Origin of the sequence: Gabonibacter massiliensis, from assembly GCA_001487125.1 — a bacterium.
Taxonomy (GTDB): domain Bacteria; phylum Bacteroidota; class Bacteroidia; order Bacteroidales; family Marinifilaceae; genus Gabonibacter; species Gabonibacter massiliensis.
Genome location: LN913013.1, coordinates 403,699 through 865,071, shown reverse-complemented (window position 1 = coordinate 865,071; position 461,373 = coordinate 403,699). Strand labels below are relative to the sequence as shown.

380 protein-coding genes, 7 tRNA genes, 5 pseudogenes and 2 CRISPR repeat arrays (2 of these 394 cut by a window edge) are annotated in these 461,373 nt (G+C 42.4%); of the genes and pseudogenes, 199 read left to right on the top strand and 193 right to left on the bottom strand.

All coding sequences use genetic code 11. From position 1 onward, the window contains the following. The 3 genes from BN3283_RS07935 to BN3283_RS14315 all read left to right on the top strand — a co-directional run. Nucleotides 1–679, top strand: the 3' portion of a protein-coding gene (locus tag BN3283_RS07935; protein WP_059027213.1) for a T3SS (YopN, CesT) and YbjN peptide-binding chaperone 1. Its footprint begins 659 nt before the window's first position; 679 of the gene's 1,338 nt are visible here — the last part of the coding sequence; its start codon lies beyond the left edge, outside the window; it ends in the stop codon at nucleotides 677–679. Nucleotides 680–688: 9 nt separating this feature from the next. Continuing rightward, nucleotides 689–1,768 carry a trypsin-like peptidase domain-containing protein gene (locus tag BN3283_RS07930; RefSeq protein WP_041504380.1) on the top strand — a complete coding sequence of 360 codons (1,080 nt, stop codon included), beginning with the start codon at nucleotides 689–691 and terminating at the stop codon, nucleotides 1,766–1,768. A gap of 76 nt (nucleotides 1,769–1,844) precedes the next feature. Further along, entirely contained in the window at nucleotides 1,845–2,117 is a 273-nt protein-coding gene (locus BN3283_RS14315) for a hypothetical protein (RefSeq protein WP_286137600.1), read from the top strand. On the opposite strand, the gene BN3283_RS07925 is transcribed toward BN3283_RS14315, so the two are convergent. The 4 genes from BN3283_RS07925 to BN3283_RS07910 form a co-directional block, all read right to left on the bottom strand. Next, a complete protein-coding gene (locus BN3283_RS07925) occupies nucleotides 2,068–2,964 on the bottom strand; it encodes a helix-turn-helix domain-containing protein (protein ID WP_059026304.1) in 897 nt (298 codons plus the stop codon). The genes BN3283_RS14315 and BN3283_RS07925 overlap by 50 nt on opposite strands. Before the next feature lie 183 nt (nucleotides 2,965–3,147). Beyond that, complete coding sequence (locus tag BN3283_RS07920) at nucleotides 3,148–4,047, bottom strand: helix-turn-helix domain-containing protein (RefSeq protein ID WP_070807496.1); 900 nt, start codon at nucleotides 4,045–4,047, stop codon at nucleotides 3,148–3,150. A gap of 508 nt (nucleotides 4,048–4,555) precedes the next feature. Continuing rightward, entirely contained in the window at nucleotides 4,556–5,470 is a 915-nt protein-coding gene (locus BN3283_RS07915; protein WP_025836257.1) for a dihydroorotate dehydrogenase, read from the bottom strand. After that, nucleotides 5,470–6,369 carry a radical SAM protein gene (locus tag BN3283_RS07910; RefSeq protein ID WP_059027212.1) on the bottom strand — a complete coding sequence of 300 codons (900 nt, stop codon included), beginning with the start codon at nucleotides 6,367–6,369 and terminating at the stop codon, nucleotides 5,470–5,472. The genes BN3283_RS07915 and BN3283_RS07910 overlap by 1 nt, the downstream gene beginning before the upstream one ends. A gap of 172 nt (nucleotides 6,370–6,541) precedes the next feature. Here BN3283_RS07910 and BN3283_RS07905 point away from each other — a divergent pair, with 172 nt between their 5' ends. After that, a complete protein-coding gene (locus tag BN3283_RS07905) occupies nucleotides 6,542–6,919 on the top strand; it encodes a winged helix-turn-helix transcriptional regulator (protein ID WP_059026302.1) in 378 nt (125 codons plus the stop codon). Here the strand turns inward: BN3283_RS07905 and BN3283_RS07900 are convergent. The 13 genes from BN3283_RS07900 to mobA all read right to left on the bottom strand — a co-directional run bounded on the left by BN3283_RS07900 (nucleotide 6,916) and on the right by mobA (nucleotide 23,125). After that, complete coding sequence (locus tag BN3283_RS07900) at nucleotides 6,916–7,437, bottom strand: dihydrofolate reductase family protein (RefSeq protein WP_059026301.1); 522 nt, start codon at nucleotides 7,435–7,437, stop codon at nucleotides 6,916–6,918. The two genes, BN3283_RS07905 and BN3283_RS07900, sit on opposite strands and share 4 nt — an antisense overlap. A 414-nt stretch (nucleotides 7,438–7,851) precedes the next feature. Then, on the bottom strand, nucleotides 7,852–9,906 hold the full coding sequence (locus tag BN3283_RS07895; protein WP_059026300.1) for a bifunctional DNA primase/helicase: 2,055 nt from the start codon (nucleotides 9,904–9,906) through the stop codon (nucleotides 7,852–7,854). Beyond that, a complete protein-coding gene (locus tag BN3283_RS07890) occupies nucleotides 9,869–10,228 on the bottom strand; it encodes a helix-turn-helix domain-containing protein (RefSeq protein ID WP_004294815.1) in 360 nt (119 codons plus the stop codon). Before BN3283_RS07890 ends, BN3283_RS07895 begins: the two co-directional genes overlap by 38 nt. Nucleotides 10,229–10,447: 219 nt before the next feature. Further along, nucleotides 10,448–11,293: an RteC domain-containing protein gene (locus BN3283_RS07885; protein WP_059026299.1), complete on the bottom strand. Its 846-nt coding sequence runs from the start codon at nucleotides 11,291–11,293 to the stop codon at nucleotides 10,448–10,450. Nucleotides 11,294–11,311: 18 nt separating this feature from the next. After that, entirely contained in the window at nucleotides 11,312–12,655 is a 1,344-nt protein-coding gene (asnS, locus tag BN3283_RS07880) for an asparagine--tRNA ligase (RefSeq protein WP_059026298.1), read from the bottom strand. A gap of 19 nt (nucleotides 12,656–12,674) precedes the next feature. Then, nucleotides 12,675–13,097: a YwiB family protein gene (locus BN3283_RS07875; RefSeq protein ID WP_059026297.1), complete on the bottom strand. Its 423-nt coding sequence runs from the start codon at nucleotides 13,095–13,097 to the stop codon at nucleotides 12,675–12,677. A 10-nt stretch (nucleotides 13,098–13,107) separates the two neighbouring features. Beyond that, a complete protein-coding gene (locus tag BN3283_RS07870) occupies nucleotides 13,108–13,992 on the bottom strand; it encodes a radical SAM protein (RefSeq protein ID WP_059026296.1) in 885 nt (294 codons plus the stop codon). Nucleotides 13,993–14,302: 310 nt separating this feature from the next. Then, nucleotides 14,303–16,390 carry a type IA DNA topoisomerase gene (locus BN3283_RS07865; protein WP_059026295.1) on the bottom strand — a complete coding sequence of 696 codons (2,088 nt, stop codon included), beginning with the start codon at nucleotides 16,388–16,390 and terminating at the stop codon, nucleotides 14,303–14,305. A 26-nt stretch (nucleotides 16,391–16,416) separates the two neighbouring features. Beyond that, nucleotides 16,417–17,721, bottom strand: a complete 1,305-nt coding sequence (locus BN3283_RS07860) for a DUF3945 domain-containing protein (protein ID WP_059026294.1) — start codon at nucleotides 17,719–17,721, stop codon at nucleotides 16,417–16,419. Between the two features lie 295 nt (nucleotides 17,722–18,016). Then, the gene (locus BN3283_RS07855) at nucleotides 18,017–19,363 is read right to left on the bottom strand and encodes an RNA-binding domain-containing protein (RefSeq protein WP_059026293.1); all 1,347 of its coding nucleotides are present in this window, start codon (nucleotides 19,361–19,363) and stop codon (nucleotides 18,017–18,019) included. Between the two features lie 58 nt (nucleotides 19,364–19,421). Continuing rightward, nucleotides 19,422–21,431 carry a conjugal transfer protein MobC gene (gene mobC, locus BN3283_RS07850; RefSeq protein ID WP_059026292.1) on the bottom strand — a complete coding sequence of 670 codons (2,010 nt, stop codon included), beginning with the start codon at nucleotides 21,429–21,431 and terminating at the stop codon, nucleotides 19,422–19,424. A gap of 18 nt (nucleotides 21,432–21,449) precedes the next feature. Continuing rightward, a complete protein-coding gene (mobB, locus tag BN3283_RS07845) occupies nucleotides 21,450–22,718 on the bottom strand; it encodes a conjugal transfer protein MobB (RefSeq protein ID WP_147625561.1) in 1,269 nt (422 codons plus the stop codon). After that, a complete protein-coding gene (gene mobA, locus BN3283_RS07840; protein ID WP_032535946.1) occupies nucleotides 22,703–23,125 on the bottom strand; it encodes a conjugal transfer protein MobA in 423 nt (140 codons plus the stop codon). The genes mobB and mobA overlap by 16 nt, the downstream gene beginning before the upstream one ends. Before the next feature lie 560 nt (nucleotides 23,126–23,685). On the opposite strand from mobA, the gene BN3283_RS07835 reads away from it, so the two are divergent. From BN3283_RS07835 to BN3283_RS07765, 15 genes are all read left to right on the top strand, one after another. After that, nucleotides 23,686–24,468 (top strand): ParA family protein, encoded by a 783-nt coding sequence (locus BN3283_RS07835; RefSeq protein ID WP_059026291.1) that lies wholly within the window; start codon nucleotides 23,686–23,688, stop codon nucleotides 24,466–24,468. Nucleotide 24,469: 1 nt separating this feature from the next. After that, nucleotides 24,470–24,898: a DUF3408 domain-containing protein gene (locus tag BN3283_RS07830; protein WP_059026290.1), complete on the top strand. Its 429-nt coding sequence runs from the start codon at nucleotides 24,470–24,472 to the stop codon at nucleotides 24,896–24,898. A 2-nt stretch (nucleotides 24,899–24,900) separates the two neighbouring features. Beyond that, on the top strand, nucleotides 24,901–25,563 hold the full coding sequence (locus tag BN3283_RS07825; RefSeq protein WP_059026289.1) for a hypothetical protein: 663 nt from the start codon (nucleotides 24,901–24,903) through the stop codon (nucleotides 25,561–25,563). 164 nt (nucleotides 25,564–25,727) lie between these two features. Beyond that, a complete protein-coding gene (locus tag BN3283_RS07820; protein WP_004309970.1) occupies nucleotides 25,728–26,024 on the top strand; it encodes a DUF4134 domain-containing protein in 297 nt (98 codons plus the stop codon). Nucleotides 26,025–26,034: 10 nt separating this feature from the next. After that, on the top strand, nucleotides 26,035–26,370 hold the full coding sequence (locus tag BN3283_RS07815; RefSeq protein ID WP_010803765.1) for a DUF4133 domain-containing protein: 336 nt from the start codon (nucleotides 26,035–26,037) through the stop codon (nucleotides 26,368–26,370). Then, on the top strand, nucleotides 26,367–28,880 hold the full coding sequence (locus BN3283_RS07810; protein WP_059026288.1) for a TraG family conjugative transposon ATPase: 2,514 nt from the start codon (nucleotides 26,367–26,369) through the stop codon (nucleotides 28,878–28,880). Before BN3283_RS07815 ends, BN3283_RS07810 begins: the two co-directional genes overlap by 4 nt. 11 nt (nucleotides 28,881–28,891) lie before the next feature. Continuing rightward, nucleotides 28,892–29,518, top strand: coding sequence for a DUF4141 domain-containing protein (locus BN3283_RS07805; RefSeq protein ID WP_059026287.1), 627 nt, complete (start codon nucleotides 28,892–28,894; stop codon nucleotides 29,516–29,518). A gap of 19 nt (nucleotides 29,519–29,537) precedes the next feature. Further along, nucleotides 29,538–30,533: a conjugative transposon protein TraJ gene (traJ, locus tag BN3283_RS07800; protein ID WP_147625559.1), complete on the top strand. Its 996-nt coding sequence runs from the start codon at nucleotides 29,538–29,540 to the stop codon at nucleotides 30,531–30,533. A 23-nt stretch (nucleotides 30,534–30,556) separates the two neighbouring features. Then, a complete protein-coding gene (gene traK / locus BN3283_RS07795; protein WP_004309966.1) occupies nucleotides 30,557–31,180 on the top strand; it encodes a conjugative transposon protein TraK in 624 nt (207 codons plus the stop codon). A gap of 4 nt (nucleotides 31,181–31,184) precedes the next feature. Next, nucleotides 31,185–31,481, top strand: a complete 297-nt coding sequence (locus BN3283_RS07790; protein WP_059026285.1) for a TraL conjugative transposon family protein — start codon at nucleotides 31,185–31,187, stop codon at nucleotides 31,479–31,481. Then, nucleotides 31,459–32,775: a conjugative transposon protein TraM gene (traM, locus tag BN3283_RS07785; RefSeq protein ID WP_059026284.1), complete on the top strand. Its 1,317-nt coding sequence runs from the start codon at nucleotides 31,459–31,461 to the stop codon at nucleotides 32,773–32,775. Before BN3283_RS07790 ends, traM begins: the two co-directional genes overlap by 23 nt. 33 nt (nucleotides 32,776–32,808) lie before the next feature. Beyond that, nucleotides 32,809–33,744: a conjugative transposon protein TraN gene (gene traN, locus BN3283_RS07780; protein ID WP_059026283.1), complete on the top strand. Its 936-nt coding sequence runs from the start codon at nucleotides 32,809–32,811 to the stop codon at nucleotides 33,742–33,744. A 2-nt stretch (nucleotides 33,745–33,746) separates the two neighbouring features. After that, complete coding sequence (locus BN3283_RS07775) at nucleotides 33,747–34,328, top strand: conjugal transfer protein TraO (protein WP_059026282.1); 582 nt, start codon at nucleotides 33,747–33,749, stop codon at nucleotides 34,326–34,328. A 13-nt stretch (nucleotides 34,329–34,341) separates the two neighbouring features. Beyond that, the gene (locus tag BN3283_RS07770) at nucleotides 34,342–34,809 is read left to right on the top strand and encodes a DUF3872 domain-containing protein (protein ID WP_059026281.1); all 468 of its coding nucleotides are present in this window, start codon (nucleotides 34,342–34,344) and stop codon (nucleotides 34,807–34,809) included. 6 nt (nucleotides 34,810–34,815) lie between these two features. Next, nucleotides 34,816–35,136 (top strand): hypothetical protein, encoded by a 321-nt coding sequence (locus BN3283_RS07765; RefSeq protein WP_010799827.1) that lies wholly within the window; start codon nucleotides 34,816–34,818, stop codon nucleotides 35,134–35,136. Nucleotides 35,137–35,355: 219 nt separating this feature from the next. Here the strand turns inward: BN3283_RS07765 and BN3283_RS07760 are convergent, their stop codons facing one another. The 9 genes from BN3283_RS07760 to mtaB all read right to left on the bottom strand — a co-directional run bounded on the left by BN3283_RS07760 (nucleotide 35,356) and on the right by mtaB (nucleotide 43,389). Further along, the gene (locus BN3283_RS07760) at nucleotides 35,356–35,838 is read right to left on the bottom strand and encodes a DUF7258 domain-containing protein (RefSeq protein ID WP_059026280.1); all 483 of its coding nucleotides are present in this window, start codon (nucleotides 35,836–35,838) and stop codon (nucleotides 35,356–35,358) included. An 11-nt stretch (nucleotides 35,839–35,849) separates the two neighbouring features. Next, complete coding sequence (locus tag BN3283_RS07755; protein WP_059026279.1) at nucleotides 35,850–36,071, bottom strand: DUF3873 domain-containing protein; 222 nt, start codon at nucleotides 36,069–36,071, stop codon at nucleotides 35,850–35,852. Between the two features lie 77 nt (nucleotides 36,072–36,148). Then, nucleotides 36,149–36,682 (bottom strand): antirestriction protein ArdA, encoded by a 534-nt coding sequence (locus BN3283_RS07750; RefSeq protein ID WP_059026278.1) that lies wholly within the window; start codon nucleotides 36,680–36,682, stop codon nucleotides 36,149–36,151. 640 nt (nucleotides 36,683–37,322) lie between these two features. Continuing rightward, entirely contained in the window at nucleotides 37,323–37,817 is a 495-nt protein-coding gene (locus BN3283_RS07745) for a site-specific integrase (protein ID WP_059026277.1), read from the bottom strand. A gap of 54 nt (nucleotides 37,818–37,871) precedes the next feature. Next, the gene (locus BN3283_RS07740; RefSeq protein ID WP_059026276.1) at nucleotides 37,872–39,101 is read right to left on the bottom strand and encodes a site-specific integrase; all 1,230 of its coding nucleotides are present in this window, start codon (nucleotides 39,099–39,101) and stop codon (nucleotides 37,872–37,874) included. Between the two features lie 272 nt (nucleotides 39,102–39,373). Further along, a tRNA-Ser gene (locus BN3283_RS07735) sits at nucleotides 39,374–39,458 on the bottom strand. Nucleotides 39,459–39,493: 35 nt separating this feature from the next. Beyond that, a complete protein-coding gene (gene nhaA, locus BN3283_RS07730; protein WP_059026275.1) occupies nucleotides 39,494–40,843 on the bottom strand; it encodes a Na+/H+ antiporter NhaA in 1,350 nt (449 codons plus the stop codon). A gap of 64 nt (nucleotides 40,844–40,907) precedes the next feature. Continuing rightward, the gene (locus BN3283_RS07725) at nucleotides 40,908–41,939 is read right to left on the bottom strand and encodes a GDP-mannose 4,6-dehydratase (RefSeq protein ID WP_059026274.1); all 1,032 of its coding nucleotides are present in this window, start codon (nucleotides 41,937–41,939) and stop codon (nucleotides 40,908–40,910) included. A 136-nt stretch (nucleotides 41,940–42,075) separates the two neighbouring features. After that, nucleotides 42,076–43,389, bottom strand: a complete 1,314-nt coding sequence (gene mtaB / locus BN3283_RS07720) for a tRNA (N(6)-L-threonylcarbamoyladenosine(37)-C(2))-methylthiotransferase MtaB (protein WP_041504384.1) — start codon at nucleotides 43,387–43,389, stop codon at nucleotides 42,076–42,078. Nucleotides 43,390–43,600: 211 nt separating this feature from the next. On the opposite strand from mtaB, the gene ispF reads away from it, so the two are divergent. Then, complete coding sequence (gene ispF, locus BN3283_RS07715) at nucleotides 43,601–44,080, top strand: 2-C-methyl-D-erythritol 2,4-cyclodiphosphate synthase (RefSeq protein WP_041504477.1); 480 nt, start codon at nucleotides 43,601–43,603, stop codon at nucleotides 44,078–44,080. Nucleotide 44,081: 1 nt separating this feature from the next. After that, nucleotides 44,082–45,224 carry a lipid-A-disaccharide synthase gene (lpxB, locus tag BN3283_RS07710; RefSeq protein ID WP_059026273.1) on the top strand — a complete coding sequence of 381 codons (1,143 nt, stop codon included), beginning with the start codon at nucleotides 44,082–44,084 and terminating at the stop codon, nucleotides 45,222–45,224. A gap of 248 nt (nucleotides 45,225–45,472) precedes the next feature. On the opposite strand, the gene hcp is transcribed toward lpxB, so the two are convergent. Further along, nucleotides 45,473–47,116: a hydroxylamine reductase gene (gene hcp, locus BN3283_RS07705; RefSeq protein WP_059027210.1), complete on the bottom strand. Its 1,644-nt coding sequence runs from the start codon at nucleotides 47,114–47,116 to the stop codon at nucleotides 45,473–45,475. Nucleotides 47,117–47,287: 171 nt separating this feature from the next. On the opposite strand from hcp, the gene BN3283_RS07700 reads away from it, so the two are divergent. Next, nucleotides 47,288–47,731, top strand: a complete 444-nt coding sequence (locus BN3283_RS07700; RefSeq protein ID WP_286137596.1) for a pyridoxamine 5'-phosphate oxidase family protein — start codon at nucleotides 47,288–47,290, stop codon at nucleotides 47,729–47,731. A 6-nt stretch (nucleotides 47,732–47,737) separates the two neighbouring features. Here the strand turns inward: BN3283_RS07700 and BN3283_RS07695 are convergent, their stop codons facing one another. From BN3283_RS07695 to BN3283_RS07660, 7 genes and pseudogenes are all read right to left on the bottom strand, one after another. Continuing rightward, a complete protein-coding gene (locus tag BN3283_RS07695; protein WP_059026272.1) occupies nucleotides 47,738–49,204 on the bottom strand; it encodes a tetratricopeptide repeat protein in 1,467 nt (488 codons plus the stop codon). A gap of 142 nt (nucleotides 49,205–49,346) precedes the next feature. After that, on the bottom strand, nucleotides 49,347–50,123 hold the full coding sequence (tatC, locus tag BN3283_RS07690) for a twin-arginine translocase subunit TatC (protein ID WP_059026271.1): 777 nt from the start codon (nucleotides 50,121–50,123) through the stop codon (nucleotides 49,347–49,349). A gap of 40 nt (nucleotides 50,124–50,163) precedes the next feature. Further along, nucleotides 50,164–50,346, bottom strand: a complete 183-nt coding sequence (locus BN3283_RS07685; RefSeq protein WP_041504388.1) for a hypothetical protein — start codon at nucleotides 50,344–50,346, stop codon at nucleotides 50,164–50,166. A gap of 11 nt (nucleotides 50,347–50,357) precedes the next feature. Then, nucleotides 50,358–52,247: a TonB-dependent receptor plug domain-containing protein gene (locus BN3283_RS07680; RefSeq protein ID WP_070807467.1), complete on the bottom strand. Its 1,890-nt coding sequence runs from the start codon at nucleotides 52,245–52,247 to the stop codon at nucleotides 50,358–50,360. Beyond that, nucleotides 52,244–52,660, bottom strand: a complete 417-nt coding sequence (locus tag BN3283_RS07675) for a DUF1893 domain-containing protein (RefSeq protein WP_350308230.1) — start codon at nucleotides 52,658–52,660, stop codon at nucleotides 52,244–52,246. The genes BN3283_RS07680 and BN3283_RS07675 overlap by 4 nt, the downstream gene beginning before the upstream one ends. 50 nt (nucleotides 52,661–52,710) lie before the next feature. Further along, a pseudogene (locus tag BN3283_RS07665) lies at nucleotides 52,711–53,530 on the bottom strand (4Fe-4S binding protein). A gap of 350 nt (nucleotides 53,531–53,880) precedes the next feature. After that, nucleotides 53,881–54,408, bottom strand: coding sequence for a flavodoxin (locus tag BN3283_RS07660; RefSeq protein ID WP_286137595.1), 528 nt, complete (start codon nucleotides 54,406–54,408; stop codon nucleotides 53,881–53,883). A 444-nt stretch (nucleotides 54,409–54,852) separates the two neighbouring features. Here BN3283_RS07660 and BN3283_RS07655 point away from each other — a divergent pair, with 444 nt between their 5' ends. After that, entirely contained in the window at nucleotides 54,853–55,092 is a 240-nt protein-coding gene (locus BN3283_RS07655; RefSeq protein WP_147625558.1) for a hypothetical protein, read from the top strand. Between the two features lie 28 nt (nucleotides 55,093–55,120). Then, nucleotides 55,121–56,125, top strand: a complete 1,005-nt coding sequence (locus tag BN3283_RS07650) for a DUF362 domain-containing protein (RefSeq protein ID WP_082667083.1) — start codon at nucleotides 55,121–55,123, stop codon at nucleotides 56,123–56,125. Between the two features lie 89 nt (nucleotides 56,126–56,214). Here BN3283_RS07650 and BN3283_RS07645 read toward each other — a convergent pair. The 4 genes from BN3283_RS07645 to tsaD form a co-directional block, all read right to left on the bottom strand. Continuing rightward, a tRNA-Gly gene (locus BN3283_RS07645) sits at nucleotides 56,215–56,290 on the bottom strand. Nucleotides 56,291–56,486: 196 nt separating this feature from the next. Beyond that, nucleotides 56,487–56,568, bottom strand: a tRNA-Tyr gene (locus tag BN3283_RS07640). Between the two features lie 208 nt (nucleotides 56,569–56,776). Next, nucleotides 56,777–57,706, bottom strand: a complete 930-nt coding sequence (locus tag BN3283_RS07635) for an NAD(P)-dependent oxidoreductase (RefSeq protein WP_059026267.1) — start codon at nucleotides 57,704–57,706, stop codon at nucleotides 56,777–56,779. 37 nt (nucleotides 57,707–57,743) lie between these two features. Then, the gene (tsaD, locus tag BN3283_RS07630; protein WP_059026266.1) at nucleotides 57,744–58,769 is read right to left on the bottom strand and encodes a tRNA (adenosine(37)-N6)-threonylcarbamoyltransferase complex transferase subunit TsaD; all 1,026 of its coding nucleotides are present in this window, start codon (nucleotides 58,767–58,769) and stop codon (nucleotides 57,744–57,746) included. Between the two features lie 282 nt (nucleotides 58,770–59,051). On the opposite strand from tsaD, the gene BN3283_RS07625 reads away from it, so the two are divergent. Next, complete coding sequence (locus tag BN3283_RS07625) at nucleotides 59,052–63,449, top strand: translocation/assembly module TamB domain-containing protein (protein ID WP_059026265.1); 4,398 nt, start codon at nucleotides 59,052–59,054, stop codon at nucleotides 63,447–63,449. Between the two features lie 111 nt (nucleotides 63,450–63,560). Then, nucleotides 63,561–64,772: an ornithine--oxo-acid transaminase gene (gene rocD, locus BN3283_RS07620; protein ID WP_041504396.1), complete on the top strand. Its 1,212-nt coding sequence runs from the start codon at nucleotides 63,561–63,563 to the stop codon at nucleotides 64,770–64,772. Between the two features lie 104 nt (nucleotides 64,773–64,876). On the opposite strand, the gene BN3283_RS07615 is transcribed toward rocD, so the two are convergent. Continuing rightward, nucleotides 64,877–65,278 (bottom strand): bactofilin family protein, encoded by a 402-nt coding sequence (locus BN3283_RS07615; RefSeq protein ID WP_059026264.1) that lies wholly within the window; start codon nucleotides 65,276–65,278, stop codon nucleotides 64,877–64,879. A 534-nt stretch (nucleotides 65,279–65,812) separates the two neighbouring features. Between BN3283_RS07615 and BN3283_RS07610 the strand changes: the two genes are divergently transcribed. Together BN3283_RS07610 and BN3283_RS07605 are read left to right on the top strand one after the other, a co-directional pair. Next, nucleotides 65,813–67,519, top strand: a complete 1,707-nt coding sequence (locus BN3283_RS07610) for a TldD/PmbA family protein (RefSeq protein ID WP_059026263.1) — start codon at nucleotides 65,813–65,815, stop codon at nucleotides 67,517–67,519. A 49-nt stretch (nucleotides 67,520–67,568) separates the two neighbouring features. Further along, a complete protein-coding gene (locus BN3283_RS07605; RefSeq protein WP_059026262.1) occupies nucleotides 67,569–69,215 on the top strand; it encodes a metallopeptidase TldD-related protein in 1,647 nt (548 codons plus the stop codon). 50 nt (nucleotides 69,216–69,265) lie between these two features. Here BN3283_RS07605 and BN3283_RS07600 read toward each other — a convergent pair whose 3' ends face one another. The 5 genes from BN3283_RS07600 to BN3283_RS07580 all read right to left on the bottom strand — a co-directional run bounded on the left by BN3283_RS07600 (nucleotide 69,266) and on the right by BN3283_RS07580 (nucleotide 77,857). After that, on the bottom strand, nucleotides 69,266–70,618 hold the full coding sequence (locus BN3283_RS07600; RefSeq protein WP_041504398.1) for an efflux transporter outer membrane subunit: 1,353 nt from the start codon (nucleotides 70,616–70,618) through the stop codon (nucleotides 69,266–69,268). Nucleotides 70,619–70,655: 37 nt separating this feature from the next. Further along, on the bottom strand, nucleotides 70,656–73,775 hold the full coding sequence (locus tag BN3283_RS07595) for an efflux RND transporter permease subunit (RefSeq protein WP_059026261.1): 3,120 nt from the start codon (nucleotides 73,773–73,775) through the stop codon (nucleotides 70,656–70,658). Then, nucleotides 73,772–74,908 carry an efflux RND transporter periplasmic adaptor subunit gene (locus BN3283_RS07590; protein ID WP_041505145.1) on the bottom strand — a complete coding sequence of 379 codons (1,137 nt, stop codon included), beginning with the start codon at nucleotides 74,906–74,908 and terminating at the stop codon, nucleotides 73,772–73,774. The genes BN3283_RS07595 and BN3283_RS07590 overlap by 4 nt, the downstream gene beginning before the upstream one ends. A 278-nt stretch (nucleotides 74,909–75,186) precedes the next feature. Further along, the gene (locus BN3283_RS07585; RefSeq protein ID WP_082667127.1) at nucleotides 75,187–77,259 is read right to left on the bottom strand and encodes a M3 family metallopeptidase; all 2,073 of its coding nucleotides are present in this window, start codon (nucleotides 77,257–77,259) and stop codon (nucleotides 75,187–75,189) included. A 91-nt stretch (nucleotides 77,260–77,350) separates the two neighbouring features. Next, entirely contained in the window at nucleotides 77,351–77,857 is a 507-nt protein-coding gene (locus tag BN3283_RS07580) for a calycin-like domain-containing protein (protein WP_059026259.1), read from the bottom strand. A gap of 76 nt (nucleotides 77,858–77,933) precedes the next feature. On the opposite strand from BN3283_RS07580, the gene BN3283_RS07575 reads away from it, so the two are divergent. The 15 genes from BN3283_RS07575 (at nucleotide 77,934) to BN3283_RS07505 (ending at nucleotide 97,456) form a co-directional block, all read left to right on the top strand. Then, nucleotides 77,934–78,398 (top strand): hypothetical protein, encoded by a 465-nt coding sequence (locus tag BN3283_RS07575; protein ID WP_059026258.1) that lies wholly within the window; start codon nucleotides 77,934–77,936, stop codon nucleotides 78,396–78,398. A gap of 66 nt (nucleotides 78,399–78,464) precedes the next feature. After that, nucleotides 78,465–79,022 (top strand): RNA polymerase sigma factor, encoded by a 558-nt coding sequence (locus BN3283_RS07570; RefSeq protein ID WP_286137594.1) that lies wholly within the window; start codon nucleotides 78,465–78,467, stop codon nucleotides 79,020–79,022. A gap of 112 nt (nucleotides 79,023–79,134) precedes the next feature. Then, complete coding sequence (locus BN3283_RS07565) at nucleotides 79,135–80,316, top strand: FecR family protein (RefSeq protein ID WP_147625557.1); 1,182 nt, start codon at nucleotides 79,135–79,137, stop codon at nucleotides 80,314–80,316. 186 nt (nucleotides 80,317–80,502) lie between these two features. Continuing rightward, nucleotides 80,503–84,003 (top strand): SusC/RagA family TonB-linked outer membrane protein, encoded by a 3,501-nt coding sequence (locus BN3283_RS07560; protein WP_059026255.1) that lies wholly within the window; start codon nucleotides 80,503–80,505, stop codon nucleotides 84,001–84,003. 5 nt (nucleotides 84,004–84,008) lie between these two features. Beyond that, nucleotides 84,009–85,565, top strand: coding sequence for a RagB/SusD family nutrient uptake outer membrane protein (locus BN3283_RS07555; RefSeq protein WP_286137592.1), 1,557 nt, complete (start codon nucleotides 84,009–84,011; stop codon nucleotides 85,563–85,565). A 24-nt stretch (nucleotides 85,566–85,589) separates the two neighbouring features. Next, nucleotides 85,590–86,240 (top strand): fasciclin domain-containing protein, encoded by a 651-nt coding sequence (locus BN3283_RS07550; protein WP_059026253.1) that lies wholly within the window; start codon nucleotides 85,590–85,592, stop codon nucleotides 86,238–86,240. Between the two features lie 12 nt (nucleotides 86,241–86,252). After that, nucleotides 86,253–86,651, top strand: a complete 399-nt coding sequence (locus BN3283_RS07545; protein ID WP_059026252.1) for a hypothetical protein — start codon at nucleotides 86,253–86,255, stop codon at nucleotides 86,649–86,651. A 103-nt stretch (nucleotides 86,652–86,754) separates the two neighbouring features. Then, nucleotides 86,755–87,324 (top strand): RNA polymerase sigma factor, encoded by a 570-nt coding sequence (locus BN3283_RS07540; protein WP_286137591.1) that lies wholly within the window; start codon nucleotides 86,755–86,757, stop codon nucleotides 87,322–87,324. A 100-nt stretch (nucleotides 87,325–87,424) separates the two neighbouring features. Then, nucleotides 87,425–89,035, top strand: coding sequence for a M64 family metallopeptidase (locus BN3283_RS07535; protein WP_286137590.1), 1,611 nt, complete (start codon nucleotides 87,425–87,427; stop codon nucleotides 89,033–89,035). An 11-nt stretch (nucleotides 89,036–89,046) separates the two neighbouring features. Then, nucleotides 89,047–90,198, top strand: coding sequence for a FecR family protein (locus BN3283_RS07530; protein ID WP_059026249.1), 1,152 nt, complete (start codon nucleotides 89,047–89,049; stop codon nucleotides 90,196–90,198). A gap of 67 nt (nucleotides 90,199–90,265) precedes the next feature. Next, nucleotides 90,266–93,817: a TonB-dependent receptor gene (locus BN3283_RS07525; protein WP_059026248.1), complete on the top strand. Its 3,552-nt coding sequence runs from the start codon at nucleotides 90,266–90,268 to the stop codon at nucleotides 93,815–93,817. A gap of 3 nt (nucleotides 93,818–93,820) precedes the next feature. Then, on the top strand, nucleotides 93,821–95,371 hold the full coding sequence (locus tag BN3283_RS07520; protein ID WP_059026247.1) for a RagB/SusD family nutrient uptake outer membrane protein: 1,551 nt from the start codon (nucleotides 93,821–93,823) through the stop codon (nucleotides 95,369–95,371). A gap of 10 nt (nucleotides 95,372–95,381) precedes the next feature. Beyond that, nucleotides 95,382–95,981 (top strand): fasciclin domain-containing protein, encoded by a 600-nt coding sequence (locus BN3283_RS07515; protein ID WP_059026246.1) that lies wholly within the window; start codon nucleotides 95,382–95,384, stop codon nucleotides 95,979–95,981. 13 nt (nucleotides 95,982–95,994) lie between these two features. Then, nucleotides 95,995–96,537, top strand: a complete 543-nt coding sequence (locus BN3283_RS07510) for a hypothetical protein (RefSeq protein ID WP_059026245.1) — start codon at nucleotides 95,995–95,997, stop codon at nucleotides 96,535–96,537. Nucleotides 96,538–96,904: 367 nt separating this feature from the next. Further along, nucleotides 96,905–97,456, top strand: coding sequence for an RNA polymerase sigma-70 factor (locus tag BN3283_RS07505; protein ID WP_059026244.1), 552 nt, complete (start codon nucleotides 96,905–96,907; stop codon nucleotides 97,454–97,456). Nucleotides 97,457–97,627: 171 nt separating this feature from the next. Here the strand turns inward: BN3283_RS07505 and BN3283_RS07500 are convergent, their stop codons facing one another. The 8 genes from BN3283_RS07500 to BN3283_RS07465 form a co-directional block, all read right to left on the bottom strand. Continuing rightward, the gene (locus BN3283_RS07500; protein ID WP_059026243.1) at nucleotides 97,628–99,922 is read right to left on the bottom strand and encodes a Gldg family protein; all 2,295 of its coding nucleotides are present in this window, start codon (nucleotides 99,920–99,922) and stop codon (nucleotides 97,628–97,630) included. A 20-nt stretch (nucleotides 99,923–99,942) separates the two neighbouring features. Next, nucleotides 99,943–100,863, bottom strand: coding sequence for an ABC transporter ATP-binding protein (locus BN3283_RS07495; protein WP_041504407.1), 921 nt, complete (start codon nucleotides 100,861–100,863; stop codon nucleotides 99,943–99,945). A 128-nt stretch (nucleotides 100,864–100,991) separates the two neighbouring features. Further along, the gene (locus BN3283_RS07490) at nucleotides 100,992–102,620 is read right to left on the bottom strand and encodes a PKD-like family lipoprotein (RefSeq protein ID WP_286137589.1); all 1,629 of its coding nucleotides are present in this window, start codon (nucleotides 102,618–102,620) and stop codon (nucleotides 100,992–100,994) included. An 18-nt stretch (nucleotides 102,621–102,638) separates the two neighbouring features. Beyond that, on the bottom strand, nucleotides 102,639–103,343 hold the full coding sequence (locus BN3283_RS07485; protein ID WP_041504409.1) for a DUF4843 domain-containing protein: 705 nt from the start codon (nucleotides 103,341–103,343) through the stop codon (nucleotides 102,639–102,641). Between the two features lie 18 nt (nucleotides 103,344–103,361). After that, entirely contained in the window at nucleotides 103,362–104,885 is a 1,524-nt protein-coding gene (locus BN3283_RS07480) for a RagB/SusD family nutrient uptake outer membrane protein (RefSeq protein ID WP_059026241.1), read from the bottom strand. Nucleotides 104,886–104,903: 18 nt separating this feature from the next. After that, nucleotides 104,904–108,248, bottom strand: a complete 3,345-nt coding sequence (locus BN3283_RS07475; protein WP_059026240.1) for a SusC/RagA family TonB-linked outer membrane protein — start codon at nucleotides 108,246–108,248, stop codon at nucleotides 104,904–104,906. A gap of 174 nt (nucleotides 108,249–108,422) precedes the next feature. Next, nucleotides 108,423–109,595: a FecR family protein gene (locus BN3283_RS07470; protein ID WP_059026239.1), complete on the bottom strand. Its 1,173-nt coding sequence runs from the start codon at nucleotides 109,593–109,595 to the stop codon at nucleotides 108,423–108,425. A 199-nt stretch (nucleotides 109,596–109,794) separates the two neighbouring features. Beyond that, nucleotides 109,795–110,133 carry an outer membrane beta-barrel protein gene (locus BN3283_RS07465; RefSeq protein WP_286137690.1) on the bottom strand — a complete coding sequence of 113 codons (339 nt, stop codon included), beginning with the start codon at nucleotides 110,131–110,133 and terminating at the stop codon, nucleotides 109,795–109,797. A 515-nt stretch (nucleotides 110,134–110,648) separates the two neighbouring features. On the opposite strand from BN3283_RS07465, the gene BN3283_RS07460 reads away from it, so the two are divergent. Further along, on the top strand, nucleotides 110,649–111,260 hold the full coding sequence (locus BN3283_RS07460; RefSeq protein ID WP_286137588.1) for an RNA polymerase sigma factor: 612 nt from the start codon (nucleotides 110,649–110,651) through the stop codon (nucleotides 111,258–111,260). Nucleotides 111,261–111,342: 82 nt separating this feature from the next. After that, nucleotides 111,343–111,729 carry a hypothetical protein gene (locus BN3283_RS07455; protein ID WP_059026237.1) on the top strand — a complete coding sequence of 129 codons (387 nt, stop codon included), beginning with the start codon at nucleotides 111,343–111,345 and terminating at the stop codon, nucleotides 111,727–111,729. A 142-nt stretch (nucleotides 111,730–111,871) separates the two neighbouring features. Here the strand turns inward: BN3283_RS07455 and BN3283_RS07450 are convergent, their stop codons facing one another. Further along, the gene (locus tag BN3283_RS07450; RefSeq protein WP_059026236.1) at nucleotides 111,872–112,198 is read right to left on the bottom strand and encodes a cupin domain-containing protein; all 327 of its coding nucleotides are present in this window, start codon (nucleotides 112,196–112,198) and stop codon (nucleotides 111,872–111,874) included. A 310-nt stretch (nucleotides 112,199–112,508) separates the two neighbouring features. Between BN3283_RS07450 and BN3283_RS07445 the strand changes: the two genes are divergently transcribed. The 32 genes and pseudogenes from BN3283_RS07445 to BN3283_RS07290 all read left to right on the top strand — a co-directional run bounded on the left by BN3283_RS07445 (nucleotide 112,509) and on the right by BN3283_RS07290 (nucleotide 161,008). Then, nucleotides 112,509–113,684 (top strand): FecR family protein, encoded by a 1,176-nt coding sequence (locus BN3283_RS07445; RefSeq protein WP_059026235.1) that lies wholly within the window; start codon nucleotides 112,509–112,511, stop codon nucleotides 113,682–113,684. 85 nt (nucleotides 113,685–113,769) lie between these two features. Beyond that, the gene (locus BN3283_RS07440) at nucleotides 113,770–117,135 is read left to right on the top strand and encodes a SusC/RagA family TonB-linked outer membrane protein (protein ID WP_070807465.1); all 3,366 of its coding nucleotides are present in this window, start codon (nucleotides 113,770–113,772) and stop codon (nucleotides 117,133–117,135) included. A 17-nt stretch (nucleotides 117,136–117,152) separates the two neighbouring features. Further along, nucleotides 117,153–118,739, top strand: a complete 1,587-nt coding sequence (locus BN3283_RS07435; protein WP_059026233.1) for a RagB/SusD family nutrient uptake outer membrane protein — start codon at nucleotides 117,153–117,155, stop codon at nucleotides 118,737–118,739. A 24-nt stretch (nucleotides 118,740–118,763) separates the two neighbouring features. Further along, nucleotides 118,764–119,522, top strand: coding sequence for a DUF4843 domain-containing protein (locus BN3283_RS07430; RefSeq protein ID WP_059026232.1), 759 nt, complete (start codon nucleotides 118,764–118,766; stop codon nucleotides 119,520–119,522). A gap of 20 nt (nucleotides 119,523–119,542) precedes the next feature. Next, nucleotides 119,543–121,120 carry a PKD-like family lipoprotein gene (locus tag BN3283_RS07425; protein ID WP_160289622.1) on the top strand — a complete coding sequence of 526 codons (1,578 nt, stop codon included), beginning with the start codon at nucleotides 119,543–119,545 and terminating at the stop codon, nucleotides 121,118–121,120. Between the two features lie 26 nt (nucleotides 121,121–121,146). Further along, nucleotides 121,147–122,067 carry an ABC transporter ATP-binding protein gene (locus BN3283_RS07420; RefSeq protein WP_059026231.1) on the top strand — a complete coding sequence of 307 codons (921 nt, stop codon included), beginning with the start codon at nucleotides 121,147–121,149 and terminating at the stop codon, nucleotides 122,065–122,067. Between the two features lie 18 nt (nucleotides 122,068–122,085). Then, nucleotides 122,086–122,880: pseudogene (locus BN3283_RS07415) on the top strand (ABC transporter permease); the annotation flags it as partial. A gap of 910 nt (nucleotides 122,881–123,790) precedes the next feature. Further along, nucleotides 123,791–124,267, top strand: a complete 477-nt coding sequence (locus BN3283_RS07410) for a carboxypeptidase-like regulatory domain-containing protein (RefSeq protein WP_041501975.1) — start codon at nucleotides 123,791–123,793, stop codon at nucleotides 124,265–124,267. A 75-nt stretch (nucleotides 124,268–124,342) separates the two neighbouring features. Continuing rightward, on the top strand, nucleotides 124,343–125,500 hold the full coding sequence (locus BN3283_RS07405; RefSeq protein ID WP_147625556.1) for a hypothetical protein: 1,158 nt from the start codon (nucleotides 124,343–124,345) through the stop codon (nucleotides 125,498–125,500). Then, a complete protein-coding gene (locus BN3283_RS07400; RefSeq protein WP_059026228.1) occupies nucleotides 125,497–126,930 on the top strand; it encodes a peptidase associated/transthyretin-like domain-containing protein in 1,434 nt (477 codons plus the stop codon). The genes BN3283_RS07405 and BN3283_RS07400 overlap by 4 nt, the downstream gene beginning before the upstream one ends. Before the next feature lie 8 nt (nucleotides 126,931–126,938). Then, complete coding sequence (locus tag BN3283_RS07395; protein WP_147625555.1) at nucleotides 126,939–127,484, top strand: hypothetical protein; 546 nt, start codon at nucleotides 126,939–126,941, stop codon at nucleotides 127,482–127,484. A gap of 1 nt (nucleotide 127,485) precedes the next feature. Further along, nucleotides 127,486–130,782 (top strand): golvesin C-terminal-like domain-containing protein, encoded by a 3,297-nt coding sequence (locus BN3283_RS07390; RefSeq protein WP_059026226.1) that lies wholly within the window; start codon nucleotides 127,486–127,488, stop codon nucleotides 130,780–130,782. A gap of 292 nt (nucleotides 130,783–131,074) precedes the next feature. After that, the gene (locus tag BN3283_RS07385; RefSeq protein WP_059026225.1) at nucleotides 131,075–131,686 is read left to right on the top strand and encodes an RNA polymerase sigma-70 factor; all 612 of its coding nucleotides are present in this window, start codon (nucleotides 131,075–131,077) and stop codon (nucleotides 131,684–131,686) included. Nucleotides 131,687–131,711: 25 nt separating this feature from the next. Further along, nucleotides 131,712–132,899 carry a FecR family protein gene (locus BN3283_RS07380; RefSeq protein ID WP_059026224.1) on the top strand — a complete coding sequence of 396 codons (1,188 nt, stop codon included), beginning with the start codon at nucleotides 131,712–131,714 and terminating at the stop codon, nucleotides 132,897–132,899. A gap of 88 nt (nucleotides 132,900–132,987) precedes the next feature. Continuing rightward, entirely contained in the window at nucleotides 132,988–136,374 is a 3,387-nt protein-coding gene (locus tag BN3283_RS07375) for a SusC/RagA family TonB-linked outer membrane protein (RefSeq protein ID WP_059026223.1), read from the top strand. A gap of 16 nt (nucleotides 136,375–136,390) precedes the next feature. Continuing rightward, entirely contained in the window at nucleotides 136,391–137,968 is a 1,578-nt protein-coding gene (locus tag BN3283_RS07370; RefSeq protein WP_059026222.1) for a RagB/SusD family nutrient uptake outer membrane protein, read from the top strand. Between the two features lie 18 nt (nucleotides 137,969–137,986). Continuing rightward, nucleotides 137,987–138,742: a DUF4843 domain-containing protein gene (locus tag BN3283_RS07365; RefSeq protein ID WP_059026221.1), complete on the top strand. Its 756-nt coding sequence runs from the start codon at nucleotides 137,987–137,989 to the stop codon at nucleotides 138,740–138,742. 11 nt (nucleotides 138,743–138,753) lie between these two features. Next, complete coding sequence (locus BN3283_RS07360) at nucleotides 138,754–140,370, top strand: PKD-like family lipoprotein (protein WP_059026220.1); 1,617 nt, start codon at nucleotides 138,754–138,756, stop codon at nucleotides 140,368–140,370. A 33-nt stretch (nucleotides 140,371–140,403) separates the two neighbouring features. Beyond that, nucleotides 140,404–141,324: an ABC transporter ATP-binding protein gene (locus BN3283_RS07355; protein WP_059026219.1), complete on the top strand. Its 921-nt coding sequence runs from the start codon at nucleotides 140,404–140,406 to the stop codon at nucleotides 141,322–141,324. 18 nt (nucleotides 141,325–141,342) lie between these two features. Then, nucleotides 141,343–143,637: a Gldg family protein gene (locus BN3283_RS07350; RefSeq protein ID WP_059026218.1), complete on the top strand. Its 2,295-nt coding sequence runs from the start codon at nucleotides 141,343–141,345 to the stop codon at nucleotides 143,635–143,637. 197 nt (nucleotides 143,638–143,834) lie between these two features. Continuing rightward, on the top strand, nucleotides 143,835–145,037 hold the full coding sequence (locus BN3283_RS07345; RefSeq protein ID WP_059026217.1) for a site-specific integrase: 1,203 nt from the start codon (nucleotides 143,835–143,837) through the stop codon (nucleotides 145,035–145,037). 371 nt (nucleotides 145,038–145,408) lie between these two features. Next, nucleotides 145,409–145,999, top strand: a complete 591-nt coding sequence (locus BN3283_RS07340) for a DUF3575 domain-containing protein (protein WP_059027204.1) — start codon at nucleotides 145,409–145,411, stop codon at nucleotides 145,997–145,999. Between the two features lie 26 nt (nucleotides 146,000–146,025). Next, the gene (locus tag BN3283_RS07335; protein WP_082667126.1) at nucleotides 146,026–147,492 is read left to right on the top strand and encodes a DUF3868 domain-containing protein; all 1,467 of its coding nucleotides are present in this window, start codon (nucleotides 146,026–146,028) and stop codon (nucleotides 147,490–147,492) included. Continuing rightward, nucleotides 147,476–149,437 (top strand): Mfa1 family fimbria major subunit, encoded by a 1,962-nt coding sequence (locus BN3283_RS07330; RefSeq protein WP_286137583.1) that lies wholly within the window; start codon nucleotides 147,476–147,478, stop codon nucleotides 149,435–149,437. The genes BN3283_RS07335 and BN3283_RS07330 overlap by 17 nt, the downstream gene beginning before the upstream one ends. A 2-nt stretch (nucleotides 149,438–149,439) precedes the next feature. Then, complete coding sequence (locus tag BN3283_RS07325) at nucleotides 149,440–150,447, top strand: FimB/Mfa2 family fimbrial subunit (RefSeq protein WP_041503575.1); 1,008 nt, start codon at nucleotides 149,440–149,442, stop codon at nucleotides 150,445–150,447. Continuing rightward, the gene (locus tag BN3283_RS07320; RefSeq protein ID WP_059026215.1) at nucleotides 150,444–151,490 is read left to right on the top strand and encodes a hypothetical protein; all 1,047 of its coding nucleotides are present in this window, start codon (nucleotides 150,444–150,446) and stop codon (nucleotides 151,488–151,490) included. The genes BN3283_RS07325 and BN3283_RS07320 overlap by 4 nt, the downstream gene beginning before the upstream one ends. A 20-nt stretch (nucleotides 151,491–151,510) precedes the next feature. Next, the gene (locus tag BN3283_RS07315; protein ID WP_059026214.1) at nucleotides 151,511–154,447 is read left to right on the top strand and encodes a DUF4906 domain-containing protein; all 2,937 of its coding nucleotides are present in this window, start codon (nucleotides 151,511–151,513) and stop codon (nucleotides 154,445–154,447) included. Between the two features lie 39 nt (nucleotides 154,448–154,486). Beyond that, on the top strand, nucleotides 154,487–155,440 hold the full coding sequence (locus BN3283_RS07310) for a DUF5106 domain-containing protein (RefSeq protein ID WP_059026213.1): 954 nt from the start codon (nucleotides 154,487–154,489) through the stop codon (nucleotides 155,438–155,440). Between the two features lie 218 nt (nucleotides 155,441–155,658). Then, nucleotides 155,659–159,063, top strand: a complete 3,405-nt coding sequence (locus BN3283_RS07305; RefSeq protein ID WP_059026212.1) for an ABC transporter permease — start codon at nucleotides 155,659–155,661, stop codon at nucleotides 159,061–159,063. A 19-nt stretch (nucleotides 159,064–159,082) separates the two neighbouring features. Beyond that, nucleotides 159,083–159,637 (top strand): DUF8453 domain-containing protein, encoded by a 555-nt coding sequence (locus BN3283_RS07300; protein WP_059026211.1) that lies wholly within the window; start codon nucleotides 159,083–159,085, stop codon nucleotides 159,635–159,637. Between the two features lie 170 nt (nucleotides 159,638–159,807). Beyond that, nucleotides 159,808–160,395, top strand: a complete 588-nt coding sequence (gene pnuC / locus BN3283_RS07295) for a nicotinamide riboside transporter PnuC (RefSeq protein ID WP_059026210.1) — start codon at nucleotides 159,808–159,810, stop codon at nucleotides 160,393–160,395. Beyond that, a complete protein-coding gene (locus BN3283_RS07290; RefSeq protein ID WP_041503577.1) occupies nucleotides 160,379–161,008 on the top strand; it encodes a thiamine diphosphokinase in 630 nt (209 codons plus the stop codon). The genes pnuC and BN3283_RS07290 overlap by 17 nt, the downstream gene beginning before the upstream one ends. A gap of 45 nt (nucleotides 161,009–161,053) precedes the next feature. Here BN3283_RS07290 and BN3283_RS07285 read toward each other — a convergent pair whose 3' ends face one another. The 3 genes from BN3283_RS07285 to BN3283_RS07275 all read right to left on the bottom strand — a co-directional run bounded on the left by BN3283_RS07285 (nucleotide 161,054) and on the right by BN3283_RS07275 (nucleotide 164,935). Beyond that, on the bottom strand, nucleotides 161,054–162,619 hold the full coding sequence (locus BN3283_RS07285) for an OstA-like protein (RefSeq protein ID WP_041503578.1): 1,566 nt from the start codon (nucleotides 162,617–162,619) through the stop codon (nucleotides 161,054–161,056). A 48-nt stretch (nucleotides 162,620–162,667) separates the two neighbouring features. Then, the gene (locus BN3283_RS07280; protein ID WP_041503579.1) at nucleotides 162,668–164,002 is read right to left on the bottom strand and encodes a peptidylprolyl isomerase; all 1,335 of its coding nucleotides are present in this window, start codon (nucleotides 164,000–164,002) and stop codon (nucleotides 162,668–162,670) included. Between the two features lie 90 nt (nucleotides 164,003–164,092). After that, nucleotides 164,093–164,935, bottom strand: a complete 843-nt coding sequence (locus tag BN3283_RS07275; protein ID WP_041503580.1) for a peptidylprolyl isomerase — start codon at nucleotides 164,933–164,935, stop codon at nucleotides 164,093–164,095. A gap of 137 nt (nucleotides 164,936–165,072) precedes the next feature. Here BN3283_RS07275 and BN3283_RS07270 point away from each other — a divergent pair, with 137 nt between their 5' ends. Continuing rightward, complete coding sequence (locus tag BN3283_RS07270) at nucleotides 165,073–166,974, top strand: RecQ family ATP-dependent DNA helicase (RefSeq protein ID WP_059026209.1); 1,902 nt, start codon at nucleotides 165,073–165,075, stop codon at nucleotides 166,972–166,974. 4 nt (nucleotides 166,975–166,978) lie between these two features. After that, nucleotides 166,979–167,497 (top strand): GNAT family N-acetyltransferase, encoded by a 519-nt coding sequence (locus BN3283_RS07265; RefSeq protein WP_059026208.1) that lies wholly within the window; start codon nucleotides 166,979–166,981, stop codon nucleotides 167,495–167,497. A 23-nt stretch (nucleotides 167,498–167,520) separates the two neighbouring features. Here BN3283_RS07265 and BN3283_RS07260 read toward each other — a convergent pair whose 3' ends face one another. From BN3283_RS07260 to queC, 3 genes and pseudogenes are all read right to left on the bottom strand, one after another. After that, on the bottom strand, nucleotides 167,521–168,336 hold the full coding sequence (locus tag BN3283_RS07260) for a 7-carboxy-7-deazaguanine synthase QueE (RefSeq protein WP_059026207.1): 816 nt from the start codon (nucleotides 168,334–168,336) through the stop codon (nucleotides 167,521–167,523). A 19-nt stretch (nucleotides 168,337–168,355) separates the two neighbouring features. After that, the gene (locus BN3283_RS07255) at nucleotides 168,356–168,892 is read right to left on the bottom strand and encodes a 6-pyruvoyl trahydropterin synthase family protein (RefSeq protein WP_059026206.1); all 537 of its coding nucleotides are present in this window, start codon (nucleotides 168,890–168,892) and stop codon (nucleotides 168,356–168,358) included. A gap of 15 nt (nucleotides 168,893–168,907) precedes the next feature. Beyond that, nucleotides 168,908–169,582 (bottom strand): annotated as a pseudogene (gene queC / locus BN3283_RS07250) (7-cyano-7-deazaguanine synthase QueC); the annotation flags it as partial. A 348-nt stretch (nucleotides 169,583–169,930) separates the two neighbouring features. On the opposite strand from queC, the gene BN3283_RS07240 reads away from it, so the two are divergent. Next, complete coding sequence (locus BN3283_RS07240) at nucleotides 169,931–170,800, top strand: YwqG family protein (protein WP_059026203.1); 870 nt, start codon at nucleotides 169,931–169,933, stop codon at nucleotides 170,798–170,800. 52 nt (nucleotides 170,801–170,852) lie between these two features. Here BN3283_RS07240 and BN3283_RS07235 read toward each other — a convergent pair whose 3' ends face one another. Continuing rightward, nucleotides 170,853–173,816 carry a PEP/pyruvate-binding domain-containing protein gene (locus BN3283_RS07235; protein WP_059026202.1) on the bottom strand — a complete coding sequence of 988 codons (2,964 nt, stop codon included), beginning with the start codon at nucleotides 173,814–173,816 and terminating at the stop codon, nucleotides 170,853–170,855. Nucleotides 173,817–173,972: 156 nt separating this feature from the next. On the opposite strand from BN3283_RS07235, the gene BN3283_RS14500 reads away from it, so the two are divergent. The 9 genes from BN3283_RS14500 (at nucleotide 173,973) to BN3283_RS07190 (ending at nucleotide 182,982) form a co-directional block, all read left to right on the top strand. After that, nucleotides 173,973–174,302, top strand: a complete 330-nt coding sequence (locus BN3283_RS14500; protein WP_041503588.1) for a hypothetical protein — start codon at nucleotides 173,973–173,975, stop codon at nucleotides 174,300–174,302. Between the two features lie 3 nt (nucleotides 174,303–174,305). Further along, nucleotides 174,306–175,268, top strand: a complete 963-nt coding sequence (gene bioB / locus BN3283_RS14670; RefSeq protein WP_059026201.1) for a biotin synthase BioB — start codon at nucleotides 174,306–174,308, stop codon at nucleotides 175,266–175,268. Between the two features lie 54 nt (nucleotides 175,269–175,322). Beyond that, complete coding sequence (bioA, locus tag BN3283_RS14665; RefSeq protein ID WP_200889855.1) at nucleotides 175,323–176,591, top strand: adenosylmethionine--8-amino-7-oxononanoate transaminase; 1,269 nt, start codon at nucleotides 175,323–175,325, stop codon at nucleotides 176,589–176,591. Between the two features lies 1 nt (nucleotide 176,592). Continuing rightward, entirely contained in the window at nucleotides 176,593–177,750 is a 1,158-nt protein-coding gene (locus tag BN3283_RS07215; RefSeq protein WP_059026200.1) for an aminotransferase class I/II-fold pyridoxal phosphate-dependent enzyme, read from the top strand. Between the two features lies 1 nt (nucleotide 177,751). Next, complete coding sequence (locus BN3283_RS07210) at nucleotides 177,752–178,399, top strand: DUF452 family protein (RefSeq protein ID WP_059026199.1); 648 nt, start codon at nucleotides 177,752–177,754, stop codon at nucleotides 178,397–178,399. A 2-nt stretch (nucleotides 178,400–178,401) separates the two neighbouring features. Beyond that, nucleotides 178,402–179,196, top strand: a complete 795-nt coding sequence (bioC, locus tag BN3283_RS07205) for a malonyl-ACP O-methyltransferase BioC (protein WP_059026198.1) — start codon at nucleotides 178,402–178,404, stop codon at nucleotides 179,194–179,196. A gap of 21 nt (nucleotides 179,197–179,217) precedes the next feature. Continuing rightward, the gene (bioD, locus tag BN3283_RS07200) at nucleotides 179,218–179,895 is read left to right on the top strand and encodes a dethiobiotin synthase (RefSeq protein WP_059026197.1); all 678 of its coding nucleotides are present in this window, start codon (nucleotides 179,218–179,220) and stop codon (nucleotides 179,893–179,895) included. Continuing rightward, entirely contained in the window at nucleotides 179,892–181,703 is a 1,812-nt protein-coding gene (locus BN3283_RS07195) for a peptidase U32 family protein (RefSeq protein ID WP_059026196.1), read from the top strand. Before bioD ends, BN3283_RS07195 begins: the two co-directional genes overlap by 4 nt. Before the next feature lie 169 nt (nucleotides 181,704–181,872). Next, complete coding sequence (locus BN3283_RS07190; protein ID WP_286137578.1) at nucleotides 181,873–182,982, top strand: clostripain-related cysteine peptidase; 1,110 nt, start codon at nucleotides 181,873–181,875, stop codon at nucleotides 182,980–182,982. Nucleotide 182,983: 1 nt separating this feature from the next. Here the strand turns inward: BN3283_RS07190 and BN3283_RS07185 are convergent, their stop codons facing one another. Continuing rightward, nucleotides 182,984–184,129 (bottom strand): amidohydrolase, encoded by a 1,146-nt coding sequence (locus tag BN3283_RS07185; protein WP_059026194.1) that lies wholly within the window; start codon nucleotides 184,127–184,129, stop codon nucleotides 182,984–182,986. A 384-nt stretch (nucleotides 184,130–184,513) separates the two neighbouring features. Here BN3283_RS07185 and BN3283_RS07180 point away from each other — a divergent pair, with 384 nt between their 5' ends. From BN3283_RS07180 to BN3283_RS07170, 4 genes are read left to right on the top strand one after another with little or no spacing between them, the layout of a single operon-like run. Beyond that, on the top strand, nucleotides 184,514–184,909 hold the full coding sequence (locus BN3283_RS07180) for a hypothetical protein (protein ID WP_059026193.1): 396 nt from the start codon (nucleotides 184,514–184,516) through the stop codon (nucleotides 184,907–184,909). A 41-nt stretch (nucleotides 184,910–184,950) separates the two neighbouring features. Next, on the top strand, nucleotides 184,951–185,172 hold the full coding sequence (locus BN3283_RS14750; protein ID WP_350308229.1) for a hypothetical protein: 222 nt from the start codon (nucleotides 184,951–184,953) through the stop codon (nucleotides 185,170–185,172). Between the two features lie 6 nt (nucleotides 185,173–185,178). Beyond that, nucleotides 185,179–185,415 carry a YqaA family protein gene (locus BN3283_RS14745; protein WP_350308228.1) on the top strand — a complete coding sequence of 79 codons (237 nt, stop codon included), beginning with the start codon at nucleotides 185,179–185,181 and terminating at the stop codon, nucleotides 185,413–185,415. A 47-nt stretch (nucleotides 185,416–185,462) separates the two neighbouring features. Next, nucleotides 185,463–185,933, top strand: coding sequence for a YqaA family protein (locus BN3283_RS07170; RefSeq protein ID WP_041503595.1), 471 nt, complete (start codon nucleotides 185,463–185,465; stop codon nucleotides 185,931–185,933). 93 nt (nucleotides 185,934–186,026) lie between these two features. Here BN3283_RS07170 and BN3283_RS07165 read toward each other — a convergent pair whose 3' ends face one another. From BN3283_RS07165 to BN3283_RS07135, 7 genes are all read right to left on the bottom strand, one after another. Beyond that, nucleotides 186,027–186,611 (bottom strand): DUF4251 domain-containing protein, encoded by a 585-nt coding sequence (locus BN3283_RS07165; RefSeq protein WP_041504888.1) that lies wholly within the window; start codon nucleotides 186,609–186,611, stop codon nucleotides 186,027–186,029. Nucleotides 186,612–186,641: 30 nt separating this feature from the next. Beyond that, nucleotides 186,642–187,445, bottom strand: a complete 804-nt coding sequence (locus BN3283_RS07160; protein WP_286137576.1) for a TPM domain-containing protein — start codon at nucleotides 187,443–187,445, stop codon at nucleotides 186,642–186,644. Next, on the bottom strand, nucleotides 187,414–187,860 hold the full coding sequence (locus tag BN3283_RS07155) for a TPM domain-containing protein (protein ID WP_059026192.1): 447 nt from the start codon (nucleotides 187,858–187,860) through the stop codon (nucleotides 187,414–187,416). Before BN3283_RS07155 ends, BN3283_RS07160 begins: the two co-directional genes overlap by 32 nt. A 23-nt stretch (nucleotides 187,861–187,883) precedes the next feature. Beyond that, entirely contained in the window at nucleotides 187,884–188,474 is a 591-nt protein-coding gene (locus BN3283_RS07150) for a LemA family protein (protein ID WP_059026191.1), read from the bottom strand. 117 nt (nucleotides 188,475–188,591) lie between these two features. Beyond that, nucleotides 188,592–189,791 carry an acetate/propionate family kinase gene (locus BN3283_RS07145; RefSeq protein ID WP_059026190.1) on the bottom strand — a complete coding sequence of 400 codons (1,200 nt, stop codon included), beginning with the start codon at nucleotides 189,789–189,791 and terminating at the stop codon, nucleotides 188,592–188,594. Between the two features lie 25 nt (nucleotides 189,792–189,816). Beyond that, a complete protein-coding gene (gene pta / locus BN3283_RS07140; RefSeq protein ID WP_041503600.1) occupies nucleotides 189,817–190,818 on the bottom strand; it encodes a phosphate acetyltransferase in 1,002 nt (333 codons plus the stop codon). Nucleotides 190,819–190,957: 139 nt separating this feature from the next. Beyond that, entirely contained in the window at nucleotides 190,958–191,425 is a 468-nt protein-coding gene (locus tag BN3283_RS07135) for an alanyl-tRNA editing protein (RefSeq protein ID WP_041504028.1), read from the bottom strand. A 248-nt stretch (nucleotides 191,426–191,673) separates the two neighbouring features. Between BN3283_RS07135 and fabG the strand changes: the two genes are divergently transcribed. The 4 genes from fabG to BN3283_RS07115 all read left to right on the top strand — a co-directional run bounded on the left by fabG (nucleotide 191,674) and on the right by BN3283_RS07115 (nucleotide 198,031). Further along, entirely contained in the window at nucleotides 191,674–192,420 is a 747-nt protein-coding gene (fabG, locus tag BN3283_RS07130; protein ID WP_041503601.1) for a 3-oxoacyl-[acyl-carrier-protein] reductase, read from the top strand. Nucleotides 192,421–192,603: 183 nt separating this feature from the next. Beyond that, nucleotides 192,604–193,581, top strand: a complete 978-nt coding sequence (locus BN3283_RS07125) for a DUF6340 family protein (protein WP_059026189.1) — start codon at nucleotides 192,604–192,606, stop codon at nucleotides 193,579–193,581. Between the two features lie 11 nt (nucleotides 193,582–193,592). Then, nucleotides 193,593–194,750: an iron-containing alcohol dehydrogenase gene (locus BN3283_RS07120; RefSeq protein WP_041503603.1), complete on the top strand. Its 1,158-nt coding sequence runs from the start codon at nucleotides 193,593–193,595 to the stop codon at nucleotides 194,748–194,750. 53 nt (nucleotides 194,751–194,803) lie between these two features. After that, nucleotides 194,804–198,031 (top strand): UvrD-helicase domain-containing protein, encoded by a 3,228-nt coding sequence (locus BN3283_RS07115; RefSeq protein WP_059026188.1) that lies wholly within the window; start codon nucleotides 194,804–194,806, stop codon nucleotides 198,029–198,031. Here BN3283_RS07115 and BN3283_RS07110 read toward each other — a convergent pair. The 3 genes from BN3283_RS07110 to BN3283_RS07100 form a co-directional block, all read right to left on the bottom strand. Further along, nucleotides 198,028–198,579, bottom strand: a complete 552-nt coding sequence (locus BN3283_RS07110; protein WP_041503605.1) for a nitroreductase family protein — start codon at nucleotides 198,577–198,579, stop codon at nucleotides 198,028–198,030. The genes BN3283_RS07115 and BN3283_RS07110 overlap by 4 nt on opposite strands. A gap of 44 nt (nucleotides 198,580–198,623) precedes the next feature. Next, nucleotides 198,624–200,573 (bottom strand): LruC domain-containing protein, encoded by a 1,950-nt coding sequence (locus BN3283_RS07105; protein ID WP_059026187.1) that lies wholly within the window; start codon nucleotides 200,571–200,573, stop codon nucleotides 198,624–198,626. A gap of 162 nt (nucleotides 200,574–200,735) precedes the next feature. Continuing rightward, nucleotides 200,736–200,808: transfer RNA gene (locus BN3283_RS07100), tRNA-Met, on the bottom strand. Between the two features lie 292 nt (nucleotides 200,809–201,100). On the opposite strand from BN3283_RS07100, the gene BN3283_RS07095 reads away from it, so the two are divergent. Continuing rightward, nucleotides 201,101–201,643 (top strand): GNAT family N-acetyltransferase, encoded by a 543-nt coding sequence (locus BN3283_RS07095; protein ID WP_041503607.1) that lies wholly within the window; start codon nucleotides 201,101–201,103, stop codon nucleotides 201,641–201,643. A gap of 93 nt (nucleotides 201,644–201,736) precedes the next feature. Here the strand turns inward: BN3283_RS07095 and BN3283_RS07090 are convergent. The 4 genes from BN3283_RS07090 to BN3283_RS07075 form a co-directional block, all read right to left on the bottom strand. Next, nucleotides 201,737–201,809, bottom strand: a tRNA-Met gene (locus BN3283_RS07090). Between the two features lie 153 nt (nucleotides 201,810–201,962). Next, the gene (locus tag BN3283_RS07085) at nucleotides 201,963–203,987 is read right to left on the bottom strand and encodes a transketolase family protein (RefSeq protein WP_059026186.1); all 2,025 of its coding nucleotides are present in this window, start codon (nucleotides 203,985–203,987) and stop codon (nucleotides 201,963–201,965) included. Nucleotides 203,988–204,116: 129 nt separating this feature from the next. Continuing rightward, on the bottom strand, nucleotides 204,117–204,584 hold the full coding sequence (locus BN3283_RS07080) for a CYTH domain-containing protein (RefSeq protein WP_059026185.1): 468 nt from the start codon (nucleotides 204,582–204,584) through the stop codon (nucleotides 204,117–204,119). Nucleotides 204,585–204,586: 2 nt separating this feature from the next. Further along, on the bottom strand, nucleotides 204,587–207,139 hold the full coding sequence (locus BN3283_RS07075) for a S9 family peptidase (protein ID WP_059026184.1): 2,553 nt from the start codon (nucleotides 207,137–207,139) through the stop codon (nucleotides 204,587–204,589). 171 nt (nucleotides 207,140–207,310) lie between these two features. Here BN3283_RS07075 and BN3283_RS07070 point away from each other — a divergent pair, with 171 nt between their 5' ends. Continuing rightward, on the top strand, nucleotides 207,311–207,757 hold the full coding sequence (locus BN3283_RS07070; RefSeq protein ID WP_059026183.1) for an SPOR domain-containing protein: 447 nt from the start codon (nucleotides 207,311–207,313) through the stop codon (nucleotides 207,755–207,757). Nucleotides 207,758–208,123: 366 nt separating this feature from the next. Here the strand turns inward: BN3283_RS07070 and BN3283_RS07065 are convergent. From BN3283_RS07065 to BN3283_RS07055, 3 genes and pseudogenes are all read right to left on the bottom strand, one after another. Continuing rightward, nucleotides 208,124–208,828: pseudogene (locus BN3283_RS07065) on the bottom strand (cell division ATP-binding protein FtsE); the annotation flags it as partial. 43 nt (nucleotides 208,829–208,871) lie between these two features. Further along, nucleotides 208,872–209,522: a ribulose-phosphate 3-epimerase gene (gene rpe / locus BN3283_RS07060; RefSeq protein WP_286137575.1), complete on the bottom strand. Its 651-nt coding sequence runs from the start codon at nucleotides 209,520–209,522 to the stop codon at nucleotides 208,872–208,874. Between the two features lie 26 nt (nucleotides 209,523–209,548). Next, nucleotides 209,549–210,061, bottom strand: coding sequence for a gamma carbonic anhydrase family protein (locus BN3283_RS07055; protein WP_059026181.1), 513 nt, complete (start codon nucleotides 210,059–210,061; stop codon nucleotides 209,549–209,551). Between the two features lie 166 nt (nucleotides 210,062–210,227). On the opposite strand from BN3283_RS07055, the gene BN3283_RS07050 reads away from it, so the two are divergent. The 3 genes from BN3283_RS07050 to BN3283_RS07040 all read left to right on the top strand — a co-directional run bounded on the left by BN3283_RS07050 (nucleotide 210,228) and on the right by BN3283_RS07040 (nucleotide 214,505). Beyond that, complete coding sequence (locus BN3283_RS07050; protein WP_041503611.1) at nucleotides 210,228–210,662, top strand: Hsp20/alpha crystallin family protein; 435 nt, start codon at nucleotides 210,228–210,230, stop codon at nucleotides 210,660–210,662. Between the two features lie 122 nt (nucleotides 210,663–210,784). Further along, nucleotides 210,785–210,857 (top strand) — tRNA-Gly (locus BN3283_RS07045). A 255-nt stretch (nucleotides 210,858–211,112) separates the two neighbouring features. Beyond that, a complete protein-coding gene (locus BN3283_RS07040; protein WP_059026180.1) occupies nucleotides 211,113–214,505 on the top strand; it encodes a golvesin C-terminal-like domain-containing protein in 3,393 nt (1,130 codons plus the stop codon). Between the two features lie 9 nt (nucleotides 214,506–214,514). Here the strand turns inward: BN3283_RS07040 and BN3283_RS07035 are convergent, their stop codons facing one another. Together BN3283_RS07035 and BN3283_RS07030 are read right to left on the bottom strand one after the other, a co-directional pair. Then, nucleotides 214,515–215,204 (bottom strand): murein L,D-transpeptidase catalytic domain family protein, encoded by a 690-nt coding sequence (locus tag BN3283_RS07035; RefSeq protein WP_082667080.1) that lies wholly within the window; start codon nucleotides 215,202–215,204, stop codon nucleotides 214,515–214,517. 12 nt (nucleotides 215,205–215,216) lie between these two features. Next, nucleotides 215,217–216,128 (bottom strand): L,D-transpeptidase, encoded by a 912-nt coding sequence (locus BN3283_RS07030; protein ID WP_147625552.1) that lies wholly within the window; start codon nucleotides 216,126–216,128, stop codon nucleotides 215,217–215,219. Nucleotides 216,129–216,557: 429 nt separating this feature from the next. Here BN3283_RS07030 and BN3283_RS07025 point away from each other — a divergent pair, with 429 nt between their 5' ends. From BN3283_RS07025 to BN3283_RS06995, 7 genes are all read left to right on the top strand, one after another. Beyond that, the gene (locus BN3283_RS07025; RefSeq protein WP_059026179.1) at nucleotides 216,558–216,776 is read left to right on the top strand and encodes a hypothetical protein; all 219 of its coding nucleotides are present in this window, start codon (nucleotides 216,558–216,560) and stop codon (nucleotides 216,774–216,776) included. Between the two features lie 140 nt (nucleotides 216,777–216,916). Further along, nucleotides 216,917–216,989 (top strand) — tRNA-Gly (locus BN3283_RS07020). Between the two features lie 236 nt (nucleotides 216,990–217,225). Further along, nucleotides 217,226–220,675, top strand: coding sequence for an AAA family ATPase (locus BN3283_RS07015; protein WP_059026178.1), 3,450 nt, complete (start codon nucleotides 217,226–217,228; stop codon nucleotides 220,673–220,675). A gap of 175 nt (nucleotides 220,676–220,850) precedes the next feature. Beyond that, nucleotides 220,851–224,537, top strand: a complete 3,687-nt coding sequence (purL, locus tag BN3283_RS07010; protein ID WP_059026177.1) for a phosphoribosylformylglycinamidine synthase — start codon at nucleotides 220,851–220,853, stop codon at nucleotides 224,535–224,537. A 131-nt stretch (nucleotides 224,538–224,668) separates the two neighbouring features. Continuing rightward, a complete protein-coding gene (gene xpt, locus BN3283_RS07005; protein ID WP_059026176.1) occupies nucleotides 224,669–225,238 on the top strand; it encodes a xanthine phosphoribosyltransferase in 570 nt (189 codons plus the stop codon). A gap of 20 nt (nucleotides 225,239–225,258) precedes the next feature. Next, nucleotides 225,259–226,587 (top strand): nucleobase:cation symporter-2 family protein, encoded by a 1,329-nt coding sequence (locus BN3283_RS07000; protein ID WP_059026175.1) that lies wholly within the window; start codon nucleotides 225,259–225,261, stop codon nucleotides 226,585–226,587. A 4-nt stretch (nucleotides 226,588–226,591) separates the two neighbouring features. Next, nucleotides 226,592–227,746 (top strand): M20 metallopeptidase family protein, encoded by a 1,155-nt coding sequence (locus BN3283_RS06995; RefSeq protein ID WP_059026174.1) that lies wholly within the window; start codon nucleotides 226,592–226,594, stop codon nucleotides 227,744–227,746. 10 nt (nucleotides 227,747–227,756) lie between these two features. Here the strand turns inward: BN3283_RS06995 and BN3283_RS06990 are convergent, their stop codons facing one another. Further along, nucleotides 227,757–228,680: a hydrogen peroxide-inducible genes activator gene (locus tag BN3283_RS06990; RefSeq protein WP_041503618.1), complete on the bottom strand. Its 924-nt coding sequence runs from the start codon at nucleotides 228,678–228,680 to the stop codon at nucleotides 227,757–227,759. 125 nt (nucleotides 228,681–228,805) lie between these two features. Here BN3283_RS06990 and ahpC point away from each other — a divergent pair, with 125 nt between their 5' ends. The 3 genes from ahpC (at nucleotide 228,806) to BN3283_RS06975 (ending at nucleotide 231,977) form a co-directional block, all read left to right on the top strand. After that, entirely contained in the window at nucleotides 228,806–229,369 is a 564-nt protein-coding gene (gene ahpC, locus BN3283_RS06985; protein ID WP_059026173.1) for an alkyl hydroperoxide reductase subunit C, read from the top strand. A gap of 86 nt (nucleotides 229,370–229,455) precedes the next feature. Then, entirely contained in the window at nucleotides 229,456–231,006 is a 1,551-nt protein-coding gene (gene ahpF / locus BN3283_RS06980; RefSeq protein WP_059026172.1) for an alkyl hydroperoxide reductase subunit F, read from the top strand. A 158-nt stretch (nucleotides 231,007–231,164) separates the two neighbouring features. Next, the gene (locus BN3283_RS06975; protein WP_059027200.1) at nucleotides 231,165–231,977 is read left to right on the top strand and encodes a M48 family metallopeptidase; all 813 of its coding nucleotides are present in this window, start codon (nucleotides 231,165–231,167) and stop codon (nucleotides 231,975–231,977) included. 96 nt (nucleotides 231,978–232,073) lie between these two features. Here the strand turns inward: BN3283_RS06975 and buk are convergent, their stop codons facing one another. The 4 genes from buk to BN3283_RS06955 form a co-directional block, all read right to left on the bottom strand. Beyond that, on the bottom strand, nucleotides 232,074–233,147 hold the full coding sequence (gene buk / locus BN3283_RS06970) for a butyrate kinase (RefSeq protein WP_041503622.1): 1,074 nt from the start codon (nucleotides 233,145–233,147) through the stop codon (nucleotides 232,074–232,076). Nucleotides 233,148–233,261: 114 nt separating this feature from the next. Beyond that, on the bottom strand, nucleotides 233,262–234,383 hold the full coding sequence (locus BN3283_RS06965) for a glycerate kinase (RefSeq protein WP_082667079.1): 1,122 nt from the start codon (nucleotides 234,381–234,383) through the stop codon (nucleotides 233,262–233,264). Beyond that, entirely contained in the window at nucleotides 234,316–235,722 is a 1,407-nt protein-coding gene (locus BN3283_RS06960; RefSeq protein WP_070807462.1) for a serine hydrolase domain-containing protein, read from the bottom strand. The genes BN3283_RS06965 and BN3283_RS06960 overlap by 68 nt, the downstream gene beginning before the upstream one ends. Before the next feature lie 118 nt (nucleotides 235,723–235,840). Continuing rightward, complete coding sequence (locus BN3283_RS06955) at nucleotides 235,841–236,629, bottom strand: aminotransferase class IV (RefSeq protein ID WP_059027199.1); 789 nt, start codon at nucleotides 236,627–236,629, stop codon at nucleotides 235,841–235,843. Nucleotides 236,630–236,760: 131 nt separating this feature from the next. Here BN3283_RS06955 and BN3283_RS06950 point away from each other — a divergent pair, with 131 nt between their 5' ends. The 6 genes from BN3283_RS06950 to BN3283_RS06925 are packed head-to-tail and all read left to right on the top strand — an operon-like array spanning nucleotide 236,761 to nucleotide 242,405. Further along, nucleotides 236,761–237,246, top strand: a complete 486-nt coding sequence (locus tag BN3283_RS06950) for a hypothetical protein (protein ID WP_041503624.1) — start codon at nucleotides 236,761–236,763, stop codon at nucleotides 237,244–237,246. Further along, nucleotides 237,243–238,073 (top strand): Rossmann-like and DUF2520 domain-containing protein, encoded by an 831-nt coding sequence (locus BN3283_RS06945; protein ID WP_059026170.1) that lies wholly within the window; start codon nucleotides 237,243–237,245, stop codon nucleotides 238,071–238,073. Before BN3283_RS06950 ends, BN3283_RS06945 begins: the two co-directional genes overlap by 4 nt. Before the next feature lie 12 nt (nucleotides 238,074–238,085). Further along, complete coding sequence (locus tag BN3283_RS06940) at nucleotides 238,086–238,613, top strand: KdsC family phosphatase (protein WP_059027198.1); 528 nt, start codon at nucleotides 238,086–238,088, stop codon at nucleotides 238,611–238,613. A 54-nt stretch (nucleotides 238,614–238,667) separates the two neighbouring features. Next, nucleotides 238,668–239,612, top strand: a complete 945-nt coding sequence (locus tag BN3283_RS06935) for a geranylgeranylglycerol-phosphate geranylgeranyltransferase (protein WP_059026169.1) — start codon at nucleotides 238,668–238,670, stop codon at nucleotides 239,610–239,612. Between the two features lie 2 nt (nucleotides 239,613–239,614). Further along, nucleotides 239,615–240,196 (top strand): Maf family nucleotide pyrophosphatase, encoded by a 582-nt coding sequence (locus BN3283_RS06930; RefSeq protein WP_059026168.1) that lies wholly within the window; start codon nucleotides 239,615–239,617, stop codon nucleotides 240,194–240,196. A gap of 31 nt (nucleotides 240,197–240,227) precedes the next feature. Continuing rightward, nucleotides 240,228–242,405: a S46 family peptidase gene (locus BN3283_RS06925; RefSeq protein WP_059026167.1), complete on the top strand. Its 2,178-nt coding sequence runs from the start codon at nucleotides 240,228–240,230 to the stop codon at nucleotides 242,403–242,405. Nucleotides 242,406–242,434: 29 nt separating this feature from the next. On the opposite strand, the gene BN3283_RS06920 is transcribed toward BN3283_RS06925, so the two are convergent. The 3 genes from BN3283_RS06920 to BN3283_RS06910 form a co-directional block, all read right to left on the bottom strand. Then, on the bottom strand, nucleotides 242,435–243,091 hold the full coding sequence (locus BN3283_RS06920) for a superoxide dismutase (RefSeq protein WP_082667078.1): 657 nt from the start codon (nucleotides 243,089–243,091) through the stop codon (nucleotides 242,435–242,437). Between the two features lie 138 nt (nucleotides 243,092–243,229). Beyond that, nucleotides 243,230–243,922: a hypothetical protein gene (locus BN3283_RS06915; RefSeq protein WP_041503630.1), complete on the bottom strand. Its 693-nt coding sequence runs from the start codon at nucleotides 243,920–243,922 to the stop codon at nucleotides 243,230–243,232. A gap of 14 nt (nucleotides 243,923–243,936) precedes the next feature. Further along, nucleotides 243,937–246,072 (bottom strand): TonB-dependent receptor, encoded by a 2,136-nt coding sequence (locus tag BN3283_RS06910; protein WP_059026166.1) that lies wholly within the window; start codon nucleotides 246,070–246,072, stop codon nucleotides 243,937–243,939. A gap of 572 nt (nucleotides 246,073–246,644) precedes the next feature. On the opposite strand from BN3283_RS06910, the gene BN3283_RS06900 reads away from it, so the two are divergent. The 3 genes from BN3283_RS06900 (at nucleotide 246,645) to BN3283_RS06890 (ending at nucleotide 248,356) form a co-directional block, all read left to right on the top strand. Continuing rightward, complete coding sequence (locus BN3283_RS06900; protein WP_059026165.1) at nucleotides 246,645–247,070, top strand: Fur family transcriptional regulator; 426 nt, start codon at nucleotides 246,645–246,647, stop codon at nucleotides 247,068–247,070. Between the two features lie 21 nt (nucleotides 247,071–247,091). Then, nucleotides 247,092–247,643, top strand: a complete 552-nt coding sequence (locus BN3283_RS06895) for an NADH peroxidase (protein ID WP_041503634.1) — start codon at nucleotides 247,092–247,094, stop codon at nucleotides 247,641–247,643. Between the two features lie 131 nt (nucleotides 247,644–247,774). Next, nucleotides 247,775–248,356 carry a dienelactone hydrolase family protein gene (locus tag BN3283_RS06890; RefSeq protein WP_041503635.1) on the top strand — a complete coding sequence of 194 codons (582 nt, stop codon included), beginning with the start codon at nucleotides 247,775–247,777 and terminating at the stop codon, nucleotides 248,354–248,356. Between the two features lie 44 nt (nucleotides 248,357–248,400). Here BN3283_RS06890 and BN3283_RS06885 read toward each other — a convergent pair whose 3' ends face one another. After that, nucleotides 248,401–249,132, bottom strand: coding sequence for an SAM-dependent methyltransferase (locus tag BN3283_RS06885; protein ID WP_059026164.1), 732 nt, complete (start codon nucleotides 249,130–249,132; stop codon nucleotides 248,401–248,403). A 119-nt stretch (nucleotides 249,133–249,251) separates the two neighbouring features. Here BN3283_RS06885 and BN3283_RS06880 point away from each other — a divergent pair, with 119 nt between their 5' ends. The 13 genes from BN3283_RS06880 (at nucleotide 249,252) to BN3283_RS06820 (ending at nucleotide 264,533) form a co-directional block, all read left to right on the top strand. Next, nucleotides 249,252–250,013 carry an MBL fold metallo-hydrolase gene (locus BN3283_RS06880; RefSeq protein ID WP_041503637.1) on the top strand — a complete coding sequence of 254 codons (762 nt, stop codon included), beginning with the start codon at nucleotides 249,252–249,254 and terminating at the stop codon, nucleotides 250,011–250,013. Nucleotides 250,014–250,165: 152 nt separating this feature from the next. After that, nucleotides 250,166–252,667: a DNA gyrase subunit A gene (gyrA, locus tag BN3283_RS06875; protein ID WP_059026163.1), complete on the top strand. Its 2,502-nt coding sequence runs from the start codon at nucleotides 250,166–250,168 to the stop codon at nucleotides 252,665–252,667. A gap of 58 nt (nucleotides 252,668–252,725) precedes the next feature. Next, nucleotides 252,726–253,970 (top strand): tetratricopeptide repeat protein, encoded by a 1,245-nt coding sequence (locus BN3283_RS06870; protein WP_059026162.1) that lies wholly within the window; start codon nucleotides 252,726–252,728, stop codon nucleotides 253,968–253,970. Between the two features lie 231 nt (nucleotides 253,971–254,201). Then, nucleotides 254,202–255,011 carry an SDR family oxidoreductase gene (locus BN3283_RS06865; protein ID WP_041503640.1) on the top strand — a complete coding sequence of 270 codons (810 nt, stop codon included), beginning with the start codon at nucleotides 254,202–254,204 and terminating at the stop codon, nucleotides 255,009–255,011. A gap of 10 nt (nucleotides 255,012–255,021) precedes the next feature. Continuing rightward, nucleotides 255,022–256,617: a DUF3078 domain-containing protein gene (locus BN3283_RS06860; RefSeq protein ID WP_286137573.1), complete on the top strand. Its 1,596-nt coding sequence runs from the start codon at nucleotides 255,022–255,024 to the stop codon at nucleotides 256,615–256,617. A 4-nt stretch (nucleotides 256,618–256,621) separates the two neighbouring features. After that, nucleotides 256,622–257,668 carry a nucleoid-associated protein gene (locus tag BN3283_RS06855; protein WP_041503641.1) on the top strand — a complete coding sequence of 349 codons (1,047 nt, stop codon included), beginning with the start codon at nucleotides 256,622–256,624 and terminating at the stop codon, nucleotides 257,666–257,668. A gap of 6 nt (nucleotides 257,669–257,674) precedes the next feature. Then, the gene (gene mltG / locus BN3283_RS06850; RefSeq protein ID WP_059026161.1) at nucleotides 257,675–258,703 is read left to right on the top strand and encodes an endolytic transglycosylase MltG; all 1,029 of its coding nucleotides are present in this window, start codon (nucleotides 257,675–257,677) and stop codon (nucleotides 258,701–258,703) included. Between the two features lie 153 nt (nucleotides 258,704–258,856). Then, nucleotides 258,857–259,204 carry a 30S ribosomal protein S6 gene (gene rpsF, locus BN3283_RS06845; RefSeq protein WP_200889858.1) on the top strand — a complete coding sequence of 116 codons (348 nt, stop codon included), beginning with the start codon at nucleotides 258,857–258,859 and terminating at the stop codon, nucleotides 259,202–259,204. A 3-nt stretch (nucleotides 259,205–259,207) separates the two neighbouring features. Further along, nucleotides 259,208–259,477 (top strand): 30S ribosomal protein S18, encoded by a 270-nt coding sequence (gene rpsR / locus BN3283_RS06840; protein ID WP_041503644.1) that lies wholly within the window; start codon nucleotides 259,208–259,210, stop codon nucleotides 259,475–259,477. Between the two features lie 21 nt (nucleotides 259,478–259,498). Further along, nucleotides 259,499–259,939, top strand: a complete 441-nt coding sequence (rplI, locus tag BN3283_RS06835) for a 50S ribosomal protein L9 (RefSeq protein WP_041503645.1) — start codon at nucleotides 259,499–259,501, stop codon at nucleotides 259,937–259,939. A 157-nt stretch (nucleotides 259,940–260,096) separates the two neighbouring features. Beyond that, nucleotides 260,097–262,859, top strand: coding sequence for an excinuclease ABC subunit UvrA (gene uvrA, locus BN3283_RS06830; RefSeq protein ID WP_059026160.1), 2,763 nt, complete (start codon nucleotides 260,097–260,099; stop codon nucleotides 262,857–262,859). 19 nt (nucleotides 262,860–262,878) lie between these two features. Then, entirely contained in the window at nucleotides 262,879–263,640 is a 762-nt protein-coding gene (locus BN3283_RS06825) for a dihydroorotate dehydrogenase electron transfer subunit (protein ID WP_059026159.1), read from the top strand. Further along, nucleotides 263,628–264,533, top strand: a complete 906-nt coding sequence (locus BN3283_RS06820; RefSeq protein ID WP_059026158.1) for a dihydroorotate dehydrogenase — start codon at nucleotides 263,628–263,630, stop codon at nucleotides 264,531–264,533. Before BN3283_RS06825 ends, BN3283_RS06820 begins: the two co-directional genes overlap by 13 nt. Nucleotides 264,534–264,571: 38 nt before the next feature. Here the strand turns inward: BN3283_RS06820 and BN3283_RS06815 are convergent, their stop codons facing one another. Beyond that, nucleotides 264,572–264,985, bottom strand: a complete 414-nt coding sequence (locus tag BN3283_RS06815) for a helix-turn-helix domain-containing protein (protein WP_059026157.1) — start codon at nucleotides 264,983–264,985, stop codon at nucleotides 264,572–264,574. A gap of 629 nt (nucleotides 264,986–265,614) precedes the next feature. On the opposite strand from BN3283_RS06815, the gene BN3283_RS06810 reads away from it, so the two are divergent. Continuing rightward, on the top strand, nucleotides 265,615–267,399 hold the full coding sequence (locus tag BN3283_RS06810) for an aminopeptidase P family protein (RefSeq protein WP_059026156.1): 1,785 nt from the start codon (nucleotides 265,615–265,617) through the stop codon (nucleotides 267,397–267,399). A gap of 108 nt (nucleotides 267,400–267,507) precedes the next feature. On the opposite strand, the gene BN3283_RS06805 is transcribed toward BN3283_RS06810, so the two are convergent. After that, a complete protein-coding gene (locus BN3283_RS06805) occupies nucleotides 267,508–268,200 on the bottom strand; it encodes a hypothetical protein (RefSeq protein WP_059026155.1) in 693 nt (230 codons plus the stop codon). Between the two features lie 191 nt (nucleotides 268,201–268,391). On the opposite strand from BN3283_RS06805, the gene BN3283_RS06800 reads away from it, so the two are divergent. Together BN3283_RS06800 and BN3283_RS06795 are read left to right on the top strand one after the other, a co-directional pair. Then, the gene (locus BN3283_RS06800) at nucleotides 268,392–268,925 is read left to right on the top strand and encodes an RNA polymerase sigma factor (protein ID WP_041503651.1); all 534 of its coding nucleotides are present in this window, start codon (nucleotides 268,392–268,394) and stop codon (nucleotides 268,923–268,925) included. Further along, nucleotides 268,915–270,177, top strand: coding sequence for an outer membrane beta-barrel protein (locus tag BN3283_RS06795; RefSeq protein ID WP_059026154.1), 1,263 nt, complete (start codon nucleotides 268,915–268,917; stop codon nucleotides 270,175–270,177). The genes BN3283_RS06800 and BN3283_RS06795 overlap by 11 nt, the downstream gene beginning before the upstream one ends. 6 nt (nucleotides 270,178–270,183) lie before the next feature. On the opposite strand, the gene BN3283_RS06790 is transcribed toward BN3283_RS06795, so the two are convergent. Next, on the bottom strand, nucleotides 270,184–270,705 hold the full coding sequence (locus tag BN3283_RS06790; protein WP_041503653.1) for a hypothetical protein: 522 nt from the start codon (nucleotides 270,703–270,705) through the stop codon (nucleotides 270,184–270,186). Between the two features lie 190 nt (nucleotides 270,706–270,895). Here BN3283_RS06790 and purH point away from each other — a divergent pair, with 190 nt between their 5' ends. The 8 genes from purH (at nucleotide 270,896) to ftcD (ending at nucleotide 281,308) form a co-directional block, all read left to right on the top strand. Next, a complete protein-coding gene (gene purH / locus BN3283_RS06785; protein ID WP_059026153.1) occupies nucleotides 270,896–272,434 on the top strand; it encodes a bifunctional phosphoribosylaminoimidazolecarboxamide formyltransferase/IMP cyclohydrolase in 1,539 nt (512 codons plus the stop codon). A gap of 5 nt (nucleotides 272,435–272,439) precedes the next feature. Beyond that, on the top strand, nucleotides 272,440–273,462 hold the full coding sequence (locus BN3283_RS06780) for a rod shape-determining protein (RefSeq protein WP_041504040.1): 1,023 nt from the start codon (nucleotides 272,440–272,442) through the stop codon (nucleotides 273,460–273,462). A gap of 3 nt (nucleotides 273,463–273,465) precedes the next feature. Continuing rightward, complete coding sequence (gene mreC, locus BN3283_RS06775; RefSeq protein ID WP_041503655.1) at nucleotides 273,466–274,293, top strand: rod shape-determining protein MreC; 828 nt, start codon at nucleotides 273,466–273,468, stop codon at nucleotides 274,291–274,293. Then, the gene (locus BN3283_RS06770; protein WP_041503656.1) at nucleotides 274,286–274,792 is read left to right on the top strand and encodes a hypothetical protein; all 507 of its coding nucleotides are present in this window, start codon (nucleotides 274,286–274,288) and stop codon (nucleotides 274,790–274,792) included. The genes mreC and BN3283_RS06770 overlap by 8 nt, the downstream gene beginning before the upstream one ends. A gap of 32 nt (nucleotides 274,793–274,824) precedes the next feature. Then, on the top strand, nucleotides 274,825–276,663 hold the full coding sequence (gene mrdA / locus BN3283_RS06765) for a penicillin-binding protein 2 (protein ID WP_041503657.1): 1,839 nt from the start codon (nucleotides 274,825–274,827) through the stop codon (nucleotides 276,661–276,663). Further along, complete coding sequence (rodA, locus tag BN3283_RS06760) at nucleotides 276,656–278,077, top strand: rod shape-determining protein RodA (RefSeq protein WP_041503658.1); 1,422 nt, start codon at nucleotides 276,656–276,658, stop codon at nucleotides 278,075–278,077. The genes mrdA and rodA overlap by 8 nt, the downstream gene beginning before the upstream one ends. A gap of 103 nt (nucleotides 278,078–278,180) precedes the next feature. Further along, a complete protein-coding gene (gene hutI, locus BN3283_RS06755) occupies nucleotides 278,181–279,434 on the top strand; it encodes an imidazolonepropionase (protein WP_041503659.1) in 1,254 nt (417 codons plus the stop codon). A gap of 173 nt (nucleotides 279,435–279,607) precedes the next feature. Next, nucleotides 279,608–281,308 (top strand): glutamate formimidoyltransferase, encoded by a 1,701-nt coding sequence (ftcD, locus tag BN3283_RS06750; RefSeq protein ID WP_041504903.1) that lies wholly within the window; start codon nucleotides 279,608–279,610, stop codon nucleotides 281,306–281,308. Nucleotides 281,309–281,375: 67 nt separating this feature from the next. Here the strand turns inward: ftcD and BN3283_RS06745 are convergent, their stop codons facing one another. Then, nucleotides 281,376–283,559, bottom strand: coding sequence for a sodium-translocating pyrophosphatase (locus BN3283_RS06745; protein WP_041503661.1), 2,184 nt, complete (start codon nucleotides 283,557–283,559; stop codon nucleotides 281,376–281,378). A 116-nt stretch (nucleotides 283,560–283,675) separates the two neighbouring features. Further along, a complete protein-coding gene (gene rimO, locus BN3283_RS06740; RefSeq protein ID WP_041503662.1) occupies nucleotides 283,676–284,971 on the bottom strand; it encodes a 30S ribosomal protein S12 methylthiotransferase RimO in 1,296 nt (431 codons plus the stop codon). An 80-nt stretch (nucleotides 284,972–285,051) separates the two neighbouring features. Here rimO and BN3283_RS06735 point away from each other — a divergent pair, with 80 nt between their 5' ends. Next, on the top strand, nucleotides 285,052–286,884 hold the full coding sequence (locus BN3283_RS06735; protein WP_286137571.1) for a YgiQ family radical SAM protein: 1,833 nt from the start codon (nucleotides 285,052–285,054) through the stop codon (nucleotides 286,882–286,884). 58 nt (nucleotides 286,885–286,942) lie between these two features. Next, a complete protein-coding gene (locus BN3283_RS06730; RefSeq protein ID WP_041503664.1) occupies nucleotides 286,943–287,659 on the top strand; it encodes a tetratricopeptide repeat protein in 717 nt (238 codons plus the stop codon). 251 nt (nucleotides 287,660–287,910) lie between these two features. Here the strand turns inward: BN3283_RS06730 and BN3283_RS06725 are convergent, their stop codons facing one another. From BN3283_RS06725 to guaA, 8 genes are all read right to left on the bottom strand, one after another. Next, complete coding sequence (locus tag BN3283_RS06725) at nucleotides 287,911–289,779, bottom strand: sensor histidine kinase (protein WP_059026151.1); 1,869 nt, start codon at nucleotides 289,777–289,779, stop codon at nucleotides 287,911–287,913. Between the two features lie 336 nt (nucleotides 289,780–290,115). Next, nucleotides 290,116–290,868, bottom strand: a complete 753-nt coding sequence (locus tag BN3283_RS06720; RefSeq protein ID WP_041503666.1) for a tetratricopeptide repeat protein — start codon at nucleotides 290,866–290,868, stop codon at nucleotides 290,116–290,118. A gap of 123 nt (nucleotides 290,869–290,991) precedes the next feature. Further along, entirely contained in the window at nucleotides 290,992–291,450 is a 459-nt protein-coding gene (locus BN3283_RS06715; RefSeq protein ID WP_041503667.1) for a GAF domain-containing protein, read from the bottom strand. A 114-nt stretch (nucleotides 291,451–291,564) separates the two neighbouring features. Beyond that, nucleotides 291,565–293,019 carry an aminoacyl-histidine dipeptidase gene (locus tag BN3283_RS06710; protein ID WP_059026150.1) on the bottom strand — a complete coding sequence of 485 codons (1,455 nt, stop codon included), beginning with the start codon at nucleotides 293,017–293,019 and terminating at the stop codon, nucleotides 291,565–291,567. Nucleotides 293,020–293,155: 136 nt separating this feature from the next. Further along, a complete protein-coding gene (locus BN3283_RS06705; protein ID WP_041503669.1) occupies nucleotides 293,156–293,581 on the bottom strand; it encodes a MarR family winged helix-turn-helix transcriptional regulator in 426 nt (141 codons plus the stop codon). 88 nt (nucleotides 293,582–293,669) lie between these two features. Further along, on the bottom strand, nucleotides 293,670–293,996 hold the full coding sequence (locus BN3283_RS06700; RefSeq protein WP_041503670.1) for a DUF1904 family protein: 327 nt from the start codon (nucleotides 293,994–293,996) through the stop codon (nucleotides 293,670–293,672). Between the two features lie 4 nt (nucleotides 293,997–294,000). Continuing rightward, a complete protein-coding gene (locus BN3283_RS06695) occupies nucleotides 294,001–295,026 on the bottom strand; it encodes a DHH family phosphoesterase (RefSeq protein ID WP_041504909.1) in 1,026 nt (341 codons plus the stop codon). 230 nt (nucleotides 295,027–295,256) lie between these two features. After that, a complete protein-coding gene (gene guaA, locus BN3283_RS06690) occupies nucleotides 295,257–296,786 on the bottom strand; it encodes a glutamine-hydrolyzing GMP synthase (protein ID WP_059026149.1) in 1,530 nt (509 codons plus the stop codon). A 261-nt stretch (nucleotides 296,787–297,047) separates the two neighbouring features. Between guaA and BN3283_RS06685 the strand changes: the two genes are divergently transcribed. Beyond that, nucleotides 297,048–298,397 (top strand): sodium-dependent transporter, encoded by a 1,350-nt coding sequence (locus BN3283_RS06685; protein ID WP_041503674.1) that lies wholly within the window; start codon nucleotides 297,048–297,050, stop codon nucleotides 298,395–298,397. Nucleotides 298,398–298,511: 114 nt separating this feature from the next. Here the strand turns inward: BN3283_RS06685 and BN3283_RS06680 are convergent, their stop codons facing one another. Then, nucleotides 298,512–299,699, bottom strand: coding sequence for a carboxypeptidase-like regulatory domain-containing protein (locus BN3283_RS06680; RefSeq protein WP_059026148.1), 1,188 nt, complete (start codon nucleotides 299,697–299,699; stop codon nucleotides 298,512–298,514). Nucleotides 299,700–300,026: 327 nt separating this feature from the next. Between BN3283_RS06680 and BN3283_RS06675 the strand changes: the two genes are divergently transcribed. Both BN3283_RS06675 and BN3283_RS06670 read left to right on the top strand, forming a co-directional pair. Beyond that, nucleotides 300,027–300,677 carry a hypothetical protein gene (locus tag BN3283_RS06675; protein WP_041503676.1) on the top strand — a complete coding sequence of 217 codons (651 nt, stop codon included), beginning with the start codon at nucleotides 300,027–300,029 and terminating at the stop codon, nucleotides 300,675–300,677. Nucleotides 300,678–300,681: 4 nt separating this feature from the next. Then, on the top strand, nucleotides 300,682–301,044 hold the full coding sequence (locus BN3283_RS06670) for a hypothetical protein (protein WP_059026147.1): 363 nt from the start codon (nucleotides 300,682–300,684) through the stop codon (nucleotides 301,042–301,044). On the opposite strand, the gene BN3283_RS06665 is transcribed toward BN3283_RS06670, so the two are convergent. After that, nucleotides 301,036–302,325: a DUF2851 family protein gene (locus BN3283_RS06665; RefSeq protein ID WP_059026146.1), complete on the bottom strand. Its 1,290-nt coding sequence runs from the start codon at nucleotides 302,323–302,325 to the stop codon at nucleotides 301,036–301,038. The genes BN3283_RS06670 and BN3283_RS06665 overlap by 9 nt on opposite strands. A gap of 168 nt (nucleotides 302,326–302,493) precedes the next feature. Here BN3283_RS06665 and BN3283_RS06660 point away from each other — a divergent pair, with 168 nt between their 5' ends. From BN3283_RS06660 to BN3283_RS06640, 5 genes are all read left to right on the top strand, one after another. Then, complete coding sequence (locus BN3283_RS06660; protein WP_041503679.1) at nucleotides 302,494–303,381, top strand: DUF8429 coiled-coil domain-containing protein; 888 nt, start codon at nucleotides 302,494–302,496, stop codon at nucleotides 303,379–303,381. Nucleotides 303,382–303,402: 21 nt separating this feature from the next. After that, nucleotides 303,403–305,073, top strand: a complete 1,671-nt coding sequence (locus BN3283_RS06655) for a formate--tetrahydrofolate ligase (RefSeq protein ID WP_059026145.1) — start codon at nucleotides 303,403–303,405, stop codon at nucleotides 305,071–305,073. Nucleotides 305,074–305,142: 69 nt separating this feature from the next. Further along, entirely contained in the window at nucleotides 305,143–305,802 is a 660-nt protein-coding gene (locus tag BN3283_RS06650) for a carbohydrate-binding family 9-like protein (RefSeq protein ID WP_082667077.1), read from the top strand. A 10-nt stretch (nucleotides 305,803–305,812) separates the two neighbouring features. After that, nucleotides 305,813–307,000 (top strand): metallophosphoesterase, encoded by a 1,188-nt coding sequence (locus tag BN3283_RS06645; RefSeq protein WP_059026143.1) that lies wholly within the window; start codon nucleotides 305,813–305,815, stop codon nucleotides 306,998–307,000. Then, nucleotides 306,997–308,904 carry a SpoIIE family protein phosphatase gene (locus tag BN3283_RS06640; protein ID WP_041503682.1) on the top strand — a complete coding sequence of 636 codons (1,908 nt, stop codon included), beginning with the start codon at nucleotides 306,997–306,999 and terminating at the stop codon, nucleotides 308,902–308,904. The genes BN3283_RS06645 and BN3283_RS06640 overlap by 4 nt, the downstream gene beginning before the upstream one ends. Here BN3283_RS06640 and BN3283_RS06635 read toward each other — a convergent pair. From BN3283_RS06635 to recN, 5 genes are all read right to left on the bottom strand, one after another. Further along, the gene (locus tag BN3283_RS06635; RefSeq protein WP_059026142.1) at nucleotides 308,891–310,699 is read right to left on the bottom strand and encodes an LTA synthase family protein; all 1,809 of its coding nucleotides are present in this window, start codon (nucleotides 310,697–310,699) and stop codon (nucleotides 308,891–308,893) included. The genes BN3283_RS06640 and BN3283_RS06635 overlap by 14 nt on opposite strands. 16 nt (nucleotides 310,700–310,715) lie before the next feature. Further along, nucleotides 310,716–312,254 carry a replicative DNA helicase gene (dnaB, locus tag BN3283_RS06630; protein ID WP_041504043.1) on the bottom strand — a complete coding sequence of 513 codons (1,539 nt, stop codon included), beginning with the start codon at nucleotides 312,252–312,254 and terminating at the stop codon, nucleotides 310,716–310,718. Nucleotides 312,255–312,499: 245 nt separating this feature from the next. Beyond that, on the bottom strand, nucleotides 312,500–313,072 hold the full coding sequence (locus BN3283_RS06625; RefSeq protein WP_041503684.1) for a 3'-5' exonuclease: 573 nt from the start codon (nucleotides 313,070–313,072) through the stop codon (nucleotides 312,500–312,502). Between the two features lie 44 nt (nucleotides 313,073–313,116). Further along, nucleotides 313,117–313,944 carry an enoyl-ACP reductase FabI gene (locus tag BN3283_RS06620; protein ID WP_041503685.1) on the bottom strand — a complete coding sequence of 276 codons (828 nt, stop codon included), beginning with the start codon at nucleotides 313,942–313,944 and terminating at the stop codon, nucleotides 313,117–313,119. Between the two features lie 134 nt (nucleotides 313,945–314,078). Next, on the bottom strand, nucleotides 314,079–315,737 hold the full coding sequence (gene recN / locus BN3283_RS06615) for a DNA repair protein RecN (protein ID WP_059026141.1): 1,659 nt from the start codon (nucleotides 315,735–315,737) through the stop codon (nucleotides 314,079–314,081). A 116-nt stretch (nucleotides 315,738–315,853) separates the two neighbouring features. On the opposite strand from recN, the gene BN3283_RS06610 reads away from it, so the two are divergent. Next, nucleotides 315,854–316,801, top strand: coding sequence for a transcription antitermination protein NusB (locus BN3283_RS06610; protein ID WP_059026140.1), 948 nt, complete (start codon nucleotides 315,854–315,856; stop codon nucleotides 316,799–316,801). Nucleotides 316,802–316,936: 135 nt separating this feature from the next. Here the strand turns inward: BN3283_RS06610 and BN3283_RS06605 are convergent, their stop codons facing one another. The 3 genes from BN3283_RS06605 to BN3283_RS06595 form a co-directional block, all read right to left on the bottom strand. Further along, nucleotides 316,937–317,500, bottom strand: coding sequence for an LOG family protein (locus BN3283_RS06605; RefSeq protein ID WP_041503688.1), 564 nt, complete (start codon nucleotides 317,498–317,500; stop codon nucleotides 316,937–316,939). A 96-nt stretch (nucleotides 317,501–317,596) separates the two neighbouring features. Beyond that, nucleotides 317,597–319,558, bottom strand: a complete 1,962-nt coding sequence (gene gyrB / locus BN3283_RS06600) for a DNA topoisomerase (ATP-hydrolyzing) subunit B (protein WP_041503689.1) — start codon at nucleotides 319,556–319,558, stop codon at nucleotides 317,597–317,599. Between the two features lie 161 nt (nucleotides 319,559–319,719). After that, a complete protein-coding gene (locus BN3283_RS06595) occupies nucleotides 319,720–320,922 on the bottom strand; it encodes an ATP-grasp domain-containing protein (protein WP_059026139.1) in 1,203 nt (400 codons plus the stop codon). A gap of 212 nt (nucleotides 320,923–321,134) precedes the next feature. Between BN3283_RS06595 and BN3283_RS06590 the strand changes: the two genes are divergently transcribed. From BN3283_RS06590 to BN3283_RS06580, 3 genes are all read left to right on the top strand, one after another. Then, nucleotides 321,135–322,445, top strand: coding sequence for an anaerobic C4-dicarboxylate transporter family protein (locus tag BN3283_RS06590; RefSeq protein ID WP_059026138.1), 1,311 nt, complete (start codon nucleotides 321,135–321,137; stop codon nucleotides 322,443–322,445). A gap of 38 nt (nucleotides 322,446–322,483) precedes the next feature. After that, nucleotides 322,484–323,545 (top strand): L-asparaginase 2, encoded by a 1,062-nt coding sequence (ansB, locus tag BN3283_RS06585; protein ID WP_041503691.1) that lies wholly within the window; start codon nucleotides 322,484–322,486, stop codon nucleotides 323,543–323,545. 88 nt (nucleotides 323,546–323,633) lie between these two features. Continuing rightward, entirely contained in the window at nucleotides 323,634–324,809 is a 1,176-nt protein-coding gene (locus BN3283_RS06580; protein WP_059026137.1) for a porin, read from the top strand. A gap of 109 nt (nucleotides 324,810–324,918) precedes the next feature. Here BN3283_RS06580 and BN3283_RS06575 read toward each other — a convergent pair whose 3' ends face one another. From BN3283_RS06575 to BN3283_RS06565, 3 genes are all read right to left on the bottom strand, one after another. Further along, the gene (locus BN3283_RS06575; RefSeq protein WP_059026136.1) at nucleotides 324,919–327,225 is read right to left on the bottom strand and encodes an ABC transporter permease; all 2,307 of its coding nucleotides are present in this window, start codon (nucleotides 327,223–327,225) and stop codon (nucleotides 324,919–324,921) included. A 230-nt stretch (nucleotides 327,226–327,455) separates the two neighbouring features. After that, on the bottom strand, nucleotides 327,456–330,677 hold the full coding sequence (locus tag BN3283_RS06570) for a golvesin C-terminal-like domain-containing protein (protein WP_059026135.1): 3,222 nt from the start codon (nucleotides 330,675–330,677) through the stop codon (nucleotides 327,456–327,458). A gap of 66 nt (nucleotides 330,678–330,743) precedes the next feature. Beyond that, complete coding sequence (locus tag BN3283_RS06565) at nucleotides 330,744–331,154, bottom strand: fibronectin type III domain-containing protein (protein ID WP_059026134.1); 411 nt, start codon at nucleotides 331,152–331,154, stop codon at nucleotides 330,744–330,746. Nucleotides 331,155–331,260: 106 nt separating this feature from the next. Here BN3283_RS06565 and BN3283_RS06560 point away from each other — a divergent pair, with 106 nt between their 5' ends. After that, a complete protein-coding gene (locus tag BN3283_RS06560) occupies nucleotides 331,261–332,373 on the top strand; it encodes a hypothetical protein (protein WP_236684950.1) in 1,113 nt (370 codons plus the stop codon). Nucleotides 332,374–332,680: 307 nt separating this feature from the next. Next, a complete protein-coding gene (locus tag BN3283_RS06555) occupies nucleotides 332,681–333,868 on the top strand; it encodes a porin (protein ID WP_041504913.1) in 1,188 nt (395 codons plus the stop codon). A gap of 183 nt (nucleotides 333,869–334,051) precedes the next feature. Here the strand turns inward: BN3283_RS06555 and BN3283_RS06550 are convergent, their stop codons facing one another. From BN3283_RS06550 to BN3283_RS06465, 18 genes are all read right to left on the bottom strand, one after another. Then, complete coding sequence (locus tag BN3283_RS06550) at nucleotides 334,052–334,849, bottom strand: nitrilase-related carbon-nitrogen hydrolase (RefSeq protein ID WP_052634668.1); 798 nt, start codon at nucleotides 334,847–334,849, stop codon at nucleotides 334,052–334,054. A 21-nt stretch (nucleotides 334,850–334,870) separates the two neighbouring features. Beyond that, nucleotides 334,871–336,619 carry an aconitase family protein gene (locus BN3283_RS06545; RefSeq protein ID WP_059026133.1) on the bottom strand — a complete coding sequence of 583 codons (1,749 nt, stop codon included), beginning with the start codon at nucleotides 336,617–336,619 and terminating at the stop codon, nucleotides 334,871–334,873. Between the two features lie 6 nt (nucleotides 336,620–336,625). Next, entirely contained in the window at nucleotides 336,626–337,375 is a 750-nt protein-coding gene (locus tag BN3283_RS06540; RefSeq protein ID WP_316929911.1) for a copper homeostasis protein CutC, read from the bottom strand. Nucleotides 337,376–337,574: 199 nt separating this feature from the next. Then, nucleotides 337,575–338,174: a GNAT family N-acetyltransferase gene (locus BN3283_RS06535; RefSeq protein ID WP_235375075.1), complete on the bottom strand. Its 600-nt coding sequence runs from the start codon at nucleotides 338,172–338,174 to the stop codon at nucleotides 337,575–337,577. A gap of 228 nt (nucleotides 338,175–338,402) precedes the next feature. Then, nucleotides 338,403–339,077, bottom strand: a complete 675-nt coding sequence (lipB, locus tag BN3283_RS06530) for a lipoyl(octanoyl) transferase LipB (protein ID WP_181416478.1) — start codon at nucleotides 339,075–339,077, stop codon at nucleotides 338,403–338,405. Between the two features lies 1 nt (nucleotide 339,078). Beyond that, complete coding sequence (gene lipA, locus BN3283_RS06525) at nucleotides 339,079–339,933, bottom strand: lipoyl synthase (RefSeq protein WP_059026132.1); 855 nt, start codon at nucleotides 339,931–339,933, stop codon at nucleotides 339,079–339,081. Between the two features lie 213 nt (nucleotides 339,934–340,146). Beyond that, entirely contained in the window at nucleotides 340,147–340,782 is a 636-nt protein-coding gene (gene nth, locus BN3283_RS06520; protein WP_041504051.1) for an endonuclease III, read from the bottom strand. A gap of 45 nt (nucleotides 340,783–340,827) precedes the next feature. Beyond that, a complete protein-coding gene (locus BN3283_RS06515; protein WP_041503707.1) occupies nucleotides 340,828–341,700 on the bottom strand; it encodes an SDR family oxidoreductase in 873 nt (290 codons plus the stop codon). Nucleotides 341,701–341,748: 48 nt separating this feature from the next. Further along, nucleotides 341,749–342,543, bottom strand: coding sequence for an SDR family NAD(P)-dependent oxidoreductase (locus BN3283_RS06510; protein WP_059026131.1), 795 nt, complete (start codon nucleotides 342,541–342,543; stop codon nucleotides 341,749–341,751). Nucleotides 342,544–342,585: 42 nt separating this feature from the next. Then, nucleotides 342,586–343,806, bottom strand: a complete 1,221-nt coding sequence (locus tag BN3283_RS06505) for an NADH:flavin oxidoreductase (RefSeq protein ID WP_059026130.1) — start codon at nucleotides 343,804–343,806, stop codon at nucleotides 342,586–342,588. Between the two features lie 24 nt (nucleotides 343,807–343,830). After that, entirely contained in the window at nucleotides 343,831–344,562 is a 732-nt protein-coding gene (locus BN3283_RS06500; protein WP_041504052.1) for a DUF1295 domain-containing protein, read from the bottom strand. A gap of 205 nt (nucleotides 344,563–344,767) precedes the next feature. Beyond that, complete coding sequence (locus BN3283_RS06495; RefSeq protein ID WP_059026129.1) at nucleotides 344,768–345,517, bottom strand: CDGSH iron-sulfur domain-containing protein; 750 nt, start codon at nucleotides 345,515–345,517, stop codon at nucleotides 344,768–344,770. Between the two features lie 59 nt (nucleotides 345,518–345,576). After that, nucleotides 345,577–346,347, bottom strand: coding sequence for a YaaA family protein (locus BN3283_RS06490; RefSeq protein ID WP_059026128.1), 771 nt, complete (start codon nucleotides 346,345–346,347; stop codon nucleotides 345,577–345,579). A gap of 1 nt (nucleotide 346,348) precedes the next feature. Further along, the gene (locus BN3283_RS06485) at nucleotides 346,349–346,564 is read right to left on the bottom strand and encodes a heavy-metal-associated domain-containing protein (RefSeq protein ID WP_041503712.1); all 216 of its coding nucleotides are present in this window, start codon (nucleotides 346,562–346,564) and stop codon (nucleotides 346,349–346,351) included. A 19-nt stretch (nucleotides 346,565–346,583) separates the two neighbouring features. Continuing rightward, a complete protein-coding gene (locus BN3283_RS06480) occupies nucleotides 346,584–348,812 on the bottom strand; it encodes a heavy metal translocating P-type ATPase (RefSeq protein WP_059026127.1) in 2,229 nt (742 codons plus the stop codon). Between the two features lie 59 nt (nucleotides 348,813–348,871). Then, complete coding sequence (locus BN3283_RS06475; protein ID WP_041504915.1) at nucleotides 348,872–349,201, bottom strand: cupin domain-containing protein; 330 nt, start codon at nucleotides 349,199–349,201, stop codon at nucleotides 348,872–348,874. Between the two features lie 143 nt (nucleotides 349,202–349,344). Further along, a complete protein-coding gene (locus BN3283_RS06470) occupies nucleotides 349,345–351,015 on the bottom strand; it encodes a putative transporter (RefSeq protein WP_041504916.1) in 1,671 nt (556 codons plus the stop codon). A gap of 376 nt (nucleotides 351,016–351,391) precedes the next feature. Beyond that, on the bottom strand, nucleotides 351,392–352,300 hold the full coding sequence (locus BN3283_RS06465) for a DUF5996 family protein (protein ID WP_059026126.1): 909 nt from the start codon (nucleotides 352,298–352,300) through the stop codon (nucleotides 351,392–351,394). A gap of 179 nt (nucleotides 352,301–352,479) precedes the next feature. On the opposite strand from BN3283_RS06465, the gene BN3283_RS06460 reads away from it, so the two are divergent. Genes BN3283_RS06460 through BN3283_RS06445 form a run of 4 tightly spaced genes read left to right on the top strand, consistent with a single transcriptional unit; the run spans nucleotide 352,480 to nucleotide 355,898 of the window. After that, complete coding sequence (locus BN3283_RS06460) at nucleotides 352,480–353,613, top strand: hypothetical protein (protein ID WP_235375077.1); 1,134 nt, start codon at nucleotides 352,480–352,482, stop codon at nucleotides 353,611–353,613. 13 nt (nucleotides 353,614–353,626) lie between these two features. Continuing rightward, entirely contained in the window at nucleotides 353,627–354,268 is a 642-nt protein-coding gene (locus BN3283_RS14495) for an ABC transporter permease (protein ID WP_059026125.1), read from the top strand. A gap of 6 nt (nucleotides 354,269–354,274) precedes the next feature. Then, nucleotides 354,275–355,177: a glycine betaine ABC transporter substrate-binding protein gene (locus BN3283_RS14490; RefSeq protein WP_059026124.1), complete on the top strand. Its 903-nt coding sequence runs from the start codon at nucleotides 354,275–354,277 to the stop codon at nucleotides 355,175–355,177. After that, nucleotides 355,167–355,898 carry an ATP-binding cassette domain-containing protein gene (locus tag BN3283_RS06445; RefSeq protein ID WP_041503719.1) on the top strand — a complete coding sequence of 244 codons (732 nt, stop codon included), beginning with the start codon at nucleotides 355,167–355,169 and terminating at the stop codon, nucleotides 355,896–355,898. The genes BN3283_RS14490 and BN3283_RS06445 overlap by 11 nt, the downstream gene beginning before the upstream one ends. On the opposite strand, the gene BN3283_RS06440 is transcribed toward BN3283_RS06445, so the two are convergent. The 3 genes from BN3283_RS06440 to BN3283_RS06430 all read right to left on the bottom strand — a co-directional run bounded on the left by BN3283_RS06440 (nucleotide 355,884) and on the right by BN3283_RS06430 (nucleotide 359,429). After that, nucleotides 355,884–356,948, bottom strand: a complete 1,065-nt coding sequence (locus tag BN3283_RS06440) for a hypothetical protein (protein ID WP_059026123.1) — start codon at nucleotides 356,946–356,948, stop codon at nucleotides 355,884–355,886. The two genes, BN3283_RS06445 and BN3283_RS06440, sit on opposite strands and share 15 nt — an antisense overlap. Nucleotide 356,949: 1 nt before the next feature. Next, nucleotides 356,950–358,236, bottom strand: a complete 1,287-nt coding sequence (locus BN3283_RS06435) for a DNA cytosine methyltransferase (RefSeq protein ID WP_059026122.1) — start codon at nucleotides 358,234–358,236, stop codon at nucleotides 356,950–356,952. Between the two features lie 416 nt (nucleotides 358,237–358,652). Further along, complete coding sequence (locus BN3283_RS06430; RefSeq protein WP_059026121.1) at nucleotides 358,653–359,429, bottom strand: glucose 1-dehydrogenase; 777 nt, start codon at nucleotides 359,427–359,429, stop codon at nucleotides 358,653–358,655. Between the two features lie 291 nt (nucleotides 359,430–359,720). Here BN3283_RS06430 and BN3283_RS06425 point away from each other — a divergent pair, with 291 nt between their 5' ends. Beyond that, nucleotides 359,721–360,980: a Y-family DNA polymerase gene (locus BN3283_RS06425; protein WP_059026120.1), complete on the top strand. Its 1,260-nt coding sequence runs from the start codon at nucleotides 359,721–359,723 to the stop codon at nucleotides 360,978–360,980. Nucleotides 360,981–360,983: 3 nt separating this feature from the next. Further along, entirely contained in the window at nucleotides 360,984–361,691 is a 708-nt protein-coding gene (locus BN3283_RS06420) for an SOS response-associated peptidase (RefSeq protein ID WP_041503725.1), read from the top strand. Between the two features lies 1 nt (nucleotide 361,692). Here the strand turns inward: BN3283_RS06420 and BN3283_RS06415 are convergent, their stop codons facing one another. Beyond that, complete coding sequence (locus tag BN3283_RS06415; protein ID WP_041503726.1) at nucleotides 361,693–362,136, bottom strand: LexA family protein; 444 nt, start codon at nucleotides 362,134–362,136, stop codon at nucleotides 361,693–361,695. A gap of 354 nt (nucleotides 362,137–362,490) precedes the next feature. Between BN3283_RS06415 and BN3283_RS06410 the strand changes: the two genes are divergently transcribed. Further along, nucleotides 362,491–362,853 carry a hypothetical protein gene (locus BN3283_RS06410; protein WP_059026119.1) on the top strand — a complete coding sequence of 121 codons (363 nt, stop codon included), beginning with the start codon at nucleotides 362,491–362,493 and terminating at the stop codon, nucleotides 362,851–362,853. Between the two features lie 185 nt (nucleotides 362,854–363,038). Here BN3283_RS06410 and BN3283_RS06405 read toward each other — a convergent pair whose 3' ends face one another. The 4 genes from BN3283_RS06405 to BN3283_RS06390 are packed head-to-tail and all read right to left on the bottom strand — an operon-like array spanning nucleotide 363,039 to nucleotide 368,945. Then, nucleotides 363,039–363,455: a hypothetical protein gene (locus tag BN3283_RS06405; protein ID WP_041503728.1), complete on the bottom strand. Its 417-nt coding sequence runs from the start codon at nucleotides 363,453–363,455 to the stop codon at nucleotides 363,039–363,041. A 12-nt stretch (nucleotides 363,456–363,467) separates the two neighbouring features. Continuing rightward, the gene (locus BN3283_RS06400; RefSeq protein WP_059026118.1) at nucleotides 363,468–364,091 is read right to left on the bottom strand and encodes a fasciclin domain-containing protein; all 624 of its coding nucleotides are present in this window, start codon (nucleotides 364,089–364,091) and stop codon (nucleotides 363,468–363,470) included. 11 nt (nucleotides 364,092–364,102) lie between these two features. Further along, a complete protein-coding gene (locus tag BN3283_RS06395; protein ID WP_059026117.1) occupies nucleotides 364,103–365,623 on the bottom strand; it encodes a RagB/SusD family nutrient uptake outer membrane protein in 1,521 nt (506 codons plus the stop codon). A 4-nt stretch (nucleotides 365,624–365,627) separates the two neighbouring features. Continuing rightward, complete coding sequence (locus tag BN3283_RS06390) at nucleotides 365,628–368,945, bottom strand: SusC/RagA family TonB-linked outer membrane protein (protein ID WP_059026116.1); 3,318 nt, start codon at nucleotides 368,943–368,945, stop codon at nucleotides 365,628–365,630. A 225-nt stretch (nucleotides 368,946–369,170) separates the two neighbouring features. Here BN3283_RS06390 and BN3283_RS06385 point away from each other — a divergent pair, with 225 nt between their 5' ends. Further along, complete coding sequence (locus BN3283_RS06385; RefSeq protein WP_059026115.1) at nucleotides 369,171–369,398, top strand: helix-turn-helix transcriptional regulator; 228 nt, start codon at nucleotides 369,171–369,173, stop codon at nucleotides 369,396–369,398. Nucleotides 369,399–369,804: 406 nt separating this feature from the next. On the opposite strand, the gene BN3283_RS06380 is transcribed toward BN3283_RS06385, so the two are convergent. The 11 genes and pseudogenes from BN3283_RS06380 to BN3283_RS06330 form a co-directional block, all read right to left on the bottom strand. After that, entirely contained in the window at nucleotides 369,805–370,341 is a 537-nt protein-coding gene (locus BN3283_RS06380) for a GIY-YIG nuclease family protein (RefSeq protein ID WP_286137568.1), read from the bottom strand. Nucleotides 370,342–370,449: 108 nt separating this feature from the next. After that, on the bottom strand, nucleotides 370,450–373,668 hold the full coding sequence (locus tag BN3283_RS06375) for a type I restriction endonuclease subunit R (protein WP_059027195.1): 3,219 nt from the start codon (nucleotides 373,666–373,668) through the stop codon (nucleotides 370,450–370,452). Beyond that, nucleotides 373,658–374,305: an abortive infection family protein gene (locus BN3283_RS06370; protein WP_059026114.1), complete on the bottom strand. Its 648-nt coding sequence runs from the start codon at nucleotides 374,303–374,305 to the stop codon at nucleotides 373,658–373,660. The genes BN3283_RS06375 and BN3283_RS06370 overlap by 11 nt, the downstream gene beginning before the upstream one ends. Then, complete coding sequence (locus BN3283_RS14195; RefSeq protein WP_070807461.1) at nucleotides 374,298–375,536, bottom strand: restriction endonuclease subunit S; 1,239 nt, start codon at nucleotides 375,534–375,536, stop codon at nucleotides 374,298–374,300. Before BN3283_RS14195 ends, BN3283_RS06370 begins: the two co-directional genes overlap by 8 nt. A 4-nt stretch (nucleotides 375,537–375,540) precedes the next feature. Further along, nucleotides 375,541–376,257 (bottom strand): hypothetical protein, encoded by a 717-nt coding sequence (locus BN3283_RS06360; RefSeq protein ID WP_041504930.1) that lies wholly within the window; start codon nucleotides 376,255–376,257, stop codon nucleotides 375,541–375,543. 2 nt (nucleotides 376,258–376,259) lie between these two features. Beyond that, a pseudogene (gene dinD, locus BN3283_RS06355) lies at nucleotides 376,260–377,122 on the bottom strand (DNA damage-inducible protein D). A gap of 5 nt (nucleotides 377,123–377,127) precedes the next feature. After that, nucleotides 377,128–378,660: a type I restriction-modification system subunit M gene (locus tag BN3283_RS06350; RefSeq protein WP_059026113.1), complete on the bottom strand. Its 1,533-nt coding sequence runs from the start codon at nucleotides 378,658–378,660 to the stop codon at nucleotides 377,128–377,130. A gap of 2 nt (nucleotides 378,661–378,662) precedes the next feature. Further along, the gene (locus BN3283_RS06345; protein ID WP_059026112.1) at nucleotides 378,663–378,860 is read right to left on the bottom strand and encodes a helix-turn-helix domain-containing protein; all 198 of its coding nucleotides are present in this window, start codon (nucleotides 378,858–378,860) and stop codon (nucleotides 378,663–378,665) included. 162 nt (nucleotides 378,861–379,022) lie between these two features. Continuing rightward, nucleotides 379,023–379,943, bottom strand: coding sequence for a DUF5655 domain-containing protein (locus BN3283_RS06340; protein WP_286137567.1), 921 nt, complete (start codon nucleotides 379,941–379,943; stop codon nucleotides 379,023–379,025). Nucleotides 379,944–380,201: 258 nt separating this feature from the next. Further along, complete coding sequence (locus tag BN3283_RS06335) at nucleotides 380,202–380,636, bottom strand: DUF4405 domain-containing protein (protein ID WP_041504933.1); 435 nt, start codon at nucleotides 380,634–380,636, stop codon at nucleotides 380,202–380,204. 78 nt (nucleotides 380,637–380,714) lie between these two features. Further along, nucleotides 380,715–381,296 carry a Crp/Fnr family transcriptional regulator gene (locus BN3283_RS06330; protein WP_082032906.1) on the bottom strand — a complete coding sequence of 194 codons (582 nt, stop codon included), beginning with the start codon at nucleotides 381,294–381,296 and terminating at the stop codon, nucleotides 380,715–380,717. 567 nt (nucleotides 381,297–381,863) lie between these two features. Between BN3283_RS06330 and BN3283_RS06325 the strand changes: the two genes are divergently transcribed. The 3 genes from BN3283_RS06325 to BN3283_RS14190 are packed head-to-tail and all read left to right on the top strand — an operon-like array spanning nucleotide 381,864 to nucleotide 383,694. Continuing rightward, a complete protein-coding gene (locus tag BN3283_RS06325) occupies nucleotides 381,864–382,709 on the top strand; it encodes an aldo/keto reductase (protein WP_041503740.1) in 846 nt (281 codons plus the stop codon). 4 nt (nucleotides 382,710–382,713) lie between these two features. Then, nucleotides 382,714–383,535: a carboxymuconolactone decarboxylase family protein gene (locus BN3283_RS06320; protein WP_082667076.1), complete on the top strand. Its 822-nt coding sequence runs from the start codon at nucleotides 382,714–382,716 to the stop codon at nucleotides 383,533–383,535. A 6-nt stretch (nucleotides 383,536–383,541) separates the two neighbouring features. After that, complete coding sequence (locus BN3283_RS14190) at nucleotides 383,542–383,694, top strand: twin-arginine translocase TatA/TatE family subunit (protein ID WP_491044381.1); 153 nt, start codon at nucleotides 383,542–383,544, stop codon at nucleotides 383,692–383,694. 265 nt (nucleotides 383,695–383,959) lie between these two features. On the opposite strand, the gene BN3283_RS06315 is transcribed toward BN3283_RS14190, so the two are convergent. The 20 genes from BN3283_RS06315 to BN3283_RS06215 form a co-directional block, all read right to left on the bottom strand. Beyond that, nucleotides 383,960–385,315, bottom strand: coding sequence for an MATE family efflux transporter (locus tag BN3283_RS06315; RefSeq protein ID WP_041503741.1), 1,356 nt, complete (start codon nucleotides 385,313–385,315; stop codon nucleotides 383,960–383,962). A 193-nt stretch (nucleotides 385,316–385,508) separates the two neighbouring features. Continuing rightward, nucleotides 385,509–386,593: direct repeats of the CRISPR family, unit length 31 nt; unit sequence TATTTCAATTCTACTTTAGTTCAATTAATAG. Nucleotides 386,594–386,812: 219 nt separating this feature from the next. After that, complete coding sequence (locus tag BN3283_RS06310; protein ID WP_181416477.1) at nucleotides 386,813–386,917, bottom strand: CRISPR-associated endonuclease Cas2; 105 nt, start codon at nucleotides 386,915–386,917, stop codon at nucleotides 386,813–386,815. Between the two features lie 56 nt (nucleotides 386,918–386,973). After that, nucleotides 386,974–387,915 carry a HipA domain-containing protein gene (locus tag BN3283_RS06305; RefSeq protein WP_059026111.1) on the bottom strand — a complete coding sequence of 314 codons (942 nt, stop codon included), beginning with the start codon at nucleotides 387,913–387,915 and terminating at the stop codon, nucleotides 386,974–386,976. Continuing rightward, complete coding sequence (locus tag BN3283_RS06300) at nucleotides 387,915–388,244, bottom strand: HipA N-terminal domain-containing protein (RefSeq protein WP_041503743.1); 330 nt, start codon at nucleotides 388,242–388,244, stop codon at nucleotides 387,915–387,917. The genes BN3283_RS06305 and BN3283_RS06300 overlap by 1 nt, the downstream gene beginning before the upstream one ends. Then, nucleotides 388,241–388,456, bottom strand: coding sequence for a helix-turn-helix transcriptional regulator (locus tag BN3283_RS06295; RefSeq protein WP_041503744.1), 216 nt, complete (start codon nucleotides 388,454–388,456; stop codon nucleotides 388,241–388,243). The genes BN3283_RS06300 and BN3283_RS06295 overlap by 4 nt, the downstream gene beginning before the upstream one ends. Nucleotides 388,457–388,566: 110 nt before the next feature. Then, nucleotides 388,567–390,775: a CRISPR direct-repeat array (repeat unit 30 nt; unit sequence ATTTAAATTCTACTTTAGTTCAATTAATAG). A gap of 219 nt (nucleotides 390,776–390,994) precedes the next feature. Beyond that, nucleotides 390,995–391,255, bottom strand: coding sequence for a CRISPR-associated endonuclease Cas2 (cas2, locus tag BN3283_RS06290; protein ID WP_041503745.1), 261 nt, complete (start codon nucleotides 391,253–391,255; stop codon nucleotides 390,995–390,997). Beyond that, a complete protein-coding gene (cas1b, locus tag BN3283_RS06285) occupies nucleotides 391,256–392,260 on the bottom strand; it encodes a type I-B CRISPR-associated endonuclease Cas1b (protein ID WP_059026110.1) in 1,005 nt (334 codons plus the stop codon). It lies immediately after the preceding gene. Between the two features lie 36 nt (nucleotides 392,261–392,296). Then, nucleotides 392,297–392,809, bottom strand: coding sequence for a CRISPR-associated protein Cas4 (cas4, locus tag BN3283_RS06280; RefSeq protein ID WP_059026109.1), 513 nt, complete (start codon nucleotides 392,807–392,809; stop codon nucleotides 392,297–392,299). 36 nt (nucleotides 392,810–392,845) lie between these two features. After that, nucleotides 392,846–395,119, bottom strand: a complete 2,274-nt coding sequence (locus tag BN3283_RS06275; RefSeq protein ID WP_059026108.1) for a CRISPR-associated helicase/endonuclease Cas3 — start codon at nucleotides 395,117–395,119, stop codon at nucleotides 392,846–392,848. Continuing rightward, nucleotides 395,116–395,787: a type I-B CRISPR-associated protein Cas5b gene (cas5b, locus tag BN3283_RS06270; protein WP_041503748.1), complete on the bottom strand. Its 672-nt coding sequence runs from the start codon at nucleotides 395,785–395,787 to the stop codon at nucleotides 395,116–395,118. Before cas5b ends, BN3283_RS06275 begins: the two co-directional genes overlap by 4 nt. Further along, nucleotides 395,784–396,842: a type I-B CRISPR-associated protein Cas7/Cst2/DevR gene (cas7i, locus tag BN3283_RS06265; RefSeq protein WP_059026107.1), complete on the bottom strand. Its 1,059-nt coding sequence runs from the start codon at nucleotides 396,840–396,842 to the stop codon at nucleotides 395,784–395,786. The genes cas5b and cas7i overlap by 4 nt, the downstream gene beginning before the upstream one ends. Nucleotides 396,843–396,852: 10 nt before the next feature. Beyond that, nucleotides 396,853–398,256, bottom strand: coding sequence for a type I-B CRISPR-associated protein Cas8b1/Cst1 (gene cas8a1, locus BN3283_RS06260; RefSeq protein ID WP_059026106.1), 1,404 nt, complete (start codon nucleotides 398,254–398,256; stop codon nucleotides 396,853–396,855). 510 nt (nucleotides 398,257–398,766) lie between these two features. Then, a complete protein-coding gene (locus BN3283_RS06255) occupies nucleotides 398,767–399,492 on the bottom strand; it encodes a DUF5036 family protein (protein WP_059026105.1) in 726 nt (241 codons plus the stop codon). A 219-nt stretch (nucleotides 399,493–399,711) separates the two neighbouring features. Then, nucleotides 399,712–400,077, bottom strand: coding sequence for a DUF488 domain-containing protein (locus BN3283_RS06250; protein WP_041503751.1), 366 nt, complete (start codon nucleotides 400,075–400,077; stop codon nucleotides 399,712–399,714). A 144-nt stretch (nucleotides 400,078–400,221) separates the two neighbouring features. Continuing rightward, nucleotides 400,222–401,811, bottom strand: coding sequence for a S41 family peptidase (locus tag BN3283_RS06240; RefSeq protein ID WP_059026103.1), 1,590 nt, complete (start codon nucleotides 401,809–401,811; stop codon nucleotides 400,222–400,224). 99 nt (nucleotides 401,812–401,910) lie between these two features. Next, on the bottom strand, nucleotides 401,911–402,402 hold the full coding sequence (locus tag BN3283_RS06235; RefSeq protein WP_041504060.1) for a metallophosphoesterase family protein: 492 nt from the start codon (nucleotides 402,400–402,402) through the stop codon (nucleotides 401,911–401,913). A 3-nt stretch (nucleotides 402,403–402,405) separates the two neighbouring features. After that, on the bottom strand, nucleotides 402,406–405,477 hold the full coding sequence (locus tag BN3283_RS06230; RefSeq protein WP_059026102.1) for an AAA family ATPase: 3,072 nt from the start codon (nucleotides 405,475–405,477) through the stop codon (nucleotides 402,406–402,408). Nucleotides 405,478–405,498: 21 nt separating this feature from the next. After that, nucleotides 405,499–406,722 carry a metallophosphoesterase family protein gene (locus BN3283_RS06225; RefSeq protein ID WP_041503755.1) on the bottom strand — a complete coding sequence of 408 codons (1,224 nt, stop codon included), beginning with the start codon at nucleotides 406,720–406,722 and terminating at the stop codon, nucleotides 405,499–405,501. Nucleotides 406,723–406,895: 173 nt separating this feature from the next. Next, the gene (gene nfo / locus BN3283_RS06220) at nucleotides 406,896–407,744 is read right to left on the bottom strand and encodes a deoxyribonuclease IV (protein ID WP_041503756.1); all 849 of its coding nucleotides are present in this window, start codon (nucleotides 407,742–407,744) and stop codon (nucleotides 406,896–406,898) included. A 339-nt stretch (nucleotides 407,745–408,083) separates the two neighbouring features. Beyond that, nucleotides 408,084–411,395: a golvesin C-terminal-like domain-containing protein gene (locus tag BN3283_RS06215; RefSeq protein ID WP_059026101.1), complete on the bottom strand. Its 3,312-nt coding sequence runs from the start codon at nucleotides 411,393–411,395 to the stop codon at nucleotides 408,084–408,086. 248 nt (nucleotides 411,396–411,643) lie between these two features. Between BN3283_RS06215 and BN3283_RS06210 the strand changes: the two genes are divergently transcribed. The 3 genes from BN3283_RS06210 (at nucleotide 411,644) to uvrB (ending at nucleotide 415,954) form a co-directional block, all read left to right on the top strand. Continuing rightward, a complete protein-coding gene (locus BN3283_RS06210; RefSeq protein WP_041503758.1) occupies nucleotides 411,644–413,221 on the top strand; it encodes a peptide chain release factor 3 in 1,578 nt (525 codons plus the stop codon). Nucleotides 413,222–413,551: 330 nt separating this feature from the next. Further along, complete coding sequence (locus BN3283_RS06200; protein ID WP_041504061.1) at nucleotides 413,552–413,929, top strand: thioesterase family protein; 378 nt, start codon at nucleotides 413,552–413,554, stop codon at nucleotides 413,927–413,929. A gap of 18 nt (nucleotides 413,930–413,947) precedes the next feature. Then, a complete protein-coding gene (gene uvrB, locus BN3283_RS06195; protein ID WP_059026099.1) occupies nucleotides 413,948–415,954 on the top strand; it encodes an excinuclease ABC subunit UvrB in 2,007 nt (668 codons plus the stop codon). A 126-nt stretch (nucleotides 415,955–416,080) separates the two neighbouring features. Here uvrB and BN3283_RS06190 read toward each other — a convergent pair whose 3' ends face one another. The 4 genes from BN3283_RS06190 to BN3283_RS06175 form a co-directional block, all read right to left on the bottom strand. Continuing rightward, nucleotides 416,081–416,539 carry a GNAT family N-acetyltransferase gene (locus BN3283_RS06190; protein WP_059026098.1) on the bottom strand — a complete coding sequence of 153 codons (459 nt, stop codon included), beginning with the start codon at nucleotides 416,537–416,539 and terminating at the stop codon, nucleotides 416,081–416,083. A gap of 14 nt (nucleotides 416,540–416,553) precedes the next feature. Further along, nucleotides 416,554–419,295 (bottom strand): DEAD/DEAH box helicase family protein, encoded by a 2,742-nt coding sequence (locus tag BN3283_RS06185; protein WP_059026097.1) that lies wholly within the window; start codon nucleotides 419,293–419,295, stop codon nucleotides 416,554–416,556. Between the two features lie 3 nt (nucleotides 419,296–419,298). Beyond that, on the bottom strand, nucleotides 419,299–421,074 hold the full coding sequence (locus BN3283_RS06180; protein WP_059026096.1) for a DNA methyltransferase: 1,776 nt from the start codon (nucleotides 421,072–421,074) through the stop codon (nucleotides 419,299–419,301). 260 nt (nucleotides 421,075–421,334) lie between these two features. After that, nucleotides 421,335–422,921, bottom strand: a complete 1,587-nt coding sequence (locus tag BN3283_RS06175) for an ABC-F family ATP-binding cassette domain-containing protein (protein WP_059026095.1) — start codon at nucleotides 422,919–422,921, stop codon at nucleotides 421,335–421,337. Nucleotides 422,922–423,373: 452 nt separating this feature from the next. Here BN3283_RS06175 and BN3283_RS06170 point away from each other — a divergent pair, with 452 nt between their 5' ends. Next, entirely contained in the window at nucleotides 423,374–426,055 is a 2,682-nt protein-coding gene (locus BN3283_RS06170) for a MutS-related protein (RefSeq protein WP_059026094.1), read from the top strand. A gap of 1 nt (nucleotide 426,056) precedes the next feature. On the opposite strand, the gene BN3283_RS06165 is transcribed toward BN3283_RS06170, so the two are convergent. Genes BN3283_RS06165 through BN3283_RS06145 form a run of 5 tightly spaced genes read right to left on the bottom strand, consistent with a single transcriptional unit; the run spans nucleotide 426,057 to nucleotide 428,767 of the window. Continuing rightward, the gene (locus BN3283_RS06165; RefSeq protein ID WP_041503763.1) at nucleotides 426,057–426,365 is read right to left on the bottom strand and encodes a nitrous oxide-stimulated promoter family protein; all 309 of its coding nucleotides are present in this window, start codon (nucleotides 426,363–426,365) and stop codon (nucleotides 426,057–426,059) included. Beyond that, on the bottom strand, nucleotides 426,365–426,964 hold the full coding sequence (locus BN3283_RS06160) for a hypothetical protein (RefSeq protein WP_059026093.1): 600 nt from the start codon (nucleotides 426,962–426,964) through the stop codon (nucleotides 426,365–426,367). The genes BN3283_RS06165 and BN3283_RS06160 overlap by 1 nt, the downstream gene beginning before the upstream one ends. A gap of 11 nt (nucleotides 426,965–426,975) precedes the next feature. Continuing rightward, entirely contained in the window at nucleotides 426,976–428,025 is a 1,050-nt protein-coding gene (locus tag BN3283_RS06155; protein ID WP_059027191.1) for a winged helix DNA-binding domain-containing protein, read from the bottom strand. Beyond that, entirely contained in the window at nucleotides 428,025–428,441 is a 417-nt protein-coding gene (locus BN3283_RS06150; RefSeq protein WP_059026092.1) for a PaaI family thioesterase, read from the bottom strand. The genes BN3283_RS06155 and BN3283_RS06150 overlap by 1 nt, the downstream gene beginning before the upstream one ends. A gap of 14 nt (nucleotides 428,442–428,455) precedes the next feature. After that, a complete protein-coding gene (locus BN3283_RS06145; protein ID WP_059026091.1) occupies nucleotides 428,456–428,767 on the bottom strand; it encodes a DUF4491 family protein in 312 nt (103 codons plus the stop codon). A gap of 261 nt (nucleotides 428,768–429,028) precedes the next feature. Between BN3283_RS06145 and bcp the strand changes: the two genes are divergently transcribed. The 4 genes from bcp (at nucleotide 429,029) to BN3283_RS06125 (ending at nucleotide 433,361) form a co-directional block, all read left to right on the top strand. Further along, entirely contained in the window at nucleotides 429,029–429,499 is a 471-nt protein-coding gene (gene bcp / locus BN3283_RS06140) for a thioredoxin-dependent thiol peroxidase (RefSeq protein ID WP_041503768.1), read from the top strand. A gap of 42 nt (nucleotides 429,500–429,541) precedes the next feature. Continuing rightward, nucleotides 429,542–430,561 (top strand): recombinase RecA, encoded by a 1,020-nt coding sequence (gene recA, locus BN3283_RS06135; protein ID WP_052634685.1) that lies wholly within the window; start codon nucleotides 429,542–429,544, stop codon nucleotides 430,559–430,561. Nucleotides 430,562–430,625: 64 nt separating this feature from the next. Beyond that, a complete protein-coding gene (gene dpp5, locus BN3283_RS06130; protein ID WP_059026090.1) occupies nucleotides 430,626–432,704 on the top strand; it encodes a dipeptidyl-peptidase Dpp5 in 2,079 nt (692 codons plus the stop codon). Nucleotides 432,705–432,812: 108 nt separating this feature from the next. Further along, the gene (locus BN3283_RS06125; protein ID WP_041503771.1) at nucleotides 432,813–433,361 is read left to right on the top strand and encodes an HdeD family acid-resistance protein; all 549 of its coding nucleotides are present in this window, start codon (nucleotides 432,813–432,815) and stop codon (nucleotides 433,359–433,361) included. Between the two features lie 82 nt (nucleotides 433,362–433,443). On the opposite strand, the gene ispE is transcribed toward BN3283_RS06125, so the two are convergent. Further along, entirely contained in the window at nucleotides 433,444–434,259 is an 816-nt protein-coding gene (gene ispE / locus BN3283_RS06120; RefSeq protein WP_059026089.1) for a 4-(cytidine 5'-diphospho)-2-C-methyl-D-erythritol kinase, read from the bottom strand. A 149-nt stretch (nucleotides 434,260–434,408) separates the two neighbouring features. On the opposite strand from ispE, the gene BN3283_RS06115 reads away from it, so the two are divergent. Both BN3283_RS06115 and BN3283_RS06110 read left to right on the top strand, forming a co-directional pair. Then, nucleotides 434,409–434,855 carry a thioredoxin family protein gene (locus BN3283_RS06115; RefSeq protein ID WP_059026088.1) on the top strand — a complete coding sequence of 149 codons (447 nt, stop codon included), beginning with the start codon at nucleotides 434,409–434,411 and terminating at the stop codon, nucleotides 434,853–434,855. 62 nt (nucleotides 434,856–434,917) lie between these two features. After that, nucleotides 434,918–435,613, top strand: coding sequence for a phosphatase PAP2 family protein (locus BN3283_RS06110; protein WP_059027190.1), 696 nt, complete (start codon nucleotides 434,918–434,920; stop codon nucleotides 435,611–435,613). Here the strand turns inward: BN3283_RS06110 and cas6 are convergent, their stop codons facing one another. Continuing rightward, complete coding sequence (gene cas6, locus BN3283_RS06105; RefSeq protein ID WP_059026087.1) at nucleotides 435,614–436,393, bottom strand: CRISPR-associated endoribonuclease Cas6; 780 nt, start codon at nucleotides 436,391–436,393, stop codon at nucleotides 435,614–435,616. It lies immediately after the preceding gene. Nucleotides 436,394–436,543: 150 nt separating this feature from the next. Between cas6 and BN3283_RS06100 the strand changes: the two genes are divergently transcribed. Beyond that, nucleotides 436,544–437,812: a uracil-xanthine permease family protein gene (locus tag BN3283_RS06100; protein WP_059026086.1), complete on the top strand. Its 1,269-nt coding sequence runs from the start codon at nucleotides 436,544–436,546 to the stop codon at nucleotides 437,810–437,812. 1 nt (nucleotide 437,813) lies between these two features. Here BN3283_RS06100 and BN3283_RS06095 read toward each other — a convergent pair whose 3' ends face one another. Both BN3283_RS06095 and BN3283_RS06090 read right to left on the bottom strand, forming a co-directional pair. After that, the gene (locus BN3283_RS06095; RefSeq protein WP_059026085.1) at nucleotides 437,814–438,386 is read right to left on the bottom strand and encodes a flavin reductase family protein; all 573 of its coding nucleotides are present in this window, start codon (nucleotides 438,384–438,386) and stop codon (nucleotides 437,814–437,816) included. A 171-nt stretch (nucleotides 438,387–438,557) separates the two neighbouring features. Next, nucleotides 438,558–439,625 carry an NAD(P)H-dependent flavin oxidoreductase gene (locus BN3283_RS06090; RefSeq protein WP_041503776.1) on the bottom strand — a complete coding sequence of 356 codons (1,068 nt, stop codon included), beginning with the start codon at nucleotides 439,623–439,625 and terminating at the stop codon, nucleotides 438,558–438,560. A gap of 363 nt (nucleotides 439,626–439,988) precedes the next feature. On the opposite strand from BN3283_RS06090, the gene BN3283_RS06085 reads away from it, so the two are divergent. Further along, nucleotides 439,989–440,987: a PCMD domain-containing protein gene (locus BN3283_RS06085; RefSeq protein WP_059026084.1), complete on the top strand. Its 999-nt coding sequence runs from the start codon at nucleotides 439,989–439,991 to the stop codon at nucleotides 440,985–440,987. On the opposite strand, the gene lgt is transcribed toward BN3283_RS06085, so the two are convergent. Further along, complete coding sequence (gene lgt, locus BN3283_RS06080) at nucleotides 440,984–441,817, bottom strand: prolipoprotein diacylglyceryl transferase (RefSeq protein ID WP_041504946.1); 834 nt, start codon at nucleotides 441,815–441,817, stop codon at nucleotides 440,984–440,986. The two genes, BN3283_RS06085 and lgt, sit on opposite strands and share 4 nt — an antisense overlap. A gap of 168 nt (nucleotides 441,818–441,985) precedes the next feature. On the opposite strand from lgt, the gene BN3283_RS06075 reads away from it, so the two are divergent. From BN3283_RS06075 to BN3283_RS06050, 6 genes are all read left to right on the top strand, one after another. Further along, nucleotides 441,986–443,482 carry an IMP dehydrogenase gene (locus BN3283_RS06075; protein ID WP_059026083.1) on the top strand — a complete coding sequence of 499 codons (1,497 nt, stop codon included), beginning with the start codon at nucleotides 441,986–441,988 and terminating at the stop codon, nucleotides 443,480–443,482. A 147-nt stretch (nucleotides 443,483–443,629) separates the two neighbouring features. Then, entirely contained in the window at nucleotides 443,630–444,118 is a 489-nt protein-coding gene (locus tag BN3283_RS06070; RefSeq protein ID WP_041503780.1) for a YbhB/YbcL family Raf kinase inhibitor-like protein, read from the top strand. 77 nt (nucleotides 444,119–444,195) lie between these two features. Next, a complete protein-coding gene (locus BN3283_RS06065) occupies nucleotides 444,196–444,567 on the top strand; it encodes a hypothetical protein (protein ID WP_059026082.1) in 372 nt (123 codons plus the stop codon). 85 nt (nucleotides 444,568–444,652) lie between these two features. Beyond that, the gene (locus tag BN3283_RS06060; RefSeq protein WP_059026081.1) at nucleotides 444,653–444,967 is read left to right on the top strand and encodes a hypothetical protein; all 315 of its coding nucleotides are present in this window, start codon (nucleotides 444,653–444,655) and stop codon (nucleotides 444,965–444,967) included. A gap of 189 nt (nucleotides 444,968–445,156) precedes the next feature. After that, nucleotides 445,157–445,864 (top strand): hemerythrin domain-containing protein, encoded by a 708-nt coding sequence (locus BN3283_RS06055; RefSeq protein WP_059026080.1) that lies wholly within the window; start codon nucleotides 445,157–445,159, stop codon nucleotides 445,862–445,864. Beyond that, on the top strand, nucleotides 445,845–446,447 hold the full coding sequence (locus BN3283_RS06050) for a response regulator transcription factor (RefSeq protein ID WP_041504947.1): 603 nt from the start codon (nucleotides 445,845–445,847) through the stop codon (nucleotides 446,445–446,447). Before BN3283_RS06055 ends, BN3283_RS06050 begins: the two co-directional genes overlap by 20 nt. 186 nt (nucleotides 446,448–446,633) lie before the next feature. Here the strand turns inward: BN3283_RS06050 and BN3283_RS06045 are convergent, their stop codons facing one another. After that, complete coding sequence (locus tag BN3283_RS06045; RefSeq protein ID WP_059026079.1) at nucleotides 446,634–447,989, bottom strand: MATE family efflux transporter; 1,356 nt, start codon at nucleotides 447,987–447,989, stop codon at nucleotides 446,634–446,636. 154 nt (nucleotides 447,990–448,143) lie between these two features. Here BN3283_RS06045 and BN3283_RS06040 point away from each other — a divergent pair, with 154 nt between their 5' ends. Beyond that, on the top strand, nucleotides 448,144–451,341 hold the full coding sequence (locus BN3283_RS06040) for an ATP-binding protein (RefSeq protein ID WP_059026078.1): 3,198 nt from the start codon (nucleotides 448,144–448,146) through the stop codon (nucleotides 451,339–451,341). A 13-nt stretch (nucleotides 451,342–451,354) separates the two neighbouring features. Here BN3283_RS06040 and BN3283_RS06035 read toward each other — a convergent pair whose 3' ends face one another. Genes BN3283_RS06035 through BN3283_RS06025 form a run of 3 tightly spaced genes read right to left on the bottom strand, consistent with a single transcriptional unit; the run spans nucleotide 451,355 to nucleotide 452,309 of the window. Then, nucleotides 451,355–451,669, bottom strand: coding sequence for a hypothetical protein (locus BN3283_RS06035; protein WP_147625549.1), 315 nt, complete (start codon nucleotides 451,667–451,669; stop codon nucleotides 451,355–451,357). Then, complete coding sequence (locus BN3283_RS06030; protein WP_059026076.1) at nucleotides 451,626–452,021, bottom strand: phage holin family protein; 396 nt, start codon at nucleotides 452,019–452,021, stop codon at nucleotides 451,626–451,628. Before BN3283_RS06030 ends, BN3283_RS06035 begins: the two co-directional genes overlap by 44 nt. Before the next feature lie 6 nt (nucleotides 452,022–452,027). Further along, nucleotides 452,028–452,309 carry a YtxH domain-containing protein gene (locus BN3283_RS06025; RefSeq protein WP_041503788.1) on the bottom strand — a complete coding sequence of 94 codons (282 nt, stop codon included), beginning with the start codon at nucleotides 452,307–452,309 and terminating at the stop codon, nucleotides 452,028–452,030. A 181-nt stretch (nucleotides 452,310–452,490) separates the two neighbouring features. On the opposite strand from BN3283_RS06025, the gene BN3283_RS06020 reads away from it, so the two are divergent. The 8 genes from BN3283_RS06020 (at nucleotide 452,491) to BN3283_RS05985 (ending at nucleotide 459,971) form a co-directional block, all read left to right on the top strand. Beyond that, nucleotides 452,491–453,177 (top strand): superoxide dismutase, encoded by a 687-nt coding sequence (locus tag BN3283_RS06020; RefSeq protein WP_082027483.1) that lies wholly within the window; start codon nucleotides 452,491–452,493, stop codon nucleotides 453,175–453,177. A 53-nt stretch (nucleotides 453,178–453,230) separates the two neighbouring features. Further along, on the top strand, nucleotides 453,231–453,773 hold the full coding sequence (locus BN3283_RS06015) for an HD domain-containing protein (protein WP_059026075.1): 543 nt from the start codon (nucleotides 453,231–453,233) through the stop codon (nucleotides 453,771–453,773). Nucleotides 453,774–453,864: 91 nt separating this feature from the next. Continuing rightward, nucleotides 453,865–455,265 carry an alanine/glycine:cation symporter family protein gene (locus BN3283_RS06010; protein WP_059027189.1) on the top strand — a complete coding sequence of 467 codons (1,401 nt, stop codon included), beginning with the start codon at nucleotides 453,865–453,867 and terminating at the stop codon, nucleotides 455,263–455,265. 148 nt (nucleotides 455,266–455,413) lie between these two features. Then, the gene (locus BN3283_RS06005) at nucleotides 455,414–456,685 is read left to right on the top strand and encodes a DEAD/DEAH box helicase (RefSeq protein ID WP_041503791.1); all 1,272 of its coding nucleotides are present in this window, start codon (nucleotides 455,414–455,416) and stop codon (nucleotides 456,683–456,685) included. Between the two features lie 12 nt (nucleotides 456,686–456,697). Next, nucleotides 456,698–458,200 (top strand): potassium/proton antiporter, encoded by a 1,503-nt coding sequence (locus tag BN3283_RS06000; protein ID WP_041503792.1) that lies wholly within the window; start codon nucleotides 456,698–456,700, stop codon nucleotides 458,198–458,200. Nucleotides 458,201–458,393: 193 nt separating this feature from the next. After that, complete coding sequence (gene rbr, locus BN3283_RS05995; protein ID WP_059026074.1) at nucleotides 458,394–458,966, top strand: rubrerythrin; 573 nt, start codon at nucleotides 458,394–458,396, stop codon at nucleotides 458,964–458,966. Between the two features lie 121 nt (nucleotides 458,967–459,087). Next, nucleotides 459,088–459,465 carry a RidA family protein gene (locus BN3283_RS05990; protein WP_041503794.1) on the top strand — a complete coding sequence of 126 codons (378 nt, stop codon included), beginning with the start codon at nucleotides 459,088–459,090 and terminating at the stop codon, nucleotides 459,463–459,465. A gap of 116 nt (nucleotides 459,466–459,581) precedes the next feature. Continuing rightward, on the top strand, nucleotides 459,582–459,971 hold the full coding sequence (locus BN3283_RS05985) for a DUF6146 family protein (protein WP_052649366.1): 390 nt from the start codon (nucleotides 459,582–459,584) through the stop codon (nucleotides 459,969–459,971). Here BN3283_RS05985 and BN3283_RS05980 read toward each other — a convergent pair. The 3 genes in view from BN3283_RS05980 to BN3283_RS05970 are tightly spaced (at most 36 nt apart) and all read right to left on the bottom strand, a layout consistent with a single transcriptional unit that may run on beyond the window. Beyond that, entirely contained in the window at nucleotides 459,945–460,676 is a 732-nt protein-coding gene (locus tag BN3283_RS05980; RefSeq protein WP_070807460.1) for a nucleotidyltransferase family protein, read from the bottom strand. The two genes, BN3283_RS05985 and BN3283_RS05980, sit on opposite strands and share 27 nt — an antisense overlap. Before the next feature lie 36 nt (nucleotides 460,677–460,712). Next, nucleotides 460,713–461,363, bottom strand: coding sequence for a response regulator transcription factor (locus BN3283_RS05975; protein WP_041504070.1), 651 nt, complete (start codon nucleotides 461,361–461,363; stop codon nucleotides 460,713–460,715). Between the two features lie 4 nt (nucleotides 461,364–461,367). Continuing rightward, nucleotides 461,368–461,373 carry the 3' portion of a sensor histidine kinase gene (locus tag BN3283_RS05970; RefSeq protein ID WP_041503796.1) on the bottom strand. It continues 942 nt past the right edge of the window, so the window shows 6 of its 948 coding nt (coding positions 943–948); its start codon lies beyond the right edge, outside the window; the stop codon is at nucleotides 461,368–461,370.

Sequence of the window (461,373 nt, the reverse complement as noted above, 5' to 3'; positions counted from 1 at the left end):
GTATTATGCTCATCCTCAAGGACAATTGCTTAATGATTTGAATAAGGCGGTTATCGATATGGACCGAGAGGATATTCCTTTGCCGGAGGTTGTCACTCACGGTAAAGAGATCGTGCTGCATGTTCAATCCATGACAAAGGAGCAATTGGCGGAAAATCTGTATTTTGTGGAGACCTTTATTCCCGGCAAACGTCGTTCCAATTTGAAAAATATACAGGAGAATTTTGAAAATACTTACGATCGGGCTTCCAATGCCTTAGAGGCAGAGGATTACATGACTTGTTGCCTGATGATTATTTATAAATTCTACGAAATGTATTTTTATAATAACGTACAGAATGATGTGAATGCTGTTGTCGTTAGAGCTTTACGAGAGACCTCTGCCAAATCATGGGAAGAGGCGGCACCTGTACTGCATGAAGCGATGGATGATATCATGGAAGGTAATTTGGAGCCGGAGGAAGAGATGGATATGTCCCAATACATGCAAAATGTTCAGCAAATGCAACAACAGGCCATGCAAGCTATGCAAGGTGTGAATATGGAAGAGATACAGAAGATGCAGCAACAAGCGATGCAGGCGATGCAAGGGATAAACATGGAAGAGTACATGAAGAATGTTCAGAATATGATGGCTTCTATGTTTGGAGGTAACAATAACGACAATAATGACAAATAAGGAGAGAACATGGAACAGAATATATTTAACGCGGTTTATAAAGTAAATCATGCCGGAGGTGCCGGTAGTTGTTTTTATCTGAAAGAGTATGATTTGTTTGTGACGAATTATCATGTTGTCGATGGGTTTCATCAAGTGGCGATACAAGACAATGATAAAAATCGTTTTTTAGCTAAAGTGGTTTTGGTGAATCCGGCTTTGGATATTGCCTTACTGAGCGTGGAAGGAGACTTTTCGCATTTGCCGGAGATCGTTTTTGCGGAGACGGATACGATACCTATCGGACAAAAGATCAATGTTGCCGGTTATCCTTTCGGGATGCCTTTTACCGTAACGGAAGGAACCGTGTCTTCTCCCCGTCAGCTGATTAATGAGAAGTACTATATCCAGACGGATGCTGCCGTTAATCCCGGTAATAGCGGAGGACCTATGTTGAACGACCAAAACGAGGTCGTTGCTATTACGGCCAGTAAAATAACCGAGGCCGACAACATGGGTTTCGGTATTCCGATAAGTTCTCTGAGGCAGGTGTTGGAACAGGTTGCCGATATGGATAGAACCGCGTTTAACGTACAATGCGGGAGTTGCGACGAGTTGATTTCGGAAGAGGACGAGTATTGTCCTTCCTGTGGTGAGAAATTGCCGGAAAATATCTTTAAGGAACAGGGACTGACAGATTTGGCTGTTTTTTGTGAGAAGGCGATCGAAAGCATGGGGATAAATCCGGTTTTGGCCCGGGTCGGATACGAGTGTTGGACGTTTCATAAAGGAAGCTCGGAGATTCGTATGTTCGTTTATCAACGTTCCTATCTTTTCTGTACGTCGCCTATTAATATTCTTCCCAAGAAAAACCTGGAACCCGTGTTGACCTATCTGCTGAATGCGGATGTGAAGCCTTATCAATTGGGATTGGACGGTAATCAGATCTATCTCTCTTATCGTATTCATATTTCGGATATTTTTTCCGAGTATGCGGACGAGATCCAAAAAAATATTACGAATTTGGCTTTTAAAGCTGACGATTTGGATAATTTTTTAGTGGATACATACGGATGCGAGTTATCGGAATACGCTAAAAAGGATGCTTAAAATATATACCCGGAAATCAATGGATTTCCGGGTATATAAAATAATAGCTATCTTTGCAGGACAAAAGATAACTATTATGAATATAGGAAAGTTTACCCGACGTGATTATATCAAGGCTAATCGCAAGGCAAGCCGAGAGGCCGAGATTGAAACTCACACCCGCCCGATCCGTTTCAATCGGGTGCACAAATCAAAAAAAGTCTATGACCGTAAAAGGATGAAGGCAGGCGATAAAAAGGGCTTGCCTTTTTTTATGTTTCCCGATAGAGTAGCATCCCCGAGAAACTTACCGACTGTTTTTAGCTTACCGTTCGATATTCATTCGGCGTGGACCCTACGATGTTTTTGAACATACGACTCAAATGGTGAGGATATTTAAACCCCAACGAATAAGCGATTTCACTAACAGATTTGTTACTTTCTATCAACAACTCTTTGACTTTGCCGATAACGGTCAATTGGATATGTTCTTGTGCCGATTTGCCTGTCTCTTTTTTTATCAAATCCCCGAAATAGTTAGGTGATAGGTGTAATTGAGCGGCACAATACTGTACCGAGGGCAACCCGATGGTTTGCGGTTTATCCGATTCGAAGTAGGCAGAGAGTAAATCCTCGAAATTTTCCAGTAGACCACGGTTTACCGTCTTTCGTATAATAAACTGACGATCGTAGAAACGTACGCAATGGTTCAGCAATACTTCGATGTTAGCGGCGATGATCTGTTTGCTGTGTTTATCGATAGAGTGTTCCAATTCTTCTTTGATTTCTCGAAAACAGTTAAGTATAATCTGGCGTTCCCGTTCTGACATGTGTAAAGCCTCGTTTGACTCGTAAGAGAAAAAAGTATACTCCTTTATTCGTCGAGCCAAAGAGGTTCCGTAAAGTAAATCGGGATGGAAAAATAGAGCCCAACCTTTGGGGTTACGGGTCTCTCCTCCGTCATCGACACCTGCAACTTGTCCCGGAGCCAGGAATACGAGTGTACCTTCCTGATAGTCGTATTTGTTACGACCGTACAAGAGAGTGCCGCAATCGAGTTCCTTAAGAAAGATGCAGTAAAAACCGAAGTTTTTGCGACTGTGTTCGAGTACCTCGAGTGTTGAAAAATCGACCACGCTCACCAAAGGATGCAGGGTCTCCACGCCCAGCCTGTTGTTGTAATCCTGAACGGTCTCTAATTTAATAATTTCACTCATATTTATTGCTTTTGGTTATAACAAAAATAAGGATTTTATATGAAAAAATATAGTTGCTTTTTGTAACCTGTAATTTGGGTTAGTAATTCCGTAATGTATGTTCATGTATTGTATATAAGCGTTTTAGTATCGGCTTGGGAAATAAGTATAAACTTGGTCTTGTTGCAAATATAAGATTACGATTTAATACTTCGATCTGTACTGGTTGGGGCCATAACCTGTTAACTTTTTGAATAATCGGCTAAAACATAAAGAAGAAGAGAAACCTAACTCTTCGGAGATTTGTAAGATTGTTTTATTGGTTTTTGACAATTGTTTTTTGGCCAACTCTATACGTTTGAGTTGAATATATTCGTGTATGGTTTTACCGGATTCATGCTTCAACAGATCGTCAAGATAGGCCGTGGATAGATGAAGTAAAACGGCACAATAGCAGGATGAGATCATACCTCTCGAACCTATTTGACCGCTCGTAAGATAATGATTTAATATTTGCTTTGTTTTTTTTATGAGGTTTTCGTTCGCTTTATGTCGAGTAATGAATTGTCGATCGTAAAAACGTACACAATGATGTAATAGTAGTTCTATTTTATTAGTTATCAATATATTGCTCTGGTTGTCTATCGGGTGATGAATTTCTTCGTTGATTCTTTCCAAGCAAGTGTGAATGATTCTTTTTTCACGAGATGAAAGGTGAAGGGCTTCGTCCTGCTGATAAAAAAAGAACGTGTAATCTTTCATATGTTCTTCGGGAAATGTCTCTTTTATCAGATCCGGATGAAAGGTCAACAAATATCCGTTTGAACAAGACATCCCGTGATTTTTTTCGGTATCGACGAGAACTCCGGGAGAGAGGAAAAGTAGTGTTCCGTCCGAATAGTCGCAAAACTTCCGTCCGTAGCCAAAGCTGTTGCATTTATATTCCTTCAACCAAACGGAATAAAAACTGAATTGTAATAAAACCTGTCGCTTTTCGTTCACTTTCGAAAAATCGATAACACTCGCTAAAGGATGTAGTGTTTTTTTCCCGAAAAAAGTATTGCATTGATGTATAGTATCTATCTTCACTATCTCTTTTTTCATCGTCGAGCATTTGTTCGAGACAAAATTAACTGCTTTCTCCTGTACTTGTTTCTCTATTTTTTTAAAACGGTAATTTTGGTACAAACATCCGTAATCTGTCTACGGTCGGGAGGTTACCATACTCCTGTTGCTGTCGTATTAGGATTTTGTAGGTTGGTTATTGTGCTTCGTTCGATTCCCTTGTAAATTAAAAAGAGAATCACCATGATAGCGATTCTCTTTATCATTTTTTATATAGCGGAGAGAGAGGGTTTTGAACCTATAGCTCTAACCGCTTATATTTCAGCTACTTTGCTTTCAAAATTTCAAATAGGTAACGAAACAGTAACGATTTTCAACCGTTAAGCCTGTCCGACTTTGACCGCTGTTTGTCTGCCTAACTTTCGGGTTCAAAGATATGGCTTTCTTTTGAAATATGCAAATCATTGAATATAAATATTCTGCGGTTAGTGCAAGGTGCAAGCTATATATATAAATATATACTTGCACCTTGCACTAAGATTTTGGCTTAAATCCCTCCTAATGCACCTGTCAAATCCTGTATATCAGAAAAACCATTTTCGTCAAGATATGAATTGATGCCGTTTATTACTTTTAGGCTTATAGTCGGGTCTATAAAATTATATGTCCCTATTTGAATAGCGGTAGCACCAGCAAGGAAAAATTCTATAGCATCTTGCCATGATGATATTCCACCTAAACCTATAATCGGAACTTTAACAGCCTTATATGTTTGCCAAACCATTCGTAATGCAACAGGTTTGATGCAAGAGCCGGACAACCCACCAGTTACAGTAGATAAGATAGGTTTACGAGAATTTATGTCTATAGCCATCCCCATAATTGTATTTATCATAGAAATAGCATCTGCCCCTGCATCTTCTACTGCTTTAGCTATATCTGCAATATTTGTTACATTTGGGGATAGCTTAACAATCAACGGCTTATTGTAAACCTGTCTGACTGCACTAACAACAGATGCTGCACCTTTAGTTGTTACTCCAAACTCCATACCTCCATGTTTTACATTCGGACAACTTATATTTAACTCTATTGCCGGAATTTTATCTAATGTGGCTACTGTTTCGGCACATTTTACATAAGATTCGATGGTCGTTCCTCCAACATTTACAATCATATTTGTATCTATGTCTTTTATTGTCGGATATATATTATTCACAAAATAATCTACACCTTTATTTTGAAGCCCAACTGCATTCAACATTCCTGATGGAGTTTCCGCCATTCGAGGGTACGGATTACCCTCTTGCGCATATAGCGTTGTTCCTTTTACAAATATTCCTCCTAATAAAGACACATCAAAGAAATCTGAAAACTCTGTTCCATATCCAAAAGTTCCCGATGCAACTGTTACAGGATTTTTAAAATCAATACCACTTATTTTTGTTTCTAATTTTGCCATTATAACGATTTTATGCGTTTACGATAATCTCTTAAATCCTCTTCCCTGAAATTATTTTTAATGGACTGTATTTCTTTTAATATCCGTTCTCTTTCTTTGGGTAGAACTCCAATAAAAGGTATGGGATTAGATACAGTGTTTGCTAAAAGATGAACACAATTAGACGGTTGGAATCGTTCAATAAACATTTCCATTTCTTCTATCCGTTCATATTCCGATGCTTCAACAAATGTCTCCGTTCCTATTTCCTCATAAAGAACTGTATCGGGAAATACGGTTAAAGAAAGTACATTGATAATATACGGATGCAACAAACTAAAGGTATCAGCCGTATTAATAGCATTGCGCTCCCCTTGCCCCTTTCCTGCAAGTCCAATCAAATACGTGAAATTATATTCAATACCAGCATTCTCCAATTTTCGACATTGTTCAACAATATCCATAACAGAATACCCTTTATTCATTTGTGACAGCGTAATATTATCTCCACTTTCTGTCCCGATAGAAATCCGGTCATATCCTAATTGACGTAATTCCATCAATTGCTCTATTGTCTTTTGTTTTATATCGCTAATTCGAGCGAAACAGCCGATATTTTGCACTTCCGGAAGATATATTTTTATTAAAGTGGCAAGTATTTTCAGTTTTTCAAAGCTAAGTACAAACGGATTTGCACCAGTTAAAAATACTCTTCGTGCTTTTGGTTGATATAGCTGGGCTATTTCTAAATTCCTCTCAACCTCCTTACGGGAAGCAACTCTAAACTGCGTGTCTTTATACAAACTACAGAATTTACACCTATGATGTGAACATCCTATAGTGGCTTGAAGCAATAGTGAATTTGCTTCGTAAGGCGGTCTCCAAACAGAACCAGTAAATTGCATTCTTTTTAATTCCATTGATTTATCCATTTTATAATCACACCAAATTTTGTATTTCCAATATATTTAGTTACTTTTGCGCAAACAAAGATATAAAGTTACTTAGTATAAAAAAAGAACTTACATAAAGGTAAGATGCTTACCACAAGGTAACTCTTGTTGATTGACAATTATTTAAAGATAAAAAAATATGGAAGAAAATCATTATAGAGAAGCGATATGTCCAGCGTGTGGCATTATAGACCGTTTTGGTGATAAATGGTCTTTAAGAATACTGGTCTTATTGCAAAAAAATGGGACAATGCGTTTTAATGAATTAATGCGCAATGTTCCTAACATATCTCAAAAGATGCTGACTACAGCATTGAAAAAATTAGAAGCGGATATGTTGGTAAATCGTAAATTATACCCCGAAATACCTCCTAAAGTAGAGTATAGCCTTACACCACTTGGTGAAAGTCTTATGCTGCCTTTAGATGGAATTATTCAATGGGCATTGGAACATTCCGATGAAATCTTGAAACATCGTAATAAAATGGAATCAATAAAGAAAAAGCAGGATAGTTAACCATCCTGCTTTTTCTTATAGTTGTAGGTCGCAAATATTACGCCCTTATTTGATTGACATTTTACTAACTGCCAATAAGAACCAAATGTTTCTCCGATAAAGCCTATTCCTTTTCCTACAAAAACCGGAATATGGCAAATAGTTATTTCATCCAATAATTCCAATTGAATTAATTCCGTTAATAATTTAGCACTTCCTATGACTAATATTTCATGGTGTTGCTTCAATCTTCTTATTGCATCCAATGGCTTTTCAGTAAGAAATGAAATATTGCTATTGGGGAGTATATTATAATCGGAATGTGAAACGACATAAATAGGCTTTGTTTTATAAACCTGCCCATCTAAATGCTCAAAAAGATAATTGTATGTATTAGCACCGAGTAATAAGCAAGAAGCATTTTCAAATAAACTTTTAGGTATCGCCCTTACGCTTTGTGGAATCCAATCCAATTCTCCATCGACAGACGCAATAAAACCGTCAAGAGATAGTGCTATAAATGATTTTATCTGCCCCATAAATATTGGTTTTAACAGTTAATAATCTTTGATAACTGCCCGCCAATGCCCCCAAAAAGAAGCGTGGCTCTTACACTGCTTCAATGCGAGGTACTGGCAATACCCAAACGAGGAACAGGCAAGACCACGCTATGATAAAACATAGCATATCCTGCGCTGAATATCCCCTCGTTTTGAAAAGTGCCAGTTTTCGCATTGGGACGTTCGGCGAACGTATATGTTATATATAAAGACGAAATCACAGCCGAAGCTGTTCAATCGCCGTTATTTTCTTATGTTACTTTTGCAAAAGTAGTAAAAATCACTGGAATAACCTTGCAAATAATAGAAATCCTGCCGTGTTATCACAACATGGCAGGACACAAACACATGAACCACACAAGTTTCGTCCATACGTTTATGGGTTGTTATGTTCTATTGAAGATTATATGAACCTATAACAAAGAAACTTTGGTTTGCCGTGTCTTTGGTGATGATGTCCCTTTCCCGCATGAAGCGGATATAACTCTTTGCAGTACGTTCCTTGATGTCCAAGACCTGCTGCAACTGCTCGCAAAGGTCTATATAGGTGATGCGTGTCTGCCGACCGAAGATGTCACGTGCGACATTCACCAGTTCCCTTTCCTTGCGCTTCTCCTTTTCCTCACGGGGTTTCTCCCCTTTGTACACGTGCATCCCCGCTTCCTTGTCCCATGCAAAGAGCATCAAAGGAACGTCCAACGGGCTTCCGTCCCTTACTTTCAGAGCTTTTACCACCGACTGGGCGGGTTCATCGTCTTTCTCTATCGAAAGGATTGTAGCCGCCTTGCGCTGCAACTCGCTGCCCAAATGTCCCCGTAACTTCAAGCCGTTCGGAACGAAATGCAGAACACAAAGAATACAGGTGTTGTAAATACCCGCCAGCCGATAAAGTTCATCTATCACCGCCACGCTTTCCGCTTCATCATTGGCACTCTTAACAAGGTCTGCGATGCCATCGATGACGACCAACTGGATGCCACCGTACTGGTAGTAGAATTTATCCATGCTCTGTACTATGGCGTGTAAACGTTCCTTACGTGACATACCAGTCAGACAAAATGCTTTCAGTTCATCGGGTTTGTCCGGCTGTTTGGCGCGTGTCAGCAGGTTGCTTACATTCTTGAACAATTGTACTTCCGACTGTTCGGTATCATAGAGCAAAACCGCCTTGTGCCTGCCGTTGGCGGTTATCTGTACGCCCAGCGTATCTACTTCCGCACCAGCCGGACAGATGCAGCCCGCTACAATTGCGGCTACATAATTGCTCTTGCCCGTTCCCTCGCCCCCGGTAATGCCGAACAGGTTGCCTTGTGTTCCTAACGGAACGTCACCCGCCGAAATAATCTCTTGCGCTTTGGCGGGCGGGTTGTTGAAATCTATCTCGCACGATTTTAGCATAATCAATGTGTCGCTATACAGGTTGTCTAAAAAATCGATAAAAAGTTTCAGGAAATCTTCACGGGTGTTCCCGGCTTTGAAGTAGTCGGAAATATCCTTTTCCTCTTTCGTTCCCGGAAGTGGGAGTAACAGGCGTTTCACGCCAAATTCTTCCAATAGCTTTTCCTGCTTGCGTGAACTTTCTTTGCCCGTTTTATCCATATCGAAAAGCAGGATGATGTGTTTGAAACGGAATGTTAGCCGATAAACCAGCGTAGGCGGGATAGTTACCGTTTCGCTGTTGAAACAGATAGCATGAAAACCGTGTGCCGCCAGCGAAAGCACGTCTTTCTCGCCGCCCGTGATGAATAGCGTGTCACCTTTGGCGGGCAGTTGCTCCAGCCCGAAACAGTAGTTTTCGCCAAAGTTGCCGCCGTAGAGGAAGCGGGGCGTGGAGAACGGGCGGTACAGCTTGATGTGCTGTTTGCCTTTATAGCCGTACATGGGTTCTGCCACCGATGAAGTGTAGGTGTACGGTTTCCCCTCTGCCGTTTCACTGTGGTACTCCCGGAGCGAACAGACCTTGTAACGCTCCAGCAGTTCGGGCGTGATGCCATACTGTTGCCAGTACACCAGTTCGGCAAGCGGAAACTTCTGTTCCCGAAACTGGTAGGGCTTGACAGGCTTTTCGGTTGTTTCTTCGGGTTTGTCCGGCACTGCCCGGCGGACGGTTACAGGAGAAACGGAAACCGGAGTGTCAGAAGCCAGCCCCAAGTCCAAATCCCGGTCTATAATCTCCAGTATCTTCACGAAGTCAGCCGCCCGGTTACAGTCCAGCCCCTTTAGCTGCCCCACGAAGAAGAAACAGTCGCCACTGTAACTGTCATTACCGAAGTCTTTCATTTTATACATACCGCTATGACGGTCGAAGTAGATGTTGCAGGAAGCCTTGCTGTCCTCGTACAGCGGGTTAAGAAAGTTGCGACCTATGCGCCAGTTGCCGGGCAGGTAGTGTTTGAATACCGCCAGCCCGTTACTTGTTCTTTCTAAGATTTCCTCTTTCCTTAGCATACAGTTGGTGGTTGGTTATCAGGTTGTCGATGTTCTCCTTGTTGCTCCTTATCAGGCGTTCTTCCAGCATCCTACGTATCTCGCTGACCTTGTAGAAATAACGTCCCCTGATGTTGGAATAGGCGATAGTACCCGACACTCGCAGGCGTTGCAGGGTCTTTTCGCTTATTTTCAGAAACGTGCAAACCTCGTAGCTGTCCACCCACATATCTTCTTCACTTTGCTTTGCCATTTCCGCATGGTTGAAGATGTAATCGGCAATAGCGGTAATCTTATTGTCCAGTTCTTTATAGGCTTTGGACTCGAATGTTATTATTTCCATAAATGATAACTAATTGATTTGCCGCAAAATTGCATCTTTCTTTAAGATAAAAAATACAAGATTATATCAACTTGGTTGAAATTTTCTCAATGTCTTTTGGAGTGAATTTTAGAGGGAAATTACATATTTTAGTCCTATTCATATTGCTAATCTGTATAAAAAGGAAAACTACCAAGTTGGTAATAACATGGTAGTTTTCTAATTGGCTAAATATCTTATCTACAGATTATCATCATCCATACGCTTTTGCAGTTGCTCTACTATGAATGTGAAAAAAGCAGTTCTGTCTTTCTTTCGATTTTTAAGGCTTAAATAGGTTCGGTAGTAATCTCCCAGTTCAATGCCAAATGCTGCTTCGATAAACGCCATAATTTCTTTTATCGTAGCATTTCCATAATTCAAGGATTTTGCAGCAAACAATCCATATCCCCATTCTATTGCTTCAGATTTCGAGCCAGTCCATTTTAAACTAAAATCTGAAAGCGAAGTTCGTATTTCCGCAATCTGCGTTTTTCTATCTAATAACTGTAACTGGCGATTTAAATATATGCGCAACATTTCATTAGATAATATTTTTGCCACTTTATAGTCAAACCCGGTTGAAAAAGCAGGGTCTTTATCCAAAAAATTGCAATCTAAACATAACCGAAAGTTACTTTTATATCGAACAAAGTAATAAGTATCTAAATGCGTTGCTCTTGAACGGTAATACTGGTAAAAATCAAGATTTTGGTCAAAAAAATATTTCAGACTATTTAATTGGCTATGAAGATATTCTCTCTGTACATCATCACTGCCAATAGGACGTTTCATTTCAATTCTAACAACTTTATGAAAGAATATGTACCTACCAAGAATATCTGGCTTTATTTCTTTGAAAAAGTGAATTTCTTCTTGTTCACTCTGAAATTCGTATGCGATAGTCATTTCTCGCAATTTTTCAAACAATGGACGTATAACGTCTATCATATATAATGCATCTTCTGTATTGACATTCTCATCAATACCACGCAATTCCATTTCTTCATTAATGCGAAGTAATATTTCATTGATGTATTTTTGCACCGTTCAAACTTAAAAGATTTAAAAATTGGCATTTTTCGGTGTACGTGGAAATGGTATCACATCACGAATATTTGACATTCCTGTAACAAATAACACTAATCTTTCAAATCCTAACCCAAATCCTGCATGAGGAACAGTTCCGAACTTTCGTGTTTCAAGATACCACCATAATTGTTTCATATTCATACCCAATTCTTCCATTCGCTGGCGTAATTTCAGGTAATCTGATTCACGCTCGGAACCTCCTATTATCTCTCCTATCTGTGGAAATAAAATATCCATTGCTCGTACAGTTTTACCGTCTTCATTCAACTTCATATAAAAAGCTTTTATTTCTTTAGGATAGTCCGTAACAATGATAGGGCAACAAAAATATTCTTCAACTAAAAAACGTTCATGTTCAGAGCTTAAATCCATGCCTTGCACTATTGGAATTTCAAATTCTCTGTTTGATTGTTTCAATATTTCTATTGCTTGTGAATATGGCAATCGAACAAATTTGTTATTTACTACTAAATGTAACCTTTCGATTAAACCACTATTTACTGTATTATTCAAAAAAATCAAATCACTTTCACACGCTTCAATAGCATGGCGAATTACATATTTCAAGAAGTCCTCCGCTAAATCCATGTTATCGTTGATGTCAATAAACGCCATCTCGGGTTCCACCATCCAAAATTCAGCTAAATGTCGATAAGTATTCGAGTTTTCAGCCCTAAAAGTTGGTCCGAATGTGTAAATAGCCCCTAATCCCAAAGCCCCCAGTTCACCCTCCAATTGCCCTGATACAGTTAGATTCGCCGGGACACCAAAAAAATCTTGATTATCACCCGTTGTTACTTCAAACAATTTTCCTGCTCCTTCTGCATCAGATGTAGTTATTATGGGAGTATTAAAATAGAAAAAACCTTTTTCATGAAAGTATTTATGTATAGCAAAAGCTAAATTATGACGAACTCTAAATATCGCTCCAAAAATATTTGTTCGCATCCGCAAATGAGCAATATTCCGCAAAAAATCTAACGAGTGTTCTTTCTTTTGTAAAGGATATTCCTGTGGGTCGGCAGTGCCATATAAAACTATATTTTGGGCTATTATTTCTCCATGCTGCTGATTTCCAGTAGATAGTACAAACATACCATCTACCCGAATGGCACTTCCGGTAGTTACCAATTTAAGAAAATCTTTTTTTATCTTTTCATGTTCAGCCACAATTTGCAGATTATGAACAGTTGAACCATCATTTATTGCAATGAAACTAATGTTTTTACTTTGTCTATGCGTTCGTACCCAACCGTTTACGCTTACATTAATATTATAGGTAGTTGTTTTCAACAAATCAATTATTCTTATTTTCATAAAGTCATAATATTATAGTTTACAATGCCATTTCATTAATAAATATGGTAAGGGAGTTATTCGAGAGGAACTGGTTATTTATGAATAAGTCATAATTCAACTCAATATGAATATTGTTATCACCAATTGTAGGATGGTAAGACAATGTTTTGATTTTTACATTGAGTTCTCCATCTGTATTAATATAATCAGATTCCGTACATTCTCCCTCTATGAAAGACATTTCAGAGAACAAACTCCCACTTCGGTATAAACAAACAGATTTATTACTGATTACCAATTTGTTTTCAATGATATGTCCACCTTTACATAGTTCTCGATATTCAACAATATGCAGACCATTAACAATAGAATATTTTCCAATAGCATTAGTCACTATCTCGTCAATATAATCAGCATATTGTTGAACACCTTTTACTATAACTCTAATATCCGCTTTCATTAGATAGATTTTATAAATGTGGCAGATTTTCACGATAGCTTCTCAAATAAGCTTCGTCTTGCTCTGCTATTTGTTGTTTTAGAAAAGCAATCATTTTTTGTTTATCTGTTTTCAAATTGCCTCTAACCTGAATTAAGTTGGACGCCCCATCCGTTACAAATCGAGCATCAATTTTAAGATTTTCAATCAAAGTCTTCATTTCCTCCAACTTCTCAATTTCAGTTTCTTCTTTCCAATTACCAGCCTGTATTTCCTTATACAGTTCCGAAGTCGGATAAATTGTTAGCATTGAAGATTCAATTATTTGCGGATGAAGCTGATTGAAAATTTCTGCTGTTACCTTTGCACCCATCTTGCCTTTTCCACTACCATAAATTCCTGTCAAATAAAAGAAGTTATAGGTAATATTTGCTTCTTCCAATTTCTTACATTGCTCAATGATGTCCTTTGATAGAAATCCCTTTCTCATGAAAATCAAAGATTCATCATATCCAGTTTCAACTCCGATTGTAATTCCATCATATCCAAGTTCTCGCAATTCTTTTAATTCTGTAACAGATTTAGGGGTAATGTCCGTAATTCGTGCAAAACACCCTATACTCTGACAAGCAGGGAAGTATTGATGTACCATTTTCGCAAGTGTTTTAAGCTTATTCACACTAAGCACAAATGGGTTTGCACCTGTGAAAAACACCCTTTGTGCGTGTCTATAATAATAACTTGCTTCCTTTAAATCCGATTTTACCTCTTCAATTGGTGATAGCCTAAATTTGAAAGGTAAATCCTCGTATAAAGTACAAAATTTGCAGGAATGGTGAGTACATCCAGCTGTTACTTGAATGAGCATTGAGTATGCTTCGTAAGGCGGTCGCCAAATAGTTCCAGTGTAGTGCATAATTCTTTTTTTATTAGTTAATAATGTATTGTTAAGACACCAAACAAATATACCAATGTGGTAAACATGATATATTAAGTATCTTTTTCGATTGCAAAGATATAAATATACTTAGTATAAAAAAAGAAGTTACAAGACAGTAAGATAGTTACAAAAAGGTAACTCTTTTTGTATATTAGGAAGTTATAACAGAAAAAAATTGAAAAGTTTTTTGAAAATGCGCCCGGTTCCCGCCGGGCGCAACCACTAAAATTTCAATTATTATAAGTTGTAAAACCTATCACAATGAAATTTCAGTGGCAAAGATAGGCTATTTCTTCGGTTTCGCTTTCTTTTCGGGGAATGAAAAACCGACATTGAACTGCTCGTCCAGCACAAGCGAGGCATCGAAAGCCTTGCCGTTCTTGCCCTTGAAGCCCTTGATTAGCCCGGTCTTGCGTTTCGTCACCAGTTCGACAATCTGCTTGTCGGAAAGCTGCTTGTCGCACTTGTTGCGGAATATGGTAAGCGTGCAGTCCACGTTGGAACACTTCGCCACTTTCGGGTAGAACAGGATGCGCCCGTTATTGCATTTGGGGCAGGGACAGGTTTCACCAGTAGCGACAGATAGCTGCACCGATAGCAGTTCTGCGGTGATTTGCGTTGCGTACACCTCGATGCCCTTTCGGAACGTGTCGGCATCCATGCTTCCCGCTTCTATCTTGGCAAGGGCGGTTTCCCACATGCCCGTCATTTCGACATCGGCAATCTTCTTGTCTTTAACTATCTTGTAAACGGCAAGCCCCTTGTCGGTGGGTACAAGGTTCTTCTTCTCACGCACGATGTACTGGCGGGCGAACAGTGTTTCGATAATCGCCGCACGGGTGGCGGGCGTGCCTATCCCGGCATCTTTCAGGCTGGCTTTCAGTTCGGCATCTTCCAGTTCCTTTCCGGCGTTCTCCATTGCGGCAAGCAGGCTGCTTTCCGTGTGCAGCGGTTTCGGCTTGGTCTGCTTCTCCAACAGTTCCACGTTGGAAATCGGCAGGCTTTCGCCCTCTTGGAGTGGCGGTAAGCTGGCGGCTTCTTCATCCCCGCCCGTTTCCTGCTCGCCGAACACGGCACGCCACCCGGTTACTTTCATCACAGACCCTTTTACCGTGAAATCGGTATCTCCCGCCGATAACACGGCGGTGGTAACGTCTTTCACGCACTTGCCCGAAAAGGCTTCCAGCATACGCCCGGCTACCAGCTCGTAAACCGCCCGCTCGTCTTTGGTTAGTTCGCCGGGCAGGTTCTCGGTAATGATTAAGGCATGGTGGTCGGTCACTTTGCCGTCATTCACGCTGCGGCGGTTCAGGGGTGTGCCGTCCAGCCCAGCGGCATACCCGGCAAAGCGGGGGTATTGCCCCAGCAGGGCGACACGCTCCGGCATTTCATCGAAAACGTCCTCCGATATATAGCGGCTTCCGGTTCTCGGGTAGGACATCACTTTCTTTTCATACAGGCTTTGTGCTACGGAAAGCGTCTTGTCAGCCGAAAAGTTCAGCTTCGTGTTCGCTTCCTTTTGCAGCGTGGTAAGGTCGTACAAAAGCGGCGGTTCTTGGCTGGCTTCTTTCCTCTCGACGGATTTCACGGAAAGCCGCCCGGCATCCTTTACCCGTTGCAGGGCGGCTATGGCTTCGGGCTGTTGCTCCCACTTGGCGGTAGATTGGACGGTGAAGCTTATTCCCCCGCTGGCGGTATGGATTTTGAGTTGCCAAAACTTGGCGGGTACGAAATTCTTGTTCTCCAAATAGCGGCTGCATATCATCACGAGCGTGGGTGTCTGTACCCTGCCCAGCGAGAACACACCCTGCCCGGCGGCTACGCTCAACGCTTGGGTGGCGTTTATCCCTACCAGCCAGTCCGCTTCGCTGCGGGACTTGGCAGAGAGGTAGAGGTTATCGTAACATTCTCCCGGCTGCAAGTTATCCAGCCCCTCACGGATTGCCTTGTCGGTAAGGCTGCTTATCCACAGGCGCACAAAGGGCTTGGTACAGCCCAAATAGTTATAGATGTAGCGGTGTATCAATTCGCCCTCACGTCCGGCATCGGTGGCGACAATAATCTTGTCGCATTGGTCGAACACTTCCTTTATCACTTTCAACTGTTTCAGCACGCCGGGGTCTGCCTTGTAGCCTTTCTCCGCTTTTACCTGACGGGGGATTAGCTGGAAATCGGACGGCAGTATGGGCAGGCTCTCCCTGCGGAAGTTCGCCACGCCGTAGGCTTCCGGCATGGCAAGCTGGATTAAGTGGCCGAACGCCCATGTCACCATATAACCGTTGCCGGAAAGATAACCGTCATTGCGCTGGGTCGCCCCGATGATGCGGGCGATGTCTTTTGCCACGCTGGGCTTTTCTGCTATCAATGCAATCATAATTCTTTACTTTTTAATGGTGGATATTACATTTTCATTCCTTTGGACTTCTTGGGTTTGTCCGCTTTCAGGCTCTTGTCCTGCTTCTCTTTCTGCTTGGCGGTGGGCTTGTCCTGACCCTGTTTCAACGGCTCTTTGCCCTGCTTGGTGGCTTCGTTGGTCTTGCCCTCCGAATTGACCGCTACCTGCGTCCGGCTCTCGGCAGCGGGGGTAACGTCTTTCGGCTGCACCTTGTCGGGGGATTTGCCCTGTGCGCCGGGCTGCACATGACCGTTGAACTCAACGCCCTTTCCGTCCTTTATCCCGGCTACCTGCTGCTCTGCGGGCTGTTGTCCCTGCTGCAAGAACTGGACGGCAGACCTCGGCAGGAACTCCAAGCCACGCTCCACTGCGCTGACCTGCAAATAGGCACTGCGCTTCGTACCGTCCTTGAATTGCAGGTTTTCCATTTTCACCGCTTGCCCGGCTTCAAAGGCGGCTTTCTGCTCCGGGCTGACTTGCACGCCGCAAATGGTGTCGGGGCATTTCCACTTGTCAGCCCGCATATACTCCAGTTCGTGCGTGTACCTGTCCCGACTGACGAACACGGGGATTTGCCCGCCGCTTTTAGGGTCTTTGATTTCAGCAATGCCTCCCAAGTTGCCAGTGCCTTGCAAGTTGCCCTGTTCCTGCTTGGTGAACCCGTATTCATGGAACGGGCGTTGCAACAGTTTCTCGTCCTGCTGCACGCCGTGCAGCTTGGGTACTACCGTGCCGTCCTTTGCCTGATAGAAAGACAGCTTGACATCGGTAGGTTTGAGGTAGAAGCCGCCCACCGTCCCCGAAACGGTGTAGGTGTTGCGGGACTTGTAGCCACGCATCACCCGGTCGAAGTCCTTAGTGTTTTTCAGGGTGTCGGCGGTGATGCCGACTTTTTTCAGGTTCTCCCAGTCGATTTTTGCCGGGTCGAAGCGGTAGCCCTGCTTGAACTCGTGGAAGTCGGGCTTCGGAACTCGAAGCATTTCAGCCCGCTTGCCGCCCTCCGGTGTCGGGTTGCGGTGGTTGTCCTCGATTGCCTTTGCGTCCTGCTCCGCTTCGGAAGCCTTGACGCTGAACAGTTCCAGCCCGGAAGTGTCCTGGAACTTGCGGAAGAAATTGGAAATGAAGTTGCTGAACACATCGCTGTTCTTGTCCACCTGCATGAACTCGCCGCCGTGTGTCGGCGGCACGGTCTGCAAATTGCCCTCCTTGTCGATACCCTTAACGGCACTCACCTTTCCCTGCTGTTTATCCAAGACCAGCAGCACGTCTTTTTCCTGCCCCTCTGCGGGCGGGGTCATTCTGTTTGCCATAAATAATTGAAATTTTAGCGGTTACGGGAATAGTCCCGCCCAAAGGTAGCGACTAAATATGCTATATTTGGATAGGCAGAAAGAGGTGTCCGAATTTGTCCTGCGTTGTCTGAAATTGTCCGGGTGGGGTAATTACTGCGAGCAATATTCGCAGAATTGAAAAGGGCGAAAAAAAAGAGAGCGAAGTTAATCACTCTCTTTGGATGAGCCATTTGTGAAGCGTTTATGAAACGTTTGCTATTTTATCAATAGGCTAATAATGAACTATATATCAAAATTAATACTGAAATACAGCTTATTTTTGGAGCGTTTGTGAAGCGTTTGGCAAGCCTTTGATTGTGTAATAAGTGCTTTTACCAGTAACGCCCTGCATTTCCAGCCACGCTTCCATTTGTTGTAACAAACGATATGCGGTAGTCCGGTTGGTGTTCAATATTTTTTGAACGTCCGAATTGGTAACGCTTCCATTTTGGGCGGCATACTCAATAATGGGTATATACCTTTCATCCACCCGCTGTGCCAATAGCTGCGAACGTATATCGGTATAATAGGTAATCATCAGACCGCTTAACATTTCAAGTTTGGGCGGCAACAACTTGTATGCGCTGACAGCTTCCAAGATACGCTTGTAGCCACGTCCCCAGCTTTCAATATCCCCGCTTCTGAAAAAGGCGTTGGCGATTAACGGATTATAAGGAGAGGACGGATGGCTTTCAAAAAGTTTTTCAGTCGTCCAGCTTTCCGGCAACTGCCCGGCGTTCCAAAAGGTGATATGGTCGGGGAACACGCTAATCTGAATGGGTACGGCACTGGCATAGTCTTTATGTGCCACACAATTCATCAGTGACTCCCTGACAGCTTCCACCGGGAACTGCGGTGTTTCACGCCGGGAAATGCCCTCGTATGAAATGTGATAAATCAGGTATTTGGTCTTTATCAAATCCATTGCCTTATCCACCTGCTCCATTAAAGAGCCGTGAACCTCGTCTTGAAACTCCAAGTTACCCTTATCATCCCGGAAGAAACCTATCTTGATATACGCCCCGGTTACAAACCGTTCCGGGTCGGAGTGGAACAACAGCAAGGCGGCACGGGTCGGGCGGTTGGTTTGGGTGTCAATCAGCCGCAAATCGTGCAACAGGTTTTCGGTAGTATCTTTCAACACATCTTCGTCCACACGCCCGCTTCTCGCCGCTTCCTTGCGGAAACGGTTCAATGCGTTGGGGGAAAGTTCCTCTATGCCTGCCCACTCTATGGGAAACTCGTCCCAATGCCTGCCAGTACGTTGCAGGATAAAACGGTTCAACGCCGCACCTTTCAACTCCTGTTTCGTGCTGCCGCTGCGATAGTGGTACTGACCTTTGTAATTGATAGGATTGGAATAAGGCGGCACGTCAATCTCGATATATTTCAGCCCGTTTTCTTCCAGCAGGTTCACGTCCACGATGATACCCAGCACGTCACGCACTTTGTTCGGTATGTCCTCCAGCAGTTTGTCGGCATCGGCAACGCCGACTACCTTACCGTTGTCATTCATACCTATATATATCTTGCCGCCTGTGGCGTTGGCAAAGCCGCATATCCATTTCAGATACTCGTCACGCCAGCTTTCTTTCCATTCCGTATTTTGGTTTTCGTTCATAATCATTTCTTTGTCTGCAAAATTAGTAAAAATACTGTCTGTCAGGAAAGAATATCGGTTATTCTTCCTCTTTTATAAGGTGGCATAACTCCGGGTCGTTCTTAATCCGGGTTATCTCGTCCTCGACAATCTGCCGGACTTCCTGACGGATGCGGTCATAGTTGGCTTGTATCTCCTCCTGCATCCGGTCGTTGCCGTCCTTGTCGGTGAAGTCGATAATCTGCGGTAACTTCACGTAACGAGCGGTTTCCCGCTTCACCTTTTCATTGTCCACCACGATTTCACAGTGGAAAATCTTCTGTTCTATCCGTTCATCGAAATTGTCCGCCACAGCACCCACGAACATACCTTGCGTGAGGTTGGATATTTTGCTGGCGGGTATCAAACTGTCCATTTGGGTGCTTATCGAGGTGGACTTCTCCCGCTGGTTGATTGTCATGCTCTGCCGTTTCTGCAACACCTTTCCGAAACGCTCGGATAGGATTTTTGCCGTTTCACCGACTACCTGACCGCTAAACACGTTACCCACCGTATTTTGGATTACTTTGCTTTCCTTGTCCCCGTAATCACGGGTAAGCTGGCTGTAATCCTGAAAGCCCAACAGAACCGCTACCTTGTTGCTTCGGGCGGTGGCAATCAAATTGTCAAGCCCACGAAAATAAATCGTGGGCAATTCATCTATTATCACCGAACTTTTAAGCTGACCTTTCTTGTTTATCAGCTTCACGATACGGGAATTATATAATCCCAGTGCCGCCGAATAGATATTTTGGCGGTCGGGATTGTTGCCGACAACCAAAATTTTAGGCTCTTTCGGGTTGTTGATGTCCAGCGAGAAATCATCGCCCGTCATTACCCAGTAAAGGGCGGGTGAAATCATTCTTGAAAGCGGGATTTTCGCACTTGCTATTTGACCCTGCAACTGCTCTTGTGCGTCTGATTCCCAAGCATCTACGAACGGGGAAAGGTAATTTTCCAGTTCGGGATAGCTGCGCAAAATGGTGAACACATCGGCGTATTTCTTGTTCAACAGTTCAATGGCATGGGGGAACGTGCAATACTTACCGCCTTGATAAATACGGAGATACCAAATTATAGCCGCCAAAAGAATAATCGGGCTTTCCACGAAGAAATCGCCCTGCTTGCTTATCCAAGAGCGATTGAGGTTAAGCATTATCGTGTAGCTCGCTTCATAAGCATCCGCAATGTCCGACATGAAGCTGGCGTTTATCGGGTTGCATCGGTGGCTCTTGCGTGGGTCGTCAAAATTGATAACGTAAAATTTCGGCTTGACCTTGTAGCCGTCCAAGTGGTTAAGTAAATGATTGTAAGCGATTTCCGAAAGGTCGGGAAACTTATAATCATAACAGTACATCGCAAAACCTTTCTCGATTTGCTGTTTTATATAATTATTTACTACTGCGTATGACTTCCCGCTGCCCGGCGTTCCTAACACGATACTCGCACGAAAAACGTTTACAACGTTAATATAGCCATTGTTCCACTTCTTCTTATAGTAGAACCGGGTAGGCAGATTTACCGAATACTCGTTCTCGATAAGCCTTGTTTCCTGCTGGAAACTTTCGTTTTCCGTGTTAAAGACATCATCCATGAGGTTGTTTTTCAACAACCGGGACATCCATGTACCCGCCATGAGCATACAGATATAGCCCGCCGACAGCGTGGCGATATAAAACACGGCATCCGCCGTGTGTGGCAGCGGAAGTTCCAGCAACCACCAGTTCAGGAAAAACAACACGACACCCGCCGCAAGGCTGCAATGTATCTTCGTCCATGTTATCTTTTCCTCTTTCACGCCCTTAGTGCCGATGCACGACAGGGCGAGGAACACCACCGCAAAAAGTTTCGTCCAAAGGACAGACGAGAACAGCCCGGTAGTGCGCTGGAAGTTCCACAGTATCTTGTCTATCACTTCAAAGGTCACGCCCCACTCTTTCAGGGTGGAGTAACAGAACCAGTACACGTTTATTCCCACGAATAGAATACTGACAGCCCGCATAAAGTCCATGACCCGTGCAAGCCCTCTCAAATCATCTTCCTGTTGCATGATTGTAATGTTTTTAAGTTAGTCAATGCGCCTTGTGCGCTTCTTTTTCTTCTTTCTCTTTTGGCGGGCGGTGTCTTGCGGCTCGTCACCGCCTGATGCACCGCCGCCCAGCAATCCGCCGAAAGCTCCCAGCACGGAAGCCACGCCCGGAATGATGTCGGCTTTCGGCGTGAAGCCCGGCTGTTCCTGATGCGTGGATTGGTCTTGCTGCGGTGCTGACACTTCGGGCTGGTGCATCTTTCCGGTTTCGCCCGAAAAGCGTTCGTCGAACACGTTCGCCGAATACTCCTTGCCCAAGCGTGAACCGTTCAGCACCACCCGGCTGTCGTGGTCGATGAACGTAACGCCATAGATGCGCCCGCTGTCATTCTGACGGAATACCACGTCAATGCCCCGCTTCCTTAACTGCTGTTCCAGTTCCCTGCGACTGCGGGCGGTCTGCATGGCAGTGGCGACAATCTTCCGGGTGCGCTCTTTCAGTTTCCCGTTCTTGATTGCTTCGCCCGATTTCTCCATTCTGCGCTGCACCGCTTCATAACCCACCGACTTGCCGATGCGGGAAGCCTTTACCGGGTTGCCCGCCTTTTCGCCCTTGTCGTTCATGGCGGAATAGACAATGCCCTGATAGGGCTTGCCGTTTATCTCGCCCTTGACTTCCTCGGCGCACACGTTGTAAGCGGCAAGCAAAGCCTTGTACTCCCCGAACGACTGGAAACGGTAGCCGTAACAAGCCGCTTTCACGGTATTACCGATTTGGTGCTTCACGTCCCCGGCTGCATAGTCCACCTTTTTAAGTTCCGGACGTTCGGCACGTTCCTTTCGCTCTGCCGGGTGCAGGTTGTATTTCCTTTCCAGTTCACGGGTGATTTGCTTGCTGCGCCGATGCTCGAACTTGTCATTCAGCGGCTTGCCGTTCTCGTCCACCCGCAACCCCACGATGTGGATATGGTGGCGGTCGATGTCGGTATGCTTGTACACCAGATAAGGCTGGTCGCCATAGCCCAATTTCCGCATATACTCCCTTGCGATGTCGGAAAGCTGCCGGTCGGTCAGCACGTCTTCCGGGTGCGGGTTTATGGAGATATGAAGTATCGGCTTCTTGGTGGATAACTGGACGGGCATCTGCATCTCAAAGCTGCGCATACACCCGCCGATAGAGAAATTCCCGTCCTCGCTCAACAGCATCCGGTTGGAGAAAAGCACCTTTGCTTCCTCGCTGTCCACCTTGTTTTGGTTGTAAGCCAGTGCGCCGAACATATTGCCGCCCGTGCTTATTTTGGCAACCATAATTCCTTGCACTCGTTTGTCAGGTCGATAACCTGACGGTTCAACATAGATAATTCAGTGGTCGCTTTCTCCAGTTTATAGAGAAAAGCCAGTGCCTTTTTCTCCGAAAAGTTGCTGTGCAACGCTTTTACAACTTGGTTGTAATTGACCGCCACGGCTCTAAATTGTGCATAAAATTCGGTCAGCCGGGCGCAATACTCGACTGCCGACTTGTCCACTTTCACCACCCGGAATGGTTCGCCGAACAGCCGGGCGGCGATGAAACGGGACTTGCTCGTGACGCCCGACTGCTCCCACTGCGAGAGGAAGCGGGCGTTCTCCCGGTCGTTCAGGTAAAGGACATGGCGATGCTTCGCCGGGTCTGCGAGGGCGGGGCGACCGCCCTTGTTGGTTCTTCTTGTTTCCATGCTTCTTTGGATTAAAAAATTACGACTTCGGAGTGATTTTTACCCCCGCAAGGGGCAAGGCGTTTTCAGGCACGGAAAACGGTTTTGTAGCATACAAAACACACCTTGCTATTTTCTGACGAAAATCGAAATCCGTCACGGACGGATTGGGGTTAGCGTGGAACGGTAAGCCCTGCGTTCACCAGCCCGGTTTTACACCTCCGCCCCCTGCGGTTCGTTACTCCGCTGCAAAGTAACGGTGATTTATAATACTGTAAAATAGTCGGTTGGTGGACAAAACGGGACAGCGCAGGACAAATCGGGACAAGGTTTTCAGGGGACGTTTTTTCTCCCTTTTTTTGCATCGGATTTCAAGATTGAAAGAAAGATTCCAATCAGGAAAGAATGATTGAAAGCATGATTTCAAGAAAGCATGATTGCAGGATTTCAATATTTCAAGAAAGAATGAAAGCAGGAAAGCAAGATTGAAATAAAACAATCTTTCAATATTTCAATATTTCAAGATTGCAACATGGGAAGAATGAATGATTGAAAGCAATAAATAAATCTATCAACCAATAATGAACGAAAGCAATATGGAAAACGAGAAAACACCCCTTTATGTCGCCTTTTCCACCCAAAAGGGCGGGGTCGGCAAAACCACCTTTACCGTGCTGGCGGCGAGTTACCTCTACTACCTCAAAGGCTACGATGTGGCGGTGGTCGATTGCGACTACCCGCAACACTCCATTGCCGGGATGCGAAAGCGGGATGCCGAGCAGGTCGGGGCGGATGAAGATTACAAGCGAATGGCGTATGAACAGTTTACCCGGCTGGGGAAGAAAGCCTACCCGGTACTGTGCAGTTCGCCCGAAAAGGCGATTGCAACGGCTGACGAATATATAGCCGCCGGACACGTGCCGGATATAGTGTTTTTCGACCTGCCCGGCACGGTGAACAGCGAGGGCGTGATAAACTCCCTTGCGGGCATGGACTACATTTTCACACCCATTTCCGCCGACAAGGTGGTGCTGGAAAGCAGCCTGTCGTTCGCTATGGCTATCCAAAAGCTATTGGTGAAGAATGAAGCCTGCCGACTTGCCGGGCTGTACCTCTTTTGGAACATGGTGGACGGGCGGGAGAAAACAGACCTTTACACCGCCTATGACAAAACCATTAAGGAACTGGAACTGCCGCTGATGAAAACCTTTATCCCCGATACCAAACGCTATAAAAAGGAACTGGTGGCGGATAGAAAGGCGGTGTTCCGCTCCACGCTCTTTCCCGCCAGCCGCCCGCTGGTAAGGGGAAGCAACTTGGAAGAACTGATAACCGAAATAGCGTACTACATCAAATTACAATGATATGGCAAAGCAAAGCGGCGGGATGCCGAAGATAGACGAGGATTTCATGAAAGAGCTTATCTCGCAGGGCGTACCCGCCAAGCGGGAGAGCCAGCCGGATGATGCACCGCAGCCCGACGGCGAAACGGGAACCGCCCACGAGGGACGGCAGACTGAAACGGTGCGGGTGGAGAAAACGACAAACCGCAAGCGCAAGGGCGGTTCGGGCGACTACCGGGAAACTTACTTTCAGAAAGTGGAACTGGCAGACCGACAGCCCTTGTACGTGAGCCGTACCACGCACGAGAAGCTGATGCGTATCGTGACGGTGATAGGCGGGCGCAAGGTGACGGTAAGCAGCTACGTGGAAAACATTCTGCTGCGGCACTTCGAGCAGTACCAAGACGAGATAAACACCCTGTACGAAAGCCACTTCCAAAAGCCTGTCTGACTATGATAATCTATTGCATACTTACCGGGCTTTTGGTGTACTATATCGCCCTATGGCTGTGGTATCGCTACACGGACAGCCGGACATCAACGGGCAGAACGGATGATGCGCCACTCCCACGAAACGGGGTTTCAGGCTACACGCTGATAGGTGAAAGCCGATACAAGGGCGGACTAATCGGGACAGCGCAGGACAAATCGGGACACCTCCCGCAAGCGGCTGAAAATGATACTATTTTTGCGCCGCAGGCTGACGGACAGCCGGAAGAAAACATTCCGGGAGCAGCAGCCGAAGCGGAAGAAACGCCCGGTTACGAGAATGACGAACCCGACTACGAGGACGAGGAAATAGCCGGGTACATGGACGGTGACGATGATACCGGGCGGGCTACGGGCGTGAGCTTTGACGAACTGGGCGAAGCGGTACGCACGGCGAACGCCGACAACCCCACCGAAACGGAGAAACGGCAAGCCGCCGGGACGCTGGCAAGCATTGAGGGGACGAACCTCTACGATGCGGTGGTGGAGAACATCAACGGCGGGCTGGCAAAGGTGGCGGAACTGCTGGGGCGCAACGAAGCGGAACTGGCTACGGCTGCCGTCCCTGCCGAAGCTGGCGGTACAAGCAAGGAACACGAAGCGTTCGACATGAACGATTTCCTGTAATATAATAATGTGTAACAATATGAAGCAACGTGACTACGGTTGATTGGCAACCTAAAAACCAAACAGACAAACGGGACTATCCCCGACCACTAAAATTTCAAATTATTCACCAGCCGGGAAAGGCGGACTTCCCACCCGCCGCCCGGCATTAAAAACAAATCACAATGAGAAAGAAAATCTTTTTGTCGGCGGCTATACTTGCCGCTGCGGTAAGTGCCTACGCACAGGGCAACGGGCAGGCGGGCATCACCGAAGCCACGAACCTAATCACAGGGTATTTCGACCCCGGAACAAAACTGGTGTACGCAATCGGGGCGGTCTGCGGCTTGATTGGCGGGGTAAAAGTATATAACAAATTTTCGAGCGGCGACCCCGACACCTCAAAGACCGCCGCCAGTTGGTTCGGGGCGTGCATCTTCCTGATTGTTGCCGCCACTATCCTGCGTTCGTTCTTCCTCTAAACCAGCGGCTATGTCTGAATATCCGGTAAACAGGGGTATCGGGAAGCCGGTGGAGTTCAAGGGGCTGAAAAGCCAGTACCTCTTTATCTTTTGCGGCGGCTTGCTCGCCGTCTTCGTGGTGTTCATCGTCCTGTTCATGGCAGGCGTGAACCAGTGGCTATGTATCGGTTTCATCGTGTCGGCTTCGCTGCTGCTCGTGTGGCAGACGTTCCGGCTCAACGCACGGTACGGCACGCACGGGCTGATGAAAGCAGCCGCACGCAAAAGACACCCACGCTTCATTATCAGCCGAAAGGCGATACCCCGGCTGTTCAACTACAAAAGAAGAAAGGAAGAAAGAACATGAGGAATACATTAAAGGCTACCACGCTGGAACGAAAATTTCCACTTTTGGCGGTGGAGAACGGCTGCATCATTTCAAAGGATGCAGACATAACGGTGGCTTTCAGGGTGGAACTGCCCGAACTGTTCACCGTCACCAGTGCCGAGTACGAAGCCATACATTCGGCGTGGTACAAGGCAATCAAGGTGCTGCCTGACTACTCCATAGTACACAAGCAGGACTTCTTCATCAAGGAGAACTACCAGCCCGACACCGAAAGGGACGAACTTAGTTTTTTAAGCCGCTCCTTTGAACGGCACTTCAATGAACGCCCGTTCCTGAACCATTACTGCTACCTGTTCCTGACGAAAACGACAAGGGAGAGAAGCCGCCGACAGAGCGACTTCTCCACCCTCTGCCGGGGCAGGATTGTTCCGCAGGAGATAGCCGACAAGGAAGCGGCGGCAAAGTTCATCGAAGCGGTCGGGCAGTTTGAAAGGATTATGAACGACAGCGGGTTTGTCACCCTTACCCGGCTGGCGGCATCGGAAATCACCGGGCAGGACGGAAAGGCGGGCATCATCGAGAAATACTTCTCGCTCTCGCAAACAGATACCACCTGCCTGAAAGACATCGGGCTGTACCCGGAAGAAATGCGTGTCGGGGACGATATACTGTGCCTGCACACGCTTTCGGACGTGGAAGATTTGCCCGGAAAGGTCGGGACGGACTGCCGATTTGAGAAGCTGTCCACTGACAGAAGCGATTGCAGGTTAAGTTTTGCCGCCCCGGTGGGCGTGCTGTTGTCGTGTAACCACGTCTATAACCAGTTCATCTTCATAGACGACCACGCCGAAAACCTGAAGAACTTCGAGCAGACCGCCCGGAATATGCAATCGCTCTCCCGCTACTCCCGTGCCAACCAAGTGAACAAGGAGTGGATAGACGAGTACCTGAACGAAGCGCATAGCAGGGGGCTTATCTCGGTGCGTTGCCACTGCAACGTCATGGCATGGAGTGACGACCGGGAAGAACTCAAACGCATACGCAACGATGTGGGAAGCCAGCTTGCACTAATGGAGTGCAAGCCACGCCACAACACGGTCGATACGCCCACGCTCTTTTGGGCTGGCATACCCGGCAACGAAGCCGACTTCCCCGCAGAGGAAAGTTTCTACACGTTCTTGGGGCAGGCTCTCTGCCTGTTCGTGGAAGAAACGAACTACAAGAGTTCGCTTTCCCCGTTCGGCATCAAAATGGTGGACAGGGTAAGCGGTCGCCCGCTGCACATCGACATATCGGATTTGCCCATGAAGAAAGGCATCACTACCAACAGAAACAAGTTCATACTTGGGCCGAGTGGTAGCGGGAAGTCTTTCTTCACCAACCACATGGTGCGCCAGTATTACGAGCAAGGGGCGCACGTGCTATTAGTAGATACGGGTAACAGCTACTTGGGGCTGTCCCAGCTTATCCACAACCGCACGCACGGCGAGGACGGGATTTATTTCACCTACACCAACGAGAACCCGATAGCGTTCAACCCGTTTTATGTCGAAGACGGTGTATTTGACATAGAGAAGAAAGAGAGTATCAAGACGCTTATCCTTACTTTATGGAAACGGGACGATGAAGCCCCCAAGCGGTCGGAAGAAGTGGCGTTGTCCAATGCGGTAAGTGCCTATATCGAACGTATCACGGGCGACAGGTCGGTAACGCCCTGCTTCAACACGTTCTACGAGTTTGTCCGGGATGATTACCGCCGACAGCTTGAACAGAAGAACGTCAGGGAAAAGGATTTTGACATTGACAATTTCCTGAACGTGCTTGAACCGTACTATCGTGGCGGTGAATACGACTACCTGCTGAACTCCGACAAGGAACTGGATTTGCTGCATAAACGCTTCATTGTCTTTGAATTGGATAATATCAAAGACCACAAGATTTTATTCCCGATAACGACTATCATCATCATGGAAGCCTTTATAAACAAAATGCGCAAGTTAAAGGGAATAAGGAAGTTAATACTAATTGAAGAAGCGTGGAAAGCGATTGCATCGGCGAACATGGCGGACTACATAAAATATTTGTACAAAACCGTCCGAAAGTATTTCGGGGAAGCGATTGTGGTAACGCAGGAAGTGGAAGATATTATTTCCTCGCCCATAGTGAAAGAGAGTATTATCAATAACTCGGACTGCAAAATCCTGTTAGACCAGCGAAAATACCTGAACAAGTTCGACAGCATACAAAACCTCTTGGGACTGACCGAGAAGGAGCGTTCGCAAATATTGTCTATCAACATGGCGAACCACCCCGGACGGAAGTACAAGGAAGTTTTCTTCTCGCTGGGCGGCACGCAGTCGGCAGTGTACGCCACAGAAGTTTCGCTGGAAGAATATTACACGTTCACGACAGAGGAAAGCGAGAAAATGGAACTGTTCGCCCTCGCCGAGAAGTTGGGCGGCAACCTTGAACTGGCTATCAAGCGGCTTGCGGAAAGCAAACGCAATCCCCAATCATCAACAACTTAAAAATTAGGAACATGAAGAAAACAATTCTCCTTATGGCGGTATGCCTTTGCTTCATCGGCACGGCATACGCCCAGTGGGTGGTGTCAGACCCCGGCAACTTGGCACAGGGTATCATCAACACCACCAAGCAGATAGTGCAGACTTCCACCACTGCCAAGAACACGCTGGACGGCTTCATGGAAGCGCAGAAGATTTTCCAGCAGGGTAAAAAATATTACGATGCGCTCAAAGCGGTACACGATGTTGTCAAGGGCGGTGTCAAGGTGAAGAAGTCCATTGAACTGGTGGCGGAAATATCCGAAATCTACGTGCGCAACTTCCAAAACATGCTGGCAGACCCGAATTTCACGCCTGACGAACTTTCCGCAATATCGTTCGGCTATGCCAAACTGATGTCGGAAAGCTCGGACGTGTTGCAGGACTTGAAAAATGTAGTGAACATCACGGGTATGTCGCTGACGGATGCCGAACGGCTGGCAATCATCGACAACGCTTATCGAAGTTTGCTCAACTACCGCAACCTCGTGAACTACTACACCCGCAAGAACATATCCGTGTCCTATCTGCGGGCAAAGAAGAAGAACGACACCGACCGGGTGCTGGCTCTCTACGGCTCGGCGGATGAACGCTACTGGTAACATATAAATCGGTATGCCTATGTTATTAGCAGCAGTGGATTTTGACAACCTGCACCAAGTGTTGCGGGTGCTATACGATGAAATGATGCCCTTGTGCAGCAACATGACGGGGGTAGCCAAAGGGATAGCCGGGCTGGGGGCTTTGTTCTATGTAGCCGCCAAAGTGTGGCAGTCGCTCGCACGTGCCGAACCCATAGACGTGTACCCGCTCCTGCGCCCTTTTGCGTTGGGGCTGTGTATCATGTTTTTTCCAACATTCGTGCTGGGGACTATCAACACGGTGCTGTCGCCAGTGGTGAAAGGGTGCAACCAGCTTATGGAAACGCAGACTTTCGACATGAACGAGTACCGGGCACAGAAAGACCGACTGGAATATGAAGCCCTGATGCGAAGCCCCGAAACGGCTTACCTCGCATCGGACGAGGAATTTGACCGACAACTGGAAGAACTGGGCTGGTCGCCCTCCGACATGGTGACTATGACGGGTATGTACATGGACAGGGCGGCTTACAATATCAAGAAGTCCGTCCGGGACTGGTTCAGGGAGTTACTGGAAATGCTCTTTCAGGCGGCGGGGCTGATTATCGACACGCTGCGCACGTTCTTCCTAATCGTGTTAAGCATACTGGGTCCGCTGGCGTTTGCGATTTCCGTCTATGACGGTTTCCAAAGCACGCTGCCCCAGTGGATTTCACGCTATATCTCCATTTACCTGTGGTTGCCCGTATCGGACTTATTCAGCAGCGTGCTGGCACGCATACAAACGCTGATGCTCCAAAAGGACATTCAGGAACTTTCAGACCCGAATTTCATCCCAGACGGGAGCAGCACCGTGTATGTAATCTTTATGATTATCGGCATCGTGGGCTATTTCACCATTCCAACGGTGGCAAGCTGGATTGTGTCGGCTGGCGGTATGTCCGCCTATAACCGCAACGTGTCGAAAGCCGGGTCGGTCGCCGGGGCTGCGGTTGGCGCAGTCGGTGGAAAGGTATCGGGAAAACTACTCAAATAAACAACATCAAATTTTTAAAGGATATGGAATTTAAGTCATTAACGAACATAGAAACGAGTTTCCGGCAAATCCGGCTCTTCGCACTGGTATTCATCTGCCTGTGCGCACTGGTGACGGGCTTTGCCGTGTGGAACTCGTACAGCTTCGCCGAAAAGCAGCGGCAGAAGATATACGTCCTCGACAACGGCAAAAGCCTGATGCTGGCACTCTCGCAGGACATGGCACAGAACAGACCCGTGGAAGCCAAATCGCACGTGCGACGTTTCCACGAACTTTTCTTCACCTTATCACCCGACAAGGGGGCTATCGAAAGCAACATCAAACGCTCGCTGTTCCTTGCCGACAAGACCGCTTTCAACTATTACAAGGACTTGGCGGAAAAGGGTTACTACAACCGGGTGATTTCCGGAAACGTCACGCAGACGGTGGAGATTGACAGCGTGAAATGCGACTTCGACCAGTACCCCTACAAGGTGAACACGTATGCCCGCCAGTTGATTGTCCGGGAAAGCAGCCTGACGGTGCGCAGTCTTGTGACCTCGTGCCGCCTGCTCAACGCAACACGGAGCGACAACAACCCGCACGGCTTCATCATCGAAGCGTTCACCATTACCGAGAACAAGGATTTGCAAACCGTCAAGAGATAGCCTTATGGAGAGAAAACGAAACTACATCGAAAAGGTGCAGGACTGGGCGGACGACTGCCTGCGCCGAATGTGCGGACGGATTACGCCGGGCAAAAGGCTGGCGGTTATCCTTGTGATGTTCTTCTTTTTCGGCGGCTTGTCTATCTACATCACCGTTTCATCAATCTACAATATCGGGAAACGGGACGGCAGGCGGCTGCAAATAGAACATATCAGACAACTGCCATTGCAAGGCAATGACACAATCAACAGTATCAACCCCTTAAACAGACCGGAATATGGAAGAAGTACAGAAGAATGAGAACGGCACGACCGTGCCGCAGACGGACGGGAAACCTGAAAAGGAAAAGAAGCCCAAACGGGAACTGACACCCCAACAGGTACAGCAGCGCAGGAAAATGATAGTCTTCCCGCTGATGTTCCTTGCCTTTGCCGGGTGCATGTACCTGATATTCGCCCCCTCCGGCAAAGAGGACGTGAATGTGGAAAGCGTGGGCGGCTTCAACGCCGACATACCGCTGCCCGCAGAAGACGGGATTATAGCTGACAAGCAAAAGGCATACGAACAAGCAATGCTGAACCGCAAACAGCAGGACAAGATACAATCCTTGCAGGACTTCGGTTTCACGGGGGACGATGAAACGGAAGAACCGCAAGCGGAAATCGACCTGATGCCGGAAGAAGATGCGAAGCCACAAAGGGGCGGCGGTGCTTCTTCACGGGCGGCTTACCGGGACATCAACCGCCAGTTAAGCACGTTCTACGAAACTCCGGCGGTGGACGAGGAAAAAGAGGACTTGAAGCGACAGGTGGCGGAACTGACCGACAGACTGCAACAACAGCAGAACGCCACGCCTACGGCTGACGACCAAATGACACTCTTGGAAAAGTCTTACGAACTGGCGGCAAAGTACATGAACAGCGGGCAGGGACAAGTCGCACAAGTCCCGGTAACGGGCGGCATTGACCGCAAGCCGGATGCGGTGGCGGTGCAGGCAATCCGGGAAACGACCGTATCGGGATTGCAGCAGCCCATGAGCGATGCCGACTTCATCCGGACTTACAGCCAGCCACGAAACTGCGGCTTCAACACGGCGGTAGGCACGGGCTACGCTATGGGAAAGAACACGGTAGCCGCCTGCATCCACCAAGACCAAACCCTGACGGACGGGCAGGCGGTGAAACTCCGGCTGCTCGAACCCATGCAAGCCGGGAACATAGTCGTGCCGAAGAACACCCTTGTGGCGGGGACGGCAAAGGTGCAGGGTGAAAGGCTCGACATACTGGTGTCCTCGATTGAGTACGCTGGCAATATCATCCCGGTGGAACTCGCCGTGTTCGACACGGACGGGCAAAAGGGGCTTTCCGTCCCGTCCTCTATGGAGCAGGAAGCGTTCAACGAAGCTATGGCGAATATCGGCAGCGGGCTGGGAACAAGCATTTCCTTTGCACGGAGTGCCGGGCAGCAGGTGGCTATGGACGTGACAAGGGGCTTGCTGCAAGGAACGTCCGGCTATCTTGCGAAAAAGTTCAGGACTATAAAAGTAAAACTAAAAGCAGGCTATAAAGTCATGCTTTACGCCAAACAACAATAACCATTTTATCAACCACTAAAATTTCAATTAGCAATGAAACAGATTTTTGTAATGTTCGCCCTCTTGCTGGGCGTGTGTGCGGCAAACGCACAAACCGCTGACACCGTGAAGTATGCGGCAGGCAACGACTTGTACCGGGGGATTACCCGGAAACTCCCGTACCGCCAAATGGTTACGCCCTACGGCGTGGAAGTGACCTTTGCCAAGACGGTGCATATCATCTTCCCCGCCGCCGTCCGCTACGTGGATTTGGGAAGCAACCACATCATAGCGGGAAAGGCGGACGGTGCGGAAAATGTTATCAGGGTGAAAGCCACGACAGAGGGCTTTCCGGGTGAAACGAACTTCTCCGTTATCTGCGAGGACGGCAGTTTCTTTTCGTTCAACGCCAAGTACGCCCATGAGCCGGAAATGCTCAATATCGAAATGAAAGACTTCTTGGAGAACGAGGACACCAGCGATTTTTCGCATACCCGCATGAACATCTATTTCCGGGAATTAGGTAATGAAAGCCCGCTATTGGTGAAGCTGATAATGCAGAGCATCTACAAGAACAATGACCGGAAAGTGCGCCACTTGGGTAGCAAGCGTTTCGGCATACAGTTCTTAATCAAGGGCATTTATACTTATAACGGGATGCTCTACGTGCATACGCAGACGAAGAACAGTTCCAACGTGCCTTTCGATACCGACTTCATCAAGTTTAAGATAGTCGATAAGAAAGTGCCGAAGCGCACGGCTATTCAGGAAACGGTACTGGATGCGGTACGCAGCTACAACGAGGTGGTAGAGATTGCCGGGAAATCAACCGTGCGCACGGTGTACGCCCTGCCAAAGTTCACCATTCCTGACGACAAGCTGCTGGTCGTGGAACTCTACGAGAAGAACGGCGGGCGGCATCAGGTTATCCGGGTGGAGAACGCCGACATCGTGAACGCAGAAGTGATTAACGAACTCAAAATCAAATAGGGATGAAACGGTTTCTATTTGTCGGAATACTCTTTGCGCTGTGCCTGCATTTCAACCAGGCACACGCACAAAGATACCTGCCGGGCATGAAAGGCTTGCAGGTCACGGCGGGCATGACGGACGGGGTGCATTGGAACGCTGGCAGTGATTTCGCCTACCACATCGGGGCGGCATACAGCGTTTACACCAAGAACGCCAACCGCTGGGTGATTGGTGGCGAATACCTGCACAAGAAGTATGACTACAAGGATATGCAGATACCCGTAGAACAGTTCACCGCAGAGGGCGGCTATTACCTGAAATTCCTATCGGACAGGCGAAAGACCTTTTTCCTGTCGCTGGGACTGTCGGCACTCGCCGGGTATGAAACGAGCAACCGAAGCGAAAAACTCTTGCCGGACGGCTCCACGCTGCTGGATAAGGACTGCTTCATTTACGGCGGTGCGCTGACGCTGGAACTGGAAGCCTACCTGACCGACCGGGTGGCTCTGCTGCTGAACGCAAGGGAACGGGCGTTGTTCGGTTCGGACATAGGCAAGTTCCACACGCAGGTATCTTTGGGACTGAAATTCATTATCAACTGACCGCTATATAATAATGTATATGAAGAATGTAATGTATAAAATCATCATGGGCTGCTACATCGTGGCCGCCCTCGTGCTTGTCACCGCCTGTAATGACAACTTGGATATTCAGCAGGCGTACCCGTTCAGCATCGAAACGCTGCCAGTACCCAAAAGACTGAAAGTCGGGGAAACCGCAGAAATACGCTGCCAACTGGTGCGTGGCGGCTATTACCAGCCGACTACCTATCAAATCAGGTACTTCCAGCCGGACGGCAAAGGAAAGCTGGAAATGGATAACGGCACGGTGTTCCTGCCCAATGACCTTTACCCGCTGGAGAAAGAAACATTCCGGCTCTACTACACTTCGGCATCGACAGACCAGCAGACGATTGACATTTATGTAATTGATAACTTTGGACAGGTGCAGCAACTTTCGCTATCGTTCAATAATGACAACGGCAAGGAAGAAACGGAAACAATAACGACCCCTAAACAATAAAATGACATGGTAAAAATAGAATTGGATATAAAAGGTATCTCGTGGTACATAGAAACCACGTTGGAAACAGATACGGTTCCGGCAGTAGGTGACATCATCATTGTGGACAAGGACTGCATTTCCGCACGTGACAGGGCTGAATTGTGGAAAACGCCGTCCAATCAGGTTTTCAAATGGGCGGACGAAGAAGATGATGCGCCTGTAATGGAATGGTTCGACTGCGACACGGAAATGCTTGTCTATAAACGGACATGGAAATATGACATCGAGGAAGAAGAAACCGTGTGCATACTTGGTGTAAAATTCTTCCAACATGAAGATTTATAGGCTTTATTTCCTTATCGGTTGCATATATACGTGAAAAGCAACGATAGACAGGGAACACCAAATAGGGAATGATACGCAAGGCGTATGTTATGGCAGTCCACCCGCTGATAGTTCGGCGGGTGGACTTTTCACGTTAGGGAACAGGGCGGGTTTCTTTGCCACTTTATTTCCCGGCACTCACGAAAGAAAGTGGCGGCGGCAAATAGCCGCCGTTCTTTATCAACTGGTTTTAAGGCTCTTTATGGGCGTGTATTTCTCTAACCACACCTTTACCTGTTCCATGTTGTATTCGCCCGTGATGATTGCCGTATGGTCGTCTATGGCTACAAACCGGACACTTTCATAGCTGTTTACCCAGCCTTGCAGGGAACAGACGCCCCACGTTTCCACATCTTCAAAAACACTGCGGTCTATTTGGCTGATTGGCTCGCCGAAAACTACGGTCATAACCTGAAAGTCCGGCTTATCTACCAGCAGTTGCAAATGGTGCAACGTGCCGAACTCGTCAATTTTGCGCCCCCACGCCCATACATCACTATACAAATCATCGCCCCACTGATGCGGGTGGTCGAAACGGACTTTGACCGCTGTGGAATGCTGGTCGTCTTGGATGTCCTCAATAACGCCCGTTACCATTAAGCCCGTAAAAATACACTCGCAACGTCTGCCGATAAGCTCCTTGTTTACTTCTGTCGTTTTCATGTCCCTAAAATTTACTTGTTTATTACTCCGTTCTTCTTCGCTACCCATTCGTCACGCCTGCGGCGGCACTCGTCCAGCGTTTTGGCTACCGTGCTGAAAAGTTCGCCGTCCGTGTGGCGGTAGTCATATTGATAATAAATTTGTCCCCTGAAAGCCCCTAAACAACATTTCACGTATTTTTCTTCTCCCGGTATTTGGGTGATGCTTACCCCGTTTTTGTTAAGTGACTGCATGATGTCTTATTTTTTTATGGTTATAAACTTGGTTGTTTTTAGCGGGCAGGGCTTTGACACCCCGCCCGGATTGGTTGTTATGCCGCACGGAACACAAAGCCGTCATCAAACCAGTAATCGCACATGAACAAGTCACGGGCAAACTGTTTGTAATCGAAATAGGTCTTTGCGAACTCCGGCAGGTCGTAACATTCTTCTATAATTTCATAGGCGAAATCTTCTTCATCGTCATATTCCCCCTGATATTCGTCCCGGAAATCACGTACAAGGTCGTCCGCATCTTCCTCGCCCAAATCATGGCTTTTATAGTTGCACCACACGAAAAAGGCTTCCTGCTCGGTGTCGCTCAAATCCTCCACCGCATCACGCAAAGCGAAAAAGTTTTCAGAAATCCAGCTTTCAGAAATCAGGGCTTCCGGGATATTCTCGTAATCCTGAAACATATATTCCGCATCTTCCTCGTCCTTGTGCAGTTCCCGGCAGGCTTCGTAAAATTCTTCCTTGTCCGAATAATCCGAAAGGTTGAGCCATGCCCCAAACAATGAACCGTTGTTGTACTTGGCGTAAGTGCCTACATAAACGCTTGCTGCTGATAATGTCGTTGCTTCCATATTGCTGTAATTTTTAAGTTTTTAATTTTATGCGGATTCGAGAGGTGAGGGAGTTGAAGTTTCACTGAACTTTTTTCCTGTTTCCCGTAAATCCGACTTTTTTTTTATGCGTCTTCCGGTCGGGTCGGTCGTTTTCGTTTCACATAGGCTTAAAAGGGTAGTGTTTAGAGTTTGCAAGGTTTTGGGCAAAAAATACCTCGCAAGGCAGGGAAGATTTTTTCGCCAAACCGGAACGGCTCGACCTTTCAAAATCGTGAAGAACACGTAACTACCTTTGCCTATTGAAATGATTAAAACGACTGTCCCGGCTGGGGGACTGCGTGAGAGGAAGATTTACATTTAGGGAAACAGGGGAAAAGTGCCTGTTCTCTTTCGTCTTTTAGGGAACACTCCATGCAGGCGGGAAAGGCAAGGGTGTTGTGAGCTTGCTTGCAATACGCTTGTGCGGGTTTCCAACGGCTCTTTTCACGAAATACAGTCAGCCATGCCACGCACGGCTGGCGTTTCGGGGAATGTGCCAGTGGAAAAGGGAATAAAAAATGCGGGTAGTCGGTGGACTGCCCGCAAGGTGGAAGAATGTAAAATGCTTGGATATAGATTGTTATGTGGTATATAGTTACCTAAATCGTTACCTATTTTGTTACCGATTGTGTTCATTGTAAATCCCCGTTAGCATACTGGCGGTAATGCCGTTTTCAGGAGCGACAACAAAGGCAAATGTCTTGCGGGCGCAAGATAAGGTAACGGATTTTTTTATGCCAGCGGCGGCACAAACGTTTTGTAAATCGTAATTTATCGCCGGGAGTGGTAAAACGGGCAGAAGCTCCCCGTTTTCTTGAAGCCCCCGGTATTTCTTCAAAATGTCGTAAGGCGCATCAAGCAGTGGAAACGAGTATGGCAAGGTGCTTTTAGACACATGAAAGCGCAGAAAACGTTTTTCACGGGAATGTGCCAAGATATTTTCTTTCCTAAGCCTGTTTATGTCACTGTATGCCACTCCCGTGTAGCACGAGAACAGGAAAATGTCACGGGCTTTACGCTGCCGGGACAGGGGCAGTTTCACTTTTGAAATCGCTGCCAGTTCCTCGCTTGTGAGGTATTCTTTACTGTATTCTATTTTAGATTGCTTAGCCATAACGCATTTATTTATTGAAAGGTGATACTTGTTGTTCGGGAAATAGCAGCCATGTTACATGGCTGCTTCCTTGTAAATCTTCTCGATGCCGACAAACTTCTTGTCAAGCCCCTGCATATCACTGCCTATCTTGCTGTTGGTGATGCGGGCGTAAATTTGCGTAGTTTCTATGTTTGTGTGTCCCAGCATCTTGGACACCGTTTCAATGGGTACGCCCTTTGACAGCGTGGTGGTCGTGGCGAACGTGTGCCGGGCAAGGTGGAATGTCAGGTTCTTTTTAATACCGCAAATATCGGCAATCTCTTTCAAGTAGGCGTTTAGCTTCTGATTGCTGATTACGGGAAGTATCTTGCCGTCCGGCAGCTTGCCCTTGTACTTCTTCAAAATCATCTTGGGAATATCCAGCAGGGGGACATTCACGTCCGTATTCGTCTTTACCCGCTTGGTGATTATCCAAAGGTTGCCGTCAAAGGACTTTTGGATATTCTCCTGCCGCAAATTGGCGACATCGCTGTAAGCCAGACCGCAGAAACAGGAAAAGACGAACAAGTCCCTGACGTGTTCCAGCCGTTCGGAAACCATTTTCTTTTTGAGGATGATTTTTATCTCGTCCTCTGTCAGATAACCCCTGTCCACTTTTTCCAGCCGGATTTTGTAGCTGGCGAAAGGGTCGCCCACCAGTATGCCGTTGTTGCGGGCAATGATGATGATGCGCTTGAAGAACTGCATGAACTTGGCGGTGGTGTTATAGCCGCACTTGCAGGCGGTACGCAGGTATAATTCAAAATCGGTAATGAACATCGGGCTTATCTCCTTTATGGATATGTCCGATACGTTGTACTTGCTGCGGATGAACTCGGCGAGGTGGCGGCGGGTCACTTCATACTTGCGGTAGGTCGCTATCGTCTTGGATATGCCCACAAGCTGCTTCACATCGTCATTGTGCTTTTGGAACAATGAAAGGATTGTTTCGTGGCTCTCGCTGTGTCCCAAGAACTCGTTTTTCACTTTCTCGGCGGTCACGTAGTTGTCACGCCGCTGCATTTCGTGGTAAATGGTGTTCAGGGAAGAACGTATATCGTCCAAAAGGGCGTTTATCCTCCCGGCATCCCTGCCTTTGGCTTTGCCCGCAGCCGTGTTCCAGTTGTCGGGCTGGATGCTCTGTTTCGTGCTGAACTGGCAAAGTTTGCCGTCTATGGTGATGCGTGCCATAATCATAACCTCGCCGTTTTTCTTTTCAGAACCTTTCTTCAAATAAAAAAGAACCTTGAATGTCGATTTCATAACTCACTTTTTTTAGTTGCAAAATTAATTTTTACCTCTCGTTTTCGAGTTATGCAGACTATGGACTAATCAAGTCATTTTCAGGTCATTTGAGGACAAATCGTTACCGTTTTTGTCCGGTAAGGAATAGGTAACGATTTAGTAACGAAACTTTGTCTTTTACCGTACTTTTGAAGTCTTGGAAGCCGGACTTTCGGGCAATAAAAAAGCCACAAATCATTGATTTGTAGCTTTTTGTCCGTTTGCTGACCATTTCTGTCCAGCATGTTCAGCGGAGAGACAGGGATTCGAACCCCGGGTGCCTCGCAGCACAACGGTTTTCAAGACCGCCGCAATCGACCACTCTGCCATCTCTCCGGATGCGGGTGCAAATATAGAGGTTTTCATTTATTTTAAAAATTATTTTTCTCTTTTTTTTCCAGAACATACCTTAAGATAAGGTAGCCGCAGAGTCCTGCGAATAAAGATCCTCCGATGATTCCGATTTTTGCCTGGTTAAGAAGAGTCGCCCCGATCTCCGGAATTCCCGCATAAGACAGATTCGCTATAAATAAAGAGACCGTAAAACCGATACCGCCGATCATAGATATGCCGAATAAAGAACCTTCGTGCATACGGTCCGGCATGGAAAGCCAACCGGTTTTAACAGAGAGGTAGGTGAATGAAAAAATGCCGATCAACTTGCCTAAAACCAATGAAATGAAAATGGTGATGGAGATCCCCTGTAACGAGGCAAGAGAAAAGCCTTCAAAGGAAATACTGGCATTGGCAAAGGCAAATAATGGCATAACGACATAGTTGATAAGGGAATGCAGATCGTCATCCATCGCCTGTAAAGGGCTGATTACTCTGTCTGAAGCCGATTCTATACTTTTTAGAATAGACAATTCCGAGTTGCTGAGTATGAGGTTGCTGGAGTTTTCTCCTTCCGGTAATCTTTTTAAACTTTCCCGAATGTTATTCACGTATTTGTAAATGCGTAATTTCGGTCGGGCGGGAACCGTGAAGGCCACGATTACCCCGGCTATCGTCGGATGGATACCCGATTGGACAAACAGGTACCATACCACAATGCCTAAAAATATATAGAACAGCTTATTATGGATTCCTGATTTACCTCCGATATATAACAGTAGTATAACGCCTGCCGCGGCGATAAGAAATTCCGTTATCAATTGCTGACTGTAGAAAACGGCGATGACGATAATCCCTCCGATATCGTCGACCACGGCAAAAGCCGTTAAAAAGATTTTGAGACTCAGGGGTACTTTTTTCCCCAGTAAAGAGAGTACGCCTAAAGAGAAGGCGATATCGGTAGCCATGGGGATCGCGGCTCCTCTGGCTGCCGGTCCGGGTTCTCCGATCAACATGAATAGAAGGACGGGAACGATCATTCCGCCGCAAGCGGCAATAACCGGTAATAAAGCTTTTCTGGGAGAGGATAACTCACCGACCAGGAGTTCCCGTTTGATCTCTAATCCTACCGAAAAGAAAAAAATGGCCATTAAAGCATCATTGATAAAGGCTAATAGGGTCATGGAACCTCCGCCGTGCTGCTGAAAAAGATTGAAACTTCCTATATTGAAACTGACCTCTTGAGAAAAGAAATGGTTGTAATATTCTTTTAATGGAGAGTTGGCTATTATCATGGCTAATAGTGCCACGAACAGAAGAATTGCCCCACCGTTGATTTTAGCCTGGATCAATCTACGTGTAGAAAACTTCAACGTATCCTTAAACATATCCTTCGTTTTATATTAGAAGTAAGGTAAAATTAATGATTCTTGTTATTCTTTCGAATGTTTGCTACTTTTTCTGATTTATAAAATGGGATTGGGAAAACCACTCGGCAAACCGTTGTATACCTGTTTCAAGAGAGATGGTAGGAGTGTAGTTATAGTCTTCTTGTAACCTGGTCGTGTCTGCCCACGTTTGATAAACGTCTCCGGGTTGCATCTCCATGAAAACCTTTTTGGCTTCTTTTCCCAGATTCTTCTCCAGTACATGGATAAAATCCATTAATTTCACCGGTTCTCCTCTTCCTATATTATATATGGTCGCTGGAGTACCGGGAAAATCTTCTCTTTTCATTCCGGGGGTTGTAATTATTTTTTCCATTCCGGTGATGATATCGTCGATATAGGTGAAATCTCTGGATAGATGACCGTTATTAAAGATTTTGATCTCCTTGTCGTTTGCAATGGCATTGGCAAATAGGATAGGAGCCATATCCGGCCGACCGTATGGACCGTATACCGTAAAAAAACGAAGTCCTATGGTTTGCAACTTGTATAAATACGAATAGGTATTGGCCATCAATTCATTACTTTTTTTGGAAGCGGCATAAATGGATATCGGGTGATCCACCTGATCGTCTTCTCGAAAAGGAACGGAATGATTGTTTCCGTAAACGGAGGAAGAAGAGGCGTATACCAATTTTGTGCATTGAAATTTTCGACAGGCTTCCAATAAATTTAGAAAACCGACAATATTACTTTGGACATAGGATTCGGGGTGAGTAAGGCTGTAACGTACGCCGGCTTGTGCAGCCAGGTTTACGACGCAATCAAATCGGTGCGTGGCGAATAGTTTTGTTAATTTTTCTGTGTCGCATAAATCTATTTGACAAAAGGTGTAACGCGAATCTATTTCGGATTTGATTTCTTTGCCGTATTCATAATTTTCAATTCCGCATGCCCGCAGTCTCTCCTCTTTTAAAGTGGTATCATAGTAGTTATTAACGGAGTCAATACCGTAAATGGTATGATTGTCGTTTAAAAGTCTTTTGACAAGGTAAAAACCGATGAATCCGGCTGTTCCCGAAATTAATATGTTCATGTTCTCTTGTTTCAGGTTCTAAATTATCCGACAAAATTATAAAATAAAACAGAAATAACTTATCATGGATGGTTTAAATCCACCTGTTTTATTCGGGAAGAGGTATTTGGAGCGAAAAACGGAATGCTTGTAGATGTCAATAATGAATGAGTTGGATTTTTCCCGTGAGATTTCCGTTTTCGTTGGCTTCTCCTAATTTAACGGGAACGATTTGGTTTGTCAATGTACGATCGTAGGGGAGTTCGACTCGAATGTAATTATCTGTGAACCCGCCCATCGAGCCGTTAATTTCACTCTCTTCGAAAAGTACCGGGCGAATCTCTCCCTGAAAAGATTGATAAAAAGATTGGAGTTTTTGTTCTGAAATGTCTAATAATAGATTTACTCGTCGGTGCTTTTCTGGTGTGGTAACAATTAACGGAATATCCAGCGCCTTTGTTCCCGAACGTTCTGAATAAGGGAATACATGAAGTTGAGAGATGGGTAATTCGGAAATAAAATTTCGGGCGTCTTCAAAAAATATTTCGGTTTCACCCCGCATGCCGGCGATGACGTCCACCCCGATAAAAGCGTCGGGTAAAAGAGACTTGATCGTTCCTATTTTTTCAGCAAAAAGTTCGCGGTTGTAACGCCGTCTCATGAGTTTCAGAACCTCGTTATTTCCGGATTGTAACGGTATGTGAAAATGTGGCATAAAATGTTTGGATGCAGCAACGAACTCGATGATTTCATCCGTTAATAAATTGGGTTCTATGGAAGAAATCCTGAACCGGGGTATTTCGTCCAATTGATCTAATGCCCGGAGTAATTCAAAAAACGACATACCGGTATCCCGGCCAAAATCCCCTGTGTTGACGCCTGTTAGTATGATCTCTTTTATACCTTTATCTGCGGCGCTTTGTGCGGCTTTCAATACCTCTTTTATTTGTGCGCTCCTGCTTTTTCCCCGGGCGTAAGGGATGGTACAATAGCTGCAAAAGTAGTCGCAACCGTCTTGAATTTTCAGAAAGCAACGGGTACGATCTCCGTAAGAATATGCCAAATCGAACTGTTCGATCCGGAAAATATCACAAGAGTGAGGTGGGATGGTTTCCTGGGTTTCGAGGTGTTGCAAATAGTGTGCGACATTGAATTTGTCCCGGGCACCGAGTACCATGTTTACTCCCTTAATGTTCATGATTTCCTGGGCTCGAAGTTGGGCGTAACATCCGACGACGACGATATAGGCTCCCGGGTTACGGTGGATGATTTTCCGGATCATCTGACGTCCTTTTTTTTCTGCAATGTCGGTAACGCTACACGTGTTTATCACGAAGATATCAGCTCCTTCTTTTTCTCCTACCGTTATTGTCCCTACCTGTTCCAGGCTATGTTTTATCGTTGACGTTTCCGAAAAATTCAATTTACAGCCCAAGGTGATATAGGCTACTCTCTTCCCTTCGATAAGCATTGTAATCTTTAATTATTATAATTGTAAATCTTCCGTCTGTTCTGCGACAAAAGTAATGATTTTATGGTTAAAAACAGAGGCATTTGAGCTTAGTCGTAGGAATTGAAATGAAATATTAGTTATTTTGTCTTTTCGTATTTGTATCCTTCTCGGTATGCTGAGGATTAATGAGGGGATATTATCGAAATATGGAATTAATAATTTGATTGTTATGAAGATAAAAACGGGTTTTGGAATAGATGTACATCGTTTGGCCGAGGGGGAAGAGTTTTGGTTGGGAGGAATTAAGTTGGAACATGAAAAGGGATGTGTGGCTCATTCGGACGGAGATGTTTTGATTCATGCTATTTGTGATGCCTTGTTGGGTGCAGCCGGATTGGATGATATCGGTTCTTACTTTCCGGATACGGATCCGGCTTATAAGGGAATTGACAGTAAGGTTTTATTAAAGCGGACGATCGATATGGTAAATGCGAAAGGATATACTGTCGGTAATATCGATTGTGTCATTTGCTTGCAGCGGCCCAAAATTAAATTGCGGGTATTGGAAATGCGGGAGTGTCTATCAGAGATTTTAGGAATGGAAACGGAAGACCTGACTATTAAGGCAACGACCACGGAGCATTTGGGATACGAGGGTCGGGAAGAGGGGGTGACCGCTTATGCTTCGGTATTGATGATAAAGTTATAATATGAAATATTACATTATTGCGGGAGAAGCATCGGGAGACTTACATGCTTCCAATTTAATCAAAGGATTGAGACGGGAAGATCCGGAAGCCGTTATACGGGGATGGGGGGGAGATTTAATGAGAAATGCCGGTTGCGAGATCGTACGCCATTACAAAGATACGGCTATCATGGGATTTCTCACGGTATTGAAAAATCTGGGTAAGATTAAAGAAAATATCGAAGCCTGCCACCGGGATATATTAGCGTGGAAACCGGATGTGGTTATTTTGGTCGATTATGGGGGCTTTAATTTGCGGGTGGCCAAATTTATAAAAACTGCCGGCATCCCTGTTTTTTATTATATTTCACCTAAAATATGGGCATGGAATACCGGGAGAGTAAAAAAAATTAAATGTCTGGTAGACCGGATGTATGTCATATTCCCGTTTGAGGTCGATTTTTACAGGCAATTTGATTACACGGTTCAATATGCCGGAAATCCTTTGGTAGATGCTATTCATGATAGGGATTTCAAAGATGAAAGTTATGCGGATTTTATCCGGGGTAATCAACTCCCCGATAAACCGATTATTGCTTTATTGGCGGGGAGTCGCTCTCAAGAATTAAAGCATGTCTTACCTGAGATGTTATCGATGGTAAAACATTTTCCAGGTTATCAGTTTGTGATCGCCGGAGCTCCTTCCATGAGTGATACGGATTATACTCCTTATATAAAGGGCTTGGATATCAGGATCGTGTATGGCCAGACGTACAGATTGTTAAAGCAGGCACGATGTGCCTTGGTAACATCCGGAACGGCGACGTTGGAGACTGCTATATTGAAGACTCCTCAGGTCGTTTGTTACAGCGGGGAAGGGGGTGCCCTCAGTTATTTTCTTTTTAAAACTTTCGTAAAGGTAAAGTATATCTCTTTGGTTAACCTGATTGCCGGAAAAGAGGTTGTTCGAGAGTTGTTGATGCAGAAATTGAACGAAAAGAACTTATTGAAAGCCTTGTCGGCGATATTGCCGGATGACGGCCCCAGAGTACAGATGTTGCGGGAGTACGAAGAAGTAAATCGTCGTCTGGGAGATCCGGGTGCCTCCGAACGTTTTGCCCGTATGATGATCCGGGATTTAAAGGAGTTGAAAGGTCGTGGGTAAAATTGTTTTCCCCTTCCTCGATCAGATCGTGAATATAATCCGCTGCACTCTTTGTTTGCCCGCCGCAAAGGTAAGGATTTTGGAGTAAAGATAAAGGATTCGTCAAAAGTTTGCGTGCTCCGGTAGCCCCTGAATAATTTTTCCCCGTGATATGAAAAATAGGCATCTATTATGGTCAGGCGAGTCTGAATCCGGAATGAATGGACCCAGATCCCACCTTGACCACGAGATGATCTTTTATTTTGATTTTAACGGTTGATAAGTTGTTTTAAATCATCGTCTACGTTCGATATGGTCGACAGTCCGAATTTTTCTACCAGCACTTTTAAAACATTGGGACTGAAGAATGCCGGTAAGCTTGGCCCTGCATGTATGTTTTTAATTCCAAGATAGAGTAATGCCAACAACACGATGACGGCTTTTTGTTCGTACCAAGCGATGTTGAAAACGATGGGCAAGTCATTGATGCTTTTTGCGCCGAATATTTCTTTTAATTTACTGGCCACTTTTATCCATGAATAGCTATCGTTGCATTGTCCGGCATCTAAAACCCGGGGAATGCCATTGATCTCTCCTAAAGGAAGTTTGTTGTAACGGTATTTAGCGCATCCGGAAGTAAGTATGACGGTGTCTTGCGGTAATCTTTGGGCGAATTCCGTATAATACTCTCTGCTTTTCATACGACCGTCGCATCCGGACATTACAACAAATTTACGGATCTTACCGCTCTTTACCGCCTCTACGATCTTGTCCGCTAAAGCGATAACCTGATGATGGGCAAATCCGCCGGTGATGGAACCCGTTTCGATCGCTTCCGGCGGTAAACATTTTTTTGCGTGAGCAATTATGTCACTGAAATCTTTGGGTCGATTCCCGTTCCGGGGAATGTATTTGAAGCCGGGGAATCCCACGGAACCAGTGGTATACACTCGATCTGCATAGCGAGCATCGGGATGCGGCGGAACCAGGCAGTTCGTGGTAAACAGGATGGGACCGTTAAAATGTTGGAATTCGTATACTTGTCGCCACCAGGCATTTCCGTAATTACCTGCAAAGTGTTTGTATTTTTTGAATGCCGGATAGTAGTGTGCTGGGAGCATTTCACTATGGGTATAGATATCGACGCCCGAACCTTCCGTTTGTTTTAGCAACTCTTCCAAATCTCGAAGGTCATGGCCGCTAATCAATATTCCGGGGTTATTTCTTACTCCGATATCGACTTTTGTAATCTCCGGGTTTCCATAGGCGGTCGTGTTTGCTTGGTCCAACAAGGCCATCGCATCTACTCCGTTTTTACCGCATTCGAGCACCATTTGAATAAGTTGTTCCGTGGATAGATTCAAAGTGGTGGCCACCAATCCCCGGTCTATGAATTCGTATATATTCTGATTTTCTTGTCCGAGGTTGTAAGCATGCTCCGTGTAAGCGGCGATTCCTTTTATTCCGTAAATAAGAAGTTCCCGTAGAGCACGTACATCTTCGTTTAAGGTGGATAGGACTCCGATGGTTGTTGCTTTTTGTTCCATTTCTTCTGTGGAATCACACTGCCAGTAAGCCCCTTCGAATGTGATGTTTCGGATATCCCCTTTTTTGTCCAAAAAGGTTTGTTTTAATCGTTCCCGCAAAAGAAGTGCCCGTTTTATTTTATCTATAAACCGGTCCCTGTCGAAATTGGCGTTGGTGATAGTCATAAAAAGTCCGTCGAGGATAAATTGATCGGCGGAATGGTCTACGGCTTTCAGCGCTCGTAGTTGTACCCTGTAATGGGCGATTCCTTTTAACAAAAAAAGTAAGAGGTCCTGGAGATTGGCGACATCAGGCGTTTTTCCGCATACGCCGCGGACGGTACAACCACTTCCTTTGGCTGTTTCCTGGCATTGAAAACAAAACATTTTTTCCATTGCAGATTTATTATAGTTTAAATTAAAGGTTTCGTTTATTTCGGTAACATTTATACGATAAATCACATATAAAAGATTGTAAAATATTAGATTTGTTAATCTGTTTAAAACGGAAGGATCATGGAAGAAAAATTCGATACAATCTGAAGAAAAGACCGGGTATTGGACCGGGAGACTGCGATCCGGCTTTTGGAGAAGGGAGAATACGGCATTTTGTCTATGGTCGGAGAGAACGGTTACGGATACGGACTTCCTTTAAGTTATGTACTGGAGGATGAACATATCTATTTCCATTGTGCTCCGGAAGGAATGAAGTTAAACAATTTGAAGAAGGACAATCGGGTAAGTTTTTGTGTGGTAGGAAAGACATGCGTTATTCCGGAAAAGTTTACCACGGAATACGAAAGTACCTTAGTGTTCGGGATGATCTCGGAAGGGCTTCCGGAATGTGAACGTTTGCATGCGTTGCGTTTGATCGTAAAGAAGTATTCTCCGGATTATGTGGAAATGGCAGAGAAATACATTACTGCTTCTTTCCATCGTACCAATGTGTTACGTTTGGATATAGAGACGATTTCCGGTAAGCAGAAAAAAGCGGGTATTTGAAATAGATTACATGGCTTTTGGTGTTAACGGTACCGGCGGTGTCGAGGGGGCCGGAGATTCGGGAGGATTGGCAAGACGATGAAGTTCACGGTAAGAATAGGTGTATTTTTTACCTTCTGGATCTCTTGCCGTGAGTTTTTTTGTGTTTTTCAGAAAGGCTTCTCTCAAGGCATGATTTAAAACTTCTCTGCAGTACTCCTGCATGATTTCCGTGTACCGACTTTTGACATTGTAATTTTTCAGGAACAGAATACAGGTGAACAACATTTTTTCTCTGGGTATACCTTGTGACATAAGTATACTTTCGTCGGAATCTTTCGGTTGACAAAGATAGGTCAGATTGGCGATGGCCTGTTTGTTTGCAGGGTATAGTTTATAAGCCTGCCAATAGGCGAGTACGGCTTTTTTATTCTCTTTGGAGGTGCTGTAAGCATTACCATTCATTACTGAAATTCGGGAAAGTAACGTGTTGTCCGGTTGTAGTTGTGTTTCCACCTCCCGAAAAATCTGGAGCGCTTTGTAAGGATTCCCCGTTTGAATTAATGCTTCTCCGTATCTCAGGGCAACGTCGAGATCCGTGTGATTGCCCTCTTCATCCAGAAATAACGAATCTGCTTGGGCAAGCCATTTTTCTGCCTGGGAAAAGCGTTTTAATTGGAATAGAGTTAAGCCGTAATATTTGAGAGTTACGCGTGAAACTCTTTCTCCTTCGGTTAATTTGGTAAATATCGTGTCACACTCTTTGTAACGTTTATCGAAGTATTTTAATATTCCCCTACTTTGTGCCAGGAGCGGGTAATTCGGATTATACCGGATTGCCGTGTCTGCTAAAGCGATGATTGTATCCATCCATTCGGGCCAAACTTTTTTGTCTTTGCGTATCGCGTTGATCGCTTTCAAAGCGATTCTCCCGTTTCTTTTATCCTGTTCGAAAGCGCGGATATAAAAAGATAGAGCATCTGCAGTAAGGTTCAGTCCGTTCGTACAATCTCCCAGGCTGGAAAGTAATGAAGTGTTGGTAGAATCTACGGTTAATAATTTCGTATAAACCTGTATGGCTTTAGGATAATCCGGAATCTGCTGATAGAGGCGTCCTAAAGAAAAATTGATGAGAAAATGTACCGAATCTTCTCGTGATAATTGTTCATAATATTTCAATGCGATCGTTTGGTGTCCGGCCAGATTGGCAGATCGAGCCATGGCCAGTTTGGCGTCTTGATTGGCGGTGTCACGGGAATACCATTTTTTGTAATATCGATAAGCTTTATTATAACGCATTAGTTCTTCGTTGGTCTTACCCGCGTAAAAAAGGAGGGAGGAAGATTCTGTTCCCGTTTCGAATAACGAATCAATATAAATGGCTGCCTCTGCGTATTTACCGGTTATGATCAGATTTTTAATCCAGTTGTCCGAATGTTGGGCTGTAAGCGTAAGAGCACAAATGACTCCTATTGAAGTGAGTAATATTTTCATAGCAGAGGTCTTAGCAGGTTCTGTTTTTTATTAGTACTTTGAGCAAATATATGAAAAAAAAATCGGATCAACTAATTTTTTAGTTATTGGATGCCGTTTTTATTGATTAACTGCGACGAATACATGGAGGAAAGTAGGTCGTTCAATTGTTATTGTTTGTTCTAATTTTTTTTGAAACAGTACGTTTAACAAGCAGAATACTTAATTCATAGAGTAAAAACATGGGCATGGCAACCAGGGAGAGGGTGAATACATCCGATGTCGGAGTGATGATAGCGGCAATGATGAGAATGGTTATGGTCGCATGCCGGCGGTAGGGTCGCATAAACGGAGCGGAGATAAATCCGGACAGGGCGAGCAGCCAGCATAAAATGGGAATTTCAAAAACAATTCCCATCATCAGGTTCATCATTAATAAGGTATCCATGTACGATTGTAACGAAATCATATTTTCGACCTCGGTGCTCACTTGATAGGTGCCGAGGAAACGGAAGGTCAGCGGAAAGATTATCAAGTAGTTTAGTGCCGCACCTGTTATGAACATAGCGTACCCACCGCCGACCATTCGTAAAGCGTATTTTTTTTCTTTGGTGTATAAAGCGGGAGAGACGAAACGGAACAGTAAATACAGGATATAAGGAGAAGCACAGAGTAGGCCTACATATAGGGCTGTTTTTACATGAATGATAAATTGCTCTGCTAATCCCGTATTTATCAATTTGACGGAAAAGATTCCTGAATTTACCTCTGGAAGAGACAGCCGGTTCCAAATGAGATGAAAGATCCTGTAGGTGATGAAATCGTCTTGTTTGGGTGCCAGAATGACGGTGAACAGTTCCTCTTTAAACAGGTAGGCTATGATTCCGCATCCGATGGTTACAACCGCTATCTTCAACAGGTAAACTCTTAGTTCATCCAGATGTTCCCAGAAAGTCTTTTTTTACTGCCGTCGATTTCGTTCATGGCTTTAATGACTCTTCTTTTTCCGGTTTCGTTTTTTCATTTGTGGTATCCATACCGTTCATTCCTTCTTTGAAACTGCGTACTCCTTTACCGATTCCTTTCATGAATAAGATGGTTACCCAATAGGTTTTTGTTTCGTTGTACGGTAACGAGTAAAGTTTTACGCTTGTAGTTTTCATATTCGTTCATATTAAAAATTGATATTCACTCCCCCCATAAACGTGGCTTCGGGCATCGGATAGCCGATATTGATCTCGTAACTTTGTGCAAGCAAGTTTTCTCCACGTACGAAAAGGTCTGCAAAGCGGAAGACCCGGTAACTTCCCCGCATATTCCACAATATGAAATCTTCTTTAATCTTGGAAGGTTTGACTTCTGTATAAAGTCCTCGGACATACATTATTCCCGTTGATATATTCCATCTTCCCCGGGTAAAGTCGGCTCCGGCATACAGTTTATGTTCGGGGGCTGCAATAACAGGATGCACCATTCGTAACCAACTGTAATTGGCTGATATATTCCAGGAACGATTCGGTCGGTAAGACATGTTAGTTTCAATTCCCCAGTTCTCAATCTTTCCGGTGTTGATATTTTTACGGCGTTTATCGTCCATAACTACGGTTTGAATGGTATTGTCGCCGTTGATATGGAAAAGGTTTATTCCATACGACAAGGTATTTTTCATTAGACGTTGGGACCAGGAAAGTTCGTAACTCATGATCCGTTCTGGTTTGAGATCCGGATTTTTCGAACCGAACATGTATAGTTCTCGAAGTGTCGGGTTTCGAAATCCTTTGCTCATCAAGGCTTTCAATTCGGCGTTCGGTTGAAATTGCGTACTTATCCCGACTTGAGGAATCCATTCTGTTCCGCTTTGGGAATGGTGATCTATCCGAACTCCCGCATTGAAGGTAAAGATTCTTCCGATAGACTGCCGAAAATCCATGTATCCGGCTATTTCATTTTCCGATTTGTTGACTATATCCGTGTGATTGCCATTCAGAAATTTATTCCAAGCTTCACCTCCGATGTATTGATAATCCGCACCGACGGTTATTCGGTTACCGGTAAATAGCGTTACACTTTGGTACCAGGTGAGGCCTAACATTTTATCGGTGGAATGAAACCGGTAATTCAGCGGTTCTTCTTCGCGGGAATAGCCATCGTTAATTTTATGGCGTCCCCAATTATAATAGAGTTTTAAGGCTCCCGATGTATGGTTGTAGTTATTTTCGAGAGAGAAAGAGGTTACGCCACGGGTAATCCGTGAATCGTTATCGAAAACGGGAGAGGTCATCGTGCCGGGATTGGACGTGTTATAATGGGTTAGGTTTATATCTGCAAATAAATTCCAAACCCGATTTAATTCATATCCCAGTTTGGCGTAACCTCCGTATTGCTCAAATTCCATATCTGAACGGTGGCCGTCGGTCCGGTTGTAAGAACCGGTCACGATGCTGTTGAAGCGTCCCTGCCGGATTTGATTGGAGAGTTCGGTTGTCAGGGTGTTGTAAGAGCCGTAACTTACTCTCGCGTGATTCTTTATACCATCATCCTGTTGTTTACGAGTGACAATGTTAATGACGCCACCCATAGCGTTTGAACCGTACAAAACGGATGCTGGACCTCGTACGACCTCTACTTTCTCCGCTAACATGGATTGATAGGCATCAGACAACGGATGCCCCATAAGTCCCATGTATTGCGGGTGACCGTCTATTAATATCAGCAAGCCGGTTGTGGGGTTGCCTCCGATACCGCGTAAACTCATACTCCCGGCGGCTCCCGTGGATATGCCGTATCCCATAATACTCCGGCTTGTAGTGAAAAATCCCGGTATTTTTTCTGTCAGTATGGGTAACAAAGATTGTTCATACCTGTGTTCGATCTGGTTTCGTTTGATTATCGATATACTCATGGGGAGATGACGGATCTCCGTTTCATTGCGCGTCCCCGTAACGACAACTTCATCTATCGTGTAGTTTTTAGTCGAACGGGTACTGTCTTCTTGGGAGTATACCTCTAATTCTAAAAATAGTAAAAAGTTGACTATTAGAATATAAGTTATTTTCTTGTTCATTTCCTATTGTTAAGTATGAAGTTTTGTATCGTGGAGAAGATATCTTGCGTCGATTTTACCTCAAAGCAGGCGGATTCCAACGGACACCATCCGGTTTTAGTCCGGTTTTTAATAAAAGGAACAAGTTGTCCGAAGTCAATCCGGATGTTAGTGTCTTGTAATAGATCCAAGGCCGGTTGACTGACAACGTCCGCGTATATCCGTCGTGCATTTCCCAATATCATCAACGTGGCGGCCGCTTTGCCTACGATCTTGTCTGCAATGACGGCTCCCTGTAGGAAGGGAGCGTCCTGGCGAAGTAAGCCGTATAAATCGGCTATTCCGGGTTGTTTGAAAGTACGGATCGATTCGTTGTTGGCGATCACGCAGGAGTATTGGTCTGAATGCAGTAAGTGAATTAAGTTTTCGATCATCGCTTGCTTGTATCAATCGTTAGAGAAATGAGGTTATTTTTATTAATAGGTTATACGATTCGGTGCGACTGGTGTCCTTCCACGTAAATGGCACTAAAAGGGCGGGCCGGACATAAATTTTCACAAGCTCCGCAGCCGATACAATGCTCTGTATTTACTACCGGAATCCGGGGTGAAGTCGATACGTTCGGATCGGAGGTGACCGTATGTATCGCCTCTGTGGGACAATGGCGAGCGCAGTTGCCACAGCTAACTCCGTCGGTCAGAGGAATGCAATTTTCTTTTACCCATACGGCATGACCGATTTGTATCGCCGATTTATCCGCTGGGGTAATCGGATGAATGGCACTGCGTCATTGTACTTTTCATCCATGCCTCAACGGAATAAAACGTATAGCTGTTTATCCTTTCGGCTCCATAAGCCAATAGGTTATTTCCCCATTGCCGAAGGGATGCAAACAGATTCGAAACGATACGGCCGTAAGTGCTATAAGGATCGAGTGAGGCGACTAACGAGCCGATGCCCGCGAATAAAGCCATGATAAACACGGATAATATGCCGTATCGTAGCCAGGATAAAGCGGGCGAATAGTAAAAGCGATTCTTTTTTTGTTTTCCGGCCAGCCAAGAGATGGTATCTTGAAATATACCGAGGGGACAAATGACTGAACAATAGATGCGTCCGAATACCGACGTTAGTATGATAAGAAATACCACCACGCCAACATTCCATGCCAGTAAAGCGGGTAGAAATTGTATTTTGGCCAACCATCCGAACCACGTGTGTATTGTTCCCGTGAAGTCGAGGAATAGCATGGATATGAGGGTAAAACTCACGATGGCGATTGTTCGTCTGATAGTACGTAACATGATATTTATTTTTTAAAAGTAAATATTCGTATACCGGAAAATAGATTTACCCGATTTTCCCGTAGATTATTGTTTTATGTTCTTTTTTCTCGATTCCCATGTCTCCGGGGATTGGATCGTTTTTACTGTTTTAATCATTAAGTACTTGGTCGTGTTGATGTTGATACAAAATTAAAGAGTTGAAGGGGGATGTTTTGTATACAGATTACAGAGAGTTATACCAATTTTACGGATTCGATTTTTTGTGAAACAGATACATGGATAAGAATAGGCGGTAAGATGAATCTTGAAATTCTCTTGCCGCCTGCACGAGGTATGTACCGCCCCCCTTTGGGTTTGTCCCTTCACCTTTATTTTACAACTCCGATTTCACGCAACCATTTCTCTACCTCTTTGCGTGAGGTCTCTGCTTTCTCGCCGTTTGTTAAAAAACCTTTTTTGTGTTCCTGTTTGTCTGTATGCTTTACGAAATCTGTAAAGCAATTCTGTTCGCCTCCGCCTCCGTGAGTGCAGAAAGGGATAAGAATCTTACCGGAAAAATCGTAGCTTTCGATAAATGTCAGTATGGGCATAGGCATTGTTCCCCACCAATTCGGATAACCGATAAATATAGTGTCGTACAGTGCAATATTTTCGACTTTGGTTTTGAGGGCCGGGCGGGCATGGGTCTCTTTTTCTTTTTTAGCGACGTCCGTACATGCGCGGTATTCCGCCGGATAGGGTTTTGCCACTTGAATCTCAAACAGGTCTCCACCCGTAAACTCTTTGATATGGTTCGCTATTGCCCGGGTATTTCCGCTACGGGAGAAATAAACAACCAATACTTTTTTTTCGGTAGATGTTTTTTGCGCTTCTGAATCTGTGCTGAATATTGCCATAATCGTCATAATTAATATTAAGCTTTTTGTAATCATCTTTTCTTGTTTTTAGGTTTATATTCTTCGGTGAAAAAGGGTTTATTTGATCTATTTTATATGACAAAATTATGTCGGATGAGTTAAAATGTTCATATACGGATTACGGATTGTCATACCAATATTACCGATCGCATAAATTGTTAGGGAATAATGTATTAAGAAGAGACTGATAGGTAAACGGAAGCAGAAATCGAAAGAAAATAATGGATTTGAATTTCCTGTTTATCGAAGCTTGGAAATTCTATTTTTAAGCCTTGATTTCAACTTCCTTTTCTTATTACTTGGATTTTTTATTTTTGATCTGTAATAATGGTAAGGATATCTGTAATCGGTATACCAATTGTTTTTTTTCTGCACTTATATTTGTATCGGATAAAAAGAGAATTACGAATGAAAATAGTACGTATGACATTGATAATTATTGTGGCGATTGTTGTGGTTATTGGTATTGTTACGGTGATAATAATTAATCATCCCAGTTTCGGTAAAGCTTCGCGTGGTGAACGTTTGGAACGTCTGAATCTCTCGCCTGATTATCGTGACGGACAATTCCGAAATCTTATTCCTACCCAACGGTTGACCTCGGACAAAAGAAGATTTGCCGCGACACAGGTATTTACCGAATGGTGGAAAGAGGGAGAATAATATCTTAAACATAATAATAAAGATCGGTATGAAAAAAAGTGTATTTACATTAATGGTTGCGGTTATACTGCCTTTTTCCGTTTTTAGTTCTTCCCGGGAAAAGGGGGACAGGCAGACGTTGCGGGAAGAAAATTCTGACGGACGGGGGGCTGTGACGAAAAAGACGGCGAAAGTATATATGACGAAAGAGATTACCCCGCGGAGTCTTAAACGTATTTACGAAGCGTTGAATCGTCCTGCGACCGGAAAAGTAGCCGTTAAATTGAGTACGGGGGAACCGGGCGGCAATAATTATCTGAAACCAGCATTGGTCGGTGATTTGATAAAAGCCGTGAACGGTACGATTGTCGAGTGTAATACGGCCTACGGGGGAGGACGGGCAACGACGGAAGCTCATTTGAAGGCAGCGGAGGATCACGGTTTTACAGCGGTCGCACCGGTTGATATTATGGATGCCGAAGGTGAAATTCGTCTGCCGGTCAAAGGAGGTAAGCACATTACCGAGGACCTTGTCGGTTCGCATTTTAAGAATTACGATTTCACTTTGGTACTTTCACATTTCAAAGGTCATGCCATGGCCGGTTTTGGCGGAGCCGTTAAAAATATATCTATCGGTATTGCTTCTTCTGCTGGTAAACTTCTTATTCATTCGGCAGGAAAGAGCACTACTAATTGGGAACATCCGCTTCAGGATGATTTTTTAGAGACGATGGCTGAGGCGGCCAAAGCTGTTGCCGATCATTGCGGGGACAAAATTATTTATATCAACGTGATGAATAATCTTTCGGTGGATTGTGATTGCGATTCCAGTCCTGCCGATCCTCAAATGGGCGATATCGGTATTTTGGCTTCGCTCGATCCGGTGGCACTGGATAAGGCCTGCATCGACCTTATTTATGCCTCTTCTGATCACGGACGCGTTCATCTGATAGAGCGTATGGAATCGCGACATGGAATACATACCTTGGAGTACGCGGAGAAAATAGGACTCGGTAGTCAAGGGTACGAATTGATTCTTTTGAACGGGAAATAATAATTCAGGTAGGTGTTGATGATGATCGTGTTTCAAAACGTGTCAACGTTATGTAAAAAAAAGCACTTACTTTTGTAAGTGCTTTTTCGTGGAGCGGAAAACGGGACTCAAACCCGCGACCCCCAGCTTGGAAGGCTAGTGCTCTATCGACTGAGCTATTTCCGCAAATATAAGTTCCTCTCCCGTGTGGATGGCCTCACTTCGTTCGGCGGTCCTGAAGGGGGAGACCTTACTAATTTTTACTAACGAAAGACGAAGTCTTTCTTGTTGATTGAAAAATATTTAACCTTCCAAAAGCGGACTTTTGACGGTAAACTTTTTTCAATCACGGATGCTTTCGGCATCCGCTTTTAAAAATTCGTGGGCAGTGATGGATTCGAACCACCGAAGGCTAAGCCAGCTGAGTTACAGTCAGCCCCATTTGGCCACTCTGGTAACTGCCCTTGTTCAAAGAACGTTTGCTTGTCGTTAGCGGGTGCAAATATAGGGCTTTTTGTATATATTGCAATAGTTGTGATCGATTTTTTGAGTGAAAATCGAGAGGTATTTAAATAAATGAAGCTATTTATTTCTTTATTTGAAAATTACGATTCCGTGTCCCGGGAAATAAAAAGAAAGAGGAACAATCCGGATTGTTCCTCTTTCATGTATTTAGTTGACCACATTGGTCGGGGTTCCCTTGAAAAAGTTCAATATGTTGTCGACCGCTTCCCGTCCGGTAGCGATGCGGGTATCGATGGTTCCGGTACCGTTGTGCGGAGCCAGTATCACGTTATCCAGGCTATAAAGGATTTCGTTGATATGCGGTTCGTTTTCGAAAACATCCAAGGCTGCTCCGGCAATTTTTTTGTTCAGGAGGCATTCTGCCAAAGCTTGTTCGTCAATTACAGCTCCTCGGGCCGTGTTAATCAGAAAAGCACTCGGTTTCATTAAACTTAATTCCCGTTTCCCGATCATGTGCCGGGTGTCATCGGTAAGAGGCGTATGGATGGAAATGAAGTCGGATCTTTGTAAAAGCGTGTCCAGATCCACTTTTTCATACCCTTCGACGGTAGTACGACGATTGTGATAGATCACTTTCATCCGAAAAACGGACGCCATCTGGGCTACTGTTTTCCCGATGTTACCCATGCCGATGATACCGAGTGTCCTTCCTTCGAGTGTGTAGCCCAAATTCTTCATGGTTCCCCACATGCTCTCTTTTTCTACTCTTAAACGACGGTCGCATTCTGCAATTCTGCGGGCCACGCTTAACATAAGTCCCATGGCCATTTCTGCGGTCGGGAAACAGACGGCTTTGGGCGTATTACAGACGGCAATACCTTTCGAGCGGGCGAATTTGATATCGATGTTATTGAATCCGACGCCGAAATTGCTGATTAATTTCAGGTTCTTGCCGGCTTCAATGATCTCATTATCGATCGGACGAGTGAATATGCCTAATAAAGCATCGTATTCAGGAACCATTTTTATTAACTCTTCTTTAGAGAAGAATTCTCCCTCCGGCAAAGTTACCGTGTGTTCTTTACCCAAGGCTGTAAAAGATTCATGAGGGATATTATACGTAACTAATATTTTCATGTGATTGTAATTTAATATATGAATTTTTATATTGTTGTCAAATTTTTAAACTCATTCTGGCATCGGCAGGAGCTTCTAAACCGATGAACTGGGATTTTAGGTACTTGTAATATCCCGTGACCGCTACCATTCCTGCATTGTCGAGCGAGAAACCGAGGCGGGGGATATATACCTCCCATCCGAGTCTGTCCGCTTCTGCGTGTACGGCTTTTTGTAATCCAGTGTTTGCAGAAACACCGCCTCCTATGGCAATTTGTTTGATCCCGGTCTGTTTGGCTGCTTTTTTTAGTTTAGCCATAAGTATATCGATGATTGCTTTTTGCAATGAAGCGCAAAGGTCGTTCAAATTGTGCTGTATAAAATCAGGATCATTTTTTATTTCATCCCGGATGGAATACAAGAAGGATGTTTTTAATCCGCTGAAGCTGTAATCCAAACCCGGTATTTGTGGTTTGTTGAAAGAGAAGCGTTCCGGATTCCCTTCTTTGGCTAAGCGATCGATGATCGGTCCGCCGGGGTAGCCGAGTCCCATGACCTTGGCACACTTGTCGTAGGCTTCCCCGGCCGCATCGTCGATGGTTTGCCCGATTACTTCCATATCGAGGTAATCCCGAACGACAATGAGTTGGGAGTTGCCTCCGGATACTAATAACGTGAGAAAAGGAAACTGAGGATGACGGGCTTCAATACCCGGTTCTTTGATGAAATTAGCCAAGATATGTGCCTGTAAATGATTAACCTCGATCATAGGTATTTGTTTGGCGATGGCAAAGCCTTTGGCAAAAGAGGTCCCCACGAGCAGTGAACCCAGTAATCCCGGACCCCGGGTGAAAGCTATGGCGGTAACCTCGTCGGCACAGGTTCCGGCAAGTTTTAAGGCTTGAGCAACCACGGGTATGATATTTTGTTGGTGGGCTCGGGATGCTAATTCCGGAACTACCCCGCCATAAGCCTCGTGTACTTTCTGACTGGCAATGACGTTGGATAATACCACACCGTCTTTCAGTATTGCGGCAGAGGTGTCGTCGCAGGAAGATTCGATCCCTAATATAATAATACTCATTGTTTTTTAATTTAGAATTAACATGACCGGAGCAGGCAAATGCGATAAAATTGTTTTGCGTTTGTAATGAACAGTAGAACATGAGTTTATAATTGCATTACCGCTAAATCTATTCATTTTCAATTTTTCAAATTATTTTCCTTTTCTGGTCATAAAATGTTCTGCAATATTAATAAATTTGCGTTCAACTAAAACGGCTGTGTTATAAAAAAAATAATAAGTATACTATCTACGTGCTTGGTGGGGTCGGGACTACTGGTCGCAATCCTTTATTTGGCATTTATGACTCCTTGGGTACAGACGAGGGTTGTGGAGTTTTTTACCCGTCAGATCGAGAGGCAAACGGGGACGGAAATTTCCATAGGGAGGGTAAACTTCCGCCCGATCGAATCGTTGGTACTCGAGGATGTGCTGATAAAAGATGCCCGGAAAGATACGCTTTTGTTTTGTAAACGTTTGGTAACGAAGGTGGATTCCGTTAGTTTCGTGAAACGGCGTTTTACTGTGACGGAAATGGGATTTGAGAAAGCCCTTTTTAATCTGTGGGTCACGCGAGGTAAAGAGGGGGGTGTCACGAATATAGAGTTGTGGTTGGATGTTCTTTCCAATGCAAGGGATACCTTGTCCTCTTCCGTTACTTCGGCATCTCCGTTGGAATGGAATGTAAATTTGTCCAAGGTATATTTGAAGGATTGTCGTTTCAAATACGCGGAGGATGAATATGAGCCGGAGGAGTATGGGATCAACTGGACAGACGTGGACTGTCGGAAGTTGGATGTAGTGATTTCCGATATCGATTTTTCAGGAGGTAGGTACGGGGCATATGTTTCGGGATTGACATTGGAAGAAAAATCCGGGTTTCGTTTATTGAATTTATCCGCAAGAATCCTGGCAGAAGACGATCAATTGTTGATTACCAAAGGTTTGATACAGACAGAAAGAAGCGAACTTTACCTGGATACGTTGCAATACAATTGGGTCCCGAACGAAAGGTATTGGCATTTCTTCACCCAAAAGATGAAACAGCGGTATGTTTTTTCTCCTTCCACTTTACACTTTGACGATTTGGCTTATTTTAACGGGGAGTTGTTGGGTATGAATAATATCATTGTCGCGAGTGGGGAGGTTTCGAGTACGGTAAATCGATTGGAGGGGCGTCGGTTGGAAATTTACCTTGGGGAGAAAAGTGTTATTAAAGGGGAATTTAACTCCATAGGATTACCCCGTTTTTGGGAGACGGATTTTGATATCACGTTCCGGGATAGTAGAATCGCTTCTGAGGAATTGGAAGGTATTTACATGCCTTGGTTGGAAAGTCATTATGTAAAATTGCCGGACTTGTTGCATAAATACAGGACTTTTGATTTGGAAGGGAATTTTAAGGGTAGAATAGAAGATTTCATATTAACGGCAAAAAGTGAGACTCCCGGGCTTTTGGGGAGTATAGGATTAACCTATAAACCGGATACGGTAGCCGGGCATCGGTACCATGGAAGTTTCCGTTTTTATCATGTGGATTATGGGTTTCTTACCGGACAATCTTATTTGGGGAATGGTTCTTATTTCGGGAAATACACGGGGTACTTGAGAGATTCATCGTCTGCTTTTACTTTGAATAGCCGAATTGGCCATGTAAACCTGTTTCACGGTTCGGTGCGAAATATCGCTTTGGATGTTCATAGCGATAACGGCTACATGAAACTTTCTTCATTCGTGGAAAATGACAGTATACAGGCCAGAGTCGCGTTAGACTATACGTACGGGGGGGATGCGATTCGACTGGCGGATGTGTCGGGAGAGTTGCATGTCCGGCATTGGGACTCGTGGAATACGCCTGTTTTTGGAGAACGAGAGTCCTTCGGTTTCCGTTTTTTCGGTAATTACGAACAAAGAAACGAAGATGCGGAAGTGAAATTATCCGTTTCAGATCTCTCGTATGAAAATGTCCGGGGAAAGTTTACCGTCGATTCGATACGTTTGGATCATAAAAAGATAGAGGACTATGGATTGACAGATTTACGCTCTTCCATGGCGGATGTACGCGTGGAAGGTTTTTACGCGGGGCTTACTTTCGAAGATTTTGTGGATAATCTGATCTGTCGTTATATCCCGGCTTATCGCTATGCTGTAGATAAAGCATTGAGACCGGGGACGAATTTTATTTGTGAAGCGGCACTCAAGGAAATAAGTCCCGTGTTGAAAGTTATCTATCCCGAGTTAACGGTTTCAGACGGGACGAGCTTTTCCTGTGATTTCAATGATTATCAAGGGAGTTTGCGGGTGAGAGTGGAAGCGGACACGTTGCGTTGGGGAGATATGCATTTGTATCATTCGAAAATCCGGGCGATCGGCGATTCTTCGACTTTACAATGTATATATACCGCGGATGAATTGAAATACAAACGTATAGGACGATTGTATAATGTTCGCAACGTGACGAATATAAAGACCAATGACGTGGACAATGCCCTTTCATGGGGGAATTGGGAAAAGGAAACGTATTCCGGTTCCTTGTCGGCTAACTTACGATTGATGAAGTATCACGACCGGTATATTACACAAGTTTTTGTAAATCCCGGTACGATCGTTATGGCGGATAGCGTGTGGCAGGTCGAGAGGGCTCTTCTTTTAAAAGAGGATAAAAATATCTTCGTGAATAATTTTGTTATCTATCGTGGCGATCAACGTTTTAGCTTGCAGGGAAAAATCGGTAGCAGTCCGAGGGATACGCTTACTGTTTCTTTTGATAATTTTGATCTGGCGGAGTTTAATAGGATTATTTTCGATAATAAGGTGAAACTTTTTGGAAAAGTAGTCGGGCGGGTGAACGTGTCCGATTTTTATAAAGATCGTTTGGTTTATGCTAACGTAGACGTAAATCGGTGGGGTATAAATCAGGATACGTTGGGAACAATGAAGATCCGTTCTTTTTGGGATGCTCCGGGGAGTGCATTACAAATGCAGGTCTCGGACCAGATCGGTGATCAGGTGCCGTTGTTTATATCGGGATATTATAAACCCTCTTCGGACAGTATAGACATAAATATGTCCCTCTCCGGTATTGATATGAAATATGTATCTGATTACTTTCCGGATCTTATCAAAAAGGGTTCGGGTTCGGTTTTCGGTGATTTATCTTTGGCCGGAACGATGGAGGACGCTAAGGTCAACGGATTTTTAGGCATGGATACTGTTTCCTTCGCTTTGACCGGGTTGAATACGGATTTTTCTATTGACGACCGGATACAGATAAGAGACAACAGAATTTTACTGGATCGTTTTGCTATTCGGGATGCCGCTTCCAACGAGGCGACTTGTTCCGGATATTACGATATAGGAAGCAGTTTGTATGATGTGAATGTACAATTAAAGAATTTCATGGTGTTGAATACGCGTATGGAACAAGGCGAATCTTTCTATGGTCAATTGTATATTAGCGGGCTGACTCGTATGCACAATTTGAACGGGCCGACTAATTTTGCTGTTAATATAAAGACGGAACCTCATTCTAAAATATACGTTCCCCTGACATCGGCCACTTCGGAAAATAGCGGACAATTTTTGCATTTCATGGGTAACGAGCGGTCGGATACCCTGAGGCGTCCTTTGGAGTTTCAGCATTCCTTGGCAGATTGGGTCGATCTGAATGCTAACCTGGAGATTAATAATAATCTGGAGGTACAGATTATATTTGATCCTACGATCGGGGATATATTGAAGACGGTGGGAAGTGGGGATATCAGAGTTTCTTTGGATAAAGACCGTCAATTAAATGTTTTTGGTGAATATAAAATCGAAAAAGGGGATTATCTTTTCACGTTGAGTAATTTGGTCAACAAAAAATTTATTTTGACTCCCGGGGGAAGTATAAAATGGAATGGCTCTTTGGATGACGCTATCATTGATATGAGTGCTGTTTATCATTTAAAAACGTCGTTGAATGATTTATTGTCCGGCATGGAGAAGGGGACAACCAAGGTACCCGTGGAGTGCGTGTTGAACTTGAAAGAAAATTTGATGAATCCTTCCGTGAACTTCAGTATTAATTTCCCTTCTTTGGATGCCCAGATGAAAAGTTTGATACAAAGTCTTTTCGCCAGTCAGGATGATATCAATAAGCAGATGTTTTCTCTTTTGATATTGAATAAATTTTACACTCCGGATTACGTAGATAAATTGGAGGGTAAGGAGGAGAGAAGTGCCGGCTATCAGGTGGGAGTGACTACCGCGAGTGAGTTGCTTTCTAACCAGTTGTCTCGTTGGTTCTCGCAAATCAGCAATAATTTCGATATAGGGTTCTCTTACCGTCCCGGGGATGAGGTGACTACCAATGAATTCGAACTGGCTCTTTCCACTCAAATTTGGAACAACCGGGTGACTATTTCTGCTAACGGTAATGTGGTCGAAAAGGCTAAAACGACTTCTAATAGTCCGATTACGGGAGATTTTGACGTGGATGTAAAAATCAATAAGCAAGGTACTTTAAAATTGAAGGCTTATTCTCATACGGATGAGAAGATCACGTACAATGCCACGGAGACGGTTCAAGGGGTCGGTATCTCTTATCAAGAGACTTTTGATACATTCAAAGAGTTGTTACGAAAATATTTTGGTTTTTTCAAACGGAAAAAACCTTTACCGGAAGATATGCAAACGGTTGATAATAAAGTACAAGATTAATATTCTGTATGCTCTTTTTTATTTTCGATTCATATGTCATTGTTTTTTTCCTTTTTTTTAATGAAATTGGGAACGTTACATGAATACGTATAACCAACTAATATTAAAAAAATGACAGAAAAAGATTACATGGATCGTGAGGCCAAATATGGTGCTCATAATTATCATCCGCTACCCGTGGTGTTGGAGAGAGGAAAAGGAATTTTTGTATGGGATGTGAACGGGAAACGTTATTTTGATTTTCTTTCCGCCTATTCTGCCGTGAATCAGGGGCATTGTCATCCGAAGATCGTGAAAGCTATGACCGATCAGGCCAAAACGCTGATGTTGACTTCCAGGGCATTTTATAATAATGTTTTAGGCGAGTGGGAAGAATACATCACCGAGTATTTTGGGTATGATAAGGTGTTGCCGATGAATAGCGGGGCAGAAGCGGATGAAACGGCTTTAAAGCTTTGTCGTCGTTGGGGATACGACGTGAAGGGTATTCCTGCCGATCAGGCAAAAATCATTGTCTGCGATAATAATTTCCACGGTCGTACGATTACGATTGTAACCCTTTCTAACGATCCTTCTTCTTACGCGGGTTTCGGACCTTTTACTCCTGGGTTCGTACGTATACCTTATAATGATATTCCGGCCTTGGAAAAAGAGTTGAAAGATCCTAACGTGGCGGGATTTTTGTTGGAACCGATACAGGGAGAGGCCGGCGTGTTCGTGCCTGAGGATGGCTACCTGAAAAAGGCTTATGATTTGTGTAAGGCCCATAATGTGTTATTTATGGCTGATGAGGTACAAACCGGAGTGGCTCGTACGGGGCGGATGTTGGCATGTGATCATGAAGGAGTCCGGCCGGATGTTTTGATTTTAGGAAAAGCCATATCCGGGGGCGCAATGCCTGTTTCCTGCGTGTTGGCCGATGATGAGATTATGTTGACCATTAAGCCGGGAGAGCATGGTTCTACCTATGGTGGTAATCCGATTGCGGCAAAAGTGTCTATGGCGGCTTTACAGGTCGTGAAAGATGAGAAATTAGTAGAAAATGCCGAAAAATTAGGTAAAATTTTCCGGAAGAAGGTAGGAGAGATAAAATCCGATATGATCGAGTCGGTTCGCGGTAAGGGTTTATTGAATGCCGTGGTAATTAAGCCGAAGAATGGAAAGACGGCTTGGGATGTATGTTTGAAATTGCGGGATAACGGTTTGTTGGCTAAGCCTACCCACGAACATATAATTCGTTTTGCACCTCCTTTGGTAATTAAGAAGAAACAATTACTCGAAGCGATCGACATCATTAAAAAGACCCTTGAAGAATTCAAGTAGACAAGGTATAATCTCAAAGAGGTATACAAAATAAAGTTTATAACCGTTGTAAAATAAAGAGAAATCTGTTTTACAACGGTTATTTTTGTACAATCGAAGCCTATTTATTTTTTAAGGGGAGTTTGAGGCGGTTGGGGTTCCGCTTTCTTTTTATCGATCATTTTACATTCTCCGTTAAATTGAGCTCCCGGTTCTACAATCAAAGTGTGTGTGACAATCGTTCCTTCTATGATGGATTTCGATTTCAGAATCACACTTCCTTCCGAAATAATATTTCCGGTTAATTTGCCGAATATTTCAATGTAAGGGGCTTTTGTTTGTCCTGTGATATTTGCTACCGGGCCAATAATTATTTTTCCGTTCGTTGTCATGTTTCCCTTTAGTGTCCCGTTAATACGAATGTCTTTATCCGTTTGTAAATCACCTTCCAGTGTAAGCCCTTCGTTTAATAAGTTGAAAATGTTTTCTGTTTCTTTCTCTTTTGCCATGGCTTTCTTTTTTAACATATATATTAATATTAAGGATTGATAGGTGATAGTATATCAGTATTTTAAACCTAATGACGTAACTCATAAAACGAACGTTTTATGAGAATGGTAATAGGTATATTTTTTAGAAATTAGATACAAAGTAATATATAATTATAACTCTGATTGACAATTAGATGGTTTCAGTATTGGAAGGCGAATATGGTGTAATAATAGAGTACGAATCGTATTTATAAAACCTTCGTTTAAAGCGTAATATTATAAAATAAAAATGATATGGATAGTATAAATGGAGTAAAATATGTGTGGTTGGAATGAAATATAGTCATAACTGCATGGAATATAGCGGGTAAATGTTTAAAATTGTTTTTATATATAATGCGTTTATAGGTATTGGTTATCACTTCGGGGAGGGTAGTTCCCGGTATTTTAGGTTTATTATAACATAATTTTAAAATATCAATTTATTTATTCTTAGATTTATCTTGCTATATTTGTTACGAGGTTTGTGCGTAGCCTTATATATTTATTTATTCACTTAAATTTACACAAATGAGAAAATGTAGATTGGTTATTTTAAGCTTATTTCTTTTTCTGTTGTTTTTGCCGGGTGCTTTCGGGCAGGAACAGGATAAGTTACTGCAACTTTTGAAGCAAGAGTTAGCGTATGATATGAAAGAGTTGCAGAAACAGGAATTTCCTCCTTATCACATGAATTTCCGTGTTTTGGATGATAGAAATGTGAATATATCCAGCTCTTTCGGGGCGACTATGTCGGTTCAAGACTATCGTACCCGTATGTTGGTACCTCAGATCCGTTTAGGTGATACGTTACTGGATAATTTTAAATATAATTACATGGGAACGGCACCGGATCAAAGAAGAAATTACCGGGGGGCGTTGCTTCCTTTGGAAGATGAAAACGGAGAGGACGGTATAAAGCAGGCTATTTGGTCGGAGGTTATAAAGCGTTACAATTTTGCCCTTGATATGTACGAGAAGGCAAAAACACAAAGTACGGTAAGTGTGGATAACGAGGATAAAGCTCCTTGCTTTTCTTCCACTCCTGTGGAAAAGTATTATGAAGCACCGATTCCGGCAGAAAAGCAAGCTATTGATGTAAAAGCCTGGGAAAAGCGTTTGAACGAGGTTTCTTCTATATTTAAAGAGTCTTCTTTATTGCAGGAGGGACAGGCGAGCTTGAGTTTCCGGGTATTGCGTACTTATTTCGTGAATACAGAGGGTACGGAAGTCGTGCAGAACCGGACGTACGCTCGTATTATCATTTCTGCTTCCATGAAAGCCGAGGACGGGATGGATTTACCGTTGAATCTTTCTTATTTTGCTTACGAGCTGAAAGATCTTCCTTCCAACGAGCGTTTGATTGCGGATGCGAAGGATATGGTAAAAAGATTGAATATTTTGCGGACGGCCCCGGTCGTTGATCCTTATACGGGACCGGCCATCCTTTCAGGGCCTGCCAGCGGTGTTTTTTTTCACGAAATCTTTGGACATCGTTTGGAAGGTCATCGGATGAAGAGCGGCGGACAAACTTTTAAGAAAATGGTAGGCGAGCAAGTTTTACCAGTTGACTTCCAGGTATATTCGGATCCCACGCTGAGACAATATGCAGGAGATTACATGAACGGTTTCTATCTGTATGATGACGAGGGAGTTAAGGCCCGTCGGGTGGATGTCGTTACGAACGGAGTATTGAAAGAGTTTTTGATGAGTCGGGTTCCTTTGGAGGGATTCCCTCATAGCAATGCTCACGGACGTACTGCCGGAGGTGGGGATCCCGTATCCCGTCAGGCCAATTTGGTCGTGGAAACGACGAATCCCCGGACTGAGGCTCAATTACGCCAGATGTTGATAGAGGAAGCTAAGAAACAAGGAAAAGAATACGGTTATTATTTCAAAGAGGTAACGAGTGGTTTTACTTATACGGGAGAGGGGGGAAGTTTGAACTCCTTTAATGTAACTCCGTTGGAGGTATACCGTGTTTACGTGGACGGTCGCCCGGACGAGTTGGTTCGGGGGGTAGACCTGATCGGTACGCCCTTGTCTATGTTTTCCAATATCGTAGCCGGTGGAGATCGGCCGAGCGTGTTCACGGGAATGTGTGGCGCTGAGTCCGGATGGGTGCCTGTAACGGCAAGTTCTCCCATGATTTTCGTTAATAAGATTGAAACGCAACGGAGAGAAAAGTCTCGGCAATTGCCTCCCATACTGCAGGCTCCGAGTGAAAACAAGAAATAAAAGTTATTGTACTTTGGTTTAAAGTCTAAAATCGTAAATCTAAAATAAGATGAGATATATATTAGCTGTATTTTTGCTTTTTTTGCTGGTCGCTCCGGTATCGGCACAAAGCGATTCCGATAAGGTGGTTTTCAAAGCTATGCAAGATGAGATCGAGCGGAATAAAGAAGAAATTGTTTTGCCGAATATGCAAAGACCTTTTTTCCTGTCTTACGCGTTGGGACATTATCGTCAGTTTGAAATAGTGGGGGTATTGGGAGGGGTAGTAAACTCTTACGTGTCGAATGGGAATACGACAGGGGGAGTCCAGTTGATGTTGGGTGATTATAATCACACGAGTGATGCCATGTACGTGGGACAATATGCAGAGGCGTCTATTCCCGAAGAGATGGATTATTTGGGTGTCCGGAGAGGTTTTTGGTTGGCAACCGATGTCATGTATAAGTTTGCCCTGCAATCGGCATCAGCCAAGGATGCTTATTTGAAAGCTAATCCACAGTCTGCTGAAGAAGCTCAATTGGCTGATTTGGAAAAAGTAGAACCTATCGTAAAGATCGTGGAGCCCAAGGAGCCTTATACGATCGATCGTTCTAAGTTGGAAGAGATAGTAAAAGAATTGTCCGTTATTTTTAAAAATTACAAGGAGATATACAATACGCGGGTTGTGGTAAGTGGTATAGATATGGAGTTGTATCGCCAAACGACGGATGGGGTTTCCGTGAAGCAACCTTCTCGTTTTGTGAATCTTTTTGCACAGGGAACCGTAACGACTCCGGAAGGTGAGAAGATTACGGATACTTACTCTGTTTTGGTGAAAACCCCGGAGGATTTACCTTCCATAGAGGAATTGAAGAAAAATGTAACGAAATTTGCAGAGAATCTGGTTAAATTGAAAGATGCTCCTAAAGTTGAAGAGTATTATTCCGGTCCGGTATTATTTGAGGACGGTGCCGCTTCTTCGATCTTCACTCGTAATCTGTTGAATAAACAAGGTCTGTTTGCTTATCGCAAGCCTAATTCAGACCGTGTTCAACAAGTAAAGACGTTAGACGACCGAATGGGTAAGAAGATCATAGACTCCCGTTTGACTGTAAAAAATTACAGCACATTGGATAAATACAACGGAGTTTCTTTGATCGGTGCTTATGAGATCGATGCAGAGGGAGTTGTTCCGGAAAAAGAGATGACTTTAGTAGAGCACGGTATTCTTCGGGGAATGTTGAACGGTTGTGTGCCTACCTCGAAGGCTCCGCACTCTACCGGTAGTTCCCGGTTCGTGTATAGCGGAATAGCTTATGTGACTGCTCCCGGTACGATTCACATCCAAGTGGATAAAGGAATTAAGCCGGAGAAGATGAAAAAAGCCTTAATTAAGGCTGCGAAGGAAGAAGGGTTGGATTACGCTTACATCGTTCGTCGTATAAGTGGTATCGGATCCTTGCTTTATCGGGTGAATGTAAAAGACGGTAGCGAAACATTGACCCGTACGGCTGATATTTCTGCGATTACTTTACCTAAGATTAAGCGTGTATTGGAGATCTCAAACAAAGAAAATGTCTCCAATTACATTTTGAACAATGATGTTTTATCTTCTTTGATTTATCCTTCTGCCATTTTAATTGAAGATGTCGAGATCGGTAAATTGCCTGTAAAGGCTGAGAAAGCACCCGTATTGACTTATCCGTTGCAACGATAAAAGTTTTTTCATATAAAAAAAGCCGGATTTTTTATCCGGCTTTTTTAGTTTTACCATCCGCCGCCGAGGGCAAGGTATAAATAGACAACCGAAAGTAGTTCGTCCCGGATGGCGTTATTCAGGCTGATTTGAGCATCAAAATAGCCACGTTGTGCGTCCAATACGTCTAAGTAACTGATTACACCGTTAATGTATTGGAGGGTTGCCAAATCCATATAGGAGTGAGCGGCTTCTTCCAAATGTAAACGTGATTCTCGTATCTCTTTTATTTTCTGGTAGGAAGTCAGGGCGTTGTCAACCTCTTTAAAAGCGGTCAGCACGCTTTTTTGATAGGCGTATACTTCCTGTTCGTAAGCGGCTTTTGCCGCTTTCAGTTTGGCCCTGTGTTTACCCATGGCGAATAAAGGTTCGAGTAATTCGCCTCCTATGTACCAGTAGGGTGCTTTCAAAAAATGACTGAGTTCATTATTCTCCAGGCCGTATACCCCGGTTAGTTTGAAATTAGGGAATAAGTTCGTGTAGGCAATGCCGACTTTGGCATTTGCTGCCTTTAGCTTTAGTTCAGCTTGCCTGAGATCCGGGCGGCGTTCCAATAATGTGGAGGGTAAACCAACGGGTAATGACGGGGGTAGAGCTTGATTTACGATATCTTGTCCGCGAGGGATTTGTCCCGGGTAGTGTCCGGTAAGTAAAGAGATTTCGTTTTCTTTTAATTTTATTTTGCGTTCCAAGTCCGGAATCAAGGTTTTGGTTTTAGCCAATTCCACCTGTGCTTGTCTGTAAGAGGTCTCGGATGTCAACCCTCCTTCGAAACGGAGTTTAGCTAAATATACGCTTTCTTCCCGTGCCTTAAATGTTTGTCGTACAATACTTAGTTCTTGATCCAGTGCTCTGAGTTCAAAATAAGCTTGTGCGACTTGTGCGATCAGTGTCATTTGCAAGGCTCGTTTACCTTCTACCGTTTGCAGATAAGCGGCTAAGCTTTCTTGTGTGGCCCAGCGCAGTTTACCCCATAGATCAACTTCCCAGGTGAGGTTTAATTTAGCTTCGAAGGTATTCTCCGGGGTTGCGTCATACTCTCTCTCTCCACCGATTTGTCCTTGGATTTGTGGAAATAAATCGGCCTTGCTGATCCGTTGGTAAGCTTTGCTTTCCTTGATCCGGGCAGCGGCAATCAGCATATCTTTGTTGTGTTCCAAAGTCGTTTTGATTAATCCTTGCAATACGGTATCCCTATACAGTTCCCACCATTTGATATGCTGGACGGAAAGGGTGTCTTTGCCTCCGGCAAGAATCGCTTGCGGGAGATCTAATTCGGGACGGGTATATTTTTGTCCTAATTTGCAGGAGGTGAGAAGAACTCCTGTCAGAAGTCCGATACTTATGAGCTTATAGTGTTTCATAGTCTTACATAACTTTAAAATGGGTGTCTAACTTATTTCAGTTTGAAATTTCATTTGGCACCCTGCGATGTTTTTTCTGCTTCAGTTTATAGATCATGATGAAGAAGAAGGGGACCAGAATAATTCCGACCGTAATCGCGACGATCATACCGAAAAATACTCCCGTGCCGATGGAATGACGGCTGGCAGATCCCGGACCGCTTGCTATTACGAGAGGAAGCATACCTAAAACAAAAGCCAGTGAGGTCATTAAAATAGGACGGAACCGGGCCCTTGCGGCTGTTACAGCCGCTTGTACGGCATCGATGCCCCGGTCTACTTCTATTTTGGCAAACTCCACGATTAATATGGCGTTTTTGGCGGCCAGACCGATGAGGGTAACTAATCCGATCTGGAAATAAATATCGTTTTCCAATCCGAAAACCCATATCCCTAAATAAGCTCCGAAAGCGGCAACCGGAAGGGATAGCAACACGGAAACAGGCACGAGCCAGCTTTCGTATAAAGCGGCTAAGAACAAAAATACAAAGGTAAATACCAGAATCATGACGAGTCCGGTTTGTCCTTCCGCTTTTTTCTCCTGGAAGGAAAGACCGCTCCATTCGATACCCATATTTTCAGGTAAACGGGTCCGGGCTATTTTTTCTATGGTGTTCATGGCTTGTCCGGAACTGTATCCCGGTGCGGCAGAACCCCGAATCACGGCGGTAGAGAACATATTAAATCTTTTTATACTTCCCGGTCCGGTCGTGTATTCGGCTGATCCCAACGCCGTCAGGGGAACCATGTTCCCTTTGGCCGTTTTAACAAAAAACAGATTCAGGTTATCTTTGTATTTGCGGTACGGGGATTCTGCTTGAATGTAAACTTTATATACCCGGTTGAACATATTGAAGTCGTTCACGTAAACCGATCCCGTGTAAGCTTTCATCGTTGAAAATATGTCGGCCAGCGGGATGCCCAATAATTGGGCTTTATCACGGTCTACATCGAAATACAATTGTGGAATCTCGGCTTGTAATGAGGAGGATATTCCTGTAATGGCCCGAGAACGGGAGGCGTATTTCATTAACGTGTCGACGGCTTCCACGAGATTTTCGAATGTGGCTCCGTTGCGTGCCTCTATTTGCATTTCAAAACCTCCGGAGGCTCCTAATCCCGGGATCACGGGAGGTGTGGATAAAAATACCTGTGCTTCCGGGTAATTGGAAAATTCGGAACGTACCTCCTCCATGACTTTCTCCAATGATAAGTCACCTTTTTTTCTTTCCTTCCATGATTTAAGAATGACGGTCAGTTCTGCTCTGGATTGTGCCGTTCCGATCCTCGGACTGGTTCCCGTCACATTTTGTACATACTCGACAGCCGGATGCTTTCTCAAAAATTCTACGGCTCTTTCCGTTACGATACGGGTACGTTCAAGACTTGCCCCTTCTGGTAGAGCTAATTCGACTTTAAAATATCCCTGATCCTCTTCGGGTAAGAAACTGCTCGGAATAAACCGGTTCAACACGAAAATGAGTACAAGGATCATGCCGAATCCGGCAATGATTCGGCGGGGGCAATTTACGGCTTTATATAAAGTCCGAATGTAAAAATTGTTGCCTCTTGCCAACCATTCGTTGATTTTGCGGAAAATAAAATTTTTCTCATGTTTATTCGGTCGAAGCATGATGGCACACATGGCCGGACTCAGAGTCAGGGCTACCAATGTAGAGATCAATACGGAGACGACTATTGTTATGGCAAATTGGCGGTAAAGCATTCCCGTGATTCCCGGAAGAAAACTGACCGGAATGAAAACGGCTGCCAGAACCAATGAGGTTGCGATCAAAGCGCCGGTTAATTCTTTCATTGCCTTGCAGGTGGCTTGGTAGGGGGAGAGTCCTTCTTCCATAAGGCGTTCGACACCTTCTACGACGACAATGGCGTCATCCACAACAATACCGATAGCCAATACTAATCCGAGTAATGTCAACATGTTCAGGGAGAATCCCATCATGAGCATAACACCGAAAGTACCTATTAAAGAGACGGGAACCGCGAGTAACGGGATGACTGAGGCTCTCCAGTTTTGCAAAGAAAGAAAAACCACCATGATAACTAAAAAGAGGGCCTCGAAAAGTGTTTTGTAAACTTCATGTATTGATTCCGATATGTAAGTGGTGATGTCGAAAGGAATAGAGTAACTTAATCCTTCCGGGAAGTTTTTGCTGATCTCTTCCATGGCTTTTTTCACGTTATCGGCTACTTCTATGGCGTTGGCTCCCGGAAGCATGTATATGCCCAATACGGCGGCATTCTCCCCGTTTATACCACTTTCCGTGGAATAGGAACCCGCTTCCAACGAGACCCTGGCCACGTCGCGTAAGCGGATCATGGAACCGTCCGGGTTGGCGCGAACGACAATTTCTTCAAATTCATTAATGCTGGAGAGCCGTCCCGGGGCGGAAATAGGGATGGTCAGATCCGATCCGGAGATCGGTTGTTGACCTAAAACTCCGGCGGCGGATTCCCGGTTTTGATCTTTCAGTACATTTTGGAGATCTTTGACCGTTAGTCCGAAGTTTGCCATTCGGTCGGGAAGTACCCAGATACACATGGCGTAGTATCGGCTTCCGATATTTGAAACCCGTCCCACTCCCGGTATCCGTCGAAGGATATCCAATACGTTGATCGTGGCGAAATTACTCAGATAAATTTCATCAAAACGAGCGTCGGACGAGGTGAGGCACAAGGTCATCAACTGACTGGATGACTGTTTCTCTACTTTAATGCCGTTTTGTATTACTTCGGCCGGAAGACGCGATTCCGCTAATTTAACCCGATTCTGAATATCCACGGCGGCGAGTTCTGCATCGGCCGAAATGTCGAATGTTACGTCGATAGAGAGACCACCGGAATTGGAACTACTCGATTCCATGTAAAGCATTCCCGGGGTTCCGTTTAACTCTTGTTCAATGGGTGTGGCCACGGCTTGAGAAACCGTAAGGGCGCTGGCTCCCGGATAGGAAGCCGATATTTTTACTACCGGGGGGGTGATTTGCGGGTATTGATCGACAGGAAGAAGGAATAAACCGATAAAACCTATGATCACGATTACGATAGAGAGCACGGCCGAGAAGATCGGCCTGTCGATAAAAAAGGTTAATTTCATAAGCTTTTTTCCTCCTCTTCTTTAGTGGCAACGACTGGAAGTACAAGACTTCCCGGGGTTAATTTATGGAAACCTTCCACCACGATAAGTTCTCCTTCTCCCAATCCCCGTTCTACGACGACCTGATTTTCAAATTCCGGACCTAATTCGATGAAACGTTTTTCTGCGGTACTGTCTCGTCGTACGACATAGATATAAGCACCTCCTTTTTCAGTTACGACGGCTTTCGTGGGAACGACGATGGCATGCTCCCGTACATCGAGCAACAGTTTTACTTTGGTAAATTGTCCGGGTAACAGGATACGATTCGGATTCGGAAGTTCTGCCCGTACCCCGAACGTTCCGGTTTGAGGATCAACCTGCGGTTCCGCGAAGTCAACGACTCCCTTTATGGGATAAACGGAGTTATCCGCCAGGGTTATCGTGACGTTAGGCTGCCAGGAGCGGTTAGCGTCTTTTTCTCCTAAGCGGACATTACGCTGCTGGCTACGTAAATAGTCCAATGCGGTCAAACTGAAATCAACGAGCACCTCGTCACTCTCCACGATCGTGGCTAAAAGCGATTTGGAACCCGGACCTACCAATGTCCCTATATCCACGTAGCGTTCGCTAATATAGCCGTCGATAGGGGACTTCACGGTCGTGTAGCTTAATTCCAATTCGGCTTGAGCCAGATCGGCCTTGCTCATGGCAACGTTGGCTTCTGCGCTTTCCGAAGCGGCTTTTGCGTTATCCAAATCCAATTGACTGGCGGCTTTTTGAGCGTATAAAGGTTGAAGACGTTCGACATCCCGGTCCGATTTGGCTTTTTGGGCGTTGTCTTTTTTTAGTTGAGCTTTTGCTTTATCCACTCTTGCTTTATATAAATCGCTGTTGATCCGGAACAGAGGTTGGTTTTTATGTACTCTTTTTCCTTCTTCGAATAACATTTGTTCGAGATAACCTTCCACTCTGGCCCGAACTTCAACGAAACGTTTGGCTCGGATTCTTCCCACGTATTCACCGTATATCTCAACATCATCAACACCGACTTTTTCAACGGTTACAACTTGTCTTTCCGGTTCCTGATTTTTTTTACATCCGACCAAAGATACAAGCAAAAAAATAATAAGGACTTCACATAATCTATTCATACTTTTTTGTTTTAATTTCGTACACGATGTCCATTCCTATGAAAATGGCATGCTATTTTTGGATAATTCGATAATATTAATTGTATTCGATTGGTTATCAGTGATATGTTTTACGTACCCCAGATGGAAATTGTTTAATGTCCGGCCAAAATCTTGAGGCGTTTTTCCACGGTGTTGGGGAATTTTTCTACGTTGAAATGATTTTACAAAAAAATAATTAACATCCGGAATTTAATGAAGATGTTAACTATTTTTTGTTTTTGGAATAGGGCCGAATGTTATTTCAAGCCGCTTCGTTCAAGAAGAGCATCGACCGTAGGTTCCTGACCGCGGAAACGTTTGTAGAGAATCATGGGATTTTCCGAGCTTCCTTTTTCTAAAATGTTTTTGCGGAAAGAAGTTGCCGTTTCCTTATCGAAGATTCCGTTTTTCTTGAAAACGGAAAAAGCGTCAGCATCCAGGACTTCCGCCCATTTGTAACCGTAATATCCGGCAGCATATCCTCCTGCGAAGATATGCCCGAAGGCTGTTGAAAAGGCACTTCCTTTTACTGCCGGCATGATCTCCGTTCTACCCATAGCCCTATTCTCGAACTCGATCAAAGGTTCCGTCACCGGTTGGGTAATGGTATGCCACGCCATATCCACCATAGCGAAACTTAATTGCCGGTCGCTGGCATATCCGCTTTGGAAGTTAGCTGACTTCTTGATTTTGTCTATGTATTCTTGAGGCAGTTTTTCTCCGGTTTGGTAATGTACGGCCCAGGTATCCAGCCACTCTTTTTCCAATGCCCAGTTCTCCATGATCTGGGAAGGCAACTCCACGAAATCTCGATATACATTTGTCCCGGAGGTTGAGCCGTAAGTACATCGGGATAACATGCCGTGCATCGCGTGTCCGAATTCATGCAAGAATGTGGTTACTTCATTAAAAGACAGGAGTGAAGGTTTCGTCTCTGTCGGTTTGGTAAAATTCATTACCATGGAAATCAACGGGCGGGAATCCTTGCCGTCTTTTATTTTTTGTCCTCTGAATTCGGTCATCCATGCACCGCCGCCTTTACTTTCTCTCGGAAAGAAATCCAAATAAAGTACACCTAAATAGGTACTGTCTGCATCGTAAACCTCGAATGTTTTCACCTCTTCATGATACAACGGAATATCGTGAACCTCTTTGAAGGAAATTCCATATAATTGGTTGGCTAAATCGAATATGCCGGATTGTACGTTTTCCAGTTTGAAGTAAGGTTTCAACATTTCATCATCAAGGGCATATCTTTCTTGCATGAGCTTATTAGAATAATAGGCCCAGTCCCAGCGTTGTAGTTCTCCTTTTAGACCAGATTTGCGAGCATACTCCTTTACCTCTTCTTTATCTTTTAAAGAGGCAGGATGGGATGCTTTATGTAATTCTTCAATAAAACTGTTCACGATCTCCGGTGTATTGGCCATGCGATCCGTGAGAGCGTATTCTGCATAATTTTTATATCCCATGATTTGAGCCAGTTCCAATCTCAGGGCGGTGATCTTTTTTATAATTTCTTCATTATTGTATTCGTTTTCGCGGTTTCCTCTGGAAGAGTTTGCCCGATACATTTGTTCTCTTAATTTCCGGTTATCGGCGTATTTCATGAAAGGAGCGAAACTGGGATAATGGAGCGTGAAAACCCAGCCTTCCTTGCCCTTTTGTTTGGCTGTCATTGCGGCCATCTCTTTTACTCCTTCCGGCAATCCGGACAGTTCTTCTTCTGTGGTCACGTGTAACTCGAAGGCATTGGTTTCCGCCAGTTCGTTTTTATCGAAGGTCAGACTTAATTTGGAGAGTTCTATGGAAACCTCTTTGAATCGTTCTTTGTCAGGACCTTCCAAATTGGCACCTCCTTTGATAAAGGCTCTCCATGTCTTCTCCAGTAATGCATTCTGTTCCTGGTTCAGATTCAGTTTTTCTTTTTGCTCGTAAACTTGTTTTACCCGGTTGAAAAGTTCTTGATTCATGTATATTTCGTGACCGTGTGCCGTTAACTTGGGAGAAACCTTTTGTGCTATATCTTGCATCAGGCTGTCGGTCATGGCAGAATTCAAGTTGAAAAAAATATTTGAAATATACTCTAAACGCTCGCCGCTGTTATCGAGGGCCACAACGGTATTTTCGAATGTGGGGGGCTCCTTGGAGGTGGCAATTTGGGTAACCTCCTTTTGGGCCTCTTCAATAGCTATATCAAAAGCCGGTTCGTAGTGTTCCGCTTTTATTTTATCGAACGGAGGGGTCTGGTGCGGGGTATCGAAAGCCATTAATAAGGGATTTTGATCGCTTTTACCGCAAGAGGCCATAACGAGAATAATTGCAGCCATAAAAGTTATTTTTTTCATTTATAAAAGTCAGTTTAATTTATACTTCAAATTGCGGGTACAAAAATAAGATTTTTTCCGCTTTTCCGGTAGATTATTTTTTTCCTTTAAAAAGGATTTGAACTTCCAATATCATAGGAATGATACTTACCGTTATCTTCAAGTCCATTTCGTTTTCCTTGATCGTTCCGTTAGGAGAATAACCGATGGTTTGTTTGCCGTAAACGACGTTTCCGTTTCCAGCCAAATAGAACGTGTCTGCCGTTTGTGTTATTTGGCATTTTGCCGGTTCTATTTTGATTCCTTCTACGGGCATTTTGAAATCAATTAATTGGATGAAAATTTCCTCTTCCGCGTTTCGGGTTATTTCTAATTTGCAGGGAACCGGTTCGTCCGGTATTAATTTTTTCCCGTCGGGAGCCGGTTTGATCATACTTTTAATATGGTCCGGTAATTCGATGGTAGCTTCTCCTTTGTACACTCCCGGCAAGGAGGTGACATCATTTGCTTTTTTTCGGCTGCACCCCGTACAGGAAGTCATGAGATGTACCGTTGATGATAGTAAAAAAAGAATCCCGCAAAAGAGTAGTATCCGCTTCATTGTTTTTGATATTATTTTTTGTATTTTCGAACGGCTAAAATAAGAAAACCTTTTTAAGAATTAAACAGCTTGAATAATGAAATTCGTACGCGTATTCCTTTTTATTGTAATAAGTATTTTTTGGGTTGAAAATTTCCTGTTCGCGGGTGATAAGGAAAAAAAGGACAATGCGGCTTCGGTTGCAGGAGTATACGAGGGAACGGCCTTCGTGGAGATCATGCAACAAGAGATGGAATTGAAACTGGAACTGATACGAATTCATAAGGATAGCGTTATCGTGAAGGTGACGAATTTCGTACTGCCTAACGGTCAAAAATTCAATTACCGTTCTCAAGGTGTTTCCGTGAAATCGGAAATAAAGCAAGGGAAAACGATTTATAATCTTTATATATCTTTTTCCTATACCTACAACGGAATGCCGATGGAGGTAAAAGCTTCAGGAAAAGTGATTGACGGTCAGCTCGATTCTGAAGTGAAGGCTACCATCATGCAATCCATGGAAACCAAAGTGACCTATAAGGCGAAAAAACAAGAAAAGTAGTATATTCTAAAATTGATTGTTTGTTTGAACTTTTTTATATTTTTGTATACTTTTTGAGCGTAAATCGTGTATGCAGAAACGGATATAATAAAGAGTCTCAAACAAGGCGATCCCTTGTGTGTAAAGATGATGTTTGATAATTATTATCAGGCTTTATCCGTTTATGTTTTGCGCTATATTGATTCGTTTCAGGATGCTGAAGACCTTGTTCAGGATGTTTTTATCTCCTTTTGGGAAAATAAAAAAGGCACCCGTTTCGTCGGGTCCGTTCGAGGATATTTGTTCGGGTCCGTAAAAAAGGCTGCACTGAAGTTCTTGGAACGTTCGGGACGTTTTATTTTTGAAGAGATCGAGAATCATTTGAATTCACTTCCCGAACGCTTAGAAAATTTATCGGAGGAGGAGATTCGTTTACGTCAGCATAGACTGCAAAAAGAGATTGACCGATTACCGGAAAAGTGTCGAGAGGTATTCGTCTCTATTGTTTTGGAAGATATGTCTTATAAAGAGGTCGCTCAAAAATTATCTGTTTCGATGAATACGGTAAAGACTCATTATTCAAGAGCTTTGAAACAATTACGTGAAGAGTTGGATGCTATCGTCCTTTTGTTGTTAAGGCATTGATCGGTATAATTTTCGCCTTTTTTTCCTGAAATGTATTTTTTTGAAAATATAGTGTTTTTTCTTTCACCCGTTTTTGTTAAATGCGGAATGTAAGGGAAAGAAGCAACATAAAATGGATGGAATAATACAAAAATGGATAACGGATTACTGTCTTGGAGAAATTACCCGGGAAGATTTCGAACGATTGCAATTGTGGATGCGAGAAAATGACAAAAATCAGAAAGTTTTTGAAAGTTATTTGCGCGTTCATAAAGAGAGTCGCGAGGTCGCTTTTTTAGTCCGTTTGGACAAGGAAAAATCATGGAAACAGATTTCCGGAAGACTTCAGAAATCCCGTTATTTATCATTTTCTTTTTATCGGAGAATGGCGGTCGTAGCTTCCGTTTTTTTGGTTTTGGGAATAGGAATGTATTATTTTATTTCTTCTTCCCCTACGCGGGTACCTGAAAATTTTTCGGTTAATATTCAGCCTGGGGACCTAAAAGCGACATTGATCATGGCAAGCGGGGAGGAGATTGCGTTGAACAGAGGTCGTTTCTTAAATGTAGTGGAGAAAGACGGTACGGAAATTTATCAGGATTCGTCGACGGCATTGGTATACGAGGGCATTGCGGATGACAGGCACGGGATGTCCGGAGCAGAGGAGGCTGCCCCATTCAATACCATTAGAGTTCCTTTGGGCGGAGAATTTCATCTGACGTTGGCAGACGGAACCCGGGTGTGGTTAAATTCCCAGTCGGAATTGCGGTTCCCGACCCGATTTAACGGCGAGAAGAGAGAAGTATATATGGAAGGGGAGGTATATTTGGAGGTGAAAAGGGATGAAGAGCGTCCTTTTATCGTATATGCTGGAGAGACGGAGATCCGGGTATTGGGGACTTCTTTCAATGTAAAAGCTTACGCGGAAGAGGGAGAGGTGGTAACTACTTTATTGAGCGGAAAGGTAAGCGTGGGAGTGGGAGAGCGGTCAACGAAATTGGATCCCGGTAAACAGGCTATATGGAATAGGAAAGAAGACCGTATCTCCGTTCGGGAGGTGGATGCTTCTCGCTATATATCCTGGACCAAAGGCGTGTTCGAATTTGAAGATCTCTCTTTGGCCGAGATTACCTTGCAATTGTCCCGTTGGTATGACATTCAGTTCGTGTTTGAAGATGAGGATTGTGCCGAGCGGCGGTTTACGGGAGGGGTGAAAAGGTATGCCCCTTTGGTTAATTTCCTTGAGATAATGGAACAAACGACGAATGTGAAATTTGAATATGCAGGTAAAAATATAGTTATAAAATCACATTAAGTATTGACTATAAAAAAGTGGGAAATGTTGTGCACCATTCTCCCACCTTATGTTTAACCCGTTCCAAATGAACAAGTGAAGCCGTTTATTTGGAATAAAATTAAAACCGTTTACAAAGATATGGAAAAAAAGCGAAAGTATCGCTATCTCCTTCGACGAATAGGGGATAGTAAAACTCTTTTAGTCATGAGAATTACATTATTTTTAACGATTGTACTAAGTTGCAATGTTTTTGGTTCGGTTTCTTCCCAAAACGTGAAGCTGAATTTTGAGAACGCTACTTTGAGGCAGGTATTTAAAGACTTGAAACAACAAACCGGTTTTCTCTTTATTTACAATGAAGAAGAATTGGATCGTCGGGCCAAGGTAAGTTTGAAAGAGGAGAATATTACTTTAAAGACTGCTTTGGAAAAAATATTGTTTGGTTTACCGTACTCTTTTGATTTGTTGGATGATATGGTGGTGATTAGACCTACTCCTCTTCTTCGGACGGCTCAGGATAGTGTAAAAGTAAAAAGTTATAAGATTGTGGGGAAGGTCGTTGATGATAAGGGGGAGCCTTTACCGGGAGTAACTGTAGTCTTGGATAGCACCCGGTTGGGGACGGCGACGGCTGCTGATGGAAGTTTCAGCTTGACTTTAAACCTTGATAAGGGGACTTTGGTGTTTTCGTTTATCGGTTTTAAAATAAAACGGGTTCCCTTTAAATACGAAAAAGATAAGCAGATCGTCGTAAAGTTGGAAGAAGACATTTCTGCATTGGACGAGGTGCAGGTTGTGGCTTACGGGGAGACCACGAAAAGGACAGCTACGGGGTCTATTTCGGTTGTGAAGGCCGATGATATAAAGGGAATACCTTCTCCGAGTATAGCTAATTTATTGCAAGGACGAGTCGCCGGTATGGACGTAACGAATATTACGGGGGCTCCCGGTGGAGGTGGTACTCAGATTACTATTCGGGGGTATAATTCGTTGAGTGTGGAAAGCGGCCGCCGGTTTTCCAATCCTTTATGGGTAGTCGACGGGGTACCGATGCCTTCGTTTACTTCCCCGGTGACCGGAACAAACGGATTGGCCGACTTGAATCCGGAGGTTATCGAGTCTATTCAGGTGTTGAAAGATGCTTCTGCCACCTCTTTATACGGTTCTCGTGCGGCAAATGGGGTCATCATCGTGACAACGAAAAAGGGACGGAAAAATCAGGATGCTTCTTTCGACGTCAATTTTTCTTACTCCTACAATGTATTGCCTGCGTATCCGAAACAGACGGGAGGTAAAGCGGAACGTTACTTCCGTTTACAACAACGGTTGAATGTGCGCAAAGCTTATAAAGATTACGGTAAGAACATGTGGGTTTATCCGACATCCTATGAAGAGGCTTATCATAAAGGGGGAGCGTATGACGGTTTTTGGGGGGACGGTTATGTTTCCGATAAGGGGGCTAACGGCAGCGAATTGCAGGATAGTTTGAATCCGTTTTATAATAATTCGACCAATTTTTATAAGTATTATTTTCAAGCGACTAAAACGTTGAATGCTAATATACAGACTACCGGGGGAAGCGAGCGTATGACTTATTCCGTCGGTTTGGGATATTACGATGAAAAAGGGATTTTAAAGGGTACGGGTTATTCTCGCGTCAATTTGATGGGTAATTTTATTTTGAATCCGGTAGAGGTGTTGACGGTCGATTTCCGGGCTTATCTTGCCTATTCGGACCGGAGTAGGGGGGTGAGAAAATCCGGTTTTTCCGGAGGAAACGAAGTAGAAGTGATTCCGGGAGATCCCTTGGAGCAATCCACTCTTTTACCGGGGAACAGTGCGGTAACGGAAGAGGCTTTGAAAGGGTTGAAGGGCAAAGAGGAGAAGAATAATACCTATCGTTTGCGTTCGACCTTCGGATTGAAGTTGGATGTAATGAAAGGATTGAACATTTCGAACACGATCTCTATCGATTATTCGCAAAACAACCGGAACTTTTTTTCACCTTCCTGGTTGAATGATCCGAAAGAATCCATGACTAACGGGGAGGTGGCTCGCGAATACACTGTTTTGGATGAGGCCTTATTGAATTTTCAACGGGAATTTGCCGGACGGCACAAGTTGGAAATGATGTTAGGGTATTCCTATCAGTATGATCAATACAATTACGTGGGCGGATCGGCCAAAAACGGTCCGAGCGATTACGTGCATTATGCCACGCAACACGGATGGCCCGGAACTACGGACCGGGGATATTATGTCGAGCCGATGAAAGATTACCAATCCGATTTGACGGAAAAGAAAATGATGAGCTATTTCGGTCGTATCAATTATATTCTGGATGAAAAATACATGTTGACGGGTACGCTTCGTCGGGACGGTAGTTCTGTTTTCGGCCGGGATTTACGCTGGGCTACTTTTCCTTCGGTAGCAGTAGCCTGGAATTTTTCGGAAGAGCGGTTTATGAAGTGGTTCGGTGCGTTGAGTTTTGCCAAGATCCGTTTCAGTTACGGGGTATCGGGCAATCAATTCAATCAACCCTATCTGGCCTATGGTTTATTGGTAGGAGGACAAGGGTCTTACGAGGGACAGCCCATCATCACTCCCGACCTTCAAGAGGGATATTATAACCCCAAGTTGGGATGGGAAGAAACGACTCAATACGATTTCGGGATGGATATGGATTTCTTTGATTATCGTTTGTCTGTTGTTGCCGATTACTATTATCGTCGTACGGATAAAATGTTAAGTCGTACTCCGATTCCCGGGAGTCATGCCGGTTTCGGGAGTGTATGGCGTAATGCCGGAGCCTTGTCCAACGAGGGAATAGAGGTAGAGGTAAAATATGATTTGCTTCGTGGGAATGAGGCCTTTTGGAATATCTCGGTCAATTTTGCGAAAAACTGGAATAAATTGTTGGAGACTTATAACGGAAAAGATATGGAGATGACCGATATGATGAAAGAGAGAAGGAGCTATATTATCGGTAAACCGGTGGGTAATATTGTCGGGTATAAGACGAACGGCTATATTCAGTCGGATAAGGATATAAAGTATTTCTACCGTCAGGACGGGACTTATCGGGCTTTAGAAAAGAAATATTTTTCTGATGTGTTTTATTCTCCGGGAGAATTGCAGATTGCCGATGTAAACGGGGATTGCTATATCGGTCCGGAGGACGGAGTGTATATCGGTAGTAGTTTACCCAAACTGTACGGTGGAATCGTGAACGAGGTGAAATGGAAAAATTTCGATTTGAATATGTTGTGGTCTTATTCGTTAGGCCGGGATATGATTAATATGTTACCTGTCGTTTCGATCAGTAAAGAGAAAGACCTGTATCCGATATTTGCCGATTTGAACGGGGTAACCTTTTGGGAAAAAGAGGGGGATAATTCTACGTATCCGATGGTGAAGTTAAACAATTACAATGATCACTGGTCGCCTATTATGGACCGTTACGTGGAACGTGTAAATTATTTGAAATTAAAGACGTTGACTGTAGGTTATACGTTGCCTAAAACGATTCTGCGTAAATGCTTTATCAAGGATGTCCGTTTGTTTTTCAGTGGTGAAAATTTATTGACACTGACGAACTATTCGGGCATGGATCCGGAGACGGTGGATATCAACACGGGCTTGGACGAGGGGAAAAATTATCCTTTAGCCCGGAAACTAACCGTAGGTATAACTATAAAACTGTAATGACGATGAGAACAATACATATTTTATTTTTTCTGATGCTTTTGGGAGGACTGTATTCCTGCATGGACGGATTGGAGGTCGTGCCTGAAAATTCCGTGACTTTCGAGAATTATTTTAAGACGGAAAAGGATCTCGAAACTTCGGTGGATGCTATTCGGGATGCGTTTCGGAGTGCCTGCGCTTTTGATGCTTACAAGAGGCCTGTCGAGCTGGGATATCTTTACGATACGGTGTCGAAAGGAACCTCTAACCTTTTAAATTGGGATGAGACGCAATTTACTCCTCAGATGGTCGATATGTTTTGGAATAGCCAGTATACTGTCATTTGTTTGGCGAATATCTTGTCTGAAAATCTTTGGAGAGCCAAGTTGCCTAAAGAGAGAGAGGCCTATTATGAAGGACAGGTACATTTTTACAGAGCATTTACTTATTTTCGGATCGCTCAGAAATGGGGAGAGGCTCCGATGCAGACAGATAGTCGGGATATAGGGAAGAAAGAAAAATCTTCTGTCGGTAATATATTGCAATATGCTTTGGATGAGATTAATACGGCTGTACGTCTTTTACCATGCCGGGAGGAGTTGATAGATGCAGGCGGTGCTAAGATTGCGGGGAAATCGACGGCTTCCAAAGAGATTGCCCAAGCATTGAAGCTGGATATTTGTTTGTGGAAAGCGGTTATCAACCGTGAACCTGAATTATTGAAAGAGGCTCTTTCTGCGGCTAACTTTGTAATCGATTCGTGTGAGTATGTTCTGGCTGCTAATCCGGAAGAGGTGTGTGAAAAAGTGATTACAGGGGGAAGCGACGAGGGAATTTTTGAGATAAAATACAATTATCTGGAATCAACCCGAAATCCGTGGACGACGATGATATATTTTGTTTCTTTTCCCATCCGTCCGGAACAGGGACGGGGGGAGATAAAAAACGCAGATGCCCGATTTTTTCAGAAAACGGTTGAAAAAATATACCCCGGTCGTTTTGATGGAGCCATTGCCGATGGAAAATATACCGGGGACAGGCGTCGGTTAGCTTATTTTTATGATTTAGATACGATTGCCCGAAATGAGGAGTGGCGTAAGTTAGCCGGAGGGTATGCTTATCCTTATAAATTCAGAAAGGTACAGTTGGGAACGTCTGGTTGGGGTGAGGGAAAATTCGAGAGTTTTGCCTGTGATCATGTGATCTATCGATTGGCAGATATTATCCTCTTGCGGGCTGAATGTTTGGTGCGAATGGGGAAAAACGATTTGGCGATTAAGGATTTGAACCGGATTAGACAACGGGCTTACGGGGATAAAAGTGCCGATTATTCGGCTGACGAGGGTGATTTGCGTTACGCTATTTTTAAAGAGCGGGAAAAAGAATTGTTGTGGGAGGGTAAACGTTGGTATGATATTGTACGGAACGGTTACTGGAAAACGGAACTGTCCGATTTTCATGCCACGAAAATGACGCAACAGGATGTGGATGACGGAGCTTTGTATATGCCTGTGGGATGGCCTGCTTTTGAAAACAACTCTTTGATGACTCAAAATAAGTATTGGTTGAAGCGTTATTAATATAAATTTAAATAACAGATAAATATGAGATATATATTATTGATCGTATGGATGGTATTCTTGTCCGGATGTGATCCGCAAAACAATTATATCGACACGGGAATCTCCGATGGAAAACATGATTGTTCCATGTACGAGTATTTTAAGAGCGATCCGGATAACTGGAGTTTTTTGGTACAAATGATTCAGAAAGCGGAGCTGGTTTCTTTGTTTGAAGGAAAAGATCCGAATTATTCGCAGATAACTTTTTGGGGACCCACGAATTATTCTATTCGCCGGTATATCCTGGATTGGGAGATAGAGGGAGGTATTGAAGGTATGAGTAAGGCATTTTGTGAAAGGATACTCTTGATGCATGTCGTTAAAAAACGAATGATGAAAGAGGAGATTAATTTCAGAATACCGGATCCTTCCGGTAAATTGATCGGGGCTACGGAACTACTTACGGAAGGAGGGGTAAAGTTACTTGCTTACAAGGAGAGAGACGTATGGGCCGGGGTGGTCAATGCCGGAGCCGTTATTTTGCATTTGCATTCGGAAAATTCCGATAGCAAAATTCCTTTGGCTTCGCCGAATATTGAAACCGTCAATGGTGTTGTTCATTCGTTGAACGGTAATTACACCTTGGGCGATATGGTCACGGAAGATGATTTGAAAGAGATTCAAAAACTTTAAAACGAAAAGATCATGAGAATAGGATTATATATCATTTTTATTCTAATTACGGCGGCTTGTCATGAAGTGAAGGTCGGATACTTGGAGACAGAAGGTGCTCTCTACGATCCTGATACAATGGAGATAAAGATTATTACGGATAAAACAGAGACCGGCCCTCATTGGATTTCTCCTCCGATTCAGGGAGTGGAAGGGACCCAACCCATCTGTTATACGATAGAGGCGGTAAAAACGGAGGACGGGGATGAGGTGGAGTTTTTGAAAGAGATCAAGGTGAGGGGAGACGGCACCTTCGATATACCCTTCCATCATACGATTCCGGCCGGGAGTTATGTCGTCTCTTTAAGGGTACGGAACGAGGGTTATTCGAAAGTAATCAAAGATGTCTTTACTTTTCTCGTGAAAGAGTAATAATTTTTTACGTGGTGTGCATTGAAAGGAGGGGAGCAGTGTGATTCTGTAATCTCCTCTTTTCTATTACTTGTCGTGTGTAATGATTTATTATGGATTTCTTATGAATAAAAAGCGTATTACGGGTGTAGAATTGCGGGAGAGAGAATTTTATAACGATTTGTATAAAACTTATTATGCTTCTTTGTGCCATTATGCTTATCGAATTTTAAACGGTGTACTCGACGAAGAGGATGTCGTACAAGAGGTATTTATTAAATTGTGGGAAAGAAAAATGGATAGGGAAGAGATAAGAACTGTATCGAATTATCTGTACCGTATTGTTCATAATGCTTGTTTAACCGCGATGCGGGATAAGAAAAAATTTCGGAATGCGGATATTTTTCAGTGGATGTATTATATAGAAGATCTTTCAGAAAACGAGGAGCAGATTCGGATAGAGGAAGAGTATTATCGAATGGTCCATCATATGATTGCATCTTTACCGAGAGAAAGACGGGAGGTGATGTTACTGACTCTGGAAGGGAAAAAGAATGAAGAAATAGCTACGGAGTTGGATATTTCCGTCAATACGGTGAAAACGTTGAAAAAGAGAGCGTATTCTTATCTTAGGGAACGCTTGCCTCGTGAAGCCGTGGGGTTGTTGTGGCTGATTTTATGGAATGATTTATAGAAAAGTCGTTTTTTTTTCAAAATACGTCACCCGCTTTTCCGAAAAACGCGTCATTCATGTGAATAACATTTTAACATGAGTAATTTTAATGAACAAACAAATGAAAATCAATGTATTTTGTAAAAGTTATGCGTTTTTGGTTTGGGTCGGATTGTTTTTCGGTTTGACCGGGTGTGGAAGTGACGATAGGCCGGAATTATCTGTTTTTGATGTATCGCCGAAAGAGATCGCTTTTCCGGAAAATGAAACTTCAGTCGTGTTAAAGATTACCTCCAACTTATCCTGGAGTATTACGTGTGACAAGGATTGGTGTGAGGTCTCTCCGGTGAAGGGGGAGGGTAATCGGGAGGTAACATTGACCCTGAAAGAAAATGCTGCGGAAAATGATTGTGAAGCTATGCTCACGATCCTTACGAATGAGAACGAATACAAGCTGGAAGTTATCCGGAGTGTGAACAATACCCCTCCGGCGAAGGCCGAACTGAAAGGGCCCGGGGATAAAGATACGGGAGTATGCGTCTTGCCGACGTTTGATTGGGAGTACGCTACGGATAAAGACGGGGATAAATTGAGTTATGCTGTTCACTATTCATTGGACCGGAATACATGGAAAATAAGTCCGTCTACGGAGCAGAATCATTGCATGACAAGCGTTCCGTTAAAAACGAATACGACCTACTATTGGAAAGTGGTAACCTTCGATTCGAAGGGTGGAAGTAGCGAGAGCGCTGTTTGGAGTTTTACAACTTCTTCCGTGGAAGCTTACCAAGACGGAGAGAAATTTCAGTATCAAATGCATACGAAAGGTCGGCGAGGAGTGCGGATTGTGATTCTTGGGGATGGTTTTCTGCCTGAAAATTTCGTGAAGGGTGCGGAGTTTGACCGTACGGTAGAGAGGGCTGTAAACGGATTGTTTAGCGCAGAACCCTTTAAGACCTACCGGGACTATTTTGATATTTATCAGATAGCGGCTTATTCGAAAGAAGAGGGTGCGTCTATCGTGAAGTCCGGATCGGAGTCGGTAATACGGGATACCCGGTTTAACGTGCGCTTCGTGGAGAGCCCTTCCATGCAAATTGGAGATGGTCGGACGGGAGACAGCAAAGTATATGATTTCGTGAAAGTGGCTCTGAATATATCCGAAGCGGCTTTGAAGGAGACGATTATTATTTTGATTTCGAATGAGAATAAATACGGAGGGGCCTGTTATATGAATTTGGATAAAAAAACAATAGCCATTTGTTCGAATTCGACCTTGGAAAGAGATCCGAGTGGCGTGTGGAGAGACATGGAACACGTTATCGCTCATGAAGCCGGAGGACATGCAATCGGTTTATTGGCAGACGAGTATGCGAATGAGGGAAATGAAGAAAAAATTGTTCCTGCCAATATCGTAAATACGATCAAAGAGTTCGTAAAGGCGGATTGTTATGGAAATATCGATTTGACTAATGAGAAAGAGTATGTTAAATGGAAGCATTTTATCGGACGTCCCGGTTACGGGGAAGTGGGTTTTTACGAGGGAGGACATGAGTACGGTAAAGGAGTATGGCGGGCGGAAAAAATAACCTGTATGGATAATAACGCCTGGTATTATTCTGCTCCGGCACGGGAGGCTATTGTACGGAGAATCATGCAGCTATCCGGGGATGAGTTTGATATGGAACTTTTTTATACTAATGATGCGGTAAAGGCTTATCCCTATAAATAGGAGTGAATGGTATGAATGATGTTTCTCGAAATATAGCCCGTTTGGTTTTTAAATATCGTTGGGAAGAGCTGTCCGACCGGGAACAGGGGGAACTGGATGGTTGGATTCGGCAACATCCGGAACATCGGGTGATATTCGAAAACTTGTTGAAAGATAAAACGAATCGCGTGGCTTGGGAGGAGTTGGAGAGATACGATGACCGAAAAGCTTTCCGAAAGTTTTTGAATCGTACCGGGGAAAATAGAAAGCTGCGGTATATTACAGTGGGTGTTGCCGTTATGTTACTGTCGGTTGTATTTGTGGGAGTCCGGTTCTATGGGCGGGAGAAGCGAATCGTGCCGGTGAAGGCCCTTGCGAACGTGAAATCTTTTGATCGTACGGAAAGTTGCGGGGTTGTTCTTACTTTGGAAGACGGGCAAAAATTGTCCTTGAAGGAACTTCGTAAAAGCTCCGTGCTGAAGGAAAGAGAGATTCGCGTTGATTCTTCTTGTGTCGTGTACTCCCGAAAAGAGGTTTCTCGAGAGATGGTTTATAACAGCTTAGAAGTGCCGATAGGAACCGAATACAGTTTGGTTCTTTCCGATGGAACACGAGTCTGTCTGAATTCTCAAAGCAGGTTGACCTATCCTGTGGTTTTCGATTCAAAAGAGCGGGTTGTGGAGTTGGAAGGGGAGGCTTATTTCGATGTGGAAGAGGATGCGGAACGTCCTTTCTTGATCAAAATAAGGGATGCGGCAGTAAAAGTCTTGGGTACCTCGTTTAACGTGAAAGCGTATAGTGATGAAGGGCGAATAATTACTACTCTGGTAGAAGGTAATGTCCTTTTCATGAGTAAAGCGGGGGAGGTATTGCTTCGTTCGGGCGATCAGGTTTGTTATGACCATAACGGTTCGGCCTGGTCTAAACGTCGGGTGGATGCGGAGCTTTATACTTCTTGGAAAGAGGGGACATTGAAGTTTGAAAACGAACGTTTGGAAGATCTCTTAAAGGTGTTGAAACGGTGGTATGGGGTGGAAATATTTTATACCCGTCCGGCACTAAAGGAACAATTGTATTCGGGTAGTTTAAGACGGTACGAGGAGATAAAGAACGTATTGTGCGTGTTGGAAATGACTTCGGATATTTGTTTTACAGTAAAAAATAAAACGGTTATCGTAAAGTAAAAAGGGGCTGTCTGTAAAGACGACTTCTTCCTATTGATTATAAAATAACATTTTACATTACAAAGTTATGAGAAAAAAACGAGAAAGGAGAGTTCCGGTAAGAGGAATTCTTCCAGTAAGGAGTCTGTTTTTTAAATTATGCGTTTTAGCGGTATTCGTGTTGCCCGGGTTGGCTCTTTTAGCGGAGGAACGGGATCAGGAGCATAGGATCGATATCTCTGTGAAAGAGGTAACTATCGTAAAATTTTTAAAGCATATCCGTTCGAAGATGGCAGTCGAATTTCTATACAATGTATTGGAGTTGGAAAAAAAAGGGACGGTAACTTTGGAGATGAAGGACGCCTCCCTCGATGAGATTTTAAAAGTAGCCTTTGAGGGAAAAGATTTGACCTATTCATTGGTGGACGGGGTGTTCGTGATAAAGCCGGTTTTCACTCCCGGCAAGGTGAAAAAGTATTTGATTCAGGGAAAGGTACTCGATGAAGAGGGGGTTCCGATGCCGGGCGTCACGATTGCTTTGGACAGTACCCGATTCGGAACTGTAACGGATAATAAAGGATTGTTTTCTATTCTTTTGCCTGCGGACCGGGGAACTTTGTTATTTTCTTTTATCGGTTATCAAACCGTGAAGTTGAAATTTAAATACGAGAAAGATAAGGCAATCGTGGTGAAGATGAAGGTCATGATCTCGAATTTGGACGAGGTTGCCGTGGTGGCCTATGGTGAGACCACCAAGCGTGAGATGACCGGGGCTGTTTCTATCGTGAGAGCGGATGAGATCAAAGGAATTCCTTCTCCCAATATCAGTAATTTATTACAAGGCCGGGTGGCTGGCATGGATGTAACGAATGTATCCGGAGCTCCTGGCGGCGGCGGTACATCGGTAACTATCAGGGGATACAATTCTTTGAGTGTGGAGAACGGACGTCGTTTCAGTAATCCGCTATGGGTCGTCGACGGGGTACCGATGAATGCCTTTACCTCTCCGGTGACCGGGACAAACGGGTTATCCGATCTGAACCCGGAGACAATAGAGTCGATCCAAATATTGAAAGATGCTTCCGCCACATCGTTATACGGTTCGAGAGCGGCGAACGGCGTTATTATCGTGACCACGAAAAAAGGGAAAAAGAATCAATCTGCGCAGTTTGATGTCAATTTTTCCTACACGTATAGCATTTTGCCCGAATACCCGGTAGTGTACGGGGGCAAAGGAGAACGTGATTTCCGTTTGAGAGGATTGAGGAACTACAGGATGGGAGATTCCAAATATGTCGACGGTTACAGTTCGGTCGCCTATCCTAAAACGTATGAAGAGGCTTGGTACTATGGGTTTGGTTTCGGTTCTATCGATTATTTCTGGAGAAATGCTTACTCGTCTGCACAAGGAGGTGTTTTACAGGATAGCATGAATGTTTTCTTTAACAATTCAACCAATTTCTTTAAATATTATTTCCGTCCCGGTAAGATATACAATGCCAATATCCAGACAAACGGAGGATCGGAAATGATCACGTACAGCGTGGGGTTAGGTTATTACAAAGAAGATGGAATTTTACGAAGTACGGGATATAACCGGGTTAATTTGATGGGTAATTTTAATTTTACCCCGGTGAAACGGTTGTCCGTGGATTTTCGGACGTATTTGACCGTATCGAATCGCAGTCGGGGACCTCAAAGCGGCAGTAATTCCGAGATCGAGACGATACCCGGCGATCCGTTATCGTTATCGACCCTGTATCCGGGAAATAGTGTAATCGTGGATGATATATTGAAAGACTTACGTTTGGTACAGGAAAAAAACACGACGTATCGTTTGCGTAATACTTTTGGTGTGGGAGTGGATATCGTTCAGGGGTTGAAATTGACTGCCAATCTCTCCATTGATTACGGTCAGAATAACAGAAATAATTTTATCCCGTCCAAACTTACAACGATGAAAGAGTCGGAATCACAGGGGGAAATCGCTCGGGATATGACCGTGTTGAATGAGAATCTGCTGACGTTTAAGCGTACTTTTCATGGAGCTCATACCTTTGATGTCATGATGGGATTTTCGTACCAGTATGACGAGTCGAACTATATGGCGGGATACGGACAAAACGGTCCGAGTGATATGGTACATTATGTCGGCGACAAAGGATGGCCGTCTCACATAATCAGGGATAACGGGCAAGTGAACGTGTTGAAAAACTACTCTTCCGATTTTACTCAGAAAAAAATGGCCAGTTATTTCGGACGTTTGAACTACAATTACAAACAGCGTTATTTATTGACTGCGACTTTGAGACGGGACGGAAGCTCCGTCTTCGGACGCGACCATCGTTGGGCGACTTTCCCTTCTGCTGCTTTGGCTTGGAATTTTTCGGAAGAGAGTTTTATGAGATGGATTCCGGGCTTGGATTTCGGGAAATTGAGAGTGAGTTACGGTGTTTCCGGTAATCAGTTTTACAGTCCGTATTTGGCGTACGGCGTATTGGAAGGATCCTCTATTTATGACGGTCAACCGACATTGCAGCCGGAATGGACGACCGGGTTTTATAACCCTAAGTTGGGATGGGAAGAGACCAAGCAACTGGATGTCGGCTTTGATTTGAATTTTATGAATTATCGTCTGCAGATTACGATGGATTACTATAATCGTTTGACGAGGGATATGTTGTATAAGGTCGTGTTGCCCGGAAGTCATACGGGATATAATTTGCAATGGAGAAATGCGGCTAAGGTGGAGAACCAGGGAGTTGAGTTTGAAATAAAGTACGATATTTTTCGAAAAAATAGTTTACGTTGGAAGATTTCGGCAAATATTGCTAAGAACTGGAATGTTTTTAAGGGGACATACAATAACCGGGATTTGAAAAGTACGGTACAAGGACAGAACGATATCGTTATCGGTAAGAGCGTGGGTAGTATTTACGGGTTTAAAACGGACGGATACATACAATCGGATGAAGAGGTGAAATGGTACTTCGATCCGAGCGGGAGAAAACTTGCCGTCGGAATGACGGGTAATCCCTATTGTTATCATGCTCCCGGTGATTTGAAATTTATCGATATCAACGGAGACAACGAGATCTCTTTTAAAGACGAAAGTTACTTGGGGTCCAGTATACCCAAAGTTTACGGGGGTATTGTCAATGAATTGTCTTGGAAGAATTTCGATTTGAATATGTTATGGTCTTTTTCGTTGGGAAGGGATATGGTAAATATGATGAAAACGAATAGTTTGGTGACAAAAACCGATAATACCATGACTCCGATATTCGTGGATTTGAATAAGGTGACCTTCTGGGAAAAAGAGGGGGATGACAGTACTTACCCTATTTTGGCGGCAGATAATTACAACGGTAGTTGGGCGTCTGTTATCGACAGATACGTGGAGCGGGTAAATTATTTAAAATTGAAAACGCTAACGATCGGTTACTCTTTACCCAAAACGTGGTTAGACAGGTGTTTCCTGAAGGATGTCCGCTTTTTCTTTAGTGGGGAGAACTTGTTGACCCTCACGAATTATTCGGGGATGGACCCCGAGACGGTGGATATCAATACCGGCTTGGATGAAGGCAAGAATTACCCCTTGGCGAGAAAATTGACAGTAGGTATAACCATAAAACTATAAGAAATGGAAGGAAGATTTATATTAATTATGATTTCCGTGTTTTTCATGGCATGTGATGGACTATTGGAAGTGACGCCCGAAAACTCGGTCACTTTTGAAAATGTGATGAAGAGTGAAAAAGATGTGGAGTCTTCGGTAACGGCTATTCGTTCGGCTTTTCGAGATAACATAGCTTTTACGGCTAATAGCTTGCCTGTTATAAAAGGGCTTATCGCCGATGAGTACAATGATTACGATTATTTGCGAATAAAGCGTTTACATCCCTCCCAGCATGCAACCAATCATGTTTCGGTAAATTGGGGAATTTATTATCAGGTGATCGCTTACACGAATGTCGTGTTGGATAATGTAAAGTACGTGGACAATGTACCGGAAGGGAGAATGCGTTTTTACGTGGGACAGTCCTGTTTTTATCGGGCTTATGCTTATTTCTGCATTGCCCAGGTGTGGGGTGATGCTCCGATTCTTGCGAATGGTCGGGATGTTGAAGTCAAGGCCAAATCCTCGTGGTTTGAGGTTTGTCGGTTTGCTTTGGACGACGTGAGACGCGCAATCGATTTGTTGCCCAAAAGAGATAGTTTATATAGTTATGCCGGGAAAAAGTTAGATCGTAACGATATACCTTGCCGGGAGAGTGCTTATGCTTTGAAAGCGCATATTTGCGCCTGGATGGGGTCTTTGAGGGAGGACAAAGATTTGCTTGATGAGGCGATAAGGGCTGCCAGTGAGGTAATCTCTTCTCCTTTTTATGAATTAGCGAAGACGCCGGAGGAGGTATGTGCGTCGGTATTGATGGGGGATAGTAGAGAAGGAATATTCGAAATCCGGATAGATTATAACGAAACGGTAAATCAAATCAATCCTTTTACAACCATGCGTGATTTTGTTTGTTGGCCGGTGCGTCGTGATATGGGACCGAGGGATATGACGACTAAAGATCAGAGTAGAATCAGGGCAAAAATCAGATACACGACGGTTGACCATATGTTTGACAAAAAGGATTTGCGACGTGATGCCTATTTTTATAAATTGGATTCAATGGGACGTGTGGGGACTGACACTACGGGAGGCTTTGCGTATCCTTACAAGTTTAGGAAAGAGATTGTTTACGCGGACGGGTATAATATGGGTAAATTCATGAATATCGATCAAGACCGGATCATGTTGAGGTTGGCAGATATTATATTGTTAAGAGCGGAGTGTTACGCTCGTGTGGGAGATGAAAAAAATGCGATGATTGATTTAAATCGTATCCGGGACAGGGCGAAGGCAAATGCATTCCCTTCCGGCTCGGAGGTAGATCGGGATCCCCGGGGATTGCGTTATGCCGTTTATAAAGAGAGGGAAAGAGAGTTATTGTGGGAGGATACCCGCTATTTCGATATGGTACGCAACGGGTATTGCCGGGAAGAGATGGGGACGGAGGAGTATAAAAATCTGACAGATCAGGATATTTTAGACGGAGCTCTCTATCTCCCCGTGTCGTTCACGGCATTTAACGAGAATCCGGCCATGGTGCAGAACAGATATTGGAAAAAACGGTTGAATAATTAAAGAAAGCAGTATGAAAAATATATGGATAGCATTTATCGGACTCTTTTTATACGGGTGCGACCCGGTTGATAATTATATCGATACCGGCATCGTTCAAACAAGGCATTATTGCTCCGTTTGGAAGTATTTACAGACGAATTCGTACGATTGGGATTCCGTTGTGGTCATGATCGAACATGCCGGTATGATTGAATTGTTTGAAGGGGAGGAGGAGATCACTTTCTGGGGGCCGACAAACCATTCCATCCGTCGTTATTTATTGGAAAATTATTATACGGAAGTAAAAGATCTATCTCCTTTGTTTTGTAAAATGATATTGGAGAAGCATGTTGTAAAAGGGAAGTACATGAAAGCTGATGTGAACTTTCGGATTCCTGATATTTCCGGGAAAGTAATCGGCGGGACGGATTTGACTACAATGAGCGATAACGTATTAAAGGCTTACCGGGAGAAAGAGGATTACGCGGGTATCGCTCAAGCCGGCCCGGAGATTCTTTATCTTTTTTCTGTGACTAAAGACAGCCCGGTACCGTTAGCCTCACCGGATATCGAATGTAATAACGGGGTGGTGCATTCTTTGAATTATAATTATGAATTAGGCGAAATTTAAAATACCTGATGTTATGAGAGTAAAAACAGTATATTTATTCGTATCGATGTTGATTTGTTCTTGGGGGTGCGACACGGAAGTCGGATTTTTGGACACGGAATATGCAACTTATGATCCTGATGTGTTTGAGGTACGGAATCTTCCTCTTTTTCAGGAAGAACAAGAATGGTCTTTGGATGAGTTTTGGGATTTTCGGGAAACTCTTCCCGAAGAATTGGAAGACGCATACTTGGAAGAGTGGTCGAAAAACGGAAAGCATTATGAACGTGAAACCGATTGGATTTCGACTAATTTGCAAGGAATATCAGGGACGTATCCGATTTATGTGACTTTGCATGATGTAACCTCTCCGACGGGAGGTGATGCGGTTTTGTTTAAAAGTTTAGTGAAAATGAGGGGAGATGGGACATTGGAATTACCTGCCAATGTTTTGCCGGAAGGGATTTTCATGTTATCGATGAAAGTCGAGAATGAGGATCATGTTTCTATCGTTCCCCGTTGTATTACCGTGAAAGTGATCGGGGCTCCCGGTAGTTTTATGTTAACGAAAGAATAGATTTCGTGTTTTTCCCTTATTGGGAATAGATAAACTGAAAATGGATGGTTGAATAAACGTGGATTCTCCGTATGACGGAAAATCCACGTTTTTATTATCGGGGGTACATTTACGTTATTGTTCGGGGAGATTGAATATTGGAATTGCATTTGTTTTTATAAATAAGTTGTTATTTTGTGAATAATAGTTTTATAGGTTATATGTTGTAATTCACAGATTATTATACTATTTGTATATTGGATTATATTGAAATACGGCTGTTTTTTAACTTAAAAATGAGGGGTTAATAGTAAGAAAATATTTGTATTGATGATAAAAAAAGTTATTTTTGACAAGTGTATGGGTGGTGACTAAAATAAGCAAAAGCATGGTAAGGTCTGTTTTTGATAGTAAAATGTTCGAAAAATTATTTCATCTTCATTTTGTAGATTTGATGGGCTTTGTTAATAGCTATGTAAAAGATGAGGAAGTAGCTAAAGATATTGTTCATGATGTTTTTTTGGTACTCTGGAATAATAGAAAGCGATTAGACTTTTCCTATTCGATGAAATCTTATTTATTTACGTTATCCCGGAATTATGCCTTGAATTACTTGAAGCACTTGCGCGTTGTTGCCTCGAATGAACGGGAGATGACGGCTTTCATAGAGAGTACGAATGATGAATTGGAGCAACGTGAGAAGAGATTGTTTCGTTTACATGAAAAGCTGCTTCTATTACCTCAAAAACAGCAGGAAATATTGAAGAAGTGTTTTATAGAAGGGAAGGGGTATAAAGATGTGGCCGAAGAGTTCGGAATCAGTTTGAACACGGTAAAAACCCATCTGTCCCGGGCTTTGAAATTTTTGCGGGAGGAGATGCATGACGAAGTGGTTTTATTGTTCTTCCAGTATAGAAATATGGGTATGGGAAGATTTTAATTTCTATTCCGGAGGATTAATTAAAAGTGCCGGAGAAATAGCATTGTTTTCTCCGGCAGCACACTACGGCGGGTTGTTTGTTTTATGTTTAGGTAATTGGTTTCAAATGTTTTTGTAAGTACGTGGAAAGGGATATGAATACCCCTTTCTTGGTACTTGAAAAGAATGTTTTTATCTTCCCCGTCTCCGGATCCAGATGATGATAGCTGCGATCGCTAACAAGATCGGGAAGAGTCCCATGAGACCGAGTTTTGAAATATACATTCCCGTTTCACCCACGCGCACGGCGTTGTCGGGCGGATTGGGGCGGCGCACGTCGATGGGCACTTCCTCGTCCGACATCCAGAAGAAGGAGCCGGTAATAAGCGAGTAGTTGGAAGCTCTCACGCCTTTTCTGCTGATGCTGATCTCCCCGTTACTCAGGCAATCGGCATCTCCCAGGATAATGATTTTCTGTTCTTTCTCTCCCACCTTCCGGGTTAAGGCTAAAGCCGTGGTATAAATTTTTTCGATCTCTCCCGCTTCAGGGTTCAATTTCACCGTGTCATCCACGAAATCGGTCGTTTCCAACTCGTTCCAGCAGTTGACGGTGTCGCTCGTGAAAAGAGGAGTGACGTTGAATCCCTTGTCCCGCGTGTATTCTAATCCCGTGCAGCCCGGCATCGTGACCACGTATTCCCTCTTGATCATGTTGTCGAAATGATAGGAGAACTCCCCAGCCTCTCTCGTGGGCGTGGCGATGATGAAATCGGCCTGGAAATTTTCAGTCGGTCGAACCAGGCGTCCGGGCATGAATCGTACGCCGAACTGTTCCACGAGAGGATTCATGACCTCTTGCCGCCTGGGCTCCCCGGCGATCATCAGGTTGCCGCCCCGCTCGATATAAGCGTTCAAGCGCCGGTTCTCTTCCGGGGAGAGGGGTTCCCGCATGTCGGCAATAACCAGGATATCGATGTTTTCCGGAATCTCCTTGTCCAGCGTCACCTCGAGGAAATCGAACCCGTTGTTGATCAACGAGTAACGGAAAGGCCTGTCCTGGGCGAACCGGTTATAATCACGGTCCCCCTCCTTGATGCAGTCCCTCTCGCCGTGTCCCTTCACGAAACCGACTTTCGGTAGTTCCATCACCAGTCGCTTGAAGGCGGCGGATATCTCGGACTCGAATGGATGCACGTACATGTCATCGAAGACACGCAAGAATGTTTTCTGCCCGTTTTCTCTCTCCAACACCCTCACGAACCTGTTTTTCTCGGGCGATAGATCTTCCATTTTCCTGACGTCTTCCGGCGTGATGAACATGTTGGTGTCTAAATTCCATGAATTGCATATTTTCACCATGCGTTCCCTGTCGGAAAGCCCCGGGTATCGCTTATCCAGTTGCGGGTTTTCAGCCTTGTCGTAGTAATAGACGTATTTCATCTTGATCTCCGGTTTGAACCGGGTGTATTGTTTGAACCGTTCGAGGTCCCTGTTGATCCCTCTCGGTAAAGCGATGGTGTAGTAATTATCGAGGATATTGGTATAGGTCGTGATGGTCAACCCGCCTTCCATTTTTTTCACGATCTCCTGGCTGTTGGTGGTCAATGTCCTGGCTTTGGTACGCGTGGCATCGTAAAAACCCATCAATTTCGGTCTCGAACTGAGGTACCCGAGGAACATGGCGATAAAAACCACCCCGATGTATTTCCCGCACGAAACAGTCCACGCGCTCTTTTGCCTGACACCCTGCAACCGGATGATGGAAAGAGCCAGGAAAAGAGCGATCACGATGATGAAGTATAACACGTCGTCGCTACAAATCAGGCCGTTTATAAACTCGGAGGCGCGTCCCCGTATGGATAGCCAGTAGGTGATATCCCTCACGAAAGCGATATCCTGCCACGTGCCCCCGATGAAATTCAACACGGCCAGCACGGCCAGCGTTCCCATGGCGGCCACGACCTGGTAAGAGGTGAGGCTTGACATGAACAACCCGATGGCCGCGTAGGCGCAGATCAAAAGATAGAGCCCGAGCAAACCTGATAAGGTGGCCACGAAATCAAACGATTTGATAGCGGCAGCCCCGTAGACGACAAAAACGAAAAGGATGAACACGAGCACGATCCCGTAAATCATCATGGATAAAAATTTCCCCAGTATGATCTGTGTGTTGGTAACGGGAGATGAGTACAGTAGTTTAATGGACCCGCTCCCTAACTCCCGGCTCATGAGTCCCATGGTTAACAGGGGTATGTAGAAGTATAGGTATTGTTGCACGTTAGTGAAAAGTCCCCACATCCCGGCGTAGGTTCTCATGGTAACATCCCGTAGGGTATATCCTAATTCCTGGTTCCTGACGAAATTGCTGAAAACGTCAGAGAACGCCATGGCGGCCTGGAAGGTGAAAATCACGATAATCAACCAGGCCACGGGTGAATAGAAAAGGGTTTGCAATTCGGTTCGGGCTATTTTATATATCATTCTCATAACATCAATTTTAAGGGTTATTATTTCTTGGATAATTCTGCAAAGACGGCATCGAGCGAGCTCTTCTCAATATTGATCTCCGTGAGTCTCCATCCCCTTGCCACGCTGGTCTCCACGATACGCTCGCAAACGTCTTGGGCGTCCCCGAATTGTACCCGGAATTTCGTTCCGCCCAATTCTTCCACGGCTAACACGCCCTGTATGGAACGTAGCTCGTCGACAGGTGGAGCCGCCGCCATGTTGATCAGTAAAGTGTTCGGAATGATATAATTATCGAATTCATCGACCGTCCCGGCGAAGACCAGGTTTCCTTGCTCGATCATGCGGATATAATCGCAGGTAGCCTGTACTTCCGGGAGGATATGAGTGGATAGGACCACGGTACGTTCCTCGGCGATCTCCTTGATCAGGTGTCGTATCTCCACGATCTGGTTGGGGTCCAACCCGTTGGTAGGCTCGTCTAACACCACGAAATCGGGGTCGTGCACGATCGCCTGGGCTATTCCCACCCGTTGCTGGTATCCACCCGATAGATTCCGGATCAGCCGCTTTTTGAAGTGGGTAATCCCGCATTTGCCCATCACCTCTTTCACGGCACGCTCCACCTCTTTACCCCTGAGCCATCGTAGATTGGCACAATGCACCAGGTATTCCTCTACCGTCAGGTCCATGTGCAGGGGAGGTTTTTGCGGTAGGAAACCGATATGTCTTTTGGCTTCCACCGGCGACTTTCTCAAGTCGATCCCCTTGATGTAAACACTTCCTTGCGTGGGTTTCAGTACCCCGCACATGATATTCATCGTGGTCGATTTACCCGCCCCGTTGGATCCCAAAAGACCGTATATGCCGTTACGGGAAATTTCGAAATTGATATCCCGAATGGCCCACTGAACGCTATAACGGTGGGATAGATTTTCCACTTTTACAATTGTTTCTTCCATAGTTTTATTTGATTACATAACACATCCCTAATCATACACGAAATATATGATATACAATTTTATAACAAGTAATTTAGGTGTTCATGAGGTCGTGCTTAAACGACCTCATGAATGATTTTGGTCTATTTTTATCTGTATCGATCTTCTGCTGACGACCAGTTGGAGAATCTACCGTATTTGAAAATAGAGTGGACGATATTTCCCAATCCGGAATAGTGTTTAATCTCCAATTCTGCGTTTACGGCAGGTGTGGAAGGATCTATATTACCCCGGGCGATAGCATTGACAACCTCTTCCGGATCCAAGTTACAGATATAGAAATGACCGTCGCTGAAAGCGATTCCCATTTCTGAAACAACGGCATTCGTGTGAATGGAAACAATTTTTCCGGTCGGAGGATTTTCTCCTAAATTGCAGTCTTTGTATAAATAATACTTATCATTTTGTTCCCGGTAGAAATAGACTTTTTTGTCTACCGTAAAGAATACGTGAGGACTATCCTGGAAGTAGGTATTTTGTCCCCGTAACATCCAGAATTGCGAATCTTCGGTGAGATTGTAACCTGCAGCAAATTCTTTTTGGACGGGTTGTGATACCTTTATGGTATTTGTAGAGGAATCCCAAGTCAGATAACACTTTTGGAAATAATATTTCCCGGTTTCCGTATCTTTTAAGATGTTTATCAGGTAACAGTCGCCTCCCCATTCGTCGCAGGTTTGGGCATATACTAATTCCATTTTTTGATCCATCCCGTTACAGAAATCGAAATAATCCGGGAACTCTTCTTCGTCGTAGTTTTTGACCAACAAGGGTAACATTTTGTCGTTGCTGGAAGATTTGTATATGGCTAACCATCTTTTGTTTTTATTATCGAACATAAGTTGATAATAGGTCGGTTTGGGGAAGGTAAACGTGGTGATCTCCATTCCACCGGGGTATTCAAGAGGAATCGTGGGGTATTGGGCCGTTTGGAATTGGCTCGTTACGGTTTTGTTCATACGGGCATACACTTCTCCTTTGGCCGTCAATAACAATTCGACACCGCTGACCGTTCCGTTGGCATAACATACCTGTACGGGATCAAAACCTTCGTACGGATATTTTTCACCGATAAACTCATCTTTCGTTTGAATTACCTGACTGAAATTTCTTCCGTCCAATTCCACTAACCCGGGTTCTCCTCTCTGCATGACTAATATTTCGTCGTAAGCCGAAGTGAAATGTTGTTCCAGTCGGAACGGTTGGGAGCCGAGAGGTTTATCGGGATGCAAGGTTTTGTAAATATCGGGGTAGAGTTCATACGTGTCAATATGGATGAAATCCAAAGCGGAGCGTCCTTCTTTGTCGGAGAGAATCAACCATCCTAAAAGATATTTGGCGCTGACCGTTACGGAAAGGGAAGCCCCCCAGCTAAGACCGGTAGATTTTTGTATTACCTGGAAGGTGACATAGGTACTTCCCGATTCGTTGAATGTATAACGACATACTCTTTCTTGCGAGATCTCTTCTCCGTTATAAGTCCATTTAAAATCGTATTGGGTCGAGTCTTCCGTCCCCCAGTTTACTTTACAATCCAATTCGCACTCTTCTCCGACGTAAGCAATTCTGTTACTACGGTCTCCGGATAGAGCCTCGTCTCCCAGGATCGTGATTTTGGGCATCGGAATCCGGGCTGTTTTCGATTTATCGTCATAGCATCCTGTAAATAGTCCCCATAAGACTAAAAACGCGCCTAAATAATATATTATTTTTTTCATATACATCGTTTTTTAGTGTTAGATCAAATTCCCGAGAACCGCTACTTCCATTTCAGAACCGTCTTTTTCATACACGGTTCTTCCTGCCGCTTTTTCATCTGTCAGGTATTTTTTGAATAGAAGCGAATAATTCCGGAGTTCACTGTCCGTTGCATTTGTCAGGTCTACTTTTATCTTGTCCAAGAATAATTGGTATTTTTCATCGGAATATTTACCCAAATAATAATTTACCACGTTGGAATTCCACCATTTGGGTTTTGCGATGATGTTATGGAACCAGATGATAGCCACTCTGTATTCTGTCCTTCCGGCTAAGAAATTTTCAGAATCCTTTATTTCGACCACTAAACGGACTTTTTTCGTGTCTAAAACAGGATTGTATTTTAATTTGATGTAACAGGTATCGATAGCTCTTCCGGCTCTCATAATCGGATTTTCCGGGATTTCGTAGGTTTCTGCCGGGGCCGTGGTATATTCATCCACCACGGAAATTTTATAAGTCTGGTCTTGATCTCCCCTGCCGGTACATCTTACGCTGATCGGGAACTCGATCGTTGTCTCTCCGGGATAAAAGAAGAAAGAGGTTTCGGTAGAGTCCGTTTCGGCCTTGTATAGATAGAGGTATCTATTGGAGGTCAAATCGTTGTATGTGGGAATATCTTCCCGTTCGCAACTGGTCAATAGACCTACGATGCTTATTACCAATAAATATATATGTTTCATATGATTTACTTTATAGTATTAATAATAAGATGTTTCACTGTCCGGAAGAGGTAACACGAACCAGGAGTCGGGAGCTTCCCACGGAACGTTTGTTCCGTTATACATCTTTTTCCAGTTTAATTTTTTCAAATAGAACCAGGTTTGTCCCCGCGTCAGGAAATCCCGGCTCAAATCATTGATCAGAATTTCCATGAAAGAGTTGTAATCGTTTACCGTGCTGGGAATGGGGGTGGTGATATTACGATTGTCTTTTACCACTTTCAGCGTATTGATGGCCTCCCCGATTTTTCCCTGTTCGGCTAAATATTCTGCTTTGATGTAATAGATTTCAGGAATTTCCAATACCGGCAAGATAACCCGGACCTTTTCGATGTAACTATCCGTTGAATGGGAAGAGTTGGAGGGATCCCATACGCGATAGCGGGAAGTCGACGCGTTATAGAAAGCCGTGTAGCGGTAATCTTCTTTGATATCGTCCGCCCCGAACAGATCGTTTAGTTTTGTCATTTTGAAATAGCTTGTTCCCGCGGCCTTGCTGTAATTTTCCGCAACTTTTGTATTCCACAGACATATCAATCCCTCCGGACATCTTTTGCCGTCGATTAAATTAGGATTGTTATTGGGTTTTTGATCCCAGGCAAATTCGAATCCGACACCTGAATCGATCCACTCCTCTATGATTTCATTTACATAGGGTATGGCTTTGTCATTTTCCCTGTTGTAGGAGTATACCCGTGCCAATAAACCGGTGACGCCCCAGTAATTTAACCGGTATCCCCGGTAAGCGAAAAATCCGGCCGCATTTCCGTTGGATCGTTGACCGTCGTCCTGTAAGTTTTGAATGCCGTAAAACAACATCGTGCTGAAATATGACATGATACTTTCACCCCAAAGTATATCCACGTCGATGGGTTTCAGGATATCCCGGGCGTATTTCAAATCTTCGATTATATTTTTTATAATCTCAGAGGTCGATTTGTATTCGGGGGATATGTTAGGATAATTCGTCACGTAAGGAATGGCTTTATCCTTGTTTCCTAAAATAGGTGCCGGAGCGAATAAACGTAAAAGTTCGAAATGCATCAATGCGCGCAAGGCTTTGGCTTCTGCCAATACCATACCTTTCTCCCACGTGTATTCGAAAGGTTTGTCCGTCGTTTCGACTTTTTTGATGATGTTGTTGCAGTTCGCGATAACGTTATAACCGGTTTCCCAAATACTGGCAATGGCATCTTTGGTATAAGAACTTTCAAAGTTTGTATTGTCCATCGCGTATTTGTATTTGGTAGGAAGAGAGCTTGCGGTATAATTTCTGCTTAAAACACTCATCATTCCCCAGGTTAATTCCTGTCCCCATAAAGGATCGGAGGCCGCAATCTGATAAGCTCCGATTAAAGCAGTCCGGAATCCTTTCGTTGTGGCAAAAGCATCTTCTTCAAGAATCTCCTCGTTCGAAAGGACATCTAACCATTTATCACATGAACTGACCAGGATGCAGGTCGATAGCGTGAGAAATAGTGCTATGATTTTTATTTTTTTCATAATCGATGTGGTTAAATATTAGAAACTGACATTCATACTGAAATTAAACGAACGTGCGAAAGGATAGCTCGTACCTCTTTCCTGCTTGATGGAGGAGATGGTTGCGATATCTTCCATGTTGAACTGTAATCTTAACGTACTGAGTCCCCAACGATTTACTAATGCCTTGTTGAAATCGTAACCTACTGTCAGAGAGTTAAATGTTAACGTATTGTCATCCTGAACGAACCGGGAGGTAGGACGGGTAACGTAAGTCTGGTCTTTGATATCCTTTAACGGGGTTACGTCTCCGATCTCTTTCCAGCGATCGGTCAAAATACGCCGGTCTCCGCTATATGATTTCAAATCAACATTTTCGATGGCTTGTAAGGTTTGATTGTAAGCCTGTCCACCCCAGCGGTACATGAAAGTCGTATAGAGGGTAAAGTTTTTCCAGCGAACGTTAAGACCGAAAGATCCCGATATTTTGGGATCGGAATCACCCAAATTCTGTTGTTCTGCGGATTGCCATATATGCGTGGTTGTTCCGTCCCGTTTCACGTATAATTCATCCCCCCGGGCCGGGTCGATGCCCAAAGATTTCATACCGTAGATGGCGGATAGGGAGTTCCCTACCTCGTATTTCATGAAGGGAGTGGCAACATCCGAACTCGTGCTTGTAGAACCGTAACTACTGAAGTGTTGATCGATTCGTTTGTTGTAGTTTTCCAAAGCCTTTCCGATTTTGGTAATGGTATTTTTGTTATGGTTGGCATTGCCGAAAAGATAGATACTCCAGTCTCTGTTTTCAAATGCCCTTATATTGATATCAATATCGACCCCTTCGTTTAAGATTTCGCCTACATTACTTTTGTAAGAGGTGAAACCGGAAGAAGAGGGGATACTTACATCTTCGACCTGATCAAGCGTTTTAGCGTGATAGTAATCCACTTTCAGGGTTAAAGCGTTATTCAATACGGAGATTTCCGTACCGGCATTCCAAGTTCTTACTTTTTCCCATTTAAGGTTTTCATTACCGAGGGCTTTTAATTTCATACCCCGGATATTGGCATAATCTACATCGTATAGAACTTCGTACGTTGTTCTGGCCTGATAAGGGTTGAAATTGGCTTTTCCGGTTTGTCCGTAAGTCGCTCTGATCTTGAATTGGTTCAGGAAACTGATGTTTTTCATGAACGCGTAATTGTGAAAGTTCATTCCGGTACCGAACGACCAGAACGTACCTGTTTTCTTTTTACTACCGAAGGCGGAAGATCCATCCAGACGACCGGAAACGTCGAACAAATAAATGTCATTGAAACTGTAATTGAATTGCAGATAAGTGCCGAAACGACGGCTATAACTGTCTTTATAGGTCGGTTTGGAACTCACGTCAACGGCACTGCTGGGGGAAGGAACACTCCCGAACGGAAATCCTTGATAATAAGCATAAGTAGCTTCCTGTTTGGTTTCTGATGCTTCCAGACCTAAAGAGAAATTCAAATTATGTTTTCCTAATTGTTGGTTGTAAGACAGCAAACCGTTGGCATTCCATTTGCTTGTACGGATTTCCCGGTCCGTGTATTTTCCTTTTAAATCGTTTTCACTTTGATAAAAATCTCCTGAAGCCGGATCCTTGTATTCATCTTCATCCTGTAATTTGAAAGAAGCGCTGAACGTTCCTTTTAACAACCAGTAGTTGTTGATATACCAGCTGATACTTAAGTTGTCGGTAAACTCTTTGTATTTGGTTTTATCGAAACTTTGTAAAGAGGCCTCATACAAAGGGTTGTTGATCCGTGTCGCTCCGTTAGGCGGAACGGAGGTGCGGTAAATCTCAAATTTTTTATAAGGATTTCCTGTCTCCGGATCATAAGGAGAGAGATAGGGTTTCATTCTTACGTAATCGCTGAATGAACCGTAAGGAGAATCTTCGGAAGACATAATACTTAATGAAGCCTGATTTTTAATCTGTAAGGATTTCCATCTGTAATCGACGGTAATAGCGGCTCCATATACATCCCGAAATGACTTTTTCATTACGCCTCCGTTGTGTTGATAGTTTAATTCCAAACCCCAGCGAAGTTCCTGAGAACCTCCGTCTATATAAAGGAAATGTTTATGATTTACTTCCGTTTGCAAAGGTTTGGAAATCCAATCCGTATCGATGCCGCGGAGGATGTTGTTGTATTGGTTGTCGTAATTGATGATTCCGGCAGCGATGGAATTGGCGTTCGTTCCGGTATATAAACCGGCCTGATATTCCGCTTCCAGCGCTTCGACCGCGTTTAACAGGTGATAACTGCTTAGATCCGGAGCCGAAACGGCTAATGTTCCGGCATAGCTGATCCGGATTTCTCCAGGTTCCGGAGCCGAAGTTTCGATAACGATAACACCGTTGGCGGCCCGTGAACCGTAAACAGCGGTTGCTGCTGCATCTTTTAGGATGGTAACGCTCTCGATCCGGTTGATATCCATATCATATACTTTAGCCATATCCACTTCGAATCCGTCCAAAATAAAAATGGGAGCACTCGGGTTGTTCGTTAAAGCGAATTGAGAGACGTCGTCGGCAGTTAGTTTGTCCAACTCTTTCAATTCTGACGTGCCGGAACGTCCCCGGATATAATACTCGGGCATCGTATTCGGGTCGGAACCCATGGCGTTGTTTTGAATTAACTTGAATGAGGGATCGAAAACCTGTAAGGCTTTCATTACGTTCTGGCTGGATACTTTCAGGAGATCCTCTTTATTGACTTTAGTGGAAGCCCCCGTGAAACTTTCTTTTTTAATGTTAGCGTATCCGGTTACAACAACATCATTTAAAGAGGTCGTCTCTTCTACCAGAATAACAGTCAGAAATTCTTCTTTCGTGTATTTAATCTCCTGGGGTTTCATCCCGATAAAAGAGAAAATTAACACGGGATCTTTTGTTTCCGGTATGGAGAAAGAGAATTTACCTTCCCGGTCCGTTGCCACACCGATGGCCGAACCTTTAAGACGAATCGTTACGCCGGGAATGGCAACAGAGTCTTTATCCAAAACTTTTCCTTTAATAACCATCTTTTTAATCTCATCCGGTATATTTTTTAGCGGGGAGATAACGATGACGTTATCTACTATTCTGTACTTGAATTGTTTTCCGAAAACAATTCGTACGGCCTCTTCCAGAGTCGCTTGTGTTAAATTGATCGTGATTTTCTTGTTAACATCTATCTCTTGCTTGCTGAAAAAGAAATCTTGTTTCAGTTGTTTCTCCAGTTCTATAACGGCTTTTTCGATAGAAACATTCTTTAATTTGAGATTAATTAAAGAATTCTGGCTTTTAACTTCGGCAGAAACGTGGGCCAAGCTTACCAGCATTATAAAAATCACGATTTTCATTACTCGTAATAAGTTAAAGATTTTTTCATGCGTGCATAAAAAGCACCGACTTCGTTTTTTTTTCATAACTTTGTAGTTGAAAATTAATACTAAGATTCTCTTAGGAGGATGGGCGAGGGTTGTTCACGGCAATCCTCGTTTTTCTTCCTTTAGTAATAAATAAGTAATCTTTCTTTATCGTTTTGATATGGTTATTGTCCGGCCATTTATGTTAAATGCTATATTTGTTGTTTCTGATATAATATTTAAAACTTTATCCAAATCCATGTCTCTGTTGATCACTCCTTTGAATTCATATTGCTTTATTTCCGGATTTTGATAAAAAACTTGGATATCGTACCAGCGTCGGAGTTGTTGCATGATGGACTCCAACGTCATGGAATGAAATACGAAACGTCCCTCTTTCCAAGAGATATAATCTTGTACATCCACATGTCTTATATCCGTATTTCCGGTACGTGTGTTCATTACGCTTTGCATTCCGGGTTTCAGAATGATCTCCTGTTTGTTTTTTTCAGAGACGAATCGTACGGAACCGTTTACGAGTGTCGTATATATGTTTTCATCATCGCCGTATGTGTTTATATTGAACGTGGTACCTAATACTTCGACAGATGCATTTTCTATGTGCACGATAAACGGTTTGGTACTGTCTTTTTTCACCGTGAAATAAGCCTCTCCTTTTAAGGTGACTTGCCGTTTGTCCGACAGAAATTTGACCGGGAAACGTAATTCCGATTCGGAATTCAGCCATACCCGCGTTCCGTCCGATAATTCCAGCGGGTAGAATCCGCCCGTGGGTACGACTAACGTACTGTAAATCTCCGATTCGGCCAGATTTATATCGTTGATATGAACTTGTTTGTAGCTAAGTCCTAATAAGGAATCATTTTTGATCCCTTGTACAAAAGGAACCTCTACTCGTTGATTGGTCGATTTTAGCTTGGTTACTTTCCCGTCGGGCAGGATCAATTGGGCTTTTACTTCTCCGGGTGTAATGGCGGCAATCGGAGTTTTCAGCGTGACGCACTCTTTTTCTATCGAACGATTTATGACTTGATTAGCCAATAGGCCGATCACGATGAGGATTGAAGCGGCTACCGACCATCGAATCATATGGCGGTAACTTTGTTGTTTTTGTATGGATTGCAAAAGACGGGAATGTACCTCTTCTTTTATGATTTCGAAGTTTTGAGAAGAGAAGGATTGTCGGATTGCCGCTATTTCATCCAATAGTTTCAGGTGTTCCGGATTTTTCAACCAGGCAGTAATTTCTTCTTCATGTAACTCCTTTCGGTGATTTAAGATACGATAGGCAAATTCTATGTCTTGATCGTTGTAATTCATCCTTTTTATGTTATTTTATCAATAACACAACGACCCCCTGAAAACGGGTGACAAGCTTTTGGATTTTTTTTTAAAAGAATGTTTTTTCGGCAGTCTTTTTAATGTTCTATTTTAAACTCGAATGGAAAAGAGCGGAGAAGAGTTAAAAATTATAGCCAGCTCCGATTGAAAAATTACGATTCTTAATTTTATAATCTTTTCATTGATCCTTATCGGCAATATTTGCCAATCCCAGATCATAATTTAAACCGACGTAAAACTTTTTAATTGAAACTCCGATTCCAAAGCTTAACCCGGCGTCAAATCCTTTTAGACCGCCTTTTCTGTTGTCTGACTCATCTTCAGACTCGTCATCACCAGATTTGGTTGTTCCAAAAGCTTTGTAGTCTCCCTTGTATTTTTCCCCGCCGATTGTTGCGTTCCATTTTACTTTTCCTCCTAATCCAAGCGCTAAATATGGACCAGCGTTGATATGTAATTTCATATTGTCGCTCAATGCAATCTTATACGAAGCGAGGATCGATAACGGTAAATAAATCAGATTTCTAAAAACGGGATAAAGCTAAACGCTTCCATAACCAAATATGCTTGTTGCTCGGTATTCCTAACAACACGACAGATATAGTTAATTTTAAGCATTCAACAAACATTCATTAGGGTATCACGTCACAAAATTAATATAAGTGTCTGATAACGCATTAAAAATTGTCCTTTCTTATGGTATTATTTATTTTTATTTTTTTGATTTTGGAACGAGAGGGAGGGTTCTTCATGTTGATTTGGACGTTCGAGAACCGTCATCCGAGTTATCACGGGATGCTTCCGATTTAAGGTATGACGAGGGGAACTTATTTTTTTTCTAAAATAGAGCGATTATAAAGATTAAATTTGATCTACTTTAAACCAAATTGTGTAGTTGCTGGTATTGGATATAATTGTAATAATATTTGATAATTTGTAGTTGATGAGTTGAAATAATTTTAATATTTTTGAAAATTCCAATAAATGGACTTTGTAAGCTAAAATAAAAACCGGGATTAAAGATATAAGGAGTTGATAGTTAAATCAAAGGAAGACAACATTTATATTGAGGGATTGAAAAAAAGAGATCCCGAAGCGTACGAAATAGTATTTAAAATGTACTATAAAGTGCTTGTCTTGTTTGTGGAGAGACATATTGGGGATCGGAATACGGCCAAGGATTTGGTTCAGGATATTTTTTTAAAATTGTATGAAAATAGTTCTTCTTTTCCGAATGATTTTAATTTGAAATCTTGGCTGTATTGTCTGGCCCGGAATGCCGCCATCGATTATTTACGACATTTGAAAGTAATGGATCGTAATAAGTTTTTGATGGCGGAAGCGATGCTCTACGCGGCCGATATTGATAAATGTGTGGATGAAAGATTGTACGCGAAGATACAAAGTGCAATCGAGACATTACCGGATCAATGTAAGCGAATCGTTTTAATGAGCGTTGTCGAAGGGAAAAAATATTGGGAGATTTCTAATGAATTGGGGATTACGATGAATACCGTCCGTACCCAGATTGCTCGCGGGTATAAAAAGTTGAGAGAACAATTGAGTAATGATAACATGGCTGTTTTCTTGCTGATGGGGTTGTTTGCGATTGCGAAAGAGAAGGAAATCGTTCGGCAAAATTAACGGGTACATCGAAATAGGAGTCTTTGAATTTGCATAAAAGAAAAGTCAAGATTAACTTTGAAAGTCATTTAAACAAAGAATAATGAAAAATATCGGTTTTGTCGGGTTAGTTATTTTTTTAGGGATGCTACTCTCTTGCAGTAAAGGGGAGGATTCTCCTTATAATTCGAAAAATGTGGAGTATGCTGTCGGTTTATCCGAAGATACGATCGTGTTGGGGCAGTCTGTGACGGTTTTAGCAGAAATAAATCAACCTTTATCTATGTCCGTTTACGTGGAAAAGAAGGATAAAATTCAAACTTATATAGGGAAAATAGAATCTCCTAAAGGAAGTTTGGAATGGACGCCGAAGCGGGAAGAAGTGGACTGGGGAGAGAATTATATTGTTGTCCGTGTCTATTATTCATCATCACATAGTGTATCCAAGTATACACCGATCTATATAAAAGAATCCGTCGATGGGGATTGACGGATGGAGAAGGAATATGATTTCGGTACTCGTTATGAAACGGCTCTAAAATAGAGATATTTAGCCTGTAATGAAGTTTGTTTGCAGGTTGAATTGCTATTAGATCACTACCGATGGATTTATTTATCAGGGTTATTTCCGGTTATCCTTTGATCATCGTAAGTAACATCTTAAACCGTTCGACAGCATTTAGGGCGTGAGGAGTGTTTGCCGGCATGATAATCGCTTCGCCGATTCCTAAGATAAATGATTTTTTATCGATGTAAATTTGGGCTCTCCCGTCGAGAATTTGCACCAAAGCATCGAACGGAGCCGTGTGTTCACTTAAACTTTGTCCTTTATCGAAAGAGAATAGGGTGATATTACCTGCCTCATTCTTAATGATTTGTTTACTGACGATACCCTGATCGGCGTATTCAATCATTTTTCCCATATTCAGGATACCTGCATGGAGATCTGTCGATTTCATATGATCTTTTTTTTTGATAACGCAATAGAATGATTAGAGTTTATTTTATAATATTAATAATATTGAAATAATAGAAATATAGATAAAGTATAAAGTTGTCGGAACGTACGATTCATTTTTGTTGATAGGCCCGATAAGGGGCTTCTTTTATGAATGTGCGGTATGCGCCAATAGCTTGTTGCCACTAATTTGTTGTATGGCAAAGGGTATGATAAAAATATTTTTTCAAAAAAAATATTGAAAAATTTTGTCACACAAAACAAAAGGGTCTCCGTTTTAGAGTATAAAAAGATAAAAGTATTGTGTATAAATGGAGATTTCAACGATTCTAATTTATAGGAAAATAGAAGGAACCTTGTCGGAGGAAGAGAATCGGAGGTTTGAAACGTGGCTAAACGAGAGTGAGTTGCATCGGCGATACTTCGAAAAGATGAAGAGAATGAACGAGATGCCAAAAGCCCAACAGCTTTCAGAAGAAGAGATTGAGGCAGCTTGGATCGTATTTGCTCGTAAGCTGAAGAAAAAACAACGATTGAGCTATTTTCATCGGCCGATGTTTGTCTATTGGAGTGCCGTGGCCGTGATATGTATAGGGTTGTTTATCTTTATTTTGTTGAATGTTAAAGATGACAAATCTTTAAGGGCTGTTCCTACTGTACATCGGATAACGCCAGGACACAGGGATGCCATTTTGTATTTATCGGATGGTAGTCAACACCGTTTAGGTAAACAAAATAATTCTTTCCAAGAAAAATCAGGTATTGAAGTAAAGGTAGATAGTACTCGTTTGGTGTATTCCGCTCGGATACAAAAGACGGACTCTATGCGGAAATTGATCTTTCACAAGTTGGATGTTCCAAGAGGTGGGGAGTATACGGTAGATTTGGAAGATGGAAGCAAGGTATACATAAATTCGGAATCTTGTTTGACTTACCCGGTTGCTTTTGTCGGAACGAGTCGTGAAATTTATTTGGAAGGCGAGGCCTATTTCGAGATACAAAAAGATACCCTTCGTCCTTTTATCGTGCATGCCGGGGACATGGAGATTACCGTTTTGGGAACGAGCTTTGGGGTGACTTGCTACAGAGACGAGGAGGAGGTGCATACAACTTTAGTACAGGGAAAGGTTGAGGTGAATTTTAAGAGCAAGTCGGGCCCTCTTTATATTTTGGAACCGGGGATGCAGCTCCGGTACGATAAGAAATACGATTTAGTAGTGAAAAAGCAGGTGGATGTTCAGGAGTATGTAGCTTGGCATGATGGAAAATACGTCTTTAAGAAAAAGCGCTTGGAGGATATATTAACGATTTTATCCCGGTGGTATAACTTTACGGTCTTTTATCAAAATGCCGATGCGAAGGAAGCTTTGTTTTCTGGGGAGTTGAAGCGTTTTGATAATTTCAATTATATCCTTCATTTGTTGGAGGAGGTAGGTGATGTGAGATTTGCGGTGGATAAAAATGTAGTGAAAGTACGAAAACGATAAGACAGGAGAATCGTCTTCTCCTGTCTTCAAAGGAGATAAGTTTGCCGACTTGCTCCTTAGGTGTCTAATTTAACTATACAAATTTATGAAAAAAAGAAGAAAACTGTACAGACCTTTGCAAAAAAGGTGGTGTCGTAAGGTGCTATTATGTATGAAACCCCTTTGTTTATTTTTGTTAGTGTTCAATCTGGGATTGAATGCAGCGGTACATTCCCAAGATCAAAGAGTGAGTGTAAAATTGAAAGATGCCGGTATCGAAGAGTTGATTTCAGCTATAAAGAGTCAATGTGAGGTCGGTTTTTTGTATGACTATAATAAAGTGAAACGGGTTAATTCCATTACCGTTGATATGCAGAATGCTTTGCTAAAGGAGGTGTTGGATGCGGCGTTAAAGGGAACGGGCTTTAAGGCTGAAATAGAAAATGATATGATCATTATCAAAGAAGCGGTTGCGAAAGATGAAAAGAAAGAAGTTCGAATTGCCGGTAAAGTCATGGATGAGAAGAAGATTCCGCTTCCCGGTGTTGCAATTGTGATTAAAGGTACACATTTGGGAACTACTACAGGTGTAGACGGAAAGTATTCGTTGAGATTGCCGGATGTGAAAGATATTACATTGATATTTAAGTTTTTGGGGATGGAAACTCAGGAAATTAAATATACCGGACAAGATACGATTAACGTAACCATGAAGGAGGAAAAGCAGAGATTGAAAGATGTGGTTGTAACGGGATACAACACGATACGAAAGGAGAGTTTTACCGGAAACGTGACTAAGGTAACCAAGGAACAATTAATGAAGACCAATAATAAGAGTTTGATCGGGGCTCTTCAAATATTTGATCCTTCTGTTCGTTTGAAAGACAACTCGATTTGGGGGTCTGACCCTAATGCTTTACCCGAATTCAATATCCGGGGTGAGTCCAGTATTGCTATGGCAAAAGGTTTGGATGTGGAATATGCCAAAAAAACACAGCGGACCAACGTCCAGGATAACCCGAATCTTCCGGTCTTTATTTTGGATGGATTCGAGGCGTCCGCTCAAAAAATATACGATATGGATATGAACCGTATCGAGAGCGTGACAATTTTGAAAGATGCTGCTGCTACGGCTATGTACGGTTCGAGAGCTGCGAACGGTGTGATCGTTATTACGACTGTCGCTCCTCAACCCGGGGAGATGAGAATTACTTATAGTTTCACGGGTGAAGTGGTATTACCGGATTTATCCGATTACAATTTGTGTAATGCTGCTGAAAAGCTGGAAGTGGAGAGGTTGTCCGGAGTTTTTTCCGATGATGTGTACGGGGAGATGGAATATAATAAGAAATTGACGGAGGTGTTGCGGGGGGTAGATACGGACTGGTTGGCTCTTCCTTTACGTAATGTATTTAATCATAAACATAGTTTCTATTTGGAGGGCGGTGTCGAAAGTGTACGGTATGGTTTGGACTTCAATTATGATAGTAACGACGGAGCGATGAGAGGATCGTATCGTAGTCGTGCGGGAGCCGGCTTAACGGTGGATTTTCGTTACAAGGACAAACTTCAGATTCGTAATTATGTCTCTTACACGATGACTCGCTCGGAGGATTCACCGTACGGAACATTCAATGAATACGCCAATAAACAACCTTATCTTGCTTATAAAGGTGATGACGGTAAATTGTTGTCCCAATTGACGGACGGAACTACGAATCCCTTGTGGAAGACCACGTTGGAAAGTTATTCCGGAAAAGGACATATTTATGATTTAACCGATAATCTGGATATTAACTGGTATATTTTGGAAGGACTTCAGTTTAAGGGGCAGTTTAGTGTTACGAAAAATGATTCCAAAACCGAGTCTTTTAAGGATCCGGACGATCCCTCTTACCAGTATACGGCAATTAAAGAGAAAGGGCAATTGTCCCGTTCTTTGTCGACAGGATATAATTGGAATATAAACGCTATGTTTTATTATAATCGTGCTTTTGGTAAACATTTCGTTAATGCGACGATGGGGTTGAACATTAAGGAATCCAAAACGGAAGGTTATAATATGCTTTTTAAAGGATTCCAATTAGGAACGATGAATACTCCTGCCTTTGCGGCTACACAACCGGATAAAACGGATGTTTCCAGAAACCAAGACCGGTTATTTGCCTTTTTGGCTTCGGTGAATTATTCGTTGGATAATATCTATTTGTTGGACGCTTCTGTTCGTTTCGACGGTTCTTCTCAATTCGGGTCGGATAAGCGTTTTGCTCCTTTCTGGTCTGTCGGGCTCGGAGTAAATTTCCATAACTATAAATGGCTGCAAGATCACTGGCTTATAAGTACATTGAGGATTCGCGGATCTTACGGAAGTACGGGTAAGGTGAATTTCCAACCTTATACGGCCGTTACTACTTATGAAACGGATGCCGATAGCTGGTATTATACCGGTCCGGCGACTAAATTGGTTTATTTGGGAAATACGGATTTGACCTGGGAAAAGACAAATACATTGGATTTCGGTATTAACTTGGGATTTTTTAATGATCGTTATACTGTAGAGGCTAACTATTACCACAAGAAAACAAATGATTTGATCGATCAGGTAACCATTCGTTCTTCATCCGGTTTCGATCAATATTACACCAATTCGGGTAGTGTGGTAAATAAGGGATTCGAGGTGAATCTAAGCGCTACCGTGTTTCAGAATGATAAATGGGTAGTTACTTTAACCGGTAATATGGCGGGTAATAAGAATGAGATTACCTCTCTCGGTAAATCGACGGAAGAGTATAATAGAAAATTGAACGAAGAGTACGACTCCAGTTGGCCTTCTTATGGAAGAGAATTCATGGCTACACCTTTTACCCAGTATTATGTAGGAGCTTCGACCACCGCTATTTATGCCGTACGATCAGCGGGCATTGATCCGGCAAACGGTAAAGAGAAATTTATCAAGAAAAACGGAACCAGTTCTTATACTTGGTGTGCGGACGATCAGGTTGTCGTGGGAGATCAAAGTCCTACCGCTAACGGAACTTTTGGAATTAATGTGAATTATCGCGGATTTTACGTGAATGCTTATTTCTCTTACCAATGGGGCTCCCAGTCTTATAACGAAACTTTACGGGCAAAAGTGGAGAATGCTAATATAAAGGATAATAACGTGGATAAACGGGTTCTTTCACAGAGGTGGAAGAAACCGGGGGATATTGCGCCTTATATCGATTTGACTAATAATACGACAACCAAACCGACTTCGCGTTTGGTTCAGGATGATGATTATCTGACGTTTAGCAGTTTATCTGTCGGGTATGATTTCAAAAGAGAATTGTTGCAAAAAATTAGCTTGACCTCTCTTGGAATCCGGTTCAATGCAAATGATTTATGTAGGTGGTCAACAATAAAAGAAGAGCGGGGGACCAGTTATCCGTATGCTAAGAATTATAGTTTTACCATTAGTGTAGGTTTCTAATTTTTAAGATTAATCATATGAAAATTATAAATATAATAGTAGTATTGTCTGCTTTGACTCTTGCGTCTTGTGAGGAGTGGCTGGATTTGAAACCGGATACTCAGGCGACCGAAGAACAAGTTTTCTCAACATCGGCCGGATATCACTCCGTATTGAACGGATTATATAAATCTATGGGATCCTCTAATTTGTACGGGGTTGAATTGGCATTTGGAATGGTGGATTGTATGTCTCAGCAATATTCTTTGAAAATTGCCAACAACGTGACCAGTAGGCAACTGTATATCGACGCGGGAGATTTCAATTATACCAGCAGTTATTTAACACCGACGATTGAAGCCGTGTGGTTAGCAGCTTTTAATGTGATTGCCAATGCCAATAATCTGATACAAAATGTGGAAAACGCATCCGAGGATTTGTTTAAGGAGGGAAAGATGGAGAAAGATATGATCTTGGGTGAAGCTTATGCCTGTCGGGCTTTGATGCATTTTGATATGTTGCGTCTGTTTGCACCGGCGCCGGTACATGATGATAACCAGATATATGTTCCTTATGTCGATCGTTACCCGAATATTCAAGCGAGCGGTATAACCGTTACGCCTTTTTTGGAGAAAGTAATTACCGATCTGGAAAAAGGACGGGATCTGGTAAAAGAGTGGGATACTTCGGAGATCGGTGTCGGTTTGCAGATTACGGGTAAAGCTCGTTTTAATAATCAATTTTCTTTTGGAACCGTTATCTATGATGATTATTCGAACGGTTCAAAAATAGATGCTTTTTTTAAAGGAAGAGGCTATCGTTTGAATTATTATGCCATTACGGCATTGTTGGCCCGTGTATATCAATATGCCGGAAAGCATCTGGAGGCTTTTAATTGTGCCAAGGAGATTATGGATTTCCAAGTGAAAGATTACTACGGACTGCAATCTGCTTTTGGAAAGGATGATTACAATGGAATTCGTAGAGGCGATTGGGATTCCAAGACCGATTTGAAGGTTATCTCTAATTTGATTTTTGCCGTGTACAATGAAAAGGCGTATAACGACTTAGGCCTGGAGTATTTCTTTAAACGGGAATTTTATAGCGGTTCCTATCCGACGTGGTTGGTTATCAATCAAGATGTACAAAAGACATTTTATACCCGAGGAGGAGTTGATGAGTCTAAAACCGACTATCGCGCTCTCAATATGATCTTCTACGCGACTAACAGCAATGGGCAGTATCCGATTTCTGGAAAATGGTTTATCAGTGAGAACGAGGAAACCCGGGACGAAAATCTATGTGTTCTTCCCGTTATCCGGGCTACGGAAATGCGTTATATCATGGCTGAATATCATGCACGTAACGGAGACTTCGGTGAAGCTCAGAATATATTGAACGATATTCGGGAAAAGAGAGGATGTACGGAAAAAATAACGGTTGGTAGTTGGAACGATTTTGTAGATGAATTGATCAGAGATGCTCGTCGGGAATGGATTTCCGAAGGACAGCTTTTCTATCTGTACAAGCGTTTGGATGCTAATATCGATTTTGGAAAAAATGTTGTACGTCCGATGAGTCGGAGCGAGTATTTGGTACCGATTCCAAGTAACCAGAGTTTATAATTATTGATTGTAAAAATAGAAATTATGAAAAAGTATTTATTTCCACTTTCCATCTTAATAACCCTGTTCTTCTTTTCTTGTGATGAAGATAAGGTTTTGACATTCCATGATGGGCACGAAATATTTTTCGATAAGTTTTATATGAATGCCTTTTCTCCCGGAACGGAAGAAGCAGATTCCACGGTAACCTCTTTTTTCTTTTATCCGGAAGGAACGACGGACATAACGGTTCCTGTTGAAGTTCAGCTTTCAGGAACTCCTTTGACTTCTGAGATTAAGTTCGGATTGAGGGTCATAGAGGAGGAGACAACGGCTAATCCGAATGAATACGATTTGGATGATTTTTACGTTTTCCATACGAACACCATAGGAGAAGATGCTAAGGTGATAAAAGATACGATATATATCAAGTTGATTAAATCGGATCGTTTAGATGATCTACCGGAAGGTGTACGCCTTGTAGTAGAGTTGGTTCCGCCTGATGGCGTGGGCTTGGGACAGGTAGAACGCAGACGGGCGAAAATTATTATGACTTCAGTTGCGATGCAACCGGAGTGGTGGACACAGGAGGTCGTGGACGGATTGTTAGGAAAATATTCGCAAAAGAAATACCAGCTTTTCTTGAATAATATTGATAAAGAGGCTCGAATGGGGAAAGAGTTGATAGAAGAACATCCGGATGAGGCGATCAAATTGGTAATGGAATTTAAGGAGTGGTTGGCTGAACAGCCGATAGAGGACATTACCGACATTGATGGTAGTATAATCGAAGTTGCAATTTAATCTGATTAACAATGAATTCTATGAAAAATATAGTTTTATTAGGTTGTCTTCTTTTAGCATCTCTTTTGACTGGGTGTTTTAAAGACGAAGGTAATTATACATATAAAGATTTGGGACTCGCTCCGAAATGGATCATAGACCCGAATACCGAGCCGATACGAATCAACGGAACGCAAGGTGAAATGATGAAATTCATGCCTCAAGGCAAGGATTTTACTTTTGGTGAGGATTCTGTGGCAGCATTGGATATTTTCCGGTATGAATGGGAGGTCAACGGTACAATTATCTCGGAAGAGTCCAATTTCGAGATGAAAACGGATACCGTGATGGCAAGAGCGAATTTAAATAAAGCCGAAACAGGCGTAACCGGAATATTACGTATTATCAATAAACAAAATGGTATTACCTATATAGGAAGAGCTTATCTTGGGTTCCGGCCGAAATTTTATATCGGAAGTTTTGTCGTGGTGTCTGATAAAAATACGGATGCGACCAAATGTTCTTATTTCCGTTTGAAAACAAGATACGACGGTCCTAATTTGGTTTACGAGTATTTTATGGAAGATGATCTTTATTATCAAATGAATGGGGAAGATATTCCGGGTAAACCGCTTAAGATACGGAATTGTTTGGCACCGCATATTTCGTCTACTTCGGGAGCTTCTCTTATTACGACGACAGAAGGAGTATACCAGTTAAATAATGAGACGTTTACGATGTATACCGATATGAAAGACGAGTTTTTGAATGGAACTCCGGATAATTTTAAGCCGGCTGATGCGTTTGACAACTTGCGTCTTTCCTGTATCGCTACGCAAGACGGACGTATTTTCAAAAGACAAATGTCAGAGAATTATTTGACCGGAAAATACTTGTCGGATCCTTATTTTATTGATAGCAAGGGATATAAAGTAACTAAATTTAGTACTTACGTGTCCCGGGATCGTGAGCCTCTTTGTTTTGACGAGAAAAACAGAAGGGTATTGATTATCCAATCCGAAAATAATGGTATGAATGCCACAATACGTCCCTTGGTTAAGGGTGACGGAAATTATTATCCTTTTCCTCTTTGGGAGATTCCGGCCGATGTGGATGTAATACACTTGTGTCCGACTTATGATCGCAAAACTTATGTGTCCGGGAATGCTATTTATTACAATCAGGGAGGTAAAACCTACAAGTATGATTTCAGGTTTAGCTCTTCCGATATGAAAGTGTTGGAGAACACGGAGTCGGCTCCCGTTGCTTTACCGGTATATTTGACGTCGGAGGACATACTTATGACCTTCGGATGTTATTCCGGTCCTGCGAATAAAATGGTTTATGCTAAAGGCAATGAAATACATTGTATTAATTTCGGGGAGAATTATTCGGATAAACTATGGATCTCTGTCGATTCTAAAGTTACGGTACTACTATATACTGTTGTTTATAATAGTTATAAATATATGGTTGTCGGATGCGAGAATGGAGATGTTATGGTTTATGCTGTCGATAATGAGTTGCTTACTTATAGATTGGTATCGAAAGCGAATGTCGGAGGAAGAGTTGCGGGTATTAACGAAACCGGTTTCTATTATGGAGCGGATACCTTTTAATCACTATAATAAAGTAAATCTATTGTATGGAAGAATCAATCGTAAAAGTTGAGAATTTATCCCATCGTTACACGATCCAGTGGGCTGTGCGGGATATCAATTTCGAGATTACCCGGAACGGTATTTACGGTTTGCTCGGCTCCAACGGGGCCGGCAAATCCACTACCATGAATATCATGTGCGGTGTCTTGCGTCCGACGGAAGGAAACGTTTATATCAAGGGCGTGAGTATCCGGGAGAACCCTGTAGAGGCGAAACGCCATATCGGCTTTTTGCCCCAGACGCCGCCCTTGCACCCGGATTTGACGGTGACGGAGTACCTGGAGTATTGCGCGGGCTTGCGTCATGTCCCGGACAGCGAGATATCGACGGCCGTGAAGGAGGTTATGGGCAAGTGCGGGATCAGTCATTTCAACAAACGTTTGATCCGTAATCTCTCTGGCGGTTACCAGCAACGCGTGGGTATAGCGCAGGCCATCATCCACAACCCCGAGTTCGTTGTTTTGGACGAGCCGACGAACGGTCTGGACAGGAACCAGTCCGTGCAAATCCGTCACCTGATCAAGGAGATCGCGGAGGATCGCACCGTTGTGTTGTCGACGCATATCTTGTCAGAAGTTCAGGCGACTTGCGACTACATCCGTATGATCGAGCAGGGTAACCTTGTTTTCGCCGGAACGGTGGACGAGTTCGATAATTACATCATCCCGAACACGTTGGTAGTGACGCTGGTCGCCGCCCCGCCGGTAGAGGAGTTGCGTTCTATTCCTGGCGTGAGTGGAGTGGAAGAGCTGGGAGGGATGAAGTATCGTCTTCAGTACACGGATTTCCAAGAAGTTACGGAGCGACTCGTTGAGACGAGTGTCTCCCGGGGATGGAGATTGACGGAGGTTTACCAGGAGAAGAGTTCCTTGGATGCCGTTTTCGCCGAATTATCAAAGAAGTAATTTTAAAACACGTTTACAATGAAGACAATATACAAAATAGCGAAGACGGAATTACAAACGTTGTTCTACTCGCCGATCGCGTGGTTGATCCTGATCATCTTTACCTTTCAATGCAGCATGACCTTCTCTAATTTGATGGGGGGAATGGTACGTTCCGAATCTTTAGGTTACGGTAATTACAATGCAACCCTCGGTCTTTACAGCGGCATGCGCGGTCTGTTCACGGCCGTTCAATCTTACCTTTACCTTTACATCCCTTTGTTGACGATGAGCTTGATGAGCCGGGAGCTGGGTAGCGGTTCAATTAAATTACTATACTCCTCGCCGGTGACGAACTGGCAGATCATTCTCGGGAAATACGCCTCGATGATGGTGTACGCTCTCGTTTTGATCGGTGTATTGATGATTTATTCGATTTACGCGGCTTTCGCGGTTAAGGATCTGGATATTCCGGTAATTCTTTCGGGCATGTTGGGCTTGTACCTTTTGATTTGCGCTTACGCGGCGATCGGTTTGTTCATGTCGAGCTTGACCTCTTACCAGATCGTTGCCGCTGTCGGCACGTTGGCGATTTTAGCCGTTCTTTCTTACGTTAAAGGGTTGTGGCAAGAGATCGATCTGGTTCGCGATATTACTTTCTGGTTAGCCATAGACGGTCGAGCCGGAGAGTTCGTACGCGGTTTGATCTGCTCCGAGGACGTGATCTATTTCCTGATCGTGATCGGCTTGTTCCTGTTCATGGCGGTTATTCGCTTGCAGTCCCGCAGACAGAAGAGTTCGTGGGCGGTGAACTTCGGTAAATATGCCGGAGTATGGTTCGATTGCTGGAACGAGTTGCAGACGACTAATTTCGTTGATGACACGGCCCGTTTCAACCCGTCGAGTGGGGAGATGCAGAAAACGTTCGTGACGGCCTTGGCTTTATCGCGGAAGATAGGGGATAAAGAGCAACGCGTCATGATATTTGGCGATGCCGATTGTATCAGTAACGGGGAATTGGGAATCGGCCGAAAAGGTATCAGGGCTTCTAACTACTCGATTATACAAGGGGCCTTCTTCTGGTTATCGAACGAGGAAGTACCTATCGATGTACGTCGCCAGACACCGCCGGATAATAAAGTTTACCCGAGCGAGACCGGTATGTACATCACGAAAATTATCTTCATGGGAATATTGCCTGCTATTTTACTTTTCATAACTATATTTATATGGATCAGGAGAAGAGGGCGGTAATTCTAAAATGATGATTTATTTATTCACCGTTCGTTTACCGGATCGTTTTTTGGAAAACGACGGTGATTTTAAAAGAATTCTTGTTAGATTTTTATAAACCGAGGGGAAATTTGTAGTGTGTGACTACAACATCCAATGTAGTGTTGTGTTAATAGAGAGGTTGTCCGGAAACGGATGACCTCTCTTTGTGTTTAGAACAAATGAATGAAAATTTTAGTTTTAAACGGAAAATACATGGAGTACGATAAGTATTATTTTAAGAATAACTTATAATACGATAAAGAATATTTATGCATATATTGTAAAATAAACAAAAAACAAATAAAATTAATATTTCTAAAATGACTCATCCTGAGATAAGGTTTGTTGTGTCTTTATTAAAAGTTGTCATAGATATTGAAGTTTAACCTGTGTACTATTAAGAAAGGAGGCATATTATTAAGGTACCGAGAGTTTTTTATTTTATTGTTTCACACTAAATCTTAAACGTATGAAAAAAGTATTTTTTGGAAAAAAAGGTGTTTTTGTTATACTGATCGTCATTGTAAGTACTATTGTCGTTTTTGCTCAACAACAGACTGTTTCAGGAACGGTTGTAGATTCTTCAAATCAACCTATTATTGGGGCTAATGTAATGATTAAAGGAACTGCCACAGGTACTGTAACGGATATGAACGGAAGATTTTCTCTTAATGTACCTCCCGGATCAACTTTGGTTGTTTCTTATATAGGATGTGTAACCCAAGAAATATCTTCATTCGGGACTAATTTAAAAATAACCTTAAGAGACGACTCTGGTGATGGAGCAAATGATTATTGGGAAGCCGGGTATTTTTATTGTCGTTGTAAAAATGATAGCGGTGGAGGTAAAAATTGTTACGGGGGAAATGCCGTTTCGTTAAGGGCTAATTGTTATAAGGGAACAACGAGTATAAATTGTTCAACCTATAATGCGAATTGTCGGTAATAAACAAGGGAGGCGATTAAAAGCTTGGGTGGAATATACTCTAAGCTTTTAATGCCTTCTCAACGGAAAGAAAATATGAAAAACTCGTGTATTTTGATGTTGTTGCTCCTTGGAATCGGGTGTGAATGCGTTCAAATTCCAGAAGGAAAAAACAAAATTGCTTACGATATTGTTGAAAATTATTCCCGCAAAAATATCTCATATCATACGTCGTTGCTTTTGGATACGTTGTATTTTAGTGCAAAGCAGGCATCGATGGAAGGTGATTTTTTAATAAAAAACGATACTCTTTATTTTGTAGATCGGGTTTTGTCGTCTGTTTTGGTTTATGATAAAGAGGGGGTATACATTCGTTCTGCATTGGGTTTCGGGAGAGGAGAAAATGAAATACCCGGTTTAAACCAGATGACAACAACAGAGCGGGATCGTTTTATTATTTTGGATAAGCAATGGTTTATTTATCTTATAGATAGTAATCTGAATGTGGATTCAAAATTTTTTATTCGTTGGGATGGAGAGTTTATCGATAGCAGTAAATTTGGACACCCCGATCCCAATAATCCGAACATCTATGAGGTTGAGTATGGAAAAAATAAAATAGTTGCCTATGACGAGTACCTGTTTTTTCCGGTAGTAACCGAACACGTTAAATTCAATGCTTACGGGGAAGGGCATACTCCGCAATACTATTCGGAAAGCTTTAATTTGGCAAAACTCTCTTTAAAAAACGGGAGGATAGAACAGTTATTATGTAATTATCCACCCGTGTATAAACGCTATCGGTATCTTTCGAATTTTAAATATATATTGTTCGACCTGTATCGAGATAGTTTATTCTTTTCTTTTGAAGTAGATACGCTTGTTTATCGTATGAATATGAAGGATTCTACGGTGATTTCGTTTGGTAACAGCGGGGTGGATATGGATACAGCTTATCCGGAATTTCGAACCTTTGAAGATAGTGATATCCATTTTAGCGCGTGTCGTCAAAATTATGGCTACTATCGGTATTTGAAATGGATTCCGCAAACAAATGTTTTGTTTCGAGGTTATCAGAAACAAAAGGCTCCTTTTGAAGATGGTTTGCAGGTATACCGGAATTGCTGTCTTGTCGCTGATTTCAATGTCCCGCGTGGATTTGAAGTTATCGGGTATATCGCTCCCTGGTATTACGCCGGTGTTAAACCGGATTACGCGAATGAGAAGTTTATCATTTATCGTTTTAAGTTATGAGATTAAAAATAAACGTTTTAAGGTCGTTGCTGTGGTTTATATTCGAGTGTTGTGTTTGTGTTTTACATGCCGAATCGCTTCCTGATTCTTTAAGAGTACAGGTAACGAATACTTCTTCAGAACCCTTGTTCGGGGTGTATGTCGTTAACCCGAATAGACATTATCTTGTTACGACAACAGACGAGAAGGGGTATTGTTGTTTTTCAACCGGAGACATTTCTTTGCAGGATTCCATACGATTTTCGTATTTGGGTTATAAAGATTCTATCGTTGCCGTGCGGGATTTGGTGTCGATGGAACGATTGGCACTCTCCATGAAAATGGAGTTTTTACAGGAAGTGAACGTCGTGGGAATAAAGAGTGCCGATTTATTGGAAAAGGTAATGAAGGAATTACAGCCTGTTTCTCCCCAAAACAATATGAATTTTTACGGGAAAGCCCAGTACGCGAAAATAACGACCTGTTTTACCAAGGCTGTGGAATACAGACGGGAATTCGGTTTTTTTTTAACGTCGGGACATGTGAAGCAAAAAGAGAAGTGGGATTTGGACTATAAATTCGAATTTATTCCCGTCTATTCGGCAAGGAGTTTTAATCTGCTTCCTGACCGCTCGGATACATTGAGGACTCCGTATATTGAGTCGTCTTACAACGCGGAAAGCAAAAAGATTTTTCCGGCCTTGCGCGCTGTTTTTTTGTGGGGCCCGTTGTTTTCTAAGTTGAAATATTATGATATACAACCGATTGAATCGGATAGTAATTGCTATAAATTCGTGTTTTCCACGCGGGAAAAATATTATCCCCAGGATATAAAAATTTTCTGTAAGGGAGTTTTGTATATCGATAGGGACGATTTTAGGTTAAGAAGAATCGAGATCGATTACTTAGACTATCATTTTTATCGATTGACTAATTTAACGAGAACCTATGCCCCTTTTTCGACAAAAATGCAGATAGAGTTGGCCTATAACGAGGAAGGAGACGTGTATGTTCACTCGTGTCGACAAGAGACCGTTTGGAAACATAAATCGGATCAGACGGGATTCGGAAGTATAGAGATGCCCTCGAGGCGTAATCCGGAGAAAAATAGGTTGGTTGAAACAGAAGCTTTCCAATGTATGGCTTATCAGAGGATTCCGGCTTATGCCCAGATGCAGTTCTTACGGGAAAAAGCAGTTCTTGTTGCTTCATATCCTTTTGGAATATACGATACAAAAGCGTTTGAGGGGTTACCGGATTTACTCGATAGCGGTCAGGCTATTGCCGATTTGAGCGAGTATAAGGAGATCGAGGCTCAATTTTTACATCATGGTAATAAACCTTACTATCCGCGGAGTTATCTGACAACATTGAGACTGAATGGTATTACTCCCACGGTTCCTTTTGTTGTAAAGACAAAGAATGGATTACTAAGACTGTTTTTTAAATAATAAACGCGATGAGAGTTATTGTCATATGGATTCTAACGAGTCTGTTTTTTTCTTGCCAGAGCAACGAAAAGAGAATGGAGAAAAATATACAGAAAGAATGGAGGGGAAAAAAGATTGCCTTTCCCACCACGTTAGAAGCGAAATTTTTAGGTGAAGATACAACGTGTAATGATTTATTAAATAAATGCTATTCTATTTTAGTATACGTGGATTCGAACGAGTGTTCGGAATGCAGGCTTCAATTGTACGAGTGGTACAAAAAGATAACAGAGATTCGGGCCTATTCGGATTCTCTTGCATTTTTGTTTGTCGCGCATGTAGAAAATCCCAAGCAGGTTGTTATTCTGTCTAAGCAAAATAATTTTAGATATCCCATTTTTTTCGATAAGAAAGGGGTGATGGGAAAATTAAATAAGTTTCCTGATAGTTACCAGTTTAAGACGTTTTTGTTGAATGAAAAGAAAGAAGTTGTTTTGATGGGAACGCCTATCGGGAACGATGAGCTGTGGCGTTTGTATAAAGAGGTTATTATCAGTGGAATAAAAGGAAAATGATATGAAAAATCGAACGATTGTATGTATCGCTTGGCAGGAGTACCGTTTACTTTGGCGTAACCGGGTGTTCCGGTTATTGGCAATTTCACTGTGGGTACTTGTTTTTTGTTGTCAATATGTATTTCAAGGTGATCTTGCCAGCCTTTGGTTTATGTTGGCCTTACCTTCTTCCATGCCTTTTGTAAATGCGTATCTTGTAAGTGTTTTTCAATCGTTTCTGGTTCTGTTTTCCGTGTGTGAATGGAGAGCGTCGGAGAGGCAGGCGGATAGTCTGGAAGCAATAAGGGTACGTCCGGTTGGTAATGCGGAATATTTGTGCGGGAAGGCGATCGGTGTGGTAATGACGGTTGTGGTAGTACAGTTCGTTTCGATAATGACGGTATTCATGTTGAATCTGTTCGGTAGCGATTCTCCTTTTGGGGGATGGGCGTATTTGTTTTATTGGTTGACGCTTTCGTTTCCGGCTTTGGTATTTTGCACCGGTTTATCGATGGGTATTACCGGATTATTCAGGAAGCAGGGAATTGCCTTGTCGGTGCTGATTCTTTTTTTGATCGCGACCTATTGGTGGCTTCCTGGAGTGGCATACGGGATTTTAGATTTTATAGCAACGGATTTACCGAACGTGTTTTCTGATGTAGTCGGGCATGTCGGGTTGGGGAATTACCTGTTGCATCGCTTTGTGTTCCTGTCGTGGGGTATCGGCATATGTTTGTGGGCTGTTGGAAAGGAAAGACGATTGCCGAATCGGACTGGAGACCCTGTAGGAGTTGTGGCGATAGGGAGAGGGGTGGTGTTGTTTGGTATATTGTGCGGGATTTTTTATTTGTATCCTTACGAAGAGACGAATCGGGTCCGAGATCGTTATTTAGAGACAGGGAAAAAGTACGGTAAGGAGCGTTTTATTCGTGTCGTCCGGCATGATTTACAGGTAGAGCAGACAGGTGACAGGATAGAAGCCCGTAGCGGATTGTCCGTGGTAAACTGCGGAAATAAGCCTGTTTTGCGTTTTGCGTTGTATTTGAATCCGGGGTTGGATATTACCCGTTTTTCGGATAAAAAGGGAAGGGCAGTCAAGTTCAGTCGGGAGAATCAGGCTGTGATGGTCGATTGCCCGTTAGGGAGTGGGGACACGGTATTCTTTTATTTGGAATACAGGGGAAAAATAGATGAACGGGTATGTTATTTAGACGTGGAAAAGGAAGCGTATTGGAAAAGAACGTGGCGGAATTGTCCGTTGCGTTTTGGAAAGCGCTATGCTTTCATCGGGGATCGTTATACCTTATTGACCCCGGAGACGATCTGGTATCCGGTAGCTGTTCCGCCCGTGAATTTGTCATCTGTTTATGTGTCTTCGAAAGATTTTACGGATTTTCGTTTACGGGTTGTGGATTCAGGAAAACGAACCGTGATTTCTCAGGGTGAATCACGACGGAAAGGGGATACGGTATATTTTCGAAACGAGCAGAGTTTGACGGGATTGACGTTGTGCATGGGTACTTACGAGAGCAAAACGTTAAAAGTGGACTCCGTTAATTTCGAGCTTTATTATTTTAAGGGACATGATCACGTGATGTCTTTGTACGAGGGGATGCCGGAAGAGATGTTGCGGAAAGCGATAAAGGAGCAAGAGAATAAATTTCCCTCCTATCCTTTTCGTAAGTTTGTATTATTAGAGACGCCTGTTTCTCTCGGGACGGAGGATCGTAATTGGAAAACCGGAAGTGAGTTCGTTCAGCCGGAAATCGTGATGTTTCCGGAAAGATGGGTGACCAATCAAGTAATGTATGTCGAACGTTCCGTGATGATGATGGACAGCCACAGGCGGGAATTTATCGGGGCGGTAGAGGATAAGACGAACGGGGAGTATTTTTTGGATTTATTGCAGTCGAGTTTAAAACACCCCTTTGCTCATTACAGGGATAAAAATATTTTTATGACGTTTTTCCCTTGGGGTGGGAGACAAAAAATCGTGATGAACCGACAGTGGGTATCTCCCTTGTTTTTCAATTACCTCCACGCTGTTTTTTCAACGGAATATCCGGTAATAGACAGGGCGTTATTCACCATGTCGAACAGGAAAAAGGCTATAAGAGCTAATTTTTCCGGGAATGAAGCAGCGCTTAGAGCTACTCGTTATTTAGAGAAGTGTAGTTTTGAAGAGGCTTTACGTGACGAATCTCTTTCAACAGAGGTATTGGAAATGATTATTCAATTGAAAGTGGACTATTTGATAGATTACATTGCGTTAAAAGTTCCTTTGGAGCGATTTTACGATTTTTGGGCAAGGTTTGAAACGAGGCATATTTTTCAGGAGTTTGCTTTGGAAACGTTATGCGACGAAATGAAATCCGAGTTGGGAATTGACTTGATAGGGGTACTGCCGGATTGGTACCGACAATGCGGGATTCCTTCCTATCTGGTAAAAGATGTCGGAAAGGATAAAATACTCGTTGACGGAGAAGAAAAATATCGCGTACGGTTTAAGATATTTAACACGAGTACCACAGATGGAATTATACGTTTGACTATTTCCGACAGGGAAAATAAAGGCGTTGATTATTGTTATCGTATTCCGGCCGGAAGTTGTAAAGAGATTAAAAATGTGGTAGATTATCCGCCCGTGTATTCCCTGAATTTGAATTTATCTCGCAACTTTCCGGCGGGTTATGATGAATTGTTGTTGTTTACGGATGCTACAGAAGTTACGGATACTGCTTGTGGAGTTTTTGATATTGATAAACGTCTTTTTCAGCCGGATTCCAATGAACTTATCGTGGATAATGAAGATCCGGGATTCCGTTTGATAGAACCGGATAGACGACGGGGGGAATTTACCTCTACTGAAGAGGAGGAAAAAAAATACGTTTACGCGGATGAAATATTAATGGCTGTTAAAAGTAAATTACCGCTTCGTTGGACCTATTGTATGGGGACTCGGATGTATGGTGATGTGATCCGGAGTTCGGTTTATAAAAAGGCGGGAAACGGGAGCTGTAAAGCCGAGTGGAGAGTTGATTTACCCGAGGAAGGAAAATATGAGGTTTGGGTTTATATCGGGTACCGTCAGGTGCGTTACACGGGAGAGGCTGTTCAATACTACGAGTTATCGAGTCGGGACGGGAATCAGAACATTGTTTTACGAACCAATATGCAGGAAGAGACGGGATGGTTTTCTTTAGGAGAGTTTAATTTGAGTGCAGGGGAGAATCGGGTCGTTTTAAGTGATCGGGGAGCAGATAAAGAACAAGTGGTTTATGCCGATGCGGTTAAATGGGTTCGGAAAGGAAAACGATAGGTTTTGATGAATCTGAATGATTGGTAGTATGATAATCCGGTTGAATTTCGACCGGATTTTTTTGTAAAATAATCGAGTGTAGTTATCGCGTGGGATTATTTACGATGTACATGATAAACGGTAGTAATGAATATACGGTTGTATTACATCTTTGTGTGTTAATATTGGAGTTTTTAGTGATAATCTTTGTATATTTATAATATATATTTATTTTTGACTTCTCGGTTCTAATTAAATCTTTTGAAGAAATTACGGACGGGTGTGAAATAGCGGTTATATTACAGGAGTTTATATGGGGATATATACGGTTAAAAATTATTCGGACGACAGTGAATTACTGAATCTGTTAAAATCGGGAAAAGTTTCCGCTTTCGTGCATATTTACACCATGTATTACGATTCGTTATTGGATTATGCTTTTAGATTGTTGCGAGATAGGGAAGCGGCTCGGGATGTGGTTCAGCAAGTATATTATAAAATATGGGAAGGTCGGGAAGCTCTATCCATCGTTTTTTCGGTTAAGACTTATCTTTTTAAATCGGTTTATAATCGAAGTTTAAATACATTGGCTCATAAAAAGAATATTCAAAAGTATGAGCAAGAGCACTCTGCGGATGTTTATTACTCCACGGTTATCCAGCTACCGGAAGCAGAAGTGTTATTGCGTCGCTCTGATATCGAAAAGGCCGTACGGGAAGTCGTGGCGACGTTGCCGGAGAAATGTAGAGAAGTTTTTACCTTAAGTAAGATCGATGGATTAAAAAACAGGGAAATTGCCGAGAAATTAATTATTTCCGAGAAAACCGTAAAACGTCATATCTCCATCGCTTTGAGTCGATTGCGGGAAAGGTTGGATTATTTGTTGCAAATTATTTTATTTTTTTTAATTTCTTATTGGGACTAAAACTATTTTCAACTGTCTTTAAGATATGAAGACAGAAAAGATAGATTCCGAAAACTTTGATATAGATGAGATATTAGTTTGTATCTTAATGGAGTGTGCGAGTCAGGAAGAGGTCGTTTATTTTTTGGAATGGATGAAGCGAGAGGAGAACCGGATTTATTTCGATAAATTTAAAAAAGTATGGCACCTGACTTCGAGGATAGAAGTGGACCGGGAATGCTTCAACGACGGGTTAAAAGAGTATTGTCGATTTATGAAATCCCAGCGGTCGGAACGTCGTGCGGGATGGTTGTGGCGTATAGCCTCGGTTGCTGCAGTCGGATTGATCGCTATGGTTTTGGTCGGATGGCCCCGGATGCCCGAAGAGATAACTTTATCGGAAAACGATTTGGAAATACGTCAGGCTACAGAGATCGTTTTAACCTTATCTGACGGGCGAAAAATAAGTATGACTCGGGATACGCTCTCCTTGCCGGGAGAGATAAAGGAATCCATTCGGCTTCATAAGATCAATCCCCGGGAAATCGTGTACGGGGTAAGTGATCCCTTGGAAGAAGCGGTATATTTTGAAAAAATTTACAATGAGATTACCGTACCCTCGGGAGAACGTTTTACCGTTCAATTGTCCGATGGGACCAAAGCGTGGATCAATTCCGAAAGTTCGATTCGTTATCCGGTCTGTTTCGGGAAAGATAAAAGAGAGGTTGAAGTTAGGGGAAATGTCTATTTTGAGGTGGCGAAAGACTCGTCCTGTCCCTTTATTGCTGTTGCCAGGGAGATGAGAACCGAGGTATTGGGAACCTCTTTCGAGGTGAATACATACGGAGATCATGGCCGGGTGAGCGTTACTCTCGTGGAGGGAAGTGTAAAGGTATATGCCGGAGAACGCACCTTCATGATTCGGCCCGATCAACAGTTCCTGTTTGATACGTGTAACGGGAGAATGGAGATCGCAGAAGTGAAAGCGGTAGATAAAGTGAGATGGAAAGACGGCATGCTTGTTATCGATGACGAGCCATTCGACGAGCTGGTCCGGAAATTGGAACGTTGGTACGGGATACGAATTGTGAATGAAACGGGAATTATTTTCGATCAATCCTTCCGGGGAATATTTGAAAAGAAAGATGATATTGGAGTTGTCATGCATTCCATGTGTAAGAATCTAAATATTAATTACGATATCGAAGGAGACCGGATTATTTTGAAAAGATAAGAAAAGGAGTATCTCCTGTGCCTCCAACACGATTAGATACTCCCGGCGTTAAGCGATATATTTATTATAAACCTAACATTACAAAGCTATGAAAAAAAAGCGATGTTTTTTGTTCGTGTCAATAAAATTTATCTGTAAGCTATTTTTATTGACTTTTTTAGGGGTAAGTTCGTTATGCCTGTCGGCAGAAGGTCGTCCGGTAGAACCCCAGCGGGTGACTTTAAACCTGAAAAAAGTATCTCTTTCCGTGTTGATTCAAGAGATAGAGAAACAAACCTCCTACAAATTTTTTTATAATGACGAGCAGGAGAGGTCTATAGCGGAAATCTCTGTTTCGGTAACGAACGAGACGGTGGAAAAGGTATTGGAAAAGGTATTTGCAGGGACAGAATACACTTATGAAATATCCGGAAACCAAATTATCGTGTTTCGAAGGGATACTGAAAATGTCTCTGAAAAAGAGAAGAAAATTCGAATTTTGGGGAAGGTGACCGATGAAAAGGGTGTTTCCATTCCCGGGGTGACCGTGTTGCTAAAGGGGACGACCTTGGGGACGGCCACCGATAAGGATGGAAAATACGTTTTGACCTTGCCTTATATGGAAAAATTTTCTTTGCTGTATTCTTTTGTCGGAATGGAGTCCCGGGAGATTAAATATGCGGGGAAGGATACCATTAACGTGGTGTTAAAAGAGGATATGAAGCAGGTCGATGAAGTGGTGGTGACCGGTTATGCGAATATCAGGAAAGAGAGTTTTACCGGTAACGCGGTAACGGTGAGTAAGGATCAGTTACTAAAAGCCAATAATAAAAATGTGATTGCCGCTCTTCAGGTTTTCGATCCCTCGTTTCGTATCCGGGAAAATTCCATTTGGGGCTCCGATCCGAATGCTTTACCCGAATTTAACATCCGCGGAGAATCCAGTATCGCTATGACGAAGGGATTGGATGTGGAAGATGCCAAAAGGACGCAACGAACCAGTCTAAAGGATAATCCGAATTTACCGATTTTTATTTTGGACGGTTTCGAGGCAAGCGTGCAAAAGATTTACGATATGGACATGAACCGTATCGAGAGCATAACGATTCTAAAGGATGCTGCCGCCACCGCCATGTATGGTTCCCGTGCTGCCAACGGGGTGGTTGTCGTTACAACCGTGGCTCCGAAAATGGGAGAAATGCGTGTGACATATAATTTTAACGGAGGAGTGGAATTGCCTGATCTGTCGGATTATAATCTTTGTAATGCGGCTGAAAAGTTGGAGATAGAGCGTTTAATGGGGCAATACACGACAAAGGATCCAGATTTGCAGGCATTAAAGGATATAGAGTATAATACGATACTGCAACGAGTTTTGCGGGGAGTTGATACGGATTGGTTGGCTCAACCTTTGCGGAATGTATTCAATCACAAACATAGTATAAGTATAGAGGGGGGAGAAAAGAGTATGCGATACGGTATAAACTTGAATTACGACAGCAACGAGGGGGTAATGATCGGTTCCCGCAGAACCCGGGCCGGAGCCGGATTGACGCTGGATTTCAGAAGCAAAGAGTGGTTGCAGATTCGAAATGATATCTCGTACAATTCCACCTCTTCGGAAGATTCACCTTACGGTAACTTCAGTACTTATACGACGTTACAGCCTTATTATGAAATTTATGATGATAAGGGAGAGTTGGTAAAAGAGTTAATAGGGGTAGGTTTTGATAAAAAGAAAAATCCGTTGTGGTCTGTCAAAAATTTAAAAAGTTATAGCGGTAGAGTACGTTCCAACGATCTTACCGATAATTTGAGTGTCAATCTATTTATTACGAACGGATTCCAGTTTAAAGGGCAATTCAGTATCACCAAGACTAATTCGACAAATGAATCTTTTACGGATCCGAAGGATGTTTTTTTTGAACGGAAACCGGAAAAAGAGCGAGGAACCTTATCCCGGTCTCTTTCCAACGGGTATAACTGGAATCTAAACGCGATGTTCTACTTTAACAGACAATTCGGAAAACATTTTATTAATGCTATGGCGGGTATTAATGCCACGGAGTCCTATTCCGAATCTACAAGTATGCTGTTTGAAGGTTTTACGGTAGGAAACCTGAACAAACCGGCCGATGCAGCCGACCAGCCGAAAAAATCGGATGTATCCTCCTCTGAGAGTCGATTGTTCGGTCTTTTGGCTATGGCAAATTATTCCTATAATGATGTTTATTTGCTGGATGGTTCTTATCGCTTGGACGGTTCTTCCCAATTCGGTTCGGACAAACGATTTGCTCCCTTCTGGTCTTTCGGTGCCGGAATTAATTTTCATAATTACAGTTGGTTAAAGGACCATTGGTTGATCAACACGTTACGGGTTCGTGGTTCGTACGGAAGTACGGGTAAAGTGAATTTCCCCGCTTATGCCGCAATTGCTACTTTTCAATCGGATAAGGATAATTGGTATTACACGGGTCCGGCTAATTCGTTGGTATATCTCGGTAATCCGGATTTAACCTGGGAGACGACAAGAACGTTGGACGTCGGAATAACTGTTAGCTTTTTGAATAATAAGTTTTATTTATCGGGTAGTTATTACCGTAAAAAAACAGTGGATTTGATCGATGAAGTGACGATTCAAAGTTCTTCCGGATTCGGTACTTATAAATCGAATAGCGGATCGGTACTGAACAAGGGATTTGAACTCAATATAAATGCAACGCTTTATCGGGATCGGGATTGGAATGTGGTCGTGAATGCCAACTTAGCTTCCAATAAGAATACGATTGTAGAGTTGGGTGAGTCTTCCAAGGAGTATAACAAGAGGGTTCTTGAAAATTATGATTCCGATTGGTCCGGTTATGAAGGTCTTGTGACTACACCTTTGATTATGTATTACGAGGGGGCTTCCACCACGGCGATTTATGCCGTGCGTTCGGCGGGAATCGATCCGGCAAACGGAAGGGAGAAATTTATAAAAAAAGGAGGGACGACTACTTATACCTGGAATGCGAATGATCAGGTCGTAGTCGGTGATAAACTTCCGGATGCTCAGGGAAGTTTCGGGATAAACGTGGGATTTCGAGGGTTTTATCTGAATGCTTCTTTCTTGTACCAGTGGGGGGCACAAACTTATAATTCCACCCTGTTGAATAAAGTGGAAAATGCAGATGTCGCCGGTTCCAACGTGGATAAGCGGGTACTTTCGCAAAGGTGGATGAAGGTGGGAGATATTGCACCTTTCTATGATATAAAAAATACGACGATCACGAAACCGACCTCTCGCTTTGTACAGGATTACAATTTTTTGAATTTTTCGGGTTTATCCATGGGATATGATTTCGATCAGATGCTAATAAAAAAGATTCGATTGAGATCTTTGGGGATTAGTTTTAATGCCAATGACATATGCCGTTGGTCGACAGTAAAGGAAGAACGGGGAACAAGCTATCCCTATGCAAAGAATTATAGTTTCACGGTAAGTGTGGGTTTTTAATTAAAAAAACAATGTTATGAAAATCTATATTATTATACTAATGCTGTTGTCTTCTCTTTTCTTTACCTCTTGCGAGGATTGGTTGAGCCTTCAGCCGGAGGGACAAACGACAGAAGAGCAATTGTTTAAGACGGGAGACGGATATCGGACCGTACTGAACGGGTTATACAAATCAATGGCGGCTCGTGATCTATATGGTGGAGAGCTCTGCTTCAGTATGGTGGATTGTATCTCTCAGCAATACAATCTGGAGTTAATGGTGAAAGGGTACCCTTATACTCAAAAACATATTGCTGCCGGTGCTTTTATTTATGACGATATTTATGTGCGTCCGATAATTGAAAGAATTTGGAAATCGGCATTTAATATTATAGCCAATGCCAATAGTTTGATCCAAAATACAGAATCTGCTCCTTCGGATCTGTTTGCAAAGGGAGAGACGGAGCGGAAAATGATCCTCGGGGAAGCTTACGCTTGCCGGGCGCTGATGCATTTCGATCTGTTGCGTTTGTTTGCTCCCGCCCGGGTAAACGATGATAAAAAGGTTTATGTCCCTTACGTGGAGAATTATCCTGATATTCATGCCTCTCGGATTTCAGTGGAACCGTTTTTAGAAAAGGTGATAGCCGACTTAAAGCAGGCTCGTGAATTGGTGGCGGAATTCGATACTTCAGATTTGGGAAAAGGTGTTAGTTCCGCGGGAAAAACTCGTTTTTACAATGAATTTAAGTGGGACGTGCCGGGATATAACGATTATTCGGTAGAGTCTTTTTTTAAAGGACGGGGGTATCGGTTAAGTTATTACGCTATTACTGCTCTTTTGTCGAGAGTGTATCAATATGCCGGTAGAGACGACGATGCTTTTAAAGCGGCGGAAGAAGTGATGACGTATGAATTGAAGACAACCTATAGTAAGTATCCTTTTTTCTCTATAGATGATTATAGCGAGGTTAGGACAACGGTCCAATTCGAGTCGAAAAGAAATTTGAAGATAGTCTCTAACCTGATTTTTGCGGTTTATAATGAAAAGGCTTACGAAGACTATAATTTACGTAATTGTTTTTGGAAAGATAATACTGGAGGAATCCGTTGGTTGATTATAAATCTTGAAGCGCAAAAGACATTTTATACTTCTGACGGTTTAAAAAACGAATTCGATCAGGATTACCGTTCTTCGGCCATGATTTTTTATCCTCAGGGTGATAGTCGCTTTCCGGTATCGGGTAAATGGTATATAAGTGATAACGAAGAGGTCCGGGATAAAAATATTACAATTATGCCCGTGATTCGTTCCACGGAGATGCGTTATATTATGGCCGAGTATTATGCCCGGAAAGGCAATTTTGGAGAAGCCCAAAATATCTTGAACCAGATTCGTCAGAATAGGGGGTGTACGGAATCGGTTAAGGTGACCGATTGGAACTCTTTTATAAGAGAACTGATCTGTGATGCCCGAAGAGAGTGGATTTCGGAAGGACAACTTTTTTATCTGTACAAGCGGTTGAATGCTGCTATCGATTTTGGCAGGGGTGTTGTGCGTCCCTTGAGTCGAGGTGAGTATTTGCTTCCTATTCCAGACGATCAGATTTTATAATTTTTAAATATATGAATCATGAAAAAATATTTGTTTAGCCTATTCCTGTTTATCGCTATTGTTTTTTACGCTTGTAGCAAGCAGGAGACTACACTGTTTCAGGATGAGCATGAGATTTATTTCAAAAAGTTTTATATTAATGAGATACATCCAGGAACGGCAGAAGCAGATTCCACGGTGGTTTCCTTTTTCTTTTATCCGACCGGAACACAAGATGCGCATGTCGAGTTGGTCGTAAATCTATCCGGAACACTTTTGACTTCCGATATTCCTTTCGGGGTAAAGGTGATTCCGGAAGAGACCACTGCTAATCCCGATGAATATGATTTGGATGAGACCTATACCTTTCACGCGAATACAGCAGGAGAGAATGCTACGGAAATATTGGATACCCTTCGGATTAGATTACACCGGAGTGAGCGGTTGGATAAAATGTCCGAGGGGGTAAAATTAGTCGTGGAATTAGTTCCCAATGACAAGGTACGCTTAGGACAGGTCGAGCGGAGACGGGCCAAGGTGATTATAACTACAGTGGCCGAACAACCGGATTGGTGGAGTAAGGAGGTCGAGGTTAACTTATTGGGTACGTATTCACCGAAAAAGTATAAATTGTTTTTAGATCACGTGGATAAAAAAGCCGAAATGAACACGGATTTAATTAAAAAACATCCCGATCAGGCCATTCGTCTGGCTATGTTGTTTAAACAGTGGTTGAATGATCAGAGTCCTGCCATCACGGAAGAGGACGGAACCTTAATGAGTGTACCACTTTAAAAATAAATTGTATGAAAAATAGTATATTATTCGGTTGTTTCTTGTTACTGTGCTTGTTTTCAGGTTGTTTTGAAGACGAGGGAAATTATGATTACAAGGAACTCAATGGTCCGAATTGGCTGATCGATGTAAATTCATCTTTTATTCGGATGACAGGTTACGAGGGTAGAATAATTAAATTCACGGGACGTAATTATTTTAAATGGGATACGGATTCCGCTTTGCATGAAGCCAATGTTCGTTACGAATGGAAGTTGAGAGATAAGGTATTCGGAAGAGAAGCCGATTTTGAAATCGAGACCGATTCGTTAATAAAATTTCTTGAATTGGAGAATCCATTTAATGAAGACGGACATAGTGGAACATTCAATATTATCGATCAAACAACTGGAATTTCCTTTATGTCAAAGTTTTATCTTAAAATTAAAGCACGTTTCTCGGAAGGGAATTGGTTGGTTCTGTCTGAAAGCGGGAATACTTCCAAGTTATCTTACGTGGAACGGAAATCGCGATACGGGCCTTCCGGGGCAATAGAGGTGTTTTATGAACTTACGGATGATGTTTTTAAAACCATAAACGGTGAAGATATTCCCGGGAAGCCCATCACCTTAGCGAAAGCTATGGCTAAGAATGTAGGAAGTCTTGGCTCTACGACGATTATGACGGATAAGGTTGCTTATGTGATCAATAATGAAACTATGGTAAAGGTAAGTGAGCTAAAGGACGAGTTTTTGAGTGGCACTCCTGAAAATTTAAACGTGGTGGATCGGCACGATTGTGAGAATTATACTTTTATTACTACTCGAGACGGGAGAATATTCCGGAGAATCATGTCCGAAAATTATTTGGGAGGAAAGTTTATATCGGAACCTTATAGTATTGACGACAGGGGGTATAACGTGTTGACTTTCGGTCATACCAAAAGTAACTTAGAAGATGTTCCTTGTTACGATGAACAGAATAGACGTGTATTAAAAATTACTTTTAAAACGGAAATTATATATGATCCGGACCGTCAATATATCACGACAAATGCGATCGTACCGGTAACGAAGGGAGTTGGAAATAAGGATAATATTCCTCCCGTTTGGGAAATGCCGGAAGGAACGGAGGTATTGTATTTGACAAGGTATAATACGTTGGATTTTAATCGTGAATGGTATACTATATTTTATAATGCTTCAGATGGGAAAACGTATACGGGAGATTTTGCCCTCTCTGTTGAGAATGTATGTTTGGAAGTGGAAGGAGAAAATGTCAAACTTTTTCCCGGGGGAAGCTTAGATAAAAGTTCGTTGTTTTTAACCAGTGCCGATAATCGTGGACCTCAAAAAACAGTGATGTATACAAAAGGCAATGAAATTCGTTATGTAGATCGAAATGAAAATAAGGATTATCTCTTTTTGCAATGTGCTTCAAAAGTAACCTATATCGGTTATCCGATTCTTTATTCTGTCGATGCTTACAAAAAGTTGGTGATCGGCCTCGAAGACGGGACTCTTTTGTTTTATGAATTAAATCCGAGTAACATGCAAATGCCTCCTAAATTATTATCGAGTCTGAATGTAGGCGGAAAGATTGTATCGGCAAAAGAGTTAGGACATATTTATAACGGTGATGCTTATTAAATGGATGTTCGTTTATAAATTAAAATCTATTGTATGGAAGAATCGATTGTAAAAGTAGAAAATTTGTCTCATCGTTACACGATCCAGTGGGCTGTGCGGGATATCAATTTCGAGATTACCCGGAACGGTATTTACGGTTTGCTCGGCTCCAACGGGGCCGGCAAATCGACCACGATGAATATCATGTGCGGTGTCTTGCGTCCGACGGAAGGAAACGTTTATATCAAGGGCGTGAGTATCCGGGAGAACCCTGTAGAGGCGAAACGCCATATCGGCTTTTTGCCCCAGACGCCGCCCTTGCACCCGGATTTGACGGTGACGGAGTACCTGGAGTATTGCGCGGGCTTGCGTCATGTCCCGGACAGCGAGATATCGACGGCCGTGAAGGAGGTTATGGGCAAGTGCGGGATCAGTCATTTCGACAAACGTTTGATCCGTAATCTCTCTGGCGGTTACCAGCAACGCGTGGGTATAGCGCAGGCCATCATCCACAACCCCGAGTTCGTTGTTTTGGACGAGCCGACGAACGGTCTGGACCCGAACCAGATCGTGGAGATCCGTCACCTGATCAAGGAGATCGCGGAGGATCGCACCGTTGTGTTGTCGACGCATATCTTGTCAGAAGTTCAGGCGACTTGCGACTACATCCGTATGATCGAGCAGGGTAACCTTGTTTTCGCCGGAACGGTGGACGAGTTCGATAATTACATCATCCCGAACACGTTGGTAGTGACGCTGGTCGCCGCCCCGCCGGTAGAGGAGTTGCGTTCTATCCCTGGCGTGAGTGGAGTGGAAGAGCTGGGAGGGATGAAGTATCGTCTTCAGTACACGGATTTCCAGGAGGTTACGGAGCGACTCGTTGAGACGAGTGTCTCCCGGGGATGGAGATTGACGGAGGTTTACCAGGAGAAGAGTTCCTTGGATGCCGTTTTCGCCGAATTATCAAAGAAATAATTTTAAAACACGTTTACAATGAAGACAATATTCAAGATAGCGAAAGCGGAATTACAAACGTTGTTCTACTCGCCGATCGCGTGGTTGATCCTGATCATCTTTACCTTTCAATGCAGCATGATCTTCTCCGGTTCAATTGAAAATTTTGTTCGTAACGAATCTTTAGGTTATGGAAACTGGGCTCTAACCATGGGGCTTTTTGGGGGTATGCGAGGTCTGTTCTCATCCGTTCAATCTTACCTTTACCTTTACATCCCGTTGTTGACGATGGGTTTGATGAGCCGGGAGCTGGGTAGCGGGTCGATCAAATTGCTTTACTCCTCGCCGGTAACAAACGCGCAGATCATCCTCGGTAAATTTGTTTCCATGATGGTTTACGCGTTGGCCTTGATCGGTATTATGACGGTATACACGATTTATGCGGCTTGTGTGGTGAAAGATTTCGATTTCCCCGTGGTTCTTTCGGGCATGCTTGGCTTGTACCTTTTGATTTGCGCTTACGCGGCGATCGGTTTGTTCATGTCGAGCTTGACCTCTTACCAGATCGTTGCCGCTGTCGGCACGTTGGCTACGTTGGCGGCTTTGTCTTACGTGAAAGGTCTGTGGCAGGAGATCGATTTCGTTCGCGATATCACGTTCTGGCTGGCGATTTCCGGCCGTGCCGGAGAGTTTGTCCGGGGATTGATTTGTTCGGAAGACCTTCTTTACTTCCTGATCGTGATCGTTTTATTCCTGTGGATGTCCATCATACGTTTACAGTCTCGTCGCCAGAAGGTTTCCTGGATGGTAACGTGGGGCAAATACGTTGGAGTTTGGGCGGTGGCGCTGTTTATCGGTTACCTCTCTTCTCGTCCTGCTTTGATGTCGTTTTACGATGCCACCCGGACAAAGACGAACACGTTAACTCCTAACAGCCAGGAAATCGTCTCCCGTATGAAAAATAGATTGAAAATAACCACGTATGTAAATATTTTGGATCGATATTCTTGGATCGGTTTACCCTCTTACCGGAATTGGGATTTGAGGAATTTCCGTCAATATTTACGTTTCAAGCCGGATATAGAGATGGAATATGTTTACTATTACGATTCCGTTAACTTCGACGAGTTAAATAAGCGATTCCCGAACACGACGATGGGGGAGAAAGCCAGGAAGATGATAGAGATCTACGATTTGGATTCCAATAAGATATTGAAACCGGAAGAAATTCATAAAATGATCGATCTATCCGGGGAAAAGAATCGTTTCGTTCGTTTGTTAGAGCGGGAGAACGGTCAAAAGACTTTCTTGCGGGTATATGATGATAACCAGATTTTCCCCGGGGAGACGGAGATTTCTGCCGCTTTCAAACGCATGGTGATGAAATTGCCGAAAGTGGGTTTCCTGACGGGGCATGGCGAGCGTCACACGGAACGGGAAGGCGATCGAGATTACAGCATGTTTACGCGAGACAAGCCTTTCCGTCACTCTTTAATCAACCAGGGTTTCGATTTCGAGAGCGTGACGCTCGACAAGGAGGTACCTGCAGACGTGAACATTCTGGTTATCGCCGAGATGCGTCAACCGATGACGGAAACGGAGAAAACGAACTTCGACAAGTATGTGGTGCGGGGTGGTAACCTGTTTATTGTCGGAGAACCGAAACGCCAGGAGGTAATGAATCCGGTGATCGGCTCGTTTGGCGTACGATTCATGCCGGGAGTTCTCGTACGTCCGACGGAAAACTTCGAGGCCGACTTGATCGTTGCCACGCCGACGAAAGAGGCTACCGATTTCTCTTATGTTTACAAACGTATGAAAGCCTGGGGATATGTAGCCACAATGCCGGGTGCCGCCGGTTTGGATTACGTGACGGACAAGGGTTTCGAGGTAACCCCGTTGTTTGTCAGCGACACGATCGATTGCTGGAACGAGTTGCAGACGACGAACTTTGTTGACGACACGGCCCGTTTCGATCCTTCCGCGGGAGAGATCCGGAAAACCTTCGTGACGGGTTTGGCTTTGATTCGTAAGATAGGTGACAAGGAGCAGAAAATTATGATCTTCGGTGATGCCGATTGCGTGAGTAACGGCGAATTCAGCCGAAGTCGGAAAGGTATTAAAGCTTCCAACTACATGATTATACAAGGAGCCTTCTTCTGGTTATCGGATGAAGAGGTGCCCATCGACGTGCGTCGTCCTCCTGTCCCCGATGATAAAATATACGTCGGGGAGACAGGAGCGTATATCAATAAAATTGCTTTCATGGGAGTATTCCCTTTCGTCTTACTTTTCTTTGCTCTATTTATCTGGATCAGGAGAAGAGGAAGATAAATGTCCGGCCTGTTTCGACCCAGGGAACGCGAGGATGATCGCGAGTGATACTATAAGGGGAACGAATACGATTCGCTCCCCTTAATTGTGCATGGAAAAGATTATCGCTACTTTTACGATAATCGATTGAAAAATGCTTGCTTTTCTTTTGGAAAACTTTCCGGAAAGTAATTCATATTTGCAAAAATTTAAATACTATGGCAACAGTAAAGGTTAAATTACGCAATTCAACGGTCGCAGGAAAAGCCGGAACGGTTTATTATCAATTATCCCACAGGGGGAAAAGTCAGCAAATTACAACTCGGATACATCTGTTTCCTGACGAATGGAATTCGAATACCGGGCAGGTAATCTCTTCTATTAGAAATGTGGTTCCGATACAAAAACAGATAGATAATGGTCTGATACACTTGAAACATATTGTCAGACTTCTCGATCGTCAGGGAAGAACATACACGGTAAATGATATTGTCAGACGTTATAAAACCGCTAACAGTCCAGTGTCCGTACTGGCTTTCATGCAAATGCAAATCGAATTTTTGCAACGTTGCAATCGCTGGGGAACGGCAAAAAATTATGAACGCACGAGGAATAGTTTTTCTTCGTTTCTCGCCAATATGGATCTGCCTTTTGTGGCTATGACCGAGGAGCTCATCGACGATTACAGTATTTTTCTTGTAAGGCGCGGGATAGTCCGCAACTCCATCTCTTTTTACATGCGTGTTTTGCGGGCGATTTATAACAAGGCGGTCCGGCAACGTATAGTCGAGCAGACCTACCCGTTTCAAAATGTCTATACCGGCGTGGACCAGACGCGTAAACGTGCGGTCGATGAACAAATCATACGCCGGCTTCATAAACTCGATCTGTCGCGGAATGCGGCATTGGCATTTGCCCGTGATCTTTTTATATTCAGTTACTGTACGAGAGGTATGGCGTTTGTGGATATCGCCTACTTGCGTAAATCGGATATTCAGAACGATATGATTTGTTATACGCGACACAAGACCGGGCAACTGCTTTGTATTCGGCTTGAACCCAGTATTCGGACTATTATCGGCCGATACGAGAAAGCGACTGAAAATTCGCCCTATGTTTTCCCAATCCTGACGACTGACGATAGGTCAGTAGCTTACAGACAATACTTGGCTGCATTAAATAATCATAATCGCCTGCTTCATAAATTGTCCGGATTATTATTGGCGGGATGTAAAATCACTTCATACACCTCCCGGCATAGTTGGGCGACTGCCGCTCGCAATTGCAATGTTCCGATATCGGTTATCAGTGCGGGATTGGGACATACGTCCGAGCGAACGACTCAGATTTATTTGACAATGTTGGAAAATTCCATCATAGATTCCGTGAATCAGGGTATTATAGAGATGTTGGATCAGTAGATCTCTATGCAAGAAACATGATATATTACTCGCAAAAATAAAATATTTTCGTCATTGAATCAAAGAAATTACAGCATCTTTTAACTAAAAAAAAACTATCCGATTGTGTAGAATGCTATATAATAGTATTTTATATACAATGTTAAAAAATCGAGATTTAATCATTTAATGTTAATAATAAATAAAATTTAAGATAGGATTATGAATCTGGAGAAATAAAAAATTATAAAATATATAAAAATCAAATCACGTCTTTTATTATTGTTCTAATAATCAAATATTTAATCTACATAAAGATTTCTTGCATAGAGATCTGCAATTTGTTGTAGCGTATGTTGTCGTAGATAGAATATAGATATGAGAAAATGAAGATGAAAGTCGAAATTAGAACAATTCTGTTTTTATGCATGGCACTCGGAAGTCTATGTGCCAAAAGTCAGAATGTGGCGGTTAAAACGAATCTGCTTTATGATATTGCCGCTTATACTGTGAATGCAGGTGTAGAGGTGGGACTTGCTTCCCGTTGGACCTTGGATGTATCTGCCAACTACAATGGCTGGACACTTTCGCATGAGCGAAAGTGGAAACACTGGCTCGTTCAGCCGGAGGCCCGTTATTGGTTTTGTGACCGATTTGCCGGGCATTTCATTGGAGTACATGCTTTGGGCGGTCAGTATAATATAGGAAGCTTGAAGAATAGTATTTCTTTTCTTGGTACTGATTTTTCGAATCTTTCCGATCGACGTTATCAGGGATGGTTCGTCGGTGCGGGTATTGCTTACGGTTACGCGTGGATACTGGGTAAACACTGGAACTTGGAAGCAGAGTTGGGAATAGGTTATATTTATACTCGTTATGACAGTTATCCTTGCGCTACCTGCGGAAAGAGACTTGCGAAGAATAAGTCGCATAATTATGTCGGTCCCACGAAGGCCGCGGTCAATCTGGTATATACGTTTTAATTCATGGGGTTATGGTTGTGAATAAAATAATGAAAATACTTTGCAGCGGCCTGTTGCTTCTGTTTTGTATAATGGAAGCCGGCGCTCAGACGATTATGAATGGAAAGGTAACGGTATCGAATCTTGCTGTTTCTCGTACGGGGGACAAATTATTCGTTTCGATGGATATCGATGTTTCGGCTTTGGAAATGAAAAGCAATCGGGAAGTGATATTCACGCCGTTATTAGCCGTAGAGAGAGACAGTTTGCGTCTTTCTTCGGTAGTGGTCGCCGGTCGTAACCGTTACTACTATCACTTGCGTAACGGTTTTTCTTCGGAGGATATGGCACTTTATCGTTGCGGAGAAGTTTCGGTTATCGAATATCGTACGGTGATACCCTACGAAAAGTGGATGTCTGCGGCGATGCTTACGATGGAGGAGGGAGAGTGTGGATGTCAATGCGAAGTATTGATGGAAAACGGCGAATTGCTTACCTCGTTAAATCTCGAGCCGGAAAAATTCAAACCGGAGTTTGTCTATATACCTCCGAGGGCAGAAATTAAGATGCGGGAGGAGAAGGGTTCTGCCTATATCGATTTTCCCGTGAACCGGACGGAAATCCATGAAAATTACCGGAATAACCCGGCGGAGTTACAGAAGATCAGAAGCACGATAGATGCCGTACGGAATGATCCGGATATGTGGATTACCGCAATCCGTATCAAGGGGTATGCTTCGCCGGAAGGTTCCTATGCCAACAACACTCGTTTGGCCAAGGGGCGTACGGAAACGCTGATGAGATACGTACAAGGGTTGTATGATTTTGCCGATACGCTCTTGTCGACCGCTTATGAGCCGGAAGATTGGGCAGGATTGGCCCGGTACGTGGAAAGTTCCGACTTGACCAATCGGCAAGGTATTCTGGAACTGATTCGAAGCAATATGGATGCGGATGTCAAAGAAAATAAAATCAAGTTGACTTATCCGGCGGATTATCGTTTTTTGCTGGAAAACGTCTATCCCGGTTTGCGGCATTCCGATTATACGGTGGAATATGTCGTGCGTCCGTACGCGAATGTTGACGAGATAAGAAGTCTTTTGGCTACCACTCCTCAGAAATTGAGTCTTCAGGAGATGTTCCTCGTTACGCGGGAAATGGAGCCGGGTAGTGAAGAGTTTAACGAGGTATTCGAAATTGCGGTGCGGATGTATCCTACCGATTCGACGGCAAACCTTAATGCAGCCAATACGGCGATGGCTATGGGGGATTTGAAAAAGGCAGAGCGTTATCTCCGTAAGGCAGGTAATACGGCAGAGAGTGTATATGCCCGGGGAGTTTATGCTGCGCTCGCGGGCGATTACGATGCGGCAGAGAAATTTTTCGTTGAAGCCGGAGAGAAAGGTATTGTGAAGGCTGAAACGATGTTAAAACAAATCGAAAAACTGAAAAACGAATCGAGTCAAAAACAACCTCAGCATGATAATAATAAAGCAAATGAAACATTGGAGTAAAATTTTAGCTGTTTTTTTCATAGCCGGATTAATAGCTGGCTGTCACAGCGAAGAGAAAATTCCCGACGAATGGCCTGATGATAAAGGAGAGCGGGAGATGTTGTATATGAATGTTAACGTGGCATTGCCGACCAAGACATTGGCGCGCAGTACGACGGGGAATACCGGTCAGGAGGTGGGCCAGGATTATGAGAATCATGTGGCTTCCATTCTTCTGGTGTTGGCCGATACGAAAGATAAATACGTGACACATGGTATCGTAGGCGGACTTCCGGCACAACCCGGAACCCGGGCTACTGTAACCGCTACCGCGGCAATCAGTCGAACAGGTATCCAAAAATTGTATGATAACAACGGAAATTTAAAGGATCCGGGCAACAATAAAGTTCACGTGTATGTATTTTGTAATCCCACGCAGGACCTGATAGACGAGTTGTCCGACATGGAAGAAGGCCATGAAGCAGATTGGGCGAACAAGGTTTGCCGTGTGTTGCAGAATGATATCGAGGGTAGCGACAAGAATACCACCATTTGGTCTAACGGGTTGTTTCTGATGTCTAATGCGGGAAAGGCCGAGCGGTTGATTCCCAATACGTTCCAGGAGTGGGTGGAGGCATATGCTACCGAAGCGAATCCCTTTAATCTGAGTGGGGATAACGGTGGAAATTACGATAATGCTACGAACGATAGAGGAGCGATCGATGTGGAACGTTCCGTGGCGCGTTTTGATTTCAGGGACGGGAGTGGTACCGGAAAGAATACGTACAACATCGGAAGGACGCCCGAAGGAAAGGAAGACGACGGCTTGCAAGTACAGTTGATCCGCATGGGTTTGGTCAATATGAGCAAAGAGTTTTATTACTTGAGGCGTGTGTCTGCGGACGGGAAGGGAGAGAATGCGGTAATCGGCGGCAAGGAAACCGCTTCCAATTACGTTGTAGATACGGATGCAGAGTTCAAACAAAATGATTTGAACACATCTGAAGTAATCAGTAAACTGAAAGATCATTTTAATTTTCGACTGTTTAACAACGATGGCCGTATTGATGCCAGTACACGCAGGCAATGGGACAATTACTGGATCGACGATGTGATTAAGGGACGTGAAGACAATGACGAAGGCTGGACGCCGGAAGCAGGAACTTCGGTCGTGAAGGACTATCGTATCTGGCGCTATGTGACGGAGAATACGATTCCGGGGAATGACGACCACCAGAAAAACGGCATTTCGACGGGGATCGTTTTTAAAGGGAAGCTACTTGCCGGAACCAATCTTGAAACGACGAATGAGCAGCTTTATAAGGCTATCCGGGGCGAATATACTTTGCCTGAAGGTATAAAGGGATACACGTATAACGTGGAAGGCAGCAATGCCGTTTACCCCATTTTGTATACTTTCCAAAATCAGATATACGTGGGATGGAACACCGGGGTGAAAGTTGCAGCACAACAGGCGGCTCCGGGACATCCGCTCCATTCGGCAGCGAGGATCGGCGAGGAGAGCGGGCCGGATAAATTATACCAGCAGCTGATAGAGATTTGGGATGAGGGCAAAGGGGATGTGCAAAAAACGGAGGAAGCGCTTGCCGCTTTCCGTAAGGCAGCAACCGAAGCCGGTTTCACTCTTTATCAGGCAAGCAATGATGCGGAGATGGATAAGGACAATCATGCCGGAGTAGGATACTATTTCTACTATTATTACTGGAACCGTCATAATGACAATGGTTTTCCCGGTACGATGGGGACAATGGAATTCGGCGTGGTACGCAATAACGTGTATAAACTGGCAGTAACGGGTATCAGTAAGCTGGGGCATCCCCGTATTACAAGTAACGATCCCGACCCCGTGGATCCCGACGATCCGGATGAAAGCGGTGAGGTATACCTGACGGTGTCGGTGGAAGTGTTGCCTTGGACCGTACGTGTCAATAATATCGAATTTTAAAAATGAAAAATAACAGACAGTTTATAATATCACGCTTCATCGGCATGGTGCAGAGCGTTATGTTGGCAACGGCCTTACTTTCGTGCGAACGTATTTATGAAGACCTCGAACCTTGTCAGCATGGTGTGTCTCTGCGATTCGTGTACGATTATAATATGGAGTATGCCAACGCATTTCCGAAAAAGGTGGATTGTCTGACATTGCTTGTGTACGATGGGGAAGGCCGTTACGTGACGAAGCGGGTTGTGACGGGGACCGAGTTACGGGATGAGGCATACCGGATGACCTTGGACTTGGAGGAGGGAGATTACCGTTTCGTGGCGTACGGGGGATTAGCCTGTGAGAAAAGTTCTTTTGAGATGGTATCGGAGCCGGACAAAAGGGCTGTATATGACGATTTGCAGGTAGTGATGGACAGGGAGTGTCTCACGGTGGCCGGAAAAAAGAGGCTGCATGATATGTACTGGGGAGAATTGAGTTTACGGACGGCTGATTCCTACCGGGAAGGTGTGGTGGAGATGATGAAGAATACGAATAACATCAGGATTGTTCTGCAACAAACCAATGGCGATCCGGTAAACGATAAGGATTTCGAATTCGAAATTACGGATGACAATACACTTTTCGGTGTAAATAACGATTTGATCGACAACGGAGTGGTGAGGTATACCCCCTGGGCGCAGGGACAAGCGTCAACGGGGGTGATCGAGGGGGGAAAAGAGGCGATAGTGGCCTACGCGGAGTTTTCGACATCGCGGTTGATGACGAAAAATGCTCCCCGGTTGGTCATCAAAAGGAAGAAGGATGGAACGGAGATTATCGATATCCCTCTCAATAATTACCTGTTGTTATTGAAAAGTGAACTTTATGCCGAGATGGATCCACAGGAGTTTCTCGACCGGGAGAGCGAATGGTCGTTGATTTTTTTCCTTCGCTCGGATTATTCCTGGCTCAGGACTTATATCAAAGTTAATGACTGGACCGTGAGACTCAACGAAACAGAGTTATGAAAATAATAAAATTGTTGGCATATATCATACCGTTTCTCATGTGCCTTATTTTCATGGGATGTAGTCGCGAAGGGATAGAAGAGACACGGGAGGGAGAAGACACGTTGGTAAATCTGGAAATCGACGTGGCTTTATCCGACGTACCGGTACGGATGCGAAACAGCGAGCCGGCGTCGAACGAAAACGAGAAGATGAAAACGTTGCGCATCGTCGTGGTGCGTCCCGACAATACGGTGGAAGCCAACCGTTTGCTGGAACTCTCATCGGCTGTCGAGACATACGGGAACGTTTTGTTCAAGGTGGTTGGCAAAGAGACCAAACGGATCTATCTTTTTGTCAATGAAGAGACGATGATTCCAACGAAGGAGACCGGGGTATTCCGCAAACTGCTGAAGGAGGATCTTTCGGCGATTTATGTCGGATTGCCCTTTCCGGAGGACAGGTTGGGGGGATTGACGATACAGTTAGACAATAATTCGGAGCAGATTCTCGGACCATTACCCATGAGCGAATGCCACAAGGTAGAGGTTGCGGACAGTGATGCCTATTGTAGGCTTTACGTAACACGGGCTGCCGTTAAATTCTCTTTCCGTATAATCAATCGTACCGGTAGCGATAGAGTATTCACCGGATTGAGTATCGACAAGATGGCTCGCCGGGAGTATTACCTGCCGAAAGATACAAAATATAACGAAAACAAGGAAATTATCGAATATGCCGTTCCCACGATAGGGAGTAACGAGTATTACACGTTTGAACGGAAGGAGAATATAAAATTACCTGTTGGACAGGAGATCACGTTGGACCCGATCTATTTGTTGGAAGGTAAATATACCGATCCGGGCGGAGATCCGAGAAATTACCGGATGTCCATCTCTTTGGACAAGGGGGCGGTGTTGAGCGATTATTTTCCCGATTTGTCATGCCTGCCGCGCAACACGCATGTGGTAGTAAAGATCATTATCAATGACAATCAGGTAAATTGGCAGGTCGATCTCGAACCCTACGGGGAGGTGGTCCTTGAGCCGGATTTCGGATTGTAACAAAGGAAGTATTTAAGAATATGAAACGCAATATCTTATATGGTATTTTGTACATTTTAATCATCGGACTGGCAGCTTGTACCGATGATTTGATAGATGGAGAAGATGAATTTGTGCCGAAGGGTGAAAGTTCCTTAATGGCTACCGTGGAGTTTAAACCGTTGGCTGCGGCTTTGACCGAGAAAGCTAAGACCGCTGGCAATACCATTAAAAGTATTGAAAATCTTTGCGTGCTATTGTATGATTTGGAAGGGAAGTTGATAGAGCGGCGTCTGCTTGCATCCGGACAATTTTCCGTACAAAACGAAAACAGAGAGGGAATCAATATCGCCGAGAGTTCAACGCCCCGGGCCGTGTTTAAATTGACGATACCCTATGGGCGCTATTATATCTATGTCGCTGCCAACATGGGGGATCTCGGTTCTTATGCAGAGAAAATCCAAACGATAGACGGCCTTAAAAGTATCTCTTTTGATTGGCAAAACAAGGTGGCCGAAAATAACCAGATGTTCGGTCATTTTACCGAGGAAGATGAAATTCATGATGAGGCACCCGTGTTGACTGTCAATAAAAAAAATATGCGGCTACATGCATGGATACGCCGTGCGGCTTCGAAAGTGACGGTTGCTTACGACGGTACGAACCTTGAAGAAGGGGTTTTTATCTACATTAAATCTGTGCAGATCAGAGATATTCCCGCTCGTTGTTTCCTTGGACAGAAAAATACTCCCGTTAAAACGGACGAACTCATTCGCGAAGGCGAAACGATAACATATGCCGATCCTAAGAATCAGCCTTACGACGAGACTTGGCCGGTACGTGTCACCAAGGGAAAACCGAAGCACGGAAGCGATCATTCCGAAACTGCCGATGCGCTTTTCTTTTATGAAAACATGCAGGGAGAAGGGAAAAGTAAGCGTCAGGATGCAAACGAGAAAGGAGTGATTGCCTATCCTAACGGGAATCAGGAGGGAGCCGACGGATACAAAGATAATAAGCCTTACGGCACTTATATCGAAGTTCGGGCTTACTATCGTTCCATTAATGAAAAAAGATTGGGAAACGGGGATATCGTGTATCGTTTCATGCTTGGCAAGGATACGGATAAGGACTATGATGCGGAGCGTAATCATCATTATAAATTAACATTGAAATTCAATCATTTTGCTAACGATGTGGATTGGCATATTGATTACGAAGAGGAGATACCGAGTATCCAGGTACCGGAGCCTTATTACATTTCCTATCTCTATAATCACTCCATGCTGTTACCCGTTAAAGTCAACGGCGGTCCTCATGAAGTGAGAGAATTATCGGCCAAAATCGATACGAACGCGTGGGCTCCTTATAATGCTCCCCGTTTCGATTACTGGAGAAATATGGATCCGGAGGTGACTACGAGTGCCCCTTTAAATCCGTGGAACGGCTTCTTGTCTCTCCGCAGGACAACGCAGACCATTCTTGAAGAATCGAAAGTCACATCGAACGAGATGTATTATAAAAACACCAAACGAGGAGAACGGGTGTACAAAGAGGTAACGACAGGCGTGTACGGGTCGGATACGGAGGACGGCCGGTATTACGTGGTGAAAGAACCCGAGGAAAATACGGTGACTTACCGGCTTCCCATGTATACTCGCGCTAAGCAGATGATTGTTAAAACGGGTTACACGGGTAATAATCCCTATGTCGCTTACCAGCGTAAAGCGGTGGTAACGTTCACGGCAACGTTGTCTAACGGAAAAAAAATCGTAAAGCCGGCCACGGTTATGCAGGTACGTCGTGTAGTGAATCCGAAGGGAATATGGCGTAAACACGATAACAAGCGGCCGTTCCACGTCGTGTTGAAACGACTGCCGATGGAAAATGCCACGGAATTTCAAACTTTTACTTCAGAAGGAGCGTGGAAGGCTTATATCGTGCGGGGGGATAAACAAACCATCACTTTAGCAAAAGATACGGTGAAGGGCAGCACGGGTACTCCCATCGATTTTCAAATTTATTTTAACGGTTGTGATGAACATGAATCCCGTTGTGCGGTGATTCGAGTGGAGTATCATAACTACAGTTGTTACCATCTGATTTTTGCCCGTCAGGGGTACGCTCCCTTGGCGCTGATAGAGAATGGCAGGAAATGGCATTCGTTTAATATGCGTACGGCCACGCAAGAAGCGGAAGCTCCCACGGAAGAAGGTTCGCTGTTTAAATTCGGAAACTGGGAGCAACCGATCGACGCTACTAATAATAAAAACGATAAGCCGGTTTGGATTGACGTATCCGAAAGTGATTTCAAAGATCATAAGGATACTCCATTTCTTATTGCCGGGACAGATACAACTTGCCTTTGGAGCGAAATAACCTCAAAGAATCATTTCGGGAGTTTTTCCGATCCTACTGTAAACGGGAAGAAAGTATCCGTGGCAACTTATAAAGATTATAATGATTTGTGGGATAGCGACGACATTGAACAAGGTTTTGGCGTACTTTACGGGGATGAAGCTACCGAGACCCTCTCTAAGATAGGGGAGGTTTATGGTTATCAATATAATACGAATCCGAAGTTCGGCATGCGCGGGGTTTTCGTGTACAACAAGTCGGAAACGTCAAAAGAGTACGGCGGCAGAAACGTGTTTTTTCCCTTGGGAGCTTCCGGGTACGGCCATCGGAAAGACGGGAATAAAGAGAATGGAAAAGTAGCGGTACTCAGATATGCTGCGGGGCGAAGTGCTCCCTTTCCTACGCCTGATAACAATCCTCTTTTCTACGATCTTTATATGCGACCGGGAGCTATATATTGGTTAAAACAGAAAGAGGACAATGGAAGAGATGCTGATGCTATTGCCTGGGATTTTAATTATTTTACCTTCGATTTCAATTTGATAAGCAGCACCAATATTTTCAACGGTAAAGAGAGGGTGAATACCAGCGATGCATGTTTTATACGTTGTGTGGAATAGGCGACAGGACTGTCGAATTTATAACGAAATAAAGAAGATATGAAAATTGGAGGCGGAATATTCGTTTTATCGGTGTTGTTTGCCCTTTGTGGAAACGGTGGGGCGGCTCAACCTCGTGATACGGCGATCTGCGATAAGATTTTAGGGGATACCTTGTCGTCTCGGGAACTTCCTCTTCCCGAAATCCCTTCGACTCTTCGTAGTGCTCCCGAAAGGGCGGCTTACGTTGTTACGCATTTCTGGGACGATATGGACTTCCGGGATACGCTATGCAGTCGTGATACGGCTTTTATGGAACAGAATTTTGTCAATTTTGTCGCTTTGTTTCCTCATGCCGAATCGACTTCAGTGCAGCCGGCTGTCCGGAACCTGATGCGACGAGCCGAAGCCGACCCTGTGGCCTATACGCTTTTAATGGAAATAGCTGAAAAGTATCTTTATGAACCCTTTTCCCCGATGCTGAACGAGGAGTATTTTATCTTTTTTCTGGAGGAAATGGTGCGTACGCCTGTTTTGGGAGAGTACGATAAAATGCGTTCCGTCTATTTGTTGGAAGCGGCAAAGAAAAATCGCCCCGGAATGAAGGCTGCCGATTTTACCTATTTTACCCGGGACGGGAGGCTGCAGACACTTTACGGTACGAAAGGGCGTCGAATACTGTTGATCTTTTATGACCCTGATTGCGACCACTGTAAAAAAACGATGGAGAAGTTGCAAGGAAATGAATTTCTCCGGCAACAAATTCATGCACAACAGTTGACGGTACTCGCTATTTACGCGGATGACGACCGGAAGGCATGGAACCGTACGAAAAACGATTTTCCGACGGAGTGGATTGTCGGATTGGACCGGGGCGATATTCGTGAGCGGGAACTGTATGTCATGTCAGTCATGCCGACGCTTTATCTGCTTGATCGCGACAAGAAAGTGGTTTTGAAAGAAGTATCGTTGCAGACACTGCTCGGTGTGTTAGCCGATGATTTACAACGTTAATTTTTAAAGGTATTTCAGAGGGTATACGTAAACTTTTTTTAGAATGGATCTCTCTTGTCCGCTGAGGTTTTACATAGGTCATAGATCAAATGTTTTTGATATTCAATACGATAATAGCTGGAAGAATATATAAAGAATTATAAAATATTAATATATACTCGTTATTGCTGTTCCAATTTAAATACTATTTTTGAGAAAATTAAAAATAGTTTAGCTTTATGTATTTATATAATATCAACACGATTGCTCGTTTCGAATCAAAAATATTAAGACGTTCCTGGCTGTTTCGTGTATTCATTCCCCTTTCTTTATTTATTGTCGCTTGCTTTCAGTTAGTGGTGCAAGGTGATTTACTGCCCTGGAGTTCATGGAATTTGATTGCTTTATCTTCTTATATACCTTATTTGAATGCAAGTGTCGTGGTTGTGCCTTTAGTCATTGCGTTTGCTTTATTAGCAAAAGATTTTTGGAGTGAAGACTGTAAGTGCGATACAATGGAAATGGTGTATGTCCGTCCGATGAGTAATGCCGATTTCATTATAGGTAAAGCCTGGGGGAATATTCGGGTGTTTATGGGAGTGGCATTCATCTCTTTAGTGATAGGTGCAATGATTAATCTTTTTCTCAGTGATGCCCCGTTTAACGGTTTCCTTTATCTTTTCTATTGGATTGTTTTTTTGTTTCCTTCGTTAGTTTTTATTTCGGGCTTGTCTTTTTTTGTCTCAAGTATCATTCATAATAAGTTGTTGACAACCCTGTTTTTGTTGGGATACCTGTTTTTGACCTTCTATTTTTTGGATGACAAGGAACAGGGGATTTTCGACTTTTTGGCTTCTACGGTTCCCAGTACCTATTCCGATATAGCAGGTTATCCCGATTTAGGCTTTGTCCTGTTGCAACGATTGGGGTGGTTATTGCTGGGGCTTGGCTTAATCGGTTACTCGATTACTTTTTGGCGGCGTATTCCGAATTGCCCCGGGAATCGGGCGGTTCAACTCAAATATTCCACATTGTTCGTGATAGGGGGAATTTTTTGCGGTTGTATGTTGTATTTTTCAATATCTCTGACCAAAACTCGTCGTGCAGAGTACGTGGCGAGTTACGACAGATACAGTTTAAAGGATAAAATGGTAATGGATCGACAATCGATTACCTATCGGCAGAAAGGCGATAAAATAGAAGTAAATACCTTGTTGAAACTTATAAATCCTCATGATAAGGAGGTGAATTCGGTTATTTTGTATTTGAATCCCGGTTTGGAGGTAAAACGTTTGCTGAAAGGTGATCGGGAATTGACTTACTCTCGGGATAACCAGGTGATCGAGATAAAAGAGAAAGTATCGGCCGGAGATTCTCTTTGGCTCGCGTTGGAATACGAGGGACGAATCGATGAGAGAATCTGTTATCTGAATCAATCTGAAAAAGATATATGGGATGGTAAAACCATCGGTTCTTCTTTTTTCCGGAACGGAAAACGATATGCCATCGTTGAAAGAAATTATACGTTATTGACTCCGGAATGTCTTTGGTATCCGGTGAGTGTACCTTCCGTGAATTCGAAAAACAGATACGATGTTCAAAAGAATTTTACTTCATACAGACTGAAAGTTGTAGATACCGGGGACAGGACGGTTTTGTCGCAAGGAAAATCAAGCCGCATCGGAGATATCACGGAATTTCGGCCCGAATATCCTCTACCGGGAATTTCGTTGTGTATTGCTTCTTATAAGAAGTATTCCGTGACGGCGGATTCGATATCTTTCGAGCTTTACCTTGTAGAAGGACATGATGATTTTATGCAATACCTGTCTCACGTAAAGGATTCGGTGGAGACAATTCTATCGGGAATGAAGGAGGTTTTGGAGGGTATGAAAGGGCGAGATTATCCGTATCGTCGTTTTATGTTGATAGAGACTCCAGCTTCGTTTGCATCCTATTATCGTTTCGAGCGGGGAGGAAGTGAACGTATGCAACCGGAGATGGCGTTAATGCCGGAACGGGGAATCGGTTTTTGGACTATGAATTTTAAAATATCTCAACAATTTATGAAGCAAATATACGGGAAGGATATTTCTCCGGTGGAGGCTGAACGGAGGATGTTAGATCAATTAATCCAATCTGTATTTTTTAATGAATATGCTTCCTGGAGTGATAATGTTTCCTTCGAAGTCTTTACGAGTAATTTGTCCGCAGATTTCGCTTTAAGCGGTAATCAATTTGATATATCCCCCTTGTTTTTTAATTACATCGGTCAATTGGATATACCTGATTATCCCGTTATGAATGTGGTAATCAACGATTTGATTAAACGGCAGGATGATAAGGAAAAGGGACAGGTAAGTAATTGGGCGACATATAGTAGTTCTCAAAAAAAGGCGATGCGTTATTTGAAAGAGCATAGCCTTAAAGAGGCGTTGGAAGCTCCCGAACTCTCTTCGGATGTGTTATACCAGATTATTAAACTGAAATCGTTGATGTTACAGGAGCAATATTTTATGCCGGTGATATCTTCCGTTGATTTTAAGAAATATATTAATGACTATTTGTATGAACACCGGAATACTCCAGTAGATTTCGTTATTTTTGACGAGGAGTTCGAGAAACGTTTCGGGGTAAGTTGGTTAGATGTTTTACCGGAATGGTGTATGACGAAGGGAATTCCCTCCTATTTGATTCAAGACTATCTTGTCGAGGAGGTGGAGGAGGCAGGTAATGATTCGGACGGAATACGCGGAAAGCGTTATCGTTTTCAGATAAGTGTATATAATGATTCGGATATTGCCGGAGTCGTGACATTTGGTTATACGCAGATATCTACGGTTTCGAATGCTTTTGGAGATATAAACATGACCAGCAATATGACTTCCGGCCGTTCTGAGAATATTTTGATCGGCCCGAAGGAAGCGAAAAAAATTGTCATGATGTGTGAGGGAGAATTTGTAAATGCTACATTAAATACGAATCTTTCTTCCAATCTTCCTATTGCTATTAATTATTACCGGGATGGAGAATTGCGAAAAACGAAGGAAACTTCTACGGGAGTGACGGATATAGATGCTGCCGTTTTCTTGCCTAAAGAGGATGAACGGATCGTGGATAATGAATCGGAGGGTTTTAAGATCGTAACCTCTTCTTCCAGTAATAAAATGCGTAAATGGATGAAAGCGAATGAAACGACGGAATATAAAGATTTTTATACGATGACGGCATCCGAAGACTGGTCTCCGGTCGTATCGGACGAATTTTACGGGGGACATATACGTGGTGGTTGGATAAAAAAGGGGGGAGACGGTAGAGCCAAGGTCGGGTGGACGACCCGATTGGATAAAGCCGGATATTACGAACTTTCGGTTTTTATACCGAACAGCGTGGAATTATACCGGATAACAGGAGAGGCGCTACAAAATGTAAATGCAGTAAAGCAGCATTATACGGTATACCATAACGGAGAAGAATCGGAAGAAGAGCTCGAAATCCCCTTGCCGGAAAGAGGATGGTTGTCCTTAGGACGTTTTTATTTCCACCCGGGAGAAGCTACGATTGTGCTTAATGATAAGAGAAGTGTTGCCGACCAGATCATCTATGCTGATGCTGTGAAATGGGTTTTTGATGGTGAAAAGTAATATTTATTTATAATCAGATATGGATATAAGTGTGGTTCTATCGGTTGTGATTGCAATATGTACGGCTTTGTATACTGTAATCAACCTGATGATGTGGTTCGAAAGCCGGGCTACCCGAAAACAAAAGATAACGCCTTTTATTGTGGCTTATCTCCAATCAACGGATTCCCATATGGTAGAAGTATTGCATATAAAAAATATCGGGGAGGGATACGCGAAGGATGTTTGGTTTAAGGTAATAAAAGATTACAAAAGATTGGGGAAAGAATCCTTATTATTGTCTGAATGCGGGGCCATCAAAAGAGGAGTCTCCTCTTTTCCACCGCAATATGAAGTGACCTATTATATTGAAAGCTGGGGGGATATAGGGGAAAAAAATATCGATGAGATAATCGAATTGGAAATTTCTTATAAAAGAATGGATGGAAAAGAGATCACTAATAAGTATGCTTTACCGCTGAATGAGCTGACTGATCAGAATTACAGTAATCCGCCAGAAACTTTTATCGGTCAAATTCCGCATTATTTGCAAGAGATTAATAAGACTTTAAAGAGCGATTTGAAAAAGGCATAATGATTTTGAACGTCTTTATCCCGTAAAAACAAACCTATTAACGGGATTGCGATCCATTAAGTTGGTTAAGAGATTATTTTTAAATCAAACGGTTCGTATAAAAAGGGACCTCTGCATGGGATTTTTTGCCGATAAATAAGTACTTTTGCCGATCGACAGAAGGAAATAGAATGGAATATTTTTTAGAATATTTTGGCGTTGTGACGGGGATTGTATACCTGATATTGGAAATTTTTCAGCATCGGGCGATGTGGGTTGTCGGGTTCCTGACCTCTTTCGTCTATGTATTTGTCTTTTTCTTTTCCAAATTTTACGCGGACATGAGTTTGAATATTTATTATGTTTGCATGAGCGTCTATGGTTTCTGGCAATGGCGGAAAATGGGGAACAGGGGAGAAAAACGAGAGGTCGCTATACTGTATCACCATTTGAATCTGAAAATATTTTTAGGGATTATAGCGGTAACAGGAGTGTTGTACGGGGTTTTATTCCGCATACTTGTCGATTATACAGATTCTCCTGTTCCGGTCGGTGATGCTTTTACGACGGCGTTGAGCATTACGGCCACGTGGATGCTTGCCCGCCGGATTTTGGAACATTGGTATTTTTGGGTAGTAATTAATTTTGTATCGGTGTATCTCTATTACCAGCGGGAACTTTATCCTACTTGCTTTCTTTTTATATGTTACGGAGTTTTGGCTGTCGTAGGGTGGGTCAATTGGAAGAAAAAGGGAATCTTATATGATGGAAAATTATAAATGTGTAGTTGTCGCTAATGGTTTGTTTCCTTCCGGAGAGTTAGCGTTGAGAATATTGAATCAGGCGGAGTATATCATTGCATGTGATGGAGCTGTAGTTCACCTGGAACAACACGGAATTGTTCCGGACGTTATTGTGGGGGATTTAGACAGTTTACCGGAAGAGTTGTGTACTCGTTACGCGAATCGTTTGTATCAGTTGAGGGAGCAGGAGACCAATGATTTGACAAAAGCCGTTCGTTATGCCGGGGAAAAAGGAATTCGAGAGGTGCTGATACTGGGAGCCACGGGGTTACGTGAAGATCATACATTAGGAAATATCTCGCTGTTACTACAATATGCTCCCGATTTCGCCCGGATTGAAATGTTATCTGATTATGGTTTGTTTACGCCGCTCTTGAAAGATGCGACCTTGTCATGTCGGCCCGGGCAACAGGTTTCGCTCTTTTCTTTATATCCTCACGGGATGGTTTCGACCTTCGGTTTGCGTTATCCTATCCGGAAACGGAGGTTTTTATATTGGTGGGAAGCCACCCTGAACGAAGCTTTAGGGAAGACCTTTTCCGTTGTATTGGAAGAAGGGGCTAAGGTTATCGTTTATCGTCAAATGTGACTATAGATTCGTTTCGAATGAAGTAGTAATATTTGTTTTATGTGATTAATAATCTTCCTTTTCTTCTTGCTTGACAGGTTCTTTTGTTTCCGGTAACGGATTGTTAAATATATCGTGTTTATCTTTAGGCTGAAGGTACTTTAACCATTGAAAGCCTTTTAGCCGAGCTTCCTCGGGATCAACAAGGAACAAGGGATTCAGTTCTCCTTCCGGCTTGTTTATAAAGATAATATCCGTTACCTTTCGGTTTTTTATTTCGATACGTATGTTTGAACTCGTGGCCCGGTTCATTCCTATAATGGCTCCTTTGTCGTCCGGATAGTAAATACTCTCTCCGTTTCCATCCACGAACACTCTATAAAGTTCGTTATCTTTAAAATAACCGGTCATGTTCCTACCCTTGAGCTGATCGAACATTTCGGTTTCCTCCCTTCGGGCTATCATCATAGCCTGATTTTTCAGGTAAAACTCTTTTACGGTTCCTTTTCCGGTAAGAATAGATATAATTTCTCCCGTCATTTGATTACCAGAGGCCCATATTACCGGACGCTTATAAATGGAGATCATGGAATCGACCGTTAAGTAGACCACGGAATCGCCTACTCCTTGTAGGTCTTTACTATAAAACCGGACCTTGTAGTAAGCTTTTAAAATATTATTGCCTAATGTATCCTTGTTTAAAAAAAGGGTATCGCCGTGTAAAAATAAAGAGTCTTGTTTTCCCGCGAGAATCAATAAAGCGCGATCGGTAACGAAAGCGTTGTTACTTTTTTGGTTAACCATTCCATAATTTCCTTTTACAATGACATCATTGACCGTATCGGTAAGTACTACATCGTCTATTAAAAGAGCTTCTTGCGTAATACTGTCGATGACCATGGTCTTGGCTGTTCCTCCATAAGTTAGGTAGGTGATATGATTATTTTTGTAAAGTTCGGCATGTCCTGTCAACGTGTTGTACCATCCATCCTCTGAATATAAAGTGGTACCCTCTTCGCCTTTTCCGTAAATATTCGTAGGACCTAATATGGAGACCACTTTCGTCTCTGTTTGGTATTTTAGGGTATCCGAGTGAATAATATAGTCGGGAGCATCTACTCGTACACTATCTTTAAAGTACGCTAATTTGGTCTTGGTAAAGTAGTTTCCTAATTTGCTGGTTAGAACCGTTACGCTGTCTTTTATTTGTCCGCCATTAAAATAATAACCTATTTCAAACAAACCGTCGTAATCTAGAAAGTTGGTTGTTAAGGTGATCTTAGGATCTCTTAAAGAAACATTGTTTCTGATTTTCACCATTTTCGTGTTGCCGTCGTAATGCATGTAATCACCTGCCAAGTGTATGCTATCGTTCTGTCTGGCTCTAACATGTCCGAAAGCTTCAATATAGTTACTGTCCGGATATTGGTAAAGGCTGTCGCACCACATAAGCATATTTTCATGAGTCATATGAACATTGCCGATAAATTTATTTATTTTTTTCAGGTTGTCGATCTTAAGATTATCAGCATGCTTTATGTCGATCTTTGCCGGTTTTTTGTTTTGTGCGGAAATATTCCCAATCAATCCTCCAAGACAGATACACCATATAATTCCCCAGATACGTAGCATTTTGTTTGCGATTATATTGATTAAAACGTGGCCTACTCTTTTAGGAATTTATTTGATCCAGCCGTCAAAATTAAACTTGGCGTTCTTGTATTCGTCGTCAATATGTATATAAGTACTTTCTTGCTTTTCTTTTATCCATTTCTGAAAAGCCTTTTGTCGTTTCTCTATTAATAAATTATTCTCGAAGAAACTCCAGTCGTCTTGGAGATTGGCTTTGTGGGTAGGGTAGTAAGCCTTGATTTTTATAATTTTATACTCTTCGATAGGACCGGATTGATCCCAGAAAGGCTCTGAAATTTCTCCTACTTGAAGGTTTTTTACCTGTTTGGCCATTTCCCCTTTAATTATCTCCAAAGGGAGTTTGGGGTTGGCGTCTTCATCTACGATTAACCCGTAATTATTTCTCGTGTTTTTATCATCGGAACGCATTTCAGCCACGTACTCGAAAGGCACGCTGTCTCTTTGGATATATTTCACGATGGAATCCATTCTCTGTATGGCTTCTTGCCGTTGGCTGTCTTCTATACGCGGACGTAACAAAATGTGACGTACGTTTACTTTATCTCCCTGTCTGTCGATTCCCTGAATGAGATGGAATCCATATTCTGTTTCTACGATTTTAGAAAGTTTTCCCGGTTTTAAGGCAAAAGCCGCTTCCGCGAATTCGGGGGCTAATTGGCTTTTAGCGATATATCCTAACTCTCCTCCCTTGGAAGCAGACACGGGATCTTGAGAATAGAGTCCGGCCAAAACAGTAAAAGATTGTTTGCCGCTTAAAACTTCATCCCTGAATTCTCTCAATTGGTTTCTGATCCTCTCTTTTTCCGAATCGCTGATTTTTGGACGAATCACGATTTGTTGAATTTCGTATTGGGCTCCTACGTCTCTTATACTGTCTTTATTTAATTTTTTATAGTAGTAACGAACTTCTGAAGGAGTGACTCTCACGTCTTTTACGATTTTTTGTTGCATTTCCGAGGTAATTGCTCCCTCTTTTACAACGGTTCGCATTTCGTTTTTAAGTTCTTCTATCGATTTACCGAAATAACTCTCCATTCTTGCCTGAGAACCGATTTGATTAATATAACTATCTATTCTGGCATTTAACTCTCTTTCCACATCTTCGTCCGTCACAACGACACTGTCTACTTTCGCTTGTGCCAACAACAATTTGTTTACCAGGAGTTGTTCCAATACCTGAGTTTTATAATCGATTTGGGGATCGAGTATATTTTCACTTCTTAGGTGTATCAGCTGATTTTCGATTTCCGATTTTAATATGATCTCTTCTCCCACGACAGCCACAATTTTGTCTATAACATTATTTTGTGCTGAGGCATAGCTTATTAAGAATGATAACGTAAGTAGTACTAAATATCTCATAATTTATTTGTAAAGTTATTTCAATAAAAACGCTCTAAACTAATACTTTTTCTTCAAAAACACGGAATAATCTCTCGATTTTCTACGATTTCAATATATTTTGACGTAATTTTTTTCTATTCCCTCTTCGTTGATCTGTTTTTCCAAATTATCTTCGAAGTTCATTTTTTTCTTGTTCCGTAAAATAATTTCAATTTCCTGTTTCACGTAATCTGCCGGGGCTGTATCGTGTTCATTTAAGATCTCCTTGATTCTCAAGAAAAAGTAATTTTCATCATCTTCTATCTCAAGGTATTCTTTATTCTTGTATTTCTTTTCCCAATCTTCTTGAGTGATGGGTAGAATATTTAATAAATATCTTAATTCTATCCATTTATCATTGAAATTATCGTACTTTTTAGCATTGGTGATACAATACTCTTCTAAAGCCGCCTGATCGTTTGCTTCATTGGAGCGGATCCATTTTCGAACATTATTGATGTTAGATGCCGATTTCGGGATGATAATCAATTGAGCTCTGACGACGGGAGTTCTCAATACGAAGTTATATTTGTTTTTTTCATAATATTCGTCTATTTCTGCTTGACGGATTTGAGCCTCTAATTTTTGGGATATCAGTTTTTCCTTGTATTTATAAATTAGGATAGAGGAAGAGTATTCTTCTACCTGTTTGCGGATGTCTTTTTCTTTATCGGAAAGATTTTGCAGGGCCTTATTTAATAATAGCTCTTTTGTGATCCATTTTCTCACGTATTTTTGTGCTATCAAAGTACTGTCTGTTTTGGAGGTACCCGGAGGGATTATTTCATTTACTTCGGATAGAAGCAGGTATTTATCCAATACTTTGGCTACCGGTACATCGTTCGGATCGATTTTATTACCGCATCCGCTGAGGAGTAGAGTGAACAAGACAAGTATAATTATCGATTTCATGTTGTTGTTAAATAGTTGGGCGAAAATAGTAAAAAACCGTTTTAAATAGATCTTTTCGCGGATGAAAGTTGAAAATAGGAGTAGTAATTTTTTAGAAACGACTTATTTTGTACGTTTGTAGGGAAATCAGCTAAAAGATGGTAAAGATCGAGGATATATTGAAAAAGTATTGGGGATACGATGAATTCCGTTCTCTCCAGAGAGAGATTATTCTGTCTGTTTTAGAGGGTAAAGATACACTTGCTTTAATGCCTACCGGAGGAGGGAAGTCTTTGACCTATCAGGTGGCGGGAATGGTTCTTGACGGCATTTGCTTGGTCGTGACGCCGTTAATCGCTTTAATGAAAGATCAGGTAGAAGATTTGAGGCGTAGGGATATTGCCGCTGAGGCCATACATACGGGAATGGATGCGGATGAAATCGTATCCGTGATCAACAAATGCATTTATAAAGGGGTCAAATTCCTGTATGTCTCTCCGGAACGTTTGACTTCCGGGCAATTTCGGTTGAAGCTGAAAGAGATGCCTTTGTCTTTGATAGCCGTGGACGAGGCTCACTGTATCTCTCAATGGGGATACGATTTCCGGCCTTCTTATTTGCGTATAGCCGAGATTCGTGATTTTTTTCCTGGTGTCGCGGTATTGGCGCTAACGGCGACGGCTACTCCTGAAGTCGTTAAGGATATACAGGAACAATTAAAATTTAAGGCGGCTCACGTGTTGTCAAAAAGTTTCCGTCGGGATAACTTATCTTATGTCGTCCGGAAAGTGGAAGATAAAGCCGGAGAGTTACGGATGATTCTTTCCCGGGTGAATGCTCCGGCTATTGTTTATGTACGTAAACGTAAGAAAGCGGAGGAGTTGGCTGACTTTTTGCGGAAAGCGGGTATACGCGCGGATCATTATCATGCCGGGATGTCGGCTGTGCAACGAGAAAAAAGACAGGAGGCATGGAAAACGGGAGAAGTTCCTGTCATCGTTGCGACAAATGCTTTTGGTATGGGTATCGATAAGGCGGATGTCAGAGTGGTTGTGCATTATGATATTCCGGATACTCCGGAAGCTTATTTTCAGGAGGCCGGACGTGCCGGAAGAGACGGACAGCGGGCATATGCCGTTTTATTATACAATACTGCTTCTTTAACGGCTTTAAAAAATCGCGTAGAGAAAGAGTTTCCGGAAAAAGATTACGTGAAGCGGGTCTATGAAGCTTTGGGGAATCATTTCCAATTGGGAGAAGGAGAGGGGGCTGGACGAGTATTCGAATTCGATCCGGACTCTTTCGCTTCCTGTTTCGAGTTGGATCAGGTGAAAGTACTTTCGGCTATCGGTATATTGAGTGTGGCGGGGTATATGGAATGTACGACAGATATCAACTCTCGTTCCAGAGTTAGGTTTCTGTTGTTACGCGATCAGTTATACGACGTGGATTTGGGAGATGAGTTGTCGGAGCGTCTGATGGTTGTGTTGATGCGGAGTTATGCCGGTATATTCGTGCAGGACGTGTACGTGGATGAAGAGTATATCGCGGGGGAACTGAATGTGGACAGGTATAGACTCTATCACGCTTTTGTCGTTTTGGCCAAACAAAAGATTCTTCGTTATGTTCCGGGAAACAGCAGACCCTATATCTTGTATCATCAGCCTCGTTTACCCTTGTCTTATTTGTCGATCGGCCGCGAAGCGTATGAATGGAGGAAACAGGCCTACCAGAAAAAAGTGGGAGCCATGGTAGGGTATATCGAATTGGGAGAGACTTGTCGGCAATTGTATTTGATGGCTTATTTCGGACAAAAGGAGTATAAAGGGTGCGGGATATGCGACGTATGCATAGATAGAAGAAAAGCATCCGTAAAATTGGGAAAGGAGAGGATCGATCAGGAAATCCTTGCAGAACTTGCTAAAGGAGATATGGATATAAAAGAATTGGTTTGTTCCGTACCCGGCGATCGGGATGCGGTGATCGCCCGAATCCGTTTTTTATTGGATGAGGATCTTATTCATTATGTTACGCGTACCCGGCTGGGATTAAAAAGGTAAAGCAATGGAGGGTGTTTTTTTAGAGACGAAACGATTGATTCTTCGAAAAATGTCCATGGAGGATTTTTCAATTTTATCGACGATGTTACAGGACCGGGAGGTTATGTACGCGTGGGGATATACTTTTACAGACGAACAGGTATACTCTTGGATCGGACGGATGAACGAGAATTATGAAAGATACGGATACGCTTATTTTTTGGCGTGGGACAAGCAGCTGCACGAGGTGATAGGCCAAATCGGTTTGTTGCCGGAAGAGATAGAAGGGAAAAAATATATCGGTATAGGTTATATATTGTGTAAAAAACATTGGGGGAAGGGATACGCGACGGAAGGAGCAGGAGCTTGTATGGAATATGCTTTCCGTGTTTTGGGTGCGTCGATAGTGATTGCCGATATTCGTCCTGAAAACCTATCGTCCCGTGCCGTGGCGGAAAGGATCGGTATGAAAATGGTCGGTAAGTATGATAAAATAGTAAACGGTAGGGAAATAACTCATCTTATATACCGTGCTACTAACTAAAGAAGAAGTCCTGTTATAGTGGATTATACTCCTTGTTTATTGCCGAAAAGAGAGAGGTGAAGACGGTCGCAATAGCGCCAGCCGTTACGAATGCAATGCTCCAAAGTCTTGGGAATAGTACGTTGTAACTCTTCTGGAGTTGCTCCCATGGGCATCAATAGAATATCTTCGTTTCGCCAATCCGTGAGTTGAGTCAAGATCTTTTTTATTTCTTCCGCATCGTGTTCCGCGGAATAAACAAATTTGAGTTGAAAATCTTTTCCGTATTGCCGAGCATGAGTGATGAACGATTGGATGTTTCCTAAATTTATCCGGGTGGTACTGTGCCGACGGTCATGTGGCGACGGGGGAGTAGAACTGGCTAATTTAGGGGAGATGCTGAAAAAATCGATTTCGGCGGCGCAAGCTTCATTGAAAAGGGTTCCGTTTGTCTCTACGGTGATATGAAACGGGTACTCTTTTTTCAGTTCCCGACAAAGCATAAGCACTCCTTCTGCTTGCAAAAGGGGCTCTCCCCCCGTAATGATGATGTGACGGATGTTTTCCCGGTTGTGTTTAACGATCCGAGTGATATCCGTAACCGGAAGCCGGAAGCTCTCCTCGATCTTAAAAGCGGCATAAGCCGTGTCGCATTCAACAACCCCTTCCGGAGTTTGCCAGCAACAATGTAGGTTGCATCCCGCTAACCGGATAAATAATGAAGGTATGCCATTCAACTTTCCTTCACCTTGAATGGTTCCCGGAAAAGTGAAGCCGGAAGCCGGAAGTTTTTCCAATGGATTACCCGCTTTATCCCGGGTGATAGGGAAGATACCGTCTTTTGCCAGTTGAATAAGCATAATGGTTGAATGAGTCGTTTTAGTTCAATGCTTTCCACCACAGATCGTCCTTCCATTCTTCCTGAATGGCTTCGGAGAAACAAATATCTTTTAGGGTAAAATCGACTAACGAGAGATCTTCCCGGAAGGCTTCAGCGTAACCGGTTGCCGTTTCATGTACCCGTACGGAATTTAACCGTACGTTTCCTTCTCCGTTTTTGTGTTCCGTGTGTTGCAGTATTTTGTCGATCAGGAATAGAAACAATAAAGCGTAGCCTTCGGCGGAGGGGGATACGGGAATCTCTGCCACTCGTCGGTTATAACGGTATACGAATTGCTTTAAATCTTCTTCCTCTTGCTTCCAAAGCGAATAAGAGTGATCGAAGCTGTCGATTAGTTCCTTTACCTTATCTAATAGTACAAAATCCATGACCATGTAGCCTTTGTCCAGCTTGTCGGAGGCGATAAACACTTCAACGATATAGGAGTGGCCGTGGATGTTCTCTCTGCATCGTTGCGACGAACAGTTCCGTACGATATGGGCTCCTTCGAATTTAAACAATTTACGAATTAACATATGGTGTTTTTTGAGTTACTCTATCGCGGGATCCTCAATTCCGGCTTCGGCAAACGCTTTTGCCCGTAATAGACAGCTGTCGCATGTACCGCAAGGTTTGTCGCCTCCCCGGTAACAACTCCACGTGAGACCGAAATCTACTCCCAGAGTCGTTCCTAAACGAACCTCTTCAGCCTTGGTCATATGCATAAAAGGGGCATGTAGGGTTATACGGCGTTTCTTTTCGGCACCCAAAACCGTTCCCAAGTTTATGGCATTTTCCATGGCTTTGATAAATTCTTCTCGGCAATCCACGTAACCGGAATAATCCACTTCGCTGACTCCGATAAAGATATCAGTGATCTCCAGGGCATCCGCGTAAGAGGCGGCAACGGATAAAAATACCATATTTCGGGCCGGAACATAAGTAGCCGGAATATCGTCCCGTTCGATATTTCCGTCAGCAATGTCGATCTTTTCATCGGTAAGGGAACAACCGTCCCACTGGTTCAACATCAACTCGACGATTTTATGTTCCTTTACTCCGATGGCTTTTGCGACGGCTTTGGCAGAAAGTAATTCCTTGTCGTGTTTTTGACCGTACAGAAAAGTCATAGCGTATAATTCGTCGAATCCCCGGTGTCTTGCCAGATAAGCAGCCGTTGTCGAATCCAATCCTCCTGATAATAAAACAATCGCTTTCTTCATAAGATCTTCTACTTGTTGTTTTGCTTTACAAAAGTAGTGAAAATATTTTGTCGAACAAGGTTATTCGTTGCTTGTCACGTGAAATGTGGGTCGGGAGTAGGTTATTACGAGAGAAACGGTTTTAAAACCGATCACACGCTCGAGCATTTTTTTATTGCCAACTATCCGGAGCCGATATGGGAGGACGGCAAACAATGTATCGATATGTATTGTTTAAAGAAACGGCTGTCTTAAAGGTTATTCATTATTCTTTTGAATTTACACGGAGTTTTGTGTAATAAGTGGAAAAAGTGAATTCAAACGGTTATATTTGTACGATGTATATGTGTTTTACTAAGAATTGATAGACTCATGGGTATATTCAGTAAATTATTCGGTAATGGCGGATGTGCTAAAATAGAAACTCCCGCCGATAAAATAGTTCGTGTTATTCGGGAAAAGACAACGACTCCCAGTATAAGGCTCCGTCCGGCTAAGGAAAAGTGTTCTTTATATAATAGTAAAATCGGTGGAGTTCCTTATTTGCCCGTGGATTTTCCATATCCCACGGAAGTGTTGGAGGAGGGGCAGGAGAGGCCTTTACGTCTTTTAGCTCAGATCAATTTTGAAGAGATACCTTCCTTAGAAGGATTTCCTGCGACGGGAATGTTACAATTTTATATTAGTGACGGAGGAATGTACGGGTTGAATTTCGAAGAATTGACCCTTCAAAAGGGATTTCGGGTCATTTATCATGAGAAAGTCGATAAAGAGGCGGAGTTGATTTCTGCACTTCCTTTCGATGAGGAGAGAAGGGACAAAGAAATATTTCCCGTATCCGATGAATTGAAGTTGAATTTCGAATTAGGCGAGATGCCTATGGGCGGGGGGGATTTTCGTTTTGATAAATTAGTCTTGGATGCCTATAATGAAGTCTATCCCTCGAATCAAGTCTCTTCTTTAGAACGGATATCCGAAGAGATTACGGATGGAGTATACGATCAGTTGGAGGGAGGTGGGCATCATATCGGCGGTTACCCGATGTTTACGCAAATAGATCCTCGGGAATACCATGAGAATTTGCGGGGGCATACCGTGCTATTGTTTCAATTGGATTCGGAGGAGACGAATGATTATTCGATTCTTTGGGGGGATTCGGGTGTTTGTCATTTTTTTATAAAGCCTGAAGATTTGGCCAGACGTGATTTTTCTAACGTCTTATATAATTGGGATTGTTATTAAAGACGTTTCACATGAAAAAACACCCAAGAATAGTATCATTCTTGGGTGTTTTTCAATAAGTAATGACGGAAGTTTGTTTTTTGCCGTCCATCCAGACGGTCAACGGCTTTTTGAAACGGACTCGTCGGGCATAGGTTAATTCGTGAATGACATCCTGTTGTTCGAGTACGTCGAACCTAATAAATGAATCGGGGGATTCGAAGGGGATGGCAAAATAACCGATATTCATGGAGGTAACATTATGAAAAAAGTGAGAACCTAAAGAGGCATCCAACGGAAAATCAGGAAGTCCTTGTTCCACTATTATTTTTGCATTGGCGATATCGGACCATTGGACGGGAATTCCCGTAAGCGGGTCCCGTGTACCCCAGCGTCCCGGGCCGATCAGTATGAATTTTTCTTCTTCCCGGGCAATTTCGGCATTGAGTTGTTTTACCTCTTCAGCCATTTCCCGGGTTTTGAGTCTGTCGAATTTCCGAGGATCGATATAGACGACGTCCCGGATATATTGCAATTTTCCGTTTCCCATACCTTTATTGGCTTTAAGAAGAATCTTTTTTTGATCGATGTGAAGTGTATCGATATCTATGGAGTATTCGTTTTTAATTAACGGTTTGATTTGTAATAAATAGAATACCGGTATACTTTCTTCTATATTAAGGGAAAATTCAATTTCAACGGGTGACCCCATGGCTTGCGAGAAGATATCCAGCAAGATTTGTAGAGTGGAGGCTAACGGAATATAATCGTATTGTAAGATTTTGGCAAAATCAATAATTCGGGGACCTTTTTCATTCAGATCATAGACGATACGATCGTTCATGAAATCATAAACCGAAGCACTGTATTCCAATGTGCCGTCTCGTTCGGCCTCTTTTAAATCGTAGGCTTTAATTGCTGCATTTTCTCCGTCTCGGATTAAATCGTATCCCCGGTATTTCATATCAATAGCGTAAAAATAATTTTGGGAGCTACGGATTTTGTCCTGTATGGAAGCTAATTGCAATTTTGGAAATGCCGGAGAGAAACGATGAGTCTTTTCACCTCCTACCACGTAAGCTCCGAGTCCTATGGCAGTAACGGCAAAACCGTCTTCCGGCCTGATATAGGAAAAGGGGTAGAAGTTATAAGATTGGGCGACCCCGCTGATATCGGGATAATATCGTCCGTTGTGTTCGTTCCCGATTACTTCCTGTATGATTACACCCATTTTTTCTTCCTCTATCATGCTGTCAATAGCTTTGAAATAAGCCCTCGATTCATCGGAAAAGACAGAGGCGTAAACTAATTTGATGGCATCTTCCAGTTCTTTCAACCTGCGTTCAAAGTCCGGATTATTGTTAGGAATCAAATAAGTCGCGTACACACCGGCGAAAGGTTGGCTTAAGGAGTCTTCAAACAGACCGGAAGACCGGACTGCTAACGGCTTGGTCATGACTTGAAGATACTGGCGTAGCTTTTCTTTCAATGGTAAAGAGAGGGTGGCCTGTTGAAAGGCCTTTTTTAGGTGGTCGTATTCGTTGTTGATATAAGTTTCTTTATATAAATCGTTTAATTCCAGAAAATTATCGAATTCTTCCACCCCGATGATGGCGGTTTTGGGAATAGCGATTTTTAAATTGGGTATTAATTTTTTAAGGTAAACATTCTCAATAAAGTTGGATATAAATGCTAATCCGCGTCCTTTGCCTCCGAGAGAGCCGAGTCCCAGGCGAGTGATATAACGGTTGGAGTCGACCAATTCCGGCCGGAACGGAATAATACGTCCTCTTATTTTTTTTAGTTTGGAAGATTCGAAAACGTTGGCAATGAACTGGCGAATTTCATCGGTATTTTTAAAGTATTCAAAACTATACCGTCGTAATTTTTGAGCGAGATTGATTTCTCCCCTTGCCATTAACCAGGTGGATATACCGTTGCGAATAGAGTGGTATTCCAAAGATTCATCCGGTATGGTGGTCAATTTCCTTCGAAACTCTTTGATTGAAGTCGCTTTATCTATCGGGTGACCTGATTTGTCTCGAAAAATAAAATTTCCGAACCCGAGACGGGTTTTGATAAAAGTTTTTATTTCTTGTGCCAGCGTGAGCGAGTTTTTATTGATGAATTCCGCGTGGATTTTTTCTGCCCGTTTGGCATTTTCCTCTTCATGGCTTTGAAGAAGGCAGGGAATCTTGTATCCTAATCGCTGAACGTATTTAATCAACTCAACACCTGCATCTTCATCCTCGATGCCGTTTTTAGCGTAACGAACATCTGATATGACACCGATGATATTATTTTTGTATTTATCAATAATCTCTATCGCATCTTCATAGGTACTGACTAAAATCACTTTGGGACGTACCCGGATTTTCAATATGAGTCCCAGTTCGTCGTCCGATGGTTCGTCCGCGATGATTTTTTGTGTCTGGGTCATGATTTCGGTATAGAGTAAGGGTAAATAACGGGAGTAATATTTGACGGAATCCTCCACCACCAATATGACTCTGACATCCCCTAAACGTGTATCAGCTTCCAAATTCATTCGGTCTTCAAGATATTTGGCCATAGCCAAGAAGACTTTCGTCGAACCGTTCCAAACAAATAACCGTTCGATGGATTCGTGTACCTCTTTTTCGATGCGATGAAAGTAAGCAAGGTCTCCGTTGTTGTTAACTAACATTAACTGTTTGATATGGGGATGTACTTTTTTTATATTACGGCTGATTATCAAAGGGGTCTGTTTATCTAAGCCGGCCATGATGATAATGAGATCGTAATGTCGTTCCCTTAGTTTTTTCAAAGCTTCCGACTCGCTCGCTACAGAGGTGAAACGGGGAGCCGTAAATAAATTCAATTGCAGGTATTCTCCGAATATTTTGTCTGAAAATTGCCCTTCCCGTTCGATCGTGTAGGCATCGTAATAGTTTGCCACTAATAGAATCTCCTTTACTTTAAAGGGCATAAGTTCTTGAAAAATATCTCTATCGTTTTTTTTGCGTTTATATATGCGATTCAAATCTATTTTTTCCATAACAAGTTTTATTTTTATTCGCTTTTACGATTAAGTCGACTTTTCTGTTTTTTTTGTTGAATCGCTAAATATAAAAAAATTTTAGTAAATTGCAGCCGTTTATTATATCCGCTGTGTTGGGAGTTTATGAACAGAAGATATTTTTGCTTTAGATGCATGGTATACTTTTCCAAATGGAATCGTAAGGGATATGCTATTTTTGCCTCTTTGAGAAAAGAGGTAAGGATAGCGACGTTATCGATAGATATTTGTAAGGTAGCATTGGGAAAATCTTCTTTAAAGGGGATAATCGTTGATTTTTCCGGAGTCTCAAAGAAAATCATGGTAAAGGATAAGAGAGAGGAGTCGGATGGCGGACTAAAACAGGTATGCGAGGTGGTATCATCATGTGTTGGTGCGGAGTTTCCTGTAAAGCATGGGAATGAAAAATTTAATATAGATGGGTATACTTGTTGTGAACAATGGGTATACCTTTTTTGTATATAGATTATGTTAATAGATACATTGAAAGAGAAAGTCTTTAAAGGACAGTCGATTACTAAGGAGGAGGCTCTGGAGTTATCCCTGATAAAGGATAAAAGGGCTTTATATGAGGCTGCGGGAGAGATACGGGATCATTTCGTCGGAAATTATTTCGATACTTGTTCGATTATCAACGCGCGTTCCGGACGTTGTTCTGAAAATTGTAAATGGTGTGCCCAATCGGCAGTTTTTCGGACAAAAGTAGATGAGTATGATTTAATCGATGAAAAGAGTTGTATTGAATTGGCTCGTTTGAATGCTACTTATCGGGTGAATAAATTTTCTTTTGTAACGAGCGGAAGAGCTCTTTCCGATAAAAATATAGATCGGTTGTGTGATTATGCCCGAAAGATAAAGCGAGGGATGGATATCAATTTATGTGCCTCCATGGGTTTATTAAACAAGACACAATTACTTAGATTAAAAGAGGCTGGTATAACACGTTACCATTGTAATTTGGAGTCTTCTCGTCGTTATTTTCACTCCTTGTGTTCTTCTCATACGACGGATGAAAAAATAGAGACGATTCGTGCGGCTCAAGAGGTAGGAATGGAAGTTTGTTCCGGAGGAATTATAGGAATGGGAGAGACGATGGAAGATCGCATCGATCTGGCTCTGATGATTCGAGATTTGGGGATTAAGTCAATTCCTATCAACGTGTTGAATCCTATTCCGGGAACTCCTTTGGAAAATGCAGCACCTTTGGCGGATGAGGAAGTGTTAACGACGATAGCCGTGTTTCGCTTTATTCATCCGGATGCCTTTTTAAGATTTGCCGGAGGTAGAAATTTAATAGCACATATAGAAAAAGAAGCGATAGAAGCCGGAATTAATTCGGCGATTGTCGGGGACCTATTGACTACGGTGGGATCAAAGGTTATGGAAGATATGGAAAAAGTAGAGAAAATGGGGTTTATCACAAGAAAGTAAAATCGAAAAATGAAGGTTATGGAAAATTTTATTGAGACAATGACGACGGAAGCGATGCTTCGCTTTGATCGGGAACATTTGTGGCATCCTTACACCTCTACGGTAAATCCGCTTCCGGTGTATCCGGTGAAACGAGCTGAGGGCGTATACATAGAATTGGAAGACGGAACCCGGTTAATTGACGGCATGTCTTCCTGGTGGTGTGAAGTACACGGGTACAATCATCCGAAAATTAATGCTGCTATTGAAAAGCAATTGAAAAATATGTCGCACGTGATGTTTGGTGGATTAACGCACCGTCCGGCTGTAGAGTTGGCTGCCAAATTAGTGAAACTGACCCCTTACGGGATAGAGAAGGTCTTTTTCAGTGACTCCGGTTCCGTGGCCGTAGAAGTGGCGATGAAGATGGCCCTTCAGTACTGGTACGCGCAGGGACGGGAGGAAAAACGACATTTTTTGACCATTACCAAGGGATATCATGGTGATACCTGGAATGCGATGTCCGTTTGTGATCCTGTTACGGGAATGCATAGTATATTCCGGGGAACTTTGCCCATTCACTATTTTGTTACTTCTCCCCGGGTACGATACGGACAACCTTGTCGTGATGCGGATATAGAAGAGTTCAAACAGTGTTTGCGAAATAATCACAATCGTATCGCGGCTGTTATTCTGGAACCGATTGTACAGGGTGCCGGAGGCATGTGGTTTTATTCCGCCGAATACCTTTGGAAAGTCAAAGAGTTGTGTAAACAATATGATGTACTTCTGATTTGTGATGAAATTGCAACCGGTTTCGGGAGGACCGGAAAAATGTGGGGATGTGATCACGCGGGTATCGTTCCGGACATTATGTGCGTAGGGAAAGCAATCACCGGAGGATACATGAGTTTTGCAGCCACGATGACAACAGAAAAGGTAGCCACGGGTATATGCTCGAAAAATCCGGGTGTGTTTATGCATGGTCCTACTTTTATGGGCAATCCTTTGGCTTGTGCTGCTGCCAATGCTTCTTTGGATCTGATCATGAGCTATGATATCGACACGATGATCGGTCTAATCGAAAGGCAGATGCGGACCGAGTTGGCCCCGGCCGCACATTACAGTAACGTTGCCGATGTAAGAGTGTTGGGTGCCATAGGAGTTATCGAGTTAAGAGAACCCGTGGATATGGCCTATATCCAATCTGCATTTGTACGTGAGGGCGTATGGGTACGTCCTTTCGGTAAATTGGTATATATCATGCCGCCTTACATTATACGTCCGGAAGAACTTTCTCGTTTGACACAGGCTTTGTTGCGGGTTCTTTCTAACCTGAAATGATATGAACAGAGAGCGTTACATCAATAAATTAAATAAGATAAAGGAGTTTGGAAATTATCGGGAGTTGAAGGAGATTCAGCATAATGGTTTTTTGATCCACCATGACGGACGCGAAATGTTGAATCTCTCCTCCAATGATTACTTGGGACTCTCTTCCGATCCGCATCTGTATGAAGAATTTCGTCAGGAGACGGATGTGAAATTGCTATCGTACAGCGCCGTATCTTCCCGTTTGTTGTCGGGTAATCATGAATATTACGGGGTATTGGAGAATGATTTGCGGGAATTGTACGGTAAGGAGTCAGCATTGGTATTCAATTCCGGGTATCATGCTAATATCGGGATATTGCCTGCGTTAGCGGGTAAAAAGGATTTGATTGTTGCCGATAAACTTGTACACGCGAGTATTATTGACGGATTGCGGTTGAGTGAAGCGGAGATGTTGCGTTACCGGCATTTGGATTATGGACATTTGCGCGAGATCCTGTTTAATCATAGGGAAAAATACGAGAATGTATTTGTTGTGACTGAGTCCATTTTCAGTATGGACGGGGACGTGTGTGATTTGCAGGAATTATGTGATTTGAAAAAAGAGTACGATACTTTTTTGTACGTGGACGAAGCTCATGCCGTTGGAGTCCGGGGAACGAACGGTTTAGGATGCTGTGAGGAACAGGGATGTATGGGAGATATTGACTTTATTGTCGGAACATTCGGTAAGGCCTTTGCTTCATACGGGGCTTTTGTAGTCTGTGACGATCTTTTTCGAGAATTTTTGGTTAATACGCAGAGAAGTTTGATTTTTACGACGGCATTACCGCCGATTAACGTGGCTTGGACTCGTTTTATTTTAAATCGTATGCCTGATTTTTATTCCAAGCGTTTGAAGTTGATGACGATTTCAGAACGATTGAGAAATACGTTGATAGACAGGGGATTTGAAACCAGGGGAAATTCTCATATCGTACCTTTTTTATGTGGAAGTAACGAAAACAGTGTTTATATGTCTGAGCAATTCCGGGATAATGGTTTTTTTGTATTACCGGTGAGATACCCTACCGTACCTAAAAACGAGGCCCGAATACGGTTTTCTCTGAATGCAGCCATTCCGGAAGAGGATTACGAGTGCTTATTCGAATTTATTGAAGTGAGTTGTTAGGATGCGGAGAGTTTGGTTAGAAAAAAACGGTAACAAGCGGGTAATTCTTTTTTTTAGCGGATGGGGTTTGGACGAAAGAGCCGTAAGTCATATGACCGGGGAGTCGGACGTGTTGATGCTTTACGATTACCGGAACATAGAAGGTGAAAAAGCTCCGGTTTTAAACGGTTACGAAAGTATAGATGTGATAGCCTGGTCCATGGGTGTATGGGCAGCTTCCGTCTTGCTTCCCTTGTGGAATTTACCCGTGGACAGAAGTACGGCAATCAACGGAACGGAACGTCCCGTGGATAATCTGTACGGTATCCCTCTTCATGTGTATTTGCTTACGGAGAGGGGGATGGATGAGCGTGGAAGAGATAAATTTTTTGTTCGGATGTTATCGGGAACAGGGGAACGTACCCGGTTTAAACAACATCATCCGGATAGGAATTTGGAGGAGCAATTGGAAGAGTTGAAAGCCATCCGGGAACAATCCGATAGATTAAAAGGAGAAATTTGCTGGAATAGGGTGTATATTTCGGAAAATGATATTATATTTCCGGTGACAAATCAAGAGAACTGGTGGAGGGGACGAAGTGAAATAAAAAAAATAGTAGGGGGACATTATCCTTTTTACGTATTTGAAAACTGGGATTTAATAATATAAATATGGCTGTAAATAAACACGAGGTTGAACAGCGTTTTCGTCGTAGTATAACTACTTATAACGCTAACGCAATGGTACAAAAGGCGATGGCTGTACGATTAAACCGAATGGTTATGTCCAGTTTGGATTATATTCCTAAAAATATATTGGAGGTGGGATGTGGAACGGGATTGTTCACGGAAGAGTTAAGACGCTGTTTTAAGGAAGATGAGATCTATGTCAATGATATCGTCGAGGAAGTTTGTTCCCGTACAGCACGTTTGTATCAGGTCATAACTTCTCATTGTTTGCCGGGGGATATCGAGGAGATTCCATTGCCGGGGCGATTCGACCTGATTGTTTCTGCCGCTACTTTTCAATGGTTGAACGAACCGAAAGCGACTTTCAGAAAATTATCCGAACATTTGCGGGAGGACGGTTTGATGATTTTCAGTACTTTTGGAAAGTACAACTTGCGGGAAATTCGATTGACAACGGGAGGAGGATTAAGATACCGGACACAGGAGGAGTTGATGGGACTTTTGGAACCTTATTTTAAGATTGAACAAATCCGAGAAGAGTTCAGGTTGATGGAGTTTGACGATCCTTTGGCGTTGTTACAGCATTTGAAGAAAACGGGAGTAAATGTATCCGGTGATAAACGGGTATGGACCAAGGGAAAGGTTCAGGAATTTATTGACGAATATAATGCTCGTTTTGCTATGGATGGGAAAGTGACCTTAACTTATCATCCCTTGTATCTGGTATGTAGAAAGAAACCGAGGATTATGAATACCTATGGCGTTGCCAGTTGGTAAATGTAAATATAGATTCACGATATGATATATTTTGTAAGCGGTATCGATACGGATACCGGAAAATCGATTATAACGGGGTTATTAGCCCGTTCATTACAAAAAAAAGGAGTTCGGGTGGTTACCCAAAAGTTTATACAGACTGGTTGTACCGGGATCTCTGAAGATATTTTAAAGCATCGGGAAATTATGGAAATCGGTCCGCTCGAAATAGATCGGGACGGAACGACTTGTCCCTACGTGATGACTTACCCTGCTTCCCCTCATTTGGCGGCGGAGATCGATCGTGTGACTTTGGATACGGACCGGATAGCGGCTTCTTCCCGTAAATTGGACGAGTTATACGATATCGTATTGTTGGAAGGGGCCGGGGGATTGTATGTTCCGGTCACCAGAGACTATTTTACCATTGATTATATTCAAGAGAAGAAGCACCCTTTGATTTTGGTAGCCTCTTCCAAATTAGGCAGTATAAACCATACGTTGATGAGTTTGGAGTTATGTCGTCAACGGGGAATAGAACTTGCCCTGCTGGTGTATAACCGATTTCCGAATGATAGCGAGTGGATTACAAATGATTCCATTACGATTTTTCAGCGTTATTTGCGTGATTTCTTTCCTTCTTGCCGTTTGATAGAGGTGCCTGTCGTGCATGGGAAGGAATATCCTGATATAGAGGTGGGGCCGTTATTGTCGAAATGAGAAGATTAGAACTTTTATCCCCTGCCAAAAATTTGAAGGTTGCTTTGGCCGCCATTCAAAATGGAGCCGATGCCGTGTATATCGGAGGGCCTGCTTTCGGGGCACGAAAGGCGGTGGGAAATTCTATTGAGGATATTACACGATTAGTCTCTGTCGCTCATCGTTTTTATTGCCGGGTATTCGTGACTATGAATACTCTTCTTTACGATGAGGAGCTGTCAGAAGCGGAGAAACTGATAAAGGCGCTATACCGGGTTGGCGTAGATGCCATTATCATACAAGATCCCGGTATCCTGAAATTGGATATCCCTCCTATAGCCTTGCACGCGAGCACTCAAATGCACAATTACGAGTTGGAACGGATTAAATTCTTGGACAAGATTGGATTTCAACGGATTGTGTTGGCCAGGGAGCTGTCGTTGGAAGAGATAAAAAAGATCAGGCAGGAGGTAAGTGCAGAATTGGAATATTTCGTACACGGCGCCTTATGTGTCAGTTTAAGCGGACAGTGTTATATGTCGCATTATCTATTGGGACGTTCCGCCAATCGGGGGGAGTGTGCTCAGGCTTGCCGTATGAAATGGAACGTGGAAGATGAGACGGGAAAACTTTTGTTGAAAGAGAAGCATGTATTGTCTTTAAAAGACCTGAATCTTTCCGATCGATTGTTTGAGCTTGCAGAAGCGGGCATCGATTCGTTTAAGATCGAGGGACGCCTGAAGGATACTCCCTATGTCGCTAATGTGACAAACTACTACTCTTCGCGGCTGAATAGGATCGTAGAGCGGGAAAGAGGTTATGCCCGCGTGGGGGCCGGTAGTGTATCGGCTGATTTTGAGGCTGACCCGGAAAGAAGTTTTAACCGGGGGTATTCGGAATATTTTTATGCCGGGAGATCCGTCGGTTTGGTTAATATGGATACGCCAAAATCCATGGGGAAAAAAGTGGCGGAGGTAAAATGTACCAGAGGAAACCGATTGCAGGTAAATGCTTTTGAAGAACTTCATAATGCTGACGGATTGTGTTATATGGAGAACGGGGAGTTGAAGGGTATAAAAATCAATACGGTGGAAGGTGAATGGTTGAATTGCAATGAAAAGGTGAATATCTCTCCCGGTACTCCGTTGTATCGTAATTACGATCATCGGTTTGTCGTCCGATTGGAAAAAGGAAATGCCGTTCGGAAAATAGGAGTAAGGATTGACGTGTGTACGGAAGATCGAAGATTGATATTGTCTGCCACGGATGAGGATCGGGTTCATGTTACTTTAGTAAGCGAAGAGCGTTTCGATGAGGCAAAACAGCCGCAACAAGCTGAAAGAATTTGTCAACAATTGAAAAAATGCGGGGATACGGATTTTAGATGTGATTCGGTTGAGTATCATGGAAAAGATGTGTTATTCATACAGGCGTCCGTGTTGAATACGTATCGTCGGCAGTTATTGGATAAATTGCAGGAAAAGCGCGAAGAGTTAAGGGGGAAATGGATACAAGAACCTTTGAACGGTGAGTTGACGTATACCGGAAATTCTGATTGGAAGCTAAATATCGTTAATAAATTTTCGCGAGAATTTTACCGGGAACATGGAGTACAGATTCCGGAAAAGGGATTTGAAATTAGAAAAGATTATTGCGGAAAAGAGGTGATGACTACTCGTTATTGTCTTCTATTCGAGTTAGATTTATGTCGCAAAACGAATAAGTGCAGTGACTTAAAGTTTCCGTTATATCTTTCTAATAATTTAGGGCGTTTTCGGTTGGAGTTTGATTGCCAGTCCTGTGTAATGAAGGTGATAGCTTTAAAATAAAAAGTTGTTCCTTTCTTTCCTGAAAAGCTGTTTTCAAATAATAAAATCCGTAACTTGTTTATTCCTTATCTAATTTTGATCATAAAACCTTTTCAGATAAATGCTCCTTGATTTATTCAAGGGCTATTTTTTTCGTTTTTTTCGCTATATTTGTTCTATAAATTATTTTATGAAGATTTTGTTTGTTCGAGGAATTATAAGCATTGTCGTTTTCTTTTGTTTGGGTGCTTGTCATGATGAAAAGATAAAGCCTCAAAAGGAGAGGACTGTATTGGTATATATTGCCGGAGATAATAATCTTTCCTATTTTTCATCCCAGAATATGGAAGGAATGATGAAAGGAATGAAAGAAGATAACGGTAATTTAATTGTTTATTGGGACCAACCGAATGTTGCCCCGAAATTACTTGAATTGGAGGTGATGAAAAACGGTTCCGTAAAGCAACGGGTGATAAAGGAGTATAAGGAGGAAAATTCAGCTTCACCTGCCGTTTTGGCACGGGTTATTCGCGAAACACAAAAATTGTATCCGGCCAAATCATACGGATTGGTTCTTTGGTCTCACGGGACAGGTTGGTTTCCCGAGAGTCCTTCCGTGCAAGCTCGGAGTTTCGGAAAAGATCATGGTTCCGAGATGGATATTAAGGAGTTGGCAGCTGTTATTCCCGATAAATTTTTTCATTATATCATTTTCGATGCTTGTCTGATGGGAGCCGTAGAAGTTTTTTATGAACTGAGGAATAAGGCGGATTATATCATTGCTTCTCCTACGTTAGTTCCTGCAAAGGGACTTCCTTACGAACAAGTCGTTCCTTATTTTTGGGGGGAGGATTCGGATTTGGAAAAGATTTGTGAAGCTTATTACGATTTCAATAATACGACGACGGAAACGGCTACGATCACTTTAATAAAGACTTCCGAGTTAGAAGCTTTATACGTCCTTTGTCAGGAAATCTTGGAAGGAAAATTACCGGAAGTACAGACCCAAGACAAGAGTAGTGTTTACCGGTATTACGTGCCGCTTGCAGTTATAAATTATACCTTTTATGATTTTGCCGATTTAATCCGTCAGGTAGCTACTCGGGAGGAGCTCGCTAAATTCGATGCCCAACTGAAAAAGGTAGTCCTTTATTGTGCGGCTACCCGATATTTTTGGGATTATGTTCCCGTGGATAAAGATAGATTTAGCGGTATCAGCACCTATGTTCCTTTTCCGGATTGGCCCGGTTTAAATAACTATTACTTCACTTTATCATGGTCTGGAGTATATGGATTGTGATTTATTTCGTGTTTAGAATCCCTTGGGCGATCGAGTAAAACATACCCGCGCCGGATTCGATGAGCTCGTCCGGGAAATCGTATTGGGGGGAGTGAAGCGGGGGACAATTTTCTCCGGCTCCCAACCCGAACATAGCTCCTTTGTACTCTTGCGTAAAAAGACCGAAATCTTCTCCCCAGCTAAAAGGAACGTTCATTTCCAGGTAGGGTAGCTTGTTGGTTTCCGCTGCCTTTTTTATGTGTTGGACAGCTTGCGGATCGTTCACATTGGCAGAAAAAGATTCCAGCCATGTTATAGACGAATTTAAACCGGGAGTAGCTGCCGTTTCTATTTCGATCAGTTTTTCTAATTTCTGCATATGCAGACGGAGTAGCCGATCGTTTTTAGCACGTAGAGTTACCCGGATAACTCCTGTTCCCGCTGCTACCCCGTAGGCTTCTTCTCCAATATGGATTTCTACCAAGGTCGCCAGGAAATAATCCTCTTTCTCTATATCGTATTGATTCCATCCTGTAAGCGTTTCGACTATTCTAAAGGTTGCGTTTACGGGATTGATTCCTTTTAAAGGTTCTGCTGCATGAGCTGTTTTGCCGGAGAGTGTAATTGCCGCACTGATGACGGAACAGGTGAAACTACCCGGTTTACATAATACGGCAGATGCGGAAAATCCCGGAATATTGTGAAGAGCAAAAACGTATTGGATATGGTATTGGGGAAGTACGAGATCAGCCAAAATGGCGGATGATCCGCTGCCAGTCTCTTCTGCCGGTTGGAATAAGAGCAATACCCGTCCTTGTCTCATCGGTTTTTCGGAAAGCATTTGGGCCAATCGTAATAGAATGGTCGTGTGACCGTCGTGGCCGCATTTGTGCGATATCCCGGTACGTACCGAACGATAGGAAATATTATCTTTCGATTCATCAATAGCGACAGCATCCATATCAGCCCGAAACAAGAGGGTTGGTCCCTCTTCGGAAAAGAAATACTCAGCCAGTAAGCCGTGTCCTCCTATGGAGCGAATGATTTTAGTCGGATGAAACGGGCGGAGAGAGGTTTCGATAAAACGGGCTGTTTCTCTTTCCTTGCCGGAGAGTTCCGGTTGTCGATGTAATTGGTGACGGATCGAATCAAAAGAGTGTGTTTGCATATATTTATTATTTTATAAGCATAAAATCAGTATTTGAAAAAGAACGATCAAATAGAGTTGTTATAATGGAGTAAATAATAATTTTAATAATGTAATATATTGATTTTTAGTATATTGTATTGTGTGAAATAATTCTGCCGCAAAGATAAATATATAATATTATAAACCCAATAACTATTCGGTCTTTATTTTGTTGTGTTTGTCCTTAAAAGATCCCGATAGATTCTGAAACAGAGTGGACTCTTTTATTTGATTTATCGGGAAAAATAGGGGTATCGACCTTTGATTTGGATGTATATTTTGTAATTTTGAGTTGCTAAAGAACGTAAGTATCATTTTAAATCCAGTTGTTTAGCCGGATTTATACTATAAATCAGATCGAGTATGATTCAAAGAGATTATCTATTGCGGCAGATGGAGGTGTTTTTCAAAGCGCTTGATGAGAGATTCAGAGGAAAGAATAAGAATGAATACGAAGATATATCTGTTATTTTAAATGAATTTTATTCTACCTATTTTCATATCGACCGGGAAAAAATAACAGGGGAGGGAGAGCAAATTATTAGTCACTGTATCTTGTATGAGCCTGTGGAAAAAGCGGAGATGCTTTCCGAATTGATATTTAAAGATGCTGTTTTTACAGTAGATACTCGTCGGAAAAATTGTCTATTCCGATTGGTATTAAAGCTATACGACTCTATCGAATGCAGGTCGAAAACCTATTCTTCTCGAAGAGAAAAAAAGAGAAGGAAGATAACCGATTTTTTATCGGGTAATTGAATATAAATTTGTAGGATTTTTGCGTTTTATAGGTAATTGTTATGGGATCATTGGTCGCTTGGGGATATTGGGGATTATTTATCGGCTCGTTTTTAGCATCGACAATCATTCCGATGAGTGCGGATCTCTTATTGGTAGGGGTACTTTCCTTGGGAGGGAATACATGGATTTGTTTGATAATTGCCACTATCGGAAATTGGTTGGGAGGCTTGACCTCCTATTGGCTGGGATGGCTTGGACGTTGGGACTGGCTCGAGCGCTAGTTAAAAGTGAAGCGAGAGCAATTGGAGAGACAGAAGGAAAAGATTGATCGATACGGGGTTTGGCTGGCTTTGTTCACTTGGCTTCCCCTTGTGGGAGATCTTTTTGCCATCGCTCTCGGTTTTTATCGTGTGAGCCCTAAAATGTCGGCTCTATATATGTTGGTCGGCCGTTTTGTCCGTTTTCTTGTCTGGACACTTTTGTATATTCGGTATGCCGATCGGTTTGTCGAATGGATCCGATGATATAACATACTTTGTTCGCTTGCGTTATAAGTGAAAAAGGTATTTTCATGGATTCACTTCTTGATTTAGGATATTTGGGTTTATTTATCGGTTCGTTTATTTCGGCCACTGTAATTCCGATGGGAGCGGATGCCTTATTGTTGGGGATGTTGGCAGCCGGGGGAAAACCTGTATGGTGTTTAGCCATCGCAACAACGGGGAATTGGTTAGGTGGGACGTTGACCTATTGGTTGGGATATGCCGGAAAATGGACGTGGATACAGCGTTGGTTTAAAGTGACACCCGAAAAATTGAAACGGCAGAAAAACAGAATTGAAAAATACAAAAGCGTTATGGCTCTTTTGGTATGGGTTCCTGTTTTGGGGGATCTTTTTGCGTTGGCTCTTGGTTTTTATCGTATTAATGCCGTGAAATCATTTATTTTTATGTTTTTCGGAAGGTTGATACGATTTTTGTTTTGGTTGGTGTTATACTTACTTTGGACGGATAAATTCGTAAAGTTTATTTCCCATTTGTAGGATATATCGATGCCCGTGGAATCGGTTGGTGCGATCCGGAAAAAAAAATGCCCGTACTGATTTCGACGTACGGGCGGTTTATCGATATCTTTTTCAGTTTTCGACACGGATCATCTTGTAATGATGGGATTCCTCTGCCGGTAAGATAAATCCGCTGAAATGGTGTGTCTGCGGAACACTATTGATACCGTTGGCATTCACGCCGGTTGTTCCTTCGCTGACGGTGATACTGGCAGCATTACTGTCTTTGGTCAGGATGACGGTTACCTCTGCGGCAAAAGGATGATTGACGTAAAATTTGTAAATCCAGTTTCCTCTTTTATCTTGTTTCTTTTCAACTTTTTTTATCGGTCCGTCTTTGATGAGCTCTATATAACTATCGCTTTCACCATACGCTAAATTAGCGACTAACCTTTTTCCGGATGAACCGACGACATTAGGACGATTCCGTAGGGTCAAACGTTTACCCTGGGAGTTGTACACCTCTTTGGTCTCGAAAGCCCAGTCATTGGCTTCCAACGCTTTTAAAGCTTTGTCATGTGCTATTTTAGCCTGTTCTGCTTCTGCTGCCTTTTTTTCCGCTCTGATTTCACGTTTGCTCTTTTTCTGAGTTTGCGCTTCTGCCATTGTCGGTATTAGTACTGCAATGGCCATTAAAATAAAAAATAGTTTTTTCATAATCATTGGTTTATAATTACACATATATCGTTACCAGCTTCCGCTGGCACCGCCTCCACCAAAGGAACCACCTCCGAATCCACCAAAGGAACCATTTCCGCTGCTGAATGAGCCGAAACCTCCGCTATTGCTCCCGAATGGAATACCTCCGATAAAAAACGGACCGGAGGAGTGTCCGGGAGAAAATCCTTTACGCCGCCGAATAAAAAGAAATAAAATAATAAAGAAGAAAAGGGGAATAAATACCAAAAGCGAACCTTCCGATTGCTGTTCGTACTCTTCCGCTGTAAATTCTCCTTTTGTCAGATCCATCAATACATTGGTTGCTTTGTTTATCCCTATGTAATAATTCCCTTGCTGAAAAGAGGGAATTATTTCGTTTCGGATGATACGAGAAGCCGTAATATCCGGAATAACACCTTCCAATCCGTAACCGACGGATAAGGCGACTTCTCCTTTTTCATTTCCTTTTTTAGGTTTGATCAGAATCAATATTCCATTGTCTTTCCCCTTTTGGCCGATACCCCATTTTTCGGCCAAACGAGCCGCGTAATCATTGATGTCGTATCCATCCAACGAAGAGACCGTTACCACGGCGATCTGGGTTGACGAAGTTTTATTGAAATGGGATAATTTTTCTTCTAAAGAAGAGATCTCTTTTTTGTTGAATAATTCCGTATAATCATTCACCAGCCTTTTGGGTTGCATCGGCTCCGGAAATTTTTGGCTGTAACCGGATACGCTGATTAGGCTAAATATGAATAATATAATGAGTTTCTGGATGTTCATGTTATAATTCATTTTACTTTTCGGATGGATTGAATGAAATGTCATCGGGTAGTTCATTAACGTCGTCTTGCCGGTAGGGAAAAAATTCCTGTAATTGTTTTCCGGCCTGAATGACGGCTTCGCAAATTCCCTCCGTAATATATCCCTGTTTAAATTTTTCAATCATACGGTTTTTCAATTCGTCCCAATACTTGTCGGGAACTTTGGCATTGATCCCGGCATCTCCTAATATAGCCATTTTTTTATCGACCAAGGCGATATAGAACAAAATTCCATTACGAAGGGCTGTTTTTTGCATTTTTAAATTGGCGAACACATCCGCAGCACGATCCAGAACTTCTTTTGGGCACTGGTTCTCGATATGAATGCGAATTTCTCCGGATGTATTTTTCTCCGCTTCCCTAATAGCTGCTACCATCATATCTTTTTGTTCTTCCGTGAAATATTTTTCTGGAGACATAATAACAGGATTGAGATTAGATGTTAGAATTTAACTTCCGGGGCTTTTTCGGCACCGCTTGAGGCTTCGAAATAAGGTTTAGGCATAAAACCGAACATCCCGGCCAAAATATTTTTGGGAAAAGAACGGATGTATGCGTTATATCCCTTTACCTCTTCATTGAATTTACGTCTTTCCACGGCAATACGGTTTTCTGTTCCTTCCAATTGGGCTTGGAGATCTCTGAAATTCTCATTTGCCTTTAAATCAGGATATTGTTCGGATATGGCCATCAAACGGGATAGGGCAGAGGATAATTCTCCTTGCATATTGTTGAATTTCTGTAAGGTTTTTTCATCCAGTTGATCGAAATTGATTCGCATTTGAGTGGCTTTCGCCCGGGCATCTGTTACCTGTGTTAAGGTGTTTTGTTCGTGTTCCGCGTATCCTTTTACCGTGTTTACCAAATTGGGGATGAGATCCGCTCGCCTTTGGTATTGATTCTCAACATTAGACCATTGGGAGGATATGGTTTCACTTCTGGTTACCATTTGGTTATAGCTTCCTTGAAACCATGCAAAAATGCCGATAGCAATGATGACTATTATGGCTAATACGATATAACTTTTTTTCATTTTTGTTTCTGTTTTATGTAAAACTAATAGATCGTTTTTACAAAGATAAAATAAAAATTCAAACTAAAAAATGAGGCCGCAGCAATGCGGCCTCATTTTTAGCGGGACTTGTACTCGTCATTTTACCAAATTCATTGTATCTGTAGCAATTACCAATTCTTCATCGGTGGTAATACTCATAACGATTACTTTTGAATGAGGTTTTGTCAATATTATATCTTTGCCGCGAACACCGTCATTCGCCTTGGAATCGAAATCTATTCCCATGTATTCCATATGGGCGCATACCTGTTGACGCACCTCACAATCATTTTCTCCTATACCTCCGGTAAATATGATCAGATCAGCCCCGTTCAGTACGGCTGCATAACTACCCACGTATTTTTTTACATCGTAAGCTAAAATGTCTAAGGCCAAACGGGCTTGAGAATTTCCTTTTGCTGCCGCGGCTTGTAACTCTCTACAATCGGAAGAAACTTCGGAAACTCCCATCAGTCCCGATTTTTTGTTGATCAGATCGTTGGCTTGCGGGATGTTTAACCCCTCCTTCTCACAGATAAAAAGCAAAGCACCCAGGTCCAGATCTCCTGTACGGGTTCCCATGATGACACCCGCGTTCGGGGTAAATCCCATGGAGGTGTCTACCGATTTGCCATGGTCGATAGCCGTAATGGACGAACCGTTTCCGAGGTGACAGGTAATGATCTTCTTTTCGCATATGTCCCAACCCAATATTTTACAGGCTTTTTCTGCAACGAATTTGTGTGAGGTCCCGTGAAAACCGTACCGACGGATTCCGTATTGTTCGTAATATTTATAGGGTAATCCGTATACGTAGGCTTCCTTGGGAAGAGTTTGATGGAAAGAGGTATCGAAAACAGCGACTTGAGGAACTCCGGGAAGCAGTTGTTCCATTGTCTCTATCCCTTTTAGGTTAGCCGGGTTATGAAGCGGTGCCAACTCGCAACAAGCAGCGATTTTTTTCTTTACATCGTCGTCGACCAATACGCTTTGGGAAAAATATTCTCCCCCGTGAGCTACTCGGTGTCCGACAGCGTTTATATCGTTTAAAGATTCGATTACGCCATAAGTCGGGTCGACAAGAGCTTTTAAGATAAGATTGATACCTGTGATGTGGTCCTTTATGGACTCCTCTATCTCATATTTGTCCTTTCCTGAAGGTTTATGGGTGAAGTTCCCTTTCGGGAGACCGATTTTCTCAACCAATCCTTTGGCTAATACAACCGGTTCTTCTTTCATATCTAATATCTGATATTTGATGGATGAACTTCCGCAATTTAAAACTAATATATTCATGACATTCGGTTTTACGTGGGGTGAATTATTTACTTGCGGCTTGGTTTACGGTAATGGCGACTAAATTTACGATATCACTAACGGAACATCCCCGCGACAGGTCGTTAATCGGAGCTGCCATTCCCTGAAGTACTGGACCTACGGCCTCTATGCCGGCAATGCGTTGTACTAATTTATAGCTGATATTGCCTACTTCCAAACTGGGGAAGATTAAGACATTGGCTTTTCCGGCAACGGGACTACCCGGAGCCTTGCTGGAACCCACGGAAGGAACCAAAGCGGCGTCAGCCTGCATTTCGCCGTCGATCATTATGTCAGGAGCCATCTGTTTGGCTAATTCGGTCGCTTTTATCACTTTATCAACCAATTCGTTTTTTGCGGAACCTTTCGTTGAGAAACTTAACATGGCTACTCGCGGTTCTATTTTGGCAATGGCTTTAGCCGTACCTGCTGTAGCTACGGCGATTTGAGCCAACTCTTCGGCCGTCGGATTCGGAAGTACGGCACAATCCGCACATACGATTAACCCGTTTTCACCGTATTCCGGTTTATCGGTTAACAGGAGGAATGCCCCCGATACTACGGATATACCCGGCAATGTTTTTACGATTTGCAAAGCAGGCCTTAGTACGTCGCCTGTCGCATTTTTGGCTCCGGCAACCTCTCCGTCCGCATCCCCGTTCTTAATCATCAAAGTCGCTAAATAGAGCGGATTGGTTACTAATTTAAGAGCCTCTTCCTTGGTCATGCCCTTACTTTTGCGTAATTCGACAAGCATATCCGCGTAAACTTCTTTTTTCGGATGATTTTCAGGATCGATGATGGTAGCTTTCCCGATGTTTTTCAGTTCAAATTTATCTGCCAGCGTTTGTATTTCTGCCGGTTTACCGATTAAAATAATCTGAGCAATTCCTTCATTCAGAAGAATATCAGCAGCCTTTAGCGTACGCTCCTCCGTCCCTTCCGGGAGTACAATTCTTTTGTTGTACTTTTTCGCGTTTTCTTTGATTTGTTCAAGAAGGTTCATAAGTATCTTTTTTATGATAAGTTGTTGTTCATTTCTTTCGCGAAAGTAGAAATAATTTAATCAATAACGTAACTTTTTGTAAGCTATTGTTCGCAATTTTCAAGAATATTGTCAAGCAGAGATTGCAAAAATCGCAGAATCATTCCTGGAGCAATTTAAAACGAATCCTTAATCTTTGGTTTTCCATATCGTAAGAAATGATTTTAAAAATACCGATTTCGGCTGTATTAGCCACGTGCCGGCCGATGCAGGCACACGTATCGTAACTGCCTATGCGTACGATACGTAGGGTTTGACTGACGTTCTCGGGTAATTTGCTGAGATCAATCTCTTCCGGAACATGATCTTTATCTACAAATTCTGCGGTTACCGGTAAATGCATACCGATGACTTCATTGACTTTACGTTCGACTTCGGCCATTTGTTCTTCCGAGGGAGATGCGGATAAATAATAATCACATTTGGATTTTTTCTTTTCAATGTGCGTGTTTTTAGATCTTTCGCAACCGAACATCCGGACCATCGTTTGATTCAATATATGTTCTGCCGTATGCATGGGAGGATGTTCTTGTTTATTATGATCGTTGAGTTGAAGTTGTTGTTCCATATTATCTAAATTTTTACGAGAATGAATCCATTGGAATGACAAATTTAATATTATTTCCCGGTAAAGGATAAATTTATTTATGTAGAAAGAAGATTTCAATGGAGTTTCTCGGAAAGTATAAAACCGGGGTACCAGAATTTTCATTTTTCAATTAATTGACTACTTTTGTCTTCCGTTAGGGTAAAAAAGAGTAACGGGTTTACTTCATGATGCCTAAGGTTTAATTTAGTTTTAAAAAAGCTATTGATATGAGATTATTAGAAGGAAAAACGGCCATTATTACCGGAGCTTCAAGAGGTATCGGTAAAGCTGTGGCATTAGAATTTGCTAAACAAGGTGCGAACATTGCTTTTACTGATTTGAGATACGATGAGATTGCTCAGGAAACGGAGAGAGAGATTGCCGCTTTGGGGGTAAAAGCGAAAATGTATGCTTCTAATGCTGCCGATTTCGCCGCAACAGCGGCAACGGTGGAAGAGATTGCCAAGGAATTCGGACGCATCGATATTTTGGTGAATAATGCAGGAATAACAAAAGATACATTGTTGATGAGAATGAGTGAAGAACAATGGGATGCTGTTATGAATGTAAATTTGAAGTCTGTTTTCAATTTTACAAAAACGGTTTCGGCAATCATGTTGAGACAGAAATCCGGTTCCATTATCAGTATGAGCTCTGTTGTCGGTGTTAGTGGAAATGCCGGACAAGCTAATTATGCTGCCTCTAAAGCCGGAATTATCGGTTTTACCAAGAGTGTTGCCAAAGAGTTGGGGTCCCGGAATATTAGAGCCAACGCGGTTGCTCCCGGTTTTATTATTACCGATATGACAGCGAAATTGTCGGAGGAAGTGAGAAACGAATGGGCTCAAAAAATTCCGTTAAAAAGAGGTGGTACGCCTGAAGATATTGCGAAGGTATGCGTATTTTTAGCTTCAGATCTCTCTGCTTACGTTACGGGACAAACCATTCATGTATGCGGCGGTATGAACATGTAATTTCAGATAGTGAAGAATTTAAATGCCTGATCTTCGGATCGGGCATTTTGTTTTGATTGAAGGTCAAATTTTGTACGTGATTTGATCTGAATTCTTGTTTGCTTTCAAATATCTCCTTATCTTTACATGAAATGATTATGGCTTGCTTTTTGTTAGTTTTGAGATAACGTAAAAGAAAGTAATATGTATGATAAAAGAGGTAAGATAGTAGATCGATGCGTACGGGGGACTTTATTGTTTCTCGTGTTTTCTTGTTTAATTTCTTGTGCGGGTTATCGTTTACTCGATATCGACGTTTTAGAACCTGCAGACCGAGAGTTGAAACCAGGAGATATCAAAATTCTTTTTTTAGACCGTAAGTTAATATATCAATCCGATTCGATGGCGTTTCAGGAGTTGAAAAATCTGTCGGGATTGACCCGGGGGGATTTGGTGGAATGTTTTTACGACGGTTTTCAGGCTGGTATTCATAATAGTGCTAAAAAAGTAGTGTTGGGGCGTGCCGTCGGATTGAATAGCAAATACATGAGAGATACCATTACTCCCGCACCGTTGACTCTTTCAGAATTGCAAACCGTTAACAAGGGGGTATACTCTTATGTCCTGGGGATAGAATCTTGTGTGTTTCGCTTGTACGATAGATATAATGCAGTGGTAGACAATGCATTGTTTTTAAGATTGTACGATACGGAGAGTAATCAACCTATAGATACCATGTATTCCAATGTATTGAGATCCGCTATAACTGCCGGGGAAGATATAAATGCGATATGCGATTTCTATTATCAGTTGGGGCTGGATTACGCCAAACATCTGGTTCCGACCTGGCAGCCAGAAAAAAGGAGAATCTATATGAGTAATAATGCCTTGAAATTGGGATATTATTTTTTGAAAGATGAAAAGTTCGATCAGGCCTATGAAATATGGAATGCGGCATTGAATATGAGACCGCTCGTGGCAGTGAAGGCTACTGTAAATATCGCTTGGTTGTATGAGCGGCAAGGTAATTTTCAGGGAGCGATCGATCTGTTGGAGGCGGCTTTAAGACATATGGAAAAATCCAACGTGAAAAATAATAATCTATCGGAATACATAGAGCATTATATTCAAATACTGAATCAAAGAATAAAAGACGATCGCAAATTATTAAATCAGTTATAAAAGCATTTTATATGGAGAATTTTAATTATTATAATCCGGTAAAAATTCTTTTTGGTAAAGGGAAGATTAGTGAGATTGGAAAATTAATCCCCAAGGGATTTAAAGTAATGATCACTTATGGTGGTGGCAGTATTAAAAAGAATGGCGTGTACGATCAGGTTATGTCCGCACTTGAAGATTTTCATGTAATCGAATTCGGCGGAATTGAGCCGAATCCGCATTATGAAACTCTGATGAAAGCGGTGGAGATTGCCAAGAATGAGAACGTGGGTTTTTTGTTGGCTGTTGGAGGAGGATCGGTGATAGACGGTACGAAGTTTATTGCAGCGGCTTCTTGTTTTGAAGGTGAAGACAAGTGGGACATTCTGGCTAAGATGGCTCCCGTTCATGCGGCTTTGCCCTTGGCTACGGTTTTAACCTTACCGGCTACGGGATCCGAGATGAATAGCGGGGCTGTAATTACCCGGCAAGAGACAGAAGAAAAATTGGCTTTTAGATCTCGTCATGTATTCCCGAAATTTTCCGTGTTAGATCCGACGGTTACTTTCTCCTTACCGAAGCATCAGATTGCCAATGGGGTAGTGGATGCTTTCGTGCATGTGATGGAACAATATTATACAACGACTCAGGATGTTGAAATTCAAGACCGTTTCTCGGAAGGAATATTGAAAACGTTAATCGCTCTCGGTCCCCAAATGATCGCAGCAGAACAACCGGATTATCAAACCCGGGCTAATTTTATGTGGGCGGCAACCATGGCGTTGAACGGATTGATCGCTTGCGGGGTAACGGAGGATTGGTCGACGCACCACATCGGTCATGAGCTGACGGCGTTTCATGGATTGGACCATGCGGTGACCTTGGCCATTGTTCTGCCGGGTGTAATGAAAGCCACGAAGATGTTGCGCCACGATAAATTGCTTCAATATGCACAACGGGTTTGGGATTTGGATATTTCACAGCCGGGGGCTGCCGATCAGGCTATTGCGAAAACAGAACAGTTTTTCAATGACATGGGAATCAAAACCCGTTTGTCGGATTATGGTATAGGTATTGATACCATTGATCGTATCGAGAAACGTTTCCGGGATCGGGGAGAGTTTGCATTGGGAGGAATTGACGATGTGAACGTGGATAATGTGAGAGTCATTTTAACATCCAGATTATAAGTGAAGAAGGTGTCTGGCTTTTGCCAGACACCTTCTTTTTAATTTCGATTTTAATGTCCAAATTGAAAATATACAGGGCTTCTGCCGGAGCTGGAAAGACTTTTGCCCTGACCATGGAATATTTTAAGATAGTCTTTGCTTCTCCTTTAGAATATAAGAATGTTCTGGCCGTGACGTTCACGAATAAGGCGACGGAAGAGATGAAATCCCGTATTATTCGGGAATTGAATAAATTGGCAGAGGGTGAAAAAAGTGATTACAATGAGGCTTTAAAATCGAGTTTACGTTTATCCGATGAACAAGTTAAGGAGCGGGCTATCGTATTGCGTACATTGATTCTGCACGATTACGGTCGATTGTCCGTAACTACCATCGACCGTTTTTTTCAACGGATCATTAAGGCATTTACGAAGGAATTGGGGATATTTCCCGGGTATAACGTGGAGTTGGATAGTGATTACGTGCTATTGAGGGCGGTCGACCAGATCATGCAACGGATGAACGAGGATAAGGAATTGAGGGTTTGGATTACCGAGTTGATGAACAATAGCGTGGAAGAGGCTAAATCGTGGAGTGTGAAAGGGAAGATTGCGGAGTTGGGAAAAGAATTGTTCGGGGAGAATTACATGTTGTTCGATAAGGCCGTTCAACAAAAATTCGGTAATCGGGATTTTTTGAAAGCTTATCAGTCGTTTTTGCGGGGTATTGTGAAACGTTTCGAAAAACGATTGGAAGAGTATGGTAAGAGGGCATGTCATTTGATTGAAACAAATAGTTTGCGGGTAGAAGATTTTAAAAACGGGAAACGAGGAGTCGTTAACTATTTTTATAAACTAAGAGACAAAAATCTAAACAGTATAACGGATTCGACCCGAAACGCTTTCGATAATCCCGATGCATGGATCGCTAAAAAACAGCATCCGGAAATTCGAACCCAAATAGAGAACCTTTATCCTACCCTAAATAGCTGGTTGGGGGAGAGCATTCAATTCTACGACGAAGAGGTGGCGGATTATCATTCTGCCAGATTGTTACTCGATAATTTGTACCAGTTGGGTATATTGAATGATTTGTATCGGGAAATCCGAGCCTATTGTGAGGAAAAAGGCCTTATGTTACTGAGTGATACTACCCGTATCTTAAACGTGCTGATTGCTGCTAACGATACCTCTTTTCTATTCGAGAAAATAGGAAATTTCTATAAACACGTCATGATTGACGAATTTCAGGATACCTCGGCCATGCAATGGTCCAATTTCCGGCCGTTAATTGTAAATACGTTGTCAGAAGGAGGAAAGGCGTTGGTGGTAGGGGATGTAAAACAGAGTATTTACCGATGGAGAAACGGCGATTGGCGTTTGTTGTCCTCCGGAGTGGAAAAAGATTTTAAAACGTTTGGGATTTGCGATGAGATTTTGGAGCATAATTGGCGAAGTGCGGGAGAAATTGTAATGTTCAACAACCTGCTGTTTTCCCAGGCGGCTTTGCAATTGAAAGAGATGTATGATAAAGAGGAGGGAAAGAACGATTACTCTTTCTCGATCTTGGAGGCTTATGCCCATACGGAACAGAAAATACGCCGCGATGAACGGGGTTATATACAAATAAAATATGGAGGGGATAAACAGGAAGAGGGGAGTGCGGAAGCCATTATGGAAGCCGTCGTGGGAGTAATCCGGAATAGTATGGGGAGAGGGGAGGAATTGAAGAATAGCGTGATTCTTGTAAGAAACGGTAAAGAAGGGGCTTTTGTAGCCGATTATATTATTGAGTATAATCGGCTGCACCCGGCTGCACCTATTCCTTTTATTTCGAATGATTCTTTATACGTGGCGGCTTCTCCGTATGTCGTTTTGATTATTAGTGTATTAAAATACATAATGACTCCTTATGACTTGGTAAACCGGGCCGTTTTGTCGTACCACTATTTTACTTATGTCAGAAACGAAAATTGGGATGATCAGGATACGCGGTTTAAGGCAGTCGCTTCAGAAGAGACCTTCATAACCTCTTGGGGTATTCCTTTTTTGCAGGAGATAAATCGAGAGACGACCGGGTCTTTGTATGAAATGGTAGAGGCTATTATTGCGGCAATGAAACTGAGGGACAGGGTAGATGAATTGCCTTATTTAATTGCTTTTCAGGATATTATATTCGAATATGAAGAGAACAATACGAGCAGCATACCCGTATTCTTGGAATGGTGGGAAAAAGAGAAGGATAAAAAGGTTCTCTCAACTTCGGAAGAGACCAATTCTGTTCGGATATTAACCATTCATAAGTCCAAGGGATTGGAATTTGATACCGTGATCATTCCCTTCTGTAACTGGGATTTGGACGATATGAGACATGCCCGTCGCCTTTGGTGCGATAACAAGGAGGAGGGGTTTAAAGATTTGGAATATGCTCCACTGAATTACTCTTCAAAGTTATCGGACAGCCATTTTAAAGAGGCTTATTTGGAAGAGCATATGAAGACCTATATCGATAATTTAAATCTTTTATATGTCGCTTTGACGAGAGCAAAGAGAGCCTTGCATGTTTTCCCTTATGCGCCTAAAATCAGTAAGGAAGGGCGACCGGCTGATATTGGATCTTTTTTGTATCAAGTGTTGGAAAGACTGGAATCAACTCGTTTATTATCCGGATGGAACAGCGGGGAAAAACAGTTAAGTATAGGGGAATACGGTATTTTGAAGGAAGGAAGGAAAGAGACGGTAGATAACAGGATTACGTTAAAAGAGTATCCGGTTTTCGATTTGAAAGATCGAGTCCGGGTACGTTATAAATACGAAGATTACACGGATATTGAAGAGAAGGGAAATTCGGCGGTAGACGAAGGAAAATTGTTTCACGAACTTTTCTGTCGTATCGAAAAAACGACAGATATAGAACGGGCGGTAAATGAGGTATATCGTACCGGTTTAATACATTATAATGAAAAGGAGATGTACCGAAAAAAATTAGTCGATTATTTGGATAATGTTCCTGTGGCTTCTTGGTTTGACGGCAGTTATCGCGTCATTACCGAACGGGATATCCTTTTTACGAACGCGGGAAGAGCTCGGCCCGACCGGGTTATGTTTGACGGGAATAAGGTCGTTATCGTAGATTACAAGTTCGGATACAAAGAGGAGGAGGAGTACAGTAAGCAAATGGGATTCTATTGTAAAATACTGAGACAAATGGGGTATAAGGAGGTGAAAGGATATATTTGGTATGTAAACATGAATAAAATATATCCTGTCGGGTCCGGCACTCAATTGCAGTTGGATTTTTAGTAGCTGTCTACGGTGCTGATTTGATCCGTGTTTTTTCGAATTTTGGGACGAATGATCGGGTCTGCTGGATGTCCGATAGGGATGATCAATTCTACTCTTTTATACGAAGGGATATGTAGTAAATCCTTTATCTTTTTTTCATTAAACCATCCCATGATGCAAGTTCCCAATCCTTCAACGGTAGCTTGAAGGCAAAATTGTATTGCCGCAATGCCGTTGTCGATTAAGGTAAAATCCTTATTCTTTAATGTTTGACCGATACGGGAAGAGAGATTTGCTTTTTCTCTAACCATGACGACGATAACAGGGGCCTGTTTGGTAAAATGATTCATGGGAAGAATTCCTCCCGATGTGGCGTCCGCTACCTTATTCTTTAATTCAGGGTCTTTGACGATGACAAACTTCCACGGTTGGGCGTTGCAGGCTGAAGGAGCCAGGCGGGCGGCTTCGATGCACCTCGATAAACTCTCTTGAGATACGGGTTCGCTGGAGTATCCTCTGACACTTTGTCGTTGTAAAAAGAGATTTAATAATTCCTGTGGTTCCATATATTCAAAAATAAAGGGTACTGTTCCAGTACCCTTATCGGTTATTATTTTTTGTGTTTATACCATTCTAAGTTTTCTGTCCCGTTTGAAGTTGCCCATCGGGTATACTGCGGGAATGCTTCATCGATACGTTGTCCTTCTTTAGGAAAATCAAAAGAAGTTCCCACGATATGAATGGCAAACGGGAAATAGTTGTTGGATATGAAGTAGAGTCCTTTTGCCGGTTCGGAAAGATCATGCCCGTAATGCAGAAGGCTCATATCCATTAAATCCGTAGGCTTGTGATTAGGCAGATGTACCTCGCGGCCTCGTTGCTTATCGGCCTCGGCGATAATAAAAGGATTATAAGGTGGTAAACCTAACTCGCTGGATTTCATACCGCCTAAAGTCGTCTCTACGGTAAAAACCATGTCTTTTCCTGTTTTAACCACGTCTTCCGCGTCGTCAAACAGAATGATCGTTGCCTTTGTTTGGTTGTTCTCCAGCCCTTTGCTATTCAAATTGAAACGGGTAGGAATCGTGTAGTCTGACGTTATATTCATTGATCGAATCATGCTGCTGCTGGTTTCGTATTGGTAAGCAAAACCATTTGTGTACTGGGCTCCGTTATTCTTTAACGTCCATACGTCTTTTACTTTAACGATTAAATTTCGGGCGTTCAGATAGTGAATGGTATTGTATTCCATCACGACGTCATTCATGTCATAGTCTCCCTGGTAAGGCCATATATCTTCGAAAGCAACCGTTCCGTTGTATTTTATGGTGTAAGCTAATAGAGGATCGTCCGGAAATTCGTCATCTACGTCCGGAACACCATCCCCATCGCTATCCGTTAAATCTTTTCCGTCCGGAATATTGTCGTCGTTGTATTCCACGTACGATGGATCGGCTTCTATGTAGAAAATAAAGTCACGGTAGTCTGCCTGATGGAAGTTTTTATCCTCGAAACCGATATAACGGATTTTCGTGTTGGGGTCCCGGACGATCACGTTGTGTTTTCGCTGTAAATCGTTGAGTTCCGTATTGGAATAGGCATATACTTTCCAGGTATCCGGTTGGGATATGGCATAGGATGTGGAATTGAAACCTCCGACTAAAATAAACCATCCGATGGTTATTCCTTTTGGAAATTGGTCTATCCAGCTTTGGGTGGCTTCGTCCCAATATTTTAACCGAACGTTGTCTCCCAATTGTAAACCGGCTTTCGGGGCAAAAGTAGCGTTCGGGAATAACACGATTTTTTGAATATCTTCAACGGAACGGGGTGGTTTTTGAGAATCGTAATAATAATATCCCATCGTATTAGTTACCGTATTGCCGCTATTGTGTACAACGACTAAATCGATAATGGCTCCGTCTTTAACGATATTGATATTGGCTTCCCCGTTTTCTGCAATATAATTATCGACATTATCGCTTTTCGTGCCTAAACTTGAATTCACCATCTTTAGTCCGTCTGACGATACATTCTTGGGAGCGCCTAAATAATTCGGAACACCTTTAACATTCCATTTGCCGTCATTTACTATTTTCAATTCGCTTGGACGGGTAGAGTAGATATAATCCGTTTCTCCTGCCCGCGAACTAACGGACTTGGATTTTACTTGTGTACCATCGATAGAATATTTTGTTACAGAAGGAACACCTAAAGCATCAGTGTATAGGTATACTTCTTTAATAGATGCAGGGATCTGTACTAATTCCGAATAATTTCCGTCATTGTCCGTGATTCCTTTGAATAAGGTTTTTAAACCTTCTTTTTTCACGGGTTCATCATTTACGATCTCAATCGGATCTTCCGCGTAAGCTTCGAACGCTAACGCATACCCTTCGGGAACACTATAATTTACATTTGCAGTAATGTTGTTTGCCGTACGGTAGTCAAACGCGTTTCCATCTCCCGGAGGAGGGGTCTTCGACATGTCTTTATCCGTACAGCCTATAAGTATAGCGATAAAAACAATAATTCCTGTGCTTACAATTTTGGTTTTCATTTTAGTATCTATTTAGGTCACATTTTGCAAATGTAATGAATTAATTTTCAGTTGCAAATAAATGGATTGAATACTGTTATTAATAATAATTATCAAAACGTAGATAATGTATATTTTTTCTAAATAAAAAAAGAGAACCCTTTGAATGGGTTCTCTTTATCGTAGCGGGAGCCTGACTCGAACAGACGACCTTTGGGTTATGAGCCCAACGAGCTACCAACTGCTCCATCCCGCAATATAAGCCAAAACAACTTTTTCTGTTTTGCGAGTGCAAAGATAGCTATTTGTTTTTACTAATCCAAATATTCGGGTAAATAAATCAGTCATTATATAAACTTCCCTATGTTTTCCTATCTTTGCAGAAAGATCGTTTTATGGAAACATTCATAAAGAAAAGGAGAGGGGTAGCCGCTTTTGGGGGATACGTTTAATTTTTCCGCCATTCGCATCCGTTCGAAGTTGAAACGGTTACAATAAATTCGTTATCGAGAAAAACAAGTAAAAGGTAATACATAAACAACAAGAATATGATGAATTTGATTAGAATAACAAGTCCTGACGATCGGAATTTGGATCGTTTGATTCCTCTCTATGAGGATGCTTTTCCGGCGGAAGAGAGAAGAGACATCGGGCAATTGAGACGGATGATAAAAGAGAAATCCGATATGTATTTTAGTGTCGTTGAATGTGACGGAGAGTTGTGCGGTTTTTTCGTGTATTGGGATATGAAGGATTTTTATTATTTAGAGCACCTTGCGGTATATCCATCCATGCGCAACAAGAAGATCGGGCAACAGGTTCTAAATTACGTGGCTGATCATCTGAAAGGGATTCGGTTATTGGAAGTCGAGCCGATGCAAGACGAGATGACTACCCGGCGTGTCCGTTACTATCAGCGGAACGGGTATCAGGTTCTGGAGGAGGAATATATACAGCCTTCTTACGACGGAGTCCGGGATTCTTGTCCGCTTTGGATTATGGGAAACCAACATTCTGAACGTTTACCCGAGTTTATAGAGACCATAAAACGGAAGGTGTATACCGATAATTACGGTTTAATAGAGAAATAAACAGTTGTAAAGGATCCGACGATTAGACGGTTCAAACAAACTGGCTAATATTAAAAACCGTTCGAAATTCCCTTTCGAACGGTTTTTATTTAGTAGCGGGAGCCTGACTCGAACAGACGACCTTTGGGTTATGAGCCCAACGAGCTACCAACTGCTCCATCCCGCAATATATGCTAAAACAACTTTCCTTGCTTTGCGAGTGCAAAGATAATGCTATATTCGGAATATACAAAGATTTTTTTGTTTTTGCGATATGTCCGGTAATTAAATAGAGAACGGGGATTTTACGATCCCCGTTCTTGTTTAATTTTTTGTAAAATTATCTCTTTAACATTTCGCATACTTCGTTATATACGTTTTCTCCGGTGAATCCGAATTTTTCATCCAATACTTTCGCCGGGGCCGAATAACCGAAATGATTTACTCCGTGGATTCGTCCGTTTATTCCGACAAGTCCTTCCAACGTGACGGGAAGACCGGCTGTCAAACCGTATTTGGGCTTATTGGCCGGGATAACTTCTTCTTGGTATGTTGAGGATTGCTCGCGGAATAATCCTTCGGAAATAACGGATACCACTTGAGAAGATATGCCTTTACGTTCTTTTAATAGTTGTGCACCTTCCAGTAAGGTAGATACTTCCGAACCGGAAGCGATCAATACGATATCGACATTCTCCGCATTTTTGGTTACCACGTATGCTCCTTTTTCTGCTTGTAAGGCTTCATCGAATCCTCCCGGAAGGTCTTTGATATTTTGCCGGGACAGGATCAGTGCGGTAGGGGTGGAGGTGTTTTCCATGGCCATTTTCCACGCGACGGAAGTTTCGGCGGCATCCGCCGGACGAAGGGCCAACAGGCTCATTTTGCCGGAGTGATTATGAAGTTTCTCCATTAACCTGAGCTGTGCTTCATGCTCGATAGGTTGGTGAGTCGGTCCGTCTTCCCCCACGCGGAATGCATCGTGCGACCAGATGAATTTTACGGGGATCTCCATCAACGCGGCTAAACGAACAGCCGGTTTCATGTAGTCGGAAAACACGAAGAACGTACCGCAAGCTACGAATATACCACCATGTAAGGCAATCCCGTTACAGATAACAGCCATGGTTAATTCGGCAACTCCGGCTTGGAAGAAAGCTCCGCTGAAGTCTCCTTTTATCAGATTTCGGGCTCCGCCTTTGATGAATCCGTCTGTTTTATCGGAATTGCTTAAATCGGCAGAGCTGACGATCATGTTTTCAACCTGTTTGGCTAATTCGACTAATACGTCGGCCGATGCGGCACGGGTAGCAATTCCAGGCTTGTGTACGATGGATTTATAGTCGATTTCGGGAGCTTTGCCGGATAAGAAACGATGCCATTTTGCGGCTAATTCCGGGTTGGCTTTTTCCCAAGCGGCTTGTTCTGCTTTTTTAGCCTTGGCATAAGCCCTCTTCTGTTCTAATACTTTGTTGTAAAATTCTTTAACCTCTGGGAATATAACAAACGGATGTTGTGGATCTCCTCCTAAGTTTTCAATGGTTTTCTCGATAGAGGCGCCTGCGGCGCTTAACGGTTGTCCGTGAGTGGAGACCTTGTCGGAGAAATCTTCCCCGTCAGCCCCTACGGCTCCTTTTCCCATTAATGTTTTCCCGATAATAAGGGTAGGTCGTTCCTTCTCTTCGTTGGCAGCTTTCAGAGCCTCTGTGATTTCTTTCGCATCGTTTCCGTTTACGGTAATGACATTCCAGCCCCATGCCTTGTATTTCATGGCCGTATCCTCTCTGGTCACTTCGTTGACGCGGGTCGAAAGCTGCACCTCGTTTGCATCGTAAAACATAATCAGATTAGATAATCCCAATGTTCCGGCAATACGGCCGGCTCCTTGAGAAATTTCTTCCTGAATACCTCCGTCAGAAATAAAAGCGTAGGTTTTATGGGCCATCCATTCACCGAATCGAGCGACCAAAAATCGCTCTGCGATTGCTGCCCCCACGGCCATGGCATGTCCTTGCCCCAGGGGGCCTGAGGTGTTTTCCACTCCTCGTTTAACATCGACTTCAGGGTGTCCCGGAGTCACACTTCCCCATTGACGGAAATTTTGTAAATCTTCCATACTGTAAGTCCCCACGAGACTGAGAATGGAGTACAGCATGGGGGACATATGTCCGGGATCCAAGAAAAATCGGTCTCTGTTGGCCCAACTCATATCGTCCGGGTCAAAATTTAAAAATTGGGAGTACAAAACATTTACATAGTCGGCTCCACCCATGGCTCCACCCGGATGGCCAGATTTAGCTTTCTCAACCATGGAGGCTGAAAGAATACGGATGTTATCCGCTGCTCGATTTAGGATTTTATCCATGCCTATATTTTTTGAGATATTGTTAAAATTTTTGCGCAAAGTTACGATTTTCCCATGGGAAAACAAGAAAATAGACAGCGGGGATTCAATAAAAATCAGGATTATGTATTCATCCTGATTTTTATGTGTTTACCATTCCGAAAAGGGGTGTTTGCTTAGCATCGAATTGTAGTATTTCTGCTTTCCCGTGACCTCTTCTCCTATCCATTCCGGTTTCGGAAAAGTATCGTTTTCATCTTCCAATTCTATCTCTGCTAAAATTAAACCTTCGTTGCCCCCGTGAAATTCGTCTATTTCGTACGTGAATTTGTCCGCTTTTACGTAGTAGCGGGTTTTATTGATGATTCCGGGTTCACAGATTTGTAGTAATGCTTCGGCTTCACCGACGGATATCTCTTTTTCCCATTCAAAACGATTCGCTCCGGTAGCATTACCCTTTCCTTTTACGGTAAGGTAGGCGCGATCTCCCTTTACGCGTACCCTTACGGAGCGTTCCGGTACGGAAGACAGATATCCTTGTGTGATTTGAGTCTTATTAAATGCTTGTGATTTGAAATCTCCGTTGACTAAAAATTTGCGCTCGATTTCCCGGAACATGATTATAAATTTTTGTTTTTATACATATTCTCCCACCAGGCCGGTTGACCTTTTAAGTATTTGGCAAAGTAAGATAAAATGGTATTATTCCATAGGATTCGTTGATCGTAGTCGACTACTGCATGGTCGGCATTGTTGATCAAAACCAGATCCACCTCTTTGCCCAATAGTTTCAATGCCGTATAGAATTGGATACTCTCTCCGGTGGGTACATTCACGTCGGCTGTTCCATGTAATAACAATATCGGTTTTTTCACTTTGTCCGCGTTGAATAAAGGACTCTGATCAACATATATGTCTTTTCGGTTCCAGGGGAAGGAGTAAGCAGCTGCTTGGGTGCTGTAACTGTATCCCCAATATCCTTCACCCCAATAGCTGGATATGGACGAGATTCCGGCATGGGAGATCGCACAGGCAAATATATCGGTACGGGTTTGCAGAAGCATGGTCGTGAAACCGCCGTAGGAGGCTCCCATACAGCCTACTCTTTGAGGATCTATGAACGGATGTGCTTTTAAGAAGGCTTTCGTACACGCGATGATCTCGTCTGCCGTGATGATTCCCCAGTTGTTTTGGTGACGTGCGGAAAACTCCTGTCCGAATCCCGTGGCACCAGAGGGTTGCATAACATACACGACATACCCGTTCGCCGCGTATAAATTAAACGGCCAGCGTCCTCCGAAAGTTCTTTCGACGGGAGAGGTCCCTCCGTAATAATAGACAATCATCGGATATTTTTTACTCGGATCAAAATCGGCCGGAAGGTAATAGCGTCCGTCAATAGTGGTACCCCTTTTGTATTGGTAATCCCAATCCTTGACTTTTCCGAAAACAATATTTTTGTACTGTTCTTCAGCCGGGTTATCCCATAATTGCGTGCTCAGATCCGTGAGATTTAAGGTATAGACACGAGTGGGGTAACTTTGATCGGAAGCCGTGTAAACAGCTAAATCACCCTGTTCCGGTAAAGAGAGTCTTTGGATGACGTCTCCCGGACAATCGATCTTTTCTATTTTACCGTTTCGGTAACGAAACAGGTGGATATAATCCGTGTCGCCCGCGATGATATAAATAGAGCCGTCTTTATGCCAATAGGAAGTAGAGACTGAAGGATTGAAGTATTTGGTAATCGGATCTACCCGGTGGGTTTTCAGATCGTAAATGAAAAGTTGGGTATCGTATTCGTTTACGATTTGTCCTTTACGAATGTTAACACCTGTATTCCCGAAAGCGTTAGCGCCTCCGCTCACCAGCAGTTGCTTGTCGTCGGGAGAAAACGAGCAATATATGCTGACCGGGCGGTCTTGCCATAAGGTATCGATTTGGTTCGACGGTACATCCATCAGATAAACGGATTGCTTACTATACGGATATTCGTTGTAATCCGGACGGTTTGTAGTGATGACAACCTGTTTACCGTCGTGACTGATATCCATGATTGACGTGGTTTGATTTCCCCAAGTCAGACGGGAGTGGATTCCGCTTTTGAAATCATATTTACAAAGGAAATAACGGGTACGGTAATTGGGTTGGCGGTCTTCCATACCTTCGATTTTACGCAACTCCCACTCTTTTTCGCTATAATTTTCCGATTGGTAATAAAGCAAGTAGGTTCGATCGGGAGACCATCGGTATCCTGAGATCGAGCGATCGGCTTTGATGAGGCATTCTTGGCGTCGGGTTTCAGGATCATAGGTATAAAGTGAATGTCCGTTTCCTTCCGGTATCAAAAAGGAGAGTTTATCTTGCCCCGGTACCCAAGTGATGTCGGTCGTCTCTTTTCCGTAAAAAGAGTAAATGATTTCTTTATTTGTAAGTCGATAAAGATAGGTTATTCGGCTACTCTTGCCTTTTATGATTTCCGTTTCACTTAAAAGCAAATATTTACCAGAAGGGGAGGTTTGTATGTCTCCGATACGGGTTCCGTTCAATACATCGTAAATATTTTTTCCTCTCATGGGGGAAAGGGTAAACTCTACAGGAATGTTTTTGAACTCATCTCCTGCTTTAAAGGAGGCGGAAAACAAGGTTTGCGGGGAGTTCGGGAGTACAAGACTTTTTACGATTATCGTGTGTTTGCCCGGTATCCAATTTCTGCGTATCTCTTTAGGGACGTTTTCTTCTTCCTCGTTACAGGCTTCGTAAGTAAGTACTTTTTCTCCGTCTATAAATACTTCCGCGGGAGTACTGAAATGGAAAGTCATGCTGCCATCCATCCATTCCGTGTTGGCCATATAAACGGCGTTATAGACGATCGAAGGCTTTTTTCCCCGTGAGGAGTAACGGACTTTCCCGTCAACCGCATCCGAACGTCGCCATTGAAAATCTTTTGTTCCTTGTTCGATGCCTTCCGGAACAGGAGTGAGATTTTCGACGGATAGAGTCGAGAATTCTAAAAGCGAAACGGGAGTGAAAGATTGGTTGTTCCCGTTTTTTTGATCGTGAAAAGCGGGCATTTCCACAGGAATAGGAGGGAGACTCATCCATTCCCGGATTATTTGTCCTTGCACTTGAAAGGAAAATATAACCCAAACGAAAAGGAGTAGTTTTTTCATTCTTTTTTGATTATGGTATAATTGTTTATTTGTCCTTTTAAAACAGAACAAAGTTAATCCTAAAACGTAGAATGTTTGAAAATTCTGAATAAAATTTATTATGATGTAATTTTTATCATTAATTTTGCTCTGCGTAGATAAAAGATTTATAACATTTAAAGAAGGGAAAAAATGAAAAGTATTGTATTGATAATTATGTTGGCTGTCATTGCGGCCAGTTGCGGGACAAATAAAAAGGTATATGCTCCGCCTTTCGAAGAAGAGGAAGATGTGGTAATTGAGCAAACAGTTCCTACAACACAAACGCAGGAGAAGAAGATAAACGGTAAGCCTGTTGTTTCTAAGGAAGAGAAAGTAACCATGACCCACGGCGATGTTATGAAAAAGTATAACGTTATTGTAGGAAGTTTCTCTAATGAAGATAATGCTATTAGGTTACGGAACCGTTTGATCGGTGAGGGATATAATAGTATCATTATGAAAAATGATGCCGGAATGAATCGGGTAAGTATTGCCGGTTTTGACGAAGAGGCCCCGGCAAGGGCCGAACTGATACGGGTGAGAGAGAGATATCCGGAGTTTTCGGATGCGTGGTTATTGATTACGAAAGATAACTAAAAATCTGATTGATATAAAAAAATACCGCTTATGATGTTTTTCACTTCATAAGCGGTATTTTTTTGGATTCGGCCCGTTTTTTTATATTAATTCAATACCTATCGCATCGTTCGGCGCATTTTCCTTTTTATCTGTCTGTTTTTCTTCTGTTAAAAATGAGTCCTCTGTTTTTCCTTCCTCCGTGCTTTCGGCTTCCGTCGGCATCTGCTCCGATTCCAAGGACTCCATAACGCTTTCTTCCACAGGCATATTATTGCCAGTCGTGTTTATGACGCACTCTTCTACCGTTGAAGTCTCGTTTTCCGGATTCCGTGTTAATATTTCCGGGTTGCTCTCCACGATATTTTCGATCTCTTCTTCACTTAAGGGCGGGTTTTCCGCTACAATCTCAGAAAAAGAGTGGTCTTCAAGAATGGTTCCGTTTTCACATCGGAAAACCCGTCCGGGAAATTTGGTGATCAGGTCGTACTGGTGGGTTGCTATGATAACCGTCTTCCCGCTGTCACAAATGTCTTTCAGCAGTTCGATCAAATGGTAGGAGGTTTCCGGATCTATATTTCCGGTCGGTTCGTCTGCCAAAATAAGGGGAGGGGCGTTTAATAAAGCCCGGGCCAATACAATACGCTGCTGTTCTCCTCCGGAGAGTTGATGCGGGAATTTATCTTTCTTATCCGGCATCTCCACCTTCTCGAGGACTTCGTCTATTCGTTCCCTGATCGCTTTTTTGTCTCTCCATCCTGTTGCCCTCAATACAAATTCTAAGTTGGCATAAACATTTCTGTCCGTGAGTAATTTGAAATCCTGGAACACGATGCCGCATTTTCGTCTTAATAGGGCGATATGGGATTTTTTTATCTGGCCTAATTTAAATCCGGCAACTTCCGCTTTTCCGTATTCTAAAGGTATTTCGGCATATAATGTTTTTAATAGAGACGTTTTCCCACTACCTACTCTTCCGATGATATAAACAAATTCGCCCTCGGCAATCTCCAGGTTAACGTTCTTTAATACCGTGTTCTTTTGTTGCCGGATAGCTGCTTGCTCCAGCTTGATAATAGTTCCCATAGACATAAGCGTATCGTTTTACTATTTTTTTACACCTCCGGTCGGCGGATTATAAATTTTTCAATCCTTCAATATTTTTTTTCGGGTCCGGAGAGTTAAATACGAAACTCCCCGCAACCAAAGCGTCTGCCCCGGCTTCCACAAGCCGACGTCCTGTCTCGAAATTCACACCGCCATCGACTTCTATACAGGTGGAGGATGCTGTTTCCTTTATCAGTTTTTTGAGTTTTGTAACTTTCTGGAGCGTACTTTCTATAAAAGATTGTCCGCCGAATCCGGGATTGACACTCATAAGCAGAACCAAATCGATGTCTTGAATGATATCGTCTAAGCCGTGTACCGGGGTATGCGGATTGAGGGCTACCCCGGCCTTCATTCCCATTGATTTGATCTGTTGCAAAGTCCGGTGTAAATGTGTACACGCTTCGTAATGGACCGTCAAAATATCGGCTCCTGCTTTATGAAAAGCCTCCACGTAACGTTCGGGTTGAATGATCATCAAATGCACATCCAACGGTTTCCGGGCTGCTTTCTTTATTTGTGATACGAGTGGTAGACCGTAAGAAATATTCGGGACGAAAACGCCGTCCATGATATCCAAATGAAACCAGTCTGCGGAACTTTCGTTAACCATTTCAACATCTTTGGCCAAGTGAAGGAAATCTGCAGATAGTAAGGAAGGTGAGACTATGATACTCATATAATTTATTCCGTTTTTTTTTAAAATTACTTATACCAGCTTGCATACGTGGAATAGGAGTTTACAATACGCTCCACCTCGTCACGAAGTAATTCCGGTCCCATCTCTTTCAGTTTTTTGGCCGGGGCTCCGGCATATACCCAACCGGATTCAACGACGGTGCCTTTGGTTACCACGCTTCCCGCGGCGACAATGGAATTACTTTCTATAACGGCATTGTCCAACACGATGGCTCCCATGCCGATTAATACATTATCATGAATCGTACACCCGTGGACGACCGCATTGTGCGCGATGGATACGTTGTTACCTATATTTGTTGGCGACTTTTTGTAGGTGGCATGGATGGTTGCGTTGTCTTGAATATTTACATTATTACCTATCTTTATATAATGTACATCTCCCCGTAATACAGCACCATACCAAATACTGCAATTATCGCCCATTTCCACTTCTCCAATGATTGCTGCATTCTCAGCAATAAAACAATTCTCTCCGAACTTGGGAGAATGTCCGTTTAATTCTCTAATAATTGCCATAGTAAAATCTTCGTTATTTTCAGGATTCGAAATTACGAAATATGCATCAGAAAACAATTTCCTTTCGTGATTTTATATATTCTTTTTGTAACACTTTGGAATTTTCAACGTATAAGACGATGTACAATTAAACTAAACGATCACTTTTAATAGAGGAGGTAAAATTATGAGCATAGTGAAAAGAAATAGTGATTTAAGGCCATTTTATTCTAATCTCTTTGATGATTTTTTCGATACATGGCCTAAGACCATTAACGAACAAAGAGGAATTCCGGCTTTGAACGTGAAAGAGGACGATAAGAATCTGACGTTGGAACTTCAAGTTCCGGGGATGAAAAAAGAAGATATTAAGTTAGAGTATAAAGATGGTTTCCTGACAATATCCGGTGAACAAAAAGAGGAGAAGGAAGAGCAAGATGGTAAACAAAAATTTTTACGAAGAGAGTTTACCTCCGTCTCTTTTCATCGTACGATAGAATTGCCGGAGGATAAATACGATGTCGGTAAAGCCGAAGCGGTTTATAAAGACGGTATCTTGGATATTACGATGCCTAAAAACGAAGAGAGAGCTAAATTAAATAAGACGATACAGGTAAAGTAGGTGGTTTTATTTTGAGTGATCGGTCGATTTTGAAAAAAATCGGCCGATTTTTTTGTTCTTTTTTGAAAAAGAGTTTACCTTTGCATCGCAATAAAAGGCATGTGAGATGCATTTGATAATTTGCGAAAATAGCTCAGTTGGTAGAGCATAACCTTGCCAAGGTTAGGGTCGCGGGTTCGAGTCCCGTTTTTCGCTCCGGTAAAACGTCGTCCGATTTTAATTCGGACGACGTTTTGTATTGTTAAAAGAAATTCCCCTATTTATAAAATAATAAATTTTATTTGTTTTTTATCTACTATATATTTAGTTTTACAAAATCTAAATTAAATAAAGAAATTAGAAATTGAGGGGGAGATTGGTATTCGGACGGTGAATTCTGAATTTCCGTTAGTCTACCGACAAAAAGGAAATCTGATAACTATTTTTTACCGTTTTATAACCGAATGACTTATGAAAATGCGTGACGTGTTCCATGTAGCCGTTTACGAGGCGAAACAACAAAGCAGGGGATGGGTATTTTTGCTGTTTGTTCTCGTTTCTTTATTCAGTATTACCTTATACCAACTGTTTTTGCAGGGAGAGGGGTATTGTGAGAATTGGAAGTTAGTTGCTCTTCCGTCATCCGTGCCTCTGATAAATGCCTATCTGTTTAGTGTTCTGCAATCGTTATTCGTGATCGTCATAATGACTGATTTCCCGAGGAGGGAGGGGATGGGAGAAACCTTAGAGCCGATATATGCCCGTCCGATGGGGAATGCAGACTACACGTGGGGACGGATATTGGGGAATGTCATGTTGTTTTCCATTGTAAACGTGATTGTAATGTTAGCCTGCATCTTTTTTGTAAATTTAAACAGTTTGGCACCTTTGAATCCGTGGTATTACCTGTTTTATTTTTTCACGTTGAATATTCCTTCTTTGATTTTTATGATGGGGTTGAGTCTTTGGTTGGTTCGTGTTATGCGTTTTCGCTACCTGGCACTTTTGCTTCTGCTCGGCTGGTTAGGCGTATCGATCGTGTGGTTGCCTTATGTGTTACATGGTACGGTAGATTTTTTAGCGACCGGGGTGCCTAATCTGTTTTCAGATGTGACAGGGCATCTGGGTTTAGGATATTATTTATTGCATCGTTCGATTTTTTTGCTGTTGGGTACGGGATTCGTATTTTGCAGCATAAAGGGAATGAAGCGTTTACCGAGCGTGAAAAAACGTGCGACCTTTTACGCCTATGGGGGGGGAACCCTTATTTTATTGGGTATCGCGTGTGGTATTTTGCTTGAGGCCGCTTATTGGTCTGATCGAAGTACTCGTGAAAAATATCGTGAAAGTTTCCGTAATCATTGGAAGGGAAAACTTTGTCATATAGAACGTCATTCGATAAGGATGGAGCAACGGCAGGATCGGCTTTTCATGGAAAGCGATCTGATTTTGTGTAACCTGACAAAAGAAAAGATCGACCGACCTCTTCTTTTCCTGAATCCGGGATTACGGGTCGAAGACGTGGAGGAGAGGGGAAAAAACGTAAATTTTAAGCGGGACGGACAAATTATTATATTGGATCGTCCTATAGATGGCGGTGATTCCTTGCGGTTGCGTGTGTGTTACTCGGGAAAAATCGATGAGAGTTTCACGAATTTGCAATTGTCGGATCAGGATTACGAGAATCCTTTCTATAACGACCTGTTCTTTCCCACGGGCCGGCGCAGTGCTTTTATCGGGGATGATTATTTGTTGTTGACACCCGCGTGCGGATGGTATCCGACGGCGATTGCCCCGGTACATCCTTTTATGCCGATGAACACGGGAAAGGATATGACGCTTTATTACCTGAAGGTGGTGGTTCCTCGTCAAGCTTCCCTCTTCTCGCAAGGGAGAGTTTCCGAACGGGGAGACACACTCGTTTTCATCTCTTCCGGTTATTTACCGGGGATCTCGGTTTGTGGCGGGAATTTTAAAACGAGACAGTTGGATGTGGATAGTCTGGTAAGGCTTTCCTTGAATACCATAACGGAACCCAAGGCTTTTTTTAAGCATTTTGCCGCGGCGAAAGTGGAGGACGTGAAATTATTTTTTTACGAAAACCCGTATATGTTTCCTGATGGATTGAATTTTGCGGATTTAACTTGGAAAGACGGGGCGACGGCTCGTCTGAGTTTGATAGAGACCCCGTTGTCGTTTCGGATAGAATCCAATGAAGGCAGAGTCCTTGGCGGTCAAATCGAACCCGGGATTTTTTTCTTGCCGGAAAGAAGCTATACTGTCGATATGTTCTATATACTCAATAAACCCGTTGGGGACGGATCTCCCATTCCTATTAATATCGGGGATGGACAGGTCTATATGCAAGAGGCACAGAATCCTACTTTGGAACAAGGTATTAATCTTTGGTACTGTTTGAGTAAGGACTGGACACCGGGATCGAACAGTCATCCTTTGTTAATGCAAAACAGTTATGCTTCGGATGCGGTGAAACTGAATCCGTCGGATATTAGTTCTTTAATGACGGATCGTCGTTTGTCGATTTATTCGGAACAATATCCCTTTATCAACATACTGTGGGACAGGTTTTATTTGGATAAGTCGTTTTTAATGGGTAGGGGGGGAAAATTTGGAGTCGGGGATATGGAGACGGCTCGTGATTACATCCGGGAACATAGTTTAAAAGAAGCTATGTTGGACAAGAATATCGCTCAAACAACGCGGTACAACGTGCTGTTGTGGAGTTTACGCGATTTGGTGGACCATATAGGGTTGAAAGTTTCCGTGGATACATTCTTTAGGGCGATAGATGATATTTACCATACCCGCCGGGGAATGATTCGTTTTGAGGATTTTTGTGAAGAGCTAAAAAGTCGAACGGGAGGAGATGTCGGAAGAGTGTTTGAAAGATGGTTGAACGTTCGTCACAATCAATATTTTAAAATAAAAGATTTAACCTCTTACTTTTATCCGGATCCGATATCCGGTAAGTTCGTGACCGGATCCGGATGGGCAGAACTGGAAGGAAAAGTGAAGAATTGCGGGAAAGAGGGCGGCTTTGTCGTGGTCTGTATAAAAAATGAAGAGGCTATTCAACGTTACAGTTGTTATTTGAATCCCGGGGAAGCCAAATCATTTTATATGGCTTATTGTGCGAAATGGGGACCGAATGCGGAAGTAACTACCGGTATGTCATCCAATCGTCCGAATACCTTTATGGTGTGGAAAAGAGGAACCCGAGAAAAACCTGAAAAACTGGAAACGCGGGTTAGCTGGACAGATATAGACCCTGCTGTTTTTGCTTTGGACCCGCGAGAAACCGTGGTGGATAATATGGACCCCGGTTTTTCATTTGATGATAAGGTAAACCAGACCATACTGCAAAAATGGTTCGGGATAAAGAAGAGAGAGGAGAGTACCCATTTGAATAGAGAAAGTGAGTCGGTCCGCTTGTGGAAGAGTTTTATTGGCCCGAATTTTCAGGGGGATTCCGTGAGAAGTTGTTATTACAAGAGTTTTGGTTCGGGTAGTTGCACGGCAACCTGGAAGGCCCGGTTAAAGGAAAAGGGAAAATACAGGATTATGGTAAAGGCAGGGTATATACCTTTTGACAGATACGTCAAAAGAGTTGATAAAAATTATTTATCCGATGTTGTTCTTTACTACACGGTAAAAAGCGAAGGGATAGAGGAACATATTGAAATAGAGGGGAATGATTCGGAAATACATTCTGTTTGGACTTCTCTTGGCGAGTTCGATTTCCCTGAAGGAGAAGTTTCCGTCACTCTCTCGGACAAGGACGAAAAGGGAAGAAAAGATTTAGCGATTGTTGCCGATGCTGTAAAATGGATAAAAATAGATTGATAAAAGAGATCAGGGAGACGGGTGTAAAGCATGTTGAAGAGGGGCGGATAAAATAGGGCTCTGTTTTTCGTAACGAATGTCTTTTCCGAAAATGAATAGCAGGGATCCCTCTTTTATCAGGTCGATGACTTTGCGGGATACCTGCCGGGGAAGGGCCGGACACCCCAGGCTGCGCCCGAGGCGACCTCTTGATGATAAAAGTGAGGGATCGCAATAGTCTGCACCATGGATTACAATTGCTCTCTCTTTGGCTCGGTCGTTTATCCCTTTTTCCAATCCTTCCAAGATCAACGAATAGCCGTTTTTACCTTGATACGTCCGTTCCGTGAGGAAGAATCCCAAGGAACTTTTGTACGAACTCGGCGTATTGGAAAAAGAGGTTGCGTAATTATTTCCGCTGTTTTTTCCATGAGCGACATGGGTGGATAATAGTAGTTTTTTTAGTTTAAGGTCTATAACAAACAGTCGTTTCGAAGTAGAGGGCTTTGTGAAATCAATGACGGTAAGAATCGGTTTTTTGACGGGAATTTTGTTATATCCGTCAATGGCGTATTTGAAAACTTTGTAATCCATCAACTGGTTTAATTTCATTTCATGGTAGAGGCTGAGACTATTTAGGGGTGTGTCGGCTTGACCTGAATTTGTATGAAAGACGAGTAATGAAATAAACAATAGGTAGCTGATTTTGTTTGAGATCATGATAGGTAAAGTTTATTCTATTACAATAACAATAGTTTTGTCTATAGGAGCCCAATCGTAAATGAATTTAGCATGAGATGTGGCATTACGTACGCACATATGGGAGCGGGGCGTAGTTCCGAGCGTGTAACTGTATTCATGGATGACCGTATCCGGATAATTCACGGGTATGCCGTGAATATAGGCCCCTCGACTGAAACGACTGGCATAAGGTGCAAATCCTGCATTTTGATACGATCCGTCTTTCGTGTAATACATTTTGGGTATTTTGTTTTGTAGTACAAATATACCGGTAGGAGTCTCTTTATAATAGGGAGGCCGATGCAGGCCTGTTGTTGCCGGATTCATACTCCTGATCAGCCAAACCGAATCGGCGTTCTCCAGTGTCGTGACGTATTGATTGGTACGGTCTATGAAGATCGCTTTATCGAAAGTAACCGAATCCAGGGTTTTTATGTATTTGCGTGGAACCATCCATACCCCTCGGAAAGAGGCCAATGTCACCTTGATGAATTGGGCACTGTCCTGTAAAATAGCAATTAAAGCTCCGTCCGGTCCGTAGCGTTCCGGTGCGGTTAAATCATTTGTCCGGTAAAGAGGAATGGCCTGATTTCGTTCTACCCCCAAGGTATCTTGTTGTTGATTATACTTGTTTTTTTGAATGTTCTTAACAAGAGGTGCCAATCCGTTTCTGTTTTTATAATTTTGTAATACTCCTAAAACGATATGTCGTTTTTGGAAGGCCCTGACATAATCTAATTGATGGGCTATTTTATGCCACTGGAATACCCGTTTCTGTTTTCCCGAGTTAAACGTATCTTTCAGGGAGTGGCGATTGTACAGTAACGCCTTTTCTAACGTTACTGTTGGGAGCTTTTGCCCGTACACGAATAGACACACGAATAGAAACCATATTCTTATCATACTTGTACAAGTGTATTTTTATCTTCGTTAGTTCGATTAAATATACGTTATAAACCCGTAGAAAGATAGGGGTTTATGAATGTTTGTGAATTAAAAACAAGAAAACATATTTATTTAGTTTTTGATGGGATAATTGACATCTCCTTCCGTCGAATGCAGGGACAGGGTAGGCTGTCCGGTACTTTTTTGTATAAAAATTTAAAATAAAAATTTGCGTGTTGGAATTAATTATATACCTTTGTCCTGTTCTTAAAAAAGTATGCGAGTAGCTCGGTTGGTAGAGCACAACCTTCCCTCCGGAAGCGAAGCGTATAGACGCAACCTTGGGTAGGTTTGAAGATACCAAAACGTTGTTTGATGATAATGCGAAAGTAGCTCAGTTGGTAGAGCACAACCTTCCCCCCGGAAGCGAAGCGTATAGACGCAACCTTGGGTAGGTTTGAAGATGCCAAAACGTTGTTTGATGATAATGCGAAAGTAGCTCAGTTGGTAGAGCACAACCTTCCCCCGGAAGCGAAGCGTATAGACGCAACCTTGGGTAGGTTTGAAGATACCAAAACGTTGTTTGATGATAATGCGAAAGTAGCTCAGTTGGTAGAGCACAACCTTCCCCCCGGAAGCGAAGCGTATAGACGCAACCTTGGGTAGGTTTGAAGATACCAAAACGTTGTTTGATGATAATGCGAAAGTAGCTCAGTTGGTAGAGCACAACCTTCCCCCCGGAAGCGAAGCGTATAGACGCAACCTTGGGTAGGTTTGAAGATGCCAAAACGTTGTTTGATGATAATGCGAAAGTAGCTCAGTTGGTAGAGCACAACCTTCCCAAGGTTGGGGTCGCGGGTTCGAGTCCCGTTTTTCGCTCGATAGGCGGTGATGTTTCATCACCGCTTTTATTTTGTGTAAAAGTCGGGAGCTGTAATCGATAAAAATACTCATCTTTCTGTTTTTTAATATATTATAAAATAGCGAATTAATTAAAATAGGAAAGAATTGCTTTTGGACGAAAATAAAATTATTTTTGGAGAAGTTGGTGTAACGGATTCATCCGGTATGGATCCAATGAAACCATATAGTGAAAATCCAAAATGTAAAATAATATGGCCGACAAAAAAAATACTGCAAAAAACAGAGGTAAGAAAGCAAATCCTGAAGACGAGTTTAAGTTTAAAAGTATCCGGATAAGTAATCGTAACATCATTGATTATACGGGACATAAACGTTACCGTACGGTCTATCGTTCAAATGAAGTGGAGGCATTTTATATCGATACGGAATGGATAAACAAACGCTATGATGAAAGTTCATGGAATGCTTCGATTGTTGTCGGTTTATTCTTTATGGATGAAGATAATCCAGTTATGGTGGCCAAGAAAGAGGAGGCAGTGGTTATTCCTAAAGATATGAATGTCTTTAACTATTCTGTTTCGTTTGTTTTAGCGGATCTGAATGGGTTTGTATTCCGGGAGGGGGTATACCGGGTACAGGTGGTGGTCAACGGAATGGCCGCTTTATCGGATGAGATTCATTTGCTGGAGGCTCATGCTGATGTGTCGGATTATTTTAAGGTTGTTGATGCCGGATTTGATAAGTGTTGCGAGGAAGATCCCAACACGGAACGTCCCCACTCTTTTCGCATGTTGAACGGAAATAACCTGCAAGACGTACGTTTTTATCTTGTGGCGGAAAATCGTTTGCAAGAGGATTGGACCTATGAATTTCTCGTTAACATTATGGATCATAATGGAATGACGAAAGCAACCCGGATGGTTAAAGGAAAGTATTACGTATCCGATTCGAAGGGAAGACGATTGCTCTGTTTTGCCGTGGATTTAGGTGGAAAATTGGAGCATTTTTGGGAAACGGGAAGTTATACGGTGGAATTACTTTGTTTTGATCAGGTCGTACTCGTATTGGATTTTGAAATAGGGACGGAAGATGTACCGTATCGTTTTAACGAAGAGGTCGTATCCATGGATCGTACCGATACGGTTCATCCGGGAAATGATGAAAAATGGATGGAAAAGGAAGATGCTTTAGAGCAACTATATCAATTGGTAGGGTTGAGGAACGTAAAAGAGGAGATTACCCGGGTGAACGAGTTGGTCGAATTTGTAAAAATGAGACAAGAGAACGGATTTGATGATGAGTTTCCTCCCATGCATATGTTGTTTATGGGCAATCCGGGAACGGGGAAGAGTACGGTAGCCCGACTTATAGGAAAAATATTTTATAAAGAGGGCATATTAAGCAACGGTGAGTTGCACCGGTACCGTCGGGAACATTTAACAAATCCCGGACAAACGGCAGAAGAAGAGTTGATTCGGGACGCCTTGTGCAAGAGCGAAGGCGGTATATTGTTGATAGAAGATGCGGATGAGCTCTATCCGACGAATAATCCGAATGATCCGGCCATTCGAATATGGAATATATTATTGAATATTCTGGATAACGAATCCCCTCGTGTGTTGGTTATATTGGCCGGCAATAAGAATGAATTATTGGCCATAGCGGAGGGAATTCCCGACATGAAACGTTGTTTCCCCACTCGATTGGTTTTTGAAGATTATTCTCCGGATGAACTTATGGAGATTACGCATCGAATGTTAACCTTACGTCAATATAAATTTACTCCAAAAGCGGAAGAGAAATTTGCCAAGCTTTTGAATGATTATTGTACGTTTAAAAATGAAGGATTTGAAAACGGGCATTTTTTAGAAGATCGTTTGGCATCGGCCGCATCGAAATTGGCTAAACGTTTGATGGCTAATCGTTCCGGTAGTTACACGAAGGACGAGATGATGTTGATTCGGGAGGAGGATATCGATGCTTGCGAGCAACCGAGTCCGGAAGACTCATTGAAGAAATTGAATGAAATGATCGGATCTGACAAATTGAAAAACAGCATGATTAACTATATAAATTATGTCTATTTTATCCGGGAAAGGCAAAGACACGGATTTACGGATGTTCTTCCTCCGCTGAACATGATTTTTACGGGTAATCCCGGTACCGGAAAAATTACGGTCGCTCAAATGTTGGGGGAAATTTTCAATACGGCGGGAGTGTTGGAAAATTCTGCGGTAACGGTAAGAACTCGGGGGGAATTGATCGGAGACGGAAGTGTACCTCCCCAGCAAATGGCATTCTATATTTATGAACAAGCTCGAGGGGGGATTCTTTATCTTGAGAATGCTCATACTTTGTTTCAGGAGGTAACGGGTATGACGGCTTTAAGCATGATTTTAAATCAATTATCCGAAACCGAGAACGGTGATACCGTGGTCATATTGGGGGGAGATTCCGAAGAGATGGAAAAAATTCTGACTGCTAACCCGAAGTTGAAATTGCTTTTTCCCTATTCATTCTATTTTGAAGATTACACGCCTGAAGAGTTGCTGGAGATTGCCGTTCAGAAAGTGAAAGAAAAAAATTATAGTTTACACCCCAAAGCCAAAGAGGCTTTTAAGAAGTTAGTATCTAAGGTATACGATGAACACGATAAACATTTTGGAAACGCTCTTTTCGTGGAAAAGATGGTAGATCAGGCTATACGAAATCTTTCATCACGAACGATGAAAATCCGAAAAGAACGGGAATTGACCCGGAAGGAGATTACTACCTTGATGGAGGTTGATATCCCCGATATAACTTCTCAATTACCCAATTCCTACAAGGATCGGTTCGATGAAAAAGAGATTGCAGCTGCTTTGAAGGATCTGGATCATATGGTTGGTCAGGCTAAATTAAAAAAACAAATTCACGATTTTGTGGATTTGGCCCGACATTACAACCGACAAGGAGTAAAATTAAATACCCGTCTCTCCTTACAATGGTGTTTTACAGGTAATTCCGGTATGGGCAAAGGGACGGTAGCTCGAATCATAGCCCGTCTATATAAGGCTATGGGAATTATTGACAAAGAGGAGGTAAAACGTTTCCGGGTAGAGAAGCTGATCGGACAAACAGACGAAGAAGCCATGCAGAATATAGGCAATGCGCTGATTCAATCGAAAGGTGGGCTTTTCTTCTTCGATGAAGATTCCAGTCGTTTGAATGATGTTCCGGGAGTGAAAGAGAGGGTACGTGCCCTATTGGTTAATCAATTGGCGGAAAAACCGGGGGCTTACACGATTATATACGCCAAGCAGAATCCTCCGCGAATCATGTTGAACGATGACGTGGAAAAAGTTTCCGATATGATTAATGTTTTGGTGTTTGAGGATTATACGAAAGAGGAGTTGTTGGAAATATTGAAGCGGGATCTGGCTACCGAAAAATCCAAAATGACTCGTACGGCTCAACAGCAAATCGTTTCATTTATTTCCCATTTGGTCGACAATAAGAAAAAAAATCACGCCAGTGCTCGCCTGATCAAATTGGTAGCTGAGATGATGATTCGAAATAGGATTCAACGGGTAGCTAAAACCGGTCTAAAAGAGAACAAAGGCAAAATGTATTCGATAACTAAACACGATGTGGAACAATTCACTCCGGAATTCCTTGCCAGTATGGTCAGGGAGCGGAATACGATCGGATATAAAATGTAAGTTCGAATAAATAGATTGTTGCATACAATACTCTTTGGTAAAGGTTATAGGCATTTTCGTCATTCCGTTAATTCTGTTTTATTTTATGTTCGAATCCTGTTTTTAGGGAAAGATCCCTCGTTTTTTATTATATTCGCGGGTGAAACGTGGAATTCAAAATAAACAGATATAACGCATGGCAATAGTTTTCTACCAAAAAGATGAAACGGTGTATGCCGTTCACTACCAAGATTCAGAAAATCCTTTGGATGTTAGTAAATTAGAATGGTTATTCAGCGGGGCAAAGAGAGTTCGAGAAGAGGCGATGGAAGGATATTTCGTGGGTCCTCGCCGGGAAATGGTAACTCCTTGGAGTACTAACGCTGTAGAGATCACTCAAAATATGGGAATATCGGGGATCCTAAGGATTGAAGAGTTTGCTCGTAGTAATGAGAAAGCAACATACGATCCTATGCTTCAGGCATTTTATGCAGGATTGGATCAATCTGTTTTTACGATCGATAAGAAACCGGATCCCATCGTTTATATCGAAGATATACGAGCTTATAATCAACAAGAGGGGCTCGCGTTGAACGAGGAGGAGGTTGTTTATTTGGAAAACTTAAGTAAAAAGTTAAAACGAAATTTGACGGATTCGGAGGTATTCGGTTTTTCTCAGGTAAACTCGGAGCATTGCCGTCATAAAATCTTTAACGGAACATTTATTATCGATGGAGAGACTAAAGAAGAATCTCTTTTTTCGATGATAAAAAAGACTTCAAAGACCAATCCGAATCGGATCGTGTCAGCTTATAAAGACAATTGTGCCTTTTTGGAAGGTCCGCATGTGATTCAATTCGCACCTCGTACGCAGGATAAACCGGACTTTTTCGAAACGAAAGAGATCGATACGGTAATATCCTTGAAGGCGGAAACCCATAATTTTCCGACTACAGTGGAACCGTTTAACGGGGCTGCCACGGGAACAGGAGGAGAGATACGGGATCGAATTGCCGGGGGACAGGCTGCTCTTCCTATTGCCGGTACGGCCGTATACATGACCTCTTACCCGCGTTTGGAGGCAGATCGTCCTTGGGAAGAGAAAATCGATCCGCGGAAGTGGCTTTACCAAACACCGGAGGATATCTTAATAAAAGCTTCCAACGGGGCATCGGATTTTGGAAATAAATTCGGTCAGCCTTTGATCGTGGGTTCCTTGTTGACGTTTGAACATGAAGAGAATGACAAAACATACGGTTACGATAAAGTAATCATGCAAGCGGGCGGTATCGGTTTTGGAAACCGCAGACAGGCCATGAAACATACTCCGGAAGTAGGAGATCAAGTTATATTATTAGGAGGAGACAATTACCGGATTGGTATGGGAGGGGGAGCCGTTTCTTCCGTCGATACGGGGGTTTATGCCGGTGCAATAGAGTTGAATGCCGTGCAACGTTCCAATCCGGAGATGCAAAAACGAGTATGTAATGCGATCCGGGCGATGGCGGAATGCGATGAAAATCCGATCGTATCCATTCACGATCACGGTGCTGGCGGACATTTGAATTGTTTGTCGGAGTTGGTGGAAGAGACAGGGGGATTGATTCACTTGGAAAAATTGCCCGTGGGAGATCCGACTCTTTCCGACAAAGAGATCGTGGGGAACGAGTCTCAGGAGCGTATGGGATTGGTGATGAAAGAGAAAGATGTTGCTACTTTACAGCGCGTTGCAGACCGGGAAAGAGCCCCGATGTATGTAATCGGTGAGGCTACGGGAGACCACCGTTTTACCTTTATTGATGCCGAGACAGGAGAAAAGCCTATAGATCTGGAGATGAAAGATATGTTCGGGAATCCGCCGAAAACAATTATGGAGGATAAAAACGTGAAGGAACATTTCACGGAGATCGATTATGATATAAATAAGATCGAAGAGTATATCGAACAAGTGTTGCAGATAGAAGCGGTAGCTTGTAAAGATTGGTTGACCAACAAAGTAGACCGTTCAGTGACCGGTCGTATTGCTTTTCAGCAATGTGCCGGACCTTTGCAATTACCGTTGAATGATCTGGGGGCTATCGCTTTGGATTATAAGGGAGAGAAAGGGATAGCCACCTCTATTGGTCATGCCCCGGTTGCTGCTATGATCGATCCGACAAAGGGCTCGCGTTTGGCCATAGCGGAAGCGTTGACTAATTTGGTTTGGGCACCCATAGAACAAGGGTTACGTGGAATATCTTTATCTGCTAACTGGATGTGGCCCTGTAAAAATCCGGGCGAAGACGCTCGTTTATACGGAGCGGTAGAGGCTGCGAGTGAATTTGCCATCCAATTAGGTATAAATATTCCCACGGGAAAGGATTCTCTTTCCATGACACAGAAATACGGAGACAAAAAAGTCTATGCCCCGGGGACCGTCATTATCTCTACGGTTGGAGAGGTGAAGGATATAAAAAAAATAGTTTCTCCTGTTTTAAAAGTCGACCCGCAAACAGAAATCGTATATGTTGATTTTTCATTCGATAAATTGAAATTGGGCGGATCCAGCTTTGCTCAGGTATTGGATAAGGTCGGAAAGGATGCTCCGGATGTTAAAGATGCGGAATATTTTGCAAATGTTTTCACCGTTTTGCAACAATTGGTAGAAGAGGGGTATGTATTGGCCGGTCATGATATTTCGGCCGGGGGGATGATCACGGCTTTGTTGGAGATGTGTTTTGCCGACAATCGTTTGGGACTGGATATCGATTTTTCTTATTTGGCTGAAAAGGATATCGTGAAAATTTTATTCGCCGAAAATCCGGGAGTATTGATACAGGTAAAGGATTGTAAACAGGTGGCCCGGATTTTGGATGAGGCCGGCGTTGCCTATAATTTCCTTGGGGGATTGTCTCAGAGCGGCCGTTTGACGATTAAAAAGGATAGTGTGCGGTGGAACCTGGATATTCGTTCTTTAAGGGATTTGTGGTTTAAAACCTCTTATCTTTTAGATCGTCGTCAAAGCGGAGTTGAGTTGGCATTGGAGAGGTATAAAAATTACAAGCAGAATGAATTGAAATATCGATTCCCCTCTTCTTTTACTGGAAAATTAGCCGCGTTGGGGTTGGATTCGAATCGTTCGACTCCTTCGGGTATAAAAGCTGCTATTATTCGCGAAAAAGGGTGCCAATGCGATCGGGAGATGGCTTGGGGGCTGTATTTAGCGGGATTCGATGTTAAGGATGTTCACATGACGGATTTGATTTCCGGTCGGGAAAATCTGGAAGACGTGAATATGATTGTTTTTGTGGGAGGATTCTCCAATTCGGATGTTTTAGGTTCGGCAAAAGGATGGGCCGGTGCGTTTAAATATAATGAAAAAGCGCGTGTCGCTTTAGAGAATTTTTATAAGCGGGAGGATACCTTGAGTCTGGGTGTTTGTAATGGATGCCAATTAATGGTGGAGTTGGATTTGGTTTATCCGGAGCAAGAGAAGAAAGTTAAGATGCTGCATAACGATTCCCATAAGTTTGAATCAGCTTTCGTAAACGTGGATATCGTGGAGAATAATTCAATTATGTTGAAAACGTTAGCGGGATCTCGTCTGGGAATTTGGATCGCTCATGGAGAAGGGAAATTCTATTTACCTTATGAACAGGAGGAGTATCATATTCCTGTCAGGTATAGTTACGACCGCTATCCGGCTAATCCGAACGGTTCTCCTCTGGCAACGGCGGCTATTTGCAGCAAGGATGGTCGTCACTTGGCGATAATGCCTCATTTGGAACGCTCTATGGCTCCTTGGAACTGGGCGTATTATCCGGAAGATCGGAAAGAGGATGAAGTGAGTCCGTGGATCGAAGCATTCGTGAATGCTAAAAAATGGATAGAAGCACAGAAATAAACATTGTTATTGTTATATAAAAAAGCAGCCATTCTTATGGCTGCTTTTTTATAATTTGAAAAGAACGGATCGTATCACAAGAGATTTTTATACTTTTGCAGGGAGTGTGAAATAGATAAATATAAAGACCTATGGAGTTACTAAAAAGAAGGATTCTGCAGGATGGTAGATGTTTTGAAGGAGGTATCTTAAAAGTGGATAGTTTTATAAATCATCAAATGGATCCCATCTTGATGAAATCTATCGGGGTTGAGTTTGTTCGTCGGTTTACCAACCTGAATTTCAACAAGGTAATGACGATTGAAGCCAGCGGAATAGCTCCGGCAATCATGGTTGGGTATCTATTAGAGCTACCGGTCGTATTCGCTAAGAAAAAGCAGCCCAAAACGATGGAAAATACGATTTCGACAACGGTTCGTTCCTTTACGAAAGACAGGGAGTATAACGTGTGTATCAGTAGAGATTTTTTAGGTAAAGGAGACCGGATTCTTTTTATCGACGATTTTTTAGCCAATGGCAATGCCGCTAACGGTATCATTGATTTGATAGAGCAAGCTGGAGCAGAGTTAGTCGGGATGGGATTTATCATAGAGAAGGCATTTCAGCACGGGGGAGATTTGTTAAGAAATAGGAATATCCTTGTTGAATCCTTGGCGATCATCGATAGTTTGGATAACTGCCGGATTGAAATACGGGAATAAATACGGTAATTAGAGGAGGTATGGACATGGAAAACAAGCAGGAGCGTTCAGCCTTGATCTATGGAATTGAGGATCGGCCGCCTTTTAAAGAGGCTTTTTTTGCCGCATTACAGCATTTATTGGCTATTTTTGTCGCCATAGTGACACCACCCCTTATAATAGCCGGGGCGTTGAATCTGGATGTGGAAACTACTGCATTTTTAGTCTCCATGGCTCTTTTTGCATCAGGAATATCCACATTTATTCAATGCAAACGAATAGGTTGTATAGGAACGGGGTTGCTATGTATACAAGGAACGAGTTTTTCTTTTATCGGTCCGATTATCTCTACCGGATTAACGGGAGGATTGCCTTTGATTTTCGGGGTTTGTATGGCTGGTTCTTTTGTCGAGATGTTGATTAGTCGGCTATTGAAATATGCCAGAAAGATAATTACTCCCCTTGTCTCCGGAATAGTTGTTACATTGATCGGCATGAGTTTGATTAAAGTGGGGATTACGGCTTGTGGTGGAGGGGCTTTGGCTAAAGCCGACGGAACATTTGGTAGTTTCGAGCATTTGGAACTGGCGGCCTTTGTTCTGGTATTGATTATTTTCTTTAACCGGAGCGGGAATAAATACCTTCGGATGAGTTCTATCGTTATCGGATTGGGTGCCGGGTATGTTATAGCTTATTTTATGGGGATGATTGATTTTTCTTCTGTTCGGAATTACGGTGGTGTCCATATTCCCCTTCCCTTCAAGTACGGATTATCTTTCGAGTGGTCTTCCTTTATTGCTGTAGGACTAATTTATACTATTACCGCTATCGAGGCATACGGAGACATCACGGCTAATTCCATGATATCCGGAGAACCCGTGGAGGGAGACAAGTTTATAAGACGGGTTTCCGGAGGTATTATGGCCGATGGATTTAATTCTTTCATGGCAAGCGTATTCAATTCTTTTCCTAATTCAATATTTGCTCAAAACAACGGAATGATACAATTGACGGGAGTTGCCAGTCGCTATGTAGGGTATTATATTGCTGCCTTTTTAATACTTCTGGGACTTTTTCCGGCCGTAGGGTTGGTATTTTCCTTGATGCCGGAACCGGTTTTAGGAGGAGCTACCTTATTGATGTTCGGAACGGTGGCCGCGGCCGGCATACGAATTATAGCTTCTCAGAATATCGATCGTAAAGCGACCTTGGTAATGGCTCTCAGTTTTTCTTTAGGATTGAGTGTGGAGTTGCTTCCTGAAATTTTAATGTATTTTCCGGACACGATAAAGAACATTTTTTCTTCCGGAATTACGGCCGGAGGGGTGACAGCTATTGTATCAAACGCGTTGATTCGAATTAAAGAATGATAAAATGAAGACAGAAGATATTTATTCGTTGGCCATAGAGTACAGGCGTTATTTCCACCGGCATCCGGAATTTGCCATGCAGGAATTCAATACGCAAAAATATATAACAGGGATACTGGAGGATCATCATATTGATTATCAGGAGATCGGTACGGGTATTATTGCTTATGTGGGCAGAGGGAAGCGTTGTGTTGCCCTACGGGCCGATATGGATGCGTTGAAGATAGAAGAAGAGACCGGATTGGAATATTGTTCTGAAAAGGAGGGAATGATGCATGCTTGCGGACATGATATGCATATGGCCATGGTTTTGGGGGCTCTCCTTTTTTTGAAAAGGAGAGAGAAGGAGTTGAACGGGACGGTTAAAATACTTTTTCAGCCGAGCGAAGAGAAACGGCCGGGAGGAGCTCGTTTGCTTTTACCGGAAGTCGTAAAGGACCCTGTGCCGCAAGCGATTTTTGCTCAACATATTTTTCCGGGATTGAAAACCGGTCGTATCGGTATACGTGCCGGAGCTTTTTTTGCTTCTTCGGATAATATTATTTTTTCAGTGGAAGGCAAGGGAACACATGCCGCCATGCCGCAAATGGGATCGGATCCGATACTGGCCGTTGCTCATCTGATACAGTTTTATCAAACTTTAATTACTAAATTCAGGAATCCCTTTATTCCGGCGGTTCTTTCAATTACCTCTGTTCACGGTGGAACCTGTAATAATGTCATTCCGGACCGGGTCGATGTTTTGGGAACCGTTCGCACGCACGATAACGTTTTACGCTATCGAATCTTCGAGTTGATAGAAGAAAAGTCCCGTGCTATCTGCGGACTTTACGGGTGTTCTTTTAGAATGGATAATACTTGGAATGGACTTCCCGTACTCGTGAATGACGAACGGCTTACCCGTTTGGTCCGGAAAAATGCTTCCGATCTTGTCGGTTCAGAGAATGTAATCGAGATGGATCCCCTGACATTGGGAGAGGATTTCGCTATCTATTTGGAAAAAATACCGGGCGTGTTATGGGTATTGGGTGTTTGCCCGGAAGATTCCGAATCTATGCCGCCCTTGCATAGCCCCCGGTTAGCCCCCGATGAAAAAGCAATATCCATAGGAATAGACTTGCTGGTCAAGAATTGTTTGACCTTTCTGAATAACCGATAAACTTTGAGAGTTACAACTTTATGGAGAATTTTTTTAATCGGTCGTCAAGCATAGACGAAGGAATGATTTTTTTCACCGTGTCCGCAACGGCATTTATCATTCTTTCTTTAACGTAATCTTTCCGTATGATAATTGAGATTTCCCTCACGGCAGGAGGAGATGCGATGGATCTGATATTTTTTTTCTGTTCTTCCGTCAAAAACGGCAGGTGTAATTCCGGAATCAAGGTGTACCCGCCGTTTTTATCTACGATCCGGATTAATGTGTCTATACTTCCTGCTTCGTAAATGTGGTTATAACTGGCCGTTTGAGAACATAGATTAAAAATTTGATTCCGGATGCAATGGCCTTCTTGTAGCACCCAAAGATTTTCTCCCGGCAAATTTTCCGCTGTTAGAACCTGATCTTTTTGTTGATTTTCCGGGGCGAAATAAGCCACGAACTGTTCATAATAGAGCGGTATCTCATAAAAATCAGGTCTATTCAATGGAGTAGAAGCAATAACGATATCTATCAATCCGTCGTGAAGATGGTGAACGAGATTATCGGTTCTCATCTCCGAGATAGAGAGGTCTACTGTCGGGTATTCGAGTTTAAAAAAAGTAATAAATTCAGGAACAAGATAAGGGGCAACTGTTGGAATAATGCCTATCTGCAAATTTCCGGAAAGAGATTCGGTCTCGGCAATGACCATCTCTTTGATTTTTCGGATTTCGAATAGAGAAGCTTCGGCCTGCCTGATGATCCGTAGCCCCATATTAGTTGGTTCTATGGGATGCTTGGTCCTGTCGAATATTTTAATCTCCAACTCCTCTTCCAACTTCTGAATCATCATACTCAGGGTCGGTTGGGTTACTCCGCATTTTTCCGAAGCTGTCACAAAATGACGGTATTTATTGACCGCCACAATGTATTCCATCTGTTGTATTGTCATTGTATATAGATTTTATAGATACAAATATAAATAATATCTGTTTGATTTATAAAAATATTCAGAATATTTTTGTATCGAACTAATAAGAACAGATAGATAAACAGTATAAATTAAAAATGAAGATTATGTCACTAATTGGAAAAGAGATTGTAGATTTTAAGGTTCAAGCCTATGTAAATAAAGAGTTTAAAACAATCGGTAAAGCGGATGTCCTGGGCAAGTGGTCCGTGTTTTTCTTTTATCCGGCCGATTTTACATTCGTGTGTCCTACGGAATTAGAGGATTTGGCGAATAAATATGAAGATTTTAAACAGGCAGGTTGTGAAATTTATTCCGTATCCTGTGATACTCATTTTGTTCATAAAGCATGGCATGACACCTCAAAAACCATTCAGAAAATACAATATCCCATGTTGGCTGATCCGACAGGAACGCTTGCCCGCGGTTTTGATGTTATGATCGAGAGCGACGGAGTGGCAGAGAGGGGTACTTTTATCGTCAATCCGGAGGGGAAAATCGTTTCTTACGAGGTATTGGCCGGTAATGTGGGACGTAATGCGGAAGAATTGTTCCGTCGTCTTCAGGCTCTTCAATTTGTTGCGGCACATGGGGATGAAGTTTGTCCTGCCAAGTGGAAAAAAGGAGAAGAAACGTTGAAACCGAGTATTGACTTGGTCGGAAAGATTTAAGATAAATTGACAGGAAAACGGGGTCGGGAAACTTTATCTCGACCCTATTTCTTCGTCAGGAAACCACTGAAAACAAATAAAACAAGATGTTAGATTCTGAATTAAAAGAACAATTATATACAATATTTAGCCCGTTGGAGGCAGAATACCTTTTCGATATTTCTGTTTCGCCGGAACATGGAAGTCGTGCGGAATTATTGGAACTATTGGAAGACGTATCTTCCTGTTCCGAGAAAATTTCCTGTCGAGTAGGAGAGGGAGAAGGTTTATCCTTTGTTTTACTGAAAAACGGCAAAATGACCGGTATAAAATTCAGGGCGGTTCCTAACGGACACGAGTTTTCTTCTTTATTGCTGGCGATATTGAATTTGGACGGAAAAGGGAAAAATTTTCCGGATAAAGGAATATGTGACCGTGTAAAAGTTTTAAAAGGTCCCATACATTTGACGACTTATGTCTCTTTAACCTGTACCAATTGCCCCGATATCGTACAGGCATTGAATGCAATGACCACGTTAAACGGTGCGATTCGACATGAAATGGTGGATGGAGCTATTTATCCCCAAGAGATAGATGCATTGAGGATTCAGGGAGTTCCTGCCGTTTTTGCGGACGGGCAGTTATTGCATGTCGGAAGGGGTGATTTCGGGACTTTATTGGATAAATTGGAAGTTCGGTACGGAAAAATCGAAAACGTTCGGGAGATACCTGCTAAAGAATACGACGTTGTAGTTGTTGGAGGAGGACCGGCCGGATGTTCTGCCGCCATTTATTCGGCTCGTAAAGGATTGAGTGTCGCGGTCATCGCTGAAAGGATAGGGGGGCAGGTGAAAGAAACTGTAGGGATAGAGAATTTAATATCCATTCCCGAAACCACGGGAGATCGGTTAGCCGATAATTTGAGGACTCATATGAATCGTTATCCTATCGATTTGTTCGAGCATAGAAAAATAGAGAAAATAGAGATACAAGAAAGTAAAAGACAATTAACGGTATCCGGTGGGGAAAAATTCATGGCGGATGCAGTTATTATTGCCACGGGAGCAAGTTGGCGTAAATTGAATGTACCGGGAGAAGACGAGTACATCGGACGCGGCGTAGCGTTTTGCCCGCATTGTGACGGTCCTTTTTATAAAGGAAAACGAGTGGCGGTTGTCGGGGGAGGAAATTCGGGGATCGAAGCTGCAATAGACCTGGCTGGAATCTGCTCGAACGTGATTGTATTTGAATTTCTGGATGAATTGAAAGCCGATAAGGTATTACAAGAGAAGGCTAAAAGTATGCCTAATATCGATATTTTCACCGATTCTCAAACCACGGAGGTGATTGGAAATGGAGAGAAGGTGACTGGGGTTCGCGTAAAAGATCATCGAACGGGGGAAGAACGTATTGTTGAATTGGATGGTATCTTTGTGCAGATCGGTTTAGCTCCCAATACGCTCCCGTTTAGGGAATATTTGGATACGAACCGCGGAGGCGAGATTGTCATAGATAGTTATTGCCGGACGAATGTTCCAGGAGTTTATGCCGCGGGAGATGTATCTTCCGTGCCTTTCAAGCAAATTATCATTGCGATGGGTGAGGGAGCAAAAGCTGCTCTTACGGCCTTTGAAGATCGTATACGGGGAGTCGTCTGATCAAAACAGAGAGAAAGACTCTTACAAAAGATTCCTCGGAACCAAAGATTTCCGAGGAATTTTATGACTTGCAGAAAGTCTAAAAAAGTCGCTTAACTGTTATCTGGTATGGATTTTTTTTATTTTATTTGCCGCGTAATTTTTTATGCTAAAATATGATGATAAGATTCTTTGTGAAATGTGCGGTTGTACTCATGTGTACAACATTCGTGATGCCTGTAATGGCGCAGTTAAAACTTAAAAAAGCAGTGAGCGGGGCATCGAAAGCGGTGCAGGCGGTTACGCTGACTGACGAACAAATGGCCGCGTATGTAAAGGAGTATATCGATTGGATGGATAAGCACAATCAGGTATGTGCCGATGATGATCCTTATACTATTCGACTGAAGAAACTGACGGAAGGATTGAAGGAGGTGGAGGGTATTCCTTTGAATTTTAAAGTGTACTATGTGATTGACGTTAACGCTTTTGCTTGTGCGGATGGTAGCGTACGCGTCTTTTCTTCGTTAATGGATATTATGAGTGACGAGGAGTTGTTGGGTGTGATTGGACACGAGGTGGGACATGTGGCCCATAAGGACTCGAAGAAAGCTTTTCGTACGGCATTGTTGACTTCCGCTTTAAAGGACGGAGTGTCGTCTCAAGGCGGAAAAGTTGCCGCATTGACCGATTCGCAGTTAGGTGATCTCGGTGAAGCTTTGGTGCAAGCCAATTACTCGCAAAAACAGGAACGCGATGCGGATGATTACGGTTATGAATTTTTGAAGAAGGCCGGGAAAAATCCATGGGCGATGGCTCTTTCGTTTCATAGATTGAAACAGATGCAGGAAGAGGCTGGAGCGAAAAAAAACAGTAAACTGAACCAGTTATTTTCTACTCATCCCGATTTGGATTCACGCATAAAGCGTATGGAAGAACGCACAACGACTGAAGGTATTCAGAAGCCTGTCGATACGACTGAAAATAAATAAATGAATGAATCGATAAAAAATGAGAAGCGCAGCAAAGCGCTTCTCATTTTTTTTATACTGACATTTAGAGCCTTTTCCCCTTTTAAAGACCGACTCTTATTGGTAGATTTTTCCGGTAAGTTCTCCGCGGATAACCATCAGGCCATTCATGGCCAAAGCACGCATTTCGTCTTCTCCGGGGTATACCTTTAACGGGGCGATGAATTCGACCATCTCTTTTACATAAGCAACCAGGAAGGGGTTATGTGCGATTCCTCCGGTCAACAGAATGCCATCCACGTCACCTTTCAAAACGGCAGCCATCTCTCCAATAGCTTTACCCACCTGATATGACATTGCGTCCTGAACCAGTTTCCATTGCGGGTCTTCTTTCGCTTTCAGCTCTACTTCATAAGCATCGTTAGTTCCTAAATAAGCTACTAATCCGCCTTCACCTTTGATCATCTTTTTTATCTCGGCTTGAGTCTTTTCTCCGCTGAAGCACATTTTTATCAATTGTCCGGTAGGCAAGGTACCGGAACGTTCCGGAGAAAACGGTCCGTCTCCGTCCAAAGCGTTGTTTACGTCAATTACTCGTCCCCTTCTATGTGCTCCGACGGAAACGCCTCCTCCCAAATGGGCAATAATCAGATTGATATCTTCGTATTTTTTCCCAATCTCTTTGGCATAAGTTCTTGCAATTGCTTTTTGATTCAATGCATGGAAAATGGAGACTCTTCGGAATGCGGGATGTCCGGTGAGACGGGCAACTTCTTCCATTTCATCCACAACGACCGGATCTGCGATATAGGCTTTGGCTCCGTTATTTAAAGAGCGGGCGATATCGTGAGCAATCAATCCGCCCAGGTTGGATGCATGTTCTCCGAGAGGAGGGTTGTTTAAATCGGTTATAAGGGCATCGTTTACTTCATACACTCCCGATTCTATAGGCTTAACCAATCCTCCCCGGCCAACGATTGCATGGATCTCGTTGATATCGAACCCGGCATTTTTCAATTCGGTTAAAATGATCTCTTTTCTGAATTGGAATTGAGAAGCAACGGTCTCAAAACGGGCGATTTCTTCGGATGAATGCTTGATATTTTTCACGAATAGCTCATTCTCATCCTCGTAAATAGCAATTTTCGTGGAAGTTGACCCCGGATTAATCGCAAGAATTTTATAAGACATAAATTATAAGTTTTTGTTATTAGATAATTATTTATGATTGTCTGTTTTGAAGCTGCAAAATTTATAAATTGTAAGCAAATGTCAAAGGAAAAGTGATAATTTATTTTGCAGAGGTTACATGGGATAGATGGAAGCGTAAAATACATCCGAGATTTCCTGGGCAATGATTTTTAGATATTCTTTTGCATTTATGATAGAGTCCTCCACGGAAGAAGCATGAGATAGCAATGTGAAGACCTGGTCGAAAGAGGAGAGAAGTCGATGGTCTGTCATTCCGGCAATAGCATATACCGTTTTATGATTTTCACGACATAGGTCGGAAATGGATCCGGGAATTTTTCCGTGCAGAGATTGTACGTCTATTTTACCTTCTCCTGTTATTACTGCTTGGACAGAAGAGAGATAATCCCTTAGTCGAGCAAGTTCTATACAAAAAGTGGAACCGGATACTAATTTAGCATTCAACAAAGAACAAAAAGACAAAGCAATCCCTCCGGCAGCACCTCCGTGTTTCAGGGTATGTAACGACTTCCGGGTTTTGGATTCTAACAAGCAGGTCAGATTATGAAGCTTTTGATTCAATAAAATGACCTGTTCCGAAGACGCCCCTTTTTGGGGACCGAACATGAAAGCAGCTCCCTGTTCTCCTGTTATCGGATTATCCACATCACATAAGACGGTACACTCTATATCCTTAAATCTATTTTGTATATAATCGGTATGAATGTCCTTCATATCAATAATATCGTTCCTGTATGTATCTGATTTTTTTTCTATGGACAAACCTATTTCCCGTAAAGCTCCCATTCCTCCGTCCACACTGGCACTTCCTCCTATACAAAGAATTAATTTTTTAAAACCGCACTCTATTGCGTTACGGATCATTATTCCGAACCCCGCCGTATTCGTATTTAAAATATCGTATTCTTCTCTTTTCAAGTGTTTTATCCCGCAACTTTCGGCTAACTCGATGATAGCAGTATCTCCGTCAACGTAGTAAATAGCTTTCCGGGCCCGTCCCAATGCGTCACAAGTCACGGTTTCTATGGGCCGAGCTTTGTAATAATAAGCTAATACGGCGGCAGTTCCATCTCCTCCGTCCCCCATAGGTAGAGATATCGTTTCAATTCCGTTTCCCTTTAGAGATGTTGAAAGGATATGACACGCTTCAAAAGCTGAGAGACTTCCCTTGAAGGCGTTGGGTGCTAAGAGAATTTTTGGAGGAAAGGGGTTCATGAGCGGGTTCGTTTGCTAATAATTCTTGAGAGTTTTCTATCGTTTTACAATATTCCGGATCAAAAAGATCCCGTTCGGGCCAGGATTTTACCCGGTTTAGAGCCTGATGCATCATCCGTTCTATTTTGTTCGGGAATTTACTTCCGGTCCAACTGCTTGTATTCGTAATGAAAACCCAACTGAAACCGTCTTTTTGATGTTTCATCATAGCACTCGTTCCGGCCAAGGTCCCTGACCTCCACCAATCACCTCTGGAATTCGTGTTCATCCAGCCGATCGGCAGGGCATTGTAAATATTGGCCGTCATCGTCTTGACGCTTTCGGGAGTTAATACATCGGGATAATTGTCATTTCCGTCTATCGCGGACAGGAATCGTAGTAACTCGGTCGGAGAAGCTACCCATCCTCCGGCGCCGTAAAGTTCTTCGATATTATTTCCCCCGTTGGATCGAAGTACCAACGTATCCCTTCCATCGCATGCCCGTACTAATTCGGCGTTGGTGGGTTCGTAGTATTTTACTTCGTTCGGGTAGCGCCTTTCGCATAAATTGTTACCCAGGTGCATATCGAAACAGCCGGCAGGGATCAGAATGCTGTCCTGAATGTATTTTTCATAAGATTGTCCGCTTATCTTTTCAATTACTTTGGAAAGAATCCCGTATCCTACATTCGAGTAGCAAGTACTGGTCCCCGGACGGAATCCTAAACGCTTTGATAATACAAACCTGATTATCGTATTCAAATCGGCAGGAGGGGGAACGCCCATTTTTTTAGCAATTTCTACCGGATGAAACATGGGATCTCCGTACCTTAAAGAGAATCCTCCTTTGTGTCGCAGCAACTGTTCTACCGTTATCTCCTTCACCCGCTTGTCCCTGATCGCTTGGTATACGGTATCGTTCAATATTCCGTTTTCTCCGAAAACTTTATCTTCTAAGGATAATTTATCACTTTCTACCAGCTTCATAATGCCGGTTGCCGTAATTAATTTAGAAATAGAAGCGATTCTAAAGATATGACTCACATCAACCTTGGTCTGAGATTCCTCGTCGGCATACCCGTATCCCTTGCTGTAAATCAATTTTCCATCCTTCATGATAGCCAAAGAGGCTCCTTTTATTTCCCATTGATTCATAAATCGTTCGATAGTTGCATCTAAACGTTTTGTTTCGGATAAATCGGAATAATAATTATGAATGATATCGTGAATAGGTATAAGGGTATCTTCCATAGGCCGCTCTTCTGTCGTTTCCATCATATCGGCCTGATTACAGTTGATATTCCAAGGCCTGAACAAAAGAACACCTGATAAAATGATCAAACTTATAATATATTTCATAGGCTCTGTTTCGTAATAAAAAAACGCATTGTATTTCTTTAGATAACAGAAGTATACAATACGTTCGCAATATTAAGAAAAAGATATTCTTATTCAAAGTAAAGCATGTGAAATCAGGTTAAAAATTTAAAGTTAATAATGAAAAATAGCGTTCCATGACTTTTCTCAATAAGGGGTGTGCGGGATTGAAAAACAGGTGATCGATTTTACGTATCGGTAACACGAGAGGAGAAGTTCCTGTAATAAAAGCGGTGTCGTAGTTTTCCAAGTCCGCACAGGACACGCGTTTTTCCACGACAGGGAAATTTTCTTGCCGGCAAATCTCAAGTACCCGTTTTCTGCTTGTACCCGGTAAAACATAAGGTACAGGTGTTGTATAAAAAATGTTGTCGCGTATAAAAAATACGTTGGAACGAGATCCTTCCGTGATACATTCGTCCTGATCTATCAGTAAGATCTCGTAAACTCCATGCGAACGAATGAGTTCGTTGGTCGTTTCGCGCAAGTGAGGATTAATGTATTTTATTTCGGCGTTATCCCTCATGGCATGATAAGTAATCGTATCAACTCCCGAGCGATAATCTTCTTCTGTAGGATAGGAGTGCCGGATCTGATATATGTATTCGTCAATTGCGTCGGAAGTGATGTGTAGGACATATTTAAGATTACCCTCTTTGATCCCTTCCAAACGAATTAAGTGGTCCAGTTTGTCTTTTATATGGAGCGCATGGATATCGATATTTACGTTTGATTTACGTATGGAATTCTCCAGTCTTAAGAGATTGTCTTCGAGAAAAATGACACTTCCTCTAAAAACCCTGCATACTTCGTAAAGACTTAGTCCCGTGTTTAAAATATCCTCGGAAAACGACCGTTTCTCTATAGGAACGTTATTGTATAGCATCATATTCGTATTCATTTAACCTGACGCAAAGTTACAGGATAAAACGAATAAGTGATCGTTAAAGTTCTTAAACTTTATATTCTCTTGCATCCATTTTCAACTTTCAATTATTTGCCTTAATTTTGGCTGGAATTATGGAAACAAGCGAACAAATCAATCGGATAGAATATTTCTTGCGGAATGTCATGATAAAAGAGCTCTCGAAGGTTGTGGAACTCGAATTATCGTATATGCAGTTTGTTATTATGGGACAAGCTGTTGAGGTGCTGGGAAGTTTTTTGGATACGAAACCGATGAAGGCTAAAGGGCAGTCTGCTAAAAGATTTGCCTCCGGTGTTACAAAATTGTTCGGAGGACGCTACCGTTTGTTAAATGAGAATTATTACTTGTACGATAAACTACGCAACCAAATGACTCATACCTTTATTCCTGGGGGAGATTTACTGCTAATAAACCGGAATGAAAATAAAAATGGATATAAGCATTTGGAGGTTACGGAGGGAAAGTTGGTATTGATTTCTGAGTTTTTTTATGAAGATATTTGCAAAGCTGTCGATCGTCTTTGTGAGGCGTTGAAGACGGGGAAAATAAAACCGAAAAATATAGGATATCAGGAATGAGACAAGATAAAATCATATTAGTCGGGGCCGGTAACGTGGCACATCATTTAGCCGCCGCTTTATTGAAAGCGGGAGCCAATTTATGTCAGATATACAGCCGTACCATCGAATCCGCAAGAGAATTAGGTCGCAAAACAGGTATCTCTTATACATCTGATCTTTCACAAATTTATCCGGATGGGGATATATATTTTTTTTGTGTAAGTGACGACGTGTTACATCCTCTTTTGAAGTCAATTAGAATACATGATGATGCACTCTTACTGCATACGTCAGGAAGTCTTCCTATGGAGATTCTCAAACCTTTTTCGAAACAATACGGGGTTATTTATCCTGTTCAGACTTTTTCTAAAGGAAGAGATTTGAATTTCAAGGAAATCCCCCTGTGTATAGAAGGGAATTCTCCTGTTGCAATGGAGAGAATAAGGGAGTTGGCAACTGATTTATCGGATAATATATATCCCGTCCATTCGGATCAGCGTAAAGAGCTACACTTGGCAGCCGTTTTTGCTTGTAATTTTCCTAATTACTTGTATCATATAGCTGAAAAAATGTTGGAAAATAGTGGGTTGCCTTTTTCGGTCTTACGGCCTTTGATCTTCGAAACGGCACACAAAGTCATGTTAATGACTCCTATGGAGGCTCAAACCGGACCGGCTAAACGGGGAGATGAATCTATCCTGAACGGGCATAAGAGTATGTTGAAAGAGAATAAAAATTTATTAAAGCTGTATGCTTTATTGTCGGAAATGATTAAAGAGAGTCAGACGAAAGAGGATAATCCGACGAATCAAGATGAAATAGCGGATATGCCAACACTTTGGTAATAAATGAATAATATGAATTTTTTTAAAGAAGAACTTAAAACGATAAAGGCATTTGCCTTTGATGTGGATGGTGTTTTTTCCCGCCACGAGATGAATATTACCCCTGAAGGGGAATTGGTAAGGACATCGTGTACAAAAGACGGCTATGCCATGATGTATTGTATCAAAAAAGGCTATCCGGTATGTATTATATCGGGAGGGTACGCTCCCGGAATAAGGGAACGTTTTCAAAAACTGGGTATTCAGGATATTTATCTCGGTATCGCGAATAAGGTGGAGGCATTGGACGAATTTCTACGAAAGCATTGTTTGAAAAGGGAAGAGGTGATGTATATGGGGGATGATATACCGGATTACAACGTAATGACCCAAGTCGGTATACCTGTATGTCCCGCTGATGCCTGTGAAGAAATAAAGTCGATTTCCCGTTATATTTCCGATATCCCCGGGGGATTGGGTTGTGTAAGGGATGTAGTATCTCAAGTATTGAAGGCCAAAGGGGAGTGGATGGATACGCAATGTTATGTAAAGTGCATGTAATAAAATGGGCGAAAGTCAGTAACGATCTTAGCGTTTAACTACAAGAATTTATAGATGTTGGAAATTTTTAAATTAATCCGTTTACGAACAATTGCCTTTGCTGCTTTTACCATGTATGCAATGCGTTACTTCGTTATCGTACCGCTCTTGGTGCGGGGAGGATTTTCCTTGCAGTTGTCGGATGGAGATTTTTCGTTCCTTGTAGTTTCTGTCTGTTGCCTTGTTTCAGCAGCGTACGTGATCAATGACTATTTTGACACGAAGACAGACCGACTTTCGGGAAACCGGGAGATTATTGTCGGAAAAACGATAAGCAGGCGTATGGCTATCATCTTGCACACTTTTTTAAATATAGTAGCCGTTGTCATTGCATTTTACATGGGAGAACGAGTTGGCCATTGGGAATTCGGGATTTTATTTTTGGCCGTTTCGCTTTTGCTTTGGTTCTACTCTTCACGCTATAAAAAACGTTTTGTCTGGGGAAATCTGATCGTGGCTTTTTTGGCCGGTTGCATTCCGTTGTCCGCGGTATTGTTTGAAATCCCTCTTTTGACTCATACTTATTCGGATGTTATCGCAAAAACGGGAATAAACTTCAATGCCGTATTGTATTGGACGGGATGGTTCTCTTATTTTCTTTTTTTCAACATGTGGATTTATGAAGTCAATAAAGATATATACAGTATAGAGGGAGACCGGGATGACGGAGTGATGACTTTTCCGGTAAAATTGGGAATCAGAAAGACTAAAATTTTTATCTCTATTCTCGTATGCTGGTGCATTGTATCCATGTTCGTACTTTATGCCATAGAATTTTCACATTCGTGGGTCGTATTAGGATATTTTGCAGTTGGTCTATTCATACCCTATTTGTTCTATGTCTATTCGGTTTTAAGGGATGATCGTAAAAAATTTCAATTCTATTTGATACGCCTTATTATGGTTCTGTGTGTGGGATTTAGCTTGTTGTTACAATACTTCTTTAATAGTGTAGCGTAAACATGGATATTATTAACAATTATAAATTGATTTTGGCGTCGTCTTCCCCCCGGAGACAGCAATTAATGAGGGATGCCGGATTCACGTTTGAGGTCCGGACGAAAAACATCGAAGAAAAATATCCGGAGGATATACCTGTTACGCGGGTACCGGAATTTCTTTCCCGTTTGAAAGCGGAAGCTTTTCGACATGAATTGGAAAAGAATGAATTATTGGTTACTGCAGACACGGTGGTATGCCTCCATGACAAAATTATTGGTAAGCCTCAAAATCGGGATATGGCCATCCGTATGTTGAAGGAATTATCCGGACGTCGACACGTGGTTGTAACAGGTGTTACTTTGACCACGACGATGCGACAACACTCGTTCTCGGTTTTTACGAACGTCTATTTCAACACTCTATCGGATGAAGAGATCATATTTTACGTGGATACGTTTCAACCTTTTGATAAGGCGGGAGCCTACGGAATTCAGGAGTGGATCGGGTATATCGGGATTGAGAGAGTAGAAGGATCGTTCTATAATGTAATGGGGTTACCTACGCAGAAGCTTTACGAGACCTTAAAGAATCTGGATTGGTAAATTCGATAAAAATCATTTTAAATCGTTATATATGAGAAAAATTGCAGTATGTTTTTTGGCCTTTGTCCTATTGGCCCTGCCCAGTATGGCAGACGAGGGAATGTGGATTCCTATGTTATTAAAGAAGTATAATATCGAAGATATGCAAAAAGCCGGTTTTAAACTTACCGCGGAAGATATTTACGATATTAATCACGCCTCCTTGAAAGATGCAGTTATCGGTTTGGGGCGGGAAGATTCACCGTTCCATCACTTTTGTACGGGGGAAATAGTGAGTAACGAAGGACTCGTTATTACGAACCACCATTGCTCTTTTGGAATGATTCAGGCTCATTCCAGTCTGGAACACAATTACTTGAAAGATGGTTTTTGGGCGCAGGATAAAAAAGCGGAATTGGCCAATCCCAAGATTACGGCTTCTATCCTGGTACGAATGGAAGACGTTACGGATAAAATCAATGCGGCCGTAAAACCCGGAATGACAGAAGAAGAGAGAATCGAAGCCGTTACGCAAACAGCCCGGAGATTAGAGTCGGAAGCGGTAAAAGGAACGAATTTGAAAGCTAATATTAAACCTTATTTCAACGGGAACCAATATTTTTTGTCGGTATTTAAAATCTATCGGGATGTACGCTTGGTGGGAGCTCCGGCTTCTGCAATAGGTAAGTTCGGAGGAGACACGGATAATTGGGTATGGCCTCGCCATACGGGGGATTTTTCCGTTTTACGGATATATGCCGGAAAAGACAACGAACCGGCCGATTATTCACAAGATAACATACCCTATACTCCGGCCAAGTATTTTAAGATATCAACAGGAGGAGTAAAGGAAGGTGATTTTACGATGGTTTTCGGTTATCCGGGAACTACGCAGGAATACTTAACCTCGTATGCTATCGAACAGATCGCAAACATAGAAGATCCTCATAAAATCAAAATCCGGACGGCGAAATTGAATGTCATTAATGCCGCTATGAATTCGGATGAATTATTACGTATTAAATATGCCGCCAAAGCCGCGAATGTGGCTAATGCCTGGAAAAAGTGGCAGGGTGAGATTAAAGGACTGGAACGTTTCAAAACAGCAGAACAAAAGAAAAAATTGGAACAGCTATTCGATCGATGGGCGCGTGGCGAACAGAAAACGCAATATATCGGATTAACAGACCGCTACCGCAATCTGTACGAGAGAAGAAAGGATTTTGCATTAGCCGGAGCCTATGCCATGGAAGCCGGTTTGCGCGGTGCCGAAATCGTTGGTTTGGCATCCTCTTTATCCAAACTTTTTGATCTTTATGATAAAGTTGACGACAAAGAGGAGTATAAAAAATTACTTACGGAAAAGATTGAGGCGTTTTATAAAGATTATGATGCGGCTACCGATCAGAAAATCATGGCAGAGATGCTTCGGTTGTATAATAATGAGGAGTTGGGAGAGGAGTGGATCCCTGGCATGGTCAAATTAAATTCCAAATATATCAAACACGGAGAGAAGAGTTACGATCATTATGCGGCGGATATCTTTAAAAAATCCTTATTCACGCATCGGGAGGCTCTTCTTGAGTTTGTAAAACATGTGACGCCTAAGGGTTTGCAGAAAATTAAGAAAGATCCGATATATCAATTCATGAACGGGATTCAGGAGTTGGTCAAAGAAAAGATAAAACCGGAATTAACCCGGATACAGAATGAATTAATAACGCTGGATCGCTTATGGATGGCCGGTTTAATGGAGATGCAACCGGATAAAACGTTTTATCCGGATGCCAATTCAACTTTGCGAATCGCTTATGGTAAGGTTGCAGGGTATACGCCGGGAGATGCCGTGTATTATAAGCATTATACGACTTTAGAGGGAATTATGGAAAAAAACAATCCCGCAATCTATGATTACGATGTTCCTCAGAAATTAAAAGAGTTGTACGAATCCAAAGATTACGGTTCGTATGCTCAGGATGGAGAGATGCCGGTTTGCTTTATTGCAACCAATCATACGACAGGTGGAAATTCCGGAAGCCCCGTGTTGAACGCGGATGGAAATCTGATCGGTCTGAATTTCGACAGGGCTTGGGAAGGGGTAATGTCCGATATGCAATACAGTCCGGAAATATGCCGAAATATTGCGGTAGATATACGTTATGTATTATTTATTATCGATAAGTACGCGGGAGCTAAACATCTGATCGAAGAGATGGAGATTGTACCCTAAAAAAAATCGGGAGATTTTCTCCCGATTTTTTATTTTAACCGCTGATTGACAACGTTCCAATCAATGATATTCCAAAAATTTTCTATGTACTTCGGACGGGCGTTTTGAGTGTCCAAATAGTAAGCGTGTTCCCATACGTCTATGGTTAAGATCGGTTTTTTACCGTGTTTCAACGGATTGTCCGCATTTCCGGTTTGTTCGATTTCGAGTTTTCCTTCTTTCGTAAGTATCACCCAAGCCCATCCGGAACCAAATAAGGTCGTGGCGGCTTTTGTGAATGCTTCTTTAAAAGCTTCGAAGCTACCGAAAGATTTATCAATCAACTCTTTTATTTTTCCGGTTGGAACCACTTTGGCCGAATCGTAAGGTTTGAATGCCTCAAAATAAAACGCGTGATTATAAGATTGGGCGGCGTTGTTAAATAAACCGCCTTCCGATTTCATCACGATCCCTTCTAAACACATGTTTTCGTATTCGGTACCGGCAATCAGATTGTTCATATTATTGATGTAAGTAGCCATGTGTTTTCCGTAATGGAATTGAATGGTTTTCTCGCTGATATAAGGCTCCAAACCGTTTTCTTTATAAGGAAGAGGGGGTAATTTGAATTTTTTGTCCTCACCTCTGGCATTTATTACGTTCGATGAAATCAACACATCTAACTCTTTAAATTCTTCTGTTTTCATAATGTATCTTTTTTAATTTGACAGGCTGCTGTTATACGTCCGATTCCAAACGAAAGTTGCAATTCAAGCCTTATAAAGTTATACAATTTAAATCTTTTTTTGCCAAATTAGTATCATATATTTGCAATATAATCATTTTTAGAGGGAAACGGATTCCATTACGACACCGATCTCTAAGTCTTCTGTCTTTGATTTAACTTCGTTAAAGATCTGTTTCAGCTGATTGACCACGGCCTGTTGGGCTTGTTCCGGCATGAATTGCCACTGGTCTTTCAGAAGCGTTGCGGCCAACGTGGGAAATAATTGATCTAACATACCGGATACATAGGGTGTATTTAAAAAGCCTTTCAGATAGCTCCAGTTCAAATAGGCCGTCAACTGGTTGTTGATGATTTTATAATCGAAAGAGAGTTGAGGAATATTCAATTCTTTTCCGGTAATCTCTTTTAAACTCTCTTTATCCAATAAGATACCCAACTTGGTTCCTTGAGTTTCATAAGTGGCTTTTAATGTCTTTTGTGTCTGGTCTTTAAATTTCATATTGATATTCATTTCCGATTCGGAAACAAATTGTATACCGACAAAATATTCTCCCATTTTAGTTCCTGCCATGGACTTGAACATCGTCGTTAACTCTTCGGGTTTAAATTGAAGTGTTTGTCCTCCCCAATTCACATCTATGTTTTCCTCGCTATATTCGAACACGAAATAAGGAGCTTTGTAAGCCCATGTTCCTTGCAAAAAGGGTTCCGGTTCTTTGTTGTCATTGCAAGAAACGATAACGAATAACAGGGATAATATCGAAATGATAGAAGTCAATTTGTTTTTCATGATGATTGTTTTATTTAAATTTTAAACGTAATGGAAGCTCCGAATCTTGAAGGGGCTCCGGATTGCCCTGAATGGCGATAAGCGGGTAAATTGGCTCCTACCGGACTGGTAAACATATAGCTGAAAAACGCTTTGTTCAATATGTTTTTTCCCCATATTCTGAAGTCAATGTACTTCCCTGATATACCCCAATCCATGTTCCAGAGGAAATAAGGATTCTGCTTCAAGCGATTTGCTTCGTCAAAATATTGTGTCCCGAAACCGGTTACCGAAGTAGAAGCTGTCAAAGTATTAAAACAGAAAAATTTTATGCGTTTATAGTAAGAGAATCCCGTATTCATCGTGAAGTCGGGGGCCATAACGATTTTATTTCCTTCATATTCTTTGTTCAGGTGATGGTAATACTCCGAATCGCTGTATCCTGCAGATAAGAAATAGGTTAGGCGAGACACAAATTCCCATTTCATATCCATTTCGCCTCCTATGCTTCGGGCATCTCCGGCGTTCTTGATACTTGGTCCCATCATGCCCATGACGAATATCTGCTGATCCTTCCAATCGATATAAAAAAGAGAAGCGTTCAGGTTGAATTTACTGTTTCGGCTAAAATATTTTACTCCCGTCTCGTAATTCCACAGGCTCTCTTTATCATAGCCCAACTTGACTATTTGAGACGTCATTTCATTAGAAATAATATTATAACCTCCCGCTTTATAGCCTTTGGATACACTCGCGTAAACGGACAATTGGTCGCTCCACCTCTGTAAAATAGAAAATTGGGGTAACCACTCCTTGTAATCTTTAGACTCTTTCCAATCATGATAACCGGTAAATTTTTGCTCTCCGTGATAGAGTAGACTGTCGCGATACGACAGTTTTACCTTTTCATAGTCGTATCTCAATCCGATGGTGAGCATTAGTCCGGGAAGTAAATCTTTTACGGTAATCTGACCGTATCCGGCAGCTCCCCAGGTTTTTGTACTGTTATAATACAAAGCCTTATCCAAATCAATCGGAAGCAACAATTGCCGGTCTTCTCCGAATAATGCCAAATAATTATTCGTTAAGTCTTTGTAAAAACCGAAAGTCCCGACAGTCCAATCTATGCGTTTTGCCAGAGTCGATTGATAATTGATCTCTTGCGTAATCAGATTTTGTTTAGAGCTTTTTTCATTCTGAAAAACATCATAACGAGTGAAATCGGCATCTAATAGCTGCTTGTCTTCCGACCAGGAGTAAGAAGTCACCCACAGGAAAGACGTTCGTTCGAAATTTCTTTTCAGGTTAACGTAAGTAGATACCAGATCTCTTTCATAGGAAGAGGTCGCGTTGTAATTCACGGTATAGCGATGTCGTTTTAACGAATCGATCGCGTGGTAGGCGTATCCGTCGTCGAAGCTATGGTTGTAATTCATACCCAAAGCTATCTTCCAGGTGTTGTTCGTATGTACTAATCCCTGATAACGCAGATTATAAGAGTCGGATTGATTAGGCTTACCTCCCGTATACCTGTTTTTAAAGTATCCGTCCGTGCGATTATAAGTAAAAGACAGCTTGTTATAAATAACGTTACGGAGAGGCAGATTCGTTAATATCATGTAGTTTTGTGAATTATAACTGGCCACTCCGGCTTTCGCTTCTATGGAAAAAACATTTGAAGGTATATTGGTTGTGATATTGATCAATCCGATAATACTGTTTCTTCCGTAAAGTGTTGTTTGCGGTCCCCGTAAAACCTCAATCTGTTTGACATCGTACAGATCAAAAATAAAAGCATTTTTATCGAAAACGGGAACTCCGTCCACGTATAACCCGACAGGAGGAGTACCGGAAACGGTACCTATTCCGCGTATATACAAGGGGGTTGATAATTTGAGACCGTCCTCCTGTATGTAAAAGTTGGGAACGATTCCCGATAGATTCCTTAAATCCAGATTATTTTCGTTCGGCAGGTTCTTCCCCGTGATGACAGTTAAGGCTATGGGAATACTGTTTATAGGCAATATCCTTTTCTCGGCAGATACGACGACCTCTTTTAATTGTTCAATTATGCTGTAAGTTGAATCTTGCTCGCGAATGGCCGTACTGCTTTGCCCTTTTAGGGCTTTGGATAGGATGCAAAATAGTATTATACAAATAGTTATTCGCATTATAATAAATTTTAGTAAGGTAAATCAGTTCAAAGTGCATTACAAACGGATGTCGTAATAGCGGAAAGCGAAAAAGCTAATTAAGCAGCAGGAGGGGCTCGAAGGGTTTTACTCGACGAAAGAGGATCTTTGTAATTTATGATGTAGGGTAAAACTTTTTTCTTTAAAACTAAAAATTCTGCCGCCTCCGGCTCCTTATGAATCGTATTTTTTATAAAATCTACTATTTTACACGCGGATAATGTCTCGAAAGTCCCTTGGGAGAGAGTAATAATTTTCTCTTCCGGTAAGTTTTCCCGAATTCTTGTTTCGCTTTTTGTATAAAAACAGATAAAGAAAAAGGCTGAAACAAGCAGATATACAAATATATGTACCGATGGGCCTATAAAAAACATGCTACAAAGCTATTAAAAATATAGATACGCTTCATGCTAATATCAAAATTAATCGAAAAATACAATTAATTAGAAACATTCTAAATTTTAAAGAATTATACTTGTAAATAAATTGTTAAAGAAACAATTTTTATACTTTTGTACAAGTTTAAAAAATGTAATTGTTACAAATAAATAATGAATAAAATACAGGAGATTCAGGCGTATTTAGGTAAATATCATATAAAGCCTTCGGTGCAGAGGATCGCCATAATGGATTATATGATTTCCCATAGAATACATCCTACCGTAGAGGAGATTTATGATGCGTTATCTCCGGAATACCCGACTTTATCCAAAACGACGGTATATAATACGTTGAAATTATTTGTCGGGCAAAAAGCCGTTACTCCGATAGTTATTGACGAGAAAAATATTCGGTTCGATATCCATACCATACCTCACGCCCATTTCATGTGTACGGGATGTGGGAAAGTACACGACCTTTCCGTCGAAGATATGGAAAAGTTTTCTTTTAAGGGGGAGGAGGGGTTTGTCGTCACGGAAATTCATCTGTATTATAAAGGATTTTGTAAAAATTGTATAGAGAGAAAAGATAAGTAGTAATTTATTAAAATGAGCGTTATGAAAAAATTTATTTGTACCGTATGTGGTTATGTTCATGAAGGAGATGAAGCTCCTGAATTTTGTCCTCAATGTAAGCAACCGAAAAGTAAATTCAAGGAGTTGGTTGAAACCGAAGGTGCATTGACCTTTGTCGACGAGCACCGGATTGGAGTGGCAAAAGGAGTTGATGCTGAAGTGCTTGAAGGATTAAGAGCTCACTTCAACGGCGAATGTACGGAGGTCGGAATGTACTTGGCCATGAGCCGTCAGGCTGACCGCGAGGGATATCCGGAAATAGCCGAAGCCTTCAAACGCTATGCCTGGGAAGAAGCAGAACATGCTTCGAAATTTGCAGAATTGTTAGGAGAATGCGTGTGGGATACCGAGACAAACTTGAGAAAACGCATGGAAGCTGAAGCCGGAGCATGTGAAGACAAAAAACGTATTGCCACGTTAGCTAAAAAGTTGGATTTAGACGCGATTCACGATACCGTTCACGAAATGTGCAAGGACGAGGCTCGCCACGGTAAAGGTTTTGAAGGGCTTTATAATCGTTATTTTAAAAAATAATTAGATATAACTCTTTTTTTATGAAGGACTTCCCGGTTAAGGAGGTCCTTTCTTCATTTTTTTCGATAAAAGTGTAACCTTTGCTTTTGTTTTCCGTAAACGAATCAGGTAATAATATTAAAACAAAGAAGATGATGAGAAGTTATACATGTGAAGACGTGATTTTATCTAATGAAAATACAATAAAAGGATGGTTATGCAATCCTGAAGAGGCAGGAAAAAAGCCGGCCGTGATCGTGTTAGGGCCGCAGAACTCAAAAGATGATAAAATTTCTATGCGATATGCCACGAGACTGGCTAATTACGGTTATGTTACCTTATGCTTGGAAGAGACCGAAAACATTAAAGCCGCCATTGATTACCTGAGCTTCAAAGAAGAGGTAGATGCAGACAAAATGTATGCGGTCGGTATTTGTCACGGAACGAACGAGGTCATTAATCGTAGCGAAGAAGAGCAACGGTTGAGAGCTATTGCTCTAGTATCCGGTTGTTACAAGAAGAAAGAAGCTTCTCAACTGAAAACACCTACGATCATTATCCATGGCGGAGAAAACGAAAGTTTGGAATCGGCACGGGAGATATACGCGACCATTAAGGCGGAAGACAAAATGGCCATTTGGGAAGATTCGGTTTCTCGTGTACAATACTATGAAGATCCTTTAGTGTTAGATAAAACGGTAAAGAATGTTTACCGGTGGTTCAATACTCACTAAATATTTGAAAAAGAGACTTTATCTTATAGGAGGCTGTCCCGATTTTACGATCGACAGCCTTTTTTACATTCATTCATTCCCGCGTACACGATGAATATGGTCGGTCGTTTATGTATATCGGGTTTTTCATTTTTCCACTCTTTTACCGATCGTGTTTTGACGTACTCGTTCGCCGTTGTTAAATCACAGGCAATGGTCAGTTTCGTTGTCGGAGAGAGAACGGATAACATATCTTCCAATAACGTCAGATTCCGGTAAGGTGTTTCAATAAATATTTGAGTCCTGTTTTCTTGTAAGGATTGCTTCTCGAATATTTTCAACGCTTTGGCCCGGTCTTGTCTGTTTACCGGCAGATAACCGTTAAATGAAAAATTTTGTCCGTTGCAGCCCGATGCCATTAAAGCTAAAAGGATGGACGAAGGACCGACCAACGGGACGACTTGAAACTGGTGTTGATGAGCTAATGCCACGAGCTCCGCACCCGGATCGGCAATACCCGGACATCCGGCTTCTGAAATAATACCTACATCCTGCACGGCCAAATAAGGAAGATAAGATTCGATCTCTTCCCGTGTCGAGTGCTCGTTCAGATCCAAAAAAATCAATTCGTCGATGCAAATATTTTTATCTATTTTTTTTAAAAAACGTCTGGTGTTTTTGACGTTTTCCGTTGCGAATACCCTTAGGTTTTTTAAAATGTCGGTCACGTGTTCTGGAAGTACCTGCCGAACTTCCGTATCTCCAAGTAAATTGGGGAGTAAATATAATTTTCCCATGATAAAATGTTTGCTGCAAATATATAGGATTATTTTTATCTTATTAATTTTGTCCGTATTAAAAGAGGCGGACGGGGGAGATTTCCGGAGATTCTTTTATGATATTAAATGTTTAACCGATGAAAATAACGATTTTAGGAAGTGGGACTTCGCAAGGTATACCCGTTATCGGATGCGAATGTGAAGTGTGTCGATCCAGTGATACCCGCGATAAACGATTGAGAAGTTCTGCTCTGATTGAAATAGAAGGGAAAAAATTGTTGATCGATGCCGGTCCTGATTTCAGGTACCAAATGTTAAGGGCACACGTAAAGGACGTGAGGGCCATTCTTTTGACACATGAACACAAAGATCATACCGGGGGACTGGATGATGTAAGAGCTTTTAATTGGATAAAAGGAGGATATGTTGATATCTATTGCGATCAACGAACCTGTGATGCCGTCCATAAGGATTACGATTACGCTTTCATGCCCGTTAAGTATCCGGGTGTCCCCGATATGAGCATGCATGTCATCGATAATCGTCCTTTTTATGTGGACGATATAAAAATTATCCCGCTCACGGTCATGCATTACAAATTGCCCGTTACTGCTTTCAGGATCGGTAATTTTGCGTATGTTACGGATGCAAATTTCATATCTGAAGAGAACAAGAAAAAACTGAAAGGAGTGGAGTATTTGATTATCAATGCACTAAGGAAAGAGCCTCATATATCTCATTTTTCATTGGATCAGGCTTTGGAGGTTATTCGGGAATTACAAGTTAAACAAGCTTATATCACACATATCGGGCATCAGATGGGATTGAGTACCCAAGTCTCTGCAGAATTACCTTCGAACGTACGGTTAGCCCATGATATGCTGACATTTGAAATTTGAATCTCGTCTCGCAAATGTTAATAAAAAAGAGGATAAAATTTCAATTAATCGGTCGTTTTTATTACATTTGTGAAATTTTGGGACAGAAAGGGTTATTTTATACATAATAACCTTATTGCCAATTTGTTAATAGAGTAATTAGATCATATTAAATGGAAAACATCGGAGAAAAAATTATTAAAATCAACATCGAGGAGGAGATGAAATCTTCGTACATTGATTATTCAATGTCGGTGATTGTATCCCGCGCATTACCAGATGTTCGGGACGGCTTGAAGCCGGTGCACAGAAGGGTGTTGTATGGAATGAGTGAATTGGGGGTGACCTCTGGTAAACCATTCAAGAAATCAGCCAGAATAGTTGGAGAAGTATTGGGAAAATATCATCCTCATGGAGATAGTTCCGTGTACATGGCAATGGTACGTATGGCTCAGGAGTGGTCTCTACGATACAGATTGGTAGAAGGGCAGGGTAATTTCGGATCGGTCGACGGGGATAGTCCGGCTGCTATGCGTTATACTGAAGCACGTCTGATGAAGGTTGCCGAAGAGACTTTGGCAGATTTGGAGAAGGATACGGTCGATATGATACCTAATTTTGACGAATCCTTAAAAGAACCGAGTGTATTACCGACCAGGATTCCTATTTTATTAGTAAACGGCGCATCCGGTATCGCCGTCGGGATGGCGACCAATATGCCGCCTCACAATCTTAGAGATACCATCGATGCCATATGCGCGTACATTGACAATAATGATATTGAGATCGATGATCTGATCCGGATCATCAAAGCTCCTGATTTTCCGACAGGAGGTACGATTTACGGATATAGTGGAGTAAAAGAGGCATATCACACGGGAAGAGGACGGGTTATCGTCCGTTCTAAAACTTCCGTAGAAACGACACCTCACGGAAGAGAGAAGATCATTGTGCATGAAATTCCTTATATGGTTAATAAAGCCGAGTTGATCGTTAAGATTGCAGACTTGGTGAATGAAAAAAAGATAGACGGAATTTCAAACATCAATGATGAATCGGATCGTAATGGAATGCGGATCGTTATCGATCTGAAAAAAGATGCGATTGCCAATGTCGTTTTAAATACATTGTTGAAACACACGGCATTGCAGACCTCTTTCGGGGTCAACAACATCGCGTTGGTCGGTGGAAGACCCCGGTTGCTGAATTTGAAGGATTTGATTCGGTTATTCGTGGATCACCGTCATGATGTCGTTACCCGTCGTACCCGTTTTGAATTGAAACAAGCGGAGGATCGTGCCCATATCCTGGAAGGTCTGATTATTGCTTCCGATCACATCGACGAAGTCATTCGTATTATTCGTGCCTCGAAAACCCCCGATGAAGCTAAAAACGGATTGATAGAACGTTTCTCTCTAAGCGAGGTTCAGGCCAGAGCTATTGTCGAAATGAGGTTACGTCAGTTAACAGGCCTGGAACAGGATAAACTAAGGACGGAATACGGAGAGATCATGAAATTGATCGAGCATCTGAAAGCTATTTTGGAAAGCGTGGAACTGAGGATGCAAATCATTAAAGATGAGTTATTGCAGATAAAGGCGCAATACGGAGACGAGCGGCGAACGGATATCGTATACGCATCTGAAGAATTCAACCCCGAAGACTTTTATGCCGACGAAGAGATGGTGATCACCATCTCGCATATGGGATATATCAAACGTACTCCTTTAAGTGAATACAAGGTTCAAAATCGGGGAGGAGTAGGATCAAAAGGATCCGCAACTCGCGATGAAGACTTCCTGGAACACATGATTACGGCAACCATGCATAATACGATGCTGTTCTTCACCGAAAAAGGAAAATGTTTCTGGTTGAAAGTATGGGAAATTCCGGAAGGTACGAAACAATCCAAAGGTAGAGCCATACAGAATCTGTTAAATATTGAACCGGACGATAAAGTTAAAGCTTATATTAACATTTTGGATCTGAAAGATACGGATTATATAAACAGCAACTATATCGTTTTATGTTCCAAGCAAGGTATCGTGAAGAAAACGACCTTAGAAGCCTATTCGCGTCCTCGTGCGAATGGTGTAAATGCAATTACGATAAAAGAGGGGGACCAACTTTTGGATGCCAAATTGACAAACGGAGAAAACGATATCATGATAGCCGTCAAATCGGGTAAAGCCATTCGTTTCCCTGAAAATAAGGTTCGTCCGATGGGAAGAACGGCTTCAGGTGTCAGAGGTATAACGCTGGGTAGTGAAGACGATGAGGTTATAGGTATGATATGCGTTGAACCGGGAAAAGCAGATATTTTGGTCGTTTCGGAAAACGGATACGGAAAACGCTCCGATATTGAAGATTATCGTATTACCAATAGGGGAGGAAAAGGTGTGAAGACCATTAATCTAACGGAGAAAACTGGTAACCTGATTTCTTTAATCGATGTAACAGATGATGACAATCTAATGATTATCAATAGATCAGGCCTGACAATACGTCTTGATATATCGACATTAAGGGTAATGGGAAGGAATACGCAGGGTGTGAAATTGATTAATTTAAGAAACGATGATGCTATTGCCGCAGTTGCCAAGGTCTCTTCCGCTAAAGAAGAAGAGGTGGAAGGAGAGAAGCAGGGGGATAATATCGAAGACGGAACAGAGTAAAACGAAAATAACTGACGATTTGAAAAAACATCTAAATGTAAAACAAATTTTATAACGTATGAGAAAACTATCTTTTATCATTGCACTTCTACTTTGTGCGAATTTCACATTTGCACAAAAGGGGAAAGTTACTTCTGCGGTTAGCTTTTTCACGCAAGGAAAGTTAGACAAAGCCAAAGAATTAATAGATGAAGCTATCGTTCACGAGAATTGTGTCAGCTGGCCCAAAGCCTATTTTGTAAAAGGACAGATTTACCAAGCCATTTACGAGTCTCAAAATCCGGATTATTTGAAGTTGGTAAAAGACCCTCTGAATATCGCGTGGGAAGCTTTTCAACAAGTCATTAAACTGGATGATAAGGGAAAATTTAAAAAAGATTTGATCAATCAATATGCCAACCTGGTTGCTGATTTTCAAAATTATGGTGTCGAAAATTATAATAAAGGAGTGGATAATGATAATAAAGCAAATCCTGAAGCCGCAAAAAAAGATTTTGCCCTCGCTTTAGATAATTTTAAACGCGTGTTGGAAATCAATGCCTCGGAATACGGAAGCCAGAGAGTTGATACGGCTATTATTTACAATGCAGGTATTACGGCCCAACGGGCAGGAGACTTGGAACAGGCGTTGGATTTTTATAAAAAATCACTGGAATTGAACTATGACGCCTCAAAAGTATATCCGATGATTATCAGCATCCTGTTTACTCAAAGTAAGAATGCAAATGATGCAGGGGATAGCGTTTTAGGAAAAAATTACCAGGAAGAAGCTGTTCAGTATCTGCTGAAAGGACACGAATTGTTCCCGAATGAATCTTATTTGCTGATTCAGTTGATCAACTATTACCTGCAAGGAGATACCCCGGAAAAAGCAGAACAATTCTTAGATGCGGCTATTGAACAAACACCCGACAATTCGGAGCTCTATCGTGCTAAAGGTGATATGTACGAGATTTTGAAGCAAACGGATAAAGCCGAAGCGATGTATCTTAAAACGTTGGAATTAAATCCGGATGATTTCAGAGCCCAGTACAACTTGGGAAATATTCAGTTGAACAAAGTTATCGAAAAACATAACAAAATAGACGAACTGGATGACGCTAAGTATAAAGTGGCTTATGAACAGATATTGAAAGAATACGAGTCGGTTATTCCTTATTTTGAAAGAGCCTTGGAATTGGAACCGGGAGAGAAAAACACGTTGACCACGTTGAAAGAGTTATATTACCGGTTGAGGGAAAAACCCAATACGGACTACATGAAGAAATATGAAAAAACAAAAGAGATGCTGGAAAGTTTATAAAAGTCCGGTTCTTCTAAAAGACGAGATTCAAAAAGTCTCGTCTTTTTTATTGCGGTAGAAGGTATTTTAATTCTTTTTATATATCCTACTTAACATAATATAAATTATAGGACAAATTATACAAGCAATTCCCACGAGGCAATTTTTCATTTTTATCGATAAACGATCTGTTTTTCAAATCCACTTTTTATTCTTATTTTTGTGAGTCAAAGTAATGAATAAAATTATCTCATGCGAAATAAAGTGGTAATCATTACCGGAGCTTCTTCCGGAATCGGTAAGGCGTTAGTATATGAATTTGCAAAATTCGGGAGTAAAATCGTAATGGCAGCCCGCAATTTGGCGGAACTTCAGCAAATGGAAAAAGAGCTGAACGATAAAGGTATTGAGGTTCTTGCGGTTCAAACGGATGTGACCCGTGAAGACGATTGTAAACATTTGATCGAGCAAACCGTCCAGAAATTCGGGAAAATTGATATTTTAATCAATAATGCCGGGATTTCCATGAGGGCATTATTTGACGAGTTGGATGTGGATGTCATTCGGCGCGTTATGGATGTTAATTTTTGGGGAACTGTCTATTGTTCAAGATATGCTATCCCCTATTTACTTCATTCCAAGGGCAGTTTGGTCGGAATTATCTCTGTGGCCGGTTTTGTAGGTTTACCGGGGAGAACCGGGTATGCTGCAAGTAAATTCGCCGTAAGAGGTTTTTTGAACACCTTGAGGGTAGAAAATTTGAAAAAAGGGTTGCATGTATTGGTTGCAGCTCCCGGCTTTACGGCTTCCAATATTCGTAAAACCGCACTGGTTGCAGATGGAAACCAGCAAGGAGAAAGTCCCCGGGAAGAAAGTAAGATGATGTCTGCAGAGGAGTGTGCTGCAATCATCGTGAAAGGAATAAGAAAACGGAAACGGGAAATTATTATGACATTAGTGGAGGGAAAAATATCCGTATTCTTAAGTAAATGGTGGCCCAGCTTGTTGGATAAACTGGCTTATAATCATATGGCCAAGGAACCTGATTCTCCTTTTAAATAATTGTGAATCGATGAGATTTTATGTATTTGTTTTTATACTGAATTTCCTCTCTTTTTCTCTTTTCGCTCAGGAAAAGGGAATACTGAAAATCATGAAATCTTATCCCATTCCGATAACTGTTTTAAAAATCAGTCGGACGGACTCACTCCGTTTTACCCGTATTCCCGATCTGGTTTATCGATCGGCACAATTAAAAAATGAACATATAGAAAATCCCGCCGTTCGTTACGCGTTGGAAAAACTTACCCGAGACAGATCAAAATATTACGAGTTGAAACAAGCCATAAATACGTTGAGGGGATACGCTGAAAATGAACATATAAAATACATGATAAATTATCTTCGGGCCTATTTCGAAACCATTGAGGAAAAAGAAAAAGCCATTCAACAAATACGGGAACGAATCAAAAAAGATAGCCTGGAATACCGTAAGAGAAATCCTATGGATTCGGCACGTTACGATATACTTTTGAATCAAGATTTGCAATCTCTTCTAACTTTTATGGAAAAAGATGAGAATTATCAATGGATGCGTGAAAAAAGCAGGGATTCCATTCCACTAATCATACTGAACGCTTCGGATAAACCCAATCAGGTTTGGTTGAATAGAGGAAAAACCTATTACTACTATTTTTCGACCAAAAGCGTCGCGGGAGATTCCGTGGGATCCTGGTTAAGAGTCTCTTCCCGTGGAAATCGGGTGAAGTTTTTTGTGGATGAAAACATGTATCAGAAGTACAGTCAATCCGATAAAATTTCAAAAGATATCAGCTTGAAGATACAGGACTCGGCCTATTTAAAATTAAAACCCCTGACACCACTTCCGATAAAAAGAAACTACTGGCGGTATTACTGGGATATCAGTTTCGCATTCGGACAAGGATATTTTAGTGACAGTTGGGCTTCTGGGGGTGAAAATTCACTTTCTATTCTTTCCGATTTGAAGTATTTTTTAAATTACAAGAAGAACAGTTTATCCTGGGAGAATGCATTCCGGTATAGATTAGGGGCGCTAAAGAGCGGAAAGGAAGAATTAAGTAAAAACGAAGATAAATTTGAAGTATTATCCAAATTAGGAGTAAAAGCTTTTAAACACTGGAATTACGCGGCTCAGTTCGATATGAATACGGTACTGTTCAGGACTCACAATTATCCTAAAAACGACCAAATTATCGCTAATTTTCTCTCTCCGGGTTACTTCACCATCTCCTTAGGTCTTGATTATAAACCTAAAAACAATATCTCTCTTTACCTCTCGCCTATTGCCGGACAATGGATCTATGTTCGGGATACGGCCAGAGTTGATCCGACACGTTACGGTGTCGAAAAGGGAAAAAGGTACAGGAGTGATGCCGGAGCCAAAGTGGAATTAAGGAATGAGCATGAATTTTTTAAGTTTTTGAAAATAGATAACCGGTTGATTATTTTTTCCAGTTATTATGAGAAACCGGAATACATAACCGTTGATTGGCGTTTGAGTCTCGATTTCAAAATAAATTATTTTATGAAGACATCCGTTTATATGAATGCCATATACGATCAAAATTATTCGAAAAAAATACAGTTCAAAGAGACGCTGAATCTCGGTATATATTTTAGATTTTAATCTTATGATGAATTTTGAAAATTGTGAAATTGGTAATATCGTTATTCACGATATAGGAAATAAGTATGAAGAAGGAGACATCCGGTTTTCCGAATCTAATTTTGTTCCGGACGAACAGGAAGTTCATAATCTGCTGAAAACTTATTTTCTGACTCCTTTTAAAAGAGATGCCTTTTATCGTTTTTCCGCTTACGAGGGAGAACTTTCCCGCAATCCCGTGTACGCGGCGATACGTTCCGTGTTCGAGGACCCTGCCTCTTTCTATAAGGCATCCATCGACATCGCCCGGCATTTGTTCGAACAATCCAACCATCCGAATATCAAATCCGGAGAACTCTATTTGGTGCATTTTAAAAACTGTTTATTGGAAGACGGAACTTGCGATGCGATCGGTATTTTTAAATCGGAAAATAAAGATACTTTTTTGAAAATCATTGTTAATCAAAATAGTTATCAACTGACCAGTGAGTCCGGTATTAACATTAAAAAGTTAGATAAGGCTTGTCTGATATTTAACATGAACGAGGAGAGCGGCTATCGGGTTACTGTTTTGGATAAAACTAATCATACGGAAGCGGTATATTGGACAACTGATTTTTTGGGACTGGAACAGCAGGAGGATGACTATTTTCAGACTTCCAATTACTTGAAGTTATGTAAAGATTTCGTACAAGAGGTTTATAATCAGGAAAACGATATTCCTAAAGCCGATCAGATCGATATGTTGAATAGATCCATCGATTATTTCAAAAAAGCAGACACTTTTGATGAAGATCGATTTAAAGAAGAGATTGTCATGGATCCGCAAGTCATTCGCGCGTTTGAAGATTTTAAAAATTTCTACGAGGAGAAAAATGAAATAGCCTTGAAGGACTCTTTCGACGTGTCGGATAGCGCCGTAAAAGATGAAAAACGTTATTTTAAACACGTTTTAAAATTGGATAAGAATTTTCATGTTTACATTCACGGCCAAAAAAAATACATCGAGAAAGGATACGATTCGGCCAAAGATATGAATTATTATAAATTATTTTTCCGGGAAGAAAATTGAACCTCCATGATTAAAGCAACGAAAAGAATTATCATACTCTTTGCGGCCTTGTGTCTTGCGGGATTAATGGGAGCAGGAATCGGATATTACTATGTATTTTATCCGAATATTACGGTAAAAGACGACGGAATCATTTATGTTCGAAGCTCCGGTTCGATAACGGAGGTGCTGGACACCTTGCGAAGCCGGGGATATGTCAAACATCCCTCTACCCTGCTGCAGGTTGCCCGGTTGAAAAAAGCAAAAGCAAAATCCGGACGTTACCGGATCAGAGAAGGTATGAACAATAACGAATTGATCAATATGTTACGTTCGGGAAATCAATCTCCGGTACAACTGACATTTAATAATATACGTACGTTAGAAGAATTTGCCGGAACGGTATCTCTTCAATTGGCCGTATCGTCCGATGAATTACTCTCTCGGCTTCGTAATCCTGATACGACTATCCGATACGGTTTTTCCCCGGCAACCGTGATCGGTATGTTTATTCCCAATACTTACGAGATATATTGGAATATTTCAACTACTGACTTTTTGAATAGAATGTATAAGGAGTACCAGCGTTTTTGGAATAAACAGCGTCAGAAAAAAGCGGAAGAGATAGGACTTTCTCCACTTGAAGTGACCATATTGGCCTCGATTATTGAAGAAGAGACCGTAAAAAAGGAAGAGTATCCCGTCATCGCCGGGGTTTACCTGAACCGGTTGAAAAAGGGCATCAAGCTGGATGCTTGCCCGACCCTTAAATTCGTGTTGGGAGATTTTACGATTACCCGGATTTTGGATCGCTATTTGGAAATAGATTCTCCCTATAATACTTACAAGTATGCCGGCCTACCCCCCGGTCCTATCCGAATGGCCTCTATTCAGGTTATTGATGGCGTGTTGAATTATCAGAAACATGATTACCTCTATTTTTGTGCCAAAAGCGACTTTTCCGGTTACCATTATTTCTCCAGAACATTGCGACAGCATAACGCTCATGCGCGGGAATACCACCGGGAATTGGATAGAAGGAAAATTTGGAGATAATTAAGAACGATGTCCAAGCAGAGAGGATAAAACAAATGGCAAAAAACTCAAAATTAAATACTTACTTTCTTTGCAAATTCGGAGTAAAGTAGTAACTTTGCGGGCGATAAAATAATTTTCATTATTTAATTTATTAATAAACAAACAGTTATGTTGAATCATTACGAAACCGTTTTCATCACAACTCCCGTTTTATCTGAAATACAGGTAAAGGAAGCGGTAGAAAAATTCAAAAACGTTATTACCCAGAATGGAGGTAATATCGAGCATGAAGAGGCTTGGGGACTGCGCAAGCTGGCTTATCCTATCCAAAAGAAAACTACAGGTTTTTATCACTTGCTTCAATTCGAGGCTGAAGGTACTTTAGTGGACAAATTAGAGACCGCTTACAGACGCGATGAGAAAGTGATCCGTTTTCTGACCTTTAGATTAGACAAGTATGCTTACGAGTATGCGTTAAAAAGAAGAGCTAAAAATCAAGTAAAACAAGAGGAGAAATAAGCCATGGCACAGAACGAAAGCGAAATTAGATATTTGACCCCTCCTACGGTTGAAGTCAAAAAGAAAAAGTACTGTCGGTTCAAAAAAGCAAGAATCAAATTCATCGATTACAAAGATCCTGAATTTTTGAAGAAATTCTTGAACGAGCAAGGGAAAATTCTTCCCAGAAGAATTACCGGAACTTCTGTGAAATTCCAGAAGAAAGTAGCAACCGCCGTGAAAAGAGCAAGACACCTTGCTTTGTTGCCCTACTTAACCGACTTGATGAAATAATTTTAAGGAAGGAGGACACAAATGGAGATTATACTATTGACAGACATAGCGAACTTAGGTCATAAGGATGACATTGTAAATGTTAAACAAGGTTACGGTCGTAACTACCTTATTCCCCAAGGTTATGCTATTTTAGCAACAGAGTCAGCAAAAAAAGTAGTTGCTGAGAATTTGAAACAAAGAGCTCACAAAGAAGCAAAATTGAGAGCTGAAGCTGAGGAACTTGCAGCAAAATTGGCTGAAGTAAAACTTACTGTCGGAGCTAAAACCAGTTCTACCGGTAAGATTTTCGGTTCCGTTAACAGCATCATGATTTCTGAATGTCTGAAAGAGAAAGGATTCGATATCGACAGAAAGAAGATCATGCTGAAAGATGTGAAAGAGATTGGAACTTACAGCGCAATCATCAAACTTCACAGGGAAGTGAAAGTCGATGTAGAATTCGAAGTAGTTTCAGAATAATTAAAAACAAGTCATAAACAAGACTTAAACGTATTTCCAAACATATTCCAAACGAAAAGCACCCGTAAAGGTGCTTTTTTTTATGTACATTTCACATTCATGTAAATAGAAAATGAAGTGAAAATCTTATCTTTGCAAGAATTGGAGGATAGATTTTATGAGCGAACAATATATTGAGTTGAAGGGTATACGGGTTCATAATCTGAAGAACATCGACCTGAAGATCAAACTGAATCGGCTGATCGTGATTACCGGTGTATCAGGAAGCGGTAAGTCATCTTTGGCTTTTGATACTCTGTACGCGGAAGGACAACGTCGTTACGTGGAGAGCCTATCCGCTTATGCCCGTCAATTCTTGGGACGTCTGAATAAACCGGAATGCGATTATATAAAGGGGATTCCCCCGGCAGTGGCGATAGAACAGAAGGTAAATACTTCCAATCCGCGTTCAACGGTAGGTACCTCTACCGAATTATACGACTACATCAAGTTGTTGTATGCCCGTATCGGTAAAACCATCTCTCCCGTTTCCGGTGAAGAGGTAAAACGGCATAGCGTAGACGATATTTGTGATTATATTATTCAGGGGCACGCGGATAAGAGCGTCGTCATTATGGCCAAGCCTGTTTCGGTGACGAAAGAGAGTTTGGGACTTTTGATGAATCAAGGGTTTAGCCGTATCAAGTATGGTCATGAATTTACGCGTATATCCGATTTTTTAGAGAGCAATGAAGAGGTTAAAACGGATGTACCCCTGTTTTTGGTTATCGATCGGGTTACCGTGCATGAAGAGAAGGATACCATCTCCCGGATTAACGATTCCGTTGAAACGGCTTTATATGAAGGACAAGGAGTATGCTACATCGAATTGGACGGAGAGATTCGTTCTTTTTCCAACAGATTTGAGGCTGACAGTATAACCTTTGAAATTCCCTCCGTCAATATGTTTAGTTTTAACTCCCCGATCGGGGCATGCAACAAATGCGAGGGATACGGTAAAATTTTAGGTATAGACGAGGATCTCGTTGTCCCCAATAAATCATTGAGCCTGTATGACGATGCCGTCATGTGTTGGCGCGGAGAGAAGATGAGCGAATGGAAGCACTATTTCATTCGTCAGGCTCATCATACGAATTTTCCCGTACATAAGCCTTATTATGAATTGACTAAAGCGGAAAAAGAGCTTCTTTGGAACAGTCCGATGGGAATTTATGCTTTTTTTGAACATTTGGAATCCAAAAAATACAAGATTCAGAACCGGGTGATGATTGCACGTTATACCGGAAAGACCAAATGCCCGGTCTGTCATGGAACACGTTTGAAGAAAGAGGCTTCTTACGTGCAAGTAGGACATAAAGCCATCACCGATTTGGTCGATATGCCGATCTCGGAGCTGAAGTATTTTTTTGAACGACTGTCTCTTTCAGAGCCGGATCAACAAATAGCCGATCGGGTTCTTCCGGATATTCATAATCGAATTGAATTTCTGTTGGACGTGGGCTTGGGATATTTGACCTTGAATCGTCTCTCTTCTTCCCTCTCCGGAGGAGAATCGCAACGTATCAATTTGGCCACTTCTCTCGGGTCGGCTTTAGTGGGTTCTTTGTACATATTGGATGAACCCAGTATCGGATTACATTCCAGAGACACGGATCGTCTGATTCAGGTTCTGAAAAGATTAAGAGATTTGGGTAATACCGTGGTTGTCGTTGAACACGACGAAGATATTATGTTGGCGGCGGATGAGATTATCGACGTGGGTCCCTTGGCAGGCAGACTGGGAGGAGAAATCGTATACCAGGGAACTTTAGATAAGATACGGGAAGCAGATACGCTGACGGCAGATTATCTGTCCGGCAAAAAATACATTCCCGTACCGGATCATCGTCGGACTTCTCCCTATCGGATCGAACTGAAAGGAGCGACCGAAAACAACTTAAAAAACATAGACGTAAGGATACCTCTCGGCATCATGACAGCGGTAACCGGTGTAAGCGGTTCTGGAAAAAGTACCCTGATCAGAACGATTCTGGTTCCCGCTTTGAAAAAATACTACGGGGATTATTCGGATAGAACCGGAAGTTTCAATCGTCTTTCCGGTGACTTAGACCGGATTTTCGGTGTCGAATTTATTGACCAGAACCCTATCGGCAAATCTTCCCGCTCGAATCCGGTAACTTACATTAAAGCCTGGGACGATATACGAAAAATTTTCGCGGAAGAAAAACTATCCAAGACGAATGGTTTCAAACCGGCTTTTTTCTCTTTCAATGTCCCGGGTGGAAGGTGTGAAGAGTGTCAGGGGGAAGGTATTATAAAAGTGGAGATGCAATTCATGGCCGATGTATACCTGGAGTGTGAACATTGTAAAGGACGTCGTTTCAGAGAGGAGATACTGGAAGTAAAATACAAGGATAAAAATATATACGATATCCTGGAGATGACGGTCAATCAGGCGGTCGAGTTTTTCGGTACCGGTAGTAGTCACAGTGAACGGAGCATTGTTAGCAAATTGCAAAAACTGGTAGACGTGGGGCTGGGATATATAAAACTGGGGCAAGCCTCCAGTACGTTGAGCGGAGGAGAGAGTCAGCGCGTAAAACTTGCTTACCATTTAAGCCAGGAAAACGCGGACCCTACCCTATTCGTGTTCGATGAACCTACGACAGGTTTACATTTTCACGATATCCACAAATTGATGGAATCCTTAAATGCTTTGATTGACCGAGGACACACCGTTTTAATCATAGAACACAATATGGACGTAATCAAATGTGCCGATTACATCATAGATTTAGGACCCGAAGGAGGTAACGAGGGAGGTTATTTGGTTTTCGAGGGAACTCCCGAAGAGTTGTCCAAATGCCAGAATTCCTACACGGGAAAATATTTAAAAGAAAAATTAGAGATGTACCAATAAGCGTTTGAAACATACAGATATGAAGAAAATTATTGATTTTACAGTAAAAGAAAATCAGCTATTAAATCAGGATACCGTTCTGCTGGTACTTCATTCCGATGAATTACCCCCCATTCTACCGGGACAATTCGTAAACGTGAGAGTGGACAAATCCCCTTCCACCTTGTTGAGACGTCCTATATCGGTTCATGATGTGGATGGAGAGAAAGGCCTTCTCTATCTCTATATTAAAGTAGTGGGATGCGGAACGGCAACCTTGGGAGAACTTAAACCGGGAGAAAAGTTGAATATTATCCTTCCTTTAGGAAACAGCTTTAAAATACCACAGGATGGCAAATGTTTGCTAATCGGAGGTGGTTGTGGGGTGGCACCCATGCTCCACCTTTCGCGTGTCATGCGATCCGGGGGAATGGATCCCGTTCTTTTGATCGGAACCCGCACGCGAAAAGAGATTTTACGCCGAGAAGAGTTTGAAAAATATGCAAAAGTATACTACACAACTGAAGACGGTTCCTACGGAGAAAAGGGATACCCCACGCAACATTCGATATTGAAAGAGCATTTCGACCATATCTTCTGTTGCGGACCGGAAGTGATGATGAAAGCAGTTGCATCTTATGCTAACAAGAATAATATTGATTGTCAGGTATCACTCGAGAACACGATGGCATGCGGGATCGGCGCTTGTCTCTGTTGCGTAACGGAAACGACGACAGGCCATAAATGTGTATGCACGGAAGGTCCTATTTTTAATATAAAAGATTTAACATGGCAGATTTAAGTATCAATATCAACGGGTTACAGCTGAAAAATCCGGTTTTGACTGCTTCCGGGACATTCGGATACGGGATAGAGTTTCAGGATTTCATCGACTTAAGCGCATTGGGCGGTTTTATCGTGAAAGGTACCACCTTAAAACACCGGGAAGGAAATCCCTATCCCCGTATGGCCGAAACGCCTTCCGGAATGTTAAACGCGGTAGGCCTTCAAAATAAGGGTGTGGATTATTTTATCGAACACATTTATCCGGAGATACAAGCGATAAAAAGTAATATTTTGGTAAATGTTTCCGGATCTACCGTGGCCGATTACGTGATGACGGCGGAAAAAATCAATGAACTGGAAAATATACCGGCCATTGAACTTAATATTTCTTGCCCTAACGTGAAAGAAGGCGGTATGGCTTTCGGAACCAGTTGTGCTTCTGCCCGAGAAGTGATAAAAGAAGTTAGAAAGGCATACAAAAAACACCTGATGGTGAAATTATCTCCCAATGTGACCAATATTCAGGAGATCGCCCTTACCGCCGAAGAGGCTGGGGCTGATTCCGTCTCCCTGATCAACACGTTAATGGGAATGGCTATTGATACAAAAAGTCGAAAACCTGTTCTGAGTACGATAACCGGAGGGTTAAGCGGCCCCTGTGTAAAACCGGTAGCTCTTCGAATGGTATGGCAGGTTGCCAAGGTCGTAAAAATACCGGTTGTAGGTTTAGGAGGAATAACTTCTGCTAACGATGCCATCGAATTTTTATTGGCTGGAGCATCGGCAATCCAAATCGGTACGGCCAACTTTATAGATCCGGCTATTACGCTAAAAGTGATACGGGGTATCAATGAATATTTGGATCAGAACGGTTTTAAATCCGTTAAAGATATCATTGGTTTGATTTAAAAGAGAGACCGGGAGAAAATTCATTTTCTCCCGGTCTCTTATTCTTTATTGTAATCTTCAAAACTTCCGTCATCGAAAAAGAGCAGAATACGCTTTAAGTTTTTGCTTTTCTCGGACGATACCCGGAAAGAGGTGCTCCATTCTGGAAGTTCTTTTTCAACCTGCTTGGTTTTAAGGATCTCCTCCTCCTTGAACAACATTGGTTCTTCTATCGGCTTCTTCATGGGCTGTTCCGGAACACTTCCGGTATACATGGGACCTTTTCCTGTTATTAACCAGGTAAGACTAATATCCGGAAATACCTCCGCTATGCTGTTGATGATATCAAAACCGGGTTTGTTTCTCCCGGCTAATATATGAGAAATGGTAGAAGCGCTCACGCCGATCATCGCCGCAAATTTCGTAGCAGTGAGCTCTTTTTGTGCAAATAATTGATTCAACCGATCCTGCATTTGATTATCATTTTGTAAATATTATGCATTACAAATGTAATGATTCGAAGGGGAAAAAGCAAATTACATTTGTAATTCTTTCTATTTACATATGTAAATAGAAAGAGAGGTATATCGAAAGTGAAAATAGTATCTTACTTAAGTACCAAGTAGTTAAATATGATCCCCCTCCTTTTTTCTATTATGATAAAATAATGCATTGTTTATTAGTGTATTAAAATAAAGATACCTCTATTGATATTATAAATAAAAACATGATATAAACACTAATATATTACTGGTAATTAGATGTTTAAGTATTAAAAACATCTCAATTTTGCGTGTTTTCATGTAAAAATCATCTTCAGATACTCTTTTAATCTAAAGTAAAGGATGAATTTATTTATATAAATCATTGATAATTAGAAGTAAAAATATAATTGTATCAAAGTGTTAAATACTTTTTGTCTCTTATCTCTTTACATTCGTAAACCTTTTCTTTACCGGAAGAAACCTTGTCCGAACGCAACGTGTTGTTTACAAATGTGAATTTATTCTTTGACTTAAATATTGTGACAAGTGTAAATAATTAACGCCTTGTTATCTTCGTGAAATTCTTTTACATTTGAAAAAAATTAAACACGTTAATCATGACAATCGCGGAAAAAATAGCAGAACTCAGAAGAATTATGGATCGGGAAAATATAGCCGCTTACGTTATTTCCGGAACGGATCCTCATAATAGTGAATATTTACCCGCTCCCTGGCAACACCGGAAATGGATTTCCGGTTTTACAGGGTCTTTCGGTACGGTCGTTGTTACCAGGGAGCATGTGGGCTTGTGGACGGATACCCGTTATTTTATTCAAGCAGAACAGGAATTGAGCGAAACAGAGATAGAACTACATAAACTACGTATTCCCGGAGCCGTTGATTATCCCCAATGGTTGTGCGAACATTTGCAACAGGGTGAGAACGTCGGCATAGACGGTTTTTGTATGTCTGTCAACGATGTTCGCGCCTTAAAAGATACTTTGGCCCTTAAAAACATAGCCGTTTGTGAAAAAACGGATCTTTTGGGTGAGATATGGCTGGATCGTCCGGCTTTTCCTCAAGGAGCCATAACCGTATTACCCGATCGATATGCCGGAGAAACGGTCAGAAACAAAATTAAGAAAATAAGAGAGTTTATTATTAGTAATAACGGCAACCATATTCTATTCTCTGCTTTGGACGAAATAGCCTGGCTTTACAATATCCGTTGTAACGATATCTCTTATAATCCGGTTGCCATCGCTTATGCCTTAATCGATAAAGAGAAAGCCCATTTATTTGTAAAACAGGATAAAATCACCCCGGAAACCGGTAGCCGACTGTGTGCGGACGGCGTAGAGATACACGATTATCATCATCTTTTTCTTTACTTGGATGAATTGAAGTCCCCTGCCGATTTTATTTTGGACACGACTACTTGTAATTACGCCGTGTATCATCGGATTTGTCAGAAATTCAAGGTGAAGGAGATCGTTTCTCCCATACCTTTGCTGAAAACAGTGAAAAACGAAACGGAATTAGCTGGATTTCGTTTGGCGTGCCGCAAAGATGCCGTTGCCTTGACAAAATTTTTCTATTGGCTCGAAAATACATTAGCCACCCGCTCCGTTGCCGAACTGGAAGCTGCCGCGGTGTTACAAAAATTCCGGAGTGCGGATTCCGAATACGTTTCCGACAGTTTCGAATGTATTTCCGCTTATGGAAAGAATGCTGCGTTACCCCATTATTCCGCCACGAAAGAACATCAATCCGAGATTCAAGCCAAAGGTTTGTATTTGGTTGATTCCGGTGCGCAATACCTGCACGGTACAACCGACATTACACGCACTATGCCCGTAGGGGAATTAACGCATTTGGAAAAAGAGGACTATACCCTGGTCCTTAAAGGTATGATCAATTTAAGCAGATTGATATTTCCCAAAGGCTCCAGAGGGTGCAATATCGATATAGTTGCAAGGTTGCCTTTATATATGAATCACAGAAACTTCGGTCATGGAACAGGACATGGTGTCGGTTATTTCTTAAACGTGCACGAGGGGCCGCAATCCATTCGTCCAGACTTAAAGGACCAGGAGATACTTCCGGGAATGGTGACCTCTAACGAACCGGGATTATACAGGGAAGGTCTTCACGGTATTCGCCACGAAAATTTGATCGTTTGCCGGACGGATACGATTAACGAATTCGGAGAATTTTATAAGTTTGAAACGATAACGCTTTGTTATTTCGACACTTCGGCCATTTTACCTGAACTTTTGGAACAGGACGAAACAGAGTGGCTAAATCTTTATAACGAGCGGGTGTACCGGGAGACGTCTCCCTATTTGTCAGCGGAGGAGGCAAAATGGTTACGGGATAAAACCAATCCTCTGAAGAGCTGAAAATCTCAACATCAAAATCTTCGACCGGGGCGAATATAGAAACAGAAAAATGGAGTTCATTTTATGAACTCCATTTTTCTGTTTCGAGCGATTATACTACGCTGATGATTAGTCCAAAGTAATTATAACGCTTTCGCTATCCAACACGATACCTGCCTCCGACTGAACGGCACGCACTACCAATTGATATTCGCCTTTGGTAAAACCTGCGCTGATATCGCTAATAGCGAAATCCACTCCGCTTTCGGGACTGTCCGTAAATTTTTTACCGTTAATCAAAGAGTACGGTTCTCCTTTCGTTCCGATTCCGACAAGATAAAAACTAGCGTTTTCCACCTTGTTCCATTTGGCTTTAACTCTTCCGTTTTCATATGATATCGTTGCTTCGATCGTCCCCAATACTTTCTCGGTATCTTTGATATCGACGGACCATCCGGCTATCTCTTGCTTAGCATTCTTTACGGAAACCCTGTAATTCCCTTTGGGGAAAGTAGTGGAAAATTGACTGTTCAATATTTTACTTTGAGCTCCCTGGCCATATGAATCGGGCATCGACTCCATGCTGAGAATCCCCTCGGGTCCCTGACAGGTATAAGATTCCATCGCCTCGTTGGCTATAATTTGGATATGAGGGAGGAATCTTTTCTCGACCTGATCCCCGTCGATTATATTTTTTTGAAGCACTACGCAACTCGCGTAGGTAATCGCAAAATCAGGATCATCGCTCTTTAGGCAAGAGTTCAATAAGGTGACACTCAATAATACAAAGATAAATTGCTTTAATCTTAAAATAGTTCTCATTTTTAGTTGTTTTTATTGTTTAAAATAATTAAATAGCACACTAATTCTGTGTTTCATGGTGCGAATATTCGCAAAAAAACAATACGATGCAAAAAAAAGGAGTGCTTTTTCTCTGATCGTGAAGTTTTTTTATTTTTTCGCCAAATCAACGCAACCTTTAGCAAATTACAGCATCTTAGCGTTAGTTATCGATGTATACTTTGGACAAAATAATAGAGAAATGCAAAAAAGGCAATCGACAAGCCGGAGAACAACTTTACCGCATGTTCTCCTCCAAGATGTTTGCAGTTTGCATTCAGTATTCCAAAACGCGCGAAGAGGCGGAAGATAACTTACAGGACGGTTTTATTAAAACTTTGGAGTGTATAGGTCAATATTCGGGCAAAGGTTCTTTCGAGGGATGGATGAAACGTATTTTTATCAATATCGCTCTCGAAAAGTACCGTAAAAATAATCCCGTACAACCCGTGGAAGAGATTCCCGAGATCGAAATGGAAGATGTCGATGCGGGTTTGAACATTCCTTCGGAAGTGTTGTTTGGTTTTGTAAGTCAATTGCCGGAAAAATACCGGTTGGTATTTAACTTGTACGTAATGGAAGAGTTATCTCATAAAGAGATTGCTTCCATGCTCGGCATTTCGGACGGAACTTCAAAATCGAATTTAGCGAGAGCAAAAGAGATTTTAAAGAAAAAAATTAATACATACCTAAGTTATGGACAATAATTTAGAAAAACTATTTAAGACAGCCCTGGAAGAGGTTACGGTCGATCCCCCGGCAAGGGTGTGGACCGGCATAAATTCTCGCCTGGGTGGCAAACAAAACAGGTTTAGGCAGTTATTTATATATAGTGGAGCGGCGGCAGCAATAGTCTTGCTTCTCTCCTCGCTTTTTATGCTTCAACAAGAAAAGAAAAAGACATCTTATCCTCCGTTGGTAAAAACTCAGTCTTTAAAGCCACCGGCCCCCTATCTCTTGGCATATCACTCGCCAGTCCCGAACATTCCTCCGGCTGCCCGCCGAAAAATCGAAGAATCCGGAACACCGGAATTCGTCAAGGTCGATCCGATGACGGTTCAATTTTTCGATTCCGGTCTGTTGCCGGTATCGCACCCGGTAGCCGAGTTGGAAAAGACGGCTATTCGCGAGGATTTTATCCCTTTAATAAATAAAGAAGCGTTGGAAAATCAACGCCGATATCTCAAATTAATTCATGAACAGCCGGTGGTGAAAAAGAAGAAAATGAACCTGAAGTATACCCTCGGCGGTTATGTTTCTCCGGGATACTCTTCGGGTAGCTACCACATGGAAAACAAACAGAGCCGACTTGTTAGCTACACGGACGATCAGTTAAGCGGCATCTTCAATATGAACGGGGGGATTACTTTTGCCGTATCGCCGGGAAGCCGGATCTCTATCGAAACGGGTATCGGATACACCCGTATCGGCCAAAAAACGAGCGATTCTAAGGTTTTCGTTCCCCAGACAAATGCCATGATGAGCAGCTACAACAACCAAACACGGGTACTTACCCCGCTTGGAAACGTAAAAAGTCGGTCTAACGCGGCCGTATTCGTTTCCAATTCCCAGTTATTGAGAAGCAATAGCGAAACAACGGGAAGCATTGAGCAGGAGTTCGACGCGATAGAAGTTCCTCTTTCCCTCCGCTATTATCTGAATAACAACAAACTAAAATTCAGTATCTTGGGAGGATTTGGAGCAAGTTTTTTGGTACGTAACATGACCTATTTACGCTATGAGGGTGTAAAAGAAAAGATGGGAGAAACGGATAATATTCGCCGTGTTAACATGAGTACTCATGTCGGTTTGGGCGTTGAATATCCGATTGGTAAATCGATTCATTTTAAAATAGAACCCGGCTTCAGGTATTACTTACAATCTTTAAGTAAAGATCCGGATATCCGGTACAATCCTTATACTTTTACTTTTTCCACCGGTTTCGGAATATCTTTTTAGAAGAGGTTAATACTTGCGATTCAATATTTCACTCGCGATAACCGCTTCCGGCAAATCGAAACGGATTGTATTACCGGAATTCGATTCGCTCGTATCGCTTTCTTGCATGTCATTTTCGTGCAGTCGGAATAAAGCGGCAAAACGTTTGTCTCTCATATCTTTTCGGGCCCGTTGATCGCTCTTTAATATTTCCATCCTCTCTTCATCGGATTTTCCGAAATGAGCGATGGCTTCCGTCTCTTTCCTTTTTAAGAAATCGGGTATAATTTGTTTTTCCGTTCCGACTTCCGGCTTCTCTATTTCATCTTCCTGTTGCGGGACCTCTACCCGTTTACCAAAAATTTGATCGAAAAAATCTCCTTCTGTCCCATCTTCTGCCGGAACGTAAATTTCCGGACGAACAGTTTCGTGTGGCGCAGAGGGTTGCCTCTTTTTGTTTTTATCCTTAGAAGACTTTAGAACTCCCAATAAGCTGGCTCCGATGGTCAATGCTATATATACTATAATATCCAAAGCGTTGTCACTCATAAAAATATCATTTTTAGTGTCGACCAAATATAACTATTTTTTATAACCCCACGCTTCCGATGTAAGAAAAATATTTTTCCTATATATTTTTTCTATGAAATTATATACTCAACATGTAAAATAACTATCTTTTTTTTACCTTTGTCAACGAGTATAATTGATTTCGTTTAAAAAAATAAAATAAATCCGGATGAGAACGAAAAAAGCATTGATTAGTGTATTTGACAAAAGTGGAATTGTTGACTTCGCTAAATCTCTAAATTCTATGGGGTGGGAAATTATTTCTACCGGAGGAACATCAAAAATATTAAAGGAAGAGGGTATTCAGGTGAAAGATATCGCTGACCTGACAAAATTTCCGGAATGTTTCGACGGAAGAGTGAAAACGCTGCATCCCAATGTCGAAGGGGGTATCTTGGCAATCAGGGACAATGAAAAACATAAACAACAAATGGCCGAATTGGGTATAGAGCCCATCGATATGGTGGTTTGTAATTTGTATCCTTTCAAACAGACGATTTTGAAAGAAGGAGTCTCGCACGAGGAGATCATAGAAAATATAGACATTGGCGGGCCTACCATGATCCGGGCCGCGGCTAAAAATTATCCTTTCGTGACGGTTGTTACTGATCCGGAAGATTACGAGCGGGTTATTGCTGAAATAAGGGAAAACGGAGAAACCTTGCCGGAGACGAAAGAGCAATTGGCTGCCAAAGTATTTATTCATACCTCGCATTACGACGCTTTGATCGCCAACTACTTCTCGAAACGTCTGCATATCACCTCTCCCAAAACCATAACCTTAACTTATGAAAAGAAACAAGATTTAAGATATGGCGAGAATCCGCATCAGGAAGCAACTTTTTATAGTTGTATCCAGGAGACGGAAGGGACATTAACGGGAGCGATCCAATTACAAGGCAAGGAGTTATCATACAATAACATCGGGGATACGGACGGAGCGTTAGAGGCATTGAAAGAGTTTGATGAACCTACGATTGTAGCGGCGAAACACGCTAATCCTTGTGGTGTCGGGAGTGCTGCAACCTTGGCGGATGCTTTCCAGAAAGCGTATGACGCGGATCCGGTTTCCATATATGGAGGGATTGTAGCCGCCAACCGGGAAATAGACAAGGCTACCGCTGAAAAAATGGCTCCCGTTTTTTTAGAGGTGATCGTCGCTCCCTCTTTTTCCGAAGAAGCATTGTCCGTTTTCTCCAAAAAGAAAAATTTAAGATTATTGCAAGTAAAAGATATCGATCGGAGGACATATACCACGCCTAAAGCTAAAACCGTTTTAGGCGGTTTATTGATACAGGACATGGATCAACGATTGATCGAAGGAGAACTTAAAGTGGTAACCCAGCGTCACCCGACGGAAGAAGAGTTGAAGGACTTACTTTTTGCATGGAAAGTTGTAAAGCATACTAAATCTAATGCTATCGTGATTGCAAAGGATAAGTGCACGACAGGCGTAGGCCCGGGACAGGTCAGCCGGATTTGGGCATTAGAAAATGCGATTCGTCAGGGAGCAGAGCGTATCCCCGGTAGCGTTATGGCATCCGATGCGTTTTTCCCCTTTGCCGATTGCGTGGAAGCAGCCCATAAGGCTGGTATCACGGCTATAATCCAGCCCGGAGGTTCTATCCGGGATCAGGAATCCATTGATGCTGCCGACCAATACGGGATAGCTATGATTTTTACAGGTATGAGACATTTTAAACATTAATGACTATGAGTTTATTTTCTTTTTTAACACAAGATATCGCGATAGACTTAGGGACGGCAAACACCATTATCATCATGAACGATAAGATGGTGGTGAATGAACCCTCTATCGTAGCCATAGATAAAAAATCGGAAAAGGTAATTGCAATTGGGGAAAAAGCCCGGCAAATGCAAGGAAAAACCCATGATTATATCAAAACGATCCGGCCGTTGCGCGATGGAGTTATTGCAGACTTTAACGCTGCCGAACAGATGATCAGGGGAATGATTAAAATGGCTAACGGAAAAGGTAAATTCTTCTCCCCTTCTTTACGGATCGTCGTATGTATCCCTTCCGGAAGTACGGAGGTCGAAATTAGAGCCGTACGCGATTCCGCCGAGCACGCGGGAGGACGGGACGTATACATGATCTATGAGCCGATGGCCGCGGCATTAGGTATCGGTTTGGACGTGGAGGCTCCGGAAGGAAATATGATTGTTGACATAGGTGGCGGAACAACAGAAATCGCAGTTATTTCTTTGGGTGGTATAGTTAGCAACAAATCGATTCGTATCGCAGGAGACGATTTGACGGACGATATTCAGGAATACATGCGTCACCAACACAATATAAAGATCGGAGAAAGAACGGCGGAGGAGATAAAAATTCATGTGGGATCGGCTCTATCCGAATTGGACGAACCGCCTGCGGACTTCGTGGTACAAGGTCCGAACCAAATGACTTCCCTGCCTGTAGAAGTTCCGGTCTCCTATCAGGAAATCGCTCATTGTATAGAAAAGTCGATTTCTAAGATAGAGATAGCTATTTTGGGTGCTTTGGAACAAACCCCGCCTGAACTGTATGCCGATATTGTGAATAAAGGCATTTACTTGGCCGGAGGCGGAGCCTTGTTGCGAGGATTGGACAAACGGTTATCAGATAAATTGAACATACCGTTCCATATTGCAGAGGATCCTCTTCGTGCTGTGGCACGCGGAACCGGAATCGCACTAAAAAATGTAGATAAATTCTCATTCCTTATCCGATAAGAGGTGAAAGAAATTATAAGACTGATACTTAAGTATCATTTTACTATAATTTTTATATTATTGGAAGTTTTATGCTTTTCTCTGATAGTCAATAATAACGACTATCAGAGAGTTGTATTCTCCCAATACTCTTCTTCTGTCTTTAATTACATCTCTTCCGTTGTTACGGAAACCGAAAATTATTTTTGGTTGGCCGAACGAAATGAAAACTTGGTAAAAGAGAATGTAGCTTTAAAAAATCGATTGGAGATTTTAAATTCAAAAAAAGATAGTTCAGAAGTAAAATCGTTTATCCTTGACAGTTGCATACTGTACAACTATGTGGATGCAAAAGTTGTAAATGCAACTTTCAACAGGACTAAAAATTATTTGACGCTAAACCGGGGAGGTCAGGACGGCGTCCGGAAAGAGATGGCGGTATGTTCCCCGGAGGGAGTAGTCGGCTTAATACAGGACACGAGCGAACATTATTCTTTTGTAATTCCGTTGATCAATGTAAATTCGAGGGTATCGGCTAAAATAAAGAAAAACGGGTATTACGGTTCGTTGCAATGGGACGGAAGTGATTATCGTTACTCTTATTTGAACGATATACCCTACCACGTGGAGATCAGTCCGGGAGATACGGTGGTCACCTCCGGCTTCTCCTCTATTTTTCCGGAAGGATTGCTGATCGGTTTCGTCGAATCGACTACTCGGGAAACGGCTAACTTTTTAGCTATAAAAGTGCGCTTGGCCGTAGACTTTAAAAAACTCTATCATGTCTACATCGTGAATGATTATTGGAAGAATGAGAAAAAAAGATTAGAAGGAAACAATTATCATGAATAATATAAATTATTTTATCCATTTGTTCATATTGTGTATTATCCAAATTTTTATTTTGGATAATATTCATCTCGGATCTTATTTCTATATCAATATTTATATTCTGGCCATTTATATTCTTCCTTACAAATTCAAAGGAATCCCCCTATTGTTTTTTGGTTTTCTATTGGGATTCGTAATGGACCTGGCCGACAAGACCGTGGGAATCCATGCGGCGGCTTCCACCTTTACTGCCTATATCCGTCCCTGGCTGTTGCAATCGACATCTAACCGGGAGAAATTGGATGATATTCATGGAGCCCAACGATTGACGGAATTCAACTGGTTTCTAAAATATTCGGGTGTGTCAACCCTCCTGTTCAATGTCGTTCTTATTTTTGCCGAAGCTTTTACTTTTAGCGATCCGTTTATCACTTTAATCCGGATAATTTTCAGTACTTTTATCTCCTGGTTGTTGATCTTGCTTTATTACTTTATCGGATTGAAAAAGGTAAACAGGTAAGTATTTCTTCGAATTGAAAAAGATTCATTCAAATGAATAAATTTGGATATAGAAAAGGAATTATCGCGGGTATTATCGTATGCGTCTGCGTTATTTATATCATCAGGCTATTCGTTTATCAGGTAGTCGATGATCAATTCAAACAAATGGCAGACAATAATTCACAGAGGATCGAGACAGTATACCCTGCACGCGGTCTGATATACGACCGTAATCATAAACTATTGGTCGATAATCAAGCGGCATACGACTTGATGATTATTCCGAGACAGGTAAAAGAATTCGACACGACGGACTTAATTTCCATACTTGGCATATCGAAAGAATTTTTAGACAGAAACATTCAAAAATGCAAAACTTACTCCAGGTATAAGCCTTCTATTTTGGTTTCCCAAATTACCGGAGATAAATATGCCGTACTTCAGGAAAAGCTGTATCGCTATCCGGGATTCTATATTCAAACGAGAACATTAAGAAAATACAATGTTCAACATTCTGCAGATGTATTCGGTTATATCGGAGAAGTCAGTTTGGATCAAGTGAAAAAAGACACCTGTTACGAACCGGGAGATTATATCGGTATTAACGGATTGGAAAGAACTTACGAGACCACACTTCGGGGAGAGAAAGGAAAAAAAATCGTCTTGGTCGATAATCATAACCGGGTAAAAGGCTCCTTTCAGGACGGAAAATACGACAAGGAAGCGATTGTAGGGCAAGATTTGGAAACTACATTGGATATAGATTTACAGGAATACGCTTATCAGCTAATGCGTAACAAAAAAGGAGGTATCGTGGCAATCGAACCGGAAACCGGGGAGATTTTAGCAAAGGTATCGAGTCCGGGTTACGATCCCCAACTGATGGTTGGACTGGACAGAGGCAGGAATTACTTGAAACTGGAACAGGACAGTTTACGTCCTCTGTTCGATCGTACGACAATGGCTCAGTATCCTCCCGGATCTATTTTCAAAACGATTCAAGCCCTGATCGGACTGCAGACGAAAGCGATAACTACCGAAAGCAAATTTTCCTGTTCAGGAGGAGCTTATATTGGCGGTAAACGTTTTATGAAATGTCATTTCCACGACTCCCCTACCGATTTGCGGGCATCTATTCAAAATTCCTGTAATCCTTATTACGTGAATGTGTTTCGGCGCGTATTGGAGTTACCGCAATATGAAAATGTACGAAATGCCTATAATGAATGGAGAAAATACGTAATCTCCTTCGGGTTGGGAAGCAGATTATGTCCTGATTTCCAAAACGAGGTGAACGGCTCCATTCCGACACAAGCCTATTATGACCGGGTACACCGCACCAAAAATTGGCATCCTCTCTATATCATATCATTGTCGATCGGACAGGGCGAACTGTTGATAACCCCTATACAGATGGCAAATATCGCCGCAATTCTGGCAAACCGCGGATATTACATGACTCCCCATATCGTGCGGCCTGACGAGACCGCCCCCCGGAACCGGATAGAAAAACATACCGTCGATATCAATAAGGCCTATTTTAAGCCGATCATAGAAGGGATGGAATTAGTAGTGAAAAAAGGTACCGGAAGAAATGCTCAGGTCGATTCCATAGCGATTGCCGGAAAAACAGGAACCGTACAAAATCCGCAAGGGGACGATCACTCCGTCTTTATCGCTTTTGCACCCGTGGACCGCCCTAAAATCGCACTTATCGTCTACGTGGAAAACGGAGTGTGGGGATCTACTTATGCCGCCCCTATTGCCGGCTTGTTGATTGAAAAATATTTGAAAGGTAAGATATCGGATAAGAAAAAAGAGTTAGAAAAAAGAATGCTTGAAAGCGATTTAATTCGCCAAACAAATAAAAACAGAAAAGGCGATGAATAGACAAACGAACCTGATTGCTAATATCGACTGGATCTCTATCCTACTTTATATTTTGCTTGTCTTTATGGGCTGGATCAACATATATGCCGCCGTATACGACGAGAATCACAACAGTATATTTGATTTTTCGCAACAATACGGGAAACAACTGATATGGATAGGTGCTTCTTTCCTATTGGCTTTTTTAGTGTTACTGACCGATAGTAAATTTTTTACCGCTTTTTCTTTTATCATTTACGGGATTACCATATGTCTTCTGCTCTGTGTGCTAATCTTCGGTAAAGAGGTACATGGGGCTCGTTCCTGGTTCGAAATTCAGGGTATTCGCATTCAGCCGGCTGAATTCGCTAAATTTGCGACCAATTTGGCATTGGCCAACGTGATGAGCAGACATAATTTCAAGGTGATGAAAATAAGTAATTTATTGTTGATCGGGATTATTTTGTTCATACCTGCCGCTCTCATTATTTTACAAAACGACACGGGTTCCGCTCTTGTATACAGCTCTTTTATTCTGGTATTATTCAGGGAAGGGCTGCACGGTTCCATTCTTTTACTTTGTTTTGTTGCCGTGGCGCTTTTTGTTCTCAGTATTTTGTACTCTCCGTTTACCGTATTGGTTATAATACTGATAGGAACCTTAGCTGCCTATTATTATTACCGACATAATCTCAGGGAACTAATCAAAATCATCGGAATATTGACCCTGCTCTTTTTTCTCTTCTTTTTGGTCAACTGGGCCATTCAAGGAAATTTATCTGATTACTATCTGTTGCTGTTGTCTTATCTGATTTGCAACCTGGCCGGATTGATCTATATCTACCAAAAGAAGATAAAGCATATCGCATTACTGATATTCGTTTCTTGGTTATGCATCGGAGCCACGGTATCTGTCGACTACATGTTCGAGAAACTTCAACCCCACCAAAGGGACCGTATTAATAATCTGTTAGGTATAACCATGGACAAAAAAGGAACGGGATATAACGTCTATCAATCCAAAATTGCCATTGGTTCAGGGGGTTTTTGGGGAAAAGGTTTTTTACAAGGAACGCAGACAAAATTTAATTTCGTTCCGGAACAAAGCACGGATTTCATCTTTTGTACCGTCGGGGAAGAGTGGGGGTTCGTGGGAAGTGCCCTGGTCATACTATTACTTATGACATTTATTTTACGTATTATCTATTTGGCAGAGCGCCAACGTTCCAATTTTTCCCGGATATACGGGTATGGCGTAGCCTCTATCCTATTCTTCCATATGGCAGTGAACATCGGGATGACCATCGGGATGGCTCCCGTTATCGGGATTCCTCTTCCTTTTTTCAGTTACGGGGGATCTTCGCTGTGGGCCTTTACGATACTCATATTCATATTTTTACGGCTCGACTCCAATCGTTTACAAGTATTTAGATAGTAGATATTTTAATTGGAGTATACTGGAGCCTATAAATCGTAAATGTTTTAAATTGTAGATTAAATTTTATACTTTCGCTCCCGAATAATTTAAAACGATAAACATGAAAACATTAGTTATAAATATAAAACAACTTGTTCAAGTTGAGAAAGAACCGAGAACGAGGGTCGCAGGTGCGGACATGGCCCGTTTGGGAATGATCGACAATGCCTATTTGTTGGTGGAAGACGGTTACATACAAGCTTTCGGTAAAATGAGCGAATTGGACCAGCACGCCGTGTACGAAGGAGGCGATACCATTCAAGAGATTGATGCCACCGGCCGTTTGGTTCTCCCCGCTTTTTGCGATTCACACACGCACATTGTATATGCAGGCAGCCGGGAGATCGAGTACATCGACAAGATCAAAGGGCTCTCTTATGAAGAGATTGCTCGAAGAGGAGGAGGAATTTTAAATTCTGCAGAACGTATTCGAAAGGCCAGTGAAGAGGAATTGTACGATTCGGCTTTCGAACGTCTCCAAGAGATTGCCATGTTAGGAACGGGAGCCGTTGAAATCAAAAGCGGTTACGGTCTTAGTACGGAAAGCGAACTAAAGATGCTGCGGGTAATCAAACGATTAAAAGAGGATACCCCCCTGACCATAAAATCAACGTTTTTAGGAGCACATGCTGTTCCGACCGAATACAAAGGACGCCAGACGGAATACGTGGATTTGATTATCAACGAGATGATTCCGGCTGTCGCTTCCGAGGAGTTGGCCGACTATATCGATGTGTTCTGCGATAAAGGATTTTTTACGGTCGAAGATACGGATCGTATGTTGAATGCCGGAATGAAACACGGATTACGCGCGAAGATACATGCTAACGAACTGGACTACTCGGGTGGTATCCAGGTAGGTGTAAAATACAACGCACTTTCCGTCGATCATTTGGAATATGTGGGGGAAAAAGAGATCGAAGCATTGAAAGGCAGTGAGACGATGCCGACGGTATTACCGGGAGCGGCATTCTTTTTGAATATGCCTTATTCTCCCGTGCGGGAAATGATCAACGCGGGGCTTCCCGTCGCATTGGCTTCCGACTATAATCCCGGCTCCTCTCCTTCCGGCAACATGAAATTCGTCATGTCTCTGGGATGTGTGAATTATAAAATGCTTCCGGAGGAGGTAATTAACGCCACGACGATTAATTCCGCGTATGCTATGGGAGTTGAAAACGAACTGGGAAGTATCGCTGTCGGCAAAAAAGCTAATTTCTATATCACAACACCCGTTAGCGGGATCGAATTTCTTCCGTATGCTTACGGGAGTAATCTGATCGAAGCCGTGTTTTTGAACGGAGAACAAATTTAATAACGGTATGCCTTATTCACATTATAAAAAAGTATGGATTCGCAAAGCCTATCGGATCCGTTATCCGTAGCCCATTGGCATTCTCGGATTACAAATTGTAAGCTTTCTTTGAATAGATTAGAGTGTTAGAGACAGAATAAACATCAGTTGTTATAACAATATCGCAATAGAATATGAAAAAACTAATTGAATGCGTTCCCAATTTCAGCGAGGGAAACGATATGCATATTATCGATCAGATTACAGCAGAGATTAAAGCTGTGGAAGGAGTCAGCCTCATTGACGTAGACCCGGGAAAAGCGACCAACCGTACGGTTGTCACCTTGGTCGGTACTCCTGAAGAAGTTTGCGAAGCTGCTTTTCGTGCCGTAAAGAAAGCCTCCGAACTTATCGATATGAAGAAACACAAAGGAGCACATCCCCGTTTCGGTGCCACGGATGTTTGTCCGTTGGTTCCGGTAGCTAATATTACCATGGAAGAGACGGTCGAATATGCTCGTAAATTGGCAAAACGTATCGGAGAAGAATTGAATATACCCGTGTATTGTTACGAAAATGCAGCCTTCGTGCCGGAAAGAAAGAATTTGGCAACCTGCCGGGCTGGAGAATACGAAGCATTGGGAGAACGATTGAGCAGTGAGCAATGGCATCCCGATTTCGGTCCCCGGGAATTAAACGAATGGACAGCCAAAACCGGGGCCACGGCCGTAGGAGCCCGAAACTTCCTGGTGGCTTACAATGTCAATCTGAACACCACTTCTACCCGTCGGGCAAACTCCATAGCCTTCGACGTACGTGAACGCGGGCGGGTTAAACGGGAAGGAAATCCCATCACGGGGAAAAAAGTGCTGGACGAAAAAGGGAAACCCGTTATGATTCCCGGAACGTTGAAATCGGTCAAAGCGATCGGTTGGTTTATAGAAGAATACGGTATTGCCCAGATCTCCATGAACTTGACAGATATATCGGTAACCTCCGTACACGAGGCGTTCGACGAAGTTTGTCGTAAGGCCAATGATCGGGGAGTAAGAGTAACCGGTTCCGAATTAGTCGGTGTTATTCCATTAAAGGCCATGCTGGATGCCGGACGCTATTTCTTACGGAAACAACAACGTTCTACCGGTGTTTCGGATAAAGAATTGATAAAGATCGCTGTCAAATCTTTGGGATTAGACGAACTTTATCCTTTTGAACCGCGGAAAAAAATCATCGAGTACATATTAGAAGACGAAATGAATAACGGCAAGAAGCATTTGGTGGATATGACATTAGCCGAATTTGCCGATGAAACGGCTTCGGAATCTCCCGCTCCCGGGGGCGGTTCGATTTCCGCTTATATGGGAGCCTTGGGCTCCTCCTTGGCCACGATGGTAGCAAACCTCTCCTCTCATAAACGGGGTTGGGACGATCGTTGGGAAGAATTTAGCAATTGGGCAGAAAGGGGAAAAGCGTATCAGGTGGAATTAATCAAAATGGTTGACGAGGATACTAACGCATTCAATCGTATTATGGATGCATTCGGCCTACCCAAGAAGAGCGAAGAAGAAAAAGCAGCCCGTCATCGGGCGATTCAGGATGCAACCCGGTTTGCCACGGAAGTGCCTTTCAAAACGATGATGTTATGTTACGAATGTATGGAAGTGGTGAAAGCCATGGCTGAAATCGGAAACCCGAATTCGGTAACCGATGCTGGAGTAGGTGCTTTGGCCGCCCGCTCCGGAGTAATCGGCGCATTTTTAAACGTGAAAATAAACGCCGCGGGATTAGACGACAAAGCGTACGCAAACGACATCATCAGCCGAGGAGAAAAAGTGGTCGAGATGGCAAAACAAATGGAAACGGAGATCTTAGAGATCGTCAATTCTAAAATATAATATAGAATCGATATAAAAAATCCACGATGAATATCATCGTGGATTTTTTTGTTTCATCCCACCCGTTTCATAGCAAACTGAAAGCACAGGTAACGCCTGCCATCACGATAGCGACCATACTCATCAGCTTGATCAAAATATTCAAACTCGGACCGGAAGTATCTTTGAACGGGTCTCCTACCGTATCACCGATGACCGTCGCCTTGTGATTGTCGGATCCTTTGCCCCCTAAATTTCCTTCTTCTATAAACTTTTTGGCATTATCCCAAGCCCCTCCCGAGTTGGCCATAAAGATCGCCAATACGAACCCGGCTCCCAATCCACCCGCCAAGAGGCCGATGACTCCCGCGACACCGAAGATCAATCCCATAACAACCGGAACAATGATGGCTAACAAGGAAGGAAAAATCATTTCTTGTTGAGCTCCTTTCGTGGATATCTCGACGCACTTGGCGTAATCAGGCTCTCCCTCTCCCGTCATGATTCCTTTGATTTCCCTGAATTGACGGCGGACTTCGTTTACCATCTTTTGGGCCGCTCTCCCCACGGCATTCATGGTTAACCCGCAGAATAAGAAAGCCATCATAGCTCCGATAAATATACCTGCCAACACCTTCGGATTCATCAATGTCACATCGTAATAATACATGAAATCCGTCAAAGAAGCATCAGCCGTTTTAACGGTCTCGCTACCGATAGTCAATATCTCTTCTCCCATACGGAGCAATCCGATTTTAATCTCTTCGAGATATGAGGCGATCAAAGCTAATCCGGTAAGAGCGGCAGAACCGATCGCAAACCCTTTTCCCGTGGCGGCCGTCGTATTTCCCAAAGCATCTAAAGCATCCGTACGATGACGTACCTCCTTTCCCAGATTGCTCATTTCGGCATTTCCCCCCGCATTGTCCGCAATAGGACCGTATGCATCGGTCGCCAGCGTGATTCCTAAAGTAGAAAGCATTCCGACGGCTGCAATGCCTATACCGTACAGGCCTACCGATACGTTTGAAAAATCAAATTCCGAAGCAAAAAGGAAAGAGAGAATAATACCCGCAACGATAGCGAGTACAGGAATCGATGTAGAGATCATACCTGTTCCGATACCCTTGATTATCACCGTGGCAGGTCCTGTTTCTGAACTTTTAGCTATATCCTGTGTCGGTTTATAAGCATGTGACGTGTAATACTCGGTTGCCTTTCCGATGACGATCCCCGTGAGTAGTCCCACGATGACGGAACCGCATATCCAGTAACTTAAACCCAACAAATGAAAAACTAAAAAACTGGAGGCTATAATTAAAACGGAACTGATATTAATACCCCGGTCCAAGGCCCTCAGAAGTTGTTGTTGTGAAGCTCCTTCTTTCGTTTTTACCATAAATATACCCAATAACGAAAGTACGACTCCGAAAGCGGCTATCAACATCGGGGCCAAAATAGCATTGAACTGTATATCGGGATCCAACCGATAGGCTGCGGCCCCCAATGCTGCCGTTGCCAGGATAGAACCGCAATAGGATTCATACAAATCGGCTCCCATACCAGCGACATCCCCCACGTTATCCCCCACGTTATCGGCTATTGTCGCCGGATTTCGAGGATCATCTTCCGGTATACCGGCCTCTACCTTTCCCACCAGATCCGCTCCGACATCGGCAGCCTTGGTAAAAATACCCCCTCCCACTCTCGCGAAAAGAGCTTGAGTCGAAGCTCCCATGCCGAAAGTGAGCATGGTCGTCGTAATCACGATCGCCTTTTCTGATGTCGTCGGTTCTTCAACGAAATAATCCAATAAAAGCCACCACAACGAGATATCCAACAGAGCCAATCCGACAACTACCAATCCCATCACGGCTCCTGAACGAAATGCTATTTTCAATCCGTCGTTTAAATTCCTGCGTGCCGCATTAGCCGTACGGGCAGACGCATAGGTAGCTGTTTTCATGCCTATATACCCGGCTAACCCCGAGAAAAAACCACCAGTCAAAAAGGCGAACCACACCCATTCGTTTTGCAAACCGGGTCCATACGCCATCCAGGCAAAAAGGATACACAATACTACGAATACAACACCGACTACTTTATATTGTTGACTTAAATAAGCCATAGCTCCTTTACGCACGTGTCCTGCAATACGTTTCATCGTATCCGTACCTTCGGATTCTTTCATCATATGACTAAAAAAGATTCTTGCGAAAAGCAGCGCGATAATAGCACAAACAGGTACTATCCAGAATAGATCGTTTAACATAGTTCTTATATTTGGCAGTTAATATTAAATACAAAAAACTCATCAAGCAGTAAACGAACCTGATGAGTAAAAGTAAACATAAATAACTGAAAATATCTATCTCTTTTCTGTTTTTTTTAAATTATCTTCATTTCGGCATATAAATCATAGTCATCCGCACCTGTAACAATTACCTCGTAAAAACGACCGGGGTAAAGTTTTTTATCACTTGTGACAAAGATTTCCGGGTCCACCTCGGGAGAATCGTGTTCGGAACGCCCCACGTAAAATTCATCTTCAACCCGATCGATCAATACGTTCAATTTTTGACCGATCAAACGGGTATTCAATTCGGCCGATATCCTTCTTTGCCTCTCCATGATCTCCTCCGCCCTCCCGCGTTTTATATCTTCGGGAACATCATCCCGGTAATGTTTATCGCAGTAGGTATCCTCTTCATGAGAATAGGGAAATACCCCCAAACGCTCGAACCGCATCTCTTCCACAAATTCAAGCAACTCTCTAAAATCCTCTTCCGTCTCTCCCGGATGTCCCGTCATTAGTGTCGTACGAATAAATATCCCCGGAACCTCTCTTCTGATGCGGGCTATGAGATCCCTGGTCTGTTGTTTCGTCACCCCCCTTCGCATCAATTTCAACATGTGATCGCTACAATGTTGCAAAGCAATGTCCAAGTAAGCGCATACATTTTTCCGCTCCCGCATGACCGGTAACAACTCCATGGGAAATCCCGCCGGATAGGCATAATGCAGCTTGATCCATTCTATTCCCGGTATACCCGACAAACGATCGACTAATTCGGCCAAACGGTTCTTACCGTATTTATCGATTCCGTAATAAGTTATATCCTGTGCCAACACTAAAATCTCTTTCACTCCTTGCCGGGCCAAGAGTCCGGCTTCCTCCACGATCTCCTCGAAATCCCTCGACTTGTATTCGCCCGTCATAATGGGAATGGCGCAATAGGAACATCCCCGATTACACCCTTCCGAGATCTTCAGGTAAGCATAATGTTTCGGGGTTGTCAAATGTCTTTCGTTTTTTATCCCTTCGTCGAAATCCTTTCCCAATGCCGTTAGAACTCCTTTCCAATCGAATTTCCCGAAATAACCGTCTACTTCCGGAATTTCATGGGCCAGTTCGGCATGATAGCGTTGTGACAAACACCCCATCACGTATACCCGTTCGATAACACCTTCTTTTTTCCGTTCTATCTGCTCCAATATCGTATTGACCGACTCCTCTTTCGCATCTCCGATGAAGCCGCAAGTATTGATAACTACGATCTCTGCCTCCGAATGATCGCCATCAACCTCTACGCTATACCCGGAGGTCTCCAGTTGCTTCATCAATAACTCGGTATCCACCAAGTTTTTCGAACACCCCAGGCTGATAATATTCACTTTTTTCATTCGTTCCAAATTTGGGCACAAAGGTAGTAAAATAGGAATTATCTTTCATATCTTTGCACAATTATATAAAAAACATGGGAATGGAAAGAGAATTCAGGTGGTTGCCAACGACCCGAAAGGAAGTAGAACAACGGGGATGGAAAAGTATTGATGTCATTCTTTTCTCCGGAGATGCCTATGTGGATCACCCCTCATTCGGTGCTGCCGTTATCGGAAGGGTACTTGAATCCATGGGTTTAAACGTGGCTATCGTTCCGCAACCCAATTGGCAAGACGATTTAAGGGATTTTAAAAAATTGGGAAAACCCGATCTTTTTTTCGGGATCAGTCCCGGAAGCATGGATTCCATGGTTAACCATTACACGGCAGCCCGTAGAAAACGCTCTGACGATGCCTATACCCCCGGAGGACACAGCGGAGCCCGTCCCGACATGCCGACCATCGTCTACACCCGGATTCTGAAAGAGTTGTACCCCGATACTCCTGTTATTATCGGGGGAATAGAAGCCTCTCTACGCCGTTTCACTCATTACGATTATTGGAAAGACATGCTAAAGCCCCCTATCCTTTGGGAGAGTCACGCGGATATGCTCGTATACGGTATGGGCGAAAAACCGATGATGGAAATTTGTCGGATGTTACGCCGGGGAGTTCCTTTTGCCAATCTTACCAATATTCCACAGACTGCGGTTATCCGGGGGAAAAATGAAAAATACGCTACAAACAAAAAATGGGAGAGTATCACGTTGCACTCTCACGAAGAGTGTTTGCAAAGCAAACGATTATTTGCCGTAAATTTCCGCCACATCGAGGAAGAATCCAATAGTATCCACGCGGCACGACTGATACAGCCTGTCGGAGAACAACAAGTGATCGTCAACCCTCCTTATCCTCCATTGACCACGGATGAACTCGATGCGATATACGATTTGCCGTTTACCCGTTTGCCCCATCCGAAATACAAAGGCAAAGAGATCAGTGCTTATAATATGATACGGCACTCCATAACCATGCACAGGGGATGTTTCGGGGGATGTGCTTTTTGCACGATTTCCGCCCATCAGGGCAAATTCATATCTTCCCGTTCGAAAACCTCTATCCTGCGGGAAGTCGAGCGAATATGCGAGATGCCGGACTTTAAAGGAACTATTTCAGATATGGGAGGTCCTTCGGCTAACATGTACGCGATGAGAGGAAAAGATAAGAGTCTTTGCGAACGTTGTAAACGCCCCTCCTGTCTTTTTCCTACCGTATGTAAAAACCTCGATACCGACCACTCCTCCTTGTTGGAGTTGTACGGTCATGTCCGAAAGCACCCCCGCGTGAAACACGCTTTTATCGGTTCCGGTATTCGTTACGACTTAGCAATGCATCGCACGGGCAATAAGGAGGTAGACAACGTAAATCGAGATTATCTTGAAACCGTCATCAAGTATCATGTTTCCGGAAGGTTAAAGGTGGCTCCGGAACACTCCTCCGATGAAGTCCTGCATTTGATGCGGAAACCTTCGTTTCAGCTTTTTCGAGAACTTACCCATCGTTTCAACGCCATAAATAAGCGAGAACATCTCAACCAGCAGCTAATTCCTTATTTCATCTCATCCCACCCGGGCTGCAGGCTGGAAGACATGGCGGAATTAGCCATCTTGACTAAGGAATTGAATTTTCACTTAGAACAGGTTCAAGACTTTACGCCGACACCCATGACATTGGCCACGGATATCTACTATTCCGGAATTCATCCCTATTCCACGCGTGAAATTAAATCTGCCAAGAGTGAAAAAGAGAAGAAACAACAGAATATTTTTTTCTTCTGGTATAAAAAAGAATTTCGGAACGAGATCGCTAATCTCTTGAATAAAATACGTCGTCCTGACCTTTTAAAACGCCTCTATTCGAATAAAAGCCGATGAAATATTTATTTTTCCGTATCAAATCATTAACTTTGAAGTGAATATTAAAAAGACGGATATGCGATATACGCTTTGGGTTATTCTCGTATTATGCTTTGTATCCTGTGATCGTTATCAGGCGCAGGAAAATAACAAACGGGGCATGGATTACATCAACCGTAATCTATACGAAAAAGCATTGGAAGAATTTAACAACGCTATATCGCTTGCGCCCGATTTTTTGCCGGCTTATTACAACAGGGCCATTGTTCAGGCTAACCTGAAACAGCCCGGGAAAGCGTTGGAAGATATGAATTACGTGATTGCCAATGATCCCACGAATGCTCTTGCATTCTATAACCGGGGAATTATACACGAGAACCTCGGAAAAGGCACAGAAGCCATCCGTGATTACAGCCAAGCGATTAATTTAAAACCCGATCTCGCGAACGCATACCATTACCGGGGAATTGTCCGCTTTAAAATGAAAGACCTGGACGGGGCTCTTGTCGATTATGATAAAGCTCTCTCCCTGGGATTGCAATCGAGTGCCATTTATTTTAACAAAGGCGTTATCTATCATCAAAAAGATCGGTTAAGCGACGCCATCGAAAACTACTCCCGATCTATCCAAATAGATCCTTCCAATGCCAAAGCATATTATTACCGTGCCATTTCCAAACTGCGGGTAGATAATTACAACGAGGCTTTACAGGATCTGGAAGTATCACAACACTTAGGTTACTCGAAAGCTTCGGAAGTAATTTCCCGCTACTATCCGGAAAAGAAAAAATAGATATCTTTTTCTCCTTCTCAATATAAAACTGATCCGGGAAACAGAATCCGGGCATTCTGACCTCTATCTTTACACGATTGACGGCAATAGAACTAAAAACGATTCGTATATCCGCCCTATCTGACAACGTGAATAGGAAAAGATTGTTATCGAGACCTTTTACTGCCGTCTAATTACGATTCAATAACCTGCTCCAAATACCGAAGAATCCTTTTTGTCAGAGGGGAAATCTACCGTGATTTCTTTTTTTACTAAGCCAAAAGAATCTGACAAGGTAATTCGACCTTAAACGTACTGCCTACTCCCTCCTGCGTATCTACCAAAATATGTCCATTCATCTTTTCAACGATGGATTTGCATATGGTTAGTCCCAATCCTACACCCGGTACAAACAGGTCTACCTTTTCAAAACGTTCGAATATTTTGTCTATTTTATCCCGAGGAATACCTCTTCCCGTATCGCTGACACTTAGTATTACGCCGCGATCGATAACCTCGTAAGCGATCTCGATATGCCCACGCAGCGTATTTTTCAATGCGTTGGAGACAAGATTGTTCAAAATCTGTTTGATACGCATTTGATCGAGCTCTATCAGATAATTACGTTCGGGATACCGGGATAAGAGCTTCACATCAGTCGGCACATTCTCCTCGTATTCCGTCATGCACTCTTGAATCAGGCTCGACAGGTCGAACCAATTGGGATAAAGTTCCATGTTACCGGCTTCTATCTTGGAAAAATCGATAATATCATCTATGATACCGAGTAATAGATTGTTATTATGGCGAATCAATGCATTGTATTGCTCTTTTTCGGCTTCATCCTCCGTGTAGGAGAGTAAGCCGGAAAACCCTACAATAGCGTTCAAAGGTGTCCGGATCTCATGACTTATCGTGGCAAGGAAGGCAGACTTCATCCGATCGGATTCTTCGGCCTTATCCCTCGCTTTGGTAAGCATCTCTTCCGTTTTTTTCAGTTCGGTAATATCGTAATTAATAGATATTAGTTCGATAATGCCGCACTCCGGAGCATAATTCTTCAGCAAAAGATTAACATAAGTCCACGTGTAACTTCCGTCTTCCCGAAATACCCGTACTTCACGACTGAATTCCTGAGCGATACCTTTTCCGGCTTTATTTATAAATTCGATCATAAAAGCCCGGTCCTCCGGATGAACATGGCTGTATATTCCCACGATTTCACTTAAAGGCGTCCCGTTTTTTTCTCCGATATTCCGGTACCAGCTTTTAGGAGCATCCCCTTTTTTCGTAAGTAAATTATAATAGGCATAGCCGACTTTCGAATAGTCCCCCACTAATTCGAAAAGATTTTCAAACTCGTGGAGCTTATTATAAGCGATAGTGGTTTCCGTCCTGTCCGCATTAATTAAAATATAGTTGATCGGGTTCCGGTTTTCATCATATAAAGTCGTGACTTTCGTCATCAGGTCGATGGTCCCTTCTTTCCTTAACGAATTATAATAGGTCCCTATTTTTGAAAAATCATAACGGAAGGTAAAATCCGCATCTTCATTTCTCCGTAACTTCTCCTTCATCTCTTCGGGAAAAATAGGATTATCGAAGATATTGATCCCCAAAGCATCCTCCTTGCGGGACAGACCGAACATATCCAACTCTTTATCATTCAGATCTATCAGTACTCCATCCTTATCGTATAACTCAATGCCGACCGGCAAATTCTTATAAATATTATACAGGATCCGCTCTTTATGCTGTAATACCTGATAAGCTGATGCCATATCCGGGCCATCTTGAATTTCGGCAATACCGTAAATCATCGTTTTCCCGTTCTTATCCGTCTCTTGAAAACACACCTTGCTTCGGAACCAAACATTTCCTTTAATGCTTTTAAGCAGATAAACGGCTTCAGGTATTTGCTGGATACCAAAAGAGTGAACGGTTGTAGGCTGTTGCTCTTCGTTTACAATTCGTTTATTAAATTCCTCAAAACTGATAATGCCGTCTTCCCCTAACCCCAATAAAACAGAAATATATTCAGAGCAAGTATAATTTTCACTCTCCAAATCCGCTTTCCACCATCCCATATTAGCGCTATTCATCAATTTTGAAAAGAATATAGAATCCGGTTGCTTGGTCATGATCAAATAATTTTATTGTCCTTCATTCGGTTCAGTTCCTTGGGTGTCTTTTTAACTCCCATAGCACAAAGACTTTAATATAACTGTTCCTTATTATGTCGACAAAAATAGAGAATAGCTCAAAATTTTATTGTTAAAGAGTATTTTTTTTTGATTTCAAAGAACAGGTATTGTTACGAAAAATCACTAAAAAAAGTTATAAAAGGAAGCAGATAATCCATTAATCGATACTATTTTACAAAAATATAACTATTAACATTCTGACCTGCCTTTCCTTTACTGCAATAAAAAAAGGATGAACTTGGAGTTCATCCTTTTCCTTATAACTTATTCCATTTATTTGGTCAACGGAGCCATTGCCTCTTTCACGGCCTTCATTGCCTCTTTTACTTCCGGATTTTCCGGTGAGAGACTGGATGCCTGCACCAAATAATCCTGAGCTTTCTTAAAGCTGTTCAAAGCCTTTGTTTTTTCGGCATTGTATCGGTCTACTTCCGTTGTCGCATACTCGTGTGCTTTCTGAAGAATGGTCGCCCCGTTATTGAAATAAAGAGTTCCCAAACTTAAATAACCGTTGGTTTTCATTCCCTTATTGGCCATTTGGGTAATCTTCGCGTAACACTCGGCAGCTTGTTCCACTTTATTTTCTTTCTGGAATTTCTGCCCCTCTTTCAAATAATGAACGGCATACATTTTTTCCAATTTGGCACCTGCCTGACCGGGATTGGCTTTCATTCCCTCTTCCAGAGTTTTCAACATTTCCGGAATCTTTTTCTGATCTTGCAAAGCGTTGGCTTTTCCAAGATAGGCAGAAGCCAACTTATACTTATTTTGAATAGACATCGTAAAATATTTATCCGCTGCCGCATAGTCTTTAATTTTATCCGCACAGAAAGCCGTATTGAACACGATAGCGGGATCCTTGTATTCGACAGCCTTAAGGTATTGTTCGTACTTCGCAAACGCTTCCTTGTAATTTTTCGCTCTCAGGGCTGCATTCCCTTCGTTTTTCAATTTACCATTTTCATCTTGTGCAGAAACGGTTCCCATAAACAGACCGCATAAAACAAATAAAAGTAATTTTTTCATACCTATGGTTTTAGTATTAACATGAATATTCTTTAGTTATTGAGACTAAGATAGCATACTCTTAAGAAAAATCAAAAATAACTTAACTTATTTTTTATATAAATGAGATCATTTTACTTTATCTTACTGAAAAAGAAGAGAAAGAATTTTTTTCAATCCGACCTCGTCCTCCCGGTCAAAGGCATCATACCGATCACTATCCACATCCAAACAAGCGAAAATCTTTCCCTCCCGATCCCGTATAGGAATGACGATCTCACTCTTAGAAGCGGCATTGCACGCGATATGTCCCGGAAATTGGTTAACATCACCCACGATAACCGTCTCCCCGGAACGGATGGCACTCCAGCAAACTCCACCCTCTTTTAACTTTTGACAAGCGACAGGTCCTTGGTAAGAACGCACGATCAGCTCCCCGTCTACCAAGGCGTAAACACCCGTCCAGAAAAACGGTTGCATTTTATGATGTAGTACGGCTTCCATGGTTGCCAAACGGGCCCAAATATCCTCCGTCGAACGGACGTAGGTTTTGATTTGCTCGTAAAGCCTGTCGTATTTAGCCAATTTCTTAGAAGTTTCCAATGCTTTATAAATTTAGTATACGAACTCATTTTATAAAACTCAGATTTGCGGCTGAAGAGTAGGAAGCATCCGATCTAACCTCAATCGTAAATCTGAGAATAAACGGTCATCGGATTACTTGACAGACTGTAAAATATCCACCAAATGAGACCACCACATTTCCACAGTCTTTATATTGATCTTCTCGTCGGGAGAGTGTACACCCCTTAATGTCGGTCCGAACGAAACCATATCCATTCGCGGGTATTTTTCCAGGAATAAGCCGCATTCCAAACCGGCATGGATAGAACGTACGACAGGTTCTTTCCCGAATAATTTCTTATAAGAATTTACCGCCACCTTCAGAATAGGAGAATCCGGATTGGGGGTCCATCCCGGATAACCCTCCCCGTGTTCCACCTTAGCTCCGGCCATCTTAAACACAGCCTCTACCATATTCGCGATGTTGTATTTCTCCGAATTCAAATCACTTCTCTGTGAAGTCGTGATAAGAATCGTATTATTTTCAATGAACCGAACGGCTGCCAAATTGGTTGAAGTTTCCACCAATCCTGGCATACGATAACTCATGGAAAAGACTCCGTGAGGACAAGCATAGAGGGCGTTCAACAGATCGGCGTTACTCTTCGCGCTTAAAACGCACTCCGGAAGTTCCGTAGATTCCATCGTCAACTGTAATCCCGGCTCGGTAATATGCCATACATTTTCCATTTCAGCCGCATAAACATTAAAATCGGCCCTTATCTGTTCTTTTTGGTTTCCGTCAAAGGTAATCACGGCTGTCGCCTCACGGGCGATCGCATTCCGAAGATTTCCCCCTTCCAAAGATGCGACCCTCACTCCGTATTTGGCATTTAAATCCCAAACGAAACGATTCAATATCTTAATGGCATTTCCCCTGCCCTTATTGATATCGTCTCCGGAATGACCGCCTTGCAATCCTTTTACCCGTATGTTAACGGCGAAAGCGTTTGAGGGAAGTTTTTCCGTTTCATATCCCAAATGAATAACGGTATCGATACCACCCGCACAACCGATAAATAACTCACCTTCATCCTCCGAATCCAGATTCAACAATATATTTCCGCTGATGAATCCCGGTTTTAAGGCGAAAGCTCCTGTCAATCCGGTCTCTTCATCCACCGTAAACAAACATTCGATCGGACCGTGCTGGATATCTTTGGAGGTTAAAATTGCCATACAGGCAGCCACTCCGATTCCATCATCCGCTCCTAAAGTAGTTCCCTTTGCTTTTACCCATTCTCCATCTATATAGGTGATAATCGGATCTTTATCGAAATCGTGTACCGTATCTGAATTTTTCTCGCAAACCATATCCATATGAGCTTGCAAAACGACGGTCGGTACATTCTCTTTTCCCATGGTTGCCGGCTTACGGATCAACACGTTGCCGGCTTCGTCACGAAAAGTTTCCAAACCGTTCTTTTGTCCGAATTCCAACAAAAAAGCTATAATTTTTCCTTCCTTTTTAGAAGGTCTGGGGACTTGACATATTTCCTCGAAATAATTCCAAACCGCTTCCGGTTTTAATCCTTTAAAAATACCCATACTTATTTTTTTATGATTTATGATTTATAAATAGATTTAACGATTCTGTAATTCCGCAATTTAATGATTTAGTGATTGGGGAATTAAAATATAATCACAGAATCACCTAATCTTATAATCACTCAATCCTTTTTATCTAAACCAGCCTATCGGTTATCTTTTTTAATACCCAGATCCCCGATTTAATCTCCTGAGGAGAGATCGTAAATGCAATATCCGTATGTAACTGCTCTTCGATCGCACGTAAAGATTTTTCAGCCGCAATACCTTTATCCGTCAACACGACGAAGTTATTCCGTCTGTCCTCCTTTCCCATCTTCCTCTGTACGTAACCTCTTTTTTGAAGTGTATTCAACAATTTCGTCACGTTGTACTTATCCTTATGAAGTTTTTTAGAGATGGTTTGCTGATTCACGTTATCTCCTTCCCACAACACCTGTAAAAGTTCATATTGTTCCCGGCTGAGATCAAAACCGGCATTCAGAAAACTCCGGTTTAAAATTTTCGTGTAACCTCTTTCCGATTCACTCAAAAGTGTTACTAATTCTTTCAGGTCAGTCATTGTCGTTGCATTTTATACTATGCACAAACTTAATTATTTTAATTGTAAATTGCAGTTTTTAATTAAGAAAATTATCGACAATTTGTTGCTATAACCTCACTCCGTTCTCGTAATAGTTACATTTTTGCAAACAGGAGAAGTACACGTCCGAATCCGCATACCCCGCTTCCCTCAGACAATCATATAGGATTTGGGCTATTTTATCCTGTTGTTCCGGTGGACGTTCAAAATAGAGGACCTCTACGAACGCGTAAGGCTGAATCTTATCCGCTCCAGAGACAAAAGAGGAATTCATCACTTCCAGTACGACCGTTTCTCTTGGACATCCTAACGTCTTGACGATCTCCGAGACCAACTGCTCTCCTACCCGCTCCAATCTCTTTTGCTCTACGGCGTGAAATCTTAAAAAAGGCATGGCATTAAATTTTATCGCTGATTTGTTTAAAAAACCATTCGGCTGTATCCCTGAGTTTTTTTGTTACCTCTTCCAAAGGCAATGGCATTTGGCCTCCGGCCGCATTCTGGTGTCCTCCCCCGTTAAAATACTCTTTTGCCCAAAGATTCACGGGTATATCTCCTTTCGACCTGAAAGAGAGTTTCACCTTCTCTTTCCTCTCCGTGATTTGTACGGATACCCGTATATGTTCTATGGAAAGGGGTACGTTTACCAAACCTTCCAGATCCCCGTCCTTATAGTCGTAAAGTTCCAATTCCTGTAAAGTGATCGGGATAACGGCCAAAGGATACTTTTCGTCTATCGTCAGCTTGTTTAATAGACAATTTCCGGTCAAACGCAATCGGGATAACGTATTCCGTTGGTATAGCTGCTCGTGGACATACCCCTTGTCCAATCCAAGTTCCAATAAGTCCGCTATAACCCGGTAAGTCTGCGGACAGGAAGAGTTATGACTTAATCCTCCGGTATCTGTCGAAATCCCGCTGTAAATGGCATTGGCCATATCCCGGTCCACCATCTCCCTTCCCCAAATCTTCAGGATAACCTGATACAATAATTCGCAAGTAGACGAAACGCTAATATCCGAAATACGGTAATCCACATCATCGGGTTCCGGATGGTGGTCTATCATTACCTTGTCCCCCCTGAATTCTCTCACCAAAGGTTCCAGATCCCCCTCCCGCTTTATCGTATTGTGATCCATCATAAAGATCAGATCGGCCTGACGAATCAAACGTCTGCACTCTTGTGGACGATTTTGAAATGAAATAGCATCCGGTATTCTCTTCAACCATTTCAGATAATCCGGTATGTAATCACAAGTAATCAGATGACAATGCATACTTAACCGATCAAAAACCTGCCATAGAGCCGAACAGGAACCGACGGCATCTCCGTCCGGAGAAATATGCGGGATAATCACTATTTTCAATCTCTTGTCGCTTAAACGCTCCTTTAATCTCTCTATTATGATGCTATTTGACTTCATATTTTTGTAACCTCCCGTTTTTAGAAGTTACAAAGATAAAAAATTTACCCTTTTACCGTTTCCGGAGACTGATTATTCTCCGTTTTAGCACCGATTTTCTTTCGTCTCTCTTTACGAAAAAACAAAGCTTCTTTTTAAAAGGATCCGAATTGTACAAAAGAAAAACCAGTCACTTGATATTAAATGACTGGTTCCTATCCGATCAAGCATTTTTCCGGATGAAGAGCATTTTACTCCCATTCGATGGTGGCTGGCGGTTTTGAACTGATATCATAGACAACCCGGTTGATTCCCCGTACGTTGTTTATGATTTTATTGGAAACCTTGGCTAAAAACTCATAGGGAAGATGACACCAGTCGGCTGTCATACCGTCGGTGGACTCAACCGCCCGTAAAGCCACTACGTTCTCGTAAGTACGTTCGTCTCCCATGACTCCCACGCTCTTGATAGGTAAAAGGATGGTTCCGGCTTGCCATACCTGATGATACAATCCCTCTTCCTGAAGCATGGTAATATAGATATGATCCGCCTCTTGCAAGAGACGTACTTTTTCTTTCGTGATCTCTCCGAGTATACGAATTGCCAAACCGGGACCGGGGAAAGGATGACGCTGCAGAAACTTATCGGCCAATCCGAGACTCTTACCTACTCTCCGTACTTCATCTTTAAAAAGTAACCGCAAAGGCTCTACGACCTTTAATTTCATATATTCGGGAAGTCCTCCCACGTTATGATGAGATTTGATCGTCTGCGAAGGACCGTTTACCGATAAAGATTCGATCACATCGGGATAAATAGTTCCCTGCCCCAACCATTTTGCATCCTCCACTTTCCGGGACTCGGCATCAAATACATCTACAAAAGTACTTCCTATGATTTTGCGCTTTTTCTCCGGTTCTTCCACTCCCGCCAGTCTGGAAAGAAAAAGATCCCCCGCATCCACTCCAATGACGTTTAATCCCAATTCTTTATAATTTTCCAACACGGAAGAGAATTCATTCTTTCGCAATAAACCGTTATCCACAAAAATGCAAGTGAGATTTTTTCCGATCGCCCGGTGCAGCAGCATGGCCGCAACAGTAGAGTCAACACCTCCGGATAAGCCCAGGATCACCCGGTCATTCCCGATTTTAGTCTTCAAATCGGCTACCGTTGTCTCGATAAAGGAATCCGGCGTCCAATCTTGTTTACATCCGCATATACCGACGACAAAATTCTTTAGTAACTCTTTTCCCTCGGTACTATGATACACTTCAGGGTGAAATTGTATGCCGTAAGTTGTCTCCCCCTCGACACGATAGGCAGCATGAGTCACATCATGCGTGCTTGCCACTACTTTATAATGGGCCGGTAAAAATTCGATGGTATCCCCGTGAGACATCCATACCTGAGAATGGTCGCTTATACCCGTAAACAAAGGACAAGTTTTATCCACGAAAGACAAATTCGCCCTCCCGTACTCTCTTTTGTTAGAAGCCTTTACCTCCCCACCGAAATAGTGAGCCAAATATTGAGCCCCGTAACATACGCCGAGCAAGGGTAATTTACCCTTAATAGCGGACAAATCGGGTTTAGGAGCCTTCTCGTCCCTTACCGAGAAGGGACTGCCTGATAAAATAACACCTTTCACAGAAGCATCCGGAACCGGATAATGATTATAAGGATAAATCTCACAATAGACATTCAACTCTCTTACTCTTCTGGCAATCAATTGAGTATATTGAGAACCGAAATCCAGTATTAAAATTTTTTCTTGCATTTGAACAGCTTATTGATTTGCGCACAAAGATAACTTTTTCCGTTGAAAGTTAAAAATGAAAATCCTACTGTGTTTACAAATCTTTCCGCCTCTTTTCATTTAAAAAAAGTATCTTACGTCCATAAAGCAACCCCGACACCTTTGCATCGGGTATCGAATCCCTGCCCATGCAGGATAGTACGCACTCGTTTTTTTTACCAAACTCCGAACGTTTCTCCATAAAATTCGTAAATTCGTAGCAAAACCTTTAAAATCTTAATAATGCATACGAATACGAGAGACGGTTTCGGTTCCAAATTCGGAGCTATCGCCGCGTTAGCGGGTTCAGCCGTGGGATTGGGAAACATCTGGAAATTCCCTTACGAAGCAGGTAATAACGGAGGAGGAGCCTTCCTGCTGGTATATGTATTTTTTACCGTTGCCATCGGATTGCCGGTTATGCTCTCGGAATTCGCCATAGGTCGGCATTCCGGACGAAACGCCTTCGGAACCTTCATGACTTTAGGCGGCAAAACCCACTGGCGACATTTCGGTATCCTCGTTTTGTTAGCAGCCTGTATGATTCTCTCTTTTTACGGTACGGTCGCAGGTTGGACACTGGAATACGTGGTCAAATCCTTCACCCATTCGTTAAACGGATTATCCGGCACGGAACTGAACACCCTCTTCTCCGATTTTATCAGCAATCCCTATAAGCCGGTTATCTGGCAAATCATCTTTATGATATTAACGGGCTTTATCGTGTTAGCCGGTATAAAAAAAGGCATCGAACGATACACGAAAATGATGATGCCGTTACTCTTTGTCATCATTGTTATTCTTTGTATCCGGGCATGTACTTTGGACGGAGCCTCCGAAGGCCTGAAGTTTTTATTTCTTCCTAAATTTTCGGAATTATCCGCCCAAGGAGTTCTTTCGGCTTTGGGGCAGGCATTCTTTTCTCTCTCCATCGGCATGGGTGTATTACTCACCTATGCTTCCTATATCCCCAAATCGGAAAATCTGACTTCAATCTCCATTCAGGTAATTTGTGCAGATACAGCCATTGCCCTTTTGGCCGGAATCGCCATATTTCCTGCCGTATTCGCCTTCAATATAAGTCCCGATTCCGGACCGGGGTTGGTATTTTTAACCTTGCCCCAAGTATTTCAAAGTATGGCCTTCGGGCAATTTTGGGCTATTCTCTTCTTCCTGCTTCTGACGATGGCCGCCCTGACCTCTTCCATCTCTTTACTGGAGGTAATCGTCGCTTTTTTCGTGGAAGAAAGGAAAATGACAAGACGAAAAGCCACTATGCTCTCCACTTTTATCGTGACCTTTTTCGGAGCAATCTGTACGCTCTCGTTCGGCCCTTTAGGTAAATTGCATATCGCGGGTCTGACCCTATTCGAAATATTCGATTTCGTGAGTTCCAATATACTTCTCCCGTTAGGCGGAATCTTGCTATCTGTTTATGCAGGTTGGAAATTCGACCGCCATCTGCTGGAAGCAGAGCTGACGAATAACGGGAAATTAAGATTACGTCTTTTTAAACCGTTGGTGTTTATTCTAAAATACATCGCACCGCTCTTTATCTCGATTATTCTTTTACATGCCCTCCATCTCTTTTAAGGGAATAAAAAAACAAGACGCCGCTTTTTCCGGATCAAAAGAGGTAACGACCCAAAACGATCGCCGCCGGCTTAACGAAGGAGGATATATTCCCGAACTATATCCTACCTGTTATTATTCCTCTTCTTCCAAGTAAATAGTATAACGATTCCAAAAATCGGGATCTGTTTTCATATCCTCGTAATACGTACGCCCTTCGATCGCCTCCACATTACTTATACCGACGCGGGTCGTCTGGTATTGTAATTCTCCTTTTACTACATCCTTGCCTTCATTATAGGAATACACCATACTGACACCGCTAAGGAAGTAATAGGAACTGATTTTCTTATAATTCGTGGTGATAGTCGTTACCACATCGGATTTCGAGTCTCCTTCGATCGGCAATAAATTGCGTCCCATCCTATTGAATCCGGAAGAACGAATGTGCATCACATTCTTGAGGACGGCGGCATTTTTCATATGGATATAGATCTCCCCGCTGTATTGCGTTACAGAAGCATCTCCGGCATTCGATAGAGTAGGTTTTTTACATTCGTACCCGATCACCTGAACCGAATCTCCGTCATATAAAATAATGCCTTTGTTTTTTAACGTATAATCACGCAAATTCTCAATATCCAATATGTTCCGGGTATTACGAACGATATCGGCAGAGATGATATCATCAAAATAGATCATTCCGTCAGCCACGGATACGGCTTCCTCACTCCGGCGAACCTGAGTAAATTTATAGTTCAACGCGAGAAAATTCTCTTCGACATTACTCCGCTCGTATCCATTCTTATCGTATATTTTTACTATTGCCTCTTTTGATTTTCGCTCCCCGTCGTTTACCCGGATTCCGTACTCGAAATATCCTTCGTAATTATAGGCCCGCGGAATATAATTCAATCCGATATTGGCGACAGCCCTCTCTAATAATTTTTTAAACACCAAGGATTCTGCTGTCACATCAACTGTTTTAATACCGTAAGTCGTAGGTTGCAAAAGGATTTCAACCTTTCCTTTATCCTTTACATCATATACTTTACACTCTTTACTTCCGTATCCGATGGCCGAAACCTTCAGTACGTGCGAAATACATCTCTCCGGAATTATCAATTCAAATTGTCCGTCTATATCGGAGGCGACCCCCAACACCGTTCCCAATACCCCCAAGTTGGCAAAAGCGATCGGTTCCCGTGTTTTCTCATCCAAAACGACTCCTTTTATTCTGATTTTTCCATCATCATCTTGCGCCTGAACGAAAGAAAACACACCGAAAAATAACACCAGCAACAAGAATATCCTTTTATTCATACCTAATAATCTACATGTTCAACAATAAATCATCCTTGCAAATATACATGATATAAATCTTATTTCAGACATATCAACAAATAAAAATAGCTTTTATCCCCGAAAATGACGGAAACAATCTTCACCAGAAAAAGATTATTTTCAACCGAATGAACATCTGCCGCTTTTTTTGTTATACACAAATATTTTCGTTACTTTTGTCTCCATGATGAAAATCGGAGCGAAAGATTCACCAACGGCTAATTCGGTTTAGCCTAATGGTTAACCATCAGGAATCAATCGTTCAAAATACAGAAATTATAATTTGTAACCCTTAAACATTTCGATATGAGAAGAGCGTTATTTTACATTTCAGGCATTTTAATGATAACCGTGTCTCTTTCTTCCTGCGTCTCGAAAAAGAAATTCGAAGAGTTGGCAAGAGCTAAAAGAAGTAGCGATCGAGAGGTCGTAAATCTGCAAAACGATAAAAAGAGAATGGAAGCCGAAATAGTGAAAATGAAAAATGATTTCAATGCCATCCGATATCAGTTAACGGCCAATATCGCTGCAAAAGATAAACAGATTGACGCCTTATATGCTAAACTTCGCGTATTGGAAACGAAAGAGTCGGCATTGAAATCAGAACTAAAAGACGTTTCGGATCAAGTAAAATACAAAGAACAAAACAGCAATGTTCAACTGGAAACCTTGGAAAACCAAATAAAAACGGTAAAGAGCGAACGGGATCAATTAAAAAAAGAGTTAGCCGATCTAAAAACAAATTCGGAGTGGGATAACCGAAAATTAAAAAGTGAGATCGAAACGATTAAATCCAACATTCAATTTAAAGATAGCGAAATAACCCGGTTGGAAAAGGAAGTAAAAAGTATAAAAAATCAATTGGCTGCAAACAAAAAACTTTTATCCCAAAAAAACCAAGAGGTAGAGAAACTGAGCAATCAGGTTAAGTTGTTGAAAAAAGAATTGGGGAAATAAAAAAATGATCTATATAATTCTGAGTGTAATAGGGCTGCTAATCATAGTTGCCCTATTTACATTCTTCCAAAAAACAAAAAACGAGGTCCGGGAAAAAGAACCGATCACTCCTCCGGTAGAATGCTGCGGAGCGCATGCTATATGTGAGAAAGGACTAAAAAAAATAACCGAAAAAATCGATTATTTTGACGATGAAGAGTTGGACCGATTCCGAGGTATCCCGTCTGATACTTATAAAGACGAAGAGATCGACCTCTTTCGGGAAGTTTTATACACCTTACGTCCTGAAGAGATAAACGATTGGCTGATCAGTTTGGAAAAAAGAGAGATCGAGATCCCGGATGTTTTAAAACAGGAATTAAACTGATTCCGTCTCTTTTAATCCCCTGAACACTTCGCGGGCTATTTTGCATTGAAGACAACGATGTTTTTCGCAATACTCCCTCCTAATTTGTAAAAGAGCTTGACTTTGCAAGGCCGTTTGAATCGTCAGACCGTATCGTTGCCATTGACGGGTTATACGATTCTTTTCCGCCTTCAGTCCATCCAACCACCTCAACGCTTTTTCGCAATAATGCTCTTCTCCCCTTTCCTTACCGTACACGAACAGTAAAGGAATAACCGCATTAATTAGAATAACGTCTTTCATGGCCTCTCCTATCTTTTTCACCCTGTAAGGAGAAACAACGTTGAAACGATAATGCGTATTCCAATAAACAGAAGTCTTCGCGTCAAATAGTTCTTTGGCTTTCGGAAGCGAGTGAATTTCCAAAAAAGCGGAAAACAAAGACTGAAAACGATACATCATTCCGGCAAGCAAAGCCAAACGAACCGACGGAAAATTGATAGGACGAACACGCATAAACCTCCATTGAAAAATCTCCATCCGTGCCAATTCAAACTTCGCCGACTGATACTCGTATTCCCGTTGTAAGGAACTCCTGTATTCGTCCGATTCGAACTCCTTCTCCAGAAAACCGGAAGATCCGAACAATAGAGCTTCAATCTTGAACAGCGACTCTCCGCAACGCAAAATTTTCTTGTAAGGAAGATATTCGGCCAACAAAGAAAAAGCATCGGCATTCACGTTTCCTGACCAATATTTCAACAACAGACGATAAAAACACTCTTCCCAATCGTTCCGATTCCGGGTCAACATCTCTTTTATCTCATGACACTTCCTTTCCAAACGCTCCACGGCGTATCCAGAAAGAATAATCTCTTTCCCGTATCTACCTACGTGCTTTAAATGCCGGTGACAGCGAGGTATTACCGGTATGCCCCGCATATAAACATATTCATCCCATAACCCTTTATCAAATCCTAAAACAACGGATTCTATTTTAATTCCTTTACTGCTATATATGTCTTTATCGGCAACCTCTACGATAGAAAGGATCACATTGTCATAAGCCGGATCTTCATGATGACGGTGATGATACCAATCGCTTCCTCTTTGATGTATCTCCACGTTTCCCACCAAAACAATACCGTCGACTTCAATTCTGGCACAAAAAAAATCAGGTCCCGAATCGAGATTCTGTGTTCCGACGTGCAGAATGCGAATCTGTTTTTTCCCGGTAGAAAAACAGACGGATTCCCGAAAAAGAGAATTTGCCCATACGTATTGTAAGAATTCCTCATTCATATTCTAACATTGAGATGGTTTCTACGAAATTACAATTTTCTTTACAAAAAATCAACTGCTAAATTTTTAAAAAAAGCTCAACCATTACCAAGGTTTGGTTTATTATCTTTATCTTTGCTTGCAGAATAAAAAAAACAGAAAACGGAGGAAACCAAACGTAAAAAAACTATGGAAGAGAAGAAATTAATCAAGGATAAGAAAGACAAAACCTTATTGGTTATCATTGGAGCTTTATCCCTTGTACTTATTGTACTTTTTATATTTTTTTTGATAGAAAGAAGTGAAAATAAAGCGAATATGCTTGCAATCACGTCGGAGAAAGAAGCGTTGGAACAAGAATTGACGGATTTAAGTCATAATTACGATAATTTAAAAACGGATAACGATACATTAAACGCCAAACTGACCCATGAACAGGAAAAGATCACCCATCTACTGGAAAGGATGAAGGAGTTTAAGAATAATTCATACGCTGAAATCAATCGGTACAAACGGGAAATAAACACGTTGAAGGGTGTCCTCAGAAGTTACGTGGTTCAAATTGACTCCTTAAATCAATTGAACAAGAAATTACTGGCAGAAAATACGGAGGTAAAAAAACAGATGAACTGGGTAAGGGAGAAGAGCCAGAAATTAGAGAAAAAAACAGAATTAATGGCCGAAACTCTGGAGAAAGCAAGTACCCTCTCCGCAGAAAATATAAACATTTATCCCATTAACAAGAGAGGCAAAGAGACATCGGTAAAGAAATGCTCTCAATTGAAGACCGATTTTGTCATCGCGAAAAACATCACGGCTAAAAGAGGACCGAGACTTATCTATTTGCGACTGACGCGTCCTGACGGAAAAGTAATCGCGGCCTCAGAAAAGTCATTCTTCAAGTATCAGAATACAAGCCTCACCTACTCGGCCAAACGGGAAATAGAATACGAGGGCGAACGTTTGGAAATTTCCATCTACTGGCCGAACGACGGAAGTTTGGTAAAAGGAAAATACATTGCAGATCTTTTTAGTGATAATCAACAGATCGGATCTACTGAATTCATACTGAAATAGGAATATTAAATTATATAACACATGAAAACAGATATCGAAATTGCTAATTCGGTAGCTCTAAAACCTATTTACGAAATTGCAGATAAATTAGGTATCGAAAGAGATTTACTCGAACCGTACGGCAAATACAAGGCGAAATTACCGTTAAGTCTTATAGACTTTGATAAAATAAAGGATAAGAAATTAGTTTTGGTATCGGCAATTTCCCCTACCCCGGCGGGAGAAGGAAAGACGACCATATCCATCGGGCTAACCGAAGGATTGAACCGCATCGGTAAAAAAACGACCGTCGTTTTACGCGAACCCTCTTTGGGACCGGTATTCGGTATCAAAGGCGGTGCCACGGGAGGAGGGTACTCGCAAGTAGTACCGATGGAAGATATCAATCTGCATTTCACAGGTGATTTTGCTGCCATCGAGAAAGCGCACAACCTATTGGCAGCATTGATTGACAACAACATACAGAGTAAGACACACTCCTTAAACATCGATCCGCGAACGGTTACTTGGAAAAGAGTGATGGACATGAACGATCGTTCCCTGCGTCACATCATCGTGGGGTTAGGCGGAACGACTGCCGGTATTCCGCGGGAGACCGGTTTCGACATCACGGCCGCATCCGAGGTAATGGCTATACTATGCCTCTCGGATGACTTTGAAGATTTGAAGAATCGGTTAGGTAATATATTCATCGGATATACGTTTGACAAAAAGCCCATATACGCCCGCGATCTTCAGGCTAACGGAGCAATGGCAGCCTTATTGAAAGACGCGATAAAACCCAACCTCGTCCAAACGATGGAAGGCAATCCCGCCATTATTCACGGAGGACCTTTTGCCAACATAGCGCAGGGTACCAACTCGATCATCGCAACACGCATGGGACTGACACTTTCCGATTTCGTGGTAACGGAAGCCGGATTCGGGTTTGATTTAGGTGCGGAAAAATTCTTTGACATCAAATGCGTTAAAGCCGGTCTGGAACCGAGCGCCGTGGTCTTGGTCGCTACCGTAAGAGCATTGAAGTACCACGGAGGCGTTAAAATAGACCAGTTGAAAGAACCTAACGTGGAAGCATTGAAGAAAGGGATAGGTAATCTCGAGAAACAGGTTGAAAACATGAAAAAGTTCAACATTTGTCCGGTCGTGGCAATCAATAAATTCGAATCCGATACGGAGGAAGAGATCGCTTATTTGGCCCAGAAATGTAATGAACTGGAAGTTCCCATGGAGGTGGCGGAAGTTTGGGCAAAAGGAGGAGCAGGAGCTGAAAACCTGGCTAAACTTGTTGCTAAAGTGGCCGAACAATGCAGCTGTACCTTAAAACCCCTTTACGAATGGGAATGGAGCGTCGAAAAGAAAATCGAAACGGTAGCGAAAGAACTTTACGGGGCTGCTGCTATCGATTACACGAGCGAGGCTAAAAACGACTTGAAAAAGGTAATGGATTTGGGATTAGACAAACTGCCGGTTTGTATCGCGAAAACTCAAAAATCATTATCCGATAATCCGAAATTATTAGGTCGTCCGAAAGATTTCGTGGTCACCGTGCGACAAATCGAAATCGCCTCCGGAGCCGGATTTATCATTCCGATTACAGGAAGTATCATGAGAATGCCCGGTCTGCCCGATATCCCTGCTGCTGAAAAAATCGATATCGACAACAACGGGAAGATTACCGGTCTGTTCTAATAAAATAATAAAACGAAAGTGGGAGAACCAAATCCTCTCCCACTATATTTTACGACACTACCAAAGGCGATGGATCCGATACACCTCGAAAAAATTCCACACCTGTCTGAAACTACTTATTCGCTTGATCGAATAGGTAGTTTAATGGATGAAAAATGTATTTTTCTTCCTGTCGATCAGGTAAACTGGAAAAATTCATGCCAGAGTATTCCTCGCGTACGATGCAAAATAGCTTACAACGAACAAGCTCTATTCCTGAAATTTCAGGTGGAGGAAACCGCCTTCAGAGCCCAAGAAGTAAGCGATAACGGAAACATTTGGGAAGACTCTTGCGTCGAATTTTTCTTACAGCCCCTACCCTTCTCGCCTTTTTATTACAATTTCGAGTTCAATGCCATAGGTGCATTGTTAATAGGCTGCGGCACGGGACGGAACGACCGGATTCTGGCGGATTCCGTCATTACAAATTCAGTTCGTAGGGAGATACAACTATCCGTTTCCCGCGGAGGAGGTAAAAAAGACTCTTTTTGTTGGGAACTGACGGCCGAAATCCCTTTTACCGCTTTATTCAAGACGAATTTCACACCGCAAGAAGGTACGATCGTAAAAGCCAATATCTACAAATGCGGCAATAAATTGCCTTTCCCCCATTTTTTATCCTGGCGACCTATTCATACCGAACAACCTGATTTTCACCGATCGGAATTTTTTGGTTCATTGATTTTTTAATTGATACAAAATGAAAACCGGAACGATTATACTATTAGTAGGATTAGGCTATATATGGCTAAACGATCTTTTTCTCTACCTCGAAATAAAACGTTACCTGAAAAGTAAAACGGGAAAAATTCTATACGCGATACACTCGTTGCTATTTATCATCGGGTTGTTAAGTTATCATTTTATCATTCCCCGGATAAAATCCCCGGAAGCCTATTTTTGGTTTGGAAAAGGGATCGCTGTTTTATTCTTATGTTATGTCCCCAAAACAATCTATATCGTATTGAATGGTATCGCCTTAATGGTCAGACGACTGAAACTGTTATCAGGCATAATCCACTATTTCGCTTTCGGATTGAGTGTCTTGGTTTTCTTCGTTATTTTCTATGGAATAACGTGGGGAAGATACGATTATAAAGTGGTCAAACAGGAGGTATGCATAAAAGAGTTACCGGATACCTTCGACCATTTTCGCATCGTGCAATTAACGGATCTTCATCTGGGGAGCTACCGGAAAGGGTATGCCGGTATATCTGAACTCGTCCAAAAAGTAAACGCTCTCCAACCGGATCTAATTGTTTTTACCGGAGATATGGTGAATAATTTCGCTTCCGAAATGACTCCTTGGCAAGATACGTTAAAATTATTAACTTCCCGCTATGGAAAATACGCAATAACGGGAAATCACGATTACGGTCACTATACGCGTTGGAAAACGGAAGAGGACCGCAAGGAGAACCTCGTCCAATTCTTTAAGAATATGCGAGATATGGGCTTTCATATGTTGAATAACACGAATATACCGCTCATTATTCAAACGGACACGATTTATTTGTCGGGAGTCGAAAACTGGGGACTACCTCCTTTCCCTCAATATGGAAAACTCCCCGAAGCGCTGCGAGGAACAGAAGGCCACGTGGTGATTCTCCTTTCTCACGATCCTTCCCATTGGCGCCAGGAAGTAATTTACCATCCCGTGGCTTTAACTTTGGCGGGGCACACGCACGCGATGCAAATGGGAATCCAAATAGGTCGATTCCGATGGAGTCCCTCTCAATACATCTATCCGGAATACAACGGTCTTTACAAACACGATCGGCATCAACTCTATGTATCCCGAGGTGCAGGTTACTTGGGATTTCCGGGACGCATAGGGCAACGTCCGGAGATCACGTTAATAGAATTAACAAATGATTGCAAACAATGAAAGTAAACAAGAAGAAGTCGTTCAGTACGAAACTGACCATATACATTATTTCAGTCTGTGCTGCCATCTACGTGATAATCTTTATCATGCTGTACGTGATTCCTAAAATCTCGCAATACAAGACGGTAGTCACCTACGCCGGGATGATAACGGAAAAGGTATCCGAAAGAATCTCGGAACAAGGTAAAAACATTGAGCGGGTCAACTCCATGTTCAAGTTAGAACCCATGAAAAACTTATTGATCTCCGAAGATACCTCTCTTTACGTTCAAGTGTTGAAAAATACGCCCGAATTATGCGGATTAGCGATGGAGTTCGCCCCGGAATACAGAGACTACGATATCTATGTTTATCAAAACAACAACCGAATTCTTGTCAAGAAACTCAATCATTCCGAAAAGCATTTTTCCGATGAAAGACTCCACGCTCAAACCTTGCAGAAAAAAGGATCTTATTGGAGCCGCCATTATTCCGATACGCTGTTCGTAAAACAGCGCATATTCTCCCGTTACGAACCGATTTACAATGCAGCCCAAACCTTTATCGGCTACCTCCGTTTAGACGTCCCCATCAAAGAATTCACCAAATTCGTTCGAGATCTGAAATTATATCAAACGGGATATTGTTACCTGTTAAATCAGGAAGGAATCATTCTTTCTCATCCCAATCAAGAGATAAAACGATATGCCAACATCTGGCAATACGCCAAAGCCAAAAATATCGATTACGATAAGATTATCAACCGCATCGTTAAAGGAGAAGACGGTACCGATAAACTTACTGTAGAAGGAAAGAACTTTTTCATTCATTTTAAACGTTTGCCCCATACCAATTGGTCGTTGGTAACGCTTTGCCCGTTCAATGAAGTATATAACTCCATATCCAACATTAGTGACCTGATTCTAATCGGATGTTTCATTTGCCTGCTCCTGCTCTTTTGGATCATTATCCGCATTATCAGGCAAGTGTTTAAACCGTTACGGCAATTCGCTACCGTCACCCGTACGATTGCAGACGGTAATTTCAACGTTCCCATACCGGAAACAAACGATAACGACGAGCTGCGGGAACTGCGGAACTCATTTATGTATATGCAGCACCGAATTATCGAATCCATCAAAAACCTGAAAAAGACAACGATGGAGAAAGAAAAGTTCGAAAGCGAAATCCGGGTTGCACAAAACATTCAGGAACAATTTTTACCTACCTCGAATAAATTGGACAAAGAACACATCTCCCTCTATTCCGTGCTGGAACAATCAAAAGCGGTAGGAGGAGATATGTACAGTTACCTCGTCAAAAACGACCTGCTCTACTTCACGGTAGGAGACGTACGGGGTAAAGGAGTCCCGGCCGCACTCTATATGGCCTCTGTCTGCACGTTATTCAATTATATGGCAACTTCGAAACAATCTTCAGCCAGCATATGCAACACGCTCAATGATTATTTATGCAGCAATTTGAACGAAGACATGTTCATAACGATGTTCGTGGGTATTTTAAATTTAAAAACCGGCCTGTTGAATTACACGAATGCGGGACATCCTTACCCTATCGTCCAAAGGGAACAAAGAGAGAATAGCATGTTTCTGGAAGAGGCTTTGGATATTCCTATCGGGATTATGAAGAATGTTTATAAAGACACGCATCTCCAACTCTACCCGGGCGATACCCTCCTCATCTACACGGACGGAATCAGCGAAGCACAAAACGAAGCCCGGGCGTTTTACGGCAAAGAAAGATTATTGCAATTCGTCAAAACCCTTCAAACCAGAACCCCGGAAGAGCTGATCGACGAAATTTTGGCAGATCTGATTAATTATATCGGAGACATGGACGAAGCAGATGACTTAACCATGTTGTCTATAAAGTACTTGAAAAACGATCAAATTATTTACTTTTAAAATCACGATCCAATACCTGAAGATAAGCTTTAACCAATTCTCCGGCTTCAGGATTCACGTTATTACCCAGATTCCGTTTGGTTCCCAACTCGTAAATATAGGCTCCATCGCCGTTAACTACGGCTATCGCGTTGGGATAAGCGTAAAAAGCAAAGGGTATCACGGAAGGATTCAATAGATTCTTACTATATTTAAAAGCAGAAGCGTCCATCCCCAATTGGGCATACAAGGTCGCCACCATATCGGTCTGCGAGCCGATAGTGGAGACGACCGAATCCCTCACCGACATGACTCCCCCCGTAAAGACCATCGGAATTTCATAAGCTTCAGGAACAAACGGTTGCAAAGGACCTATGTGTCGCGTTCCATGATCTGCAATCAATACAAAAAGCGTATTGTCCCATATTCCGGCCTTCTTGCACTTTTGAAAGAATTTTCCCAGACACGCATCGGTGTATGCTATCGCATTCTTTAATTTGGAACCGTTATCTTCTCCCGGAAACTTCGTCTCCATCGGGACGACAAAGGGTTCATGGCTACTCATGGTAAACGCCATATAGAGATAAGGTGTCGGGGCTTTCAACAGGTCTTCATACAAACGATCCAACAGGTAACCGTCGTGTACTCCCCATTTAAAACGATTTTCAATAGCTTCTCCTGAAAAATCATCTTCGGTTACGCTCTCCTGAAAACTCATGGTAATATAAGAACGGAAACCGCCGAAATTCAAATCCCCGGCATAATAAAAACGGGTAGCATATCCCTCCTTCTCGAAATCGACCGGAAAACGTGGATGACCGTATGTTTTATTCGGATACTTCAACATGGATACCTTCGGATAGGAAGGAAAACCACCGATAACTCCTTGAATACCTCGATCCGAACGGTTTCCGGTAGCGTAAACGCGAGAAAAGAAAATTCCTTCCCTGGCAACGGCCTTTAGATTAGGCATAGCCTCCAAGGCCTGAGAAGTGAATGTTTCCAATAAAAATACAACTATATTGGGACGATCTGTCTTCAACACCTTCGGGAAATTTCCCCGCTCCGTATAAATACTATCCACCAATTGTTGGGCTCTCTCTAATGGCATGAAATTATAAGAATCTTTTAATTTCCCCATATGCATCACCTCATAGAGAAAATTCCAAACCGGATTTACCGCAGCTTGATTGGCATACATGTTTTTATTGTTAAAAAACACGAAACTGACATTCATCGGGGCAACATTAAACCCACCCCTTACGGGAATGATCATAATCCCCCCCAATAATATATACACAATACTATGCCACCACTTATCTTTTCCTTGTTTCAAACCCGTCGAAATCCATCCGCGATATAAATAATAAAAACCCGCAACCAAAAGAACGCACAACAGGACTAAAACCGCAATAAGCCACACCGGAGTCGAAGCCATTGCATCTCCCGGTGTTTTCAAATAAGTCAAAGGCGTGGAGTCCATATGGTATCCCCAATTTTTAAAAAGTTCCAAATCTCCGCATACGATCAAGCTACTCACCGTCAGCAATAAAATTGTCAATACGGCATATACGACTTTCAATATTTTCAACGGCAAAAATATTCCGACAGCCATAACGACACAAGCCAACATCATGACGTATCCGCCATAAGAAAGATCCATTCGGAATCCTCCGATAAAAATCATGAAATAGTCATGCAGAGTCAACGAAACGGTCTCCTGATATTGATACAATAAAAACAACACCTTCGCCACCAGGGCAAATACGATCCATAACAGATAATATTTCAGTAGAAACAGTAATTTTGCCTTCATGATTTACTTATTCCGATTAAAAAGGTGCGTCGTTCGTGTTGACAGCACGTTCAAAACTTGCGCCTCCTTCTTTAAAATCCGTATTCAGGGGCTCTACCGGTAAGGTGTCCTCGTTCATTTTGGAACTGAATGTTCTCGTCACGACATCCGTATTCTCAAAAGCAAAAGGCGAAGTTCTTTCCAAATCACAAAACTGAGCCAGTTCGTTCCTGAAGCGTAATTGCACCTCTCCTACGGCTCCATTACGATGCTTGGCAATAATGATATCCGCTATCCCCTTTAAACTGTTTCCCATACTGTCCTCCAAGATTCCGTATCTTTCCGGACGATGAATGAAAAGTACCATATCCGCATCCTGTTCAATGGCTCCGGATTCGCGCAAATCCGATAACATGGGTTTTTTAGACTCTCCCGTACGTTGTTCTACCCCCCGGTTCAACTGAGACAACGCTATGACCGGAATATTCAACTCCTTGGCTATAATTTTCAACTGGCGGGAAATCATACTCACCTCCTGTTCCCGGTTACCTCGCATATCGGCTCCCGCAGTCATCAACTGCAAATAATCGATAATCAAAACCTTTATACCGTATCGCTGTTGCAAACGCCGGCATTTGGCCCTCAATTCAAATATGGAGAGCGCAGGCGTGTCGTCCACGTAAATCGGAGCATTCATCAACGCCCTTATCTTGGCATGAAGTTGCTGCCATTCGTCATCCGTCAATCGTCCGTTTCGTATTTTTTCAGATCCTAATTCCGTCTCGCTGGCAATCAAACGGTTCACTAATTGCACCGAAGACATCTCCAACGAGAACAAAGCGATGGGCTGCTTATGCATAACAGCCATGTTTCGAGCCATAGATAAAACAAATGCCGTCTTACCCATGGAAGGACGGGCTGCTATAATCACGAGATCCGAAGGCTGCCAGCCGGAAGTGATTTCATCGAGAGCGGTAAAACCGGAAGGAATACCGCTTAAACCGTCAGGACGTTTCCCGGCCAACTCGATTCCCTTGAGCGCTTCGTCGATAATGGCATTAATTGCCGTCGTCTCCTTCTTTATATTACCTTCGGCTATCTCAAAAACGGTCTTTTGGGCCATATCCACCAAATCGGCTACATCCGTGGCATCATCGTAAGCCCGATTTTGAATATCCGTACATACCCGTATCAACTCCCGCTGAATGTATTTCTGCACGATAATACGAGCGTGAAACTCGATATGTGCGGCTGAGGCGACCCGGGAAGTCAATTGAGACAAATAGTAAGGTCCCCCCACCTCCTCCAGAAGTCCGAGGCGTTTCAACTCTTCGCTAACCGTAAGTAAATCGACAGGTTCGTTATTAATAGATAAATTCTGAATAGCTTGATATATCTTCTGGTGAGACTCTTTGTAAAAACAATCCGGCTTCAAGAAATCGCTCACCATAATGAAAGCATCCTTCTCCAACATCAATGAACCCAAAATCGCTTCTTCCAGATCAATTGCCTGAGGAGGCATCTTTCCGTAATCCGATTGCAATGATTTATAATTATATTCCGATCTTTTAGCCATACTTTTTTGATTTACAAAAGATTGTCCAATAATAATATCCATATACAAAATTATCGAACAAGCATTTGTTTCCTGTTACAACATCATTCGCCGAGCTATCTCCATTTTTATTGATTCAAAGATAGTAATTATTTTAAACTCAAAACTCGTATTGTCAAAATGTACGGCCGGATTTTTAGCCGATGCTACACAGTCCGACCCTAAAAACAACCGGTAACGACTCTCCCAATCACAGGACCTCCGAATCATTGAATTACTTTCAATTCTTTTAATTTCCAGAAACAGCGAACGGTAGCCTCGACATCCGCCAACGCATTGTGAGCATCGTCAAATCCCGCGCCAAACAAAATCTGATGCAATTCGGATAATTTCGGAGATTTGAAGCCCTGCTTGCCGGGCAATTGGCAGTAGGCCTTGGAAAGCTTCATCGTACAATATTTAGGCTTCAAAAATAAGGAGGTCATCATTCTGTTCCGTTCAAATTCCGCACCCACAATACATTCGTCAAAACTAATATTATGAGCGACAAGAGCATAAGCTTCATCCATCCTGTCGGAAAATAAAGTCAAAACAGATTCTATATCCTCTCCTTCGGACATCGCTTTAGCCGTTGTTATTCCGTGTATTCGCGAAGACTCTTCCGGAATCGTAAACCCTTCCGGTTTAATGATATCATTCCGTTTTTCTATGATCCCTCCTTTATCATCACACATAACCCAAGCCAATTGAACCAATCTCGGCCAATTGTCCACATCCGTCACGGGAGCGTTCCAACGCTTCGGCAAACCCGTCGTTTCCGTATCGAAAAATAAATACATAACAATATTTTAATAGCAAGCCCCTGGAATCTCCCGGAACTTGATTACTCGTTATCGAAACTTTTATTATACTGGTGCATAGCCCTATAACTCATTCCCATACTCGAAAATCCGCCATCATGATATAAATTCTGCATGGTCACTTTCCGCGTCAAATCCGAAAACAACGTAATACAATAGTCCGCACACTCATCCGCCGTGGCGTTCCCCAAAGGAGACATCCTTTCTGCAAAATCAATCAAAGAATCGAAACCTTTGATTCCGCTCCCGGCAGTCGTAACAGTCGGCGATTGGGATATCGTATTTACCCGGATTCGCTTTTCCCTTCCGTAAATATATCCAAAACTACGGGCGATGGATTCCAACATCGCTTTCGCGTCTGCCATATCGTTATACTCGAACATCGTACGCTGTGCCGCTACATAAGAAAGAGCGACCACAGACCCCCACTCGTTGATAGCATCCAATTTTTTAGCCGTTTGCAATACCTTATGAAACGAAACGGCTGAAATATCCAATGTTTTTTGTAAAAAATCGTAATCCAAATTATCGTATGATCGTTTTTTACGTACATTCAGCGACATAGCCACCGAATGCAGGATAAAATCGATTCTCCCTCCCAAATGATCCATGGCTTCCTTAAACAACCTCTCCAAATCCTCCGTATTCGTAGCATCTGCCGGGATCAACGGGATATTATTTTTAGCCGCAAAATCCTTCACCTCACCCATCCGAATGGATAATTCCGTATTGGTCAAAACGATTTGAGCTCCCTCTTCCAAACACTTTTCCGCTACTTTCCAAGCAATCGATTTATCATTCAGAACACCAAAAATAATCCCCTTTTTACCTCTCAATAAATTGTAACTCATACTTAAAAATTTAATTCTACTTTGTCAAAACTCATACAAAGGTAGTTCTCTTTTTCGGAAAGCAGGAGATAAAAAACATTTTTTAGTAAAAAGCAGTATAAAAATATCTCCTGCCGATCGGCATTTGATGGATGCTAATAGCTTCGAACAAGCAAACGGGCATTTTCCAACGCCGCTTTACTGATTTCATGCCCACTGATCATTCCGGCAATCTCCCTGATTCGTTCCTCCTCATCAAGCCATTTGATGCGGGATACCGTGTTAGCTTGCCCGTCTTCCTTGTATACCTTGAAATGATTCGTCCCGGCCGCCGCTATCTGAGGCAAATGGGAAATACTGATAACCTGCATCCGGCAAGACATTTCCCTCATCATGGAAGCCATTCTATGAGCGATCTCTCCCGATACTCCCGTATCAATTTCATCAAAGATAATGACCGGTAATTGCCTGTTCCTGCAAAGTATATATTTCAAGGATAACATGAGTCTCGATATTTCTCCTCCCGATGCGACTCTCGACAACTCTCCCGGTTCTTGATTTTTATTTGCAGCAAACTTGAACTGCACATCATCTTTTCCGGACGCGACGAAATGATCGAGAGGATTGATGGAGATCGAAAATACGGCATGCTTAATTCCTAAACCGACCAACAAGGCACGCATCTCCTCTTTCATCTTACCTTCTCCTTCCACCCGGCTTTTGTGAATCCTCCCGGCCAATTTCTCCATCTCTTTTTCCAGATCTTCTATCTTCTTTTGTAATATATCTATTTGTTCAGAAAAGGAAACTATACCTTTCAACCTAATACCGATATCCTCTTTTATCCGAATTAAATCTTCTACTCCCTCAACCCTATGTTTGTGTAATAAATCATATATTACATTCAAACGCCCCTCCACACTCTCAACACGGTCCGGGGTATATTCTATACGCTCTCCCAGTCTCTCCGACTCGTCAGCCATATCTTCAAGTTCCAAAATGATCGATTGCAACCGTTCCTCGTATCCGGCAGCCTCTTTTACGACATTTCTCAAAGCAGATATATGATTTTTAACACCTTTCAACTGTTGCACGAGCGGAGTATCGGAACCCGTTAACAGGTAGCTTAACTCCAAAAAAGTGGTTTTTATATTTTCGGCATTGGCCAACACCCTCTGCTCCTCCTCCAGCTCTCGTTGCTCCCCCATTCTCAAATTGGCCGCATCCAACTGATTGAATTGAAATTTCAAATAATCTTCTTCCTTCTCCGCGGCAAGAACCCGCTCTTTTAACCGTGCCAATTCGGCAATCGACCTTTGACGCTCCCTATACCGGATTTGATAGGCAGCCAATAATTCCTGATTTCCGCAATAACTGTCCAGCACGTTTAACTGATATTCGGGCTGTCCGATAAGCAAAGACTGATGTTGCGAATGAATATCAACCAAAAAATCGCCCAACTCTTTCAACATCTTGTTATTTACCGGTGTATCGTTGATAAAGGCACGGGATTTTCCGTCAACCGCAATCTCCCGGCGCACGATTACCTGCTCGTCATAATCCAACTCGTTCTCGGCGAACCAATTCTCAAGAGCATATCCCTTTACCTGATAAGTCACCTCGATAACACATTTCCGACTCTTATCCATGATAACGGAAGAATCCGCACGTTGCCCCAGGGTCAAACCGATCGCCCCCAACAATATCGATTTACCGGCTCCCGTCTCTCCGGTAATTACAGAGAATCCCCCCGCCATATTGATCTCCGTGCGATCGATCAACGCGTAATTATTTATCGTGATGCTACTTATCATAACAAATTCTTCATGACTTTAGTTTTTGCGAAAATAGCAATTATTTTGAACTTTCGATTTTCAATTTTGAATTTAATTCGTACTTTTGCGCTCCGATTTAATATAGTTCTTTCAACATGACGAGTAGAAGATTAATTAGAATTAAAGTATTGCAACTTCTCTACGCTTTCTCTAAAAAAGAGGGAAACACGATAGCCGAAGGTGAAAAAGATCTGTTTAAAAGTATATCTAAAAGCACGGATTTATACTATTACATTTTTCTATTAATAACAGAGATCCAACGTAAGGCTTTTCTAAAAATTGATGCGGCCAAGAACCGAAAAGCACCGACGCGAGAAGATCTGAATCCCAATACTCGATTTATTGAAAATCCGGTTATAGCTCAAATCGCCGGTAACCGGAAATTCAAAACCTATATCAACGCCAATCTGATTTCCCTGAACGATACGCCTGAAATCATAACCAAACTTTACAATCATCTGACGGAATTGGAATGCTACAAAACCTATATGGAAAAGACCGATATCAGTTATGAAGATCATAAAAAAATGGTATTGGATATGATCGTCGATCTGATCGCTCAGGATGAAGAATTTTTTGAAACGATGGAAGAAAAAAATATCTTCTGGAATGACGATTTCGACCTGGTGCTGAGTATTGTATACAAGACAATCAAAAATATGAAATCGAATTTCAAAGAAGAGGATCTGTTTTTCATCGCCCTCTACAACGAAGAAGAAGATTACGATTTCGCTAAAACACTTTTCAGAAAAACAATTTTAGACAAGGATATAAACACGGAAATCATCGATAAATTCGCTTACAATTGGGAAATAGACCGGATTTCTGATATGGATAAATTGATTATGAGCACCGCCATTACCGAATTGAAATATTTCTCTTCTATACCGGTAAAAGTAACCTTGGACGAATACATCGAGATTTCAAAATCCTATTGCTCTCCTAAAAGCAGTGGTTTCATTAACGGGGTATTAGACAAAGTTGTAGCCCTATTGAAAGAAAACAACGAAATTCAAAAGATGGGACGTGGACTTATGGAATAAAGTAAAGGGTGGTAAACCACCCTTTACATTCTAAACTAAACTAACCAAACTTTTGTAATCACTACAATAGTAAATTTACGCTATACAAGCACTTCGGTAAATTTATAAGTTGTTTTTAAAAAAAGCAAGTTTTTTTTAATATTTAAATTGCAAGTTTTCTATTTTATAGTTTTCTATATAATCCATCGCCTCTTCCACGGAAGACAAAACTTCAAAAATACGGTCGTATCCGGAAGAAATAAATCCCTCTTTTTGGATGGTATGGATAAAAAGAAAAAAATATTCATAGAAATCATTCGTATTCAAGAATACGATAGGCTTATGATGCTCTCCTAACTGTTTCAACGTAACCACCTCCGTGATCTCCTCCAGCGTTCCCCACCCTCCAGGCAACGCGATAAAAGCATCGGCCCGCTCTCTCAACAAACTTTTACGCTCTTTCATATCATCAACAACCGTTAACTCGGAAATATCCCGGGCTGCAACACCCCGATCAACAATACAGCGAGGTATAATCCCGGTAACCCTTCCCCCTCCTTTCAACGTAGCTTCGGCAACCACCCGCATCAACCCGCAAGTAGTCCCTCCGTAAACCAAATTCCATCCCCGGGCAGCGATTTGCTTCCCCAACAGAGATGCTGCACGAACGTAAGTCGGGTCGATTTGTTCTGAAGAAGCACAAAAAACACAAATATTCATACCATTCAATTTATTTTCTAAAAAAATACCGCTTAACAATCGTCGAACCTAACAACATCCGAACCATTGAAAAGCAGTACTATTTTATTCGCTGTATCAAGCGTCAATCGTCGCATAAGTAGCGTTTTGTTCGATGAATTGCCGTCTTGGCGGAACATCATCTCCCATCAGCATGGAGAATATCCGATCCGCTTCGGCAGCATTTTCAATGGTGACCTGTCTTAACGTCCTGCCGTCCGGAGACATGGTCGTATCCCACAATTGTTCCGCCGTCATCTCTCCAAGACCTTTGTAACGTTGAATATGCAAGCTATTCTCTTTACCACCGCCCATCTCCTGTATCAATTGCAGTCTCTGTTCTTCCGTCCAGCAATAACGCTGCTCCTTCCCCTTCTTCACGGAATAAAGAGGAGGCGTCGCGATATAAAGATAACCGTTCTCGATAACCGACCTCATATAACGGAAAAAGAGAGTCATGATCAACGTGGCAATATGCGCTCCATCGACATCGGCATCGGCCATAATAATAATTTTATGATAACGTATCTTCTCAAGGTTTTCCGCCTTGCTATCCTCGGCCGTACCTATCGTGATTCCCAATGCCTGGAATATGATTTTAATTTCTTCACTCTCCCATACCCGGTGGGCCATCGCTTTCTCAACGTTCAATATTTTTCCGCGCAAAGGCAATATAGCCTGAAAACGACGATCCCGTCCTTGTTTGGCCGTACCCCCCGCCGAATCTCCTTCGACCAAAAATATCTCACAATTCTCCGCGTTATTATCGGAACAATCAGCTAATTTACCGGGAAGACCGGAACCGGAAAGCACCGTTTTACGCTGTACCAATTCTCTGGCTTTACGAGCCGCATGACGGGCTGTCGCCGCCAATATGACTTTATCCACAATAGCTCTGGCGTCTTTCGGATGCTCTTCCAAATAGTTGGCCAACACCGTACTAACCGCTTGCGCAACGGCTGTTCCGACCTCCGTATTTCCTAACTTGGTCTTCGTCTGGCCTTCGAATTGCGGTTCTGCCACCTTCACGGAGATAATTGCCGTCAATCCCTCTCTGAAGTCGTCGCCATTGATTTCAAACTTTAACTTATTCAACATACCCATATTTTCGGCGTAGGTTTTCAAAGTCTGCGTCAACCCGCGACGGAAACCGGCCAAGTGAGTTCCCCCCTCCATGGTATTGATATTATTCACGTACGAAAATATGTTCTCTTTAAACTCCGTGTTATAATGTAACGCAACTTCAATAGGTATACCGTTTTTCTCCGTAGTGATATGAATGGTTTCATCTATCAGCTTCTCCCGGTTGGCGTCCAAATATTCCACAAATTCTTTCAGTCCCTCTTCGGAATAGAAAACCTCCGATTTATATTCATTCGTATCGGGATCTATCATCCGCTTATCCGTAAGCGACAGACGAATACCTTTGTTCAAATAGGCTAATTCCCGTAAACGAGCCGCCAAGATATCGTATTTGTACTCGGTTACGTAAAATATCGTATCATCGGGTTTAAATAAAATCGTCGTCCCGGTACGATCCGTCTCTCCGACGACCTCTACATCTCCTAAAGGAGCCCCTTTGCTATACTCCTGTTTCCAAATTTTTCCTTCGCGATATACCAATGCCACCAATTTCTCCGATAAGGCATTCACACACGATACGCCAACCCCGTGCAAACCGCCGGACACTTTATAAGAACCTTTGTCGAATTTTCCCCCGGCATGCAAAACGGTCATAACTACCTCCAAGGCAGAACGATTCTCTTTATGGTGCTGCGCTGTCGGTATTCCCCGCCCGTCATCCTCGACCATGATCGAATTATCTTCGTTTATCGTGACTTCTATATTTTTACAATAACCGGCTAATGCCTCATCAATGGAGTTATCCACGACCTCATATACCAAATGGTGCAACCCCTTCGTGTTCACATCCCCTATATACATGGAAGGCCGCATTCGAACGGCTTCCAATCCTTCCAACACCTGAATACTATCCGCAGAATACTCTTTTGCTGCTGCTTGCTCTAATTCTTCACTCATTGATTTATATATTTTATTTTATTCCTGTATACAATACCAACCTCTTTCTTAAACATGCAAATATAAACATTTTTGTCCAAATAAACGAGCAGAATACAAGATATTTTTGTGGGGAAACATCACAACACAAATATTTGATAATAAATACATTACATCATATTTTATCTTCCATTGACCAGCAGATTGGCGATAAAGATCGTATCTTCAAGAACCGGTGTCAAAGAGAGGCAACCCGACACGATTCTCCCTTCTTCAACAATCAAGGGAAAATCCCTTTTCGTTTCTAAATAATAGCGATAAGCTTCACCTTGGCGAGAAAAACATTGCACTTGAAACACCCCTTCACTCTCTTCTGCCATATAATGCCTGAAAAGAGAGAGAGCCACAATCCCCATCGTGTATCTTAAATTGATTTCCACGCAAGGATGAATCCTATATTCACCCCGTTCGTCCCGATAAATCATCATATCGACCCCGAGGCAACCGATATAATTTTTACCGTATAACCTTTCTATAACCAGATTTACGGTATCCCGCAAAACCAGAAAATCTTTTTTTCCGACATAACGCGTAATTTTCTCTTCGATTTTTTCCTGTTTTCCCACGTAATTCCCCTTGTATCCGCCTTCCCCTCCCACGTAAAAATCAGACAATCCCAAAAAAGAGGAAATCCCATTGCCGTCAATCTCAAACTCCATGGCAAAATCCCATACCTTATCCCACATTTTTTCTACCATTACATATTTCTGCCTATGGAATATACCATTCATCCATTCGATCGTCTTAGAGGTCAGCTTTCCTTTCTCAAGCATAAATACTCCCCTTCCCGAAGAAGACCAAGGCGATTTTACAACGATACTCCCCTTCTCCGATAATCTTTTGACCTCCTCTACCGAATAGCATACTACCGGGACAAGCTCATCCGAAAAATCCATATAAGAGCGTAAAATGTGAAAATAATCGATCACTTTCCGGCGACTATACCACTCCTCCCGTCCCGGACCCCATTCCCCCATGATGCTCTCCGTAAACTCTTTTTTACATTGAGATTTCAACTTTTTTAATACATAATGCACTCTGGGACTCCACCCCCAAGGACGCAATTCATCGAAAAAGATCCGATCCGCTTCTTCCCAGGTAATTCCGGATTCGACCAGCCCAGGAAAAACCTCGCATTCTTTCTTAAAACAATCCGCTAAAGGGCTGTTTAACAAGACGAAATCTCCTTTATCCGCCAAAAAGGCTGGCAAAAATGCCAAATCGTTCATCATCTTTATAATCTTCACGGGAGGAGTATAACTAATTCGTCCATTGGCAATTGCCATCTCGTTATCCGAATTAAAAAAGTAAAGATTTTGCATCATGTTAAAATTTTGTGAACAACAACACACCATCGTGGTATATTTTTTGTATTATCCATACAAAATTATCGACAAAATGCGGTTAAGCAAAAAAAAATTATATAACGTTATAAATATTAATCATTCTATAACATAATTAACGAAACCTTTTTTAAGAATATAAGTATACACGCTTATGTGTCGATAATCGGTTAATGACAGAAAATTTAAATGAGATGATTTTACAATTAGCATTCGTTTTAACAGCTATCATTGTCGGAGCCCGCCTTGGAGGTATCGGGCTTGGCGTCATGGGTGGTATCGGACTAGGAATTCTTACTTTCGTTTTCGGCTTACAACCGACGGCCCCTCCCATCGATGTAATGTTGATGATTGTGGCCGTAATATCCGCGGCGGCCTGTATGCAAGCTGCCGGAGGATTGGATCTTATGGTAAAAGTAGCCGAAAGATTACTCCGTAAAAATCCGGCCCACGTAACCATTTTAAGTCCCCTGGTAACTTACATTTTTACGTTCATCGCCGGAACAGGTCACGTGGCTTATTCCGTACTGCCGGTAATCGCAGAGGTCGCCACGGAAACCAAGATCCGACCCGAACGTCCTTTGGGAATTGCGGTCATAGCCTCCCAACAGGCTATCACGGCCAGCCCTATCTCCGCGGCGACGGTTGCACTATTAGGATTATTGGCGGGATATGACATTTCTCTGTTCGATATTCTGAAAGTCACGATTCCCGCAACCTTGATCGGAGTATTGGCAGGAGCGATCTATTCCATGCGGGTTGGAAAAGAGCTGGTGGATGATCCGGAATACCAAAAACGATTGGCCGACGGAGAATTTTCCAATAAAAAATACCAAACCCAGGATGTAAAAAATAAAAGAAACGCCAGCATATCCGTATTCGTCTTTATTATAGCTACGGTATTTATCGTACTCTTTGGCTCTTTCGACAGTTTCCGTCCCTCCTATTTGATCGACGGAGAAACCGTCATTCTCGATATGCCTTCAATCATCGAAATCCTAATGTTGACAGCAGCAGCTTTAATACTCATGTTAACGAAAACCAACGGTTTAAAAGCCGCACAGGGTTCCGTGTTCTCCGCCGGCATGCAGGCCGTTGTCGCAATTTTCGGTATCGCGTGGATGGGTGATACTTTCCTGCAAGGAAATATGACAGAACTAAAAAGCTCCATTGAAGGAATCGTTACCCAAATGCCCTGGTTATTCGGAATCGCCCTTTTCGCCATGTCTATTTTGCTTTATAGCCAGGCCGCGACGGTAAGAGCCTTTATGCCCTTAGGAATCGCTTTAGGCATATCTCCTTATATGTTAATCGCCATGTTCCCGGCCGTAAACGGCTATTTCTTCATACCTAACTATCCGACCGTCGTTGCAGCTATTAACTTCGACAGAACGGGAACAACTCATATCGGAAAATACATATTAAATCATTCATTTATGATGCCCGGTCTTATCGCCACGGTTGTCGCCGTGGGACTCGGTCTGTTATTTGTCCAAATTTTTTAATAAACATAGCTTAATCGTTTAACTAAAATTGAGAAATCATGAAAATGTTAAAAAGAATCAGTTTGGTGATAGCCTTAGCGCTATTCTCGGTTGCAACCGTATTTGCACAAAAATTACCGAACATCCACATTCTTGCCACGGGAGGTACGATCGCGGGTACAGGATCTTCCAGTACGGGAACGAATTACACGGCCGGTCAAGTTGCCATTGGCACCCTGCTTTCTGCCGTTCCTGAAATTCAGAAAATTGCCAATGTTACCGGTGAACAAATCGTAAAGATCGGTTCTCAGGATATGACAGACGACGTGTGGTTAAAATTAGCCAAAACCATTAACACTTTGTTGGCCAGAAAAGATATCGACGGTATTGTGATCACTCACGGGACCGATACGATGGAAGAGACAGCCTTTTTCTTGAACCTGACCGTAAAAAGCAATAAACCGGTCGTATTGGTCGGAGCCATGCGTCCTTCCACGGCATTAAGTGCTGACGGACCGTTGAATCTTTACAATGCCGTCGTTGTGGCCGGCGCGAAAGAATCCATGGGCAAAGGCGTATTGGTAGCCATGAACGGCATCATTTTGGGAGCTCAAAGTGTACTGAAAATGAATACCATTGACGTACAAACATTCCAGGCCCCTAATGCAGGTCCCCTCGGATACATCTACAATGGAAAAGTTTTCTATAACCAAAGTCCGTTGAAAAAACACACCACGCAATCTATTTTCGATGTAACCAACTTAAATTCTCTTCCGAAAGTAGGTATCGTTTACAGTTATTCAAATATGGAAGGCGATGTCGTAAAAATGATGGCTAATAGCGGATATAAAGGAATTATTCATGCCGGTTTAGGAAATGGCAACATCCATAAGAATGTATTCCCGGAATTGATTAACGCACGTAAAAAAGGTATACTTGTCGTTCGCTCAACCAGAGTTCCGACAGGTCCTACTACCTTAGATGCCGAAGTAGATGATAATCAATACCAATTCATTGCTTCTCAGGAATTGAATCCTCAGAAATCAAGAATTTTACTGATGCTCGCCTTAACAAAAACCAACGACTGGAAGACGATCCAAGAATATTTCAACGAATATTAATCTGATTCTTTTATAAAGATAAACACCCCGGCATACAAGCCGTAAAAAGAATGTTGCCGGGGTATAAACCAAAAGAAAACGCTATCTTATGAAAAAAATAGTATTATTAGTATTGGTAATGGGTTGCGTACAAGGACTTTTTGCCCAAAGTACATCCAACGAGAAAACGCTTTTCGAAAGGGTTTCCAAAATCGAAAAGAAAGTAGACTGGTTCCACCTTTATTTGAACATGCAAGGAACATTCAACGCCAATTTTAACTACGAAGGTGTAAACGGACTTCAACAGGCTGCTTTCAAAATGAACCAATTGCGTATCGAGGCCAAAGGCAATGTTACACCGTGGTTATCTTACCGCTGGAGACAACGTCTGAACCGGGGAAGCGGTAACGGAAGCACGAATATCGATAATATGCCGACCTCTATCGACATTGCCGGAATCGGAGTAAGACTGAACGATCAGTTTTCTTTCTTTGCCGGTAAGCAGTGTACCGTATACGGAGGTATCGAATTTGACCTCAATCCGATCGAGATCTACGAGTATTGCGATATGATCGAATACATGAGTAACTTCATGACCGGATTGAATATCGCCTTCCAGGCCAACGAAAACCACCAAATCCAGTTTCAGATTTTGGACAGCCGAAACGGTTCAGTAGAAGATACTTACGGTGATATCAACGAAGTAGGTATCGGTAACGGCCGGGCCCCGCTCGTGTATACCTTAAACTGGAACGGTAATTTCTTCGACGGAGCCTTCAAAACCCGTTGGTCTGCCTCCATCATGAGTGAAGCTGAAAAAAAACAGATGTATTATTACGCTTTGGGTAATGAATTAACCTTGGGTGATTTCAATATGTATTTCGACTTTATGTATTCTGACGAAGATTTGGATCGTAAAGGAATCATGACCGACATTTTAGGCGGTAGAAACAACCTGGACAACCACGTGGCCTTCAATGCCAAATACATGTCGATGGTAGCCAAATTCAACTACCGCGTGGCACCGAAATGGAACGTATTCATCAAAGGAATGTACGAAACGGCCTCCATATTCAAAGCTACGGACGGAATTGAAAAAGGTAAATATCGTACTTCTTACGGTTATTTGGCAGGTGTGGAATACTATCCGATGGAAAGCAATCTGCATTTCTTCGCTAACTTTACCGGACGTTCTTATAACTTCACACACCGCGCAGCAGGTTACAATAATTACGATACTCAACGGGTATCCGTTGGATTCATTTACCAGTTACCGATGTTCTAATATAAAAAAATCCGGCAGATTCGAACTGCCGGATTTTTTAATCCAACCCGAAATCGTTTATCCTCCCTCCGATCAATTAATCACCCGATCACTTAATCATCTATTCGGATTATTCGCTTTTCAGCGAATGCACCGGATTAAGAGTAGCCGCTTTGTAACTTTGCCAACCCACCATCAATAAGGCCACGATACAAGCAAAAATACCGGCGACAACAAATATCCACCAACTAATCCCGATTCGGTATACATACCCGGATAACCAGTAGTCCGTCGCCCACCAACCGATCGGACAAGCAATCACGAAAGCAAACAGAATCCACCGGAGAAAACCGGATATCAACATCCTCAGTACTTCCCGGATCGAAGCTCCGTTTACCCGGCGTAAGCCGATCTCCCGCAATCGTTGTTGAATAAAATAAGTGGACATAGCCAATATACCCATCATGCTCAACATAACGGCTAACAAACAAAAAATACCTACCAAAGAAGCGGTACGTTCGCCCTCTTTGTACCACAAATTAATTCTATCGTCCAAGAAACCGGAACCATAAGGACGTCCTTCGATGAATTTCGCGTACACGCTCTTTACCCGTTCATATGCCTTTATCGGGTTTCCGGTAACCCTCACCAGAATCAAAGATCTGCCAAATCTATTACCGAACGACACCTCTAACGGCCCCATCGCCTCTTTAAATCCGGCGAAATGAAAATCATCCATAATCCCCAAGATGGGAATAAGCCGCCCATTCCGTTTGTATGAAGTAGGTTCACCTTCCAGTTCCAGGTTTTTTACGGCCGTACGATTCAGATAAACCCCCGGACCCGTTATCCCGGTAGGAGTCACCGGTATATTGAAAACAGAAAAGAAGGCCGTATCCGTACAATAAACGGTAAAACCGATCCACTTACCTTCGGATTCAAACGTGTTGTTATCTCCCCAAAAACCGGGAGCTCCCGAAGAGAAAGTACAGCTTTTTACTTCCGGCAATTGAGATAATTCGCTTCTGAATCCGGCATCCTGGCCATAATTTATCCTGTTCGTCAACCAAATAACGTTCTCTTTGTCAAAACCCAAATAATAATTTCGCATATAATCCGTTTGTCCCCGAATCACCAAGGTGCCGATAATTAAAACGATCGTCACTACAAATTGGAAACAGATCAATACCTTACCGTACACGCTCTTGCTCTTCCGGTGAAACATCCCTTTAACCACCTCCACGGAATTAAAACGGGTAACCATCCAGGCAGGCATAATGCCGGCAACGATACCCGTCAAAACGACAAATCCCAGAATACCGATAAGATTAAAAAGAGAGAAATGGTCTTTGATAGATATTTCAGTCTCCAACAAGGTATTGAACAAAGGCTCCATACTTACAGCCAATATCGCAGCTATGATAAAAGCAAGCATGCAAAGCCAAACGGACTCTCCGATAAACTGTTTGTAAAGATTGGTGTTACCAGCCCCCAGCATTTTTTTCACGGCAGCCTCCTTCGCCCGAAATCCGGCACGGGCCACCGACAGATTGTTGTAATTAATCAACGCCAAAAGAAAAATAATAACCACAATTGCCGTCAATATACTGACCAACACTTTACTGTTTCCGTGGGTAGCGACCCCGTCATATTCGCTGAAATAAATATCCTGTAAAGGTTGCAAATCGAAAATTTTCGCCCTACCCGACTTATAAATCCAATAACTCTCCTTAAAATCAGTCAATATTCGGGGAATCTTCGAGATCAAATCGGTACCCGGTTTAGTCAAAAAATAGAGTCCGAAAGAGTTGTTATCATTGTTTTTCAATAGTTCCGGACTCCCCCACATACGAGCAAGATACTCAAAGTTAACCACGGCATCACAAGCGTTAAAATGAGTATTTTTCGGCAAATCTTCCATGATCCCGGTTACCTTCAACCGGTGCTGTTCATCGAGTTCCACCTCCTGTCCGAGAGCCGATCCGTTTCCGAACAGCTTTCTTGCATAAGAGCGGGTTAAAACAATACTTTGAGCCGTACACAATACTTCATCCGGATCTCCCTCCAACAAACGAAAAGAGAAAATATTAAAAAAAGAGGAATCCGCCATAAGAATATTTATGTCCGACTTCTGCCCCTGTTCGTCGGTAACAATTACATTTTGCTGAAAGATTCGGGTATACGATTCGATTTCCGGATATTTTGAAGCCAACTCCCCTCCCACCAAAGTGCCGAAATAAGAACCGTAATCGGCAATCGCCCTGTAAATCCTATCCTTCTTACTATGGAAATTATCTACCGACAGTTCCTGATGAATATATACGCTCAACAAGATAACAAAAGCCATGGAAAAGGCAAAACCCGAAACGGTGATAGCAGTATAGAGCTTATTTCTCTGCAGGTTTCTAAAAAATATTTTTAAATTCGATAAATTCATACGGATTATCTTTAGTCCAAAGAGAATTATCAACCCTTATGCCATAAAAACAACCTGTTTATTGCCAACAAGGTACGCTCGAACGGTTCTCTTATCCTATCAAAAAATCATACAACGAGTGTATGATTTTTTGTCACTATCCCTTTCTCTCAAAATCTCGATTTCGAAAAAAACAAAGATAAAGCGTATTATAATCCGAAGATTCATCTCATAACATTAAATTTTCATTATTACTTTAGCTTTACCCATTTAACGGCGTCGGCCACGACTAATTGGGCATACTTCAACCCGCCATCACTTTCGATAGGAGGAACTCCCCGGTCATCCAACACGACACGGGATGCACCTGCCGGTAAGGAAAAGGTACCCAGGGATAACCATGCCGGATCGCCTTTTTGAACTTCTAAGACGATTTCTTCCTTTCCCCCTGAAGTGTAGACGGTATAGTAGTTTTTCATCCCCGGGTAATCGGTTGTATATTGATCTATGTTCTGTGTCTCTACATGAGGCCGATGGATAAATATCTCGTATTTGCCTGCTTCCGGAAGACTTGCCGTCCATTCGGCCTTGAATTGTCCCGTGCCGACGGCTTTTGTAAAAGCGCTCCGAATATACTCGCCGTAAGCCTTATTTAATCCATTTTCTAAGGCTGGCCCCCCCCAGGCGTTAGCCTTAATATTACAACCTGCGAAAAAGTATTCTTGATTGTCCTCGCTTTTGATCAGATCCGCCAATCGTTTCCGGTTGTTTGCCGAATCGATCAACTGGAAGTTCTCGTCCTCGTTGTCCACGACAATCTCCCCCGGGGGGTAGAATTGATCCCTATCGAGCGGGATAACCCCTTCTTTGGGTACAGGACCCGACAAGGGTGACTCCCCCCTATTCAATAAAATATTTTTCGGTAAATTGCCCGAGTAGTTCGTGGTTAATTTCAGGGAATATCTCAAGTTTTCATGAACGACGATTCGTTTACATCCCCCGGGTTCGATCCGGTAACCCCGGCAATTTACGATCGTCTCTTCCCCGCTTTGCGTCCAACCGCGTGTAATGACCGAAACGATACCTTCCGTTTCACTGAAATTGCCGACCTTGAAATCGATGACTTGTGTCTCTTTTGTCGTTTTACAGGAGAGATCTTTTATCGATAACAGGGGAAGTTGACGACTCGCGTACCACTCGTCCATGTATTCCTTGATGTTCTGCCCGAAACGCCGTTCGAACTCCTCGACAAACGAGTCGAAGTCCGCTTCCCGGAAACGGGCACGCTCGCTAAATTCCCGTGTAAACCGGGTCAGGGAGTCCCAGGTGGTAATCGTCGTGAGGTAACCCAATAAATGAGAAACTTTTAATGAAATGGCGATGCTTTGCTCCGGGCTATACCCTTCCGTGATGACCCCTTCCAATCCTTTTTCCACGATACGATTCAATATTTTCGGCGTTATATTTAATCTGACTTCTTCCGGCTGTATCATTTGATTGAATATCAAGTCCATCCCCCTATACCGGTCGGAGGTTATACTTCGATTGTGGTCCGTGAAAATATGACTCGTGTTTACCCGATCCAAGTAATAGGGCATATCGTTGTACAGCATGTATTCCTGTACACTCATGTCTCTGGAAGACCTCCCGGAAAGAGTACCGGGTTTTCTATGGGTCTTCGTGCAAAATCGTTCCTCGAAAAACGCTATTTCCGGTTGAATGTTATCGCTGAACGGCACACTGTTCAGAAAAGATACTGGAACCTCGACCAGCTTGAAATAGTGAAAGGGGTAAGGATTGGGCTTACCCTCCTCGATGATAGCTTTGCATCGATTAAATATCCTCGTTAAATTTCTCTCCCGCTCCGGGTTGTCTTCTTCCAACTCCTCCCACTCATCGAGGAATTTCAGGTAAAAATCATTTCCCGGGTAAGTGTAAAACTCGACGGTAAGAGAATCGACGGTGATCGCTCTTTTCTCGTATTTCCCGATACAAAGGCTTAACCCCGTCAGGTTTTGTAGATTATGGAACGTGACCTTATCTCCCTCACTCGTCGGTTTGCCTTGCGATAAAACGGTCATATCCCCCGGTTTCTTGACATGGAGGGTGTAATCCGTGAAATCGGTCTCACTGGACGCCTGCAACCCGACCGGGGCAACCGCCATCGGGTACCACATCAATGGCGGCAAAAGCAAAGTGTATTTACCCGATACAAAAGCCGAACGCTTGCCGTAATTTTCTCCGCGGGAACTATACATGACGGGAGAAAAGAAATCCTCGTCCGGAATGTTTACCTGGTAAATATCCTCGTCGATACATCCCTCGTACTCCATCTCTATCTCGATATTTTCCCCGGGAGCCAGGGGACGCTCGATAACGATCACCTGCCGATCCCTGTGAAAGGAAAGGTTTTGTCCCCCGGATTCAAGCTTGTCGATCTTTAATCCCGGGTTTAAAAAGAGCAGAAGCCGATCCATTGTTACTTTTTTCCGGTTTTGGATCTTCATCCGGCTTGTTGCCGAGAAATTATCTCCCATGGGTCGATAAGTGATATCGTGCTCGAGTACCCGTGCCTTGGGGTATTCATCGTATTTAAGAAAGACCGCACGGTATTCGATTCTATTTTTAAAACGGGTTCGAAACTTTTCAATATAGAAAAACCCGAGACCTATAGCAATTACTAAAAACAGGGAGGCCGGAACGATAAAATAGCGTCTTCGGCCGGGAACACCGGGAAGTCTCTTCGTGAACAAAACGGCAAAATAGAGAAAACTTGTTCCCAATAGTAAAAAAACCCCCCGCTGAAGCAGATAATCCCCGAGATGCATGAATCCAACGATAGTGGAAAAAGAGTCAGGCAACAGACTTCCCCGGAAATCAAGTATCCCGTGAAGAGGTGTCGTCAGGTAAGTGTACGCGAAATAGAGAAAAGCTAACAGGATAAGCCAACTGACAAACGGGTATTTGACTAACCTGTTCACGATCAAGGAGAGCCCGGTGATAAAAATAAGCGTGGGTAACACGTACGTGAGAAGATAAAAAAGATTTACCAGGGGGTTTACAGGCGAGTCTGGCATGAACATGTTGATAAACACGCAAATAATCATGAAAATAACATCGATTACTAAAAATGGGATAAAAATTCCTAAGGATTCCCCGAGGAAAGATCGGCCGTTACCGATAGGTCGCACGGAAAAGACCTCCCGGGTTTCCGCTTTTTTCCGCTTTCTATGAATATCACAGGCTATAAAGGTGACGATCACGGATTGAAACAGGTTTAAAAAGTAAATCCCGCGTAAAGGAATGGAAGAAGCGAACGCGATATCCCACCACACGACACGATGAATATCCCACGGGATCAGAATGCCTGACGTGTATCCCAATAGCCCGAGGATAAAGAGGTAAAATAACCAGCTTCTTTTTACTAACTTGCTCTCGTAAAATATAGCGGTTTTAAGGGCTGTCGTTTCCATAATCGTAAGTTTAAATCCCGAATAATCATAATATGGATTATTCGGGATTTTTTATTTCTTGATATTTTACTTCGACGGGTGTGGATCTTCAAATGTCACTTCATTGGACTCCTTTGACGGCTTACTTGCTCCATATTTATTTCTAGCTATAACACGAAATATTGCCGTATATCCTTCAATCATATCACTAACGGTATGTTCAGTCGTATAAGACGTACCCTTATCTTCCCATCTGGAGAAAAAGCCATCATACTGACCTTCAATAATATAACACATAATCGGTGACCCTCCATCATGTCGGGGTGCTTCATATCTTAATAGACATCCGGTAGTCGATACCTCAACAGCAATGGGCTTCCCCGGAGGATCAGGAGGGCCAACAGTCAACCTTGCGCCAGCAAATACAATTGTCGTAACAGTCAAACCTAAACAGATAAACAAGAATGACTTTAAAGCATTTTTTCTAATCTTTTTCATGATTTTTCAATTTAAATATCAACATTAGATGTATTGGTTTGCAAAACTAATTATTATATTTATATTTGCAAAAAATTATTATTATATTTTTAAATATATCATAGTTATGACAATAAAAAATCAATTTTCATCAATTTTAATCGTTACATTTCTTCTTAGCTGCAATAGTGCAAAGAATTCGATTACCCCGATCTCGAATATAGATGAAGATTTTCCCGTTACCGAAAAATTAGAATTTAAGCCCTTTAAAAAATATGACATTTTTGAAAGAGGGGGCTGCGTGATCGATGATTCTGTACTTTGGCATTTCGAAAGAGGAAAACAGGATTTCGGCTCCTGTTATGACTTAAACACGGGAGAGAAATTAGCCGTAATTGCTTCGAGAGGAAATGCGGCCAATGAATTAGCCGAGTTAGAGTGGTTTAACATGGTGGGTGATTCTGTTCTACTTTACGCAAATCGAAACACGATAAAAACCTTTGCTATAAAAGATATCGTAAGTAATATGCCTGCGGGAGAGAGAGAATTTTCCGTGACCACCTCTCCGGATAGTATTTTGGCATCTCGAATGACCAAACTTCCCAATGGTTCTGCCCTCGCGACAATACGTCCGGTCTTATTTTACGATATAGGAAAAAGAAACGAGATCAATAAAAAATCGGTTGTTGTATTTGACAATAACAAAGCAAACGCTTACGAAACCATAATCTATGATAGTTTTGATATCGAGAAAGCAAAAGGAGAGCAATTAGCCGCAAACGATCTGATAAAATACGCTTACGCCCAAGGTTCTATTGCCGTAAAAAATAATGATACGGCTGTTTTTTCCGTGAATCATCAATTCATAATGTACACGTTCGACATTAACAATGGAAATGTCGTAAACGAAAAAAGATACACGAAGATACAACGCAAGGACGGGAAGGAAGCGTCGTTTACTACCATAAACGACAGGAATCTGAGTATCGGTGCAATGAAAGTTACCGACAAATACATTTTATGCGGGGTTGACGGTTATTTGAGTGAAAAAGACAAAGAATCAGGACTACGGAAAAAAGCGATATTCGTGTTCGACTGGAATTTAAACCCGATCAAAAAGTTCGAGTTGCCCAATAGGAAAAAAGGCTATTATACGATATCCAATGATTGTAGTTCGGTATACTTCTGCGAGTATAACGAGGAGGGTCTAACGCTGTATAAAGCGGATTTAACGATTTAAATAGAGATGTACGAGATTATAAATTAACCCTTTTAGGGTCGGTCGTCGTTTCTACCATTGTAAGTTTAAATTCCGAATAATCATGACATGGATTAGTCGGGATTTTTTATTTCTTGATATTTTTGCAATCAATAAGGATCTTCAAATTTTATGAGATTACAAACCTTCGACGGCCGACTCCCCTGTTTTATTCGAATAGCCCACTCTCCTTACAGGAAGGTCGATTTATTTTGCAAAAGAGGAATATAGTATTATTTTTGCGGCCTTTAATTGAACTTTACCAAAAACACGTTAAACAGAATTATTCATGAAAATCGCCTTGTTTATTATTTTGCTGTCGTTATTTTTTTCCCGAAGTCATTCACAAACCCTTCTATCGCATCTATCGGAACAAGACTCTCTGTCCGGAAAATCTTTATTTGAAGTGGTCAGCGGCATGGAAAAGAAGACCGATTATTTCAATCTCTCCATACTCATGCAGGTAGGATTCAACGCTAACTTCAAAGGCGATCGGCTCGAGCAAGCCGCATTCAAAATGAAAGAGTTCCGTATCGATGCCCGCGGAAAAATCACCCCCTGGCTCTCCTATCGATGGCGTCAACGCCTGAATCGGGAAAATACCCCGGCCGAACTGGATAACCTTCCCCTCTCCATCGATTACGCCATGATCGATCTCAAATTTTCGGACCGCTTCTCTTTTAAAATAGGTAAACAGGCTGCCGCATACGGCGGATTCGAATACGACCTCGATCCCCACGAAATTTACCAGTATAGCGATATGATCGATTATATGTATTTCGACTTTATGACCGGGGTAACCGGAATATATCAATTTAACGCGAATCAACAAATTCAGGTTCAAATCGTCAATAGTCGTTGCAGCTCTTTAGAAGAACTCTACGGGGTGTTACCGGAAGGAATCGAGAAAAGTAAGTTTCCGTTAGCCTATACCCTAAACTGGAACGGCTGCTTTTTCGATAACAAATGGGCTACCCGCTGGTCCTTTTCTCTACTGAATCAAGCCCGCAACACTCGTAGTCTCTACTACGTCTTAGGAAATCAACTGAACCTCGGTAAATTGAATATCTATATAGATTTTACACTTTCGGACGAAGAGTTGGACAGCCGGGAAATCATTTCCGATATCACCCGTACGGAAACAAATCCCAGTTGCGCAGAGTATACCAGGTATCAATCCTACGTGACTAAACTCAACTACCGTTTCCGGCCGCGTTGGAATCTGTTTGTAAAAGGAATGTACGAAACAGCCTCTGTGTACAAACAAAACCGGAACCGGGAAAAAGGGAAATACCAGACTTCATACGGTTATTTCGGAGGAGTCGAGTTCTATCCCGCGAAAGAAAACCTCCGTTTCTATTTGGCTTACATCGGACGTTCTTACAAATACACGAATAGAGCAAAACAATTCGGTACAAAGGATTATTCAACCACACAACTTTCTTTAGGCTTAATCTATAATCTTCCCCTTTTTTAATAACAGAAAGATAGAATGATCGGGAGATTGAGGGATATAATGATTAGGTGATTGGGAGATTAGGTGATTGGGAGATTGGGTGATTAAAAAGATTGACGATGTAGATTAAAATAAGGCATTCGATTTACAATCAGAAGATTCAAATTAAATCACAGAATCAATAAATCATTGAACCACAAAATTCTAATTATCAATATCGACCCAAACAATTTCGTCGGTAAAATCACGGCACTCTCCCAACACCTTCCCATCGGGATTCAATACCCGTGATCCACCGGCATATTTCAATCCGTTTGGATCAGTACCGCAACAATTTACACCCGCGATATACGCTTTGTTTTCTACGGCCCGTTCCCGCAACAAGGTCTCCCAATCTTTTTGACGAGACTCCGGCCAATTGGCTACATAAACAGCCATATCGTAACCTTCCGTATTTTTACTCCATTCCGGAAAACGCAAATCATAACATATATAAGTGGCTATTTTATACCCTTTGTATTCAAAAAACAACTGCTTCTCTCCCGGAGTATAACCGCCCATTCTAAAACAATTATGTTTGTCGTAAAAACGACAGATACCGTCCGGAAAAGCCACGATCAATCGATTATAAAATTTCCCATTTTCATCGTACACCGTCGATCCCATAAGTAAGGCTCCCGTACGGGCAGACCATTGTTTCAGAGAATCCGTAACGCGAGTAAAATAAGAAGCGATCCGTACTTTTTCACTTAAAGACTCCTGTTTATCCCTCTTCTTCATCAGACATCCGGAAGCAAATAATTCGGGTAAGATAATCACATCCCCTTTCTTGCTTTGCGATATCCTCCTGCTAAATGCTTTTAAATTCTCTTCAACATCTCCCCAAGCCAGAGAAGCTTGTACCAAACCGACTCTTAAGCCGCTTTTTTGTCGAACTTGTTGTGCTTTTATCTCCCCACACCAACTCAAACATAAACACAGAATACATAATCGAAATATCATAATAAAACTATTGTATACTTATCAACTAATTTTTTTTCCAAGAAATCCGAAAAAAAGCGGGTCTACTTCCGGTAAAATATATTCCCGGTTATTCAGGTATACTTTCCCGGCTTCCATATCCAAAGTCAATTGATCGCCGGACGTATAGTCTTTCGCCACCTCCCGATTTATGATAATGTACAGCCCGTGATTCATTGCCATACGATAAAAATTACGGTTAACCGACTTCACTATGATTAAGCGTATTCCTACTGCCATCAATCCCGTCACGGCATGTTTGATCAATCCGCCGCATCCGAAATTTTCCCCGGCAACAATCAGATCTCCCGGTTTTACCTCCACGGAAAAATTCATATCCAACCCGGCAAAAAGAGCCGGTTTAATCAAATCCGTCTGCTCATGCGTTATCTTATAAGTCAATTTCTCGGAAAATATCTGTCGACAAGAGATATTATCTATATCGGAATAGTTCCAAACGGCCGCTCTCCTGCGATAGTCATACCCTTCTATACACCTTTGTTCTTCGGGCTTGGGCCTGCATTTAAATTCGGCACCCTGAAAATGAATTACGGTCGACAATTCTCCCCGCATGGCGGTCATGGCCACCGTTACCGGAGAAGCCACGTATTTCTTTACACCCGATGTTGCCGTATTCCCGATAAAATAACTATTGGTCGTCGAAATTAAACGACTGTTGTCGGCAGAAGCCATATGCCCTACACTTAAACAAGGACCACAACTGGCACCCAGAATAATAGCTCCGGCACGGGACAATATATCGATAACGCCCTCTTCGATGGCCTGTAAATAAATAGCCCGGGAAGCCGGAACAATAAAAAGCTGAAAATGATCAGCCACATGTTTTCCGTCCAATATCATCGCCGCCAACCTCAAATCTTCCAAACGACCGGCAGCGCATCCTCCTATCAGTCCTTGTTGTATTTTAATACCCTCGATTTCGTTCACTCCCCTGATCTCTCCCTTTACCGTATCCAACACCAACGGGAACACTTTTGCCAAATCGATTTCGATATACCTGACATAATTTGCCCCCTTATCCGCCCATATTCCGCGGACAGCAGGTTCTCCAAAATAATCAGCCAATACGTCGTCAGGCGGAAAAACAGAACACTCGATACCCATTTCCGTGGATACATTGGCTATCGTCATCCGATCGGCAATAGACAAACTTCCCACACCGTCTCCATGGTACTCGACGATCTGTCCGTTTACCTCTATTTCACTCAGTATTCCCATAATCCACAAAGCCAAATCCTTCGCCACAACACCATCGGACAAGCTGTTTTTTAAAACAATCTTTATGGTCTCGGGAACCCTGAACCATATCTTCCCCGTTTTCCACAAAGCCGCGGTCTCCGTCTTATTCACACCCATGGCAAAACAGTTAAAAGCCCCGGCTGTAGCCATATGACTGTCGCTTCCCGTGATTAACATCCCCGGCTTTACAATATCTGCCAGCACCTGGTGGCAAATGCCCCGGTCGCAATCGTAGAAACGTTCTATATGTTGTTCTTCCACAAAATTGCGAATAGAATTATATTCGTTGATCATTTCATTCGTCAATCCGGATACTTTTCCATCCAGCACAATAACCAATTGATTCGGACAATACACGTCTTCCCCTCCCATTCGTTCGAATATCCTACGGATCCGGGCCGAGTTATCATGGCTTAAAACATAATCCGGTTCCCGAACAACAATACTCCCGACAGGTGCATTCAATATTTTCTCTACAAATGTACGTTCCATAATTTATTAATTTATCAATTTGACTACAGCCTCTATTTTTTCAATATCGCTATAATATTCTTCGTACTCGGAAATACCGGAAACCCCTCCCATTGATACCCTCGGGTTACGATAAATCATCTTACTATCTCTATGATTTTTGCCGCTCATGTGCAACGCATCCACCCCGGTTTTTGCTATACGCGGGGCATTCGTAGCGTTGACGCCGGATCCGGCCATAATTTTTATCCTTCCCTTTGCCAAATCGACTAAACGCCGGATACCCTCTTTTCCTCTCTCCGCGTCACTCTCCCCTCCCGATGTCAATACCCGGTAACAACCGGCTCGGATCACCTCTTCCAACGCCTCTTCCATATCTCTGACCATATCTATCGCCCGATGGAAAGTTACCTTCAAAGGAGCGGCATACTCCACTAACCCCCTCGTTCGTTCCGTATCCACCCGGCCGTCTGCCGACAAAATACCCAAAACGACCCCATCCGCACGGCAAGATTTGGCATAAAGAATCTCCTCTTTCATCTGTTGAAATTCTAAATCGGAATAGAAAAAATCTCCTCCCCGCGGCCGGATCATTACGTACAATTCGATGGACAATAACTCTCTCGCCATTCGGATGGCAGCAGCCGGCGGAGTCAATCCCCCGTCATACATAGCCGTACACAATTCCACCCGATCCGCCCCCGCCATTTGCGCATTCAAACAGGATTCCAATGAATAAGCACAAACCTCAACTTCCACTTTATGTTCCATATCCATACCCAATATCAATTAGATTATAAAAATAAACCTTTATTCCGTTCTATTCAAATAATCCACAAAGAAATTCATACGGAACCGGAGAAAACAGACCTACGCCTATAAACAATACGAGTACCGATCCGAGGTACATGACGATACTTATCGTAGTTTCATACGCTACCATAAACGTTCATACCGTTTCATCGCCTTCTAAAAATCAGGAACGCAGTATACTGTAATAATAGAAATCGATTACCCTACCGTTTTTCACAGCCGCTTTATGCAACACGGCTTCCAAGGTATATCCCACCTTTTCCAGAACATGCATGGAAGACCGATTGAAATCGAATACCAGGGCATACAACTTCTGAAAAGGGAATGTCTCAAAAGCATATTCCGTAACCGCTTTTATAACCTTAGGCATGATTCCTTTCCCCCAATAAGCTTCTCCCAGCCAATATCCGATCTCGGCCGTTATCCTTTCAATATCGCCTTCGGAACCGAAACCTATACTACCGACCGCTCTGCCTTCGATCTCAATGGCAAAGCGCATGGGAGGTCCCGGCAACAAATGGACCATGCTGATGTAATCGAAAGCATCCTGTTTCGTGTAAGGATGCGGAAAATGATCCATCACATTATTCCATACTTTCACATTATTTGCATTTTCTGCCAAGGAATTACAATCGGAGAAACGCCACTCTCTCAACACAAATCCGTCTCCTTCAAGGCGCACGGGACGTGCTTCTTTCGGTAATAATAAAGTTTCCCTCCCGGAACACATCGACGAAGGAAAATCACCTGCATCTGTTTTCATAATCGCAAGATTCCTTTCAGAATCTTCCTCTGTTCAAATTGTTTTTTTATCATTAAAACTACGCAAACATACGGAGATTAATGATTCGCTGTACTCCGAAACCAAAATAAATTTATGATCGATAATACATTACAAAACAATTAATTACAAGGAAACAGATCTCGCTTTTTATAGAAAATCACGGAAAACTAAATCAAGATAGATCGGTTTGCATCGTACGGGAAGAAATTATTCCCATTCCATCCCGAATAACTCCTCAAACTTCCGTTTTACGACATCCTTCACCTCTCCCATCACCAATTTATGTCCCAACTCCCGAGTCATCGAAGTAACACCCTTATCCACGAACCCGCAAGGATGGATGTAATTGAAATAATTCATATCGGTATTCACGTTCAAAGCAAAACCATGCATGGTCACAAAACGGGAACATTTGATTCCAATAGCACAAATTTTACGAGCCTTCGGTCCCATAGCGTCCAACCATACGCCGGTCGCCCCCGCTAATCGTTCTCCTCGAATCCCGTATTCACCTATACTCTGAATAACGACCTCTTCCAAACGGTCCACGTAATCCTTCACACCCAATCCGAAATTAACCATATCCAAAATCGGGTATGCCACCAATTGGCCCGGGCCGTGGTAGGTAATATCCCCTCCCCGGTCTACTTTCACGAATTCAGCCTGCTTTGCCCGCAGCTGAATGGAGTCAATCAACATATGGGCCGAATCCCCGCTCTTTCCCAAAGTATAAACATGAGGATGCTCCACGAACAAAAGATAATTGGATGTAGTTTCACCTTTCAGTTTACGGGCTTTGATCCCATCCATCAATTCCTCCTGCTTTTGCCAGACGGAACGATAATCCGCCAATCCCATATCTAAAAATACGGTCTTCTTCATCTTATCTGACATGTTTCTCGGCATGGTAACTGGACCTTACCAACGGACCGCTCTCCACGTGTGTAAACCCTTTCTCCAGACCAATCCGATGATACTCTTCGAACACCTCCGGCGTAACGTATTCCTTCACTTCCAAATTTTTAGCCGTAGGTTGCAAATACTGGCCAATCGTCATGACCTTACAGCCCACGCCGCATAAATCATCCATCGTCTCTAAAATCTCGTCTTTCGTCTCTCCTAACCCCAACATAATACCGGATTTCGATACGATCCCGGAATCCGCAACCTGTTTGATCACCTCCAAAGAAACCGGATAGGTAGCCCTGCTTCTGACCCTGTCGGACAAACGTTTTACGGTCTCTAAATTATGGGAAATCACATCCGGACGAGCATCGATAACCTGCTGGATCAACTCTTTCCGTCCTTGGAAATCAGGTATCAACACCTCCATGGTAACCTCCGGATTTACCTCTTTCACCTTCTGTATAACCTTCACCCAGTGAGAAGCACCCAAATCATCCACATCGTCCCGGTCTACCGAAGTAATTACGGCATGCCTTAACTTCAGCAACTGTATGGACCGTGCGATATTGTCCGGTTCCTGAGGATCCAAAGGTGCCGGACGTCCGGTCTTTACATTACAAAATTTACAGGAACGGGTACAAACATCTCCCCCGATCATAAACGTGGCCGTTCCGTTTCCCCAACATTCCCCCTGATTCGGACACATTCCGCTCGTACATATCGTATGCAAATGATGTCCCCGAACAATATTTAATACTTCTGTTGAATTTTGTCCTTTCGGCAACTTTATTTTCAACCATTCCGGTTTTCTTCTGCTATTACAACACGCCATATGAAGTCTTTTAAATTTTCGGCAAATATACCTCTTCTCCGCAGCATAAAAAAGAAAAGCTGTCTAAAAAGACAGCTTTACCACTACTACTAACCCTAATTTTGACTTGATCAATTTATGAACCTTTCAAATCCAATTAAAAATTCCCGTTTTTATTACTTAGTTATTTCTTAGATGCAGAAAAACGGAAAAGGTTGCGTCAGTTCAAAAAAATTATTTATTCCCGTAATAACGGCAATAGGGAGCGATACCGCAATGTTCACATTTCGGTTTACGGGCCGTACATACATATCTTCCGTGCAATATCAACCAATGATGTGCCGTTGAAAGAATTTCGGTCGGGATGTGCTGCACTAATTGTTTCTCCGTTTCCAACGGGGTTTTCGCGTCAGTAGTCAATCCGATCCTGTCGGATACCCGAAATACATGGGTATCCACGGGCATAGCCGCTTTTCCGAAAGCCACAGCCTCCACGACATTGGCCGTCTTCCTGCCCACACCCGGTAAAGTCTGCAATTTTTCCATGTCATCGGGAACTTCCCCACCGAAATCGGTAACCAGTTTTTTGGCCATCGCGGAAAGATGTTTCGATTTATTATTAGGGAAAGAGATGGATTTAATTAATTCGAATATTTCCGATACCTCCGCCACTGCCATAGCTTCGGCATTCGGGAAACGGGCCAAAAGCCCCGGCGTCACCATGTTCACCCGCTTATCCGTACATTGGGCCGATAAAATCACCGCCACGATCAACTCAAACGGGTCATGATAAAGCAGTTCGGTCTCGGCTACCGGCATATTTTCCTTAAACCACTCAATGACATTTTTATATCTCTCTTCTAATTTCATTTTTTTATTCATTCTATTCCCTATCAAGATAATACATAATAATGGTTAAAAAGAAAGGCTCACTTTATCCTGAAAACGAATTCCTCTCTTTTTCTCTAAAAAATCCTCCGTAGCTTTCCATAAACGTACGCGGTTCTCCCGGTCCAACATATCATCCGGAAGTTTTCTCTCTTTTCTTTTCCTAAAGAAACATCCCGTGTAATTCTCTGCCTCTTTTGAAGTAGTCAACCAGATAGTAGTATCAGCACCCTTTTCCGGAGATTGAATAAAAGGGCGAAAGAAACGATCGGCCAGCGGGTCGAACCATTGATGCATCGTGATCATTCCCGTGTTTACCACTCCCGGATCCACGGCGTTGACAACAACGGACTTCTCTTTTAAACGATCGGCCAACTCCGAAGTATACAGTAAAATAGCCCGCTTCGAGGCGGAATAAGCCTTAAAACGACGAAAATTCTCCCGTACAGGCTCAAAAAAATATTCATCGATTTTTCCTATCCGGAAAGTACATGAAGAAACGTTAATGATCCTGGAGATTTTATTTATCCCCATATAAGGCAGCAGTAACCGGGTCAATAACCAAGGGCCCACGTAATTCACTCCCACGGTCGTCTCTAATCCGTCGGGGGTGACGGAAAATTCCTTACACATGATACCCGCATTATTCACCAATCCCCCCACTTCCCGATCATCCAACTGTTCCACAAAACGATGGATAGAGTCAAAAGAAGATAAATCCAAACGCAACAATTCTACTTTTCGGTTACCGCTTTCATTCACGATACGATTTCTGATATCCATGGACCGTTCCGTATTCCGGCAGGCCATAACTACCGGATGCCCGGCCTTTGCCAACGATTCGGTAATGGCCCGGCCCATTCCGCCATTAGCTCCGGTTACAATAATCCATCTGTCCATACGATCTCGTTATATATAGTTGCAATATTAACTTTCAAAATAAACTTCTTATATCATCTTCGTTTTTCTCATGATCCACCGGACCATCCCCAATGGAAGGAAAAACAAGAAAAACATAAAAAAATAATTCACCAACCCGGGCATCATCCAGGCTCGCTTGCGAAACATCCCCCGAATCGCCCGGCGAGCCAATTTTTGCGGAGTCATCATAACTCCCAAACGTAAAGCCAATTTCTGCAAACGCTTACTCAAATGATAAAGATCCGTCGCTATCGCCCCGGGACATAATACCGTCACGTAAATGCCATAATCCAACATTTCCAGACGAAAAGCCCTGGAGAAACACTTTAAGAAGCATTTGGTAGAGGCATACAGGGAAATTCCCGGATAAGAGAGCCAAGCCGACATGGAAGACATATTCAAAATATACCCCCGACCCCGACTCTTCATGTCTTCGCCGAAATACCGACACAACATAGCAGGCGTAACCATATGCAATAACAACATTTTCTCCGTAACGGCAACAGGAAGATTCACCACCTTGCTCATTTTAAATATGCCCGCGTTATTCACTAAAACCTCTATCTCCAGATTTCTATCCTTACAATACGTATAAAGGTGCTCCGCCGCATTCGTTACGGCCAAATCCATATACAAAGGATGAGTTTCCACTCCATACTCCGCCGCCAATTCCGCTCCGACCTCCCGAATACGTTCTTCCTCATTGCTCACGAGCACCAATCCGTACCCCATAGCTCCCAACTCCCGGGCATACTCTTTTCCGATTCCGGAACTCGCCCCCGTCACTAATGCAAATTTCCCCTTTAGCTTATTTCTATCCATCTGTTTTACATTCTAACGATTCTCTCTTAATATCTAAAAGGATTATCCCTTTCTTTTTATCTTTTCAATCTCCCGTTCTAACTTTCGAGGTAAATCTTTCATATGCTGGTGGCACGCCATTTCCCGCGAATACATCCGGGCGATACAGTAATTCACGTGTTCGCAGGCATTCCGAGCATGTTCCTCTTTCGCCATCCGGTTTACAAAATCAGGCTCATTCAGCAGAGCTCTCGCCATGGATACGAACTCAAAGCCGGCATCCAGTACCATATCGATCTTCTCCTTAGATACCAATCCGCCGACATACACCAAAGGCAACTTAACCTCTTTTCTGAATTTTACCGCATCATCAAAAAAGTAAGCTTCCCGGAAGGGAACCGTCGGAATCATAAACCGACCGGCCATGGCAACCCCTATCGGCAGCCAAAACTGTTGCATGTAATGAGTCAATGTTTTTATCGGCATAGCCCCCCGCATAACATACATAGGAGCGCAGCTCACGAATCCCCCGCTCAGAATTAAGGCATGCACGCCTTCCCGTTCCAAAGTTTTAGCCACTTCTATACATTCGTCAATCTCCATTCCTCCCTTAAACCCGTCCCTCATGTTCATCTTCACCAATACCGCCATATCATCACCGGCCGCCTTCATGACCTCTCCGATTGCCATTCGCGTAAACCGCATCCGGTTTTCCAACGAACCACCGAACTCGTCTTTACGATGATTGGTATAAGGAGACAAGAATTGACTGAGCAAATACCCGTGTCCCGCGTGAACTTCCACCGCATCGAAACCGGCCTCCCGGGCCATATGCACGGCACGTCCGAAAGCCTTGGCCATCTCGTATATCTCCTCTTTTTTCATTCCCCGGACAAAAGTCGGCGAATAGATATTGAATCCGGTAGAGGCAGATATCGGCGTACACCCGGCCATCGCCGGCTTGGACATATTGCCGCAATGCCCGATTTGAATGGAAGCCGCAGCCCCCTCTTTATGTATATCATCCGTCAGCCGGCGTAAATCCGGGACAATTTCCGGCCTTAACCATAATTGATGGGGGAAAGACAAGCCACTTCGCACGATAGCCGCATAAGCGATCGTGGTCATTCCGATACCTCCCTTAGCCACGGAACAATGATAATCGTGCAACATCTGAGAAGGAGCATTTCCCGGACACATTCCCTCGAATGCCGCCGCACGAATGGTTCTATTTCGTAACGTCAAAGGACCTATAGCTCCCGGTGTAAACAAATTAGATGACATGGTACTATTTTTTTTATTGCTCTGTCAATATATAAACGGGAAAACCCGTTTCAAATGAGATTTTTTCATTTCTTCGCCAAACATATGCTGATAACGCTGGTATATGGAATGGGCACGCGGAACCAAATTGGCCAAGGTCCACACGACGAATACCAATCCGGCCCAGGACCAAGTCAAAATGGCAAAACCGCTCCACTCCACGATCTCCCCGAAATAATTAGCGGAAGTAACATAACGGAACATCCCTCCTCGAGGCAAATAGTGTCCCTTGTCTCCCGGCTTCCGCAGAGTACGGATAATATGATCCGAATGAATATTAATTCCCATCCCAACGAAAAACAACACGCTTCCGATGATAAACTGGGGTGTGGTCAACCAGTCAACCGTATACATATCTTCAGGAGACAGATAAAAAATCCATCCTCCCTGCATGCAAGCATTCAACAGATTAAACACGATTCCCATGACCATGATCCCCATCGGCATCTTACTCCTCCCTTTCAATAAAAGAGGAAAGATAAAAGAACGCTGGAAATAATGAAGCTCGAAATAAAGAAAAAACAACAAAGGAACAATCTCGAAACGACGACCGGAAAAATACCAGAAAAGAAACATGGCCACAAAAACGGGCGACTCCATCAAAACCCACCCTATCCTGTTGTCGATCGGTCTTCCCCACTTTCCGTCGAAAAAAATTCCGTATCCGGCTTTCACAAAATAAAGAACGATAAAAACAATTACCGCCAATACCGTCATAGAGATTAAAAAACTATTGAATGCCTCCATATATTAATCGTTGTCTAAATTTAGGCAAACATAACAAAAATTATGCCTGATTACTATAGGAATAGCAAAAAAAAGACATCCGGCCGGTACATATTTTATTTCAACCTTCCGGATGTCCAACTCCCGCCCGATCCGGTATGGATCGGTTCTTCCCCTCTATCAGTTCGTTATATTTTCATTTTTTCGGTTCTTGAGGCAACTCATCCTGAAAATGAATACTGGCATGAGAACCATCGCAAAACGGCTTATTGGAAGAAACTCCGCAACGGCATAAAGTGACCCGGTTACGTAACTCGTATTCAACACCTTTATCATCATTGATCGGAATACCTCCCTTTACCCATAACGGACCGCTGCAATCCTCTACCGGATCTTCAATTAAGCTCAATGCCGGTTTCAAATGATGTTCGATAAATTCTCCCTTCTCCTTGTCCCATGTCTTCAATCTCCCGGCAGGACAATAATTGGATTCGCGGATCGTTAGTTCCCGCGCCTCCCCGTCATCCGATTCCTCTACCAAATTCCATACCTTTCCGTAAGCATCGCAAAAACGGGCAAAAGCACAATATCTTTCATTATCCGTCAAATCCAAGGTCGGTCCTTCTATAACGTCGGCCCTTTCCAATAAAGGTACGTTATCGGCCGTCAAAGCCGGGTCCCAATCCGCCGTTACATGGGCTCCGTCACAATAAGGCTTATGTTTGGAAGCCCCGCAACGGCATAAAGCCGTCGGCTCGTCCGCCGTCGAATAATTTTCTCCGGGAACATATTCCCATGAACTTCCCTCCTCGTTCGGCATAATGAATTCCTGTTTCAAAGGGGGTTGTCCATATACAAAATAAGGACCTTTCCGATCGATAACAATGGAGTACTTACTATCTACCTTAGGAGTCCCCGGTTCTACATTACGTTTTTTTTGTGTCATGACATATAGAATTGGTTTGTGCTCTATATACTACAAAACCCATCGTTTTGTTCCCGAATTCAATACCTTTCTCGGGTAAAAATATAGTGCCGCTCGTCGGACAGATCCGTATCGAAAGCAAATCCTTTCCAACTGAAAGACTTTAAATCCTCCGGATCTTCGATCCGGTCCCGTATGATATACCCCGTCATCATTCCCCGGGCCATCTTGGCATAAGTACGGACGGTTTCCCATTTTCCGTTTCTGAACTCCTGAAATTCAGGAGTAATCACCCTTACCTCCTCGTTGATTTGATCCATTCGTAAGGCTCCCAAAATATCCAAACTGGCTAAATTCACGAGAATACCGCCGGCCTTACGAACGTCTTCGATCAAAAGCCGGGTTAATTTGGGTCGCCAGTAATCATACAAATTTTTTCCCTCTACCTTATCCAATTTCAACGTATAAGCGATACGGTAAGCCTGAATCAAATCCAAAGGACGTACCGAACCGTATAAAGTCGACACGATACGCACATGCTCCTGAGCGTATTCGAAATCGGCATCGGTAAAAGAGGCCGTATCCATAGCCTTAAAAACCGTTCCGTCGTAAGCAATGATGGCTTGTTTACGAGGACTCGACAAGGACCCGAAACGCCGATAACGTTGAAAACTCTCTTCGGCCAACCTATCGCTTACCTTAAGCAAACGAGCCAGCTCGATCACGGAATACTTTTGCATCCGTTCCGCAAGAAATTCGGCTTCGGCGGCATATAACGGTGTCGTATGGGGTATATCTTGTTCGACCAAAGACATATTCATGGTCTTGGCCGGAGATAACATGACCAGCATCCTACCTCAACTCCTCAATCTTATACCCGACACCGGAAACAGCCTTCATCACGGAATCCGTATCTCCGGTTTTCAATGTTACTGTCAATACCCGGTCCGGAGAATTCAAATCAACAGACCATTCGGTCACATCCTTTAAACTGTTCAACAAAGGGGTAACCTTAGCTACACAACCTCCGCATTTCAATGTTGTTCTAAATCTGAATTTTTTTTCCATACCCTCTCATTTTAATTTTTTACAAACCTTTAAATCTAATGCGTAAACTGTTCGTTACGACCGAAACTGAACTGAATGCCATAGCCGCCGCAGCAATCATCGGATTCAAAAGGAAACCGGTAAAAGGATACAATACACCAGCGGCCAAAGGTATTCCGATCACGTTATAAATAAAAGCCCAGAACAAATTCTGCCGAATCGTCCTTACGGTCTGTACAGACAGGTTTATCGCCTTCGGAAGTACATTCAAATCGGAAGTAATCAAAGTCACCTCAGCCACATCCATAGCGATATCCGCCCCTCTTCCCATAGCGATGCTCACGTCGGCTTGAGCCAATGCTTGCGAATCGTTTATACCGTCGCCGACCATAGCCACGATTTTTCCCTCCTGCTGCAACTCCCGGATAAAATCAGCCTTATCCGAGGGCATTACCTCCGATTTAAAACGATGCACGCCCAAAATATCCGCCACCCGCCGAGCCGTACGCGTATTATCTCCGGTCAGCATATAAACCTCCACTCCCATCTGCTGCAATGTCTTTATAGCTTGTCCGGAAGTAACTTTGATCTTATCGGCAATAGCGATAACGGCAATAACTCCTTCCCGTCCGGCAAAAAATACGACCGTTTTTCCCTCTTCCTCCCAACCGGATGCCAAAACATCTTCCTCTCCGGTCAAAGCGACATGCATATCCTCCAATAACTTACGATTACCTACACCATAAACCTCTCCCCCCGCGTAGGCTATAACCCCTTTCCCCACGCTCGTTTCGAAATCCTTTACCTCGATATCCGTAACAGAACCTGCCCTCAACGACTCTACCACAGCATCCGCCAGAGGATGTTCCGAACGACGCTCGATCGCGGATAAAATACCCCGGTACACCTCCCGTCTATCCTCCCCTCTCCAGCTCATATCGGTGACGACCGGTTGCCCTTCCGTAATCGTTCCCGTTTTGTCCAACACGATCGCGTTTACCAGATGCATCATCTCCAACCCCTCCGCATCTTTAATTAAAATATTATTCTCGGCTCCCTTACCTATTCCGACCATAATGGCGGTCGGGGTGGCCAATCCCAACGCACAGGGACAAGCAATTACCAATACTGTAATAGAAGTCAGCAAGGCATGGGTAAACGCCTCCTCACCCCCTACAAGCATCCAGATCACAAAGGTCAGCACGGCTATTCCCATAACAACGGGAACGAATATTCCGGCAATCCTATCCACCAACTTCTGTACCGGAGCTTTACTTCCTTGCGCCTCCTGTACCATTTTGATGATATGGGCCAATATAGTCTCGTTCCCGACTTTTTCGGCCCGGAATCTGAAACTTCCCTTCTGATTAATGGTTCCCGCGTAGACAACACTACCGGATGTTTTTTCCACCGGAATGGGCTCGCCCGTGATCATACTCTCGTCCACAAACGAAACTCCCTCCGTAACACTTCCATCCACCGGAATTTTATCGCCCGGTTTAACGACCAAGACATCTCCGACCGACACCTCTTTGATGGGGATCTCCACCTCCCGGCCATCCCCTTCGATCTTCACCACGGTTTTCGGCTGTAATCCCATCAATTTCTTTATAGCGGTAGAAGTACTGAACCTGGCCCTTGCTTCCAATAGCCGGCCCAATAAAATCAAAGCAATAATAACGGATGCAGCCTCATAATAAACATGTGCCTCCAATCCCCGATCAGTCCAGTATTCAGGCCAAATCGTGTTAAACAAACTGAAAAGAAAAGCAACTCCCGTACTCACGGCCACCAGCGTATCCATATTGGCCCGGCCATGCCGGAACTGTTTATAGGCATGCACGAAAAAATCACGCCCGAAAAAGAGCATCACGGGTAAAGTAAAGGCAAGCATGATCCAATTTCCGTAAGGCATATGCATAAAAAACATTCCGATCACAAAAACAGGAATGGCAAGCAATATCGCTCCGGTAGTCTTTCGCTTTAATGAAAGATATTCCTCCCTTTGCAAACGTCCTGCCTCCTCCGGATCATCCTGTTTTTCTATCACCAATTCATAACCGGCAGCCTCTACGGCCTTCCGCAACTCATCCGGCGTAACTATCTGAGGATCAAATTCAACAAACACGGTTGAATTCGACAGGTTAACCCTTGCTTCCCGCACTCCCTTCTGGGCACTTAAAGTCGACTCCACACTCACGGCACATGAAGCACAACTCATTCCTAATACCTGATAGGTTTCCCTGATATGACCTAAATGATCTGACATATTGATTTTCCTTGATTTTACTATACGTTATTATCCGGGTTTAGTTTCAACCCCGACGCTTACTTCCAAAACAGACACAACCAGATACAAGGAGGTTTTTCTCCCGTTTTCTCTACCCGGTGTTTACAATGTTTCGGCAAAAATAAATAGTCCCCTTGCTTTAGTTCCTTCCATTCTCCCTCCACATTTAACACGGCCTCTCCTTGTACGATCATCAACCATTCGTTTTCCTCCTGGTCATACCAAAAACCCTCGGGAGATACCTGCCCCGTGGAAACAATTCGTTCTACGCGAACATTTTCCTTACGCAACAAAACGGTCACCAACTCCTCGTTTCCCGCCTGTCCGATCGCCTCGTAAATTGATTTCATTCCTCTTTTTTCTTTCATACAAGTATACAACTTTCTACATTAAAAAAAAAGAGCATTTTATTAAAAAATACAGCACTTTTTCACGTTTTTATTCCGCCGTTATCTATGATACCTGCCGAAAAAATCCGGATAAATCAGTACAGTAACACAGAACAGCGCAATTACAAGAAAAGCATTAGGATTACCTGGGCCATGATCACCCGAACAAACATCGTCAACGGGTAGACGGTAGCATATGCAACAGATGGAGTATCCCCATCGATGGTAGAGTTTATATAATTCAGGGCCATCGGATTGGACATACTGCCGCATAACATCCCGGCAACCGAACCGAAGTCCACTTTTATCACGCTAACGGATAAGATAGCCACCAACACCACGGGAACAAAGGTGATCGCAAATCCCAAACCTACCCACAACAAGCCTTCCGGCCTGAAAACGGTATCGAAAAAGTGAACGCCCGCATCCAACCCGAGACAGGCCAAATACATGGACAATCCCAACCCTCTCAACATCAGATTAGCACTAATGGTAGTGTAAGTAATCATATGAATCCGAGGGCCGAACGCCCCCACGAGAATCCCGACAACAATCGGTCCCCCGGCTAATCCTAATTTTACCGGAAAGCTGATTCCCGGTATCGCCAAAGGTATGGAACCCAAAAGCAAACCGACAACCATACCGACAAAAACCGAGACTAAATTCGGTTCGTCCAAATCTTTCACGGCATTTCCGAGTACTTTTTCCACATTAGCAATGGCCGCAGCTTCCCCCACTACGGTCAAACGATCGCCCAACTGGAGCGTCAAATCGGGTGTCGGCAAAAGAGTTACCCCCGATCGGTAAATACGGGTAATATTGATACCGTACTGGTTTCTCAGACGTAATGCCCCTAATTTCTTCCCGTTGATCTCCGAACGGGTAACCACAATCCGGTGAGACTCCAATTGACTGTCGATAGCATCCCAATCGATATCCTCTTTATTCCAATCCTGACTATCCAATTCACCGATAACAATCTCCAGGGATTTCACCTCGCTCTCGGTTGTAATCACCAAGATCCGGTCCCCGTCTTCCACAATCGTATCGGAGGCCGGAATAATTACCCTCCCTTCTCTCCAAAGCCTCGATATAACGAATCTTTTGGACAACAATTTAGCAATATCCTTTATCGATTTATTGAAGATTCCCGGATTACTCACCCGGAAACCGACAATAATGGTCTTCTTGGTTTTATCTTCGTCCCCCCGTTTAAAAAATATACGGGAGGCAAACAGTTTCCGAATCATAATCAAGGCTATAATTACACCGACAACACCCAAAGGATAAGTCACAGCGCAACTCAAAGCCAGATCGGAAGATAAATAGGCGGGATCATTGATCTGTTTCAACGTCTGCTGGGCAGCTCCTAAAGCGGGTGTATTGGTCACGGCCCCGCTTAATATTCCGACCATATCCGGCAAAGAAACTCCTGCCGTCCAATGAAACAATAACGTCATGACCACTCCTAAAATGACCACCGTCATAGCCAATAGGTTCAATCGTATTCCGGATTTACCCAAAGAGGCGAAGAAACCCGGCCCCACCTGCAGTCCCAAAGCATACACGAAAAGGATCAACCCGAAACTCTCCGCGTAATTCAACATTTGCGGATCGATCGTCAATCCCCAATGACCTGCCATGATTCCGGCAAAGAACACGAACGTCACTCCCAACGATACGCCCCAAAGCGTAATTTTACCCAATACCAATCCTATGGCCGAAACCAACGAAACAACAATAACAGCCTGTATGACAGAATGTTCAGCTAATATTCCATTTAACCATTCCATACCCTATTCCTTTCCGAAAAATCTCGTAAAGAAAATAATAAAAATTAAAATTTCATTCTCCTTTAATGAAAAACTCTCCTGGATGATACGCTCCTCAATAATTGTAAGCGGACAAGTAAGGATTTTGAATCAAAAAAATAAAAACGGGGATTCAGGAATTCAAAACCCCCTCTACGAATACCCTCTTAACTCTTTTCCCGGAGGCCGACATCCGCAAACATTTATATAGCTTTAAAGATAAATAAATTTCAACGCAAACCCAAACAATTGCATAATCAAATAAAGTTCAAAAAAACGCGTACATAAAAACAAGACTTCATCGTTATAAAACAACATATAAAGTATTAGTTATCAATAAAGAAAATATTATTTTTATCTATTTCGAATAACTCAAGGGCGTAGTTATCCAATCGTAATTTTTCCAAGGCGACAATTCATTAAAAATGGTCAATCCGGAATTACAAAACTGTACCACGGCATTCGCCGGATCACTATACGAAAAAACATCCTCCAGATTTAAAAAAAACTCCTTTTTAGCCGGAAGAAAGAAAGCTTTATCCGGATGAAGCATATCATCATGTCCCTGAATATCCTCGATAAAAGGATAGGGTAAACCGTAAAAAGCGGGTTTTCCGTAATTCACATCTCCCGGCCAAAATCCGCATTCGAAATACCGTTCGTCAAAAGCATGATCCGAAATCGACTTATTCATACCGAAAGGAGCCGATTCCCCGCTATACACGATACAAGTCAAATCCATCGTTCCGAAATAATACGCGGGACCGTCTACCTTTCCCCGAAAACCGGAAAGAAATTGCCTCATAGCCCCGTAAGCAAAAAGTAAATTCTGAAGCCACAATTCAACGGCAGCCTTATCGTAGTGATGATGTTTTCTATCCTGGTCAAAAGGTATCGGATCATAAAACTCTTGCGGTTTTATATTAATCTCAGTGGCCGCACCGATCTGCTCGAGAGCATCCATAAACTGGTGATAATATACGGCTATCGACGTACCGTCCTCCAATGGCAACGTATGACTCTTTCCTTCCTCATTATGAATCTCGATCTGATGCTTTCTCAAATTGACAAAAATCTCGAAAGGAGAGGTACTACAAGGTATAATCCCGGAAGACAATCCGTCCAAAGTCATGTAAAGACGTACATGTGCCCATTCCGGACGTTTGTGACAACGCTCTAATTTTACTTTCCCTACCATTTGCAGTAAAAGATGTACCAAATCGGCCGTATCCTGCCATTCCGTATAATTTAAAAATTTTTTATCCATATCGTCATTATTTTAAACATTCATATAGGATTGATTAAACGGTGATAATAGAAAATAGTTTTAACAGGATGTATAGTAAAACAAGCGTGTAATGCGTTTTTTCTTTGTCTATTTTTAAAAAAGGGTAACAAAACCTACTCGATATCGTTAAATTCTCCAAGAACAATTAACAATATTATATGATGAAAAACAAATATTTCTATTTCATGAGTTGCATGTTACTGTTTACCTTATCCCTGTATGCGACAGAAAAAGAGAAACCTAAATTCAAATTAGGGGGAGCCTTGCGTTTCAATTACAATTTTTCGGACTGGAACCGGGGACACCGGGATAGAGGGGGAGATTTCGGTTTTGATGTATTACGATTCACACTCGCCGGATCCTATAAAAATATTCTGTTAGATGCAGACTATCGTTTTTACAGCAAGGACTACGGTGGGCCTATGTTAAAATACGGCTGGATCGGTTACCGGTTCAATTCTAAAAATCAGATACAAGTCGGGTTGACCGGGGTACCGTTCGGAATCCAACCTATCGGTTCTCACAACTTTTTTCTACAAATCACCTATTACGTGGGCCTGGAAGACGATTCGGATATGGGAATCAAATTCGTCCATAAGGGAGAAAAATGGGACTATGCTATCGCCTTCTTTAAAAATGCCGACGAACTCCTGTTCGGCTCGGATTCGGAGGTGACGGACGACCGATACGGTTATGACGTGGCAGGACGTAATAAAGAGATCAATCAATTCAATTTGCAGGCTTTCTACAAATGGGGAACCTATACATTGAATAAATTCGGCGGATCCGCCGAATTCGGGCAACTCTACAATTTGGACACCCGCAACAACGGAACTCACTACGCTTTGGCCCTACATTATGAGCTATACTGGAAAAATCTGAGCCTGAAAACGCAGTTGACAACCTATGCCATGTATCCCAAAAACAAAGAAGGAGAAGAGAGAAATGTCATCACGATGACAGCCTACGGAGCTCCCTATCTCGTAGCCGCCAAAGCCAACATCTACACGGTTGGTGCCGGGTATACCTTTAATATCGATTCGAAACTAATCGAAAAAATACAAGTGTATAACGATTTCGGTTGCCTGCAAAAGTGGGACAAACTGTTGAAAAACAGTTATCAAAACGTGACAGGACTTCTGGTCGTTGCCGGTCCGGTATGGTTATACGTGGATTACGCGTTGGGTAAAAATCACGCCTGGTTAGGTCCCGATTGGAACGGCTTCGGCCCCGGGGGGGCAAGCGAATCCTGGCACGCTCGTTTTAATATGAATATCGGATACTATTTTTAAACTAAACCAACCTATGATCAAAGAATTATATAACCTTTACGTCGGTCGATGGCATTTCTTTTTAAACCTGACCCTGCAACACATCGAAATCTCCGTTATCTCGATCGTGTTGGCCACTATCATCGGATTGGGATTAGGAATTTTCATCAGTCAATATAAACGAAGCTCTTCAACCGTTTTGGGAATTACCAATTTCATCTATACCATCCCCTCCATTGCCCTTTTCGGTTTTTTAATTCCTTTCTCTGGTATAGGTAATACAACGGCTATCGTCGCACTGACGGTCTATGCCCTACTCCCCATGGTACGTAATACCTACACGGGAATCACGGGGATCGACAAAGAGATCACGGAAGCTGCCAAAGGAATGGGAAGCACTCCCTTTCAAATCTTATACAAGATAGAACTTCCGCTTGCCTTCCCCGTTATTCTTTCAGGCATTCGCAATATGGTCGTCATGACCATTGCCTTAGCCGGTATAGCGGCCTTTATCGGAGCCGGGGGATTGGGCGTCGCCATCTACCGGGGAATAACGACCAATAATTCGGCCATGACCGTAGCAGGCAGTTTACTGATTGCCGTTCTGGCCCTATTAGCGGACTGGGGAGTAGGATGCTACGAAAAATACATCAAAAGAAAACGTAAACTGATTTGATAGACCATGAAAAATTCATTTATAGCCATAGCTCTAAGTTTTATATTACTTTATAGCTGCAATACGCCTGACGATACGATCCGTATCGCTACCAAACCCATGACGGAACAATTCATTCTCGGTGAAATGTTGAGATTGCTCATAGAGGAAAATTCCGATTTACAAGTGAAAATCACGAAAGGCATCGGAGGCGGAACCAGCAATATCCATCCCGCTATCGTAAAAGGAGATTTCGACCTTTATCCGGAATACACGGGTACCGGATGGCTCGTTATCCTGAAAAAAGACTCGTTGCTTCCCGCGGACGAATTGTATTCGGCCCTGCAAAAAGAGTATCTCGATAAATACCGCCTGTACTGGATCGGTCGATACGGCTTTAATAATGCTTACAGCTTGGCCGTAAGTAACGACAAAGCTCGAAAATACCATCTGAAAACTTATTCCGATCTGGCCAGGTATCCCGATCAATTCATATTCGGTGCGGAATACGATTTCTTTGAAATTCACGACGGATACGATGCTCTATGCAAGTTCTACGATCTGAAATTTAAAAAGACGATGGATATGGACATCGGTTTAAAATACGAGGCGATCAAATCGAATAAAATCGATGTGATGAACATATTCACAACCGACGGCCAGCTAAGCGGAGCCGAACTGACGGTATTGGAAGACGATAAACGATTCTTCCCCACATACTACTGCGCCACGGTCGTCCGGGAGGAAACATTAAAAAAACACCCGGAGTTAAAGAAAATACTCATGTTGATGGACGGTATACTGACCGATCAAGAGATGGCTGACCTGAACTATCAGGTTGAGATCGCCGGCAACTCGGAGCGGGACGTTGCCGCTAATTTTCTACAAAGTAAAGGATTAATCAGAAAAAATAAAAATCATGGAAAATGAAACGGTTATCCGGTTTGAACATGTTTCTAAAAACTACGGGGAACATCAGGTGTTGGAAGATTTCAACTTAGAAATTAAAAAAGGTGAGTTTCTGACCGTTATCGGTACTTCCGGCTCCGGAAAAACGACCGTGTTGAAACTCATCAACGGCTTGCTGGCCCCCACTTACGGGTCTGTCTATGTAAACGGGAAAGATATCACAAAAGAGAATCAAACCCTGCTCCGTAGAAATATCGGCTACGTGATTCAAGGTATCGGACTCTTCCCTCACATGACCATTCGCAAAAATATCGCCTATGTACCTAACCTTTTGAATCATAAAGATAAAGAAAAAAACAAAAAAGCCGTGGAGCGACTGATCCGGGTCGTGGGCTTGGAAGAGGAGATGCTCGATCGTTATCCCGCCGAACTCTCAGGAGGACAACGTCAACGGGTTGGTATTGCACGGGCACTGGCAGCCGATCCGAATATCCTGCTCATGGATGAATCCTTCGGGGCCGTGGATGAGATCACCCGTAAAATGTTACAGAACGAAATCATCCGCATCCACAACGAGTTGGGAGTAACTATCGTCTTCGTAACCCACGATATCAAAGAAGCCCTGAAATTAGGAACACGCGTACTGGTTATGAACAAAGGTAAAATCGAACAAGACGGAACCCCGGAAGAGATAGAAAAAACACCCGCTACTCTTTTCGTAAAGGAATTAATCGGAGGATAAAACTTCACGCAATGACTCCTGCATAGGGAAACCGTTTTCCAATTGTTTCCCTATATACCCCGTTACCCGGTCTATCCAGCAGGCAATCCTGCCTTTTCCCTTCACATCGTTTCCCCAAAAATCAATCCATTCCGTTTCGTCTGCCGAAAGGATAAACTGCTTTATCAACGGCAAATGCTCGTACAAACGACAAACGGACTTCGGCACTCTCTCGTAACGAACCGACCGGTAGATGATGCTCCCCTGCCCTCCTGCCGAGAATACATCCCGTACGTTAGGACACACGACACCTTCACGGGTAGACAACCATACGGCAAAACGATTAAACTTATCCTTATGACTGCTTAATAATTCGGGAAAAAAACAAAATCCTTTTATCATATAAACATTCCGTTCCTCCGGGGTCAGGTTATTCCATAACCGGATCACCATTCCCGTCCCTGACGAGGCCGATTCCGAATCCAACCACCATAACTCTTCCCCCGGCTTTAACTTGGAGCGATAATAGCTCAAAATAGTACGGATAGGTGTTGTTTGACGACGCAATTCATCGTAAGAAATACCCATCTTATCGAATATCGTCTCTCCCGAAAGCAAATTCATATCGATCGCATACCGGGGCGAATGGGTGACAACGACTTCCGGCAAACACTCTTCATACAACCGGCATTTAAATTCTACCGGTTCGCACATCTTACCGAACAGCATGTAAATCCGTTCCACCCCGTTCACCCGGGTTCCTTCGGCGACACTGCTTCCCGTCGATTTCCAGTGATTCGCCTGAGTCGTCTTGACCTCTATACCGAAGTATCCTCGAATCACGATATCGGGAAAGCGCTGTCCCGAAACCAACTCTATATCATCTTCAAACGGTGTACCCACGGCGCATTTCCGAAGGACATCCGCCACCTTCCCCTCCAAACGGTTACCCAAAAGTTTCTTGTAGTGCTCAGGCCGCTCTTTTGCTTCGGTCCGTAACACCTGAAGCATTTGCTCGATCAAAAGCTCAAAAGCTTTTATATCCGGCTCCTGACACCATAAAGATTTCATATTATTTGAAATAAAGATCCCACAATGATTCTATGCGCCTGGCAATATGATAAGCAAGCAAAGGAGGTACCGCATTCCCGATAATCTTATAAGCCGCAGAGGGACTCAATACGAACTGACGGGATTTCCCTTCTTTCGGTATCACGAATTCGTAATCGGGCGGAAAGGTCTGTATCAAAGCACACTCCCTCGGTGTCAAGCGCCGCTCCTTCAATCCCCGTTTCAACTCTTTATCCATTTGTCCTCCATGCTCTTTCGATAGGCGGCGATACTCTATATTGCCGTGATGTTCGGCCCGGATCGTCGGACCAATGCCCTGAATATCCACCTCGGTCTGTCCCTGGCAATGCGTCCCCATAAATTTGGCCCGGGAATAATACATCTGAGAAGGATCCCGGCTCTCCTCCGGTTCTTTCAGACCGGCAAATACCTTGGCTAAAGTTTGTGGTGTAGCCAGCTCTCTATTCGTCTCGTCATGGAAAGCATGACTCGCCCCCGGATAAGGATTATAATTATCCGGAACTGTTTTCCGTGTTAATGCCCGGAAAGCCTCTTCTCGCAAGGCCGATTTTCGAATACCGATAAAAATCACACGCTCTCGGGATTGCGGTACGCCGTAATCGGCGGCATGCAATACCTGAGGCTCCAGTACGATATACCCGTGCTCGTCAGCCATGGAAAAATCATGCTGGATGATCTCTTTAACATTCGAAAGATTGACTAACCCTTTTACATTCTCGGCAATAAATATCTTAGGCTTGGTAATCTCAATGACCTCTTTCATCCACATGTATAACTTTCCCCGGGTCTCCTCCGTGGCCATCTCCCCCTCGATGATACGTCCGTTATGGTCTTTACGGGAGTCGAATCCTTTTCTCTTCCCGGCCACGCTAAAATCCTGACAAGGAAATCCACCCGTCACCACATCCACATCTTCCGGAAAAACCTGCTCACCGGACCGATGACGCTTCACTAAATCCACGATACTCTCGTTCCTGTAAATCTCCTGCGAATAGCCGTACTTTTTAAAATAATATACCCAAGCAGTCCTCGCCTCTTTCAAAATATCATTGGCAAAAACCAATTCGAAACGAGTCGGTTTCAGTTTCACGAAGTCTCCCTTCCCTCTACTCTCTACAAAATCCGGGTTCCTCGCTTCACACAAACTATCCTTGTGAACCGAAAATCCGCCCTCCCATCCCAGGTCCATACCTCCGCAACCGGAAAACAACGAAAGGACGCGAATATTTTTACCTTTATTCCCTGCCTCCACAGAAGAAACTCCCATATCTGATTCCCCTAATATATTACACTTTTATTTTATTTAATACAACAACACGAATAAGAAAGATACTCCCGCAGTGGAACGATCGAGTATCTTATTTCAAATCTTATTAATGCAGTAAAAATATTCTATCCTCTGAAAATAGAAATAATATCACTTATTTCAATTCCATCGATACAATACAACCACGACAAAAATAGTAAAATAATTTTCAATTCCATTCCATATAGTACAACGAACCATTTTCTAAAAGAATGTTCCCCCGAGTTACCTATCCTTAAATCACAGAATCACTCCATTTCTTAATCCTTCAATTATATGATCGCGGAACCACAGCGTCTTACAACCTCCTAATTTATAACCGTCGATCTCTTTAATCTCTTAATCACCGAATCGCTAAATTTTACAATCGCCGGTTTTTAATCCAAGGTTTGTATTCCTCCCCCGTTTACAAACAATACTTGTCCGCTTACCCACTCGGAAACAGGAGCGGCAAAATAAAGAACAGCACTAGCAATATCCGATACCTTGCCCAATCTCTTTATAGGCGTATGTTGCAACATACGTTGCTCTATTTCCGGGGTCAGAATCGACTGAAGCGCATTCGTAACAGTAGCACCCGGTCCGACGTTATTGATACGTACTCCCATGGAACCGAAATCATAAGCAAGATTGGCAACCAAATGATTCAAGGCCGCTTTAGAAGAAGCATACACACTCATGTCGGGACTCTTGTTTACGCTACTCATCGAAGTAATATTGATAATACTCCCGTAACCTGATTTTGCCATATGGGGTACTGTTAGCTGACACAACCGCCAAGCACTGAATACGTTGAAATTAAAAATCTTCTCGAAATACTCCCGATCTATCTTAAACGGATTCTCTCGTCCGCCTCCCCCGCCTCCGGCATTGTTTACCAAAATATTTACGGTTCCAAACTCTTTCACGGCCCTATCCACGAGGTTTACAAGGTCCTCGTCCTTCAGCACGTTACACTCCGCGGCAATTGCTCTTCCTCCCTTGCTTTTTATTTCATCCGCAACTAATTGCGCCTTGTCGATATTCAAATCACTGATTACGACGCACGCACCCGCCTCTGCAAGTATTTCACAACATCCCTTGCCAATACCGTCACCGCCGCCCGTCACGACAGCGACTTTTTCTTTAAGATCAAACAATTTATTAATTTCCATAGTGATACATTATTTATTAAATCATTAAACTTCTTTTGTCGAAGGCGATACCTCACCGGACGACTATATTTCTTAAACTAAGAATAAAAAAAATAGTTCTTCATTTTGTCATAAAATAACACAATTACAAACTTTATAATTCTCTCCTTGTAAAGCCGCTTATACTCCTCTTATTCTACTGTAATCTCTAAGCATATAACAGAATATTACAAACTTTATAACAGTTAATCGAGCATAATCCGACTCTCGGAAAACAAACATTATTTATTTTTGGCAGCAAGAAGGTGTGTTATGTTTGGTTTACTTGATTGCAACAACTTTTACGCGAGTTGTGAACGTGTTTTTCGTCCGGATTTGAACGAAAAACCGGTTATTGTTTTATCGAATAACGACGGGTGTGTTATCGCCAGAAGTAATGAAGCGAAGGCTGTAGGAATAAGAATGGGTGTCCCTGCCTTCGAAATCAAAGAGATTGTCTCACGTCATCAGGTACACGTGTTCTCGACAAATTTCCCGCTCTACGGGGATATGTCAAACCGGGTAATGAACACGCTGTCGAATTTTGTGAAGGAGATCGAAGTTTACAGCATTGACGAAAGTTTTTTAGATCTTAGCGGATACGAACGGTACAACCTTTGGGAATATGGAAAATCCATCGTTAAAACAGTACGCCAAAACACCGGAATTCCCGTTTCCATCGGCATTGCCAACACAAAAACACTATCCAAAATTGCCAATAAATTCGCAAAAAAATACAAGGCTTACAATGGAGTCTGTATCATTGACACGGAATACAAACGGTTACGGGCTTTACAATTGACAAAAATCGAAGATATCTGGGGCATCGGTCGAAAACAAACTGAAAAATTAAAATCAAAAGGAATTGATACCGCTTTTGATTTCACGAACCTATCTCGCGAATGGGTAAGAAAACACATGACCGTTACAGGGGAAAGAACGTGGAGAGAATTAAACGGGGAGGCTTGCATCGAGCTCCATACGATTCCTCCCGCTAAAAAACAGATTTGTACAAGCAGGAGCTTTGGAGATATGCTTACCGATTACACGAGTCTGTCGGAAGCCATCTCCACTTTTGCCGCCAGCTGCTCGGAGAAATTAAGAGGGCAGAAATCATATGCGATTTCCCTCATGGTATTCATTCACACGAACAACTTCCGACCTGATATGCCACAATATTATCGAAATTGTATTGTCACCTTACCGACACCGACGAACAGTACAATAGAAATCGTGCGACACGCCCGAGAAGCATTGAGGAAAATCTACATAAAGGGATACGCTTACAAAAAAGGCGGGGTAATCATCACGGAAATCACCGGGAAAAACGCACAACTCAACCTGTTTCATCAGATAGACAGGGAAAAACACGACCGGATGATGAACACCCTGGATAAACTTAATGACCGCTATTACCGTAATAAAGTATATCTCGCGGCACAAGGAACCGGGGGAACATGGAAGCTGAAGCAGGAACATTTCTCCCGACACTACACGACAAGGCTGGATGAGATCATAACGATTAAAGTATAGATTATGTGTTTTCATAATTCAATGTCAAAGAAGGCCCAACGTTTGGCAGCCCGGTACGGGAAACAATTGAATATTATTGAAATCGCGGAAAAAATTATCCAGGAACAATATCATGTCTCCGCATTCAATAATCCCGACTTCCCTATCATCACCACCGATCCGGAGATACAAGTCTACAAATGGGGATTGATCCCGTTTTGGATAAAGAACGAGGAAGCAGCTAACAAAATCAGGACCAGAACATACAACGCAAGGGCTGAAAGTATATTTGAAAAACCATCGTTCCGGGGTTCGATCAACACGAAAAGGTGCATCGTACCCTCCACGGGCTTTTTTGACTGGCGGCACGAGGGAAAGAAGAAAATCCCGTATTTCATACAGGTTAATGATGAAGATATCTTTTCTATGGCCGGGATCTACTCCGACTGGACTGATCCTCAGACTGGAGAAATTATAAAAACCTTCTCGATCATCACCACCGAAGCGAACGATTTAATGAAATACATCCACAACACCAATTCCCGGATGCCTGTTATACTCCTGCAAGAGGAAGAAAAAAACTGGTTAGATCCCCGGTTAACCAAACAAGAGATCGAAAGTTTTTTACATCCCTTCCCGGACACGCTTATGAAAGCGTACGAAATAAATAACGACTTCATCCTGAAAAATCCTCATGATCCGTCCATCATTGAACCGAAAAAAAGTGCATGATTCATTTGCGTCTCTTTTTGATCGTATAGGTAACCACTCCCCAAATCATAAAATCATTTTCTTCGGTTATTTTTATAGGTTGATAATCGGTGTTTGCAGGTAATAACCATATCGTCTTCTTTTCAAACTTTATAATCTTCAGCGTAAACTCTCCATCCACGAAACATACGGCCATATCCCCTTCCCGGGGTTTTATGGATTTGTCGATAATCAAAATATCCCCTTCCTCGATTCCCGCGTCTTTTAAAGAATCACCCACCACTCTACCGTAAAAGGTTGCCGACGGATGTTTTATCAACTCGGTATTCAAATCAATTGATAAATCCATAAAATCCTGCGCGGGATTCGGAAATCCGGCCCGGATTCCACAATCAGCATAAAGCAGTTCAATGTGCATCGACGAATCACACGAATAAATTTCCAAACACACTTTCTTCTTTTCCATCCTGAATACAAATATAATACAACAACACCATATTCCATTGACTGATAATTATTTAATAGAATTATTAAACTTGTTTAAGAAGATCAACATACGAACACGCCTATTCTTTAACAGGTCAAAAAATAACACGACTTATGAGAAAAATTGTCGAAATACATAAAACTATTCCCCCGATCCACAATTTTTAAATCACCCAATCACTTAATCACTCAATCCTTTAATTTCCTAATCGTCAATCTAAAATCTACAATCGTCAATTGTTTAATTAAAAGAAATGTCGTAACTTACAGGAAATATTCTCAAAAGGGGCTGTGTATCATATCTTTTTTTCGTTAAACCTAAAAACAACTACCAATGAAAAAAACTATTTTTATCGGCCTCATCCTATCCATGGCGATAGGTTTTGTCTTCACGAATTTTACCGCTCCGCAAACTACAGGAACGATTAGTGGAACAGTGTACGATGCCCTTACCCATAAAGTTTTGGAAGGAATTTTGATTGAAGAGGTTACAAGTACAGGAGTATTAAACTCGGAAAGAACCAATGTTAGCGGAAAATTTTCTATTTCCGTCAGCAACAGCCCTTCCGACTTAAGGTTTTCAGATCCGGATTACAACCAATACGGAACCAAGACCGTCAGTTTTGATTGGGAAAACACAGATTGCAGCAATGTCTCAGTCTATTTGACGCCAACATCATCCCCTGGTCTCAAATAGGCCAACGAACAGACGTCACAACCTGAAAAGAGGGGATTCCACTCCCCTCTCTTTTTATTCAGACTCTTTTGTTTTTGTTAATCGCAAATCCCTTGATTCCTCAATCCCCCAATCACTGAATCACAGAATCACTGAATCACAGAATCACTTAATCTCCTAATCTTCTAATCTACAATCGTCATTTCTTATTTAACGATCACCGTAAAAACAGAGTCCAGATCATGCATATACCCTTCGTTTTCTATCCTTAAGTCAATCACGTACCTGCCGACAGGAACCGTATGATCGTATGGCAATTCGATAATTCCTTTCCCGTACATCCGGAACTGTGACAAAGATTCTGCATGTTCGTTACCGATGCCCCGGATCGAGTAACGTACCGGGGATGTTCCCTGTACTCCTTCCATGGCCGTCGATTGCCAGGGAATACGGAATTGAATCCGGCGGGCATCCGTTACCGGGTCCAACACGGCTTTTACGATTAACGTATCGGGAGTATATTTTGCATTCCGGGTCATCAGATACCCCACTGTTATATCCTGACAACCGACTCCCGCGAACAGAACCGATAGGATAACCGATACTTTATATATTACTTTCATCTGTATTCGTGTTTAAAGTTCAACCATTTGATAACTATAACTTAAGGAGTGTACCATCCCCGTATTCGTCACGATATCGGCAGAAGCCACTCCCGCGATAAAGCCGTTGACCAAAGCATGAATACCCAAACCCTCGGGACCGATATCGGGGATACCGTTGTAATCCCCTTTGGTCCGAAAAACGCGTAACTCTATCCCGGTAAGCGTTTGCAGGATCGTCCCTCCCGTGAGGGTTCCCCTTACCTCGTAATCGAAATCCTCCTTTATCCTTCTACCGGGAATAATGTGGGATTTTACGAGACGTTCGCAGGTCTCTTCCGGGATGTCGGCAATCCGGTGATACAACCGATTTCCGGCACGATCCGTTGTCGTCAACAAAAATTGAATGATCGAAAGGTTCGTCGGCCCGAAAAAAGTGATCTCCGGGTATTCGGCAGATTTTCCCTCGAACAGGGGTACAAGTCCGGCCCGTTGGATCAACAGAACCGTGGAGTCCCAATTTTCGTGATCCGACCGCAGGTACTCCCACATCGTGCAATCATGTACCCCATTCGCTAATCCCGTGTCGTGAAAATAGTTATCGTCACATTCCCATAAAAAGGAAGCAATCAAAACGATCATATATATCTTTCTCATAATCTGTGATTTTAATTTTGGAACCCTTGTTTTTTCCAATAGATATTTTGTCGCATAAGCGTATTATTAAAGAAGGCACTCTTACCCACCGGGAGAAACAGGGCTCCGTCTGCTACATCCTGATCGGTAAGCGTTTTAAATCCGCCTCTTAATTTTTCCCGGAAAGTCCCGTTACGCAGGATATCGAAAAAGCGAATCGTGATTCCTTCACAAAACAGCTCCCGATCCCGCTCGACAGCGATGGCCTCTTTCAGATCGTTTTCTCCGGCCGGATATTCTGTGGCCCCCGCCCGGCGACGGACACGGTTGAGATCGGCAATAGCTCCCCCGGTATCTCCTGTTTTAGCCCGTAGTTCGGCCCGCAACAAAAGGATATCGGCCAACCGGATTATAATCTGGTTATCCTCGTATCCTTTCAACCTCCCATCCAGTGGTCCTCCCACGTAAATGACAACGTGCCGTATCTTTCGTATATAGGCTCTTCCCCTCGTGATGGCAGTCGATACTCCGGCCATGCTATCCAATTTATAAAAATACTCTTCCCGCCGCTGATCCGTTTTATCGGGATAGAGACGGTAAACCGCAGCACTGCTGATGGCAAGCTGACTTCTTGAATAAGTGGCCGGAGTGGTTAAAGGAAGAACGGGCCATCTTTGGCAAAGATCGGAATATCCCCCTTTGAGAGATAAATCACCATCGGAATCTTTCCCGAAATCCAATTCAAAAATGCCCTCCCGGCTGTTTCCCAACATCACCGCTTCACATACTTCCCGAATCGAACCGACCAAATCGTACGAGGGATCGGAAACAACGGAATCACACTCCGCCAAGGCCGATCGGTTTAACTCCGGTTCCCGGTTTAATCCGGCTTTCCACGCGTACACCTGTGCCAATATGGCATGAGCCGTTCCCTTGGAAGGTATCTGTTTACTCTCGATAGACTTCCCTTTACTGTCCTGTAAATCATAGGCCCGGGGTAACAGCTCTATCGCCTTTTTCAAATCACTAATAATATACTCCGCAATCTTCTGCCAGGGGATACGTCCTTTCTCTCCCACGTCCTCATTGTGCTCGATCCAGGGAGCGTCTCCCCAATTGCAAATAATATAAAAATAAACCCATGCCCGGACCACCAACGTCTGTCCCAAATAAAAACGATATCTTTCTTCAGGTAACGAAGCCCGGGAAATATTATCGAGAATCGAATTGGTAAGGCAGATTACATTATAATAGTCTCTCCAAAAAAGACGCAAATCCGAAATCTGATAAAACGAGCGCAAATCGTTATTCACTAAACGCAACCAGGGAGCGGGCAACATATCGAATATCACTCCCCTATCCCGATCTTGCGGGTTACCGTTCCCCATCGCATAACGAAATTGCAGATGCATTCCGTAAACGGCACTCTCCACATCCTGTTCGGTTTTCCAGTAATTGTTATTCGTAACGGAAACTTCCGGCTCCTCATTCAAAAAGTCGTTGCATCCCCAACACAGCAACAACAAGGGTATAAAATAGATAATTCTGATCATCGTTTTACAAATTAACGGTTAAACCTAAAGTCACTCGCCGGGCCAAAGGATAATTGCTTAAATTATCGATGCCGGACACCATATCGACGGATTCCGGGTCGGGGCCCGTGTAGTTTGTCCAGGTAAAGAGGTTCTCTCCCGACACGAAAACACGCACACCGAACCCGATCTTTTTCTTTATCGTTTCCGGCAGGGTATACCCGACAGTCATGGTCTTTAATTTGATAAAGTTTACCTTCTGCACGTTGCTCGCTATATGGGTGGAGAAATCTTTCAAACCCATCTCCACGCTATTTCTCGGAAAATCGCTCTTGTCTCCCGGTTTTTCCCAGAAAGTGACCTTGGTCAGATCGGCAAAAACGGGTTTCACGATATCCTTTACACTTATTCCGAGAACCGTTCCCACGCTTGCTCCCCTCCCGGCATTCAGGATATGACGTCCCAACACGTAGTTAAACAATACATTCAGGTCAAACCTCTTCCAATTCAGCGAGGAGGTGATCCCACCGTGGGCGATGGGGAGCGGTGAGCCGACATACACCCTATCGTCGGCATACGGCAAGTCAGCCTCTATCTTACCGTTCCCGTCCGTATCCATAAAAACCCGGTTTCCCGGGCGATAGAATTGGGTGGTGGATACATTGAGAGGCGTGTACCTTCCGCTCTGGTAGGTGTAGGGAACCTCCTTCTGATCCGAGTAGTAACCGTTCGTCTGAAAAGCGTAAATCCCGTTCAGGGGTTTCCCGATAATATTCAAATTATTGTACCTGTTCTCCGTCCAAAAGTCTCTCCCGTTCGTACTTTTTTCCAAGCGATTCCAGTTACGGGCGATATTAAAGGTCATGTTCCATTGCCATTTGCTCTTCCGGATAATATCCCATTTCACCTGTAATTCCACCCCTTCGTTCGAAATAGCATAAGCATTCTGCCATTGCAGGAGAAAGCCTGAATAGTCTCCCGGTAACCCGACCTTATACAACAACTTATCCGTGTAGCGGTAATAGTAATCGAAGGTAATGCCCAACCTGTAATTAAAGAAATCGAGGTCTATCCCCGCATCCCATTGCCGGGTCTCCTCCCAGGTCAGTTCCCGGTTGATCAACCCTTCCGCCAAATAGGGCTGAACCGTCGGCTTTCCTAAAAAAGGATCTCCCGGGAGCAATAAACCATACGCTATATAAGGCTGGTCGAATTGCCTTCCCGACTTCCCCAGGCTCACCCTGATCTTCCCGAAATCCAGCACGTTCCGGCTCCAATCCATAAACGGCTCTTCCGAAAAGGCATATCCCACGGCATAAGAGGGAAAAGTCCCCCATCGCACTTTTTCCCCGAACTTGGAAGAGGCATCCCGGCGTAAGGTAAAGGAAGCCAGATATTTTTGTTTAAAATTGTAATTGATTCGTCCGAAAAGGCCGACCATCGTACTTTTCTCCCGACTACTCATAAAATCCTTCAACGCTCGTTTATCCGGTACATCGAACACGTTTCCCCTCCACGACACGTAATGGATCAGATCGCTCGGGGCCCGCTTCCCCCACCCCTTGTTAAAATTCATCTCGTCCGCCTGCAAAGAGAGTCCGACCAATAGATCGATGGCATGATCCTCCCTAAAACGATGTTTAAAAGTCAACAGATTCTCGTTCAACAACATCAGGTTACGCCCGATCTGCCCCAACGAGAAAGACTCGTAATACTCGTCGAGTTCGGAAGGGGTAAAGAAATTATGATTCTGTTGCGAATAATCGAGGGAGAGCGAAGACCTCCACTCCAATCCCTTGATAAACTCGTAGCTCAGATCGAAGCTCGCCCGTAAACGATAGGACTCGTTTTTCTCGATAATCGAGTTAAAACGCTTCACCGTCTCCTCGAAAGCGGGATGCCCCGGGCCGGGATAGAGGGTCGGATAATCCATCAACTCCTCCGGTATCTGTTCCAGTTCCATTCCCGAAAAGAAACCGCTGACGCTACTTAGACGGGAAGAACGTTTCCGGCCCGTGCGTGCTATATAAAAACGCAGGTTGGCCTCCATATTTTCAAAGGGTCGTATCGTAAAATTACTCAACAACTTGATCCGGCTAAACCCGGTGTTACGCAACACGCCATTCTCGTTATAATAACCGAGTCCCACGTTGTAGCTGACCTGCCGGGTTCCCCCGTTCAGTTGCAGGTTGGCATCCGTCACCTTCGCCGCCCGAAAATAGTAATCGAACATATTGGTCGAGTTGTTGTAGAACTTGTTCAGACTATCCTGATAAGGAGCAACCGAGGTTCCTCCTCCCTTGTTCCAGAAATAATTGTAATGCAATCCCTTCCGTAAAGACTCCTCGTAGGACTCCACGTATTGATACGTATTGGTTTCCGGATCGTAGTAAGCCTGTTGTAAATTCCTCAACGCCTCCATCCGGTGGTGTCGTTCCTTGTTTCCCCCGGTCAGATCGGGCAAGGAAGGATTAAAGGCAAACGTACGGGATACATTGATATTCACCTTAGCCCGTTCATTCAGGCGTCCTTTTTTCGTGGTGACTAGAATCACCCCGTTTGCCGCCCTCGACCCGTATATGGAAGCGGAAGCGGCATCTTTCAGCACCTGCACGCTCTCGATATCGTTCGGGTCGATCTCCGCCACGGTATTGGTTCCGGTAATGGGCGAAGTAAACGACAACATGGGAATCCCGTCGATCACCCAAAGCGGCTCCGACCCTCTCCGGGAGGCTTCGATCGAGAGACTGTTAAACCCTCGTATCGTCACCGATATACCGCCCCCACCGGGAGCCCCGGTAGCGTTGATCACGTTCATCCCGGGCACTCTCCCCTGTAAAAGATTGGCTAACGAAGGGGTAGGAATATCCTTTATCTCCTCGGCCCTTACGGTCGACATGGCCCCAATCACCTCCCTCCTGCTCTGCGTCCCGTAAGCAACAATCGTCACCTCGTCTAACGTTGAAACATCTTCTTTCATCTTCACGGACAAAAACTTATCGGCGTTAAAATCCATTTTTACCGTTTTAAATCCCACAAACGAGAAAATCAGCTTTCCCGTCTTTCGGGGTAGCAAAAAAGAAAAATGTCCCTTTTTATCGGTCGTACATCCCAAGAAAGTACTATCCAACCGGACGGTCACCCCCGGCAAAGGCTCATTCTTTTCATCCACGACCTTCCCTTTGATCGCGTAACTTTTTTGCCGGGTAGAATCTTGGGTATTCGCCTGCATCATCAGGGGAAATCCCACGAGCACCACCGTTTGCAACAAAATAATAATCACCCGAATCCTCCTGCCGGGCAATTTTCGCTTAAACACTTTTCGATCATAAGTTTTTTTCATAACTTTGATTGTTAGTTAATAATAATTGACTGATTCAGGAGGAAGTGTCCACGTTTACCAGACAGAGAGACACTTCCTCCGTTTTTTATTTTATTGTAGCTCATATCATTTTTCCTCCATTTTTCAATTAATCTTGTATTACTCCTTTAATTTACACGTGTATACACGTGCTATTTATCGTGCAAAAATCCCTTAATTGCAAGGTATATTAAACATTATATAATTATGAGAACTCCTATAGAAGAATATGTGGTTAATAAAATTAAAAAATTAAGGAATGAATTTGGTATGAGTCAAAAAGAATTTGGTGACGCAATCAATCTTTCATCAGGATTTATCGGTGACATTGAAGCAGGTCGTGAAGGCGCAAAATACAACCTTAATCATATCAACGAAATTGCAAAAGTTTTTAAACGTTCCCTACACGAATTTTTACCCAAAAACCCTTTATAAATCGTAGTTTTTTTCATAGTCTTAGTTTATATATTTCCTAATATAACAATGGGATAATATTCTATCATGCCCACAACACCATAAAAAACCAACACACACCTTTTACACTACACATTGGCAAATATATAAACTATTTTTCGGCAATCCAAATATTGATTGAATTATTCCATGTTTACTACTACAAAATACAAGAAAGAAGCTTAAAAGAATAAGTTTTACGACATTTATACTAACTTTAAATTGATAATCTAATACAGCATATTACACTATTGACTCTTAACGTTTTGCTCTTTTAAACGATACAAAGCTTGTTTTTACAATTACATTGAAAATTGAGTTCTGAACGGACGACTATTTTCATCCAGTATAAGACTACAGTCTTCCGTCTAAATTAAAAAAATTGGATCTATTCTTCTAACGAATAAGTCCCATCATAAATATCACGCAGGTTCTTTCCTTCATAAGTCCAGTATGCAGTAGGTTGAAGAGCGTGAGTTATACCCAATAGCTTTTTGGTTACAGCTGTAAGCGATAATTCTTCACCACTATACGAAACCTTCTTATCTCCAGATATAGTCACCTGCACCGACGAATCTTTTACAAACGTAAGTTTAGCACCTATGCTAATACCCATCTCTCGATAATTCATCGGAGGGCGGCGAGCTGATTTTATTTTCTCGCCAGCGACTTTATCCTCTGGGGTCAAGTCGTTTTCGATTTCGGCAGTCACCTCACTGGTAATATCTTTCCGATCGAAGAGTTCAAGTATCGCTGTCGCCTGTTCTGGTTTGATGCTAAAAAACTCACGATTAGTATTTATTCGGTTCGGTTCAAATGCTTTGTGGAGAGCTTTTTCAATCTTGGCACAATCTGAAGCCTTCACTTCACAAGCATACTCGCAGTTAAACGGTATAAGAACGCTTGTACTGTAAAGTTCTTTCATTCGTGTGCAATACTTTCACGGGTTGTCATTCCAATCTTAACTAAACCTGGCATTGCGGAGTTAGTTAAACATAAACTATTCCTTTATTGTCTTGTTTTGCCATGATTTTCATTTTATCAATTCCTCTGCTATCATTTCAGCCTGCTTAAGCACGGTCTCTGTTGCTAACAACTGCATATCGGGTGGAAAACCAAATTTCCGAAGGATACGTTTAACAGCCACCTTCATTTTGGCTCTCACATTCTCTTTTATTGTCCAGTCAATAGTTGTATTGTTTCGGATGGTCTCGGTCAATACCACTGCCAATTCCAGTAACTTATCTTTGCCTATCAACTCTATCGCACTGTTGTTATCAGCTACTGCTGTGTAAAAAGCGTATTCATAATCTGTCAATCCTAACTCCTTAGCGGCATTATCCTGCTCCACAATATGTTTGCTCAGACGGATAAGGTCTTCAATGACTTCGGCAGCCGTAATCACCTTGTTATGATACTTGGTGATGGAACTTTCGAGCATCTCCATCAGTGAGCGGCTTTCAATCAAATTGCGCTTAGCTCGTACTTTTATCTCGTCACTCAACAGTTTACGCAACACCTCCAACGCTATGTTTTTATGCTCCATCCCTTTCAGTTCAAGCAGAAACTCTTCGGAAAGAATGGAGATATCCGGCTTTTTAATGCCGGCTGCATCAAAGATGTCAATCACTTTTTCCGAAACCAGTGCTTTGTCGATCACCTGGCGGATGGTTGTTTCAATCTCTTCGTCGGTACGCTCGTCACCTGTGGAGTCAAACTTACACAAACGTGCTTTCACGGCTTGGAAGAATGAAACTTCATCCTTTACATCCATTGCCTTGTCGTGCGGAATGGCAATGGCAAATGCTTTTCCCAGTGCGGTTACTTCATTTACGAAGCGTTTCTTACCATCTTCAATACCGAAAATAAAATCTTCGGCACGCAATATCCACGAAAGTTTTCCAGACGTGTCGGCTTCGAAATAGTTCTCGTATTCAAATCCGTGAAACATCTGCGAGATAACCTCTAACTTTTCGAGCATAATATCTACCGCTTGTTCCTGTTGAAGAGTAGGATCGCCTTTACCACCCGAATCTGAATAAAACGACAGGGCCTTCTTTAAGTCGGATGCAATACCAAGATAATCTACGACCAACCCTCCAGGCTTGTCTTTATACACACGGTTTACACGGGCAATGGCTTGCATAAGGTTATGTCCTTGCATCGGTTTATCTATGTATAGCGTATGCAAACACGGAGCATCAAACCCAGTGAGCCACATATCTCGCACGATAACCAATTTCAGTTCATCATCCGGATTCTTCATTCGCTCGGCAAGGGCACGGCGTTGCTCTTTAGTAGTGTAATGTTTGGCAATATTTGCCCCATCAGACGAGGAGCTTGTCATAACTACCTTGATTGCTCCTTTGGCAAGGTCGTCCGAATGCCATTCGGGGCGAATTTTGATGATAGCATCGTATAGTTCGGCAGCAATGCGTCGGCTCATAGCCACTACCATTGCTTTGCCCTCAAACACTTGTTGACGTGTCTCGAAGTGCGTTACTATATCTTTGGCGATATTACGCATACGGTTCGGACTACCGATCAGGGCTTCGAGTTGCGTCCATTTGGCTTTTGCCTTTTGCACATCAGTCAGTTCATCTTGCGATAATTCTTTATCCAACTCTTCGACTAATTCTCGCCCGTTATCGCTTAGGTCTATCTTGGCAAGACGGCTTTCATAGAATATGCGCACGGTAGCTCCGTCGGCAACTGCCTGAGCGATGTCGTATATATCCACATAATGTCCAAACACGGCAGGCGTGTTCACATCTGTCGCCTCAATGGGTGTTCCAGTAAATCCTAAATAGGTGGCATTTGGCAGTGCATCACGGAGATATTTGGCAAATCCATATTTTATCTCAGAACCTACCACTTCGTCCGCTTCGTTGCGTACCTCGACTGTTTTGGCTTTGAATCCGTATTGTGTTCGGTGGGCTTCATCGGCAATCACAATCACATTACTTCGGTCGGTCAGCGTATCATATACATTACCCGTCTCGGGTTGAAATTTTTGTATGGTAGTAAATATAACACCTCCCGACTCAACTTTTAGGAGTTTTTTCAATTCTTCCCGATTCTCAGCCTGCACAGGAGTTTGACGGAGTAACTGTTTTGATGCTACAAAAGTGTCGAACAACTGGTCGTCCAAGTCATTGCGGTCTGTAATAACAACGATGGTGGGATTGTTGAGTTTTTGTACCACTTTTCCGGTATAGAACACCATCGATAATGATTTTCCCGAACCTTGCGTATGCCATACGACACCTGCTTTCCGGTCTCCTGTGGGTTGCTCCACAACGTCTCGAAGTCCATACCGTGCGAGTGGTTCTACCACGCAGTTCAACATTTGATTAAACCCTGTGGCACGAATCGTTGATTCCACCGCTTTGTTTACAGCATAGTATTGATGATAAGCAGCTATCTTTTTGATGGTCTTTATCATAGTGACTCCTGTTTTAGGGTCTTCCGATTTTGACTTCTCGAAAACCGTAAACGAACGTATCAGGTCAAGCAAAGTCTCTTTGTTCAGCATCCCTTTTATCATCACCTCCAATTGGCTGACAAGTTTTGATGCTTCGGCTTTGCCATCTTCGGTTTTCCATGCCATAAAACGACTGAACCCTGCCGAGAGCGAACCGGCACGAGCATCCAAGCCATCGGAGATTACTATTAACGAATTGTAGTTGAATAGCGAAGGAATAGCCTGTTTGTAGGTCTCTATTTGGCGGTGGGCACTCTGTATAGTAGCGTTGGCATCTGCTGCATTTTTCAGTTCAATGACTACCAGAGGTAATCCGTTTACAAAGAGAATCGCATCGGGACGTTTATTGTGTCCGTTTTCGATAATGGTGTATTGGTTTGCCACCACAAAATCGTTGAGCTCCGGATTTTCAAAATCGACCAACCATACCCTTTCGCCACGCTCTGCACCCTCTTTGTGGATGGTTACGGGCACCCCTTCGGTAAGCAGTCGGTGAAACTGCTCGTTGTTGGCAAGCGTATCGGGCGAAGCAATACGAAGCACGGTTTTAATCGCCTCATCAAGTGCATCGGCAGGTAGCGATATATTGATACGCCGCACTGCTTTTTGCAATCGCTCCGTGAGTATCACCTCTTCAAATGAGCTGCGAACAGGATTTTCGCTATCGGGCGCAATATCAGGCGCATAGATGTATTCGTAACCGAGCCGTTGGAATAACTCGATGGCGAAGTTTTCTATGATTGATTCGGTTAGTTTGTTATTCGTCATCGTCAAAATCATTTAATAAGTATGACTTATATTCGTTATCATAGGCTTCAATATCATTGTTGTATAAAATTTCGCTTGCTGTAAACGAATAGTCGCCCATTGCGAAATCACCATAGATTTCATCCCAGTAATCATTAAAATCTTCTCTTTCTTCGTAAGATGGAATTCTCTCTTTACTATCAGAAATATGTTCTCCCTCAAATAAACTTATCAAGAAACAAGCTATAATTTCTATTGAGTCAATTAGAAAACATTTTGTCAATTCATTAACAGCCTCGTTTCTTTTTTGTAATTGGTCTAAAGTCTTACCATGAGAAGATACCCCAATTTCATTTCGCAGTCCTCCAACTTTTTGACCAATTGTTGCTAACGATGATGAAATTTGAGTCACCATATCTTCACTGGTATATCCCATTACCGAAAAGGCATTTTTCAACACACCATTAATAGAAGATTTATCAGCAAGAGGACGACCTTTTGCATCGCATATTTCTTTTCCAATAGTCTCAAGAAGACACTTCGCATTTTCTAAACTAATAGAAAAATCCGTTTCCAAGTAGGTCTCAACTCTTACAATGTATTCATCTATCGGAGCCCATCTGCCATACTGTGATATTTTAGCTTTTAACTTATCCATTTATGATAATTTCTCTATTCATCAATTTTGGTAATAGACTGTCGCGTAGTTTAATCAAACTGCGAACTTGTTGTTTGTTTTTGTTGATTTTTTTAAATACAGGTTTTACTAAGACATCAAAGTCATCTATTGCTTGCTCATTTTTGGGCATTGGGTACTCCAAATCAAAAAGAAGAGCTTTATAGTCAAGATTCTTGATACCAGAACTGCCGTTTTCTAAATTAAAAAACTCATCTTGCTGATATAGGTAATTTATATAACAGTACGTAAAGTAAGAGTATCTAACATCCTTTATCCTCAACATTCTGCAAAAATTAGAGAAAACAAGCGGATAATCAAATAGAGACTTTATATCATCATTAATATATGTAACACGACCTGTTGATTGGGTTTCAGTTCCACCTGATATTTCAAGTATTAGATCTCCATTACGCGGTTCAATCTTTTCAAATTTCACCTCTTTTATAAATCTGATAGGTGTTTTAGTAGCAATGCCACTATTTAGGTCTGCAATGTCCGTACCCCTAATACATTGAACAGCTTTACTAAATTCATCTTCACAATTTTCTTTTCCCCAATCACCGCCAGTAGTTTCTGTAATATAATCTCCTAATTTTCCACTTTGTGTATCGGTAGTTTCGATAAAATATTGACGGAAGAGGGTTTCTGCCATTGATTCGAGGGTGCTATTTTGCCGTGTCAGCAAATCAATCTTATCATCCAATGAACTCAATATGCCTGCTATCCGTTCCTGCTCCGCAAGTGGTGGGAGTAAAATGTCAATAGATTTTAATCCGCTAATCGTTAGTGCAGGTTGAGTTGAACCTATCGTTACCTCATCTAATTTTTGTTTCCCAATACTTGAACATAACCAGTGCATCAAATAGTCTGGTGAGATACTATTTTTGTCGATATTGCGAAACCACGTTAGATTTCCATCTTTAAAATAAAATCTATCTCCATTTTTAACTTTATATGGAATACCCAAACTGCCAACAGATGTTAATAGTATGTCATCAGTTTGTGGGACTCCAAACTTTACCCTGATTTCATTGTATCTATCCTCAGAAATAAACAGTTCGGTCGCAATATTTCTATTGTTATGCAGATCTATTATCTCTTTTGAACGAAAAAATGGCACGCCAAAAGGAACGTATTCTGAATAAAAAACACGTTTAGACGAAGTTATTTCACACAAATCCCCTAATTTATATTCTTTCCACTCACTCATAATCTTACTTTTTGCAGAAAAAATCTATTGCCAAATCAACCAACAGCGAAACTACCAAAATTCCTCCCTTTGTCTCTTTTTTCTCGGCACTTGCCCTGACAGCCGTAGTCAGAAAATCATTAGCCAAGTGGAGCATTTTATTGACAGGTTTATCGTCGGGCTTATTGTTTAGTACAGCATCAATACCTTGAAATGCTGTAATTGCGGCATTTGCTTTGTCGTAATTTTCATTCTCGGGGTCTATTGCCTGTGCTACCTTAATGGCATATTTTAATACACTCAATAGATCAGCAACCTTTAACACTCCTTTATCCTCTCGCAAAAGTACTTGTTGCGAAGTGAACAGCTGTTGTGGCTCGAACAATGTCTGGGTTGCGTATGTATAATGAATTTTGTAATAATTTAATCGATTTACGTGATTATCAATCGCTTTTATACAACCAAGTATATTTAATTTTACCTCATAGTCTGTTGGAGTCAGAAATGGAGAAAATATCGGTTGTGGCAAGCCGCGAGATACAAATTCATTGATGATCTGCCCTCTGATTTCTACTATGTTTAATGGGAATAAGTTCTGATAATAAGATATTGAACGTAGCATCATATCCCTATTTTCAGAACTATATGCTTTCCATAGTGCAGAATAGCACATCTCAAGATTTAGTAACTCTTGAGATTGCTGTTGCGCTTGTTGTTGTCTAAATATATCTATTGCATCCATAATTATTCTTCCTTCTTAGGTAATTTCTTCGTACTCTTTTCCAAAGCCTTCTCTTCTTTTGCCACACGGCGTTCCACTTTCTTTATATCCTCAGCTGGCGGCAGATTTCGGGTTGAATGCCTCGTTTCCCCAGCATATCTCTTACGCTTAGGTTATTTTGGATATGTTCGCCTGTAATTGGAGCCTCCCCCATCAAATCTTTTTGCTCTACATTGTAGTTAGTCATCTCGGTGGCAAGGTTCTTTGCTGCTATGGTCAAAGTTGGCAAATGATCGGCAAGTGCTCCACTTTTTACTCCAAGTCTAACTTTCATCTGTTCAGTGGTTTTCCCTCCAAACAGAGCAGCATCGCCTTTTGAACGGATACGACCAAAACCTTTGTCGTCCACACCACGTTCGTAGATATTCTGGCTTAATTGTTTCTCGGATGCACGAAGTCGTTCACGGGTCTCCAAACGTGAGAGCAAATTCAATCGCTCCTCTATTATTTCCGCACGGCGTGTCTGCACCGCAAAGTAGCTTTGAGCAAAAGCTATCTCCTCTTTCTTTGGGTCGCCATTTTGTGCTATCAGATAACAGGCGTAGCGAGTGAGCATAAAATCCTGTACCGATCGTTGAGCACCACTGCCCAAAGAAACCATTTTCGTGAGGTCACGAAAATGGTCATCCACGCAGACAACCTGAGTTTTACAAGAATCGATAGCTCTGTTGATGGCTACCACAAAGTTTTCCCAGCGAGCATATCCTAACAGGGCTTGCAACTCACGGGCATACCATACCTCTATCGATTCTCCATTTTCGTCAGTTATCTCCTTTGCAATGGAGTCAAAAGAGCTTTTATATTGATTGATACGTTGAATATCCATAGTCCCTAAATTTTAATCTTAGCCAAGTTCTCCTTAATCAGTGCATTGAGGCGTTCTTCTTCTTTGAGTTGTTCGGCAAATTCATTTTTCAGCGCATTGAATCGCTCTTCAAAGTTGAAATCATCCTCTTCGTCGAGCAAACCAACGTATCGTCCGGGGGTGAGTACATAATCCAACTCTGCAACTCTACTAATGGGTATAGAAGCGCAGAAACCTGCAATGTCTTCATATTGCCCCTCCACATTACGCCAGTTGTGATAGGTATCAGAGATTTTGGCAATGTCATCTTCTGAAAGTTCACGGGTACGCCTATTGATAAGATAACCCATATTGCGTGCATCAATAAACAGAATCTCTTTGCTACGGTTGCGGAAACTACCATTTATGCGATTGCGGCTTACAAACCACAAGGCGGCAGGGATTTGAGTGTTCAAGAATAGTTTAGCAGGTAGGTTGACAATACAATCTATCAATCCCTTTTCAACCAGTGCTCGGCGAATATCGCCCTCTCCACTTGTTTTGGAAGTCAAAGCCCCCTTTGCCAACACAAAACCTGCTTGTCCTGATGGCGAGAGATGATAAATAAAGTGCTGAATCCACGCAAAGTTAGCATTACCCGTTGGAGGTACGCCGTATTGCCAACGTCCGTCTTTGCGAAGTTGGTCACCGCTCCAGTCGCTATCATTGAACGGCGGATTGGCAATGATATAATCAGCCTTCAAGTCTTGATGAGCATCGTTCATAAACGACCCTTCGTTGTTCCACTTCACTTGCGAGGCATCAATTCCCCGAATAGCAAGGTTCATTTTACAGAGTCGCCACGTAGTTTGATTACTTTCCTGACCATAAATCGATATATCATTGATACGTCCTTGGTGCTCTTTTACAAACTTCTCGCTCTGTACAAACATACCGCCTGAACCACAGCAGGGGTCAAACACTCGTCCTTTGTAGGGCTTCAACATATTTACCAATAACTCTACAACGCTTCGTGGCGTGTAAAACTGTCCACCTTTCTTGCCCTCGGCAAGTGCAAACTCGCCTAAGAAATACTCAAAGACATGTCCCAACACATCAGCACTCTTTGTGTTTGCTAACGATATGGTACTATTTCCAATGAGGTCTATCAGTTCTCCAAGGCTTGCCGGGTCAAGGTTCTGTCGGGCAAAGACTTTGGGTAAAACACCTTTCAGCGAGGCATTCTCTTTCTCGATAGCATCCATTGCTGCATCTACATATTTCCCGATTTGCGGATCTTTGGCTTTTGACACAATGTGTGTCCAGCGAGCATCGGCAGGTACAAAAAATACATTTTCAGCTTTATACTCCTCTCTATCTTCAGGATCTGCCCCTTCAGCAACTTCGCCCATCAGTTTCTGATAGAGCTCTTCAAACGAAACTGAAATGTATTTTAGGAAAATCAATCCCAATACCACGTGTTTATATTCCGCCGCATCTATATTTTTTCGCAACTTGTCCGCCGCTTTCCATAACTGTTTTTCCAATGGTTCTTCAACCATCTCTTTTTTCTTTGCCATATCTATTTCATTTCTTTACTATCAATTAATTCCTTCACGTCCACGCCAATGATTTTGGCGATTTCGAAGAGTTGCTCCAAGCTGGGTTGGCGATAGTTGCAGACATAGGCGTTGGTTTGACTGAAACTTTTGCCAATCTTCCCCGCGAGCCATGTTTGCTTGATTCCTTTTTCTTCGAGGACTTCTTCTATTTGGTTCATAAAAAATAAGTTTTGCTATTTACGTCTGTCATATTACAAAGATATAAAAAATTACGCTACATTAACCCCCAGGGACGGTTCTTAGGGGTTAAAATGAACCTTGCAAACCGTCCTTGGGGATCAAAATATTAAAAACAAATTGAGACACGTCCTTACAAAGCATTACCCTTCAATAATTGCCTGTTTAATAAGACTCATAGTGTACTCTAAATTCTTATTGTCCGATACTTTTAACTCGTAATCACCGTTGCCTAAGTGACCTAATCCGGAAATATCCCTTGTTATCTTTTTCGGATCATCAAGAGTTCCTTTCTTTACATTGATAGCTATTTTTAGCCCTACTTTTTGAATCTCGATATCACAGATGTTCCGTCTGTCTTTTTTAAAAGCAATGTACCATTTCTGAGGCTTAACCTCGATATCATCCGTCAAGTTAATAATTGCCGATCTGTATTTTTCGTACAACGCAATAACCTCTTCCGATTTATTGGATAAAAGATTTTCTTCCGTGTATACCTTAATTTCGTCGACGACACTTTTATACTCCTTATTCCTTTGCGTAATCGGTTTTATACTCTCCGCAGCTTTGCTCTTTTTAATGGGAGTAATCAATAGATGATCCCCGTATCGTTTGACATCGTACAACTCGATAGCTATATCTTTAAAATTAGTCGCCTCGATCTGATTATCTGTAAAATCGGAAGATACAAACACAACCCGGCTTTGCGACCAATCAACATCATTACGCGATAATGTTTTATTTGGATTCTGCTCATTGTATTCCAATATAAAGTCCGCTTTATTCTGAAGCATTAAACTTAGATACGTAAAACCTTGATCTACCACGCTACTATTTCGATCCCTCTTGTACTCGATAATCACAAAAGCCTTTGATTCCTGATCAAACGCAAGCGTATCGACCCGTTTGTTCTTAATCACGAACTCGGATTTTACTAACATCAGCCCCATAATCTGAGGTAGATTAGCTTCAAATATATTCTGTAACTCTCGTTCTTTCTTAAACGGAGTCTCTTTCAAAGGCTCAAGATTTTTTGATATTTTGTAAAGTGATGGTTGCATCATTAATTCTTCTTTAGATCACATTCTAACCCTGAACAAGAACTTGTGTCACTTGCATTTTTTTGAGTTTTTACAAAGATATAAAAGAAGATATTATAAAAAAAGCTCTATAATGTCAAATTTCAAATTAATTATTCCAAGTATCGTCTCCGATTATTTAATTCATTTTTCCATACACTCCACCATATTTTCCATAATTCAATTAATAGGGCTTGTCTTGAAACCGGAGGGAGCAGTAGCACCCATTTCAATTCGAAATCATTAGACAGTTCTCTTTTTTAAAAATTTGCGTAACATCGGAATACGTTTGAAGATATGGCCAATAGATAGTACGCTCGTTACAATCCCTATCTTATAATGCCATAATCCTATATTGGAGTTCGCCCCGTCCATACAGAGCAAAACGATACCCGTGACCGTAACAAATACAAACAGCACGGATAAACATAACGTAACCCTGCTTTTCTTTCCTACTCCTTTATTCACAATTCCCTTGTACCAATTCCAGTGTGTTGTTATATGGCATATTCCAAAAATAAAAAACAAAAGACTCATCACTACATGAAAAACGGCCCAATTATGCCATATTTCATGGTTGTTTCCATGACCGGCAACGTGCAGTTCTATTCCGGTATACAAGGAAAAGATAAACGAGGGAATTAATAACCAGTCTATTAAAAAAATATTCTTTATCATGTTTCTGTTTTTATGTAGACGGGGCCAAGTTCGCCATTTTATCAGAAACGATACGATAACAATTGTAAAGAAATGGCATTAACGCCTATTCCTAATTCGGGACAAGGACACGGGGGTAATTCCAAGATAAGATGCTATATAATGCTGCGGAATTCGCTGTATGATGTGGGGACATTCTTTCAATAATTCCTTATATCGTTGTGCCGGAGTGCTCTTTATTCGAGAAAGGAATAATCGTTGATAAACATGAAAACGATCTATGAGTTTCTCTTCATACACTTTTCTTAACAAGGGAATCTGCTCGACAAGAGTGTAAAAATGCTCCTTTTTTACAGAGAAGACCTCGGATGGCTCTATACTTTCCAATGAAAAAAGACTCGGTTGACTTTTGTACAGGCTATCAAACGAAGCCACAAAGTCGCCCTCAAAAAAAAATTGAAAGGTAACATCTTTCTCCTCGTTGCAGAAAAAAAGGCGCAAGCAGCCTTTTCTAATCAAATACAACGTGTCGGCTATCTTACCTTCATTTAGCAATATTGTTTTTGAAGGAAGAGATAATCCATTGACATTCTTACAAAAATGCTCTAAAATACAACATTCTTTCGAAGACAATTTTTCTACCAAAGAGCCAAATAAGTTGCTTGAACAGTCGTTTATCATATTTGCAAATATAAAAAAAGTATGTATGGTATACCTTTATGAATGGGCTCTTTTTTATATCTCTCGGGAACGGTTTCCGGAAATTAAAACAAACCTCGAGAATCTTCCTAAAGATCAAATAAATTATTCAAAACCATACTATCCCGTTTTCATTACCACGATATTGCAAGATCAATATTAAAAACAGAAAAAAACTATATCATTCCTTTCAGATTAAAATGTAAAAAATATCTTCTTTATTTGGTGTTGTTAAATCTGTATTCAAACGAAAGTGAAAAATAAGAGGAGAATTTTAGTTTAACAAACTTTCAGATGATTCGGCATGTATCAAAACAATCTGCCCTATCCTTTTCATCGACACGACAGTCTGTTTCGTAGTGACCGATGAAATTGGTTATTCAATCCGTAAAATTGATATCAACGGAATGAGAACTCTTCTGTAATTTTGTAATAGATAAACTGGTAAATCGACAGATAAGCAAAGTGAGTTATTGAACGGAAGGGGGAGAAATAACCCTAACGCATTCATTATAAAAGAATAGAATCAATAAATAACGACAATAAGACATGGAAACAGTAAAATTACACAATGGCGTTGAAATGCCGATACTTGGTTACGGTGTTTACCAGGTAACACCCGAAGAGTGCGAACGTTGCGTAACCGATGCCTTGCGTGTCGGTTATCGCTTGATCGACACGGCACAAGCCTATTTCAACGAACAGCAGGTAGGCGATGCCATCCGGAAGAGCGGAATCGCCCGTGGAGAAATCTTTCTTACCACCAAGATATGGATTACCAATGGCGGCGAAAAAAAAGCGATGAAATCCATTAACGAATCCCTGCTTAAATTACAGACCGATTACGTGGATCTTTTACTCATCCACCAACCGTTCGGCGATTATTACGGAACCTATCGCGCGATGGAGGCTGCTTATAACGACGGAAAAACACGTGCCATCGGCGTGAGTAATTTCTATCCCGATCGCTTTATCGACCTCGCGGAACACGTGAAAATCAAACCGATGGTCAATCAGGTGGAAACTCATGTGTTCAACCAGCAGTTCAAGGCTCAGGAAATCATGGAGAAATACGGAACTCGAATCATGTCGTGGGGACCTTTTGCCGAGGGCCGAAACAATATGTTCCACGACCCTACGCTGATGAAAATCGGTAACGAATACGGTAAAACCGCCGCACAGGTTGCTCTGCGTTATCTGATTCAACGGGGCGTAATCGTGATTCCCAAATCCACCCGTATGGAGCGGATGCGTCAGAATATGGAAGTGTTCGATTTCACGCTCGCCGATGACGACATGTCGGCAATCGCCGCTTTGGACGAAGGCAAAACCCTCTTCTTCTCGCATTACGATCCGGAGTTCGTCAATTTTTTACTGACTTTAAAAGCAGATTGATTTTATGAAAAAGATAATTTTTATATTCATTGCGATGCTTACGACATTTACCAACATTACACTTATGGCTCAGAATAAAATAACCCAAACTGCCGGACGCACCGTTCTCGGTGAGTTCGCCCCAAAATTTGCGGCACTCAATGACGATGTTCTTTTCGGCGAAGCCGTCTGGAACGATTCCACGCTCAGTCTTCACGACCACAGCATGATTACCATCTCTATCCTCCTCGGCAAAGGAGTGATCGATTCCTCTTTCCGTTCGCATCTGGAGATGGGCAAAAAACATGGCATCACCCGCCGTGAGATTGCCGCGTTGTTGACACAAGCAGCCTTTTATGCCGGCTGGCCCAACGCATGGGCAGGGTTCTGCATGGCTAAGGAGGTTTGGGCGGACGAGGATGCGGTAACGGAGAAAGAACGTTTCCAGCAGGAGATGATTTTCCCTATCGGCGAACCGAACACGGCATATGCCGAATATTTCGTTGGCAACAGTTACCTCGCCCGTGTATCGAATTCGCAGATTCCGTTCGCTAACGTGACATTCGAACCGCATTGCCGTAACAACTGGCACATCCACCGGGCAACGAAAGGCGGCGGTCAGATGCTCGTCGGCATGGCCGGATGCGGCTGGTATCAGGAAGAGGGTAATCCCGCACAAAAGATCCTGCCCGGCACGGTCATTCATATTCCCGCCGGCGTAAAGCATTGGCACGGTGCGGCAGCCGACAGTTGGTTCGCACACCTCGCCTTCGAGATACCCGGAGAAAATACCTCCAACGAGTGGCTCGAACCGGTGACGGACGAAGAATATGACAAATTAAAGTAAGGACATATAAGAGATTATGATTTCGGTGGTCTCGGAATGCAAGAGGTACTTGTTATCGCTTCGGTCGTACTGCTGTTTTTCGTCGGTAAAAAGATTCCCGAACTCATGAAAGGTATCGGGAAAGGTGTACGCTCTTTCAAGGAGGGAGAGAATGAATAGTATCGAGAACAAAATCGAATAACCGGAAATCGTATCGGAACGAGTTGAGATGCCGGAACAGTTAACCAGGGATGATTCTCGGGGTTTAAAATAATCTTTGAGAACCGTCCCCTTTGTTTCCTATATTACGTTTTACAACCCGATTCAACACGCGTGTTTCCACTCCGTACAGTTTTAGCAATCAACTATTTTCAGAATATCAACACCTCCGGGGCCAGCCTGAGGGGCAAAATCAAGTACCCATTTAATATTGGAATTTTATTTATCAATTAATCTCGTTTCTCAATCGATACTCGTTTATAGTTTTACGATAATAGGCTAATCCGATTATATCAGCCAAGAACCAGCCGATAGGAATAGCCCACCAGATTCCCACGACACCGATAGACGGAATATTTGCCAACACGTAAGCCAAAATAACACGAGTTCCCAGAGAAATGACCGTCAATACCACGGACATCGCCGGTTTTCGGACTGCACGGTAAAAACCGTACAACAGGAAAAGACAACCTATCCCGCAATAAAATACCCCCTCTACACGAAGATACTGCACTCCGATAGAGATGATTTCCGTTTCATCTGGTCGTACAAAAATCAGCATCAACGGACGGGCAAACAAAAACACGAGAACGGAAATAATAACACAAAAAACGGTAGTAGTCATAATAGCACTACGAATCCCACGGCGAATACGGTCTGTCTGTTTAGCTCCGAAATTTTGAGCAATAAAAGTTGAGAAAGCGTTACCAAAATCCTGTACTGGCATGTAAGCAAACGAATCGATCTTAACCGCAGCAGCAAAAGCTGCCATTACAGCAGTACCAAAGCTGTTTATTAATCCCTGTATCATCAATATACCAAAATTCATAACGGATTGTTGAGCACATGTCAGCATAGAATAAGAAGTAATCTCTCTTATAGTAGGCCAATCTAAATGCATATCCGTACGTCGTATTCTAAGTTCCGGAAATCGTTGAACAGCATAAATACACAATCCGATAGCCGATACAGCCTGAGAAATAACCGTGGCAACACCGGCTCCCATAACTCCCCAGTCAAAAACGAGGATAAACAGGAGATCGAAGACAATATTTAATACTACCGCTATGGCTAAGAACCATAAAGGAACGATGGAATTCCCGATCGCACGTAATAGCGATGCATAGAAATTATAAACAAAAGTGAAACCTATTCCCCAAAAGATAACCCATAAATAATCATACATCAGGTCATACAACTCTTCGGGCACTTGCAGTACACCGATAATCTGATCAATCCATGTAAAAACAGCTATATTAAGCACAACCGTTACCAAACTGATCAATACTAATGAAACATAAATACTCCGTCTTAAGGCTACACCGTCTTTTGCTCCATACCGGAGAGAGAATATAGCCCCACTCCCCATGCATAAACCGAGAAGCACAGAAGTAAGAAAAATCATCAGCGTATAAGCCGAACCGACTGCAGCTAACGCATCCGCACCCAAGTATCGTCCAACAATCAACGTGTCAGCCACATTATAAAACTGCTGTAACAGATTTCCTACTATCATGGGAACCGCAAACAAAAGCATCGTCCGGCTGATAGGTCCTACCGTCAAATCAATGGATTTCGTCATTAAAATCAGGTCTTGTTTTTACCGGCGCAAAGGTACATAAATAAACGATAAAGCATCTCCTCCCCTTACGCTCTCCCCTTCCTCGACGAATCAGTCTTATTTTTCTATCACCAATTGCCTAATCATCGAATTCACCAATCCCTTGTTCAATCAATAGTAAAACACACCTTATTAATTATAACAACCCCTCAATGATTTCAATTCTACTTTAGTTCAATTAATAGATAAGTTAGCAACCTTCAACACGATAAATAAAAATATTTCAATTCCACTTTAGTTCAATTAATAGCGGTTCTAACGAAATGTGAGAAACATATAAACGCTATTTCAATTCTACTTTAGTTCAATTAATAGGAGGTTCTCGTTATACTGAGATACTTCGTGCGCATTTATTTCAATTCTACTTTAGTTCAATTAATAGTGGTGTCCGGTGGACTTGCTCTTGCTGGTTCCGCTCTATTTCAATTCTACTTTAGTTCAATTAATAGAAAGCTAAGTCACATGAAATTATTAATGAAACCCTATTTCAATTCTACTTTAGTTCAATTAATAGTTACTTATGCTTTCTTTAAGTGTAATCCGCATATTTATTTCAATTCTACTTTAGTTCAATTAATAGGCGATGAATTATGAGTATACGAAAAATCTCGAACATATTTCAATTCTACTTTAGTTCAATTAATAGTTTCCGTGTTTCTTCTGGTGGTCTTACTTCTGCTACATTTCAATTCTACTTTAGTTCAATTAATAGTTGTGACTGGTATGTTTGAGACTACTCAACAAAATATTTCAATTCTACTTTAGTTCAATTAATAGGTATTCAAAATAGAAGAAAAAGACCTAGATGTAACAATTTCAATTCTACTTTAGTTCAATTAATAGAGTTCTACGCTTCCAGATTCGCTTTTAAATATGTTATTTCAATTCTACTTTAGTTCAATTAATAGAATAAGTATAATACTCCTTCGAATCAGCGTGCCTTATATTTCAATTCTACTTTAGTTCAATTAATAGTTACTTATGCTTTCTTTAAGTGTAACCCTCATATCTATTTCAATTCTACTTTAGTTCAATTAATAGAGCCTGTCCGAGTTAAAGAAAAAAAGGATATGTATAATTTCAATTCTACTTTAGTTCAATTAATAGAGTTTTAGAATGTGTTTTCATAGCAAAAAGTTTTATATTTCAATTCTACTTTAGTTCAATTAATAGAAACTCCCAACGAAGTAAATCCAGCGGATTAATATCATTTCAATTCTACTTTAGTTCAATTAATAGCCGTTATAAAATTAATTAAAACAGACAAAGAATCAAATAGTTATACTTTGTCAGTATCTTATTTTCTGAGGTATTTTTCAGTCGACCTCCAATTCGTTGATTTTACCGGGAGGTCGACGACTTCACCTAATCTACTTATTATCAATATGTCAAAGAACTTTAGGCTTCGTTCTTTATTCTCGAGTGTATCTTTTTCACCATTATATCAAAAGGTCGACATCATAAAAAATTAGAAATGCTGGCTCTTTCATCCCCGATGATCTCTTTCTGTAGCCATTTTTCATCCCGGCTTTTAAAGACGATTAAACTATCTTTATCATCCATAAGATTTTTAGCCTCTATATTTAATTGTTCACACCTCTATCCAATTATCTATATATTTATTCCTTCATTAACTCAAAATTATTTTTAATGAGCTCTTTAAATTCTTCTTTCGTTTTTTCCTCTAAAAAAGAAATATCAATAAATTCGAGCCATTTGGATAGAACCTTTTCAAACTTCTTAAAAATATTCCCAATGATTTTATTTTCCAATCCTGTTAATTTCATAGCCATTACAAAATCAGATTTACCTATTTTTCTCTTTTTTCCATTGAGAGTTAACGCTAATTCTTCGGAATCCAAAGGAAACACCAACTTAGTAGGCAATAGATCATAAGCTGGTGTCAGCACGTAATTATAAGGTTTTATGCTATATAAAGAAAAGTTTTTCAAATGCATATCTGAATTTCCCGTTATCCACGCAAAAAGCACTTCCTCCCAAAAGTTAATCACATCTAATTTAGGCGTAGCGGAATACTTGAGAATACATTTAGCTATCTGCTCATACGAACCCTTATATTTATATTCAGTAAGCTTTTCCGTTAGCTGACACATATCTTCCATCGCATACTTCTGCCCTCTTGCATTCCGGTCAATACGTTTTGTAATATAACATAATTCCCCATCTTTAAAACGGATCAAAGAATGAGGAACGACTCTAATTTTAGCAATTTCTGCTAAATGCATTGTTAAATCCTCTAACTCTGGCAATTGTTTATAATATCGACTCTGAGGCTTCAAGATATAGCATCCCCATAAGCCGACGATAGTAAACCTTTTAGAAACTCCCTCTGCTTTTTCAATATTTAAAGAGAGTTTAGGCTGTACTCCCGTAAGTGTAGTTTGACTCCTCACGACCTTTTTAGCAAGTTTCACTAAATCTTTCTTGTTATAAGGAAGAATAGGAGGTTCTTTCGAACCATATATTTTTTTAGAACATTGAGAATGATAATCCATCATTTGGTTATCCAACTCCCGATAACAGTATAAACATCTCTTCATTAATTACCCTCCTCTCTTTTAGCGACAACACTCACATTTCCGATACAATCCTTACAGCAAGCCAAAAGAAGTGCCATGCGGTCACGGCTATTAATTTTCCAACTCTCTTCTGCGATAGCTAATAACCAACCTTCAGGAATTAATCCGTCAAAAAATGGAAATAGTACAGAACTCCTATAAGGTGTCGAGACAATAGGAAGAGTTAAACTAACAGGTTGTGAATCATGTTCCGAGACATATTCATCCATATAAGTGAATGTGAACCCATTCTCATCTTCAATCAAAATCCCGGCTAATTGATTGCCAACATAGATCTCAGCTTTTTTCATAACTTATCTCTTTTGGCCGGTACAACACCTACTTCACTTCCGAACAAAATAAGAACCTGATTTACTTTATCTAATCGAAGTGTTTCTTTTCCTTGTTCCAACTCACGAACAAAGCGCAGACCGACACCTGCTTTCTCAGATAAATCCACTTGCGTAAGCCCTGTCTCTTTACGCATTTGCTTTACATATCCCGCTATAGTTTGGTTTTTCATATTATACCCGTTTAGGTACAAATATAGCAATTATATTCATATTATACCTCATGGGGTATAAAACTATTAATCTAAAACTTCTTTACACCCCAAAGGGTATAAAATAAAAAATCTCAATTCTACTTTAGTTCAATTAATAGCGAACGTAAAGAGGTAGAGATAATTAAAGACTTTATTTAAATTCTACTTTAGTTCAATTAATAGCTGTTTCTCCTGATTCTTCCGGTAATGCGAAAATTATTTAAATTCTACTTTAGTTCAATTAATAGTGAAGAATATCTTGCTGCCCAAATAGATTACACCTATTTAAATTCTACTTTAGTTCAATTAATAGCCTTACGATCAGATACAGATTCAACAATTTGAACGAATTTAAATTCTACTTTAGTTCAATTAATAGTAAAATTTGGCATATCGGCGCTGATGGGAATAATTAATTTAAATTCTACTTTAGTTCAATTAATAGAAAAGCGAAAACGGAGAGGATCAATGAATGCAGACTCATTTAAATTCTACTTTAGTTCAATTAATAGAAGCAATATAGCGAGGAACATAACCAAGCAAAAACTATTTAAATTCTACTTTAGTTCAATTAATAGTGTTAAAGATGGAGAGTGATATGAAAGATCAACCAAATTTAAATTCTACTTTAGTTCAATTAATAGTTATTATCAACAATACAAATATACGAAATAAATCAAAATTTAAATTCTACTTTAGTTCAATTAATAGCTTTTGTTTTGCAGTCTCCTGATCCTATTCCTTCTCATTTAAATTCTACTTTAGTTCAATTAATAGAGCCTGTCCGAGTTAAAGAAAAAAAGGATATGTATAATTTAAATTCTACTTTAGTTCAATTAATAGCAGCCTTACGAACAAGACAAGAAGGACACTTACCACAATTTAAATTCTACTTTAGTTCAATTAATAGTTGCCCTTATACTTGTTAATAATTTCAATCGCCTCATTTAAATTCTACTTTAGTTCAATTAATAGTCGTTTGCTTGCATTTTTTGCTACTCATGCTGCTCCATTTAAATTCTACTTTAGTTCAATTAATAGTAGGTATAACCGGCGATGATTTAATTATAGCTGATCCATTTAAATTCTACTTTAGTTCAATTAATAGTATGCCACCACACTCCTATTACGAGGTATTCACTACATTTAAATTCTACTTTAGTTCAATTAATAGCCTTTTGTTATCTTCTTCTAATTTCTCTACATATTTATTTAAATTCTACTTTAGTTCAATTAATAGTAATTTATTAATTTACAATTATAATTTTAGATATAATTTAAATTCTACTTTAGTTCAATTAATAGTTATTTTCATCTCGTTGGCTTAAAAAGAAGTAGTTAATTTAAATTCTACTTTAGTTCAATTAATAGATCAATCGCTCGCCGATTGTCTTTTCGATTCCTTTCATTTAAATTCTACTTTAGTTCAATTAATAGTATCATGCTGTTCCTCTTATGGATTATATTCCTTCATTTAAATTCTACTTTAGTTCAATTAATAGTTTTACTCCCGCTACTTTTCCTGTTCAATGGTATTCATTTAAATTCTACTTTAGTTCAATTAATAGTGTTCAGGCTACTTCTATTACAGAGTCTCGTCCTATCTATTTAAATTCTACTTTAGTTCAATTAATAGCTTGCTATGAAAGAACGAAGCTTGTCACGCTTACCCATTTAAATTCTACTTTAGTTCAATTAATAGTGATGAGAAAGTATTTACATGTATTGTATCTGAGTAATTTAAATTCTACTTTAGTTCAATTAATAGCCTGATCCTATTCCTTCTCGGGATGGTATGTTTACCGATTTAAATTCTACTTTAGTTCAATTAATAGTAGAACTTCCCGGAGGGATAGAAGATTGATTATACCATTTAAATTCTACTTTAGTTCAATTAATAGCTTGCTATGAAAGAACGAAGCTTGTCACGCTTACCCATTTAAATTCTACTTTAGTTCAATTAATAGTCGTGAGGTAATTGATTATTCTTTTTCTTGTGATTAATTTAAATTCTACTTTAGTTCAATTAATAGCCTGAACTATAGTCGGATTCGTACAAATCCGACTAATTTAAATTCTACTTTAGTTCAATTAATAGGCAAGTAAACGATCCTGAGTAACAATAAAAAGCTCTTATTTAAATTCTACTTTAGTTCAATTAATAGCATTCTTACTAGAACAAATAGAAGCATCAAAGACATAATTTAAATTCTACTTTAGTTCAATTAATAGACCTCTTCCATGTTTTCGCATCTTTGTGCTATTGCCATTTAAATTCTACTTTAGTTCAATTAATAGTCGTTATAAATTTAAACAAAATCGACAAAGAATCAAATAGTTATACTTTGTCGATAGACCATTCTTTGAGATATTTTTCAGTCGACCTCCAATTCGTAGATTTTACCGGGAGGTCGACTACTTTATCTAATTCGTTTATTATCAATATTTCAAAGAGCGTTTTATGTTAATATGCATTTACGGAACCCTCTTTTTAATCGTTAAAACAAGAGGTCGACTTCATAAAAAATTAGAAATGCTGGCTTTTTCATCCCCGATGATCTCCTTTTGTAGCCATTTTTCATCCCGACTTTTGAAGATAATCAAACTATCTTTATCCTCCATAAGATTTTTAGCTTCTGCATTTAATTGTTTCAACTGCACTTCGGATATTTCTCCTTCAAAGACACTATTCTGAATCCAAGAAAGATAGCGACGACATAATTTCAACATCTTAGAGGTTCGCTTTTGATCCACGTCGTAAACCAATATCACATACATTTACCACCACATTTTTAAAGGTTTATACTCTTCTATATTCAATAAATGCTTTGTCAATTTATAACACTCTAACTTGATCAGGTGTTTATAGCTTACATGTCGACCCAACATTTTATGTTTAATCGTCTCTTTTACTTTGTTTTCCCATTCTTGAGAAACTTTTTTCATAGAGGAAGGCTTTAAAAGACAACCATTTAATTTCTGATCAAAATCAGATTTCTGAATTTGTTTACGATTAAACATCGAAAAAATCAACCGATCGGCCAATATAGGTTTAAAAATCTCTGCCAAATCCAATGCTAACGAATAACGCCTTTCTCCCGGCTCATGCAAAAAACTAATTGTTGGATTCAACTGCGTATGATAAATAGCATCCAGGCAAACAGAATAACACATACTATTAGCAAAAGAAATCATAGCGTTCACTTCATTCGAAGGAGGCATCTTACTCCTGTTACCCATAACGAAGCCATCGATAATAATATCGAAAGCCTCATAATAAGTTTGTCGGATATTACCTTCGATTCCCATTAATTCAGGTATTTCTATTGCAGTTTCAATTAAAGGAATATAATTTTCGATCCTGTTTATTTGTGACAAAGTATCTTTGGCTCGATTGTTATAATATTTCAGATTTTTCAACATATTAAAAGCCGCTCCCTGAATAAATCGCCGGGCAATGGCCATTCGTTTATCTTTACGAATATAATGTTTCATCTGTGCAATTTGCATCCTACCGGATAACAAATAATCTTTAGGCATAAAAGAACCAGTATAGTGTTCATAATAATCAAAAAAATGAACCGCTATTTGATTCTTACCCAAAAAATTATACATGGCACTATTCGCATCTAAACTGCCGAATACAAATAAATTATCGACTGTTTCGACAGGGATATAACGAGGTTGCCCTTCTCTCCCCTCCTCATCTACAGGCGTAAATTTTAACGTATTGTCCTTTCGAATCAAGCGTCCCGGATTAAACAAATAATATGTTCTTTTCATATATCTTCTTTTTCCATTATAACCTAACAGCTTATCTTATATTTCTTCTTCTCCGGCATAACAAAACTCATAATATGAACATGAGCCACATTTACATTTAGGTATTCTTTCCGGACAATTTTCCGATTCTATTATTTTAAGAATCTCCACTTCTATTTCCCGCAATCTTTCCCGGTCGCCCTCTTCCAATTCAACCCTCAACGTTTCCCGCAGCAATGGATATTCCAACAGGCCAATAACCCCTTCGATCCCTTCTTTCTCAAAAAGATTGATGTAATACTTTACCTGCCAGATATGGGCTTCTTCTTTTGCCGAAGATTTTTTTATTTCATGAATAACTCTATCACGAGGATCATAAAAATCAATAACCGAACCTCCAATGCGAACCTCTTCGTAACGAGCAGCTCTATTTGAATAGGAGGTTTCATGTACTAATTTACCTTCAGTAACGATATCCGAAGTATGTTCCATATTTATCCCATTTGCAAAAAGCCAAAGTTTTCTCAAGCAAATATAATAATAGTTGACGTGAGTAGCTGTTATATACATAAATATTCGTTTTTACACTAATTGATCGTTTTTCTCTTACAAAAAACAGTCTATTTCGTCTTGCTCTATCTCATTTTTCAACAATCCTAATTCTTTAGAATATTTCCTATTTATCAAATAGGTATATTTATCATACATTTTTCCCGTTAGACCAGATGTAAACACAAATCTTTCACCGTATGCTTGTTGCTTTTTTAATAAACCGACAAAACTTCTCTCGTTTAGATTCACTAATAATCCCTCGGCTTTCACGAATTGATTCGCCTCCAAATACTCCTGATACGCTCTTCTTAAAGCAACTGGTAATACTTGTACTCCAGTAAATTGTTCATGAAATTGCTCCTCTCGTTCAGAAGAATATTTTAAAGGAGACAGTTCATGAAACACCGCATATTCTAATAAATTCATAGTCTGTTCGTATTCTTCTTTGGCTTCTTTATTCCAATCAGGATAAACAAAATTAATAGCATCCTGTAAATAAGTCTCTTTGATTACTCCCCCTTTTCGCTCTATTCTCATCAAAACTTCCAACGTTTTAAAAATTACGATTTCATCCCGATAAATATATTTATCAGTCTCATTTCTCTCTTCAAAAACACAGCAATCACATAAATCTTTTTCCCGTTTCCGGTTAACCCGTCCAAATCTCTGAATCAAGGCATCTAAAGGAGCTGGTTCTGTATAAATACAATCATAATCGATATCTAAACTTACTTCTATAGCCTGCGTCCCGACTAAAAGCTTTACATCACGATCTTTTAAAATTTTCTCTTTTGCAAAACGATCTTCTGCATTAAACGATCCATGTAATAATACTTTCTTTTGGGCATCCAAAGCATGATATATTTTTTGAGATTCAGCTATAGTATTACAAACAACTAATACCTTCCCGTCTTTATCCAATCTTCCCTGTATTTCATCCAACGCATCTTCCAATTTTCCTTTTCGTACGTGAATTCGATGCCGTGTAAATTTCTCATACAAATCTGTCGAAGCTTGTATATGGGTATAATCTCCCAGTACCTGCTCCAACTCCTTACACATGAATTGAGGCAATGTAGCCGTCATGATATGTACCCTTGCGTTCATATAACGAAGCATAAATTTCAATAATACGATAATTTGAGCAAAGATACGTGGATCATAAGCATGGATTTCATCAAAAATCAAATAACAGCCACTCCATTCAAACATCCCTTTTTCAAAGCTTTTTAATCCAAATAGATGCTTTAATAATTGAAACGGAGTCACAATTTTTAAAGGCATTTGTAAAGACTTGAAATCCTCCAATAACTGTTTCCTTTCTTCCCCAGATAATACATCATCTTCCTCTGACATCCGATACTCCAAGTACTGAGCTAATTTACCATGCAACATTCCAACCTTTTTTTCATCCTTACTCAGCTCTTTATCTAACCGCTCGTACATGGCATTAATCGAAGCCGTAAATGGCAAAATATAAAATACCCGTCCTTGTCCTCTTTCTTCCATTTGTTTTCGTAACCACAACAAAGCTGTTTCCGTTTTTCCGGATCCGGTCGGGGCATTCGTGATCACGTTACCAATAGTTTGGAAGGCCATCTGTTGGTGGAAATATAAAGGATAACGAAATAAAAAATCAAAATCTTCTGTTTTTAATTGTGCTAAAGTTTGCATTCCCGCAGAAGCCATATGATCACATTGCTTCATTCCCCCGACCAATAATAACCTGTCCATAAATGCCGAATCTATGATATTGGGGCTCTCTCGCATTAAACGACGAATACAGTTACTGATATCAAAATTTTCTACTTCATCGTTCCATGTCCCTATATAGGTAACTACAAGTTCTTTGACGATAGCATAATCGATTTTAGCACACTCCTGCATGAACTCGACTAATCCGTCTACGTATTCTTCCAACAGTTCATTCTCGTTTTCCGTCTTGTAATTCTTACTGATAAAATCGAATAACTCGTTCAATTGTTTATGATGTCCCGCAACAGCGTAGGACAATGCTTTTCTCTCCTCTTCTGTTATTTTAAGAGCATACAAAAAATACAGAGAAAACAACTCGTGTCTTTGTTGATGCCATTCGTGTTTCTTTATTTTTCGCAACAAACGCTGAAACTCAGGGTGAGCTTTGCCAAGATCGTGCATAACGACAGCTCTATACAGTTGTTTCCAAAAATGATCTCTGTCCGATACGGGCAAATTAGGAAAACAAAACCGCAATTGCCGATAAATATTCAAACAATCTTCAATATGTTGCTTTAAAGTAATTTCAGGTTCTGATTTTGCCAGAACCTGAAAATTAGTATCTATATTCATTTTTCAAAAATAAGCTGATGAAGATAGATATCTACCGGAGAATTATCTATGACATCCCTATATGCTTTTATGTTTGTTTTTCCGGTTTTTCCGAAACATGAAATGACAGAATAGGGCTCCGGACCTATATTTCTACGCGGAATCTCGTCGGTAAAATAATTAGATAATACCTGTATTACTCCCGGTAAAAAATTTCCTTTAAAAGGGACAAGCTGCCCTTTTATATGTTCAGCACCAACAATTTCTTGCAATTCAATCTCCTCGATCAATTCTACGCTGGCCAAATCGCTACTTCTTCCCAATACCAAAGGAAAATAGGGCTGTTTAAAGTACGTCACTAACGCAACATCACTTAAATAAACATACAACCGACAATCAAACAAGAATTCCCGCTTTATAACATTAGATTTTACTTCATTTTTAGGCGTTCCTTTGTCCGTTCTCTCGATCTGGTAGATCGTTTCTAAATCTACTTCTTTAGCTCCATATTCAAAATAATATCCTATCTCCAATTTTTCATGATTCAAATATTCTCCAGCACAAGCATTCATCAAGCCCAACACAGTACTTACAGGCGGGACTTCAAGCGTCGGCTGATACCCTGAAAGAATATTCGGATATCTGAAACTCGCTGTCCATGAACTAATCTTGATTCGGTATAATTTCATTCCTCCAATTGTTTTTTTATTTGTTCACAATAAGCATCAATCACCTCATTTACTGTTCCCAAAACAATCAAATCTTTATGTTTTTCGGCTAAAACATTTAAACTTTCATTTTCATCATCCCAAAAACCGCTTCGCTTTCCTATATATACTTTTCCTATAATAGTCTCCCGATAATCTTTAATAACCTCTTCTATACCATTTACATTTAACCTCGCAATGCCATCTCGAATTCCAGTCGTAGAAGCCACGTGAGAAAAAGGATGATTGCCCGTATTCGTGGTTGCCAAGATGATAAACTTTGGAGTTACGTCTCCCATATTATCCGTTTGCATAGCGCCTCCTGAAATATGTTTCAATGCCTTTATCGTATCGACAGCACGGCGGATTCTTTCCGAACCCTTCAATCGAATCAGTTTTTGATTACGGATAAAAGGATCTTCTATTTCTACTCCACCCTTCTCTATCGCTTCTTTCTTCAATGTATCGGACAGATTCATATAGCCGGTTTTATTATAATTGGAAAAAGTTCCGATCATACTTAAATCCAGACTAAACATTCCTTTCATCACGGCACTATATTCCTGTTTCGTATAGGGTACGGAATCGCCTTCCTGACGGGCCATACTCGACCAATTTTCGGCTAAAGAGACAGATGCGACAGATACAATAGCAGAATTTCTCAAAGGCGAAACACGTGTTACCGTGATATTTTCTTTTTTCTCTTTTCCCTTATTGTCCTTCACTATCTCCGTTGCGGCACGCATATACCCGAACACATCGTCGTCAGGATACGTAATAGGATCCGCATTCGTGTAAGCAACTTTAGAATTGCGAATTACCGGAGATAATACCCATCCGCAATTCTTTTGTAACGCTTCACGCCACCAATATCTCCAAGCTTGTCCGGAAACATAGACGTATGTTCTACCATTTTTTATGATCGTTTTCGTGGCAACACCGTTATCATTTAAAGTCGAAGTACTTTTCCCGGCATTATTCAATGCTACCACATCCACATCCAAAAGGACAAAACCCTGTGTTTTTAAATTTTTCATAGTCGCATGTTTATTCGTTTATATTATCGTCATCATCAATATCTTCTGCATTCAGATAAATGCCTTTTTCATGTAATCTTTGATAAATAGCAATCAAGAAAACATCCCTTACGTCTCTCCAATATACATCTTCCGGAAAAAGATAGAGACAATATTCTTCCACGGTGATAATCGGCGGATTTTTTAATTCCATATTCTTAGGGAGGACTTTATTTATTAAAAAACGACTTAAAGCCGAAGACGTTTTGGCATTCTTAATTTGTTGAATACACTTACCTATCCGATCTTTCCCTTCAATTTCGATCACAAAATCGGCTAATTGCAATAATTTTTTCTGTGCTTCTTGTTTCATATTTCTAATTAAGGTTAGGTATTTTTTTACGATCTCTATATTAAAATCGTGTTTTTCACTCCAATTTCTGATATAAGGTAAAATAGATTCTTCGTTTAACAGACACTCGTAAATCCGGTTAAACCACGTTCGATACTCAACGCAGTTTATATTTTCTATTTTATCCTTTTTTTCAAAATCAAAATTCCGGGTACTCTCGTTGTATTTCGCTCCTTTATACTCCGAATTCCGATAATACGCTTCAACAAATCGATTCCAATCTTCTTTATATTCTCCTCTTTGGGTAAAAGCATAAAAACTAAACAAAGTTGCAGGGACCGTGTATATTTTCACTTCCGGACTAGCCCCGAAATTGGTAAAATGATAAAGGAGCAAAGAATAATTCCTAATTTCATATTCTCGTTCACTATCTCCAAATACCTTATCAATAAAGCGAAAAAGTGCCGTTGTCGGAGCCCGGTATTTAGACTTTAAAATACCTTTCGAAGCATTAATTGCCAACGCATGCAAATTTTCGCTGCAATTAGTAGCAGCGAAAAATGCGGTCAATTTATTATCATTACTATGAATCAAAGCTATTCGTCCCTGCAATGACATGCAAGCCAAAGGAACAAAATGATTACGAATCAATACTTCCTTGGATACCATAATTCCAGCTTCGAACGTATTATGAAAATTGACAAATGTTCCCGAACCGGATAAAATGGAATTATCCCGACCAGCTGCGAATAATTCTGTTTTTTGTCCGGTTATTCGACAAATTCCTTTTCCTACAGTCCCTTTCCCTTCTATCAATTCCCGAAAGTACTTCATTGTCTCTTCTATCTTCCGGTCCGCTTTAAAAGCGGGTTGAGTAATTTTAGAATTCAGGAAAAAAGGATTTATTTTAGCCTCCCACCGATTGACATAAATCTTAGATACCTCTTCTATCAATTCCAAAATATCCTTATCCGGATATCTTTCGGCAAACTCCTCCAAGGCATATCCCCCCGCATCGACAAAAGGATCACCCGTCGGCTCTGTCAACCATCTATAATTTACATTTTCTATTTGCTGATTCATATAGCTCTAATTTTTTTTTGCAAAACTCTTTCCACAAATTCAGTTAATCTTTTACGATCGCCGACAAAACTATCACCAGATAATACACTACACTATCCATTCATATTTATTTAAATACATCCGAATTTTCACATATTAAATAGCAAACTTATTTCGCCCTTGAATATAATTACTATATCGACAATATCAAAAAAATTACATAATTTTTTAAAATAAAAGAGTAATATTCCTTTTACGTAAACCAAATCAGCATGAAGTATACTATTTACTATACAATACAAGATCATCAGATAGTATTTATACTATCCTTACACGACATTAAACATACAAACAAACCGTCATTATTTTAGCCAAATATTTACCCAAGAAAGATTTTAACACAATTGTGTTTTTTATTTATAGGGAAATATAAGGATCGAAATTTATTTTGAAGTCAATCATGTATCGATCGGCATATAATTAAAAAGCCCCGGCATTGAATTACCGGGGCTTCTTAATTTATTGCATTACTTACTGGGCCGTGAAAGTCAAATAAGTAAATGTATTGCCCGTTCGCAGGTACAAATACACGGTTCTATGATAACTATAATTTCTTATCTGATTTATAATCAGATATTTTACGACCTTTCCTTGTTCCTCTTCTTCATAAATGCTACAATCGAAATACTCTTCATTATCCGGGATGATATACTCGATATCCTTTAAGCGGGTAATGTCGATTTGCAACCGGTAATTATAAACGAAAGAACCGATATCCGTTCCGGGTTCTGGCAAAACATCATTGGATAATGTTACGGGAAGGTATTTCACTTTTATTCCCGTGTTATCTTCCATAGCCGATTCGATGTACATTTTATAATAGGTATCTTTTACCCTGAAGGCTTTATTTCCCGAAGGAAATTCCATTATCATATCCTGAGAATAGATCAAGTAGCCATGACTAACCGTGGCTGCGATTTCCGTGGCAGTAGCCAATACTTTTATATCGCTTACATGGCCTAAATTGGGCATTCTTCCTAAATCGGATATCCAAACCCCTCTTCCGGTAAGGTTATTCGATTTATTTAAGTAGACACCGGATTGACCGAGCATAACCTTTCCGTTATCTTCATTGAGCATATTCAACGTAATCGTACCCTCCGGCTCAACAATCGTTTTATCATCATCACTACAACTTACAAAACTACACACACTCAGGAATAACAAAAGCATTCCCCATAAATTTCTTTTCTCCATTTTTCAATTGACTTTAGTTTGACACACGATAATTTTACTTCGTTTCCAGCCTCAAAAATAGAGAAATATTAGACATTCGTTCCAATCTCTTCGATATTTAACAACAAAAATAAAGATTCCAGCAACGTAAAGATTGAGAATTTGGAGATTTAGGGATTGAATCATAAAATCGCCTAATCTCAGCATTCACCTAATTTAAAATTAAATGGATGGTAAAATTTATGATTTTGACAGCTCCTTTTCGAGGAAGGATTTTAGAACTTCAGCGTGATTGTGTTCTTTGTTCCGAGAAGCATACAAAAGGGTGACGACGGAATAGGATTTGATAGCCTCGACAAATTGGCGGGCCGCATCGGAATGTTCCAGTTCCTTCCCGTATGTAGAGGCAAAATCATTCCATCGGTTTTCAGGATCGACATGAAACCATTTGCGAAGGTCGGGTGACGGGGTGATCTCTTTGGCCCAGATATCGTAGTGAAAGTCTCCTTTTTTCATACCTCTCGGCCATAAACGATCCACAAAGACCCGTACTCCGTCTGTTTTTTCCGGATCGTCATACACTCTTTTCAATTGTATTTTCGTCATCTCTCTTCAGTTTTATCAGCTTCCCGTATATCCATTCATACCGGTTTATCCGGCCAAAAGTTACGTTTTTAACGAGTTTCCGGTCTATAAAAAAAGTCCGTGACAGCCTAAGGGTATCACGGACTTTCGTTTCGTCGATCGAAATCATTTCATCAATTTATCGTATGTACCATCGTGCAGAGCTTTAACAGCCGCATTCAGTGCCTTATTGTCCTCGTTGGTGATCATGTAGAGCTCATTCATGTCCCAGAGATCGCGGGCTATCAAAGCTTTAATAAATTGCTTCATCTCCGGAATAACGGGGGTGAGTAATTTCTGGTCTTTCTTTACTCCCTGTTTCTCTCCGTTAGCCACGATCTCGTTGATCATCGCCTCGGTCACGCAGAAGTTTTTCCGGAAATCTTCAAACTGAGGATACTGTTTTTTCAAACTCGCCCGGTTTTTATCCACGTAGTTCAAAATAAAATCGTTAATCACATTTTTGGCAATCAAGTGGTTGAAATAGGAGTAGTTGATTCCCGTATCGATCGGGACGAATAGATCGGGAATAATTCCACCGCCACCGTATACCAAACGATGTCTCTCTTTCGTGTAATACTTAGTAGAATCGGTCACCTGAATACTGTCCGCATTGACCAACTCTCCGCTATTGTAACGTTCGTACAACTCGGCCCGGTAATCTTTTCCTTTATAAGGTTTTTGGATACAGCGGCCGGAAGGTGTATAGTAATGAGACACGGTCAAACGCACCATAGAGCCGTCTGTCAGAGGAAATTGGCGTTGTACCAACCCCTTCCCGAAAGAACGACGCCCCACGATCAAACCGCGATCCCAATCCTGAACGGCTCCCGAAACGATTTCACTGGCAGAAGCCGAATTCCCATCCAGTAAAACAGCCACTCTTCCGTTTTGGAATAACCCGGCAGGCGTAGAATACTCATCCATACGTCCCGTGGCTTGCCCGTCGGTATAAACGATCAGTTTACGTCCGTCCAGCAAGTGATCGGCAATACCTATGGCCGCCCCCATGTATCCCCCGCCGTTTCCCTGCAAATCGATGATCAGGTCTTTCATTCCCTGAGCCTGCAACTTTTTCACGGCTTCCTCGAACTCTTCAACCGTGGTAGCCGCAAAACGGGCGATTTTTATATACCCGATGTTTTTGTCGATCATATAAGCCGCATCCACACTATGAATCGGTATTTTATCCCGGATAATATTAAAATCAAAACGTTCGTTACCTCGCAAGACGCCGACATTCACACGGGTTCCCTTCTCTCCCTTCAATCTCTTCCGGACCTCCGTGTTGGTCAATCCCACCCCGGCCACGTTTTGTCCATCGATCGCAACAATACGATCCCCGGCCATCATGCCCACCTTTTCGGCAGGTCCACCGGGTACAACGTCCACCACCATCAAAGTATCGCGCAAGATATTGAACTGTATACCGATACCGAAAAAACCGCCCTCCAAGGGTTCATTGGCCTCTTCCACCTCCTCGCGGGAGATGTAGACGGAATGAGGATCCAGATCCGCCAATACCTTTATGATAGCATCTTCCGTCAATTTGCCCAGGTTAACGGTATCCACGTATACCGCATCAATCATTTGCATCAATCGCTGGTACTTGATGGATTGCTCGCGAACGGCCCTTTCGTCCCGTTGTGCGTCTGCCCTTCCCCAGCTAAAACAGGCGATCACAATCAAAACCGCCGATAATAAACTTCTTCTCATATTGTATTATTTTAATTTCTCTTTCATCCTTCTACGTAAAGATTATGCAAATGTAACGAAGAGAAACTATTAATTCTATTAATATAGTCTTAAATCATTCTATTTCTCCAATTCGATCAACTCCAGATCGGATATATTTCCGGCTGCAATAACAAAACGAACAGCCGTACGTACCGTATGAAAACCGAATTTTCCAGCCGCTCCCGGATTAATATGCAAACAATCCAAATTTTTATCATATTTTACCTTCGCAATGTGCGAATGCCCGCATACGAACAGTTTAGGATGTTCCTGGTAGATAATTCCGGCTACCTTTTGTTCATAATGTCCCGGATAACCGCCGATATGGGTCATCAACACCTTCACTCCTTCACAATCGAACAATTGTCTTTCAGGAAACATTCGGCGCAATATCCCTCCGTCGATATTACCGTAAACGGCCCGTAAGGTAAAACGCCCGGAGAGCTCGTCCGTAACGGCTGTATCCCCGATATCCCCGCAATGCCAAACCTCATCGCAATCTTTAAAAAATTCCACGATCTTAGGGTCTAACCACCCGTGCGTATCCGATAACAAACCGATTTTCATAATCATTTATTTTTGTGTTACAATAGTTCCTCTTTCACTCGTGTTTTCCACCTGTATACAGGCCGGAACCTCCTGCTGCATCTCCTCCACGTGAGATATAAGGCCCACGATCCGGTTTTCATCCCGTAAAGCCTTCAGGGTGTCGAAGACGACAGACAACGACTCTTTGTCGAGGGAACCGAACCCCTCGTCTAAAAAGAAAAAGTTCTGCTTGCACCCCGACAGATGCCGGATGTTATCCGTCAAAGCCAAAGCTAAAGAGAGGGAAGCCTGAAAGATTTGCCCGCCGGAAAGAGTTCTCGCACTCCGGGTCCTTCCCTCGTTCATAAAGTCACGCACCAGAAAATCGTTATCTTCACTCAACTCCAATTTCAATCGTTGACGGGTCATCCGGAAAAAACGCTCGTTCGCCGCATTACATAAATTCTGCAAATAAATGGAAGAGACAAATTTGACAAAATCGTTTCCCCGGAAAAGTCCTTTCAACAGCTGGAGATTCTGAAGACGCTCTTCCAAAACGGTTAACTCTTTCCGGATCTCCAGCAGGGAGGCATAGCGCTTCTCCAAATCCGAAATATGATTGTCTAAAGCCCCTAATTCCGCTACCAACTCCCGTTCGCGGAATTGTTTTGCGGAAATTTCTTTTTGCAAGGTCATGTACTGATCCTCATCATAGACAACGTCTTTCAACAAGTTTTCCAATTCGATTCTCCGTAACCTTACCGCATGCAGTTGCTGATTATATCGATTTATTTTTTCGTGGGATTCTTGAATATGTATCTTTTTCTTTAATACCTCTTTCACGGGTTCTATACCGGAATAATCCGTACCCTTTAAAAGGGAACCCAATTGTTTTCTCACACTCTCCTCTTCCCTTCTTAACCGGATAAATTCCCGCTCTTTTTCCTCTATATTTCCTTCCAATTTACGATTTTCCAACTCCATTTCCCGTCGCTTTTCCACGGCCCCCGCGTAATCCTTTTCCAATTTCTCCAATTCCCTGTTTCCTTCCGTCAACACCTTGTTCAACTGCTCCAAACCGTAGGATTCATATCTTTCCGTATCGAGTCCTTCGATCTGTGCCGCCAATAACTCCACCTGCGCTCTTCTCTGTACCAACAACCGGTCGATCTCATCCAACCTGAGTCTGTATTTTTCCAAGTTTTCCCGTTGAAGCTCAATCTGCTCGCCGGTTCGAGCGATCCGGCCCTCCTGCCTTTCCCGCCGGACTTTCAACTCCGCCGCCCGTTTCATCTCCTCCTCGACCTTCTCCGGACACTCCGGGGAATAGGTTTTCCAGCCAAATAGATCCGAATGTTTTTTCATTGCCTCTTCTGTCTCTTTCATCGCAGCCTCCAGCTGATCTTCCCGTTCCCGACATACCCGGTAACGTTCATTCAGCAAGGTCAAACGGGAAATTAAAACCGAAAGCTCTTTCTCTTCGTTCTCCAACTGTACGATCAAATCGGTATTTTCCTTAACATCTCCCTCCACAGCTTCCGCGTGCAAAGGATAAGGATGCGACAAAGCACCGCATAAAGGGCAAGGAGTTCCTTCCGACAACTCCATGGCAAAAGTCGCCAAACATTCACGGGTTCCCAAACGCAACGCCTCTTTTCGCAAAAACTTCAACCGCTCGGCAACCGACTCCATCTGTTCTCTGCATGCCTTTAACCATACTTCTCCTTCTACCTTCTCCAAATGTTGTATAACCGTATACTTTTTCCGCAACGCGATATACTCCCCGATAAGTTCCTCTTTCTCATTTTCGATTTTCTTTTTTTCTTTCCCGTCTTTTTCCCGATCCGTCAACAAGTGTTGACGAACGGTAAACCACTCCCGGATATCTGACAAAACCCTCATATCGGGGATAACCCGTATCAACTCTTCCAACTCCTTCTTCTCCCGTTTCGACTCTTCCTGTCGTTTTTCAATCTCCTGACGGGTCTTTACGACTATCTCTTCGCCTTTTGCTTTCCGACCTTCCAAATCACGGCATTCTCTTTCTACTTCCAAGCGACGAATAAAGGCATCTACACGCTCCATTCGTTTCCTTATCTCCTCTTTTTCCCCGTATCTCTCCTGAAGAACTTCAAAATTTTTCATAAAGGAGAGTAAAATCTCTTTTTTCTCTTCCCCGATTTTCCGCAGGTTTTCCAAAGCCAATCTGACCTCTCCCGAACGATGTTGGAGATCTTCCAGGTTTCCTACCGGTTGTTGAAAATGCTGAAGACAAAACTCATATTCCGTCAGTTCGGCCTGCAACCGCTCCATTTCCGGTTGCATATCAACCAACTGCCGCTCCGTCTCTTTTTTCACGGCCAATTCGTCCAAAAGCAGTTTTGTCGTTTTCAGCTTCTCTTCCCGGGATAAAATCTCCCGTATCTCCCCTTTCAATCGTTCCTCCTCCGTTTTCAACTCTTCCCGTTTCTCCCGTTTTTCTTGTATCGTTTCCGGGGCGACCTCTCCCAATCCGACGATCCGGCCTCGAAAATCAGTCACTTGTTGCCGGGTTTCGGTCTCTAATGTCGTCACGCTTTCTGAAAGATCGTATTGACGCAGATCTCCGAAAAGTTCCATCATCATCTCCGTTCGCTCCTTGTCCCGCAACATCAGGAAATCCTGAAACTTTCCTTGCGGAATAATCACGACCCGTTTAAAATTCTGCACGGTCAACCCGATGACTCCGATCAATCCCTCCCGGGTAAACGGGTGCCACTCTCCTTTCTCTTCAAAATAGTAATTGAACTTCGGAGAAGAAACATCCGTAAAATTCTTCCGGTTACGTTTACTCTCCACGGAAGCCCGGTATCTTCTCCCTTCCCTTCCCGCAACAAACTCAAAATCCACGAAAAGCCGATCGGCCTGCAAATTCATCAGATTGTACTTCACCTCCGTATTCAAACGATCGATAGTTCCGTATAAGACATATATCATCGCTTCCAATATAGTCGACTTACCGCTTCCTACCGGACCGAATATACCGAACAGTTTAGCCCCGGTCAGTCGGGTAAAATCAATCGTTTGCCGCTCCCGGTACGAATAAATTCCTTCCAATGTCAGCTTTACGGGAATCATATAAATATAATTAATAGCACGTTATCGTTCTTTATTTTTAGCCAGTACCTCCTGAAAGAGTGTCATCAGTTCCTTGTTGGGTTCCTGTCCCTTCCGGCTTTTAAAATACTCGGCAAACAATGCGTTCACGTCCGAACGCAATTCATGAATCGAAACGGCACGGGCTGCCGTTAGCGACTCGTTCTTCACTTCCGGAATCAACCATACGATCCGGTCGTGAGCGGCGTATATGGCTCTTGTCTCCGCCGCCGTCAGGTAAGTATCCGTTACCACGGTCAACTCGACCCATACATCGGGATTTTCATTCAACCACCGGATAGCTTCTCCGGCTCCATAAAATCTTTTCCTGACCAGCGGACAACCGCTTTTTAAAACCCTTCTTTCGACCGATGGAGCCTTTCCGGGTTCTACCTCCACCAACACAACATACTTCTGTTGTTCCGCCTCGCTAAAACTGTAACTTAACGGGCTACCGCTATAAACTACCGGACAGGGAACCGTATCGATCATCCGATACCGGTGCAGATGGCCCAATCCCGCGTATTGTACGGCAGCCGGAATCATGGAGGAATATACCGCATCGGCACCTCCCACCTGAATAGGACGTTCATCTTCGGGCTCTTCAGGAACCTCGCCTCCTTCCCTCATTACAAAAAGATGGGCGATCAGTAGATTTACACCCGAATCGTCACAATAGCATTTGGCTGTTTCCTGCCAGTGTTCGGCCAACTCTTCCCGCAAACGGGCAGGTCGATCCTCTGTTCCTAAAAACTTCTTCAGTCGTTGCTCATTCGTGTATGGAGTATGTATAATCCGCAACGAATAATCGTATCCCGGAAGACGGAAAGCAGCGTATCCCCGGTCAGCCTCTATCAGGCTTACCTCTCCTTCGATAACGGAGGTCCTTAACTCCGTCATGGGATTACCCACGAAAAATATACCGCACTCTTTAGCCAGCACGTCGGGAGAGTCAATCCGGTCCGGCGAATCGTGATTTCCGGCAATGGCCACCACCAAACGACGTCCCCTGTCTGCCAACCGATAGAGGGTACGGTATAACAATTCGATGGCTTCCACCGGAGGATTGTAAGTATCGAAAAGATCTCCGGCCACCACGACGGCATCCACCCGCTCCTCCCCGGCAATACGTACAATCTCGTCCATTACCTCTATCTGCTCGGCCATCCGTTCCCGTTCGTTCAAACGTTTTCCCAAATGCCAATCCGAAGTATGCAAAATCTTCATACTTTATCTGTTTTATTCGTTATTTCGCACCCGTTACACACTTTTAAAACAGTTCTGCAATCCACCGGTCAGAAGATCCGATCCCAAAACCATATAACCTCTCAATCACCCAATCTTTTAATCACCCAATCTTTTAATCACTTAATCTTTTAATCACTTAATCCCTAAATCGATCAATCCTTTACAAATCCTTTCAACATCTCTATCTCTTCCGGCCATAACGATTCGTCGGGAGTCTCCAAGATAAGCGGAATATCGTCGAAACGAGGATCCTGCATAATCATCTTAAATGTCTCTATCCCCAACCCGCCTTTACCGATACTTTCATGGCGGTCCACCCGTGAGCCCAATCCTTTTTTAGCATCGTTCAAGTGCATTCCCATCAGGTATTTAAAACCGATCACCCGGTCGAAATGCTCGAAAGTTTCCGTGAAACCGGAGGATGTCGACAAATCGTATCCCGCAGCAAAAGCATGACAGGTATCGATACATACCCCCACCCGGCTTTTATCTTCCACCCGGTCGATAATGTAAGCGATTTGCTCGAACCGGTAACCCAAATTAGAGCCTTGTCCGGCCGTGTTCTCGATAACGGCACTTACCCCTTCGGTCTTGCTCAACGCCCAATTGATGGATTCAGCAATCCGTTGCAGGCACTCCTCGTCGGTGATCTCTTTTAAGGAACTTCCCGGATGAAAATTCAACCGATCCAGTCCCAACTGCTCACAACGCTGCATCTCGTCCAAAAACGCCTCTCTCGATTTCTCCAAAGCACCCGCTTCGGGGTGCCCTAAGTTAATCAGATAGCTATCGTGCGGCAATATCTGCTTAGGCATATATCCCCATTGTTCGCAACGCTCCTTAAAAAGGACTATGTTTTCAGCCGAAAGCGGTGCTGCCTTCCATTGCCGCTGATTTTTCGTAAAGAGGGCAAAAGCCGTGGCCCCGATCTCATGAGCATTTAACGGAGCATTCTCTACTCCTCCCGATGCGCTCACGTGCGCTCCTATATATTTTTTCATTCTTTCAAGTTTTTAATCTCTTCATGCTAACTCCGTAATAACCTTTCAAACGATATAAATTGCAAGAAGTTATACTCGTATACAAAGATAGGGAGGTAATTTGAAAATTCAATAAAAAGTTCCGGATAGTTTAATTACCCGGAACTCCCACACCAGCGTGTTTTGTCTATTTCTTTTTTTCTTTTGTTTTATGCATGACCACATTAATTTCCGTTTGATTCCCAACCGTAATTTCCTGTGTTTTCATTCCTTTTTTCGAAAAGACCAATACTCCGCTTGCCGAAGTATATTATGACATATTTCCCAAAACAATTTTAAAACAAAAATTATTAAAATAAATTATTTATCACCCATAAATTTCCATTTCACCGCATCGGCATAGATCACCTGTTCTTCCTCCACTCCTTTATCGCTTAACACGATTTGATTCTCTCCGGCAGAAAGGTCAAATTCACCCAAAGAAAGCCATCCCTTGCCCTCTTCCGTCTTCACCGAGACCTGCCTTATTCCATCACGATCTGTCAGCTCGTAATTCTGTACGGGCTCCCCATCCATTCTCACTTGATACGCTCCAATGTAAACAAACAGTTCGTACACCCCGCTCTTTGGCAAGTCTGTTTTCCAAATCGCCTTGGCTTTTCCTTCTCCTGCCTTTTTATATACCAGACTCCGAACTACATTTCCGTAAATTCCGGAACTTCCCGCACAATAAGTCCAGCGAGTCGGTAAAAGCTGTCCCATATCGCGTAAGGCGATATAATCAAACTGGTATTTTTTCTCCTTCCGACTCTCCTTTTCAAACAGACGCTGCCGTTTGTCCGCTTCCACCAATTGGAAACCGGGATCTTCATTATCCACGATAAATTCATCCGGGGCCGGAGCAAAAACACTATCGTCTATATCAAAAATACCATCCGCCGTATCCCGGACCTCATCCGGTTCCTTATAAAGGACTTCCGTATACCCGTGAGGTATATTGGAGGAGAGATTTAAATTCAATTCATAATTCAACTGTTTTGTCTTTACAAGCTTTTTAATCTCTTTACTCTCCCCTGCCGGAATAAAGTAACAATATGTCATCTTGTCAAAATCGGCAAGAGATAAAGACAAATTTACAATACCATCCACTTTACCGGTATTTTTTATTTTAAAACGTACCCTGTACATATCCTCCTCTTCATCGGTAATCACCTTATCCACCCCGATATCTTTTATCAGATAAGCGGGGATTTCTCGTCCACGAAACCAGTCCGGTAATATTTTTTCCAAGTCCACTCCCTTTTCCGATTTCAATTTTCGCATAAACTCGTTAAAGTCCATTTCCTGAAAAGGATAGAGAGATTTAAACTCTTCAACAAAGAGATAAAACTCTTTTTCTGGTATGCTAAGAGAAACATAGTCTTTAATATAATTCATTTTTAGCATAAGAATCGCTTCAAAAACAGGATCCGGAATAAAAGTATCTCGTAAGGCATCCTCCAAGCTACGAGTGGATAAATATCGATCAGCTTTCAGCATCTCATCACTTCCGTTAAAATCTGCTCTCCCGGCCCTTTTCCGTTCCAAGAGGGTAAACATAACCTTATCCATAATCGGATAATCGTTCGAAAAAAAATAACCGGAATAATTAAAAAACAACGGCGATACATATTGCCCGTTAGGTTCCAATCGCGGAACCCGAAAACCTTCGGCAAAAGCGGGAATAAAAACATTATTTATTCCCATGGACACCTTTTGAGACGTAAGATAATATATAAAAAAAGCTAAAAATTCCTCCTCGAAAGAACGATTACTCACTATACCCATAGTTAACTGTCTTTGGTAATTCTCTTCAAAACTCCGAAACGAATTCTTCACGTTCATCCATCTTACAGGATACCATCTCTCCGGAAATAAGACAAGCTCTGGCTGTACACATTCACCGACGGATTTCCATGACCTGGAATTTACCGCAAAAGATACCGGGGTCTCTAACATCACAAGCTTTCGAAACGGGTAGTCTTTCAATTTCAATCTACCCATGGATCTTTTTAACACGTTTTGGAACTCTTCCGTCGTCATGTTTTTAAACAAAGGCGACAGTTGGTCGTGTCCTTTAAAACTGTATAATTCAAACATGACGGAATCCACCCTGACGGAACGGCTCTCGAAATTTCCCATGCACAATGTCACCCCCTGTAAACGTTGCCAATTATAAAATCGTACCGAATCTCCCTCACGTATTCTTTCTCCCTGTGATACCACACTCCGTCGGCTCGGATCAAAAACCCGAAGTCGAAAATCCGTGAAATCTTTTCCCGTTGCATGAAGGAAAGAGAGATTCACCGGGGATACCGCCACCGGATACCAAAGACATTCCGGAGTTAACAACGTGTATTTATCCCCCACAAAGGCATAACGTTTTCCGAAGCGCATCGGACAATTATACCATTGCATATGCCAATAATCTGCCGAGGGAACCTCGAGATAACACACCCGTTCATCGATCTTCCCCTTGTAAGTCAGGCTAAAAGTACAGGTATCCCCACCTTTTAACGGTCGCTTTACCACAACGATTTGATTCTCCCGATCATACTCCACCGACTGTCCGGAAGACTCGTTAAAAGAAATAATTTGTAAACCGGGATTCAAATACAGAACCCATTGTTCCACGGGCGATTTATCCCGGTTAATAATTTCCAACCGACTCTTTCCCAAAATTTGATTTCCCTTTTGTTCTACCTCCAGATCATGACGATTGACCCGAATAAAGGGAGAGGGAGTATGTTGTAAAGCGAATTTCAAATAAATTTTACGGGTAGTCTCATCCTGCCAGTAACGAACCGAATGGAAAATACCCGTACCCGAACCCAGCATCACAAGAACCGCACCCATCAAATACCCGTACCGAATCTCCTTCCTTCCGTTCGGCAAACGACACTCTCCTCCTATCGACCATAACAACAAGCCTACGCCAAGTGTCAAATAAATGAAACGATATGAGATATAAGCTATTATCCCCATGCAGTCTGTCACGTCCGAGAATACATTGGGTATATCTGTCGATGTGAAGTCCCAAATACCATGTCCTAAATCGGTTAAATAATATAGCGTTCCCAAGAAAAAAGTAAATAAAACGACAAGACCAAGACCCGCATTCCGAATCCACCCCGTCACAAAAATCGATAATCCTGTCATAAAAATCAATGCCGGAAAAGAGAGTGTCGACCAATAGAAAGGATAATCCCAGAAACAAAAGGGAGACTCACTCGCGAACAGGTTTATTCCCATGGCCAACAGTAAAGAGAATAATTGAAATATAGAAAGCAACACAATAATTCCCAATCCTTTACCCCACAAGTATTCCGTATTACCGACTGACCTTACCCGCACGGATTCCAACGTGTCCCTGCTCTTCTCCCTTCGACGCCATTCTACAACGGCCAAAATCACCAGTATCGATTGAAGTAGAGTGAAAAGATAGGTATTCACGTAAGGTATTGCGCCCGGTAGGGCAATCATAAACCGATTGACGTCCTGATCTCCTTGAAGCAAGTATTGTTCCCCGATAATGGCAATTATTCCCCATACCAGTAAAATTCGAACTATCCAATTACGTCCTAATAATCGTCTTTCGTAACGAGCTACAGTAATAACTCTTTTTAGTTGCATAATTTTCCTTTTTATATAGACACCACCAAATCAATCAAAGGATGAATGTGAATTGTAGTAAATATAAAAAATATTTTTATTCCGGTTATACTTTACGAAAAAAACAAGCGATAACGTTTTAAACGTAATGGAAAATAGACTCGATATTTTTACGTCCGCAATTTTTCTGCCTTAAACCTTAAATTAAATACTCAAATCATTATCTTTGCAGCCGCAAAAAATAGTCGTATATATTCACACGGAAATACATGGGTTTTACTGAAGAGATATTAAGAAGACGTACTTTTGGCATTGTCAGCCACCCGGATGCGGGTAAAACGACCTTAACGGAAAAATTACTCCTTTTCGGGGGAGCCATTCATATTGCCGGAGCGGTTAAATCGAACAAGATTAAAAAAACGGCTACCTCGGACTTTATGGAAATCGAAAGACAAAGAGGTATTTCAGTGGCCACCTCCGTGATGGGGTTCGAATACAAAGACGTCAAAATTAATATCTTGGATACCCCCGGTCACCAGGACTTCGCCGAAGACACTTTCCGGGTATTGACGGCCTGCGACAGCGTGATTATCGTGATCGACGCCGCCAAGGGTGTGGAAACCCAAACCCGCAAACTGATGCAGGTATGCCGGATGCGCAAAACTCCCGTTATTGTTTTTATCAATAAACTGGACCGGCCGGCAAACGATCCTTTCGATATACTGGACGACATCGAAAAGGAGTTGCAAATCAAGGTAAATCCTTTAAGTTGGCCTATCGGCAGCGGTGATACCTTTAAAGGTATTTACAACCTCCACAAACAGAATTTATGCCTCTATTCGGCCAGCGTACAAACCATACAGGACGGTATCGAACTGAACGATATCGATAGCCCGGAACTGGACGAGTACATCGGAGAACGGAGTGCCCAACAATTGCGGGACGATTTAGAGTTGGTTCGGGAAGTATATCCGGGCATAAACCGCAAGGAGTACTTGGATGCCACGGTGGCTCCCGTCTTTTTCGGTTCGGCTTTAAATAATTTCGGTATCCGGGAGATGCTGGATTGTTTTATCGAAATAGCCCCCTCGCCGCTTCCCCGGGAGACGGAAGAACGAATAGTCCGCCCGGAAGAGGATAAATTTACCGGATTTATCTTTAAGATCCACGCCAACATGGACCCAAACCACCGGGACCGCATTGCATTCGTGAAGGTATGCTCCGGCATATTCAAGCGGAACACCAATTACCTGCACGTGGGATTGGGAAAAAATTTAAAATTCTCTACCCCTACCGCTTTTATGGCTTCTAAAAAATCCATCATCGACGAAGCCTATCCCGGTGATATCGTCGGCTTGCATGACACGGGTAATTTTAAGATCGGAGACACCCTGACGGAAGGAGAAAAACTGCATTTCAAAGGAATTCCCAGCTTCTCGCCCGAACTCTTCAAATACATCGAGAATGCCGATCCGATGAAATCCAAACAGTTAGCCAAAGGAATCGATCAATTAATGGACGAAGGTGTCGCCCAATTATTTGTCAACCAATTTAATAACCGAAAAATCATCGGGACGGTGGGAGCCTTACAATTCGAGGTAATAGAATACCGCTTACTCCACGAGTACGGTGCCGCCTGTCGCTGGGAAAACATCAACCTTTACAAAGCGTGCTGGATCGAAGCGTTAGATTACAAAGAGTTAGAAGACTTTAAGCTCCATAAAGCCCAGTATTTGGCTAAAGACAAGTGGGGACGGGACGTATTCTTAGCCGAATCGCAATACATGCTTCAAATGGCACAGAATAATTATAAAAAGTTGCTCTTCCACTTTACCTCGGAGTTTTAATCCGAGGTAAAAATTCTTTATAACCTCGTCAAAAGAGTCAGGAAATTTTCAAAGAAGAAAACGTGTTCGATTTTTCCGGCATAAACGAGCATACGGACGATATACGCAATTAATACGAACTTCTCATTCATCCCCAAGCAAGCCGAAAACCATTGGAAAAGATTTACAGCACGGATCAAATACCACACTGTAAAGAAGAAAAATAACCGGAATAGAAACAAAGGGTCCGTCTTCATTCGATAAAAGCAGAGATCAACCGTCAAAAATCCTCAAAAACATGGTATGGGCCAGATAATTCAGTAACTTTGTATGTCAAATACAAATAAAGTTATGGAAATAAAGATAGGATTCTCTTTTACTCAGGAGATTATCGTGAGACATGAAGATACCGCAGCCGTGTACGGATCGGGTAAATTAGAGGTGTTCGCAACCCCTGCCATGGTCGGTTTAATGGAAAATACCGCTATCAAATGTTTAGAAGGCATGTTGGAAGCCGAAAACGACACGGTCGGTATAGAAATCAACGTGAAGCACGTGAAAGCCACTCCCGTCGGTAAAAAAGTAGGATGTAAGGCAACCATTACGGAAACAGAAGGACGTCGCATTCGCTTTGAAATCGAGGCATGGGATGAAACCGCAACAATCGGTACGGCTGTTCATGATCGTTTTATCATCAATCCCGTGAAATTTTTGAGTAAACTCGGTTAACATCAATCGCACAGATCCATGTTCAAGTTAACGTCACAGTATACGCCGACCGGAGACCAACCGGAGGCCATAGAGCAACTCGTGAAAGGCATCGAGGGGGGTGATCCGTGTCAGGTCTTACTCGGGGTAACCGGATCGGGAAAAACATTTACCGTTGCCAATGTAATCCAAAAAATACAACGCCCGACCCTGATTCTAAGCCATAATAAGACGTTAGCGGCCCAGTTATACGGGGAATTCAAGGCATTTTTTCCGGAAAATGCCGTAGAATATTTCGTTTCCTACTACGATTACTATCAACCGGAGGCCTATTTACCCGTTACCAACACGTATATCGAGAAAGATCTTGCTATCAACGATGAAATAGATAAGCTCCGTCTACGGGCTACCGCTTCCCTGCTATCCGGACGTCGAGATGTCATTGTCGTATCTTCCGTCTCCTGTTTGTATGGAATGGCAGATCCGACCGCTTTCGGGGCCAACACGATCAGGTTGCGAACCGGGATGAAGATTGCAAGGAACCAACTACTTCGCAGGTTGGTGGATGCTCTATATGCCAATAACGAATTGGAATTCAAAAGAGGCTCATTCCGTGCCAAAGGGGAAACGGTAGACATATTCCCTTCGATTGAAACTTTCGACGGCATAGCTTACCGACTCGAATTTTGGGGGGATGAGATCGACCGGATCTCCTCTTTCAGTCCCCAAACCGGAAAAATAATAGATACTTTAGAAACCTTAAACATCTATCCCGCCAATCTTTTCGTGACGGACAAGGCCACCGTTGCCAAAGCCATACACGATATAGAGCAAGATTTGATCGTACAGGTCGATTTTCTAAAATCCATCGGAAAACATTTTGAAGCCAAACGATTGGAAGAACGGGTAAAATACGATGTGGAGATGATACGCGAGTTAGGGTATTGTGCCGGAATAGAAAATTATTCCCGTTATTTCGACGGAAGAGCCGCAGGCATACGTCCGTTTTGCCTGCTGGATTACTTTCCCCGGGATTTTTTACTCGTGGTCGACGAATCCCATGTTACTCTTCCCCAGGTGAGGGCCATGTACGGTGGAGATCACTCCCGCAAGCAGACTCTGGTGGAATACGGATTCCGTCTCCCGGCCGCCTTCGACAACCGGCCGCTCACGTTCGAAGAGTTCGAGGCCAACACGGGACAAACCATATACGTCAGTGCCACACCCGCCGATTACGAACTGGAAAAATGCAACGGGGTCGTCGTGGAGCAAATCATCCGCCCGACGGGCATCCTGGATCCGGAAATAGAGGTTGTACCCAGTAAGAACCAAATAGACCATCTCATAAACGAAATACAGAAACGAATAGAGCTTAACGAGAAGGTATTGGTCACGACCCTCACCAAACGCATGGCGGAGGAGTTGAGCAAATACCTCGACCGTATCAGCATCAAATGTCAATACATTCATTCGGACGTAGATACGCTCGAACGGGTACAAATCATCGAAAACCTTCGGAAAGGAGTCATCGATGTCATCGTCGGCGTAAACCTGTTACGGGAAGGACTGGATATGCCGGAAGTCTCTTTAGTCGCCATTTTGGATGCCGATAAAGAGGGTTTCCTGCGGTCTACCCGTTCGCTGATCCAGACTTCAGGCAGGGCTGCCCGTAATCTGAACGGAAAGGTCATCATGTATGCCGATACCGTTACCCGCTCCATGCAAGAGACCATCGACGAAACAAGATACCGCCGGGAGAAGCAAATGGAATACAATCGCCAGCACGGTATTACGCCGACTCAAGTTCATAAAACCACCGAATCGGTCTTAAAAGAGACTTCTCGCGCCTATGTCGAAGAAGAGCACGTAAATACGGCTGCCGACCCAGTCGTCGCCTACATGAGCAAACCGGAAATAGAAAAAATGCTACAAAAAACCAAAGCCGCCATGCAAAAAGCGGCTAAAGAAACAGATTTTTTGGAAGCCGCTCGTCTACGGGACGAAATGTTTAAATTGGAGGAACATCTAAGGAAATTAACGAATTAACCATTAAGGGATTCTAAGATTGAGGGGTTGAAAGATTGAGGGGTTGGCGATTTAAAGAGAGTAAGATCAGCACTCAATCGTAAATCAAAATATTCACCAACCTCTAAATATGGGACGAAATTATCCCTATTCTCTCGAAGAGTCTTCGCTTTTCAAGCTCATATGCAGAATAGGGAACGGTTTTCCAAAAGCATCCGTTGCATCCCTCCCGGTTACTTCAAAGCCCATCCGCTCGTAAAAACAGAGCGCATTTTCATTCTGTTCGTTTACGTCAACCTTAGAAATTCCTCTGCATTGCACGGCATAATGCAATAAACGTCGCCCCAATCCCGTTCTTTGTACTCCGGGATGGACAAACAACATTTCAAGCATATCTTCCCGAATTCCCATAAAAGCCAGAATTCGCCCCTCATTCCCCCGAATGACAAAAAGCGATACGGCATCAAGATATTGATTCCGCACCAAAGGCTTAAAAAAACGAATATCCTCCTCCGCAAGAAAATCATGAGTAGCCCGAACCGAGGCTTCCCAGAGGTCGGTCAATTCATCGTAATCACAAACTGAAGGTCGTACAATCTCACTCATTTTCAATTATTTATTTAAGACAAAAGATGGCGGACGAAACAAGTCTCCACCTCTTTCTTTGTATTAGTCGAATTATAAAGAGGTATACCTATCAACCGATAACTTTTATTCCCTTGCTGCATCAAAGATCGATCTATATAATTTTGATCCTCTGTCGTTATGGCTTGCAAAAAATCATTCTTCCATTGATCCGTTTCCAAGTGATCGCTCCCTTTGGGTTCCACAAATACCTGAAAATAGTCATCTCCCTTTCTCAGGAACAACAGAAAATCAGGCATAAACCCTCGTCCCTCGCGATCATATATTTTATATATCTCTTCGTTACGCAACAGGTATACCTCATCGTAACGACTTTTCAAATTACCGATGTATCCTTTTATGAATTCCAAAAGATCACGTTCTTCATCCGTCCCCACAAACGCATCCAACACATACCAATCGTTCGCAACCATACTCTTTTCGTACTCTTTATCATAATTCGCCTCAACCAGCTTTTCTTTAGATTTTTCAAATACATCCGCCAAAGCAACCGATTTAAAGCAGGTGGCGGTATAAGGTCGCGAATACTTTTTTATCTCCTGTTCCAGCTGTTCGAAGAAACGGATTGCAATCTTCAGATAGTCGTTATGGGTCAATGCCCGATTCGTTGTTACGGAGAGAGGAAGTCCCGCCAATAGGCCGCTATCATACAGTTCATCGATAGATTCGACCTTCAATTCCTTAGACAAATTTCCTATCCGATAGACAGAATCCACCTGCTTAGACAATCGATTGATCGCCTTCATAACGATATGACGTTCCATATCCCTAATCGTTATCAGTAGCGTCTTGGATTCAGCATGATCGACATATTTATCCTCATCGTCCCGGTTATCATCAAAAAGAATTTTAGCCTCTTTTTGTTCTTCTATAATTGTACAGGCAAAATACCACTCCTTTTCGATCTGATCCAGACTTTTCTTCTGCCTGAAAGGATTGACGATCCGTTCGTTCTTAAACAGCTTCGCCTTCCGGTAAAATTCGCAGGCACGGAACGCTTCTTTCAGTCCAAATACCTTACGTATCTTCCTGTCCTCTATCAAATTTTTCCGTTTCAACTCCTGAATCAGGTCCCCTATATAGCGCTCATCGTTATCGCTATGAAAATAAAATTCCTCCAGTACCCTCAATTCATGGGTCAGATCATCGTCAAATTTCCGTCTTCCTCTCTCCTTATCTCCATAAGAAAACGGATAATACCTTATTCCTCTGCCTATCAACTGTACCTCCTGGGTCGTCGCCCGGCTGGTTGCCGATTTCTTTACATTGCTGCCCCCCGTATTCTGTCCTTCATACAATCGTACGATATCATACAGGTTTAGAACATCCCATCCCTCCGTCAATCTTTGCACGGAAAATACAGCCCGGATGATATTATTTCTATCTTCCAGATTGTTCAATAAACGATCCTGGCTTTCCGTCGTTTTCTCTTCTCCTTTCCCTTTCCCCTTAGCCGTTCTATCGGAAGAATTGGTTATAATGCAATTTTGAACCTTAAAATGGGTCTGCAAAAATTCGATGATACTTTGAACTTCAATACGGTTGTCCGCAATATAACGCCTGATATCCATAATCCGACTTTGACCTCTTCGGTAAACCTCCTTCATCCTATCCAGCTCCTCTTCCTTAACCGTCCCGATAAAATCGAAATCGGAAATACTCAAATTATCTATCAACTCCCTAAAAAAGGCAAAATCCGCCTGGGAAGCTTCAATAGTTTTACTCCGGAAAAGGATAACCGACTTAAAATCATATAAATGGAACTTAATAGCAATTTCCTGTCTATACCAGTTAAACAATAATGCTTGCAATATTCGCAACCGTTTATCGAAAGAAGAGCTGACTAAATGAATCTCTTTCGTGTATCCGGCCCGAAGGAAATCTTCAATCTGAAATTTATAAACCGTCTTATCCGCATACTTTTGCAACACGCTCCTTACCTCCGGGATAGTAGCCGTAAATTCCAAAAGTATATTTTTGTTCGGCCTGTCACCCCTATAACCGTATTTATTCAACAGCAACTGTATGGCCGTATTTTCCCATCCCCTTTCGATATCTTCCTCTTTCGCGTTTGTTTCCGATATGCTCGTGTTAAAATCCGGACCATACAATACTCCCGTTTCGTTTTTCGTGTTGGCATTCAGATGATGAGCTTCATCCGCTATCATGATGATATCCCGCTCCTGCAACTCCTGCAAGGTCGTGGTATTCTCTTTTATATTATAGACGTCGTTATGCAATTTTTGTATGCTGCAAAACTTTATCTCCAATACATCATCCCGATCCGAAAACACCTCCACCTTCTTTATATTCACGGTCTCCTGATCAATCGTGATGATCGGCTGAAACAGGTATTTGTTATGTCCGGGATTGGAGAGATTATCTTCCGTTTTGCCTACAATGTTGTTCTGATTAACAAAAAAGATCACCTTACGATACCCCTGCTTATAGTAATAGAGTAATAAAGCCGCCATCAACAAGGTCTTACCCGTACCGGTAGCCATATTAAACATCAGGTGGTTCCCTCTCTCCTTATTCCTCTCGTTCAGTAAAAAATTTTCCAAGGCCTCCCGTTGCCAGTAAAACAGGTCGAATTTCAGATTCCGGGTGATGTATTCAGGTATAACAATAGGGTTCTCGACATATTTCTTACTCTTTTCCAACTCTTCATACAAATAATCGATCTTCGCCGGATTCCCTAAACTCGTATGGGTCATATCTTATTTTTTATAAAATTCATTAGCGGCAAAAACATCCTCCTCCTTCACGGTATACCGGATATCCCCCAACTCCGCATAGTTGATATAAAGCTGATTCAAGTCGAGCATTTTACAGAAAATCTCTTTTTGCCTCCATAGAGGCAAAGCCATGAAAGTTTCTTCCCGGCTGACCTTTTCCCTAAACTCTCTTACCTTCAAGTTGTAATCCAAAAAATAGCGCTCGCACATCCGTTCAAAAAAAGCCAGCAACTCATCGTAATTTTTACATGTATTGATTTTCTCTATAGCTCTCTGGTTATTTCTGGCCAACTCGAAATAGACGTATTCCGTATTTTTCAGACGGGTCTTGATTTTCTCCTGCGTCTCTTCCAATTGTTCCACGGCAATATACCGTCGGTTGAGATAGTCGGCAACATAAGCTGTTGTAGCACTTCCGGCAAAGAAATCAAGAACGATATCCCCCTCGTTCGTGGTCATTTTAATCAACCGTTCCATTAACTTATAGGGTTTTTCCGTGATATATCCAGTCCTCTTCTCTCCGTCCACCCTTATTCGGGCCGCTACCGCCGCCTTCAGCCAATCGGCATCGGAATTCAATTTATATTCGGCAAATATCCGTTTCATCTCCTCCACGAAATCCTCCTCCGTGTGGAACAATTCCCACCAATCTTCCGGAATTTTTCCCTTCTCCGTGTACCCCTCACTCACGTCACTGTTCATCTCCCCGTTAAAACCTCCCACGTGCACTTCGGATTTCATCCTAACATCGTCCCCGTTAAAAATCCAGTTGCCGGTTTTACTATACCACAATATATTATCATGTTTCCGGTTCAATTGTTTCATCTTAGGTGAACCCGGTCCATTGTAACACCAGATAATTTCATTCCGGAAATTCTCTCTTCCGAATACCTCATCCATCAGGATTTTCATATAATGTACCTCATTCCAATCCAATTGAACCAAAATGCTCCCGTCATCAGCCAACAACTCCTTGGCGACCTCCAATCGATTACGCATAAAAGCAAGCCAGGTCGAATGGTTGAAATTGTCATTATAACCAAAACTATCGTTTCCCGTGTTGTACGGGGGATCGATATAAATCAACCTGACCTTCCCCAAAAAACGTTCCTTCAAACTGTACAGAGCCAACAGGTTATTTCCCTTTATGACCAGATTATCCTTAATCACTCCTCGTTCATCGTATTGAAATCCTGCAAATCGCTTCTCTCCGTTTCCGGTATTACGCCTTACGTTTTCAAAAGCCTTGGGTTCCAACAACCGATCTATCTCCTCACTACCTATGACCGCATTGAAAAACACCTCTTTCCTCCTCGCCTTTTTCTCCACGTAATCGGATGCATCGGCATTCGCTTCAAAATAAATGTCCACTCCCTCTTCCGTGCTTTGTCCTCCTTCGAGTACACAATCTTTAAACGGAAAGTACAAAACCACCTCTCCGTAATCTTTCAATAGTTTACCTCTTCCGGTAGCCAATCCGATTTTATTCTCAAATTTCGTATAACTGTGATCCAGCATATCCTGCTCCAGAAAAAAACCGAAATCTCTCTGCTTAAATACATAAACCGCACCGCATCGAATAAAAAAACGTTTCCGGCATATCTCATTCTCCAACAAAGAAGAGATCAACCACTCCTCTTGTTCATCTACCGCTCTCTTAAGCGCATTCATATCCACTTCACCGCTATCCGTCAAACACTTGTTTTTTGTTTTCAATATATCAAAAACCACATCCGTGCAACCGATCAATTTATTCATTCTATTCTACGTATTATCCTCTGTTATTATTAGGAAGTGTTCCCCATCCTTTCTCTAACCTCTCCATTATCAATCGCATTCGATTGATTCAGGTTCAATATCATTCCTTTACAAATATAAATTAAGATACGACGACATCGAAGAAAACAAGAGAAATAATTTCTTCCGCTTTTTTCCGGTTACAAAATTAAACTTCGTATTTTAAATTCAAAATGATAATACACATGTTATCCGGAGTTAAAGAGCCATTATACTTTTCATTAAAGGTTTATCGTGTAGTCTACTCCGATTTGTTCAACAAAATAAGGATCATGTGAGATCAGCAACACGGTTCCCCGAAAATCCTTTACGGTAGCGGTCAGAATTTCAACATTCTGCATATCGATATTATTGGTCGGTTCGTCCAAAATAAAAACATCCGGGGTATCGGAACTGATCATCAGACAGCAAAGAGCCAACTTCATCTTCTCTCCCCCGCTCAGCATTCTGCAACTTTTCTCCCACACCGGCATGGGAAACAAAAAACGATTCAAAATCGTTTTGATTTCATGTTCCTGTCGCACGGCGGTAAACCGTCGTACCTGCTCAAACACGGACAAATCATTTTTAATGATCGAATACTCCTGATCTAAATAAACGTATTTAAAATCCGCAAGGGTCAATGCCCCTCTGGAAGGATTCAACTCTCCGGTCATCAGCCGCAGTAAGGTTGTTTTTCCGGAACCGTTTTTTCCCCGGATAAGTACCCGATCGCCGCTCTTTATCAGGAAATCTAAATCCTTCTCCCACAAAGGGACAGACGAATAAACGAAATTAATACGCCGAGCCGTAATTAAAATTTTTCCCGTATGTAACGACGAGGTATTAAAATCTACCTTCATGGATTTTATATCCGGCAGGCAGGCCCGTACCCCGGTCAACTTCTCTGCAATACTCCTTTGCTTCTCCTCGTGAACACCCTTCATGGCCGAAGTACTCTTTTCCGCCTTATCTTTTAAAGTGTTCATCGCCATACGGCTTATCCCTTTTTTAGCACTTCTTTTTTCTCCCCGAACATCTGATTTCCGCTTTCGTTCGACAGTTTCCCGAGCGACCTTACGGGCCAGACGCAATTCTTTTTCCTTTTCGTCCAATTGGGCATAAAGCGCATGAATAAGAGACTCTTTCTGAGTTTTATAAAAATCATAATTCCCGTTGTAGTAAGTTATCCCCCTTTTATCCAATTCGTAAATCGATGACAACAGATTCAGCAATACCCTGTCATGGCTTATCACAACAATGGTCGCCTCAGCGTTTCGTATAAGCTCATACAACCGTTCACGGCACTCGCTATCCAAGTGATTGGTGGGCTCATCCAACAAAATTATCTCAGGCGAATGCAGATGAATACCCGCAAGCAACACCCGGGTCTTTTCTCCTCCGCTAAGACTTGCCAACGGCCGGAAGAGCGAAACATACTCCAAATCCCAAATTTCCAAAGCCGTCCGAGCCCTCTCTTCTATATCCCAATCCTCTCCGAGCACCGTAAAATGTTCTTCCGAAACATCGCCTCCCGTAATGGCCCGCAAGGCCGTCAGTTTTTTATCGATCCGCAAAGCCTCCGCTATCGTCAGATGATCGTATTGCCCGAAATGCTGCGGCACATGATACGTTGTTCCGGCACAAGTAATCTCGCCGGACACGGCCGAAAGCTCCCCGTTTATAACACGCATTAAAGTCGATTTTCCGGTTCCGTTATTCCCGACAAAAGCCACTTTTTGGCCTCGTTTTACAACAAAAGAAAGATCCTGAAAAAGCATCTCCTTGTCGGCATGTCGATAAGTAAGTCGTCGTACAACTATGCTCATTCTATATAAATTACTCAATTAATACTCAAATAGTTGAAATCACGGGGCACAAGTGATAGCAAGAATCAAATTCACGAATAGCAACTTTCTAAACGAAAAAACTGCCCGGTTCCTTATTGAAACCGTTTAACGGCATAGGTAAAACCCCGATTTTGAAAAGTAATGATTAGATCTTCATTCGAGTAATGATAGGTTCGAAACAAAAGTAATACATTTTATTCTATATTCAAAATGAATGGGAACATACGCTTTTTCAACTGTTTTTTCGTGGCAACGAAGAATATAAACAAACAAAATTAGAGGTAAACCGGGTCAAAATAATCGCGATCAACTACAATAGTTACAAATAATTAAAAATTAAGAAATATATTCCTTTTGTCAATTTAACATCATAACTTTAAAAAATCTTTAATATAAAAACTAATACCAATCAACAACCCTAAACCCGACTTATGACTTTTTACACAGATAACCAAACCTTAAACGATCTGAGTATATTCGGAAAAAACAAAAAAAGCAGCATATACGGTTTATTCAACAAAACCTGTACAAACGCGGGAGCCAGACTGCTGGAAAGCATGTTTAAACAACCGATATCCGATCTGGAGAAAATCCGAAAACGCTTAGCCGTAATACGCTATTTCCATGATAAAAAAAGCAGTTTCCCTTTTATGGGCAGCTTGATCAATAACGTGGAAAATTACCTGGGGGAACAAAGCGAAAAAAGCAGAATAGACCCGAATAGCACAAGCATACAAGGAAATTTAAAACGAAGATCCGGCATGGATTTGGATTACAAGAGAAATCAGGAAGGAATCATGCTGACAATCAGATTGATCAACTCCGTCCGTAACTTCGTATCGGAAGAAAGAGATTCGACAGAAGAAACTCCTTTGAAAACGATGATAGAGGAGATGAAAGAAATCGTCGACGACGAACGTTTGGCTTGGACTCTTAAGGAGAACGGGCAAAAGACATTCGATTATGAAAAAACAGCTGCTTGCGATACTATATTTCGTTTCAGGGCCCGGGATATACTGTCCCGTTTAATGACTCATCTTGCTATGCTCGATGCCTACATCGCTGTCGCTCAAACCGCCATCGCACGCAACTTTACCTTTCCGATTCCCCTACCGGAGCAAGAGCAGCTGATAGATATAAAAGGACTTTACCACCCTTTCGTGGAAAATGCCGTGACGAACGACCTGACCATTGACCCCTCCCAGCAGATCATCTTTTTAACCGGGGCTAATATGGCCGGAAAATCTACTTTTATGAAAGCCTTCGGCGTTATTCTATACCTGGCACATATGGGATTTCCGGTTCCCGCCCGGTCTATGGAATTTTCTCTCCGGGGAGGATTATATACCACCATCAATCTTCCCGACCAATTAAAAAGGGGTTACAGCCATTTTTACACGGAAGTTCAACGGGTAAAAAAAGTAGCAGAACTTTTAGACCTTCAACACGACTTGGTTATTATTTTCGATGAACTTTTCCGGGGAACGAACGTGAAAGACGCCTACGACGGGACTTATGCCGTAACGGAAGCATTTGCCAAGTACCAAAAAGCGATCTTCATGATATCCACTCATATTACGGAAGCCGGAGTCGCCCTAAAAGAACATTATGACAACATCTTGTTCACTTACTTCTCCACGTTAATGGAGGGAGAAAAACCCGTCTTTCCGCACACCTTGCAACCGGGTATAACGGAAGACCGTTTCGGAATGAGAATCATCAACAATGAACGGATCATCGAGATTATTCAAGGCAAGGTGAAGGTTCCTCCTTCTCCGAAAGAAGAAGGACGTTTTTTTGTCGATAAACAGACGATAAACGATTTAGAGTTATTCGGCAAGTTTAAAGACGAATCCGTTTTCAACACGTTTAACCGAACGGTAACTCAGGGAGGTAGCCAGACACTCGAACTTCTGTTTATGAATCCCATTACCGATGCAAAGGAGATCGAGAGGAGAAGGGAGATCATCCGTTATTTTCAACGTATCGACAAAAAACTCCCGGTAGGTAGTTTTATCATGAAGGAGGTCAATACCTATTTTAACGTCCCGATTCCCCGTTTCAAACTTCTCTCCTTTTACAGGATAATAAAATGGAGAATCTTAAAATTTTTCATGGACGATGCCCAATTCGATTTTGTCAAAGACGGTATTCTTTCCTCTATAAAAATGTTAGACTCTCTGAATAACTTCCTGCAAACGCTTGACGACAACACTCCCGTTTATCAGGAAGAGAGATCCGTATTCAAAAAGATTCTGGAAAGTAAAAACATACGTTGGTGGAAAAAGGAAAAGGACAAAAAACGTCTCTCCTATCTTAAAATGGCCCATTTGGATTATCGGTTACGACGAACCGTCTTTATGGAAATGAAAACATTGGAGCGTATGATTTACGAAATGGATGCTTACCTCTCCGTGGCAAACGTGGCAAACGAAAAACATTTCACCCACGCGCTTCTCCGCGAGAAAAAAGAGAATTTCGTTCGAATGGAAGGGCTTTACCATCCCCACGTAGAGTCTCCGGTAGCCAATTCCATTCAAATAGATACGGAACAAAACGTGTTCTTCCTGACCGGAGCCAATATGGCGGGAAAATCCACCTTTATGAAAGCCTTCGGCATCGCTATATACCTGGCTCATTTAGGCTTTCCCGTACCCGCACAGGAGATGGAGTTTAGCCTCCAGGAAGGCATGTACACCTCCATTAACTTATCCGATAACCTGCTGGTAGGATACAGCCATTTCTACTCGGAAGTCTTACGGGTAAAGACTGTCGCCGAAGAGTTGAACCGGGGAAAAAGGCTGGTACTGATAATGGACGAACTGTTTAAAGGAACCAACGTGAAAGACGCTTTCGACGCAACCGTTGCCGTATCCATGGGCTTCGCGGAAAGTCGGGACAGTCTTTTCCTCCTATCTACCCATATCATAGAAGCAGCTAACGATTTAAAGGAGCATTACCGGAATGTCCAATTTTTCTATTTTCCCACGAGAATCGAAGAATCCCGTCCGGTCTATCCTTATCTGTTAGAAAAGGGGATAACTTCCGATCGTCACGGTATGCGTATTATCAACAATGAAGAGATTATAGAAACCATCAACAACAGCCGTTAGATTATTTCCGAAATAAATGTTCCAACGCCGCCCGAGGCGAGTACAACAACATGCGTGGTCCGGAGAAACGCATCACTCTCCGGATCCGTTCTCTCATTTTCGCAGAATAACAATGAACGGGACAATGTTTACAAGAAGTCTTATCCTCCCCGAAAGGACAATGTTCCAATCTCGCTCGGGCATATTCCAATAACTCCGCACAAGTCGGGCACAAGGTCTTATTTCCCTCCTTTTTCCTGCAATAGAGGCGAATCATCCTCTCTACAATTTTCTTTTCCCGTTCCACGCGGAAAACTTTACTTTTGTCCATTATCTGTTATCTCGTAATACGATAGCATCTGCTCCCAGCACACTCGCCAGCCGGTCCATGTCGTTCAATGCTGCGATCGTCACGTCCCACTTCGCGTAATGAACCGGTTTGCCCCGTAATATCGTTCCGGGTGCTCTAAAAACGGCTTTTTGCAAAAAATCTTTTTTGGATATCCACCCTAACACCAACAACACCCGCTCGGAACCGCGAGTATATAATTTGGAAAACACATAGATATCCACCTCTCTTTTGACCTGTTCGTCCGTAACCTCACACCTCCAGTCATCGTGAGGAAAATAAAATACCTCTTGTGTTTTAACGTCGATTATCTCGTTCCGAGCACTCAAAAAATCACCATGATCGGGCGTATCCCCAATCTTTTCTCCCAAATAAACAACCGGGAGTTTTTTCAACCGACACCACTCATCAAAAGCAAACTCTCCGATATATCCGATAGCGATCTTCTCTATCCGTTGCGGAACGTCCAGCCGGACATCCCGCCTATATTCGGACCTGATACGTATACCGGCCCTTCGGTTCGCCTCCGCCCAACTCGCGGAAGAGCAATGCCATTCAAACGCCTTTTTTACCGAAGCCATCTCTCTTTCGTTTATGTCATAATAAACTCCTTATACCTCTTCTCCGCCGCTTTTAACAGCCCACAATCCAACTCCATCCGTTCAAAAAAAGAGGTTTCAACGGAAACCTGTCCCCTTGAGGCCACCTTGTTCCAATTCCCGACAATTTTTCCATTATAGAGAATAACCGGATAAAAGGTTCCCCAACGATTAAAAGCCTTGAAATAATATTCCCGGTTCAAGATCGTCTCTCTCTCCTTGTAACTGATCAGGTATTCGTCGAAAGCAGGTAGAAAATGCAATATCCTATCGATATTCATGTTTTTATCACATGAACTGTGCACGAATAATCGGGACGAGGCAAAACGATCCGAAGTCAGTTCCGAGCGGATCAAATCCATGGCATGCCGGGCATCGCCGATCGATAACCCAGACCACCACACAAAATCCTGTAAACTGGCTGGCGAATGGCTTCTGAAATAGCTGACCGCCAACTTTGCCAAGGCCTCTTCCCTATGCAACTCTTTCACAGGCGGCACCCGTTCTTCCAACAAAGCATAAGTCGACTTTTTATCCTTATCGACACCACTGCATACGATTCCTTCCGCCTCCGCACGCGTCAGATAATGGGTCAACCGAGCAAAATCGACTACCAATCCCACCTTCATCAGTTCCGTCGCGATCTCCTCCTTAGTCAAACTTCTATTCCCTTCCAACATCCTCTCAAACAATCGGTTACAGCGAAAATACGACTTTTCCGTTATACCTAAATTTTTACTCTTTGCAAACGATTCATTGGCGGACTTTATCCGCGAAAAAGATAACTTCAACATCCAACGAATATCTTCGGCAGCCACGAAATGCCAGGTAGGACGCATCACATGGGTACGCAATATCTCACCTCTTCTCAATGCCTCTTCCACCGTTTGCAAAGTGGCGGACTTTAGGCGGAGACCAACAGCCCATTTGGCCATCTGATAATGTTGGGCTTGTACGGCCCCCATCCAATGAACAAGCTCCCCGGGCTTATCAAATACGGCTTCTGACAATTGTTGGCTATATACGCGAACCTCTTCTATCATCATGATTTGGGAAGAATGACATTTGTAATCCGACATACGGAAGCCAAATTCCCAAATTCATCCGTCACGTTGATACTCACCACATGAGTACGTTGTCCTTTATGAATAAATTCGGCACGCCCCGTAACATAACTCCCTTGAGCCTTCCGGATATGGTTTCCGTTTATCTCGATACCGAACACGTGAAATCCCTCCCGAGGAACCGAAACGTAGGTAATACCACTTCCTACTGTCTCCGCCAAAGCCATAATGGCTCCACCATGCAGCAAATTTCCCGGGCGCATCGTACGTTCATCTATCGGCATGCGGGCTTCCAGCCAATCTTCCCCGATTCCGGTAAACTCTATTCCCAAGTGTTCCACCAAGGTTCCCCGGCATTCCCGGTTCATTTGTATCAATACCTCTTCAATTTTCATCTCTGTTGTTTAATCTAAAAATTATATTTCCGCTTCGGATTCTTAGGAAACCATCCCTTTCTTACCCGCTCTTCCTGTTCAAAAACCTCTTTGATCGTCCAAAAAGAAGAGAATGCAAAGACTCCTAACAGGGAAGACCACATGACTTCCCTTACCAATAATGCCACAACAACTCCCGCTATCCCCAAGAGCAAAAATATCCACCAACATCTCGTTCCCCAATAGTACTCCGCTTTTACGACAACCGGATGAAACAGGCCGATGATCAAAAACGTACATATCCCGATAATCAAGCCCGTCAAATTATAGGTCTCTATAAATTCCATAGTAATTCATTTTTATTGACCGCAAAACTACGGATAAAAAGCGTTTTATCAAAGAATAAAAAAACGTCCGAGAATTCGGTCGGCTCCTTCTATCCACCCCGACTTTTGTCATATCATCGTGCCGGAGCAAAAAGAAATCTTTTCCGCCGTAACAACTCTGTTTCCGGAATCTTTAATTTCCTCAAACTTTCTCTTTCGACTTCCTCTGAAATCTCCAAAATATTCCTACTTTTGTAGAAATATCATAGTACTCGAAAAACGATGACACAGTTAAATGAAGGAGAAAAAGCCCCCTATTTCAAAGGGCAGAATCAGGACGGCAAGGAGATAACCCTTGATGATTTTAAAGGTAAAAGACTCATACTTTATTTTTACCCGAAAGATAACACGTCCGGTTGTACGGCGGAAGCATGCAGTTTAAACGAAGGATACGCATCACTTACTTCTCAAGGTTTTGAAGTGATCGGAGTAAGTCCGGACCCGGCATCCTCCCACCAGAAATTTATCGCAAAATACAATTTATCGTTCAACCTGATTGCCGATACGGACAAAACAATCATGGAAACTTACGGCGTATGGGGCGAGAAAAAAATGTATGGGAGAAGTTATATGGGGGTTGTCCGTACCACCTTCGTTATCGGCCAAAACGGCAGTATCGAGAAGATAATCACCAAGGTTAACACGAAGGACCATGCTAACCAGATATTGAAAGAGTTGGATATAAAAGGTTAACCAGAAATATTGTATTGAAAATTCAAATTTTAAATCAATCATATGGCAACAAATGAAACCAATCAAGACAAGTTAAAAGCACTACAACTTACCCTCGATAAGATCGAGAAGAACTTCGGCAAGGGAAGTGTCATGAAACTTGGCGAAAATGTCGTGGAAAATATCCCGGCAATTCCGACCGGCTCCATTGCCTTAGACAAGGCTTTAGGCGTCGGAGGATACCCCAGAGGAAGGGTTATTGAAATCTTCGGACCGGAATCTTCCGGTAAGACGACTTTAGCCATCCACGCTATTGCTGAAGCACAAAAATTAGGAGGTATTGCAGCTATCATCGATGCAGAACATGCCTTTGATCGCACCTATGCCGAAAAACTGGGTGTAGATGTAAATAATCTATTTATATCTCAACCGGATAACGGAGAACAGGCCCTGGAGATCGCCGAGCAATTGATCCGATCTGCAGCTATCGATATCATTGTTATCGACTCCGTCGCCGCCCTTACTCCCAAAGCCGAAATCGAGGGAGAGATGGGTGATAGCGTGATGGGATTGCAAGCCCGCCTCATGTCGCAAGCTTTACGGAAATTAACCGGAACAATAAGCAAGACAAACACTTGCTGTATTTTTATCAATCAATTAAGGGACAAAATAGGTATCATGTTCGGTAACCCCGAAACGACAACCGGTGGTAACGCTTTAAAATTCTATGCCTCCGTACGTCTGGATATCCGTCGCATCGGGCAGATCAAAGACGGAGAAGAGGTCTTCGGAAATCATACCCGCGTGAAGGTAGTGAAGAATAAAGTCGCTCCTCCATTTAAAAAGGCTGAATTCGATATCATGTACGGCGAGGGAATTTCTCAATCGGGCGAAATCGTAGACTTGGGCGTGGAATACAACGTCATCAAGAAAAGCGGTAGCTGGTTCTCCTACGGAGAAAGCAAATTAGGCCAGGGACGCGAAACCGTGAAACAATTGGTGATGGACAATCCCGAGTTAGCCGAAGAGTTAAAGCAAAAGATCGTCGTAGCCATGGATGAAGTTCAAAACAAACAGGCATAAGAGCGAATGAAAGGGATGGTGTGCGTATCCCTTTCTTTTATTTAATAACATAACAGCTAAAAGAATGAAAAGATATTTTTATTCTATCTTAATTTTGTTGTCCGTTACCGCATGCGACAGCAAGAAAGAAATCGTAAAACCCAGTTATAAAACTCCGGATATGAAACTTACATCCGATGTTATGACCCCGGAAATATTATGGTCCTTCGGAAGACTCGGAAGTTTCCAGGTCTCTCCGGATCAAAAATCCGTCGTGTACGACGTAACCTATTTCAATAAGGAAGAAGATCGTTCTTATTCCGATTTATATCTACTGAATCTGGCGGATGGAAAAAGTAGGCAATTAACCGATACCGATTACAAAGAGTTCGGAGAAACATGGACCCCGGACGGAAAGATTGCTTTCATGTCGAGCAGATCGGGTTCCGTCCAATTATGGGAAATGGAAGCGGACGGTAGCAATCTAAAGCAGATTACCGACGTGGAAGGCGGTATAGGAGGTTATATCTATTCTCCGGATAAATCGAAATTACTCTTTTTAAAAGAGGTGAAATTAGAGCAAGACGTACACGACCTGCATCCGGATCTTCCCAAAGCCAATGCCCGGTTGATCAACGACCAAATGTATCGTCACTGGAACCAATGGGTGGAGACCTATACACACCCGTTCGTGACAGAGTATACCCCTGGCAAACCGATCACGACCGGAAAAGACATCATGGAAGGCGAAAAATGGGAGTCTCCCGTACGTCCTTGGGGCGGTACGGAGCAAATCGCATGGACCAAAGACAACAAAGGCATCATCTACACGGCTCGTAAAAAAGAGGGAGTAGCTTACGCCTCGTCCACGAATACGGATCTATACCTTTATGATTTAAGCAGCGGTAAAACACGCAACTTAACCGAAGGCATGATGGGATATGACAATAACCCGGTACTCTCCCCCGACGGTAAGCTAATGGCTTGGGAAAGTATGGAGCGCGACGGCTATGAAGCCGACAAGATCCGGCTTTTCGTCATGAACCTGCAAACGGGAGAGAAAAAAGAGTATACGCAAAACTTCGACCAGAACGTGGGAGGATTGAACTGGGCCGACAACAATACCATCTATTTTATCTCCGATTATCATGCTACCGACGAAATCTACAAATTGACTCTCGACGACGGAGTCATCAAGAAATTGACGGAAGGAGTCCATAATTATACTTCCGTGACCCCGGTAGGCGACTTTTTGTTGGCCGGTAAGGTTTCCATGAGTAAGCCGGCAGAACTATACAAAGTAGATCCGGTAAGCGGCAAAGACCAAGAACTCACCTTTATCAATAAAAAAATATTGGATCAACTGACGATGGGTAAGGTAGAGGCGCGTTGGATCAAAACGACGGACAACAAGCAGATGCTAACCTGGATCATCTATCCGCCCCATTTCGATCCGAATAAAAAATACCCCGCTATCCTTTATTGCGAAGGAGGACCGCAAAGTACGGTCAGCCAATTTTGGAGCTACCGCTGGAATTTCCAGATGATGGCAGCCAACGATTACATCATCGTGGCACCGAACCGCCGGGGATTGCCCGGTTTCGGACAGGAGTGGCTGGAACAAATCAGCGGCGACTACACGGGACAAAACATGAAAGACTACCTGTCCGCCATCGACGAAATGAAGAAAGAGCCCTACATCGATGAAAACCGTCTGGGTTGTGTCGGAGCTTCCTACGGCGGTTTCTCGGTATATTACCTGGCGGGACACCACGACAAACGTTTTAAGGCATTTATTGCCCATTGCGGTATTTTCAATATGGAGATGCAGTACTACAACACCGAAGAGATGTGGTTTGCCAATTGGGATATGGGAGGAGCACCTTGGGAAAAAAACAACAAGATAGCTCAGCGTACATTCGACAACTCTCCGCATAAATTCGTCGGAGAGTGGGATACTCCCATTTTAGTCATCCACGGACAACAGGATTTCCGTATAGATGCCTCTCAAGGCATGGGAGCCTTCAATGCCGCCCGCATGCGGGGTATTCCGGCTCAATACCTCTATTTCCCGGAAGAGTGCCATTGGGTTTTAGGCTGCCAGAACGGCATCCTATGGCAACGCACGTTTGCCGCCTGGTTAGACCGATGGTTAAAACAATAAATAAAAAAGTCGTCCGATCGGACGACTTTTTTATTACATTTTTACTTAAAAGCCATAACTTTTTCGTTCCGTATCGTATATAAACAAAATATTAATACGAAAACAGTTATGACAACATCTACAATTTCAACTTCAACACGTTCCAAAGGATTCCGGTGGCTATACATTATTTTAGGAATCGTACTCTTTGTCTTTGGGATCGGTATTTTACGCCATCCGGTAATTTCCTATTTAGGACTTGCCCTTTATTTCAGTATCATTATCATGATTATCGGTATCGGAGAGATTCTGAACGCTTTTTCCGGCAAACATGCCAGACATTGGGGATGGGGTTTTACGCTCGGTATCATCGATTTAATCATCGGTTTCGTATTACTTACCAATCCCGGCATAACGGAAGATATCCTGCCATACATCGTGGGCTTCATCCTACTGTTTAAAAGCATTGATTTTATCAGTGATTCGCTACAAATGTCTTCGCTGAAAATCGGAGGATGGGGTTGGATACTGACCGGGGGAATACTCACGTTGATTTTCTCCTTTATGATTATTTTCTATCCGGTTTGGGGAGCATTGAATATCATTATCTGGACGGGACTTTGTTTTATTTTCGCGGGTATCTCGTCATTCATTTATGCTTTTATAGACAAACGGTAAGATTCATCTTCTATCGTATTTTAGTCATCAAAGATCGAACAGGCTGTCATGCCTCTTCGATCTTTTTGTCACTTATCCACGACTATTCGCTCTGCCAAGTAAAATAATCCGGAAAATACTCCTTTACCTCAACTTTACGGTCAAACAAGGCATATACGGCAGAACCGCTTCCCGTCATCGAAACGTACAAAGCCCCAGCCTCGTCCAGCCGTTCTTTGATCCTGTTTATCTCGGGCAGTTTCTTATTTACCGTGTTCTCAAAATCATTACGTACCCGTTCTTTCCAATCCGCTACCGGACAACAAGGTACTTCCCGCAAATCGAATGTCGCAGCACACGGGGTAATTCCGGCATACGCTTCCGGAGTCGCCACACCGCCATCCGGCTTTACCAATACAAGGTAATAATCATTCAAATCCAGATCTATTGAGCTCATCATCTCTCCCTTGCCCCGGGCATAAACGGGTCTATTTCGAATAAAAAACGCACAATCGCTTCCTAAACGAGCGGCGTAATCTTCCAAACGGGAGTCGGACAATCCCAAAACAAAAAGTTCGTTTAATCCTTTCAGCATATAAGCGGCATCGGCAGATCCCCCGCCCAAACCGGCACCGAAAGGAATAATTTTATGCAGATGTACTCGTACCGAAGGCAAATCGAACTCTTTAGCCAATAACCGGTAAGCCTTTAAAACTAAATTTTTTTCCGGCTCGCAATCAATCGGTATCCCCGAGGTATGAAAAATACACTCCCCCGCCCCGCTCTCTTCTTTATGTAATTCTAATATATCGCATAAACCTATCGGATAAAAAATCGTCTCTATATTATGAAAACCATCCGGCCGCTTTTCCGTGATAAAAAGCCCTATATTTATTTTTGCATTTGGAAACAGTACCATAAATTACCTATTTAATGGCTCAAAATTAATTAATTTACGGGGAATCTCTTTATGTTTTCCAAACATCCATAAAATAAATTATTTTCATCCATAAAGTAATCAATCCCGTACAAAACACGTACATTTGCAATTACCTAACGACTAAAAACATGAGAGTACTATTTTTCTTCTCGATCATCCTGCTTTTAACAACAAGTTCAACGCCCAAAGAACCGAGGGTAAAATCCATTACCACGAAAGAGTTCAAGGAGTTGATATGGAACTACACGAAGGATAAAGAATGGCGTTACAAAGGAGATAAACCGGTCATCGTGGATTTTTATGCCGATTGGTGTCCCCCCTGTCACCGTTTGTCACCGATCCTGACAAAGATTCAAAAAGAGTACGGCGATTCGCTACAAATTTATAAAGTGAACATCGAAAAAGAGAAAGACCTGGCAAAGTTACTGGAGATAAAAAATATTCCATTGATGCTTTTTATCCCTAAAAACGAAAACCCGGTAAAAGTATTAGGCGTGCATTCCAAAAATGACTTGGAAAAAATGATTTTGAAGGTTCTCAAAGTAAATAAAGTAAGCTTACATCGTAAAAAATGATTTGTAAATTATAAATTCGCTTGATTTATTACTTTAAAGTTTACGGAATTAAATTTGAAAACATGCTGGAAACGCTTCAAGAACTGGACAAAGAACTATTTTTAAACCTCAACTCCATACATTCTCCTTATTGGGACACTTTCATGTCCATATATACGGGGAAATTAATATGGATTCCCATGTATGCTTCCATTCTTTACGTTTTATGGAGGAATTTCAACTGGCGCACGGTCATTTTGACGACAATAGCCTTTGCTTTGGTCATTACCTTGGCGGATCAAACCTGTAGTTCCATCCTCCGTCCCCTATTCGAACGTCCCCGTCCCTCACATAATCAAGAGATAGCAGACATCGTACACCTGATAAACGAAAGAAGAGGAGGAATGTACGGATTTCCCTCCTGTCACGCTTCCAATACCTTTGCCTTGACTTTTTTTATCCTATGGTTTTTCAGGAATAAAGCCCTCTCCGTCTTTTTCATTTTATGGGCCGTTATTACCTGTTACTCGAGAATTTACGTGGGAGTACATTATCCCGGAGACCTACTTTTCGGTATGGTTGTCGGTATAACGGCGGGTAGTATCGTTTACCTACTCTACCGATTCGCCTTGCATTGTACGCGTGTAAGAGAATTTGTCCGCAACGAACGCGATTGCTACCTAATAGAACATCCGGGCGGTATAAAATACACGCTTACCATCATTTACACGGGCCTTATTACGATTTTCGCTTTCGGGATATACGCTCTTTTCGTCTGATCATGTCCAGACCTCGATACACCCGAACCCCTGACTGCCCAACCTACCGGCTCCGCTGTCATACATCAATTTCAACAATTCCGGATTTCCCGTGATCTCGAACCCGAACAGGTAACTTTTTAATTGGGTTCTCTGAGAAGTCCCCTCCTTTATAGTAATCGTCTTAGCCTTAGGGGGCGACAATACCTGCAAACGATCCAAATGCCATTCTGGCAATGGTTCCTGACGATAGAACGCACGATACTTCTCGAGTAGGTTATACTCCAGCAACCTCAAAAAAACAGGTTCATCGGGAGATACATGACGGGTAGTACCTCTTCCTTCCCGCTTCTCATCTATAAAAACCGGCGAAATCGTCCGAAACCTCATCGTTTCGCTAAAAGAAGGCTCCGGCAGACGTTCGACAGAAACCACATCGAAAGAAACCCGGGTGCGCTTATCCCCGATAACGATATGACGATTATTAAACAACCCGACAACAAAAGCTTCGATGGCATCGATCGGATAAAAAGAGACAATCAGGCATACCTCTTCCGACAAGATATTCATTCGGTCTCCAAAAATCTGAAAACGGGGTATATATAAATTCGAAAAGGTAAAAAGCTTAAACTGTTTACGCTCCCCCGTTATATACCCGTGATCATGCAACCAAGCGGCAAATTCGGAATTACCTTCGTTCAATATTTTATAAATGGTGGAGCTCAGAGGATATAAATAATTGCAAGGCAATATCGTACCCCACACATTTTTATCGACTCTCAAAATCAACCTAAACCTCATGTTTCTTATTTTAATCCGTTTTAAAGATAAAAATAATTTTACATATTACCAGTCATGCCCCTTTTTTACCAACATTTTAATAAACTTTCCGTACCATTTGTTTGACCCGCATTTATATCGTAAGTTTGTTTGTTCTTAAAACAAAAAGCCATGAAATACGCGTTGAATGACAAACCCTCTCTGCTACCTTTGCTTATGTATGGACTCCAATGGTTTGTCGTATCCATTCCTTCCATCGTCATTCTGGGAGTTATCGTATCGCAAATTCATTATAGCGATGCGATCGCCCAAACTCTTTATATGCAAAAAATTTTCGGAATAATGGGCATTGCCTTAATTATACAGGTATTATGGGGACACCGTTTACCTCTTATCATAGGACCTGCTTCCGTTCTGCTCATCGGTGTCCTGGCATCCGCATCGGCCTCCGTTTCCGCCGTGTACACGGCTATTCTGATCGGAGGAATCTTTCTATCCCTACTCGCTTATAGCGGATTACTCTCTAAGTTACAATTTATATTCACTCCCAGAATTATCACGGTTATTCTCATCCTGATAGCCATTACGCTCTCCCCAGTTATTCTGAAACTTCTGTTCGGCGAAGCGGAACATACCTTGTTTCATCTCTCGTTCGCCATTTTGCTTACCCTTGCCATGATCATTGGAAATCAAGTATTTCGAGGCATATGGAAATCCACCGTTGTCCTCTGGGCTCTTCTTATAGGCAGTTTACTGTATTACGGAGTACAAGGATTCCCGAAATCCTCATTTCCCTCCTCTGCCTTTTCAAAAGCAGGACTCTCTTTTTTCAATTTTCCTTTGGAATTCGATGCAGGTGTCATTCTCTCCTTTATTTTTTGTTTCATTGCACTTATCGTAAACGAATTAGGTTCTATTCAGGCCGTGGGGAAGCTCATAGGTGCGGACAAAATGGAAAAACGAACGACCCAAGGAGTCGGCGTTGTAGGAATCACCAACATACTTTCCGGCTTGGTCGGTATTGTAGGCCCTATCGATTACTCCATGAGTCCGGGTATCATCTCTGCCACCGGATGTGCTTCCCGTTATACCCTGATCCCGGCAGGCATAGGCCTTGTAATAAGTGCTTTTTTCCCCGAATTGATAATCGTAATGGGACATATTCCCCATGTCGTAATGGGAGCGGTTCTACTCTACCTGATGGCAGCACAACTTTCTGCCGGTTTGCAAATGACGGTCCATGAAACCGCCGTGAAAAACTTTAATAACGGTATCGTAATCGGTTTTCCGCTCATGGTAGCATTGCTGCTCTCTTTTGCCCCGGATAGCGCACTAAACTCCATTCCTCCCCTTATCCGACCCATCATCGGTAACGGGTTTGTCATGGGGGTCATTTCGGTCTTAATATTGGAACACCTTATTTTCAGAAAAGAAAAATAGGTTATTTCTTCTTTTTTTTACGAACCGACCAACCGAAATGACCGATCTTCTCACCGATACCAAAATACTCCCCGTGTACATAAACCAACGGGTTGGAATCTGACAATTCGAACTTACCGGTCTCTTTATCCAGGTAATTATCGTCGGCCAACACGTTCACCACCTCTGCTATAAACATATCATGGGATCCTAAAGGAATAATTTCTTTCACCCGGCATTCGATACAAACGGGAGACTCTTCCACCGTGGGAGCCTGAACGATTGTAGCCTGTCCGGGTGTCAACTTCATCTCTTCAAACTTATTATAGTCTTTGCCCGAACGTACCCCGCACCAATCGGTCGCGTAAGCCATATCCGCCGTAGTCAAATTAATGACAAACTCCCGGTTTTTCTTCAAAATCGGGTACGAATGGCGTTCCGGACGCACGGAAATATAACACATGGGCGGATTCGTACAAAGAGTTCCTGTCCAAGCAACCGTAAAAATGTTGTACTCTTCCGGCGCATTTCCGCAACTCACTAATACGGCCGGCAACGGGTATATCATCGTCCCCGGTTTCCAATTATGTTTCATATTTACAGACTTTACTATTTTCCGGCAAAGATAGAGAAAGTTTACATAGCATAAAACAGACATTATTACCGGCATTAAGACAAGAAAAACGTATCTTTCATATTAAAATTTTCCCCGAAAAAAAAGACAGGTATATGACATATACCTATCTCCCTTCTATTTTTCAAGCAGTTACTTAGTCTTATTAAACTCCTCTATCAAAGCTTTAAAAGTCTCTTTTACCGAAGTAATGCAAGTCGCCCGAAAAGCATTGGCTCCCGCGAAAGCGTAACCGTTATCCATATTTCCACGAAAAGCATTATACAAAGCCGAAATAATACAGTAAGGGCTCTTACTGATATCACAGGTCTTAATACACTTACACATGCAAGTTTTAGGTTGTTTTTGTCCCTCTTTCACCTTTTGAATAAATTTACTGAATATCGCTCTTCCCGGCATTCCTACAGGACTTTTTATAATCTGAATATCATCCTGTTTCGCATCAATATAAGTTTGTTTGAAAGCATCCGAAGCATCACACTCTTTCGTGGTCACAAAACGTGTCCCCATCTGAACCCCCGCGGCTCCCATATCCATAAAATGCCGGATATCCTCTCCGGTATATATTCCCCCGGCAACGATGACCGGAATCTCCTGATGATAACGCTTCTCTATCTCCTTTATTTCTCCGATCACTTCCGGAAGAATATGTTCCAAATCGTAATGCTCATCGTTAATCTGCTCGTCTTTGAATCCCAAATGCCCTCCCGCTTTCGGGCCTTCCACGACAAAGGCGTCCGGCAAATAATCATATAAACTTTTCCATTTTTCGGCAATCACCCGGGCTGCCCGAGCCGAAGAAACGATAGGAACCAATTTCGTGGTACTCCCCTTCGGTAAGAAACTCGGCAAATTCAAAGGCAAACCTGCCCCGGAGAAAATAATATCGGCTTTCTCGGCAACAGCCGTTTTTACCATATCCGCAAAATTAGACATGGCGACCATCACGTTTACCCCGATTACTCCTTTCGTTTTCTCCTTTGCCTTACGCAATTCTTCTTTTAATCCCAATATGCTTGCTTCAATATAATCCTTCGATAAATTCCGATACAACAACCCCAACCCGGCACTCGAAATAACCCCGACTCCTCCTTCATTTGCAACAGCAGACGCCAATCCAGAAAGCGAAATTCCAACGCCCATTCCACCTTGTATGATAGGTATTGAAATGGATAAATTTCCAATTTTTAATGTTCGCATTTTACTAAAAAATTAAATAATATTTGACGAATGTACAATAAAATCTCGCTTAATTGCATTTTCTCGCTCACTTATAACATATTATTAACTATGTTTATACTCTCTTGCATTTATTCTCCAGCGAAACGTATATTCAAAGACTCTTTAATTCACCCCCAAATTATGATTCAACCTCTATAAACATTACTATTTATCCCCCGTTTCAATCGACCTGTCAGAAACAGATACGATAAAGGCAATCTATCCGGAAAAAATAAAATGGATATTATTGTTTACTTGTGTTAATACGGCACGAATATTGCTCAAGTAACAAGTAATTTCATTTTTTCGTAGACCAAAAGGAGACATTAATTAGGGACCATTATGAAAAGAATTAAAGGCTGTTTTACGAGCCGTGTACTAAAAGGTATTTTGTGTTTAAATTTCGTTCTTGGGGGAGTTGTCGTCGGGAAGGCCCAAGACAGTTCTCATATAAAATCAATTCCGTTCGGAGACATGGACAACTGGTTAGTAAGGGTTATCGAAGAATCATTCGTTATCGGAGGAAAAACCAAAACTCTTCACGAAATAGCCCCTGCCGATACGATCAGGGGAGCCATCGCCTACCGTCACTCTTCACAGTCACCGTGGAGGACCTCCAATGTTATGGCCCACGTGAGCGGAATCACGAAATGCAGCAATACGGTTTTTCCCGAAAAAAGAGGAGAAGGGCAATGTGCCCGATTAGAAACCCGTATGGAAAATTGCAAGGTATTCGGCATCGTGAACATTACGGTATTGGCTTCAGGAACCATATTTTTAGGAGAAATGCTGGAACCCATAAAAGATACGAAAAATCCCCAGGCTAAATTAAACATGGGTATTCCGTTCACCGAACGTCCTTTGACGATGGTATTCGATTACAAAATGAAAACCAACGGTGATCCGGACCGAATTAAAGCTCCCGGCTTCGGAAGAACGACAAAAGTTCCGGGAAAAGATTGCGCCGAAGTGTTTATTATCCTGCAAAAGCGATGGGAAGACGAAAAAGGAAACGTGCATGCCAAACGAATAGCCACGGGTGTTGAGCGTTTCTCCGAAACGACCCCGGATTGGGTTAATAATCACTCGATCAAACTGATTTACGGAGATGCTTCCAAGGATTCCGGATTCCAACCCTATATGGATCTGATTCCGGCAGACAATTACCAATACTGCCTAAACAGCAAAGGGAAATCGGTTCCCATCATAGAGGAAGGTTGGGGAGATCCCGACGACACCCCTACACACCTTATATTGAAAATCTCTTCCAGTCACGGAGAAGCCTACGTGGGATCCTTAGGAAACACGTTTTGGGTAGACAATGTCAGATTCGCTTATTAAGCGGTCCGACCGGAAAGCGGTCTTTTCTTAAAGGCATAAATTAAAAAAACGATTCCGATAAGAATAAAAGGAATACTCAGCACCTGTCCGAGATCCAAAATCATCCCCTCTTCGAGCGGTACCTGCTTCTCTTTGACGAACTCGATACCAAAACGGGCGATAAATACTAAGGACAGCATCATACCCCAGTATAATCCGGGATATTTTCCTATGCCTGTTTTCCGGTAAAGTCCTATATTCAGAAAAAAAACAACCAAGTAAGCCAGGGCCTCATAAAGTTGGGCCGGATGACGAGGTATGGCATCCACCCGCTCGAACACAAAAGCCCCCGCCATCCCCGTCGGGATTCCGATCATTTCGGAGTTCATTAAATTTCCGATCCGGATGAAAGCCGCAGCCAAAGGCAATACGATAGCGATATGATCCAAGGTGCGAATGACCGGTTGGTGCCGGCACACGGAATAAAGAATTAAGGCCACGATCAATCCCAATGCACCCCCATGACTGGCCATCCCCTGATACCCGGTAAACAGGTATCCGCCATCCGCTTTCGCCGTTATCGGCAAAAAAATCTCCAAGGGATGGGATAAAAAATAATCCGGTTCGTAAAATAAACAATGTCCCAAACGAGCCCCGACAAATAAACTTACCGTACTCCATACGACCAACAATTGTAAATTTACCCACGAAATACCGTTCTCCTGAAAAAGCTTTTTTAAAATCCACACGGACAACACCGTTCCGGCAATAAACGACAAACTATAATAATAGATAGGAATAGCCCCTATACGGATAAAAACCGGGTCTGCATCCCAATGAATATAACTCATCCCTTTTAAAATTTCATTTCAAGAATCGAATATAAGAAATTTCCAATCTATTCCCCTATATCTAAAAAAAATCCTCACCACTTAAAAACATTTCATGCAAAATGCTGAAAAATCCCTTGTATTGACTATCTTTGCACAATTTTTAATCATTTCGTAAAAGAGAATCATATGGCAATCTATTTAGACGATGTATCAAGAACTTTTGGAGAGTATTTACTTATTCCCGGTTTAACTACGAAACAGTGTATTCCCACCAATGTTTCCTTGAAGACACCTTTGGTGAAATTCAAAAAAGGCGAAAAGTCTGCGATTGAACTAAACATACCTTTTGTATCGGCCATCATGCAGGCCGTTTCCGATTCGGGATTAGCCATCGCGTTAGCCCGCCACGGGGGATTATCGTTTATTTTCGGTTCTCAGACCATAGAGTCCCAGGCGGAAATGGTTAGAAAAGTAAAAAAATTCAAAGCCGGCTTCGTTACCAGCGATTCCAACTTGACCCCGGAAAACACGTTGGCTGATGTCATTGCACTAACGAAAAAAACCGGACACACGACCATGGGTGTTACGGACGACGGTACTCCTAACGGAAAGTTATTAGGATTAATTACCAGCCGGGATTATAGGGCTGAAAAAGATCCTGCCGACAGAAAAGTAAAAGAGTTCATGACTCCTTTTTCTAAATTAACCGTAGGTGAAGTCGGCATGACGCTTTCCGAAGCCAATCAAATTATCTGGGAACATAAACTGAATACCTTGCCGATTATAGATAAAGATCAGCATCTGGCCTATTTTGTTTTCCGGAAAGACTACGACAGCCATAAGGATAATCCGAACGAACTTCTAAACACCCGGGATAAAAAATTACTGGTTGGCGCCGGAATAAACACCCGAGATTACATGGACCGGGTTCCTGCCCTGATTGAAGCCGGAGTGGATGTTTTATGTATCGACTCCTCAGACGGCTTTTCCGAATGGCAGTCGGATACCATCAAATGGATCAAGGAGAAATACAACGGAGAAGTATTGGTAGGTGCCGGAAATGTAGTCGATGAAGAGGGTTTCCGTTATTTGGTAGATGCCGGAGCCGATTTCGTAAAAGTAGGTATCGGGGGAGGTTCGATCTGTATCACCCGCGAACAAAAAGGTATCGGTCGCGGACAGGCCACGGCCATTATCGACGTAGCCGCGGCACGGGACCGTTATTTCCAAGAAACCGGTATATATGTTCCCATATGCAGCGACGGGGGATTGGTACACGATTATCACATGGTACTCGCGTTGGCCATGGGAGCCGATTTCCTTATGATGGGACGCTATTTTGCCCGTTTCGACGAATCCCCCACCAAAAAGCTGAAAATCGGTAATAACTACGTAAAAGAATATTGGGGAGAAGGTTCAAACCGCGCCCACAACTGGCAACGTTATGACATGGGAGGCAGCGAATCGTTGAAATTCGAAGAGGGAGTAGACAGCTACGTTCCATATGCCGGTAAAATGAAAGACAACTTAAACGTAACATTGGGAAAAATCAAAGCCACCATGTGCAGTTGCGGGTCCGTCACTATACCGGAACTACAACGGACAGCCAAAATAACCCTGGTCTCTTCCACCAGTATCGTGGAAGGCGGAGCCCACGACGTGATCTTAAAAGAACACAATTGATAAAATCAATTATACGATAAAAACAGCTTTGGAAACAGAGCTGTTTTTTTTATATCATTTTATAACTATCTCTCGGCTTCTTCTTACTCATACGTAACATTTTCACTCCCGATAAGTATCTATATACGGAATCATAAAAAGAATCATATGAAAAATGGAACATTTACATTAAGAAGCAATGACTTGGGAGGTATAGGCGTACTGGAACAAGCCCATCCCCGATGCGGAGGAGAAAATAAATCCCCTCAACTGTATTGGACCAATCCACCGGAAGGAGTGAAAAGTTTTGCCGTTACCATGTACGACAAAGATGCTCCCAGCGGAAGCGGATTCTGGCACTGGCTCCTGTTCGATCTTCCCCCCACGACCCGGGAATTACCGACTGATGCGGGAAACACATCCAAGCATATAGCTCCCGGCGATGCCATACAAAGCCGGAATGACGGCGGAAGTTACGGTTATAGCGGACCATGCCCTCCTCCGGGAGATAATTGGCACGCCTATGTGATCACGGTGTACGCTCTCGACATCCAGAAACTCCAATCGGATAAAGAGGCCCTTCCGGCACAGGTCGGCTTAGAACTATGGAAACATACGTTAGAAAAAGCATCTGTTATTTTTTATTACAAGATTTAATATATAATAACACAAAACCAATCTAAATCATTGGTTTTGTGTTATTTATTTTTTATATTTGGAACAAATACAAAATTATGGTCAGATTTATACTACATACGATTCTGATCCTGGTGGTTTCCCAATTAACCAACGTAGTCATGGGATTGGTGATGACTGAATCCGAGCAAGAGCATTTTCAGCAAATACTCATTCAGGCTGAGAGATCCGTTCATGACCAAGAACATTACCAAAACCATTATAGCGACTGTATTCTTCCGCAACAAAACGGGATGTCTTTACGCCGTTCACAATTACCATCTCAGATTCGTATTCTTTTGGAAGGAATTCCCTTGGAATACGCATGTATAAATAATAATGATCATAATTTCTCTTACAATTACATTAAAACATCACAAGTTCGTGATTACAAACACCATTTTCACGAATTATGCAAACTACTGATTTGAAGGTTTTTATTCTGTTCGTATTACCCTTTTTCTTTTAGGAGAAAAAGATTCATTTTTATTAACAACACACACTATAAAAGCCGACATGAAAACAAATCTATTTTCAAAAAGCCGGAAAGAACAAAATTATGCCTTGTTCTTCGAACCGGACGAATTACCTCGTTTGCAATACCTTCTGGAGACCAAACAATTCATTAATCTTTCCAGACTGAGCCAATACGCGGAAGACAACACGGGAATAAAACTTGAGATTTCCCTGACGAATAGAGGGAAATGCGCTACCGTACAACTCTTCGAATACATCGTACTCTCGTATGTAGCCGTATCACCCGTCATGACTTTCCGAAACAAGGAAGCTATCGCTCTCTCCGGTGCTGTCATTCCGGAAACCGATAAATAACAAAATAGGGAAAGGTCTGAAAAATTTCACCCATAACTTTCAACAGGGCCTAAACTGGACATGCTCATGAAACGTTTTCAGACCTTTCCCGTCCATAAAACAAAATCGCTCTCCATTTCGACTAAAATCGAATATTTTTCTTTTTATTTATTCTAAATAAATACTTATATTTGTCTCAAATTTTAACGTATGAAACATTTATTATTTTCTGAAAAGCAGAAACTGGCCGACTTGATCCATATCAATTTCAAATTGTTGTTAGTATTGCCCAGATTCGATATAAAATTAGGCTTCGGGGATAAAAATGTAGCGGAAGTATGCGAACAAGAGGGAACATCGACGGAACTATTCTTATTGGTATGCAATATCTATACTTTTGATGAATACTTTCCGAACCAAGGAGAGTTAAGTCAGATTCATATCGATGATCTGACCTGTTATCTACAAAAATCACACGATCATTACATAAAAGACCAAATCCCCGCTATTCAGGCTCAACTCGCAGAACTCGTTCGTTGTTACGATCCCAAGCAGGGAGCCCTGTTGACTCGCTTTTTCGAAGATTACCGGGCCGAAGTGGCCAATCACCTGAGTTACGAAGAAAATACGGTCTTTCCCTATATCTTGGATTTATTAAAAGGCAAATCCTCGGGCAATTATTCCATTGAACAATTTGAAGCAAACCACAGTAATATCGAAGATAAATTGAATGACCTAAAAAACATCATTATCAAATACTTACCGGGGAATTGTCAGCCCGATCTCCGAAATAAGATTCTTTTCAATCTTTTTTTATTGGAAGAAGATTTGAACAAACACTCGTTATTTGAAGATAAGATATTGGTCCCGTTTGTCCAACGATTAGAAAACCACAACAATGAACAGGAAAAAATATAAAATAACCCTTATAGAGCCCTCACCTATCGTCACGGAAGGTTTAAAAAAGATTTTTCAAACCCTTCCTGAATTTGAGATTCTCCATTGCTCTGAAGATTTATTTCATTTTTCCGAACATCCGACTGCTTCACTCCCGGATATCGTTATACTCAACCCGATCGTGATGGATTTTCATCGCCAACACGCCATAAAATCCATATTCTCTCAATATTCTCAAACTTTATTCATCGCCCTTTTGTATCATTATGTTTATGCTGACAATCTAAAACAATACGACGGAATGATCTCCATATATGATGACGGAACGAAGATCAATAAGAAATTACAACAAGCGATAGAGCATCAGGAAGCAACCCCCGGAAGTAGCGACAACTACGAACTATCCGACCGGGAAACGGAAATACTCATTTCAGTCGTTAAAGGTTTACAAAACAAAGAAATAGCCGACCAGCATCACATTTCAATACATACGGTTATTTCCCACCGAAAAAACATTTCCCGCAAAACGGGTATAAAATCCATCGCCGGTCTTACGGTCTATGCTCTCTTGCACAATCTCCTGGATCAAAACGAAATCGAATAATCCCCACAATCGGGGATAGTCCTAATAAATTTTCCCCACAAATAGGGATAGCATCGCAACGGGAATTCTCCCATCTTTGTCCGCAGAAAATAACACGATATCTCGGATTTTAGTAAGCCCTCTATATTTTGGAAGAGATAACACTCTCAAGCGAACCGGTTTAGCTCATTTCCGGTTCGTTCCTTTTTATACCTCTTTCAGAAAAATCGCATGCCTCTTAAAATAAATCAACGTTCCTACAGCCGTCACGAAAGCGACAAAATCCGAGATGGGCATACTTCCCCAAACGCCGGTAATTCCCCAGTAACGGGGTAAGATCAACAAACAGGGTAATAGATACAATAATTGACGGGAAAGGGAAAGGAAAATAGAAACCTTAGCCTTTCCGATAGACTGGAAAAAATTCGTAATAACGATTTGAGCTCCCACGAAGGGAAACATAAGACAAGTAATTCTCAATCCCGCATTAGCCAGTTCGATCAACTGTTCATGACCGGTAAACATCCCCACGATCGCATGAGGAAAAATTTCGCTCATCAGGAATCCGAAGGTCATAATGGAAACTCCGGCAAACAAAGCGATTCTCAACGTCTTTTTCACCCGATCGCCGTGCTTCGCTCCATAATTGTACCCCACGATAGGTTGCATTCCCTGTGTCAAGCCCAACTCGATCATCACGAAAAGAGTCAATACCCGATTTACAATACCGTAAGCCCCGATTGCTAAATCCCCCCCGTACGTCTTAAAACTATTATTCAAAATAATGACCACGGTACTCGCGCAAACATTCATCAGGAAAGGAGACATTCCGATAGAAAAAATACTCATGACAATCCGTTTCTGTAACTTAAAATAACCGGACTTAAAATGAATAAAACTCGATTTATTCAGGAAATGGCTTAAAATCCAGATTAATCCCAAACATTGCGAAAGGATCGTGGCTGTCGCCGCCCCACGAATTCCCCAATCGAAATGGAATATAAATACGGGTGCCAGAATGATATTGGCAAATACCGTCACCAGAGACGAGAGCATGGCTTTCTTTGGATATCCCGTCGCCCGCATGATATTATTCAAACCGATAAAAACGAAAGATATAGGATTTCCAAGCAAAATCACCTGCATGAAATCCCTGGCATAAGGAAGCGTATCCTGACTCGCCCCGAAAAAATGCAAAATAGGTTCTAAAAGCCACAAGGTAATTCCCCCGAAACAAAATCCGTTGATGGTACAAAGCAACAATACGTTAGTCAAGACACGAGTTGCTTTATCTACATCTTTTTGTCCCAAATAAATCGAGGTGATCGTAGCTCCCCCGACCCCGACCAAAGTAGAAAAAGCAATGACAAGATTCATTAACGGAAAGGTAATCGCCAATCCGGAAATAGCCAAAGGGCCTACCCCATGCCCGATAAATATACTGTCTATAATATTATATAAAGACGTGACCGTCATTCCGATAATTGCCGGAATTGAATATTGTAATAGTAGCTTACCAATCGGTTTGGTCTCCAATATGTGAGGAGTACTTGTCACTGACATATGTTCATTTTTATATTTCGAATCTGAAAAGTATTTGGATATTCAAGAAACGATCATCCAAAAGAGCATGTAAAGGTAATGAAAATAACAGGAAAACTGACTCATTATTTCACGAATATTACCTATTTTAGTCGGGAAATTATATAAAGGTGATATGAAAGAAAACGAAATTGTACCGGATAAGCTGAAAGCTCTTTTAAATATGGCAAAATGGGGATGGTGGAAAGCCGATTTTCATGACAAAACATATACCTGTTCCAATTTCATCATAGATCTACTGGACCTAAAATCCGATATCCTCCCTTTCTATGATTTCAAGGAGTTTATACGAGAAGATTATCAAGCACGTATCACCAATGAATTTGCTTTCATTTTGGCCCAAGACGTGTACGAACAAATATTTCCCATTCATACCAAATACGGTATACGATGGGTTCACTCCCAATTAGGTTTAAAAGAGAGAGACGAGAGAGGGCATCTCGTCGCATGGGGATTTCTGCAATGTATTGAAGACCAAGAAAAAGACACAGACAGAAAAGCATTAAACAAGGTCAATCACCTATTATACCAACAAAACAGTATTTCCCGTTCCTTACTCACATTTTTACAAACCGAAGAAATTTCAAGTGTCATTCTAAAAATACTATACGACATCCAGGAACAATTTAACGGGGATCGGGTATACATTATCGAATACGACCAGAAAGACATGACCCAACATTGTTTGTATGAAGTCTTAAACGATCGACTACCGCAAAATCAACAGGCCGACCTGTCTCTGCATATTGACGAAACTCCTTGGAAGAACCGGCAATTGATGAATTCCATTCCCATTATATTATCTAACCTGGATGAAATTCCACAACAAGGTTCAAAAGAGAAAATGCGCTGGGATGCCCAGCATATAAAATCCATGATGATGGTCCCCATGCTGTCCAAAGACCGGGTATGGGGCTATTTGGGCATCAATATAATGAAGGAGTACCGTTCCTGGAGCAATGAAGATTATCAATGGTTTGCTTCCATGGGGAATATCATCAGCATTTGTATACAATTATATCGTTCCGAGCAAATCGCACATAAGGAAAGAGAATATTTTGAAAATCTCTATCAATACATGCCCATAGGCTACATACGCATGAAATTGATATACGACGGCGAAGGAACGCCTATAGACTACATCTACCTTGATGCCAATCCGGCTTTTGAAGAAATCACGGGTAAAAATCGTCATCATATTATCGGTAAAAACGCCAGTTCTTTAAACTTTCCGATAAGTTCCGGCCCCTCTTTAAAAGAATTAACCGATATTCTTTCCGTAAAAAATTATTACGAGGCCAATTATTCTGTAAATAACGGTAATAAATATTGCCGCACCATCATCTATTCTCCCGGTAAAGAAGAGATCGTCGCTCTATTCTCCGATACCACAGAAACCGTAAAGGCCCACGAAGCGCTGGATCGGAGCGAAAAAATGTTACGAAACATATATAAAAACATTCCCGTGGGCATAGAGATCTATGATAAAAACGGAATTGCCATCGATATCAACAACAAAGATCTGGAGATATTCGGATTAACCCGTAAAGAGGATGTTCTGGGGGTCAATTTCCTCGATAATCCGAACTTCACGGAAGAGGTCAAAGCCCAGGTTCTGGCCAGGCAAGAAGTGAATTATGTTGTCAGGTATGATTTCTCTAAAGTCAACCTTCACAAATATTACAAAACCAACTATCAAAACGCGATAAAGAACTTATTGATCAGAATAACTCCTCTATACGATAATAACGATCACTTTCAGAATTATCTCTTTATCGTTATCGATAACACGGAAATCTTGACAGCCCACAATAAAATTAAAGAGTTTGAAAATTTCTTTTCCATCATCGCCGACTATGCAAAAATCGGTTATTGCCGTTGGAATCAAGAAGAACAAAAAGGATTTGCCATCAGTCAATGGTTTAAGAATTGGGGGGCTTCCGAAGATTCTCAATTCGAAAATATCATCGGGGTATATCCGCACGTCCATCCCGAAGACAGACCGGAAATAAAAAAATTATACCGGGATCTCCTGAGCGGAAAGATAAACCGGATGCATAAAGAGGTACGGGTAAAAGACGATAACGGTAAATGGAAATGGATCAGAAGCGACATTGCTTCGAGAGCGTTGGAAAACAAACGTTATCTTGAATTGACCGGTATCAATTTCGACATCACCGAGATGAAAGAAATTGAAGCCAAATTAACGGAAGCCAAAATTAAGGCAGAAACATTAGACAAGTTAAAATCCGCTTTTTTGGCCAACATGAGCCACGAGATCCGGACACCTTTAAATGCCATCGTCGGCTTTTCCAATCTTCTTCTGGATACCTCCGAACAAGCCGAGAAACAACAATACATAAATATCATACAAGAAAATACGGATCTCTTATTACAACTTATTTCTGACATTCTCGACCTCTCTAAAATAGAAGCCGGCACATTTGAAGTCGTAAACGGTGATGTAGACGTGAATCTGTTGTGTCAGGAAATCATTCGTTCGTCACGACTGAAAACACCGGAAAACATCCAACTCGTTTTCGGGGATCATCAACCGGGATGCCATCTATTCAGTGACAGGAATCGTTTACATCAAGTCATATCCAACTTCATCAACAACGCTATAAAATTCACCTCTCGGGGAAGCATCACGTTAGGTTATCGTTTTACTCGCGACCAGATAGAATTTTATGTACAGGACACAGGTATCGGTATAGACCAAGAACACATTCACTCTATTTTCGACCGCTTCGTGCAATTAGACACGTTCATCCACGGAACCGGATTAGGATTAGCCATATGCAAAAGCATCGTGGAACAAATGGGAGGCACTATCGGCGTCGACTCCGAAAAAGGAGTCGGGTCGCGTTTCTGGTTTACCATACCTTACATTCCGTCACAAGCGACCGAAACGGAAGTCACGCTAACCAATACAATACAACCGGAAAAGAATTTGAATAAACCTACTATTTTAGTAGCAGAAGACACGGACAGCAATTATATATTGATCTCAACTATCCTCAAGAAAGAATACACCGTACTCAGGGCATTGAACGGTCTGGAAGCAATAAAGATGGTGGAAGAGAGACATCCCGATCTGGTTCTTATGGACATAAAAATGCCGGATATGGACGGCCTGACAGCTACCAGACGGATACGGAAAAAACATATACACGTACCGATTATCGCCTTAACAGCTTTCGCTTACGACAAGGATCGGACAAAAGCTTTAGAAGCCGGATGTAACGAATACATCACCAAACCCATACAGGCTTCTCTTTTGAAAGAGATGATAAAAAGGTTCATTAATTAGAAGTAGCACCGGATCATTTTCGAAAGAGAGAAACTATTTTTTTTACAAACCAACGGATAAGTATCGGTAAGGTCACGTCCCAAATAAAAGGCATAACCGACTTTAAAGCCGAAAAATAACCATTGAAAGGAGAGTCGCTTTTCTTCGTATCATCGGATGAAGAAGGAAAAAACAGCAGGGAAAGCCCGGACAAGAACAAACTTCCAGCATGTTGTCGAACATAAGAAAAATCCTCACCCAATTTCTTTTCCTGAAGCCGAAGCCGGGAACGCACGTCCTTTTTCTCAGCTATCAGTTCTTCCAGAGGTGTCAACTTCGTCATCTTCATCTTTATCGTCTTTAGCCATCATTGATATTAATATCTCATTCACCACCTTCGTTCGAATCCTTTCTTTAAAAAAGGCGATGATCATAAAAAAGATCAGGTATATTCCTGCCACCACAATGAATCCAAGCGCCGTACTATTTAAAAGTTCTCCCAAATAAAAACCTAATCCCAAGAATAAAAACAATACGGTAAAAAAAGCGAGCAAAATCAATACGATACCGTACGAAAGAATCGCTATCACTTTAGAGACTCTCTCGTAGGTATGTAATTTCAAAAGTTCCAGCTTCAACTCCGCATAAGTTAAAAGATCTTCCTTCAACCTCGCGAATATCTTTTCAGCAGCTTTTTCCATGGATGACTATTGTTTTTTAGCCGTTCCCTCTTCCTTCACGTTTTCTACCTTGTCTGCTACCTTGCGGGAAACTTCATTAGCCTTGTCCGTCATCTCTTCCCGGATGTTTTCAGCTTTCGTTTTGACTTTCGAATAAGCGGATTTGACCCCCTCTTTCACTTCATCTACCGCATGACGAACATCTTCTTTTAATTTACCCTTATCCGATGCCATATAATATCCTATGGCAGCTCCTACCGCGGCTCCGATTCCCAGACCCAACAGTAATTTTACATTTGCGTGTTTCATTTCTTCTATTTTTAGTTTTGTTCATAAGAAACGAATCACCTCATTAAAAAGTTTAGTTCTTTAACAATATTTTATAAAATCGATTCAATCGAGAGAGATATTCTTACTCCGGCAACCAATTCCGCGGCTCATCCGTAAACAAAAGAGAATAATATTTAATCCATAACCAAAAGTTTACAAAATGAAAGCTACACATTATTACCGCTTTGCTCTTTTTCTGATTTTCACCGTATTACTGAACGAAAATCCGTATATACAGGCACAAACACAGAAAAAAGAGACGTCAGAACGTTTTACACTACCTCCGCTTCCCTACAAAGCAAACGCTCTATCCCCCGTCATCAGTGAAGAGACCATGAACCTTCACCACGGAAAACATTTGAAGGGGTATATTACGAACCTGAATAAATTAATCATCGGAACCCCATTTGAAAACAGCGATCTGGAAACCATTGTCAAAAACTCAAACGGAGCTATTTTTAACAATGCGGCACAAACACTGAATCACATCATCTATTTCAATACCTTTTCGCCACATGCAACCCTATATCCTTCCGGAGCACTTTTAATTGCTATCGAAAAAGAGTGGGGATCTTTCGACAATTTTAAAAAGGCATTTTCAACGGCAGCAACATCCTTATTCGGTTCCGGCTGGGTTTGGTTAGCCAAAGACAAAAACGGGAAACTGCTCATTCTTCAGGAAAACAATGCCGGAAATCCGATTACCAAAGGGTATACGCCACTATTAGGCATCGACGTATGGGAACACGCCTACTATCTCGATTACCAAAACAAACGGGCAGACCATATCGAAAAAATCTGGACCATTATAGATTGGAATACCGTCAAAAGCAGATACGATAAATAATCTGTAATAATTACCGATGGATTTTATATTTTTGTCAAAACAAAAAGCAGATCATGAATCCCATCGAATTACTTCATAAATATTACGATCCGAATTCCAAGGCTTACTCCATTTTGTACTCTCACAGTAGAGCCGTTATGGAAAAAGCCTTGGAACTCGCCGGATTCCACCCAGAAATGGAGTTGGATACGTCATTTATTAAAGAGGCCTCCCTGCTGCATGATATCGGCATCTTTCTCACATATGCTCCGGAGATCGGTTGCCACGGTGATAAACCTTACATATGCCACGGTTATTTAGGAGCCGAATTGCTACGCCAGGAAGGATTTCCCCGGCACGCTTTAGTGTGCGAACGCCACACCGGATCCGGAATAAGCTCGAAAATGATCCGGGAACGACATCTTCCGCTTCCGGAAAGGGAGATGCTCCCTTTAAGTAAAGAAGAAAAATTAATATGTTTAGCGGACAAATTCTTTTCTAAAAGTAAAGACTTAACCCGGGAAAAATCCGTTCAACAAATCAGCAAGGAGATAGAGGCTTTCGGATCGGAAGCATCTTCCCGTTTGCAAGAGTTGTACGACCTCTTTTTGAAATGAACCCGTACGGGAATGGATAATCCATAAAAATAAGACTACTTTACAACCGATCTACACTTGTTTACGTATATCCGTAAGAAAAATAATGATTATGGATAAACTTAACAATTGGATTATCTTTTCGAACGATTTTATTTGGACCTATTTTTTGATCGTTCCCTTAATCGCCATCGGGCTTTATTTCACATTTCTCAGTCGGTTCGTGCAGTTCCGGAATTTCCGGGAGATGTTCCGACTTTTGGGAGAAGGCATAACAAGCGGAAAAAGTAAAAATTCGGTATCTTCATTTCAAGCATTCTGCATCGCCACCGCATCCCGGGTCGGAACCGGAAATTTAGCCGGCGTCGCAACGGCTTTAGCCTTAGGGGGTCCGGGAGCTGTCTTTTGGATGTGGCTGATAGCCCTTATCGGCTCTGCCTCGGCATTTATAGAATCGACATTAGCCCAGATATACAAAACCAAAGGAGAACGTACCTTCATCGGGGGACCTGCCTTCTACATGGAGAAAGGATTGAAAAAAAGGGGTATGGGTATTTTATTTGCCGTTATTATCTCCATCACATTCGGGCTTGTATTTAATTCCGTACAAGCCAACACGGTTACACTTGCCTTTCACGAGGTTTTTGGTATAGACCGCACCTGGTTAGGCATTTTATTAACGATATTCACTCTATTAGTCATTTTCGGAGGAATCCACCGGATTGCCGTCATATCGGGTATTCTTGTTCCCCTAATGGCCATTGCTTACATATTGGTTGCGCTTTTTATCCTATTCATGAACGCCGGGAGTATACCTCATCTTATTACCACCATATTCGCCGATGCCTTCGGTTTCGAACAATTCGCCGGAGGAGGTTTAGGAGTCGTGATCATGCAGGGAATCCGACGCGGTCTGTTTTCCAATGAGGCCGGTATGGGTTCCGCCCCGAACGCCGCAGCCACCGCCGATGTCTCCCATCCGGTCAAACAAGGATTAATTCAAGCCTTAAGCGTATTCACGGATACCATCATTATCTGCAGTTGTACGGCTTTCATCATCCTCCTCTCGGACATTCCCTTGGACGGTACGACCAAGGGAATTCAATTGACACAAATGGCCCTCTCCCATCAAATAGGTCCCGCGGGGGGACAATTTATCGCTATCAGTATTCTACTATTCGCCTTCAGCTCCATTGTCGGTAATTACTCCTACTGTGAAACGAACATGATATTTATCTCTCCCAAACGGATCTACCTGCAATTGTACCGGGTAGCCGTCGGACTCATGGTACTCTTCGGTTCTTGGGCCGCTTTGGATCTGGTCTGGAATTTGGCGGATTTGGCGATGGCTGTTATGACAATTATCAACCTGATTGCAATCGTGTTACTCGGCAAAATAGCCCTTAAAGCTTTAAAGGATTATCACCAGCAAAAGAAATCCGGCATACATAGCCCCGCGTTCAAATCAGAGAGTATTCCGGAATTAAAAGATTCTACGAGTGAATGGCAATGATATTACATTAATAAATAATCAAAAAAATAATTTTTTTATTAACTTTGCTTAGAAATTTGAGGTGTTTAATATTAACTATTAACCAATTATCGGTTAGCACTTAATTTAATGCAAGAAAGCATATAAAAACAAAAGAAACTATTGGAAGATGAGATTTGATGAGCTCGAACTGGCATCCCCTGTATTAGAGGGACTTGATGCAATGAATTTTCAAGAGACAACGCCTATACAAGAATTAACCATACCCGTCATACTGGAAGGGAAAGATCTGATTGCCTGTGCACAAACCGGAACCGGAAAAACAGCGGCTTATATTCTACCGATATTGAATCGGTTGGCCGAAAAAGACCACCCCGAAGATGTAGTGAAAGCACTCATTATGGCTCCGACGAGAGAGTTGGCACAACAAATCGACATTCAATTCGAAGGATTTTCCTATTTTCTACCCGTATCCACGGTGGTCGTCTACGGCGGAGGTGACGGAGCCTTGTGGGAACAACAAAAGAAAGGACTCCGGTTAGGAGCAGACATAGCCATCGCGACTCCCGGGCGCTTAATCTCACATATTCAACATAGTGATATCGACCTCTCCAAAGTGGAATATTTCGTGTTGGACGAGGCCGACCGGATGTTGGATATGGGATTTTTTGACGATATCATGCAAATCGTCGAAAAGCTTCCCAAAGAAAGACAAACAGTCTTGTTTTCAGCGACCATGCCACCGAAGATCAGACAATTGGCACAAAAGGTATTACGGAATCCGGAAGAGATCAATGTTGCCATTTCAAAACCGAACGAAGCCATCATACAGGCTGCCTATATTTGTCACGAAGGACAAAAAATGGGGATTATCGAAGAGTTATTCAATAAACCCACGAAAAACAAAACAATCATCTTCGCCTCTTCCAAACAAAAAGTAAAAGACTTAGCATATACCCTAAAACGCAAACGATTTAACGTGGCTGCCATGCATTCGGATTTAGAACAGCCCGAAAGGGAATCGGTTATGCTGAACTTTAAAAACGGTAAAACAGACGTGCTGGTTGCCACCGATATCGTCGCCAGGGGTATCGATATCGATGAAATCGGTCTGGTCATCAATTTCGATGTACCCCACGATCCGGAGGATTATATTCATCGAATAGGCCGCACGGCAAGAGCCAGTGCAGATGGTGTGGCCATTACTTTCGTCTCCGATTCAGAACAGGGCAAATTCCACCGAATCGAAGAATTCATAGAAGAAGAAGTATACAAGATTCCGCTTCCTTCCGAATTGGGTGAAGCACCTACCTACAACCCGCAGGCGTTTGAAGGCAAACCTAAAAAACAATTCAACCGTAAATCCCAGAAACCTTCTTTCGTAAAAAAGAAAAATTTCTCGAAACGCAAAGATAACCCGAACTCGATCACTAATCCTTAAAAATACTACCTTATGATTCTCAATGCAGGAAATATCTTACTTATCGGATCCATTTTATTATTTACAAGTATAATTGCCGGGAAAGCCGGATTCAAGTTCGGAGTACCTGCACTGTTGCTTTTCTTAGGAGTCGGAATGTTATTCGGTAATGATGGACTCGGTATCCAGTTCAACAACCCGGAAATCGCTCAATTTATCGGAGTTATCGCCTTAAGTATCATTCTATTTTCGGGTGGTATGGACACCAAAATGTCCGAAATAAAACCCGTGGTAGGACAAGGCATAGTGTTGGCCACTTTTGGAGTAATGATAACTGCACTTATAACAGGTTATTTTATATACCAGATTACAGGACTGACGAACGACTTTATCTCTCTGACATTTACCGAATCTCTTTTATTGGCCGCAGTCATGTCCTCTACCGATTCGGCATCCGTTTTTTCGATTCTAAGATCCAAACGGCAAGGACTAAAAGAGAATCTTCGCCCCCTTTTAGAGTTGGAAAGTGGTAGTAACGACCCCATGGCCTACATGCTTACAATATTGTTGATACAGGTCATTCAATCCGGGGAATCCAGTATAAGCGGTACGGTCTTGCAATTTATTATGCAAATGAGCATCGGTGCCGTTTCCGGTTATCTATTAGGGCATTTAGCTCGTTTCACGATCAATAAGATCAATATCAACCAGTCGTTATATTCCGTATTGCTGTTAGCATTTGTATTTTTTATATTCTCATTTACAGATTTATTAAAGGGAAACGGTTATTTAGCCGTATACATTGCCGGATTAATGGTCGGAAATCACAAGATGGTACACAAAAAGAGTTTAATGACCTTTTTTGACGGTTTTACCTGGCTTTTCCAGATCGTAATGTTCCTCACGTTGGGTCTATTGGTAAATCCCGCCGATTTGATACCGATAGCCGGATTAGGTATATTGGTCGGTATTTTCATGATTATCGTGGCTCGCCCTTTAACGGTATTCCTTTGCCTGCTTCCTTTCCGGAAGATGAGTACCAAGTCCAGGGTATACGTTTCATGGGTCGGTCTAAGAGGGGCCGTTCCCATCATTTTCGCGACCTATCCGCTAATCGCTAATATTCAACACGCCTCTTTAATATTCAATGTCGTGTTCTTTATCACCATCCTCTCTTTAGTTATTCAAGGAACTACCGTCAGCTATATGGCAAAATTCTTAGGATTATCGACTCCCGAGCCGGAGCAAGCGGCATTCAATCTGGAACTTCCCGAAGATATCAAAACGGCCATGTCTGAAATCGAAGTCACCCCTTCGATGCTTGCCAAAGGAGAACTCCTCATGGACCTTGTCTTACCTGATAATACGTTAATCGTGATGGTCAAACGGGTAGAGGGATCTTTCTGCGTTCCCAAAGGCAAAACAAAACTCCACGAAGGAGATAAACTCCTCGTGATCACGGACAATGACGAGGAGCTCAAGAAAACCTATGAAAGTTTGGGTATAGAAAACTATTCCATGCAAAAAAACAGTTGACGAATATATCCGATATTATTCAGATACGCGGAGAGTGCGTACCTTTCGGGACATTGCTTTTGCCTCCGAAAAGAGTTCCATGTTTATAGATTTTATTTATTCATTTATAAAAAATAAAGATTTGTTTTTCATTGTATTTTATTGTACAATTGTATCATCAAAATAGAATCAAAAACACCAAAACAAAAAATTTATGAGTATTAAAGGAACTAAAACAGAACAAAACCTATTGAAATCATTTGCAGGAGAATCACAGGCGAGAAATCGCTATACCTTTTTCGCAAGTGTAGCTAAAAAAGAGGGTTTTGAACAGATTGCTGCCGTATTTACAGAGACAGCCGAGCAGGAAAAAGAACACGCGAAACGTTTCTTCAAATTTTTAGAGGGCGGAATGCTTGAAATCACAGCCTCCTATCCCGCCGGAAAAATCGGAACGACAGCAGAAAATCTGAAAGCTGCCGCAGAAGGGGAAAACGAAGAGTGGGCCGAGTTGTATCCTGAATTCGCAAAAGTAGCCGAAGAGGAAGGATTCAACGCTATCGCCGCTGTTTTCCGTAATATCGCTGCTGTAGAAGCCGAACACGAAACCCGTTACCGGATACTATTGGAAAGGGTTGAAGCCGGAAAAGTATTTGAAAGAGAGGAAGAGATCTTATGGCAATGCCGGAACTGCGGTTATGTCCACAAAGGCAAAACAGCTCCCAAGGCTTGTCCCGCCTGTGCCCATCCACAAGCCTATTTTGAAGAGAAAAAGAATAACTATTGATATTCCTTTATCATTAAAAAACGAAGCTGTCGGAGGGTTTTCCGATAGCTTCGTTTTCTTTTAAACAAATTATGTATATTCGCGTATATTACAGTAATTTATAAACATGGATATAATCATTATGAAAAAAGTAATTAATTCGGCCCAGGCCCCTAAAGCTATCGGTCCATACAGTCAGGCTATTGAAGCAAACGGAACACTCTATATCAGCGGGCAACTTCCCATTGATGTAAACACGGGAAAGTTCGTGGAAGGAGGAGTTAAGGAACAAACAGAACAATGTTTAAAAAACATCGGCTATATTCTCGAAGAGGCTGGATATACTTTTGAAAACGTGGTCAAATCCACTTGTTTATTAGGAGATATGTCCTATTTTGCGGATATGAATGAAATATACGCTAAATATTACAAGACAGATTGTCCCGCACGAGCCGCATTTGCCGTAAAAGCCCTTCCGATGGGAGCCATGGTTGAAATTGAAACCATCGCGGTCAAATAATTCTATCGGAACAGGAAAAAAAGGGGAACAAGATATTTTGTTCCCCTTTTTTATGGTTATATTACATAAAATTCGTAACTTAGGAGATAATAATTTATAAATTAAATCTTTATCCGATGAAAACGTTAGGTATTCTTGTATTAACAGTACTCTTTTTCTCTTGTGCATCACGACAGCATATGACGAATAAAACGGGACGTCTCGGAATCAAAGATTCTACACGTTACGAACTTATTGTATTCGACCCCGGTTTCGATTATTGGATGGCCACCCATAAAAGCATCGTAAATCAGTACAGCAACGAATACTATCAATTCACCAACTATCGTTACGCCCAGGAATGGAATCGCAGGTACGCAAGCGGAGATCCTCGCGTGAATAGTTACATCGATTACAGTATGAGGATTGATTACGGCTTCGATTTCAATTACAAGCTTTACATGTATTTCAAATTCTTCGAAGATACCAATAAGATCAAGTTAATACCGGGAAGCGGAAAGCTCTGACAAAGAAGCCTGCCGGATAGCCTCGGGCGTTCCCAGATCCAAACATCGCCCCTCGTATAAAAACATTTGGAGCGAATATGATCTCGCTTGTTCCAGATGTTCGTCTATAATAGAAAATACGCCCGTATGAATCATACGATCCAAATACTCCGGACTTAATATTTGTATACCGCAATAATTATACTCTTGGGAACAATAGAAATCATCGTCAACAATCTTTTGTTCTCCGGTTTTCTTGTTTTCCCATCCTTTCAGTATTCCTTCCCGATTGAATTTCAACACCCGGTCGGCTTCACTTTTTTGTACCACTAAAGACGCATACGCTTTCCGGTCTTCATGTTGAGCGATCAATTCCAAAAGATCCACATCTGTCTGGATATCCACATTATGAATCAATACCGCTTTTTCCGGAATAAACAGTTCACGGGCTTTCCTAACCCCTCCTCCCGTATCTAACAATAACTCCCGCTCGTCCGACAAGCGGATATCCATGTCAAAACAATTATGTATTCTCAGAAAAGTTTCAATCTGATCCGCGTAATGATGAATATTAATGACCAAACGCTCCACTCCTGCCGACCTCATTTTCCCGATAACCCGTTCCAATAGAGTCCTTCCGTTAATCTCCACCAACGCTTTAGGCCGATCATTAGTCAAAGGTCGCAAACGAGTTCCCAAGCCTGCCGCAAATATCATTCCATTCATTATAATCGCCATTTAAAGAACCGTTATCCTGTATATTCACACCTGAATCAATTTATTTTTAATCGCGTACATGACTAAAGCCGCGGTATTCCGACATCCCGTTTTACTCAATAAATTAGCCCGATGCTTATCCACCGTTCGTTTACTGATAAACAGCTTGTCTGCAATCTCCTGATTAGATAATCCTCGACATACCTGGTAAAGAATTTCCAATTCCCGTTCGGATATGTCATTATCAACCACGTCGTGACTGTCCGCTTTATTATCACGCATATTATTCAGAATATTCACAAGAAGTTCCTCGGAAAAGAAACTCTCCCCTTCGGAAACCTTTTGGATAGCGGTTACGACCTTATCGATACCGGAATTTTTAAGCATAAACCCCTTAGCTCCGGCATCAATCATTTTATAGTAATATTGCTCGTCTCCGTACATGGAAAGTACAATAATTTTCAGCTCCGGCTTCATTTTCATGGCTTGAATCGTAGCTTCGATCCCATTCATCTCCGGCATTTCAATATCCATCAATACCACGTCGCAATCCACAAACGACAAGTTTTCTATAAATTCCCTACCGTTAGAGGCTTCATAAATATGATGTACGAAATCCTGATTGGAAAGCAATAATTTCAACCCTTCCCGAAATAATTTATGATCGTCGACCAAATATATTCTTAATTTATCCATAGTCTTACAC

Coding starts and splice junctions, on each gene's coding strand:
- rpsR (WP_041503644.1), top strand. CDS start 259,208: ATGGCACAGAACGAAAGCGAAATTAGATATTTGACCCCTCCTACGGTT.
- cas1b (WP_059026110.1), bottom strand. CDS start 392,260: ATGAAAAGAACATATTATTTGTTTAATCCGGGACGCTTGATTCGAAAG.
- BN3283_RS06575 (WP_059026136.1), bottom strand. CDS start 327,225: ATGAATTTATCGAATTTAAAAATATTTTTTAGAAACCTGCAGAGAAAT.
- BN3283_RS06165 (WP_041503763.1), bottom strand. CDS start 426,365: ATGGACAAAAGTAAAGTTTTCCGCGTGGAACGGGAAAAGAAAATTGTA.
- BN3283_RS07530 (WP_059026249.1), top strand. CDS start 89,047: ATGAATGATGTTTCTCGAAATATAGCCCGTTTGGTTTTTAAATATCGT.
- BN3283_RS07905 (WP_059026302.1), top strand. CDS start 6,542: ATGGAAGAAAATCATTATAGAGAAGCGATATGTCCAGCGTGTGGCATT.
- BN3283_RS06620 (WP_041503685.1), bottom strand. CDS start 313,944: ATGAGTTACAATTTATTGAGAGGTAAAAAGGGGATTATTTTTGGTGTT.
- BN3283_RS07590 (WP_041505145.1), bottom strand. CDS start 74,908: ATGAATAGATTATGTGAAGTCCTTATTATTTTTTTGCTTGTATCTTTG.
- BN3283_RS07455 (WP_059026237.1), top strand. CDS start 111,343: ATGAAAAATATCGGTTTTGTCGGGTTAGTTATTTTTTTAGGGATGCTA.
- BN3283_RS07420 (WP_059026231.1), top strand. CDS start 121,147: ATGGAAGAATCAATCGTAAAAGTTGAGAATTTATCCCATCGTTACACG.
- BN3283_RS06175 (WP_059026095.1), bottom strand. CDS start 422,921: ATGAGCATAGTTGTACGACGACTTACTTATCGACATGCCGACAAGGAG.
- BN3283_RS06480 (WP_059026127.1), bottom strand. CDS start 348,812: ATGTCAGATCATTTAGGTCATATCAGGGAAACCTATCAGGTATTAGGA.
- BN3283_RS06820 (WP_059026158.1), top strand. CDS start 263,628: ATGGCAGATTTAAGTATCAATATCAACGGGTTACAGCTGAAAAATCCG.
- bcp (WP_041503768.1), top strand. CDS start 429,029: ATGACACAGTTAAATGAAGGAGAAAAAGCCCCCTATTTCAAAGGGCAG.
- BN3283_RS07920 (WP_070807496.1), bottom strand. CDS start 4,047: ATGAAAAAAGAGATAGTGAAGATAGATACTATACATCAATGCAATACT.
- BN3283_RS07755 (WP_059026279.1), bottom strand. CDS start 36,071: ATGCAGTCACTTAACAAAAACGGGGTAAGCATCACCCAAATACCGGGA.
- BN3283_RS07300 (WP_059026211.1), top strand. CDS start 159,083: ATGGATATAAGTGTGGTTCTATCGGTTGTGATTGCAATATGTACGGCT.
- BN3283_RS07380 (WP_059026224.1), top strand. CDS start 131,712: ATGAAGACAGAAAAGATAGATTCCGAAAACTTTGATATAGATGAGATA.
- BN3283_RS06210 (WP_041503758.1), top strand. CDS start 411,644: ATGGGTTTTACTGAAGAGATATTAAGAAGACGTACTTTTGGCATTGTC.
- BN3283_RS06590 (WP_059026138.1), top strand. CDS start 321,135: ATGATTTTACAATTAGCATTCGTTTTAACAGCTATCATTGTCGGAGCC.
- BN3283_RS07600 (WP_041504398.1), bottom strand. CDS start 70,618: ATGAAACACTATAAGCTCATAAGTATCGGACTTCTGACAGGAGTTCTT.
- ispF (WP_041504477.1), top strand. CDS start 43,601: ATGAAGATAAAAACGGGTTTTGGAATAGATGTACATCGTTTGGCCGAG.
- BN3283_RS06680 (WP_059026148.1), bottom strand. CDS start 299,699: ATGAATAAAAGGATATTCTTGTTGCTGGTGTTATTTTTCGGTGTGTTT.
- BN3283_RS06225 (WP_041503755.1), bottom strand. CDS start 406,722: ATGAAGATTTTGCATACTTCGGATTGGCATTTGGGAAAACGTTTGAAC.
- BN3283_RS06810 (WP_059026156.1), top strand. CDS start 265,615: ATGACAATCGCGGAAAAAATAGCAGAACTCAGAAGAATTATGGATCGG.
- BN3283_RS06930 (WP_059026168.1), top strand. CDS start 239,615: ATGGATATTATTAACAATTATAAATTGATTTTGGCGTCGTCTTCCCCC.
- BN3283_RS06065 (WP_059026082.1), top strand. CDS start 444,196: ATGGTCAGATTTATACTACATACGATTCTGATCCTGGTGGTTTCCCAA.
- cas4 (WP_059026109.1), bottom strand. CDS start 392,809: ATGTATATAACAGCTACTCACGTCAACTATTATTATATTTGCTTGAGA.
- BN3283_RS06880 (WP_041503637.1), top strand. CDS start 249,252: ATGAAAATAACGATTTTAGGAAGTGGGACTTCGCAAGGTATACCCGTT.
- BN3283_RS07365 (WP_059026221.1), top strand. CDS start 137,987: ATGAAAAAATATTTGTTTAGCCTATTCCTGTTTATCGCTATTGTTTTT.
- BN3283_RS07895 (WP_059026300.1), bottom strand. CDS start 9,906: ATGCTAAGGAAAGAGGAAATCTTAGAAAGAACAAGTAACGGGCTGGCG.
- BN3283_RS06360 (WP_041504930.1), bottom strand. CDS start 376,257: ATGGATGCAATAGATATATTTAGACAACAACAAGCGCAACAGCAATCT.
- BN3283_RS06310 (WP_181416477.1), bottom strand. CDS start 386,917: ATGGATGATAAAGATAGTTTAATCGTCTTTAAAAGCCGGGATGAAAAA.
- BN3283_RS07625 (WP_059026265.1), top strand. CDS start 59,052: ATGACTCCTTGGGTACAGACGAGGGTTGTGGAGTTTTTTACCCGTCAG.
- BN3283_RS06375 (WP_059027195.1), bottom strand. CDS start 373,668: ATGACGAATAACAAACTAACCGAATCAATCATAGAAAACTTCGCCATC.
- BN3283_RS06855 (WP_041503641.1), top strand. CDS start 256,622: ATGATGAATTTTGAAAATTGTGAAATTGGTAATATCGTTATTCACGAT.
- BN3283_RS07470 (WP_059026239.1), bottom strand. CDS start 109,595: ATGAATTACAACGATCAAGACATAGAATTTGCCTATCGTATCTTAAAT.
- buk (WP_041503622.1), bottom strand. CDS start 233,147: ATGTCTTATAAAATTCTTGCGATTAATCCGGGGTCAACTTCCACGAAA.
- BN3283_RS06735 (WP_286137571.1), top strand. CDS start 285,052: ATGGAAAGAGAATTCAGGTGGTTGCCAACGACCCGAAAGGAAGTAGAA.
- BN3283_RS07680 (WP_070807467.1), bottom strand. CDS start 52,247: ATGAACAAGAAAATAACTTATATTCTAATAGTCAACTTTTTACTATTT.
- BN3283_RS07585 (WP_082667127.1), bottom strand. CDS start 77,259: ATGGCTGCAATTATTCTCGTTATGGCCTCTTGCGGTAAAAGCGATCAA.
- cas8a1 (WP_059026106.1), bottom strand. CDS start 398,256: ATGAATCAGCAAATAGAAAATGTAAATTATAGATGGTTGACAGAGCCG.
- BN3283_RS06815 (WP_059026157.1), bottom strand. CDS start 264,985: ATGCAGGATCGGTTGAATCAATTATTTGCACAAAAAGAGCTCACTGCT.
- BN3283_RS07495 (WP_041504407.1), bottom strand. CDS start 100,863: ATGGAAGAAACAATTGTAAAAGTGGAAAATCTATCCCACCGTTATAGC.
- BN3283_RS06510 (WP_059026131.1), bottom strand. CDS start 342,543: ATGGATAGAAATAAGCTAAAGGGGAAATTTGCATTAGTGACGGGGGCG.
- BN3283_RS06900 (WP_059026165.1), top strand. CDS start 246,645: ATGAATAAAATACAGGAGATTCAGGCGTATTTAGGTAAATATCATATA.
- BN3283_RS06185 (WP_059026097.1), bottom strand. CDS start 419,295: ATGACCCATACGAGTTTAGGGAATCCGGCGAAGATCGATTATTTGTAT.
- BN3283_RS06580 (WP_059026137.1), top strand. CDS start 323,634: ATGAAAAAAATAGTATTATTAGTATTGGTAATGGGTTGCGTACAAGGA.
- uvrA (WP_059026160.1), top strand. CDS start 260,097: ATGAGCGAACAATATATTGAGTTGAAGGGTATACGGGTTCATAATCTG.
- BN3283_RS06705 (WP_041503669.1), bottom strand. CDS start 293,581: ATGACTGACCTGAAAGAATTAGTAACACTTTTGAGTGAATCGGAAAGA.
- BN3283_RS06020 (WP_082027483.1), top strand. CDS start 452,491: ATGAAAGCTACACATTATTACCGCTTTGCTCTTTTTCTGATTTTCACC.
- BN3283_RS06505 (WP_059026130.1), bottom strand. CDS start 343,806: ATGTCATCTAATTTGTTTACACCGGGAGCTATAGGTCCTTTGACGTTA.
- BN3283_RS06565 (WP_059026134.1), bottom strand. CDS start 331,154: ATGAAAAAGATTAGAAAAAATGCTTTAAAGTCATTCTTGTTTATCTGT.
- BN3283_RS07040 (WP_059026180.1), top strand. CDS start 211,113: ATGAAAATGCGTGACGTGTTCCATGTAGCCGTTTACGAGGCGAAACAA.
- BN3283_RS07695 (WP_059026272.1), bottom strand. CDS start 49,204: ATGAAAATATTACTCACTTCAATAGGAGTCATTTGTGCTCTTACGCTT.
- fabG (WP_041503601.1), top strand. CDS start 191,674: ATGAGATTATTAGAAGGAAAAACGGCCATTATTACCGGAGCTTCAAGA.
- nhaA (WP_059026275.1), bottom strand. CDS start 40,843: ATGTTTAAGGATACGTTGAAGTTTTCTACACGTAGATTGATCCAGGCT.
- BN3283_RS07270 (WP_059026209.1), top strand. CDS start 165,073: ATGGTAAAGATCGAGGATATATTGAAAAAGTATTGGGGATACGATGAA.
- BN3283_RS06485 (WP_041503712.1), bottom strand. CDS start 346,564: ATGGAAAAAAAATTCAGATTTAGAACAACATTGAAATGCGGAGGTTGT.
- BN3283_RS06305 (WP_059026111.1), bottom strand. CDS start 387,915: ATGAAGAGATGTTTATACTGTTATCGGGAGTTGGATAACCAAATGATG.
- BN3283_RS07790 (WP_059026285.1), top strand. CDS start 31,185: ATGGAGAGAAAACGAAACTACATCGAAAAGGTGCAGGACTGGGCGGAC.
- BN3283_RS07740 (WP_059026276.1), bottom strand. CDS start 39,101: ATGAAATCGACATTCAAGGTTCTTTTTTATTTGAAGAAAGGTTCTGAA.
- BN3283_RS07445 (WP_059026235.1), top strand. CDS start 112,509: ATGGAGATTTCAACGATTCTAATTTATAGGAAAATAGAAGGAACCTTG.
- BN3283_RS07930 (WP_041504380.1), top strand. CDS start 689: ATGGAACAGAATATATTTAACGCGGTTTATAAAGTAAATCATGCCGGA.
- BN3283_RS07540 (WP_286137591.1), top strand. CDS start 86,755: ATGAATAAAAAGCGTATTACGGGTGTAGAATTGCGGGAGAGAGAATTT.
- BN3283_RS06115 (WP_059026088.1), top strand. CDS start 434,409: ATGAGAGTACTATTTTTCTTCTCGATCATCCTGCTTTTAACAACAAGT.
- cas7i (WP_059026107.1), bottom strand. CDS start 396,842: ATGAAAAATTTAAAAACACAGGGTTTTGTCCTTTTGGATGTGGATGTG.
- BN3283_RS06720 (WP_041503666.1), bottom strand. CDS start 290,868: ATGAAAAAATTACTTTTATTTGTTTTATGCGGTCTGTTTATGGGAACC.
- BN3283_RS06295 (WP_041503744.1), bottom strand. CDS start 388,456: ATGAAAAACCAAACTATAGCGGGATATGTAAAGCAAATGCGTAAAGAG.
- BN3283_RS06100 (WP_059026086.1), top strand. CDS start 436,544: ATGAAATACGCGTTGAATGACAAACCCTCTCTGCTACCTTTGCTTATG.
- BN3283_RS06155 (WP_059027191.1), bottom strand. CDS start 428,025: ATGATAGAAGAGGTTCGCGTATATAGCCAACAATTGTCAGAAGCCGTA.
- mobC (WP_059026292.1), bottom strand. CDS start 21,431: ATGCAACAGGAAGATGATTTGAGAGGGCTTGCACGGGTCATGGACTTT.
- BN3283_RS06015 (WP_059026075.1), top strand. CDS start 453,231: ATGAATCCCATCGAATTACTTCATAAATATTACGATCCGAATTCCAAG.
- BN3283_RS07215 (WP_059026200.1), top strand. CDS start 176,593: ATGAACAGAGAGCGTTACATCAATAAATTAAATAAGATAAAGGAGTTT.
- BN3283_RS06915 (WP_041503630.1), bottom strand. CDS start 243,922: ATGAAAAACAAATTGACTTCTATCATTTCGATATTATCCCTGTTATTC.
- BN3283_RS06410 (WP_059026119.1), top strand. CDS start 362,491: ATGAAAAAAACTATTTTTATCGGCCTCATCCTATCCATGGCGATAGGT.
- guaA (WP_059026149.1), bottom strand. CDS start 296,786: ATGCAAGAAAAAATTTTAATACTGGATTTCGGTTCTCAATATACTCAA.
- BN3283_RS06515 (WP_041503707.1), bottom strand. CDS start 341,700: ATGGACAGATGGATTATTGTAACCGGAGCTAATGGCGGAATGGGCCGG.
- BN3283_RS06320 (WP_082667076.1), top strand. CDS start 382,714: ATGAAAAAGATAATTTTTATATTCATTGCGATGCTTACGACATTTACC.
- BN3283_RS06570 (WP_059026135.1), bottom strand. CDS start 330,677: ATGGAAACGACAGCCCTTAAAACCGCTATATTTTACGAGAGCAAGTTA.
- ahpC (WP_059026173.1), top strand. CDS start 228,806: ATGTCACTAATTGGAAAAGAGATTGTAGATTTTAAGGTTCAAGCCTAT.
- BN3283_RS06180 (WP_059026096.1), bottom strand. CDS start 421,074: ATGAATAAATTGATCGGTTGCACGGATGTGGTTTTTGATATATTGAAA.
- BN3283_RS07815 (WP_010803765.1), top strand. CDS start 26,035: ATGTCTGAATATCCGGTAAACAGGGGTATCGGGAAGCCGGTGGAGTTC.
- BN3283_RS06435 (WP_059026122.1), bottom strand. CDS start 358,236: ATGGGAGTTTCTTCTGTGGAGGCAGGGAATAAAGGTAAAAATATTCGC.
- BN3283_RS06795 (WP_059026154.1), top strand. CDS start 268,915: ATGGACAATAATTTAGAAAAACTATTTAAGACAGCCCTGGAAGAGGTT.
- BN3283_RS07535 (WP_286137590.1), top strand. CDS start 87,425: ATGAAAATCAATGTATTTTGTAAAAGTTATGCGTTTTTGGTTTGGGTC.
- BN3283_RS06275 (WP_059026108.1), bottom strand. CDS start 395,119: ATGAATATAGATACTAATTTTCAGGTTCTGGCAAAATCAGAACCTGAA.
- rplI (WP_041503645.1), top strand. CDS start 259,499: ATGGAGATTATACTATTGACAGACATAGCGAACTTAGGTCATAAGGAT.
- BN3283_RS07835 (WP_059026291.1), top strand. CDS start 23,686: ATGAACGAAAGCAATATGGAAAACGAGAAAACACCCCTTTATGTCGCC.
- BN3283_RS06805 (WP_059026155.1), bottom strand. CDS start 268,200: ATGAGAACTATTTTAAGATTAAAGCAATTTATCTTTGTATTATTGAGT.
- BN3283_RS07675 (WP_350308230.1), bottom strand. CDS start 52,660: ATGATCGAAAACTTAATTCACTTACTGCATTCAGACCAATACTCCTGC.
- BN3283_RS06005 (WP_041503791.1), top strand. CDS start 455,414: ATGAGATTTGATGAGCTCGAACTGGCATCCCCTGTATTAGAGGGACTT.
- BN3283_RS06605 (WP_041503688.1), bottom strand. CDS start 317,500: ATGAATATTTGTGTTTTTTGTGCTTCTTCAGAACAAATCGACCCGACT.
- BN3283_RS06145 (WP_059026091.1), bottom strand. CDS start 428,767: ATGGAATTTATAGAGACCTATAATTTGACGGGCTTGATTATCGGGATA.
- BN3283_RS06470 (WP_041504916.1), bottom strand. CDS start 351,015: ATGGAATGGTTAAATGGAATATTAGCTGAACATTCTGTCATACAGGCT.
- recA (WP_052634685.1), top strand. CDS start 429,542: ATGGCAACAAATGAAACCAATCAAGACAAGTTAAAAGCACTACAACTT.
- dpp5 (WP_059026090.1), top strand. CDS start 430,626: ATGAAAAGATATTTTTATTCTATCTTAATTTTGTTGTCCGTTACCGCA.
- BN3283_RS07000 (WP_059026175.1), top strand. CDS start 225,259: ATGGACATGGAAAACAAGCAGGAGCGTTCAGCCTTGATCTATGGAATT.
- BN3283_RS06645 (WP_059026143.1), top strand. CDS start 305,813: ATGAAAACCGGAACGATTATACTATTAGTAGGATTAGGCTATATATGG.
- BN3283_RS06025 (WP_041503788.1), bottom strand. CDS start 452,309: ATGAAACACGCAAATGTAAAATTACTGTTGGGTCTGGGAATCGGAGCC.
- BN3283_RS06870 (WP_059026162.1), top strand. CDS start 252,726: ATGAGAAAACTATCTTTTATCATTGCACTTCTACTTTGTGCGAATTTC.
- BN3283_RS07685 (WP_041504388.1), bottom strand. CDS start 50,346: ATGAAAACTACAAGCGTAAAACTTTACTCGTTACCGTACAACGAAACA.
- BN3283_RS06420 (WP_041503725.1), top strand. CDS start 360,984: ATGTGTTTTCATAATTCAATGTCAAAGAAGGCCCAACGTTTGGCAGCC.
- BN3283_RS14490 (WP_059026124.1), top strand. CDS start 354,275: ATGAAAAATTCATTTATAGCCATAGCTCTAAGTTTTATATTACTTTAT.
- BN3283_RS07095 (WP_041503607.1), top strand. CDS start 201,101: ATGATGAATTTGATTAGAATAACAAGTCCTGACGATCGGAATTTGGAT.
- BN3283_RS07180 (WP_059026193.1), top strand. CDS start 184,514: ATGATTCAAAGAGATTATCTATTGCGGCAGATGGAGGTGTTTTTCAAA.
- BN3283_RS07305 (WP_059026212.1), top strand. CDS start 155,659: ATGTATTTATATAATATCAACACGATTGCTCGTTTCGAATCAAAAATA.
- traJ (WP_147625559.1), top strand. CDS start 29,538: ATGTTATTAGCAGCAGTGGATTTTGACAACCTGCACCAAGTGTTGCGG.
- BN3283_RS14195 (WP_070807461.1), bottom strand. CDS start 375,536: ATGAGTGAGTGGAAAGAATATAAATTAGGGGATTTGTGTGAAATAACT.
- BN3283_RS07440 (WP_070807465.1), top strand. CDS start 113,770: ATGAAAAAAAGAAGAAAACTGTACAGACCTTTGCAAAAAAGGTGGTGT.
- mrdA (WP_041503657.1), top strand. CDS start 274,825: ATGAATAAATTTGGATATAGAAAAGGAATTATCGCGGGTATTATCGTA.
- nfo (WP_041503756.1), bottom strand. CDS start 407,744: ATGAAAAAATATATAGGAGCGCACGTGAGCGCATCGGGAGGAGTAGAG.
- BN3283_RS07545 (WP_059026252.1), top strand. CDS start 86,253: ATGAGAATAGGATTATATATCATTTTTATTCTAATTACGGCGGCTTGT.
- BN3283_RS07145 (WP_059026190.1), bottom strand. CDS start 189,791: ATGAATATATTAGTTTTAAATTGCGGAAGTTCATCCATCAAATATCAG.
- BN3283_RS06670 (WP_059026147.1), top strand. CDS start 300,682: ATGATCTATATAATTCTGAGTGTAATAGGGCTGCTAATCATAGTTGCC.
- BN3283_RS07475 (WP_059026240.1), bottom strand. CDS start 108,248: ATGAAAATCGTGATTTTTATAATGCTGGTAAGCTTGGCCCACGTTTCT.
- BN3283_RS07610 (WP_059026263.1), top strand. CDS start 65,813: ATGAGAAAATGTAGATTGGTTATTTTAAGCTTATTTCTTTTTCTGTTG.
- BN3283_RS06555 (WP_041504913.1), top strand. CDS start 332,681: ATGAAAATCGCCTTGTTTATTATTTTGCTGTCGTTATTTTTTTCCCGA.
- BN3283_RS06475 (WP_041504915.1), bottom strand. CDS start 349,201: ATGAAAGAAAAAAGAGGAATGAAATCAATTTACGAGGCGATCGGACAG.
- BN3283_RS07340 (WP_059027204.1), top strand. CDS start 145,409: ATGAAAGTCGAAATTAGAACAATTCTGTTTTTATGCATGGCACTCGGA.
- BN3283_RS06010 (WP_059027189.1), top strand. CDS start 453,865: ATGGATAAACTTAACAATTGGATTATCTTTTCGAACGATTTTATTTGG.
- BN3283_RS07115 (WP_059026188.1), top strand. CDS start 194,804: ATGTCCAAATTGAAAATATACAGGGCTTCTGCCGGAGCTGGAAAGACT.
- BN3283_RS06190 (WP_059026098.1), bottom strand. CDS start 416,539: ATGAGTGAGATTGTACGACCTTCAGTTTGTGATTACGATGAATTGACC.
- BN3283_RS07280 (WP_041503579.1), bottom strand. CDS start 164,002: ATGAGATATTTAGTACTACTTACGTTATCATTCTTAATAAGCTATGCC.
- nth (WP_041504051.1), bottom strand. CDS start 340,782: ATGAAATTAGAAGAGAGATATAAAAATGTCATTGAGTGGTTTAAGGAA.
- BN3283_RS06090 (WP_041503776.1), bottom strand. CDS start 439,625: ATGCGAACATTAAAAATTGGAAATTTATCCATTTCAATACCTATCATA.
- BN3283_RS07260 (WP_059026207.1), bottom strand. CDS start 168,336: ATGCTTATTCAACTGGCAAAAGACGGTATCTTCCCTATCACCCGGGAT.
- BN3283_RS07865 (WP_059026295.1), bottom strand. CDS start 16,390: ATGATTGCATTGATAGCAGAAAAGCCCAGCGTGGCAAAAGACATCGCC.
- BN3283_RS06465 (WP_059026126.1), bottom strand. CDS start 352,300: ATGGATAAAAAATTTTTAAATTATACGGAATGGCAGGATACGGCCGAT.
- BN3283_RS06390 (WP_059026116.1), bottom strand. CDS start 368,945: ATGAAAAAAACTTATGATCGAAAAGTGTTTAAGCGAAAATTGCCCGGC.
- BN3283_RS07160 (WP_286137576.1), bottom strand. CDS start 187,445: ATGACATTTCATTCAATCCATCCGAAAAGTAAAATGAATTATAACATG.
- gyrB (WP_041503689.1), bottom strand. CDS start 319,558: ATGAGTGAAGAATTAGAGCAAGCAGCAGCAAAAGAGTATTCTGCGGAT.
- BN3283_RS06460 (WP_235375077.1), top strand. CDS start 352,480: ATGATGAAAAACAAATATTTCTATTTCATGAGTTGCATGTTACTGTTT.
- BN3283_RS06770 (WP_041503656.1), top strand. CDS start 274,286: ATGAATAATATAAATTATTTTATCCATTTGTTCATATTGTGTATTATC.
- BN3283_RS07210 (WP_059026199.1), top strand. CDS start 177,752: ATGCGGAGAGTTTGGTTAGAAAAAAACGGTAACAAGCGGGTAATTCTT.
- BN3283_RS07830 (WP_059026290.1), top strand. CDS start 24,470: ATGGCAAAGCAAAGCGGCGGGATGCCGAAGATAGACGAGGATTTCATG.
- BN3283_RS07480 (WP_059026241.1), bottom strand. CDS start 104,885: ATGAAAAAAATAAAAATCATAGCACTATTTCTCACGCTATCGACCTGC.
- BN3283_RS07805 (WP_059026287.1), top strand. CDS start 28,892: ATGAAGAAAACAATTCTCCTTATGGCGGTATGCCTTTGCTTCATCGGC.
- BN3283_RS06635 (WP_059026142.1), bottom strand. CDS start 310,699: ATGAAGGCAAAATTACTGTTTCTACTGAAATATTATCTGTTATGGATC.
- BN3283_RS06995 (WP_059026174.1), top strand. CDS start 226,592: ATGAAGACAGAAGATATTTATTCGTTGGCCATAGAGTACAGGCGTTAT.
- BN3283_RS06240 (WP_059026103.1), bottom strand. CDS start 401,811: ATGAGAAGAAGTTTATTATCGGCGGTTTTGATTGTGATCGCCTGTTTT.
- BN3283_RS07505 (WP_059026244.1), top strand. CDS start 96,905: ATGGTAAGGTCTGTTTTTGATAGTAAAATGTTCGAAAAATTATTTCAT.
- BN3283_RS07275 (WP_041503580.1), bottom strand. CDS start 164,935: ATGAAATCGATAATTATACTTGTCTTGTTCACTCTACTCCTCAGCGGA.
- BN3283_RS06560 (WP_236684950.1), top strand. CDS start 331,261: ATGACAATAAAAAATCAATTTTCATCAATTTTAATCGTTACATTTCTT.
- BN3283_RS06170 (WP_059026094.1), top strand. CDS start 423,374: ATGACTTTTTACACAGATAACCAAACCTTAAACGATCTGAGTATATTC.
- BN3283_RS06910 (WP_059026166.1), bottom strand. CDS start 246,072: ATGCGAATAACTATTTGTATAATACTATTTTGCATCCTATCCAAAGCC.
- BN3283_RS06255 (WP_059026105.1), bottom strand. CDS start 399,492: ATGGAGAAAAGAAATTTATGGGGAATGCTTTTGTTATTCCTGAGTGTG.
- BN3283_RS06445 (WP_041503719.1), top strand. CDS start 355,167: ATGGAAAATGAAACGGTTATCCGGTTTGAACATGTTTCTAAAAACTAC.
- BN3283_RS05985 (WP_052649366.1), top strand. CDS start 459,582: ATGAAAACGTTAGGTATTCTTGTATTAACAGTACTCTTTTTCTCTTGT.
- bioB (WP_059026201.1), top strand. CDS start 174,306: ATGTTAATAGATACATTGAAAGAGAAAGTCTTTAAAGGACAGTCGATT.
- BN3283_RS07765 (WP_010799827.1), top strand. CDS start 34,816: ATGGTAAAAATAGAATTGGATATAAAAGGTATCTCGTGGTACATAGAA.
- BN3283_RS14315 (WP_286137600.1), top strand. CDS start 1,845: ATGAATATAGGAAAGTTTACCCGACGTGATTATATCAAGGCTAATCGC.
- BN3283_RS14500 (WP_041503588.1), top strand. CDS start 173,973: ATGGTATACTTTTCCAAATGGAATCGTAAGGGATATGCTATTTTTGCC.
- BN3283_RS06610 (WP_059026140.1), top strand. CDS start 315,854: ATGACGAGTAGAAGATTAATTAGAATTAAAGTATTGCAACTTCTCTAC.
- pta (WP_041503600.1), bottom strand. CDS start 190,818: ATGAACCTTCTTGAACAAATCAAAGAAAACGCGAAAAAGTACAACAAA.
- BN3283_RS06675 (WP_041503676.1), top strand. CDS start 300,027: ATGAGAAGAGCGTTATTTTACATTTCAGGCATTTTAATGATAACCGTG.
- BN3283_RS06695 (WP_041504909.1), bottom strand. CDS start 295,026: ATGAAGTCAAATAGCATCATAATAGAGAGATTAAAGGAGCGTTTAAGC.
- BN3283_RS06490 (WP_059026128.1), bottom strand. CDS start 346,347: ATGCTGGTCATGTTATCTCCGGCCAAGACCATGAATATGTCTTTGGTC.
- BN3283_RS06345 (WP_059026112.1), bottom strand. CDS start 378,860: ATGAACCAAATAGAAGAAGTCCTCGAAGAAAAAGGAATCAAGCAAACA.
- BN3283_RS07550 (WP_059026253.1), top strand. CDS start 85,590: ATGAGATATATATTATTGATCGTATGGATGGTATTCTTGTCCGGATGT.
- BN3283_RS06950 (WP_041503624.1), top strand. CDS start 236,761: ATGGAAACAAGCGAACAAATCAATCGGATAGAATATTTCTTGCGGAAT.
- BN3283_RS06890 (WP_041503635.1), top strand. CDS start 247,775: ATGATGAGAAGTTATACATGTGAAGACGTGATTTTATCTAATGAAAAT.
- BN3283_RS05980 (WP_070807460.1), bottom strand. CDS start 460,676: ATGAATGGAATGATATTTGCGGCAGGCTTGGGAACTCGTTTGCGACCT.
- BN3283_RS06495 (WP_059026129.1), bottom strand. CDS start 345,517: ATGACACAAAAAAAACGTAATGTAGAACCGGGGACTCCTAAGGTAGAT.
- BN3283_RS06085 (WP_059026084.1), top strand. CDS start 439,989: ATGAAAAGAATTAAAGGCTGTTTTACGAGCCGTGTACTAAAAGGTATT.
- uvrB (WP_059026099.1), top strand. CDS start 413,948: ATGTTCAAGTTAACGTCACAGTATACGCCGACCGGAGACCAACCGGAG.
- BN3283_RS06055 (WP_059026080.1), top strand. CDS start 445,157: ATGAAACATTTATTATTTTCTGAAAAGCAGAAACTGGCCGACTTGATC.
- BN3283_RS14495 (WP_059026125.1), top strand. CDS start 353,627: ATGATCAAAGAATTATATAACCTTTACGTCGGTCGATGGCATTTCTTT.
- purL (WP_059026177.1), top strand. CDS start 220,851: ATGGCAATAGTTTTCTACCAAAAAGATGAAACGGTGTATGCCGTTCAC.
- BN3283_RS07170 (WP_041503595.1), top strand. CDS start 185,463: ATGGATTCACTTCTTGATTTAGGATATTTGGGTTTATTTATCGGTTCG.
- BN3283_RS07820 (WP_004309970.1), top strand. CDS start 25,728: ATGAGAAAGAAAATCTTTTTGTCGGCGGCTATACTTGCCGCTGCGGTA.
- BN3283_RS06865 (WP_041503640.1), top strand. CDS start 254,202: ATGCGAAATAAAGTGGTAATCATTACCGGAGCTTCTTCCGGAATCGGT.
- BN3283_RS06250 (WP_041503751.1), bottom strand. CDS start 400,077: ATGACGAAAATACAATTGAAAAGAGTGTATGACGATCCGGAAAAAACA.
- BN3283_RS07285 (WP_041503578.1), bottom strand. CDS start 162,619: ATGCTACGTATCTGGGGAATTATATGGTGTATCTGTCTTGGAGGATTG.
- BN3283_RS07750 (WP_059026278.1), bottom strand. CDS start 36,682: ATGGAAGCAACGACATTATCAGCAGCAAGCGTTTATGTAGGCACTTAC.
- BN3283_RS06045 (WP_059026079.1), bottom strand. CDS start 447,989: ATGTCAGTGACAAGTACTCCTCACATATTGGAGACCAAACCGATTGGT.
- BN3283_RS07240 (WP_059026203.1), top strand. CDS start 169,931: ATGGGTATATTCAGTAAATTATTCGGTAATGGCGGATGTGCTAAAATA.
- BN3283_RS07555 (WP_286137592.1), top strand. CDS start 84,009: ATGAGAACAATACATATTTTATTTTTTCTGATGCTTTTGGGAGGACTG.
- bioA (WP_200889855.1), top strand. CDS start 175,323: ATGCTTCGCTTTGATCGGGAACATTTGTGGCATCCTTACACCTCTACG.
- rpe (WP_286137575.1), bottom strand. CDS start 209,522: ATGAGTATCATAGTCTCACCTTCCTTACTATCTGCAGATTTCCTTCAC.
- BN3283_RS06990 (WP_041503618.1), bottom strand. CDS start 228,680: ATGACAATACAACAGATGGAATACATTGTGGCGGTCAATAAATACCGT.
- BN3283_RS05990 (WP_041503794.1), top strand. CDS start 459,088: ATGAAAAAAGTAATTAATTCGGCCCAGGCCCCTAAAGCTATCGGTCCA.
- BN3283_RS06800 (WP_041503651.1), top strand. CDS start 268,392: ATGTATACTTTGGACAAAATAATAGAGAAATGCAAAAAAGGCAATCGA.
- BN3283_RS06430 (WP_059026121.1), bottom strand. CDS start 359,429: ATGGAAATTAATAAATTGTTTGATCTTAAAGAAAAAGTCGCTGTCGTG.
- BN3283_RS06885 (WP_059026164.1), bottom strand. CDS start 249,132: ATGGGAAAATTATATTTACTCCCCAATTTACTTGGAGATACGGAAGTT.
- bioC (WP_059026198.1), top strand. CDS start 178,402: ATGGCTGTAAATAAACACGAGGTTGAACAGCGTTTTCGTCGTAGTATA.
- BN3283_RS06825 (WP_059026159.1), top strand. CDS start 262,879: ATGAAGAAAATTATTGATTTTACAGTAAAAGAAAATCAGCTATTAAAT.
- BN3283_RS07235 (WP_059026202.1), bottom strand. CDS start 173,816: ATGGAAAAAATAGATTTGAATCGCATATATAAACGCAAAAAAAACGAT.
- cas2 (WP_041503745.1), bottom strand. CDS start 391,255: ATGTATGTGATATTGGTTTACGACGTGGATCAAAAGCGAACCTCTAAG.
- BN3283_RS07110 (WP_041503605.1), bottom strand. CDS start 198,579: ATGGAACCACAGGAATTATTAAATCTCTTTTTACAACGACAAAGTGTC.
- hutI (WP_041503659.1), top strand. CDS start 278,181: ATGAAAACATTAGTTATAAATATAAAACAACTTGTTCAAGTTGAGAAA.
- BN3283_RS07255 (WP_059026206.1), bottom strand. CDS start 168,892: ATGTTAATTCGTAAATTGTTTAAATTCGAAGGAGCCCATATCGTACGG.
- BN3283_RS06035 (WP_147625549.1), bottom strand. CDS start 451,669: ATGAAGATGACGAAGTTGACACCTCTGGAAGAACTGATAGCTGAGAAA.
- BN3283_RS07385 (WP_059026225.1), top strand. CDS start 131,075: ATGGGGATATATACGGTTAAAAATTATTCGGACGACAGTGAATTACTG.
- BN3283_RS06925 (WP_059026167.1), top strand. CDS start 240,228: ATGAGAAAAATTGCAGTATGTTTTTTGGCCTTTGTCCTATTGGCCCTG.
- BN3283_RS06380 (WP_286137568.1), bottom strand. CDS start 370,341: ATGAAAGAACTTTACAGTACAAGCGTTCTTATACCGTTTAACTGCGAG.
- BN3283_RS07105 (WP_059026187.1), bottom strand. CDS start 200,573: ATGAAAACCAAAATTGTAAGCACAGGAATTATTGTTTTTATCGCTATA.
- BN3283_RS07855 (WP_059026293.1), bottom strand. CDS start 19,363: ATGAACGAAAACCAAAATACGGAATGGAAAGAAAGCTGGCGTGACGAG.
- BN3283_RS07605 (WP_059026262.1), top strand. CDS start 67,569: ATGAGATATATATTAGCTGTATTTTTGCTTTTTTTGCTGGTCGCTCCG.
- BN3283_RS06315 (WP_041503741.1), bottom strand. CDS start 385,315: ATGACGAAATCCATTGATTTGACGGTAGGACCTATCAGCCGGACGATG.
- BN3283_RS07745 (WP_059026277.1), bottom strand. CDS start 37,817: ATGGCTAAGCAATCTAAAATAGAATACAGTAAAGAATACCTCACAAGC.
- BN3283_RS06955 (WP_059027199.1), bottom strand. CDS start 236,629: ATGATGCTATACAATAACGTTCCTATAGAGAAACGGTCGTTTTCCGAG.
- BN3283_RS06200 (WP_041504061.1), top strand. CDS start 413,552: ATGGAAATAAAGATAGGATTCTCTTTTACTCAGGAGATTATCGTGAGA.
- BN3283_RS07615 (WP_059026264.1), bottom strand. CDS start 65,278: ATGTTAAAAAAGAAAGCCATGGCAAAAGAGAAAGAAACAGAAAACATT.
- BN3283_RS06745 (WP_041503661.1), bottom strand. CDS start 283,559: ATGTTAAACGATCTATTCTGGATAGTACCTGTTTGTGCTATTATCGCG.
- BN3283_RS07875 (WP_059026297.1), bottom strand. CDS start 13,097: ATGAAAGCGGATATTAGAGTTATAGTAAAAGGTGTTCAACAATATGCT.
- BN3283_RS07595 (WP_059026261.1), bottom strand. CDS start 73,775: ATGAAATTAACCTTTTTTATCGACAGGCCGATCTTCTCGGCCGTGCTC.
- BN3283_RS07655 (WP_147625558.1), top strand. CDS start 54,853: ATGACATTGATAATTATTGTGGCGATTGTTGTGGTTATTGGTATTGTT.
- BN3283_RS07450 (WP_059026236.1), bottom strand. CDS start 112,198: ATGAAATCGACAGATCTCCATGCAGGTATCCTGAATATGGGAAAAATG.
- tsaD (WP_059026266.1), bottom strand. CDS start 58,769: ATGAGTATTATTATATTAGGGATCGAATCTTCCTGCGACGACACCTCT.
- BN3283_RS14750 (WP_350308229.1), top strand. CDS start 184,951: ATGGGATCATTGGTCGCTTGGGGATATTGGGGATTATTTATCGGCTCG.
- BN3283_RS07770 (WP_059026281.1), top strand. CDS start 34,342: ATGTATATGAAGAATGTAATGTATAAAATCATCATGGGCTGCTACATC.
- BN3283_RS07080 (WP_059026185.1), bottom strand. CDS start 204,584: ATGTTCCGGGAAATCGAGCGCAAATTTTTAGTCAACGGAGATTTCAAA.
- BN3283_RS07825 (WP_059026289.1), top strand. CDS start 24,901: ATGATAATCTATTGCATACTTACCGGGCTTTTGGTGTACTATATCGCC.
- BN3283_RS06150 (WP_059026092.1), bottom strand. CDS start 428,441: ATGAAAATTGAAGAGGTATTGATACAAATGAACCGGGAATGCCGGGGA.
- BN3283_RS06415 (WP_041503726.1), bottom strand. CDS start 362,136: ATGGAAAAGAAGAAAGTGTGTTTGGAAATTTATTCGTGTGATTCGTCG.
- BN3283_RS07195 (WP_059026196.1), top strand. CDS start 179,892: ATGAGAAGATTAGAACTTTTATCCCCTGCCAAAAATTTGAAGGTTGCT.
- ahpF (WP_059026172.1), top strand. CDS start 229,456: ATGTTAGATTCTGAATTAAAAGAACAATTATATACAATATTTAGCCCG.
- BN3283_RS06595 (WP_059026139.1), bottom strand. CDS start 320,922: ATGATGCAAAATCTTTACTTTTTTAATTCGGATAACGAGATGGCAATT.
- traK (WP_004309966.1), top strand. CDS start 30,557: ATGGAATTTAAGTCATTAACGAACATAGAAACGAGTTTCCGGCAAATC.
- BN3283_RS07775 (WP_059026282.1), top strand. CDS start 33,747: ATGAAACGGTTTCTATTTGTCGGAATACTCTTTGCGCTGTGCCTGCAT.
- BN3283_RS06640 (WP_041503682.1), top strand. CDS start 306,997: ATGAAAGTAAACAAGAAGAAGTCGTTCAGTACGAAACTGACCATATAC.
- BN3283_RS07030 (WP_147625552.1), bottom strand. CDS start 216,128: ATGATAAGAATATGGTTTCTATTCGTGTGTCTATTCGTGTACGGGCAA.
- BN3283_RS07355 (WP_059026219.1), top strand. CDS start 140,404: ATGGAAGAATCGATTGTAAAAGTAGAAAATTTGTCTCATCGTTACACG.
- BN3283_RS06700 (WP_041503670.1), bottom strand. CDS start 293,996: ATGCCTTTTTTAAGATTTCACGCCGTAGAGCAAAAGAGATTGGAGCGG.
- BN3283_RS07360 (WP_059026220.1), top strand. CDS start 138,754: ATGAAAAATAGTATATTATTCGGTTGTTTCTTGTTACTGTGCTTGTTT.
- BN3283_RS07580 (WP_059026259.1), bottom strand. CDS start 77,857: ATGAAGCGGATACTACTCTTTTGCGGGATTCTTTTTTTACTATCATCA.
- ftcD (WP_041504903.1), top strand. CDS start 279,608: ATGAAAAAACTAATTGAATGCGTTCCCAATTTCAGCGAGGGAAACGAT.
- ansB (WP_041503691.1), top strand. CDS start 322,484: ATGAAAATGTTAAAAAGAATCAGTTTGGTGATAGCCTTAGCGCTATTC.
- BN3283_RS07350 (WP_059026218.1), top strand. CDS start 141,343: ATGAAGACAATATTCAAGATAGCGAAAGCGGAATTACAAACGTTGTTC.
- BN3283_RS06330 (WP_082032906.1), bottom strand. CDS start 381,296: ATGATAAACGACTGTTCAAGCAACTTATTTGGCTCTTTGGTAGAAAAA.
- BN3283_RS07860 (WP_059026294.1), bottom strand. CDS start 17,721: ATGGCAAACAGAATGACCCCGCCCGCAGAGGGGCAGGAAAAAGACGTG.
- BN3283_RS06685 (WP_041503674.1), top strand. CDS start 297,048: ATGCATACGAATACGAGAGACGGTTTCGGTTCCAAATTCGGAGCTATC.
- BN3283_RS07345 (WP_059026217.1), top strand. CDS start 143,835: ATGGCAACAGTAAAGGTTAAATTACGCAATTCAACGGTCGCAGGAAAA.
- BN3283_RS06730 (WP_041503664.1), top strand. CDS start 286,943: ATGCGATATACGCTTTGGGTTATTCTCGTATTATGCTTTGTATCCTGT.
- BN3283_RS07405 (WP_147625556.1), top strand. CDS start 124,343: ATGAAAAACTCGTGTATTTTGATGTTGTTGCTCCTTGGAATCGGGTGT.
- bioD (WP_059026197.1), top strand. CDS start 179,218: ATGATATATTTTGTAAGCGGTATCGATACGGATACCGGAAAATCGATT.
- BN3283_RS06940 (WP_059027198.1), top strand. CDS start 238,086: ATGAATTTTTTTAAAGAAGAACTTAAAACGATAAAGGCATTTGCCTTT.
- BN3283_RS06660 (WP_041503679.1), top strand. CDS start 302,494: ATGGAAGAGAAGAAATTAATCAAGGATAAGAAAGACAAAACCTTATTG.
- asnS (WP_059026298.1), bottom strand. CDS start 12,655: ATGAAAATAAGAATAATTGATTTGTTGAAAACAACTACCTATAATATT.
- rocD (WP_041504396.1), top strand. CDS start 63,561: ATGACAGAAAAAGATTACATGGATCGTGAGGCCAAATATGGTGCTCAT.
- BN3283_RS07185 (WP_059026194.1), bottom strand. CDS start 184,129: ATGCAAACACACTCTTTTGATTCGATCCGTCACCAATTACATCGACAA.
- BN3283_RS06400 (WP_059026118.1), bottom strand. CDS start 364,091: ATGAGAAAGATATATATGATCGTTTTGATTGCTTCCTTTTTATGGGAA.
- BN3283_RS06340 (WP_286137567.1), bottom strand. CDS start 379,943: ATGATGCAACCATCACTTTACAAAATATCAAAAAATCTTGAGCCTTTG.
- BN3283_RS06385 (WP_059026115.1), top strand. CDS start 369,171: ATGAGAACTCCTATAGAAGAATATGTGGTTAATAAAATTAAAAAATTA.
- BN3283_RS07490 (WP_286137589.1), bottom strand. CDS start 102,620: ATGAAAAAAATAATATATTATTTAGGCGCGTTTTTAGTCTTATGGGGA.
- mobB (WP_147625561.1), bottom strand. CDS start 22,718: ATGGTTGCCAAAATAAGCACGGGCGGCAATATGTTCGGCGCACTGGCT.
- BN3283_RS07760 (WP_059026280.1), bottom strand. CDS start 35,838: ATGAAAACGACAGAAGTAAACAAGGAGCTTATCGGCAGACGTTGCGAG.
- BN3283_RS06125 (WP_041503771.1), top strand. CDS start 432,813: ATGACAACATCTACAATTTCAACTTCAACACGTTCCAAAGGATTCCGG.
- BN3283_RS06160 (WP_059026093.1), bottom strand. CDS start 426,964: ATGGCTTCGGTAAAAAAGGCGTTTGAATGGCATTGCTCTTCCGCGAGT.
- BN3283_RS06405 (WP_041503728.1), bottom strand. CDS start 363,455: ATGAAAGTAATATATAAAGTATCGGTTATCCTATCGGTTCTGTTCGCG.
- BN3283_RS06030 (WP_059026076.1), bottom strand. CDS start 452,021: ATGGAAAAAGCTGCTGAAAAGATATTCGCGAGGTTGAAGGAAGATCTT.
- BN3283_RS07725 (WP_059026274.1), bottom strand. CDS start 41,939: ATGAACATATTAATTTCGGGAACAGCCGGATTCATCGGTTTTTACCTT.
- BN3283_RS07635 (WP_059026267.1), bottom strand. CDS start 57,706: ATGAAAATATTAGTTACGTATAATATCCCTCATGAATCTTTTACAGCC.
- BN3283_RS07810 (WP_059026288.1), top strand. CDS start 26,367: ATGAGGAATACATTAAAGGCTACCACGCTGGAACGAAAATTTCCACTT.
- traN (WP_059026283.1), top strand. CDS start 32,809: ATGAAACAGATTTTTGTAATGTTCGCCCTCTTGCTGGGCGTGTGTGCG.
- hcp (WP_059027210.1), bottom strand. CDS start 47,116: ATGTTTTGTTTTCAATGCCAGGAAACAGCCAAAGGAAGTGGTTGTACC.
- BN3283_RS07900 (WP_059026301.1), bottom strand. CDS start 7,437: ATGGGGCAGATAAAATCATTTATAGCACTATCTCTTGACGGTTTTATT.
- BN3283_RS07660 (WP_286137595.1), bottom strand. CDS start 54,408: ATGGCAATATTCAGCACAGATTCAGAAGCGCAAAAAACATCTACCGAA.
- BN3283_RS06550 (WP_052634668.1), bottom strand. CDS start 334,849: ATGATATTTCGATTATGTATTCTGTGTTTATGTTTGAGTTGGTGTGGG.
- BN3283_RS06425 (WP_059026120.1), top strand. CDS start 359,721: ATGTTTGGTTTACTTGATTGCAACAACTTTTACGCGAGTTGTGAACGT.
- BN3283_RS07515 (WP_059026246.1), top strand. CDS start 95,382: ATGAAAAATATATGGATAGCATTTATCGGACTCTTTTTATACGGGTGC.
- BN3283_RS06535 (WP_235375075.1), bottom strand. CDS start 338,174: ATGAAAACAGATGCAGGTGATTTTCCTTCGTCGATGTGTTCCGGGAGG.
- BN3283_RS06895 (WP_041503634.1), top strand. CDS start 247,092: ATGAAAAAATTTATTTGTACCGTATGTGGTTATGTTCATGAAGGAGAT.
- BN3283_RS06050 (WP_041504947.1), top strand. CDS start 445,845: ATGAACAGGAAAAAATATAAAATAACCCTTATAGAGCCCTCACCTATC.
- BN3283_RS07925 (WP_059026304.1), bottom strand. CDS start 2,964: ATGAGTGAAATTATTAAATTAGAGACCGTTCAGGATTACAACAACAGG.
- BN3283_RS07330 (WP_286137583.1), top strand. CDS start 147,476: ATGAAACATTGGAGTAAAATTTTAGCTGTTTTTTTCATAGCCGGATTA.
- BN3283_RS07400 (WP_059026228.1), top strand. CDS start 125,497: ATGAGATTAAAAATAAACGTTTTAAGGTCGTTGCTGTGGTTTATATTC.
- BN3283_RS07370 (WP_059026222.1), top strand. CDS start 136,391: ATGAAAATCTATATTATTATACTAATGCTGTTGTCTTCTCTTTTCTTT.
- BN3283_RS07560 (WP_059026255.1), top strand. CDS start 80,503: ATGAGAATTACATTATTTTTAACGATTGTACTAAGTTGCAATGTTTTT.
- BN3283_RS06000 (WP_041503792.1), top strand. CDS start 456,698: ATGATTCTCAATGCAGGAAATATCTTACTTATCGGATCCATTTTATTA.
- BN3283_RS06665 (WP_059026146.1), bottom strand. CDS start 302,325: ATGAATGAGGAATTCTTACAATACGTATGGGCAAATTCTCTTTTTCGG.
- BN3283_RS06650 (WP_082667077.1), top strand. CDS start 305,143: ATGGATCCGATACACCTCGAAAAAATTCCACACCTGTCTGAAACTACT.
- BN3283_RS07120 (WP_041503603.1), top strand. CDS start 193,593: ATGGAGAATTTTAATTATTATAATCCGGTAAAAATTCTTTTTGGTAAA.
- rimO (WP_041503662.1), bottom strand. CDS start 284,971: ATGAAAAAAGTGAATATTATCAGCCTGGGGTGTTCGAAAAACTTGGTG.
- BN3283_RS07910 (WP_059027212.1), bottom strand. CDS start 6,369: ATGGAATTAAAAAGAATGCAATTTACTGGTTCTGTTTGGAGACCGCCT.
- BN3283_RS06975 (WP_059027200.1), top strand. CDS start 231,165: ATGATAAGATTCTTTGTGAAATGTGCGGTTGTACTCATGTGTACAACA.
- BN3283_RS07395 (WP_147625555.1), top strand. CDS start 126,939: ATGAGAGTTATTGTCATATGGATTCTAACGAGTCTGTTTTTTTCTTGC.
- BN3283_RS07870 (WP_059026296.1), bottom strand. CDS start 13,992: ATGCACTACACTGGAACTATTTGGCGACCGCCTTACGAAGCATACTCA.
- mltG (WP_059026161.1), top strand. CDS start 257,675: ATGATTAAAGCAACGAAAAGAATTATCATACTCTTTGCGGCCTTGTGT.
- BN3283_RS06790 (WP_041503653.1), bottom strand. CDS start 270,705: ATGAGTGACAACGCTTTGGATATTATAGTATATATAGCATTGACCATC.
- BN3283_RS07575 (WP_059026258.1), top strand. CDS start 77,934: ATGAAATTCGTACGCGTATTCCTTTTTATTGTAATAAGTATTTTTTGG.
- BN3283_RS07390 (WP_059026226.1), top strand. CDS start 127,486: ATGAAAAATCGAACGATTGTATGTATCGCTTGGCAGGAGTACCGTTTA.
- BN3283_RS07155 (WP_059026192.1), bottom strand. CDS start 187,860: ATGTCTCCAGAAAAATATTTCACGGAAGAACAAAAAGATATGATGGTA.
- BN3283_RS07150 (WP_059026191.1), bottom strand. CDS start 188,474: ATGAAAAAAAGTTATATCGTATTAGCCATAATAGTCATCATTGCTATC.
- rbr (WP_059026074.1), top strand. CDS start 458,394: ATGAGTATTAAAGGAACTAAAACAGAACAAAACCTATTGAAATCATTT.
- BN3283_RS07320 (WP_059026215.1), top strand. CDS start 150,444: ATGAAAATAATAAAATTGTTGGCATATATCATACCGTTTCTCATGTGC.
- gyrA (WP_059026163.1), top strand. CDS start 250,166: ATGGAAAACATCGGAGAAAAAATTATTAAAATCAACATCGAGGAGGAG.
- BN3283_RS07070 (WP_059026183.1), top strand. CDS start 207,311: ATGAAAAGTATTGTATTGATAATTATGTTGGCTGTCATTGCGGCCAGT.
- BN3283_RS06300 (WP_041503743.1), bottom strand. CDS start 388,244: ATGAAAAAAGCTGAGATCTATGTTGGCAATCAATTAGCCGGGATTTTG.
- BN3283_RS06935 (WP_059026169.1), top strand. CDS start 238,668: ATGTTGGAAATTTTTAAATTAATCCGTTTACGAACAATTGCCTTTGCT.
- BN3283_RS07525 (WP_059026248.1), top strand. CDS start 90,266: ATGAGAAAAAAACGAGAAAGGAGAGTTCCGGTAAGAGGAATTCTTCCA.
- BN3283_RS06725 (WP_059026151.1), bottom strand. CDS start 289,779: ATGACCAAGCAACCGGATTCTATATTCTTTTCAAAATTGATGAATAGC.
- lpxB (WP_059026273.1), top strand. CDS start 44,082: ATGAAATATTACATTATTGCGGGAGAAGCATCGGGAGACTTACATGCT.
- BN3283_RS06350 (WP_059026113.1), bottom strand. CDS start 378,660: ATGGCAAAGAAAAAAGAGATGGTTGAAGAACCATTGGAAAAACAGTTA.
- BN3283_RS07075 (WP_059026184.1), bottom strand. CDS start 207,139: ATGAAAAAACTACTCCTTTTCGTTTGGGTTATATTTTCCTTTCAAGTG.
- BN3283_RS07055 (WP_059026181.1), bottom strand. CDS start 210,061: ATGGCAATTATTAGAGAATTAAACGGACATTCTCCCAAGTTCGGAGAG.
- BN3283_RS07085 (WP_059026186.1), bottom strand. CDS start 203,987: ATGGATAAAATCCTAAATCGAGCAGCGGATAACATCCGTATTCTTTCA.
- BN3283_RS07435 (WP_059026233.1), top strand. CDS start 117,153: ATGAAAATTATAAATATAATAGTAGTATTGTCTGCTTTGACTCTTGCG.
- BN3283_RS06440 (WP_059026123.1), bottom strand. CDS start 356,948: ATGAAATCTTTATGGTGTCAGGAGCCGGATATAAAAGCTTTTGAGCTT.
- traM (WP_059026284.1), top strand. CDS start 31,459: ATGGAAGAAGTACAGAAGAATGAGAACGGCACGACCGTGCCGCAGACG.
- BN3283_RS06960 (WP_070807462.1), bottom strand. CDS start 235,722: ATGAAATATATTATAAGTTTGATCATTTTATCAGGTGTTCTTTTGTTC.
- BN3283_RS06500 (WP_041504052.1), bottom strand. CDS start 344,562: ATGACGGTATTGGCGGTAATTGTTTTTATCGTTCTTTATTTTGTGAAA.
- BN3283_RS07890 (WP_004294815.1), bottom strand. CDS start 10,228: ATGGAAATAATAACATTCGAGTCCAAAGCCTATAAAGAACTGGACAAT.
- BN3283_RS06545 (WP_059026133.1), bottom strand. CDS start 336,619: ATGGAACGTACATTTGTAGAGAAAATATTGAATGCACCTGTCGGGAGT.
- BN3283_RS06860 (WP_286137573.1), top strand. CDS start 255,022: ATGAGATTTTATGTATTTGTTTTTATACTGAATTTCCTCTCTTTTTCT.
- BN3283_RS06325 (WP_041503740.1), top strand. CDS start 381,864: ATGGAAACAGTAAAATTACACAATGGCGTTGAAATGCCGATACTTGGT.
- BN3283_RS07265 (WP_059026208.1), top strand. CDS start 166,979: ATGGAGGGTGTTTTTTTAGAGACGAAACGATTGATTCTTCGAAAAATG.
- BN3283_RS07915 (WP_025836257.1), bottom strand. CDS start 5,470: ATGGCAAAATTAGAAACAAAAATAAGTGGTATTGATTTTAAAAATCCT.
- cas6 (WP_059026087.1), bottom strand. CDS start 436,393: ATGAGGTTTAGGTTGATTTTGAGAGTCGATAAAAATGTGTGGGGTACG.
- BN3283_RS06945 (WP_059026170.1), top strand. CDS start 237,243: ATGAGACAAGATAAAATCATATTAGTCGGGGCCGGTAACGTGGCACAT.
- BN3283_RS07290 (WP_041503577.1), top strand. CDS start 160,379: ATGATGGAAAATTATAAATGTGTAGTTGTCGCTAATGGTTTGTTTCCT.
- xpt (WP_059026176.1), top strand. CDS start 224,669: ATGGAGTTACTAAAAAGAAGGATTCTGCAGGATGGTAGATGTTTTGAA.
- BN3283_RS07520 (WP_059026247.1), top strand. CDS start 93,821: ATGGAAGGAAGATTTATATTAATTATGATTTCCGTGTTTTTCATGGCA.
- BN3283_RS06230 (WP_059026102.1), bottom strand. CDS start 405,477: ATGATTCCCGTAAAGCTGACATTGGAAGGAATTTATTCGTACCGGGAG.
- BN3283_RS07310 (WP_059026213.1), top strand. CDS start 154,487: ATGAAAATTGGAGGCGGAATATTCGTTTTATCGGTGTTGTTTGCCCTT.
- lgt (WP_041504946.1), bottom strand. CDS start 441,817: ATGAGTTATATTCATTGGGATGCAGACCCGGTTTTTATCCGTATAGGG.
- BN3283_RS06070 (WP_041503780.1), top strand. CDS start 443,630: ATGAAAAATGGAACATTTACATTAAGAAGCAATGACTTGGGAGGTATA.
- BN3283_RS07510 (WP_059026245.1), top strand. CDS start 95,995: ATGAGAGTAAAAACAGTATATTTATTCGTATCGATGTTGATTTGTTCT.
- BN3283_RS07425 (WP_160289622.1), top strand. CDS start 119,543: ATGAAAAATATAGTTTTATTAGGTTGTCTTCTTTTAGCATCTCTTTTG.
- purH (WP_059026153.1), top strand. CDS start 270,896: ATGAGAACGAAAAAAGCATTGATTAGTGTATTTGACAAAAGTGGAATT.
- BN3283_RS07190 (WP_286137578.1), top strand. CDS start 181,873: ATGAAGATTTTGTTTGTTCGAGGAATTATAAGCATTGTCGTTTTCTTT.
- BN3283_RS07565 (WP_147625557.1), top strand. CDS start 79,135: ATGGATGGAATAATACAAAAATGGATAACGGATTACTGTCTTGGAGAA.
- BN3283_RS06395 (WP_059026117.1), bottom strand. CDS start 365,623: ATGATCAGAATTATCTATTTTATACCCTTGTTGTTGCTGTGTTGGGGA.
- BN3283_RS07015 (WP_059026178.1), top strand. CDS start 217,226: ATGGCCGACAAAAAAAATACTGCAAAAAACAGAGGTAAGAAAGCAAAT.
- BN3283_RS06040 (WP_059026078.1), top strand. CDS start 448,144: ATGAAAGAAAACGAAATTGTACCGGATAAGCTGAAAGCTCTTTTAAAT.
- BN3283_RS07375 (WP_059026223.1), top strand. CDS start 132,988: ATGAAAAAAAAGCGATGTTTTTTGTTCGTGTCAATAAAATTTATCTGT.
- BN3283_RS07325 (WP_041503575.1), top strand. CDS start 149,440: ATGAAAAATAACAGACAGTTTATAATATCACGCTTCATCGGCATGGTG.
- BN3283_RS07410 (WP_041501975.1), top strand. CDS start 123,791: ATGAAAAAAGTATTTTTTGGAAAAAAAGGTGTTTTTGTTATACTGATC.
- BN3283_RS06095 (WP_059026085.1), bottom strand. CDS start 438,386: ATGAAACATAATTGGAAACCGGGGACGATGATATACCCGTTGCCGGCC.
- BN3283_RS06625 (WP_041503684.1), bottom strand. CDS start 313,072: ATGTATTTATTTTTCGATACGGAAACGACGGGTTTGCCGAAGCGTTGG.
- BN3283_RS06920 (WP_082667078.1), bottom strand. CDS start 243,091: ATGAAAACAGAAGAATTTAAAGAGTTAGATGTGTTGATTTCATCGAAC.
- BN3283_RS07125 (WP_059026189.1), top strand. CDS start 192,604: ATGTATGATAAAAGAGGTAAGATAGTAGATCGATGCGTACGGGGGACT.
- BN3283_RS07485 (WP_041504409.1), bottom strand. CDS start 103,343: ATGAAACATATATATTTATTGGTAATAAGCATCGTAGGTCTATTGACC.
- cas5b (WP_041503748.1), bottom strand. CDS start 395,787: ATGAAATTATACCGAATCAAGATTAGTTCATGGACAGCGAGTTTCAGA.
- BN3283_RS05975 (WP_041504070.1), bottom strand. CDS start 461,363: ATGGATAAATTAAGAATATATTTGGTCGACGATCATAAATTATTTCGG.
- BN3283_RS06655 (WP_059026145.1), top strand. CDS start 303,403: ATGAAAACAGATATCGAAATTGCTAATTCGGTAGCTCTAAAACCTATT.
- BN3283_RS07165 (WP_041504888.1), bottom strand. CDS start 186,611: ATGAAAAAACTATTTTTTATTTTAATGGCCATTGCAGTACTAATACCG.
- mobA (WP_032535946.1), bottom strand. CDS start 23,125: ATGGAAACAAGAAGAACCAACAAGGGCGGTCGCCCCGCCCTCGCAGAC.
- pnuC (WP_059026210.1), top strand. CDS start 159,808: ATGGAATATTTTTTAGAATATTTTGGCGTTGTGACGGGGATTGTATAC.
- rodA (WP_041503658.1), top strand. CDS start 276,656: ATGAATAGACAAACGAACCTGATTGCTAATATCGACTGGATCTCTATC.
- BN3283_RS06540 (WP_316929911.1), bottom strand. CDS start 337,375: ATGGATATGGAACATAAAGTGGAAGTTGAGGTTTGTGCTTATTCATTG.
- BN3283_RS06060 (WP_059026081.1), top strand. CDS start 444,653: ATGAAAACAAATCTATTTTCAAAAAGCCGGAAAGAACAAAATTATGCC.
- lipB (WP_181416478.1), bottom strand. CDS start 339,077: ATGAAGAAGACCGTATTTTTAGATATGGGATTGGCGGATTATCGTTCC.
- lipA (WP_059026132.1), bottom strand. CDS start 339,933: ATGGCGTGTTGTAATAGCAGAAGAAAACCGGAATGGTTGAAAATAAAG.
- BN3283_RS07430 (WP_059026232.1), top strand. CDS start 118,764: ATGAAAAAGTATTTATTTCCACTTTCCATCTTAATAACCCTGTTCTTC.
- BN3283_RS06335 (WP_041504933.1), bottom strand. CDS start 380,636: ATGATAAAGAATATTTTTTTAATAGACTGGTTATTAATTCCCTCGTTT.
- BN3283_RS06965 (WP_082667079.1), bottom strand. CDS start 234,383: ATGAACCCCTTTCCTCCAAAAATTCTCTTAGCACCCAACGCCTTCAAG.
- BN3283_RS06110 (WP_059027190.1), top strand. CDS start 434,918: ATGCTGGAAACGCTTCAAGAACTGGACAAAGAACTATTTTTAAACCTC.
- BN3283_RS07315 (WP_059026214.1), top strand. CDS start 151,511: ATGAAACGCAATATCTTATATGGTATTTTGTACATTTTAATCATCGGA.
- mtaB (WP_041504384.1), bottom strand. CDS start 43,389: ATGCTTATCGAAGGGAAGAGAGTAGCCTATATCACCTTGGGCTGTAAA.
- dnaB (WP_041504043.1), bottom strand. CDS start 312,254: ATGGCTAAAAGATCGGAATATAATTATAAATCATTGCAATCGGATTAC.
- recN (WP_059026141.1), bottom strand. CDS start 315,737: ATGATAAGTAGCATCACGATAAATAATTACGCGTTGATCGATCGCACG.
- BN3283_RS07035 (WP_082667080.1), bottom strand. CDS start 215,204: ATGATCTCAAACAAAATCAGCTACCTATTGTTTATTTCATTACTCGTC.
- BN3283_RS07500 (WP_059026243.1), bottom strand. CDS start 99,922: ATGAGAATGATATATAAAATAGCCCGAACCGAATTGCAAACCCTTTTC.
- BN3283_RS06075 (WP_059026083.1), top strand. CDS start 441,986: ATGGCAATCTATTTAGACGATGTATCAAGAACTTTTGGAGAGTATTTA.
- BN3283_RS06215 (WP_059026101.1), bottom strand. CDS start 411,395: ATGCAACTAAAAAGAGTTATTACTGTAGCTCGTTACGAAAGACGATTA.
- BN3283_RS06710 (WP_059026150.1), bottom strand. CDS start 293,019: ATGGGTATTTTTAAAGGATTAAAACCGGAAGCGGTTTGGAATTATTTC.
- BN3283_RS06780 (WP_041504040.1), top strand. CDS start 272,440: ATGAGTTTATTTTCTTTTTTAACACAAGATATCGCGATAGACTTAGGG.
- BN3283_RS07650 (WP_082667083.1), top strand. CDS start 55,121: ATGAAAAAAAGTGTATTTACATTAATGGTTGCGGTTATACTGCCTTTT.
- ispE (WP_059026089.1), bottom strand. CDS start 434,259: ATGGTACTGTTTCCAAATGCAAAAATAAATATAGGGCTTTTTATCACG.
- BN3283_RS06370 (WP_059026114.1), bottom strand. CDS start 374,305: ATGGATAAGTTAAAAGCTAAAATATCACAGTATGGCAGATGGGCTCCG.
- BN3283_RS07050 (WP_041503611.1), top strand. CDS start 210,228: ATGAGCATAGTGAAAAGAAATAGTGATTTAAGGCCATTTTATTCTAAT.
- BN3283_RS07135 (WP_041504028.1), bottom strand. CDS start 191,425: ATGGAACAACAACTTCAACTCAACGATCATAATAAACAAGAACATCCT.